Here is a 374,637-nt window from a genome sequence, read left to right on the forward strand (position 1 = left end):
GTGGCAAAGGAAGGTGAAGACCCGTTGCTGGGTGACGGGGTGATCGCTCGAGAACCCTTCCAGTGTCAGCCGGCCCTCCTCGCGGGCGAGCTCGTCGAAGAGGAGCGCGGCTGCCAGCGACGGCCCCGGGCCGACCTCGTTGACGGTGTAGAACGACGCGAACCCGTCGGCGGCGTCCTCCTCCAGTCCGAGGTTCGCGAGCAGAAGCTGCCGCAGCAGAGCATGACCCACCTCGTGCCCGAAGACGAACTGGGTCGACAGCGCGGTCAGGTCGTCGACGTTGTAGCTGGAAGGGGGGAGCAGGGCGGGACGCTCGACGGTCCTGACCACCTTGCCGAGGACCCCCTGGATCTGGGTCAGGAACGGCGGGGGCACATAGACGGTCCTGCCGTCGGGCTGAGTGACCGCGTCCGTGACCCCCGGCGGGACCTCTCCGGTGACCTTCACGACCAGGTCGTATGGGAGGGCGATCGACGTGTTCAGCCAGCCGGCGACCCGCTCGAGCACCCGGGACCGCCGGATGACCGCTACCGCCCGTCGGTCCGCGGGCTTGACCGTGTCGTCCTCGTAGACGACCGTGACCTTGCCGTTCGGAGCGTCGGTCTTGTCGCCTTCGCCGCCGCAGGAGGCGACTGCGAAGGAGGCGACGAGCAGCAGCGCTCCCGCGACAGCGCTCCTCGACGCGGCCGAGTACCCACCACTGCTCAGCACCTGGTCAGCTCTCTTCCCCGGGCGGCCGGCGGTATCGCGGGTTCGGCAGGATGCCGGGGGCAGGGCTCGAGCCCGACACGCGGATTATGATCGACGACCTCTTTGCGTGCAATGACCGGCTTGAGGTCGTTTTGTGTCAGGTCACTCCGGGGAACGCCGGTCCAGCCACCGCCACAGCAGCTCCAGCACCGCCGACGCCGCCGCCGCGACGGCGACCGCCGTCCACGGCATCGACACCCCGACCAGCTTCAGGGCGAAGAAGTCCTGGAGCCAAGGCACCACCAGCACCACCAGGAACGCCGCGCCCATCGCCGCCACCAGGGCGATCCGCCACCACGTGTACGGGCGGGCGATGATCGCCAGGATCCACATGGAGGTCAGGAACAGCGTCAGCGTCGCCGCGCTGGTCTCCGCGTCCAGTGCGCCCGGCCCGGCGTAATGGTGGCGGGCGATCAGGTACGTCGTGAAGGTCGCCGCCCCTGCCAGCACCCCGCCGGGGATCGAGTACCGCATGACGCGGCGCACGAAGTGCGGGCGGGCGCGTTCGGTGTTCGGGGCGAGGGCGAGGAAGAAGGCCGGGACACCGATCGTCAGCGTCGACAGCAGGGTCAGATGACGGGGCAGGAACGGGTACTCCACCTGCCAGCACACCACCAGCAGCGCCAGCAGCACCGAGTACACCGTCTTGACCAGGAAGAGCGTCGCCACCCGGGTGATGTTCCCGATCACCCGCCGGCCCTCCGCCACCACCGAGGGCAGCGTGGCGAAGCTGTTGTCCAGCAGCACGATCTGCGCGACCGCCCGGGTCGCCTCGGAGCCCGAGCCCATCGCCACGCCGATGTCCGCGTCCTTCAGCGCGAGCACGTCGTTGACGCCGTCGCCGGTCATCGCGACGGTGTGCCCGCGGGACTGGAGCGCGCCGACCATGTCCCGCTTCTGCTGCGGGGTGACCCGCCCGAAGACGGTCGCCCGGTCCAGCTCCCGCCCCATGTCGTCCCGGCCGTCGGGCAGCTCGCGCGCGTCGACGGTACGGGCGTCCAGGCCGAGCTTGGCGGCGACCGCGCCCACGGACACCGCGTTGTCCCCCGAGATGACCTTGGCGCGGACGTCCTGCTCGGCGAAGTAGCCGAGGGTGTCGGCCGCGTCCGGGCGCAGCCGCTGCTCCAGGACGACGAGGGCGGTGGCCCGCGCGCCCCGGGCCGGCTCCGCGTCGGACAGGTCGCCGGCGGCACGGGCGAGCAGCAGGACCCGCAGGCCCTGCTCGTTGAGCCGCTCGGTCTCCGCGAGGGCCGGGTCGTCGGCGGCCAGCAGGACGTCGGGGGCGCCCAGCAGCCAGGTGCTCCGCACCCCGTCGCCCTCGCTGAACGTGGCCCCGCTGAACTTGCGCGCAGAGGTGAAGGGGAGCGCCTCGGTGCAGCGCCAGCCGTCGGCTTCGTCCGGGTAGGCGTCGATGATCGCCTGGAGTGAGGCGTTGGGCCGCGGGTCGGCCTCGCCGAGCGCGCCGAGCACCCGGCGTACGTAGGCGTCGTCGGCCCCGTCGAGCGCGCGGACCTCGGTGACGTCCATCCCGCCCTCGGTGAGGGTGCCCGTCTTGTCCAGGCACACGGTGTCCACGCGGGCGAGGCCCTCGATCGCGGGCAGCTCCTGGACCAGGCACTGCCGGCGGCCCAGCCGGATGACGCCGATCGCGAAGGCGACCGAGGTGAGCAGGACCAGCCCCTCCGGGACCATCGGGATGATCCCGCCGACGGTCCGCGCGACGGAGTCCTTGAGGTCGTTCTCCTTGACGATCAGCTGGGTGACGACCAGGCCGATCGCGGCGGGGACCATCATCCACGTCACGTACTTGAGGATCGTCGAGATGCCCGAGCGCAGCTCGGAGTGGACGAGCGTGAACCGGGAGGCCTCCTCGGCGAGCTGCGCCGCGTACGCCTCGCGGCCGACCTTGGTCGCCTGGAACGCGCCGCCGCCCCCGACGACGAAGCTGCCGGACATGACCGCGTCGCCGGGGTGTTTGACGACGGGATCGGCCTCGCCGGTGAGCAGCGACTCGTCGACCTCCAGCCCGTCCGCCTCCGCGCAGGTCCCGTCGACGACGATCTTGTCGCCGGGGCCGATCTCGATGAGGTCGCCGAGGACCAGCTCGGAGGTGCCGACCCGCACGGCGACGCCGTCGCGCCGCACGGTCGGCCGGGACTCGCCGATGACGGCCAGGGAGTCGAGGGTCTTCTTCGCCCGCCACTCCTGGACGATGCCGATGCCGGTGTTGGCGAGGATCACGAAGCCGAAAAGGCTGTCCTGGATCGGGGCGACCGCCAGCATGACCAGCCACAGGACGCCGATGATCGCGTTGAACCGGGTGAACACGTTCGCCCGGACGATCTCGCCGGCGGACCGGCTGCTGCGGACGGGGATGTCGTTGACCTCACCGCGCTCGACGCGCTCCGCGACCTCGGCGGAGGTGAGTCCGGTCGCCGCCGGGCGGGCCGGGGCGGCTGCTGCGGCTGTGGCGGCGTGCTCGGCGTCGGCGTCGGTGTGGGTCATGGGTTCGACAGTACGTGCGGATTAGGGCGGTCACCCTCCGGAAGTCCGAAAGATCCGACCCTGGGAGGAGGGGGGAGGGCGACCGTCGTGCGGCGGTACTACGGGTTCTACGGGTTGTCCGAGGGGCGCGCGTCGGCGCCCCGCAGGCCGGCGGTGTCCGCCGCGTCCCCGGTGTGGCTCGCGTCCGTCGCGTCCCCGCCGTGTGCCGCATTCCCGGTGCGCGCCGCGTCCGCCGCGTCTCCCGCCCTCGCGGCCTCCCGCTTGATCGCCGCGTCCCGCTTGCGCACGTACCAGATGCCGATGAGGCCGAGGCCCGCACCGGCCAGGCAGGTCCACAGCCACCACAGATGGCCGTGGTCCTCGTACCAGCCGTAGAAGGGGAGCTGGGCGAGGAAGAGGACGAACCAGATGACGGTGCCGCCGGTGACGGTGCCGACCACGGGGCCCTCCAAGGGCTCCGGCGCCTCGTGTCTGGGAGATCCCGTAAGGAAGGGGGCCATGGGGGACAGCCTACGAGGCCTGTCGGTCTACGCGCGGAGATGGCGTGGCTTCATCTATGTGTTCATACTGAAACGGTTTGTCTTTGTCCCTTTCTGTTCGTAGGAAACGCCAATGTCGCCCTCGGCCACTGCCAAGGACCCCGCGCCGCAGGAGCCGGGCAGTACGCCCGAGCACGGTGCTCTCGACCGCTACTTCCGGATCTCCGAGCGCGGCAGCAGCCTCGCCCGTGAGATCCGCGGCGGCTTTGCCACCTTCTTCGCGATGGCCTACATCATCGTGCTGAACCCGATCATTCTCGGCAGCGCGAAGGACATGTACGGTCACCAGCTCGACAACGGTCAGCTGGTGACCGCGACCTGCCTGACCGCGGCGTTCACCACGCTGCTGATGGGCGTCGTGGGCAACGTCCCCATCGCCCTCGCCGCCGGCCTCGGCGTGAACTCCGTCGTGGCCCTCCAGCTCGCGCCCCGGATGTCCTGGCCGGACGCGATGGGCATGGTGGTCCTCGCCGGTCTCGTCGTGATGCTGCTCGTGGCGACCGGCCTGCGCGAGCGCGTGATGAACGCCGTGCCCTTCGGGCTGCGCAAGGCGATCTCCATCGGCATCGGCCTGTTCATCATGCTGATCGGCCTCGTGGACTCCGGTTTCGTCACCCGCATCCCGGACGTCGCCCAGACCACCGTCCCGCTCCAGCTGGGCACCGGCGGTCACCTCACCGGCTGGCCGGTGCTCGTCTTCGTCCTCGGCGCGCTGCTGACGCTGGCGCTGATCGTCCGCAAGGTGCCCGGCGCGATCCTGATCTCGATCGTGGCGATGACCGTCCTCGCGGTGATCGTCAACGCCGTCGCCGACGTGCCGTCCTGGGGCCTGACCACCCCGGAGTGGCCGGGCAACCCCGTGGCCAGCCCCGACTTCGGCCTGATCGGCCAGGTCAGCCTGTTCGGCGGGTTCTCGAAGGTCGGCGTGCTGACCGGAGTGCTGTTCGTCTTCACGGTCCTGCTGTCCTGCTTCTTCGACGCCATGGGCACGATCATGGGCGTCAGCGACGAGGCCAAGCTGACCGACGCCCAAGGGCAGATGCCCGGCATCAACAAGGTGCTCTTCGTCGACGGCATCGCCGTCGCCGCGGGCGGCGCGAGCTCCTCCTCCGCCACCACCGCCTTCGTGGAGTCCACGGCGGGCGTCGGCGAGGGTGCGCGCACCGGCTTCGCGAACCTCGTCACCGGCGGCCTGTTCGCCGTCGCCCTCTTCCTGACCCCCGTCGCCACGATGGTCCCGTCCCAGGCGGCCACCCCGGCCCTCATCGCGGTCGGCTTCCTGATCCTCGCGAACTCGGTCAGGGACATCGACTGGGCGGACTACACGATCGCCGTGCCCGCCTTCGTGACGATGGTGATGATGCCGTTCACCTACTCGATCACCAACGGCATCGGCATGGGCTTCATCACCTTCGCCGTGCTGCGCCTTGCGGCGGGGCGGGGCCGGGAGGTGCCGACGCCGATGTACGTCGTCGCCGCCGTGTTCGCCTTCTACTACCTGATGCCGGCTCTCGGACTGACCTGATGCCGGACCGCCGGTCAGCCCGGTCCGCAGGCCTGCCGGCCGGCGGGCCCACGGGCCTGTGAGCCGACCGGTGTGAACCCGGCCTTCGGGCCGGCCGAGGCGTGAGCCCCGCGGCCTCGCGTGATCCGCTCGACGCGGTTCACGCGAGGCCGTAGAACTTCTCCGTCTCCTCCACAGCGGTCTGGAACCGCTCGTCGAAGTCGTTGCGGACGAGCGTCTGGACGACGTAGTCCTGGACGCTCATCCCGCTTCTGGCGGCATGGTGCCGGAGCCGTTCGAGCAGGTCGTGGTCTATTCGCAGGCTGAGCACACTGGTCCCCATGACTATGAGGGTCGCGGCACGTATCGGGACGGTGGGAGGCATTCCGTGCACGTATCACCCGTATGAGTGACATTCGGGTACGGGTGAGGTTGCGTGGCGGGCGTCACGGGCACTCGGGGACCCCTGCGGTGGTCCTTAGCGAGGGTAATGAGTTACGCTAAAGAACATGCCGGACCTTACCCATGGCGACGACGCTGCCGCCGTGAACTCCCTGCGATCCGCCGTGATGCGGTTGTCCCGTCGGCTCAAGCACCAGCGGGTCGACGAGTCGCTGAGCCCCACCGAGATGTCGGTGCTCGGCACCCTCTCCCTGTGCGGCAGTGCCACCCCGGGCGAACTCGCCCGCAAGGAGCACGTGCAGCCGCCCTCGATGACCCGCATCGTGGCGCTGCTGGAGGCCAAGGGCCTGGTCCGGCTGGAGCCGCACCCCGAGGACCGGCGCCAGAAGGTCGTCACCAAGACCGAGCAGGCCGAAGTGATGCTCGAGGAGAGCCGCCGCAAGCGGAACGCCTTCCTGGCCACCCTCGTCGACGGCCTCGACGACGACGAGTGGGCGAAGCTGCGCGCCGCCGCCCCCGTACTGGAGAAACTCGCACACCTGTAGGACGCCAGAAGGAGGCGAACCCGTTTGAGTTCGGGACCCGGAGCAGACTCCGCCCCCGCACCGACCACCCACGACACCGTTCCACCGGCGCCTGCCGAAGGCGCCCGCAAGTCCTCGATGTTCAGCTCCCTGAAGGTCAGGAACTACAGGCTGTTCTTCGCCGGCCAGGTCGTCTCCAACATCGGCACCTGGATGCAGCGCATCGCCCAGGACTGGCTGGTGCTCAGCCTCACCGGCTCCGCCACCGCCGTCGGCGTCACCACCGCCCTGCAGTTCGTGCCCATGCTGTTCTTCGGGCTCTACGGCGGCGTCCTCGTCGACCGGCTGTCCAAGCGCCGCACGCTGCTCGGCACCCAGGCCGCGATGGGCCTCACCGGCGTCGCGCTCGCCGCGCTCACCCTCTCCGGACACGTTCAGGTCTGGCACGTCTACGTCGCCGCCTTCGCCGTGGGCCTGGCGACCGTGCTCGACAACCCCGCCCGCCAGTCCTTCGTCTCCGAGATGGTCGGCCCGGCGCAACTGCAGAACGCGGTCAGCCTGAACTCCGCGAACTTCCAGTCCGCGCGGCTCGTCGGCCCCGCCGTCGCGGGCCTGATGATCACCGGTGTGGGCACCGGCTGGGCGTTCCTCGCCAACGGCCTGTCCTTCGTCGCGCCCATCACCGGCCTGCTGCTGATGCGCGCCCGTGAACTGCACGTAGTCGAGCGCGCCCCGCGCGGCAAGGGCCAGCTGCGGGAAGGCCTGCGCTATGTCGCCGGACGCCCCGACCTGATCTGGCCGATCGTCCTGGTCGGGTTCGTCGGCACCTTCGGCTTCAACTTCCCCGTCTACCTGACCGCCTTCGCCGACGACGTCTTCCACGCCGGCGCGGGCTCCTACAGCCTCTTCAACACGCTCATGGCCGTCGGCTCGCTGATCGGCGCGCTGCTCGCGGCCCGGCGCGGCACGGCCCGGCTCCGGGTGCTGGTCGCGGCGGGAATCGCCTTCGGCGTGCTGGAGCTGGTCGCGGCGGCCGCCCCGTCCCTGTGGCTGTTCGCCCTGCTCATGGCCCCGATCGGGGTGTTCGGCATGACGCTCAACGTCACCGCCAACACCAGCATCCAGATGGGCACCGACCCCGCCATGCGCGGCCGGGTCATGGCCCTGTACATGATGGTCTTCCTGGGCGGCTCCCCGGTGGGCGCGCCGATCGCAGGCTGGATCACCGACGCGTACGGTGTCCGCGCCGGTCTCGCGGCGGGCGGCGCCGTCTCCGCCGTCGCCGCCGTCGCGATCGGTGTGATCCTCACCCGCATCGGCGGTCTGCGGCTCGCGGTGGGCTGGCGCCACGGGCACCCGACGGTGCGGTTCGTGCCGCGGGAGCGGGAGGAGCTGGCCGCGGCGGCGTAGCCCTGGTCCGGCGTTCGGGGGCCGGGCCCTTGAGATCGGCCGCGCACGGGTTCAGTCGCGTGGGAACTCGTCGGTCTTGAGGGTCAGGCCGAGGGGGGTGGCGGTCATGTCGACGTCCGTCCCGAAGACCACGGACAGTTCACTGAGGTACTCGCCGTCCTTGGGCTGCGTGTAGAGGTGACACTTGCCCTGGTAGGGGTCGGCGACGAGGTAGACGGGCACCTCGGCGACGGCGTAGGCGGTCTTCTTGGGGCCGTAGTCGTTGGCGGCGGTGCCCTTGGAGATCACCTCGGCGACGAACTCGACGTCGTCGTGACGCCAGCGGCCTTCGTCGTCCTTCACAGCCGAGGCGCTGAGCAGGGCGACATCGGGGCAGAAGCCGTTCTCGTGACCAGGGAAGTCGATGCGGACGTCCGAGAACACCTTCACCTCCATCCCGAACTTGTCCTCGACGGCCCGCACGATCCTGCGAATGATCAGCCAATGAGTGTCGCGCTGCGGCGTCATGTGAACAGTGCCCCCGACGATCTCGACCCGGAATCCTTCGGGGACGGGCATCTGCTCCAGCCGCTCGAACCACTCGTCCAGGCGCTGGGTGTTCGCGTCGGCCATGGCGATCCTGTCGTCGACGACGGTCATCGTGGCGCTTCCTCCCCGGCTGTCCCGTGGGCGGGTGCAGCCGCGCAGTACAACGATACGTACGGTGCCCGGGACACGCCCGGAACCTGGGGCAGGGGCAGGGGCAGACTGACCGTATGAGACTCTTCGCCGCCGTCCTGCCTCCCGAGGACGTCGCCCTCGAACTCGCCGACGAGGTGGCCGCGTTGCGGAAGCTGCCCGGTGCGGACGCGTTGCGCTGGACCGGACGGCCCGGCTGGCACTTCACGCTCGCCTTCTACGGCGAGGTCGACGACGACGTCGTACCGGAGCTGTCGGCCCGGCTGGCGCGGGCCGCGCACCGCACCGCGCCTTTCGGTCTCGCGCTGCGGGGCGGGGGGCAGTTCGGGCACGGGCGGGCGCTGTGGGCCGGGGTGGACGGTGAGACTGCGGCGCTGCGGCTGCTCGCCGAGCGGGCGGAGGCCGCGGCGCGCAGGGCCGGCCTCGACATGGGGGAGCACCGCCGCTACAAGGCCCACCTGACGCTGGCCCGCAGCCGGGACGCCGTCGACGTCCGGCCGTACGTCGAGACGCTGGACGCCTTCGCCGGCCGGACGTGGACGGTGGGTGAGCTGGTGCTGGTGCGCAGCGACCTGCCCAGGTCCGGGACGCCGGGGGAGCAGCCCCGCTACGACCCGGTCGGCCGGTGGGCACTGGGCGGGGCCGGTTAGGCTCGTGGTGTGGACCCGAAAACCCGTAACCGGATCATGGCCGCCGTGCTGGTGCTGATGTTCGTCGTCGTGGCGGTGGCCGCGGCGCTCTAGCTCCGCCGGTCGGGCGGCTCGGGGTGCCCGCCGTCGCCGGTCGGCTGCGGGTCCGTGGGGGCCGGTCGCGCGGTTCCCCGCGCCCCTCGGGGGGTGTGCTCGCGTGGAGTTGGAGAGGGGCGCGTGGTTCCGCGTGCGCCTTCCGCGGGTCTCTTGCTTCGAGTGGGCTTCAAGGCGTTGGCTGGGGCCCCATGGAGTACACGCAGCTCGGACGTACCGGACTCAAGGTCAGCCGACTGGTCCTGGGGACCATGAACTTCGGACCGCAGACGGACGAAGCGGACAGCCACGCGATCATGGACGCGGCGCTGGCCGCCGGTATCAACTTCTTCGACACCGCGAACGTGTATGGGTGGGGCGAGAACAAGGGCCGCACCGAGGAGATCATCGGCAGCTGGTTCGCCAAGGGGGGCGAGCGGCGCGACAAGGTCGTCCTCGCCACGAAGGTGTACGGCAACATGGCCGGCGACGGTGCCGCATGGCCCAACCACGACAAGCTCTCCGCGCTCAACATCCGGCGCGCGGTCGACGCCAGCCTCAAGCGGCTGGGGACCGACCACATCGACGTCTACCAGTTCCACCACGTCGACCGGAACACCCCGTTCGAGGAGATCTGGCAGGCCGTCGACGTGCTCGTGCAGCAGGGCAAGATCCTCTACGCCGGGTCCAGCAACTTCCCCGGCTACAAGATCGCCCAGGCCAACGAGATCGCCGCCCGCCGCGGCGGCGCCATCGGGCTCGTCAGCGAGCAGTGCCTGTACAACCTGGCCGAGCGGCGCGCCGAGATGGAGGTCATCCCGGCCGCGCGGGAGTACGGGCTCGGGGTGATCCCCTGGTCGCCGCTGCACGGCGGACTGCTCGGCGGCGTCCTCAAGAAGGAGGCGCAGGGCGTCCGCCGCGCCTCCGGCCGGGCCGCCGCCGCACTGGAGGACGACGGCGTCCGCGCGCAGGTGCAGGCCTACGAGAACCTCCTCGACAAGCACGGCCTGGAGCCCGGCGAGGCCGCCCTGGCGTGGCTGCTCACCCGCCCCGGCGTGACCGGCCCGATCGTCGGCCCCCGCACCGCCGAGCAGCTCCGGTCGGCGGTCCGCGCGGTGGAGTTGGAGCTGTCCGACGAGCTCCTCGCCGGCCTGGACGAGGTCTTCCCCGGCCCGGGCCCGTCCCCGGAGGCCTTCGCCTGGTGACGACTTGAGCGTCAGCCGGCTGTGCCGTCGGGGTTGTAGGGGGCGTACGGGTCGTAGGGGTCCGGGGGTTCCGGCCCACGAACTTCTGCGCCCCCTAGGGGTCTTACGGGTCGTACGGGTCTTACGGGCCGTAGGGGCCGCCCATGCCCCACGCCTGGTGGAGCGCGTCCGCGAACGCGCCGGCGAGTTTGTGTTCGCCGCTGGCGTTCGGGTGGGTGCCGTCGTAGGTGTCGGTGTGGATGTCCCAGGTCTCCGGGACCGACGCCATCAGCAGCGGGGACGAGGGCTGGTCGAGGTCCGCCGCCGTCTTGGCGAGCAGTTCGTTGAAGCGGGCGACCTGCGTGGCGAAGGGCGCGTCGTTCGCGGCGCGGACGTTGGGGATCACCGGCAGCAGCACCGCCCGCGTCCGGGGCCGGGCCGCCCTCGCCTCGGCGACGAACGCGCGGACGTTGTCCGCCGTCTGCTCGGCGTTCGTGTAGAAGCCGAGGTCGATCAGGCCCAGGGAGACCAGCAGGACGTCCGCCCGGTGCTCCCGCACCGCCTCGCCGACCAGCGGCGCCATGTGCAGCCAGCCCTCGCCCCACCCGGCCAGGTGCCGGCGCGGGAAGTCGGGTTCGGCGTACGCGTACGAGGTGGGGGCGTCCGCCGTCTTGTCGTACAGCGTCTCGCGCGGGCCGACGAAGGTGAACGAGCCGCCGTACGTCTCGCACAGGTGCAGCCACAGTCGGTAGCGCCAGGTGTGCTCACCCGCGCTGCCGATCGTCATCGAGTCGCCGACGGGCATCAACCTGAGCATCCGCTCATCATGAGGGATCAAGGTGACGTGTGGGGTGTGAGGCCTGCCACGGACGACGCAAAGGCCGGGCGGGATGGCAGTCTTGGGGCATGCGTCGACCGTTCGCCCTCCTTGCCGGGGCCCTGCTCGTGGGCGCCCTCACCGTGCCCGCCTCCGCCGCCGACGGCGACGGGAGTTTCACGATCGAGGACCCGCGCATCACCGAGTCCAGCGGCCTGGCCGCCTCCCGCCGGCACCCCGGGATCTACTGGACGCACAACGACCAGGACAAGGGCGCCTTCCTCTACGCGGTGGACAGCTCCACCGGCCGCACCGTCGCGACGATCACCATGACCGGGGTGGGCACCCCGCGCGACGTCGAGGCGATCGCCGTCGGACCGGACGGCCAGCTCTACGTCGGCGACATCGGCGACAACGACGGCGTCGAGTGGGACCACGTGTGGGTGTACCGGCTGCCCGAGCCGAAGGAACTCAAGGACCAGAAGGTCCGCGCCACGCAGTACGTCGTGAAGTACCAGGACGGTCCGCGCGACGCCGAGTCGCTCGTGGTGCATCCGAAGACCGGCCGTGTCTACATCATCGACAAGCAGGAGGAGGGCGGGCACCTCTACGAGGGCCCGGCCCGGCTCTCCGCCTCCGGCGTCAACGTGTTCAGGCCCGTCGCCCCCATCGACCTGTGGGCCACCGACGCCGCCCTCTCCCCGGACGGCCGGCGTCTCGCCGTGCGCGGTTACTTCGGCGGTATCGACTACGACTGGAACGGCGGCCGGCCCGAGCGGCTGGGGCGGCTCGACCTGCCGTTGCAGCGGCAGGGGGAATCCGTCAGCTTCTCGGCCGACGGCTCGAAGCTGCTGTACGGCACGGAGGGCGAACAGAGCCCGGTGCAGGCGGAGGACGCTCCCGGCGATGCCGGTGGGAGCGGCAAGTCCGCTTCTGGAGGCGGGAGTTCGGCGTCCTCGAAGAGCGGAGACGGGGGCGGTGAGGGGGCGGGCAGGACCGTGAAGCTGGGCGGGGCGGCGCTGGCGGCCCTGTGCCTGGCCGTGTTCGGCGTGCGGCGACTGCGGCGGCGGGGGTAGCGGGAGCGGCGGAGACGCCAGGGGGGTAGGCGCCGGCAGCGGCGGAGGCCCCCGGGGGCGGCGGAGGGCCCCCGGGGTCGGCGGAGGTGCCCGGGAGCGGCGGGGGGCGAGCCGTGCCCGATCGGGCGCGAAGCCGAGTCCGCGGCGTTCCGCATCTTGACGTGTTCATGTGCCTTGACTTCCATGGGAGAGCGGGGTGGGAGCGCTCCCACTGATTCCGGCCCGCACCTCCCGAGAGGAAGCAGGCACATGTTCCTCACCAGCTTGCGCAGGACGCTGTGCGCGGTGGTCGCCGCGCTCGTGTTACCGCTGGCGGCCGGCGCGCGGGCCACCGCCGAAACCGCCGCCGACGTGGGGGCCGGAGCCGGGGCGGTGGCGGGCGAGCTCCGCTCCGCCGACGCCGGAGCCGGCTACTGGCACACCAGTGGACGCCGGCTCCTGGACTCCGCCGGTCAGCCGGTCCGCGTCGCCGGCATCAACTGGTTCGGCTTCGAGACCGACAACCGGGTCGTCCACGGCCTGTGGACCCGCGACTACAAGAGCATGGTCGACCAGATCCGGACGCTGGGTTACAACACCCTCCGCGTCCCCTACAGCGACGACATCCTCAAGCCGGGTGCGACGCCCGTCGGCGTCGACTTCTCCGGCGGCAAGAACGCCGACCTCCAGGGCCTGACCTCGTTGCAGGTGCTGGACAAGGTCGTCGGCTACGCCGGTCAAGCCGGCCTGAAGGTCATCCTGGACCGCCACCGGCCGGACTCGGCGGGTCAGTCGGCGCTCTGGTACACCCAGGCGGTCCCCGAGTCCACGTGGATCGCCAACCTCAGGGCGCTGGCGGGTCGTTACGCCGGCAACTCCACCGTCGTCGGCATCGATCTGCACAACGAGCCTCACGATCCGGCCTGTTGGGGGTGCGGCGACACGACCAGGGACTGGCGGCTGGCCGCCGAGCGGGCCGGTAACGCGGTCCTGTCCGTCAACCCGCAGCTGCTGATCTTCGTGGAGGGCGTGCAGAGCTTCAACGGCTCCTCCAACTGGTGGGGCGGCAACCTGATGGGCGTCGCCCAGTACCCGGTCCGGCTGAACGTGGCCGACCGACTGGTGTATTCGGCGCACGACTACGCCACCAGCGTGGCCCAGCAGCCCTGGTTCAGCGACCCTTCGTTCCCCGCGAACATGCCAGGCATCTGGGACCGGTACTGGGGTTACATCTTCAAGCAGAACATCGCCCCGGTCTGGCTCGGCGAGTTCGGCACGACGCTCCAGTCCACCGTCGACCAGCGCTGGCTGTCCGCCCTGGTGAGCTACCTGCGCTCGACGTCGGCGTACGGCAGCGACTCCTTCCACTGGACCTTCTGGTCCTGGAACCCCAACTCCGGTGACACCGGCGGCATCCTGCAGAACGACTGGACGACCGTGGACACCGTGAAGGACGGCTACCTGGCGAGCGTCAAGGCCCCGGGCTTCCCTCCCGGCCCCGGAGGCGGCGATCCCGGCGGCCCCGGTGACCCGGGTGGCGGCACGCCCGCCTGCACCGCCGTCTACAGCGTCAGCAGCGACTGGGGAGGCGGCTTCAACGCCGAGGTGAAGGTCACCAACTCCGGTTCCAAACCGCTGAGTTCGTGGAAGGTCACCTGGACGTGGCCCGGCGCCCAGAAGGTGACGAACATGTGGAACGCGACGTACACCCAGACCGGTGCGACGGTGACGGCGGCGAACGCGGCGCACAACGGCAGCGTCCCGGCGGGCGGTTCGGCGAGCCTCGGCTTCGGCGGGGCGCCGGGCGGGGGAGGCGTACCGAGCGTGAGCTGCACGGCGACCTAGGCGGAAGGTCCCTCCCCACTGCCCTACGCGCGGGGGAGGTCCCCCCAGGCTCGCGTCGCCTGGCGCGCGCTCGCCGCGTTGTCGGGGTCGCCTTCGTACGCCGGGTACGAGGGCGACCCTCCGCCTCGCGACCGCACGCTCCCCACGCTCGAACCGAACTCGCGTGCCGGGCTTCTGTCTATGGCTTCACGTCGAGACGTACGAGCGCGCCGATCTCAACGAGTTGTTCCGGCAGTGCCAAGTCGGAAATTCCCATGACCGTGCTGGCGGGCCGGTGCTCCCCGAAGTACTCGGCGTGGAGACGCGCTGTCGTGTCGAAATTCTCCCGCAGGTTCCTCACCAGGACCGTGGTCTCCACTATCTGGCTACGCTCGGCCCCGCACTGCCTCAGCACCAGGTCCAGATTCTCCAGCGTGGTTCGCACCTGCAGTTCGAAGTCGCCTGCGCCCACGAAGTTGCCGTGACCGTCATGAGACAGCTGTCCTGAAACGTAAACCGTGTCACCGACCTGGGTGGCCTGGCTGTACCCGTACAACGACTCCCACGGCATACCGAAACCGAATCTCTTTGCCTGGGTACTCATGAACTACTCCCCTGGAACAGTGCGCGGGACCGTCGATTGCAGACAGGCTCCTTGCATTCGGAAGTTACAGGTTCGTGCAAACGATTCTTGTCCGGCAGTGAAGTCGTAGTGTTCTCTGCGTGCACAAACGGCGGGCGCCGTTCGCGTCCTGGCAACGGCGATGACTGTCGGGATTCTCCTCGTCACCACCGCCTCCCGGACCCGATGGGCGCCGCGGTGACGACGAGGTTGGAGAGGTAGCCGCCCCGCTCGGGGACGTACGGGGGCGCGCAGGTGATGAGAGTGAGCACGGGGGCGCCCGAGCGGCGGAACGCCGACGAGGGCAGTTCGTCCTTGGGGACCGTGACGCGGGAGAGGATCCGGTAGCGCACCGGGGGCGCCCCCGAGCGGCGTACCTCCACCCGATGACCTCTCCGCACGTCGTACAGCGCGGCGAATTCGCCCAGGTCGCCGGAGTCCGTGTCGACGTGGCCGACCAGCACGGTCGAGCCCTGGGCACTGCCCGGCGCCGGGCCGTAGCGGTACCAGCCGGCCGTGGCCGGGTCGTCGGGGACGGTCATGTCGCCCCGCTCCGTCACGCCCACCGGGATCACGCGCGCGTCGAGGTCCACGTCGTCCACCAGGATCCGTACGGGTGGGCCATGCTGCGGCGCGGCCGGTGACGGCGGCTTCGGGAATGCTTCCGCGGGCCGTCGCGGTGCGGCGGCAGTGGAGGGGGGACGGCCCGACGGGGCCGCCGCGAAGTCCTCCGGGAGCGCGGACTGTTCCGGCGGCGGTCCCGTGAGGCCGATGGTGGCCGCCAGTGCGGCAGCCACCATGATCGGGCCCGGGCGGCGACGCCTGCCGTCACCCACGTCGGCCGGCGAAGCGGCGGGCCGTCAGGACGACCGTCACCGTGACCACCCCGGCCGCGGCGGCCCACGCCGGCCACATGTCGGAGGAGTCCGGGTTGACGGCGGCGCCGCTGCCGCCCGCGTCGACGCCCCGGGGGGCCGATGCCATGCCGCTGAACGACTGGGTCGCCAGGGCCAGGTTCTTGTCGGCGGCGCTGCCCCAGGCGTAGACGACGTTGCTGGTGCCCTCCTTCAGGGGCAGGTCGACCGGGCCTATGGCCACGGTGTCCGTCCCGGCGAGCACCACATCGGCGTTGACCGTGCCCGCGTCGACCTCGGCGGTGTCCTGCTTCGGGTTGGTCAGGTCGGTGAAGACGGGCTGCCCGCCGGCCCGGACGTCCACTGCGGGAGCGGCCGCGACATGGCGGACCGTAAGACGCGACTTGCCGGCGTCGACTCCGGAGACGTCGTTGGTGAAGGCCGTCAACTGCGGCTTGCCGTCGGCGGAGAGGTGCGCGGCGACCGTGGCGTTCCCGCCCTCGGGCACCTCGACCTTCTTCTCCAGGGCCGGAGTCCCCTCCGGCCCCTTGCCCGCTTCGAAGATCTTGATGTCGTAGGTTCCGGCGTCGAGGGACTGCGGGTTCGTCACGGTGCCGGGCTCGAAGTCGCTGAGCAGCTCGTCGCCGTTGGCGTACACGTCCACGGTCAGTCCGGGGATGCCGTGGAAGACGGACACCATGGCCTTGTCCTGCTGGTCGGCCAGGGCCGGGGCGGCCGCGCCGAGGGCCAGGGCGCAGGCGCCGGCGGAGGCTGCGAGTGCGACGGGGAATCGGGAGCTCATGGGGATCTTCCCTTCGAAAGGAGTCTCGATCCTGCTTCGCGGGTGGCGGCCGCATCGGATGCGCAGCCGGCCGTGCTCGTGCGAGGTGGTCACGCGCCCGGGTCGGGGCACAGACGGCTTCTGCGCCCTGACGGCGACGCGGATGCCGCCCGTCGAGGCGGCGCGCACGGTGCGGGACGAAGCACCACCGGCAGCGGGCACGGACGGGCGTGCCGCCGGGACCGCGAGTGCGATGCCGGGCTCCCTCGCCCAGGCCGGGGCGGCGCAGCCGGGGCGGCGCGGCCGGGAGCGGACCCGCCCGGCCCGCTGCCGGGTCCTCGCCCGGGGCGGACCGGGCCAGGCACCCCGCCGAGGCCTCAGCGGGAGCGGCCCCGGCCGCACACCCCTGGGAAGCCTCGACGCAAGCGGACCCGGCAGGGACCGCCGCCGCAGCCCGCGCGAGGTCCGCCACCCGCCGGCGCCCCGCTGAGCTCACCCGCCCATCCCCGCGCAGGCTGCCGCACTGGTCGAACCGGCGTGGACACCACCGAGCCGGCCCGGCGCAGCCACTGTCAGCGACGATCCGCCACCCCCCGCAATCGGATGGATCACGAAGTCGCATGGAGTCCCAGGGGCGTCACCACGACACCTCGCGGACGTCGGCCCTGCTCTGCGGCTGGGTCGTGGCGGTGATCTCAGACCGGTGGCGGCTCGCCGAGAACGTCACCGTGAGCGTCTGCGCCTCTGTCCGGCTCGTAGTCACCGTGAACCCCCGGTTCGGCACCGCCGAGACCAGGCACACCGCGTCGTCGCCGAACCGCACGGTCGCCTTGCCGCCCTCGGACGGCACCGTGTAGACACCGGCGCCGCCTTCCCGGCACCCCGAGCCGTCCGCGCCGGCCGGCGTCTCCCGGGCACTGGCGCGCGCGGTGGGCGTCGGCGGTGGCGTCGGGCTGGGATCGGTCGCCGGCTCGCTGCTCCGGGGCGGCGGGCTGGGCCTGCGGCTGCTCGCCGACGGGCTCGGGGAGGGTTTCGCGGTGGTGGGACTCGGCCGCGGGGACTTGACGGGCTCACTCGGCGCGGACTGCGCGACCGGCGCGGTCGGCCGGGTCGACCCCACCACGAAGTGAATCGTGAGGATGACAGCGGTGACACTGGCTGCCGTACAGGCCAGCCATATGATCAGGTAGCGCAGGAGGCGGAACACGGCACCATAGTGACGGACCGGCTAACGTGCCTGCCCATGGCCTCCGTACTTGTCGTCGAGGACGACCCCGTCATCCGGGCCGCGCTGATCGAGGTCCTGACCGGGCACGGTTACGCGGTCAGGACCACCCATCAGGGTTTCGAGGCACTGCGCGAGATCACCCGGAGCCCGCCGGACATCGTGGTGCTCGACCTGGGGCTGCCCGATCTCGACGGTCTCGACGTGCTGCGCATGATCCGGGGCATTTCCCGCGTGCCGGTCCTGGTCGCCACCGCCCGTGACGACGAGAGCGAGATCATCCGGCTGCTCAACGCGGGGGCCGACGACTACCTGGTCAAGCCGTTCTCCGGCGGCCAGCTCGCCGCCCGGCTCGCCGCCGTGCTGCGCCGGTCCGTGCCCGCCGACGTGACTGCGGCCCAGCGGCCCGTCCTGCAGGTGGCGGACCTGCGCATCGACCCGACCGCGCGCACCGCGCACCTGGCCGGCCGGGAACTGCCCCTGACCCGCCGCGAGTTCGATCTGCTCGCCTACCTCGCCGACCACGCCGACCAGGTCGTCTCCCGGCAGCGCATACTCGCAGAGGTGTGGCAGCAGCCGTACCTCGAGGACCAGACGGTCGACGTCCACCTCTCCGCGCTCCGCCGCAAAATGGGAGAGAAGGCGCGAAAGCCCCGCTATCTGCGCACGGTTCGCGGCCTGGGCATCAAGTTGGTCAGCTCGCCATGAGACGTGCCCTCGCCGGGATCGCCCTGGCCGTCACCTCGATGGTGGCCCTGTCCTTTCTGATCCCTCTCGCCCTCCTCGTGCGCGAACAGGTGCGGGACCGGGCCACCACGGCCGCCGAGCAGCGGGCGTCCGCCCTGTCTCCGGTGCTCGCCCTCACCACCCGGCGGGCCGACGTGCAGCAGGCCCTCGCCGAGCTCGGCTCCTCCGACCAACTCGTCGTACGTCTGCCCGACGGCGACTTCGTCGGCACCCCGCACGCGCCCCGGGCCGCACTCGACCGAGCCGTGCGCGGGCGCGAGACGCTGGCGGTGGACACCGCCGGCGGCTGGGTCTACCTCCAGCCCGTCGTCCTGCAGGGCGACCGGGTCGCGGTCGTGGAGGCCTTCGTGCCCGTCGCGGACCTCACCCGGGGCGTGGTCGCTTCCTGGGGCGTCATGGCGCTGCTCGCGCTGGGTCTGGTCGGCGGTTCGGTACTCGTCGCCGACCGGCTCGGCGCCCGCGTCGTCCGCTCGTCGCGCAGTCTCAAGCGCGCCTCACTGGCGCTCGGCTCCGGTGATCTGGACGTGCGTGTCGAGCCCGACGGCCCGCCCGAACTGCAGGAGGCCGGTGCGGCGTTCAACACCATGGCCGACCGCGTCCTCGACCTGCTCGCGGTGGAACGCGAGCTGGTCGCCGACCTCTCGCACCGGCTGCGCACCCCGTTGACCGCTCTGTACTTGGAGGCCGACCGGATGGGGCCGACGCCCAGCGCCCGGCGGGTCGCCGAGGCGGCCGGCCAGCTGGAGAACGAACTCGACTCCATCATCGCCGCGGCACGTACACCGCTGGCGTCGGCGCAATCGGTCCGTGCGGCGGCCGGCGCGGCGAAGGCGTGCGACGTCGCCGAGGTGGTCGCCGTGCGCCTGGACTTCTGGTCGGTCCTCGCCGCCCAGCAAGGACGACCCTGCGAGCGCTCCCTCACGCCGCGACCGGCGCCCGTGGCCTTCCCCGAGGACGACCTCGCGGCCGTCGTCGACGCCCTGATCGGCAATGTCTTCCGGCACACCCCGGAGGGCACCGCCTTCGCCGTGCGTGTGGAGCGGGCGGATCGGCACGTGTTCCTCACGGTCGACGACGCGGGACCGGGTGTGGCGGACCCCGACGCAGCGCTCACACGGGGGGTGAGCGTCGGAGGTTCGACGGGTCTGGGCCTGGACATCGTGGCCCGGGCGTCCCACGCGGCGGACGGCGAACTGACGATCACCCGGGCGCCCTTGGGCGGCGCCCGGGTGCGGGTGTCGTTCCTGCTGGCCGACGTGGGCGGGGCCGGCGGCGGGGTGCGGTGAGCGGGGTCAGCGACGGGCGCCGAAGTCCTGCGTCCACCAGGGGCCGCCGTCGCCGAAGTGGACGCCCACGCCCAGCTCCTTGAAGGAGCAGTTCAGTATGTTCGCGCGGTGCCCGGGGCTGTTCATCCAGGACTTCATCACCGAGGCGGAGTCCGCCTGGCCCTGGGCTATGTTCTCGCCCAGGGTCGACCACTGGTACCCCGCGGCCTCGACCCGGGTCGTCATCGTCGAACCGTCGGGGCCGGTGTGGGACATCACGCCGCTGTTCGCCATGACGTCGCTGTAATCGTCGGCGGCCCGGGTGAGCCGGTCGTTCGCCGTGACCGGTGAGCAGCCCGCCGCGGCCCGCTCCTTGTTGACCAGCGCGAGCACCTGGGCCTCGGGCCCGCCATCGGACTGCGAACCCGATCCGGAGTCCGGTCCGGTGCCGCCCGGCCGCGCGCCGCCGGAACCGCTCGCCGACCCGCCGCCGCTGCTCTTCGCCGTCGTCCTCACAGGCGCCTTCGACACGGGGACGGTCGTCTTGCGTGCACGGGTGGTCGGGCTCGCCGACTGCTTCCGCTTCTCCTTCGGCTTCGCGCTCGGCGAGCTGCTCGCCGTGGTGCTCGGGCTCGCCGAAGCAGAGGCGAGCGGCGCGGCACTGTCGCCGGAGTCCCCGGCACCCGGCGTCCCGTGAGTGCTGTTCGCGACCACCCGGTCCGAGGCGTCGCCGTCCTCGCCGCTGACGACGGCCACGGTGATCCCGACGCCCACGAGCGCAGCGACGGCTCCCATGGCCAGCGCGGGACCGCGCCTCTTCTGCCCACCGCGGGGGCGGGCGTGGAAGCGGGACGGGGGAGCGGCTCGGCGGGAACCCATGCAGGACACCTCGGTCTGTCGGTCGGCTGACTCGGTCCCCTGCCCGGTGGCCGCGATCGCGGCCACCGGACCTGTGGGGGGTTTTCGAGAGCCTAGGACCAGGCCGGGGCGGGGAGCTGTGTTCGAAGGGCATCTTCAAGAAGCCTTAAGAGAGCCGCCAAAGTCCGCTGAGAAACAGTGGCCGTGGGGGCGCGCAGGCAGGAGCGCAGGACGGCGAGTTCGTTCTCCCGGAGGGAACGCCGTGGTGGCGCCGGCTGGGTGCAGAAGTGCGGCAGCGCCGTGACCCCAAGGACCCCGCGGACACGGCGAAGGGCGCCCGGTGCCGTCACCGAGCGCCCTTCGTCGTGGTGCCCTTGGGGCTAGAGCTGTTCGATCACGTAGTCGACGCACTTCGTCAGTGCCTCGACGTCCGCCGGGTCGATCGCCGGGAACATCGCGACGCGCAGCTGGTTGCGGCCGAGCTTGCGGTAGGGCTCGGTGTCGACGATGCCGTTGGCGCGCAGGACCTTGGCGACGGCGGCGGCGTCCACCTCGTCGGTGAAGTCGATCGTGCCGATGACGGCCGAGCGCTTGGCCGGGTCGGTGACGAACGGGTCGGCGTACTTGACGTCCTCGGCCCAGCCGTAGAGCGTGCGGGCCGAGGTCGCCGTGCGGCGCACCGACCAGTCCAGGCCGCCCTGGCCGTTGATCCACTCGAGCTGCTGGTTCAGCAGGAAGAGGGTCGACAGGGCCGGGGTGTTGTACGTCTGGTTCTTGCGGGAGTTGTCGATCGCCGTCGGGAGCGAGAAGAACTCCGGGACGTGGCGGCCGGAGGCGTGGACGCGCTCGGCGCGCTCGATCGCCGCCGGGGAGAAGACGCCGATCCACAGGCCGCCGTCGGAGGCGAAGGACTTCTGCGGGGCGAAGTAGTAGACGTCCGTCTCGGCGATGTCGACGGGGAGGCCGCCGGCGCCGGAGGTGGCGTCCACGAGGACCAGCGCGCCCTCGTCGGCGCCCTGCACCCGCCGGACGGGGGCGGCGACGCCGGTGGAGGTCTCGTTGTGCGTGAAGGCGTAGACGTCGACGCCGGCCTCGGCCTCGGGCTCGGGGTGCGTGCCCGGGTCGGAGGAGATGACGGTGGGCTCGGCGAGCCAGGGGGCCAGCTTGGCGGCCTTGGCGAACTTCGAGCTGAACTCGCCGAAGCTGAGGTGCTGCGACTTGTTCTCGATCAGACCGTGGGTCGCGATGTCCCAGAAGGCGGTGGAGCCGCCGTTGCCCAGGATCACCTCGTATCCGTCCGGGACCTGGAACAGCTCGGAGATTCCCTCGCGGACCTGGCCGACCAGGTTCTTGACCGGGGCCTGGCGGTGGGAGGTGCCGAGGAGTGAGGTGCCGGTGGCGGCCAGGGCGTCCAGCGCCTCGATCCGCACCTTGGAGGGGCCCGCGCCGAATCGACCGTCGGCGGGCTTGATGTCAGCAGGAATCTGGATCTCAGCCACGCAGGCGAGCGTAGCCGTTTCCGTAATCGCGGGCGAAACCTCGTCCGTCGGGTGAGACGAGAATCAGGGGGAGGGCATGGTCCAAGGAACCCAGGTGCGGACGGCTGATCGGCGGGACGGATGTCGGATCTCGAGAACGAACTGCGCAAGGCCGTCAGGGGTGACGTCGGGTTCGACGTCACCTCCCGGGCGCTGGTCACCATGGACGCCTCCAACTACCGTCGCGTCCCGCTCGGCGTCGTCGCCCCGCGCGACGCCGACGACGTGGCGGCAGTGCTGGAGGTGTGCCGGGAGCGCGGGGTGCCCGTGGTGCCGCGCGGCGGGGGCACGTCGATCGCCGGGCAGGCCACCGGCGTCGGGGTGGTGCTGGACTTCACCCGGCACATGAACCGGCTGGTCTCCCTGGACCCGGGCGCGCGCACCGCCGTCGTCCAGCCGGGGCTGGTCCTCGACCGGCTCCAGGAGGCCGCCGCGCCGCACGGGCTGCGCTTCGGGCCCGACCCGTCCACCCACAGCCGCTGCACGCTCGGCGGGATGATCGGCAACAACTCCTGCGGCTCGCACTCGGTGGCCTGGGGGACGACGGCGGACAGCGTACGCGAGCTGGACGTGGTGACCGCGCGGGGCGGGCGGCTGCGGCTCGGGCGGGGGTGGAGCGGAGCGCCGGACGGCCTGCGGGAACTCGTCGACGGCGAGCTGGCCCGGCTGCGCACCGGCTTCCCCGAGCTGCCCCGCCGTATCTCCGGTTACGCGCTGGACGCCCTGCTGCCGGAGAACGGCGCCGACGTGGCCCGCTCCTTCTGCGGCTCGGAAGGCACGCTGGGCGTGCTCACGGAGGCCGTCGTCCGTCTCGTCGAAGCGCCACGCGCGCGTGCGCTCGCGGTGCTCGGCTACGCCGACGAGACGGCCGCCGCCGAGGCCGCGGCCGGGCTGCTTCGGTACGGGCCGCTGACGGTCGAGGGCATGGCGGCCGACCTGGTGCCGTCGCCTGCGGGGCTGCCGCGGGGCGGGGCCTGGCTGTTCGTGGAGACGGGCGGGGACTCGGCGGGCGAGGCACGCACGCGTGCGGAGGCCGTCGTGCGCGGGGCGGACGTCCTGGACGCTCTGGTCGTGACGGACGAGGCCGGGCAGCGGGCCCTGTGGCGGGTCCGCGAGGACGCCAGCGGCACCGCCACCCGGATGCCGGACGGTTCGGAGGCCTGGCCCGGCTGGGAGGACTGCGCGGTTCCGCCGGCCCGGCTCGGCGCGTATCTGCGCGACTTCCGGGCGCTGCTCGCCGCACACGGTCTGCGCGGCACGCCGTACGGGCACTTCGGGGACGGCTGCATCCACGTCCGCATCGACTTCGACCTGCTCGGCGCGGCGGGCGTGGCGCGCTTCCGCCGCTTCTCGGAGGAACTGGCCGAGCTGGTCACGGCACACGGCGGCTCGCTGTCGGGCGAGCACGGCGACGGACAGGCGCGGGCGGAGCTGCTGCCGGCGATGTACGGCGCGGACATGGTCGCCCTCTTCGAGCGGGCGAAGGGGGTGTGGGACCCGGACGACCTGCTCAATCCGGGGATGCTGGTGCGGCCCGCGCCCCTGGACTCCGGTCTGCGCTTCTCCGTCCTGCCCCGCGAGCCCGTCGACGTGGCCTTCGGTTACCCCGGCGACGGCGGCGACTTCTCGGCGGCGGTCCGGCGCTGCGTCGGCGTCGCCAAGTGCCGTACGACGACGGCGTCCGGGCCCGCCGTGATGTGCCCGTCCTTCCGCGTCACCGGCGAGGAACAGCACTCCACGCGCGGGCGTGCGCGACTGCTGCACGAGATGCTGGCGGGCGAGCTGGTGACCGACGGCTGGCGCTCTCAGGAGGTGCGGGAGGCGCTGGACCTGTGCCTGTCCTGCAAGGGCTGCCGCTCGGACTGCCCGGTCGGGGTCGACATGGCCACCTACAAGGCGGAGTTCCTGCACCACCACTACGCGGGCCGGCGACGCCCCGCCGCGCACTACAGCATGGGCCGGCTCCCGGTGTGGCTGCGCTGGGCGAGCCGCACGCGCGCGGTGGCGCTGTTCAACGCGCTGGCCTCGACGGGGCCGGTCGCGTGGGCGGTGAAACGGGCGGGCGGGATCGCGCCGGAGCGGACGATCCCACGGCTCGCGCGGGAGACGTTCAGCCGCTGGTGGCGGCGCAGGCGCCCCGCTGACGGCACGGGCGATCTCGTCGTGCTGTGGCCGGACACGTTCACCGAGCATCTCTCGCCGTCCGTCGGACGGGCGGCGGTGCGGGTGCTGGAGGCGGCGGGGCTGCGGGTCGCTCTGCCGCCGACGCTGCGGATGCGCGGACGGCCCGTCGGCGACGCCCGCTCCCGCTCCGCCCTGCGGCTGCTGACGGCCCGCCGGGGGCGCGTCTGCTGCGGGCTGACGTACGTCTCCACCGGGCAGCTCGACCACGCGCGCGTGGTGCTGCGCCGCACGCTCGACCTGATGGAACCGGTGCTGGAGACGGCGGCCCCGGTCGTCGTCCTGGAGCCGAGCTGCGCGGCCGCCCTGCGCACCGACCTGCCGGACCTGTTGCCCGACGACCCGCGCGCGGCGCGTCTCGCCGCCCGCGTCCTCACCTTCGCGGAGACCCTGGAGCGCCACGCCCCCGACTGGACTCCGCCGCGCCTGGACCGCCCGGCGGTCGGCCAGACCCACTGCCACCAGCACGCGGTGCTGGGCGACGCGCCCGACCGCCGCCTGCGCGCGGCCGCCGGCCTCACCGGCGAGCTGGCAGGCGGCTGCTGCGGCCTGGCCGGCGACTTCGGCTTCGAGAAGGGGCACTTCGAGGTCTCCGAGCGCTGCGCGCAGGAGCAGCTCCTGCCCGCCGTGCGCGGGGCTCCCCCTGAGGCGGCGGTCCTTGCGGACGGCTACTCCTGCCGGACCCAGCTGGAACAGCTGGCGGGAGTGCGGGGGCGGCATCTGGCGGAGGTGCTGGCGCAGGCGTTGGAAGGGGCGTCCGGTGAGAAGACGTCCGACGCTTCCGGGGCACCCGAGGGGCCCAGGGTGTCCGGGATCTGAGATGACGGAGTGACAGCGGCTAATCCGCTTCACACTCCTGTCCTGGTGCACTAACGTGGACTGGAAAGTACATCTTGCTGAACGCATGCGCCTCGTCGCCCCGTGTCGTCGCCGTCGGCGCCGGCGCTCTTCCCGAGCTGAGATCCAGGACCGCCCGTGAGCACCTCCGACACCGCCGCCACGTCGACCTCGTCGTCCCGGTCCGCCTCCGCCCCCACGGGGGCGGGCGCCGGTCCGGGCGGGCGCCGGGGATCCCTCGGGCCCGTCGGGCTCGTGCTCGCCGGGGGAGTGTCCGTGCAGTTCGGCGGCGCGCTCGCGGTGACCTTGATGCCGAGGGCGGGCGCGCTGGGCGTGGTGGCGCTGCGGCTGCTGGTGGCGGCCGTCGTGCTGCTCGTCGTCTGCCGGCCGCGGCTGCGCGGGCACTCGCGGGCCGACTGGGCCACCGTCGTCGTCTTCGGCGTCACCATGGCCGCGATGAACGGCCTCTTCTACCAGGCGGTCGCCCGCATTCCGCTGGGCCCGGCGGTCACCCTCGAAGTGCTCGGCCCGCTCGCCCTGTCCGTCCTGGCCTCGCGCCGCGCCGTCAACCTCGTCTGGGCCGCTCTCGCCCTCGCGGGCGTCTTCCTGCTCGGCGGCGGCGGATTCGGCGACCTCGACCCGGTGGGGGCGGCGTTCGCCCTGGGCGCGGGCGTGATGTGGGCGGCGTACATCGTCTTCAGCGCCCGCACGGGCCGCCGCTTCCCGCAGGCCGACGGTCTGGCGCTGGCCATGGCGGTGGGCGCGCTGCTCTTCGTGCCGCTGGGGCTCGCCGAGTCCGGCGCCAGGCTCCTCGACCCGGTGACGCTGGGGCTCGGGGCCGCCGTGGCGATGCTGTCCTCCGTCCTGCCGTACACCCTCGAACTCCTCGCCCTGCGCCGCCTGCCCGCCTCCACGTTCGCGGTCCTGATGAGCCTGGAGCCCGCCCTCGCCGCCCTGTCCGGCTTCCTCGTCCTCGACCAGACCCTCTCCGCCGCGCAGGCCGCCGCGATCGCCCTCGTCGTCGCGGCGAGCATGGGGGCCGTGCGGACCCAGGTGGGACGCGTCAAGACGGCTGTGCCGGAGGCGTGAGGCGCGGCTGTCCTCGGCCGGCGCGCCGCACCCGCGCGTACGGCAGGGCGGTCACGCGTGCGTACGACACGGCCGGCACCTGTCGGCGGGCCGCACGCGTGCGTGTCCGTGCAGCAAATAATGCAAGCATGCTTGCTTGTTTCTAGGCCCGCTGCCATGCTCCCCCCATGGCCGACCCCACGCCCGTGCTAGCCGACCTGCGTGCCGAGAGCGACGAACTCGACCTATTGGTAGCCGAGTTGACGTCCGATCAGTGGGCGCTCCCGACGCCCTCCCCCGGCTGGACCGTCGCCCACCAGATCGCGCACCTCGCCTGGACCGACCGTTCCTCCGTGCTGGCCGTGACCGACCAGGCCGCCTTCGCCCGCGAGGTGGAGAAGGCGCTGGCGGAACCCGGCGACTTCGTGGACAACGGCGCGAACGAGGGGGCCGGGAAACCGCCCGCGCAGCTGCTCGCGGACTGGCGGGACGGGCGCGCGGCCCTCCAGGAGGCCCTGGCGGCGGTTCCCGAGGGCGCGCGTCTGCCCTGGTACGGCCCGCCGATGACCGCCGCCTCCATGGCCACCGCCCGGCTCATGGAGACCTGGGCCCACGCCCGGGACGTGGCGGACGCGCTGGGCGTGACGCCCGAACCCACCGCCCGGCTCCGGCACATCGTCCGCCTCGGCGTGCGCACCCGTGACTTCTCCTTCGGCGTGCATGGGCTCTCCGTGCCGTTCGAGGAGTTCCGCGTCGAACTGCTCGGCCCCGGCGGCGAGCTGTGGACGTACGGCCCCGAGGACGCCGCCGACCGCGTCACCGGCCCCGCCCTCGACTTCTGCCTCCTGGTCACCCAGCGCGCCCACCGCGCCGACCTGGCCCTGCGCGCCGACGGACCCGACGCCGACCGCTGGCTGGACGTCGCGCAGGCCTTCGCGGGCCCGCCCGGCGCCGGCCGCCCGCCGAAGTCCGGCGACAGCGGGAAGGGCCCGGTCCGGTGACCGCGCCGCTGCGCGTGGGCAACGCCTCGGGCTTCTACGGCGACCGCTTCGACGCCCTGCGCGAGATGCTCACCGGCGGCGAACTCGACGTCGTCACCGGCGACTACCTCGCCGAACTCACCATGCTGATCCTCGGCCGGGACCGGCTGAAGGACCCCTCCGCCGGGTACGCCCGCACCTTCCTGCGCCAGCTGGAGGAGTGCCTCGGTCTCGCGCACGACCGGCGCGTCCGCGTCGTGACCAACGCCGGCGGCCTCAACCCGGCCGGACTCGCCGACGCCGTGCGTGAACTCGCCGGCCGCCTCGGCGTCCCGGTGCGGGTCGCCCACGTCGAGGGCGACGACCTCGGCCCCCGCCACCCCGGCAGCCTCACCGCCCACGCCTACCTCGGCGGCTTCGGCATCGCCGCCTGCCTGAAGGAGGGCGCCGACATCGTGGTCACCGGGCGGGTGACCGACGCGGCGCTGGTCACCGGGCCGGCCGCCGCCCACTTCGGCTGGGCTCCGACCGACTTCGACCGGCTCGCGGGGGCCGTCGTCGCCGGGCACGTGCTGGAGTGCGGCACGCAGGCCACCGGCGGCAACCACGCCTTCTTCCGCGCGGGCGACGTCCGCCGCCCCGGCTTCCCGCTCGCAGAGCTCCACGCCGACGGCAGCTGCGTCATCACCAAGCACCCGGGGACGGGCGGCTTCGTCGACGTCGGCACGGTGACCGCCCAGCTCCTGTACGAGACCGGCGGCGCCCGGTACGCGGGCCCTGACGTCACCGCCCGGCTGGACGCCGTACGGCTCACCCAGGACGGGCCGGACCGGGTGCGGATCGACGGCGTGCGGGGCGAGGCCCCGCCGCCGGACCTGAAGGTCGGCCTCAGCCGGATCGGCGGCCACCGCAACGAGGTCGTCTTCGTGCTCACCGGCCTCGACATCGAGGCGAAGGCGGCGCTGGTGCGGCAGCAGATGGGGGATGTGTTCGAGAAGGCGCGCCCGCAGGAGGTGGACTGGGAGCTCGTCCGCACCGACCGGGCCGACGCCGACACCGAGGAGGGGGCGAGCGCGCTGCTGCGGCTCGTCGTCCGCGACCCCGACGAGGCCGTCGTCGGACGCGCGCTGACCGGCGCGGCCGTCGAGCTGGCCCTGGCGAGCTACCCCGGCTTCCACGTCCTCGCCCCGCCCGGAAGGGGCTCCCCCTACGGGGTGTTCGAGGCCGCCTACGTCCCGCAGGACACGGTGGAGCACACGGCCGTCCTCGACGACGGACGCCGCGTCCCGGTGCCCCCGCCGGCCGTCACCCTCGCCCTCGACGCCGTACCGCGGCCGCCCCTGCCCGGCCCCCTCCCGGCCGGGCCCGTGAGGAAGGCCCCCCTGGGGCTCGTCGCCGGGGCTCGCAGCGGGGACAAGGGCGGGGACGCGAACGTCGGGGTGTGGGTGCGCACCGACGAGGCCTGGCGTTGGCTCGTCCACACGCTGACCGTCGACCGGTTCCGGCAGCTGATCCCGGAGAGCGCCCGGCTGACGGTCACCCGGCACGTCCTGCCCGAGCTGCGCGCCCTGAACTTCGTCGTCGAGGGCCTCCTCGGCGCCGGCGCCGCCTCCCGGCACCGCTTCGACCCGCAGGCCAAGGCCCTCGGCGAATGGCTGCGCTCCCGCCACCTGGACATCCCGGAGGTCCTGCTGTGACCGTCCTGCCGTCGGCGCTGGATCCCCACGGCCCCGACTTCCGCGCCCACCGCGAGGCGATGCTCGCCCAACTCGACGAGCTGACCGCCGAGCACGCCAAGGCGCTCGCGGGCGGCGGCGAGAAGTACGTCGCCCGGCACCGCGCGCGCGGCAAGCTCCTCGCCCGGGAGCGCGTCGAGCTGCTCCTCGACCCCGACACGCCGTTCCTGGAACTGTCGCCGCTGGCCGCGTGGGGCAGCGACCACGCCGTCGGCGCGTCGCTCGTCACCGGCATCGGGGTCGTCGAGGGCGTGGAGTGCGTGATCACGGCCAACGACCCGACCGTGCGCGGCGGCGCGAGCAACCCGTGGTCGCTGAAGAAGGCCCTGCGGGCGAACGACATCGCGCTCGCCAACCGGCTGCCCCTCATCAGCCTGGTCGAGTCGGGCGGCGCCGACCTGCCCTCCCAGAAGGAGATCTTCATCCCGGGCGGGGCCGTTTTCCGCGACCTGACCCGGCTGTCCGCCGCCGGCATCCCGACCCTCGCCGTCGTCTTCGGCAACTCCACCGCCGGGGGCGCGTACGTCCCCGGCATGTCCGACCACGTGATCATGGTCAAGGAGCGGGCGAAGGTGTTCCTCGGCGGGCCGCCGCTGGTGAAGATGGCCACCGGCGAGGAGAGCGACGACGAGTCGCTGGGCGGCGCGGAGATGCACGCGCGCGTGTCGGGCCTCGCCGACCACTTCGCCGTCGACGAGCCGGACGCGTTGCGGCAGGCACGCCGCGTGGTCGCACGCCTCAACCACCGCAAGGCGTACGAGGATCCCGGCCCGGCCGTCCCTCCGAAGTACGACCCCGAGGAACTCCTCGGGATCGTCCCAGGCGACCTGCGCACACCCTTCGACCCGCGCGAGGTGATCGCCCGGATTGTCGACGCCTCCGACTTCGACGAGTTCAAGCCCCTGTACGGGACGAGCCTGGCCACCGGCTGGGCGACCCTGCACGGCTATCCCGTCGGCATCCTCGCGAACGCCCGGGGCGTGCTGTTCAGCGAGGAGTCGCAGAAGGCCGCCCAGTTCATCCAGCTCGCCAACCAGCGCGACGTCCCGCTGCTGTTCCTGCACAACACCACCGGCTACATGGTCGGCAGGGAGTACGAGCAGGGCGGCATCATCAAACACGGCGCGATGATGATCAACGCGGTGTCCAACTCGCGCGTCCCGCACCTGTCGGTGCTCATGGGCGCCTCGTACGGCGCCGGGCACTACGGCATGTGCGGGCGGGCCTACGACCCGCGCTTCCTGTTCGCCTGGCCCAGCGCAAAGTCGGCCGTCATGGGCCCGCAGCAGCTCGCCGGGGTGCTGTCCATCGTCGCCCGCCAGTCGGCCGCCGCGAAGGGACAGCCCTACGACGAGGACGGCGACGCCGCGCTGCGCGCCATGGTGGAGCAGCAGATCGAGTCGGAGTCGCTGCCGATGTTCCTGTCGGGGCGGCTGTACGACGACGGCGTCATCGACCCGCGCGACACCCGCACCGTCCTCGGGCTGTGCCTGTCCGCCGTCCACACCGCGCCCTACGAGGGCGCGCGCGGCGGCTTCGGCGTCTTCCGGATGTGAGGGGAACTCCAGTGATCGCTTCTCTGCTGGTCGCCAACCGGGGCGAGATCGCCTGCCGTGTCTTCCGCACCTGCCGGGAGCGGGGCATCCGGACGGTCGCCGTGCACTCGGACGCCGACGACGACGCCCTGCACACGCGCGTGGCCGACGCGGCCGTACGTCTGCCGGGATCGGCGCCCGCCGACACCTATCTGCGGGCCGACCTGATCGTGAAGGCGGCCGTGGCGGCGGGCGCGGACGCCGTGCACCCCGGGTACGGCTTCCTGTCGGAGAACGCCGGCTTCGCGCGCGCGGTCCTGGACGCCGGCCTGGTCTGGATCGGACCGCCGCCCGAGGCGATCGAGGCGATGGCCTCCAAGACGCGCGCCAAGGCGCTCATGGGCCTGCCCCCGCTGAGCGCGGACGCGCTGACGGACGCCGACCTCCCGGTGCTGGTGAAGGCGGCCGCCGGCGGCGGCGGGCGCGGCATGCGCGTCGTACGCCGCACGGAGGACCTTCACGGCGCCCTGGAGGCCGCGCGCACCGAGGCCGCGAGCGCCTTCGGCGACGGCGAGGTGTTCGTCGAGCCGTACGTCGTCGACGGCCGCCATGTGGAGGTGCAGATCCTCGCCGACGCGCACGGCACGGTGTGGACGCTCGGCACGCGCGACTGCTCGCTCCAGCGCCGCCACCAGAAGGTGATCGAGGAGGCCCCGGCGCCCGGCCTCTCCGACGCGCTCACGCGGGAGCTCGGCGCCCTCGCCGTACGGGCGGCGCGCGCGGTGGACTACGTGGGCGCGGGAACCGTCGAGTTCCTCGTCGCCGACGGCAGGGCGCACTTCCTGGAGATGAACACCCGCCTCCAGGTCGAACACCCCGTGACCGAGGCCGTGTTCGGGCTGGACCTCGTCGCCGAGCAGATCCGCGTCGCCGAGGGGCACGCCCTCGCCCCCGAGCCCCCACGCGCGCGTGGCCACGCCGTCGAGGCCCGCCTCTACGCCGAGGACCCGGCGACCGGCTGGACGCCCCAGACCGGCGTGCTGCACCGCCTCGCCGTACCCGACGCCGTCCGCCTGGACACCGGCTACGCCGACGGAGACACGATCGGCGTCCACTACGACCCGATGCTCGCCAAGGTCGTCGCGCACGCCCCCACGCGCGCGGAGGCCGTCCGCACCCTGGCGGGGGCGCTGGAGCGGGCCGCGATCCACGGCCCGGTGACCAACCGCGACCTGCTCGTCCGCTCCCTGCGCCACGAGGAGTTCACCTCCGCCCGCATGAACACGGGCTTCTACGACCGCCACCTCACCTCGCTCACCGAGCCGGCCCCCGACCCGTACGCCCCGCTCGCGGCGGCCCTCGCCGAAGCCCACGGCCGCTCCCGCTTCGGCGGCTGGCGCAACCTGCCGTCACAGCCGCAGATCAAGCGGTACGCGCTGGGCGGCGAGGAGCACGAGGTCCGCTACCACCACACCCGGGACGGGCTGGCGGCGGACGGCGTGCGCGTCGTGCACGCCGGCGTGGACCTGGTGGTCCTGGAAGCCGACGGCGTCCGGCGCAGGTTCGAGGTCGCCAGGTACGGCGACCAGGTCCACGTCAACGCCACGACCCTCACGGCCCTGCCCCGCTTCCCCGCCCCGACCGCCGAACGCGCGCCCGGCTCCCTGCTGGCCCCCATGCCGGGCACGGTCGTCAAGGTCGCGGACGGTCTCATCACCGGATCGAGTGTCCTTACCGGCGAACCGCTGATCTGGCTCGAAGCGATGAAGATGCAACACGTCATCGCGTCCCCGGCAACGGGCACGGTGACAGCCGTGCACGTGATGGCAGGGCAACAGGTCGAGGTCGGGGCCCTCTTGGCGGTGGTCGACAGCGACGAACCTTAGGGGCGCGGGGCCTTATCGAAGTGCGGCTCCGCCGCGCGAGCCCGACCAGCCACGACGACGCCGCACACGAAGGAGCCACAGTGACCGACCTCATCGAGTCCGAAGAGCACCAAGCCCTCCGCAAGGCAGTCGCGTCCTTCGCCGGGGACCACCCCGACGTGGGAAACCGGACCCTCTGGCAGGAAGCAGCCAAGCTCGGCTACATCTCCGTCAACCTGCCGGAGGCATACGGCGGCGGCGGTGGCGGCATCACCGAACTCTCCCTCGTCCTCGAAGAGCTCGGCGCCGCGGGCAACCCCCTCCTGATGATGATCGTCTCCCCGGCGATCTGCGGCACGGTCATCGCCCGCTTCGGCACCGAAGCGCAGAGACAGCAGTGGCTGCCCGCCCTCGCGGACGGCTCCCGCCTGATGGCCTTCGGCATCACGGAGCCCGACGCCGGCTCCAACAGCCACCGCATCACCACCACGGCCCGCCGCGACGGCACGGACTGGCTGCTCACCGGCCGCAAGGTGTTCGTCTCCGGCGTGGACATCGCGGACGCGACCCTCGTCGTCGGCCGCACCGAGGACGCCCGCACCGGCAGGCTCAAGCCCTGCCTGTTCATCGTCCCGCGAGACGCGCCCGGCTTCACCCGCCGCATGATCGACATGGAACTGCACAGCGAGGAGAAGCAGTTCGAGCTGGTCCTCGACGAGGTCCGGCTGCCCGCCGACGCCCTCGTCGGCGACGAGGACGCGGGCCTGCTCCAGCTGTTCGCCGGCCTCAACCCGGAGCGGATCATGACGGCCGCCTTCGCGATCGGCATGGGCCGCCACGCCCTCGCCAAGGCGGTCGGCTACGCGCGCGAACGCACCGTCTGGAACGCTCCCATCGGCGCCCACCAGGCCATCGCCCACCCCCTCGCGCAGGCCCACATCGAACTGGAACTGGCCCGCCTGATGATGCAGAAGGCGGCCCGTCTGTACGACACGGGCGACGACGCCGGCGCGGGCGAGGCCGCCAACATGGCGAAGTACGCGGCCGGGGAAGCCTGTGTGAAGGCGGTCGACCAGGCCGTGCACACCCTCGGCGGCAACGGCCTCACACGCGAGTTCGGCCTCGCCCGGCTGATAGCGGCCGCGCGCGTGGCTCGTATCGCCCCGGTGAGCCGGGAGATGATCCTCAACTACGTCTCCCACCAGACCCTGGGCCTGCCCAAGTCGTACTGACCAGCTCGCAGCCGCACCGGCCGCGGCGCCGGCGGCTCAGGGAGGAACACGGATGACACCGCTGATCGGCCGCACCCGCGCGCGGGGCGTCGAAACCCTCAGCCTCGACTCCCCACACACCCGCAACGCTCTCTCGAGCGCGCTCGTGGCCGAACTGACCGACGCCCTGAAGCGGTGCGGCGAGGACCCCGGCGTACGGGCCGTCCTGCTCACCCACACCGGGAACACCTTCTGCGCGGGCGCCGACCTGCGTGACCCGCCGCCCGCCGAGGCGTTCACCGGCCTGCTGGAGCTGATCGTCCGCCTGCCCAAGCCCGTCGCGGCCCGCGTCGACGGCCACGTACGGGCGGGCGGCCTCGGACTGCTCGGCGCCTGCGACCTGTCCATCGCCTCCACCGCGGCGACGTTCGCGTTCACCGAGGTCCGCGTCGGCGTCGCCCCCGCCGTCATCGCGCTGCCGCTGCGGCCCCGTGTCGACCCGCGCGCCCTGGCCCGCTACTGCCTCACCGGCGAACGGTTCGACGCACGGGAGGCGGCCCGCATCGGCCTCGTCACCGCCGCCGCGGGCGAGGAGGGCCCGGACGAGGCCCTCGCCCCCGTCCTCGACGGCCTGCGCCGGGCCGCCCCACAAGCCCTGGCCAGGACGAAGGAGCTGCTCACGGTTAAGGTGCTGGAGGCCTTCACCGAGGACGCGGGCGGGATGAGCCGGCTCACGGCCTCGCTGTTCTCCCAGCCCGACGCACGCGAGGGGATGACGGCCTTCCTCGAACGACGGGATCCCGCATGGGTGCTGTGAGCACGGCCGACCGTGTCCCGGGCGACCGCGCCCCCAAACAGGACCGCAGCCGCGCCACCCGGCAGCGGCTCCTGGAGGCCGCCGTGGCCTGCCTCGCCGAGCACGGCTGGGCGGGCTCCACGGTCTCCGTCGTAGCCGAGCGCGCCGGCGTCTCCCGCGGCGCCGCCCAGCACCACTTCCCCACCCGCGAGGACCTCTTCACCGCCGCCGTCGAGTACGTCGCCGAGGAACGCTCCACCGCCCTGCGCGCCCTGTTCCCCGAGGGCGCGGCAGGCGACCGGCAGGCCGTCGTGGCCGCCCTCGTCGACCTCTACACCGGCCCGCTCTTCCGCGCCGCCCTCCACCTGTGGGTCGCGGCCTCCGACGAGGAGCCGCTGCGGCCCCGGGTGACCGAATTGGAGGCCCGCGTCGGCCGTGAGACCCACCGGATCGCCGTCCAGCTCCTCGGCGCGGACGAGTCCCGTCCAGGTGTGCGCGAGACCGTCCAGGGCCTCCTGGACATGGCCCGCGGCCTCGGCCTCGCCAACCTCCTCACCGACGACAGCGCCCGGCGTGAACGGGTGGTGGCGCAGTGGGCGGCGCTGCTGGAGGAGGCGCTGCGCTGAACGGGCCGCCGCGGATGCTCAGGGGCTGAGCCGCTCCAGCCGCCAGCCGCCGTCCGCCTCCGCGACGTACCGCAGGCGGTCGTGCAGGCGGTTCTCGCGGCCCTGCCAGAACTCCACCGACTCCGGCGCCACCCGGAAGCCGCCCCAGTGCGGCGGCACCGGCACCTGGTCGCCCTCGGGATAGCGGGCCGCCAGCTCGGCGTAAGCGGCGTCCAGACCGGCGCGGCCGTCGATCACCGAGGACTGGGCGCTGGCCCACGCGCCCAGCTGGGAGCCGTGCGGCCGGGTGCGGAAGTAGGCGGCGGTCTCGTCCCGCCCCGTGCGCCGGGCCACGCCCCGCACGATGACCTGCCGGGCCATCGGATGCCACGGGAAGAGCAGCGAGACGTACGGGTTCTCCGCCAGGTCGCGGCCCTTGCGCGAGTCGTAGTTGGTGTAGAAGACGAAGCCCTGGTCGTCGAAGTTCTTCAGCAGCACCGTGCGGGAGCTGGGCCGGCCCTCGGCGTCCGCGGTGGAGACCACCATGGCGTTCGGCTCGAACAGGTGGGCCTCGGCCGCCGCCTGCTTGAACCAGCGCGCGAACTGCTCCACGGGCGTGGCGGCCAGATCGGCCTCGGCCAGGCCCTCGGCCCGGTACTGCTTGCGCATGGAGGCGGGATCGGGGGAGGCGGCGTCTGCTGCGTTCACATGGTCATCCTGCCGTATGACCGGCCGCGCCACAGGAGGTGGCACTGAGTGCCGTAAGGGCTCCCCAAAGGTGACACTCGGGGATATGGTGCAGATGCCGCCACGGTGGGGTGGCCCGACGCCGCACGGGGCATCACCGGGGTGGCCGCCCTGGACCGCGAGCCCCGCACGGGACCGTGGATCCGCCGGCGCCGCCGACGCGTACACCGCATGCCGCGCACACCGTCCGTACCGTCGTCGTACCGCCGTCACCGCAAAAAAAGAGCCGTCCACATCACGAGGAGCCGCCTGATGTCCGACTTCGTACCCGGGCTCGAAGGAGTCGTCGCGTTCGAGACGGAGATCGCCGAACCGGACAAGGAGGGCGGCGCCCTCCGCTACCGGGGCGTCGACATCGAGGACCTGGTCGGCCACGTCTCGTTCGGCAACGTCTGGGGGCTCCTCGTCGACGGCGCCTTCAACCCCGGCCTGCCGCCCGCCGAACCCTTCCCCATCCCCGTCCACTCCGGCGACATCCGCGTCGACGTCCAGTCCGCGCTGGCCATGCTCGCCCCCGTGTGGGGACTGAAGCCGCTCCTCGACATCGACGCCGAACAGGCCCGCGAGGACCTCGCCCGCGCCGCCGTGATGGCCCTGTCCTACGTCGCCCAGTCGGCCCGCGGCCAGGGCCGCCCCATGGTGCCGCAGCGGGAGATCGACAAGGCGCAGTCCGTCGTCGAACGCTTCATGATCCGCTGGCGCGGCGAACCCGACCCCAAGCACGTCGCCGCCGTCGACGCCTACTGGACCTCCGCCGCCGAACACGGCATGAACGCGTCCACCTTCACGGCCCGCGTCATCGCCTCCACGGGCGCCGACGTCGCCGCCGCCCTCTCCGGGGCCGTCGGCGCCATGTCCGGCCCGCTCCACGGCGGCGCGCCCTCACGCGTCCTCGGCATGATCGAGGAGATCGAACGCACGGGCGACGCCGAGGCCTACGTCAAGCAGGCCCTCGACAAGGGCGAACGCCTCATGGGCTTCGGCCACCGCGTCTACCGCGCCGAGGACCCCCGCGCGCGCGTGCTGCGCCGCACCGCCCGCGAACTGGGCGCCCCGCGCTTCGAGATCGCCGAGGCCCTGGAGAAGGCCGCCCTGGCGGAGCTCCACGCCCGCAGGCCCGACCGGGTGCTCGCGACGAACGTCGAGTTCTGGGCCGCGATCATCCTGGACTTCGCCGAGGTCCCGGCGCACATGTTCACCTCGATGTTCACCTGCGCCCGCACGGCCGGCTGGTCGGCGCACATCCTCGAACAGAAGCGCACGGGCCGCCTGGTCCGCCCCTCGGCCCGCTACACAGGCCCCGGCGCCCGCGGCCCCCAGGAGATCGAGGGCTACGGCGACATCGCCCACTAGGGCGGACGCCCCCTGGAACGCAGACGACCCGCGAGTCTGGTCCTCCCTTGGGAGGGCCGGCCGGACGTACCGGCGACTCGCGGGTCGGGTGACTGCGTGGAACTGGCCGGCTGCGCGCGTCTCACACGCGCTGGTCCGGCACCGCACTGAAGCGGGGCGACGGGCCGCTAGCCCGCAGCCACCTCCGACGTCCGGTGTGCATACATGCTCCGAACCACCTCCTTTCCTCGGTGCGACCACACTAAAAAGCGCCCGGTGCGGCTTCAAGTCTTTTTTTCGAGAAGTCGACGGCGACGCCCTCCCTCGCCCGCCCGGCGCGGCCTGACGCGTTGACGCGCGGGGGCGCGGCGCGGTTCCCTGCCGGGGTGACCGATCTTCGAAGCGATGTCCTGCGCGTGGAGCCCGTCGAGGGCGAGGCCATGCTGGAGCAGTGGCGGTACGTCCACAATCTGATCGTCCCGCCCGCCGCCCTGACCCTGGACGAGGTACGCGCGCGTGCCGAGCGCTACCGGCTGGAGAACGCCTACGCCGGCGACGTCCTCGTCGGCTGCACGACCGTCCGCCCGCCCGCGGCCGGCGGCGAGGAGGCCGTGGCCACCGTCATCGCGCGCGTGCTGCCCCCGTACCGCCGGCGCGGCTACGGCGCCGCCCTCTACGACCGCGCGCTCGCCCTCGCGCGCGAGTTCGGCGCCGAGGCGGTCGAGACGTGTGTGCTGGCCGCCAACGAGGACGGCCTGCGGTTCGCGCTGGCGCGCGGGTTCGCCGAGACCGAGCGGTACACGCTCGACGGCGAGAGCGACGTGTGGGTCGACCTGAGGCTGGCCGGGTAGCGCGGGACGCGGACGTGGCGGCCCTCCTCTCGGGGCGGCGATTCCTCCGCGAACTCGTCCTCCGCGAACTTGCGGGAACCATATGTGCGCTGCGTCACGTTCAAGTTGAATGAGGGCACGTGAGCGAACCTGCAGGGGGTTCAGGTGAGTGCTTCCCGGCGTAGTGGGACCACCGACGAGTTGGGACCGGACGAGCCCGAGCGGCCCGGCCCGGACGGCTCCGACCTGCTCGCCGCCCTCCTCGACGGGATGGACGCGGCCCTGTGCGCCTTCGACGCCGACGGGGTCGTCACCCATTGGAACCGCGAGGCCGAACGCATCCTCGGCTGGAGCGCGCGGGAGGCCGTGGGCCGTCGCGGCTTCGCCGGCTGGGCGGTCCGGGAGGCGGACGCCCCGGAGGTCGAGAGCCGTCTGACGTCCGCGATGCACGCGCCGGGCCGCCAGGTGCACGAGTTCGCGCTGCTGACCAAGGACGGCGGCCGGGTCCTCGTACGCACCCAGTCCGCCGCCGTGCGCGGCGCCGACGGCAAGCCCGCCGGACTGTACTGCGCGTTCAGCGAGGTGCACGCGCAGATCGACCTGGAGCGTTCCATCGCGCTCAGCGAGGCGCTGCTCGAGGACGCGTCCTGGGGCGTCGTCCTCGTCGACGCCGACCTGCGCCCGGCCGTCGTCAACGCGCACGCCGCCCGCGCGCTCGGCACGGGCCGTACGACCGTCCTGGGCCGCCCGCTCGGCGAACTGCTCACCCGCGGCGTGGAGGAGCTGGAGAACGCGCTGACGCACGTCCTCGCCGAGGGCGCGCCGCCCGCCCCCGCCGAGATGTGGGTGGGGGTGCGCTCGCCGGACGGCGAGAAGCGGCGCTGCTGGCGGAGCGGCTTCCTGCGGCTGGCGTCACCGCTCACGGAGGAGCCGGTGCCGCTCGGGGTGGCCTGGCTGTTCCAGGACGTCACCGAGGCCAAGCTGGGCGAGCAGGAGGCCGCGCTGCTGCGGTTCCGCGCCAACCAGCTGCACCGGGCGTCCCGCGCGGCCGCCGAGTGCGAGGACCCGGCGGAGGCGGCCACCGTGCACCTCGACTTCGCGCTCGCCGGGTTCGCCGACCACGCCGTGATCGACCGCGTCGAGGGGCCGCCCGCGGCCGACGGCGAGGCGAGCGGCGGCGGGAGCGGGTCCCGGCGGCTGGTGCGGGTCGCGGCCACTCCCTCGGGCGGGCCCGGCCCGAGCGCGCTCACCGGACACGCGGGGCTGCCCGTGCGCTACGCCAACGGCCATCCTGCCCTCCAGTGCGTGGCGCGGGCCGGCTCGGTGCGGGCGTCGGCGGGGACGGTGGCGGCGGAGGAGGCGCACGAGTGGGCACGCGTGCGTCAGTGGCCCGAGGACACCGTCCACGCCCTGTGCGCGGTGCTGCGCAGCCGGGGGCGCACCCTGGGCGTCGTGACGTTCCTCCGGGGCGCGGGCCGAAGCCCCTTCGAACGCTCCGACGCGACGTACGCGGAGGACGTGGCCGTGCGGATAGCGGGGTCGCTGGACCTCGCGGGGGCGACGGACGCGGGCGCCCGGGGAGCGGCGGGGGACGTCGAGGGCGGGATCGCCTGACGCGGCGGGCCGGGCACGGCCCCGAGCGGTCGGCCGGTCCCACCGGGACGGCCGGCGGGGGCCCGCGCTCAGTGACGGTAGAAGATCCGGTCGCGGTACTGCTCCATCACCCGCCTGTTCCACTCGTGGCCGCCGTCCACGTTCCCGGAGCGCAGCAGCGGGGGCTCGACGCCGCGGTCGGCGAGCGCCGTGGCCGCCGTGGCCATGACGGCCTGGAGCAGGGCGGTGGTGACGACCGTGGAGGCGGGCGCGAAGGGCGCCGGGACGGTGTCGTAGGTCAGCTCGGCGTCCCCGACCGCGATCTTCGAGTCCAGGACGACGTCGCAGTGGTCCTTCAGGAACGTCCCCGAAGCGTGCCGGGACCTCGTCTCCTCGGTGTACGCCACAGAGGTCACGCCGATGACCTTCACGCCCATGGCGCGCGCGTTGAGGGCCATCTCCACGGGCAGGGCGTTGCGGCCGGACAGGGAGATGATCACCAGGGCGTCGCCCGCGCCGACCGGTGAGGTGTCGAGGACGGCGGCCGCGAGGCCGTCGACGCGCTCCAGCGCCGAGCCGAGCGTGGCAGGGGTGACGTCGACGCCCACGGTGCCCGGGACGGCGAGCAGGTTCATCAGGGCGAGGCCGCCGGCACGGTAGACGACGTCCTGGGCGGCCAGGGAGGAGTGGCCGGCGCCGAAGGCGAAGAGGCGGCCGCCGGAGGCGACGGTGTCGGCGAGGAGGGCGCCGGCGGCCTGGATGTCCGCCGAGTTCTCGTCGCGGACGCGGCGGAGCAGCGCGATCGCCGCGTCGAAGAACTGTGCGGCGGGCGTGCGGTCGCTCATCCGAGGGGCCCCTTCGCCGTGTCGGGTGGGTGCGAGGTGGTGCGTGGCCGTGCGAGAGGCGCCAGGCGCGTGGACGGCGGCCGGCGCCTGCCCGCCGTGTCGCGGATCACGGTGCGGTCTGGACCAGTGCGGTGTCAATACGGCGGGGCCTCGAGGGCCGCTCGTTCGGGCGGGGCGGCACGGTTGTCAGTGGTATCCGGCAGAATTGACGTCAGGGCCAGCGCACGCGCCGGAGCCGGCCGGCCTTCGGCAGAGCTAATCGAGGGGCACGTATGTCCGGACTGATCGACACCACGGAGATGTATCTCCGCACCATCCTCGAGCTGGAGGAGGAAGGTGTGGTCCCCATGCGCGCCCGGATCGCCGAGCGGCTCGACCAGAGCGGGCCGACGGTCAGCCAGACGGTGGCGCGCATGGAGCGCGACGGCCTGGTCTCCGTGGCCAGCGACCGGCATCTGGAGCTGACCGACGAGGGCCGACGGCTGGCCACACGCGTGATGCGCAAGCACCGCCTCGCCGAGTGCCTCCTCGTCGACGTGATCGGCCTGGAGTGGGAGCAGGTCCACGCCGAGGCCTGTCGCTGGGAGCACGTGATGAGCGAGGCCGTCGAACGCCGAGTGCTCGAACTGCTCCGGCACCCCACCGAGTCGCCCTACGGCAACCCCATCCCCGGGCTCGAGGAACTGGGCGAGAAGGACGGCGCCGACCCGTTCCTGGACGAGGGGATGGTGTCCCTCGCCGACCTCGACCCCGGTACGGAGGGCAAGACCGTCGTCGTGCGCCGGATCGGCGAGCCCATCCAGACGGACGCGCAGCTGATGTACACGCTGCGCCGCGCCGGAGTGCAGCCCGGCTCGGTGGTGAGCGTGACGGAGTCGGCCGGCGGTGTGCTCGTGGGCAGCGGCGGCGAGGCGGCCGAGCTGGCGTCGGACGTCGCCTCCCACGTGTTCGTCGCCAAGCGCTGAGGCGCCGCCGACGCCGGGTGCCCGGCCAGTGCTGAGGCTTGTTCAATTCCTGGCGCCACAGGGGCTGTTGAGGCGCGGGTGGATGTCATCGGATCGGTGATTCCCTGTGTCGAATCGCAGCGCATCGCCGCCGCGCGTGCCACCCTGTCGCGTGAGGCGTGACCTGAGGGGGCGGGATGGTGTGCCGCAGTCGACAGGAGGGCCCCGGCGCCGTGTGGCGCCGGGGCCTGTCCTCCCCTGTTCTGACCCGGAGCCCCGAGCTCTCAGGGTCATTCCCCGCGGACCGTTTTCCCCGAGCGGTCCGCCCCCCGCTGAAGATCTCCCCTCGGTCCGGGCGATCAATCCTTGAGCGAGGTCACTCGAACGAGGGGTGTTGCCCGCGGAAGAACCAATTCTCGAATAAGAGTTCGATAATGTGCGAGTGACGGAGTGAATGACGGCGCGCAGGGCGATGCGTGAGGGTAGGTAGCGGCAGCACAGCGGAGCTAGGGGGGTGCCAGAACGTATGGCGCGACGCATCGACGTGACCGGAGCGGACGGCGTACGCCTGGCCGCCTGGGAGTTCGGTGACCCGCCCAAGGGGGACCCCCCGGACCACGCGCCGGACATCATGATCCCGGCCCAGTCGCCGTCCGCGGCGGGCGCGGGCAAGGGGGCGGGGGCGGGCTCCGGCGTCCTGTTACTGCACGGCCTGATGGGCCGTGCCTCACACTGGGCGTCCACCGCCCGATGGCTGGCCGAACGGCATCGGGCCATCGCCCTCGACCAGCGCGGTCACGGCCGGAGCGAGAAGCCCCCGCAGGCCGCCGCCTACACCCGTGAGGCGTACGTCGAGGACGCCGAGGCCGCTCTCGAACAGCTCGGTCTCGCCCCCGCGGTCCTCATCGGCCACGCCATGGGGGCGCTGACCGCCTGGCAGCTCGCCGCCAAGCGGCCCGATCTCGTCGCCGGCGTGGTCATCTGCGACATGCGGGCCTCCGCGCTCGGCGCGGCCTCGCAGCGGGAGTGGGCCGACTGGTTCAAGTCCTGGCCCGTTCCCTTCGCCACCCTCGCCGACGTCCGCAAGTGGTTCGGCGAGGACGATCCCTGGGTGGAGCGCCCCAATCCGGCGCGGGGCGAGTTCTACGCCGAGGTGATGCGCGAGTCCGCCGACGGCTGGGAGCCGGTGTTCGAGCCCGAGCAGATGCTGAAGTCCCGTGAGACGTGGGTGCTCGACGCGCACTGGGAGGAGCTCACGCAGGTGCAGTGCCCGGCCCTCGTGGTCCGCGGGCTCGACGGTGAGCTGGGGCGGGCGGAGGCGCAGGAGATGGTGCGGGTGCTGCCGCGCGGGGAGTACGCCGAGGTCGCCGACGCGGGGCATCTCGTCCACTACGACCAGCCGGCGGCCTGGCGGTCGGCGATCGAGCCGTTCCTGGAAGGGGTGCTCGCCCGGTAGCGCGGGGCCTTCTCGTGGGCGGGTGCGGTGCGGTGCGGGTCGGGGGCGGGTGCGGGTTGTGGGGGCTGGTCGCGCAGTTCCCCGCGCCCCCGGGTTGGCTGGGCGTGCCCTTCGTCGGAAGTGAGCCCGAGTACCGGGGTGGGTGGGGCGGCCCTTGTTGGAAGGGCCCCGTGGCGACTTCCAGTTCCCGGTTCAGCCCTTGCTCACCGCTGTGAGGATCTCCGGTAGGTGGGTCGCCGTGTGGGGGGCTGCCAGGCGTAGGCCCAGCAGGGTGAGCGCCGTTCCGTAGGCCGCGCCTGTCGGCAGCAGGGTCCAGGTCCACGCGTCGCCGCCGGCGCTGACGTTCAGCCAGATCGTCAGCGCGATGACCGGGGCGCACAGCAGTGCGGCGGCGACCATGCCGCCGAAGATGGCGATCCAGGCCAGGCCCGCCTGCCCGGGAGCCACGTTCTTGTAGCCCTCCTGGGGAATGGAGTACGGGAAGCGGGCGGACGTCCACGCCCCGGTCGCCAGCATCGCGCCCAGCAGCGCGAACGACAGCCCCAGCGCCTCGGGCAGCCTCGCCCAGTCGCCGAGCAGCGCCGTCGTCAGGGCGGTCACGAGCGTCGCGTACGGCAAGGTGATCACCAGCAGCGCCAGGGCACGCGCGCGCAGCTCGACGTACGCGTCCCGGGTCGAGGACACGGTCGTCGCCACCATCCAGAACGCGGACGTGTCCTGCCCGAACTGGTTGTACATCTGGATGCCGAGCATCCCGGCGGCGAAGCAGGCGAAGTAGATCGAGCCGGTGCCCTGGACCGCGTTGAAGACGGGCACGATCAGCCCGATGGCCAGCGAGGACACCCACGCCGCCTTCGTCTTGGGGTCGCGCCAGACGTAGCGCAGGCCGCGTTCCATGACCGCGCCGGTGCGCCCGTCCGGCAGCAGCCGCCGTGCCCCCGGGGCCCGCCCGGCCCGCCGGCCCTCGGCCGACGGCTCGGCGGCCTGGAGGGTGGAGCCGTCGGGCGCCGTCATCAGCCGGTTCAGGCTCCGCGCCCACAGCGCCACCAGAGCCGCCAGCGCGCCCGCGGTCACCGCGAGCCGCGCCGCGGCGACGCCGTACGAGCCCTGGCTCGCCGCGTCCACCGCGCCGATCGCGGAGGCGGGCGGCGCCCAGGCCAGCACCCGCGCCACCGGATCGAGCGGCCCGAGCCCGGCCGTGCCGAGCCGCTGTGCGCCGAAGTTGACGACCTGCGCCCCGATCGCGATGACCAGCCCGCTCAGCACGGCCAGATCGCGTCCCTTGCGGCTGGTCAGCAGCCGGATGTTCGCCGCGGCGACGGCCCGCGCCAGCGCCACGCACACCAGCAGCCCCAGGACGACGCCCAGCACGGCCGTCCCGTACGCCACCGCCCCGTGCGCCACGGCGATCGCCGAGCCCAGCAGCGTCAACGCCGTGAACAGCGGCCCGATACCCACCAGGGAGGCCGCGAGCAGTGCCCGCACCAGAGGACGCGGCCGCAGCGGCAGCATCACCAGCCGGGTCGGGTCGAGGGTCTCGTCGCCGCTGGGGAAGAACAGCGGCACCACCGCCCAGCCGAGTCCCAGCACGGCCACCAGCGACACCCCGAGCGACGCCGCGTGCGCGTGCCCGCGCAGCGCGACCAGTCCGACGAACTGGAGCACGGCGAACAGCAGCGTGACGACCGCGGAGGCGACGTACGCGGCCCGCCGGCCCCCGGACTGCCGCAGCCCGTTGCGCACCAGCGACAGCTTCAGTCGTACGACGACGCCGGTCACGCCGGTCACCGGGCGCCGCCGCCCAGCCAGTCGAGGTCGGCGACGGCGTCCCGGCCGTGTGCGCCGACGAGTTCGAGGAACGCCTGCTGGAGCGAGGGGGCGGAACCGCGCACCTCCGCCAGCGGGCCGTGGGCGCGGATCCGTCCCGCCGCCATCACGGCCACCCAGTCGCACAGCGACTCGACCAGTTCCATGACATGGGAGGAGAACACCACGGTCGCGCCGGAGGCGGTGTAGCGCTCCAGCACACCCCGGATGGTCTGCGCGGACACCGGGTCCACGCCTTCGAACGGCTCGTCCAGGAAGAGCACTTCGGGGTTGTGCAGCAGCGCCGCCGCGAGCCCGATCTTCTTCCGCATGCCCGTCGAGTAGTCCACGACGAGCTTGTGCCGGGCCCCGGCGAGGTCGAGGACGTCGAGCAACTGGCCGGCCCGCTTGTCCACCTCGGCGCCCGGCAGGCCGCGCAACCGGCCGCTGTAGCCGAGCAGTTCGCTCCCGGACAGCCGCTCGAAAAGCCGCAGTCCCTCGGGCAGCACGCCGATCCTGGCCTTCACCTCGACCGGATCGCGCCACACGTCGTGTCCGACGATCTCGACGCTTCCCTGGTCGGGCCGCAGCAGCCCGGTGACCATGGAGAGCGTGGTGGTCTTCCCGGCTCCGTTGGGGCCGACCAGCCCGATGAACTTCCCGGCGGGCAGATCGAGATCGATCCCGGCCACGGCGACCTGCTGCCCGAACCGCTTCCAGAGCCCGCGCACACGGACAGCGGCACCGGCGACGACTGCATCGGAGGTCATGCCAGAACTCTAGGCCGTGACAGCCGACTTCAGTGGACCCGAAGGCGCCCTCAGCGCTCCCGCCCGCACGCGTAGGCCAGCGGCGAGATCAACTCCTCCGCGTCCGGCAGCCATCGGTTGGCCGGCGTCGGACGGCACGCCCACTGCACGGCCCCGCGGGACCCGAACCGGGTGGGCGGCGCGGCCACGTACGCCCCCTCGCCCCACGCGAGGAGATCGAGCGAGGCCGGCGACCAGCCCAGCGCGCGGACCAGCCCCGGCACCTTCGCCGACGTACCCGGCAGGACGAAGAACTGCATCCGCCGGTCGGGCGTCAGCGTCACCGGCCCCAGCGTCGACTCCATCCGCTCCATGCGCGCCAGCGCCAGGAACCCGGCCGTCTCCGGCACGGAGATCGCGTCGAAGGTCCGCCCCGTGGGAAGCAGGATCGACGCCGCCGGCTGCTGCTGCCACATGCGCCGGGCGACGGTCGCGCTGCCCGTCGCCTGGGCCGCCCAGTCGGGCCGCGCGGGGTGCGCGCCGGGCGCCGGACACGCGGTGTCGTCGCAGGAACAGCGCTGCACCCCGTCGACGGCTTCCAGCCAGGTGCCGGGGACCACCTCCCAGTGACGCTCCTCGACGTAGCGAACTGCGGTCTCCAGCAGCGATTCTCCGCGCTGCTTCGGGATCTGGGTGGCTTCGGCGCCCGCGATGGTCTCTTCCACGACGAGCACAACTCCGGGCGTCACCAGGGGTTACGCCCGCCCGTGTGCGCGGGGGAGGAGCACCGGCCCCTCGTTCGGGGCGCACGGGTGCATGTGCGGGGGCGCGCGGCAGGAACGGGCGCGGAAGCGGGTAGTGACGTTCGGGGGTCGGCTTCCGTCCGAAAGGGCCCCGCACCCGGCAATCCTCACATGCCTCGCATTTTCGCCGTGTGAGCGGGGCATCGATCTTCACGGCCGGAAACATCCGGTGGAAGAGACGTCAACTCGGAACGCGCCAAGGCGCCGCCGCCGCACGCGAGCCGCCAAGACACAGGGGGTAGTGCCCATGGCCGCAAGGCCTCTCGTCGCACGGCAGCCGAACGAACGGCTGCAGGCGCTCATCCAGGAGGCGGGGTGCTCGAACGCCGGACTCGCCCGCCGCGTCAACATGTGCGGCGCGGAACACGGCCTCGACCTGCGCTACGACAAGACCTCCGTGGCGCGTTGGCTGCGCGGACAGCAACCGCGGGGCCGCGCGCCCGCGATCATCGCCGAGGCGCTGGGCCGCAAACTCGGCCGCACGGTCACGATCGACGAGATCGGGATGGCCAACGGCAAGAACCTCGCGTCCGGCGTCGGCCTCCAGTTCTCCCCCACGGTGCTGGGCGCCATCGAGCAGGTCTGCGAACTGTGGCGCAGCGATGTGGGCCGCCGGGACTTCCTGTCCGGTTCGTCCGTGGCCGCCTCGGCGCTCGTCGAGCCCAGCCGGGACTGGTTGATCTCGTCCGCCGACGCCCAGGTGGCGCGTACGGCGGGGCCGCGGGTGGGCCTGTCCGACGTGGCGGCGGTACGGGCGACGACCCAGGCGCTCGTCGACCTCGACCACCAGTACGGCAGCGGGCATGTGCGCCCGGTCGTCGTGCACTACCTCAACAGCGTCGTCTCGGGGCTTCTCGCCGGCTCCTACCGGGAGGCCGTCGGGCGTGAACTCTTCGCCGCCGTAGCGCGGTTGACGGAGCTGGCCGGCTACATGGCCGTCGACACCGGCCAACCCGGCCTGGCCCAGCGCTATTACATCCAGGCCCTGCGTCTCGCGCAGGCCGCCGGCGACCGCGGCTACGGCGGCTACGTGCTCGCCGCCTCCATGAGCCACCTCGCCGCACAGCTCGGGAACCCTCGGGAGATCGCCCAGTTGGCGAGGGCGGCGCAGGAGGGCGCGCGCGGGAGGGTCACCCCGCGCGCGGAGTCGATGTTCCACGCCGCCGAGGCCCGCGGGCACGCGCTGATGGGCGACGTACGCGCGGCCCAGACGGCGTCCGCGCGGGCGGTGTCGGCGCTGGACGCGGCCGATCCGGGGTCGGGGGACGACCCGCCGTGGATCGCGCACTTCGACCAGGCCTACCTGGCCGACGAGTTGGCGCACTGCCACCGGGACCTCGGCCAGGCCGAGGCGGCGGCGCGCTGCGCGGAGCAGTCCCTGGCCGGGCATCCGGAGAGCCGGGCCCGCCGCCGGGCCATCGGCTTTGTGCTGTTGGCCACGGCGCAGGTGCTCAAGCGTGAGGTCGAGGAGGCCTGCGCGACCGGCCTGAAGGCGGTGGAACTGCTCGAGACGCTCCGCTCCAACCGGGGCGCGGAGTACCTGGAGGACCTCCAGCAGCGGCTGGAGCCGTTCCGGGAGGAGGCGGTGGTCAGGGAGTTCGGAGCGCGTCTGGACCTGCAGACCGCCGCCTGAACGGACGGGGCGCCGTGGCGTGAACGGGTCCTCGCCACAAGCGGAAGCGGCCCTTCGTCGCGCGGGGCGCGGCGGACGCAGCGCACGGCGCTCCGGTTCTGTTACCGACGTCACTGGGAGGTACGTCACGTCCTGAGCTGCGTGGCACGGGATTCGGGGAACCCGGTAGCGTGAGCCGACGATTGACGAAGGTCCCCCATTCGTAGGAGTCCCGGTGACGCAGAGTGGACAGGGCGAGGAGCCCTCGGCGCGGCCCGCGCACGAAGGCATCGTGCTGCCCTCCGACGGCGGGGAGCCCCTGCTGCCGGGCATGACGAACGCTTCCTATTCCAGACCCCGCCCGCACGAGCAGCAGCAGCCCTCGGCGTCCGCCCCGGGCGGCGGCCAGACCTGGGGCCAGCCCTGGGGCCCGGAGCAGCAGCAGCCCGGGCAGGGCTGGCCGCTCCCGGCGGACCAGCAGCAGTGGGGTGCGCCGCAGGGCGCGGGCCCCGACGCGTGGACGCAGCAGTCCCCCGACGGCGCCGGCGCGCCCCGCCCGGCCGGCGCGGGCCCCCTGCCCCCGGAGGGCGCCCCGGCCCCGTCCTACGGCCATGGCATGCCCGGCGCGCCGCTTCCGCCCGCCTCCGGCGACGAGGGGGCGACGCAGTACATACCGCCGGTCCCGTCCGGCCACGGCGGCGGCCACCCCGCCTCCTTCCCGCCGGCCGCCTCCGCCGACGAGGGCGCGACGCAGTACATGCCCCCGGTCCCGGGCGGCGATCACCGCACCTCCTACCCGCAGCCCCCTGCGGCCGACGAAGGCGCGACGCAGTACATACCCCCCGTCCCGTCCGGCCCCGGCGACGAGGGGGCGACGCAGTACATACCCCCCGTCCCGTCCGGCCCCGGCGACGAGGGCGCGACGCAGTACATCCCGCCGGTCCGTCCCGGCGCGCTGCCGCCCGAGACGCCGTCGGAGTCCACCCACTACCTGGGCCGCGCGGCGGCCTCCCAGGACGCCGAGGCCACCCGGTACATTCCGCCCGTCACCGGCCAGGGGCCGTACGGCCCGGGCGCGGGCGGGGCGGACCAGCAGCCACCCGCCGGGTTCGAGAACCTCTTCCGCGACGGCCCGGCCGACGGCTCCACGCAGCAGATGCCCCGCATCTCCGAGCGCGAGGACGCCGGGCACGGCCACCCCGCCGCTCCCCAGCCCTCCTACACCCCGACCGGCGACGGCTCCGGCGGCCGGCGTGGCCGGCGCGGCGACGACCACGGGCGCGGCCGTGACAGCCGTACCGGCTCGCGGCTGCCGATGATCGCGGCGATCGGTGTGGGCATCGCCGTCGTCGGGGTCGGCGCGGGCGCGCTGCTCGGGGCCGGCGGCGACGGCGGCGACCAGGGCGACGACAACAAGACCGTCGCCGCGTCCGCGCCCGCCACCGAGGGCTCCGCCTCGGCGTCCGCCGACGTGGCCGAACAGCAGGCGATCGCGCTGGACAAGCTGCTGTCGGACAGCGGCAGCAGCCGGGCCACGGTGATCAGCGCGGTGGCCGACGTCAAGGCGTGCACCGATCTGGCGCAGGCGGCCACCGATCTGCGGGGCGCGGCGCAGCAGCGCAACCAGCTGGTGACCAAGCTGTCCGCCCTGAGTGTGGACCAGCTGCCCGACCACGCCGCGCTGACCGACGCCCTGACCAAGGCGTGGCAGGCGTCGGCGTCGGCCGACGACCACTACGCGGCCTGGGCCGACCAGGTCGCCGGCGACAAGAAGCGCAACTGCAAGAAGGGGCAGGCTCGCAGCACGCCCCAGACGCAGGCCGGCAACCGGGCGAGCGGCACCGCCAGCACCCAGAAGACGCGGGCCGCGAAGGTGTGGAACGAGATCGCGCGGAAGTACGGCCTGACGGAGCGCCAGCCCGTCCAGCTCTGACGGCTCGACGGCCGCGACGCCGGCGGGAGCCGTTCCCTGCCGGCGCCCGGCGGGCGCAGGGCGAGCGCCACTCAGTCCACCTCGGCGGCCACTCAGTCCACCTCGGCCTTCTCCATCGTCCGCGTCACGTCCACGAATCCGGGCTTCGCCGCGACCAGCCGGCCCCGCCGCACCGTCTGCAGGGTCACATGGGCGTTGACCAGGCGCGGAAGCCCGATCGAGGCGAGCTTGTCGCTGAACTGCCAGCGCAGCGCCGGCGTGAGCTCGCCGGTGTCGATCCTCAGCCCGTCGTCCAGGGCGCCCCGTACGGTGGTGGCGCTCACCTCGCCGTCGCCGAGCGACTCCACGACCGCGCGCAGCACCGCGTACGCGATCCAGGTGGTCTGCACGCCGGTGTCCGCCGCGTCGATCCGGGTGTCGGAGAAGGCGCTCTCGCTGATCACCTTCTTCATCCCGTCCCAGCGCGGATCGCTCGCCACCGGATACCAGCCGGTGACGTAGGCCCCCTCGAACGCGCTGGACGCGCCGCCGGTGGAGTCGACGACCGTCTGGTCGACGCTGCCGAGCACGGTGGCGGTGCGCACGTCGGCGTAGTCGTCGCGGGTGCGGCGGAAGGAGTCCATGAAGGTGGCGGTGCGGTCGCCGAGGGCGGGGATCACACAGCCCTTCTCCTCCTGGTCGCCGGTCGCCTCCTTCAGCGCCTTCTCGGCCTGCGCGGAGTACTCGGCGGAGTCCTCGGGGGCCCGCTGGTCCTCCGCCGAGTCGTGCCCGCCCGTGGTAAGACCGGCGTCGAGCATGGGCGGCAGGGCGTCGCCCGCGATGGTGTCGGGGCGGACCAGGGCGACCGGACCGCAGTTCCCGGCGAGTTCCTTGCCGAGCCCGGCGAGCAGCGCGGGCTGGCCGCCGTTGACCGGGTAGGACAGCGGGCTGGTGAACTCGGCGTTGGTGACGCCGTAGCCGCCGATGTAGGGGATGCCGGCGCCTTCCAGGTGCGGGAGGAAGGAGTCGGAGTGCTGGCTGTAGGAGCCGACGACGGCCACCGCCCCCTCCTTGACGGCCCGCCGGGCGCACTTCGCCGCGTCCACGGCGGTGTTGTGGTCGTTGCAGGTCAGGACGGTGAGCTTGCGGCCGCCGATGCCGCCGTTCGCGTTGACCCAGCGGGCGTAGGCGAGGGCGAAGGCGGGCATGCCGGGCTTGTTGGTCGCGCCGGTGCCCTCGGGCGCCCAGGTCATGACGACGACCGGGCCGCCCCCGGAACCCCCCGTGGCACCGGGGACGACCCCGCAGCCGGCGAGGAGCGACGCACAGCCCGCCAGTGCGCCCGCCGAGAGGACGGCGGCCCTGGTGGAGCCGGTGAAGCGGAGGAGCCTGGGGAGGAAGGTGCTTCGCGTGCGTCGCCTGCCGGTCATGGCTCCACACGATTCCCTCACACGGCCAACCCTGGAGTGACCCTTGGTCGACGCCTGGTGACGCGGAGGTGAATTACAGGGGCCTGCGAGGCGCGCAGGACGGAGAACGTACGATCGACGACCGTGCAACAAGGTTCGGAGAACTCTTCCCGTCGCGGCCGTCGCTCCTCCACCATGGGCGGCATGCCACTGAACGACATGCCGTGGTGGCGCTGGCGCAGCAATGTGCGCTCCGCGCTGCACATGCTCTCCGACCCGGTGTTCCAGCGGGACGTCTGGCTGGCCGGGGTGGACGGCTACGGTGACGTCACCGACGCCGTGTACCGCCTGGTCGAGGACACCTGGCTGGACAACTGGTCCGCCGAGAAGTACGTCGGCACGATCTTCCGTGACTCCCAGGAGGCGGCGCTCGTCGACACCGCGGTGCTGCGCGTGCTGCGGATCATGCACCAGGTCGGGCCGGACGCGCCGGTCTCCGCGTACGTCGACCACCCCGGCTGGCCGGAGGCGGTGCGGGCGGCGCGCGACGCGCACGTCCGGATGGCGGCGGCCGACGGCGAGGACGCGGACGCGCCCCCGCGCACGCTCGAGGTGCTGCGCATCCTGACCAGGTCGGCGTAGCGCTGCCCGGTTCGTCTGTTCCGCCGGGCCCACCCGAGGTTCGTCCGGAACACCCGGTCCGTCCCGTCCTTCCTGCCCGCTCTGCGGACGGATGCCGGGCCGCGCGGGCCGTCGTGAGACCCTGTGCTGCATGAGTGAGCAGTCCACCCGAGCCTCGGCGAGCCTCGCCGACCAGTACGTCCTCACCCTGTCCTGCCCCGACAAGCAGGGCATCGTGCACGCCGTGTCGAGCTACCTCTTCATGACCGGCTGCAACATCGAGGACAGCCAGCAGTTCGGCGACCACGACACGGGACTGTTCTTCATGCGCGTCCACTTCTCGGCGGAGGCGCCGGTGACCGTGGACAAGCTCCGGGCGAGCTTCGCGGCGATCGGCGACTCCTTCCACATGGACTGGAAGATCAACCGGGCCGACGAGAAGATGCGCGTCGTCCTGATGGTCAGCAAGTTCGGGCACTGTCTGAACGACCTGCTGTTCCGTGCGCGGATCGGCGCGTTGCCGGTGGAGATCGCGGCGGTGGTGTCCAACCACACCGACTTCGCCGAACTGGTGGCCTCGTACGACATTCCCTTCCACCACATCGCGGTGACGCGGGAGAACAAGTCCGAGGCGGAGGCCCAGCTTCTGGAGATCGTCCGCGGGGAGAACGTCGAGCTGGTCGTCCTCGCCCGGTACATGCAGGTGCTGTCGGACGACCTGTGCAAGCAGTTGAGCGGGCGGATCATCAACATCCACCACTCCTTCCTGCCGAGCTTCAAGGGCGCGAAGCCGTACCACCAGGCGCACGCGCGGGGCGTGAAGCTCATCGGCGCGACGGCGCACTATGTGACGGCCGATCTCGACGAGGGGCCGATCATCGAGCAGGAGGTCGAGCGGGTGGGCCATGACGTCACCCCGGACCAGCTGGTCGCGGTGGGGCGTGACGTGGAGTGCCAGGCGCTGGCGCGGGCCGTGAAGTGGCACGCGGAGCGGCGCATCCTCCTCAACGGCCGCCGCACGGTGGTGTTCGCCTGACCCGCAGCCCGGTGGCCGGCCTTCACTTCGGAGGTGACGGCCGGTGGGCGGCCAGCCCTACATCCGGCTCAGGCTCGCCGCGGCGAACAGCACGTCCCTGATCGCCGAGCGGTCCCCCAACTGCCCCGCCGCCGCCTCCTCCGGCGGCACATGACCCGCCGCCAGCCGGCAGAACTCCACGTCGTCCAGCGCCACGTGGGCCACCTCGTGGTCGGCGGAGCCCACCGCACCCGGGGAGTCCAGCGGGATCAGCCACTGCCCGCCGCCCTCCCCCTCGATCTCCAGGCGGAGGCTGCGGCCGGGACTGCCGGCGCTCACCAGGTGCCGTCGGGCGCCGGGGGCCGTGAGCCCCGCCCGGCGGCGCGCGGCGAGGGCCTTGGGCAGCATCCGCGCCGCGAGGTCGATCATGCCGTGCAGATGGCGCGGCGCGGGCGGGGCGTACGGGTAGTCGACGGCGTCGGCGATGTCCTCCGCGTGCACCCAGCACTCGAAGGCCCGGTCCAGCAGCGCGTCCCGGATGGGCAGTTCGAAGTGGCCGTACGACACGGGCAGCGCGCCTGGGGCCGTTCCGGTGGAGGAGACGGTGCGCACGACGGCGTGGGTCTGCTCCCGCCACGGCCCGCGCACCGAACGCGTCGGCGGGAAGTGCGATGCCTCCCAGAGGGCCTCGGTCCGCGCGGCCGGGGTGCGGACCGCCGCCGGCGCACGGCCGGGGCCCGCGACGTCCCTCGCGTCGGTCGCCGTCCCGCGGTCGCGCCTCGGGCCGCCGCCCGAGCGCAGCGGGTCCTCCAGGCCGAGCGCGGCGGCGACCAGGCCGTCCACGGCGATCAGGTGGGCGATGACCCCGGCGACGGTCGTGCGGCGGCTGGTCGCGCCCTCGCCGCGGAACCAGCGCAGCCGCACGGGCGCGTGCCACTCGGCGTCCCCGAAGTCCTGCAGCAGCGCGTCCAGGCGCGCGGTCTCCGCGTCGTACGAAGACGCCCAGACGGGCACCGGGACGCGGGGCGGGCGGCGGTCCAGGCAGGCGTCGAGGACGCGGGTGCGCAGGGCGGGGTCGAGGTCGAGGCTCTCGGGGCGCTGGAGCAGGCCGACCGCCTCGCGCAGCCGCCGCGCCTCGTCGGCGCAGGGCCCGCACTCGCCGAGGTGCTCCTCGACGGCCGCGGTCTCCTCCGCCGAACAGGCCGCCAGCGCCCAGGCGCCCAGCATCGACTTCAGCACCGGGTGCTCCAGCGGCGGGGGCGACGACGCGCGGCCGTCCGGGTCGTGGCGCGGGTCGTCGTACGGGTCGTGGTCCGTGCCGTCGTGCCGGTCGCCGTGCGGGGCGGTCATGCCGCGCCCCCGTATCCGGGCGGCGCCCCGGGGGCGGTGGCGTCCGGGGTGGTCGCGTCGTGCGCGGTGGACAGCAGTTGCAGGCCGAGGCGGAGACGGCGGCGGGCCTCGTCCTCGGTGACGCCGAGGTCGGCGGCGGTCTGGTGGTAGTCGCGGCGCTGGAAGTAGGCCAGTTCCAGTGCGGCGCGCAGCGGGGCCGGCATGGACTGGGCGATGTAGTCGGCGCGGGCGGCGACGGAGGCGTGCCGGACCTTGTTCTCCAGGTCCTCCCGCTGCTCGGCGGTGCCGGGGCCGCCGTCGCCGAGGGCCTCGGTCTCGGTGGCGCGCAGCCGCCGCACGGCGAGGCGGTGGGTCAGGGAGGCCACCCAGGTGCGCAGGGGGCCCTGCCGGGGGTCGTAGGCGTCGGGGTGCTCCCAGACGTGGGCGAAGACCTCGCGGGTGATGCCGTCGGCGGCCCGTTCGTCTCCGAGCACGCGGTGGGCGAGTCCGTGCACGAGCGAAGCGAACCGGTCATAAAGCTCACCGAGGGCGGCGGCCTCCCCGTGCGCGAGTCGCTGCTGCATCGTGCGGTCCCAGCGGGGCAGTGTGTCCTTCTCCACCCTGCGACCCCCTCGCCCCTGCTCCGTTCGGCGTCCTCGCCGACCTGTGTCCTTGTCCAGCCTGCGTCCCCCGTCAGCTCGAATGTAGTCGGCACACCGGTCGGCGCACGCCCCTTTGTCGCAATGTGCGCCCCCGTCGCGCCGGGGGTGGTAAAGGAGCGTCAGCACGCCGGGCCGGTCCGTTCCGCCTGTGATCGGGTTCGAACGGACCTGTTGCAGCACGTTCGAACGGGACCGAAAGAGACTGAATCAGGCCTCTTTTCTTCATGGGCAGTTTTCTGTGCGGAGTTTCGGGGAACGGCCGCTGGGCAGCCGCGCTGCGAGGAAGCGAAGGGACAGCTTCCGTTTCGGCGACTGAAGGGCGTGGTGGTGGCTTTCAAAGTGATCGGCGTCGAGCGCGGCGGATGGGCCGTGCTCCATGTTTCCGGTGAGCTGGACCTGGTGACGTCACCGGTGCTGCGTCAGCGGGTGCACGACGAAGTGGCCGAGGGCAGGCACAGTCTCGTCCTCGACCTCTCCGAGGTGCACTTCTGCGACTCGAGCGGCGTCGGAGTCCTGATCGCCTCCCGCCGCCTCATCCGCTCCTGCCGGGGCAGGCTGCGCCTGATCCTGCCGGCGCGCGGAGCCGAGGAGCACTCCCACGTCAACCGGGTGCTCGGCGCGCTGGGGGTGCGCCGCCTCTTCGACGTGTACGGCGACGTCCCGGCGGCCGTGGACGACGGAACCGAGCCCCTGTCCGCCTGACGCGCGCCTCGGGGTCCTCGCGCCCGACGGTGAGTCACCTCACGTCGGCGCCACACGTTTGTCCCGAATTCACCCCGGTTCAGGCACAACCGCCGCCTTCCCGCCCCCGGTGCGTCACCGGCGTCGTACGCTCCCTGCCGACAAGCACCCGCACGCGACGACGTAAGGCGGCCCGAGAAGAGATGGTCAGCAGCGAGTACGAGCGCAGGATCGCCGGCCGGTTCGCCACCTTCGACCAGGACGGCAACGGCTACATCAGCCGCGAGGACTTCGCGGCGGCGGCCCAGGCGCTGCTCACCGAGTTCGACACCCCGGCCCGCTCGGACAAAGGGCAGGCCCTGTACGCCGGCGCCGAGGCGTTCTGGCAGGGCATGGCGGGGATGGCGGACCGCGACGGCGACCAGCGCATCACGCGCGAGGAGTTCGTCGGCGGCGCGGTCAAGCGACTGCGCGACAACCCCGACCGGTTCGGCGAGATCGCCCGCCCGTTCCTGCACGCGGCCCTCGCCGTGGCCGGCGCCGACGGAGCGGTCACCGTGGAGGACACCGTGCGGGTGCTGACCTGCCTGGGCGTGCCCGGACAGGCCGCGCACGCCGTCGCCGCCGCCCTGGACGCGGACACCGACGGCCGTGTCCTGGAGACGGACGTCGTCCCGGCCTTCGCCCGCTACTTCACCGTCCCCGAGTAGCCCCGGACGCCGGGCGCTCTCTTCACGGCGTGGGCGGCGCGGCCGAGAACCGCTCCCGCAGCTTGTACTTCAGCACCTTGCGCAGCGTCTCGTTGCGCGGCAAGGCGTCCACGACCTCCAGTTGCTCGGGCAGCTTGTGGGGCGACAGCCCTTCCGCGCGCAGGTGCGCCGTCACCGCCTCCAGGGTCAGCGCGCCCGCGTCCGCCGCCCGGTCCGCCGCCGGTTCGACCACCGCGCACACCCGCTCCCCGCGCTCGGGGTCCGGCAGCCCGATCACCGCCACGTCGCCCACCGCCGGGTGGGTGTGCAGCAGGTCCTCGATCTCCTTGGCCGAGACGTTCTCCCCCTTGCGGATGATCACGTCCTTCAGCCGGCCGGTGAGCACGAGATGGCCGCTGCCGGTCACCCGCCCCAGGTCGCCGGTGCGCAGGAAGCCCTCCTCGTCGAAGGCCTCGGCCGTCTGCGCGGGGTCGAGGTAGCCCCGGCAGACCGCCTCCCCTCGCAGCCGCACCTCCCCGTCGGGCGCGATCCGTATCTCCATGCCCCGCGGCGGCCGTCCCTCCGTCGTCGCGAGGTTCTCCGGGGTGTCGTCGGGCGAGCCCATGGTGATCATCGGCACCTCGGTCATCCCGTACCCGTGGGTGAGCTGGACGCCCATCTCGCGGACGACGGCGTGGTACAGCTCCGGCGGCTTGGGCGCGCCCCCGCCCGCGAGCAGCCGCAGCGAGGGGACCACCGGGTCGCCGGGCCGCTTGCGCTGCTCGGCCAGGAACATCGAGTAGAACGCCGTGGAGCCGCCCGCCACCGTCACCCCGTGCCGCCGGTACTCCGTCAGCGCGTCCGGCATCGCGAACTGCTCGAACATCACCGCCGGGAAGCCGTACAGCAGCAGCATGACCGTGTAGTCGGGGCCGGCGATGTGCGCGTACGGGAAGGCCATGGAGCCGACGTCGCGGGCGGTCAGGCACAGCGCGTGGGCGAGGCAGGAGCCGCCCGCGATCAGCGAACGGTCGGTGTGCAGCACGCCCTTGGGGTCGGAGGTGGTCCCCGAGGTCCAGTAGATCCAGCGTACGGACGTGCCGTCGCGGGGCGGGGCGGGCAGCACGGCCGGATCGCCCTCGGGCAGGTCGTCGTAGGCCTCGAAGACGCCCTTCGCGCCCAGGCGGCGCGCCATCTCGCCGTGGTCGAAGCCCCGCCACACACCGGGCACGGCGAAGTACTCCGCTTTGGACTCGCGCAGCGCGAAGCCGACCTCGCGGTCCCGGTAGAACGGGATGACCGGGCTCTGCACGGCGCCCAGCCGGGCCAGCGCGAAGGTCAGCACGGCCGTCTCGAGGCGGGTGGGGAGCTGCCAGGCGACGACCGTGCCGGGGCGTACGCCCATGTCGTACAGGCCGGCCGCGGTGCGTTCGGCGCGCTCGCGCAGCCCGCCGAAGCTCAGGGTGCGGTCGCCCTGGAGGAGGACCGGGCGGTCGGGGGTGAGGGCGGCGCGTCGGTCGAGCAGGTCCCACAGGGTGCGGGACGCGCTCAGGGCGTGGGCGGTGTCGGTCACGGCGGCCCCCTCAAGAGCTGACGGGCAGTCAGATTGTGCGCAGAGCGTAGGGCTCGTCGCCTTGTCGGTCCAGGGGTCGCGGACTAGCCTGCTGGGAAGAACAGATCTGACGGGCCATCAGATTCCGGGGTCCGGACCACGCCCGCCGGACCACGGCCCGCGGACCCGGCCGTGGCACCTGCGGCCTTTCAGCACGCGTCCGCCAGGCGGAGGGGACCATGACCGAACTGCCCCGCATCATCAGCGTCGACGACCACGTGATCGAGCCCGCGCACCTCTTCGAGACCTGGCTGCCGCGCAAGTACCACGACCGCGGCCCCAAGCCCCTCACCGCCGGGATCGGGGAGCTGGCGTACGTGGGCGGCAGGTACCGGATCACCATGGACCCCGACGGTCCGCCCACCGACTGGTGGATCTACGAGGACCTCCAGTTCCCGTACAAGCGCAACATCGCCGCCGTCGGCTTCGACCGCGACGAGATGACGCTGGAGGGCATCACGCGCGCGGAGATGCGACGCGGCTGCTGGGACCCGAAGGCGCGGCTCGCCGACATGGACCTCAACCACGTCGAGGGCAGCCTCTGCTTCCCGACCTTCCCGCGCTTCTGCGGTCAGACCTTCGCCGAGGCGCACGACAAGGAGGTCGCACTGGCCTGCGTGCGCGCCTACAACGACTGGATGGTCGAGGAGTGGTGCGGCGACAGCGGCGGCCGGCTCATCCCGCTGTGCCTGATCCCGCTGTGGGACGTCGAGCTGGCCGTCGCCGAGATCAGGCGCAACGCCGCGCGCGGCGTGCGCGCGGTGACCTTCTCGGAGATCCCCACCTACCTGGGCCTGCCCTCCATCCACTCCGGCTACTGGGACCCGTTCTTCGCCGTGTGCCAGGAGACCGGCACGGTCGTCAACATGCACATCGGGTCCAGCAGCCAGATGCCGGCCGCCTCACCGGACGCGCCGCCCGCCGTCCAGGCCTCGCTGAGCTTCAACAACGCCATGGCCTCGATGATGGACTTCCTCTTCAGCGGCGTCCTGGTGAAGTTCCCGGCCCTGAGACTCGCCTATTCCGAAGGCCAGATGGGCTGGATCCCCTACGCCCTGGAGCGCGCCGACGACGTCTGGGCGGAGCACCGCGCCTGGGGCGGGGTCCGCGACATCGTCCCCGAGCCGCCGTCGACGTACTACTACCGGCAGATCTTCTGCTGCTTCTTCCGCGACAAGCACGGCGTGGCGTCCCTGGACGTCGTCGGCCGCGACAACGCCACCTTCGAGACGGACTACCCGCACGTCGACTCCACGTTCCCGCACACCAAGGAGGTCGCCCTCGACCATGTGAAGGGCCTGGACGACGAGACCGTGTACAAGCTGATGCGGGGCAACGCGATCCGCATGCTCGGCCTGGACCTCGACCTCGACCGCCGTCCCGACCGCTCCGGGTGACGCCGATGGACCTCGCGGACACCCCGCAGGAAGCCGAGTTCCGGGCCCGACTGCGTGAATGGCTGGCCAAGGCGCTCCCCACACTGCCCCCGAAGCCCTCCCCGGACGACTGGCCGGCCCGCAGGGCCTATGACCTCGGCTGGCAGCGCATGCTGTACGACGCCGGGTACGCGCACGTGCACTGGGACGCCTCGCCCACCGTACGGCTGATCTTCCTGGAGGAGACGGAGGAGGCGGGCGCGCCCTATGTCGGCGCGGGCTTCGTCGGACTGCTGCACGCCGGGCCGACCATCGCCGCCGAGGGCACCGCGGCCCAGCGGGAGCGCTGGCTGGCGCCGATCCTGCGCGGTGAGGAGGTCTGGTGCCAGGGCTTCAGCGAACCCGGCGCCGGCTCCGACCTCGCGGCGCTGCGCACCCGCGCGCGACGCGACGGCGACGCCTACGTGGTGAACGGATCCAAGATCTGGACCTCGCACGCCGAGGTCGCCGACTGGTGCGAACTGCTGGTGCGCACCGACCCGTCGGCCCCCCGGCACCGTGGCATCACCTGGCTCGCCCTGCAGATGGACGCCCCCGGCGTCACCGTACGGCCGCTGCGGACGCTCGCCGGGTCCGCCGAGTTCGCGGAGGTGTTCCTCGACGACGTGCGCGTGCCCGTCGCCAACCGGGTGGGGGAGGAGAACGACGGCTGGCGGGTGACGATGGTGACGCTGTCCTTCGAACGCGGCACGGCGTTCGCGGGCGAGGTGGTGGCCTGCCGGCGCACCCTCGGCGAACTCGCCCGCGAGGCGCGCCGCAACGGCCGCTGGGACGATCCCGCCCTCAGGAGGCGGCTCGGCAGGCTCAACGCCGAGCTGCGGGCGCTGTGGCGGCTCACCCAGTGGAACGTGAGCGAGGCGGAGGCCACGGGCGGCGGCGTGCCCGGCACGGGCGGCTCGGTCTTCAAACTGAGCTACTCGCACACCCGCCAGGAGCTCTACGACGCGGCGGCCGACGTCCTCGGCGACGACGCCCTCGACCTGGAGCGGCCCTGGGCGCTGGACCGGCTCTCCTCCCTCTCGTACACCATCGCGGCCGGTACCTCGCAGATCCAGCGCAACATCGTGGGTGAGCGGATCCTCGGCCTGCCCAAGGGAGGCTGACGTGCGTTTCCGGCTGACGAAGGACCAGCGGGACCTGCGAGGCGGCGTACGGGAGCTGCTGGCGCGGCGGTTCGGCCCCGAGGAGCTGCGCGTGGCGGTGTCCCGGCCCGGGCTCGACCGGCGGCTGTGGCGGGACCTCGGGGAGGCCGGCTTCTTCGCGCTCCGGCTGCCCGAGGCGGACGGCGGCGTCGGACTGGGCCTGCCCGAGGCGGTCCTGGCCTTCGAGGAGGCCGGCCGCGCCCTGCTGCCCGGCCCGCTGACGGCCACCTTCCTCGCGGCGGGTGAGGTGCCCGGCGCGGCGACCGGCGAGAGCGTGGTGACCGCGGTCGACGGCGGCCTGGTGGAGTGGCTGGCCGAGGCGGACGTCGTCCTGGGCGACGCGGAGGGCGCGCGGCCCCTGCGGTCGGTGGACCCGCTGACCCCGCTGCACCGGACGCCGGGAGGCCCGGCCCCGGCCCCCGATCCCGTCGCGGTCCTCCTCACCGCCGCCGAGCAGCTCGGCACGGCCACGCGCGCGTGCGAGCTCGCCGTGCGACACGCGCGCACGCGCGAGCAGTTCGGGCGGCCCGTGGGCGCCTTCCAGGCCGTCAAACACCTCTGCGCGGACCTGCTGGTGCGCGTGGAGGTGGCCCGGGCGGCGGTGTACGCGGCCGCCGTCACCGCCGGACCGGCCGATGTGGCGGCGGCCCGGCTGCTCGCCGACGAGGCCGCCGTGCGCGGAGCGCGCGACTGCCTCCAGGTGTTCGGCGGGATGGGATTCACCTGGGAGGCGGAGGTTCATCTGCTGCTGAAGCGCTCCTGGGTGCGCACGAGGCGTACGGGGGGTGGCACGCAGAGTGAGGAAAGGCTCGCCGAGGACCTGCTGACGTCGCCGGGCCACCAGCCGCCGCAGGCCGCCTGCCTGCGGTGATGTGCAGGCGCGGGGTGCGCCGCGCGGCACGTGTCACTGATCGTGGCAAGACATGGTCACGGAATGTGAGATTCGGTTGTGTCCGATCGGTGACCCGTCACGGCCCGGAGTCGGGTGGTCGCTCCGGTACCTTCTGTGAGATGCGAGTTGCCGTGAGCGCGGACCGTGCCGGCCGAGCCCCTGGGGCGACGCCGGGGACGGGGGTGCGCACCGCTGCTCGCAGGGCGGACGGGCGTCACGGCCCCGTCTGTTCGACTTCCCGCGATGAGCGTCGCACAGTATGCCGCACGGGTACTCCTTCGCGCTGGAATATGCCCGAAGCGCTTGTTGAGGTGACTGTACGTCAACCAAGCTGTCTCTCAAGGGATTCACGTTCCGTCACTCTGCCCCTGGCTGTTGTTCTGGTCATGCAGAAAATGGCTACGATCGTGGCCCTCGTCGTCATGGTCCTCGCGTGGCTAGCGTGGCTCACGTGGCGCGCGGCCATGTGTCCGCCGGTTCGGATGGTGTGAGCGGTGCAGGTGCTTCAAGTGCAGCTGGAGATCCGGCCCGACCCCACTGAGGTGGGTCGCGCCCGCAGGTGGGCCCGTGGGCGCCTCGCCGGGTCCGGGATAGGGGCCGACGAGCCGCTCGCCGAGACGCTGATCCTGCTCGTCTCCGAGCTGGTCACCAACGCCGTGGTCCACACGGGCTGTCCGGCCGTCCTGAGGCTCTCGCTGCCCGGCGCGGCGGTCGGGGCCCCGGAGGGCGCCGGGGGCCCCTGGGAGGGCGTCGTACGCCTCGAGGTGGCCGACAGCAGCGACCGCGCCCCCGTCCCCCGCTGTGTGGGCGACGACGCCACAGGCGGCCGCGGACTGGCTCTCGTGGACTGCCTCGCGGACCGCTGGGGCTGGAGCGTCGAGGGTCCCGGCAAGCGCATCTGGTGCGAACTCGACCGCTGTGCGGCGCCCCGCCCGGACGCCGGCCCGACGGGCGGGACGGCGACGGTCTGTCAGAAGCCGTCGTACGGGGGGATCGCGTACGAAGCCGTGTGACGCGCGGCGTGCGCTCGGCCCCGTACGGCCGGTGCACGGTGGCAGGGGATGTGGCGCGTGTGTCCCCGGCAGGCCTCGGTGCGCCCGTGCGTGCTTCCGTGCGCGCCCGTGACAAAACGGGGTGCAAGTAACAAATCACCGATCGGGTGTTGACGTCACGTGTCCGTTTGATCACGCTTGTGGTCAGCGATTCGCCGTGAGGGGACGACGAGGGCGTCGGTGACGGAGGCCCTCGCCGAGTGCGGATCGCCGATTCGGCGTCGGAGCCCTCAGGGCCGAGGGGAACCGAGGGGAGGGTACGCCGAGTCGGATGGTGGCGCGCGGTGCCGTGCTCGGGGCGGGCAGCGGCGCGCCACCATCCGTCGAACCCCGCGAGCCGCCCCGCCGTGCGTGCCGTCGGCCGGAGCCCCGAACCGCCCTACAGGATCGCCACCGGCGCCACCGGAGTCCCGGTCCCGCCGACGAACGGCTCGGGCATCGCCGACAGCAGGAACGCGTAGCGCCCCTCTTCTCCACAGGCTGTGGACAACTCTTCGAGATTCCAGTTCTGCCCCTGGAGCATCCCCATCTCCACGAGGTCGAGGGCGTGCACGGGCAGCCACAGGTCGTCGATCTCCGGCGGGAAGATCTCGAACGTGAGGGTGTCGTCGGCGACGGCGGCCACATCGCGCGCGTGGAACCACTCCGGGGTGCGCAGCGACAGCCCCGGCGAGGGGTACGCGTACCCGTGTTTGTCCCCGGCGAGGTACAGCCGCATCTGCCCGGTGCGCACGAGCACGATGTCGCCGGCCCGCACCCGCGTCCCCGCCAGCTCCTCGGCCGCCTCCAGGTCCTCGGGCGTGACCGCGTGACCGCCGGCCAGCCGGTCGGCGCCACGCGCGCGTGCCACGTCCAGCAGCACTCCGCGCGAGACGACGTGCCGCGCCTTGTCGATGCCGCTGAACTCCGCGCCGCCGTGCGGGGTGATGGTGCCGGCCGGGCGGCCGTTGTAGAGCTTGCCGGAGTGCGAGACATGGGTCAGCGCGTCCCAGTGGGTGGCCGCCTGGAGGCCCATCGTCACGGCGTCGTCGCTGCACGCCACCGAGCCCGGGCCGAAGATCTCCTGGTTGATCTGCACCATGGTGTGCAGCGGGTTGACCCGCCCCGGGATCATCCCCGTCTGCACGCCGTCCTCCCGCAGGGGCAGGGCGAGCGGGACCCGGCGGCCCGTGCGGACCTCGGCCGCCGCCGCCCGCACGACCTCGTCGGTGATCAGGTTCAGGGTGCCGATCTCGTCGTCGTCCCCCCAGCGCCCCCAGTTGTTGACGCGCTTGGCGATGTCCTGGAACGCCGGATGGAGCGAGGGCAGTGCCATTGGTGCCTCCCCGGGGCTTGTCCCCGACTGACTGACGGGCCATAAAATCTAACGGTCCGTCAGAAACTGCGGGAAGGGGCCCGGCGTGGGGAACTTCTTGAGCGGCAAGGTCGTCGCCGTCACCGGCGCGGGACGAGGCATCGGACGGGCGGTGGCGCTCGCGGCGGCGGCCGAGGGGGCGCGGGTCGTCGTCAACGACTACGGCGTCTCGGTGGCCGGCGCCTCACCCACCAGCGAGGTCGCCGAGGCCGTCGTCAAGGAGATCGAGGCGGCCGGCGGGGAGGCCGTCGCCGTCGCCGACGACATCTCCACGATGGCGGGCGGACAACGCGTCGTGGACACGGCCATGGAGTCCTACGGGCGGCTCGACGGGGTCGTCTGCGTGGCCGGCATCCTGCGGGAGCGGATGCTGTTCAACATGACCGAGGACGAGTGGGACCCGGTCGTCGCCACCCACCTCAAGGGCACGTTCACCGTGTTCCGGGCGGCCTCGGCGGTCATGCGGGCCCAGCGGTCCGGCACGCTCATCGGCTTCACCAGCGGCAATCACCAGGGCTCCGTCTCGCAGGCCAACTACAGCGCGGCCAAGGGCGGGATCATCTCGCTGGTGCGCAGCGCGGCGCTCGGCCTGCACAAGTACGGGGTGACCGCCAACGCGGTGGCTCCCGTGGCCCGCACCCGGATGTCGGCCGGGGTGCCGACCGAACTCGCGGAGATCGGCGAGCCGGAGGACGTCGCCGCCATGGTGACTTTCCTCCTGTCGGACCGCGCACGCGACCTGGGGATAACCGGCCAGGTCTACACGGTCGCCGGTGAGAAGATCGCGGTGTGGGCGCAGCCCCGCGAACTCCGCTCGGCCTACGCCTGCGACGGCTGGACGCCGGACCGGATCGGCCAGGCGCTGGCAGGAGCGGTCGGCTCGGACCCCATGCCGATGCTGGAACGCCTCCAGGAGATGGCCCGCGCGGCGGCACAGGGAGCGCGACCCAACGCATGAGCGGGGGCGCCGGCGGGCGGGGACGGACGGCGTCCCGTGCGAGCGAAGTCGAGGCGGCCGCGCCGGCGACGCGGTTCCGGCGCGTCTCAAGGCGGCGGTGGGCCAAACCCCCGCGCGCCCGACGGCGGAGCCGCTGCCGGGCTGGTGCAGCAGCAGGACCGTGTCCACGGGCGCTACCGCGTGGCGCCGTCGGCGCTGGACTCGGGCACCGGCTCCGGTCCGTACCGCTTCCGGGGGAGAGGGCGGTCCGTGGCCGGGCGGGGCCGCGGAGCGCACTGCACCGGACATCGACACCCGTGAGCGGGGCCGTGTGGTCCCCGGCTGGAGGAGGCAGCGTGGACTTCGGGTTTGCCGCGGCTGATGACGAGTTCCGGGCGGACGCGCGGGCGTGGCTGGCCGCGCACGCCGGCGGACAGGCCGACCGGCGCGGCTGGGAACGGACCCTCGGGAGCGCCGGCTGGATCGGGCTCGGCTGGGCGGAAGGGGGGTACGGCAACCGGACCGCCACCCTCACCCAGCAGGTCGCCTGGGCCGAGGAGTACGCGCGGTCGGGCGCCCCGCCCCGCTCCGGGCACATCGGGGAGAACCTGCTCGCGCCGACCCTCGTCGCGCACGGCAGCGCCGGCCAGAAGCGCCGCTTCCTGCCGGCGATCGCCGCCGGGGAGGAACTGTGGTGCCAGGGGTACAGCGAGCCGGGCGCGGGATCGGATCTCGCGGGCGTGCGCACGCGTGCCGAGCGGACGGCCGACGGCGACTACCGCGTCACCGGGCAGAAGATCTGGACCTCCCTCGCCCACGAGGCCGACTGGTGCTTCGTGCTGGCCCGCACCGACCCGCAGTCCGCCCGCCACCACGGGCTGACCTTCCTCCTCGTGCCCATGGATCAGCCCGGGCGGATCGAGGTGCGGCCCATCCGGCAGATGACCGGCACGAGCGAGTTCAACGAGGTCTTCTTCGACGGGGCGCACGCCCGCGCGGAGCACGTGGTGGGCGGCGCCGGCGACGGCTGGCGGGTCGCCATGGGGCTGCTCGGCTTCGAGCGCGGGGTCTCGACGCTGGCCCAGCAGATCGGGTTCGCCGAGGAGCTGGGGCGCGTGGTGCGCACGGCCGTGGAGACGGGCGCCGCCGACGATCCCGTCGTCCGCGCCCGGATCGTGGAACTGTGGGCCGAGCTGCGGGTGATGCGGTGGAACGCGCTGCGCACGCTCGGCGGCTCCGGCGGGCCGGGCGCGCCCAGTGTGGCCAAGCTGCTGTGGGCGGGCTGGCACCAGAGGCTCGGGGAGCTCGCGGTGGAGGTGCGGGGCGCGGCCGCGGGGGTGGGCCCGGCCGACTGGTCGCCCACCGCGCCGTACGAACTCGACGAGGCGCAGCACCTGTTCCTGTTCTCCCGGGCCGACACGATCTACGGCGGCTCCGACCAGATCCAGCGCACGATCATCGCCGAGCGGGTGCTCGGCCTGCCCAGAGAGCGCAAGGGGGTCGTCTGATGCGTGGCGTGGTGTTCGACGGGAAGCGGGCGGAGGTCGTCGACGATCTCGTCGTCCGCGATCCGGGCCCCGGGGAGGTGCTCGTCGCGGTGTCGGCGGCCGGGCTGTGCCACAGCGACCTGTCGGTGGTCGACGGGACGATCCCCTTCCCGGCGCCGGTGGTGCTGGGGCACGAGGGCGCGGGGGTGGTGGAGGCGGTGGGCGCCGGGGTCGCCCATGTGGCTCCCGGGGACCATGTGGCCTTGTCCACGCTCGCCAACTGCGGGACGTGCGCGGACTGCGACCGGGGGCGGCCGACGATGTGCCGGCGGGCCATCGGGCGGCCGGGGCGGCCGTTCACGCGCGCGGGGCGACCGGTGTTCCAGTTCGCGTCGAACTCCGCGTTCGCCGAGCGGACGGTGGTGAAGGCCGTGCAGGCGGTGTGGATACCGCAGGACGTCCCCCTGACGTCCGCCGCGTTGATCGGCTGCGGGGTGCTGACCGGTGTGGGGGCCGTGCTCAACCGCGCGCGCGTGGACCGCGGGGAGTCCGTCGTCGTCATCGGGACCGGCGGCATCGGGCTCAACGTGTTGCAGGGCGCGCGGATCGCGGGCGCGGGGCGGACCGTCGCCGTGGACGCCAACCCGGCGAAGGAGTCGGTGGCGCGGCGGTTCGGGGCCACCGACTTCCTGGCTTCGGCGGACGGCGTGCGGGACCTGCTGCCGACCGGGGCGGACCACGTGTTCGAGTGCGTGGGGCGGGTGGAGCTGATCCGCCAGGCGATCGACCTGCTCGACCGTCACGGCCAGGCCGTGCTGCTCGGCGTGCCGCCGGCGACGGCGGAGGCGTCCTTCCTCGTCTCGTCGCTCTATCTGGACAAGTCGATCCTGGGCTGCCGTTACGGCTCCTCCCGCCCCCAGCGGGACATCGCGCTGTACGCCGCGCTGTACCGCGAGGGCCGGCTGCTGCTGGACGAACTCGTCACCCGGACCTACCCGGTCGAGGACTTCGAGAAGGCGGCGACGGACGCGGAGGCCGGGCGGGTGGCGAGGGCGGTCCTCACGTTCTGAGGGCGGCGCCGGTCCGGAACGTCCGCCGATAGGCGGTCGGGGTGACGCCGAGCGCCGTCTGGAGGTGCTGGCGCATCGACTGGGCGGTGCCGAAGCCGGCGTCCCGGGCCACCTGGTCGACGGACAGGTCGGTCGACTCCAGCAGGTGCCGGGCGCGTTCGACGCGCTGCCGGGTGAGCCACTGGCCGGGACTGACGCCGACCTCCTCGCGGAAGCGGCGGGTGAAGGTGCGTACCGACATCGACTCCCGCGCGGCCATGTCCCGCAACTGGAGCGGCTCGTGGAGGTGGCCGAGGGCCCAGGCGCGGGCGGCGGTCGTGGTCGCCTGCTGGGGGTCGGGCACGGGCCGGTCGATGTACTGCGCCTGTCCGCCGTCACGGTGCGGCGGGACGACCGTGCGACGGGCGACCTCGTTGGCGACGGCGGTGCCGTGGTCGCGGCGCACCATGTGCAGGCACAGGTCGATCCCTGCGGCGACCCCGGCGGAGGTGAGGACGTCGCCGTCGTCGATGAACAGGACGTCCGGGTCGACCTGGATCCGCGGGAAGAGACGCTGGAGGCGGTCGGCGTCGGCCCAGTGCGTGGTCGCCGGGCGGCCGTCGAGGAGGCCTGCGGCGGCGAGGACGTAGACGCCGGTGCAGATGGAGGCGAGGCGCGTGCCGGGTCGGATGTGGCCGAGAGCCGCGGCCAGGTCCTCCGTCAGCACGCCCTCCTCGAAGACGGGGCCCAGCTCGTAGGAGGCCGGGACGATCACGGTGTCGGCGGTGGCGAGCGTCTCCGGTCCGTGCCCGACCTGGATCGCGAAGTCGGCGTCCGTCTCGACCGGGCCGGGCGGGCGGACCGAGCAGGTGACGACCTCGTACAGGTGCCGGCCCGCGGCGTCCTTGGGCCGGCCGAAGATGCGATGCGGGATTCCCAGCTCGAACGGGAGCAGGCCGTCCAGGGCGAGGACGACGACGCGGTGGGGGCGCAGGCCCGTGGCCGTTTCCATGGCCCGATCCTAACGAACTGTGTCGTTCGGGCCACTCGATGGGCGTGGTGCCGTGCCCGCAAGCTCTATGGCGTGACCCGGACCATCGAAGCGCTCGCCGCCTCAACCGACCTCAAGCCCGCCCGCAGGCGTGTCCACCGCGCCTGGCTGGTCGCCGCCGTCACCTTCGTGACGATCATCGGGGCGGCGGCCTTCCGCTCGGTGCCGGGGCTGCTCATCGACCCCTTGCACGAGGAGTACGGCTGGTCGCACGGCACGATCGGCGCGGCCGTCTCGGTCAACCTCGCGCTGTACGGGCTCACCGCGCCGTTCGCGGCGGCGCTGATGGACCGCTTCGGCATCCGCCGGGTGGTGGCCGTCGCCCTGACGGTGATCGCGGCCGGCTCCGGACTGACGGTGTTCATGACCTCGGCCTGGCAACTGCTGCTGTGCTGGGGTCTGTTGGTGGGCGCCGGCTCGGGGGCGATGGCGCTGGCCTTCGCCGCGACGGTCACCGATCGCTGGTTCACCGAGCGGCGCGGCCTGGTCAGCGGCATCCTCACCGCGGCCTCCGCCTCCGGCCAGCTGATCTTCCTGCCGCTGCTGTCCTGGCTGGTCACCCGCTACGACTGGCGTCCGGCGGCGCTGACGGTCGCCCTGGCGGCCCTCGTGGTCGTCCCCTTCGTCTGGCTCCTGCTGCGCGACCACCCGGCCGACGTGGGCCTCAAGCCCTACGGCGCACGGGAGTTCGTCCCGAAGCCCGCGCCGGTGACGGGCGCCGCGCGCAGGGCGGTCTCCGTGCTCCTCTCCGCCGCGCGCACCGGCCCCTTCTGGCTGCTGGCCGGCACCTTCGCGATCTGCGGGGCCTCGACCAACGGCCTGGTGCAGACCCACTTCGTGCCCGCCGCCCACGACCACGGCATGCCCGTCACGGCCGCCGCCTCGCTCCTCGCGGTCATCGGCGTCTTCGACGTCGCCGGCACGATCGCCTCCGGCTGGTTCACCGACCGCTTCGACTCGCGCCGGCTGCTGGCGGTGTACTACGCGCTGCGCGGCCTCTCCCTCCTCTTCCTGCCCATGCTGCTCGCGCCGTCCGTCCACCTGCCGATGGTCTTCTTCATCGTCTTCTACGGCCTCGACTGGGTGGCCACCGTCCCGCCCACCCTGGCCCTGTGCCGCGAGCAGTACGGCGACGACAGCGCCATCGTCTTCGGGTGGGTCCTCGCCGCCCACCAGGTCGGCGCGGCCCTGATCGCCTTCCTCGGCGGCGTCGCCCGAGACGTCTTCGGCACGTACGACATGGTCTGGTACGCGTCCGGCGCGCTGTGCGCGGCGGCGGCCCTGATGGCCCTGGTGATCCGGCGGAGGCCGGAGGCGGGGGCGCGAGCGACGGGCGGCGGGTGAGCCGCTCGCTCGTCTACGGCGCTGTGAAGAGCATCGGGAAGCGCAGGCCCAGCCACGGTTTGCGGCCCCAGGCGACGACCTTGGCGCGGGCCATGACGGCGGGGGCGGTCCAGCGGCCCAGGGCGAGGAGGAGGAAGGCGACGGGGTCGATGGCGATCGTGCAGTCGGGGCGCCGGGGCGGGGTGTCGGTGACCGTGGGCACGCCGTCCGCGAAGGTGACGGCGAAGCGGTCGGGGCCGATCCGCAACAGGTAGCACGCGTGGTGGCCGGCCGCGCCGGCGTTCACGACTCGCGGCATGGCCTGTCGCATGAAGGGCAGCGTGAACGCGACCACTTCCCGGTCGACCATGTGCGGCCCGCGCAGCGCGACCGCGATGTCGTATCCGTGTCCGAGCAGGTGCGTGAGCAGGTACGAGCCCAGGGTGGCCACGTCCATCGGCCCCATCGGCGTCAGCACCGCCTTGCGCGGACCGCGGTCGGCCGCGGCCGCGACGAAGTCCCGGGCGCTGTCCGCGATCTCCGCGCCGAGGATCGCCGGATCCCGCTGCGGGTAGTCGGCCAGAGCCGCACGGTTGGCCGCCGCGAGACCGCTCGGCGTCCCGTCGCCGTAGGGACGGTCCTCGCCCGCCCCGACGTCCGCCATCAGCTTCCCCGCCAGCGCGAGGTGCGCCGCCGCCTCCCCGACCGTCCACTCCGCGCCTGGCAACGGCGTCCGTGGATCGGCCCCCGCCTGCAGCAGCACCGCGATCCGGTCGGCCGTGGCGACAATGGCGTCCTCGGGTGTCATGAGCACGATCGTGTCCCCACTCGGACGTCCTGTCCAGTGTCAGGGGGTCAGAGGAAGCGGCCTCGGTGGAACAGCAGCGGTGCGCCGTCGGACGCGGGGGCGCCCAGGGCGTTCACCCTGCCCACGACGATCAGGTGGTCGCCTCCGGTGTGGACCGCGTGGATCGTGCAGTCGATCCAGGCGGCGGCGCCGGTGAGGCGGGGGGAGCCGGTGGCGGGGGCGCTGTCGTGGGCGACGCCCGCGAACTTGTCGGCGCCGCTCACCGCGAACGCGCGGCACAGTCCGGCCTGGTCCGCACTCAGGACGTTCACGCAGAACACGCCCGCGCGTGCGATCCGCGGCCAGGTCGTGGAGGTGCGGCCGACCATGAACGCGACCAGCGGCGGGTCGAGGGAGAGGGAGGTGAACGACTGGCAGGCGAAGCCCGCGGGCGCGTCCTCGTCGGCGCCCGCCGGCGCGGTGATGACCGTGACGCCCGTCGCGAACGCGCCCAGCACGCGCCGGAACTCGCCCTGGTCCACCGGCGCCCGCTCGTCCTCGCGGACGCAGCGCAACTCGGGCCGGGGGTGCGCCTCGACCGGCCGGCCGCGGAGGTGGCGGACTGCGGCGGCCGCCATGCCTGCGTGTCCCATCATGTCGCCATTGAAGCTGACGGCTCGTCAGATAGGAAGGGCGCTGCGGGGAGGTCGACGGCGACTTCTACGCTGCTCGCATGGGGTGGGCTGGCGTTCGGCGTCGGGTGGACAAGGGGCGGGCGTGGCCCGAGTCGGTCGCGGCTGTGGCAGCGGGAGCGGCGCAGCTTCCGGCGGTGTGCGCGCTGCTGTTCTGGCAGGCGCTGGCCGCCGATCGTTACGGCGTCGGCTACGGCCCGGCGTTCGGGCTGCTCTGTCTGCTCCTCTTCGCGCCGGTGCTGCTGCCGGTGCTGGGACTGCTGCACGCGGGGGCGCAGATCCTTCCGGGGGCCCTCGTCGCCGACGTCGTGCTGCGCCGCGTCCCATGGCCCCGGTGGGTGCGCCGTCTGCTGGGCGTGACCCTCGTCGGCGCGGTGTGGGCCGTCGTGGGGGCCGTGTGGGCGGGGATGTCCTTCTTTGTTACGGTCGCCTGCCTCGCCGCCCTCGGCGCGCTGCCGGTGCTCGCGATGGAGTACGCGCGCGTGCGGCCCAAGAGCAACCGGGGCCTGTGGTGGCGGGCCGCGGGCGCCTCCGTCGTGCTGTTCGTCCTGGCCCTCGTCGGCGGGTCCGTGGCCTCGGCGGTGGGCCTGGTCGAGGAGTACGAGCCGCCCGCGCTGTCCGCCGAACGGGTCGCCGGGGTCTGGCGAGGCGAGGACGGGGCCGTGCTGAAGCTGCTTCCGGGCGGCCGGGCTGAGTTGACGCGGATGCCGGTCGATCCCGGCGGCCGGGCGACCGTGGACTTCGTGGTGTGCGACGGGGTCGGTAGCTGGCGGCTGGAGCCAGGTCGCGTACGGGACGGCGTGGTCGTCCGCCTCGCCGCCGACGAGGCGGGCGAGGAGGACGGCTGCCGTGGGGAGACGGTCTGGTCTTCCGGTGGGACGGAGCGGTCGCCCGAGTTGTTCGTGTTCTTCGGGGATCCGGACGCGAGCAGTCCGCGGGTGCTGACCCGGGATCCCTGAGCCTCAGCGCCCCCGGAACCGCGCCTGGCGCCGCTGCACGAAGCTCGCCACGCCTTCCTGGGCGTCCGCCGTCGTCATGTTGATCTCCTGGGCGGCCGCCTCCGCCGCGAAGGCGGTGGCGCGGTCGGAGTCGAGGGACGCGTTGACGAGCTGCTTGGTCAGGGCGAGGGCGCGGGTGGGGCCGCAGGCCAGACGGTCGGCCCAGGTGCGGGCCGTCTTGTCCAGGTCGGCGTCCGGCACGACCCGGTTGACCAGCCCGAGGCGTTCGGCGTCGGCCGCGGTGAGGGCGTCGCCGAAGAACATCAGTTCCTTGGCGCGATGCGGGCCGATGAGCCGGGGCAGGAGGTAGGCGCCGCCGGCGTCGGGGACCAGGCCGCGCCGTACGAACACCTCGATGAAGCGGGCCGACTCCGCCGCCAGGACCAGGTCGCAGGCGAGGGCGAGGTGCGCGCCGAGGCCGGCCGCCGTACCGTTCACCGCCGCGATCACCGGCTTCTCACAGTCCAGCACGGCGGCGATGAGACGCTGCGCGCCCAGCCGGAGGGTCCGGGCCACGTCACCGGGGATCCGCTCCCCGGCCGCCGTGCCGCCGCCGCTCCTGTCGCCGTTCGCGCCGGCCCTCCTCGCGGGCCCGCCCCGCAGGTCCGCGCCCGCGCAGAAGCCCCGTCCGGTCCCGGTGAGGACGACCGCCCGGACCTCCGGGTCGGCGGAGGCGTCCGCGAGGTGCTGGATCAGGTGTTCGCGCTGGTCAGGGGTGATGGCGTTGAGTGCCTGGGGGCGGTTGAGGGTGAGGGTCGAGACGTGATTGTCAGTGGCGTGCAGTACCAATGAGTCAGCGGATCTTTCCGGCTTGTCCGTCCAAGTGGGGTCATCGGGGGAATTGTTGATGCGCATCTCAGCGACACACCGCCAACGCGTCCAGCGCCACCGCGCCCTGCCCGCGGGGCAGCACCATCAGGGGGTTGATGTCCAGCTCGGCCAGGTCGTCGCCCAGTTCGAGAGCCATGTGCTGCACACGCAGGACGACTTCGACGAGCGCGTCCAGGTCCGCGGGCGGGCGGCCCCGGACGCCGTCCAGCAGGGCCCGCCCGCGCAGTTCGCCGAGCATGGCGCGGGCCTGGTCCTCGCCGAAGGGCGGCACGCGGACGGCCGCGTCCCGCAGCACCTCCACCAGGACGCCGCCCAGCCCGACCGTCACCGTCGGCCCGAACAGGTCGTCATGGGTGACGCCGACGACCATCTCCACGCCCCGCTCGACCATCTGGCAGACGAGGACGCCGTCCAGGTCGACGCCCTCGTAGCGGGCGATGTCGGTCAGCTCGCGGTAGGCGTCGCGGACCTGGCTGGCCGAGGTGAGGCCGATCTTCACCAGGCCCAGCTCGGTCTTGTGGGCGATCTGCGCGCCGGACGCCTTCATCACCACCGGGTAGCCGACCGGCCCCGCCGCCCGCACGGCCGCCGCCGCGCTGGTCACCAGCTGTTCGCGCGGCACGCGTATGCCGTACGCGCGAAGGAGCTGCTTCGCCGCGTGCTCGCTCAGCTGCTGCCCCGGCCGCATCAGCATCCGCGCCTTGCGGAAGGACGGGGAGGGGGTGCGCGGGGCCTGGTCGAAGGGCGAGCGGTAGTCCCGTACGAAGCGGTGGTGCTCCAGATGGGCGCGGACGGCGGTGAGGCAGCCCGAGACCGTGCGGAAGGTCGCCACCCGGGAGGAGCCGAGCAGGACGTCCCGGTAGGCGGACTCGGTGCCGACCGGCGAGCCCCACACCACGCAGACCAGCTTGTCCGTGGTCTCGGCCGCGTCGACCAGGTCCCGCACCAGCCGGTCGCTGAGCGGCGGGAACGGACCGGTGACGGGGCAGATCAGCACGCCGATCCCGGGATCGGCGAGGATCGCGTCGATGATCTTGCGGCCCCGTTCGTCGCCGACCGGGTGCCCGCCGTTGTCGACGGGGTTGGAGACGTTCAGGTACTCCGGTATCCACTGGTGCAGCTCGGCCTGCTTGGCGGCGGACAGCTCGGGCAGCCGCAGTCCGGCCGCCGTCGCCAGGTCGGCCACGTGCGCGCCGGTGCCGCCGGAGATGGCGTACACCGCCACGCCGTCCGCGCGCGGGGGCTTCGCCCGGGCCAGCAGGGTCGCGGTGTCCTGGAGTTCGTCCAGGCCGTCGACGCGGATCACACCGTACTGGCGCATCGCCGCGTCCACGACGTCGTCCGCGCCGGTCAGCTTGCCGGTGTGGGTGGCGGCGGTGCGCGCGCCCACCTCGGTGCGGCCGACCTTGACCGCGACGACCGGGACGCCGCGCCGGGCGGCCCGGTCGGCGGCGAGCAGGAAGGCGCGGCCGTCCTTGAGGCCCTCGACGTAGCAGGCGATCGCGCCCACCTCGGGCTGCTCGGCGAAGTAGGAGAGGAAGTCGGCGGTCTCCAGGTCGGCCTCGTTGCCGGTCGGCGCCCAGTGCGAGAGGCGGACGCCGAGCTCCTGCAGCGCGAAGACGGGGCGGCCCTGGTGGCCGGACTGCGTGATCAGCGCGATGGCCGGGCCGTCGAGGTCGTCCCGGAACCGTTCGAAAGCGTTGAGGTTGGTGTTGGGGCCCAGCAAGCGCATCCCGGAGCGGGCCACGGCCGCCGCGAGCCGGCCCTGCGCCTCAGCGCCCTCCGCGCCGGTCTCCGCGAACCCGGAGGCGAAGACCACCGCGAACTTCACCTTCGTCTCGGCGAGTTCCTCGATCACCGGGAGTGGGTCGGCGACCAGCAGCACCGCCAGGTCGACCTGCTCGGGCAGGTCGGCGACGGACGGCGCGCACGGGATGCCGAAGACGGTCGCGCGGGTGGGGTGCACCGGGTGCAGCCGTGCCCCCACCCGCTCCGCCCAGGCGGCCAGTTGCCGGGTGATGCCGGTGTTCGGCCGGCCTTCGGCGTCCGAGGCCCCGATCACCGCGACGGACTCGGGGCGGAAGAACCGGTCCAGATCGGGTACGGCCTGGTACAGCGGGCGTCCGCTGACGTCCAGGTCGTCCGCGTCGGCGGACCGGCCGTGGACGGCGGGCCCGGGGCGTTCCTCGCAGGCGAGGACCCGGGCCCGGCGGGAGTCGGTGGTGAGGGTGCCGTGGGTTGATCCAAGCATGGGCCCGCCCGCTCCTGTGTGACTGCCAAGTAACTGACGAACTGTCAGGTTACAGAACTGACGGTCTGTCAGGAATGGGCTTGCACAGAGGAGATGCCCCATTCGCGGCGGGCCGCGAAACGGGCGGTGTCGCGACCCCGGGCGTCACAGCGCCGCGAGCACTTCTCGGGCCACCCGCTCGCCCGAGCGCACCGCTCCGTCCATGAAGCCCATCCAGTGGGTGGACGTCTCGGTGCCGGCCCAGTGGATGCCGCCGACGGGGGCGCGCAGGGCGGGGCCGTACTGGGTGAGCACGCCGGGCGGGGCGATGGAGACGGGGCCGCCCCGGGTGTAGCCCTCGTTGTTCCAGCGCTGGAGCACGAAGGAGGTCGGGTTGGCGGCCTTCTCGCCGAAGTACGTCGTGTAGTCCTTCAGCACCGCCGCCCTGACCTCCGCCTCGCTCGCCGCGTCCAGGGCCCGTGCCTTGTCGGCCTCGATGAAGCCCATCAGCGCGCCGTAGGAGGCGTCGGGCGGGGAGTTGTCGAAGGTGGAGCTGATCACGCCGGTGTCGCTGACGACCTGGCCGTTGAGGCCGTCGGCCCGCCAGAAGGGGGTGTCGTAGATCGCGATGGCCTTGCCGACCGAGGCCATCGGCATGCGCTGGGTGAGCTGGTCGCGGGCGGCCGGCAGGAGGGGGTCGTAGGAGATGCGGGCCGCGAGGGGCGGGGGCAGGGCGACGACGACGCGGTCGGCGGTGACCGTGGTGCCGTTCGCGCTCACCACGTATCTGCTGCCGGAGCGTGAGATGGAGCGCACCGGGGCGTTCAGCACCACCCGGTCGCCGAGTGTGGCGGCGAGCTTGACCGGGAGCAGCTGGGAGCCGCCGACGAAGCGCAGCTCCTGGGCGCCGTTCGCGGTCTCGGTGAGGCGTTCCAGGGTGCCCGGGGTGGAGGGGTTGCCGGCGGCCGCGATGTAGAAGAGGACGAACAGGAAGGACAGTTCGCGGGGCTCGGCCGAGAAGATCGAGGTGCAGGCCACGTCGAGGAGGAACTTCGCCGACGGGACCACCGCGTTGGCGCGCAGCCAGGTCTCGAAGGTCTGCCGGTCCCACTCCGCGGCCTTGGCGGCGGTCCAGGGCGCGTCGACCGGCACCTGTTTGGCCAGGTCGTCCAGGCTGGCCTGCACGATCGCGGCGTTGGCGAGCCCGGCCGCGTCGATCGGCGGGACGGATCCGAGCAGCCCGTCGGTGGCGTACGGGGTTCTCCTGCCGTCCTTGTAGAGGAGGTTCTTGCCGCTGTTGTAGGTCGCGAAGGTGGCCACGCCGAGGGAGTCGGCGAGCGCCTTCACACGGTCCTGGGTCGGGCCGATGAACTCACCGCCGCCCTCGGTGATTCCGCCGCCCGCCAGCGGCAGGCCCATCACCCGGCCGCCGACGCGGTCACGGGCCTCCAGGACGACGACCTTCTTCCCCGCCGCCACGAGATCGCGGGCCGCGGTGAGGCCGGCGAGCCCGGCGCCGACGATCGCGACGTCCACGTCTCGCGCGGTCGCGGAGGTCCCGGCGCCGGCCGCGGTCGCCGTGCCGGCGGCGGTCGCGGTGAGAGCGGTCGCGCCGGCGGTGGCTCCCGCGGCCACGGCGGCGGTGCGGCCGAGCAGGGAGCGGCGGGAGAGGGCTGCGCCGGAACCGGGGGAGAGCTGTCTTTCACTTGCCACGTGCGTCCTCCGTCGAGGGGGTGGTACCCGGAAAGGTGAACAGGTCTCACATTCTGGCTCCGCACAAAGGTACGGGACAACGCTCCGGTCACACCGAAGTCATCTGTAACGGGCAGCCATGGAAATGGAGTTGGGAGACACGGCCGACCCTTTCAGCTCGGTCGGCCCAAGTGGCGGCGTATCGCCTTCGCTATGCGTTCTGCGTCCAGGCCGAGTTCGCGCAGGGTGCCGCTGATGGGGGTGGTGAAGCCGGTGAAGTACAGGCCCGGTGCGTCCTTCGGGGCGCGGCCGCCGTGGGTGAGCGGGCGGCCCTGCTCGTCGAGCACGCCGAGGTGCCCCACCAGATCCTCCAGCGCCCGCTCGTAACCGGTCGCGGCGATGACGGCGTCCGCCTCGACGCGGGAGCCGTCGGCGAGGACGACCTTGCCGTCCTCGAAGCCCTCCACGGCGGCCACGATCTCCACCTTGCCGGCGCGCACCGCGTCGATGAGGCCGACGTCCTGCACAGGGATCGCCCCCTGCCTGGCCCGGCTGTAGAGCCCGGTGTCGGGACGCGGCAGCCCGTGCGCCGAGAGGTCCGGGACGCTCGCCTTCGCCATCACCCGGCAGAGCCGGTCCACCAGCCCCACCGGCAGCCGGCGCACGAGGATGCCGCTGTACTGGGCGGCCCAGCCGGCGGTGGACCGGCGCACGATGTGCGGGACGGTCCGCACGGCCAGCCGCACCCGCGCAGCCCCGCGCTCCACGAGGTCGACGGCGATCTCGGCACCCGTGTTGCCGACGCCGACGACGAGGACGTCCCGGCCGGCGTACGGGGCGCCGTCGCGGTAGGCGGACGCGTGGACGAGCTCGCCGGGATAGTCCTCGAGGCCGGGCCAGTCGGGCAGCGACGGGGTGTGGTTGTAGCCGGTGGCGACGACGACCGCCGCCCCGGTCAGCTCGCGTCCGCCGGAGGCGCGCAGCAGCCAGCCGGTCCCGTCGGGGGAACGCTCGACGCGGGAGACCTCGACGCCGGTGACGAGCTCCAGGTCGTGGTGTTCGGCGTACTTCTCCAGGTACCGCACCACGTCGTCCCGGGCGACCCAGCGTCCGAAACGGCGCGGCATCGCGAGGCCCGGCAGCGCCGACAGCCGCCGGGTGGTGTGCAGATGCAGCCGGTCGTAGTGCCGGCGCCAGGACGTGCCGACCCGGTCCGCCTTCTCCACGACGACCGCGCGTATCCCCCGCCTCCGCAGCGTGTACGCGGCGGCGAGCCCGCCGGGGCCGCCGCCGATGACGTAGACGGGGCGGTCGGCGGGGTTCCCGGAAGCGCCGCCGTCAGCGTTTGCGGTGGTGTGCGCGGGTGGTGCGGAGTCGGCCATGAGCGGGAGCGTAATCACGCAGAACGTTGATGGGTCTCGGTCAAGACCGGAATTGGTTGCGGATCGATCACGCTTGGGGGAGGTCTGCGCGAAGCGTGTGCCGCGGGCCGCCCGTTCATGGACGTGATGTGGTGACGCGGGCGCTTCCGTGGCCTTCCCCGCCCTCACTGTCTGACGTACCGTCAGATTCATGGACACGATCTGGCTCACCGGTGCGCAATGGCTGGCCGTGCTGCGGATCGGGCTCGGCCTGTGGTGGCTGGAGAGCTGGCGGCACAAGGACAAAAAGGGCTGGTTCGAGCGCGGCACGGGTATCGCGTGGGCGTCGGACGTGGCGGCCCGGCATCGCTGGAGCGCCGTACGGTCGGGCTTCGAGAGGGTGGTGGCCCCGAGGCCGCGGGAGATGGCGTACGTGGTCGTCTACGCGGAACTGGCGCTCGGGCTCGGTCTCGTCGCCGGTTTCCTGACCCCGGTCGCACTGGTGGGCGGGCTGCTGCTCAACCTCCTCTACTTCACCCTCATGATCCACGACTGGGCGGAGCAGGGGCAGAACGCGATGATGTCGCTGATCTCGGCGGTGGCGCTGTTCGCGATGGCGTGGCAGACGTGGTCGCTGGACAGCGCGCTGGGGTGGTTCTGAGATGGGTGCGGCGGCCGAGGGCCGGTACGACGTCCCCGACGCCGACGCCTTCACGCGCGCGTACTGGGACGCGGCGGCGCGGGGCCGGCTGCTGATCCGCCGCTGTGCGGCCTGCGCGCGGGCCCACCACTACCCGCGGGAGTTCTGCCCGTACTGCTGGAGCGACGACGTGAGCTGGGAGGACGCGAGCGGCCGGGCGACCCTCTACACCTGGTCCGTCGTCCACCGCAACGACCTGCCGCCCTTCGGGGAGCGGACGCCGTACGTCGCGGCGGTGGTGGATCTGGCGGAGGGGCCGCGGATGTCCACGGAGATCGTCGGCCCGGGGGAGCTGTCCGCCGGGGCGGAGCTGGAGGTGACCTTCCGGGTGGGCGTGCCGGTGTTCCGCCGCGCGGACCCTCCCGGTGTTCAATGACCGGATGACCGAGATACGTGTGCCGCGCTCCGTCCTGCCCGCATCCGGCCTCCAGGGTCACGGCCTCCTCCTGCGCGCCTGGGACCCGGACGCCGAGGCCGACGTGGACGCCTGGCTGCGCGGCCACCAGGACCCCGAGTTCCTGCGCTGGAACACACCGCTGCGGGACGTCACGGACGCCGGGGACGCCCGGGAGGCGCTGCGCTCGAAGGCCGCGCAGGCGGTGGCCGGGACCGGCGCGGCCTTCTGTGTCACGGACGCCGGTGACGGGACGGTCCTCGGGCAGATCGGGCTGAACTCCCTCGACATCGTGCAGAGCGTCGCCAACGTCGGCTACTGGGTGCTGCCCGAGGCGCGAGGCCGCCAGGTGGCCACCCGTTCCCTGCGGCTCGTGGCGAGCTGGGCGTTCGGGGAACTCGGCCTGCACCGGTTGGAGTTGGGTCATGCCGTAGGGCATGAGGCGTCCTGCCGGGTCGCTGAGCGGTGCGGCTTCCGGTACGAGGGGACCCTGCGCGGGGCGATGTGGGAGGCGGGCCGCAGGGACGCCTGGCGCGACGTCCACCGCCACGGCCGCCTGTCGACCGACCCGGAGTAACTCCCTTATATGTTGCTAACGTTGACCGGGGCACTCTGTGATCGACGCGTTGTCATCAGGGGGGAAGCGCGATGCGTGAGCTTGCAGTGTCCTCAAGAGATCCCGAGACGGTCGGGTTCCGCCGGATCGGCTGGTCGGCGGCGGCCGCTTGCGGCTTGGCCGCTCTGGTGCACGTCGGTACGGCGGGTCTGCTGATCGGCGGCCTGCTGCTCGTCGTTCTCGGCTGGAGCACCGTGGTGCAGCCGCTGATCGGCTTGTTGATGATCGGGCTCGCCGTCCAGGTGCGGCCCCGCTTCAGCAGGCCCAGACCCGACCTGCCCACGCTCACACGGGACGACGCGCCGTCCCTGTTCGCCTTGCTGGACTCGATCGCGGACGCCGCCCGGGTGCGGCACATCGACATCGTCCAGCTCAGTGGGAACTTCGCCGTACGGCTCTCTCTCACGGGCGTCCGGCGCAGACGGTGCCTGGAGTTGGGCCTGCCGCTGTGGCAGACGTTCACCCCGCAGCAGCGCGTCGCCGCCGTCGCCCACGAGGTGGGCCACTTCGCGGCGGGCGACATCCGGCGCGGCAGCCTGGTCGGCACGGCTCTCAGCTCGCTGGCGGGTGGCGCGGACCTGACGCAGAGTCGCCCCGAAGGGACTCATTCCGGTGTCGCTCTTTCCCCCACCTCTCGGTATGCGGACGAGGCTACGACCGCGGTGAACAGGTTCAAGGCCCGCGGTCGCACGAACAACTGGATCATGTGGTTGCCCGGCCTGCTGGTGCGGGGCACGGCGCGGCTGCTGACCCGGCTCACCCGGTCCGGCTCGCTGCACGTCGAGTTCCGGGCCGACGAGGTCGCCGCCCGGATAGCGTCCACCCGGGCGATGGACTCCGTCCTGCGCGACCGGCGACTCGCCGACGCCGTCGGCTTCGAGGTGCACCGGCTGGCGGTGTCGGCCCGCACGTTCGGCCACGGTAAGGCCGCGAGCACCGAGCGGGAGTTCTGGGACCGCGTCGCGGTGCACGCCCGTGTGCTGCCCCACCGCACGGGGGACGGCCCCGAGAGCCCCCTCCACACCGACGCCGGGCCGCCGCCCGCCCACCGCCGGGGCGAGGACTGCGCCCCCGTACCCGAACCCCGGCGCCTGGCCCGCCTCTCCCGCACCGAGGCCCAGCCGGCGACGATCACGCTCGACCCCCGCCTGGCAGAGACGATCGCCGAGGAACTGTCCGCTCCGGGACGCCTGTTGGCGAGAAAGATCATCCGTGACTGCGTCACCACGTGACGCTCCCCTCTCGCGGCCGAAGGTCAACTGAGTTCGTCGGAAGGGACGTTAAGGTCTCCACCCGTGACCGAACCGACCTACCTGCAAGCCACTCGCGCGGCCTACGACACCGTCGCCGTCGACTACGCCGAGCTCGTCCCGCCGCTGTTCGAGGGCGACCTGTACGGCCGCGCGATGATCAGCACGTTCGCCCAGCTCACGCGGACCCTCGACGCCGGACCGGTCGCCGACCTCGGCTGCGGGCCCGGCCATGTGACGGCGCATCTCCAGTCGCTCGGGGTGAGCGCGTTCGGCGTCGACCTGTCCCCGAAGACGGTCGCGGTCGCCCGCCGCAGACATCCGGACCTGCGGTTCGACGAAGGGTCGATGACCGACCTGGACCTGGCGGACGGCAGTCTCGGCGGCGTCATCGCCTGGTACTCGATCGTGCACACGCCTCCTGAGCTGCTGCCGGTGGTGTTCGCCGAGTTCCACCGCGTACTGGCTCCGGGCGGCCGTCTGCTGCTCGCCTTCAAGGCCGGCGACAGGCTCCGGCACCTGGAGAACGCCTACGGCCACGACCTGTCCCTGGACGTCTACTGGGTCTCCCCGGACCGCATCACCGACCTGCTGACCCGGGCCGGACTGCCAGTGGAAGCCCGCCTGATCCGCGAACCGAACGCCCAGGAGAAACCGCGCCAGGGCCAACAGGCATACCTCCTGGCCCAAAGACCGGCCCAACCGGGGACGAGCGCCGACGACACCGTCAAGTGACCCGGGCGACCCGGTCGGTCGAGCAGTGCGCAGGCCCCGCCCGCCGCACAAAGACCCCGCCCCCGCCGCTGATGTGCGCGGCGGGGGCGGGGTCTTGGAGCGGGGTGTTACGGGCCGTCGGTCAGAGGTAGTAGCCGAACAGGTCCGCGATCACGTGGGCGCTGCCGGCGTTCGGGCGGAAGTCGATCTTTCCGTTGACGACCGGCACGGTCACCAGGTTGGCCACGGTCTGGCCGGCGGTCCAGTTGAGGTTGGACGCGTTCGGCAGGGTGGTTCCGTCGGGCCAGACGGTCAGGAAGCCGTTGGTCGTCGGGGCGGTGACGGTCACGTTGAGGACCACGGCCTTGGCCTTCGCCAGGGTGTGGCCGTCGTTGATGTTCAGCACCAGGTTGGTGCCGCCGGGAATCGGCGTGTTGCGGGCCGTGCCGAGGGCGTACCGGGTGTCGAGCAGTCGGCTCGGGCCCGCGGTGTGGAAGGACGAGCCCTCCGACGCGGACGAGAAGTAGCCGAAGACGTCCGCGATGAAGTGCACGGTGCCGGTGCCGGCGTTGTACAGGTTCACCTTGCCGTCGGGGCCGATAGGCAGGACGACCATGTTCGGACGGGTCTGGCCCTTGAGCCAGTTGATGTTCGACGCGGTCGGCTGGGCGGCACCGCTCGGGTACGCGATCAGGTGACCGGTCGAGGTCGGCGCGGTCGCCGTGACGTTGAGGACCACGGCGGTGGCGCCCGAGGCCGGCACGCCGCCGGCGCCCGCGACCTGGAGGGACACCGTGCCCTTGCCGGCGACCGGGGTCTTGCCCGGGACGCCGATGGCGTTACGGGTGTCGAGGATCCGGGCCGGGCCCTTGGCCAGGTAGGTGCTGCCGCCGGCCTCGGTGGAGTAGTAACCGGACACGTCGGCGATGAAGTGCGTGGTGCCGCCGCCGGCGTTGAAGAGGTCGATCGAGCCGTCCTTGCCGACCGGCACGGTCACCAGGTTCGGGACGATCTGGCCCTTCAGCCAGTTCATGTTGGACGAGGACGGGCGGGTGGTGCCGCTCGGATAGGCGATCAGGAAGCCGGACGCGGTCGGCGAGACGGCCGTGACGTTGACGACGACGGCGGTGACGCCGGTCGCCGGGACGCCGCCGACGCCCGCCACCTTCAGCTTGACGGTGCCGTTCGCGGCGACCGGGTTGGTGCCGGCGCGGCCGATGCCGTAGCGGGTGTCGAGGACACGGGCCGGGGTCAGCGCGTTGAACGTGCTGGCCGGGGAGGCCGGGACGGCCTGGCACAGACCCTTGACGATCTCGCGGCCGTTCGGGGAGCCGAGGCCGGTCGCGAGGTCGTAGCCGGCGCCGGCCTGGTACGAACCGCTGAAGTTGCCGGACGCCGTCACGTTGTTGTTGCCGGTGGTGACGTCACGGAAAGCGGTGCCCGGGAGCTGGTACAGCGCGGAGTGGACGTAGCCGACCGAGCCGTTGGCCTGGCAGGCGAGGTCCTGGTCGGCCTGCGCCATGAGCGCGGCCCACACCGGGGCGGCGCCGCTGGTGCCGCCGATGATGTTCCAGTACTGGGTGCCGTCGTCGTCGTGACCGAAGGCGACGGGGTAGCCGGTGGCCGGGTCGCCGACACCGGAGACGTCCGGCACCTGACGGCAGACCTTGTCGGCAGGGGCGCCGCAGGCGTTGCCGTAGCCGGCGCCGGTGCGGTTCTGGAAGCCGTCGTTCGCCAGCTGGATGCGCCGGGAGACACCGCCGCCGGAGCCGTTCCAGGTGGTCTGGTTGGTGACCGCGGTCCGCATGGTCGTGCCGCCGACGCCGAGGACGTACGGCGAGCTGGCCGGGTTGTCGGTGACCAGCTGGTTCGCGTTGGGCGCGGCGTAGTCGGGGCTGTAGCAGCCGGTGGAGCCGCTGTCGCCGGAGGCGGCGACGACGGTCTGGCCCTGGGCGGCCGCCTGCTGGAAGATCAGGTTCTCGGCGTCGAGGACCTCGTTCGGGGTGTTCAGCTCACAGCTGCCCCAGCTGACCGAGACGACCTTCGCGCGGTTCTCGTTGACGATCCGGCGGAAGGTCTCGGTGCCCTGGTCCCAGGTGTTCTCGCCTTGGTAGACGAGGATCTTGGACTGCGGGGCGAGGCCGACGATGGTCTCGACGTCCAGCGCGGTCTCCAGGCCGACACCGGTGTACAGGTCGGCCGGCTCCTGGGGGCCGGAGCCCACCCGCACCGAGCTGACCGGCACCTTCGTGCCGTGGCACGCCTGGTAGCTGTTGATGTCCCGCAGGTCGTAGTTCTCCAGCGAGTAGACGGCGATGGTGGTGCCCGTCTGCACGTTGGGCTGGTCCGCCATGTTGTAGGCCGCGGCCAGCGACTTGGCGCTCCAGTAGTCCTGCTTGTCGTAGGCCGGCTGGGAGCCGCCGTCGGTCGACGCGTACAGGTCGCTGATGGACTTGCACATCGTCGGCGTGGTGCCGGTCAGCCGGGACTGACGGGCGCCGTCGCTCGTCACCGCGGTCCGCTGCGCGCGGGCCGCGCTCTTCGCGCCGGTGTTGCGGGGCTCGTACGAGGCGAGCGTGCTCAGGCCGACCACACCGCGGACGTCGTCCGCGACCGCGCCGTCGAACTGCGGGGCGCGCGTGTTGGTGAGGCCGGTGTCGCCGTCCTTCAGCTTGTAGCCGTCGAACTCGGTGGAGAAGGCCTTGGACGCCTCGGCGACCGTCGTGCGCACCGGCAGGGTGAGCCCGTCGGAGCCCAGCTCGCCGACCGTGAGGCCCTTGTCCTCCAGCTCGGCGCGGACCTTCGCGACGGTCTGCGGCAGCGCGCCGAAGACCTTCGCGAACTCGCCTGTACCGAGGTAGCGGCGGTAGTTCGGCGACTTGGGGTCGGACACCTCGGCGACGAAACGGTTCAGCGCCGCCGGGTCGCGGGGCTCCAGGACGACGCTCAGGTCGAGCGACTCCCCGGCCGCCGGGTCCGCCGCGCGGACGGCGCCCTGCGGGATCTTCGGCGCGGAACCGACCCGCTGCGGGGCCGGCTCGTCGGTCGTGGTCGCGTACGACAACGGGGTCATGGTCGCGGTCACGGCCAGGGCGGCGACGGTCGCCGCACTCCACCTGAACGCCTTCTCACGGGCGGTTCGGCCCATGCACACTCCTTCTCGCGGTCCCTGTCGCCCGGTCAGGGCGTGGGCGGGTGAGACCGCGGAAGGGGCGCGTCCGTGCGGACGTGCGCGCGGAAGTGCGCGCACGCGGGCACGGCGAAAGCGTGAAGAGTCGGTTCACTGGGTCCGGGCACGATGAGCCCGGACAGGACGACCTACGTGAGCCCCCCCGGCGGTGTCACCGCTCCCACGCGGCGGACGACAGCCAGGAGTGAATCTTTACGCGTCGTCAGGGCGACCGCTACGAGCGAGGAGTGGTTTTTATCTGACCGTGATCAGACAAATTGGAACATCCATGGACATTGATCGTCTCTTGTGGTCAAGGCCACAGCAGTTCCCTGACCCAGGACGCGTCCTCGCGGCCCGTGCCGCTCTGCTGGGCCGCGCCCTCCCGCCGGTACCTGAGCCGCAGGTGCCGCCGACGCGCGTCCCCCTGGAAGAACTCCGCCTCCTCTGGCCGCAGCCGGTACAGCGTCCAGGTCGGCGAGGGGGCGTCCGGCTCCCGGCGGGCCCGCTCCCAGGCCGCCTCCGACTCCCTCGCCAGCTCCTCGGGCGACGCCAGGACCTCGCTCTGCCGGCCCGTCAGCGCGGCGGCCAGCGCACCGGTCGAGCGGGCGTGCAGATCCGCCTGTGATTCGGCGGACGGCGACGCCGCGACCGGACCGCGCAGCCGGACCTGACGCCCCAGGACGGGCCAGTAGAAGGTGAGCGCAGCGTAGGGGCGGGCGGCGAGGGAGCGGCCCTTCCTGCTCGTCGCGTGGCCGGCGAAGGACCAGCCGTCGGCGTCGGCGCCGTGCAGCATGACGATTCGGGCGTCCGGCAGCCCCTGCTCGTCGGTGGTCGAGAGGGTCATGGTGTGCGGCTCCCGCTCGCCCGCCGCCGCCACCTCGCCGAACCACGTCGTGAACAGCGTGAGCGGATCGGCGGGCGCCGCCCCCGGGTCGAAGGCCGGCAGCTCGGTCACCTCCGGGTCCCACACCCGCAGCGACCTCAGCAGCTCGTGAAGATCCGTTGCCATGCCGCGAGTATCGCCCGTGCGCTCCCGGAGGGGCGCGCGTCCGGGCCGGGCGGGTGCTCACTCCCGGCCCAGGACCACCGTCCCCGAGGAGCAGAACCATCCGCCGGTCCCCGAGGCCACGCCCAGGCGGGGCAGGCCGCCGTCCCGCCCGCGCACCTGCCGCGCCCCCGCCTCGCCGCGAAGCTGCCGTACCGCCTCCACCAGCAGGAACAGACCGCGCATCCCGGGATGCTGGGCCGACAGGCCGCCGCCGTCGGTGTTGACCGGCAGCTCTCCGCCCTCGACCCTGAGCCGGCCCTTCTCCACGAACGCCCCGCCCTCGCCCTTCCCGCAGAAACCGAGGTCCTCCAGGGTCACCAGTGTCATGTAGGTGAACGCGTCGTAGATCTGCGCGAAGTCCATCTCCGCCGGGCCCACCCCGGCCCGCTCGAAGGCCAGGCGCCCGCTGACCGCGGCCGGGGAGACGGTGAAGTCGTCCCACTCCGTCATGCTCGCGTGCGAGACGTGCTCGCCGGCGCCGAGGATCCAGACGGGGGCGGTGCGGCAGTCCCGTACGTACTCCTCGGCGGCCAGCAGGACCGCCGCGCCGCCGTCGGAGCGCAGGCAGCAGTGCAGCTTGGTGAACGGGTCGGCGATCATCGGGCCGGACAGGACGTCGTCCACGGTGACCGGGGTGCGGAACATCGCGTCCGGGTTGAGGGCCGCGTTGGCGCGGGCCTGGACGGCGACCTCGGCCAACTGCTCGATGGTCGTGCCGTGTTCCAGCATGTGGCGGCGCGCGGCCATCGCGTACTTGGCGATCAGGGTGTGGCCGTAGGGGACTTCGAACTGGAGCGGGCCGCGGGCGCCGAACGCGAACGTGCCGGTCCGCCGGCCCGCCCGGATGTCGGCGCGGGCGGTGGAGCCGTAGGCGAGCAGGACGGCGTTCGCGTGCCCGGCCGCGATCGCGTCGGCGGCGTGGGCCGCCATGACCTCCCAGGTGGAGCCGCCGACGGAGGTGGAGTCGACCCAGGTGGGCCGCAGGCCCAGGTAGTCGGCCACCTCGACGGGCGCGAGGGCGCCGAGGCCCGCCGAGGCGAAGCCGTCGACATGGGCGCGGTCCAGTCCCGCGTCCGCGAGCGCGCGGCGGGCCGCCTGGGCGTGCAGGGCGTACGGGGTCGCGTCGTCCACCCGGCCGCAGTCGGAGAGGGCCGCGCCGACCACGGCGACCCTGCGAGAGCTGACGGTCACCATGAATCTGACGGTACATCAGAAACCTACGCCGGGGCAGGCGTCGTCGCTCTGGGCATCCCCGGCTGTCCGCCCTAATATGACGCTCCGTCAGATCCGGAGCGTGTCCGGACAGGGGCGTCCGGAGGGGGCGTTCCGGAGGGGAGTGCCGCCCATGGACCCCAGCTTCACCGCCGAACAGGACGAGATCCGCCGCACCCTGCGGGAACTGCTCTGCAAACGCTGCGGCCCCCACGAACTGCGGGCCGCCCTCGACACCCCCGCCGGCCATGACCCCGCCCTGTGGACCGCCCTCGCCGAGCAGCTCGGCCTGCCCGGCCTCGCCCTCCCGGAGGAGTACGGCGGCGTCGGCTGCCCGGTCACCGACCTCGCGCTCGCCTGCGAGGAGACCGGTCGCGCCCTCGCCCCCTCCCCGCTCCTCGCCACCTCCGTGCTCACCGCCCCGCTGGTCCTCGCCCTCGGCGGCGACGCCCAGCGGGCCGCTCTCCTCCCGCGTCTCGCCTCCGGCGACCTCACCGCCGCCCTCGCCGTTCCCGGCCCCGCCCTCGCCACCGCCCTCGGGCTGACCGGCGGCAACGACGGCGACTGGGCGGGCGGCGGACGCGCGGGCGGCGTCCAGGCCCGCCGTACGGCAAGCGGGCGGGACGGCGGCGCGGGCTGGCGGCTGTACGGGGAGGCGGCGCAGGTCCTCGACGGGCACAGCGCCGGCCTGCTGCTCGTCGCCGCCCGCACGGGCGGATACGTCCGCTCCCGCACCCTGCTCTTCCTCGTCCCCGGGGACGCCCCCGGCCTCGTCCGCACCCGGCAGACCGCGCTGGACGCGACCCGGCCGCAGGGGCGCGTTCAACTGCGTGACGTGGAAGCGGAGTTGCTGGGAGACGAAGACGGGGAGCAGGTGCTGCGAGCCCTCCTGCGGCTCGGCGACCGCGCTGCCGCCGTCCTCGCCTGCGAGGCCGCCGGGGCCGCCGGCCGCGCGCTGGAGCGCACCGTCGAGTACGTCGGGCAGCGCGAGCAGTTCGGCCGGGCCGTCGGCTCCTTCCAGGCCGTCCAGCACCGCCTGGCCGACGTCCACGTCCAGGTCCAGGCCGCCCGCTCCGCCGCCTACTACGCCGCCTGGGCGACGCCCCGGGGCGAGCGGGTCGGCGGGCTCGCCCTCGCCCAGGCCCTCAAGGCCCAGCGCACCGCCGCCGCCGAAGCCGTCCAGCTGCACGGCGGCATCGGTTTCACCTGGGAGCACGACGCCCACCTGTACTTCAAGCGGGCCGCGGGCGACGACCTGCTCTTCGGCCCGGCGCACCGGCTGCGCGCCCGCGCAGCCGACGAGGCCCGCGTCTTCGGGCGGACGGAGGTGACGGCGTGATCGGCGTACGTCTCGTGCAGAAGATGTCCTCGACCCCGGCCTTCGCCAAGGTCGCGCCCCATGTCATTCCCGCCCTGGACCGTGCCGTCCACCGGCTCACCCGGGGAAAGGTGCTGCTCAGCGCGCAGATGCTGCCCGGGGTCGTCCTCACCGCCACCGGCGCGCGCAGCGGGCGGCCCCGCCGGACGCCCCTCGCCTGCGTACCCGAGGAGGGCGGCCGGAGCTGGCTGCTGGTCGGCTCCAACTTCGGCCGGCCCGGCCACCCCGCCTGGACCGCCAACCTCCTTTCCCACCCCGACGCGGAGATCAGCTTCAAGGGCGCCGACCTCCCCGTAACGGCCCGCCTGCTGGCGGGGGAGGAGCGGGCGGCGGCCTGGCGGGCGGCGCTGGCGTTCTGGCCGCCGTACGCGACGTACCAGGCGCGGGTGGAACGCGAGATCCGCCTGTTCCGGATCACCCTCAGGGACGCCCACGAGGCCCCGGACCCCCCGTAGGGGGCGCTCAGAAGGCGTGCTGGAGCAGCAGGAACGCCCCGATCCCCAGCATCGCCGCCCCCGAGGTGCGGGTGACCGCGCGGGCTGCGGCAGGGCGGGCCCCGAGCAGTGTGCGGGCCAGGACGCCCACCGTCAGGTAGACGGCGGCGCAGCACGCCATGTGCAGGACTCCGAGGGCGGCGGTCTGCGCCGGCACCGGCAGGGCCGCGTCCCGGGTGACGAGGAACTGGGGCAGCACCGACAGATAGAGCAGCAGGCCCTTGGGATTCAGGCCGCTGATCGCCGCCCCGCGCAGGAAGACGCGCCGTCCGCCCTCGGTCGCGGGCGCTTCCCCCGCCTCCGGCACCGCGGGCCGGCGCAGCACGCTCCACCCCAGCCACACGAGGTAGCCCGCGCCCGCGACCGTCAGCGCGGTGAGCAGCGCCGGCGAGCCCGCCACCAGCATCGCCAGGCCCGCCGCGGCCAGAGCGGTGTGCAGGGCGTACCCGCCGACCAGGCCGCCCACGGCGGCGGCGACCGAGCGGCCGCGCAGCCCGGCGGCGATCACGTACGCCCAGTCCGCGCCCGGCACGCACACCAGCAGCAGGTCGACGAGGAGGAAGGAGAGCAGGGTTCCCGAGTCCATGGAGGGGACATTAGTGGCGATAAGGGCGAAGGTGTTCCCGGAGTTTTCCCAGCAAGCGCGTGCTTGAAGAAAGATCTGCCCCATGGACGACGTTGACCGGAAGATTCTTGCCGAGCTGCAGCAGGACGGGCGGCTGACCGTGACGGAGCTGGCCGCGCGGGTGCGGCTGAGCGTCTCGCCCTGCCACCGGCGGCTGCGGGAGCTGGAGCGGTCGGGGGCGATCAGCCGGTACCGCGCGGTGGTGGAGCCGGCCGCGGTGGGGCTGAGCTTCGAGGCGCTGGTCTTCGTCTCGATGCGGCAGGAGGACCGGGACACCGTCGCCGAGTTCGAGCGGGCCGTCGGCGAGGTGGAGCACGTCCTGGACGCGCAGCGGCTGTTCGGTGAGCCCGACTACCTGCTCCGGGTGGCCACCGCCGACCTCGCGGCCTTCCAGCGGCTGTACGACGAGCGGCTGGCGACCCTGCCGGGGGTGCAGCGGCTGACGTCCACGCTCGTGATGAAGCACGTCGTGAAGGACCGCCCGCTGCCGGCGTGAACAGGGCGCCCGCGCGCGCACTTTCGCACACCTTCGAGCCGGGCGCCGGTGAGGACCGCACAGGACCGCACATCCTCCTCACACGGCCGCAGGCGGTGGCCCACCGGGGTGGACCACCGCCTGCGTGACAGGACTCGGGGCATCGATGCGGGAGTGCTACAAGGGCGCTACTTCGTCGGCTTCTTGCCGGTGATGCCCAGATGCACCAACAGGGCCAGGTTCGGCTTGAGTTCGGCCTGCTTGACGCCCCAGCTCTGGAAACCCTTCTGGTGCGAGGCGACCGCCGCGAGCATCGCGACGATCGAACCCGCGATCGCGGCCGGGTTCACGTCCTTGTCGACGCGGCCCTTGGCCTGCAACTCGGCGACGGCGTCCGAAAGGGAGTTGTTCACCGAGTTGAGGATCTTCATACGGAGTTTGTAGAAGCGTTTGTCGCCTTCGGCCGCGCCGAGGTCGACGACGCGCAGGATGGCGTCGTTCTTCCGCCAGAACTCCAGGAAGCCGTCGACGAGTTCCTGGGCCGTCTGCCAGCCCGCCTTGCCGACCCAGGACCGTCCTTCGAGCAGCTCGGTCAACCCGGCTCCCTCGGCGGCCATTTGGTCGGCGATCTCGAGGACGGCGCCCTCGACGTCGGGGAAGTACTGGTAGAACGTCGCGGGCGAAGTGCCCGCCCTCCGGGCGACGTCGATGACCTTGACGTCCCGGTAGGGGGAGGAGCTGAGCATCTCGCTGAGGCAGTCGAGCAGCTTCTGCCGCGTCGCCTGCCCGCGCCGACCGGCCACGCGGCCGTCGACGGTACGCACTTGTCCTGTCATGCCGTCAGCTTACCGAGGGGTGATCGGAGCGCTATTCGGCCGACTGCAAATGGGGTGCGAGGGGGTCGACGGGCGGGTGTGCCTGGTCTGCGGCCCGCGGACGGCGCGGTTAGTTTGGCAGCATGGCCGAAAACAGGGCATCGGTGGACGCGGCGGGCGTCACGGAGGGCGTCCCCTGCTGGGTGGACGCGCAGCTTCCCGACGTGGGCGCGGGCAAGCGGTTCTACGGCGAGCTGTTCGGGTGGGTGTTCCAGGAGCCCGGTACGGCGTACGGCGCCACCGTGTGGGCCCGGCTGGACGGCGAGCCCGTCGCCGGTCTCGCGCACAAGACGGACGGCCGTATGCCCACCGTGTGGACGGTGTACTTCGCGACGCCGGACGCGGGGGCCACCGCCCGCCGGGTGCAGGCGGCCGGCGGGCAGGTGATCATGGCGCCCTACCCGGTCGACGACCTGGGCCGGGCCGCCCTCGCCGCCGACCCGGAGGGCGCCGTCTTCGGCCTGTGGCAGTCCGGCGTCCACCGCGGGTTCGGCGTCCGGCACCGGCCCGGCGCGTTCGCCTGGGCGCAGCTGTACGCCCGTGACACCGGGACGGCCAACACCTTCTACGGGCACCTCTTCCACGAGGCGTTGTTCGGGTCCGGCGCGCAACCCGACTTCGGGCGGGCGCCGGTCACCGACGTCTTCTCCGAGATGATGCCGCCGCACTTCCTCGTCCACTTCGGTGTGGAGGACTGCGAGGCGGCTCTCGGCGCGGTGACCCGGCTGGGCGGCCGGGTGCAGGCGGGGCCGTTCACCGCGTCGTACGGAACGGTGGCCGTCGTCACCGACAATCAAGGGGCGTCGTTCGCGGTTCTGGAGCGCTGAGCTGTAGCTTTTGCCCGGGAATGGCGTTGGACACCCCGTTTGTCGCCGGGTTCGCAACCGGTGGCCGGGCCAGGAAGAATCGGGGTGCGTGCCGCCACGGCGGTGCGGTGGTGAGACGCTGCACGGGGCCGCGTACACAAATGGGCTGCACGGGGTCGCGTACACACACGGGTGGCGTGGCTCGTACGGGGAGGTGGCAGGCAAGTGGTGGATCAGCTGACGCAGCACGATCCGCGGCGGATCGGGCCGTTCGAGGTGCTGGGACGGCTGGGGGCCGGCGGCATGGGGCTGGTCTATCTCGCGCGGTCGGCCTCGGGCCGGCGCGTGGCGATCAAGACGGTCCGGACCGAGCTCGCCGAGGACCAGCTCTTCCGCGTGCGTTTCACGCGCGAGGTGGAGGCGGCGCGGGCGGTCTCCGGCTTCTACACGGCCGCCGTCGTCGACGCCGATCCGCGTGCGGCCGTGCCCTGGCTGGCCACCGCCTACGTTCCCGCGCCCTCCCTCGAGGAGATAGTGAACGAGTGCGGGCCGCTGCCGGCCCAGGCGGTGCGGTGGCTGGCCGCGGGCGTCGCCGAGGCGCTCCAGTCCATCCACGGCGCCGGGCTCGTCCACCGCGACCTGAAGCCGTCCAACGTCCTCGTCGTCGAGGACGGCCCCCGGGTGATCGACTTCGGTATCGCCTCCGGTGTGTCGAACACACGTTTGACGATGACGAACGTGGCGGTGGGCACGCCCGCGTACATGTCCCCCGAGCAGGCGAAGGACTCGCGCAGCGTCACCGGCGCGAGCGATGTGTTCTCGCTCGGCTCCATGCTGGTCTTCGCGGCCACCGGGCATCCGCCGTTCCACGGGGCGAACCCGGTCGAGACGGTCTTCATGCTGCTGCGTGAGGAGCCCGACCTCGACGGGCTCCCGGACGAGCTGCGCCCGCTGATCGACTCCTGTATGCAGATGGACGCCACGGGCCGCCCCAACCCCGCCGACCTCCAGGCCCAGCTCGCCCCGCATCTCTTCGGGTCGGGATCCGACGACAGCGGCACGGCGTCGGCGTGGCTGCCCGAGAAGGCGGTCGCCCTCATCGAGACGCGCCGCGGCGGCCGCCCGGCGAAACCGGCGCCCAGCCCCGCCCGGCCGGCCCTGCCGCCCCCGCCGCCGCCCTCGCACGACCCGGTCGTCCTCTCCCGCCCCGCGACGGCCGCCCCCGGCACCGGCCCGGTCCGGCTGCCGGGCGCCGCCGTGCCGATCGGCCCCGGGCCGCGCGTCGCCGACGTCCGCGCCACCGCCGCCGTCAAGGCGCCCCTGCCCGAGCCCGGCCTGGTCGCCTCCTGGTCGCGGCCCCGCCCCGGCGTCAACGGCGCCGACCCGGCCGCCCTGCCGGCCGCCCCGTCCGCGCCGCCCGAGACCCCGGCCGGCTGGCGCCCCTGGCGTTTCCGCATGTCCAACGACGTGTGGGGCACTCCGTCCGTCGCCGGCGACCTCGTCTACGTCACCTCCTTCGAGGTGCACGCCCTGGACGTGGCGACGGGGCGGCGACGCTTCAAGACGCGGGACGTGGCCTGGTCGACGGCGGTCGCCGACGGCCGCGTCCACGCCTCCGACGGCCCCACCCTGTTCGCCCTCGACGCCCGGGAGGGCACCGACCTGTGGCGGCTGCCCACGGACGGCTGGGTGTACTGCCTCAAGGCCGAGCGGGGCACCGTCGTCACCGGCACCCGCGGCGGCGGCGTCCAGGCCTGGGAGGCCTCCACCGGCCAGAAGCTGTGGGAGGTGACCGGCTGCCAGACGGACTTCGAGTCCCCGGAGGCCGGCCCCGCCCTGCACGACGGCACCGTCTACGTCTGGCAGGACGCCCGGCTGCGCGCCCTGGACGCCCGCACGGGCGACGAGCGCTGGTCGTACCCCATCGGCGACATGGCGTCCTGCGGCGGCGTCCCCGTCCGCGTCACGGCCGCCCCCGACGGCCACGTCTACCTCTCCGCCGGCACCCGCGTCCTCGCCGTCGACGTGGCGAGCGGGATGGTGCGCTGGCACTTCGAGGCCCCGGCGGTCTTCCTCTCCCCGCCCGCGTTCGTGCCCGGCCCGGCGGTGACCGGCGGCGGCGTGTACCTCGCCGACTACCTCGGCACGGTCTACGCCCTCGACGCCGCCGACGGCCGCGACCGCTGGCGCATCGCCACCGAGGCACGCTCCTCCATCGACCCGGTGCTGGTCGCCGGCGGTCACGTCCACGTCGGCAGCGGCAAGGGCCTCTACACCCTCGACGCGGTCACCGGCACGCCCAAGTGGCGCTTCCAGGCGGGCGGCGACATCGTGGGCGCCCCCGCGGTCGCCGAGGGCCGCATCCACTTCGGCTCCACCGACCACCTCCTGTACACCCTCAAGGCCGACGACGGCCGCCTGCGCTGGAAACTCGCCACCGGCGGCGAGATCACCGGCTCCCCGGTCGTCCGCGACGGAGTCGTCTACGCCTGCAGCAAGGACCGCTGCGTCTACGCCCTGGACGCGGAGAAGGGCACGGGCACGGCGCGGACGACCTGACCCGGCCCGCTCACCGCACCCGGTACCCCCCGGCCCGGCGGCCCGTGAACAGCTCTGCCTGACGCTCCGGGGGCAGGTTGCCCAGGGTGACGAGGTGGGGGGCCTCGGCGAAGGCCGCGGCACGGGCCGGGGCCCGGGTCGCCCAGAGTGCCCTCACCGTGCCCTGGACGGCGGTGGGCGGCAGGCCGGCGAGGGTCGCCGCGTGGGTCAGCGTCGTGGACAACGCCTCGCCGGGTTCGGTGAGTTCGGAGACCAGTCCGATGTCGTGGGCGCGGCGCGCGGAGAGGCGTTCGGCGGCGCCCATGAGCGTCATCCGGGCGACCTCCCCGTACGGCATCCGCTGCGCCATCAGCGCCGACTCGTACGCGCTGACCATCCCGTACGTGGTGTGCGGGTCGAAGAAGACCGCGTCGGCGCCGGCGACGAGGAACTCGCACTCGCCGAGCAGGTAGAACGCGCCGCCGCACGCCATGCCCTCCACCGCGCCGAGGACCGGCTTCCACAAGTCACCGGACTTCGGGCCGACGGTGAGCAGCGGATCGTCCTGCATGTACGGCGAGGCGGGCTGGGGCACGACGGCGTCCCGGTCGATGCCGGTGCAGAACGCCCGCCGGCCCGCGCCCGTGAGGACGACCGCGCGCACCGAGTCGTCGAACCGCAGCTCCCGCCACACCTCGCGCAGCCGCCCGGCCATGTCGAGGTCGATGGCGTTGAGCCGGTCCGGCCGGTCGAGGGTGACGACGGCGACGCCGGTGTCCCCGTCGCGGGACAGCCGCACGCTCACGGCCGCTCCAGGACCCACTGGGGCAGGCCGCCCTCGGGGAAGACGGCCCGCACCCGGGCGCCGATGCGCAGCCGGGCCGGGTCGAACGAGTCCAGGGGCGCCCCGGGTTCGGTCACCAGGTTGCCGACCAGCCGGATCCTCGGCGCCTCGGCCAGCTCCACCACGACGACGTTGTACGGGGCGTGGGCGGCGTAGTCGGGCAGCAGCGGCGAGTGCGGGACGACGAACGACCACAGGCGTCCGCGTCCGTCGGTGCGCCGCCATTCGCTCGCGAAGGACTGGCAGTGCGGGCAGCAGGGGCGGGGCGGGAAGCGGGGCTCGCCGCAGTCCGCGCAGGCCTGGACGCGCAGTTCGCCGCGGGCGGCGTGGGCCCAGAAGGGGGCGCCGTCGGTGTCGACGACCGGTTCGAGCATCTCGGACTCCTCAGTTCCTGAGCAGCAGCGCGGAGGTCGGGACGCCCTCGCCCGCGGTGACGAGGCAGGTGGCGGCGCCGGGGATCTGGGCGGTGCTGGTCCCGCGGAGCTGCTTGACGCCCTCGTTGATGAGGTTGAAGCCGTGGACGTACGCCTCCGACAGCCCGCCCCCGCCGGTGTTGACGGGCAGCCGTCCGCCGGTCTCCAGCGCGCCGCCCTCGGTGAACGCGCCGCCCTCGCCCCGGCCGCAGAAGCCGTACCCCTCCAGGGACAGCGGGACGAGCGGGGTGAACGCGTCGTAGATCTGGGCGACATCGACGTCCTGCGGGGTGAAGTCGGCGTGTTTCCACAGGTGTCGGGCGGCGGCCCAGGCGGGGCCGGTGAGCGGGTCGTCGTTCCAGTAGTTGACCATCCCGTGGTGCTGGGCGGGCAGTCCCTGGGCGGCGGAGTGCACGTACACGGGCCGCTGCCGGCAGTCCCGGGCGCGCTCACGGCTCACCACCACGCACGCCAACGCCCCGTCCGTCTCCAGGCAGTTGTCGTAGAGGCACAGGGGTTCGCTGATCCAGCGGGCGGTCATGTACGACTCCCGGGTGAGGGGCCGCTCGTACATGATCGCGGCGGGGTTCTGGTTGGCGCGGTTGCGGCAGGCCAGGGCGACGTTGAAGAGGTGGTCGCGGGTCGCGCCGTACTCGTGCATGTAACGGCGGGCGAGCATGGCGATCTCGTCGACGGGCCGCAGCAGCCCGTAGGGCCGCGTCCACTGGGCGGGCGTGGGGAGTTGGACGGCGGTGTTGGTCCACGGGCGGGGCCCGCTGCCCCGCTTCCGCGACCGCCACGCGACCCCTACCGTGGCCTGTCCGGCGGCGATGGCGGCGGCGAGGTGGGCGACGGTGGCGCAGGAGCCGCCGCCGCCGTAGGGGACGCGGGAGAAGTAGGTGAGGTCCCCGAAGCCGACGGCCTTCGCGAGCTCCACCTCGTCGGTCTCCTCCATGGTGTAGGAGGCGAGCGCGTCGACCTCGCCGGGGGCGATCCCGGCGTCGTCGAGAGCTGCGAGGACGGCGCGGCAGGCGAGCGTCTTCTCGTCCTCGGGGAGGCGCTTGGCGAAGGGCGTCTGGCCGATGCCGACGACGGCGGTGGCGTCCTTGATTCCTGGTGCTCCGGGCATGCGCGCACACCTCCGCGACAGGGACGGACGGAGCTGACAGGTCGTCAGGTTACAGCTAATCTGACGGTCAGTCAGTAACCGTGCCGGGGAGGCGTCATGGGTCGTGACGTGGAGTGGGAGACGATCCCGGAGCTGGTCCGGTGGGCCGCGGTGCGGTTCGCGGACACCGAGGCGGTGGTGGAGGGCCGTACGCGCGTCACCTACGCCGAGTTGGGCGCCCGCGTGGAGCGTGCGGCGGCGGCCTGCCTGGCGAACGGGGTGGAGCCGGGCGACCGGGTGGCGATCTGGGCGCCCAACTCCCTGGACTGGATGGTCGCGGCGCTCGGGGCGGTGTCCGCGGGCGCGGTCCTCGTCCCGCTGAACACGCGGTTCAAGGGCGGCGAGGCGGCCGATGTGCTCCGGCGCAGCGGCGCGCGACTGCTGTTCGTGACCGGCACGTTCCTCGGGACCTCGTACGTGGCGTCGCTGCGGCGGGCGGCCGGTGAGGGGCCGGGGGAGGGCCCGCTGCCCGGGCTGCCTGCGCTGCGCGAGGTGGTGGTGCTGTCCCAGGACGCGCCCGTCGGCTTCCGCACCTGGAAGGACTTCCTCGCGGGCGGGGAGGGGGTGGGCGCGGCCGAGGCCAGGTCGAGGGCGGAGACGGTGGCCGGTCACTGGCCCTCGGACATCGTCTTCACCTCCGGCACGACCGGCCGTCCCAAGGGTGCGGTGATCACCCACGGGCAGACGCTGCGGGCGTACGACATCTGGTCCGAGCTGGCCGGGCTGCGCCGGGGCGACCGCTACCTCGTCGTGAACCCCTTCTTCCACACCTTCGGCTACAAGGCGGGCGTCATCGCCTGTCTGACGCGGGGCGCGACGATGATCCCGCAGCCGGTGTTCAACGTGGAGACGGTGCTGGCGAACGTCGCGTCGGAGCGGGTGTCGGTGCTGCCCGGCCCGCCGACCCTCCACCAGTCCCTGCTGGACCACCCGTCCCGGGACGCCTACGACCTCTCCGCGCTGCGGCTGGTGGTGACCGGCGCGGCGGTGGTGCCGCTGCGGCTGGTGGAACGGCTGCGGGGCGAGCTGGGCGTGTCCACCGTGCTCACGGCGTACGGCCTGTCAGAGGCGAGCGGCATCGTCACGATGTGCCGCCGGGGCGACGAGCCGACGGTGATCGCCTCGACGTCCGGCCGGGCGATCCCGGGTACGCAGGTGCGGGTGGTCTCCGCCGAGGGCGCGGTGCTCGGTCCCGGGGTCCCGGGGGAGGTCCTGGTCCGCGGCTTCAACGTCATGCGCGGCTACTACGAGGACGAGGGGGCCACGGCGGAGGTGCTGGACGAGGACGGCTGGCTGCGCACCGGCGACGTGGGCGTCCTGGACGCCGAGGGCAACCTGCGCATCACCGACCGCATCAAGGACATGTTCATCGTCGGCGGCTTCAACGCCTATCCGGCGGAGATCGAGCAACTCCTGGGCCTCCACCCCGACGTGACCGACGTGGCGGTGATCGGCGTCCCCGACGCCCGCCTCGGCGAGGTGGGCAAGGCCTTCGTGGTCCGCCGCCCCGGCGCGCCGTTGACCGCCGACGACCTGATCGCCTGGTCCCGCCGGGAGATGGCCAACTACAAGGTGCCCAGAGCGGTCGAGTTCGTACGGGAACTGCCGCGCAACGCGAGCGGGAAGGTGGTCAAGGGCGAGCTGCGGGAGGGCGCCCGGGTGGCGGTACGCAAGCTCTGACGGACACACGTCGGCCGCGGTGGCGCCCCCTCCCCGCCACCGCGGCCGAACTCCCCCGTCGAGGCGCCTACTCGGCGCGTTCGGTGGTGGCGTGGTTCTCCATCGTGCGGACGTCGGCGACGCCGCCCGTGGCGTGGTTCTCAAGGGTGCGCACGTCGGCGACGCCGCCGGTGGCGTGGTTCTCCATCGTGCGGACGTCGGCGACGCCGCCCGTGGCGTGGTTCTCCAGCGTGGTGACGGCCGGCTTCTCGCCCGTGGCGTGGTTCTCCGCCGGCGTGGCGGCGGCCTGTGCCTCGCTGTTGTGCTGCTCGCTCATGATGTGACTCCTAAAGGACGGGACGAGGTCCGTGAAGCCCGCCCAGCGACTCCCCCGCGGGTCGCTGGACGGGCGTTCGGGGCGCCCACCCTAGTGGTGGGGACCGACATCGACCCGCCTGCCCCCCGACGCGCCGGATCGACGTGAAAGAAGCCTGCCGGACGGCGATAAACGAACGATGAATGCGCCGGACCAGGGCCTTCTCAGGCCGCCGGGACGGGGGCCAGCAGCGCCCGGACCTCCTCGGTCTCCGGTGAGCCGAGTTGCTCGAAGACGGCGAGCGCCTCCTGCCAGCAGGCCCGCGCCCGATCCGACTGCCCGAGCCCCCGCAGGCTGCGCCCGAGCACCGTCAGCACGTTCGCCCGCCGCCACTCGCCCCCGATGCCCCGCAGCACGGAGAGGGAGTGCTCGGCCATGGCCGCCGCCTGCGCGGACCGGCGCGCGGCGAGATGGACCTCGGCCGTGCGGAAGATGGTCATGCCCTCCCAGAGCCGCTGGCGGCACTCCCGGAACACCTCCAGCGCGTCGTCGAGGCAGCTGACGGCCTCCTCCAGCTGAGCGGCCTGCGTCAGCGCGAGGCCCAGCGCGTACCGGGCGTTCGCGCCCCGCAGGGAGTGCCCCAGCCTGTCGTAGATGGCGACGCCCTCCCGGGCCAGCGCCACGGCGCCCGAGGTGCGGCCGGTGGCCAGGAGGATCCGCGACATGTTGCACAGCGCGCTGGCCTCGCCCGGCCGGTTGCCGTCGGCCCGGTAGTTGGCGATGGCCTCGTTCAGGAGGGCCTCGCCGTCACGGTGACGGCCCTGGTAGAGGGCGATGATCCCGCGGTCGTTCGGGGTGCAGCCGCTCGGCAGCGGATCCCGGGTGACGCGCGTCAACTCCATGACCTGGGCGGCCTCTTCGTCGGCTTGCGTGAAACGGCCGGCGACGATGTGCACGTTGGTGATGGCCATCCGGGCCCGGCCTTCCGTGCGCGGATCGCCCACGGCCCGCGCGGCCTCGCGGGCGGCGGTCGCCGACACCTCGTAGTCGCGGGCGTTGGCCCCCGACTCCGCGAGGTCCTTGGCGGCCCACAGCAGGTCAGTGGCCCGCCGCAGCCGCTCGTCGCAGAGCGACTGGCGCACGCAGGCGAGCAGGCAGTCCGCCTCCGTGTACAGCCAGTCCAGCGCGGCGGCGGCCTCGGCGAAGCGCAGCCCCGGGTACTCCGTCCCCGCCAGATGGTCCACCAGCCGGTCGCCGGGCCGCTCGATGGCGTAGACGCCCGCCGCCGTCGCCAGGTAGAAGTCCAGCAGACGCGACATCGCCGCCTTCCGCTCGCCGGGCGGCTGTTCGTCCCGCTCCGCGCATGCACGCGCGTAGAGGCGGACCAGGTCGTGGAAGCGGTAGCGTCCGGGGGCCGCCGACTCCAGCAGAGAGGTGTCGACGAGGGACTCCAGCAGGTCCTCGGCGTCCTCCGGCGCCAGGTCGAGGACGGCCGCCGCAGCCGGAAGGGAGATGTCGGGGCCGTCCGCCAGGCCCAGCAGGCGGAAGGCACGCGCCTGGGCCGGCTCCAGCTGGCCGTAGCCGAGTTCGAAGGTCGCCTTGACCGCGAGGTCGCCGGCCTGGAGCTCGTCCAGCCGCCGCCGCTCGTCGGCGAGCTTCGCCGCGAGGACGGACACCGTCCACGTGCGGCGGGCGGCGAGCCGCGACGCGGCGATACGGATCGCCAACGGCAGGAAGCCGCACGCCGCGACGACGTCCAGCGCGGCCTCCCGCTCCGCCGCCACCCGCTCCTCGCCCACGATCTTCGTGAACAGCGACAGCGCCTCGTCGGGGGACATCACGTCCAGGTCGACCAGATGCGCGCCCGCGAGCCCCACCATCCGCACCCGGGAGGTCACGAGGGCCGCGCACCCCTCCGTGCCCGGCAGCAGCGGACGCACCTGCGCCGCGTCCTTGGCGTTGTCCAGCAGGACCAGCACCCGCCGCCCGTCCAGCACCGACCGGTACAGCGCCGCCCGCTCCTCCAGGGAGTCGGGCACCGCCGAGTCCGCCGTGCCGAGGGCGCGCAGGAAGGCGCCGAGGACCGTCACCGGCTCGGCCGCCCGACCGCCCGCACCCTGGAGGTCGACGTACAACTGGCCGTCGGGGAAGGCGGACCGGGCCTGGTGGGCGACGTGCACGGCCAGCGTCGTCTTGCCGACGCCCCCGATGCCCGCCAGCGCCGACACGGCCATCACCCGGCCCTCACCGTCGCCCTGCGGCCCCGACGCCCCCGCCAGCACCTCGCTCAGCTCGGTCACGAAGGCCGCCCGGCCCGTGAAGTCAGGCACCGTCGCCGGAAGTTGCGCGGGCCGCACGCGCACCACCGCCGCCTCCGTGGCGGCCGACGGCTCCGCCAGCTCCGGATCCGCCTGGAGGATACGGCGCTGCAGCTCACGCAGGCCTGGGCGCGGATCCACGCCCAGCTCCTCGGCGAGCAGCCGCCGCGTGTCCGCGTACACCGCGAGCGCCTCCGCCTGCCGGCCGCTGCGGTACAGCGCCAGCATCAGCAGCTCACGGAAGCGTTCGCGCAGCGGATGCGCCGCCGTCAGCGCGGTCAGCTCCGAGACCGCCTCGGCGTGGCAGCCCTGCTCCAGGTCCATGTCGAGCCGGCTTTCGAGGAGTTGGAGCCGCCACTCCTCCAGGCGGACGCGCTGCGCCTCCGCGTACGGGCCCGGCACCCCGGCCAGCGCCTCGCCGTCCCACAGCGCCAGCGCCCGGTTCAACGTCTCCCGCGCCTGCCGCAGGTCACCGGCCCCGCGCGCCTTCTCCGCCTCGGCGGACAGTTCCTGAGCTGTCGTCAGATCCAGTGAGCCGTCGGCCGGGGCGCGCACCGCGTACCCGCCCGACTCGCTCACCAGAACGCCGGGGTCCAGCGCCTTGCGCAGCCGGGAGGCGTACGTCCGCACCGCCGCCAGCGCCTGCGACGGCGGTTCCTCGCCCCACAGCGCGTCGATCAGCTCGGCGGCCGTCGCCGTACGTCCCTCGCGCAGCAACAGGGCGGCGAGCAGCGCGCGTTGCTGAGGAGATCCGGTCGCCAGCGGCTGATCGCCGCGCCAGGCCCGCACCGGACCCAGCACGTCGAAGCGCAGCGCCGCGGGCTCCTCCGAGGAGCCGGGGCGTCTTGGCTCCGGTACGCGCGGTACACCCTCGTTCATCGGGGTCCCCCTAGGCATCATGACCGACCAGGTCAGTTTGCCCTGTCCGTGCCGGAACCGTCAGCCGGGGGCGACGCCGATCGCGGACCGGCACACGGAAGCGACACAGCCGTGACACATCCTCCGCACACGAAGGCCCGCGAACCGGCCCCGCCCCGCGCTGTCACCGCTCACGAACGCGTACGAAACCGTCTCGCACACCGTTACTGACGGACCGTCAGATCGGCGCTACCGTGCCCCCATGGAGACATCGGAGACCTTGGCGACCGACGAGAGCTTCCCCCGGATCATCTCCGTCGACGACCACACCGTCGAACCCCCCACCGTCTGGCAGGACCGCCTCCCCAAGAGGTACCTGGACGCCGGACCCCGCGTCGTCCGCGCCCCGCTGAAGGAGATGACCTTCCTCGGCGGCCGCTTCGCGCCCGTCATGGGCGCGCCGGGGGACGACGGCCCCGTCGGCGACTGGTGGGTCTACGAGGACCTGCACCGCCCCCTGACCCGCCTCGACACCGCCGTCGGCTTCAGCCGGGACGAGATCAGGCTGGAGGTGATCACCTACGAGCAGATGCGCCCCGGCTCCTACGACGTCCCCTCCCGCCTCGCCGACATGGACGTCAACCACGTCCAGTCCGCCGTCTGCTTCCCCACCTTCCCCCGCTTCTGCGGCCAGACCTTCACGGAGGCCGCCGACCGCGAGCTCGGCCTGCTGTGCGTGCGCGCCTACAACGACTGGATGGTGGAGGAGTGGTGCGGCCCGCAGGCGCGCGGCCGGCTGATCCCGCTCACCCTCATCCCCCTGTGGGACGCCGAGCTGGCCGCCGCCGAGGTCCGCCGCAACGCCGCGCGCGGGGTCCGCGCGGTCGCCTTCTCCGAGATACCCCCGCACCTCGGGCTGCCCTCCGTCCACACCGACGACTGGGACCCGTTCCTCGCGGCCTGCGACGAGACCGGCACCGTCGTCGCCATGCACATCGGCTCCTCCAGCCGTATGCCGTCGACCTCCGCCGACGCCCCGCCCGCTGTCGGCTCCACCATCACCTTCGCCAACTGCTGCTTCTCGATGGTCGACTGGCTGATGAGCGGCAAGTTCGAACGCTTCCCAGACCTGAAGGTGATGTACGCGGAAGGGCAGATCGGCTGGATCCCCTACATCCTGGAGCGCGCCGACGTCGTCTGGGAGGAGAACCGCGGCTGGGGAGGCGTCGCCGACAAGGTCCACCGCCCGCCGTCGGAGCTGTTCGCCGAGCACGTGTACGGCTGCTTCTTCGACGACGCGTTCGGGCTGAGGAACCTGGACGCGATCGGCGTCCCGAACGTGCTGTACGAGACGGACTACCCGCACTCCGACTCCACCTGGCCGAAGTCGCGTGAGGTCGGCGAGGCGCAGATGGGCCACCTGGACCCCCAGGTCGTGGAACGGATCGTCCGGGGCAACGCGATCGACCTGCTGGGGCTGACCCGGGACGGCCTGTGGCCGGGCGGCGCCCGGTGAGCCTCGCCTACGGCATCCAGCTGCCCGTCCAGTCCCAGTCCGCCCTGTACGCCGAGCGCTGGGAGGCCGACGCCGGCCCCGCCGACCTGGTCGCCGTCGCCCGCGCCGCCGACCGCGCCGGCTTCTCCTACGTCGCCTGCTGCGACCATGTCGCCGTGCCGCGCCGGCTCGCGTCCGCGATGGGCACGATCTGGTACGACCCGGTGGCCACCCTCGCCCACCTCGCCGCCGTCACCGAACGCGTCCGGCTGCTCAGCCATGTCGCGATCGTCGGCCTTCGGCACCCGCTGGTCACCGCCAAGCAGTACGCCACCCTCGACCACCTCAGCGGCGGCCGGCTGATCCTCGGCGTCGGCGCGGGGCACGTACCGGAGGAGTTCGAGGCGCTCGGCGTCGACTTCACGAGCCGCGGAGCCGTCCTGGACGAGTGCGTCGACGCGCTCAGGGCGGCGCTCGGCCCCGAGGAGTACCCCGTCCACCACGGAAAGGCGTACGACTTCGAAGGGCTCGGCCAGCGCCCCCGGCCCGCCCAGCCGCGTGTGCCCCTCTGGGTCGGCGGCTCCTCCCCGGCCGCCGTGCGTCGCGCCGCCCTCAGGGGCGACGGCTGGCTGCCGCAGGGGGACCCGCGCGACCGGCTGCCCGCGCAGATCGAGCGAGTCCGCTCCCTGCGGGCGGGCGCGGGCCTCGACGCCCCGTTCACCGTGGGGGCCATCACCGAGCCCCTCTACGTCGGCACGCCCGCCTGGGACGTCGGCCGCCGCACCCTCACCGGCCCGCCGCGGGAACTCGCCGCCTCCCTTCGCGAGTACCCCGCGATGGGCGTGGACCAGATCCAGGTCCGCTTCCGCTGCCGCTCCCGCACCGAACTCGCCGACCAGATCGAGGCGTTCGGAGCCGACGTGGCCCCGCACCTCGACGCCGGCCCCCGACCCGGCGTCGCCGCACACCCCTGAGGAGACACCATGGGCAAGCTGGACGGACGTGTCGTGCTCGTCACCGGCGGCGCGCGCGGGCAGGGCGAGCAGGAGGCGCGGCTGTTCGCGGCGGAGGGCGCGCGGGTCGTCGTCGCCGACGTCCTCGACGAGCGGGGGCAGGCCCTGGCCGACGAGATCGGGGCGCTGTACACGCACCTCGACGTGCGCGAGGAGGACAGCTGGCGGCACGCCCTCGACACCGCGCAGCAGGCGTACGGCCGGGTCGACGGCCTCGTCAACAACGCCGGCATCCTGCGGTTCAACTCCCTCACCGACACCCCCCTCGACGAGTTCATGGAGGTGGTCCGGGTCAACCAGGTCGGCTGCTTCCTGGGGGTGCGGACGGTGGCCCCGGCCATGGCCGACGGCGGCACCATCGTGAACACGGCCTCCTACACCGGGCTGGCCGGGATGGCGGCAGTGGGCGCGTACGCGGCGACCAAGCACGCGATCGTCGGGCTCACCCGGGTCGCAGCCCTGGAACTGGCCCCGCGCGGCATCCGCGTCAACGCGATGTGCCCCGGGGCCATCGACACGCCGATGTCGAACCCGGCCGCCCTGGACCCGGCCGCGGACGCCGAGGAGACCGCCAAGGCGCTCGACGGGCTGTACCGCAAGCTCGTGCCACTGGGCCGCATCGGCCGCCCGGAGGAGGTGGCCCGGCTGGCGCTGTTCCTCACCTCGGACGACTCCTCCTACATCACCGGGCAGCCGTTCGTCATCGACGGGGGATGGCTGGCCGGGGTCAGCATTACCTGACGGGCAGTCAGCTCATGGGGGTGCGGCTATTGACGGTGCGAGGGGGCGGTGCCACAGTCGGCGGCAAGCTGATCTGACGAGTCGTCAGAAAAGGAATCGGTGACCTGGGGACGGTGAACCTCCTTGGAATTCGGGCTCTTTGTACAGGGATACGTCGGCAAGCGCGCGGAGACCGACCCGCTGGCCGAGCACAAGGCGCTGATGGAGGAGACCGAGTACGTCATCCAGGCGGACAAGTCCGGCTTCAAGTACGCCTGGGCGTCCGAGCACCACTTCCTGGAGGAGTACTCCCACCTCTCCGCCAACGACGTCTTCCTCGGCTACCTCGCGCACGCGACCGAACGCATCCATCTCGGCTCCGGCATCTTCAACCCGCTGGCCCAGGTCAACCACCCCGTGAAGGTCGCCGAGAAGGTGGCCATGCTCGACCATCTCTCCGAGGGCCGCTTCGAGTTCGGCAGCGGACGCGGGGCCGGCTCCCACGAGATCCTCGGGTTCATCCCGGGCGTGACCGACATGAACTACACCAAGGAGATCTGGGAAGAGACCATCGCCGAGTTCCCCAAGATGTGGCTCCAGGACGAGTACGCCGGCTTCCAGGGCAAGCACTGGCAGCTCCCGCCGAGGAAGATCCTGCCCAAGCCGTACGGCTCCTCCCACCCGGCGATGTGGTACGCGGCCGGCTCCCCGCCCTCGTACGCGATGGCCGCGCGCAAGGGCCTCGGCGTGCTCGGCTTCAGCATCCAGAAGGTCTCCGACATGGAGTGGGTGCTGGAGCAGTACAAGACGGCGATCGTGAACGCCGAGCCGGTCGGGGACTTCGTCAACGACAACGTGATGGTGACGACGACCGCGATCTGCGCGCCCACCCACGACGAGGCGATCCGGATCGCCGCCTCCGGCGGGCTGCACTACCTGCCCTCGCTGGTCTTCCGCTACCACGACACCTTCCCCCGGCCCGAGGGCTTCCCGGAGTGGCCCGAGACGCTGCCCGAGTACACCCCGGAGTTCGTGGAGCTGCTGGTGGAGGAGGAGCTGCTGATCTGCGGGGACCCGGACGAGGTGCTGCGCCAGTGCAAGCGGTGGGAGCAGGCGGGCGCCGACCAGTTGTCCTTCGGACTGCCCGTCGGGGTGCCGAAGGAGGAGACGCTGCAGACGATCCGGCTGATCGGGGAGCACGTGATCCCGAAGATCGACACCGATCCCGTGCACCGCACCTCGCGGTTCCGGGCCGCCGCGTGACCGCCGTCGGCGGGTGAGGGTGCGGGTGCGTCGTGGCTGGTCGCGCCCACGCGGCGGAGCCGCAGACCGGTACAGCCCCGCGCCCCCAGGCAGGCATCCTCACGCACTCGAAGGAGTCACCTCCATGCTCGACCACGTCATCAAAGGGGCGACCGTCGTCGACGGGACGGGCGCGCCCGCCCGTGTCGCCGACGTCGGCGTACGGGACGGCCGTATCGCCGTGATCGGCCACGTCACCGAGGAGGCGAGGTCCGTCGAGGACGCCTCCGGGCTCGTCCTCGCCCCCGGGTTCGTCGACCCGCACACCCACTACGACGCCCAGCTGTTCTGGGACCCCTACGCCACGCCCTCGCTGAACCACGGGGTCACCACGGTCGCCGCCGGGAACTGCGGGTTCACCCTCGCGCCGCTCAACCCGGAGCGGCCCGGCGACGCCGACTACACGCGCCGCATGATGTCCAAGGTCGAGGGCATGTCGCTGGTCGCGCTGGAGGAGGGCGCGCCCTGGAACTGGCACTCGTTCGGGGAGTACCTGGACGCGCTGGAGGGCCGGATCGCCGTCAACGCCGGTTTCATGGTGGGGCATTGCGCGCTGCGGCGGTACGTGATGGGGCCGGACGCGGTCGGCGGGCAGCCCAGCGAGGAACAACTCGACCGGATCGTGGGGCTGTTGCACGAGGCGATGGACGCCGGTGCATGGGGCTTCTCCACCACCCAGTCCTCCACCCACTCCGACGGAGACGGACAGCCGGTCGCGTCCCGGCACGCCCGCCCCCGGGAACTGCTCGCCCTGGCGCGCGCCGTCGGGGAGCACGAGGGCACCCAGATCGAGGCGATCGTCGCGGGCTGCCTCGACCAGTTCAGCGACGCCGAGATCGACCTGTTCGTCGAGATGAGCGCGACGGCCGGACGCCCCCTGAACTGGAACGTCCTCACCGTCGACGCGGCCGTGCCGGAGCGGGTGCCCCGGCAGCTGGCGGCGAGCGAGCGGGCGCGGAAGGCCGGGGGCCGGGTGGTGGCCCTGACCATGCCGATCCTCACCCCGATGAACATGTCCCTGGGCACCTTCTGCGCCCTCAACCTCATCCCCGGCTGGGGGCCGGTCCTCGCGCTGCCGGTCCCGGAGCGGATCGATAAGCTCCGTGACCCGGCCGTCCGGGCCGAGATGCTGCGGCGCGCCGACTCCAAGGAGGCGGGCGTCTTCCGGCGGCTGGCCGACTTCGGGCGGTACGTCATCGGCGACACCTACAGCGAGGCGAACCTCGGGCTGAGCGGCCGGGTGGTGCGCGACATCGCGGCGGAACGCGGCCTGGACCCGTTCGCCTGCCTGGTGGAGATATGCGCCGCCGACGGGCTGCGCACGGTGCTGTGGCCGATGCCGACGGACAACGACCCGGCGTCGTGGGCGCTCAGAGCGGAGACCTGGCAGCACGAGGACGTGCTGCTGGGCGGCTCCGACGCGGGCGCGCACCTGGACCGCATGTGCGGGGCGCCGTACACGACCCGGTTCCTCGGCGACTGTCTGCGCGGGCGCCGGCTCGTCGCCCTGGAACAGGCGGTGAAGATGCTCACCGACGACCCCGCGCGGCTGTTCGGCCTGCGGGAGCGGGGCCGGATCGAGGAGGGCTTCCATGCCGACCTGGTCCTGTTCGACCCCGAGCGGATCGACGCGGGCACGGCCACCCTGGTGCACGACCTGCCGGGAGACAGCCCACGGCTGGACTCCAAGGCGCTGGGCGTGCGGGCGGTGTGGGTCAACGGGGTCGCCGCGATCCGCGACGACGTGGTGACCGGGGCGGTGCCGGGCCGGGTGCTGCGCTCGGGCCGCGACACACGGACGGTGGCGACGAAGTGAGCCGGGGATCCGGGCCGACCGCGGGCGGCGGCCGAGCGGGCGACGGGCAGCGGCTGTTCGTCGGCGGTGCGTGGGTCGAACCGGACGGCGGTCACTACACGGTGACCGACCCGGCGACCGAGGAGAGGGTCGGATGGGCTCCGGAGGCCTCACGGGAGCAGGTGCTCGCGGCCTGCGCGGCGGCCCGTGAGGCCTTCGGCCCCTGGTCGCGGACGGCGCCCGAGGAGCGGGCGGCGGTGCTGGCCCGGGCCGCGGACTTCATCCGCGGCCACCTCGTGCCGTACACCGAACTGGCCCGCGCGGAGACGGGCGCGACGACGGGGACCGCGCGGGCGATGCAGGTGGGCGTCGGGGCGGCCCGCTTCCGCCGGTACGCGCGCGTGGAGCCCGCCGAGTGGGCGATCCCGCCGCAGATCAACGAGGCCGGCCCGATGGGGAAGGCCGGGGTCACGGGCGCGCTGGCCGTGCGCCAGCCGGTCGGCGTCGTCACCTGCGTCACCTCGTACAACAACCCGTGGGCGAACCCGGCGGGCAAGGTCGCCCCGGCGCTGGCCATGGGCAACACGGTGGTGGTGAAGCCGGCCCCGCAGGACCCGCTGTCCGTGTACCGCATGGCGGAGGCACTGGAGGCCGCCGGGGTGCCGAGGGGCGTGGTGAACGTCGTCTCCGGCCGCGCGGTGGAGGTCGGTGAGACGGCGGTGTCCTCGCCGGACGTCGACATGGTGAGCTTCACCGGGTCCACTGCGGTCGGGCAGCGCATCGCCGAGGAGTGCGGGCGTTCCATGAAGCGGCAGTTGATGGAGCTGGGCGGAAAGGGCGCGGCGCTCGTCCTCGACGACGCGGACGTCAGGTCGGCGGTGGCCGGGATCGGCACCACCTTCTCCTTCTACAGCGGCCAGATCTGCACCGCCCCGACCCGCGTCCTGGCCCAACGGGGCGTGTACGACCGGCTGGTGGAGGGTCTGGCGGCGTACGCGGGCCGGCTGAAGGTGGGCGACCCGAGTGAACCGGACACCGTCGTCGGCCCGTTGATCTCCGCCGCCCACCGCGACCGGGTGGAGTCGTACGTCGAACTGGGCCGAAAGGAGGGCGCGGTGGTCGTCACCGGCGGTGAACGCCCGCCGCTGGAGCGCGGCTTCTACGTCGCCCCGACCCTCCTGGCCGACTGCACGAACGACATGCGGGTCGCCCGGGAGGAGATCTTCGGCCCGGTGGTCGTGGTGATCCCCTTCGACGACGAGGAGGAGGGGGTGGCCCTGGCCAACGACAGCGACTACGGCCTGATCGACTACGTCTGGTCCGCCGACGTGGCGAAGGCCTTCCGCGTCGCCCGCCGCCTCCGCGCCGGCGGCGTCGGCGTCAACACGGTCGCCCGCAACATGGAAGCCCCCTTCGGCGGCTTCAAGAAGAGCGGAGTAGGCCGCGACGTCGGCTCCTACGCCCTGCACGCGTACAGCGAGCTCCAGGCGATCGTCTGGCCGGGCTGAGGACCGCGCCGCCGGTCACTGAGGGCGAGGCCGAGGCTCGGAGTCGCGGAGACGCCCGCCTGCACCTACGGCCTCGAACATCGCAGCACTGCGGCCGTCTCAGCCCGGTGTCTCTCGCCAGTGGTGTGGGCACTTCGTCGTGGACGCCTTCGACCGGTTGGCGTCGATGATCTCGCGCGTCCGGGGCAGCTCCGCGCCGCTGGACGCGTCCGTCTCCAGGTCCTCGCGGACGGGACGACGAGCAGGAGGTGCTGCCCCTTGGCGAAGGGCTCCTCGACCTGGGCGACGGAGGGGTCGACCAGGTCGAGTTCGACCGTGCCGGCACCCCGCCCGGGCTTGATCCAGTCGCTCACGGCGAACCTCAGCAGCACGCGGCCCGGCCGGGAGGCCGGGTGGACGTCGAGCACGTCCCCCTCGGCGATCAGGCGTGCGCAGGCGATGCCCTCGGCGTAGGTCTGGCCCTGGCCGCCCGCGTCCCGCGAGGCCCCGTCGGGGGCCCGCCTGTCCTGGGGCGACGCGGTCAGCAGGGCTGCACAGAGGGCGGCCACGGCGGCCAGGCCGACGGCGGCGGCGAGGGCGGGGCGCATCCGGCGCGGGCGCGCTGAGCTCGCCCGTTCCTCCTCGGCAAAGGCGGCTTCCGCATGTCGGCTTCCCTTCCTCGCCACGTACGACTGTGACGCGGCCGCCCCGGAGAACGTTCGCCCCGGGGCGGCCGCGTGCCTCAGTCGCAGGCGGCGGCGTCGCCGGCCGTCCTCGACGCGGCCCCGAACTCCTGCGGCGTCGCGGGAGCGGCCGCCTTGAGCTCGCTCACCAGCGCGCTCGCCGATCCGCCGGCCAGCTGCTCCTCCAGACCGACGTCCGGGTTCTCGTCCGCGGCGAGGGCGGCGGCCGCGGGCGAACCGCCCTGCTGACGCACCACGCGTCCCGCTTCCTCCCCGTTGCCGAGGATCCCCGCGTCGAAGGGGATCTCGGACCCCTCGCCCAGGCCGAGCCACTTGCCGGGCGTCCGGCCGTCGCCCTCGGCGCAGCGCGGTCCCTGCCAGACGATCGCCATCACGTAGGAGTGGCCGGCCTCCACACGCGGACGCTCCTCCAGCACCATCTTGCGCCGCTTGCCGGTGTCCCCGTCGCTGAACTGCCAGCCGGCGGCGTTGTACTCCCACGACGTCGGCGGCTTCTGCGGGGCGGCGGCACGCGACCACAGCACCTTGTCCACCCGCAGGGTCACCTGCCGGCCGACGATCCCCTCACCGCGCTCGGTCTCGCTGCGGCTCGGCGCGATCTCCCGTTCGGAGACGGCAGAGACCACGACCACGTGGTCGGCGTACGTCACCCAGTCCTGGGCCGTCGTGCTGGGCAGGCGATCGGAGGCATGGCCCACGATCACCCCGTCGCCGGAGGCCTGTCCTTGGCGGTTTCCGGCGGCGGCCGACGACCCGCCGGCGGGGCTGACGACGGCGGCCGTGACGACGGCCGTGAGGGTCGCGCCGGTGACGGCGGCAGCGATACGTGCCAGGCGTCTCACAGGGCCTCCCTAGAACTGGCCGTTGATGTTGTCACGGTTGTTGGCTCCCAGCCCGACGTCGGACCCGACCGGCGTGACCAGGCAGCCGAGCCGGCTGTCGGTGTTGGACAGGCGGGGATCGGCGTCCCGGCCGTGGGTGAGCCCGATCGCGTGGCCGGTCTCGTGGCAGGTCAGCCCGCGGGTGTACGAGCCGGGGCCGCGCAGGCGGACGTACTGCTGGTCGCACTCGAACTCCGCGTTGTCCACGGCGTCGTTGCACCAGGTGACACCGTCGGCGGTGGAGGGCACGCCCGCGTCGCACTCCTGGTAGATGATGTCCGTCTCGGCGCTGCCCTCGAACGTGGGCGACGAGTCGTAGCTGATCGTCAGGTCGGTGGGCGAGTAGTCGCTGCCCATGGTCGTGGTCACCGCGTTCTTGTCCTCGGACTCCAGCTCGCACACCGGACCGTTGCTGTCCATGTAGTAGGTGACGGTGGCGTTGTCCGTGCGGCAGCTCAGCCTGCCGTCCCCGCCCTCGGGGTCGTTGAAGCAGGCGAGGTTGTTGTTCGCCGTCGGGTGCATGTTGTCGGTCACCGCGGCCCACGCGATTCCGGCGGAGACGCCCACCGCGAGCGTGGTGACTATTCCGGCCAATACCAGCGCCGGGCGCCGGTGTCTGCTTTTCCTGGTGAGAACGGGCACACAAGTCCCTTCGCAGTGCTGTCACTTGAGTCACTTGAGTGAGTCACTTGGTGAGTCGCTTGAGTGATCGTGCACACGCCAAGGGAAAACAAAACCCAGGGGCATCAATTGTTTTCACCGGAAACAGAAAAGCGGAATACGAGGTTCTTGTTCTGCTCGTCAAAACGGTGATGTCAAGAGCTTTTCCCGTCAGAGGGAGGCTTCACTTCCGCCCCAGGAACACCGGATTCGTCAACGCCGCCATCACTCCCGGCACCGGCCCCGCCGCCGTCTCGTGCCGCACCTCGGCCCGCACGTACGCCGCGCGCGAGGGCGTCGTGCGCCACTCCGCGACACCCCTGCCCGACACCGGCAGCGGGCCGCCCGTGAACAGCACCCCCTGGTCGGTCACGAAGCGGACCGTGCAGCGGGGGGCGCCCGTCACCTCCAGGCGGACGGTCACCGGGGTGTCCGGCTCCACGTCCAGCCGCTCCCCGATGCCCGCCCGCGCGCCCCGGTCGTCCGCCGCCGTGAACGTCAGCGCCAGTCTGGCCGACTCGGCCACGTACGACCGGCCGGCCCGGAGGCCCGCCAGGACGGCCTGTCGGGTCAGGTCGTCGGCCAGGACCACCGTCTGCGGCAGCCCCACCGCGTCCGGGGCCCGGTGTGCGTCGCTGCCGCCCGTCGCCGGCAGCCACTCCCGCCGGCCCCCGCGCGCCCCCGACGCCAGCCTCGCGTCCCAGTCCGCCAGCGTCGTCTCGTCGTCCGGTGTGTACGGCCCGTTCCACACCTCCACCGCGTCCGCCTCGTCGTAGCCGAACCGCCAGCCGCAGCCGACGCACGGGGCGTGCGGGTGGGCCGGGACGACCAGGCCGCCCGCCGCGCGGATCTGCCGGGCGAACCGGCCGAAGCAGTCGTCGCGGGCCCGGTGACGCCAGTCGACGAAGGTGCCGGGGTCCGTGCCCACGGCCAGGGCGTGGCCGTTGCGCGTGGTGACCTCCTCGCCCAGCAGGACCAGCAGGTCGTCGCCGGCCGCGTCCGCCCAGGCGCCGTGCCCCGCATGGGTGTTGTGCTCCGAGGTGTTGACGAAGTCCAGTCCCGCCGCCCGGGCCAGCGCGGCGATCTCGCCGGGTGTGCGGCGGCCGTCGGAGTGCCAGGAGTGCAGATGGCAGTCGCCCCGGTACCAGGCTCGTCCCCGGCCCCGCGCCCGCTCCGGCGGGTACAGGGGCCTGGGGGTCTCGCCCTGCTCGCCGAAGGTCAGCGTGACCGTCAGCTCGTACGACAGGCCCTGCGGGGCCACCGTGTAGGGGCCCAGCGCCACATGCCATGTCCCCTCGCGCACGGGACCGGCGACGTAGCCGGGCGTCGCCTCGTCCGCGCGGACGAAGAACTCCGAGCGGGCGCCTCCCGACCAGCCCCGGAAGCCCTCTCCGCCGAGCCCGGTGCCCCGCTCGTCGAAGACGCCGACGTCGAGCGCGTTGCCGGGCGTGCCCGGGGGGACGGACGGCCGGTCGTAGGTGTACGCCACCCTGAACTCCCGTACGCCGGACGGGACGTCGACGGGTATGTACACGTAGTCGGGGGCGCCGGCGGGCAGTGTGCCCCGCACGGTCCTCGTCACCCGCTCACGGCCGCCGCCGGCCGGGAAGAAGCCCACCCTTGGAAGCGTAGGCCCGACGGCGGCCGTCGTCGCCGGGGGAAGCGCGGCCCACGCGTGATGCCGACCGGTCGGTATGGACAGTGGCTCCTTGCGGCGGTACAGATGAGGGCGACTCCCGTGTCGCCGAGTCGGACGAGACGAAAGGCCCATCATGCGCATCGCCGTCACGATCTTCCTCACCGATGAGACGATCACCCCGACCCGCCTCGCCCGTGAGCTGGAGGAACGCGGGTTCGCCGGCCTCTATCTGCCCGAGCACACCCACATCCCGGTGGAGCGGACCACGCCCTACCCCGCCGGCGGCGACCTGCCCCGCGAGTACGGCCGCACCCTGGACCCCTTCGTCGCCCTGGGCCAGGCGGCGGCCGTGACGGAGAACCTCGGCCTGGGCACCGGCATCACACTCGTCGCCCAGCACGACCCGATCGGCCTCGCCAAGCAGATCGCGACCCTGGACCACCTGTCCGGCGGACGGTTCACCCTCGGCCTCGGCTACGGGTGGAACGTCGAGGAGGCCGCCGACCACGGCGTGGAGTGGCGCACCCGCCGTGAACTCGTCCGGGACCGGATGGCGTTGATGCGCGCCCTGTGGTCGGCGCGGCCCACCGCCCACGAAGGCCCCTACGCCTCCGTCCGCGCCAGCGACGCCCACCCCAAGCCCGTCCAGCGGCCGCGCGGCCCGGTCGTCGGCCCCCGCACCCTGATCGGCGGGGCGGCGGGACCCAAACTGTTCGCCCACATCGGCGAGTACGCCGACGGCTGGCTGCCGATCGGCGGGCGCGGCCTGTCCGAGTCGCTGCCGGTACTGCGCGCCGCCTGGGCCGACGCCGGCCGCGACCCGTCCGCCCTCCAGGTCGTCCCGTACGCCGTCCAGCCGTCCCCCGGCAAGCTCGCGTACTACGCCGACCTGGGCATCGAGGAGGTCGTGCTGCAACTGCCCCCGGCGCGCGAGAAGGAGGTCCTGGGGCTGCTCGACGACTGCGCCCGGTACCTGCCCGCCGCCGGCGCCATCGCGTGACGCCGCCCGGCCAGGCGGGACCGGGCGTCCCCGTCGGCCCTGATCAGCGCGAACGTATGCTCAAGAGATGACGAATTCCGCGACCTCCGGAACCGGACCCGCCGACCGCCCCGGCGGCGCAGGACCCACCGAGAACTCCCTGCGTCGCGCGCTCAAACGTGCCCGGGACGGCGTCGCTCTCGACGTCTTCGAGGCCGCGGTCCTGCTCCAGGCCCGCGGCGCGCACCTGGAGGACCTGGCCGCGTCCGCCGCCCGCGTCCGGGACGCGGGCCTGGAGGCGGCCGGCCGCCCCGGCGTCATCACCTACTCCAAGAGCGTCTTCATCCCCCTCACCCGGCTGTGCCGGGACAAGTGCCACTACTGCACCTTCGTCACCGTCCCCGGCAAGCTCCGCCGCGCCGGGCACGGCATGTTCATGTCCCCGGACGAGGTCCTCGACATCGCCCGCAAGGGCGCGGCCCTCGGCTGCAAGGAAGCCCTGATCACCCTCGGCGACAAGCCGGAGGACCGCTGGCCCGAGGCCCGCGAGTGGCTCGACGCGCACGGCTACGACGACACCATCGCCTACGTCCGCGCCGTCTCCGTCCGCATCCTGGAGGAGACGGGGCTGCTGCCCCACCTCAACCCGGGCGTGATGTCCTGGACCGACTTCCAGCGGCTCAAGCCCGTCGCGCCCAGCATGGGAATGATGCTGGAGACGACCGCGACCCGCCTGTGGTCGGAGCCCGGCGGCCCTCACCACGGCTCCCCCGACAAGGAGCCCGCCGTGCGGCTGCGCGTCCTGGAGGACGCCGGCCGCTCCTCCGTGCCGTTCACCTCCGGCGTCCTCATCGGGATCGGCGAGACCTACGAGGAGCGCGCCGAGTCGCTGTTCGCGCTGCGCAAGGTCTCGCGTGCTTACCACGGCATACAGGAACTGATCATCCAGAACTTCCGCGCCAAGCCGGACACCGCGATGCGCGGCATGCCCGACGCGGAACTCGACGAACTGGTCGCCACCGTCGCCGTCGCCCGGCACATCATGGGCCCGAGCGCCTGCCTCCAGGCGCCGCCCAACCTCGTCGACTCCGAGTACGAACGCCTCATCGGCGCCGGCATCGACGACTGGGGCGGCGTCTCGCCGCTCACCATCGACCACGTCAACCCCGAACGCCCCTGGCCGCAGATCGAGGAACTCGCCGCGAAGTCGGAGGCCGCCGGCTTCACTCTGCGTGAACGGCTGTGCGTCTACCCGGAGTTCGTCCAGCGGGGCGAGCCCTGGCTGGACCCGCGGCTGCGGCCGCACGTACGGGCGCTGGCCGACCCCGCGACCGGGCTCGCACGCCCGGACGCCGTCGTCGAGGGGCTCCCGTGGCAGGAGCCGGAGGAGGCCTTCGAGGCGTCCGGCCGCACCGACCTGCACCGCACCATCGACACCGACGGCCGCACCTCCGACCGGCGTGACGACTTCGACGAGGTCTACGGCGACTGGGCCGCCCTGCGCGAGGCCGCCGCCCCCGGCATGGTCCCGCAGCGCATCGACACCGACGTACGGCAGGCGCTGGCGACGGCGGCCGACGACCCGACCCGGCTCACCGACGAGGAGGCCCTCGCCCTCCTGCACGCGGACGGCCCCGCGCTGGACGCCCTGTGCCAAGTCGCCGACGACGTACGCAAGTCGGCCGTCGGCGACGACGTCACCTACATCGTCACCCGCAACATCAACTTCACCAACGTCTGCTACACCGGCTGCCGTTTCTGCGCCTTCGCGCAGCGCCGCACCGACGCCGACGCCTACACCCTCTCTCTGGAGCAGGTCGCCGACCGCGCCCAACAGGCCTGGGACGTGGGCGCGGTGGAGGTCTGCATGCAGGGCGGCATCCACCCCGACCTGCCCGGCACCGCCTACTTCGACATCGCCAGGGCGGTCAAGGAGCGCGTCCCCGGCATGCATGTGCACGCCTTCTCGCCGATGGAGGTCGTCAACGGCGCGACCCGCACCGGCATGTCGATCCGCGAGTGGCTGACGGCGGCGAAGGAGGCCGGCCTCGACTCCGTCCCCGGCACGGCCGCCGAGATCCTCGACGACGAGGTGCGCTGGATCCTGACCAAGGGCAAGCTGCCCACGGCGACCTGGATCGAGGTCATCACCACCGCCCACGAACTGGGCATCCGCTCCTCCTCGACGATGATGTACGGCCATGTCGACCAGCCGCGGCACTGGCTCGGCCATCTGCGCACCCTGGCCGGGATCCAGCAACGCACCGGCGGCTTCACGGAGTTCGTGACGCTCCCCTTCATCCACACCAACGCCCCGGTCTACCTCGCGGGCATCGCCCGCCCCGGACCGACGACACGGGACAACCGGGCGGTCACCGCGATGGCCCGCCTCCTGCTGCACCCCTGGATCCCCAACATCCAGACCAGCTGGGTCAAACTGGGCACGGAGGGCGCGGCCGAGATGCTCCGCTCCGGGGCGAACGACCTCGGCGGCACGCTGATGGAGGAGACCATCTCCCGGATGGCGGGCTCCTCCTACGGCTCCTACAAGTCGGTCAAGGACCTGATCGCCGTCGCCGACGCGGCCGGCCGCCCGTCCCGGCCCCGCACCACCCTGTACGGCGAGGTCCCTGAGGAGCGGCAGCGCGCGGCCACCGCCTCGGACGGCCATCTGCCCGACCTGCTCCCGGTGCTGGACTGAGCGCCTCCGAGGGACAGCGGGATCCGACGCCGGGCCGGGCATGGTTCCGGCGTCGGATCGCGGGCCGGGGGACGGGAACCGGCGGCCGGGGGACGGGAGCCCGGGGGCGGGAACCGCACAGTACGATGATCGGGCCCCGGAGGACGGGGCCCCGTACCTGAGGAGATGTGCCCGTGGCTGCCCGACGGCTTCCCTCGTGGGCTTGGGTCACCGGTCTCACGGCCGGCGCGATCGTCGCCGTCGGCGCGCTGACGCTGCAGGCCGACAAGGGGGAGCGGCCGGCGGTGACGGCGGCCAAGCCCTCCGCGTCGGCCTCCGCGAGCCCCCGGCCCCCGGCGTCCGCGCCGTCCGCCCCGGCGAAGGCCGCCGTGCCCGAGGACTCCGGCACGGGCCGCCGTATCGTCTACTCCCTCCAGCAGCGCCGCGTCTGGCTGGTCGACGCCGACGACGCGGCCCGCCGCACCTTCCTCGTCTGGCCGGGCACCGTCGACCCCGACCCCGGCAACTACACGATCTCCCTGCGCAAGGACGAAACCACCGGCTCCGACGGTGTCGAGATCGAGCACATCGTGTACTTCACCGTGAAGTCCGGTGTGAACATCGCCTTCTCCAACGCCGTCGACGGCGCGTCCCCGAACCCGGCCGCCGGCGCCCAGACCGGCGGCATCCGCATGGCCAAGGCCGACGGCTCGGCCCTGTGGGCGTTCGGCGCGACGGGCACGAAGGTGCGCGTCGTCAACTGAGCGCGTCGGCGACCCCGCCCGTTCGTGACAGGCGGCCCCCGGCCGTGCCGGGCAGGCCTCCTCTGCCGCTCCGGCCTCGTTCGATTACAGTGGCGAACGTCGTACGTACGGACGGTGCCGGGAGGACTTGGTGGGTGCGACAGCCGGCCCGGTCTGGGGCCGTACCGAACAGCAGGACTTCCGCAGCCGGGTGCGCGGCACGCTGCTGGGCGCCGCCGTCGGGGACGCCCTCGGCGCGCCCGTCGACCGGCTCGGCCTGGAGGAGATCCGGCAGGCACACGGCCCCGAGGGCGTCGTCGACCTCGCCCCCGTCCACGGCCGTCGCGGCGCCGTCACCCACCTCACCCAGCTCAGCCTGTTCACCGTGGACGGCCTGATCCGCGCCCAGGTCCGCCGGGACACCGGCGCCTGGCACCCGCCGACCGACCTGCACCGCGCCTACCTCAGATGGGCGGCCACCCAGCGCGACTGGGGCCCCGACCTGCGCCGCAAGGAGGACGGCTGGCTGGCCCACGAAGAGTGGCTGTACGTCCGCCGGGACCCGCCCCGCGCGCTGCTCCTCGGGCTCGGCGACGAGGTGATGGGCACCCTGGAGGCGCCCAAGAGCCCCGGGGAGACGGGCCCCGAGGCAGCCGCCCGGTCGGCGCCCTTCGGGCTGCTGGTCGGCTGGGAGCCGCAGCTCGTCGCCCAGCTCGCCGTCGAGTGCGCGGCCCAGACCCACGGTCACCCCGTCGCGTACCTCTCCGCGGGCGCGTACGCCGTGACCGTGCACGCCCTCGCCCGCGGCGACAGCCTCGACGGCGCGGTGCAGCGGGCGCTCGCCGTGCTGGCCGCCCGGCCCGGGCACGAGCCGGTGTCGGAGGCGCTGCAGCACGCGCTCGGCGCGGTCCGGCAGGGGATGCCCGGCCCGGCGCGGGTGGCGGAGCTGGCGGGGGAGGGGACGGCGGCGGAACTGCTGTCGGCGGCCGTGTACTGCGCCCTCGTCGCGGAGGACGTCCGGCACGGGCTGCGGCTCGCGGTGAACCACGGCGCCCGCTCGGCCCCGGCCGGAGCGCTGACCGGCGGGCTGCTCGGCGCGCTGCACGGCGAGACGGCCCTCCCGCCGGCCTGGGTGGCCGAGCTGGAGGGCCGTCCGACGATGCTGGAACTGTGCGACGACTTCGCGATGGAGATGACGCAGGGGCCGGCCCTGCACAGCCCTGCGGGGGCTTGTGCGGCTTGGTCGGCGCGGTATCCCCGGGGCGGGGTGGACTGAGACCCTTCGGGGTCGGCGGGTCTCGTCCTCAAGCCCCGGACGGGCTGGAGGTGCGGGCCGCCGTCCCGGACTCCGCCGCAGCGCCCGTGTCGCCCCCGTCGCCGTTGACTCGGTCGATGATCGCCAGGCGTTCCGGGGTGTCCTCCGGCTTCAGGTAGCCGATCAGGATGTAGAGGACCAGGGAGACCGCCAGCGGCACCGAGACCTGGTACTGGAGGGGCACGCCGCCCTCGACGTTCCAGTTGATCGGGTAGTTGACCAGCCAGAAGGCGAGCAGGCCCATCGACCAGCTCGTCAGGGCCGCCGTCGGGCCGGAGCGGCGGAACGGGCGCAGCAGGCCGAGCATCATCGGGATCGCCATCGGACCCATCAGCCCGGCCACCCACTTGATCACCACGGTGATGATGTCCTTGAACGTGGGCGAGTTGACCTGGGTCGCGGCCGCCATGGACAGCCCGAGGAAGACGACCGTGGCGATCCGCGCCACCCGCAGGCCCTGCCCGTCGCTCCAGGTGCGCGCCCTGCGCCACACCACCGGCGCGCAGTCCCGGGTGAAGACGGCGGCGATGGCGTTGGCGTCGGAGGAGCACATGGCCATCGTGTGGGAGAAGAAGCCGACGATGACGAGGCCCAACAGGCCGTGGGGGAGGAGCTGTTCGGTCATCAGGGCGTAGGAGTCGGAGCCGTTCGGCTTCTGCGACTTCACCAGCAGGGGTGACATCCACATGGGGAAGAACAGCACCAGCGGCCACACCAGCCACAGCACGGCCGACAGTCGCGCCGAGCGGGCGGCCTCCCGGGGGGTGGCGGTGGCCATGTACCGCTGGGCCTGGTTGAGCATGCCGCCGTTGTACTCGAAGAGCTTGATGAAGAGGAACGCCAGCAGGAAGACCACGCCGTAGTCGCCGACCAGCGGCTCTGCGTGGCCCTTCATGGCCGGCTCGTCCCACGCGCTGACCGGCCCGAGGCCCTTGTCGTCGAGTTCAGCCAGGACCGCGACGAACATCGCCACACCCGCGAGCAGTTGGATGACGAACTGCCCCAACTCGGTGAGCGCGTCCGCCCACAGCCCGCCGATGGTGCAGTACACGGCCGTGATGCCGCCGGTGATCAGGATGCCCTGGTTGAGGGAGATGCCGGTGAAGACGGACAACAGGGTCGCGATGGCGGCCCACTTGGCGCCCACGTCCACGATCTTCAGCAGCATCCCGGACCAGGCGAGCGCCTGCTGCGTCTTCAGGTCGTAGCGGTTCTTCAGGTACTCCAGCGGGGAAGCGACATGGAGACGCGAGCGCAGCCGGTTGATGCGGGGCGCGAAGAGCTTGGACCCGATGGCGATGCCGAGCGCGATGGGGAAGGACCAGGTGACGAAGGAGGTGACGCCGTAGGTGTAGGCGATCCCGGCGTACCCGGTGAACATGACCGCGCTGTAGCCCGACATGTGGTGCGAGATGCCCGACAGCCACCACGGCATCCTGCCGCCCGCGGTGAAGAAGTCGCTGACGTCGTCCACGCGTTTGTGGGACCAGACGCCGATGGCGACCATCACGCCGAAGTAGCCGATGAGCACGGCCCAGTCGAGACCGTTCATGTGCGCCCTCCCAGGGATCAGCCCGGCGCTCATCGTGGGCGCTGTCACGTGAACACGACAAGTAACCGTAGGGTCAAAGGGAGGTAAAGGTATTCGTCATGGTGTCCGGCGTTCACTCACATGAACATGCGGTGAGGGCTCACCGGCACTCCTCCGCAAGGCCCACCCCCGCGCTCACCGCATCAGCTCCCCCGCGTTGACCAGCAGCGACTGCCCGGTGATCGCCCGAGCCCGGTCCGACGCCAGGAACACCGCCGCGTCCGCCACATCCGCGTCCGTGGCCAGCTCCGGCAGCGCCATCCGCTCCGCCAGCCGCCCGAGCACCACCTCCTCGGCCACCCCCTCCGTCGCCGCCGTGAACTGCACGTACGCCCGCACCGGCGGCCCCCACATCCAGCCCGGCAGCACGGTGTTGACCCGGATCCGGGACGGCCCGAGCTCCCGCGCCAGCGAGTACATCGCGCTGGTCAGCGCCCCCTTCGACGCCGCGTACGCCGCCTGGCGCACCTGCGAGGGCGCGGCCACCGCCGACTGCGTCCCGATGAACACCACCGAACCGCCCCGCGCCCGCAGCCCGCCGAGGCAGGCCCGCGTCATCCGCAGCGACCCCAGCAGGTTCACGTCGATGACCGACTGCCAGGTCGCGAAGTCCGCGTCCTCCAGCCCGCCGAAGCAGGAGTCCCAGGCCGCCACGTGCACCACGGCGTCGATCCCGCCGAACCGCTCCACCGCGAGCCCCGCCAGCGCCGCGCACTGCTCCTCGTCGGTGACGTCCGTCGCCCGGTACGCGGTGTGCGTCCCGTCCGGGTCGATCTCCGCCGCGCTCTTGGCGAGGTTCGCCTCCGTCCGCGCCCCCAGCACCGCGGCGCCGCCGTCCCGTACGACCGCGGCGGCGACCTGGTGACCGAGCCCGGCGCCGACTCCCGAGACGACGACGGTCTTGCCGGTGAGCAGGGGCATCGGGACCTCCCGGGTCTGGGGGCGTTTCGAAAGTCCCGCCTGCCCGGCGGCGTCTGGCACGCACGCTCGCCGCGTTGTCGGATCACCCCGATACATCCAGTATCGGCGCGACCCTCCGCCTTGCGATCGCACGCTCCCCCACGCTCGAACCGAACTCGCGCGGGAGGGGCCCCCATCGCCGCCGCCGGGCCCGCCCTACGGGCGGACGACGCTACTTTCGAAACGCGCCCTGGCGCATCATCTGACGGGGCGTCAGAGTAGGGGCGACCGCAGGAGGACGGAAGAGGACGGAAGGCGACGCCATGAGCGAGGAGACCCGCAGCGAGACCTACGCCGAACTGGCCGCCGTCGGCCCCTACGGGGTCCACCCCGGCCACGCCCTGATCACCATGGTCGAACCCCACCCCGGCCATGAGTACGCCTACAACCGCTGGTACGAGGACGACCACTACTACGCCGGCGCGATGGCCATGCCCTGGATGTACGCGGGCCGCCGCTGGGTCGCCACCCGCGACCTCCAGCTCCTGCGCGCCCCCGAGAAGTCGGCGATCGCCCAGCCCGTCACCGCCGGCTGCTACCTCTCCACCTACTGGATCACCGACGGCCGCTACGACGACCACATGCGCTGGACGGTCGCCATCAACAAGCGCCTCAACCGGGACGCCCGCGTCTACCGCGACCGCACCCACGTCTTCACCGCGTTCCAGGACCACGAGACGACCGTCTACCGCGACGGCGCGGCCGGCCCCCGCGACTTCCACGCCCTCGACCACCCCTACGCCGGACTGGTCCTCCAGGTCGTCGACGCCGACACCCCCGAGCAGCGCCCCGCCCTCCTGGACTGGCTGCGCACCCGCCTGCTCCCCCGGCGTCTCGCCGGCTCACCGACGGCGATGGTGACCGTCTTCCGCCCGACCCCCCTCCCCGGCGACCGCATGACCTACGTCAAGCAGGTCGAGGGCGTCGGCACCCGGCTGACCCTGCTGTGGTTCCTGCAGAGCGACCCCAGGGACTGCTGGGACGCCCACTTCGCCGACCTGGAGACGGCGGTGGGGGAGTCGGGCCTCGGACGGCTGGAACTGCTGGCGCCGTTCATCCCGACAGTCCCGGGCACGGACGCCTACGTGGCGGACCTGCGCTGACCGGCCCAGGGCGGCGACGCCCACTCCGGCCGGCGGTCACCGGGACAGGAACCTCACCGCATCTCGTCCGGGCAAGGCGTCCCCCGGGGCAGCTCGTACGGCGCGGCAAGGCGATACGTCCCCGCCCGTGGAGCGACCAGCATCGTCCACTTGTCGCCCTCCCTGTCCTCCTCGGTCTCGAAGAGGCACCCGTTGAGGTTGTCGTACGTCTTGGCCTCGCCCTCGGAGCGGTCCTTGGACGCCTGGGTCTCCTGCGGCGGCTCCAGCTTCTCGCCCTCCGAGTCGACGATGCTCAGCCACGGCGAGTACGGGATCTTGATCAGCACCCGCCCGGCCTTCCGCACGTCGACCGTCAGCTCGCCCTGTGCCGCCCGCTGCACGACGGCGTTCGGCTCCGCGAGGGACGCGGGGTCCTTCACCCGGAACAGCTGCCAGTTGGCGTCGCCCCAGATCTGCTCCAGGAACGGCAGCCCGCGCTGCAGCAGCGCCCGCTCCCGCTGCCCGCCGTCGCCGTCGGGCTCGTCCTTCGGCAGGACCACGAAGTGCACGGCCCACCGCTGGAGCCACTGGTGGTAGTTCGCGGAGTTGAGGGTGTCGTCGTAGAAGAGGGGGTTGCGCTTCATGTCGGCCTGGCGGTTCCAGCCGCGGGCCAGGTTCACGTACGGCGCGAGCGCGGACGCCTCCCGGTGCGAGCGGGCCGGCACGACCTCCACCCGGCCCCGCTCGGCGCCGACCTCCTGGAGTTCGTTGACCAGCGGCGCCAGCTCACGCGCCCAGGACGCCCTCGGCGTCGTGTGGATGATGTCGTCGACCGTCTTGAAGCCGACGAAGCCGACGAACACGGCCGTGGTCAGCACGATCGCGTACCACTTGCGGGTCTTCGGGGCCGCGAACGGCAGCGCCGCCATCAGCACCACACCCGCGAACAGCATCGGCAGCCGCGTGATGTTCGAGCCGATCTGCGAGCTCACGATCCACACCATGAGCACCGCGGTCCCGTACACCGCCGCCGTGATCCGCACGGTCGTCCAGTCCTGCGGGACGGCGATGTAGACCACCACCGAGAACAGGATCGGCAGCACGGTCGAGCCGAACAGCATCGGCTGGGTGCCGGAGAACGGGAACAGCCACGCGGACAGCGCCACGACCACCGCCGGGGCGAGGCCCAGCGCCCACGCGCCCGGCCGCCGCTTCTGCAGGAACATCGCGACGGCGACCAGCCCCACGAACAGGCCCGCCACCGGCGAGCCCATCGTGGCGAGCGCGGCCAGGGGCGCGGCGGCCAGCGCCTTCGCCCACCGCTTGTAGCGCCAGCGGTGCGGCCAGCAGAACACGACGGCGACCGCGCCGAGCGCGAACATGGTGCCGAGCCCGAAGGTGACCCGCCCCGAGATCGCGTTGCACAGCAGCCCGAACACGCCCGCCAGCGCCGGCGGCAGGGGGTCCCGTACCGGCCGGCAGCGCAGCAGGATCAGCGTCAGCAGCCCCGCCGAGATCGTCCCGGCGATCATCATCGTCGTACGGACGCCGAGCACGGACATCAGATACGGCGACACCACGCTGTACGACACCGGGTGCATCCCGCCGTACCAGGCGAGGTTGTACGCGGAGTCGGGGTGCCGGCCGACGAACTCGGCCCACGCGTCCTGCGCCGCCAGGTCCCCGCCGCTGTTCGCGAACGTGAAGAACCAGATGACGTGGAGGAGGCCGGACAGCAGGGTCACGGACAGCACGAGATGCCGCCGGCACCACGCGCGCGCCCGCTCGGCGACGCCGCCCGGAGCAGCGGTGGGCTCGGGGGCGGTCTCCTGCGGGGCGGTCTCCTGCGGGGCGGCGGTGGTGTTCCGCGGGCCGGCAGGCTCGGCGTCGGGTTTCACGGGGTCACCGGAGGCGAGGTCGTCGTCGGGGGTGTCTGAGGAGTCTGGGGCAGCGGGGGCCGGGCGGGTGTCACGGTCGTGGTCGCCCGCCTGCGGCGCGGGCAGGCGCACCCGTGTGTCGTCGGCGCGTCTCGGCTCCGCAGTGGCCACCTGAAGGCACTCCCCGTGTCCCGTCTTCCCGTCCTCGGCCGCGTCGCGTTCGCGTCCGCTGCACGGCCGCGTCGCCACGACCGCCGACCTGTCCCGGTTCGGGACGCTAGCACGCACCCCGCCGGGCGGCTGCCCGGCGGGGTGCGTGAGGGTGCTGTGAGCGGGGCGGGGCTCAGCTGACGCGGGTCAGCTTGTCCAGGAAGCCCGGCTCGGCCAGCTCCGACTTGAGCGCGACCGGAACCTTGACGGCCCCGCTGACCCCGTCGCCGACGGTGAGCGTGCCCACCTGGGTGCCCGCCTTCGCCGTGTGCGGAACCTCACCGGGGGCGAACGACAGCTTCACCGTCAGTCCGGCCCAGCCGACCGCCGAGACGTCCTCGGTCGCCACGACGGGCGTGTGGTGCCCCATCTTGTCGTCCACGTACCCGACGACGTCGCCCTTCTTGAGGATCTTCGCCGAGGTCATCGCGTCCTGGGCGGCGAGCAGCGCGGTCTTGCTGACCGCGTTGACCGTGTCGATGATCGGCGCGGTGTGCTGGCCGAGGACCGCGCCCACCAGGGTGACGGTCTTGCCGCCGGCCTCCTTGGTCGCGGCGAACAGCAGGTTGCCGCCGGCCTTGCTGGTGGAGCCGGTCTTCAGGCCGATGGCGTTGTTGAACGGCACGAGCGTGTTGTAGTTGCGCCACTCCTTGCCGGTCGGGTCGAACCACTTCGGCAGCTTGGTGATCTCCACCAGGGAGGGGATCTTCACCAGCTCGTTGCCGAGCTTCACCTGGTCCGCGGCGGTGGAGACGGTGGTCTCCTTCAGCCCCGAAGCGTCGGTGTACGTCGTGTTCGTCATCCCCAGCCGCTTGGCGGTGGCGTTCATCTTGGCGATGAAGGCCGCCTCGTTGCCCGCGTCCCAACGGGCCAGCAGCCGGGCGATGTTGTTTGCCGAGGGGATCATCACGGCCGACAGGGCCTGACGCAGGGTGAGCTTGTCGCCCGCCTTGACGGTGTTGAGGGTGGACTCGCCGCCGCTGACGTCGTAGCCGCCCTCCTTCTCGGCGGTGGGGTCGACGGTGATGGCCGGCCCCTCCTCGCCCGACTTCAGCGTGTGGTCCTTGAGCACGACGTACGCCGTCATCGCCTTCGCCACCGAGCCGATGGCCACGGGCTTCTGGTCGCCGAAGCCGCTCATGGTGCCGATGCCGGTGACGTCCATCGAGCCCTGGCCCTCCCCGGGCCACGGCAGCGTGAGCTTGCCGCCCTCGAAGGTGTACGTCTCCTTCGCGGTGAGAGCCAGCGCGGGCGCCGGGAGCGGCCGTACGGCCTGCGCGATCGCGAACACGATCACCAGCAGCACGAACAGCGGCGTCCAGATCTTGACCCGGCGGCCCAGCGTGCGCAGCGGGGTGGGCGGGGGCGGCGGGGTGTTGGTCAGCTCGGCCAGCAGGTCCAGCGGCGGCTTGGGCGGCAGCGGCTGCTGGGTGGTGCGCTCGGGGCCGATCTGCGGCACGACGGCGGTGGCGTCGGCGGCCGGCTTCGAGGGCTCGGTGGTCGGCTGCGGGGACGGCTTGGCGGCCGGCTTGGCCTCAGGCTTGGCGGTCGTCTTGGCGTCGGGCTCGGCCGGGGCGGGCTTGGGCTCGGCCGGGGCGGCGGTCGGCGGCTTGCGGGTGGAGGGGTCGTCGAGGGGCTTGAGCGCGACGAACTTGCTGGTGCGCTCGGGGGCGGGGGTGGGGTCGGGCTCCGCCTCGCCGTCGGCGGCCTTCGGCTTGTCGGCGTCGGCCTTCGGCTTGTCGGTGGCCGGCTTCTTCGCGTCCTTCTTCGCCCCGGACGCGGGCTCGGTGGCGTCGCCGCCGAGCTTCAGCATCGTGGTGGGCTGGTCCACGGCGGGCTTGGCGGACGGCATCTTGAAGATGGCGGTGGGCTGGTCGACGGGGGCGTCGGTGTCGGCGTCCTCGTCGTCTTCGGCGGCCTCGGGGGACTTGGCGTCCTCGGCGTCCGTGTCGTTCTCGGGGGCGTCGTCGGCCTTGCCGGCTTCGGGCTCGTCGTCCTCGGAGGTCTCGCCGCCCTCGGGAGCCTCGTCCTCAGCCTTCGCGTCGTCCGTCTCGTCCTCGGTCTTCGCGTCGTCCTTCGCGGCCCACTTGGGCGCGGACTTGGCGGCGGGCTTCGCCTCGGAGTCCTTCTCGGACTCCTTCTCGGCCTCGGACGACTCCTCGGTCCCGTCCGCTTCCTTTGCGTCCTTTGCGTCCTTCGTGCTCTCCGGGGCCTTCCCGGCCGTCTTCTCGTCCGCGGAGGACACCCACTGGGCCACCGCGGCCCGCAGACGCTCGTCGCCGCTCCCCGAGCCGCCGGAAGCGCCGTCGGAGGCGCCGGCCTTCTCCGTGGAGCCCTCGGCGGCCTCTGAGGCCTCCTCAGCGCTCTCCTCGGGCTCGCCCGGTTCTTCCTGCCGGTCCTCGTCGGTCTTCAGCTCGCGGACGGAGAACACCCTTGTCGCCGTGTCCACACCCCCGCGTGCCGCACTCGACGAACTCGACGCCTCGCCGTCACGTGCCGCCGCGACCCTGGGATCCCGAGCCTCGGGAACCGCGCCGGCGCTCCCCGACGTCGGTTCTGCCGACGACTCGCGCTGCTTCGACTTCGACTTGTCGGGGGACTCGCCCGCCACCGATGCCTCCTCATGTGCCGCACGCCCACCGCGCGCGCCTGCCGAACCGTGAACCGCCGCCCGTGACAGTGCCGTACGCGCTGTCCGAACCATCTACCAGTGTCCTGGGTAGTGACCTTGGCTCCTGCGGTAGACGAGAACGACATACCTACTGGTTCCACTACGAACCGGTCACGCACCCTCGACAGATGAATGTGAGAGGGGTCACCCTGTCATTCATCCACGCGGGGAGGCATGGATGGGCAGGAGCCGCAGAACACTTCCGGAGGAGCTTCTGCTGCTGGCATTGGACCCGACCACGGGTACCACTGCGCAGCCGCAGTCGCTCGACCTTGGTCTGGCCGGAGCGCAGCTAGTGGAGCTGGCGCTGGCCGGACGGATAGCCCCAGACGGGGATCGTATCGCCGTGGTGTCCCCACGGCCGACTGGAGATCCGACTCTGGACTGCGCGTTGGAGTTGCTGCGAAGGCGCGGCGCTCCCGTACGGGCCGTCCACTGGATCGGCGGACCCCGGCTGGGGCTCCGTCAGACCTACCTCTCGCATCTGGAGCGGTGCGGCATGGTGCATGCCGTGGCGGGCCAGATGTGCGGAGTGCTGCCGACGACTCGCTACCAGGCGACCGACACGGCGATCAGCCGGGAGATCAGGGCCCGGCTGGACTCCGCGATCCGCACCGGCGTGCCGCCGGACCCGCGGACCGCGGCGCTCGCCGCGCTGGCGCACGCGGTCGGGCTCGGCAAGCACCTGTACCCGGGCAACGAGGGACGCTCGTCCCGTTCCCGGCTGCGGGACCTGATCAGGCACGACCCCATGGGCGGCCTCGTGGCGCACGCCGTGATGGACGTTCAGAACGGCGCGGCGGCCCAGCCGCGCCGGAGCCCGGCCCAGGCCGGCCGTCAGGCCGGACCGGGAGTGAGGACGGCCCCGGAGCCCGCCCGTGGCGTTCCGGCGCAGCCTCATCGAAGCGCCATGGCACGTGTCGTGGCCCACTGAGCACCGTTGAGGGACGGCTGACGGGGATCCCCTTCACCCCCGTGAGACCCGTAGTACCTGTTGCGATGTGTACGACCCGTAAGACCCGTTCGGGAGCCGCCGCGGCCCGCGCGGGGCGGTGACGCCGTACGTCCCTCAGGGACGCCTTCGGTGTCGCCGTCCCGCGCGGACGCATGTCCGGGGCAGGCGATCGCATATCCACAGTTTTCCAGCGGTGGAAAGCACCTTGGTGGCAGTCTGCTCAACAGCAGATACGCAAAGTGTCAGATACAGGCATGCAGCCGGAGGTGCACGTCCCGTGGCGTCGAATGTCAATCCCACCGTCCGGCGGCGCCGGCTGGGCCAGGAGTTGCGCAAACTCCGCGAGGACAAGGGCATGACGGCGGAACAGGTCGCCGACCGCCTGCTCGTGTCGCAGTCGAAGATCAGCCGTCTGGAGAACGGCCGGCGCAGCATCAGCCAGCGTGACGTCCGCGATCTGTGCGGGGTGTACGAGGTCGAGGACCAGCGGATGGTCGACTCGCTGATGGAGATGGCCAAGGACTCCCGTCAGCAGGGCTGGTGGCACGCCTTCGGGGATGTCCCCTACAGCGTCTACATCGGCCTGGAGACCGACGCGGCGAGCCTGCGCGTGTACGACCCGCAGGTGGTGCCCGGCCTGCTGCAGACCCGTCAGTACGCCGAGACGCTGATCGCCGGCGCGCTGCCGGAGACCGCGCCGGCCGAGATCGACAAGCGGGTGCAGGTGCGGATGCGCCGTCAGGAACGCATCAGCGCCGAGGAGAACCCGCTGCGGCTGTGGACGGTGATGGACGAGGCGGCGCTGCGTCGAGTCGTGGGCGGCAGGTCCCTGATGCGGGATCAGCTGGAGTATCTCGTCGAGCAGTCCCAACTGCCGCACGTCACCGTGCAGGTGATCCCCTTCGACATGGGCGCGCACCCGGGCCTGAACGGCCAGTACGCGATCCTGGAGTTCCCCGACGCGTCCGACTCCAGCGTCGTCTACATCGAGGGCGTCACCAGCGATCTGTACCTGGAGAAGCCGAACGACGTCCAGAAGTACAGCGTGATGTACGAGCATCTGCGGGCGCAGGCGCTGAACGTCGAGCAGTCCCGGCAGTTCATCTCGCGGATCGCCAAGGAGTACGCCCAGTAGAGCCGTCGGCGGCCGCTGAGAGGCCGTCGGGTGGGGAAGGTGCCGCAGAGTACACCCCACCCGACCGGGATGGAAGACTCATCTGGAATATGCCATCCGGTCGAGTGAATAGTCGCTTCGTACGTCGATGTCGGCGAGTAGCGTCGATCACGCCATCGGGCAACGCCGTTGGCGGAAACCGTTCCTGGGCTCGCGTTCCTGCCCGGGGCGGCGACACAGCAACTCATCACACCGGCAATCCGGAGCAAAAAAATGGCAATTCGTCAGGGTGCCACGGACACGTGGACCAAGTCCTCCTACTCCACCGGCAACGGCGCGTGCGTCGAGGTCAAGTCGCCGGTCGTCGCGGCCATGGCCGTGCGGGACTCCAAGGTCGAGAACGGGCCCGTGCTGGACTTCCCCGCCACCGCGTGGAACGTCTTCGTCGCCTCGGTCAAGGCGTAGTCTCCGGTCACGGCTCAGGGGGAGGACAGGTCCTGAACTCCTCGCCCCGCGCCGCGACCGGCCAAGCCCTCTCGACGAGCTCGCCGTCCTTGCCGAGGGGGCTCGGCTTGCGCCCTGGCGCACTCGGGGATCCCTCGGGGAGCCTCAGCCCAGGTGCTTCTCGACAGCGGCGACGACCTCGGCGGACTCCGGCTCGGTCTGCGGCGAGAAACGGGCCACGACCGTGCCGTCCCGCCCGATGAGGAACTTCTCGAAGTTCCAGCGGATGTCGCCGGAGTGGCCCTCGGCGTCGGGGAAGTCGACGAGCCGCTCGTAGAGGGGGTGCCGGCCGTCCCCGTTCACCTCGACCTTCTCGGTCAGCGGGAAGGTCACGCCGTACGTGGCGGAGCAGAACTCGGCGATCTCCTCGGCGGAGCCCGGCTCCTGCCCGAGGAACTGGTTGCACGGCACCCCGAGCACGGTGAAGCCCTGCCCGGCGTACCGCTCCTGGAGCCGCTCCAGCCCCGTGTACTGCGGGGTCAGGCCGCACTTGGACGCGACGTTCACCACCAGCACGACCTGCCCGGCATACCGCGAGAGCTCAGCGCCGCCTCCCTTGAGCGCACCGATCTCCACGTCGAGGGGCGAACCAACAGCATCAGTAGTCATGCCCGCGATGCTAAACGCTCCGCTGCCTCAGCCCGCCCCTCACCTGGGCGCGGTGCCTGGAAAGCACCGTGCACGCGTCTGCGCCGAGCCTCGATGCGTTGTCGGTTCGGTGCTGCGCCGTCGTGGCGGGTCGCGCAGTTCCCCGCGCCCCTACGCGGCGCTGCCGCACCCGGTGTCCAGCCGTGCGGCTTGGGCCGGGTGGGGTGGCCGCGATGCGTCGGGGGTTCGGTGCTGCGCCGTCGTGGCTGCTCGCGCAGTTCCCCGCGCCCCTACGCGGCGCTGCCGCACCCGGTGTCCGCCCAGCGTCCCGCCCTGGCCGCGCAAGCCGCGCGCCCGCTCAGCCGGGGTCCGCACGTCCGCCCAACCCCGCGGGCTCGCCCGTCCGCCCAGCCGCGCGGCCCGCCCGTCCGTCCAACCGCGGGCAGTCGTGCCGCTGGGGCGGCACGGGTGGGCGCGGCGGCACCCCGGCAGCGCCGGGCTGCGCGGCCCACCCCCAGTCCCGGCCGACCCGCACAACACATCCCGGGCGGCAGCCGACCCGCACAACACACCCCGGGCGGCAGCCGACCTGCACAACACCCCCGCGTAGCAACTAACCCCCCGCCTCCACCACCGCATCCCCCACCCCCGTACGGGAGTACAGCACCGACCGTCCCACCCTCCGCCGCTCCACCAGCCCCGCGTCCAGCAGCACCCGCAGGTGCCGGCCCACCGACCCCAACCCCTGCCCGGTCAGCGCGACCAGCTGCGTCGTGGTCAGCGCCCCCTCCCCGAGCAGCATCAGGACCACCGCCCGCCCAGCCCCCAGCAGCGCGCTGAGCGCAGGCGTCGCCGCTGCGCCGCCGCCGTCCCCGGCGAGAGCCCCCACGCAGGGATAGACGACGGCATACCGCCCCCACCCTCCCCGCTCCCCAGCCCCTCCCCGCCTCTCCGCCTCCTCCCACGACACCCACCCCGCGCGCGGAGTCACCGGCACGAACAGCAGCTCCGCGCCGGAGATCTCCCGAGGGGGGTACTCATGCAGGTTCACCTGCAACCGGCTCTCCCCGAGCCACCGCGTCCCCGGCCGCAACGAATCCAGCACCGAGGCCCACCCGCCCCGACTGACCTGCGCCGTCCGCACCGCGACATCCGCTTCGAGGACTCTGCGCCGCCGCTCCCAGTAGGGCAGTACGGCCGCCTCCCACACGTACTCCAGCAGCGCCGCCGCCCGCTCGGGCAGGTCGTCCCGCTCCAGGACGTCCGGCAGCGGCCCCGCGAGGGACACCCGCAGATGCGCACGGGCGTCCGCCGCCCGCGCCGACCGCACCCGCCCGAGGCCGTCCTCGAAGCTCTCCCCGTCCCTCGGGGTGGGCGTCAGGAAGTCGGCGAGCCAGTGCCGCCCGAGCCCCGCCCGCACCAGCCGCGCCGTGACCGGATCGGCGGCGAGCCGCGCCCGGTAACCGGGCAGATGCGCCCGCAGCCAGGCCGTCTCCCCGGGATGAGCGCCCACCCCGGAGTGCAGCAGCTTCAGACTCGCGAAGGTCTCGGCGAGCGGCGAGATCAGAAACCGACTCCCGGCGAGCGTGTCGGCGTTCACCTGCCACCACCCCACCCGCCCCACCCCTCACCTCTGCCACACGGCACAACGGTCCCGCTCGGAGCCAGGGCTCACGCCCCTCCCACGCCCAGGCCCAGCCAAGCCCGACTCCCCACCGCTCCCCAACGTTTCGCACCCCGGCGAAACAATAACCACCCCCTCCTGCCCCGCCCGAGACTCCCCGCATGACGCTCAGCGAGACCGGATACCGACCCCTCTTCCGGACCCCGGAGTTCACCCCCCTCCTCCTGTCCTCAGCCGCCCACACCGCCGCCCAGACGATCGCGGGACTCGCCCTGGGCACCCTCGTCCACCGCGCCACCGGCTCCCCGTTCCTCTCGGCGGTGAGCATGTTCGGGCCGTCCCTCGCCCAGGTCCTCGGCGCGACGCTCCTCCTCTCCGCGGCCGACCGCATCCCCCCGAGACGTGTCCTGGCCGGCCTCTCCCTGGCCTTCGCCGTCATCACGGCCGTACTCGCCCTGCCCGGGCTGCCGATCGGGGCCGTCTTCGTCGCCGTCCTCGCGCAGGGGCTGGTCGCGGCGCTCGGCGGCGGGGTGCGCTGGGGCCTGCTCAACGAGATCGCCCCCGAGGGCGGCTACCTCACCGCGCGGTCCGTCTTCAACATGACGCACGGGCTGCTGCAGATCACCGGGTACGCGACCGGCGGCGTCCTCGTCGCCGTCCTCTCCCCGCGGCCCGTCCTCCTCCTCGCCGTCCTCCTCCACGCGAGCGCCGCGCTCGTCGCCCGCGTCGGGCTGACCGTCCGCGCACCCCGTGCCGTGGGCCGCCCCTCGATCGCGCGGACCTGGCGCACCAACGCCCTCCTGTGGTCCTCCCGTCCACGCCGGCTGCTCTACCTCGGCCTGTGGCTGCCCAACGGCCTGATCGTCGGCTGCGAAGCCCTCTTCGTGTCGTACGACCCCGATGCCGCGGGCACGCTGTTCGCGTGCGGGGCGCTGGGCATGCTGGCCGGAGACCTCGCCGTCGGACGCCTCCTCCCGCCCGCGGTGCGCGGCCGCCTCGCCACCCCGCTCCTGCTGCTCCTGGCCGCCCCGTACGCGGTCTTCGTCCTGCGTCCGCCGCTGCCCGTGGCCGCGGTCGCCGTCGCCGTGGCCTCCGTCGGCTTCGGCGCGAGCCTCGTCCAGCAGGAACGACTGATGGCCCTCACCCCGCCCGAACTCGCCGGCCAAGCCCTCGGCCTGCACTCCGCCGGGATGCTCACCCTCCAGGGCGTGAGCGCCGCCCTCGCCGGCGCCTCGGCCCAACTCACCTCGCCGGAAACGGCGATGACGGCGTTGGCGCTCGCGTCGGTCGTGGTGACCCTGACGCTGACCCGGGCGGGATCCCGAGGAGCCGCCGCACTCCGTAGAGTGCGAGGAGAGGGGGACGGGGTCCGCCAGGGAGGGGAAGCGGGATGAGCAGGACGGAAGGGACACCGGTCAGTCCGGAACAGCTGATCGCGGAGGCGCGCAAGGCCTTCTTCACGGTGTTCGCGTTCCTGGCGGTCGTCTGGCTGGTCCAACTGGCCAACGCCGCACAGGATTACGGACTCGCCCGTGACTACGGCGTCTCGTCCGGCGACGTCGGATCGCTGCCCCACGTGCTGTCCGCGCCGTTCCTGCACTGGAGTTGGGCCCACATCGAGAGCAACTCCGGCCCGCTGTTCGTCTTCGGCTTCCTCGCCGCGTACCGCGGCGTCGCCCGCTTCCTCGGGCTCAGCCTGCTGGTCGCCCTCACCAGCGGCACGGCGGTGTGGCTCCTGGAGCAGGGCGACGCGGTGACGGTCGGCGCGAGCGGCCTGGTCTACGGGTATTTCGCCTACGTCGTCGTCCGCGGGCTCTTCGACCGGCACCTGATCGACACCCTGATCGGCCTGGTCATGGCGGCCTCCTTCGCCTACCTGCTCACCACGGCCGTCCCCGGCACCCCCGGCGTGAGCTGGCTCGGCCACCTGGGCGGTCTGGTCGGCGGTCTCGCGGGAGCCTGGCTCTTCCGAGACCGCGACCGCGGCACCCGCCCCGAGACCGCCCCGGCACTCGCGACCGCTGCCGCCCGTAGCCCGAAGGGCCGCTCCGTGTCACCGACGCCCGCCGACCACCCCCGCGCGGACCTCCACAAGGAACTGGACGACCTCGGCCTGCTCTGACCGGGCGGGTCCCTCGTGGTCCACCTCGCGGCCCCGCCGCTGGTGGCGTGTCCCGACCCGCCCTACCGTCGTGGATACGGCGACGGCGCTCCCGGCGGAAGGAGACGGGCCATGCCAGGACGGCGGGCGGAGTCGCCGGCGATGCCGGCCGGCCTGCGGGCGATGCTGGCCGACCTGGAGGAACTCGTGCGGTGCGAGTCCTTCTCCGCCGACCACGCCGCGGTGGCGCGCAGCGCCCGCACGGTCGGCGCGCTCGGCGCACGGCTGCTGGGAGCCGCGCCGGAGACCATCGTGATCGACGGGGTGACCCACCTGCGGTGGACGTTCGGCACACCGCGCCTCCTGCTGCTGGGCCACCACGACACGGTGTGGCCCCTCGGCTCGCTCCGCTCCCACCCCTGGTCGGCCGAGGACGGGATCGCCCGCGGTCCGGGCGTCCTCGACATGAAGGCTGGCCTGGTGCAGATGTTCCACGCGCTGGCCTCGCTGCCCTCGCCGTCCGGGGTGTGCGTGCTGGTCACCGGGGACGAGGAGGTCGGCTCCCCGACCTCGCGCGCGCTCGTCGAGCAGACCGCGCGGCGCTGCGCGGCCGCCTTCGTGCTGGAGGCGGCGGCCGACGCGCGGGGCGCGGTGAAGACCGCCCGCAAGGGCACCTCGCGTTACGAGATCGTGGTGCACGGCCGGGCCGCGCACGCCGGGGTGGAGCCGCACGAGGGGATCAACGCCTCCGTCGAGGTGGCCCACCAGGTCCTGGCCGTCGCCGGCATCGAGGCCGCGCTGCCCGCCGACGCCGCCCACCCCGTGCTGGGCGCGACGACCGTCACGCCGACGCTGCTGTCGTCGGGCAGCGTCCGCAACACGGTGCCCGCGCGGGCGAGTCTGTGGGTGGACGTCCGGGTGCCGACGGCGACGGCGCAGCACCGCGTCGACGCCCTCGTACGCGGCCTCGCTCCCGTGACGCCCGGCGCACGTCTGGAGATCGTGGGCGGCGCGCAACGCCCGCCGATGCCACCGCAGGCCTCCGCCGACCTGTTCGCCCTCGCCGCACGCACCGCCGCGGACCTGGGCCAGGCGCCCCTGGCGGGAAGAGCCGTAGGGGGATCCTCCGACGCCAACTACACGGCGGCGGCGGGCTGTCCCACCCTGGACGGCCTGGGCGCGGTGGGCGAGGGCCCCCACGCGGACACCGAACACGTGAAGATCCCCCACATGCTCCCCCGCACCCACCTGCTGGCCGAACTGATCACCCGGGTCGTCGACCGCCGCTGAACCGGCCCGGCGGATGTCACTTCCCGGTCGCGCCGGGCTCCCCGCCGATGGACCGTTCCACGACTGCCTTGCCGCGGCGACGCCCTCACTGTCACCGAGTAGCCCTTGAGAGTCAGGGGTACGGGCAGCGCGACCCTCACTCCTCCTCCGGAGGCGACGACTCCAGAAGGCGTTCCGCGATGTCGTCCGCCCACTCCTGCGCCCACCGGCGCAGCGCGGCCACGGCGGGACCGTCGAGGCCGTACGCGGTGAACTCGACGTCGTCGATCATCTCCGCGCCGGTCAGACGGGCCTGGAGATCGGCGAGGTCGAAGGCGTCGCGGGCGTGGCGACGGCCCAGTTCCTCCAGCTCGGGGTGGCTCCAGCGCCCCGCGGCGGCGTGGACGTCGATGAGGTCGCGCGCCAGCCCCCGGTCGGCCAGCGCCCGGACCTTCGTGCCGACCACGTCCTCCAGGGAGAGCGCGAGACCCAGATCCGTGGGCACGGGCGGCCGCCACAGCACCTCCTTGAGAACGTCGACCTGGCACTCCTCGCCGGTGACCGGTTCGACGACGACCAGCCGGGCGGAGAGGGGGTCCGTCTCCGGGGGCCGAGGGACGAGCCACCCGCGCTCCTCCAGCCCCGCCCGGAGCACGCCGGCGATGTCCTCCATCCCGGCCGGGCTCTCGGTCGCGACGGCCACATGCCGTACGGCGCGTTCCACGAGCCCGTGCGCCTGGGCGGCGTGACCACCGGTCAGCGCCAGGAGATAGGGCGCGCCCAGGTCGAGGAGGTCGGCCAGCAGACGGCGGTGCAGATCGGTCACTCTCACAGGGCCAGTCTCGGGCAACGGGCAGCCGACGGCACACGCGTCACGCCCGCCCCGTGTAACGCTTCTCCCGCCTCGGGCCAAGAACAGACGACGACGTTGCCCGACGACGAGAAGGAGGCCGCCCGTGGACGGCGCTGAACGGGGTGAGCCGGAGGCGGCGTTACGGGACCCGCGCCTCTTCGAGGACTTCTACCGACGTCATGTGGACGCCGTCCTGCGCTTCGTGGCCCGCCGGGTCGACGACCCGCACACCGCGGCGGACCTGACCGCCGAGATCTTCCTCGCCGTCCTCGACTCGGCCGCCTCGTACCGCCCGAGCCTCGGCAGCGAGACGGCCTGGCTGTACGGCGTCGCGCGCAACGTCGTGTCGTCGGAGCGCCGCCGGATCGCCCGTGAGGCCGCACGCGATCTGCGCCTGTCCGGGAGACGGCTGCTGGACGCCGACGACGTCGTCCGCCTGGAGGACAAGCTCGACGCGGAGAGCCCGGGGCGGCGCGCCCTGGCCGCGCTGGCGAGACTGCCCGAGGGGGAGCGGGCGGTCATGGAGCTGATCGCCGTGGACCAGCTGACCGTCAGCGAGGCGGCGGCCGCGCTGGGCATCCGCCAGGTCACCGCGCGGGTGCGCCTGCACCGCGCGCGCCGGGCGCTGCGCGCCGAGGCGGCCGCGACGGCCGCACCCATGACTTCGGGTGCACCCATGGCTTCGGCTGCACCCGTGACCCGGCGGCGTCCGGAGGGGGCACGGACGCCGGACGGACCCCTGATGTACGTCGCCGGGGGAGAGGCATGAGCACGGGGCCGACGTTCGAGGACCGTCTGCTGGCCGAGCTGAAGCGTGACATCGGGACCCGCGAGCAGCCGCCCCCCGCGACACCGCCGCGCCGCCTGCTCACCCCCCGGCGCCTGGCCGTCGTGGCGCTGCCCTGCGCGTTGCTCGGACTCGCCCCGCTGCTCGGGCTCGGTCCCGTGCTCGCCTCCGAACCACCGGCCCAGCCGGTCGCGTACGCGGTGCAGGGGCGCGGCGACGGCAAGGTGAGGCTCACGGTCCAGGAGCAGTTCATCAGCGTGGAGGCCCAGGAGGCCCTGGCGAGGGCGCTGCGCCCCTGGGAGATCCACGTGACGATCGACGTACTGCCACCGGGGTACGTGTGCGAGCGCAGCGCCCCCGCTCCCACGCCGGTGGCTCTGGACGAGCAGGGCGACCCCGTACCCGTAGTGCCCCTGGAGTCGAGCTGGGACTTCACCCTGGGCAGAGGCGACCTGCTCGCCTTCGAGAACACGGCGGGCGGCCACAGGGCCCGCGCGGTCGAGCACTACGGCGCCGGGACCGAGGCGGAACCCTGCGTCCCGGTGAAACTCACTCTGCCGGACGGCTCGAAGCCGAAGAAGTGACACCCGGCAACCAGAACGACTCGCCCTCCCACGTGCGGTCTCCCCCGCGAAGAAAGGCGCTTGCCCATGCCCCCCTCCCCCGTACCCGTAGACACCGGCCGATTACGCACGACGTCACCGCTCTCACCCCAAGTGACACCACTGCGGGAGAGACCCAGGATCGGCTGGCTGGACGCCCTCAGAGGCATCGCCGCCCTGGTCGTCGTCTTCGACCACTCCTCGTACGCCTTCCTGCCGCAGTTCCGGCAGGAGTTGATGCCCGAGTTCAACACCAGCCGTTACGGCATCATGGTGTTCTTCCTGGTGAGCGGCTACATCATCCCCGCGTCCCTCGAACGCGGCGGCTCCGTGAGGACGTTCTGGATCGGACGCCTGTTCCGCGTGTACCCGCTGTGGGCGGTGGCCGTCTCGGCGCTGGCGGCGCTGCACGCGCTGGACCTGGCCCGGATCCGCCCCGATCTGGCGCAGCAGCCCCTGGCCGCCGTGGCCGCCGCCCATCTGACCATGTTCCAGGAGCTGTTGGGCACACCCAACGTCCTGCTGGTCCTGTGGACGCTCTCCTACGAGATGGCCTTCTACCTCCTCACCGTCGCCCTCTTCACGGTGGGCCGGCACCACCGTTCGGCGACGGTGGCGGTCACCCTGGCCGTACTGGCCGCCGCCGTCGTCGCGGCCGGAGTCAGCCTGCCTCCCTCGGCCCTCTCCCACGTCCTGGGCACCGGCCCGCTGGTGGCGATCACCTCCGTCGCCATGGCGACCGCCGTCTGCTGCGCCTGCACCGGGCGGCCCGTACTGCGCACGGCCGGAGGTGTGCTGGGCGGACTGCTGGCCCTGCTGCTGGTGACGGCGAACGGCACGGTCCCCGTCTGGGAGGGGTTGACGATCCTCGCCGTGATGTTCCTGGGAACGGCGATCCACCGCGCCGAGCACGGTCAGGTGACGTGGCGCGCCACCGCCTGCGCGACCGCGGTGGTGCTGCTGTGCGCCGTGGCCAGTGCCCACGGCCACGGCGACGCCCGACAGTTCACGGAGCGCGGCTGGCTCACGGCGTTCCTGATGGCCGTCCTCACCTTCGCCGCCGGCTGGGCCCTCCGCCACCGGCGGACCCCCCGCTGGCTGACGGTCCTGGGGGCGATCAGCTACTCCGTCTACCTGCTCCACCCGGTGGTGCTGGCCGTGACGGACGCCACGATCGGCCGTTCCGCCCGCGACGACCTCGTCCTGGAGGCGGCCTTCGCAGCCGTTCTCCTCCCCCTCTCCTGGCTGACCCACCGCTATGTCGAGACCCCGCCCCAGAGATGGGGCCGCGCTCTCTCCCGGCGACCACGGGGGCGAGCCGGCGGGTGATCCCGGCGTCACTGTGACGACCGACCTTCCGGTCGACGAAGCACGGTGATAGACAGCCGGGGTGGAGAAGACTCAGGAGTCCCGCGCCGCCCCGAGGGTGACCGATTCAAGGACTCAAGCCCGACTTCACACCCTCTCCGATAGTATGTTCGATCTCGCGATGGTCACCCCTGTCGCCTTTCGTTCATCGACCACTCGACACCATCGGCCAGACGATTGATAACTAGACCATCGCGGGTGTTTTCGCGGACAAGCGACAGGATCTCGCCGGTCGCGCGGCGTCACGGGCGCGCGATGCTGTGGGCGACGGCGGGGGCGGTGGCTCTCGCGCTCCTCGTCGCACTGGAGGTCGCCGCACGCCGCTACGGCGAACCGGGCCCCATCACCACCCAGGTGGAAGCCCTGGTCTTCGCCCCGAAACCGGGGCCGCTGTACGGCGGTCTGGCGCTGATGCTGGTGGTGCTCACCTGGCGGCAGCGGTTCATCGCGGCCGGCGCGGCGATCGGCATCGACGCCGTCTTCGCGCTGGTGCGGTGGGCGGTCGACGCCCGGATACCCGAGGACCACTCCGTCGGAAACGGCGCGTTGTGGGTGATGCTCGGCACCGCGGTCATCGCCGTCACGCGCCGCACCGGCCCGGAACGCGTCCTGCTGCTGAAGGGCGTCGGCCTGGCCCTGCTGCTGGTGGCCGGCCGCAAGATCGGCGACACCTGGCTGTTCATCACGGCGAAGACCCGCACCGACGTGCTCGACCCCTACGTGGCGACCGCCGATCAGGCGCTGGGCAACCCGTCATGGCTGGTGGGCCGGATGGTCGAGGCCACCAGCCCGGTCAGCTCCCACCTTCTCCAGTGGGTCTACGCGCAGCTCGCGGTCGCCGCGGTCGTCGTCGCGCTGTACCAGCTGCGCCGCGTGGCGGCCGAGCGCCGCTTCCCCCGCCATCACCTGGTCCGCACGTTCCTGGTGATCGGCCTTCTCGGGCCCGCCATCTACATGATCTTCCCGGTCGTGGGGCCGGTCTTCGCCTACGGCCCGGGGGCTTCCGGCACCGGCGGCGTGCAGTGGGCGGTGGCCGATCTGTGGCCGAACACCCCGCCGCCGGTCACCGTCCCCCAGCCGGTGCCGTACGACGGGCTCACCCCCCGCAACTGCATGCCCAGCCTGCACACGGCATGGTCCGTCGCGATCTTCATCCACACCCGCAAGGCGCCCCGCCTGCTGCGGTTCGCGGGCACGTTCTGGCTGGTCGCCACGCTCACGGCGACCCTCGGCTTCGGCTACCACTACGGCGTGGACCTCGTCGCGGGCGTGGTGTTCGCGCTCACGATCGAGGCGGGCCTGCGCTCGTTCGACCGGGGCTGGGACCGGGCAGGAGTCCACCTCGTCCTCCACGGCACCGCGGTCTTCGCCGCGCTCCTGGTGTCGTATCGCTTCCTGCCGATGGAACTGGCCGCGTACCCGGCCGTGTCCGGCCCCCTCATCGTCCTGGCGATGGCCTCGGTGATCTACGGCTACCGGCGCACCACCAGAGGCTGGGAACCGTCCCTCGCCCCGGCCCGGCGCCCGGAACCGCAACCCGAGCCGGCCTGAGACGGCCGCCGCGGGAGCCGAAGGGAACGGCTCGGCCCCCGCGCGCGTCCCCCTTTCCGGGGCACGGCGTCCGTGTCCGGGAAGAGGGGACCGGGTGCGTACGAGCGGCTTCGCCGAGTGGACAAGGCGGTTCGAGGACGAACGCGACCGCAGGAGCGCCCAGGGCGACCCGGACTGGACGAGGGGCGCGACGCTGCACCCGGCGGTGTGGGCCGGCATCCAGCGCTTCCAGGTCGGTGAGGACGGCGACGGCGCCAACCTCGTCGCCAAAGCCGACCAGGCCGGCGACCCCGACTACGCGCAGGCGGTCAGACTCTTCGTCGCCGAGGAACAGAACCACGCCCGCCTGCTCGCTCTGCTCCTGGCGGCGGGCGGCCGCAAGACGCTGACGGGCCACTGGAGCGACACGGTCTTCGTACGGCTACGGCGCCTGATGGGCCTGCGCATGGAACTGCTGGTGCTGATGATCGCGGAAGTGGTGGCCCTGCGTTACTACCGTGCCCTGCGCGACGGCACGGACGACCCGCTCACCTCGGACGTGGCCGCCCGGATCCTGTCCGACGAGCAGCGCCACGTCCCGTTCCACTGCGAGCGCCTCCACGCCTCCCTGACGGAACTGCCCCGCCCGACGCGCCGCCCGGTGATGGCGGCGTGGCGACTGCTCCTGCTCGCAGCCGCCCTCGTCGTGGCAGCCGACCACGGCCCGGCCCTGCGCCGCCTCACCGTGGGCCGCCTGAGATTCGTCACCGACGTCATGAAGTCATCCACCACGGTCGTCACCGCGATCCTGACCCCACACCCGGAGGTGCGGACGAACGCGTCCTGACCCTGCCCGAAGCCAGAGGGTCATACCCAGGTCTGATCCCGAAGACCAGTTCCTGGTCCGACGCCCCTTGAGGGGAGGCAGAGGCATCGTCATCGGCATGACGAACCCGACGACGTCCATGCCCGCCTCGGCCACCACGATCGGCACCCGCCTCCACAGCGCGCTGCCCGTGGAACGGCTGGAGACCACCGGCTTTCCCGGACGCTGGGTGGGCGGCACGGCACTGGTGCTCGGTCCGCTCCTGATGCTGACCGGCGCGTTACTGAGGGCCCGCTTCCACTTCTTCTTCCCCGACCAACTCGCCGCGTACGAGCGGCACCCCACGCTGATGGCCACCGCGTACGGCCTCTTCGCCGCCGGCAACCTGCTGCTGTGGCCCGCTGTGGCGGTGATGGCCGCACGGATCGGGGCGCGGAGCGCCGGCTGGGGCTTGTGGGGCGGCGTCCTGGTGATGTCCGGGCTCTTCGCCCGCACCTTCCATGCGGGCGTGGACCATCTGGCCTTTCAACTGGTGCGTTCCCAGGGGGCCGGAGCGGCCACCGAAGCGGTCTCCGCCGGCTACGGCGCGTTCCATGTCTTCGCCACGCTGAACCTCGCCATCCTCGCCGGGTGGGTGGTCCTCGCCCTCGGCGCCTGGCGCACGCGGGTGCTCGGCCCGATCCGTGCCGCCGCACTCGGCCTCACCGCGGCGCTGCCCCTGGGGGTGCTGAAGGGCACGACGCCTCAGTCGCTGGTCGCCCTGGCCGGACTGTGCGCCGCCTTCGTGCCGCTGGGTCTGGCGCTGCTGTGGCGAGCGCCCCGGCCCGGTCGGGCGGCGGTGCTGCGCTGGATGCCGCTGACCCTGGTGACGCTCGCACTGATGGTGCTGCTGGGACAGGTCGGTTGAGTGGACGCGTACAAGTACGGTCGGGCCATGAAGCCCGAAGGCCAGCGCCACGCCCACGCCCTCGACCTCGTCGCTGCACTGGCCCTCACCGCCGTGTACGTGGGCTTCGCCCGGCTGGCCTCCGACGACGGGCAGCCCGTCTACACGGGGCCGCCCTGGCTCGGCTTGCTGATCGCAGCCATGGTCGGCCTGCCGATCGCCGTGCGCCGCCGTTGGCCCGTCACGGTGCTGACGGCCGTGCTGGCCGCCCTGGCCACGGCGTCGCTCCTCGACATCCCCCGCGAGCCGTACGCCGCCGCCGGGCTCGCGGCCTACCTCGTCGGACTGGCCGAGCCCGCCCGCCGTTCCGTGCCCGCGCTCGCGGTCGCGCTGCCGGTGGCGTGCGGCGCCGTCTACGCCGGGGAAGCGGTGGTCACTCCCAGCGAGGACTGGCGGGGCGCCGTCGGGTTGGCCTCGGTCGTGTTCCTGGTGATCGGAGGGGCGTGGGGCGCGGGGTTCGTCCTGCGCGGGCGCCGGGCCGCAGCCGCCAGGGAACAGCGGCGCCGGTCGGAGCGGGCGCTGATCGAGGAACGTCTGCGGATCGCCCGTGAGCTGCACGACATCGTCTCGCACAACCTCAGCCTGATCGCCGTCAAGGCGGGCGTCGCCGGGCATGTGGCGGAGGCCGACCCGGCGGAGGCGCGGGCCGCCCTCAAGGTCATCGAGGAGACGAGCCGTGCCGCCCTCACCGAGATGCGGCGCACGCTCGGCGTGCTGCGCACCGAGGGCGCGCCCCTCGAACCGGTGCCGGATCTCGACCGACTCGACCGGTTCGCCGCGGAGGCGCACCGGGCCGGCGTGGAGGTCGACCTGACGGTGCGGTCCGTGGAAGGTCTGGCCGGGGGAACGCGGCTGACCGTCTACCGGATCGTCCAGGAGGCCGTCACCAACGTGGTCCGGCACGCCGCCCCGACCCGCTGCCGGGTGAGGGTCGAGGCGGACGCGCGGGAGGTGCGCATCGACATAGTGGACGAGGGCCCGTCGTCCGCGCGCAGCCGAACCGCCCCGGAACTGCCGGGCGGGCATGGCCTCTTGGGGATGCGGGAGCGCGCGATGATGTACGGCGGCAGCTTCGAAGCGGGCCCCCGGCCGGAGGGCGGTTTCGCGGTGTCCGTCCGTCTGCCCGCCGAAGGGAGCCGATGACCGTGACCGATGTGCGCCCCGTCCGGGTGCTGATCGCCGACGACCAGGCGATGGTGCGCGGCAGTTTCCGGGTCCTCGTCGACCACACGCCCGGCATGACGGCCGTGGGCGAGGCCGCGAACGGAGCGGAGGCCGTCGAACTCGCCCGCCGTGAAAGCCCGGACGTCGTCCTGATGGACGTACGCATGCCGGACGTCGACGGCATCGAGGCGACCCGGCGGATCAGCGCCGACCCGGCCCTGTCCGGCGTCCGCGTCCTCATCCTCACCACGTTCGACCTCGACGAGTACGTCTACGCCGCCCTGCGCGCCGGCGCCGCGGGCTTCCTGCTGAAGGACACCCCGCCGATGGAGGTCCTCACCGCCATAGGCGTCGTCGCCGCGGGGGAGGCGCTGCTCGCTCCCTCGGTGACCCGCCGCCTGATAGCGGAGTTCGCCCGCCGCCCGGAGCCGGCCCGCCCACCCAGCCGCTCCCTGGACGCGATCACCGACCGCGAGCTGGAAGTGCTCGGCCTGATCGCCCGAGGTCTGTCCAACACGGAGATCGCGGAACACCTCCACCTGAGCCTGGCCACGGTCAAAACCCACATCGGACGCCTGCTCACCAAACTCCACGCCCGAGACCGAGCCCAACTCGTGATCGTCGCCTACGAGACGGGGGTGACGGGCGTCGGCCGAGGCGGAATGTGAAGCCCGGCCCTGCTGAGGGCGAACGGGGCGGAACTCAAAGAGGGGGCTGTCCCGTATCGATGAAGCTCACCCTCTTCGACGAGTCCGCGTCGGGATCCTGAGGGGCAGTTGGACATGGCCGTCCCGCAGGGGGCGTTTCAGGGTGGTTGAGTCGACGACGGCCGCGCTCGGGCGGTTCAGAGCAGGCTGGGGCTGTTGTCGGTGTCGACGTCGAGGCTGTTGTCGACGCGCTTGCTGTTGTCGATGCGCGTGCTCGCGTCGACGTCCGAACTCACACCGCAGCGGTTGTTGTTCGCCGACTGGGAGGCGTCGCCGCCGGTCGCCTCGCCGCCCGAACCTGTGATGACTCCGGAGGCGTTGCTGCCTCCGTTCGTACCGGTGGCTCCCCCCTTCGGTGACGACCACGATCAACTGGCTCACCAGGCTGTCGCCGCCGGACGCGTCGACGAGGGAGAGGTTCGTCGGGTTGTTGCACTGGATGACGAGCGGAAGGTCGCCGGAGTCGGCCCCCGCGACAGCGGCGCCGGAACCGAATACCGGGGTGCCGAGGGCGAGCACCACGGCCGTGGCGGTGCGAATGACAGGTCCCACGAGTTCTCCTTTCCGAAGGGCGCCCGATTCGGCGCCACAGAGAAAACAACCACCCCACCCGAAAACGGTTCAGGGCCGGCAGCGCCCGGACATCTCAGGCCGAAGAAGGCCGGGGGCATCGAGCGGACGCCGCGACACGGCAAACCGACGACTGCGCAGGGTTCACAGCAGGCCCGGGGCGTTGTCGAACGTGAAATCGGGTCGGGAAGCCCCGTGAACACAGGAGAACTACGGGGTGGTGTTTCCCCAGGCCAGATGCACTCAGACCGACGTCTCTGCAGGTCACGGCCCCGCTCAAGGAAAACTCCTGTGTGCTGGATCCGTTCCCTCGGGGGCGGGGCGGGAGGGCGGGCGCTCTTGCAGACGTCGGTGCGTGTGGCGCCAGGAGTAGCGTGGGAGCTGCGGGGCGGAGTCCCGCGGTCGCACCGGCCCTACAGACGGGTGGTCATTATGACCAGCTCGGATACACCACCTGTCCCCCGGCGTCTGCCCAGTGGCGTCCACGAGGCCGTGCGGCCGGGGTGTGCGCTTCTCCGGCTGGAGACGACCGAATCACGCAAAGGCGTGCTCGACGGCGCGTGGTGGCCGCGCTCGCGCGACATCGGCGCCGAGCTGCCCGCCCTGTTGAGTGCCCTCGTCGCCCACCTCGGCCCCGTGTCCCGTGTGGGGTTGGATGCCGCCGCCTGGGAGGGTCTCCCGACGCGTACCGTCGTGGACGACCACGTGGTGCACGTCGACTCCTTCCCGGTCGGTGACGACACGGTCCTGATCACCCGGGCCGACCGGGACATCTTCTCGCTGCTGGTCGTCCCGCCCGACGCGGCACCGGATGCCGCCCGTGCCGCGATGGCCCAGGCGGTCCGGGCGGACAACGTCAGCGACGCGGAACAGATCCTCATCGACACCGTGAGCGGGCGTGGTCCTGTGGGCTGAAGGGGTGGCGCGGGGCGCGACCGGCGTACGGCTTGACCACGGCGGCCCGTTCCCTGGGGCGCTTCTGCCGACGTCAGGCCCGCTGAGGGCGCGTCCCTCCCGGCCTCATCGGGTAGAGCAGGCCATCGGAGCCCGTGTCCATGAGCAGTCGTTCGGTCTGCGGGGAGGGGTGGTGCAGCAGGAGGAACGCCTGGGCCTCGGCGGCTTGCTCGGACACGTCGAGGAAGACGCTCAGGCCGCTGTCGTCACAGCGGTCGACGGTGGTCAGATCGACGTCGATGAGGGTGATGCCGTCCCGCAGACACTGCTCCAGAGCGGCGCGCATCCGGGGCGCGGTGACGGGGTCGATCACACCGGCCAGGGTGACCAGGGCCCGCGCGCCCCGGTCGTGCCGGTAGATGTTCAGCCGCGGAAGAGTCATGACGCCTCGGTTCAGATGCTCGGATCCTCGGGTGCTCCAGAGCCTGCGTCCACGCCCCGGGCTCGCGTCGCCGCGGGCCGGGCGGGCGGTGGGGCGGGGTGGCCGGGTGGCCTGTCGGACGCCTGGATGCCGGCCCATGGCGCGGGGTGCGTCTGGGGCGCGCCACGGCCACGGCGACCGGGCCGGGGGGTGCTGTACCGGTACGCCGCGATCCTGTCGGCGTGCTGGAGCTTGAGCCGGTGGATCACGTACGCCGCCACTGTGACTAGGGCCAGGAAAGCGATCGCCGTCAGGAAGGCGTTCATGGCGGCCACCTCACATACCGATGATCAGCCGGCTGGCCGGCCCTGGCGGACCGGTCTGTCCGGTGCCGGCCGCGGACACCGCCGAGGCGCCGCCCTCGTACTCCCATGCCTCGTCCGGGTCCAGTGCCTGGTCGGTGGGGGAGACGGCGTGCCGGGCCGCTTCCGCCGCGATCAGCGCGCGGGCGGTCAGGGGTGGGCCGTCGTGGTCGGACGCGGCTGCCAGCAGCCGGGCCGCCGACTCCGCCCCGGTCCCGGGCGGGATGACGAGGAGATCGAAGCGCCCGGTGCCGTAGGAGAGCAGCAGCAGCTTGTGCGGGTCGATCTCCGGCGTGATCCAGCCGACCTTGACGATGTGCCCACTCACGGGGATCTCGCGAGGGATGACCGGCCAGTGCTCCGGGTTGACGGCGATACGGGTGATGCGGCCCCACAGGGGGTCCAGCACGTCGGTGAGCGCCGGCAGTTCACTCAGTAGGTCCCGGGACCGTGGCCACCAGGCTCCGTCCAGCAGCCCGCGGGAGGCGCCGTCGGTCTTCAGCGCGAGACGCGCGGCCGGGGCTGTGACGGGCTCGCGGTGCGGCAGGGTGGGGTACAAGGTCGCCGACATGGCGCAGACCTGTCTCCGGGCCACCTGTGCCGCGGCCCGGGTGTCATCCTTCGCCGGGGACGACCCGGCGTGGAAGCCGGTGTGCGAGATGCCCTCGGTACTGCCCACACTACTCCGCGTTCACGGGCGGCGAGGGGCAGTGGCCGCACGGATGTGCGGTACCTGCCGTCGTGCAACGGTGACGGACGGCGGGGACGAGAGGTCAGCCGCGCCACTCCGCCATGAGCAGCGTCGCGTCGTCGCTGGTCTGTCCGCCGCGCGCCCGTTTGAGCGTGTGGGACAGGGCGCGCGTCACCGCTCGGATGCCGCGGCCTGTCCTCTCCAGATGGTTCACACAGTCGATCAGCTGGTCCTCCCCGAACTCCTCCCCGCCGCTCTTGTGTTCCTCGACCACTCCGTCGGTGAAGCAGAGGACTCGGTCCCCGGGCACCAGCCCCAGTTCGCTCACCCGAGGCTCCGAACCGCCCAGCCCGACGGGAAGGGTCGTCGGGGCGACCAGACGCTGTGCGACGCGGTGGTCGCGGACGAGGATCGGCGGCGGGTGCCCGGCGTTGACCCACTGCACCCGCCCCGTCGTCGTGTCCAGCTGCAGCATCTGCGCAGTGGCGAAGTGCTCGGGACCGAACTGCTCGGCCACGGCGCGGTCCATGAATTCGTAGATCTTCTGCAGTCCGATGCCGGCGCGGCGGGCGTGGCGGTAGGCGCCGATGGCCACGGTGGCCATCGCGGCCGCGTCCAGTCCGTGCCCCATCGCGTCGATCATGACCACGTGGAGGACGTCGCCGTTCAGCGCGTAGTCGAAGCTGTCGCCGCCCACGTCGTAGGCGGGCTCCAGGATCCCGGCGACGGCGACCCGGGGCATGATCATGGCCAGCGGTGGCAGCAGGGACCACTGGATCTCCGCGGCGACGCTCATCCCCTCATCGCGTCGGACGTCGAAGAACAGGTCGGAATAGCCGTGCTTGGTCACCAGAAGGTCGGCCACCAGGCCGGAGATTCTGAGCAGCAGACGACGGTCGTCGTCATCGACGCTGTCCAGCGTCACCGCCATGACCCCCACCTGGTCACCGCCGTCCAGCAGGGGCAGATGGACCCGGACGCCGTCCTCCTGGGGCACCTCGACAGGGACGGCGTCGAGAAAGCAGCGGCCCGCCTCGGAGCCGTCGATCACCTGGGGTTCCCCGCCGGTGAGTCCCTCACCGGGCAGCGGTACGAGCACCATCTGGCCGTAGTCCTGCAACAGCACCTGCGGACGGCGGCCGCCGAGCCGGTCCACCACGTCGGCGACCAGGGGCCCGATGAGATGGGGCGGGAGTTCGTGCGCGCTGTCGAGGATCTTTCCGAGGAGCGCTTCCCCGAAGCTTTCGGACCGGTCCGGGCGCCGTCCTGCTGTCAGCCCCTCACCTTCCGCGGTCACGCTTCGGGCGGGGGCGGGCCGGGGTGACAACGGATCTGTCGGTGCCATGGCTCCATCATGCGGTCGTGGACGCCCGTCCCGCCGGTCGGGCGGAGCCGGCCGGGCTGCTCACCTGGGTCCGGCTCCTCCTTCCGACTCCCATGTGTCCTGTCCGTCGAGGCCGCTCTCGGCGAGTGCCAGCAGGCGCGGAGCCGACAGCGGGTTCGCGGGGTCGGCAGCAGCGGTCAGCAGCCGGGTGGCCACTCGGGCCGGCTCGTCCGGGGGGATCACCAGCAGTTCCCAGCGCCCCACGGTGCCGCAGTCCACGGTGATGGCGTGCGCTTCGGCGGCGGAATCGGTCAGTACCACCTCGATCACGTGGCCGGGTGCCATCACCTCCTGCGGGGCATCGGGCCAAGAGGCCGTCCCCACGGTCACGCGGGTGATGGTGCCGATGCCCGGATCCAAGGAGCCGACCAGCACGGGCAGCTCCAGTTCCAGTGCGTCGCAGCGCGGCCACCATGCGCCGTCCAGCGGGCCATGGCTGACGTCCGGCGTGAGGCGCAGCCGGGGCCAGGGCATGCGGTAGGAGTGCCCGTCACCTGGCGCCGTACCCTCGGCGGGCTTTGAGATGGCGTTCATCGTGCGATCCCGTTCCGGGCCGTGCGGTTTCCGGCTGCCCGTGTCGTGTCACTCGCCGGGAACGGCGCCACAGTCATAGTGCGCCCGGAAGTTCTCGGTATGTCCCAGATTACTCCCGGCTGTGGCAGGCGGTGGCGCGCAGCCATCGCACTGCCGCATCACCGGCGTGCCGAGGGCTGTCCTTCGGCGGACAAGGTCAGCACGCAGGGGGCGACGGCGCCGTGCAGCCCCACGACCTCACCCATGTTCTGCCAGCCCCAGGACGAGAAGGCGGCTTGTCCTGCCTGGTCGGCAGAATGCAGCAGGGTGACCCCGAGGGAGCAGTGCAGGTCTGTGAGCAGACGCTGCTGCAGCCGGCGGGCGATGTCGCGGTGCTGTGCGTGCGGATGGGCCACGACCTGGGTGAGGACGACGAACCGTGCCCGGGAAGTGAGCCGCTGGACGATCTCCTGGAGCGTTCCGTCCCCCTGCCGGCCGTCGGAGCCGTCAGAGCCCGCCGGAAAACCGAAGGCGCAACCGACCAGCACCGTCGTCTCGGCGACCAGCAGTGCGAAGCCGGGACGGTGGGCGGTGACCGCCAAGTAGTGCAGGAAGTCTCCGCGGTCGTGGTATGCCTCTCCGACGGTGCCCGCGACGGACTCCGCAGCCAGGTCGGCGATGTCCTCGCGCATGTCTTCTGCCTGCCGGCGGGTCAGCCGGCGAAGGCGGATACCGTCCCTGAGGACCGGCTGGTCCGGCCGACGAGCGGGGTCCTCGGGCACCCGCGTCGCGGTACTCATGAGGTCGCCGGATGCGGTGGGCGGCACGGGACTCACGGGGGCCGTAAGGAGCAACGAAGTCGATCCGGTGGCATCGAGGAGTTGGGCGATCTGAGCGCACGGATGGTGCAGCCGCAGGCGAGCGTGGACCCGGCCGGCGCGCCGTGCTGCCGACAGGAGGACGTCCAAGCCCCTGGCGTCGCAGGAGCCGACCGTGGTCAGGTCGATGTCGATCTCGGTGACGCCGTCCAGCAGACATTGCTCCACTGCGGCTCGCAGCAGCGGCGTCGTGGTCGGCCCGATGTCGCCGGCAAGCGTGACGAGCGTTCGCTCTCCTCGGTTCCGCCGATGGATGTCCAGCCGGGAAAGGGCCATCACCTCTCTCCTCGGCGGGGTTGTGGACCTGCGCGGGAGCTCAGCGCGGCTCCTGCCGTGATCAGCTCGCTGAGTTGCTTCGACCGCGGCGGACATGGTGCCGACCCGTCTCCGCGCCGACCACGGGGGCGGCCCGGATTCACTCGTCTCTCGCCGAGGACGACCCGGCGTGGGGGCCGGAGTGCGTGATGCCCTCGGTACTTCAACCGTACGTCGGCCGCAACCGGAAGCGGCAGCGTCGAAGGACGCGCACCTCACAGCCGAGGGCCGGCGGGGTAAGGGCAGGGGCGCCACCCCGCCCCTGCCCTGTCGCTGCAGGTGCCACTGGACGCGCGCCGGCTCTGGGACCAGCACCGGCCGCCGCGCAGTGCCCTGAAATCCAGCACAGCGCTACCGTCCGCGATCGAAGCCGGACGGCAGTCATCCGGCTCCACGACGCCCGCCACGGCACCGCCACCCTCCTCACGGCGGCCGGAGTCGCGCCCCGCGTCGTGATGGAGATCCTCGGGCACAGCCAGATCAGCATCACCATGGATGTCTACACGCACGTCGTCCAGGACACGCAGCGCGAAGCCATGAGCCACATGGACCGGCTCCTCAGGAAACGGTGCCCCGGTCGTGGCTGACCGCTCGCGTTGATGTCAGAAGTAGATGTCAAAGGCCCCGGACCATGATCGGTCCGGGGCCTTCTGGCTGGTGCCCCCGGCAGGATTCGAACCTGCGACACCCGCTTTAGGAGAGCGGTGCTCTATCCCCTGAGCTACGAAGGCGGGGCTTGGGCGAAACCGTGGTCACGCCCTGAGCGACCCGGGGCGAGCTGCCGTGTCGAGGAGGTGGGCTGAGGGCCCACGACGCATGTCACAGCGCCCGCCGGGGCGCTCGGTCCACAGGTTACCGGATCAGGGCTCGGTTGGGCGCTGGCGTCGGGAAGCCGGGTGCTGAGGTGGTCAGGCCGTGTGCCTCGGCCCTCGGCAATCCCCCTGCCCGAGAAGTCGAAGGGTCGTGCCCTCCGCCGACGAGGTGCAGGCGTCCCGCAATAGCCGGGACTCCAATCGTCTCATTGACGATAAGTGGCGGGCTGTGCCAAGCTGGCGGGGCGTCAACGTGCGGACAGTTGCGCTGTTTTCGGGACTTCTTCGCCCGCGCCCCCCGGCGCTTCCGTCTCGCACTGCCGCCTGCCCCGTCCCGTCCCGTCCCGTCACCGTCCGTCCGGCCCGCCTCTCCCGCGCGCCGCCGCACCTCACGGAGCCCCCCGATGGCCCATGCCCGCGTTCCGCACCCCCCACTCGACGCGCACAGCGTCGACCGGGCCGCCGGTGTACTTCTCGGTGCGGCCGTGGGTGACGCGCTGGGCGTGCCCTACGAGTTCGAGGCGCGACTGCGCGACGACCAGCAGCCGCGGATGATCGGCGGCGGGCTGGGGCCGTACGAGCCCGGCGAGTACTCCGACGACACCCAGATGCAGGTCTGCATCGCCGAGGTCGCGGCCACCGGCGCGGACCTGCGCACCCCCGAGGCTCTCGACGCGATCGCCGTCAACTTCCAGAAGTGGCTGAGCGGCGGCGCGAGCGACGTCGGCGCGCAGACCCGCACCGTTCTGGGCGCAGCCGCTCGTGCCGGTGGAGCGCCGGGCGCGGCACTGCTCGACGCCGCCCGCCGCTTCAGCGCCGGCAACGAACGCGCCGCCGGCAACGGTTCGCTCATGCGCACCGGGATCGTCGCCCTGAGTCACCTGGGTGACCCCGAGGCGATGGCCGAGGCCGCCGTCGCCGTCAGCGCGCTCACCCATCCGGACCCGGACTGCGCCGACGCCTGCGTGCTGTGGTGCTCGGGCATCCGCACCGCGGTACTCGACGGCACGTTCGACGGTGTGCGCGCCGGCCTGGACCTGATACCGGCGGAGCGCCGAAGCGTGTGGGCGCGACGGCTGGACGAGGCGGAGGCCCACCCGCCGCACCACTTCACCAACAACGGCTGGGTCGTCCACGCGCTGCAGGCCGCCTGGTCGGCGATCACCCGCACGGCAGTTCCCGAACCGTCGCCGCCACAAGGGGAGTTCCCGGCCCAGCACCTTCGCCTCGCCCTGGAGGCGGCGGTGCGGGCCGGCACGGACACGGACACCGTCGCGGCGATCGCCGGCGCACTGCTCGGCGCGCGCTGGGGCTGCTCGGGCGTCCCCCTGGAGTGGCAGCGGGTCGTCCACGGCTGGCCCGGCCACACCGGGGCAGACCTGGTCCGGCTGGCGGTGCTCACCGCCCGCGGCGGGAAGGACGAGGCCCAGGGCCGGCCCTCGCCGCCTCACGAGGCGGCGGAGTTCGTCGAGCGGGATCAGACCCGGCGTCCTAAGGCGTTCGACGAGAGCAGGAAGCCGGAGCGGGACCGGACCGCGGAGCCGGGGCGGCCCGGGGACTTCCTGAAGGAGAAGACGGCCCTCTCCCGGGTGCGCGGCCTGCTGCTCGGACTGGCCGTCGGGGACACCCTCGGCGCCGCCGGGGGGAAGCTGCCGTCCGGCGTCCCGTTGCGAGCCGGGGTCTCGACTCAGCTGGCTTGCTTCACCGCCGAGGGCACGATCCGTGCTCTCGTGCGCAGCGCCCACAGGGGCCTCGGGCCGACCCCGGGTGTGGTGTTCCACGCCTACTGCCGGTGGGCCGCCCTGCAGGGCATCGAGTCCGAGCGGATGCGGAGCCGCTGGGTCGGGGCGAAGGACGACAGGGTGTGGCCGGACGGCTGGCTCGCCCAGGTGCCCGTGCTGGCCCAACGACGCGGTTCCGCACCGGCGACCGTCACCGCCCTCTCCCGGGTCGAGCCCGGCGGCATGGGAAGTCCGACGGCCAGCCGCGGCTGCCACGCGCTCACCCGCGCTCTTCCTGCCGCTGTGGCGGGCACCGCTGTGGTCGACGGCGCGAAGGCGTCAGCCTATTGGGCACGCGAGATCGCCGCCTTCACACACGGCGACTCCGCCGCGCAGTCCGCGGCGGCGCATGCGGTCGTACTGGCGGGGCACTGCCTGACCAGCGGACCAGACATGCGGGAGAGCCCGACCGGCGGGCGGTCGCAGGTACGGCAAGCGCTGCTGGAGGGCCTTCACGCCCTTGACGAGGTTGACGATCCCGGCCTCACCGCCGATGAACGCGATCGACTGCACGCGGCGCTCGAGCAGGCCGACGAACGTCCCGGCGAGGCGGCGCGGCTCGCGCACCTCGCCCCGGACGCCACCGCGCCCTCGGCACTGCTCGGCGGTCTGTACGTCGCGGCTTCGTTCCCCGACCGGGACCAGGTGGACGCGGCTCTGCGCTTCGCCGCCCAGGCGCCCGACGGCGACTCGGTGGCCTGTGTGGCCGGGGCGTTCCTCGGTGCCGCGCACGGCGCCGAGGCGTTGCCCGTCGACCTGGTCAGCCGCCACGAACTGGCCTGGGTTCTCGACACCCTGGCCCGCGATCTCATCGCCCAGCTCACCGACTCCCCCAGTGGCGGCGAGTACACCGGTGGTTGGGATCCTCACTGGCAGGGCCGCTACCCGGGGTGGTGATCCACCGGCTGGGGAGTCCGGAGCATCGGACGACCCGCCGTGCGTCGGCCGGACGAGGTCCTGGGTGCAGGCTGTTCCACCTGCGGGTTCTTTCGCTCGGGCGAGAGCCCCCCTGTCCCGCCCTTCTTCGAGGGCGGCTCAGGCCGACGGGACTCGGGTGAAGCGGGATGTCATGTGGAGGTCCGATTCGATGCGGGCCGCTGTCGTCCGTAGGCGGGGGAGGAGGTCGCGTTCGCATTCCTCCGGGGTGCGGCGGGCCGCGTGGGTGGTCATGGTCAGGGCCGCGACCGTGCGGCCGGCGCGGTCGTGGACGGGGACGGCCAGGGCGCGCAGGCCCTCCTCCCACTGCTCGTCGACCAGGGTGTGCGGGGTGTCCTCCAGGAGCAGGCGGCCCGCCGCCGTCTCGCGGGCCGGCAGGTGCGTGCCGGGTTCTATGGACACGCTCATGACGTGACGGGCCTGCGCGCCGGCCGTGCAGCGGATCTCGTCGCCGGAGGGCGTGAGGACCGCCAGCCACGTCGACTCCTGGATCAGGTCCGTCAGGTTCTTCAGGTGGGGAGCAGCGATGCGGGGGAGCGTGGTGCGGGACAGGGGTGGGAAGCCCAGGGCCAGGACTCGGGGCGTCAGGGAGAAGGCGCCGGACGGCGAGCGGGTCACCAGGCCCAGGTGCTCGTACGTGATCAGGGCCCGGCGTGCCGTCGCCCTCGTCAGACCCGTCGCCCTCGCCGCCTCCGCCAGGGTCAGCCCGGGTCTTCCCTCGTCGAACGCCGTCAGCACCGTCAGGCCCCTGGCCAGGGACTCGATGAACTCGCGGCCCAGTTCCTGCTTGGAAGCGCCCGTCCACAGAGCCAGGGGCGAGGGGGGTGACATGGGCTGTGGAGGAGCGCTCTCGTGCAGGGCTCGCTGCATCGCGTCCGCCGCCTTCCGCAGGCGGGGCAGAAGCGTCGCCCGCAGGTCCTCGGCCGTATGACGGCTCGTGTGGCTCACCACGCTCGCCACGCAGGCGATCCGGGACGTGCCGGGGTGCCGTACCGGGACCGACACCGCCACCAGGCCCGGTTCGATCAGCTGGTCGTCCAGCGCCCAGCCGTCCCGCGCCGCCTGGTCGGTCCGGCGGGCGAAGTCCTGTTCGAGCGTCGCGTTCGGGGCGCGTGGGGGGAGCGCCGGGAAGTCCCTGCCGTCCGGGTCCGTCGTGCGGCGGGAGCGCCAGCGGGTCCAGTCGTCGTCGGCCCATTCCGTCGCGAACAGCGGTCCGGGCGCGGTGCGTTCGGCGGGGAGCAGGTCGCCGATGCGGAAGCTCAGGGACATCGCACGGCGGCGGGTCGCCTGGTGGATGAAGCGGATGCCGTCCCGGTCGGCGACCGCGAGGGAGACGGACTCGTCGAGTTCGTCCGCGAGTTGGTCCGCCCGGCCGCCGAGCAGGGCGGGGAGGCGGAGGGCCGCCAGGTAGGCGTTGCCCAACTCCAGCACGGGCGGCGCGAGTACGACGTCCCTGCCGTCCAGGCGGACGTGACCCATGCGGGCCAGGGTCGCCGCGATGCGGTCGACCGTGGAGCGGGCCAGCCCGGTGGCCCGCTCCAGACCGCTCAGGCTCATCGTGCCGCCCGCCGCCGTCAGCTCCCGGAGCACGGCGATCCCCCGCATCAACGGTGCGACAGCCTCCTGCGGGGCCGCCGCATCACCCGTGTCGACGGCATCATCCGGTGCGGTCGCACCATCCGGCGCCACCGCGTCATCCGGGGCGATCGCATCCTTCGGGACGGCGACTGCCGCGACGGCGACTTCCGGCACGGCCACCTTCCGCCCAGCCGCCCCCGGCGTCCCGCGCCCTCCCCCCGGGGACCGTAGCGGTCCGTTCGGCCTCGGCGGATCCCCGGCGGGCGTGGGCGTGTTCGCGGACATGAGCTTCGGTTCTCCGATACGGGGGTGCGGCGATACGACTGTGCGGCGCGATACGGCAGTACGGCGGTGGCGGCAGGCCCCACCGTAATGCGCGGCCGTCCGGCCCTCGCCTACGACCGTGTCACCCGCACCCGGTAGTTCCCCTCCAGGTCGGCCGCCGTCACCGCGACGCGCAGGCCCTGCTCAGGGTCCTCGAACGTCTCACCCGGCGCGAACGGCGCGTCGGACAGCTCGGCGTGCACGTTGGGGCTCCGGGTGCAGCCGCCGCTGTCGCGGTGGGCGTCCTGGACGCGCACCGGGCCCATGCCGGTGTCCACCTCCGCGTCGATCTTGTAGACGAGGACGCCGGGACGGCACACCGTCTCGTCGTTGCCGCCACGCGCGCGCAGTTCGAACGCGTAGCTGGTGCGACGGTCGATCGGTACGACGATCAGCTTGGGGCCGCCGGCACGGTAGAGCGGCGTGAGGGTGTACTCGACGGTGCCGCTCGCGCTCGCGCAGCGCACCTGGTCGGTGTCCAGCCAGCCCAGCTTCCACTTGTGCCAGCCGAGCAGGTCGTTGTTGGACCCCCAGTCCTCGCTCATGATGTCCCAGTGGCCGACCGCGCCCCCGCCCTCCTGGGTGTACAGGTCGGGCAGGCCGAAGACATGGCCGTTCTCGTGGGGGAGGACCCGGTAGCCGGTGCGGTCGTAGGTGCCGGAGCCGTCGTCCTGGCGGGAGTAGACGAAGGACGCGTTGGCGACGGGGACGCCGTCGGCCACCGGGGCCTCGGTGTTGCCGGCGAACGTCACCGACAGGACCGTGTCCAGCGCGGAGGGGCCGGCGTTGGGGGTGACCAGCACGTTCACCAGGTCGTACGAGCGGAAGTCCACCTCGGGGTCGGCGGCGGCCACGATGTCCTGGATCAGCCGCCGGTAGCCGGGGTCGAAGGGCGCCCCGCGCTCCATGCCGTACTCCTCGAAGGACTTGGGCATGCGCAGCCAGCCGGGGACCGGGGTGTCGGGGCGGTAGTCGAGGCGGCCGTAGGACGCGGTGCGGAACCACTCCTGGGTCTGCGGGAAGAACTCGCGGTAGCGGTCCAGCGCGTTGCCCGCGCCCGGCGCGTCGGAGAAGTCGATCATCAGCGTGAGGGCGCGGACGGTGCCCGTGGAGCGTGCGTAGCCGACGGGCGTCGGAACGCCCTCCGACATCTGCACGGTGGGGCTGCCGTAGATCAGGCAAGGAGCGTGGGCGGCGGTGCGGGCGGGGGAAACAGGGCCGGCCCCGCCCGTCGCCGGGTTCGGGGGGAGCCGTCCGGAGCCCGCGGAGGTGCTCACCGCCAGGGTCAGAGCCGTCACGGACGCGAGCGCGGCCGCCCGGCGGGTGCGTATCCGACGGCGGGGCGCGCGGGGCAGGGCGGCAGGGAGCCCGTCCCCCGAGGAGGCCGACGGCGCCTCCGCGGCAGGACCGCCGGGGCGCGCGCCTTCCCCCGCTTCCGCGGCAGGAGCGGTGGGGCGCGCACCGTCCCCCGCTTCCCCGGCGGGAGCGACAGCCCGCCTGCCGTCCCCCCGCAGCCGTCCCGGCCCGGCGCTCGTCTCGGGGCGCTCGGGCTGCGGCTGCATGCGGGGACCCTTCGCTCCGGCAGCCGCCGGTCACCGGCTGCACCCTCGGCATCACCCTCCGTCGCCACGTGGTGGCGCGCGCGTTGAGGCGGCCGATCGTGGGTTACCGGAAGGTAGGCCGAGAGTGACTCAGGTCACAGGAAAAGGGTTCGGCTCTCGGAATTAACGGGGACTGTTCCCCCGTTTAGCCAGTGTCCGAGCGAAACGGGGAACGCTTCCCCGGTTCGGTCCAAGGATCAACCGGTTCGAAGGAGTGCACCGTGCAGACCGTCCACCCCGTGACGCGCAAGGCGACCCGGCCGCGCGCCGACGCCCTGCGCAACCGGGAGCGGATCGTCACCGCCGCCCGCGAGATGTTCGTCGAACTCGGCCCCGACGTGCCGCTCGACGACATCGCCCGCCGGGCCGGCGTCGGCAACGCCACGGTGTACCGCAACTTCCCCGACCGCGACGCGCTGATCCGCGAGGTCGTCTGCTCCGTCATGGACCGGACGGCCGAGGCGGCCCGGCAGGCGCTCGCGGAGACCGGCGACGCCTTCGGCGCGCTGGAGCGCTTCGTGCACGAGGCCGCCGACGAGCGCATCGGCGCGCTGTGCCCGATGTCCGCCAGTACGTTCGACGAGAACCACCCCGACCTCGTGGCCGCCCGGCTCCGCGCCGAGCAGCTGATCGACGAGGTCATGGAGCGCGCCCGGCAGGCGGGGCAGCTCCGCGCCGACGTGGGCATCGGGGACCTGATGGTCGCCGTGGCCCAGCTCAGCCGCCCGCCGGCCGGCACCGCCTGCCTGAGCGCCGACCGTTTCGTCCACCGCCATCTTCAGCTGTTCCTGGACGGACTGCGGGCCCCGGCCCGATCCGTTCTGCCGGGCGCGGCCGTGACCATGGAGGACCTCCGCCAGGCCTGACCCACCTGAGTCACCTCACCCATCCGACCTACGTCACCCAGCCAGCCCCGAGCTGATCCGCGTCAGCCCGCAGACCTTCCGGCCGTCGCCGTTGCCGTGTCGTCGACGCGCCGCGCCTTTTCCCGTCTTTTTTCCGTCACGCAGTCCCGAAGTGGGTACCTCCATGTCTGAAACAGCCAGCAAGGCTCCCGGCGCCGTCCAGGCGGACCCGGGCCGCTGGAAAGCGCTCGTCTTCATCGCGCTGGCCCAGCTGATGGTCGTCCTCGACGCCACCATCGTGAACATCGCCCTGCCTTCCGCCCAGCAGGACCTGGGCATCTCCGACGGCAACCGGCAGTGGGTCGTCACTGCCTACGCCCTCGCCTTCGGCGGTCTGCTCCTCTTCGGCGGCCGGATCGCCGACCTGTGGGGCCGCAAGCGGGCCTTCGTCGTCGGCCTGGCCGGTTTCGCCGCCGCCTCCGCGCTGGGCGGCGCGGCCACCAACGAGGCGATGATGTTCGGCGCCCGCGCACTCCAGGGCGTGTTCGGCGCGCTGCTCGCGCCCGCCGCGCTCTCCCTGCTCGCCGTGATGTTCACCGACGCCAAGGAGCGCGCCAAGGCGTTCGGCATCTACGGCGCGATCGCGGGCGGCGGCGGCGCCGTCGGCCTGATCCTCGGCGGCTTCCTCACCGAGTACCTGGACTGGCGCTGGACGTTCTTCGTGAACATCCCCTTCGCCGTCGTCGCCGCGGCCGGCGCGTACTTCGTCATCCGTGAGCCGGAGGGCGGCCGCAACCGCTCGCCGCTCGACATCCCCGGCGTCATCCTGTCCACCCTGGGCCTGGTCGCTCTGGTGTACGGCTTCACGCGCGCCGAGTCCGAGGGCTGGAGCGACTCCCTGACCATCGGCATGTTCGTCGCGTCCGGTGTGCTGCTGCTGGCGTTCGTGCTGGTCGAGGCGAAGGTCAAGGCCCCGCTGCTGCCCCTGCGTGTGGTCACCGAGCGCAACCGCGGCGGCGTCTACCTCTCGCTCGGCCTGGCGATCATCGCCATGTTCGGCCTGTTCCTCTTCCTTACCTACTACCTGCAGGTCGTGAAGGGCTACACGCCGGTGAAGACCGGCTTCGCCTTCCTGCCGATGATCGTGGGCATGATCACCGGGTCCACCCAGATCGGCGCCCGGCTGATGACCCGGGTCCCGCCGCGGCTGCTGATGGGCCCCGGCTTCCTGGTCGCCGCCCTCGGCATGCTGCTGCTGACCCGCATGGAGATCGGCTCCTCCTACGCGACCCTGCTGCTGCCGGCGATGCTGCTGCTCGGCCTGGGTATGGGCTCGGCGTTCATGCCGGCCATGTCTCTGTCCACGCAGGGCGTCCAGGCCCGGGACGCCGGTGTCGCCTCCGCGATGGTCAACACCTCGCAGCAGGTGGGCGGCGCGATCGGCACCGCCCTGCTGAACACCGTCGCCGCGTCCGCGACCACGTCGTACATCACGGACCACATGGCCTCGGCGACCTCCGCTCCGCAGCGGCAGCTGGTCCAGCTGGAGGGCATGGTGCACGGCTACACCAACGCGATCTGGTTCGCCGTCGGCATCCTGGTCACCGCCGCGGTGATCGCCCTGACCCTCGTCAACGCCGGCAAGCCGGACATGGGCGCGGTGACCGGCTCCGACGCGCAGGACGCCGACGACGCGGTGCCGGTCCCGGTGGTCGCCCACTGACCCCCGGCCGCTAGTGCCGTGACCGGAAAGGTTCACCGGCTCGCGACGCCCGCGAGCTTCCCGGCAAACCTTTCCGGTCACGGCACTAGGGGGGGCTTCCCGCCGACCGGCGCGTTCGGAAGGGCGCCCGCCCACCGGCACCCGCGCCCCGGCGGAGCCTCACCTCAGCCAGGGCAGGTCCGCCCCCGCCTCGTTGGGCTGCAGTCCCTCGGCGATGATCTCCATGATCTCGCCGAGGGACTTCTGCTGTTCCGGGGTGAGCCGGTCGAAGAGCGCGTTGCGTACGGCGTTCACATGGCCCGGCGCGGCGCTCTTCAGCATCTCCAGTCCCTGCTCGGTCAGCACCGCGAACTGGCCGCGCTTGTCCGAGGGACAGTCCTCGCGGCGCACCCAGCCGTTCTTCTCCAGGCGGGCGACGGCGTGGGAGAGACGGGACCGGGTGATCTTCGCCTGCATGGCCAGCTCGGTCATGCGCAGCCGCCGGCGCGGGGCCTCGGCGAGTTTGACGAGGAGCCCGTAGTAGACGTGCGGCATCCCCGCGTCCCGTTGGAGCTGGCGGTCCATGTGGTCTTCGAGGAGGTACGTGGCGTGCAGGTAGGAGCGCCAGATGCGCTGCTCCTCTGCGGTGAGCCACTGGGGCTCTTCAGCGGGTGCGGCAGCCGTCTTCATGTACCCCACTGTACGGGTTTCGTCCTTGAAACTTAAACAAGTGGTGCGTACAGTGAGATGGAGATGAAGTTTATTCTTCAAGCAAAGCTGTCGAGGGTCCGGCCCTCGGAGGGAGTCACGCCATGTCCGCCCCCGCCGCTCAGGAACGCGCCGTCCCGCACGAGTGGGAGCGCATGCCCGCCCTGTACCTCAGCCACGGCGCCCCGCCCCTCGCGGACGATCCGGTCTGGCCCGGCCAGCTCGCCGCCTGGTCCGCCGGCCTGCCCCGGCCCAGGGCGATCCTCATGGTCTCCGCCCACTGGGAGGAGGCCCCGCTCGCCCTCGGCGCCGTGGAGACCGTCCCTCTGGTCTACGACTTCTGGGGCTTCCCCGAGCACTACTACCAGGTGACCTACGGCGCCCCCGGCGCACCGGAGCTCGCCGAGAGCGTGCGCAAGCTGCTGCGCGCCCCCGGTATGCCCGTCCAGGACATCCCCGACCGCGGCCTCGACCACGGTGCGTACGTCCCGCTCGTCGAGATGTTCCCGGACGCGGACATCCCCGTGCTGCAGATCTCCATGCCGACCCTCGACCCGGTGCGGCTGATGGAGATCGGACGCCGGCTCGCGCCCCTGCGCGACGAGGGCGTCCTGATCGTCGGCTCCGGCTTCTTCACCCACAACCTCGCCGCGCTGCGCCACGCCGGCGGCGTGCCCGGCTGGTCGACCGAGTTCGACGACTGGGGGCGGCGGGCGCTCGACGCTGGCGACGTCGACGCGCTCCTCGACTTCACCCGCAAGTCACCGGCGGGCCTGCTCGCCCACCCGCGCACCGAGCACTTCGCACCGCTGTTCGTGACGATGGGCGCCGCGGACGCGTTCGGCGAGCTGGGGGAGCAGCGGTCGGTGATCGACGGCTTCTGGCTGGGCCTGGCCAAGCGGTCGGTGCAGTTCGGCTGAGCGCGCGCAGGGACGCCGCGCCTGCCCGCGCCGCCCCGCCTGGCCGCCCCGTGCCCTCACAGCTCCTTCTCGTACCAGGCCACGTCCCAGTACCTGCCGAACTTGCGGCCGATCTCCCGGTAGGTGCCGATGTAGCGGAACCCGAAGCGTTCGTGCAGACGGGTGGACGCCTCGTTGGGCAGCGCGATGCCCGCGTACGCGCGGTGCAGGTCCTCGCCGGCCAGCGCCTCGAAGAGCGCCTCGTAGAGCAGGGTGCCGACACCGCGGCGGCCGGCGCCCGCGGCCACGTAGACCGTCACCTCCACCGACGTCGAGTAGGCGGCCTTCGGGCGGTGGGGGCTGGAGGTGGCGTATCCCAGAATCTCCTGTGAACCGGCGTCCACGGCAACCATCAGGCGGTACGGCCCGTCTTCAGGGTGGGAGAGCAGCCAAGGGCGGCGCTCCTCCACCGTGAAGGCCACCGTGTCGAATGTGATGGGCGTCTCACGTACGTAGTGGTTGTAGAGCTCCGTGAGGGCTTCGAGGTCCGCCTCGACTCCCGGTCTGACCTGCACCTCTGTACGGTCCGACATCCTCTCGCCTCCCTGGGTGGCCGGACAGGGTACTGCATGATCAGAAAATTCGTGGGTCGGGTTGGGAATTCTGTCCTGATTCCAGTCGTTGTTTCCATCGGATGCCGGGCACACGAGAAGAGTGCCGAGCGTCTACGGACCACCCGCTGACCCACCATCGCAAGGGAGCACGCATGGCAACCCGTGCCGTCGCCCGTCGTCAGTCCGCCACCGGCGAGACCGGCGCGGCAAGCAGTGTTCGCGTCCACGGCGGGGAGCTCGCCGACCGCGATCTGGTCGGCATGTACCTCGACGAGATCGCGCGCACACCACTGCTCGACGCCGCCAAGGAAGTCGAGCTGTCGCAGATCATCGAAGCGGGTGTGTTCGCGCGACAGGTCCTCGACGGGTACGAGGACTCCAAGGCGGACGCCTCCCGTGAGGAGCTCGAAGCCCTCGTCGCCGACGGGGAGCGCGCCAAGGACGTCTTCATCCGTTCCAACCTGCGCCTGGTCGTCGCGGTCGCCCGCCGCTACCCGCGCAGCGGCCTGCCCCTGCTCGACCTGATCCAGGAGGGCAACGCCGGGCTGGTGCGCGCGGTCGAGAAGTTCGACTACCGCAAGGGCTTCAAGTTCTCCACGTACGCGACCTGGTGGATCCGCCAGGCGATCACGCGCTCGATAGCGGACCAGTCGCGCACGATCCGGCTGCCCGTCCACCTGGTGGAGGAACTGGGCCGCATCCGCCGCGTCCAGCGCGAGTTCAACCGGGAGAACGGCCGTGACCCGGAGCCCGTGGAGATCGCCGAGGAGCTGGGCTCCACGCCGGAGCGCGTCATCGACGTGCTCGACTGGGCCCGTGACCCGGTCTCGCTGAACATGTCGGTGGACGACGAGGGCGAGACGCAGTTCGGCGACCTGCTGGAGGACACCTCCGCGGTCTCGCCGGAGCAGTCCGTTCTGACGCTGCTGCGCAGCGAGGAGCTCGACGGCCTGATCGACCGCCTCGACCCGCGCACGGCCTCCATCATCAAGATGCGCTACGGCATCGAGGACGGCCGGGAGCGCACCCTGACGGAGGTCGGCAAGCAGCACGGCCTGACCCGTGAGCGCATCCGCCAGATCGAGAAGCACGCCCTGCTGGAGCTGAAGAAGCTGGCCCGGTCCACCGGGTTCGAGGCGGCGGCGTAGCCGAAGAGACCGGTGCCGTCCTCAAGGCGCCGTGGAGACCCCGCTGTGCGCCGCCCCTCGCGGGCGGCGCCGGGCCGCCGCGTGGACGGGCTGAGTGAGCCGCCTCGCGCGCACGGTGGCCGAAGTCCGCGCCAACATGGCGATACAACGCCGCTTAACCGGTGACACCGGGGGAACAAGAATTCCAGGCACGGGAGTTCGGACCCACCGGACCCCGAAGCCGTACGACCACGTGGCCCGCGTCGCACCTCGGCTTCGCGCCGAGCGTCCGCTTCGCATGCCATGCGCAGGAACCCCCGGACCACGTCCCGACGCACCCCCCCCGGCGGCGGGACTGCCCCAGGCCGGGCCTCGGCGCCTTCCCCCCCAAGGCGCCGGGCCCGGCCTTCTTCTCACGCCGGTCACGTGCGCCAGGCTTCCCGCCCGCGCCCGGACATGCGGAACGGCGGGTCACCCCGTACCTGAACCCCGGGGTGGCCCGCCTGAATGGCAGATTGTGTCACAGGGGCATAGCCTGCAACTGTGACCAGTTCCACCCCCGCTCCGGTCCCGGCATCGGCCTCGCTGACCGAGCGACGCAAAGCGGAGACACGGATGGAGATCGCGCGGGCGGCCGCCCGCCTCTTCGTGAGCCGCGGCCTCAAAGCCACCCGGGCCGAGGACATCGCCGGCGCCGCGGGCATCGCTCCCCGCACCTTCTACCGGTACTTCGCCACCAAGGAGGAAGCCGTCGCGCCCCTCTACGCGGAGGGCGCCCGGCGCTGGGCCGACGCGGTGCGCGACGCCCCGCGCGAACTGCCCCTGCCGCAGGCGCTGGAACACGCGGTGCGGCACACCCTCACCCCCGGCGAGGGGGTGTCGGCCGCGGCCTGGGAATGGGCCCGCACCCTGATCCGCCTCGCCGCGAGCAGTCCTGCCCTGGGCAAGGTCTGGGCCGAGGTCTGCCACACCTCGGAGGAGACGCTCGCGCGGATCCTGCGGGAGCGGCGCGCGGGCGCCCCGGAGCACGACGACGTCACCGGCCTGACCGCCGACGAACGGTTCACCGCGGCGGTCGCCGACGCCGCGGTGAGGGTGGCCGTCGAGAGCTGGTCCCGGGGCGACCAGCCGCCGACCGGCCCGCAGGGCCCGGCCGAACTGGCCCTGCGCAACCTGGAGAAGCTCCGCGGGACCGGCTGGGAGTAGCCCTACTCCTGCGAACCCGCCCCCGCCCTGCTCAGTCTCCCGCCCAACTCCCTCACGCACTCGACCAGTTCACCCGGCCCGTGAACGGTGAACTCGCAGCCGACCAGGGCCAGGCGCATCGCCACCCATTCCACCGGGTCACTGGTCACCCCACGCAGCCGGCAGCCGCTCATGGTCCCGTCCTCTGAACCTTCGCCGGTTTCGGAGCCCGAGGTGAGCCAGGCGGGCAGCCGGGCGGTGACGAACTCGGCCGGCTCCGCGAACGTGACGTCGTACGCGTACTCACGGGTGTCCGGGCGGCGGTGGATCGACCGGCGCAGGTACTCCGCCGCGTCCCCCGTCGGCAGTTCCCGGGGGGCGAAGCGGGCGCCGGTGGCGAAGGGGTCGCGCACGCGGTCGACACGGAAGGTCCGCCAGTCCTCCCGTTCGAGGTCGTAGGCCACCAGGTACCACCGCCGACCGGTCGACACCAGCCGGTACGGCTCGGTCAGACGGCGGGACTGCGTGCCGTCCTTCGCCCGGTAGGCGAACCGCAGCCGCTCATGACCGGCCACTGTGGACGCCATCACGGTCAGCGTCTCGGGGGCGATGCTCGCGCCGTCGCCGCTGGTCAGCGGGGTGGTCGCGGCCTGCAGAGTGGAGACGCGGTGGCGGAGGCGGGCCGGCAGCACCTGCTCCAGCTTGGCAAGGGCCCGCACCGAGGCCTCGTCCACGCCCTCCAGCGCGTGCCCGGCGCCGGCCCGCAGGCCGACCGCTATCGCCACCGCCTCCTCGTCGTCGAGGACGAGCGGCGGCATGGCCTTTCCGGCGACCAGCCGGTACCCGCCGTCCGACCCCATCGTGGCCTGGACCGGGTAGCCCAGTTCGCGCAGCCGGTCGATGTCGCGCCGGACCGTGCGCCGGGACACCCCGAGCCGGTCGGCGAGCTCGCCGCCGGGCCATTCGCGGGGCGTCTGGAGGAGAGAGAGGAGCTGCAGCAGCCGTGCCGGAGTGTCCGTCGTCATGCCTTCGAGGATGCCGCACCACTAGGACATGATCTGACCTACTCGGCTCCTAGTCTTCGGGGCATGACTTCCACCGAGACACCGCCGACGTCCACACCCCCGAGCGCCGGGGACCGCCGCCGCTGGTTCGCCCTCGCGATCGTGATGACCGCGGCCTTCATGGACCTCGTCGACGTCACGATCGTCAACATCGCCATCCCGTCCATCCGGCAGGAGGCCGGCGCCTCCTGGAGCCAGATCCAGTGGATCACCGCCGGCTACGCGCTCGCGTTCGCCGCCGGTCTCGTCACCGGCGGTCGTCTCGGTGACATCCACGGCCGCAAGCGGCTCTTCCTCGTCGGCATCGGCGGATTCACCCTCGCCTCCGCGCTGTGCGGATTCGCCGTGAACCCGGAGATGCTCGTCGCCTCCCGCATCCTCCAGGGAGCCATGGCGGCGCTGATGGTCCCGCAGGTGCTGTCGATCGTGCACGCGACCTTCCCGGCGCACGAGCGGGGCAAGGTGTTCGGGCTGTTCGGCGCGATCGTGGGGCTCGGCGCGGTCTCCGGGCCGCTGCTGGGCGCGCTCCTGACGGAGTGGAACCTGTTCGGGCTGGGCTGGCGGCCCATCTTCCTCATCAACCTCCCCGTGGGCGTCGCGGGTCTGATCCTCGGCAGCCGCTTCATCACCGAGTCCCGTGCGCCCAGGGCGCTCAAGCTCGACCTCGTCGGCGTCGCCCTGGTGACGCTGGGTCTGCTGATGCTGCTCTACCCGCTCACCCGCGGCCGCGAGTTGGGCTGGCCGCTGTGGGGGCACGTCTCGATGGCCGGTTCGCTCGTCGTCTTCGGGGCGCTGGTCGCGTACGAGCGGCGCAAGGGCGCGCGGGACGGCTCTCCGCTGATCGAGCTCTCCCTGTTCCGGGTGAAGAGCTTCGCCGCCGGCATCGCGGTCCAGCTCGTCTTCGGCATCGCCCTCGGCATCTTCTTCCTGGTGTGGACGCTGTACATGCAGGAGGGGCTCGGCTGGACCCCGCTGCACGCCGGTCTGACCGGTGTCCCGTTCTCCCTCGCCGTCTCGACGGCCGCCGGTCTGTCCGTGCAGAAGCTGGTCCCGCGCTTCGGCCGCAGGGTGCTTCAGGCGGGCGCGCTGACCCTGGCTCTCGGCGTCCTGCTCTACATCTGGGAGTCCGCGCGGTACGGCCTCGGCATCACGTCCTGGCAGATGGCACCGCCGCTGGTGGTGATGGGCGTCGGCATGGGCCTGATCGTCGCGCCGCTGACGGACGCGGTGCTGTCCGGCGTGCCGCGCGAGCACGCCGGGTCGGCTTCCGGGCTGATCAACACCGTGCAGCAGATGGGCAACGCGCTCGGTCTGGGCCTGGTGGCGGTGGTCTTCTTCGGCCGGATCGGCGAGCGGCTGACGCCGGCCCAGGTGGGCCCGGAGTTCGCGGACGCCTTCCAGTACGCGCTGGGCTGGGTGGCCGCGGTGATGGGCGCGATCTTCCTGCTGATGTTCGCCCTGCCGAAGCGGCCCGCGCAGCACGTGGAAGGCGCGGACACGGCGGGCGGGGGAGAGGGCGCCGACCAGCAGGCGGCCGGGGAGCCTGCCGACGCGAGGAAGCTGCCCGGGCAGAAGACGGCGTCCGAACTCGTCGGCTGAACGAGGTCGCGAGGACGAGGTCCCGACAACGAGGTCTCCGAGGAAGGGCCCGGCGATGGACGCCGGGCCCTTCGGCGTGTGCCCGACCCTGCGACGGCGGCCGAGCGAAGTCCGTTCATGCCCGATTCGGGCCCGAACCTGTTTACTTTCGGGAAAGCCGGGCGTAGCCTCGCTATAGAAACCACACGTTCGGGCATGACTCGGAGGCGAAGCGGACATGTACGCACCGGAGCGTCAGCAGGCGATCCTGAGGCTCGCCCGTGACGGCGGCCGTGTGGACGTCGTGTCGCTCGCCGAGGAGTTCCAGGTCACCGCGGAGACCATCCGCCGCGATCTGAAGGCCCTCGACCGCGCCGGCCTCGTCCGCCGCGTCCACGGCGGCGCCATACCCGTCGGACGCCTCGACTTCGAGCCGGACCTCGCCGAGCGCGAGAGCACCTCCGCCGACGAGAAGGACCGCATCGCCAAGGCGGCCCTGTCCGAGCTGCCGTCCGAGGGCACGATGATCCTCGACGCCGGCACGACGATCGCCCGCCTGGCCGCCGCCCTCCCCCTGGAGGCCTCGCTCATCGCCGTCACGCACTCCCTGCCCATCGCGGCCCGCCTCGCGGACCACCCGGGCATGCAGCTCCACCTGGTCGGGGGGCGCGTACGGCACCGTACGCGCGCAGCCGTGGACGCCTGGGCGCTGCGCGCGTACGGCGAGATCCGCGCCGACGTCCTGTTCGTGGCCGCCAACGGCTTCTCCGCCGAGCACGGTCTGACCACGCCCGACCTCGCCGAGGCCGCCGTCAAGAGCGCGGCGATGGCGGCGGCCCGCCGGGTGGTGCTGCTGGCCGACTCCGCAAAGCACGGCCAGGAGCACTTCGCGCGCTTCGGCGACCTGAGCGACGTGGACCTGCTGATCACCGACAGCGGGCTGAGCCCCGACGACGCCGCCGCCATCGAGCGCGGCGGCACGGAAGTAGTGCGCGCATGATCCTCACCGTCACCCCCAACCCGTCCCTCGACCGCACCTACGAGGTCCCGTCGCTGGAGCGCGGCGAGGTCATCCGCGCCACCGGCGAACGCATGGACCCCGGTGGCAAGGGCGTCAACGTCTCGCGCGCCGTGACCGCCGCCGGACGGCGCACGGTCGCCGTCCTGCCCCTGGGCGGCGCACCGGGCGCGCTCGTCGCCGACCTGCTCGACGCGCAGGGCATCGAGGTCGCACCGGTGCCCGTCGCCGGGGCCACCCGCTCCAACATCGCGCTCGCCGAGTCCGACGGGGTGCTCACGAAGATCAACGCGCCCGGCCCGGAGCTGAGCGCCGCCGAGCAGGAACTGCTCCTGGAGACGGTGCGCGAGCAGTCCCGCGACGCCGACTGGATCGCCTGCTGTGGCAGCCTTCCCCGGGGCCTCGCGCCCTCGTGGTACGCCGATGTCGTCGCGCGGGCGCACGCCGGGGGAGCGCGGATCGCGCTGGACACCTCGGGGCGCGCCCTCCTGGAGGCGTTGCGTGAGCGGCCCGACGTGGTGAAGCCGAACGCCGAGGAGCTCGCGGAGGCCGTCGGGCGGCCGCTGGCGACGGTGGGCGACGCCGTGAAGGCGGCGGAGGAACTGCGGCAGATGGGGGCGCGCGCGGTGCTCGCGAGCCTGGGCGCCGACGGGCAGCTGCTGGTCGAGGACGGGGGCGCCTGGTTCGCCTCCGCGCGAGTGGACGTCGTACGCAGCAACGTGGGCGCCGGCGACTCCTCGCTCGCCGGCTTCCTCATCGCCGGCGGCAGCGGCCCGCAGGCCCTCGCCTCCGCCGTCGCGCACGGCGCGGCCGCGGTACAGCTCCCCGGCAGCGTGATGCCGACCCCGGCCGATCTGGACCCGGCGGCGGTGACGGTCACGGCGGACCTCCCGACGGACCGCGAACTGAAGGAGCCGGTGTCATGACCGCACCGCAGAGCACGGCCGTGCCCCTCGTCGCACGCCCCGGGCAGGGGTGGCGAGCGGATGTGTTACTCGCCGCTCCTGGCGGGCAGCAGGGCAACGGGTCGCGAGGCGACCTGAGCCGCCGTGTGACACCGCCGAGGCGAGGGGTCCCCCGCCCCGCCTCCACCGCCTCCCTCTCCCCCATCTCCGTCCCCGTCCCCACCCCCGCCCACCCCACGCCCCGGGCGATACGCGTGCGAAGGAGCCCGCGATGAGTGACATGATCACCGCGGACCTGGTCGACCTCGACCTGTCCGCCGATACCAAGGAAGCGGCGGCGCGATCCCTCGCCGAGCGCATGGTGGCCCAGGGCCGGGTGACCGACCTGGACGGCTTCCTCGCCGACGTCGCCGCCCGCGAGGCGCAGATGCCGACCGGCCTCGACGGCGGCATCGGCATCCCGCACTGCCGCAGCGTCCACGTCACCGAGCCGACGCTCGCCTTCGGGCGGGCCGCCGACGGCATCGACTTCGGCGCGCCCGACGGCCCCGCCGACCTGATCTTCCTGATCGCCGCCCCGGCCGGCGCCGACGACGCCCATCTGACGATCCTGTCCTCCCTGGCCCGTCAGCTGATGAACGCCGACTTCACCTCCGCACTGCGGTCGGTGCGGGACGCGGGCGCCGCCGCCGCGCTGATCCGCGGCGAAGAGCCGGCGGCCGGCACGGACACCGCGGCGGCCCCGGACACCGCGGCCGACGCCACCGGCAACGCCGGTGAGCACACCCAGGACGCCGCCGTGGCGTCGGCGGCGGCCTCCGCCGACGCCACGGCGGGCAGCACCACGACGGGCAACACCACGCCCACGCCGGCTACGGGCGGCACTCCCGACGAGACCCCCGCCGAGCGCCCCTTCCGCGTCGTCGCCGTCACCTCCTGTCCCACCGGTATCGCGCACACCTACATGGCGGCCGAGTCGCTGGAGAACGCCGGCCGTGAGGCGGGCGTCGAGCTGGTCGTCGAGACGCAGGGCTCGGCCGGCTTCACCCGGCTCGACCCGGCCGTCATCGCCGCCGCGGACGGCGTGATCTTCGCCCACGACGTGCCCGTACGTGAGAAGGACCGTTTCGCCGGCAAGCCCACTGTGGACGTCGGCGTGAAGGCGGGCATCAACCGCCCGGCCGAACTGATCTCCGAGGTCCGCGGCAAGGCCGAGCGCGGCGAGGTCAGCGCCTCCGCCGGCGGCGGCACGCCGGTCGAGCGGGCCGGGGAGGCCGGCGACGGCTACGGCACCAAGCTCCGCAAGTGGCTGATGACGGGCGTCAGCTACATGGTCCCGTTCGTCGCCGCGGGCGGTCTGCTGATCGCCCTCGGGTTCGCGATCGGCGGCTGGGAGATCAGCAAGGCTCCCGCGGTCACGGAACACTTCTCCTGGACCCAGGTCGACAGCTGGGCCGCCCTGATGTTCCAGATCGGCGGCGTCGCCTTCAACTTCCTCATCCCCGTCCTCGCCGGATACATCGCGTACGGCATGGCGGACCGGCCCGGTCTCGTGCCCGGCTTCGTCGGCGGAATGATCTCCTCCACCATCGCCGCGGGCTTCCTCGGCGGCCTGGTCGCCGGTCTGCTGGCCGGTGGCGTGGTCCTCGGCATCCAGCGGATCAAGATCCCGCCGGTGCTGCGCGGCATCATGCCGGTGGTGGTGATCCCGCTGATCTCCTCGATGATCGTCGGCTTCCTGATGTTCGTCGTGGTCGGCAAGCCCATCGCCGAGGCGCAGAAGGCCATGACGGACTGGCTCGCCGGACTGTCCGGCTCCAACGCCATCCTGCTCGGCATCCTGCTCGGCCTGATGATGTGCTTCGACCTCGGCGGCCCCGTCAACAAGGTCGCGTACGCCTTCGCCACGGCCGGCATCGCTGTCCAGAACCCCAGCGACTCGGCGATGAAGATCATGGCCGCGGTCATGGCGGCCGGCATGGTCCCGCCGCTGGCGATGGCCCTGGCCACCACCGTGCGCGGCAAGCTCTTCACCCCGACCGAGCGCGAGAACGGCAAGGCCGCCTGGGTCCTCGGCGCCTCCTTCATCTCCGAGGGCGCGATCCCGTTCGCCGCGGCCGACCCGCTGCGCGTCATCCCCGCCTCGATGGCGGGCGGCGCGGTGACCGGCGCCCTGTCGATGGCCTTCGGTGCGACGCTGCGCGCCCCGCACGGCGGCATCTTCGTGGTCCCGCTGATCGGCAACGCGGTCCTCTACCTGGTCGCCATCGCCGCCGGCGTGTGCGTCACGACCGCACTGGTCGTCGTCCTCAAGGGTCTGCGCAAGACGGCCCCCGACGCCTCCGCCGCAGGTCAGGGTGCCGGCGCGGCCACCTCGGCCACGCAGCAGAAGCAGCCGGTCGCGGCGTGAGCCGCGGCTGGCGGTACCGGCCACTCGGCTGACACGAACGGCCGGTCGCGGCCCGCCCCACGAGGGAGGGACGCGACCGGCCGCTTCCGTCCGACCAGCGGGGGCGCACGGCGTCCACCGCACCGCCTGCGAGATGCATCACGATTCGATACCGAATCCCGGATCTTGCTGTGTACTGTGCGCATGCCTGAGGCCCTCTCGATCCACCAGACGGCGAGCGCGGCCGCCCTGGCCCTCGCCCTCGCCGCCTGGCTGTGCGTCCTCTTCCGCCTCCTGCGCCGAGGCCGCCCCGGCTCGGCCGCACGAGGCTCCGCCGGGGCGGACGGGACGAGCCGAGGCGACCGCAGGGAAGGCGACGACCGCACGGGCGCGAGCGACCCCGCTGGTACGGGCGAACGCGCGACGGGAAGCGACCCGACGGGCGCGGGCGGCGGCGGGACGGGAGGGCGGCGCGTACGGCGCTCAGAGCGTGCGCGACCGGGCCGCCCCGACGGGCGCGCCCGTCGCGTGCGCACCTCCAGGGCGGACAGTCTGCGCCTCAACTCCGAAGGATGGCGCCGCGGCGCGGCCGCCCGCCCCGCGGACCCCGCCGCGCCGCAGGACCTTCCCTCGCTCCCGGGCCTGCCGCGCCAGCGCCAGGAACGCCCCCACCTGGAGACCGCCGAACTGACCCGGGCCGAACAGGCCGCCTTCGCCGATCTGGTACGACGGCTCACCGACGCCGACGGCTGAGCCGGCCGCCGGGCGGACGGCTCACGCGGGCGGCGCTCAGGAGACCTGCGCCGCCCGCCGCTCCATCGCCTCACGGGCCGCCGCCTCCGACGGATACACCTCGCACATGTGCCGCCCGTCGGGCGTCGCCGTGTGCTCGACCTCCCACAGGGAGATCTCCTGGCCGTCGCGCAGCAGGAACGCGTGCTCGTACAGCGCGAAGCCCAGGCCGATGCGCCCGGCACGGCACGGGCGGCCGAACGCCTGAGTGATCTGGTGCGCGAACGCGGTCGTCAGCAGCGTCGCCGTGTCCGGGCCGGGCCGGTCGGCGTTCTCCGCACGGCGCAGCAGCCGGCGCGCGTGGTCGGCCGAGTCGTCCGGCGCGTACACATGGCGCGGCGCGGGCACCGGCGCCAGCTGCACCAGCACCGGCAGCTCGAAGTCCGGCGTGTCCGGCGGCAGCGGCAGCCGGGCGGTGGCGGCGCGCAGCTCCTCCTCGTCCACGTACACCTCGTGCTGCGGCTCGCTGCCCGGCTGGGGGTTGTGCACGAGCTCCCACAGCGTGAGCGCACAGCCGTCGGCCAGCAGCCAGGTGTGCCGGTAGGTCTCGCGGTGCAGCCCCGCGCTGTGGTGCGCGGAGTGCAGCGAGCTGTCATGCGCCAGTGCGCAGTCGAGCCGCCTGATCGTGTCGTCGGGCAGCTCGAACGAGTTCAGGGCACGGCCGAGGAGCCGCGCGAGATGCTCCTCCGGAGTCTCGGGCGACTCTGCTGGTCCGTGCGCTTCCGTCTCGTACGGAACGCTCAAGGTCTCTCCCGGCGTCGCTGCATGTCACCTTGTGGGTGCATACCGTAGCCCCTCGGCCGGACATCATGTCCAGGAACCGAGAAAACGTCCGTCGGGAAAACGTCGGGGCCGCGCGAGATGTTCCCGCCCGGCCCGACGATCCGTCAGAAACCGCCGGTCAGGGCCCCGTTCCACCGGAACGGCCGCCCGCGCCGCCCGGCGGTCCGGGCGCGCGGCCCGGCGCACGACCCCATGCACGCGGCCCCATGCGTACGGGTCCCGGGCGCGCGGCCCGGCGCCTCGCCGTGTCAGACCGCGCTGCCGGCCGTCCACTCGCTCCACTCCATGTTCCAGCCGTTCAGCCCGTTGTCCGGGGCCACCGGCTTGTCGGGGGAGTTCTCGACGATCAGCACGTCCCCGACGATCGAGTTGTCGTAGAACCACTTGGCGGGCGTGTCGCCCTGCGCGCCCCGCACGTCCCGCAGCCCCACGCAGCCGTGGCTGGTGCCCACCCGGCCGAACGGCGGCTCACCCTTGTACCAGTAGTTCCCGTGGACGAACGTGCCCGACGTGGTCAGCCGCATCGCGTGCGGCACGTCCGGGATGTCGTAGGCGTTGGCGAGGTCGACCGTCCTGCTGTCCATGTGGAGCTGAGTGAACTTCTCCGAGATCACCATCTGCCCGTTGTACGTGGTGAACTCCGCGCTGCCCGTCGACACCGGCACCGACTTCAGCGTCTTCCCGTCCCGCACGACCGTCATCGTCTGCGTGTTCACGTCCACCGTGGACACCTGGGAACGCCCGACGGTGAAGCTGACCGTCTTCTTCTGCACCCCGCGGACGCCGTTCGCGCCCTGCACCCCGTCCAGGTCGATCTTCATCGTGACCTTGGAGCCGGCCTTCCAGTACTCCTGCGGCCGGAAGTCGAGCCGCCGCGACCCGAACCAGTGCCCGACCACCTTCTGCCCGCTGCTGGAGGTCACCGTGATGTGGGACTGCACGGCCTTCTTGTCGGTGATCGTCTTGTCGAACGTGAACGACACCGGCATCCCCACGCCGACCGTCGACCCGCCGTCCGGCGTGTACGTCCCGATGAAGCTGCCGGCCGCGGTGACCGTGGTGAAGGACGAACCGGCATTCACCGTCCGGCCGTTCGCGTCCTTCGCGGTCGCCGCTATCTCGTACTCCGTCCCCCGCTCCAGCTGCTCCTTCGGCTTCCAGCTCCTGCCGTCGGCCGACAGCGAACCCTCGACCGCCTTCCCCGACCCCGCCACCGTCATCTTCACGGCGGTGAGTTCCCCGCCGCTCACCGTCACCCCCGTCGAGTTGATCGACGCGCCCGTCGAGCCGTCCGCGGCCGAGATGGCTATCTTCGCGGTCGCCGTCCTGGCGGAGTCCTTGCCGCCCTTGCCCCCTGCGCCGTCGTTGTCGGCCTTGGCGCTGCCACCGCAGGCGGTGAGGGTCAGGGCGCCGACCACGAGGGCGGCACACGCCCCCAGTACGCGCCGCGCTGCTATGTCCGGCGTTGTCACGGGCTGCTCCAGCTTCATGCGATGTGCGAGATCCGCTCCCTTACGCGGGAGTAGAGGACCCCGGCGTACGACGGGGTTCCCCGCCGGACGCCGTTGACGCCGTCGCGTGACAGAACCGGGACAATCACCTTTCGCGCAGGGCGCGTTGGGCGGATCCGTCAGCCGTCGTGGCCGTTGTTGCCCTCGTCGCCGCCGTACAGCTCCGTGTACGACGGCCACGCCCCACCCGCTCCCTCCACCGGTTCCGCTGCCCGCACCGCCCGCACGATCGCGCGCGTCACCATGTCCGCGCCCGCCGCGAGCAGCTCGTTCAACGCGAGCGGATCCCCGGCGGCGGACGGGCCCCCCGCGGTGAGCGGACGCGCGCCCGTCGCCAGCGTGAACACGGTGTCCCCGTCGTTGAGCAGATGCACCGGCCGCACCGCCCGCGCGATGCCGTCGTGCGCCGTACCCGCCAGCTTCTGCGCCTGCGCCTTCGTCAGGTCCGCGTCGGTGGCGACCACGGCCAGCGTCGTGTTCAGCGGCGGCGGAGCGTTGCGCGCCGCCGACTCGGCCAGACGCCGGCGCGCCGCGTCCCGCACACCGTCCCGCGGATACTCCACCCGCCCCTGGAACAACTCCCCGTACAACACCCCCGTCTCCGGATCCAGCACCGAGCCCACCGCGTTGGCCACCACCAGCGCGGCCACCGTGATCCCCGAGCCGAGCACCACGCTCGCGCTGCCGACCCCGCCCTTCAACGGTCCGACCACCGCACCGGTCCCCGCGCCGACGCAGCCCTGCGGCACCGGCTCGCCCGGCCCGGTCGCCGCGGCCGCCTCCACCGCCGCCCGGCCGGCGGCCGCGTCCGGACGGGCCCGGAAGTCGCCGCCGCGCCCCAGGTCGAAGACACAGGCGGCGGGCACCACCGGCACCACGTGGGTGGGCTCCGGACCGACGGACACCCCGCGCCCCCGCTCCTCCAGCCAGGCCATCACCCCGGACGCCGCGTCGAGCCCGTAGGCGCTGCCGCCGGTCAGGACGACCGCCTCCACCCGCTGCACCAGGTTGCGCGGATCCAGGGCGTCGGTCTCCTTCGTGCCCGGACCACCGCCGCGCACGTCCACGGCCGCCACGGCCCCGCCCTCCGGCGCGAGGACGACCGTCACACCGGTGAGCCAACCCTCGCCGGCCCGCGTGGCATGGCCCACCCGCACACCGGCGACATCCGTCAGAGCGTCAACTGTCATGCCGGCCAGTCTCGCGCGTCCCCCTCCGCCGGCGGTGGTACGCACGCCGCCGCAACTGTGGCGGGCGGCTGGGGCTGGGGACGCGGTTGCCGTTGCCACTCCGGCTGCGGGAGCGGCTTCGGCTCCCCCTGTGGCTCCGGGCGGGGCTCCGGATCGTGCCGCGGCTGCGACCTCGGCTCCCGCTTCGGCCGGTCGACGACGGCACGGCCGGTCCGGTGCCGGGCCGTACCCTGGACCTATGACCACCCCCTCGGCCCCCGAACCGCGCGAGCAGCCCAAGCCCGCGCTGATCTTCGACGACCCGCTGGACCAGCAGTCCTCGGACGACACGGACCGCGGGTGGGGTGAGCGCCCGGGCGCCGGCGGCGACAGTGCGGCCGACCTCAGGCGCTTCCTCGACGAGAAGCCGCCCCACCACCTCTGAACAGGCGCCGGCGCGGCCGGACGCGAGGCGACGCCGTCCAGGGCCGCCGCCGCACCCCCGGGGCCGCCGCCCCGCCGGTTCAGCGCCCGCCGTAACCGGGGCCCTGCTGCCCGCCATGCTGCTGCTGGGCGACCAGCGCGTCGCGGATCTCCTTGAGGACCTCCAGCTCGGTCACCTCGATGACCTCGTGGGTGCTCTCCTTCGCCTTCCTGCGGGCTTCCATCCGCGCCAGGTACTTGGCCATGGGCAGCACCATCAGGAAGTAGACCACCGCCGCGGTGATCACGAAGCTGAGCGTCGCTCCGAGGACCGAGCCCCAGAGGATCTGGATGCCCTCCTCGCCCTGGCAGCTCGCGCTCAGGCACGAGCTGTAGTGGTCCAGGTTCTGGGTGCCGATCGCGCCGACCAGCGGGTTGATGATGCCCTTCACCACCGAGTTGACGATGTTCGTGAAGGCCGCGCCGATCACCACCGCGACAGCCAGATCCACGACGTTCCCACGCATCAGGAAGGCCTTGAAGCCCTGCAGGACGCTCGGCTCCTTCTTGTTCTCGCTCACCTCGGGGACACTCCTCGTCTGCACAGGTCGTGGAACGAACAGCTCCGCAACCTACGTCAGGGCGAGGCGGGCGTGTCCAGCCCGGGGCGGCCGGCGAGGCCTCCGACACCGAACCGCGCACAAAACGCACCACAAGCTTCACCACAGCGTCACCGCCAGCCGCGCCGTCGCGCTCGCGCCCGCCAGGCGCACCGCCGTGGTCCGCGGCACCGACAGCACGACGAGCGCACCGTCGTCGGCCGGCCCCTCCAGGAGTTCCGGCACCTTCGTCACCCGCGCCCGGCGGGCCACCACCCGGGCCCGGCCGCCTCCCGCAGTCTCCTCGGCGGCGATGACGTCGACCCGGTCGCCGGGCCGCAGCAGCCGTACTGTCGCCGCGTCGGAGATCCGCACCGGCGCCGCCACCGTCTCGGGGGGAGGCGGACGGCGTACCGGTTCGCCGGTCGGCGCGAGGGCGCCGGTGCTCGGGCTGTCGTCGGGATGCCCGCGGGCCCCGTCCGCGTCACCCGGCCCCGCCGCCACCAGCGCGGCCGCGGTGACCGCCAGTCCCAGCGCCAGGGCCCGCCTGCGGCCGCGCGCCAGCCGGCGCGCCTGATACCGCCCACCGCGCACCCGCACGGGAGGGAACTGCGGCACCCCGCACGGCGCGGGAGCCTCCGGACCCGGCGGAAGCGCGCCGGGGGCGGACGGAGACGCGCACGGGGATGCGTTCGGAGTTTCGGACACAGGGAGAGAAGGAGCGAAGAACACGGGATCACCACCAGCGACGAGGAATCGGCCTGCGAGACCACGATCGGCCATCGCACCGCCGCCCGCCGAAGCCCGTGGACGACCGAAGGGTTGTGGACAACTCCCACACCCGAACGGTGACTTCCGCTTCCGTACCCTGTGCGCCGGCCCCCGCACCCCGTGCGGTAACTTCCCGCACCCCGAGCGCCAGCCCCCGCACCCCGTGCGAGAACCCCGCACGGACGACCTACGGCAGCTCGAACCCCGGATCCATCCCGCCCAGCGCCGTCGTGCACAGACAGTCCCGCTCGCCGTCGGCCGGCAGCGCCGCCACCGCGTCGAACAGCACGCCACGCAGCCGGTCCACGTTCGCCGCGAACACCTGGAGGACCTCCTCGTGCGAGACCCCCTCGCCGCTCTCCGCGCCCGCGTCCAGGTCGGTGACCAGGTTCAACGACGTGTAGCACAGCTCCAGTTCACGGGCGAGCGCCGCTTCGGGGTGGCCCGTCATGCCGACCACCGACCAGCCCTGCGCCTGGTGCCACAGCGATTCGGCGCGGGTCGAGAAGCGCGGTCCCTCGATCACGACGAGCGTCCCGCCGTCCACCGGCTCCCACTCCCGGCCGCGCGCGGCCTTCAGCGCCGCCGCGCGCCCGGCGGGGCAGTAGGGGTCTGCCAGCGACACGTGCACCACGTTCGGGATCGCGCCGCCCGGCAGTGGCAGCCCGTCGAAGTAGGTTCCCGCCCGGGACTTCGTGCGGTCGACCAACTGGTCCGGCACGAGCAGCGTGCCGGGCCCGTACTCGGGGCGCAGACCGCCCACGGCGCACGGCCCGAGGATCTGGCGCGCGCCGACCGAGCGCAGTGCCCACAGGTTCGCCCGGTAGTTGATCCGGTGGGGCGGCAGATGGTGGCCGCGTCCGTGCCGGGGCAGGAAGGCGACCCGCCGGCCGGCGATCTCGCCGAGGAAGAGGGAGTCGCTGGGCGGCCCGTAGGGGGTGTCCACCTGAATCTCGGTCACGTCGTCCAGGAACGAGTAGAAACCCGAACCGCCGATGACGCCGATCTCTGCGTTCGCCATGACCAGCACACTAGCCGGAATCGAACACCGGCCGTCCCCGCTCCGGGGACCGACCTGTCAGCCGACGTCCCCCGCTCCGGGGCCAGACCTGTCAGCCGACGTCCCCGCCCCGGCCTCACCGTCTCGGCGGACGCCGAAGACCCCGTCGTCGTGTCGTACGACGACAGGGTCCTGGAAGCGGGCTGTGCGGGTCCTCAGGCGGCGGAGGAGCCGGCGGACGTGCTCGCGCCGGACGGCTTCGAGTCCGAGGACGTCGACGCCGAGGACGACGACGAGGAGGACGAAGACGAGTCCGAGGACGTCGACGACTTGGACGACGCCGGGGAGCTGCTCGACGAGGAGCCGCGGCTGTCGTTGCGGTAGAAGCCGGAGCCCTTGAAGACGATGCCGACGGCGGAGAACACCTTCTTGAGGCGGCCACCGCAGCTCGGGCACTCGGTCAGAGCGTCGTCGGTGAACTTCTGCACCGCCTCGAGGCCCTCGCCGCACTCGGTGCACTGGTACTGGTAGGTCGGCACTGTCTTCCTCCTGGCACTCTCACTCGATGAGTGCTAACGACGATCCATAGTGACGCATTCCCGGGGATCAGTCCACTGTCACCGGCACGCGGTGACCCACGCCACGTGCGACCGTACGCTCGCGCGGACTCCCCACCAGCCGTGACCGCAGCGCCAGCAGCACCGCGAGGGCCAGCAGCGTGCCGCCCAGCGGCACCAGGAACCCGGCGCCCGTGCGGAGTCGGTCCTCCAGCTGGCCGGCGACCGTGACCGCCGCCGCCTGGCCCAGTGCCACCGCACCGGTCAGCCAGGTGAACGCCTCGGTGCGGGCCCCGGCCGGCACCAGGCCGTCGACCAGTGTGTAGCCGGTGATCAGCGCGGGAGCGATACACATGCCGACCAGGAGGCCGAGGCCGGCCAGCACGAGCACCGAGTGCGCGGCCCACAGGCCGGAGGCCGTCAGCGCCAGCGCCGCGTACGCGACGACGAGGCGGTGCTGCGGGGCGGCCTTCCAGGCGATGGCGCCGCAGACCAGGCCGGAGAGCATGTTGCCGGCGGCGAACGTGCCGTACAGGATGCCGTTCAGGCCGGGCTCGCCGATCGACTCGGAGTACGCGGCCAGCGACACCTGCATGCCGCCGAAGACGGACCCGATCCCCAGGAAGGTCACGATCAGCACGCGCACGCCGGGGACGCTCAGGGCGGAGGCGTGCTGCACGCGCGCGTGGCCGCCGTCGGCGACGGACGGCTGGGTGCTCTTCTGCGCGGCGAACAGCAGTCCGCCCACCAGGGTCAGCGAGGCCTCGGTGACCAGGCCGGCGGCCGGGTTCACGGCGGTGCACAGCGCGGTGGCCAGCAGCGGGCCGACGACGAAGGTCAGCTCGTCCGTGACGGACTCGAAGGCCGCCGCGGTGCTCATCAGGGGCGAGCCCTTCAGCTTCACGCCCCAGCGGGCCCGCACCATGGGCCCGACCTGCGGGACCGACGCGCCGGTGGGCACGGCCGCCGCGAACAGCGCCCACAGGGGCGCGTCGGCCAGGGCCAGCGCCGTGAGCGTCAGGGCGGCCACGGCGTGCAGGATCACCCCGGGGACGAGGACCGCGCGCTGGCCGTGGCGGTCGGCGAGGCGTCCGCTGTAGGGCGCGAAGAGGGCCATGGAGACGCCGGTGACGGCCGCGGCGGCGCCGGCGGCGCCGTAGGAGCCGGTGGTGTGCTGCACGAGCAGCACGATGGACAGGGTGAGCATCGCGAAGGGCTGGCGCGCCGCGAAGCCCGGCAGCAGGAACGTCCATGCGCCGCGGGTGCGCAGCAGTGACCCGTATCCGGGGCGGGGGGCGGCCGACGAGTCCTTCGACGGCTCGGAGGTGACCGTGGATGCCACGGCCCGTGCCTTTCTGCCGCCTGGTAGCGCGACCCGGTGGAGCTGCGGGGCGCCGAGAGCTGTCCTCTTGCGCGTACGCGGTAGATACCGGCGCTCACTGCGGAGGGCGTCCCGGCCGCCATACGGTCGCGCCAGCTCTGCGTCAGGCAGAGTTGGTTCGATCAAGGTGCGCCTTCATGATACAGGGATCACGCGCCGTAAGGCCTGTGAAAGTGAGCACCCTGACCGCCCCCGCCTTTCGATCCGGAGCGGTGTGAACGTGCTGAAACCGGCCGTTAACGCCTGCCTCGCGCGTCCCGTCCGTCACCTTCCGCGCCCCCGTCGGTGCCCAGCCAGCCGGCCAGCTTGCCGCCGCGGCCCACGGCGCGCAGCCGGCGCTCGGCGGCGTCCCGGACCGGGTCGGTGGCCACGACGAGGAGTTCGTCGCCGCGCCGCAGGACCGTCGTCGGCAGCGGCACGAACGACGTCCCGTCGCGCACGACGAGGGTGACGGCGGCCCCCGAGGGCAGCCGCAGCTCGTGCACCTCGACGCCGTGCATCTTGGAGCCCTCGGGGATGGCGACGGACAGCAGATGGCCGCGCAGCCGCTCCAGGGGCGCCGACTCGACGCCGAGGTCGGCGGCCTCGGCGCCCTGGCCGAGGCGCAGCTTGCGGGCCAGCCAGGGCAGCGTCGGCCCCTGCACCAGGGTGTAGACGACGACCAGCACGAAGACGATGTTGAAGATGCGCCGGCTGGCCTCCACGCCCTGCACCATCGGGATCGTCGCCAGGATGATGGGCACCGCGCCGCGCAGTCCCGCCCAGGACATCAGCGCCTGCTCCTGCCAGGGCACCCGGAACGGCGTCAGACAGGCCACGACGCCGAGCGGGCGGGCCACCATGGTCAGCACCAGGCCGATGACGAGCGCGGGCACCACGTCGTCGCCCAGCTCGTGCGGCGTGACCAGCAGGCCGAGCAGGACGAACATGCCGATCTGGGCGATCCAGCCGAGCCCGTCGGCGAACCCGCGCGTGGCCGGCCAGTGCGGCAGCTTGGCGTTGCCCATGACCATCGCGGCGAGGTAGACGGCGAGGAAGCCACTGCCGTGCGCGATGGCGCCCGCCGCGTAGGCCACGACGGCGATGGCCATGACGGCGATCGGGTAGAGGCCGGAGGCGGGCAGGGCGACGTGTCGCAGTCCCCAGGAGCCCAGGAAGCCCACCGCTATGCCGATGGCGGCGCCGATGGCCAGCTCAAGGAGTATCTCGCCGATCAGCATGTACCAGTGTTCGACGGGCCCCGCGGTGGAGAAGGCGACGACCAGGATGACCACGGGTGCGTCGTTGAAGCCGGACTCGGCCTCCATCGTGCCCGTCACGCGCGCGGGGAGGGGGATCCTGCGCAGCACGGAGAACACCGCCGCCGCGTCGGTCGAGGACACCACCGCCCCGATGATGAGCGCCTGCCGCCACTCCAGCCCCACCAGGTAGTGCGCGCCCGCCGCCGTCACCCCGACGCTCACCGCGACGCCGCCCAGGGCCAGCGCGGTGGCGGCCGGAAGAGCGGGTCTGATCTCGTTCCACTTCGTGCCGAGGCCGCCCTCGGCCAGGATCACGACCAGGGCCGCGTAGCCGATGACCTGGGTGAGCTCGGCGTTGTCGAAGTGGATGTCGCCGATGCCGTCCTGGCCCATGAGGACGCCGATGCCCAGGTACACGAGCAGGCTGGGGAGCCCGCTGCGCGAGGAGATCCGGACCGCTGCGACGGCGACGAGCAGGACGAGCGAGCAGACGAGCAGGAGCTGGTTGAGGTGGTGGACAGTCAGCGGCGGTTCCCTTTCCTGGCGCACGCGACGCGCGCGCGGGTGCACACGTACATCGGACACGAGGGCGATGTGCCGCGCGTCCAACTACTTCATTACCTTACCTAACTCTTGACGATTTCTTGACGTTCGCTCGGGCAGGATCGAACGTCCTTCCGGGCTGGTTGCCGACTCCGCGTCAAGTGCCGCGGACCCCTGCGCCTATGGTTGCTCCAGCGCTCATTCAAAAGGACAGCCCGCCCTGCCGCTCGCGTTAGGACAGCAAGGACAGCGATGCCCCCCAACACCACCGCCACAACGGGTGACAAGCCCGGCAAGTCCGGCAGGAAGAAGGGGCGCAAAGCCCGTCTTATCGTGCTTGTACTGGTGCTGGCCATCATCGGCGGCATCGCCTACGGCGCCTACTGGTCGATCAGCACCGTGCGGGCCTCCTTCCCGCAGACGGAGGGGTCGGCCACGCTGGAGGGCCTGTCCGGCCCGGTCGACGTGAAGCGCGACGGCTACGGCATCCCGCAGATCTACGCCTCCTCCGACCAGGACCTGTTCATGGCGCAGGGCTACGTCCAGGCGCAGGACCGCTTCTACGAGATGGACGTCCGCCGGCACATGACCTCCGGGCGCCTGTCGGAGATGTTCGGCAAGAGCCAGGTGGACAACGACGAGTTCCTGCGCACCCTGGGATGGGACCGCGTCGCCAAGAAGGAGTACGACACCAAGCTGTCGGCGGCCACCAAGAAGTACCTCCAGGCGTATGCCAAGGGTGTCAACGCGTACCTGAAGGGCAAGGACGGCGAGGACATCTCGCTGGAGTATGCCGCCCTCGGGTTCACCAACGACTACAAGCCCGCGGAGTGGACGCCCGTCGACTCCCTCGCCTGGCTGAAGGCGATGGCCTGGGACCTGCGCGGCAACATGCAGGACGAGATCGACCGCGCCCTGATGACCAGCCGCCTCGGCCCCCAGCAGATCGCGGACCTGTACCCGGGCTACCCCTACGACCGCAACCAGGCGATCGTCCAGGAGGGCGGGTACGACGAGTCGACCGGGGCGTTCGAAAAGGACGGCGGATCGTCCAGCGGCTCCAGCGACTCGAGCGGCTCCGGCACCTCGTCGAGCGGCTCCAGCGGCACCGGATCGGGCGGCAGCGGTTCAGGCATCGGTTCAGGCGCCGGCACCGAGAGCTCCGCGCTGCAGAGCCAGCTCGGCGGCCTGTACGGCGTGCTCGACGACCTGCCCACCGCCGTCGGCGTGAACGGCAACGGCATCGGCTCCAACTCCTGGGTCGTCGCCGGGTCGCACACCATCACCGGCAAGCCCCTGCTCGCCAACGACCCGCACCTGTCGGCCTCGCTGCCCTCCGTCTGGTACCAGATGGGCCTGCACTGCCGCGCCGTCTCCAGCACCTGCCAGTACGACGTCTCGGGTTACACCTTCGCCGGAATGCCCGGTGTGGTCATCGGGCACAACCAGAAGATCAGCTGGGGCATGACCAACTCCGGGGTCGACGTCACCGACCTCTACCTGGAGAAGCTCACCGGCGACGGTTACCTCTACGACGGCAAGGTGAAGCCGTTCACCACGCGCGAGGAGACCATCCAGGTCGCCGGCGGCGCAGGCAAGAAGATCGTCGTCCGGCAGACCGCCGACGGCATGCCCCTGCTGTCCGACCGCAGCAACGAACTGGTGAAGGTCGGCCAGAAGGCCGGCGTCGACACCCAGGCGCCCGACCGCGGGGACGGCTACGCCGTCGCCCTGAAGTGGACCGCTCTGGAGCCGGGCACCTCCATGGACGCCGTGTTCGCCATGAACAAGGCGGCCGGATGGGACGACTTCCGCGCCGCGGCCAAGCTCTTCGACGTCCCCTCGCAGAACCTGGTCTACGCGGACACCGACAACCACATCGGCTACCAGCTGCCCGGGAAGATCCCCACGCGCGCGAAGAACCACAAGGGTTCGGTCCCCGCTCCGGGCTGGGACCCGAAGTACCGGTGGACGGGCTACATCGACTTCGACAAGCTGCCCTACGAGTTCGACCCCGAGCGCGGCTACATCGTCACCGCCAACCAGGCCGTCGTCGATCAGGACAAGTACCCCTACACGCTCACCACGGACTGGGGCTACGGCACCCGCAGCCAGCGCATCAGCGATCTGATCAAGCAGAAGATCGAGGGCGGCGGCAAGGTCTCCACCGACGACATGCGCCAGATGCAGACGGACAGCGACAGCCAGATCGCCCGGCTGCTCGTGCCCACCCTGCTCAAGCTGAACCTCAAGGACGCGGACGTCCGCCAGGCGCAGGACCTGCTCCAGGGCTGGGACTACACCCAGGACGCCGACTCGGCCGCCGCGGCCTACTTCAACGCGGTCTGGCGCAACATCCTGAAACTGGCCTTCGGCAACAAGCTGCCCAAGGAACTGCGCGTCGAGGGACAGTGCCTGTGGGTCGACCCGGTCAACAACACCGGGCCCGTCGACGCCACCGGCAAGGTCCGCGAGTGCGGCCAGCGCGACCCCGACCAGGCCCAGCCGGACGGCGGCGACCGCTGGTTCGAGGTCGTGCGCAACCTGATGGACAAGCCCGGCAGCGACTGGTGGACGACCCCCGAGAACGGCAGGCGCCCCGGCGCCGACCACAACCGCGACAAGCTGTTCGAGCGCGCCATGATCGACGCGCGCTGGGAGCTGACCGCCAAGCTCGGCAAGGACGTCGACACCTGGAGCTGGGGCCGGCTGCACCGCCTGTTCCTGGAGAACCAGACCCTCGGCACCAGCGGCCCCGGCTTCCTGCGGTACGTGCTCAACCGCGGCCCGTGGGAGCTCAGCGGCGGCGAGGCCGCGGTCAACGCGGCGGGCTGGAACGCCGCAGGCGGCTACGACGTCGTATGGGTGCCGTCGATGCGGATGGTGGTCAACCTCGCCGACCTCGACAAGTCGAAGTGGATCAACCTCACCGGCGCCTCCGGGCACGCCTTCAGCGCCCACTACACCGACCAGACGGGCAAGTGGGCCAAGGGCGAACTGCTCGACTGGGCCTACTCGGCGAAGGCCGTCGACGGCAGCACGAGCGACACCCTCGTCCTCAAGCCCTGACGCGGTCCCGGTCCGAGGGCATCTGAGAGGGGCGCTCCACGCACGCACGCGTGGAGCGCCCCTTTCGCGTTCCCGCCCGCGACGGCGGTCCCCCGCTCAGGTGAAGCGGCGTACCCCGGACGGCGTCACCACGGCGTGCACCGGCGCGTCGTGCGGCTCCTCGGGAACCCGCGCGACGACCTCGCCGTCGTACAGCAGCACCACCAGCGAGGGACGGGCACCGGCCCGCTCCAGGCGGGCCAGGACACGGTCGTATGAGCCCCCGCCGCGCCCGAGCCGCATCCCCCGCCCGTCGACCGCGAGGCCCGGCAGCAGCACCACGTCGGCGTCCGTGACGGCGTCACGGCCGAGATGCTCGCCCGAGGGCTCGAACAGGGCCATCCTGCCGCCGTGCCGCACACGTGTGAGGGAGCCCTCACCGTCGTACGCGCCCCAGTCGAGGTCGTCGTCGGGCAACAGCACCGGCAGAAGCACGCGCACGCCCCGCGCGCGCAGGGCGTCCAGCAGGGCGAGCGTCCCCGGCTCGGAGCCCACCGAGACGTACGCGGCGACCGTGCCGGCCCGGGCCAGCTCCGGCAGGTCCAGGGCGCGCCGGGCCAGCGCCCCGGCCGCCTCCCGCAGGCCGTCCGCCGTCAGCGTGCTCCTCGTCGCGAGGAGCTCCCGCCGCAACCTACGCTTGTCGGACTCCGGACCGCCGGTGGCCTGCCCCATGTGTCACTCCCGCCTCAACCTCTACGAATGCGCTCATATGAGCATGAACCAGCCGGGGGTGCGGTTTCCCGTCCAGGGCACCGGATATGGTGGCCGGCATGACTCAGTCGCACCCCAGGATCAGCAAGGCTGTCATCCCCGCAGCCGGCCTCGGCACACGGTTCCTGCCGGCGACCAAGGCCACTCCCAAGGAGATGCTGCCGGTCGTCGACAAGCCCGCGATCCAGTACGTGGTCGAGGAGGCCGTCACCGCCGGCCTCGACGACGTCCTCATGGTCACAGGCCGCAACAAGCGGCCCCTGGAGGACCACTTCGACCGCAACTACGAACTCGAGTCCGCGCTGTCGAAGAAGGGCGACGCCCACCGGCTCGCCAAGGTCCAGGAGTCCAGCGACCTGGCGACCATGCACTACGTGCGACAGGGCGACCCCAAGGGTCTCGGCCACGCGGTGCTGTGCGCCGCGCCGCACGTCGGCCAGGAGCCGTTCGCCGTCCTCCTGGGCGACGACCTGATCGACCCGCGCGACCCGCTGCTCCAGCGGATGATCGAGGTCCAGGAGCGGCACGGCGGCAGCGTCATCGCGCTCATGGAGGTCGAGCCCGAGCAGGTCCACCTCTACGGCTGCGCCGCCGTCGAGCACACCGCCGACGGCGACGTCGTCAAGGTGAGCGGCCTCGTGGAGAAGCCGGAACCGGCCGACGCCCCCTCCAACTACGCGATCATCGGCCGTTACGTCCTCGACCCCGCCGTGTTCGGCGTGCTGCGCGAGACCGAGCCGGGCCGCGGCGGCGAGATCCAGCTCACCGACGCCCTCCAGCAGCTCGCCCAGGACGAGAAGATCGGCGGCCCCGTGCACGGCGTCGTCTTCAAGGGCCGCCGCTATGACACCGGAGACCGCAGCGACTACCTCCGGGCGATTGTCCGACTCGCGTGCGAACGTGAAGACCTGGGCCCGGACTTCCGGACCTGGCTTCGCAGTTACGTCACGGAGGAGATGTAGCCACTTGAGCACCGCCGCGCCCCGCGCCACCGGTCAGGACCGCCTCTGGTCGGTGGACGAGCACCTGGACGACGTCCTCGCCACGGTCCGCCCTCTGGAACCGATCGAGCTGCAACTGCCCGACGCCCAGGGCTGCGTCCTGGTCGACGACGTCACGGTCCCGGTGTCGCTGCCGCCGTTCGACAACAGTTCGATGGACGGGTACGCGGTGCGGGTCGCGGACGTCGAGGGCGCGAGCGAGGAGTTCCCCGCCGTCCTGGAGGTCGTCGGGGACATCGCGGCGGGGCAGCCCGGCCTGCTGCACGTGGGCCCCGGGCAGGCCGCCCGGATCATGACCGGCGCGCCGCTGCCGCACGGCGCGGAGACCGTCGTCCCCGTCGAATGGACCGACGGCGGGCTCGGCGAGGGACCGGTCGACTCGATGCGGGCCCGCGCTCTCGCCCCCGAGCAGGCCGAGGGGCACGTACGCGTGTACCGGCCCGCGGGAGCACGCGCGCACGTGCGCGCCAAGGGCAGCGACGCGAAGGCCGGCGACCGCGCCCTGGACGCCGGCACCGTCCTCGGCCCGGCGCAGATCGCCCTGCTCGCCGCGATCGGCCGCGGCACAGTCCGGGTGCGTCCACGCCCGCGCGTGGTCGTCATGTCCACCGGCAGCGAACTCGTCCAGCCCGGCGAGGAGTTGGGCAAGGGCCAGATCTACGACTCCAACAGCTTCGCCCTCACCGCGGCCGCCCGGGACGCCGGCGCGATCGCCTACCGCGTGGGCGCGGTCGCCGACGACGCCGAGACCCTCCGCTCGACCGTCGAGGACCAGCTGGTGCGCGCCGACCTCGTCGTCACCACGGGCGGCGTGAGCGTCGGGGCGTACGACGTCGTCAAGGAGGCCCTGTCGTACGTCGGGGACGAGGACCAGGGGGGCGGCGGGGTCGAGTTCCGCAGACTCGCCATGCAGCCCGGCAAGCCCCAGGGGTTCGGCGCCATCGGCCCCGACCACATCCCGCTGCTGGCCCTGCCCGGCAACCCGGTGTCGTCGTACGTCTCGTTCGAACTGTTCGTACGGCCCGCGATCCGCACCATGATGGGCCTCAAGGACGTCCACCGGCCCACCACGCGCGCGAGGCTCGTCGCCGACGAGGCGCTCACCTCGCCCCGGGGGCGCCGTCAGTTCCTGCGGGCCACCCACGCCGAGGGGACCGTGCGCCCGGTCGGCGGCGCCGGTTCGCACCTGGTCGCCGCCCTCGCCCACGCCGACGCGCTGATCGTCGTCCCCGAGGGCGTGGAGTCGGTCGAGCCGGGAGCCGAGGTAGAGGTGGTCCTGCTCGGCTGAGCAGGCCTCGTTGCGGGTAGCGTGTCGCGCACGAGGAGGACCGCGCGGCGCAGCGTGCCGGGCCCGGACCGGGAGTGCGACACAGCATGAGCAGGCAGGACCGCCAGGACGCGCGGGGCGGGCACGACGGGCAGGACCGGCTGACGCACATCGACGACGCGGGCGCCGCCCGCATGGTCGACGTGTCGGCCAAGGACGTCACCGCGCGCACCGCGCGCGCGAGCGGACGCGTCCTCGTCTCGCCCCGCGTGGTCGAGCTGCTGCGGGGCGAGGGCGTCCCCAAGGGCGACGCGCTGGCCACCGCGCGGATCGCGGGCATCATGGGCGCCAAGCGCACGCCCGATCTGATCCCGCTGTGCCACCCCTTGGCGCTCTCCGGTGTGAAACTGGACCTGTCGGTCGCGGACGACGCCGTGGAGATCACCGCCACGGTGAGGACGACGGACCGCACGGGCGTCGAGATGGAGGCCCTCACCGCGGTCTCGGTCGCCGCGCTCACCGTGATCGACATGGTGAAGGCGGTCGACAAGACAGCGGTCATCACGGACGTGCGCGTGGAGGAGAAGACGGGCGGCAAGTCGGGCGACTGGAGCCGGGCATGACACTTGATGCGTCGATCGGCGGCGCGCTGCTCTCCCCCTACAGCGCGCTGGTCGTGACGGCGTCCAACCGGGCCGCGGCCGGTGTCTACGAGGACCGGGGCGGACCGCTGGTCGCCGAGGGCCTGAGGCGCTTCGGCTTCGCCGTCGACGGCCCCCAGGTCGTCCCGGACGGCGACCCCGTCGAGGCCGCCCTGCGCGCCGGAGTGGACGCCGGGTACGACGTGATCGTCACCACCGGCGGCACCGGGCTCTCGCCCACCGACCGCACGCCGGAGGCGACCCGCGCGGTGATCGACCACGAGGTGCCGGGGATCGCGGAGGCGATCCGGGCCTTCGGCCGGGAGAAGGTGCCGACCTCGGCGCTCTCCCGGGGGCTGGCGGGCATCGCCCGCGGGACGCTGGTCGTCAACCTGCCCGGTTCCACCGGCGGGGTGAAGGACGGGCTGGCGGTCCTGGAGCCCCTGCTGACCCACGCCGTCGACCAGTTGCGCGGCGGTGACCACCCCAGACCCGGCGACAGCAGTGGGGGTGCGCGCTGAACAGCCTGTCCTGGCCCGTCGAACTGGCGGAGGGCGATGTCGTCCTGCGGCCGATAAAGCTGCGTGACCAGCGGGCCTGGCGCGAGGTCAACCGGCGCAACCGGGACTGGCTGCGCCCCTGGGAGGCGACCATCCCGCCGCCCGCGCCGAGCGGGCCGATCGCCCACCGGCCGACCTACCGTCAGATGGTCCGCCATCTGCGGGCGGAGGCGAACGCCGGGCGGATGCTGCCGTTCGTCATCGAGTACCAGGGCCGTCTCGTCGGGCAGTTGACGGTGGCCGGGATCACCTGGGGGTCCATGTGCTCGGGCCACGTCGGCTACTGGGTGGACCAGTCCGTGGCGGGGCGCGGGGTGATGCCCACGGCGGTGGCGCTCGTCGTGGACCACTGCTTCCGCACGGTCGGGCTGCACCGCGTCGAGGTCTGCATCCGGCCCGAGAACCGGCCCAGCCTCCGGGTGGTGGAGAAACTCGGATTCCGGGCGGAGGGGCTGCGGCCCCGCTATCTCCACATCGACGGGGCCTGGCGCGACCACCTCGTCTTCGCGCTCACGGCGGAGGAGGTCCCGGAGGGGCTGATGAGCCGCTGGCGACGCGCCCGGCCGCGGAACCTTCCCGACGAGCCGGCCGATCCTCGTGACCCGCAGAACGCTCCGGGGAATCGGACCAGCCCCGGTAATTGAATAAGTGTTCGAAATTGATCGGGCGATGACCGTCTTGAGGCTTTCAATTCACTGCCGGGCGGCGCGGTGATCGCATCCGTCACAAAAAAAGTTCGAAATATCAGCCAGATCGTGCGACACACCGGCCCAATTGGCGGATGGCCTCACGCAAACCCCTCTACCGTGTGAGACGTGAGCAGCAGCGGCCTCATCTACGCAGTCATCGTCGGGGCCTGGGCCGCCTACTTGGTGCCGATGTGGCTCCGTAGGCAGGACGAGCTGAACGAGGCCCGTCCGACGGAACGCTTCAGCACCGCCATCCGGCTGCTGTCCGGACGGGCGGGGATGGAGCGCCGGTACGCCAAGGACCTGCGGGCGCGCTCCTCCGAGGAGGGCGAGCCCGACGCCGACGTCCCGGACGCGGTCACCGAATCGGTGGACGTCCGGGCCTTCGCCATGCCCCCGACCCGTCCGCAGACCAAGGTGACGGTGCAGGAGCGCGAGCAGCCGCGCCCGGAGGGGGCGCGCGATCCCTCGCGGGACGCGACGCGTGAGCCGGTCCGCGATCAGGCGGCCCCGCACGCCCACGTCTCCGCGCCTCCCGCGTCCGCCGCCTCCACGCAGGCGGCGGCCGCCCGGGCCAAGCGCTCGAAGGCGCTCGCCCGCCGCCGGCGCACCACCGTCCTGCTCTTCCTCGCCTTCACGCTGGGCGCGATCGTCGCGGCCGTCGGCGGACTGGCGTTCCTGTGGGCGCCCGGTGTGCCCGCGGTCCTGCTCAGCGGCTACATCGCCTACCTGCGCACCCAGGAGCGCCGGCGCTTCGCCTACCAGATGGACCGCAGACGCGCCGAGGCCGCCGCGCAGCGGCTGCGGGAGCGTCAGCCCCGCCGGCGCGGCTCCACGGCAGGGGCGGCGCACCCGCCGTCCCTGGACGCCGACGCCGAAACCGGCGCCGAGGAACCGCACGCCGCCGCCGAGCCGGAGACCGACCCGGGCCTGCTGGCGCTCGCCGCGGACCGCAGGGCGCTCGTCGAGCAGACCGACCACGCCGAATGGGTCGACCAGCAGCGCGAGCGGCAGCGCCGGCCCGGGCACGGTGAGAGCTGGGACCCGGTGCCGGTCCCGCTGCCGACGTACGTGACCGCCCCCGTCGCCCCGCGCGCCACCTCCGACGTGGACCTCGGCGCGCCGGACGCCTGGAGCTCGGCCCGCTCCAGCTCCTCGGCCCCGCCGGAGCAGGAGACGGCCGACGCCGCCGCGGACACGCCGTCCGCGTCGGACACGGCGAACACCGGGAGTGAGGAGCCGGCCGGCGCGGAGGACGGCGAACGCAGCGACGCACGGCGCGCCGCGTCCGCCCGCCGCTCCCGCGAGCGGGGCCGCACCCCGCTGTTCGACCAGTACGAGGACGGGGAGCGCCCCCGCGCCGCCAACGAGTGAGCGGCCCTCCGCCCGCCCCGGCAGGCGCCGGGGAACGGATTTCCAAGCAGCCCGATGGGGGTGCTAGAGTTTCACTCGTTGCAAGGGCCTGTGGCGCAGTCCGGTAGCGCACCTCGTTCGCATCGAGGGGGCCAGGGGTTCAAATCCCCTCAGGTCCACTGCAGCTCAAAGCCCCGGTCGGGATTCCCGACCGGGGCTTTGGCCATTCCGTACAGCAGCGAAGTACAGCGACTACTCCGGGTCTTGCTTCCCAAGGCGCTTGCCCAGCTTGCGCAGTGCCCGGCGGGTGGCTTCCGACGGGACGTGCCGAAGGATCTGCCGGCGTCCGTCAGATCCGTCTGCACGACACCCGGCACACGTGCCTGCCGTCGACCCACACACCGCGTCTGCTCGGCTCTGCCTGGGTCGACGGCAGACGGGATGGGAGCTGGAGGAGAGTGGTGGGCTGAACCGCGTGGCTTGACCCGCTGTACCGTGTCCGCCCCAGGAAGGGGAAGTGATCGTACCCAGTCGATCACAGAATGCGAGGACACCGTGCAGGGGTTGAAGAAGCTCTACAGAACGTTCAGGGCCACGCACCATGCGGCCGAGGACGAGACATTCGCCAAGACAGCGCCTTGTACATGCTCGCCAAGTTGGCCTGCCCTGGAGACGACAGCCAATGGCTACATGGTCCGGGCGCTGCCATCGTCGCACTACAGCATCATGACGAACCCGGAAGTCGGGACATTCGTCGCGCGGTGCACTGGATGCCACGCCCGCTACCCTGAGCCGTGGGTCATCGACACCACCGACCAGATGCCGTATGCCTGGGCACGAGAGTCCGACTGAGGCACCCAGGTGCAGCTACCGCCCGAGTGGAGACCGTGGGCGGGAGAACGGCTCCTGTGCCCCCTGAGTGCCCGTTCGAGCGGCATCGCACGGGGAACAGCGGGGAGTTGCGGCGAGCGTCCGAGGAGCACGCAGGTCAACGTCCTGCCGGGTCAGGGCGGGTGCGCATACGCGATCTTCCAAACTGGTGCGCCAGGGTCCGAGCGCGGCGGCGCTTGACCAGGCCATTGCGACTCCGGCCCGAAGCCGCTCCGCCGGCCGCGCGAACGCCTCAAAGGTGGGAGATGAGGCGATGGCACGGAAGGTCCGGCTGGACAACCCTGGTGTCGTAGACCATGAAGGACGAGATGTCGTTGTCCAGACTGATCGGGTAAGAGATCCCGCTGACCACCATATTGTGCAGGTCACTGATCTGGGTATTCGCCGGGATGTACACGCATCTTCCCTGATATCCCGGCTCGGTGTAGACCCAAAGGTCGACCGGGGACTGCCCGCCGCCGGTGGTGCTCAGCGAAGAGATCCGGTTGTCCCAGTTGCCACTGCAGAACCAGCAGCTCAATCCCTCCCTGGACAGGTCTGGGATCTGCGCGTACCCCTGGCTCCACACATCCTTGTCGAGCTTCCGACTCTGATACCCCGTGCCGTCCCAGAACTGGGCGCGGGGCGTTCCCGTGGCAGACGCCGCGCCGGATTCGCATATCAAGGCGGCACAGCTCAACGCGAACGCGGTAAGAACGGACAGTAAGCGACGCACGGAGAGTCCTCCTCGAGTAATGCCAGGGCAGGAACCTGAGCAAGGCCCAACAACTCCCCTGGTCGAGACGAAGCATGACCGCTGAGCCGTAGCTGCACGAGGGCGTGAAGGTGCAAACGTGCGGCGCAGATGCAGAGACGGTCACACGCCCGCACATCACACGCAGAGTTGCTGGATGCGGTACGGCTCGGCGGTACAGCAACCGTGGTACACACCGGTACGCCGCTAGCATCCCGGTAACCGGCCTCACGCGGCCGGTCGCAACTGCCCGTCCTCACGCGGGCGATTGCTCCGCCCGTCCTCACGCCGCCGGTCGGCGTCGCAAGGTCCATGCCGTCGGGATCAGTGTCGCCGTCAGTGCGAGCAGGGCGCAGGCGGCTGTCGTCCAGGCCAGGGCCGGCCACGGGACGACCACGGTCACCGGTGCCGTCAGCAGGTGCAGGGCCGCCGCCATACCGGCGAGGTTGACCGCCGTCACCGCCAGGCCCAGCACCGCGCCCAGACCGACCACCGTCAGCGCCTCCGCGGCGGCCAGCCGCAGCACCTGGCCGCCCGTCGCCCCGGCCAGCCGCAGCGCGGCCGTCGCCCGGCCCCGCTCCCCGGCGGCCATGGCCAGGGTGTTGGCGAGGAACAGCCCGGTGTACAGGAGCGCGATGCCGAGGACGAGGAACGTCCCGAGCCTCGTCCTCGAGTCGGTACGGGGTTCCGCGTCGGCCACCCACCGCGCCCCACTCGACACCCGGACCCCGCCGACCGCCCGCAGCCCGGCCGCGACCGCGCCCGGGTCGGCGCCCGGCCGCACCCGCACGTCGACCCGGTCCACACCCGCCCCGCCCGCGTTGGCCGCCGTCACGTACACGCCGTTGTCACCGGTGCCGGTGGCCAGCACGGCGGCGATCCGCAGCGACCTCGGCGTGCCGTCCCCGAGCCACACCCGCACCGTCTCTCCCACCCGGTGCTCGGCCCATTCCTCGTTGACGACGATCGAGGCGTCGTCCAGGTCCGCGAGCCTCCCGGCCGTCACCGGCAGCCGTGCCGTCGTGGCGAGCAGCCCCGGATCGACGGCCCGCGCCTCGGACGCGATCAGCGCCACCCCGTCCTCCAGCGTGTACACGGAAGTCCCGGCGGTGGGGGAGGCCACCGCACCGGGCACCCGAACAAGTGCCGCCGTGTCCAGCGGGGTTCCGGTGTCCGAGGTCACCACGAAGTCGGCCGTCGTGCGCTCCCGCACCTCCGCGGCCCGCGCCCCGTTCAGCGTGGCCGTCGCGCCCAGCAGCGAGCCGGCGAGGGCCACCGTGACCAGGACCGGCGCGGCGACGGCGGCGGTGCGCCGGACCCCGGCGACCGCGTGCGCCCGCACCAGCATGCCCGTCGTCCCCGGCAGCCGGGGCGTCAGCGGCCGTACGACGGCGGGCGCCAGCAGGGCCACCGCCGTGATCAGCAGCATCGGACGGCTGATGTACGTCTTGCGGTGCAGCAGTTCACCCGGATCGCTCAGCAGCGTGTACGCCGCGGCCGCCCCGGCAGCCAGGAGCAGCGCCGTACCGCACAGCAGCCGCCCCCGGGTCAGTGCCCGCCCGTCCGCCGACGCCTCGCGCAGCGCCTGGGCGGGAGCGGTCCGCCCGGCCCGCCACGACGCGGCGACCGCGCCCGCGACGGCGACCACCAGGCCCGTCCAGAAGGCCAGATGGTACGGCCAGACAGCCCCGCCGATCGTGTACCAGCGCGGTGCTAGGCCGCCGTCGACGACCGCCTCGCCCAGCCACGGCGCCCCGTACGCCCCCAGCGCGCACCCCGTCGCCGAGGCGAGCACGCCCACCGCCAGCGCCTCCGCCAGCACCGCCCGCCGCACCTGCGCCGGGGTGGCGCCGGCGGTGCGCAGCAGGCCGAACTCCCGGCGCCGCCGCTCCACCGCGAAGGCGAACGTGGAGGCCACGACGAACACCGACACGAAGGCCGTCACCCCGCCCGCCGTGCCGAACAGCGCGTTCAGCGCGGTGAGCGCCTCGGCGTCGCGGCCGGGATCGGCGTCGGCCAGCCGCCGCTCGTCCCCGGTGAGCACCCGGGCGCCGCTGCCCGCGACCACCGCCCGCACCGCCGCCACATCCGCCTCGACCACCAACTGTGCGGACAAGGGCGAGAGTTGCGCCGCCCGTGCGTCCGTATAGAACACGGCGTCCTCGAAGCCGAGCCCGCGCACGGTCCCCACCACCCGTTCACCACCGCTCAACCGCGCACCCACAGCGGCCCATTCGCCCGAGACCACCACCTCGCCGTCCGTGCGCGGAGCACGGCCCTCGCTCAACTCGTAGGAGGCGAACCGCGCGACGGGCCAGGGGTGCCCGACCAGGTCAGCCGGCCCGCCCGCCGCCCGCATCGGGAAGGAGCGGTCCTCGGTGACCGGCCCCAGCGCCCGCACCGCGGCCACGACGGCGTCCGGCACCGCTCGCGGACTCGCCAACCCGGCGCTCCGCGCCCCGATCGGCGTGTCCACCCGCAGGGTGTCCTGCCCCCGCACCACCGCCGGAGCCGCCGCGAACCGCTCCGGCGACCGCACCGGCGCCTTCGCCGACGCGGCCAGCGCCTGCCCCATCACGGCCAGCAGCCCGACCCCCACCGCCAAGGCGACGAAACTGCCCACGAAGGACGCCCAGCGGGCACGCAACGTGCACCATGCGACACTCAGCACGAGGCGCCCTCCAACGACTCGCCGTCCAACGAGTCGCCGTCCGAGCGGACTTGTGCGCCCCGCCCGCCGCCGCCCTCCAGCCCCGCCATCCGAGCCGCGATCGACTCCGCGTCCGCACCCGCCAGTTCGCCGTGCACCCGCCCGTCGACCAGGAAGACCACCCGGTCCGCGTACGAGGCGGCCACCGGGTCGTGGGTCACCATCACCACGGTCTGGCCCTCGCCGTCGACCATGCCGCGCAACAGCGTCAGCACCTCGCGGCCCGTCGTCGAGTCCAGCGCCCCCGTCGGCTCGTCCCCGAACAGCACCTCGGGCCGGGTGATCAGCGCCCGCGCCAGCGCCACCCGCTGCTGCTGGCCGCCGGACAGCTCACCGGGCCGGTGCCCGCCGCGCTCGCCCAGCCCGACCTGCCGCAGCGCCTCACGCACCCGCGCCCTCGACGGACGGCGGCCCGCCAGCCGCAGCGGCAACGCCACGTTCTGCTCGGCGGTCAGCGCCGGCAGCAGGTTGAACGCCTGGAACACGAACCCGATCCGCTCGCGCCGCAACAGCGTCAGCCGCCGCTCACTCAGCCCCGTCAGCTCCGTCCCGCCGATCCGCACCGACCCCGAGTCGGGCCGGTCCAGACCGGCCGCGCACTGCAGCAACGTCGACTTGCCCGACCCGGACGGCCCCATCACGGCCGTGAAGGAACCCCGGGGCAGAGCCAGGCTGACACCGTCGAGGGCGGTCACCCCGGCGGTCGTGGACCCGTACCTCCGCCGTAAGGCGGTCAGTTGGACGGCGTGCTCGGTCATCTCGGCCCGTACTCCCTCGGTCGGCATGTCGACGGCGCCACGAAGCCTCGTGGGACCGCCTGTCGGGTCCAGACAACCGTGCGGCGGTACTCCCGGTCGCTGGGGCAGGCGCGAGAGTCGGGGTAGGGCCAGGCATACCGTTCCTAATCAGTGAGCAGGAGTGAGTCTTGGACCCATTCCTGGTCACTGCGGACATCCCGAACGGTTTTGGATGTCCTGGTCGCCCGCGTACTCGCCGCGTCCGGCGGCACGGATCGTGTCCGTGGTCCGGGGATGCGGGGGCGGGGTTCCTCACGCCCAGGGGCACGCCGGTCGGCCTGGACGGTCCGATGCCCGTGCACATCGCTCTGGTGTGCGCGGGGCGGTGTCGTCCGTCGCCGGATCGGGTGTCCTTGGGCGCGTCGTCCGATCGCGATGCTCGCCGCATCGTGCCGGGTGGTCTTACGGGTGGGCCCGGTCGTCGGTTTTTGCCAGTGCTGGGCCCCCCACTTGCTGGTGTAGGCCGGGTCCACGGTGATGATGGCGATACCTGTGGCGTGGGCCATGGAGGTCAGCCGGGCGCGGAGTCTGCTGGTCGGCATGCCGGAGATGAGCTGCCGGAATCGGCGCTTGCGCCCGTGCTTCTCTCTGGTTTTCTCGTCCTGGAAGTCGAGGTCTTCGACCGCGATGGCCTTGACGCCGCAGGTCTTGGCCCAGTTCAGCAGCCGCGTGAGGGCGTGCCGTACCTGGGCGTCACGGTGCTGGGCGTTGCCGGACAGGTCGTAGAAGAACCGGCGCGGCCGGGCGATCGGGTTGCCGTGGGTGTCCAGGCGCCATGCGGCCAGGTGATCGGCGTTCATGTCGACGCCGATCACGCCATCGGCGAGGGCGGCTTCGAGCGGGAGGGTCCTGGCGGGTGGGATCTGCCAGGCGGCGTCCGCGTACCAGCGCATGCGTCCCGTGTCGTAGTGGATGCGGTAAGCCACGGCCCGGTTGGCTTCCACGCGGTCGGCCCACTCCTGCCCCCGGTGCCAGAACCGCACCTTCGCAGCGAGTACGTACCGGCCGTGCCTGGCGTTCGCCAGGTCGGCAAGCGGGGCCGGGAGCTTGATCGATATTTCGCCCTCGGGCGTGATGCGGATCGTCTCGTTGCCGAATCTTTTCCCCGACTCGCCGTCCGCCTGGAGGAACCAGCGCTCGGCTTCCCACCGCTCACGCCACCCGGCCCCGGTGAGCTGCGCGGTGTCGAGGTTGTGACGGGTGCGCAGCAGACGTTTGCCGCCACGCACGACATGCACCCGTCCCGCTTCCCGGTCGGCCCGAACCTTCTCGAGTCGGTCCTCCAGCACATGCAGCCGTCGAGTTTTGTGAAACCACTCGTGCGCGCAGCAGTAGCCGCCCGGAGCCCGCTTGGCGCCCTTGTGGCCGACCGGCAGCGACAGCCGGTGCCGGATCGTGGTGATACCGGCTTCGAGGGACTGGATGTGCGCGGCCTGGCCGCGCCGGGCGAGCGCCCACTGGTCATGCGTGGCCCTTGTGATCGACCCGGCCCACCTGGACGACGACTCGGCTGTCAGGTCCCGCTTACGGGCCGCCCATGACTCGGTGGAGTGCTCCAGGCCGTCCGCGCAACGCGCTTTGAGGTCCTTCGAGGCGAGCGAGCCCAAGTGCGCACCCACCAAGCGCAGAACCTTCTCATCCCCAGGCGTGAGGTCCTTCAGCCGGGCACGGATCGCAACACCGGACGGGCCGAGAACGACGAACGGCGCGGCGATCGAGCGGAGGTCAGCCATGTTCGGCGGCTTCCAGTGCCTTGCGGGCGCGGTTCTTCGCCGACCTGCGCCCGTACAGGCGGGCGCAGAACGAGGTCAGCACCTCCACCATGTCCCGCACCAGGTCGTCTTCGACTTCGCCGTCATCCAAGACCAGCAGGCGACGGCCCGTCGCGGACAAGGCGGCCTCGACAAGCTCGACGTTCATCCGGCCGAGCCGGTCTTTGTGCTCCACCACCACACAGGTCACGTTCGGGTCGGCCAGCAGACGCCGGGCCTTGGAGCGGCAGCCGTTCATCCCGGAAGCGATCTCCGCCTCGACACGAACGACTCGGTGACCGGCCTGCGCTGCCCACGCCGACAAGCGAGCGACCTGGCGTTCCAGATCGGTCTTCTGATCGTGCGAGGACACTCGGGCATACAGGCCCAGACCGCCGATGGTCTCGGGTGTGGTGTTCGCGTCGATGTTCACCAGGATCGTGCGTGGCCCGACCCGCTGAGCCGGTACCGGCAACGCCCCCTCACGGAACCAGCGATACGCGGTCTGCGGATGCACACCCTGCGTCTTCGCCCACTCCGTCAGATTCACGCTCTGACAACGACACTCACTCACACATGGTTACGCCCACTTAACCGACTTCGAGGACCAGCAGGTGGAGAACCCCCGGACCCCCCGCCGGCCCCATGGCCCGACGACCCCACCCCCTCCTACGGTGATCCGCATGACCCCCCGTGCCCCCCACGCCCCCCGAACCGCGCCCGCCGCGCCCGCGTCCGTGTGGCAGGCCCTCGCCCGCCCGCGCTACCTGCTGTCACCGTGGCCCTGGCGCGCCGCCGCCTATCTGCTGACGGGGACGCTGACCGGGGCGCTGCTCCTCCTGGGCCTGGTGGCCTGGGCGGCCGCCGGCGGAGTCCTCACGATCGGCCTCGTCGGACTGCCCCTCCTCGCCGCCCTGCCCCTCGCCGGGCTGCCCGTGGCCGCCCTGGAGCGGCGAAGACTGCGGCTGATCGACCCCGGCGACCACCCGGACGAGGACGATCCGCACGCCGAACCGCCCGCCCCCGGCCTGCGCAGCTGGTTCACCACCAGGCTGCGCGAGACCGCCACCTGGCGCGAACTCGGCCACGCGCTCCTCACCGCGGGCCTGCTCTGGCCGGCCGAGGCGCTGCTGCTCACGACGGCCCTGGCCGCGCCCCTCGCGGTGATCGCCACCCCGCTGCTGATGGCGACGGCCGGCGAGGGCCGGGAGGCGAAGGTGCTGAAGGCGTGGACGGTCACCGACTGGCCGACCGCCTGGGCCGCCGCCGCGCTCGGCGTCCTGCTGCTGGCCGCCGGCGCATATGCACTCGGCGCCGCCGCCGGCGCCCGGGCCGCCCTGACCAGGCTGCTCATCACCCCGGACGACGACGACCAGCGCGCCAGGGTCGTCGAACTGACCCGCTCCCGGGCCCGGTTGGTGGACGCCTTCGAGACGGAACGCCGCCGCGTCGAACGCGACCTGCACGACGGCGCCCAACAACGCCTCGTCGCCCTCACCATGAGCCTCGGCCTGGCCCGCCTCGACGCCCCGCCCGGCGGCCCCCTCGCCGAACAGCTCGCCCGCGCCCACGAGGAGGCGGGCGCCGCCCTCGCCGAACTGCGCGAACTCATCCACGGCATCCACCCCAAGGTCCTCGCCGACTACGGGCTGGAGGCCGCCGTCGCCGACGCCGCCGACCGCTCGCCCGTCCCGGTCGACGTGGACCTCACGCTGCCGCACCGGCTGCCGCGGCCCGTCGAGAGCGCCGCGTACTTCGTGGTCCGCGAGGCGCTGGCCAACGTCGCCCGGCACAGCGGGGCGGGCCGTGCCCGGGTGGGCGGCGGGCACCGAGACGGCCGGCTCTCGCTGGAGGTGGAGGACGACGGCCGCGGCGGCGCGGACGCGGCCCACGGCACCGGACTCACCGGTCTCGCCGACCGGGTCTCGGTCCTCGATGGAAGACTTACGCTGACCAGCCCGCCCGGCGGGCCCACCCTGCTGCGTGTGGAGATCCCTTGCGAGCCGACGGAACCGGCCTGCGCGTAGTCCTCGCCGAGGACAGCGTCCTGCTGCGCGACGGACTGACGACGCTGCTCACCCGCTTCGGCCACGAGGTCGTCGCCGCCGTCGGCGACGCCCCGGCCCTGCTCGCGGCGGTCGCCGCCCACACCCCCGACATCGTCGTCACCGACGTGCGGATGCCGCCCGCCTTCCAGGACGAGGGCCTGCACGCCGCCGTCCGCCTGCGCGCCGAGCGCCCCGCGCTGCCGGTGCTCGTCCTCAGCCAGTACGTCCAGCGCGCCTACGCCGCCGAACTCCTCGACTCCGGAGACGGCACCGGCGTCGGCTACCTCCTCAAGGACCGCGTCGGCCAGGTCGAGGAGTTCGTGGACGCCCTGCGGGAGGTCGCCGCCGGCGGCACCGTCGTCGACCCCGAGGTCGTCCGCCAACTGCTGCGCCGCCGCCGGGACCCGCTGGCCCGCCTCACCCCGCGCGAGCGGGAGGTGCTGGCGCTGGTGGCGGAGGGCAAGTCCAACGGGGCGATCGCGCGCACCCTGGTCGTCTCCGAGGCCGCCGTCGGCAAGCACATCGGCGGCATCCTCACCAAGCTGGACCTGCCCCCGGCGGACGACACCCACCGCCGGGTGCTGGCGGTCCTCGCCTACCTCAGAAGCTGAGGGACCGTCAGGAAGCGTCGTGGCCCAGCGGCTTGGCGTAGCAGCGGCTGGCCTCGTGGCACCGGTAGTAGCCGAACTTGGCGCACGGCTCGTACCCGCTGGACGTGTACAGACCGATCGCCTCGGGCTGCTGCGTACCGGTCTCCAGCACCATGCGGCGCCGGCCGGCCGCACGGGCGTCGTCCTCCAGCGCGCTCAGGACGCGGCGCGCCAGACCCAGCCCGCGCATCTCCCGGATCACGAACATCCGCTTGAGCTCGGCGTCGCCGTCCTCGTTGCCCTCGCCGTTGTGGTCCTGGCTGCGCCAGCCGCCCGTGGCCACGGGACGCCCCAGCGCGTCGTAGACGATGAGGTAGACCCCGCGCGGCGGCTGGAAGTCGGCCGGCTCCAACAAGGTGGCGTCGCCGCCGTCGCCGTAGCGCTCGTGGTACTCGGCCTGGACCTCGTCGTTCAGCTTGACGGCGTCGGGATGGTCGAAGGGGACGCGGCGTATGTCCATGGTAGTCAAGGTACGTCTGTGCATTCTCTGCGAGAGGTGGAATCCGGACTGCGTCCAGTGTGCCGGTATCGTGCCCGGGTGCTGACCGTGACCTCCGTGAACGTTAATGGGCTGCGGGCCGCCGCGAAGAAGGGCTTCGTGGAGTGGCTCGCCGACACCTCCGCCGACGTGCTGTGCCTCCAGGAGGTGCGCGCCGAGGCGAAGCAGCTGCCCGACGAGGTCCGCGCCCCCGAGGGCTGGCACGTCACCCACGCCCCCGCCGCCGCCAAGGGCCGCGCCGGCGTCTCCCTCTACACCCGGCGTGAGCCCGACGCCGTCCGCGTCGGCTTCGGCTCGGCCGAGTTCGACACCGCAGGCCGCTACGTCGAGGCCGACCTGCCCGGCGTCACGGTCGCCTCCCTCTACCTCCCGTCCGGCGAGGTCGGCACGGACCGCCAGGACGAGAAGGTCCGCTTCATGGACGAGTTCCTCGCCCACCTCAAGGACCTGCGCCAACGCGCCGCCGCCGACGGCCGCGAGGTCCTGGTCTGCGGCGACTGGAACATCGCCCACCAGCAGGCCGACCTGAAGAACTGGCGCGCCAACCAGAAGAACTCCGGCTTCCTGCCGGAGGAACGGGAGTGGCTGACGCAGGTCCTCACCCCGGAGGCGGGCGGCTACGTCGACGTCGTACGGGCACTGCACCCGGACGTCACCGGCCCGTACTCGTGGTGGTCGTACCGGGGGCGGGCTTTCGACAACGACTCAGGATGGAGGATCGATCTCCATGTGGCCACGCCGCGTCTCGCCGACAAGGCGCTCAAGGGCTTCGTCGAGCGCGCGGCCACCCATGAAGAGCGCTGGTCGGACCACGCGCCGGTGACGGTGGTCTACGACCTCTGACGGTCGACGGCCTTCACGCCTCGCCCGCGGCGGACCGCTCGAGCTTCTGCAGCCGGCGGTCGAAGGCGAGGGACAGCTCCGCCTCCACCACGCTTCGGGCCATGGGGCGCAGTCTGGGCAGGTCGTCCTCGGTGGCGTGGTTCAGGACGAGGTCGGTGAAGAGGTCGGCCAGGGCGTCGGCGTGTTCGCGGACGCGGGCGCCCGCGGCGAGGACGGCGGCGAGCGGGATGCCCTCGCGGACCAGGACGGTGGAGACGTCCAGCAGCCGCCGGCTGATGTGGACGATCTCGTCGCCGTCGGTGCCGAGGTAGCCGAGGTCGAGGGCGGCGGCGAGGTTCTCCGGGGTGGCCTGGCCCTCGAAGCGGGCGGCGAGTTCCTCCGGGGTGAGGCGGACCGGTTCCTCCTCGGTGGGGCCGCTGACGCCGAGCAGGTCGGCCACGTCGCGGCCGTGGTCGAGGGCGTCGGCGAGTTCGGCGATGCCGTTGAGGGTGTGGCCGCGGTCCAGCAGCGCCGCGATGGTGCGCAGCCGGGCCAGGTGGCGGTCGTCGTACCAGGCGATGCGGCCCTCGCGGCGGGGTGGCGCGAGCAGTTTGCGCTCGCGGTAGAAGCGCAGGGTGCGCACGGTGATGCCGGCCTCCCTGGCCAGCTCCTGCGTCCGGTACTCCCTCTTGTCCGCCACGCCGGAAGCCTATGCCGTAGCGCCGGCGCCCGCGGCGGCGGCCGCTGATGTGAAACGTCCCCCGCGCGGCCCCTACCCATCGGTACGCCGCTGCTCTACGCTCCCACTGCGCCAGTGTTCACTGGCAAGGTCGCGTTGAGGCGGGAGGCGTCGGGATGACCGAGCACGTCCATGTGCGGGTGGCGGTGATCGGATCGGGGTTCGGCGGACTCGGGGCGGCCGTGCGGCTGCGCCGGGAGGGGATCACCGACTTCGTCGTGCTGGAGCGGGCCGGCGGCGTCGGCGGCACCTGGCGCGACAACAGCTACCCCGGGTGCGCCTGCGACGTTCCCTCCCACCTCTACTCGTTCTCCTTCGCGCCCAACCCCGAGTGGCCGCGCACCTTCTCCGGGCAGGAGCACATCCGCGCCTACCTGGAGCGCGTCACCGACACCTACGGCCTCCGCCCCCATATGCGCTTCGACTCCGAGGTCAAGCGGATGACGTGGGACGCGGAGCGGCTGCGGTGGGACATCGAGACGGCGAGCGGCGCGCTCTCCGCCGACGTGGTGGTCTCCGCGACCGGCCCGCTGTCCGATCCGAAGATCCCCGACATCCCCGGCCTCGACTCCTTCCCCGGCAAGGTCTTCCACTCCGCCCGCTGGGACCACGACTACGACCTGGCCGGCAAGCGCGTCGCCATGGTCGGCACCGGGGCGTCCGCCATCCAGATCGTGCCCGCGATCCAGCCGGTGGTGGACCGCCTCACCCTCTTCCAGCGGACCCCGCCGTGGGTGATGCCCCGTATGGACCGGGGGATCACCGGCGCCGAACGCTGGCTGCACAGGCGGCTGCCCTTCACCGCGCAGGCCCGGCGCGGGCTGCTGTGGGGCATCCGGGAGCTCCAGGTGCAGGCCTTCACCAAGCACCCGAACGAGCTCGGCTTCGTCGAGCGGCTGGCCCGCGGCAACATGGCGCGCGCCGTGCAGGACCCGGCGCTGCGCGCCAAGCTCACCCCCGACTACCGCATCGGCTGCAAGCGGATCCTGCTCTCCAGCGAGTACTATCCGGCGCTCACCCGCCCGAACGTCGACCTCGTGGCCGCGGGGCTGCGTGAGGTCCGCGGGTCCACGCTGGTCGCCGCCGACGGCAGCGAGGCGGAGGCCGACGCGATCGTCTTCGGCACCGGCTTCCACGTCACCGACATGCCGATCGCCGACCGGGTCGTCGGCGCGGACGGGCGGACGCTCGCCGAGAGCTGGAAGGGCGGCATGCAGGCCCTGCGGGGCGCGAGCGCGGCCGGCTTCCCCAACTGGATGACGATCATCGGGCCCAACACCGGCCTCGGGAACTCCTCCATGATCCTCATGATCGAGTCCCAGTTGAACTACATGGCGGACTTCCTGCGCCAGTTGGACGTCCTCGGCGGTCCGGGCGTGCGCGCCGCGCTCGACGCCCGGCCGAGCGCCGTGCACGCCTGGAACCGGCGGGTGCAGGACCGGATGCGGCGCACGGTGTGGAACACGGGCGGCTGCACCAGCTGGTACCTGGACCCCGAGGGCCGCAACACCACGATCTGGCCGGGGACGACGAGCGAGTTCCGCCGGGCGACGCGGCGGGTGGACCTCGCGGAGTACGAGGTGCTGCGGTCGTCGTCGGTGCCGGGCCAGGGCAAGGGCGTGGACGCCGGCGCCGCGGAGGTGACCGCGTGAGCGTGACGGACGCCGTTCTCGCCGAACTCTACGATCCGCCCGCCCCCTCCCGGGTCCTGACCGTCCGCTCCGCCGACGGCGCGCACCTCCATGTGGAGGTGCACGAACCCGTCAACGGCGCGGTGGGCGCTCCCGCCGTGGTCCTCGCCCACGGCTGGACGTGTTCCACCGCGTTCTGGGCGGCTCAGATCCGCGCCCTCCGCGCCGACCACAAGGTGATCGCCTACGACCAGCGCGGCCACGGCCGTACCCCGGCGAGCCCCGCGTGCAGCACGGACGCCCTCGCCGACGACCTCGAAGCCGTCCTGGAGGCCACCCTCGCGCCCGGTGAGCGGGCGGTGGTCGCCGGACACTCCATGGGCGGCATGACGGTCATGGCGGCCTCCGCCCGCCCCGCGTTCCGGGCCCACGCGGCGGCCGTCCTGCTGTGCAGCACGGGCAGTTCGCGGCTGGTCGCCGAGTCGACCGTGCTGCCGCTGCGGCCCGGGCGGCTGCGGACGTGGCTGACCGGGCACATCCTCGGCTCGCGGGCGCCGCTCGGCCCGGTCACACCGGTCGCGCGGCGCATCCTCAAGTACGCGACGATGGGCGACGGTTCGGCCCCGCACATGGTGGAGGCGTGCGCCAGGATCGTGCACGCCTGCCCGCGCCGGGTGCGGTACTCGTGGTCGAACGTCCTGGACCTGCTCGATCTCGACCATGCCGTACGGGAGTTGCGGGTGCCGACGGCCGTGGTGGCGGGGACCGCGGACCGGCTGACGCCGCCGGTGCACGCACGCCGGCTCGCCGAGGCGCTGCCGGACTGCGCAGGCCTGACCGAACTGCCCGGCGTCGGCCACATGACGCCGGTCGAGTCCCCGGACGTGGTGACCGACAGGATCCGCGAACTGGTCGCGGCGTACGTCACGCGCCCCGCGCGGGAAACCCAAGAGCAGCAGCATCTCAAGGAGGGCGCATGACCAGGGTGGGTCTCGAAGGGCAGGTCGTGGTGGTCACCGGGGCCGCCCGCGGGGTGGGTGAGCTCCTCGCCCGCAAGCTGTCCGCGCGCGGGGCGAGCATCGCGCTGGTGGGGCTGGAGCCGGACGCGCTCAAGCAGGTCGCGGAGCGGCTGCACGGGGACAGCGCCCACTGGTACGCCGACGTCACCGACCACGAGGCGATGGTCCGGGTCGCCGCGGAGGTGAAGGAGCGGTTCGGGAAGGTGGACGTGGTGGTCGCCAACGCGGGCGTCGCCACCGGCGGTCCCTTCGCCGACTCCGACCCGGAGTCCTGGCGGCGGGTCATCGAGGTGAACCTCGTCGGCTCGGCGGTGACGGCTCGCGCCTTCCTGCCGCTGCTGACGGAGAGCCGCGGCTATCTGCTGCAGATCGCCTCGCTCGCCGCGATCACCCCGGCGCCGATGATGTCGGCGTACTGCGCGTCGAAGTCGGGTGTGGAGGCGTACGCGCACTGTCTGCGGGCCGAGGTGGGCCCCAAGGGCGTGCGGGTCGGGGTGGGTTACCTGTCCTGGACCGACACCGACATGGTGCGCGGGGCCGACCAGGACGAGGTGATGCGGGAGTTGAGGCGGCGGCTGCCGTGGCCGGCGAACAAGACGTACCCGCTGGGCCCGGCCGTCGACCGGCTCGTCGCCGGTGTCGAGCGTCGCTCGGCCCATGTGTACGGGCAGGGGTGGCTGCGCGCGATGCAGGGGGTGCGCGGCTACCTGCCCGGAATCATCGGGACGGTGGGCCAGCGGGAGATGAAGCGGTTCGCGGGACGGCTCCAGAGCGTGCGGACGGGCCTGGTGGGAGCGGGCGGGGCGGCCGACGAGCAGGCCCGGGCTGGGCGTATCACGCACCGTAGTTGATCGAAATGCGAGCGTTGTCCTCCCGTGTGAATCTGGTCGAGGCCCGACCAGGGGCCGTTCCCCCTCACCCTCCACGGGAGTGAACCCACATGGGTATGAAGGACAAGATGAAGGACCAGGCCGAGCAGTGGCAGAACCAGGCCAAGGAGAAGATGGACCAGGCCAAGGAGCAGGGCCAGCAGCGCGGCCGTCAGCGTGACCGCGAGGAGGACCCGCAGCGCACGCAGCGCGAGCGTGAGGAGCGGGACCGGTTCGACCGGGACGACTTCGAGGTCTGACCCGAGCGTCACGGACCGGACTCCTCGGCGGTTCCGGGCCGTTCGACGGCCCGCCGCCGAACGGAAGGGGCGCCCTCACGGGGGCGCCCCTTTCCCCGTGTTCTCATGGGCGTGGCGGCAGCTTGGGGCGGGAGCGGTCGGGGATGTCGCCGCGGTCCGGGGGCGATGCCGGCAGGTCGGTCTCCAGGAGGTCCAGGGCGAGGCGTACGGCGTCGTCGAGTTGGGCGTAGCGGCCCTCCGCCCAGTCCAGGGGGGTGCGCAGGGCCTCCAGGTCGGGGGCGACGCCGTGGTTCTCGACGGACCAGCCGTAGGCGTCGAACCAGGCCGCGTTCATGGGCACGGTGATGACCGTGCCGTCGCCGAGCCGGTGCCGGCCGGTCATGCCGACGACGCCGCCCCAGGTGCGCTGGCCCACCACGGGCCCGAGGCCGAGCAGTTTGAACGCGGCGGTGATCATGTCGCCGTCGGAGGAGGTGGCCTCGTCGGCGAGCGCGACCACCGGCCCCCGGGGCGCGTCGGACGCGTACGACACCGGCTGCGCGTCGCGGGTCAGGTCCCAGCCGAGGATCGTGCGGGTGAGTTTCTCCACCACCAGTTCGCTGATGTGCCCGCCCGCGTTGCCGCGTACGTCCACCAGCAGGGCGGGGCGGGACATCTCCATGCGCAGGTCGCGGTTGAACTGGGCCCAGCCGGAGCCGCCCATGTCGGGGATGTGCAGGTACCCGCATCGTCCGCCGCTCAACTGCCGTACGACTTCGCGTCGTTTGGCCACCCAGTCCTGGTAGCGCAGCGGCCGTTCGTCGACGAGGGGCACGACGGCCACCCGCCGGGGCTGCTGTTCGCGGCCCCCGGCCGCTGTGAACGTCAGCTCCACCGTGGAGCCGCCCGCCCCGGCGAGCAGGGGGTACGGGCCGGTCACCGGGTCCACCGGGCGGCCGTCCACATGCGTGAGCAGGGCGCCCTCCCGGATGCCGGTGCCGGCCAGGGGGGAGCGGGCCTTGGAGTCGGAGGAGTCGCCGGGGAGGATCCGGGCGACCGCCCAACCGGCCTCGCTCCGCACGAGGTTGGTCCCCAGCAGGCCCTGTCGGCGCTGGTAGTGCGGCGGGCCCTCGTTGCGGCGGGCGGCGGTGACGTAGGCGTGGGAGGTGCCCAGTTCGCCGAGCACCTCGCGCAGCAGATCGGCGAACTCGTCGGGGGAGGCGACCCGTTCGACCAGCGGCCGGTACTGGTCCAGCACCGCGTCCCAGTCGATCCCGCACATGCCCGGGTCCCAGAAGTAGGCGCGGATCAGCCGGCCCGCCTCCTCGTAGGCCTGCCGCCACTCCGCGCCGGGGTCGACCTCGTGCAGGATGCGGCGCAGGTCGATCCAGACCGTGGTGTCGGGGTCGCCGGACTCCGTGGACGGCGTCGCCCGCAGCTCGCCCTCGTCGACCACGACGAGCCGGGAGCCGTCGCCGCTCACCGCGAACCAGTCGAGGTGGCCGACGAGTTCGGACTTCTTGGCCTTGCCGATGGAGAAGTGCTCCAGAGTCGGCCGTCCGCTGGTGTCGTCGGGGTTGGCGAAGGTCTCGCCCAGCGCGCCAGAGATCGGCCAGCGCAGCCACACCAGTCCACCGCCCGCAACCGGGTGCAGCGCCGAGTACTTGGACGCGGGCACGGGGAACGGCGTCACGCGGTTCGCCAGGCCCTCCACCTCGACGGTGACCGTCCCGTCGCCGCCCTCGTCGTCCTCCAGCGGGTCCAGCCCTCCCGCGGCCGGCCGGCCCTCCGGGTTGAGCGCGAAGGGGGAGGGGGTGGCCGAGGACAGGGGCACCAGGTAGGGGCGGCACCCCAGCGGGAAGGACAGGTCGCCGGTGTGCACGTCGTAGACGGGGTCGAAGCCCCGCCAGGACAGGAACGCGAGGTAGCGGCCGTCCCGGGTGAAGACGGGGTTCTCGTCCTCGAACCGTCCGTCGGTCACGTCGACGACCAGCCGCTCGCCCTTCGCGGGGCCGGTGACGCGCGCCATCCTGATCTGCCGCAGGGACCGCCCGATCCCCGGGTGCGACCAGGTCAGCCAGGCCCCGTCCGGGGAGAACGCGAGATCGCGCACGGGCCCGTTGACCGAGCGGACGAGTTCGGTGACGGCGCCGTCGAAGGCTTCGTCCGAGTTCTCGGCAGAGCCCTCGCCCGAACTCTCGTCCGTGTCGAGGAGCAGCAGCCGTCCGTCGTGGGAGGCGAGGGCGAGGCGTTCGCCGTCCGGGGCGGCGACCATCTCCAGCACCCGCCCCAGCCCCCCGGAGGCAGGCCGCCTCGGTGCGCGGTCCCCGCTGGCGCGCGGGAGGTGGGCGATCTCGACGGCGTCCTCGCCCTCGGCGTCGGTCACATAGGCGACCCGTCCGCTCGAACCGAGCATCTCCGGGAGGCGGACCCGTACGCCTGGCGTGTCGGTGATGGTGCGCGCGGGTCCGTCCCGGTGGGTGAGCCAGTGCAGGCTGCCGCGCACCACCACGGCGCTGGCCCGCCCGGTCTCGTCCACGGAGATGCCGTCCACGTGCTGGGCCGCCGGGATCTGGTACGGCCGCCGGCCCGCGCGCGGGCCGCAGAGCCGTACGTCGAGCCGGTGCGGCTCGGAGCCGGCGGACAGGTCGTCGACCATCCATAGGTCCCCGGCGCACTGGTAGACGACCCGCGTGCCGTCGCTCGCGGCGTGCCGGGCGTAGAAGGCGTCGTGGTCGGTGTGCCGGCGCAGGTCGGAGCCGTCGTGGGCGCAGGAGTAGAGGTTGCCGACGCCCTCGTGGTCGGAGAGGAAGGCGACCCGCCCGCCGACGAGCATCGGGGAGTGCAGGTGCCCGCCGAGGCCGGGCAGCAGCCGTCGTCCGTTCAGCCAGAGCCGGCCCGTGGCCCCGCCCCGGTAGCGCTTCCAGGAGGCCGGCTCGTGCGGCGGTGTGCCGGTGAGCAGCAGGGTGTCGCGTTCGCCGTCGACGCCTGCGGACTGGAGGTCGGTGACGGGTCCCCAGGGCAGTTTGCGGCCGGGGTCGCCGTCGGGGGAGACCTTGTAGGCCCAGGTGAAGTGCGAGAAGGGCTGGCCGTGGGAGGCGACGGCGAGGATGTCGGCGGCGCCGTCCCGGTCCGGGGGCGTCCAGCCGCAGACCCGGGTGTCGGGGCTTCCCCAGTACGTCAGCCGCCGTCCCGGGCCGCCGTCCACGGCGGCGAGGTGGATCTCGGGCGCCAGGCTGCGCCAGCTCGTGTACGCGATGTGGCGGCCGTCGGGCGAGAAGCGGGGGTGACCGGCCTTGGCGCGGTCCACGGTCAGCCGCCAGGCACGGCCCGGTCCGTCGAGGGGTGCCAGCCAGAGGTCGTCCTCGGCCACGAAGCACAGGAGGTCGCCGCTGAGGTGCGGCAGGCGCAGATAGGTCACCTCCCCATGCTTTTCCTCCGGATGGACCAGGGCAACTCGTACCAAAGGGGGTGGGTGGAGGAGGATGTCGCGAACGTGACCCACGACACGAACGAAACCGTTTCGTTTCGCAGGGTGGCTGCGCTACGCTCCTCCTGTGCGAAACGGTGTCGTTTCGGAGCTTGCTCCGGAGCCGGCGCCCCCGGAGCGGAAGGAGGCGGAGGGCGAGATGACGCAGACCACGCACGTGCGACGCAGTCGGATCACCCCCGAGCGTGCGGCCGAGCTCTACGAGGCCGTGCTCGACCTGCTCCGCGAGGTCGGCTACGACGCCCTCACCATGGACGCCGTCGCCGCCCGCACCCGGTCCAGCAAGGCCACGCTCTACCGCCAGTGGGGCGGCAAGGCCGAGCTGGTCGTCATGGCGCTGCGGCACGACAAGCCGGGGCCGGCCGACGAGATCGACACCGGTTCCCTGCGGGGCGACCTGCACACGCTGGTGACCCGCGAGGACGACTGCGCCATGGAGCGCAACACCGCGCTGATGCGGGGCGTCGCCATGGCGATCCACAACGACGCCGAGCTGCGCCAGGTGTTCCGCGAGCAACTGGTCGAACCCGAGATGGCCGCCTTCGGGCGCGTCCTGCAACGGGCCGTCGACCGGGGCGAGATCCGCGCGGACTGTCCCGCGCTGGACTTCCTCATCCCCATGCTGGTCGGGGCGTTCGCCACCCGCGCGCTCCTCGACGACCAGCCGCCGACCCAGGCCTACCTCAAGTCGTACATGGACGCCGTGGTCCTCCCCGCCCTCGGCGCGCCCCCTCTCTGATCCCCTTCGGCGACCGTCCCCACGGTCCGCCCCACCACCCTGACGCCACCGCTCACGTCGTCGGGACGATCACCCCTGCACGCCCGCCGGGTTGATCACCCCTGCCCTCGGGCCGCGCCGGAACTCCGGCCGCGCCCACCGCACACGACCTGACCGGGAGAACGCCTCCGTGGCCATGTTCCTCAGCAAACTCGGACGGCTCGCCTTCAGGCGACGCCACTTCGTCGCCCTGATATGGGTGGCCCTGCTGACGCTCGCGGGCGTCGGCGCCGCCTCCGCGCCCGCCGCGGGCAACACCTCCTTCTCCATCCCGGGAACGGAGGCGCAGAAGGCTTTCGACCTGCTGGAACAGCGCTTCCCCGGGATGAGCGCCGACGGCGCCACCGCCCGCGTCGTCTTCAAGGCCCCCGACGGCCGGAAGATGACCGACCCCGCCGAAAAGGCCGTCGTCGAGAAGACCGTCCGGGAGCTGTCCGACGGCTCCGAGGTCGCCTCCGTCGCCGACCCCTACAAGACGCACGCCGTCAGCAAGAACGGCGCCATCGCGTACGCCTCCGTGAAGTACGACGTCTCCGGCATGGAGCTGGAGGAGTCCTCGCGCGAGCAGCTGAAGGACGCCGCGAAGAAGGCCCAGGAAGCAGGCCTGACCGTCGAGATCGGCGGCGACGCCCTCCAGGCCGCCCCCGAGACCGGCGCCACCGAGGTCATCGGCCTCGCCGTCGCCGCCGTCGTCCTCGTCATCACCTTCGGCTCCCTGATCGCGGCGGGCATGCCCCTGCTGACGGCGGTCATCGGCGTCGGCATCGGCGTCTCCACGATCACCGCGCTGGCCTCGACGCTGGACCTCGGCTCCACCACCTCCACCCTGGCCTCGATGATCGGCCTCGCCGTCGGCATCGACTACGCGCTCTTCATCGTCTCCCGCTACCGGGGCGAGCTCGCCGAGGGCCGCTCCCGCGAGGACGCGGCCGGCCGCGCCGTCGGCACCGCGGGCTCCGCGGTCGTCTTCGCCGGACTGACCGTCGTCATCGCCCTCGTCGGCCTCTCCGTCGTCAACATCCCGATGCTCACGAAGATGGGCGTCGCGGCGGCGGGCACGGTCGCCGTCGCCGTCCTCATCGCCCTCACGATGATCCCGGCGCTCCTCGGCTACGCCGGCCGCAAGGTGCGCCCGGCGGGCGAGAAGAGCCGCCTGCTCGGCGGGGGCCGCGCCCCGTCCGCCGAGAAGGCCGCGAAGCCCAACATGGGCACCCGCTGGGCGAGTTTCGTGGTCCGCCGCCCCGTCGCCGTCCTCCTCCTCGGCGTGATCGGCCTCGGCGCCGCCGCCGTACCGGCCGCCTCGCTCGAACTGGGCCTGCCCGACGACGGCTCCCAGCCCACCTCCACCACCCAGCGCCGCGCCTACGACCTGCTCTCCGAGGGCTTCGGCCCCGGCTTCAACGGCCCGCTGCTGATGGTCGTCGACGCCAAGGGCAGCGACGACCCCAAGAAGGTGTTCACCGACGTCGGCGACCAGGTGGAGAAGCTCGGCGGCGTCGCCACGGTCACCCCGGCCGCGCCCAACAAGGCCGGCGACACCGCGACCATCACCGTCATCCCCGACTCCAAGCCCTCCTCGGTCACGACGGAGAACCTGGTCCACGCCATCCGGGACACGGGCGAGCGGATCAAGGCCGACAAGGGCGCCGAGGTCCTGGTCACCGGCTCCACGGCCATGAACATCGACATCTCGCAGAAGATGAACGACGCGCTGGTCCCGTACCTGATCCTGGTCGTGGGCCTGGCGTTCCTCCTGCTGATCGTGGTCTTCCGCTCGATCCTCGTCCCGCTGAAGGCGGCCCTCGGCTTCCTGCTCAGCGTCCTGGCCGCGCTCGGCGCCGTCGTCGCGGTGTTCCAGTGGGGCTGGCTGTCCGGCCTGATGGGCGTCGAGGAGACCGGACCGGTCATGTCGATGATGCCGATCTTCATGGTCGGCGTGGTCTTCGGCCTCGCGATGGACTACGAGGTCTTCCTCGTGACCCGTATGCGCGAGGCGTACGTGCACGGCGAGAGCCCCGCCCAGGCCGTCGTCACCGGCTTCCGTCACGGCGCCCGCGTGGTCACCGCCGCCGCGGTGATCATGATGGCGGTGTTCGCCGGCTTCATCGGCTCGTCCGAGGCGATGGTCAAGATGATCGGCTTCGGCCTGGCGATCGCCGTCTTCTTCGACGCGTTCGTCGTCCGCATGGCCATCGTCCCCGCGGTGCTGGCCCTGCTCGGCAAGAAGGCCTGGTGGCTGCCCAGGTGGCTGGACCGCGCCCTGCCCGACGTGGACATCGAGGGCGAGGCCCTGCGCGCCGAGGACGACCCGCGGGACGAGGACCGCGAACTGGCCCGCGCCTGAGGGCGAAACGAACGCGGCACGCCGGCGCCCTCAAGCACGGGGCGCGGCGTGCCGACGTGATCGGCAGTGGAGCGTGCGCGGCGGGCGCCGACGGAGCGTCAACGTAGCGGAATGCTGTGACCCACTTTCGGGTGACGGGCTTCGACCGCAAGGGCCGTCAAAGGCTCAACCAAGGGCACCGCGTTCATTCAGTGCATGGATGGACATTGCATCTGTCTGTCACCGGAATATGGACGATCGGTAACACAGTGCGCGGTCGAGCCCACACGCTCCGAAATCGGTGGTCAGCTGTGCGTGCCGCAGCCGAACGGGCCGCGGCCCGCACCACGCAAGGAGACCTCGTGACTGTTTCGACCGTTTCCGCCCGCCGTCTGGCCGCCGCCTCCCTCGCGGCCGCCGCCCTGCTCGGCGCGGCAGCGCTGCCGGCGACCGCGGCCGACCGCTTCCCGAACCGGCCGCCGGTGGAGATCAGTGACGTGCAGTACGACGCGCCCGGCCACGACCGGCGCGCCAACCACTCGCTGAACAAGGAGTGGGTGGAGCTCAAGAACAACACCCGGCACGGGATCAACCTCCGGGGCTGGACGCTGACCGACCAGGACGGCGACCGGTACACCTTCCGCAACTACCGCCTCGCCCCCCGCGCCACCGTCCGCGTCCACACGGGCGAGGGCCGCGACACCCTCGGTGACGTGTTCCAGGACCGCAACCGCCACATCTGGGACAACCGCTCCGACACGGCCACCCTGCGCGACGACCACGGCCGCGTCATCGACCGCGAGTCCTGGAACGAGCGCCGCCACCACGGCGGCTACCGCCACCACGGCGAGCGCCACCACGGCGGCGACCGCCACCACGGCGACCGCCACCACGGCGGTGACCGCGGCTGACGCCCAGCCACGCACGGACAGCAGCGCGTCCGCCCCGACCACCGGGGGCGGACGCGCCGCTCGTTCGTCTCTGCCGCTAGCGTGCCTCGCATGACGACGACCGGAGCGCCCGCCCGACCCCGCCCCGCCGGCTCCCCGAGCGAGCGCGTCGCGTGACCCCGCTGGTCACCGCCGCCGTCCTGCTCGCCGCGGTCACGCACGCGTCCTGGAACGCGATCGCCCACCGCATCACCGACAAACTCACCGGCTTCACCCTCATCTCCGGCGGCGGCCTGCTCATCGGGCTCGCCCTGACACCGTTCGCGGCGTTCCCGGCGGCGGGGGCCTGGCCGTACCTGCTCGCCTCGGCCGCCGTGCACATCGCCTACTACGCGCTGCTGATGCGCTCCTTCCGGCTCGGCGACTTCGGCCAGGCCTACCCCATCGCGCGCGGCTCCGCCCCGCTCGTGGTCACCGTCCTGGCCGCCGTGTTCGCGCACGAGGTGCCCGACGGCTGGGCGGCCGCCGGCGTCGCGGTGTCCTGCGCCGGCCTGACCGGGGTCGCCCTGTGGGGCCTGCGCGGGCGGCGGCCCGACTGGGCGGCGATCGGCGCGGCCCTGGCGACGGGGCTGACCATCGCCGCGTACACGGTCATCGACGGCCTCGGCGTCCGCGCCGCCGGCTCCCCGCTCGGCTACATCGCCTGGCTGATGGCGGTCCAGGGCACGGTCCTGCCGCTGTACGCGATCACCCGCTGGCGCGGCCGGACCCTTCAGGTGCTGCGCCCCCACGCCGTCCTCGGCCTGCTGGGCGCGGCGCTGTCCGTCGCCGCCTACGCCCTCGTCCTGTGGGCCCAGACCCACGCCGCCCTGGCCCCGATCGCCGCGCTGCGCGAATCGTCGATCATCGTCGGCGCGGCGATCGGGGCCGTGTTCTTCAAGGAGCGGTTCGGCGCGCCCCGCATCGCCGCCGCGGGACTGCTCGTCCTCGGCATCGGGCTGATGCTGCACGCCGGTTGAGGGCGGGCGCGGCTCAGGGCCTGGCGTACGGACGGGTGATGATCTCCATGTTGTGGCCGTCCGGGTCGGCGAAGTACGCGCCGCGGCCGCCGAACAGGCCGTTCACGCGGCCTGGTTCGGTGTGGCGGGGGTCGGCGTAGTACGTGACCCCGACGGCCTCCAGGCGGGCGATCATCGCGTCGAACTGCTCGTCCGGCACGAGGAACGCGTAGTGCTGGGACTGGATCGGCTCGTCGCGCAGCTCGTAGTAGTCGAGGGTGACGCCGTTGCCGAGGTCGACCGGCAGGAAAGGCCCGAAGGGCGCGCCGACCGGGACGCCCAGGATCGCGGCGAGGAACTCGGCCGAGAGCCGGCGGTCGGAGGCGTAGACGGCGGTGTGGTTCAGCTGGGGCAGCGCTGTGCTGGCAGACATGTGAGGTGGTTTCTCCGGGTCGTTGACGGCGTGAAGGGCTGTCGAAGGACACGGAGGCCGGGCGGGTCTCTCCCCCGCCCCGGGCTCACGCCGAGGCCGGGCGCCTCACTCGTGTATGGCCCATGGCCGACCCGGCAGTCACCCGGGTGACGCTAGCGCCCTTCTGCGGCCCGATGCAATCCCCGGCCGGGAGGCGCACCCTGGAAGCAGATGTTCCGGAGGTGATCGTCATGATGCGTACCGCTGTGGGATGGCATGTCGAGCTGGAGTTCCAGGAGGACGAGCAGCACACGCGGGCGGTGGCGATGGTCCGCTTGCCCGACGGGACCGAGGTCCGGGCCCAGGGGCACGCGAGCCGTCACCGCGTCGACGCCAACCAGCCCAGGGTCGGCGAGGAGATCGCGGGCGCCCGCGCGCTGAACGAGATCGCCATGCAGCTCCTCACCAAGGCCCACATGGAGATCGACGACGCGTCGGGGCGCACGTCGCACCCGATCAACGTCTGAGCGGCGGGGTCACGACATCCGCTGTGCGCTCTCCCGCAGTGCCCTGACCAGCGCCTGCGCCCGCGGGTCCGCCGTCACGCTCTTGCGGAAGCCGTTGGTGACGTAGCCGAACGCGAGGCCGGACTCAGGGTCGGCGAAGCCGAGGGCGCCGCCGCGGCCGGGGTGGCCGAAGGAGGTGGGGGACAGCAGCGGGGACGCGGTGCCGTGCAGCATGTAGCCGAGGCCGAACCGGGTGTTCACCACCAGCACCCGGTCCGGCCCCGCCGCGCGCTCACCGCGCGCCGCCCGCGCGGTCTCCGGGAGGAACAGCCGCTTCCCGCCCTCCACTTCGCCGATCAGCGAGGCGTAGAAGCGGGCGAGCCCCTCCGCGGTGGCGATGCCGTTGGAGGCGGGGAGGGCGGCGGCACGGTAGGCCGGGTCGTTCTCGTCGGGCAGCGGGGTGATCGCGGCGAAGGCGCGTCGGGTGAGGGAGGCGGGGTCGGCGTACGCGTCGGAGACGGCCCGCTTGGGCCGGGTCCTCAGGGCGCCCGCGGGGACGGGCGCCTCGACCGGCCCGACGCGCCCCACGCGCGCGCTCTCGCCGGCCGGCAGCCCGAGCCAGAGGTCGGCGCCGAGCGGCCCGGCGATCTCCTCGGCGATCCACGCGCCGATCGTGCGCCCGGTGACCCGGCGCACCAGCTCGCCGGTCAGCCAGCTGTAGGTCTGCGCGTGGTAGCCGTGGTCGGCGCCCGGCTCCCACGCCGGCGCCTGGGCGGCGACGGCCGCCGCGCCGAGGTCGGGGTCGGCGGCCTCGGCGGGCGTCAGCGGCCGGTCCAGCACGGGCACGCCCGCGCGATGCGCGAGCAGGTCCCGTACGAGGGTCCGCTCCTTGCCTGCCGCCTTGTACTCGGGCCAGTACGCGCCGACGGGCGCCTCCAGGTCCAGCTCCCCGCGCTGGTGCAGCAGCAGGAGGACGGCGGCGGCCACGCCCTTGGTGGCAGAGCGCACGATCTGCGCGGTGCCCCGCTCCCAGGGCGCCTCGCCGTCGACGTCCCGGACGCCGCCCCACAGGTCGACGACCTTGCGCCCGTCCCGGTAGACGGCCACCGCCGCGCCCCGGTCGCCGCGCGCCGTGAAGTTCCGCGCGAACGCCTCCCGGACCGGCTCGAAGCCCTCGGCCACCGCACCGCTCACGTCCACGCCCGCACATCCTCTCGACTGCCTGTCGGCCGACCTTCGACTCCCATGGAACACCGGCCCGCCGCCTGCGATTCCTGGGGGGTCAGCCCAGCAGGATCGTCACGTCGATGTTGCCGCGCGTGGCGTTGGAGTACGGGCACACCTGGTGCGCCGCGTCGACCAGCTTCGCGGCGAGGCCCGCGTCGAGGATGGGCAGCGAGACGCTCAGGGCGACCGCGAGGCCGTAGCCGCGGGTCCTGTTGGGGCCGATGCCGACCTTCGCCGCGACCGTGGAGCCGGTGAGGTCGTAGCCCGCGCGGTTGCCGACGAGGATCAGAGCGTTGTGGAAGCAGGAGCTGTAGCCGGCCGCGAAGAGCTGCTCGGGGTTGGTGCCGGCGCCGTCGCCGCCCATGGCCTGCGGCATCGCCACCTTCAGCTGGATATGGCCGTCCTGGCTGGTCACATACCCGTCCCGGCCCCCGTGAGCGGTGGCCTCGGCGACGTACATGATCTTCGTCGGACGGGTGTCGACTTCGGCGTCCTCGGTCACGGCGGTCCCTCCCCCGTACAAGGTGTGCAATTACATCGTGCACAAGGTACCGGCCGGTATGAAACCGCTTGTCCACCAGGGGTCGCAACCGCGGGTAACAGCTGGTGGGGCGGGTGTGCCCGAGGGGTCAGCGGGCGCGTTCCGCCGCTTCCTGTGCCCGCCCCGCGAGCTGCCACAGCTCCTCGCGCAACCGCGCCACCTCCGCCTCCTCGACCCCCGTCGCCGCGAGCAGCGCTCCGGGCACGCGCTCCGCGCGCCCCCGCAGCTCCTCACCGCGCCCGGTGCACGCCACGAGCACCGAGCGCTCGTCGCGCGCCGAGCGCTCCCGGCGCACCAGCCCCGCCGACTCCAGCCGCTTCAGCAGCGGCGACACCGTGCCGTAATCCAGCCGCAGGGCCTCGGCCAGCTCCTTCACGGTGATCTCGCCGCGCTCCCACAGCACCAGCAGGACGAGGTACTGCGGATAGGTCAGCCCCAGCTCGTCCAGGAGCGGCCGGTAGGCGGCCGTCACCGCGCGCTGGGCGGCGTACAGCGCGAAGCACAGCTGCTGGTCCAGCTGCAGCGACGCCTCGGCCCCCGAAGGCGCACCGGCCCCCGAAGGCGCACCGGCCCCCGAAGGCGCACCGGCCCCCGAAGGCGCACCGGCCTGCGCGGGCGCACCGGCCGCCGGTCGGGCACCGGCCCGTGCGGGCCCTCCGGCCGCCCCGGTCACGTCGGATCGCTCGTTCGTCACGCGCCCATTGTCACGGAGCGCGGGTCGAACCCGAACGGCAGCTCCAGGCGGTGGGCGCGCATCAGCTCCGCGTCGGACAGCAGTTCGCCGGTCGGTCCGTCCGCCGCGATCACGCCCTCGCTGAGGATCAGCGAGCGCGGGCACAGTTCGAGCGCGTACGGCAGATCGTGCGTGACCATCAGGACGGTGACGTCCAACGAACGCAGGATGTCGGCGAGTTCGCGGCGGGAGGCCGGGTCGAGGTTGGAGGACGGCTCGTCCAGGACGAGGATCTCCGGCTCCATCGCGAGGACCGTCGCCACGGCCACCCGGCGGCGCTGCCCGAAGGACAGATGGTGCGGCGGGCGGTCCTTGAAGTCCGACATGCCGACCCGGGCGAGCGCGCGGTCCACGCGCTCCTCCAGCTCGGCCCCCTTCACCCCGGCCGCCGCGGGCCCGAACGCCACGTCCTCGCGCACCGTCGGCATGAACAACTGGTCGTCGGGGTCCTGGAAGACGATGCCGACCTTGCGCCGGATCTCGGCCATGTGCCGCTTGCCGACGGGCAGTCCCGCGACACTGACCGCGCCCGCGCCGCCGGTGAGGATGCCGTTGAGGTGGAGGACGAGGGTGGTCTTGCCGGCGCCGTTCGGGCCGAGCAGCGCCACCCGCTCACCGCGCGCGATCGAGAAGTCCACGCCGAACAGCGCCTGATGCCCGTCGGGGTAGGCGAAGGCGAGCCCGGCCACGTGGAGCGAGGGCGGGGCGGATGCGGGGTCGGGCGCGGGCGTCACGGCGGTCATAGGGTCCATCCCAGCACGCACACCGCCAGCGCGGCCAACGGCAGGGTGAAGGCGTACGACCACTGGGCCCGGGAGGCGCTCACCTCGTCGATCACCGGCATCGAACCGGCGTACCCGCGGCTGACCATGGCCAGGTGCACGCGTTCCCCGCGTTCGTAGGAGCGGATGAACAGCGCGCCCGCCGTCTTCGCGAGCACCCCCCAGTGCCGCACCCCGCGCGCCTCGAAGCCGCGCGACTCCCGCGCGATCCGCATGCGCCGCAGCTCGTCCGTGATGACGTCGCCGTAGCGGATCATGAAGGAGGCGATCTGCACCAGCAGCGGTGGGAGTTTGAGCCGTTGCAGGCCGAGGAGGATCTCCCGCAGTTCGGTGGTGGAGGCGAGGAGGACGGACGCGGCGACGCCGAGCGTGCCCTTGGCGAGCACGTTCCAGGCGCCCCACAGCCCCTCGACGCTGAGCGACAGGCCCCACACGTCGACCCTCTGGCCCTCCGCCACGAACGGCATCAGCACCGCGAACGCGACGAACGGCACCTCGATCAGCAGCCGCTTCAGCAGGAAGCCGGCCGGCACGCGCGCGAGGAACGCGACCACGCCGAGCAGGGCCGCGTACAGGCCGAACGCCCACATCGCCTCGCGCGGGGTCGACACCACGACCGCCACGAAGGCGAACGCCGCCGCCAGCTTGGTGTGCGGGGGCAGGGCGTGCACGGGGGAGCGGCCAGCCCGGTAGAGCCGGTGGGCGTGTCCGGCGCCCATGCCTAGACCCCCGTGCTCACCGGGGAGGCGTCGTCCGTACGACGCCTGCGCACCGCCCAGAACACGGCGCTGCCCGCGACGACGGTCACCCCGACGCCGATGACCCCGGCGAGGCCGCCGGACAGACGGGCGTCGGCGACGTCCTTGACGCCGTAGTCGGCGAGCGGGGAGCCGGCGGCGGCGTGCTCGCGCGCCTTGGCGTCGATGCCCTTGTCGGCGGCGACCTTCTCCAGGCCGTCTGGGCTGGCCGAGGCGTAGAAGCTGACGAACCCGGCGAGGACGAGGGAGGTGACGAGGCCGCTCACCCACAGCGTGCGGCGGGAGGCGCCCGCCGGGACGGGGGCCGTGCGCTCCTCCTCGGCGTCCGGCGCGTCGACGAGTTCGCCGTTCACCCGCAGCCGCAGCTTCTGGCGCAGTCCGCGCGCCCCGTGGACGAGGTCCGGGCGCACGGCGAGGACGGCGCCGACGGTCAGCGAGGTGATCACGGCCTCGCCGATGCCGATCAGCACATGCACGCCGACCATCGCGGTGGCGACCTTGCCGATCGGGACTTCGGTGGTGCCGCCGATCCAGTACACGAGGGTGAAGGCGAGGGCCGCGGCCGGCACCGACAGCAGCGCGGCGACGAAGGAGGCGACGGTGACGCAGCGGCGGCTGTGGGGCAGCACCTTCACCAGGGCGCGGAAGACGGTGTACGCGACGACCGTCGTCACCACGGCCATGACGGTGATGTTCACGCCGAGCGCGGTCAGACCGCCGTCGGCGAAGAGGACGCCCTGCATGAGCAGGACCACGGACACGCACAGGACCCCCGTGTAGGGGCCCACGAGTATCGCGGCCAGGGCGCCGCCCAGCAGATGGCCGCTGGTACCCGCGGCCACGGGGAAGTTGAGCATCTGCACGGCGAAGATGAACGCCGCCACCAGGCCGGCCAGCGGGGCCGTGCGCTCGTCGAGTTCGCGGCGCGCCCCGCGAAGGCTCACGGCGACCGCGCCGGCGGCTACGACTCCGGCGACGGCGGAGGTCGGGGCATTGATGAATCCGTCAGGTACGTGCACTGTCCGATTGTAGAGGGCAGCTGCGAACCGTTCGCAAGAGCGAGTGTCTCGTTTCTTGCGGTCACCTATCGCACATATGAGATCGACCGGTCTCAGGGGGCGGCGTCCGGAAAATATGCGACATTGGAAGGGCGGCGGACGCACAGATTCCGCACAGGTCACGCAGCGTCAAGGGGCGGCCGATGTCTGTAGTCGAACAGTACGCGCGAGCCCACATCGTCACGGACGCCGACCTGGTCGAGGAGGGGTGGGCGGCCGTACCGGTCGTGCTGCGCTACGACCCTGAGGACGACCCGCGCTCGGTCCGCGTCGGACTGCCCGGCGCCCACGAGCGGACCATCGCCCGCACGCTCCTCGAACAGGGCCTGCGCACTCCGGCGGGCAGCGGCGAGGTACGGGTGTGGCCGTGCGGCCGGGTGCAGGCGGTGGTGGAGTTCCACTCCGTGCAGGGCGTCTCGGTGGTCCAGTTCGAGTCCAAGACCCTGCTCCGCTTCCTGCGCCGCACTTACACGGCCACGGGCCGGCCGGTCGGCCGCTGAGACCGGCCGTCGGCGCCCGGCCCCGCGGCTCGCCCCCCGGTCAGCGGCCCGCCCGGTCAGCGGCCCGCCTTCAGCAGGGTCGCCACGATCGGGCCCGCCGTGTCACCGCCGTGGCCGCCCGCCTGGACGACGCCGGCGGCCGCGAGGTCCCCGCGGTAGGCGGTGAACCAGCCGTTGGGCTGCTTCTGGCCGTCGACCTCCGCCGAGCCGGTCTTCGCGCCGTAGTCGGGGCCGAGGCCGGTCATCGCCTTGGCCGCGGTGCCGTAGGCGGCCGTGTAGTTCATCAGCTCGCGCAGCTGGGACAGCGTGGACGGCGACATCTTGCGCGCGGCGGTGGCCAGCGTGCGGTCGTCCACCGACGGGGCCACCAGGTACGGCTGGTGGAACGTCCCCGACTTGATGGTGGCCGAGACGGACGCCATGTTCAGCGGGTTCATCCGCACCCCGCCCTGGCCGATCAGCTCGGCCGCCATCTGGGCCGCCGACTGCACCGGGACCGCGCCGTCGAAGCTGGGCACGCCGACCGACCAGTCGTCCCGGGACAGGCCGAAGACCTGCTGGGCCTGCTGGGTCAGGCTGTTCTCGTCGAGCTTGCCGGCCTGGCTGATGAAGGCCGTGTTGCAGGAGCGGGCGAAGCTCGCCTTGAACGTGCCGCTCTTGATCTCGAACTCGTCGTCGTTCTGGAACTTCCAGCCCCCGTACGTGAAGTACTTCGGGCACGGGTGGGGCTTGTCCGCCGACGCCAGCCCCTTCTCGATCAGCAGCGAGGCGGTGACGACCTTCATGGTGGAGCCGGGCGCGAGGGAGCCCTGGAAGGCCGTGTTGAAGTTCGGGTTGCTGTTGGCGACGGCCAGGATCTCGCCGGTCGACGGGCGTACGGCGACGACCGAGGACCGCGCCCTGCTCGCCACCTGCTTCTCCGCCGTGGCCTGGAGGGTGGGGCTCAGCGTCGTCTTCACGGAGCCCGGCGTGCCTTCGCTCAGCTCCAGGAGCGTCTTGTCGGAGGCCTTCTTCGCCTTGGAGTCCTTGCCGCGCACCACCCGCAGCTCGACGCCCGCCGTGCCGCCGGCCTTCTTCCCGTACTTCTCGCGCAGCCCGTCCAGGACCGTGCCCAGCGACGGGAACCTCTTCGCGGTCAGCTCGCCGCCGTCCCGGTCGAACGCCTTGACCGGCGGGTCGCCGGCCTCACCGGTCACCAGGGTGTCCCCGTCGGCGAGGTCGGGGTGGACGACGGAGGCGTGCCAGTCGACCAGCGGCTTGCCGTCCGACGCCCGCCGTACGACGGTCAGCGCGCTGTCGTAGGCGAGCGGCTTCGCCGTCTTCTTGTACGTCACCGTGCCCTTGACGGAGAAGGCCAGCCTGTCGCCCGAGCGCGCGCCGGCGGTGAGGGCGGCGCCGGTGACGTGGGCGTCCTTGGTGTAGCCGGTGAGCAGCGCGGCGGCGGCCTTCGGGTCGTCGGTGGCGGCGGCGGCCTGGGCGACCTTGCCCTGCTGCCAGGCGGTCAGGAACGCCTGCGCCGCGGAGCTCACCTCGGCGGCCGACAGCGGGCCCGTCTTCACCGCGGGCTTCCGCTCGCCAGCCCGGGACGAGCCGTCCTCGGCCGCCGCGCCGCCGCCGTACAGCGCGTACCCGGCGATGCCGGCGCCGCCGACGACCGCGGCGATCACACCGCCGACCACGACGGGCCGCTTGTTCCGTCGCTCGGCGACGCGCCTTCTGTTGCCCACAGCCCGAGATCCTCCAAGCTTGTCCGAGGCCGCCCTCGCCCCACTGCCCTCACCGATCCCAACGAGGGGAACCAGCCTAGAGTCCCCGGTGGCGGGGGTGACATCACGTGTGACGTCAACCACGCCCCCGTTCGGCTGCTTCTTGTCAGCCGTCGTACGGCTCGGCCGACGTACGGCCAAGCCGGCGTACGGCTCGGCCGCACCGCGCCGGTTCAGCCGCCCGTGCGCAGCACCGTGGCGACGATCGGGCCGGCCGCGTCGACGCCGTGGCCGCCGTCCTCGACCATCGCGGCGGCGGCGACGTCGTCGCGGTAGCCGGTGAACCAGCTGTCGGAGGTCGCGTTGCCGTCGGTCTCGGCGGAGCCGGTCTTCGCGCCGATCCGGCCGTGCAGGCCGGACATCACGCCGGCCGCGGTGCCGCTGGTGGCGGTGCGGTTCATCATCGAGCGCAGCTGGGTCACGGTCGTGCCGGGCAGCCCCTCGGCCTGGGCGAGCGTCCGCCCGTCGAGGCTCCTGGGGACGATGACCGGCTGGCGGAAGTCGCCCGTCATCGCGGTGGCCGTCACGGAGGCCATGGTCAGCGGGTTCATCTGGACCTTGCCCTGGCCGATCAGGTTGGCCGCGGTGTCGGGGCCGCCGGCGGCGGGGACGGAGCCGTCGAAGGACGGGATGCCGGTCTTCCAGTCGTCGCGCCCGACGCCGAAACGCTGCTGCGCCTCCCTGGTGAGGGAGTCGACCCCGACCTCGTCGGCGAACTTCACGAACGCGGTGTTGCACGAGCGGGCGAAGCTCTGCGCCAGGGTGGCCTTCTCGTCCGCGGGCAGGTCTGCGAGGTTGTGGAAGGTCTGGCTCTCCCAGACGGCCTCGGCCGGGCAGGGGGCCGGGCCGTTCGCCGTGGTCAGCCCGTTGTCGATGAGGGTGGCCGCGCTGACGATCTTCATCGTGGAGCCGGGCGCCCGCTCGCCGAGGAAGGCCGCGTTGAAGCCGTCGGCGCGGTGGTTGGCGACCGCGAGGACCTCGCCGGTGCTCGGCCGCACGGCCACCACCGAGGCGTTGTCGAACTTGCCCACCGCCTTCTCGGCGGCCGCCTGCGCCGTCGCGCTGATCGTCGTGGGCAGCCGGCCCGCCTTGCCCTCGGCGAGGGTGAGCAGCGGGGTGTCGGCGGTGTCGGGCGCCGCGTGCCGGATCGTCAGCTCGACGCCGGCGGTGCCGCCCGCCTTCTCGCCGTAGGTGGCTCGCAGCTGGTCGAGGATCGGCCCGAGCGAGGGGTACTTCTCCTTGGTGAGCACCTTGCCGTCGCGGTCGACGGCCTCGATGGGCGGCGCCGCCGACTCCCCGGTGACGAGGGTGTCGTCCATCTCCTTCAGGCCGGGGTGCACGAGCGAGGGCTGCCAGTCCACGAGCGCCTTGCCGGTGGTCAGCCCGCGCACCACCTTGAGGGAGCTCTTGTAGGCGAGCGGCTTGGACTTCCCCTCGTACGACACCGTCGCCGCGACGCTGAACGGCACCGTGGTGCCGCTCGCCCTGCCCGGCGTGATCCGCACGCCGGTGATGTGCGCGGCCCCGCCGTAGGCGGCGAGCAGGGGTTCCGCCTTCTGGTCGTTGTTGGTGAGCGCCGCGGCGGCCGCGGCCTGCCCCTTCTCCCACGCGGCGAAGAACGCGGCCGTGGTGTCGGCGACCTCCGACGCGTCGGGCGGCCCGCTCTTCTTCACGGACACCGGCCCGTTCGCCCCCGCGGTGCCGCCGCCGTCCGAGTTCAGCGCGTTCAGGATGTTGAAGGCGCCGTAGCCGGCCCCTCCCACCATCACGGCGAGCACCGAACCGACGATCGCCGTCTTGGCCCCCTTGTGCATGGCCGCACCCCTCCCCGTTCTTTCCCCGTTGGTCCCGTGAGCCTCTGCGCGTGCGATTGAACGCGTTCAGAAAGGCGGGTCTCGGTCGCACTGTATGCGCAACCGGGGGCCGCGGGGAAAGGAGTTGACGGAAGTTGGCCGAAGGGAGATCGACTCATGGTGAAAAACGGGCAACCGAAAGGACGGTCAAGGATCTGAACGCGCCCCCGGGCGACCGCCTCACACCCAGGTGTCGAGCCACATACGTGAACGCCAGGAGTCGATGGGGATCGCCTGTCCCGTGTACAGCGGATAGAAGTAGATGAAGTTCCACGCGATCAGCAGCACCAGCACCCCCGCCGCCGTCGCGCCCGCCACCCGCCGGGTGTCGCCGCCTCCCGGCCGGCCGACGAGCGCACCGACCATCATCGCCACCGCCAGGCACAGGAACGGCAGGAAGACCACCGCGTAGAACAGGAAGATCGTGCGCTCCTGGTACAGGAACCACGGCAGGTACCCGGCGGCGATGCCGCAGGCGATCGCGCCCGCCCGCCAGTCACGGCGGAAGAACCAGCGCCACAGCACGAAAAGGATCGCGAAGCAGGCCGCCCACCACAGCAACGGCGTGCCGAGCGCCAGCACCTCCCGCGCGCACTTCTCGCCCGCGTCCGCCGGGCAGCCGTCCCTGCCGGGCGCCGGGGACTCGTAGAAGTACGACACCGGTCGGCCCAGGACGATCCAGCTCCACGGGTTCGACTGGTACGGGTGCGGCGAGGTCAGGTGGGTGTGGAACTCGTACACCTGCGTCTCGTAGTGCCACAGGCTGCGCCACCAGTCGGGGAACAGCCAGGTCCAGCTGCCGCCCTTGCCGTCGCCCTCGGCCCAGTCGCGGTAGTAGCCGCCCGAGCCGTCGCGGGCGGACAGGATCCAGCCCGTCCACGTCGCCACGTACGTCACCAGCGCGACCGGCACCGTCGCCAGGAACGCAAGCCCCGTGTCCCGCCGCAGCACCGCGAGGTAGGGGCGGCGCGCACCGGCCACCCGGCGTGCGGCGACGTCCCACAGGACCGCCATCAGGCAGAACGCCACCATCACGTACAGCGCGTTCCACTTGGTGCCGATCGCCAGACCCAGCATCAGACCGGCCGCCCAGCGCCACGGCCGAAGGCCGAGCCGCGTCGTCTCGGCGACGTGCGCGTCCGGACGGCGCGGGCCGCCCTCCCGGTCGTCGAACGCCGGCAGCGCCGCCGCGAGCCGCTCGCGCGCCTTGTCCCGGTCGATCAGCAGACAGCCGAACGTCGCCAGCACGAAGAACATCAGCACCCCGTCGAGCAGCGCGGCCCGGCTCATCACGAAGTGCAGCCCGTCGAGGGCCATCAGCGCGCCCGCAAGACAGCCCAGAAGCGTGGAGCGCAGCAGCCGGCGGCCGATCCGGCACAGCATCAGGACGGACAGCGTCCCCAGCAGCGCCGTCATGAACCGCCAGCCGAACGGATCGAACCCGAACATCAGCTCGCCCAGCCCGATGACGAACTTGCCGACCGGCGGATGCACCACGTACGCCGCGTCCGACGGGACCGTGACATGGCCGCCGGAGGACAGGATCAGATCGTTGGCGTTCTTCTCCCAGTTGACCTCGAAACCCCGGTGGACGAGCGCCCAGGCGTCCTTCGCGTAGTACGTCTCGTCGAATATCACCGCCTTCGGGCTGCCCAGGTTCCAGAACCGCAGCACGCCCGCCATCAGCGTCACCAGCAGCGGCCCGCCCCAGCCCGACCAGCGCGTGATCCGCCCCGCCCACACCGGCCCGATCCCCAGCACCGCCCACAGCCGCGGACCGGGCTCGGCGAACGGAGGCGACAACCGCTCACGGACGTCGCCTCCCGGCTCCGCCGAGTATCCGAAACGGCGCAGCCGCTGCCGCCACGCCGGCCGCTGATCCTGCGGCGCCTGGTCCTGCCGGTAGTCCGTGGAGTCCATGGAGGACGCGGTACTGGTCACCGCGCCATCGTAGGGAACCCGTCTGTGGGAGTCCCGTGCACCGGGGTTCTCGTGGTCTTGGGAGACTGGAAAGGTGACAGACGCACCCGGAACCCTGGTCCTCGCCGGCACGCCCATCGGGGACGTCGCCGACGCACCCCCCCGACTCGCCGAGGAACTGGCCGGCGCCGACGTCGTCGCCGCCGAGGACACCCGCAGGCTGCGCCGGCTCACGCAGGCGCTGGGGGTGACGACCACGGGCCGGATCGTCTCCTACTTCGAGGGCAACGAGTCCGCCCGTACGCCCGAACTCGTCGAGGCGCTCCTCGGCGGCGCGCGCGTGCTGCTGGTGACCGACGCCGGGATGCCGTCGGTGTCCGACCCCGGCTACCGGCTCGTCGCCGCCGCCGTCGAACACGACGTGCGGGTCACCGCCGTGCCCGGACCGTCCGCCGTCCTGACCGCCCTCGCGCTGTCCGGCCTGCCCGTCGACCGCTTCTGCTTCGAGGGGTTCCTGCCGCGCAAGGCGGGCGAGCGGCTGTCCCGGCTGCGGGAGGTCGCCGAGGAGCGGCGCACGCTCGTCTACTTCGAGGCCCCGCACCGGCTCGACGACACCCTCGCCGCGATGAGCGAGGTGTTCGGCGGTCAGCGGCGGGCGGCCGTCTGCCGCGAGCTGACCAAGACGTACGAGGAGATCAAGCGCGGGCCGCTGGCCGAGCTGGCCGAGTGGGCGGCACAGGGCGTGCGCGGCGAGATCACCGTCGTCGTCACCGGGGCGCCCGAGCCCGGGCCCGAGGAACTCGACGCGGAGGAGCTGGTGCGGCGGGTGCGGGCGCGGGAGGAGGCCGGCGAGCGGCGCAAGGAGGCGATCGCCGCGGTGGCGGTGGAGGCGGGGCTGGCCAAGCGGGTCGTGTTCGACGCGGTAGTGGCGGCGAAGCGCTCCGCCACCGGCCGGTAAAGAAGTGCTGGGGAGTGCAAAGCCCATAGCTCGCCCCATGTCCCACATGGGCAAGGCGCGCCCAAAACGGAGCCAACACTCGGCAGATCGGCTGCTTTCGGACGCGCCGCGCAGTCCACTGGGCTGAGGGCACTTCGTCCTCGACCAGTGGATCAAAGGAGCCGGGATGGGTGAGATCACAGGGCGGTCCGGCCTGCGCGCCGCGGGGGTTCCCGTCGTGCACGAGTCCTATTCCTTCGCCTGCATGCGCTGCGGGCACGGCTGGGAACAGTCGTACGAGATCGAGCACCACACGGACGCCGACGGCCACGAGTTCGTCCGGTACGTCGCGGACGGACGCGTCGTGCCGTCGCCGTTGAGCCGCCCCGTGTGCCAGAACTGCGACGCGCACATCGTGCGCATCATGCGGGCGGGGCAGGTCTCCTCGGTGCTCAGCGCGGCACGGCGGCAGCCGCCGGACGAGGGCGCCGAGCCGGCGGGCGAGCCGGCGGGCGTGGCCGGTGAGCAGCGCCACCACTGGCAGCTGTCCGACCTCCTCCACCCCTTCCACCGCCGGGCCGGCTGACCCGGACGGCGCGGCCCCGGCCCTTTCGTAGGATCGGGGCATGCCTTCGAACGCCGACAAGGCCGACAAGAACACCGCGCCGCCGCTCCCGGCACCCCTCGCGGTGCCCGTCGCCGACTCCCACACCCACCTCGACATGCAGTCCGGCACGGTGGAGGAGGGCCTCGCGAAAGCCGCGTCGGTCGGGGTGACGACGGTCGTCCAGGTGGGCTGCGACGTGCGCGGCTCCCGGTGGGCGGCCGAGACGGCGGCCGCGCACGAGCGCGTCCACGCGGCCGTCGCCCTCCACCCCAACGAGGCGCCCCGCATCGTCCACGGCGACCCGGACGGCTGGTCGCGGCAGGGCGCACGGCAGCCGGGCGGCGCGGCGGCGCTCGACGAGGCGCTCGCCGAGATCGACCGCCTGGCCGGGCTCGCCCACGTCAAGGGCGTCGGCGAGACCGGGCTCGACCACTTCCGCACCGGCCCCGAGGGCAAGGAGGCGCAGGAGCGCTCCTTCCGCGCCCACATCGAGATGGCCAAGCGGCACGGCAAGGCCCTCGTCATCCACGACCGCGACGCCCACGCCGACGTCCTGCGGATCCTGAAGGAGGAGGGCGCCCCCGAGCGGACCGTCTTCCACTGCTACTCCGGCGACGCCGAGATGGCGGAGATCTGCGCCCGCGCCGGGTACTTCATGTCGTTCGCCGGCAACGTCACCTTCAAGAACGCCCAGAACCTGCGCGACGCCCTCGCCGTCGCCCCGCTGGAGCTGGTCCTGGTGGAGACCGACGCGCCCTTCCTCACCCCGGCCCCGTACCGGGGAAGGCCGAACGCCCCGTACCTCGTCCCGGTGACGGTCCGTGCGATGGCCACCGTGCGCGGCGTCGACGAGGACGTCATGGCGACGGCCCTCGCCGCCAACACCGCCCGGGCGTTCGACTACTGAACCACTCGAACACGACGCTGTGTAGCCGAGCCGCTTTGGAGAGTGACGGCCTCTCCGCTAGGTTCTGGGGGCCCGATCCGGGCCCCTTTCGGACCCCCAGGCCCCCTGGAGCGTGTCGGCGTGAGCATCTCGCACCATCCGTGGTACGCACCGCACCCCGCGTACCCCGAGCACCCCGGCGCCGATCTGCACAGCGCGCAGACGCTGGCGTACGGCGTGTACGTCCCCCCCGGCCAGCAGGGCACGCCCGGCCTCTACGGGACGCCCGGCCTCTACGGGACGCCCGAGGCGTACGACCTTCCCTTCGACGTCCCGTACACCGACACCTACCGGCCCGGTTACGCGACGGCGGGCGAGTCGCCCACTCTCGTCGACTGGGCGGCGGCCGCCACGGCCGAGGCGCCCACCGTGACGCTCACCGGACCCCGGACCGAGCCGGACGCCGGACGACGGGCGGGGCGGCGGCGCAGGGCGCGGACCCCTGAGCGACTTGAGCGGCCCGATCGGGGCGAGCGCTCCGAGCGACCCGAGTCGGCGGTGCGCCGGTTGCTTCCCCAGGCGCTCGTCGTCGCGTTCCTCGCCGGCGGGACCGCCGCGTTCGTCGCCAAGGACAAGGCGGTCGAGCTGACCGTCGACGGCAAGCCGCGCACCCTGCACACCTTCGCCGACGACGTCACCGAGCTGCTGGCCGACCAGGGCGTGCCGCTGGGCGCGCACGACGTCGTCACGCCCGCCCCCGGCACGCCCCTCGCCAGCGGCGACGAGATCGAGGTGCGCTACGGACGCCCCCTGCGGCTCACCCTGGACGGTGAGCGGCGCGAGGTGTGGACGACGGCGGACACGGTGGAGGGCGCGCTCCGGGAGATCGGGGTGCGCGCGGAGGGCGCGTACCTCTCCGTCGCGCGCACCCGGCGCATCGGGCTCGGAGGGCTCGCGCTGGACGTCCGCACCGAACGCGCCGTGACGATCCTCGCGGACGGCCGGGCCCGCACCGTCCGCACCAACGCGGCGACCGTCGGCGAGGCGGTCGAACAGGCCGGGATCACCCTGCGCGGCCAGGACGCCACCTCCGTGCCCTCCGGCAGCTTCCCCAGGGACGGGCAGACCGTCACCGTGCTGCGGATCACCGGCGCCGAGGAGGTGCGCGAGGAGGCGATCCCGTTCGCCGTGCGCCGCGCCGAGGACCCCTCCCTGTTCCGGGGCACACAGGTCGTGGAGCAGCCCGGTCAGCCGGGGCTGCGGCGGATCACCTATGCCCTGCGGGCCGTCAACGGCGTACGGCAGAAGCCGAGGCGGATCAGGAGCGAGATCGTGCGCGAGCCTCGGGCGCGGCTGGTGAAGGTGGGCACGAAACCGCTGCCGGCGTCCGTGCGCGGCGCCGACGGCCTGAACTGGCGGGGCCTCGCGGCCTGCGAGTCCGGCGGCCGCGCCGACGCCGTGGACTCGTCCGGCACGTACGGCGGCCTGTACCAGTTCGACACCCGCACCTGGCACAGCCTCGGCGGCGCCGGCCGCCCCCAGGACGCCCCCGCGGCGGAGCAGACCTTCCGCGCGAAGAAGCTGTACGTCAGACGGGGCGCGGCCCCCTGGCCCCACTGCGGGACCAGGCTGCAGGGCTGAACCGGCGTGAGCCGTCGGGGCGCGGGGCGGCTCCCGGACGGCCGCGCCCGGCGGCCCCCGTACCCTTGTCCCGTGACCAGCCCCACCCCCGACGCCCTCCTGGGCCCCGCCGACATCCGCGAACTGGCGGCAGCCCTCGGCGTCCGCCCCACCAAGCAGCGCGGCCAGAACTTCGTCATCGACGCGAACACGGTCCGCCGTATCGTGCGCACCGCGGGCGTCCGCCCGGACGACGTGGTCGTGGAGGTGGGGCCGGGCCTGGGCTCGCTCACCCTCGCGCTGCTGGAGGCCGCCGACCACGTCACCGCCGTCGAGATCGACGACGTGCTGGCGAGCGCGCTGCCCGCGACGATCACCGCGCGCATGCCCGAGCGCGCGGGCCGCTTCGCGCTCGTCCACTCCGACGCCATGCACGTCGCCGAGCTTCCCGGCCCCGCCCCGACCGCGCTGGTCGCCAACCTGCCGTACAACGTGGCCGTTCCGGTGCTGCTGCACATGCTCGGCACCTTCCCGAGCATCGAGCGCACCCTCGTCATGGTCCAGTCGGAGGTCGCCGACCGCCTCGCCGCCGCCCCCGGCTCCAAGGTGTACGGGGTGCCGTCCGTGAAGGCCGCCTGGTACGCCGAGGTCAAGCGGGCCGGCGCCATCGGCCGCAACGTGTTCTGGCCCGCGCCGAACGTCGACAGCGGGCTGGTCTCCCTGGTCCGCCGGACCGAGCCGGTGAAGACCACGGCGTCCAGGCGCGAGGTCTTCGCCGTCGTGGACGCGGCCTTCGCGCAGCGCCGCAAGACGCTGCGGGCGGCGCTGGCCGGCTGGGCCGGTTCGGCCGCGGCCGCCGAGGCGGCGCTGGTCGCCGCCGGGGTGTCGCCGCAGGCCCGCGGGGAGTCGCTCACCGTCGAGGAGTTCGCCCGGATCGCGGAGAACAAGCGGGAGGACGCCGCGTGAGCGTCACCGTGCGCGTGCCCGCCAAGGTCAACGTGCAGCTCGCGGTGGGCGCCGCCCGCGCGGACGGCTTCCACGAGCTGGCGAACGTCTTCCTCGCGGTCGGCCTGTACGACGAGGTCACCGTCACCCCGGCCGACGAGCTCCGCATCACCTGCGCGGGCCCGGACGCAGCCCAGGTCCCCCTGGACCGCACCAACCTGGCCGCGCGCGCGGCCCTCGCCCTCGCCGAGCGGTACGGCCGCGACGCCGACGTGCACCTCCACATCGCCAAGGACATCCCCGTCGCCGGCGGCATGGCGGGCGGCAGCGCGGACGGCGCGGGCGCGCTGCTCGCCTGCGACGCGCTGTGGGGCACCGGCGCGAGCCGTGACGAACTCCTCGACATCTGCGCCGAGCTGGGCAGCGACGTGCCCTTCAGCCTGATCGGCGGGGCGGCCCTGGGCACCGGGCGCGGCGAAAAGCTGACGCCGCTGGAGGTGGGCGGCACGTTCCACTGGGTGTTCGCGATGGCCGAGCGGGGGCTGTCGACTCCGGCGGTGTTCCGCGAGTTCGACCGGCTGGCGGAGGGGCGCGACATCCCCGAGCCGGAGGCCTCCCCGGACGTCCTGGCCGCCCTCGCCAAGGGCGACCCCGACGCGCTCGCGGCCGCCGTCACCAACGACCTCCAGCCCGCCGCCCTCTCCCTCTTCCCCGAACTGGCCGACACCCTCGCCGCGGGCCGGGCGGCGGGCGCCCTGGCGGCCCTGGTCTCCGGCTCGGGCCCGACGACGGCCTTCCTGGCACGAGACCCGGGTTCGGCGGCGGCGGTGGCCGAGGCCCTGCGGACCTCCGGCGCCTGCCGCTCGGTGCGCGTGGCGACATCACCGGCGGCGGGGGCGACGGTGCTCTGAGGGACGGCTCCGCTCAGAGTCGGTCGATGGCGGTCAGGTCGATGGCGATGTCGTAGGGCTTGTCGACCTTGACCTGGTCCCGATGCATGCCCATGTGGACGTACGCGTGGGTCATCGGGTCGAGCTCGTACACATGGACGAGGGGCCTGCCGCCGGTCCCGCTCTGCTCCACCCGCCAGAAGTTCGGGATGCCGGCAGCCGCGTACTTCTGTGGCTTGGTCGTGCGGTCCCGCGACTCCGAGTCCGGCGAGACGACCTCCACGGCGAGCAATACGTCCTCGGCCCGGTAACTCGTCTGGTCCGGCCCCTCGACCGCGTCGGCGCGGATCACGCTGACGTCCGGTTCGGGGCCGTTGCGGGTGTCCAGGATGACGGTCATCTCGCGACTGACTCTCAGCTCGGACGGCAGTCCCGTGCGCAGACCCCAGACCAGAAGGTCGATCATATTCGCGTGGAATCGGCGCTGCGGACTCACGAAAACCAGGCTCCCGTCGATCAGCTCGGTGTGCGGCGGGAGATCGGGCAGCGTGAACAGGTCGTCCACGGTGTAGCCGTCCTGTGGCGGCACCGGCCACTGGACGCGGTGCTTCACGGATTCGGCGGTCATGGTTCCTCCCATGGACGGGATCCTGCTGCCCCGCCTCCACGGTAGCGGCCGAAGACCGATCACGTCATCGCAAAGAGTGATCAGCTCCTCGCGCTCCGTCGCTCACCTCGCAGGCCCTAGGCTAGAAGGCTGACCGACCCACACGCGCAGGAGTGAAATGGCCGTCAATCTCGTCAATGTCGAGAACGTCAGCAAGGTGTACGGCACCCGTGCCCTGCTCGACGGCGTCTCCCTCGGCGTCTCCGAAGGGGACCGCATCGGCGTGGTGGGCCGCAACGGCGACGGCAAGACCACCCTGATCCGGATGCTGGCCAAGCTGGAGGAGGCCGACACCGGGCGCGTCACCCACTCGGGCGGCCTGCGGCTCGGGGTGCTGACGCAGCACGACTCCCTCGACCCCGCGGCCACCGTCCGGCACGAGGTCATCCGGGACCTGGCCGACCACGAGTGGGCGGGCAACGCCAAGATCAGGGACGTCCTCACCGGCCTCTTCGGCGGACTCGACCTCCCCGGTTTCCCGCAGGGCCTCGACACCGTCATCGGCCCGCTCTCCGGCGGCGAGCGCCGCCGTATCGCGCTCGCCAAGCTCCTCATCGAGGAGCAGGACCTGATCGTCCTCGACGAGCCCACCAACCACCTCGACGTCGAGGGCATCGCCTGGCTAGCCCGCCACCTGCGCGAGCGCCGCTCCGCGCTCGTCTGCGTCACCCACGACCGTTGGTTCCTCGACCAGGTCTGCACCCGCATGTGGGACGTCCAGCGCGGCGACGTCCACGAGTACGAGGGCGGCTACTCCGACTACGTCTTCGCGCGCGCCGAGCGCGAGCGGATCGCGGCGACGGAGGAGACCAAGCGGCAGAACCTGGTCCGCAAGGAGCTCGCCTGGCTGCGTCGCGGCGCCCCCGCCCGCACCTCCAAGCCCCGCTTCCGGGTCGAGGCGGCCAACGAGCTGATCAAGGACGTGCCGCCGCCGCGCGACAGCAGCGAGCTGATGAAGTTCGCCTCCTCGCGGCTCGGCAAGACGGTGTTCGACCTGGAGGACGTGACCGTCCAGGCCGGACCCAAGGTGCTGCTCAAGCACATCACCTGGCAGCTCGGCCCCGGCGACCGCATCGGCCTGGTCGGCGTCAACGGCGCCGGGAAGACGTCCCTGCTGCGGGCCATGGCCGAGGCCGCCCGCACCGAGGGGGAGACGCAGCCCGCCGGCGGGCGGGTCGCCGTCGGCAAGACCGTCAGGCTCGCCTACCTCTCCCAGGAGGTCGGCGAACTCGACCCGAACCTGCGGGTGCTGGAGGCCGTCCAGCGCGTCCGTGAACGCGTCGACCTCGGCAAGGGGCGCGAGATGACCGCAGGGCAGCTGTGCGAGACGTTCGGCTTCAACAAGGAGAAGCAGTGGACGCCGGTGGGCGACCTCTCCGGCGGTGAGCGGCGGCGGCTCCAGCTCCTGCGGCTGCTGATGGACGAGCCCAACGTCCTCTTCCTCGACGAGCCCACCAACGACCTCGACATCGAGACGCTGACCCAGCTCGAGGACGTCCTCGACGGCTGGCCCGGCTCGATGATCGTCATCTCCCACGACCGCTTCTTCCTGGAGCGCACGACGGACCGGGTGTACGCCCTCCTCGGCGACGCCACCCTGCGGATGCTCCCGCGCGGCATCGACGAGTACCTGGAGCGCCGGCAGCGCATGGAGGAGGCCGTGGCCGCCACGGCGGCGCCCGTCGCCGCGAAGGCCGCCCCCGAGCGGAGCGCCGCCGACCAGCGCGCCGCGAAGAAGGAACTCCAGAAGATCGAGCGGCAGTTGGACAAGATCTCCGAGAAGGAGGCCAAGCTGCACGCCCAGATCGCCGACAACGCCACCGACTTCGGGAAGGTCGCCGAACTCGACGCGCAGTTGCGGGAGCTGGGCGGCGAGCGGGAGGAACTGGAGCTCAAGTGGCTTGAGTTGGCCGAGGACGCGTAGAGGGGCTCGCGGGGGTTCAGCCCCGGTTCCGGTCGGCTCGCGCCCCGGCGTGAAACATCCGCTCGCCGGGCCTGTCACGCCCGGCGGGCGAGGACGGCGCGCGCGTCGCGTGAAGGGGGCGTGAAGGCGCGTAACGACGGCATCACGGCCCGGTCCTCCCTTGGAAACAGGGGTGGACACGGGCCGGTTCGCTGTCGGAGGCGGGTGATAGAAAGAGCCGTTCGAGAACTTTCTGAGTACGACTCTGAGTCCGTCACGAGCCTCAGGGCGTGGCTAAAAATCAGTGACGAGGGGGAGCACGCTGATGACTCAGCCGCCCAACCAACCGCCGCCGCAGGGCGGTTTCGGAGCACCGCAGGATCAGCCGCAGCCGCCGCACCCGCCGCAGGCAGGGCAGCCCGCTCCGGCGGGGGATGCGCAACCGCCCGCCCAGAGCGACGGGTTCGGCGCTCCGCAGGGCGGCGGGTTCGGGGCCCCGCAGGGTGGCGGACCGGGGGCGCCACAGATGCCCGCCCAGCCGCCGCAGGCCCCGCCCGGTCCTCCGCAGCCGCAGCCCGGTTACGGCTACCCGCAGCAGCAACAGCCGGCGCAGCCGGGCCCCTACGGTCAGCCCAGCGGCCCCTACGGGACCCCGCCCGGGCCGTACGGGCAGCCGGGCGCCGCCCCTTACGGGCAGCCGGGTCCCGGCCCCTACGGTCAGCAGCCCGGCTACGGCGGCTACCCGCCCCCGCCGCAGTTCCCCGGCGCTCCGGGCGCGCCCGGCACACCGCCGAACGGTTCGCGCGGCCCCTTCCGCAAGCCCGCCGTGGTCGTCGGCGCGGCGGTGGCGGCGCTCGCGGTGATCGGCGGCACCGTGTTCGTGGTCGCGAACGGGGACGACGGCAAGCAGGACAAGCCGCCGGTCGCAGGGCAGAGCAAGAGCGCCGGGCCGGCCACGAGCGACAAGCCCGTCAACCCCGGCGACGGCAGCGGCGACGGCGGCGAGGAAGCCGACTTCAACGCGGACCGCAAGTCCGGCGAGGCGAAGGTGCTCTGGTACAAGGAGGCGCCCGACGCCCCCGCGTCCGGCGCCGAGGCCCCCGGCATGTGGATCACGTCCTCGACGGCGGTGAAGGCGGCCTACAAGGAGGTCGTCGGATACAACGTCACCGACGGCAAGCCGACCTGGCCGACCGTCGCGTTCCCGCAGAAGATCTGCGCGGTCACCCCGCAGAAGACGGCGGACGACAAGATCGTCGTCGCGTACATGAGCGGCACCAGCGACCGCGCCAAGTGCAACCAGCTCCAGCAGCTCGACCTGAAGACCGGCGCCAAGGGCTGGACCGGCGTGGTCGCGGACGGCGCGCTGTTCGACAGCGCGATCACCATCGAGCTGTCGGTCACGGGCAACACGCTGATGGTGGGCCGCTCGCAGTCGGGCACGGCGTACGACGTGCGCACCGGCAAGAAGATGTGGGACAAGACGAAGTACGGCGACGCCTGTTTCCCGACCGCCTTCGCGGGCGGCGGCAAGCTGATCTCCGTGGCGTCCTGCGACGCGACCGGAGCGAACGAGCACGACGAACTCCAGGAACTCGACCCGGCCACCGGCAGGGTCAAGTGGACGCAGAAGTTCGACAAGGGCTGGACGGTCGGCCGGACGTACTCCGTGGACCCGCTGGTCGTCTACAGCACCAACAAGGACAAGAACGCCTGGAACATCGCGTCGTTCAAGCCGGCCGGCGGCTTCCGTTCGCAGGTCGCCTTCGACGAGGACTTCGCACCCGAGTGCGGCTGGGCCCTGCTCCAGCGCAACCTCAGCGGCTGCGAGGGCACGGCCGCCGACGCCGGCACGCTCTACCTGCCGACCGAGGCGACCACCGGCCCGAACGAGATCGTCGCCATCGACCTCGCCACCGGCAAGGAGAAGTGGCGCGTCAAGTCGCCCACGGACGAGTCGATGCTGCCGCTGAAGGTGGAGGGCGGCAACCTCGTCGCCTACGTCGAGCCGTCCTACGACGCGGCGGGCAAGGTCGTGTCGATCCCGACGGCCGGGGCCGCCCACACGCCGTCCACGCTGCTCCAACTGCCCGAGAGCACCGTCGACCTGGAGGACAGCTTCTTCTCCCGTGACGTCGCCTGGACCGACGGCCGCTTCTACATCTCCTCCACGCGGCTGTCCGGCAAGGACGACGCGAAGGAGAAGCTGATGCTCGCGTACGGCAAGTGAGCCGACCGGCCGCGTCGCGCGGCGCGGGCTCCACGGCCGCCGGGGGCGGCGATCGGCTTGCGCCGGCCGCCCCGGCGGCCGCTGCCGCCGCCCGCCCGGGCCGCGCCGTCTCCGTAGGCCGACCGGTCCGTCGCCCGTCGACCCGGCCGTGTCCCCGGCCTCCTGTCCCGTCCCTGTCCCCGTCTTCACGAGTGCTTTCCGAGGTGCCCACGCCATGACCCAGCCGCCGAACCAGCCACCGCACGGGGGAGCTTCCGACGCCCCCGAGGACCGGCCGCCACAGCAGGACGGTTCCGGCGCGCCGCAGGACGCCGCCGGCGCGACCCCGGAACCGCAGGACGCACGCCCCGAGGGCGACGCCCCCGAGGACGCGGCCCCGCAGGACGCCCCGCCGAAGGGTGAGTCCGGTGCGCCCGAGCCGCCGCAGGCACCGCAGGACGCGCCGCCCAAGGGCGCCTTCGGCGCACCCCAGGCCCCCCAGCCCCCGCAGACACCGCACACGCCGCAGGCACCGCACACGCCGCCGGCCTCGCCCCCGCAGGGCGCCTTCGGCGCGCCCCAGCCGCCCGCGCCGCCTGCCGGGCCCCCCGCTGCCCAGCCCGCGGGCCCGCAGCTCAGCAAGGAACCGCAGCCGGGGCACAATCACCCCGCGCCTCCCGCCGGTCAGTCGCCCCAGAGCCCGCCGGCAGCGGCCCCCGGTCAGCCGCCCCAGGCGCCCCCGGCCGCCCCGGCGCCCCCCGCGCCCGCCTCCCCGGCCGCCCCGGCGCCCCCCGCGCCCGCCTCCCAGGCCACCCCGGCGCCTCCCGCGCCCGCCTCCCCGCCGGCGGCCGCCGCCGCTCCCCTGCCTCAGCCGCCGCAGCCCCCGCCCGGTTACGGCTACCCGCAGGCTCCGTCGGGGCCCGGGTACGGCTATCCGGGGCAGCAGCCTCAGCCCCCTACGGGACCCGGGTACGGGTATCCCGGGCAGCCGGGGCAGCCGAACCCCTACGGGCAGCAGACCGCGTACGGGCAGCAGCCGGGGTACGGCTACCCGGGCCAGCCGGGCGGGCAGCCCGGTTTCCCCGCCCAGGGATACCCCGGGCAGCCCACCGTGCCCATGTACGCCCAGCCGGCGGGAGGGGGCCGTAAGTCCAACGCGCAGTTGTGGATCATCGTCGCCGCCGTCGTCGCGATCGCGCTGATCGTCGGCGGGGGCGTCTGGTACGCGAACTCCGCCGACGGCGGCAAGAAGAACGAGACCGCGAGCACCGGCGGAACCGGCGGCAAGGGCGGCGGCGAGAAGGGCGGCGGCACCGGCGGCACGTCCTCCGGCGGGTCCGAGAAGGCGCCCTCCGACCCGGCGTCGAAGCTGCTCTTCCAGATCCCCTCGCCCAAGGTCGCCAAGGACGACAGCGTCATCGTCTCGGGCTCGTGGCTGACGGAGAAGGCGTACGTGAAGTCCGGCGTCGCCGAGATCGTCGGCTACGACCCGGTCAAGGGCTCCAAGCTGTGGACCGTCAAGCTCCCCGGCCCGGTGTGCACGGCGAGCGAGCACGCCACCGACGACGGGAAGACGGCCGTCGTCTTCCAGCCGAAGATGCCCCCCAAGGACTCCTCCGCCGGATGCAGCCAGGTCGCGGCGATCGACCTCGTCGCGGGCAAGCAGCTGTGGACGAAGACGGTCTCCTCCGGTGACTACCCGGTCACCTTCGACAACGTCACCGTCAGCGGACGCACGGTCGCCCTGGGCGCCACCGAGGGCGGCTCGGCCTTCGACATCGACAGCGGAAAGGCCCTGTGGGCCCCGAAGACGTCCGACACCTGCTACGACGCGGGCTACGGCGGCGGCGCGAAGCTGGTCGCTGTGCGCAAGTGCGGCACCTACGACGCCCGTGAGCTCCAGATCCAGACCATCGACCCGGCGTCCGGGAAGGTGATCTCGGAGTACAAGCTCGCGAAGGGCATCGAGTACGCCAGCATCGTGTCGACGGAACCGCTGGTCGTCGCCGCCGACGTCGGCGACAGCGCCCAGGACGGCAGCGGCATCTCGGACTTCTTCTCCATCGACAACAAGACGGGCAAGCTGAAGACGCGGATCTCCGCGCCCGGCGAGCAGTTCGCGGCCCGCTGCGACGGCATCACCAGGGTCGAGCACTGCTCGGGCCTGGCCGTCGGCGCCGACCGCCTCTACCTCCCGACCGAGGAGCACGACGGCACCGGCGAGTACAGCCGCACCAACGAGATCGTCGCCTTCGACCTGAACACCGGCAAGCAGACCGGCCAGCGCGCCGACGCCGGCGACGGCTACGAGCTCACCCCGCTGCGCACGGACGGCGGCAACGTGATCGCGTACAAGAGCGCGCCGTACGACGAGGGCGGGCAGGTCGTCAGCATCGACGGCGGCTCGTTCAAGCAGACGACGCTGCTGCGCAACCCGGCGACGGAGAGCGTGCGGGACGCGGAGTCCAGCATGTCCCCGGAGTACTCCGAACTCATCTACTCCCAGGGACGCCTGTACATGTCCGCGGTGTACGCCGCCGACGGCGGCTCCGGTGACGAGGAGTACCTGGCGCTGGCGTTCGGCGCCGCAGGATGACCGCCGCCGGCTGACCCCGAGGCCCGTTCGTCAACGGCCCCGCCTCCCTTCACTCGGAAGGGTGGCGGGGCCGTTCGCGTACCGCTGATCACCGGCGCAGGAGGGGAATTCCAGCGATCCGGGGCAGTTCTCACGGTAGGGGGAGCGCGACGTCGAACAAGCGTGTAGCTTCCGGGAGGCATGAGGGGACGAGGTGCCGGGGGGCACCTTCTTTGGGGGGTTGCCCAATGGGAGTGCGGCTGATGGTGGTCGACGACCACCGACTGCTCGCGGAGGCGTTGGCCTCGGCGTTGAAACTGCGCGGGCACCGGGTGCTCGCCGCGGCGGCGCCGGCCGCGGGCGCGGCGGAACTGGTGATCACGCGGGCGCCGGAGGTGTGTCTGCTGGGCACGGCGGCGCCGGCCGAGCCGGGCGTGTTCGACCCGGTGGCGCGCATCAAGCGGGAGCGGCCGCAGGTGGCCGTCCTTGTCCTCGGCCCGGTGCCGAGCCCACGGGGCATCGCGGCGGCCTTCGCGGCCGGCGCCTCGGGGTACGTACGGCACGACGAGCGCATCGAGGGCGTGGAGCGGGCCATCATGAAGGCCCGGGCCGGCGAGGCGGCGATATCCCCCCAGCTCCTCCAGGGCGCCTTCGGTGAACTCCTCAACCCGGCGGCCCAGCCCGACGACGAGGGGCAGCGCCTGCTGCAGATGCTGACGCCGCGTGAGGTGGAGGTCCTGGTCCGGGTCGCCGAGGGCGAGGACACCCGGGTCATCGCGGCCGGCATGGGCATCGCGCCCTCCACGGCCCGCACCCATGTCCAGCGGGTCCTGATGAAGCTGGGCGTCGGCTCCCGGCTGGAGGCGGCGGCGCTCGCCGCGCGCACCGGTCTCCTGGACCGGGCGGGCCCCCTGCCGCACACCCGCGCCCACACCGAGACGACCCCGGGAGCGTAGAGGGCTCCAGCCGCTGTGAGTTCGTCCGGCCGAGGCATTGGATCACCCGGGTGGCGCGGCGTCGGTTGCCGGTAAGGGCTCCGCGTGTTGGGGTGCAAAAGGTGTGATCGTAGCATACGGTCATCAATCGTGACGCTGCGTCACCCCCAGCATGCCACTCTCGGACGAAAAGGGATGTAATGCGCAACCTTCGGAAGGCCGCTCTGGTGGCCGCCATGATCGGCACCCTCGGCTTCGTCGGTGCGGGCACCGCCTCCGCCGGTGACGGACGCCACGGCGACGACGCCAAGCAGTGCGTCCAGGGCGCCGAGCAGGGCGACCCGAACTTCCAGATCGGGCTCATCAACCTCAACCAGGTGCCCCTCCTCGGCGCGCTGTCGAAGCAGAACACGCTCCAGCAGACCTGCGTCGACGACGGCCTGGCCTTCACCGGCTCGAGGGAGGACTCGATCCAGGCGGGCAACGGCACCCTCAGCCTCCTGCCCGTTCTCGGGGGCTGACACTGAAACCCCCGCAGCGCCGGGATCCGCCCCCGCGGACCCGGCGCTGCGCTGTGCCCGACGCCCCTCCCCGCCTACTCGCGCGGAGCGCCTCCCCCCTCGCCCTCCAGAGCCTCCGGCGGCAGTGTCGGCGTCGGGTGCGCCGCCGGCCGCAGCCAGAGCCAGGCCAGGAAGAAGAGGCCGAGAAGCAGCATGCCCAGGCCGGTCCAGAGGTTGATGTTGATTCCCTGGGCCTTGTCGATGTCCGCGTCCGTGTCGGTCAGGCCGGTGATCATGAGGATCACGCCGTAGAGGACGAACAGCCCGCCGATGATGCGGCGCAGGTCGAAGATGCGCGCCGCGGTCGCGGACTTCTCCTCCAGCTCGATCACCTCCCGCTGGAGGTCGGCCTCGGAGTAGCCCGCCCGGCGCAGCCGCTCGGCCGCCGCGGCGTGCTCTTCGGGTTCAAAGTGCTCGGGTCGCTCGGACATGGTCTTTCCATCCTCTCGCGATCGGGGTCGGCGGGCTCAGAACGAGAACGGGATGTAGCAGGCGGCGGCCAGGATGATCGCGCCCCAGCCCAGCAGCGCCGGCCTGCGGTACCAGGCGTCGTCGCCCTCGGCCGCCGGCTCGGCCATGCCGGGGGAGACAGTGCCGTAGACCAGGCCCTGGAGCTCTTCGGCCGGTTTGGGGGCGGTGAACAGCGACACGGCGAACATGACCACCGCGCCCGCCGCGAAGCCCGCGATCGCCGAGACGAAGTTGGCGCCCTGGTCGGTGGGGATGCCGATGACGCCCTGCTTGTAGAAGACGAAGTAGTTGACCATCGCGGCCGTGGTGCCCGCCAGCAGGCCCCAGAAGCCCGATTTCTTCGACGCCCGCTTCCAGAACATGCCGACGATGAAGACGACGAACATCGGGACGTTGAAGAAGGAGAACAGCGTCTGGAGGTAGCTCATGATGTTCGAGAAGGAGGAGGCCAGGAACGCCGTGCCGATGGACGCCACCACGCCGATCGCGGTGATCAGCCGGCCGAAGCGGACGTAGTAGGCGTCCTCCCGGCCCAGCACCACGTACCTCGCCCAGATGTCGTTGGTGAATACCGTGTTGAAGGACGACACGTTCGCCGCCATGCCCGCCATGAACGCGGCCAGCAGGCCCGTCACGGCGATACCGAGCACGCCGTTGGGCAGCAGTTGCTCCATCAGGTAGGGGATGGCGTCGTTGTACTGGAGGTCGGAGTCGGCGGTGCCGATCCGCGGCACCAGGACCGCCGCCACCAGGCCCGGGATCATCACCAGGAAGACGATGAAGATCTTCGGGTACGCGGCGATCAGCGGTGTGCGCTGCGCGGCGGAGAGGTTGCGCGCGGACAGGGCGCGCTGCACCTCCGCGAAGTTCGTCGTCCAGTAGCCGAAGGAGAGCACGAAGCCGAGGCCCAGCACGATCGTCAGCCAGTTCGCCCCCAGCGGGTTGTCACTGCCGATGCCCGTGCCGCCCCAGGCGGTCACGAAGTCGTCGCCATGGGCCGCCGTCAGCTTGTCCGTGAGGCCGCCCCAGCCGCCCACCTTCTTCAGGCCCAGCAGCGTCAGCGGGATCAGCGCCGCCAGGATCACGAAGAACTGGAGCACCTCGTTGTAGATCGCCGAGGACAGGCCGCCGAGCGTGATGTACGCCAGTACGAAGAAGCCCGCGACCACGATGGCCACCCATTGGGGCCAGCCGAGCAGCGCCTCGACGACGATCGCGAGCGCGTACAGGTTCACGCCGGAGATCAGGATCGCGGCGAAGGCGAACAGCGCCGAGCTCAGCAGGTGCGCGCCCTTGTCGAAGCGCATCAGCAGGAACTCGGGGACCGAGCGGACCTTGGAGCCGTAGTAGAACGGCATCATCACCAGGCCGAGGAACACCATGGCCGGGATGGCGCCGATCCAGTACCAGTGGACGGTGTACGCGCCGTACTGCGCGCTGTTGGCCGCCATGCCGAGGATCTCCGTGGCCGCCAGGTTGGCCGAGATGAAGGCGAGACCCGTGATCCAGGCGGGCAGGGAGCGGCCCGAGAGGAAGAAGTCGAGGCTGGTCTTCACGGAGCGGCGGGCCGCGAAGCCGATGCCGAGGACGACGACGAAGTAGATGCCGAGGATCGTGTAGTCGAGCCAGTTGGTGGGGAGCCGCAGCTCCGCCGCCAGCGGCGCGGCCGCCGGATGCACCGGATACATGGGGATACGCATGCACTGCTCGCTTCGGTCGGGGTGCTCTGCGCGGTCGTGGTGGTGACGCGCATGGGGGATTGTGGTTTGATGTGTTCGGTTCTGTTTGAAGCTTTGTTCGGTAGGGATGGAGAGTCGCGGTGAAGAAGACCTCGACCCGCTTGGCCGACGGTCGTGAGCTCATCTACTACGACCTGCGGGACGATGCGGTGCGCGACGCGGTGGACCGCCGCCCCCTGGAGCGCACCGTCACCACTTCGGAGGTACGCCGGGACCCGCTCCTCGGCGACGCGGTCGCCGTCGCCTCCCACCGGCAGGGGCGCACCTACCATCCGCCGGCCGACGAATGCCCCCTGTGCCCGTCCCAGGGCGAACGGCTGAGCGAGATCCCCGACGCGTCGTACGACGTCGTCGTGTTCGAGAACCGCTTCCCCTCGCTGGCCGGCGACTCCGGGCGCTGCGAGGTGGTCTGCTTCACCTCCGACCACGAGGCGTCCTTCGCCGACCTCACCGAGGAGCAGGCCCGGCTGGTGCTCGACGCCTGGACGGACCGGACGTCGGAACTGTCGCACCTGCCGTCGGTGGAGCAGGTGTTCTGCTTCGAGAACCGGGGCGCCGAGATCGGCGTCACCCTCGGCCACCCGCACGGGCAGATCTACGCCTACCCCTTCACCACCCCCCGCACGGCCCTGATGCTGCGCCAGGCCGCCGCCCACAAGGACGCCACCGGCGGCGAGAACTTCTTCGACGCCGTCCTGGAGCGCGAACTCGCCGAAGATCGGGTGGTCCTGGCCACCGAACACTGGGTCGCCTTCGTGCCCTACGCGGCGCACTGGCCGTACGAGGTGCACCTCTACCCCCGCCGACGCGTCCCCGACCTGCTCGGCCTCGACGAGGCGGCGCGCACGGAGTTCCCCGAGGTCTATCTGGAACTGTTGAGGCGCTTCGACCGGATCTTCGGCCCGGGTGAGCCTCCGACGCCGTACATCGCCGCCTGGCACCAGGCGCCGTTCGGCCAGCTGGAGGAGTTCGACGGGGTCAGCCGCGACGACTTCGCGCTGCACCTGGAGCTTTTCACCATCCGCCGTACGTCCGGCAAACTGAAGTTCCTCGCGGGCTCCGAGTCCGGCATGGGCGTGTTCATCAACGACGTGCCCCCGGAGCGCGCGGCCGAGCGACTGCGAGAGGTAGCGAGTTCATGAGCGGCAAGTATCTGGTCACGGGCGGCGCGGGATACGTGGGCAGCGTCGTCGCCCAGCACCTGCTGGAGGCGGGGCACGAGGTCGTCGTCCTCGACAACCTCTCCACCGGTTTCCGCGAGGGTGTCCCGGCCGGCGCCGACTTCGTCGAGGGCGACATCCGCGACGCCGCCAAGTGGCTCGACGCCTCCTTCGACGCGGTCCTGCACTTCGCCGCGTTCTCGCAGGTCGGCGAGTCGGTCGCCAAGCCCGAGAAGTACTGGGACAACAACGTCGGCGGGACCATGGCCCTGCTCGGCGCGATGCGCGAGGCCGGCGTGCGCAAGCTGGTCTTCTCCTCCACGGCCGCGACGTACGGCGAGCCCGAGCAGGTCCCGATCGTCGAGACCGCGCCCACCAGGCCCACCAACCCCTACGGCGCGTCGAAGCTCGCCGTCGACCACATGATCAGCGGCGAGGCGGCCGCCCACGGCCTCGGCGCGGTGTCCCTGCGCTACTTCAACGTGGCCGGCGCGTACGGCGCCCAGGGCGAGCGGCACGAGCCCGAGTCCCACCTCATCCCCCTGGTCCTCCAGGTCGCCCAGGGCAAGCGGGACGCGATCTCCGTCTACGGCGACGACTACCCGACCCCCGACGGCACCTGCGTCCGCGACTACATCCACGTCGCGGACCTCGCCGAGGCCCACCTCCTCGCGCTGAAGGCCGCCGAGCCCGGCGAGCACCTCGTCTGCAACCTCGGCAACGGCAACGGCTTCTCCGTGCGCGAGGTCGTCGAGACCGTCCGCAAGGTCACCGGCCACCCGATCCCCGAGATCGTGGCCCCCCGCCGCGGCGGCGACCCCGCCGTCCTGGTCGCCTCCGCGGACGCCGCCCGCGAGCGGCTCGGCTGGACCCCGTCCCGCGCGGACCTCGCGGGGATCGTCGCGGACGCGTGGACGTTCGCCCAGCACATCGCGGCCGGCGGCACGCCGGCCGGCGCGAAGGAGCAGTAGTGGGGGCACAGCAGGTCCGGGACGGTTTCGCCGCGCTGTACGGCGCCGAGCCCGAGGGCGTCTGGGCGGCGCCCGGCCGCGTCAACCTCATCGGTGAGCACACCGACTACAACGACGGCTTCGTGATGCCCTTCGCGCTGCCGCACACCGCGCTCGCCGCGGTCTCCCGCCGCGACGACGGCCGGCTCAGGCTGCACTCCGCGGACGTCGAGGGCGGCGTCGTGGAGCTGGGCCTGGACGAGCTGGCCCCGCAGTCGGACACCCGGTGGACGGCCTACCCGGCCGGTGTGGTCTGGGCCCTGCGCGAGGCCGGCCACGCCGTCACCGGCGCCGACGTCCACCTGACCTCGACCGTCCCCTCGGGCGCGGGCCTGTCGTCCTCGGCGGCCCTGGAGGTCGTCGTCGCCCTCGCCCTGAACGACCTGTACGACCTCGGGCTCCAGCGCTGGCAGCTCGCCCGGCTGTGCCAGCGCGCCGAGAACGTCTACGTCGGCGCCCCCACCGGGATCATGGACCAGACCGCGTCCGCCTGCTGCGAGGCCGGCCACGCCCTGTTCCTCGACACCCGGGACCTCTCCCAGCGGCAGATCCCCTTCGACCTCGCCGCCGAGGGCATGCGCCTGCTCGTCGTCGACACGCAGGTCAAGCACGCCCACAGCGACGGCGAGTACGGCAAGCGCCGGGCCGGCTGCGAGAAGGGCGCGGCCCTCCTGGGCGTCGACGCCCTGCGGGACGTCCCCTACGGCGAGCTCGACGCGGCGCTGGACCGGCTGGGCGACGAGGAGGAGGTCCGCCGCCTGGTGCGGCACGTCGTCACCGAGGACCAGCGGGTGGAGCGGGTCGTCTCGCTCCTCCGGTCGGGCGACACGCGGGCGATCGGCCCGGTGCTGACCGAGGGGCACGCCTCGCTGCGGGACGACTTCCGCATCTCCTGCCCCGAGCTGGACCTGGTCGTCGACACCGCGCTCACCTCGGGCGCGCTCGGAGCGCGGATGACCGGTGGCGGCTTCGGCGGCTCGGCGATCGTGCTGGCCGAGGCGGCCGACGTGGAGACCATCACCAAGGCGGTCGGCGAGGCGTTCGCCGCGGCGGACTTCACCGCGCCGCGCGTGTTCGAGGCGGTGCCGGCGGCGGGGGCGACGCGGCTCGCCTGAACCACCCCGCGTGCGGCGAAGGGCCGGGACCCGGCAAGGGCTCGCGGCCCTTCGCCGTGTCCCGGGCTCAGGCCAGCCGTTTGGTCAGCGTGTACTCCGTGACGCCAGGCGGATAGTCCTCGATCACGCACACCACCTCGTACCCGCGCCGCCGGTAGAACCCCGGCGCCTGGAAGTCCCAGGTCTCCAGCCGCGCCCGGCGGCAGCCGCGCTCCTCGCGGGCGACGCGCTCCGCCTCCTTCAGCAGGGCGCTGCCGAGTCCGAAGCCGCGGTGCCGGGCGTCGACCCAGAGGTGGGCGATGTGCAGCCAGGTCGTCCAGGTGTGGCCGACGGCGCCGCCCGCCAGCGCCCCGCCGCCGTCCACCGCCCACACGTGCAGCGGCGTCTCCCGCTCGTTCGGGGTGCCGCGCAGCGCCCGCAGGACGGGGGAGGCCGCCGTGTCCGTCTCGCGGAGCCGGGCACGGAGCAGATCACGGCGCGTCCTGTCGACTTCTGTCTCAAGGCGGAACATGCGGCACACCATAAACGCGGCGGCCAACCAGTTCTGTCATTTGTCTTCCGCTGTTCACCCGCGGCCCTACCCTGTGAGACAGCGCCGGTGGGGGCCGGCGCCGATCAGGGGGCGAGACGGTCGGGTACGACGCTCGCGGTGGGGGTATCGATGTCGGCACGGCGGCGGCCGTGCCGACGCGCACCACCTCGCGGGCGCCGTGCCCGCGCCGGTCGTCGTTCTCCGGACCTGGGGTATCCCCTGCTCCGCGAGGAGTGTGGGGAAGGGGGTTTCGTGGTTCGCATCCGAGTCCTGGTCGTCGACGACCACCGTATCTTCGCCGAGTCGCTCGCCGCGGCCCTGGCCGCCGAGCCCGACGTCGACGTCTCGGCGGCCGGCAGCGGCCCGGCGGCGCTGCGCAGCATGGAACGCGCGGCCGCCGAGGGCCGCCGGTACGACGTGCTGCTCGTCGACGCCGACCTGGGCGGCCACCTGCCGGGCATGCGGCCGGCGGCGCCGGTGCAGGACGGCGACGAGGACGGGCTCGTCGACGGGCTCTCCCTCGTCGCCGGCGTCCGCTCCGCGCAGCCGGCCGTACGGATCGTCGTCCTCGCCGAGAAGGACGACCCGCGGCGCGCGGCCCTCGCCCTGCAGGCCGGGGCGTCGGGCTGGGTGGCCAAGGACTGCTCGCTGTCGCGGCTGCTCAGCGTGATCCGCGGGGTGCTGCGCGAGGAGACGCATCTGCCGCCGGCGCTGCTGACGGGCGTGCTGCGGGAGCTGACGGCGGCGCGCAGACACCGCACGGAGAGCGAGCGGCTGGTGGAGTCCCTCACGCCGAGGGAGCGGGAGGTGCTGCGCTGCATGGTGGCGGGCCTGGGCCGCAAGGCCGTCGCCGAGCGGCTGTTCCTCTCCCCGCACACGGTCCGCACCCATATGCAGAACGTGCTCGGCAAGCTGGGCGTCCACTCCACCCTGGCCGCCGTCGCCCTGGCCCGCCGGGCGGGAGTGGGACCCGCCGACCTGGAGCCCGCCGGCCGGCCGCTAGCCGGGGATGTTGTCGAACGGGGCGGTCAACTGGCGTAGGAGACCGGCGAGTTCACCGCGCTGGGCGTGGGACAGCTCGGCGAGGATCGCCCGCTCCTGGGCGAGCAGGCCGGCCAGCGCCTGGTCGGCGCGGTCCTTGCCGTCATCCGTGAGCCGGACCAGGACACCGCGCCGGTCGCTCGGGTCGGGCAGCCGCTCCACCAGGCCCTTCTTGGCGAGCCGGTCGATCCGGTTCGTCATCGTGCCCGAGGTGACCAGCGTCTGCGTCAGCAGCTGGCCGGGCGAGAGCTGGTACGGGGCGCCCGCGCGCCTGAGCGCGGTCAGCACGTCGAACTCCCAGGGCTCCAGCTGGTGCTCGGAGAACGCCAGACGGCGCGCCCGGTCCAGGTGCCGGGCCAGCCGGCTCACCCGGCTGAGCACCTCGAGCGGCTCCACGTCGAGGTCCGGGCGCTCCCGGCGCCACGCTGAGACCAGTCGATCGACCTCGTCCTCCATGACGATCAGTGTAGTGGTTGTGTCGACATGAAGTCTCTTGATGTCGAGTCTCTTGACGTCAAGATAGTGCTGGGTGGAGAGTGGACGTCATGACCGACACCGCCTGGGACCCGGCCCAGTACCTGCGCCACGCCGACCACCGCGCCCGCCCCTTCGGCGACCTCCTGGCCCGCGTCCCGGACCCGCCCGGGGACCCGGCACGGCCGCTCCGCGTCGCCGACCTCGGCTGCGGCCCCGGCAACGTCACTGCCCTGCTCACCGAGCGCTGGCCCGACGCCCACGTCACCGGCTACGACAACTCCGAGCAGATGCTCGCCGAAGCCCAGGCGCACGCCGGCGCGCACCTCGACTTCGCGTACGCCGACCTGACCTCCTGGACGCCCGCCGAGACCTACGACGTGATCGTCTCCAACGCCGCCCTGCACTGGGTCCCCGGCCACCTCGACGCCTTCCCCGCCTGGCTCGACGGCCTCGCCCCCGGCGGCGTCCTCGCTTTCCAGGTGCCCCACAACATCGACGCGCCCCTGCACGCCCTCATGCGCGAACTCGGGAACACGCCCCGCTGGAAGGGCCGCCTCGCCCACGTCCTGCGCCACGAGGACTCCGTCCATGCCCCCGGCGTCTACCTCGACCGCCTCGCCCGCCTCGGCTGCGACACCGACGTCTGGACGACGACGTACCGCCACGTCCTCAAAGGCCCCGATCCCGTCCTCGACTGGGTCAAGGGCACCGGCCTGCGCCCCGTCCTCACCGCCCTGGCCGACGACCCCGAGGCCAGGGACGCCTTCCTCTCCGAATACCGAACCGTGCTCCGCGAGGCCTACCCGCCCCACGACTACGGCACGGTCCTCCCCTTCCGCCGCCTGTTCGCGGTGGCGAGAAAGGGGACGTGAGGTGATCGTCGCCGTCGACCACGTCCAACTGTCCGCCCCGCCCGGCTCCGAGGACCTCCTGCGCCCCTTCTACGTCGATGCTCTCGGCATGGCCGAGATCCCCAAGCCGCCCGCCCTCGTCGGCCGCGGAGGCTGCTGGTTCCAGGCGGGCGGCGCGCAGCTGCACCTGGGCACGGAGCGGGACTTCCGCCCATCGGCCAAGGCACACACCGGGCTGCGCGTCACGGACATCGATGCCCTCGCCGCCCGCCTTCAGACCCACGGCGCGCAGCTCACCTGGTCCGACGACCTGCCGGGCCACCGCCGCTTCCACACCCACGACCCTGTCGGCAACCGGCTGGAGTTCCTGCAACCGCGGACGACGGCGGCCCGGCCCGGCGGCCGGACGGGCTGACATCGGGCGTCAGCGGTCCAGCCCCAGGAGGCGTCGGACCTCCTCGTGGGGAATGCCCGCCGTGAGTTCGCCCTCCGCCTTGCGCCGCTGGTAGTCGGCCACAGCGAAGGCGTCCTCGAGGTCCTCCAGCACCTGCGGGGAGACGAGCAGCGCCGCCACATCGCCGTGCTCGGTGAGCGCGATGGTCTCGCCGTCATGGGCCACGCGGCGAACGAGTTCGTCGAGCCGGCGGCCGGCCTCGTCGACCGAAATCTTTGCCATGCGCGGCCCTCTGCCACAGGACCGATCCGACGGGCCGGGGTTTGAACCGGCATGTGCGGGTCACCCGTTGTCACAAGACAGACCGCAGACCTGACTGGGAGTGATCTGAAGTGGCAGGCGAGCAGAAGTCCAAGGCGAAGATGGAGCAGGCCAAGGGGAAGGCCAAGGAGACGGTCGGCCGTGCCGTGGGCAACGAGCGGATGGAGGCCGAGGGCCGCGCCGAGCAGGCCACCGGCGACGCCCGCCAGTCCAAGGAAAAGGCGAAGGACGTCTTCAAGCGCTGAGAGCGCAAGGTTTCAGGAGGGCCCCCGCCTCACGAGGCGGGGGCCCTCCCCGTGTCAGCTCTTGCGGCGCCCTATCAGGTGCGGCTTGGCCTCCAGGCCGTCCAGGCCGTGCCACGCCAGGTTCACCAGATGCGCCGCCACCTCCGCCTTCTTCGGCCGGCGCACGTCCAGCCACCACTGCCCCGTCAGCGCCACCATCCCCACCAGCGCCTGCGCGTACAGCGGCGCCAGCTTGGGATCGAAGCCGCGGCTCTTGAACTCGCGGCCGAGGATGTCCTCCACCTGGGTGGCGATGTCCGAGATGAGGGAGGCGAAGGAACCCGTGGACTGCGGGATGGGGGAGTCCCGGACCAGGATGCGGAAACCGTCCGTGCACTCCTCGATGTAGTCGAGGAGCGCGAACGCCGCCTGTTCGAGCAGTTCCCGCGGATGACCGGCGGTCAGGGAACTCGTCACCATGTCGAGGAGCCGGCGCATCTCGCGGTCGACGACCACCGCGTACAGCCCCTCCTTGCCGCCGAAGTGCTCGTACACCACCGGCTTGGACACCCCGGCCTTCGCCGCGATCTCCTCCACCGACGTGCCCTCGAAGCCCCGCGCCGCGAACAGCGTCCGGCCGATCTCCAGCAACTGCTGGCGTCGCTCGGCGCCGGTCATCCGCGTGCGGCGCGTGCGCCTCGGCTTGGCCTCGTTGCTCGGGGTGCTGCTGGAGTCGGTCGACACGGCGTCCATCATGCCGCTTCGGCGGTGGCCTTCCGGCGTCGGGAGCCGTCCTCCCCCGCGTTCCGGCGCGAATCGATACGCGAGCGTGACGGCCAGCGCACGTCGTACGCCCACCCGAGTTTCTCGAAGATCCGGATGAAACGGGCGGAGGAGTCCACCTGCAGTCGCTCCACCCCGTGCCGCGCCGACGTCGGGTCCGCGTGGTGCAGGTTGTGCCAGGACTCGCCGCACGACAGCACGGCCAGCCACCACACGTTGCCCGAACGGTCCCGCGACCTGAACGGCCGCTTGCCCACCGCGTGGCAGATCGAGTTGATCGACCACGTCACATGGTGCAGCAGTGCCACCCGGACCAGCGAACCCCAGAAGAACCCGGTGAACGCACCCCACCAGGACATCGTCACCAGCCCGCCGATCAGCGCCGGCAGCGCGAGCGACAGCGCCGTCCACAGTACGAACTGCCGTGAGATCGCCCGGATCGCCGGGTCCTTCACCAGATCCGGCGCGTACTTCTCCTGCGGCGTCTGCTCCTCGTCGAACATCCAGGCGATGTGTGCCCACCACAGGCCCTTCATCAGCGCCGGGACCGTCTCCCCGAACCGCCACGGCGAATGCGGGTCGCCCTCGGCGTCGGAGAACCTGTGGTGCTTGCGGTGGTCGGCCACCCAGCGCACCAGCGGACCCTCCACCGCCATCGAACCCATGATCGCCAGCGCGATCCGCAGCGGCCGCTTCGCCTTGAAGGAACCGTGCGTGAAGTAGCGGTGGAAGCCGATCGTGATGCCGTGGCACCCGAGGAAGTAGAAGAAGACCATCAGGCCCAGGTCCAGCCAGCTCACCCCCCAGCCCCACGCCAGCGGCACCGCCGCGAGCAGCGCCAGGAACGGCACGGTGATGAAGAGCAGCAGGGTGACCTGCTCGATCGAGCGCTTCTGTTCGCCACCCAGGGTGGCCGAGAGCGCGGCGGAGTCGACGGGCGCCTTCGAAGGGTCTTCGATCACGTCGGATGGTGTGCTCATGCGCGTCCCCTGTGGGGTGGTGGACTGACGACAGAGCCGGCAGGCCGCGAACCAGGGCTGTTCCCTACGGTTCCGTAACCTACGGCATCGTAAGTATGGCAGTGCCTCGCCCGGCGGCACGAGCCCGCCAGACTGCGCGTCCGCACCGACACCTATCCTTGGAGGCGGTCGGACAGCGCGGTCCGCTCTGTTTTCCACCCCGATGCCCGGCCCGTGAGCGGCGCCAGCCGCCGTGGGACCGGGACACGACGGGGTTCCCCCTCCCGGATGAGCTTCAACACTGCAAGGAGCCGCACCTGTGAGCAGTGCCGACGACCAGACGACCACCAGCACCGAGCTGCGCGCCGACATCCGCCGACTGGGCGACCTCCTCGGCGAGACCCTCGTCCGGCAGGAGGGCCCCGAGCTCCTCGACCTCGTCGAGAAGGTCCGCCGCCTCACCAGAGAGGACGGCGAGGCAGCCGCCGAACTGCTGCGCGGCATCGAACTGCAGACCGCGGCCAAGCTGGTCCGCGCCTTCTCCACCTACTTCCACCTCGCCAACGTCACCGAGCAGGTGCACCGCGGCCGTGAACTGCGAGCCCGGCGCGCCGCCGAGGGCGGCCTCCTCGCCCGCACCGCCGACCGCCTCAAGGACGCCGACCCCGACCACGTCCGCGAGACCGTCCGCAACCTCAACGTCCGGCCCGTCTTCACCGCCCACCCCACCGAGGCCGCGCGCCGGTCCGTCCTCAACAAGCTGCGGCGGATCGCCGCACTGCTGGAGACCCCGGTCATCGAGTCGGACCGCCGCCGCTACGACACCCGTCTCGCCGAGAACATCGACCTGGTCTGGCAGACGGACGAACTGCGCGTCGTACGCCCCGAGCCCGCCGACGAGGCCCGCAACGCCATCTACTACCTCGACGAGCTCCACGCGAACGCCGTCGGGGACGTCCTCGAGGACCTCACCGCCGAACTCGAACGCGTGGGCGTCACCCTCCCGGACGACACCCGCCCGCTGACCTTCGGCACCTGGATCGGCGGCGACCGCGACGGCAACCCCAACGTCACCCCCCAGGTCACCTGGGACGTCCTCATCCTCCAGCACGAGCACGGCATCAACGACGCCCTGGAGATGATCGACGAGCTGCGCGGCTTCCTGTCGAACTCGATCAGGTACACCGGGGCCACCGAGGAACTCCTGGAATCCCTGCGCGCCGACCTCGAACGCCTCCCCGAGATCAGCCCCCGCTACAAGCGCCTCAACGCCGAGGAGCCCTACCGGCTCAAGGCCACCTGCATCCGGCAGAAGCTGGAGAACACCAAGCAGCGCCTCGCCCGGAACATCCCGCACGAGCCCGGCCGCGACTACCTCGGCACCACCGAGCTCCTGAAGGACCTCGTCCTCATCCAGACCTCCCTGCGCGAGCACCGCGGCGCCCTCTTCGCCGACGGCCGCATGAACCGCACCATCCGCACCCTCGCCGCCTTCGGTCTCCAGCTCGCCACCATGGACGTCCGCGAACACGCCGACGCCCACCACCACGCCCTCGGCCAGCTCTTCGACCGCCTCGGCGAGGAGTCCTGGCGCTACACCGACATGCCCCGCGAGTACCGCACCAAGCTCCTCGCCAAGGAGCTCAGGTCCAGGCGGCCGCTCGCCCCCACCCCGGCCCCCGTCGACGCGGCCGGCGAGAAGACCCTCGGCGTCTTCCTCACCGTCAAGCGCGCCCTGGAGGTCTTCGGACCCGAGGTCGTCGAGTCGTACATCATCTCCATGTGCCAGGGCGCCGACGACGTCTTCGCCGCCGCCGTCCTCGCCCGCGAGGCCGGCCTGATCGACCTGCACGCCGGCTGGGCCAAGATCGGCATCGTGCCCCTGCTGGAGACCACCGACGAACTCAAGGCCGCCGACACCATCCTGGAGGACATGCTCTCCGACCCCTCCTACCGCAGGCTCGTCGCCCTGCGCGGAGACGTCCAGGAGGTCATGCTCGGCTACTCCGACTCCTCCAAGTTCGGCGGCATCACCACCAGCCAGTGGGAGATCCACCGCGCCCAGCGCCGGCTGCGCGACGTCGCCCACCGCTACGGCGTACGGCTGCGCCTCTTCCACGGCCGCGGCGGCACCGTCGGCCGCGGCGGCGGCCCCTCCCACGACGCCATCCTCGCCCAGCCCTGGGGCACCCTGGAGGGCGAGATCAAGGTCACCGAACAGGGCGAGGTCATCTCCGACAAGTACCTCATCCCCTCCCTGGCCAGGGAGAACCTGGAACTGACCGTGGCGGCCACCCTCCAGGCCTCCGCCCTGCACACCGCGCCCCGCCAGTCCGACGAGTCACTCGCCCGCTGGGACGCCGCCATGGACGTCGTCTCCGACGCGGCCCACGCCGCCTACCGCGCACTCGTCGAGGACCCCGACCTGCCGACGTACTTCCTCGCCTCCACGCCGGTCGACCAGCTCGCCGACCTGCACCTGGGCTCGCGGCCCTCCCGCCGCCCCGGCTCGGGCGTCTCGCTCGACGGACTGCGCGCCATCCCGTGGGTCTTCGGCTGGACCCAGTCCCGCCAGATCGTCCCCGGCTGGTTCGGCGTCGGCTCCGGCCTGAAGGCCCTGCGCGAGGCCGGCCTCGACACCGTCCTCGACGAGATGCACGAGCAGTGGCACTTCTTCCGCAACTTCGTCTCCAACGTCGAGATGACCCTCGCCAAGACCGACCTGCGGATCGCCCAGCACTACGTCGACACGCTCGTCCCCGACGAGCTCAAGCACGTCTTCGACCGCATCAAGGCCGAACACGCCCTCACCGTCGCCGAAGTCCTCAAGATCACCGGCGAGCGTGAACTGCTGGACGCCACCCCCGTCCTCAAGCAGACCTTCGGCATCCGCGACGCCTACCTGGACCCGATCTCCTACCTCCAGGTCACGCTCCTCAAGCGCCAGCGCGACGCCGCGGCCGCCGGCGAGGAACCCGACCCCCTCCTCGCCCGCGCCCTCCTCCTCACCGTCAACGGCGTGGCAGCCGGCCTGCGCAACACCGGCTGACCCGCACGCACAGGACGAAGGGCGCCTGCGAGGTCGTACGACCTCGCAGGCGCCCTTCGCCTGTACGGCGGCTCGTCCTACACGGCCAGGAACGCCGCCGTCAGCAGCGTCACCCCCGCGCCCGCCAGCACCCAGCCGGCCCGGACCCGCCGCAGACCGCCCGCGACGACCACCGACGCCAGCAGCAGCGCGCCGCCCATCGGCACCCACGAGTACAGCACCCCCGCCGGACCCGAGCGCACCACCTCGTCGCTGGCCGGCTTGATCACCACCGTGTACGTCTGCCCCGACCGCACCGCCACCGTCTTGTCGATCACCACCTGCGGGCGCGGCGTCGACCCCGGCGACAACGGCGTGTACGGGCCCGTGCACGACTCCTCACCACACCGCGTCACCACGACCGTGCCCTGCTCCCGCCCCTTCGTCAGCATCACGTGCTGCGCGGTGCCCCAGGAACCCCACACCCCCGCCACGAGGATCAGCGCCGACACCACCGCCATCGCCGCCGCTCCGCCGAACCGCAGCGCGGCGGCAGAGGCCTTGCGGGAGGCGGCGGCCCGGCGGGAGGAGGCCCGGTGAGCCCGGCGGGCGGGACGCCTACGGGAGGAGACGGCGGTGGCAGGCATGGCCGGGATCCTTGGCCATGCCGCCACGAACAGTCAACTCATCGGGCGTTTCACAGACCGACACGTCACGAGTTGTACGTACTCTGCGCCCGCTCGAGACCGTCGATCACCAGACACTCCACCGCGTCCGCCGCACGGTCCACGAAGTAGTCCAGCTCCTTGCGCTCCGCCGAGGAGAAGTCCTTCAGCACGAAGTCCGCCACCTGCATCCGCCCCGGCGGCCGCCCGATCCCGAACCGCACCCGGTGGTAGTCCGCGCCCATCGCCTTCGTCATCGACTTCAGACCGTTGTGCCCGTTGTCCCCGCCGCCCAGCTTCGAACGCAGCACCCCGAAGTCGATGTCCAGCTCGTCATGGACCGCCACGACGTTCTCCGGCGGCACCTTGTAGAAGTCCCGCAGCGCGTTCACCGGACCGCCCGACAGGTTCATGTACGACATCGGCTTCGCCAGCACCACCCGCCGGCTCCCCGGCCCCGGCGGCCCGATCCGGCCCTCCACGACCTGCGCCTGCGCCTTGCCCGCCCGCTTGAACCTCCCCCCGATCCGCTCGGCCAGCAGATCGGCCACCATGAACCCCACGTTGTGCCGGTTCATCGCGTACTCCTGGCCCGGATTGCCCAACCCCACGATCAGCCACGGGGCGCTCGGATCGCTCGTCACGTCACTCTCTCCCTACGCGACAGCCGCCGCTCCCCGAGGAGAGCGGCGGCTGGAGCCAAAACCGCCGACGGCGGCAGGACGGCTGATCAGGCCTCGGCGGCCTCGTCGCCCGCCTCGGACTCCTCGCCCTCAGCGGCCTCCTCGGCCTGCGCGGCCAGGACCTGGAGGACCACCGCGTCCTCGTCGACGGCCAGCGTCGTACCGCTCGGCAGCTTGATGTCCTTGGCGTGGACGGAGGCACCGGCCTCCAGGCCCTCGACGGACACCGTGACGGACTCGGGGATGTGCGTGGCCTCGGCCTCGACCGGAAGCGCGTTCAGGACGTGCTCCAGCAAGTTGCCGCCCGGCGCCAGCTCGCCCTCGGTGTGCACCGGGATCTCGACCGTGACCTTCTCGCCACGCTTGACCAGCAGCAGGTCGACGTGCTCCAGGAAGCCCTTCAGCGGGTCGCGCTGCACGGCCTTCGGGATCGCCAGCTCGTTGGTCTTGCCGTCGATGTCCAGCGAGATCAGGACGTTCGGCGTACGCAGCGCCAGCAGCAGGTCGTGGCCCGGCAGCGTCAGGTGCAGCGGGTCGGCGCCGTGGCCGTACAGGACACCGGGAACCTTGTCGGCACGACGGATACGGCGGGCGGCGCCCTTGCCGAACTCGGTGCGCGACTCGGCGGCGATCTTCACCTCGGACATAACGATCACTCCTCGCAGTAAGCGGAACGGACGGGGTCACCCGGCCACGAACGGCCTGCTACGAAGAGCGCGTCGATAACGGACAACCGCACAGCAGTGCGGCCTCCCTCGCCGAGCAACTTCAGAAGTCTACTCGGCGGAAGAGGCCGCACAGAAATCGATCACCGCAAAACGCGGCCGACGACGCCTACTGCTCGTCGAACAGGCTCGTCACCGAACCGTCCTCGAACACCTCACGCACCGCGCTCGCGATCGTCGGAGCGATCGACAGCACCGTGATCTTGTCCAGCTCCAGCTCACCCGGCGTCGGCAGCGTGTTCGTGAACACGAACTCGCTCACCTTCGAGTTCTTCAGCCGGTCCGCCGCCGGACCCGACAGCACACCGTGCGTCGCCGTCACTATGACGTCCTCCGCACCGTGCGCGAACAGCGCGTCCGCCGCCGCACAGATCGTGCCACCCGTGTCGATCATGTCGTCGACCAGGACACACACCCGGCCCTTGACCTCACCCACGACCTCGTGGACCGTGACCTGGTTCGCCACGTCCTTGTCACGCCGCTTGTGCACGATCGCCAGCGGCGCGCCCAGCCGGTCGCACCAGCGGTCCGCGACCCGCACCCGGCCCGCGTCCGGCGAGACCACCGTCAGCTTGGTCCTGTCCACCTTGCTGCCCACGTAGTCCGCCAGCAGCGGCAGCGCGAACAGGTGGTCCACCGGGCCGTCGAAGAAACCCTGGATCTGGTCGGTGTGCAGATCCACCGTGAGGATCCGGTCCGCGCCCGCCGTCTTCATCAGATCCGCGATCAGACGCGCCGAGATCGGCTCACGCCCACGGTGCTTCTTGTCCTGCCGCGCATAACCGTAGAACGGCACGATCACGGTGATCGAACGCGCCGACGCGCGCTTCAGCGCGTCGATCATGATCAACTGCTCCATGATCCACTTGTTGATCGGAGCGGTGTGGCTCTGGATCAGGAAGCAGTCCGCACCACGCGCCGACTCCTGGTAACGCACATAGATCTCACCGTTGGCGAAGTCGAAGGCCTTCGTCGGGACGACCCCGACACCCAGCTGGTGGGCGACCTCCTCGGCAAGCTCGGGGTGGGCGCGGCCGGAGAAGAACATCAACTTCTTCTCGCCGGTCGTCTTGATCCCGGTCACAGCACTGTCTCCTCAGAGGTGTCTCAACTGGATGCCGACAGACCTCGCCGCTGGGCGCGACGCGGCCGTCTCAGCTGGTGGGGGTGCGGGTGTGCACTTATCACGGTACGCCGTGTTCGACGCACTCGTTTCCGGTCAGTCCTGGCCCTCGCCCTGCCGCGAGGCCGCCTCCGCCGCCTTCGCCGCCGCGCTGCCCGGACGCTTGCGAGCCACCCAGCCCTCGATATTGCGCTGCTGACCACGGGCCACGGCCAGCGAACCGGGCGGCACATCCTTCGTGATCACCGAACCGGCGGCGGTGTACGCGCCGTCCCCGACAGTGACAGGAGCCACAAACATGTTGTCCGAACCCGTACGGCAGTGCGACCCGACGGTGGTGTGATGCTTGTCCTGCCCGTCGTAGTTCACGAACACGCTCGCGGCACCGATGTTCGAATACTCGCCGATCGTCGCGTCACCGACGTACGACAGATGCGGCACCTTCGTACCCTCGCCGATCGACGCGTTCTTCGTCTCCACGTACGTACCGATCTTGCCCTTCGCACCCAGACGCGTACCCGGCCGCAGATACGCGAACGGACCCACCGACGCGCCCGCACCGATCTGCGCCCCGTCCGCCACCGTGTTGTCCACCCGCGCCCCGGCCCCCACCGACGTGTTCCTCAGCCGGCAGTTCGGCCCGACCTCGGCGCCCTCACCCACATGCGTCGACCCCAGCAACTGCGTCCCCGGCTGCACCACCGCGTCCTGCCCGAACGTCACCGCCACGTCCACCCACGTCGTCGCCGGGTCCACCACCGTCACACCCGCCAGCATCGCCGCCGTCAGCAACCGGTCGTTCAGGATCCGACGCGCCTGCGACAACTGCACCCGGTTGTTGATCCCCGCGATCTCACGATGATCCCCCGCCACCGACGCACCCACCCGGTGCCCCGCCTCACGCAAGATCCCCAGCACGTCCGTCAGGTACTCCTCGCCCTGACTGTTGTCCGTACGGACCTGCTTCAACGCCTGAGCCAGCAGCGCCCCGTCGAACGCGAACACCCCCGAGTTGATCTCCCGGACCGCCCGCTGCTCCTCCGTCGCGTCCTTGTGCTCCACGATCGCCGTCACCGCGCCCGTGGACGCGTCCCGCACGATCCGGCCGTACCCCGTCGCGTCCGGCACCTCCGCCGTCAGCACGGTCACCGCGTTGCCGTCCGCGTCGTGCGTGGCCGCGAGCCGCGCGAGCGTCTCACCCGTCAGCAACGGGGTGTCCCCGCACACCACCACCACCGTGCCGTCCACCGTCCCGCCGAGCTGCTCCAGGCCCATCCGCACGGCGTGCCCGGTGCCGTTCTGCTCCGCCTGGATCGCGGTGCGCACGTCCGGGTCGATCTCGCCCAGGTGGGCGGTGACCTTCTCGCGCGCGTGCCCGACGACGACGACCAGGTTCTCGGGGTCCAGCTCCCGCGAGGCGGCCAGCACATGCCCGACGAGGCTGCGACCGCAGATCTCGTGCAGGACCTTGGGGGTGGCGGACTTCATACGGGTGCCCTCACCCGCTGCGAGAACGACGACGGCTGCCGGGCGAATGGCGCTCACGGAATTGCCCTTCGGCTGTGGAGAGGTGGGACATCCGAAGGATACCGGGGCGGTTTCCGGGCGACATGAGAACGGGTCCTGACCTATGCAGGTCAGGACCCGAGCCGGTAAGCTCCCCCGCCAGGACTCGAACCCGGACATATGGCACCAAAAGCCACAGTGCTGCCAATTACACCACAGGGGAACGAAAGCAGCCGAAACGGACACTCCGTAGGGCTGCCGAGTGGCGTCTCCTACTATGCCGTACCACCAGCCCTCGATGCGACGGCGCGGATCGGCGCTCTTCGACGGTTTGCCGACCTTGATGCCGACTTCGTCCCCCGGTGTACCGCGCTCGCCGTGCTGTAGGGCGGGTGGGGAAATGGGGCGGGAAAAGCGGGGGTTGCGCCCGTAGGGTGGAGGCATGACCACGACGGGGGAAGAGACCGCCACGGCTCGGGGAGGGCCTTGGTGGTGGGGCAGGCGCCGTAGTGCGGTGTTCGACTGGTGTCTCGCGGTGGCGTCCGCGCTGGAGTGCGCGGCGGAGGGGGTTCCGTTCGCGCGGGAGGCGGGGATCCCGGTCGGCGTGGGGGTGGTGTTCGGGTTTCTCGCCGGTTCGGTGCTCCTGGTGCGCCGCAGGTACCCGATCGCCGTGGTGCTGGTGGCGATCGCGATCACGCCGGCAGAGATGGGCTTCCTGATGGGGACCGTCGGCCTCTACACGCTGGCGGCGACGGAGCTGCCGCGGCGGATCATCGGTTCGCTCGCGGGGATGCAGCTGGTGGGGACGTTGATCGTGACGTTCGTCCGGGTGCGGCAGGACATCGCGCGGGGCGATCTGACGTTGGGCGACTGGTTCGTGCCGTTCGCCTCCATCGCGATCTCGCTCGGTCTGACCGCGCCGCCGTTGCTGCTCGGCCTGTACGTGGGGGCGCGGCGGCGGTTGATGGAGAGCCTGCGGGAGCGGGCGGACGACCTGGAGCGGGAGCTGCAGTTGCTCGCGGAGCGGGCGGAGGAGCGGGCGGAGTGGGCCCGCAACGAGGAGCGGACGCGGATCGCGCGGGAGATGCATGACGTGGTCGCGCATCGGGTGAGCCTGATGGTGGTGCACGCGGCGGCGTTGCAGGCGGTGGCGCGCAAGGATCCGGAGAAGGCGGTGAAGAACGCCGCGCTGGTGGGGGACATGGGGCGGCAGGCGTTGATGGAGCTGCGGGAGATGCTCGGGGTGCTGCGCAGCGGTGGTGAGGGGGAGCGGCGTCCGGCGGTGGAGGCGGTCGAGGCGCCGGCGGTGGCGCGGGTCGTGGAGGAGGGGGAGGGGCCCTGTCTTGAGGAGTTGGAGGAGTTGGTGGGGCAGTCCGCGGCGGCGGGGATGGTGGTGGAGCTGTCGGTGGAGGGTGAGGTGCGGGGGTATGCGCCGGAGATCGAGCAGACGGCGTACCGGGTGGTGCAGGAGGCGTTGACGAACGTGCACAAGCACGCGGCGGGCGCCAAGGCGCGGGTGCGGTTGGCGCACCGGGTGGCGGAGATCGCGATGCAGGTGGAGAACGAGCCGCCGCCGGAGGCGGGTTCGGTGGCGTCGGCGCGGTTGCCGTCGGGGGGCAACGGTCTGGTGGGGATGCGGGAGCGGGTGGTGGGGCTGGGCGGGGTGTTCGTGTCGGGGCCGACGGAGGCGGGCGGCTTCCGGGTGTCGGCGGTGATCCCGGCGGGGTGAGCTGTCGTGCGCCGGACGGCTCCCGGTGGGGCGGGTCGGTGGGTGGGCTCGCGGTGGGGCGGGGTGGTCAGCCTGTGGTGAGGCGGGTGGGTTCTATGCCGGAGACGAGGGCGTTGAGGGCTTGGTCGATGTCGGGGCCGACGTACCAGTCGCCGGTGTGGTCGAGGGCGTAGACGCGGCCTTCGGCGTCGATGGCGATGAGTCCGTTGTGGTCGGTTTCGGCGCCGAGGGGGCTGACGTCGGTGTCGAGGGCGCGGCTGAGGTCGGCGAGGGTTCGGGCCATGTGGAGGCCGTGCAGGGGGTTGAGGTCGACGGTGGCGGGGGCGACCTGTCGGCCGGGGCCGGTGGGGGCGACGCGCAGGCCGCCGAACTCGGCCCAGGCTTCGACGGCGGCGGGGAAGACCGCGTGGCGGTGGCCGGCGGGTGAGGTGTGGTCGCGCAGGCGGTCGGCCCAGAGTTCGGCCTGTTTGATGTCCCAGCGTCCGGGGCGCCATCCGGCGGCGCGCAGGGCGGCGTCGACGGGGGCGGGGAAGCGGGTGGTGGGGGTGCGGTGATCGGGGTGCATCTGCCCTTCGTCCGTCGAGATCGTGCGGTTGTGCGGTGGTGCTTCGCGCTCTGTCGCGGGTGTCGCTGTGTGTGGAGGGGGTCAGCCGTCGGTGCGTGCCGGGTCGACGATGTAGACGCCGAAGTGGTCGCTGAGGGCGGTGCAGGCGCGGCAGGGGGTGGCGAAGCTGCCGTGGAGGGGGTCGCCGTCCTCGCGGATGCGTCGGGCGGTGAGTTTGGCCTGCTTGAGGGCTTTGCGGGCTTCGCCGTTGGTCATCGGTTTGCGGGCGGCGCGTCTGCTGCGGGTGGCGTCGACGGCGGCGATGTGGCGGGAGATGAGGAGGGCTTCGGCGCAGCGGCCGGTGAAGCGGTTGCGCTGGGCGGTGGGGAGGGTGTCGAGGAAGTCCTGCACGAGGGGGTGGAGCGTGGGCGGCTGGTCGCCGCGGGCGGCGGTGCAGGTGAGGGTTTCGCCGCGGACGGAGAGGGCGGCGGCGATGGTGGGGAGTATGCCGTCGCGGCGGTGCAGGAGGGTGGGGACGTGGGGGGTGTCGGCGTGGCTCCAGCCGATGCGGGGGTCGCCGGAGTGGCCGGCGTGCGGTCCCGTTTGCGTGCCGTTCATGGTGGTCTTCCCCTCCCGTGCGTCCCCCGGAGGTCACAGGGTGCCAAATGGCGAGGCTGCTGGGGAAGCTGGGGCGTTGCGACACGCCCGGTTGGGGGCGCGTCGTCACGGTGGGGTGACGGCTGGTCACGGAAGCGGAGGCCCGGTGACCGGTGTCGTCGTACCGCATAGGCTGTCGGCACCGCTTGGCGTGCGGTTGACGCGCGTCGGAGACCGTTGGAGACAGTCGGATACGGGGCGTGGTGGTCGGTGCCGTGAGCGGGCCGGTCGCTGCGGTTCGTACAGAGTGCCGCAGGGGGCAACCGCCATGACGACAGGTCGGCTCGGGCAGCAAGCCGCGCCGCCGAACGCGGCCTACGCCGGGCAGGTCGTGCACTTCCCGGATCCGGTCCGGGCGGCGCGCCATCCGAGGGGGGTGCGGGTGGACGAGCGCGGTTACCCGGACTTTTCGCCGTATGCGCGTGCGGCGGCGGAGATCGCGGATCCGCCGGAGGGTTTCGGGGTCGACGAGTTGCGGCTGACGGACTACGTGTCGGCGAACGCCGCGTTGGCGGCGTCGGGTCATGAGTTGTGGGACACGGTCGAGAGCGTGGCGACGCCGCACGGCTGGACGTGGCATCACGTGGCGGGCTCGCGGCGGCTGGAGTTGGTGCCGGTCGAGGTGAAGGCGTTGCTGCGGCATCACGGCGGGGTCGCGACGGCGGCGGTGGACCATGCGAAGCGGGGGACACGGCCGTTGCAGGAGACGCGTCCGGCGCACTTCGGTCTGCCGAAGTCGGGTGTGGCGGTGACGGAGTCGCAGGTGCAGGGGGTCGAGGAGGATCTCGGCTACCGGTTGCCGGGCGCGTACCGGTCGTTTCTGAAGGCGGCGGGCGGTTGCGCGCCGGTGGGGGCGGCGCTGGACGCGGAGTTGGGGCTGCTGGTGGACCAGCCGTTCTTCACGGTGCGGGACGAGGCGGCGGTCAACGATCTCGTGTACGTCAACAAGTGTCTGCGGGACCATCTGACGAAGGACTTCCTGGGCGTCGGGTTCGTGCAGGGCGGTCTGCTGGCGGTGAAGGTGAAGGGCGCGCGGATCGGTTCGGTGTGGTTCTGCGCGTACGACGACGCGCGGGACGTGGATCCGGCGTGGTCGCCGGCGGAGCGGGTGGAGCGGTTGTTGCTGCCGTGCGGTGAGGACTTCGACGTGTTCCTGTCCCGACTGGCGGGCAGGCCGCCGGAGTTGGAGACGGTGGCGAATCTGATGGTGGACGGCGGGTTCGCGCGGGCTGTTCCGGCGGCCGCGGGTTCGTCCGTGTCGTCCGTCGGCGTGGGGGAGTGATCCGGCGATGGTGACGTTCGCTCAGGCGCAGGAGCGCGGCGAGGAGTGGATCAACGGGGACGTCCCGGCGTACCAGCATCGTGAGGTGCGGGTGCGGGAGTTCGGCCTCGGGTTCGTGGTGTGGGCGGAGGACCGGGCGGAGGGACCGCGGTCGGACGGTGGCGGTCAGCGGTTGGTGCTGGCGCGGGACGGCGGGGAGGTCACGTTGTGGCCGTCGCTTCCGGTGGGCGAGGTGATCCGGCGGTACGAGGAGGAGTACGGGCGTCCGCAGGGCGAGCCGGAGCCCGAGCCGGCGGTCGCGGCGCGGGTGGATCTGAATCAGACGTCGTTCTTGTTGTCACCGCCGGAGTGGTTGCAGGAGGCGGCGGACCGGATGGGGATTCCGGGGCGGCGGGGAGAGGGGGATGAGGCGGGGGCCGGTTCCGGTTCCGGGGCGGGTTCGGGCTCTGGCTCGGGTGCGGGTGCTTCCGGTTCTGCCGGTTCTGTGGGTGTGGGTTCCGCCGGTGGCGGGGCCGTGACGCCGGACGCCTCGCTTCCGCAGACACAGGCTGGGGTGCCCGCGGGCGGGGGTGCGGGGCCGGGTGCGCCGTCCGCGCCGGTGGGGGCGACGCCCTGGGCGGGCACGGACACCAACGCCGACGCCGGCGACGACCGTTCCGTGCCGCTGCCGGCGACGGTGTTCGCGCCGCCGCTGAGCGGTTCGGACGACGAGGCGCCGACGCCGCCTTCCTCCCGGCCGGACGCCAAGACGGCGCTGATCGCCGGGGGCAGTCAGCTGCCGCCGACGGCGGTCTCGCCGGCGCTCGGCGATCCGCAGGGGCCGGGTGCGCCGCAGCCGCCTGCGGCGTCGCAGGGTTCGGGCGTGCCGCAGCCGCCGGGTGTTCCGGGTGCGCCGGCGGCTCCCGGGCGGCCGCTCCCGCCGAACGCCGGGGACATCGCCGACGCCGCCACCAGCAAGGCGGCTCCGCCTCCGCGTCGTCCGCGCGGCGGGTCGACGCCGCCGCCCCCGCCGGGCGCGCCGGGCGTTCCCGGTGCGCGGCCGGGCGCCGCTCCGCCGCCGCCTCCGCCCGGTCCGGGTGCGCCCGGTGCGCCGGCGGGCGGGTATGTGCCCACGCAGCTCGTGTCCGCGCTGGGACCCGAGGGTCCGGGCGCGCCGCAGCCGCCGGGCGCTCCCGCTGTTCCCGGCACGCCTGGTGGCTCCGGTAACCCTGGTGGTCCTGGTGGTCCTGGTGGTCCTGGCGGGGGGAACGCGCCCGGCGGTACGCCTCCGGGCGGGGTCCATCACGCGGCCACGATGCTCGCCGACCCCGGTCGGCAGGGTCCGGGCGGAGGTGTGCCGCAGCCTCCGCAGCCCCCGGGTGCTCCCGGTGCCCCGCTGCCCCCGGCCAACCCGCCCGGTGCTCACGGCTCGGCGGGCGGTGCGCAGGGCGCTGTCCACCATGCGGCGACGGTGCTGTCGGGTCCCCCGGCGGGTCCTCCCGCCGGCCCTCCGGCGGGCCCCCCGCCCGGTCCTCCCGGCACGCCTCCGCCGCCGTTCGCCCAGGGCGGGCCGCAGCCGATGCCGCCGGGCGGGATGCCTCCCGGCGCGATGCCGCCGCCGGGCGCGCCCGTGCCGGGGCAGCCGTCGGCGTACGGGTATCCGCAGGGGCAGCCGACGGTCGGCCCCGGCTACCAGGCCGTGCTGCGCTATCGCGCGCAGGACGGTTCGGAGCAGCAACTGATCCGGCGTTCCGCGCCGGGCACCCCGCACCCGGAGTGGCAGATCTTCCACGAGCTGCGCGCGATGAACGTGCCGCCGGACCAGGTGCTGGAGCTGCACACGGAGCTGGAGTCGTGTGAGCTGCCGGGTGCGTACTGTGCGCGGATGATCCGGGAGCAGTGGCCGCAGGCGCGGATCACGAGCATCGCGCCGTACGGCACGGATCATGCGAGCCGTCAGCAGGGGATGCGGCAACTGCTGGCCCACCAGGGTGAGTTGCACCAGGTGGCCGACGGTCCCGCGCGTCCCGCGCCGGTGCGTGCGCCGTTGCCGCAGGTGCAGCCGGCGCCGCCGGTCCCGCCGGAGGCGGTCGCGCAGGAGCTGGCGGCGGCGTTCGGTCCGGGGGTGTTCCGGTTCGAGCAGGCGGCGGTGGCGCGGCAGGGGGTGCCGCCGGTCGTGGCGCACACGCTGGTGACGGCGGGTCTGCCGGTGGACATGGGCCCGTTCTTCTGGGCGCAGCCCCAGCCGGGGCGGCCGGTGCCGACGCTGGCGGAGCTGGCGGCCGAGCGGGGGGTGCAGTCGTCGTCGGACGCGGCGTCGTACCTCGTGATGGGCAGCGACTTCGGCAAGGCGGTCTGTGTGCAGTACGGGACGGCGAACATCGTCGCCGTGCCGGTGGAGGCGGGGCCGGGCGGTGGGCCCGTGCCGCCGCAGTTCGTGAACACCGGGCTGCCGGAGTTCGTGCGCTGTCTCGCGCTGCTCGGGCGGATGTGGCGGCTGCGGTTCGGGCTGAACCAGGAGCAGGCGGGCCGCTGGACCGTCGACTTCCAGGCCCAGCTGGCCTCGCTGGACCCGGCGGCGCTCGGGTCCGCGGACAGCTGGTGGTCGGTGCTGCTGGAGCAGATGTGGGACGGGCTGCTGTGAGGCCTGCGCGCCGCTGACGCGGTGGGTGTCGAGGGCCGGACCGGTCGTATGACCGGTCCGGCCCTTCTGCGTTCGTGTTCTGGATCGTTCGGTGCCGACCGCCACCTGTGCCCGGAGTGTCGCGTTATGAACCCTTAAGTCCGATACATCAAGATATGCGCGAAATCATTTTTTCGAAGTCCGTCTGGTGGAGAGGGGCTACAAATGAGCAGCGCGCACAGCGCACAGGTGTCGCCGCCGGGGTTCGTGACCGTTCGCGGGCGCGGCTACCGGCCCAAAGAGGTCGACGCGTTCACCGCCGCGCTCTCCGCCGAACGCGACGCCGCCTGGGAGCGGGTCACGCGGCTCACCGGGCTCGCGCAGGAGATGCTGGCGGAGTCCGAGCGGTTGCGTGAGGCCGTGAAGGGACTCGGGCCGCAGACGTACGACGCGCTCGGGGAGCGTGCGCGGCGCGTCTTCCAGCTCGTGCAGGAGGAGGCGGCTCAGGTGCGCGAGCAGGCGCGGCAGGAGGCGCAGGAGGAGGTCGAGGAGGCCGAGGCCCGCGCCCTCGCCGTGCGCCGGAGTGCGCAGGAGCAGGCGGAGGCGGTGCGCACGGAGGCCAAGGAGCACGTCCGCCGTCGGCTGCTGGCCGCCCGCGCGGAGGCGCACGGGATCCGGGCCGGCGCGCGGCGCAAGGTGAAGGAGTTCCGTGGCGAGGCGGTGACGGCGCTGCGGGACGTGCGTCACCGCACCGCGGGGCTGCTCGTCGAGCCGAAGCGGGAGTACGCGGAGCGGCTGGCGGCGGCGGAGCGGGAGGACGCCGAGCGGGTCAGCGCCTTCGACGCCAACCACGCCCGGGCGATGGCCCGCGCGGAGGAGGCCCTCGCCGAGGCGCAGCGGGAGCTGGCCGAGGCCGAGGAGTCCTCCCGGCGCCGCCAGGACGAGGCACGCGCGCGTGCCGCCCAGATCGTGGCCGAGGCCCACCTCCGCGAGGACCGCATCGCCCGGGAGACGGAACGGGTCCTGCGCCAGCACGGCGAACGCCGCGACGAGATCCAGACCCACATGGACCAAATGCGAGACACCCTGAAGGTCCTCACAGGCCAACCGGTCGAGTAACCCACCCCGCGCCCGACGGCGGAGGGCCCACGTCCGGCCTCCGTGTCCGGCTCCCGCCTAGCGTCCGACGGCGGGAGGCCCGCATCCGGCCTCCGTGTCCGGCTCCCGCCCCGCGTCCGACGGCGGGAGGCCCGCATCCGGCCTCCGTGTCCGGCTCCCGCTCGCCCCCGACGGCCGGAGGCCCTCACCCCGGCCGCCACGCCCGGCCCCCGCCCCGCGCCCCACGGCGGGAGACCCGCACCCCGGCTCCGGCCCCGCGCCCCACGGCGGGAGACCCGCACCCCGGCTCCGGCCCCGCGCCCCACGGCGGGAGGCCCGCACCCCGGCTCCGGCCCCGCGCCCCACGGCGGGAGGCCCGCGCTCGGCCCCGGCTCCAGCCCCGCCACGGGGCGGATGCCCGCACCGGGCCTCCGCCCCGGCTCCCGCCCCATGGGCGGGATGCCCGTACCCGGCCTCACCCCGGGGCGGGAGGCCCGCACCTCCCGGCCTCCGCCCCGGGCCCGACGGCGGTAAGCCCACCTCCGTGGCCTCCAACTCCCTGACGCTCCGCGCCCCCACGGGGGCGGACGCCCGCTGGCGTGGCCCCCCGTGTCTCGGCTCCAGCTCCACCCGCTCCGCGGTGGGTAATCCGCCGCCTTGGTCTCGCCCCCTTGCGGCGCACCTCGCCGGCGGGGGCCCGTCGCCCCTATGCCTCGCCCCCCGGGCCCCTCCGCGGCTGGCCACCGGTGTTTCCGCATCCCGGTGCCTGGCCCTGCTTCCTCGTGCGTCGCCACGCGCCCCCACGTCGGGAGACCACCGTCCTGGCCGCCCGTCCCACGGCGGGTGGCCCGTCGGCGTCTCCGTGGCTTGGCGCACGTCGGCCCAGCTCCCCTCCCTCGGGCGTCGCCACGCGTCCGGCGGCGGCACGCCCGCTGCCCCGGGCTCCGCCCTGGCTTCCGCCATGCGTGCGTAGGCGCGGCCCCGCTTCCCTCGGGTTCATCACGCGCCCTACGCCGGCACGCCCGCTGCCCCGGGCTCCGCCCTGGCTTTCGCCGCGCGTCCGTCGGCGGGGACCGCTGCCCTGGGGGCTCCCGTCGCATGCGTGCATGGTGCGAGGTCCGCCGCCCCTTCCTCAGCCCGGAGTCGTATGTCGGTGCGAGCGTGCTCCCGGCTCGGTCGAGAGCCCCGGCTGCAACCATGCACGGCCCGTTGCCTTCGCCTGACGCGCCTCATCCACTCCCCGCTCAGGCGTGCGCCGGCCACCCTTCCCCGCACTGGGAAACCCGTCGTGTGCGCACCGTCAGCGCTGGGCGGTTCGGCGTCGAGGGGTGTTCATTGCAACTCGTCGGCGGCAGAGTCGAGTTGCCCTGCGCGCAAGGGTGACCTGCCGTATCGGTCGGTCAGGCCGTGGCCGCCCCTTGCCGTTTGACCCTGACGTGGCGGCAGGGTGGACCCTTGTATGGGGCCGGGAGGAGGAGGTGACCCCGAGATTCGCTCCGTCTGGCGGGTGACTCCCCCTAGGGGTGTCTCCCCCTTACGGGTCGGGGAGGGGTCGTACCGACGGAGGACGAGACGGACCCCCTCTGCTCCTTAACCTGGCTTTACGCCACGGGGGAGGGCCAACCCCACGGGGGGAAGGTGGGGTTAACCCCCCGCCAGGACGGGGCCGGGCACCAGCGCGCCGGACCGGTCCACGCCGACAGACTTGGCGGCGCAGGCCGACGGGCCACCGGCTCACCTGCACGACCGTGAACCGCGGGACGCAACCCGCACCCGGGGCGCCCACGCGTTCCGTTCGTTGACCGACATAGGAGACATACCGTGACTTCGGCTGTGACCATTCCCAGGCACGGGGGCACTGGAGGGCGTACGGCCGTAGCCGCGCGGGCGCGGCAGGTCGTGAAGGCGTACGGGTCGGGGGAGACCCGTGTCGTCGCTCTCGACCACGTCGACGTGGACATCGCCCGCGGCCACTACACCGCGATCATGGGCCCCTCAGGGTCCGGCAAGTCCACCCTGATGCACTGCCTCGCCGGTCTCGACACCGTCACGTCCGGGCAGATCTACCTGGACGAGACCGAGATCACCGGCCTGAAGGACAAGAAGCTCACCAAGCTGCGCCGGGACCGCATCGGGTTCATCTTCCAGGCGTTCAACCTGCTGCCGACGCTCAACGCGCTGGAGAACATCACGCTGCCCATGGACATCGCCGGGCGCAAGCCCGACAAGGAGTGGCTGGACCGCGTCGTCGAGACCGTCGGCCTCGCCGGCCGGCTCAAGCACCGCCCCACCCAGCTCTCCGGCGGCCAGCAGCAACGCGTCGCCGTGGCAAGGGCGTTGGCGGCCCGACCGGAGATCATCTTCGGTGACGAGCCGACCGGAAACCTCGACTCGCGCGCCGGCGCCGAAGTCCTCGGCTTCCTGCGCCGCTCCGTGGACGAGCTCGGCCAGACCATCGTGATGGTCACCCACGACCCGGTGGCCGCCTCCTACGCCGACCGCGTCCTCTACCTCGCCGACGGCCGGATCGTCGACGAGATGCACCAGCCGACCGCCGACCAGGTCCTGGACCGGATGAAGGACTTCGACGCCCGGGGGCGCACGTCATGACCGTCCTGAAGACCTCGATGCGCAACTTCTTCGCGCACAAGGGACGTATGGCCCTGTCGGCCGTGGCGGTCCTGCTGTCGGTGGCCTTCGTCTGCGGGACGCTGGTGTTCACCGACACGATGAACACCACCTTCGACAAGCTGTTCGCGGCCACCTCCTCCGACGTGACGGTGAGCGCGCAGAACGCCTCCGACACCGGTGAGACCACCTCCTCCAACGGCAGACCGCCGGTCATGCCGGACAGCGTCCTCGGCAAGGTCCGCGCGGCGGCCGGCGTGAAGTCGGCGGAGGGCACCGTCTTCTCCACCTCCGTCACCGTCGTCGACGCCGACAAGGACAGCCTGTCGCCGTCCAGCGGCGCCCCCACCATCGTCGGCAGTTGGAACGCCAACGAGGGCCGCACCATGAAGATCACCGAGGGTGCGGCGCCCCAGGGCCCCGGCCAGATCATGATCGACGCGGACACCGCCGACAAGCACGGCCTGAAGCTCGGCGACGAGCTCGGCGTGATCACCGCGGTCGGCACGCACACCTCGAAGATCTCCGGCATCGCCGCCTTCCAGGTCACCAACCCCGGCGCCGCGGTGTTCTACTACGACACCAAGACCGCCCAGCAGACGCTGGTCGGCAAGCCGGGCGTCTTCACCAACGTCAACGTCACGGCCGCGGCCGGGGTGAGCGACGACCAGCTGAAGAAGAACGTCGCGGCGGCGATCGGCGGCCAGTACAAGGTGCAGACCGCCAAGGAGACCGCCGACGCCAACCGCAAGGACGTCGGGGAATTCCTCAACGTCATGAAGTACGCGATGCTCGGCTTCGCCGGGATCGCCTTCCTCGTCGGCATCTTCCTGATCATCAACACCTTCTCCATGCTGGTCGCCCAGCGCACCCGGGAGATCGGCCTGATGCGCGCCATCGGCTCCTCCCGCAAGCAGGTCAACCGCTCGGTCCTCGTCGAGGCGCTGCTGCTCGGCGTCGTCGGCTCGGTCCTCGGCGTCGGCGCGGGCGTCGGCATCGCCGTCGGCCTGATGAAGCTGATGGGCCTGACCGGCATGAACCTGTCCACCGACGATCTGACGGTGGCCTGGACGACCCCGGTCGTCGGCGTCGCCCTCGGCGTGATCGTCACCGTCCTCGCCGCCTACCTTCCCGCCCGTCGCGCCGGCAAGGTCTCCCCGATGGCCGCCCTGCGCGACGCGGGCGCCCCCGCCGACGCCAAGGCCGGCCGGATCCGCGCCGTCGTCGGCACCGTCCTCACCGGCGGCGGAGGCCTCTGCCTGTACCTGGCCACCGCCGCCGACAAGGCGAGCGAGGGCTCCCTGTGGCTCGGTCTCGGAGTGGTCCTCACCCTGATCGGCTTCGTCGTCATCGGCCCGCTGCTCGCCGGCGGCGTGGTGCGGGTCCTCGGCGCGATGCTGCTGCGGGTCTTCGGCCCGGTCGGCCGGATGGCCGAGCGCAACGCCCTGCGCAACCCGCGCCGCACCGGCGCCACCGGCGCGGCCCTGATGATCGGCCTCGCCCTGGTCGCCTGTCTGTCGGTGGTCGGCTCCTCCATGGTCGCCTCCGCGACCGACCAGCTCGACAAGACCGTCGGCACGGACTTCATCATCCAGAACGACACCGGTCAGCCCATCACCCCGCAGGCGGTCCAGGCCGTCAAGGCGGTGCCGGGACTGGAGCGCGTCACGGAGTACAAGATCCTCGACGCCGACCTCAGGACCCCCGACGGCAAGGCGTCCGCCAAGGAGACGCTCAACGCCGCTGACCCGTCGTACGTGAAGGACCTGAACGTCGAGACCGTCGCAGGCGACCTCGCCGACGCCTACCGGCCCGACTCGATGTCCGTGTTCGAGGGATTCGCCGAGGCCCACGGCCTCAAGCTCGGCTCGAAGGTGGACGTGGCCTTCAAGGACGGGAACAAGGCGACGCTCACGGTCCGCGCCATCACCAGCGACGAGATGGTGGTCGACAAGGGCGCGATGTACGTGTCGATCGCGACGGTCGCCAAGTACGTGCCCGCCGACCGGATGCCGCTGGACATGCTGGTCTTCGCCACCGCCAAGGAGGGGCAGCAGGACGCCGCCTACAAGGCGCTGAAGTCGGCGATGCACGACTACCCGCAGTACAAGGTCCGCGACCAGACCGACTACAAGCAGGCCCTGAAGGACCAGATCGGCCAGCTGCTGAACCTGATCTACGGCCTGCTGGCTCTCGCGATCATCGTGGCGGTCCTGGGCGTGGTGAACACCCTGGCCCTGTCGGTGGTGGAGCGCACCCGGGAGATCGGCCTCATGCGGGCCATCGGTCTCTCCCGCCGCCAGCTGCGCCGCATGATCCGCCTGGAGTCGGTCGTCATCGCCCTCTTCGGCGCGCTGCTCGGCCTGGGCCTGGGCATGGGCTGGGGCGCCACCGCCCAGCAGCTCCTCGCCCTGGAGGGGCTGAAGGTCCTGGACATTCCCTGGCCGACGATCATCGGGGTCTTCCTCGCCTCGGCCTTCGTGGGCCTCTTCGCGGCCCTGATCCCGGCCTTCAGGGCAGGCCGCATGAACGTCCTGAACGCCATCGCGACCGACTGACCGGAAACCCCATCGACCCCGGCACCGAGGAGCCACGGGGGGCTCCTCGGCGCCGGGGTTTCCGGTGCCCGCACGGGGCGGATCCCCCTCCCCACACCCCACTGTCGTCCACAGCCCCCGCACACCACCCGGCCCCGACGTACCCTGGAACACCCCCGGCCCGTGACACGAGTCGGGCCCTTCGCGTTGATCATCAACTCGCCTCGGACCCCCGGACGGAAAACCCCCTCCATGAGCCTGCACGGTCTGCTCGACGCCGTACTCAAGGACCCCGCCCTCGCGGAAGCGATCCCCGCGGCCGCAGACGGCAACCGCATGCACGTCGACCTGGTCGGCCCCCCGGCGGCCCGCCCCTTCGCCATCGCCGCCCTCGCGCGCGAGACGACCCGCACGGTCCTCGCCGTCACCGCGACCGGCCGCGAGGCCGAGGACCTGGCCGCCGCCCTGCGCTCCCTGCTGCCCCCGGACGGCGTCGTCGAGTACCCCTCCTGGGAGACACTCCCGCACGAACGCCTCAGCCCCCGCAGCGACACCGTCGGCCGCCGCCTCGCCGTCCTGCGCCGGCTGGCCCACCCCAGCCCCGACGACCCCGAGACCGGCCCGGTGTCCGTCGTCGTCGCCCCCGTCCGCTCGGTGCTGCAACCGCAGGTCAAGGGCCTCGGCGACCTGGAACCGGTCGCCCTGAGGTCGGGGCGGACCGCCGACCTGAACGAGACGGTCGAAGCCCTCGCCGCGGCCGCGTACACGCGGGTGGAGCTCGTCGAGAAGCGCGGCGAGTTCGCCGTGCGCGGCGGCATCCTGGACGTGTTCCCGCCCACCGAGGAACACCCCCTGCGCATCGAGTTCTGGGGCGACGACGTCGAGGAGATCCGCTACTTCAAGGTCGCCGACCAGCGCTCCCTCGAGGTCGCCGAACACGGACTGTGGGCCCCGCCCTGCCGTGAGCTCCTCCTCACCGACGACGTCCGCGCACGCGCGCGTGCCCTCGCCGAACAGCACCCCGAACTCGGCGAACTGCTCGGCAAGATCGCCGAGGGCATCGCCGTCGAGGGCATGGAGTCCCTCGCCCCGGTCCTCGTCGACGACATGGAGCTGCTCCTCGACGTCCTGCCCAAGGGCGCGATGGCCGTCGTCTGCGACCCGGAGCGGGTCCGCACACGCGCCTCCGACCTGGTGGCGACCTCGCAGGAGTTCCTCCAGGCGTCCTGGGCGGCCACCGCCGGAGGAGGGGAGGCGCCGATCGACGTCGGCGCGGCCTCCCTGTGGTCGATCGCCGACGTCCGCGACCGCGCGCGCGAGCTGGACATGATGTGGTGGTCGGTGTCGCCGTTCGCCGCCGACCTGGAACCGGAGGACGACACCCTCCAGTTCGGCATGCACGCCCCCGAGACCTACCGCGGCGACACCGCGAAGGCGCTCGCCGACACCAAGGGCTGGCTCGCCGACGGCTGGCGGGTCGTCTTCGTCACCGAGGGCCACGGCACGGCGTCCCGCACGGTGGAGGTGCTCGGCGGCGAGGGCGTCGCCGCGCGTCTCGACGGCGACCTGACCGAGCTGAGCCCCTCCGTCGTCCACGTCTCCTGCGGCTCGATCGACCACGGCTTCGTCGACGCGGCACTGCGGCTCGCCGTCCTCACCGAGACCGACCTGTCGGGCCAGAAGGCGGCCGGCAAGGACGGCGCGCGCATGCCCGCCCGCCGCAGGAAGACCATCGACCCGCTCACCCTGGAGACGGGCGACTACATCGTCCACGAGCAGCACGGCGTGGGCCGCTACATCGAGATGGTGCAGCGCACCGTGCAGGGCGCCACCCGCGAGTACCTCGTGGTGGAGTACGCCCCCGCCAAGCGCGGCCAGCCCGGCGACCGCCTCTACATCCCCACCGACCAGCTGGAGCAGATCACCAAGTACGTCGGCGGCGAGGCCCCCACCCTGCACCGCCTGGGCGGCGCGGACTGGACGAAGACCAAGGCGCGCGCGAAGAAGGCCGTCAAGGAGATCGCCGCCGACCTCATCAAGCTCTACAGCGCCCGGATGGCCGCCCCCGGCCACGCCTTCGGCACGGACACCCCCTGGCAGCGCGAACTGGAGGACGCCTTCCCCTACGCGGAGACGCCCGACCAGCTCACCACCATCGCCGAGGTCAAGGACGACATGGAGAAGACGGTCCCCATGGACCGCCTGATCTGCGGCGACGTCGGCTACGGCAAGACGGAGATCGCGGTCCGCGCCGCGTTCAAGGCCGTCCAGGACGGCAAGCAGGTCGCCGTCCTCGTCCCGACCACGCTCCTCGTCCAGCAGCACTTCGGCACCTTCAGCGAGCGCTACTCCCAGTTCCCGGTGAACGTGCGGGCGCTGTCCCGGTTCCAGACCGACACCGAGGCGAAGGCCGTCCTCGAGGGCCTGCGCGAGGGCTCCGTGGACGTCGTCATCGGCACCCACCGCCTGTTCTCGTCCGAGACGAAGTTCAAGGACCTGGGCCTGGTCATCGTCGACGAGGAGCAGCGCTTCGGCGTCGAGCACAAGGAGCAGCTGAAGAAGCTCCGCGCCAACGTCGACGTCCTGACCATGTCCGCCACGCCCATCCCGCGCACCCTGGAGATGGCGGTCACCGGCATCCGCGAGATGTCGACGATCACCACGCCCCCGGAGGAGCGCCACCCGGTGCTCACCTTCGTCGGCCCCTACGAGGAGAAGCAGATCGGCGCGGCCATCCGGCGTGAACTGCTGCGCGAGGGCCAGGTCTTCTACATCCACAACCGGGTCGAGTCCATCGACCGCGCGGCCGCCCGGCTGCGGGAGTTCGTCCCCGAGGCGCGGATCGCCACCGCGCACGGACAGATGTCGGAGGCGGCGCTGGAGCAGGTCGTCGTCGACTTCTGGGAGAAGCGGTTCGACGTGCTCGTCTCGACGACGATCGTCGAGTCCGGCATCGACATCTCCAACGCCAACACGCTGATCGTGGAGCGCGGCGACACCTTCGGCCTGTCCCAGCTGCACCAGCTGCGCGGCCGGGTCGGCCGTGGCCGGGAGCGCGGCTACGCCTACTTCCTCTACCCGCCGGAGAAGCCTCTGACGGAGACCGCGCACGAACGGCTCGCCACCATCGCCCAGCACACCGAGATGGGCGCGGGCATGTACGTGGCGATGAAGGACCTGGAGATCCGCGGCGCGGGCAACCTCCTGGGCGGCGAGCAGTCCGGCCACATCGCGGGCGTCGGCTTCGACCTGTACGTGCGCATGGTCGGCGAGGCGGTCGCCGACTACCGGCGTCAGCTGGAGACCGGCGGGATCGAGGAGGAGCCGCCGCTGGAGGTCAAGATCGAGCTGCCCGTCGACGCGCACGTCCCGCACGACTACGCGCCCGGCGAGCGGCTGCGCCTGCAGGCGTACCGGGCGATCGCCTCCGCGAACTCCGAGGACGACGTCAAGGCCGTACGCGAGGAACTCGTCGACCGTTACGGCAAGTTGCCGGAGCCGGTGGAGAACCTGCTGCTGGTGGCGGGGCTGCGGATGCTGGCCCGGGCGTGCGGCGTCGGTGAGATCGTGCTCCAGGGCGCCAACATCCGCTTCGCTCCGGTGGAGTTGAGGGAGTCGCAGGAGCTGCGGCTCAAGCGGCTGTACCCGGGCTCGGTCATCAAGCCGGCCGCCCACCAGCTCCTCGTACCCCGCCCGAAGACGGCGAAGGTCGGCGGCAAGCCGCTGGTCGGACGCGAGCTGCTGGGCTGGGTGGGGGAGTTCCTGGCCACCGTGCTCGGGTCGTAGCCGGCGGCGTCGGGCCGGGGAGCCGTCGGCTCTCCGGCCCGTGGTGCGGGGCGTGACGTTAGGGCTGCTGCTCGGGCGGGCGCTCCTCGTCCATGCCGAGCCGCCGGTGCGCCTGCTGCTGCGCCGAGTCGATCTGCGACTCGTACTTGTCGCCCGTCCTCTCGTTGGCCTTCTGTTCGGCGGTGTCGGACATCTGCTTCGCCTTGTCCCGCCCATGGCCCTTGAACCTGTCGAAGATGCCCATGGAGGAACTCCTTCCGGAGGTGACTCACCCTCGACGATAGGCACCCCCGGCCCGTGATGCCCACTTGTGGGACGCATGGTCTGAACCTGTCCCGCCGGTGCTGTCAGCCGCTCGCCTACGGTGTACGCGCGAGCGTCGGGGGAATCCGCCCCTGTGCGGGGCGGTGACGGGCCAGGGCGACGGGGAGGGGCGCGCGTGAGGCGTCTGAGGGGCGGGACGGCGAATCAGGCTGTGACCGGAGGCGTCCGCGGACGGGCGGCGGGCGGGGCGGCGCTGGCGCTCGCGGCACTGCTGACGGGCTGCTCGCAACTCGCCGACGGCAGCGGTGTGCCAAGCGCGACCGCGTCGGACGCCGCCGGCGGCGCGGGCGGCGGCTCCGCGGCCCACGGGACCAGCCCCCTCACCGACCCCGACGGCACGAAACCGGGTCTGGGGGCGCTCACCTCCGCCCGGGACAAGGCGACGGCGCGCACCCTGATCGCCAAGGTGCCCACCAAGGGCCGCGGCCCGAAGACCGGCTACGACCGGGACGAGTTCGGCCACGCCTGGATGGACACGGCCGACGGGGTGCCGCTGGCGAGGAACGGGTGTGACACGCGCAACGACCTGCTCAAGCGCGACGGTCAGGACGTCGCGTTCCGCAAGGGCTCCGACTGCGTCGTCGTGTCGATGAACCTGTACGACCCGTACACCGGCAAGGACATCGCCTGGAAGAAGGCGAAGGCCGCCGAGGTGCAGATCGACCATGTCGTGCCGCTGTCGTACGCCTGGCAGATGGGCGCCGCCCGCTGGGACGAGAAGAAGCGGCAGCGGCTGGCCAACGACGTGCTCAACCTGCTGCCGGTGTCCGGCCCGACGAACTCCGCCAAGCGGGACGCGGGGCCGGCGACCTGGCTGCCGCCGAGCAAGGTGATCCGCTGCTCCTACGCGGTGCGGTTCGCGCAGGTGGCGCTGAAGTACCGACTGCCGGTGACCACCGCGGACAAGAGCGCGATGCTCGCACAGTGCGGAGCCTGAGCCGAGGGCGGACCGGTGGAACCGGGCGAGCTCCCGGCCGGGCGGAAATCCTTTTTCCAACAGGCGGAGGCCGCCCCTACGGTTGCCCCATGGAACTGAAGATCTCCTCCATCGCCGAGCACCCCGAGATGCTGGACTCGCTGTTCGACATGCCCGACACCTGGCCGGAGTTCACCACCCAGGACCCCGTCGGCAACGCCCATTACGGGCGGATCCCCGAGGAGTTCCCCGAGTACGTGCTGTTCGCGCAGGACGAGCGGGGCGAGGTCGTCGCGCACGCCTTCAGCGTGCCGTTCGCCCTCGGCGCCGAGGGACGCGGCGAGCTGCCCGCCCGGGGCTGGGACCAGGTGCTGCTGTGGGCCTTCTCCGACCGGCGGCGCGGGGTGACGCCGGACACGGTCAGCGCGATCTCCATCGTGATCGCCCCGCACGCCCAGGGAAAGGGCCTCTCCCGAATCATGCTCAAGGCGATGCGGGAGAGCGCCCGCGCCAAGGGCTTCACCGAGGTGGTCGCCCCGGTCCGCCCCAACGCCAAGCACCGCGAACCGCACACCCCCATCGAGGAGTACGCGCACCGGGTGCGGGAGGACGGGCTGCCCTACGACCCGTGGCTGCGCGTGCACGCCCGGGCCGGCGCGCGCATCGAGCGGATCGCGCCGGTGTCGATGACGGTGGCCGCCTCGCTGGCGGAGTGGCGCCGCTGGACCGGCCTGCCCTTCGACGCCGAGGGAGACGTCGAGGTGCCCGGCGCGCTGGTGCCCGTACGCTGCGAGCCGGCACGCGACCACGCGGTGTACGTCGAGCCCAACGTGTGGATGCGGCACCCGCTGTGAGCGTCCGCCGGGCACTACCGTCCGTACGGAGTGCCCGGCTGGTACGGGTAGCCGGGGCCGGCGGCGGGGTAGGCCGGCGCCTTCGGGTCGAACACCGCGAACAGCAGCATGCACGTGGCCGTCACCCAGGTCACGAAGAGCGCGATCCCCAGGAACGGATCACCGGTGGGCCGGTCGTTCGTGCTCGAGAGCCACGGAATCGTCACCGCCTCGTACAGCGCGAAGGCGGCGAGGGCGCCCCAGTCCGAGGGGCGGCCCCGGCGGATCGCCACGTACAGGAACGGCACCCACGCCAGCAGGCCCAGCGAGAGCCACACCAGGGCACTCCAGGCCAGCCGCTGGAACCAGCCGCCCTCCAGCCGCTTCTCCGGTCTCGTCGTCGTCGCCGTGCTCACATCGCCCCCCCAGGTAGCCAGACGGCAAGGTTAGAGCACGCCCGGGTCATGACAGGGCCGCCCGTTCTTTACTGTGACCTGAGCGAATCTTGTGACCGGACGAAGCAGCTGTTTTCCGATCGCGGGGGTGCGCCGGGATACGGTGCGTTCCGGCTCCTCGAGGGTCGAACGGCAGTACAGCAGCAGATCGACGATGGGGTGGGGATGGCAGAGCACCGGCAGTCCAGGAAGCGCAGATACGTCACGTGGGGAGTCGCCGGCGCCGCCGTCGTCGCCGGGGCGGGCATCGCCGCCCAGACCTCCATGGCGGCCACCGTCTGGCCCGCTCAGAAGACCTACACCGGCCGCGCCTTCGACACCTGCACGGCTCCCTCCCTCGCCGCGATGAAGGCCTGGAAGACCACCGACTACTACGGTGCCGCCGCCGTCTACGTCGGCGGCAAGAACCGCGGCTGCGCCCAGCCCAACCTCACCGCGTCCTGGGTGAAGTCGGTCAACGCCGCCGGCTGGAAGCTCATCCCGATCTACGTCGGCGCCCAGCCGTACTGCCAGACCGGCTCCAGCCCCGAGAAGCTCACCGCCGCCACCGCCGCCTCCCTCGGCGCCCAGGACGCCACGGACGCCGTGGCCAAGGCCGGCGCGCTCGGCATGAAGGCCGGCAGCGCGATCTACCTCGACATGGAGCCGTACGACATCACCAACAAGGCGTGCAACGACGCCGTGCTGACGTACGTCCGCTCCTTCAGCAAGACGCTGCGCGCGAAGACCTACCGCGCCGGCTACTACGGCTTCAGCAGCTCCAGCGCCAAGGCGGTCGCCACGGCCGCCGACAAGACGGACCTGCCGGGCAACCTCTGGTACGCGCTGTGGGACAACAAGGAGACGACCACCGCCGACTGGCCCTGGGCCGCCACCCAGTTCACCAACCACAGCCGCGCCCACCAGTACATGGTCAACAGCAAGGAGACCCGCGCCGGTTACACGATCACCGTGGACCGCAACTCCTGGGACGCCCCGGTGGCGATCGTCGGCTGAGGACGCCCTGAGGGGCCGTGCCGCGCGGCGGTGCCGTAAGTCCCGGTGAATCGTTGGTCGAATGGGTTGGCCACAGCCCCGCCACTGCCTACCATCGATCACCGCAAGACTTTGTGCACCGTCGCACAATCTCCTCGGGAGGCTTCCTTGCACAGCCGCCGTCGTCGCACCGCGCTCCTGCTGTCCGCCGCGATCGTCGCGGCGGGCCCCCTCCTCACCGCCTGCGGCAACGAGGCGCACCCCGGTGCGGCGGCCGTCGTCGGCGGGCAGCGGATCACCGTCTCCCAGCTGGAGGAACGGGTCGACGAGGTCCGCGCCGCCCAGCGCGCCGCCGTCCCCGACGACGCCCGGTACGCCCAGGTCGTCGCCCGGACCGGCACGCTCGCCCGGGACACCTTGCACGGCATGATCCTCGACCAGGTGCTGCACCGCGCCGCCGCGGACGCGGACGTCACCGTCTCCCGCAAGGAGGTCCAGGCGATGCGGGCCGGTCTCGAGCAGCAGGCCGGCGGTGCGAAGGCGCTGGAGACGACGTGGCTCCAGCAGTACGGCATCCCGCCGCAGCGCCTCGACGACAACCTGCGGCTCCAGCTGGAGGCGCAGAAGCTCGCCGCCCGGCTCGGCGCGGACACCAGCCAGCCCGCCTTCTGGAAGGCGCTGTCGAAGGCCTCCCAGGACCTCGGCGTCGACCTCAACCCGCGCTACGGCGACTGGGACGTGCAGAAGGTGAGCCGCGTCGACGCCAAGACGCCCTGGGTGCGCGACGTCACCGCGGCCGGGGCACCGCAGACGACCTGACCCCGGGCGGGGCAGGGCGGAGGGCATCAGGGCGCCCGTCGTCCGGCGGACGGGTTGTCGGATCGTCGTACGGCCGCCTGTGGACGACTCGGGGAGATGTCGGCGGCGTGCGTTACGTTCGGGGTGTGAACGCGATCAGCAGCTCCGCAGCGGCCTCCCCGGGCGGTCCCGACCTGTCCCCGGGCCGGGTCGTCCTGCTCACCACCAGCCACCGCGTGGCCCCCGGCCTGCTGGCCTGGCCTGCCTGGGAGGCCTTGCGCACGGCCGACCGCGTGCTGTGCGCGGACGGCGCCCACCCCCAGCTGCCGTACCTGCGCGAGGCGGGCGTGGTGGTCGAGGAGGCGTCCCCCACCGCGGAGGAGCTCGTCGCCGCCTGCGCCGGCGGGCACACGGTCGTGGTCGTCGCCACCGGCGAGGGCGAGCCCGCGCTCACCGACGGACTGGCCCGGCTGGCGGGCTCCGGCCGCCTCGCCATGCCGGAGCTGGAGCTGCTGCCCGCCTCCTACGACCTTCCCGGCGCGCGCCTCCTGGACCTCGTCCAGGTCATGGACCGCATCCGCGCCGAGTGCCCCTGGTCCTCCCGCCAGACCCACAAGGGCCTGGCCAAGTACGGCATCGAGGAGGCGTACGAACTCGTCGAGGCCATCGAGGACGGCGACCGGGAGGAGCTGCGTGAGGAACTGGGCGACGTCCTCCTCCAGGTCGTCTTCCACGCGCGGATAGCCGAGGAGGACGAGGAGGAGCCCTTCTCCGTGGACGACGTGGCGGCCACGATCGTCGCCAAGCTCATCCACCGCCACCCCCATGTCTTCGGCGACGCCACGGCGGCGACCCCGGAAGAGGTCAAGGCGCACTGGATGCGCACGAAGGCGGTCGAGAAGCGGCGCGAGTCGGTGACGGACGGCGTCCCCCTCCACCAGCCGGCCCTGGCCCTCGCGGCCAAGCTGGCGTCCAGGGTGCGCTCGGCCGGCCTGGAGGTCCCCCTGCCCGCCACCGGGGGCATCGGCTACGAACTGCTGGCCCTGGCCGCCCGGGCCGAAGCGGAGGGCGCCGACCCGGAAGCATCGCTGCGAGCGGCCGCCCGCACATACCGGGAGGCCATCCGCACGACAGAGGGCTTGCGGGACTGACCGCAGGGGTCGGCTCCCGCCGGCACGCTCGTCGCCCTCGTGCCGTGTTCGCTCGCCGTGCCGATACCGTCGTGAGGTGAGCAGCCAGACCGATTCGTTCGTTTCCGGGCCCGGGCCCGTTCCGGAGCTTTTCAGCTGGGAATTCGCCAGCGACCCCTACCCCGCATACGCCTGGTTGCGGGAGCACGCGCCGGTGCGGCGGACCCGGCTGCCCAGCGGGGTGGAGGCGTGGCTGGTCACCCGGTACGCCGACGCCAAGCAGGCCCTCGCCGACCAGCGGCTCTCCAAGAACCCCGCGCACCACGACGAGCCCGCCCACGCCAAGGGCAAGACCGGCATCCCCGGTGAGCGCAAGGCCGAGTTGATGACGCACCTGCTGAACATCGACCCGCCGGACCACACCCGCCTGCGGCGTCTCGTCAGCAAGGCGTTCACCCCCCGCCGGGTCGCCGAGTTCGCGCCCCGCGTGCAGGAGCTCACCGACGACCTCATCGACCGGTTCGCGGCGCGGGGAAGGGCCGACCTCATCCACGACTTCGCCTTCCCGCTCCCCATCTACGCCATCTGCGACCTGCTGGGCGTCCCCCGCGAGGACCAGGACGACTTCCGGGACTGGGCGGGGATGATGATCCGGCACGGCGGGGGCCCGCGCGGCGGAGTCGCGCGGTCGGTGAAGAAGATGCGCGGCTATCTCGCCGAGCTCATCCACCGCAAACGCGAGGCCCTCACACCGGAACCCGTCCCCGGCGAGGACCTCATCTCCGGTCTCATCCGCGCCTCCGACCACGGTGAGCACCTCACCGAGAACGAGGCCGCCGCCATGGCGTTCATCCTCCTGTTCGCCGGGTTCGAGACCACCGTGAACCTGATCGGGAACGGCACCTACGCCCTGCTCACCCACCCCGGTCAGCGCCACCGTCTGCAGGACTCCCTCGCCGCGGGCGACCGCGCCCTGCTGGAGACCGGCGTGGAGGAACTCCTGCGCTACGACGGTCCGGTGGAGCTCGCCACCTGGCGGTTCGCCACCCGCCCGCTCAGCATCGGCGGGCAGGACATCGCCGCCGGCGACCCCGTCCTCGTCGTCCTCGCCGCGGCCGACCGCGATCCGGAACGCTTCGCGGAACCCGACACCCTCGACCTGAGCCGCCGTGACAACCAGCACCTCGGCTACGGCCACGGCATCCACTACTGCCTCGGCGCGCCCCTCGCCCGGCTGGAGGGCCAGACCGCGCTGGCGACCCTCCTCACCCGTCTGCCCGACCTCCGACTCGCCGTGGGACCCGAGGAGTTGAGGTGGCGCGGCGGCCTCATCATGCGCGGACTGCGCACCCTCCCCGTGGAGTTCACCCCGGTCGAACGGTGACCTCGTGAACGCCTCGCGCCGGCTCCCAAACCTGATGCCGTGTGACCGGATTGCGAAACGAAGGTGACCGATTCTCAAGTCTGTGATCTTCACGTGATCTACGCGGCATTAACTTGTGACAAGCGATCGTCTGCCGATACGTTCACTCGTCAACGCGGCGACCCTCTTCCGCTCGTCGCGAGGGCACTGCTGTCTCGAGAAAGGCGTTCGCATGCTCACCGGGAACGGTCGTCACCGTCGCCCCCGCCAGGCCCCGGCCCTCATCGTCGCGGCCGGTGTGACCGGTTCCGCCATCGCCATCCCCCTGCTCGGCGCCTCGGCGGCGAGCGCGGCCGACGGCACCGTGTGGGACCGGGTGGCGGAGTGCGAGAGCGGCGGCTCCTGGAGCGCGAACCAGGGCGGCGGCGAGTACGGCGGTCTGTCGCTCAGTCAGGAGGACTGGGACAAGTACGGCGGGGGCGAGTACGCCTCGCGTCCCGACCTGGCCAGCCGCAACCAGCAGATCGCCGTCGCCCAGAAGGTCCTCGCCGGCGAGGGTGTGGGCGCGTGGGGCACCTGCGGCCTGACCTCCGGGCTCACGGCCGACGCGGCCGCGGGCGACGTGGACACCGGCCTCGCGGACGACTCGTCCGACTCCTCGATCACCTCCGGTCTCGCCGACCTCTCCAGAGGCTCCGGTTCCTCGGGCTCCTCCGGCTCCTCCCAGGGGTCCGGCGGCGGCTCCGCCGGATCGGAGAAGGATGCGGGAGATTCGCAGTCTTCGCCCTCCGCGTCACCTTCGTCTCCTTCCTCCCCTTCATCCGGTTCATCCGAATCGTCATCCCCTGCGGGTGACGGCTCGGCGAAGTCGGACGGCGCGGCAGGCTCCGGTGAGGCACAGGCGGGCGACAGCTCGCCCACCGAGTCCCCGAAACTGGACGAGTCGAACAATTACGGTCAGGACGCCGGTTCGTGGAGCCTCGTCGACACCGGCTCCATCGCCGCGGGCTCCGCCGGCGCGGAGACGCTCGACGCCGACGCCCTCGGCTCCGGACGCCACCGCGGCCCCACCGCGGACGAGACCGCCGGCAACGCCGCCCCCTCCTCCGGCCGCCACGCCGCCAACACCCTCGGCGCCGCGGACACCTACACCGTCCGCGACGGCGACTCCCTCGCCTCCATCGCCGACTCCCTTGGCGTCGACGGCGGATGGCGTGCCCTCTACGTCGCCAACCGGGACGCCATCGGCGCCGACCCGGCCGACATCGCACCCGGTCAGACCCTGGTCACCGTGGTCGGCTGACCGGGCGGGGGAGTGGATCAAGAGGGCTGAAAACCCCCCGAAACGGGGGGAGTTCACGTCACATTTCGCTCCTAAATGTCCGTTTCGGTGAAAGTGTGGGATGAGTCTCAGAGGCCCCTCTCGTCTTTGATATTCCGTCGGTTCCGTGCCTACGGTCGTGACCGCTCGGCAACCCGAGCCCCGGCTGCCGCTACGCCGAATCCTGCCGACGGCCGCCCGGGAACAGTCGTCGCATCATGCGCCGCGGGCAGGAGCGGGGGACCCAAGGTAAGCGCCGGGCCCAGCGGTTCAGCTGGATCCGGCTAGGGGTGAAGCCACGCCTCCGACGGAGGAGTGGCCGGGCAACCCAACCGGCCCGAACCCGACAGCTCACCTCGTAGGCGTCGGTGAGGGGATCCACCATGCTGTTTTCCGCCAAGGGCAAGCACCGTCGTCCGGCCAAGGCCACCCGTGCCGCCGCGCTGGCCGGTGTCACCGGCGTCGCCATCGCCGCCCCGCTGATGGCCGCGGGCAACGCCTCCGCCGCCACCTCCTCCGAGTGGGACGCCGTCGCCCAGTGCGAGTCGGGCGGCAACTGGTCCATCAACACCGGCAACGGCTACTACGGCGGGCTGCAGTTCTCCGCCTCCACCTGGTCCGCGTACGGCGGCACGCAGTACGCCTCCACCGCCGACAAGGCGAGCAAGTCGCAGCAGATCCAGGTCGCCGAGAAGGTCCTCTCGAGCCAGGGCAAGGGCGCCTGGCCGGTCTGCGGCAAGGGCCTGTCCGGCGCCGCGTACACCGGCGGCTCCTCCGACAGCGGCTCCGGTTCCGGCTCCTCCGACAGCGGCTCCGGCTCCTCGGACTCGGGCAGCCGCTCCACCGAGAAGCAGAGCGCCTCCCGCTCGACCGAGCGTCCGGCCGTCAAGAGCCAGAAGACGGTCACCACGCCGACCGGCGAGAAGGTCAAGAAGGGCGACGGCGAGTACAAGGTCGTCGAGGGCGACACCCTGAGCTCCATCGCCACCGAGCAGAAGGTCGCCGGCGGCTGGGCCAAGCTCTTCGAGCTGAACAAGGACATCGTCGACGACGCCAACCTCATCTTCCCGGGCCAGCAGCTTCACCTGAAGTGACGGCCGGCTCCGGCCGAAGCCACAGCGTCCTCGCCGGCGAGGCCCGCACACCCGGGGCCTCGTGAGGGCCGCCCCCGTCCCCACGGGCTCCCCGCCCCGGTGCGTTCTCCCCCGTACGCACCGGGGCGGGGTTCGTTCTTCCCACCGCCGGGCGTTCTCCCGGCGTTCGCCCGCCTTCCTTGCCGCCCCTCTTTGTTCCGGCCGGGAACAATGTGTACCGTCTGTCTGTCCACGGGACGGTCGGTCGGCTGCCGACGGCCCCGGGGCGGTTAGGCTCTAGTCGAACCAGCGTCACATCCCATGAAGGAGATGCTCGTGCCGTCCATCGACGTCGTCGTAGCCCGGGAAATCCTGGACTCCCGAGGCAACCCCACGGTCGAGGTCGAGGTCGGCCTCGACGACGGCAGCACGGGTCGTGCCGCCGTCCCCTCCGGCGCTTCCACCGGCGCCTTCGAGGCCGTCGAGCTCCGCGACGGCGACCCCGACCGCTACCTCGGCAAGGGTGTCGAGAAGGCCGTCCTCGCCGTCATCGAGCAGATCGGCCCCGAGCTCGTCGGCTACGACGCCACCGAGCAGCGCCTGATCGACCAGGCCATGTTCGACCTGGACGCCACCGACAACAAGGGCTCCCTCGGCGCCAACGCCATCCTCGGCGTCTCCCTCGCCGTCGCCCACGCCGCCTCCGAGGCCAGCGACCTGCCGCTGTTCCGCTACCTGGGCGGCCCCAACGCGCACCTGCTGCCGGTGCCGATGATGAACATCCTGAACGGCGGCTCGCACGCCGACACCAACGTGGACATCCAGGAGTTCATGATCGCCCCGATCGGCGCGGAGTCCTTCTCCGAGGCCCTGCGCTGGGGCGCCGAGGTCTACCACACCCTCAAGAAGGTGCTGAAGCGCAAGGGCCTGAGCACCGGCCTCGGCGACGAGGGCGGCTTCGCCCCGAACCTGGACTCCAACCGTGCCGCCCTCGACCTCATCCTCGAGGCCGTCAAGGAGGCCGGCTACACCCCCGGCGAGCAGATCGCCCTGGCGCTCGACGTCGCCGCCTCCGAGTTCTACAAGGACGGCGTCTACGTCTTCGAGGGCAAGGAGCGCTCCGCCGCCGAGATGACCGACTACTACGCCGAGCTCGTCGAGGCGTACCCGCTGGTCTCCATCGAGGACCCGCTGTTCGAGGACGACTGGGAGGGCTGGAAGACCATCACCGAGCGCCTCGGCGACAAGGTCCAGCTCGTCGGCGACGACCTGTTCGTCACCAACCCCGAGCGCCTCGCCCGCGGCATCGAGGAGGGCGCCGCCAACGCCCTGCTGGTCAAGGTGAACCAGATCGGCTCGCTGACCGAGACCCTCGACGCCGTCGAGCTCGCCCAGCGCAACGGCTTCAAGTGCATGATGTCCCACCGCTCCGGCGAGACCGAGGACGTCACCATCGCCGACCTCGCCGTCGCCGTGAACTGCGGTCAGATCAAGACCGGCGCCCCGGCCCGCTCGGACCGCGTCGCCAAGTACAACCAGCTGCTGCGCATCGAGGAGATCCTCGACGACGCCGCGGTGTACGCCGGCCGCAGCGCCTTCCCCCGGTTCCGCTTCACGAACTGAGACGCGGCCACGGCCTGACGCCCTCAGGCAGCGTCGTACGTACGTCCCCGTACCCGGTCCCGTACCGTGTGCGGGGACGTACGCGCGTGTGACGCGGGACGGAACACGTGCGACGCGGGACGAGACGGGAGGCGGGACATGTCCGTGAGGGACCGGGACCGGTTCTCCACCACGACCAGGATCAGGCTGCTCGGCGAGCAGACGGCGGCCCGTGTCTACCGCTCGCAGACCAAACGGCAGGCCCGCCGCTCCCGCCTCACCGGCCGCGCCGCCCTGCTCGCGCTCGTCCTGTGCTCGCTCGTGGTGGCCCTCGCCTACCCGATGCGCCAGTACGTCTCCCAGCGCGCGGAGATCGCCGACCTCCAGCGCGAGCGGGAACAGGCCCGGCAGCGGGTGGAGGAACTGCGCGACCTCAAGGCACGGTGGCAGGACGACGCCTATGCCGAGCAGCGGATCCGGGAGCGGCTGCACTACGTGATGCCGGGGGAGACGGGCTTCGTCGTCATCGACCCGGGCGCCGCCAGGAAGTCCCGTACCGACCTCGGCGCCGCCGACCGCCCCTGGTACTCGAACGTCTGGGACGGGGTCGACAAGTCCGACGCCGCCGACCAGTGAATGAACGATAGAAAGACAGTCATGGAAACGCCCCCGCCGACCACCGAGCGCACCGAGCCCACCGACGCGGACGTCGAGGCCTTCCGGCAGCAGCTCGGACGCCCGCCGCGCGGTCTGCGCGCGATCGCCCACCGCTGCCCCTGCGGGCAGCCGGACGTCGTCGAGACGGCCCCCCGTCTCCCCGACGGCACGCCCTTCCCGACGCTTTACTACCTGACGTGCCCCAAGGCGAACTCCGCGATCGGCACGCTGGAGGCGAACGGCGTGATGAAGGAGATGACGGAGCGGCTGGGGACGGACCCGGAGCTCGCCGCCGCCTACCGGGCCGCGCACGAGGACTACGTCCGGCGGCGCGACGAGATCGAGGAGCTGAAGGGCTTCCCGAGCGCGGGCGGCATGCCGGACCGGGTGAAGTGCCTGCACGTCCTCGTGGCGCACTCGCTGGCCGCCGGCCCCGGGGTGAACCCGCTCGGGGACGAGGCGCTGGCGATGCTGCCCCGGTGGTGGGCCAAGGGCGCCTGCGTGACGCTGCCGGAGCCGCCGTCCGGCGAGGGGGAGGCCCAGTGACCCGCGTCGCCGCCGTCGACTGCGGTACGAACTCGATCCGGCTGCTCGTCGCCGACGCGGACCCCGCGACGGGTGAACTCCTCGAGCTGGACCGGCGTATGACGATCGTCCGCCTCGGGCAGGGCGTCGACCGCACCGGCCGGCTGGCGCCCGAGGCGCTGGAGCGGACCTTCGCCGCATGCCGGGAGTACGCGGCGGTGATGAAGGAGCACGGCGCCGAGCGGCTGCGCTTCGTCGCCACCTCCGCCTCCCGTGACGCCGAGAACCGGGACGAGTTCGTGCGCGGGGTGCTGGACATCCTCGGCGTGGAGCCGGAGGTCATCTCCGGCGACCAGGAGGCGGAGTTCTCCTTCACCGGGGCCACGCGGGAACTGACGGGCCGTGACGACCTGGCCAGGCCGTACCTGGTGGTGGACATCGGCGGCGGCTCGACGGAGTTCGTGGTCGGCGACGACCGGGTGCGGGCGGCGCGTTCCGTGGACGTCGGCTGTGTGCGGATGACCGAGCGGCACCTCGTGGTGGACGGCGCGGTCAGCGACCCGCCCACCGCGCGGCAGATCGCGGCGATACGCGCCGACATCGAGGCCGCCCTCGACCTCGCCGAGGAGACGGTCCCGCTGCGCGAGGCGCGCACGCTGGTGGGTCTGGCGGGCTCGGTGACGACGGTGTCGGCGATCGCGCAGGAGCTGCCGGAGTACGACTCGGCGGCCATCCACCACTCCCGTGTCCCGCGTGAGCGGGTCCGCGAGATCGCCGAGTGGCTGCTGCGCTCCACCCACGCCGAGCGCGCGGCCGTCCCGTCGATGCACCCGGGCCGGGTGGACGTCATCGCCGCCGGCGCCCTGGTACTGCTCTCGATCATGGACCGGATCGGAGCGGAGGAGGTCGTGGTGAGCGAGCACGACATCCTCGACGGCATCGCGTGGTCGGTGGCCTGAGCTGAACCGGTGCTCGCGAGGGGTCTCGGCGTCGCTGCCGTGGCACTCCGCTGAGCAGTGCGGACAACGTTTGAGCGGGGTGAAGGGGCTCTTCGGGGCCCCTTTTCCGCACTCCGGGGAGCCGCCCCGAAAAACTTCGTGAAGTTCTTCACAAGGAAATGGGTCCGGCGGGAGCGCGGATCGACCCCGGTTGGCCCTTCCGGGGGCCCAACGGCCCTGTGAACATGTTCAAAAGGCGCGCGGCTGGACGTTTCGCGAGGGGCTGGAGGAGAGGTGTTTCGAAGGCCTCACCCGGGTCGTTCATCACCGGAGAGGCAGCTCACGCGGCATTGACAACGGTGCGGGGCGGCTGCCGGTTCCCCTTCGCCGCCATGATCTGGATCACGTGGGCCGCGGAGGATAGCACACACCCTGAGCGAGCTTGTGAAGGGGCGCACGAGCTACCCCCCTGAGGCGGGTGGATACTCGATGGCATGAGCACCACGGAGCGTCCCAGGATCCTCGTAGTAGGCGGTGGGTACGTAGGCCTGTACGCAGCTCGGCGCATCCTCAAGAAGATGCGCTACGGCGAGGCGACCGTCACGGTCGTCGACCCCCGGTCGTACATGACCTACCAGCCCTTCCTCCCCGAAACCGCCGCCGGCAACATCTCCCCGCGGCACGTCGTCGTCCCGCTGCGACGCGTGCTGCCCAAGGCGGAGGTCCTCACCGGCCGGGTCACCACCATCGACCAGGACCGCAAGGTCGCCACGATCGCCCCCCTCGTCGGTGAGGCGTACGAGCTGCCCTTCGACTACCTGGTCGTCGCGCTCGGCGCGGTCTCCCGCACCTTCCCGATCCCCGGCCTCGCCGAGCAGGGCATCGGCATGAAGGGCATCGAGGAGGCCATCGGCCTGCGCAACCACGTCCTGGAGCAGCTCGACAAGGCCGACTCGACCAACGACGAGGAGATCCGCCGCAAGGCGCTCACCTTCGTCTTCATCGGCGGCGGCTTCGCCGGCGCGGAGACGATCGGCGAGGTCGAGGACATGGCCCGCGACGCGGCCAAGTACTACAAGAACGTGTCCCGTGAGGACATGCGCTTCATCCTCGTGGACGCCGCCGACAAGATCCTCCCCGAGGTCGGCCCCAAGCTCGGCCAGTACGGCAAGGAGCACCTGGAGGGCCGCGGCGTGGAGGTCTACCTCTCCACCTCGATGGACTCCTGCGTCGACGGCCACGTCGTCCTGAAGAACGGACTGGAGGTCGACTCCAGCACGATCGTGTGGACGGCGGGCGTCAAGCCCAACCCGGTCCTCGGCCGCTACGGCCTGCCGCTCGGCCCGCGCGGTCACGTCGACTGCGCGCCGACGCTCCAGGTGCAGGGCACCGACTACATCTGGGCCGCCGGCGACAACGCCCAGGTCCCGGACGTCGCCGCCCGCAAGGCCGGCGTGGAGAACGCCTGGTGCCCGCCGAACGCCCAGCACGCGCTGCGCCAGGCCAAGGTGCTCGGCGACAACGTGGTCTCCGGCATGCGGGGCTTCCCGCAGAAGGAGTACTCGCACTCCAACAAGGGCGCGGTCGCGGGTCTCGGCCTGCACAAGGGCGTCGCGATGATCGTCATGGGCAAGATGAAGATCAAGCTCAAGGGCCGGCTGGCGTGGTACATGCACCGCGGCTACCACGGCCTGGCGATGCCGACGTGGAACCGGAAGATCCGTGTCTTCGCGGACTGGACCCTCGGCATGTTCCTCAAGCGTGAGGTCGTCGCCCTCGGCGCGCTGGAGTCCCCGCGCGAGGAGTTCTACGAGGCCGCGAAGCCGGCCCCGGTCGCGGCGGCCCCCAAGCAGGAGAAGACCGAGGTCAAGGCTTCCTGACCCCGCCCACCAGAACCCCGAAAGGGCCGCCCGCCATCCGTGGTGCGGGCGGCCCTTCCGCATACCCGCCCCTCCGGGGACGTGGGGCGTAACTCCACAGAGGCGCACGGTCCACGTCCGAGCGAGTCGGACGGCGGGCAAAGCCGGCGCAACCGGCAAAGCCCCCTGCCGGGGTGTGGGGCACAGCCCCACGGAGGGGCAAGTTCTGCATCCGAGCGAGTCGGACGAGCCAACCGGCGGAGCCCCCGCCGGGGGTGTGGGGCGCAGCCCCACGGAGGGGCGCGTTCTGCGTCCGGGCGAGTCGGACGGGTCGGGATCTGCGCAACCGGCGGGGCCCCTGCCGGGGTGTGGGCGTAGCCCCACGGAGGGGCACGGTTCCTGTCCGAGCGAGTCGGGCGGGCGAACCCTGCGCAACCAACCGGCGGTGTCCGCGCCAGGGGTGTGGTCGTAGCCCCATGGAGGGGTGCCGGTCCATGTCCGGGCGAGTCGGGCGGGTGGATTCTGCGCAACGGGCGGAGCTCCCTGCCGGGGTGTGGGCGTAGCCCCACGGAGGGGCACGGTCCGTGTCCGAGCGAGTCGGGCGGGCGAACCCTGCGCAAGCGACCGGCGGTGTCCCCGCCAGGGGTGTGGGGCGTAGCCCCACGGAGGGGTGCGGTCCGTGTCCGAGCGAGTCGGGCGGGTGGGTGGGCAAAAATCTTCGCAACCGGCGGAGCCAACCGCTGGCACACAGCCCCGCAAGTGCTTTCGTGGTGTCAGGACATTCCGGGATCACCCCTCACGGAGGTGTGCATCATGGCTGACGCCGCTCCGCGGCTCCACGCCCTCGTCGAACAGTTGCTGGCCGCCCCCTTCCGGCTCCGCATCCGCGCCTGGGACGGTTCGCAGGCCGGCCCGCCCGGCGCGCCGACCCTCGTCGTGCACAACCGCAGGGCCCTGCGCCGTTTCCTGTTCAAGCCGGGCGAACTGGGCCTGGCCCGCGCCTGGGTGGCCGGCGACCTGGAGATCGAGGGCGACCTCTACACCGCCCTCGAACGCATCTCCGGCCCCGTCTGGCAGCGGGACGAGGACGCGAGACCCCTCACCGAGGCCCTGCGCGACCCCCGCTTCCGCGAGGCCGTCCGCGGTCTGTTCGCACTCGCCGGCCCGCCGCTGCCGCCCGCCCCGCCGCCGGAGGAGGTCCGCCGCCCCGGCCACCTCCACACCCGCCGCTCCGACCGCCGCGCCATCAGCCACCACTACGACGTGGGCAACGACTTCTACGAACTCGTCCTCGGCCCGTCCATGGTGTACTCCTGCGCCTACTGGGAGTCCCCCGAACGATCCCCCGAGGCCACGCTGGAGCGGGCCCAGCACGACAAGCTCGAACTCGTCTGCCGCAAACTCGGCCTGACGCCCGGTCAGCGCCTGCTGGACGTCGGCTGCGGCTGGGGCTCGATGGCGATCCACGCGGCGCGCGAGCACGGCGTGCGCGTCGTCGGCGTCACGCTCTCCCGGGAGCAGGCGACCTACGCCCGCAAGCGCGTCGCGGACGCCGGCCTCACCGACGTGGTCGAGATCCGCGTCCAGGACTACCGCGACGTCACCGACGGCCCGTACGACGCGATCTCGTCCATCGGCATGGCCGAGCACGTCGGAGCGGAGAAGTACCTGGAGTACGCGGCCGCCCTGCACACGCTCCTGCGCCCCGGCGGGCGGCTGCTCAACCACCAGATCGCCCGCCGCCCCCAGCGGGACGAGAGCGAATACCGCCTCGACGCGTTCATCGAGGCCTACGTCTTCCCCGGCGGCGAGCTCTCCCCCGTCGGCACCACGGTCACCCACCTGGAACGCGTCGGCTTCGAGGTCCGTGACGTGGAGTCGATCCGCGAGCACTACGCCCTCACCCTGCGCCGCTGGGTCGCCAACCTGGAGGCGGGTTGGTCGCGGGCCACCGCCCTGACCAGCCCCGGCCGGGCCCGCGTCTGGCTCCTCTACATGGCGGCGTCCGCCCTCGCGTTCGAACGCAACCGCATCTCCGTCAACCAGGTCCTGGCCGTCCGCACCCCGGACTCCGGCGCCTCCGGCATGCCCCTGCGCGCCCGCACCTGGAACTGACGGCGCGGGGAGACGACGAGGGACCCCGCCGCACACCGCGACGGGGTCCCTCGGGCACCGCTCACTCCGACTTGATCGCCGCCAGCATGTTCAGCCGCGCCGCCCGCCGCGCCGGCCACAGCGCCGCCAGCACGCCCACCGCGGCGGCCAGCACCAGGAACAGGGCGATCCGGCCCCACGGCAGGACGAGTTCGTACGTCGCCATGCTCGTCCCGAGCAGCTCACCGGCCGCCCAGCCGAAGAACACGCCGAGCCCGATGCCGAGCACCGCGCCGAACAGGGAGATCACCAGGGACTCCAGCCGGACCATCCGCTTGATGCCGGTGCGGTCCAGGCCGATCGCCCGCAGCATGCCGATCTCCTGGGAGCGCTCGAACACCGACATGGCCAGGGTGTTGACGACGCCGATGACCGCGACGATCACGGCCATGGCCAGCAGGCCGTAGACCATGTTCAGCATCAGCGTGAACATCTTCGCGATCTCGTCGGAGAGGTCCTTCTTGTCCCGGACCTTCACGGCCGGGTTGGAGCCGAGGGCCTTCTCCAGCCGGTCCTTCGCCGCGTCCGTAGCGCCGCCCGAGGTCTTCACGAAGACCTGCATGTCGGCCGGGTCGCTCAGGTGCGGGGAGAGCACGGAGCTGTCGAGGATGATGCCCTGGATCATCTCGTTGCCCTCGTAGACGCCGGCGACGGTCAGCCGCTGCGACTTGCCGTCCTCGTAGTGGGCGGTGAACCCCGAGCCCGACTTCCAGCCGTGCGCCTCGGCGGTGACGCTGTCGACGACGACCTGCGCGCCGCGGACCGTGAAGGCGCCGCCCTCGACCTTCAGGTCGGTCAGCTCGCCGAACGTGCGCCCGTCGACGCCGGTCAGGTACTCGGTTCCCTCGTCGATCCGGGCGTAGCCGTTGCGCATCGGGCTGGTGGCCGTGACGCCGTCGACGTCCTTCAGCTTCTTCTCGACGTCCGGTGAGAGCTCGTTGCCGTTCGCCATGGACACCACGTAGTCGGCGCGGATCGCCGCCGACGCCATCTTGTCGATCGACTTCTGGAGGCTGCCCGCCATGACCGTCATACCGGTGATGAGGGTGAGGCCGATCATCAGCGCGGAGGCGGTGGCCGCCGTGCGGCGCGGGTTGCGCACCGCGTTCTGCCGGGCCAGCTTGCCCGAGACGCCGAACACGCGCAGGGCCGGGGCCGCGGCCGCGACGAGCGGGCGCGACAGCAGCGGAGTCAGGATGAAGACGCCGATCACCAGGAGCATCGCGCCGATGCTCATGGGCGCCTGCCCGTCGGTGCCCTTCATGGTGGTCGCCGCCAGGACGGCGGCGGCGCCCGCGGCGGAGAACAGCGCGCCCAGCGTGTTGCGCAGCACCAGCGACCTGGCGGTGGCCGGGGTGTGCACGCTGCTCATCGCCGCGACCGGCGGGATCTTCGCGGCCCGGCGGCCCGGCAGCCAGGCGGCGAGCATGGTGACGAGGACGCCGACCGCGAAGGCCGTGCCGACGGTGGAGGGGGAGACCACCAGCGGCCCGGCCGGGACGACGGCGCCGAGCGAGCTGATGAGCGAGCGCAGCCCCGCCCCGATGCCGATGCCCGCGACCAGTCCGGTCACGGCGGCGGCCGTTCCCACCACGAACGCCTCGATCAGCACCGAGCGGGTGATCTGCCGCCGGGAGGCGCCGACCGCGCGCATCAGCGCGAGCTCCTTGGTGCGCTGGGCGACCAGCATGGTGAAGGTGTTGGCGATGATGAACGTGCCGACGAAGAGCGCGATGCCGGCGAAGACCAGCAGGGTCTGCTTGAGTCCGGACATCTGCCGGGTGATCATCTCCGCCTGGTCGTCGGCGAGTTGCTCGCCGGTGGCGGTCTCCGAGACACCCTTCGGCAGCGCCTTGTCCAGCGCGGCGCGCAGCGCGGCCTGGCTGACGCCGGGCTTCGCCGTCACGTCGATCTCGTGGTAGGTGCCGGGCTTGCCGAACAGCTTCTGCGCGGTGGCGGTGTCGAAGAGGGCGAGGCTGCCGCCGGCCGCGACATTGCCGTCGTCGGTGGTGAACACGCCGGTGATCCTCGGGGTGAGGACGGGGCCGTTCACCGAGATCCGTACGGTGTCGCCGACCTCGTACCCGGTGCGCTTCGCGGTCGCGGAGTCGATGAGGACCTCGCCGTCGCCCTTGGGTGCGCGCCCCTCGGCGAGCGGGTAGCGCGCGTCCTTCGCGCCCCAGTAGTTCCCGCCTTCCGACTGGAAGCCGCCGCCGGCGAGCTTGCCGTCCTTGCCGGCGATCGCGGTGAAGCCGCGTACGACGCCGACGGCGGAGGCGGCGCCCGGCACGTGCGCGCTGCGGTCGAGCACCGCGTCGGTGAGGTCGGGGAGTTTGCTGATCCGGTTGCCCTCGTCCTCGGGGACCCTGGGCGTGACGGCGACGTCGACGTGGTCGAAGCCCTTGGCGGAGCTCTTCTGGAGCGCCTCGGAGATGGTGTTGGTGAAGACCAGGGTCCCCGACACGAAGGCCACGCCGAGCATCACGGCGAGCACGGTCATCAGGAGCCGGGCCTTGTGCGCGGAGACATTGCGCAAGGCGGTACGGAACATGGGTTTCTTCAGTCCAGGTGGTCCGGAGTTGGGGAGGCGATCAAGTCACCGTGGGCAAGGGGAGTGACGTTTCGTCAGCTCGTGCGGCCCTTGGTGTCGAACCGCTTCATGCGGTCCAGCACCGACTCCGCGGTCGGCCTGTGGACCTCGTCGACGATCCGGCCGTCCGCGAGGAAGACCACCCGGTCCGCGTAGGCGGCGGCCACCGGGTCGTGGGTCACCATGACCACCGTCTGCTTCAGTTCGCGCACCGAGTTGCGCAGGAAGCCCAGCACCTCGGCGCCGGAGCGCGAGTCGAGGTTTCCGGTCGGCTCGTCACCGAAGATGATCTCCGGTCGGGAGGCGAGGGCGCGGGCCACGGCGACGCGCTGCTGCTGGCCGCCGGAGAGCTGCGAGGGCCGGTGGCCGAGCCGGCCGGACAGGCCCACCATCTCGATGACCGTGTCGAGCCACTGCTTGTCGGGCTTGCGGCCCGCGATGTCCATCGGGAGGGTGATGTTCTCCAGAGCGGTGAGCGTGGGCAGCAGGTTGAACGCCTGGAAGATGAAGCCGATCTTGTCCCGGCGCAGCTTCGTGAGGTGCTTGTCCTTCAGGGAGCCCAGCTCGGTGTCGCCGATGCGCACGGAGCCGGAGGAGAAGGTGTCGAGGCCGGCGACGCAGTGCATGAGCGTCGACTTGCCCGAGCCGGAGGGCCCCATGATCGCGGTGAACTCGGCCCGCCGGAAGTCGACGGAGACCCGGTCCAGGGCGACCACCCGGGTCTCGCCCTCCCCGTACGTCTTCGACAGGTCCGTGGCGCGTGCGGCCACGTCGGTGGTCCGGTCGGCGAGAGGGGCAGTGGTCACGGGTGGGGCTCCTGTCGGGACGAGGGTGGTGCCGGGTTACCTGCACCATCGTCCCGGCCCTCTGCCGCCGTGTAGTCACCCGTTGTTCCGGTTCCTAAGGCCGACTTCGGTCGGACCGGAGCACGCCACGTCATACCTGGGGATGACACGCGACCCCGGCAGGGTCAAACGTCAAGAACCGGTGGAGCACCCTCGTTCGTACGGTGAAATTCCGTCATTCCGCATACAGGGCCGATGCTCGCAGGGGACGCTACTGGCAAGTGCGGATGGACAGTTCACGGGGCTGATGCACCCTCAGACCTCAATAAAATAAGACAACATCGGTTCGCTGGGCCGGTGTTCGAGGGGCGCGTCCCGATAGGGTCGGAGCTTCAGCGCGGAGCCCATGGCCTGCCCGGATGGTGGAATGCAGACACGGCGAGCTTAAACCTCGCTGCCCCTCGCGGGCGTACCGGTTCAAGTCCGGTTCCGGGCATCTCCGACGCCTGCCGACACGTGCAGTGTCGTTGCATCCTCCATGGAGGCCTTGACGGCCTCACCCGCCGACGGGCCGTCCGCGCGCACCACCATTGACACCGGCTGACCACGCGCCCAGACTCGCGTCCAGCATAAGTGAAGAAAACTTCACTGTGCGAACCGTGTGCAACGCGTGAACCATGAAGCGCGTGAACACCGACCCGCCGTGGCGGCGACGCCCCGTCGAAGGGAACGCCCGATGCGCACCACCGTCGGCATCATCGGCGCCGGCCCCGCCGGTCTGCTTCTCGCCCGCCTCCTGCACGTCGCCGGCATCGACTCCGTCGTCCTGGAGAGCCGCGACCGCGCCTACGTCGAGCAGCGCCAGCGCGCCGGGATCCTGGAGCAGGGCACGACGGACGTGCTGCGCGCGGCCGGCGCCGGCGAGCGCATGGACCGGGAGGGGCTGCGCCACGACGGCATCGAGCTGCGGTTCGCCCGGCGGCGCCACCGGGTGGACTTCCCCGCTCTCACCGGCGGCCGGTCGGTGACCGTCTACGCGCAGACCGAGGTGTGCAAGGACCTCATCGCCCTGCAGTCGAAGGAGGGCGGCCCGCTGCTCTTCGAGGCGGAGGCGCTCGCCGTCGAGGACGCCGGCACCGACCGCCCCCGCGTCCCCTTCCGGCACGAGGGTCGGGAGGACGTCCTCGTCTGCGACTACGTCGTCGGCTGCGACGGCTTCCGGGGAGTCTCCCGCCGGGCCGTCCCCGCCGGAACGGGCCGCGTCTTCGAACGAACGTACCCCTTCGGCTGGCTCGGCGTCCTCGCCGACGTGCCGCCCTTCCACGACGAACTGGTCTACGCCCGCCACGACCGCGGCTTCGCCCTGCTGTCCATGCGCTCCCCCGTCGTCTCGCGCCTCTACCTCCAGGTGCCGCGGGACACCGACGCCCGGTCCTGGAGCGACGACGAGATCTGGGCGGAGCTGGAGCGCCGCTTCGCCACCGACGACGACTGGCGGCTGGAGCGCGGGCCCATCACCCAGAAGTCGGTCACCCCCATGCGCTCCTTCGTCCACGAGCCCATGCGGCACGGCCGTCTCTTCCTCGCCGGCGACGCCGCCCACATCGTGCCGCCGACCGGCGCCAAGGGCCTGAACCTGGCCGTCGGCGACGTCGTCACCTTCGCGCGCGCCCTGGCCCACCGCCGGCTCACCGGTTCGGCGGAACTGCTCGACGCGTACTCCGCCACCTGCCTGCGCCGCGTCTGGCAGGCCGAGCGTTTCTCCCACGACATGACGACCCTCCTCCACCGCGCCCCCGGCGGCGACCCCTTCGACGACCGCCTCCAGCTCGCCCGCCTGGAGCGCCTGGCCTCCTCACGCGCCGCCGAGACCGACCTCGCCGAGGCGTACACCGGCTTCGCGTTCGAGTGACGCCGGCAGCCCGGACGCCGGCCACGCGCGCGCCTGTGATCTCCGACCGGTTCCGGACGTGTACCGGAACGGTCATGAATGACGCCGGGCGATGCCGGGAATCAAGCGGGGACATAGCGTGTTGCGCAGCACGACGAGGGAAAGATCCTCCCCAAGCAGTAGGGTCAATCCTTTGCCTACCTATTACTCTTGAGCCAAGGCCACGCTGTGTGGCCATGGAGGAGTGAAATGAGGAGCAACAACCCGGTCTTCTCGCGACGGGGGTTCAGCCGCGACAACGGCTACGCGGGCTTCAACGCCGCGCCGCAGGCCGGGGGTCCCGCTGGCGGTACGCAGCAGGGCAATCCTTACGCCCAGCCGGCCGGCAACCCGTACGCGCAGAACCCTTACGCCCAGCAGGATCTGCAGTACGGCGCCCCGCAGACCCCGGTCACCGCCCGCGGCGTGATGACCATGGACGACGTGGTCGCGCGCACCGCCATGACCCTCGGCACGGTGGTCGTCACCGCCGTCCTGTCGTGGCTGCTGCTGCCGGTCGACGAGGCCAACCTCGGCAAGTCGTACGCCATCGGCGTCGGCGCCGGCCTGGTGGCCATGGTGCTGGCGCTGGTCCAGTCCTTCAAGCGCCGTCCCACGCCTGCGCTGATCCTGTCGTACGCCGCCTTCGAGGGCGTCTTCCTCGGCGTGATCTCCAGCGCGGTGTCCACGTACATCGCGGACGGCGTCGTCGCCCAGGCGGTCCTCGGCACCATGGCGGTCTTCGCCGGCGTGCTGGTGGCCTACAAGGCGGGCTGGATCCGCGTCAACCGCCGCTTCTACGGCTTCGTGATGGCGGCCGCGCTCGGCTTCGTGCTGCTGATGGCCGTGAACATGCTGTTCGCCGTCTTCGGCGGCGGTGACGGTCTCGGCTTCCGCAGCGGCGCCCTCGGCATCGTCTTCGGCGTCATCGGCATCATCCTCGGCGCCTGCTTCCTCGCCCTCGACTTCAAGCAGGTCGAGGACGGCGTCGCCTACGGCGCCCCGCGCGAGGAGGCCTGGCTCGCGGCCTTCGGCCTGACGCTGACGCTGGTGTGGATCTACATGGAGTTCCTGCGGCTGCTGTCCATCCTGAACAGCGACTGACGAACCCACCCCGAGAACGCATGAGGCGCCCGGCCGGAGAATCTCCGGCCGGGCGCCTCGCGTTGGTGAGGGGCCGCTCTCAGAGCAGCTTGCGCGCCGCCCTCCTCAGGTCGTACTCATGGATGATCGCCTTGGCGTGGCCGTACGAGAGGTTGTGCTCGTAGCGCAGCCAGCTGACCTTCTCCTCGAAGCGGAGAGCGGGGCCTTCGTCGACGGTGCGCAACCAGTCGGCGACTTCACGACCGGTGCAGTGGGGGATGCGGGCTAGCAGGTTGCGATGGGTCTCCTCGGAGAAGACTTGGGACATCGGCGCCTCCGGTACGCATGGGTGTAAGCCGGTCCTACAGGTCACCGTGCCTGAGCGTTCGCCGGTTGGCAACAGTCGGGGCACAGGGCTGTACGCTCACCGCGTGGTTGATACGACGCCTTTGATCCGTGCGGTGGATCACTTTGCCGATCGTTTGCGGGCGGCGCCGCAGTCCCGGCTCCAGCGGGGCGCCGCCGCGGAGGCGCTGGCGCTGGCCAGGGAGCTGGCCCGCTGGACGCAACGCGTGGAGGAACCCGGCACACAGCCCCGCGAGATGCCCGACGCCGGCATGTTCGCCGCCGCCGACCAGATCACCGTCGCGGGCCACGACCTGGCCGTCGCGCTGACGGACGCCGACGACATCGCGGAGGCGGTGCGGCTGGTGGAGGAGGCCCAGAAGCGGGCCGGCGTCTGAGGAACGGTCGCTCAGAGGCTCGCTATGACCCGGTCCGCCAGGATGTAGATGCTCTCCCCGCCGCAGGCGAAGGTCAGCGTGTACGCGCCGGAGATGCCGGAGCCGCCCAGGAGGTACGGGGTCTCGCCGGCCGCGAGGGCGGTGGAGAGTCGGTCCGCCGTCTCACGGTGTCCCGGGGTCATGCACAGCGTGGTGCCGTCGGCGAAGACGTACACGTCGAGGGTGCCCAGCGGGCCAGGGCGGACGTCGGTCAGCTCCGTGCGGGAGGCGGCCAGGTCCTCCAGCGCCGCGACCGTGCGCTCGTGGTCGTCGACGACCGGCGACTGCACCGGGACGAAGTCCGGGTGGGACGGGTGACGGCGACGGGCCGCGGCCAGCTCGGCGGACTCCCCGGCGAACTCGTCGTTCTCCCCGGTCGGCTCGCTCACCGGTTCCAGGTGTTCCAGACCCACCAGGTCCGCCTGCCGGGGCAGGAACAGCTCGCTGTCGGGCAGGCCCAGCAGGGAGGGCGCGTCGGAGGCGTCACGGGCCTCCTGCGCGGCCCAGAACGCGCGCGCCTCGGCCAGCTCCCGCTCCCGCTCCTCCGCGAGCGCCTCGGCGACCGCGGCGCGTATCCCGTCCGTGTCCGCCGTGGTCCGCGCGGCCGGTACGAGCCCCTGCGTCCCTGCGGTGTTCCGGCCGTTCCCGGCGAGCTGGACGTGCAGGGCCGCGACCTCCCGGCGCAGTTGCAAGAGGGTGCGCAGGACGGCGACACCCACGGCGCCCGTGGCGGCCGTGGTGACCAGCAAGGCGATCGGCAAGGCGCTCACTGACGTACTCCCGGTTTCAAGTCGACCCCCGACTTCCTACATCAGCTTGAAGGGCGGACTATCCAGCTGTCAGTGCGTAACGTCACGAAACGGACAGGACTTTGGCCCGGCGCTCGTGGGTGAATCTGCTCTGAGCTGCGTAAATCCCTACGGCGAGGGAGATAGGTCACATCCTGGGGGAGATTGGATCACAGAACGGCCCGGAATCCAGGGGTTTCCCGGACTCCGGGCCATCGGCTCACGGTGGGTGCCTCAGTGGCTACCCAGAGGTCGTCACGGTCCTCAGCTGAGGCGCTCGATGACCATCGCCATGCCCTGGCCGCCGCCGACGCACATCGTCTCCAGGCCGAACTGCTTGTCGTGGAACTGAAGGGAGTTGATGAGCGTGCCGGTGATGCGGGCGCCCGTCATGCCGAAGGGGTGGCCGACGGCGATGGCGCCGCCGTTGACGTTCAGCTTGTCCAGGTCGATGCCGAGGTCCCGGTAGGAGGGGATCACCTGGGCGGCGAAGGCCTCGTTGATCTCGACCAGGTCGATGTCGTCGATGGTGAGTCCGGCGCGGCGCAGGGCCTGCTGGGACGCCTCGACCGGGCCGAGGCCCATGATCTCGGGCGAGAGGCCGGAGACACCGGTCGACACGATGCGGGCGAGCGGGGTGAGGCCCAGCTCGCGGGCCTTGGTGTCGCTCATGACGACGACCGCGGCGGCGCCGTCGTTGAGGGGGCAGCAGTTGCCGGCGGTGACCAGGCCGTCGGGGCGGAACACCGGCTTCAGGCCCTGGACGCCTTCGAGGGTGACGCCGGCGCGCGGACCGTCGTCCTGGCTGACGACCGTGCCGTCGGGCAGCGTCACCGGGGTGATCTCGCGCGCCCAGAAGCCGTTCTTGATGGCTTCCTCGGCGAGGTTCTGGGAGCGGACGCCGAACTCGTCCATGTCCTGGCGGGTGACGCCCTTGGCGCGGGCGAGGTTCTCCGCGGTCTGGCCCATCGCGATGTACGGGTCGGGCAGCAGGCCGTCCTCGCGCGGGTCGTGCCAGGAGGTGCCCTCCTGCTGCGCGGTCGCCTCCGTGCGGGCCTCGGCCTCGGCGAAGAGGGGGTTGTGGGTGCCCGGCATGTCGGAGGTGCCGTGGGCGTAGCTGGAGACCATCTCGACGCCGGCCGAGATGAAGACGTCGCCCTCGCCGGCCTTGATGGCGTGCAGGGCCATGCGGCTGGTCTGCAGCGAGGAGGAACAGTAGCGGGTGATCGTGCAGCCGGGCAGGTGGTCCATGCCCATCTGCACGGCGACGATCCGGCCCAGGTTGTGGCCCTGCTGGCCGCCGGGGAGGCCGCAGCCGAGCATCAGGTCGTCGATGTCCCTCGGGTCCAGCTCCGGGATCTTGGCGAGCGCCGCCTGGATGATCGTGGCGGTGAGGTCGTCCGGGCGCAGGTCCTTGAGGGAGCCCTTGACGGCGCGGCCGATGGGGGAGCGGGCGGTCGAGACGATGACGGCTTCGGGCATCACGGCTCCATTGGCATGCGGGGGTTCTTCGTACCGGTTGGCTGATTGGGAAGTTACCGGTACGTATGGCCTGGGTCACGGGGATGCCGGTGTGACCCTGACCGCAATTTACTAAGCGCTTGCTTGGGCCTCCGGCGGTGAGCCGAAGAGGGTGCGGGTGGGTGGGGGTTCACGTCCCTGGGGGCTGCGCCCCCAGACCCCCGTCGGCCCGAAGGGCCTCGTCCTCAAACGCCGGACGGGCTGGAGGCGCGGGCCTACCGGCTGGATCGGTCCCGCCTTTCTCCCGAGCGAGTCGGGTGGTGGGTGGGCATAGGTCGGGGGTCTGGGGGCCGAGCCCCAGGGGGTGGCAGGGCCTGGCCCCGGGGGTGGCAGGGCCGAGCCCCCGGGGGGAGGCAGGGTCGAGCCCCCAGGGGTGGCAGGGCTGAGTCCCGAGGGTGGCAGGGCCGAGCCCCCCCGGGGGCGGCAGGGCCGAGCCCCCGGGGGGTCGTCACGGGGACGGGGTGGCTGGGGTGGGTTCCGGTTCGGGGACCCTGCGGCGGCGGCGTCGCTTCAGCAGGGCCCACGGCCCTCGCGGACCCGTCGGCATTGCCGCCGTGACCTCGGTGCCGGCCTCCGCCGCGGCCTCCGCCGCGGCCCGGGCCACCGGCAGGAAACCCTCGCGGCGGAAGGCGTCCGGCCGCTCCTCCTCCGCCGGCCACAGCCCCAGCGCCGCACAGACCGTAGGCAGCACCGCCATCGCCGCCGTGGCGTACCCCTCCGCCGAGGGGTGGTAGTGGTCCGGCCCGAACAACTCCCGCGGGTTCGCCTCGAACTCCGGCCCCAGCAGGTCGCCCAGCGACACCGTGCGCCCGCCCTGCTCGATCACGCCGATCGTCTGGGCCGCCGCCAGCTGGCGGGAGGCGCGCCGGGCCAGCCAGCGCAGGGGCTGCCCGACCGGCTCGATCGTGCCCAGGTCGGGACAGGTGCCGACGACCACCTCCGCACCGGCGGTGCGCAGCCGCCGTACCGCCGCGGACAGGTGCCGTACCGAACGGGTGGGCGGCATGCGCTGGGTGACGTCGTTCGCGCCGATCATGATCACGCACACGTCGGGCACCCGGCCCGCGTTGCCGAGGACCGCCGCGACCTGCCGGTCGAGATCGTCGGACTGGGCGCCGGGCAGCGCCACGTTGCGCAGCTTCACCGGCCGCTCCGCCACCGCCGCCAGCCCCGACGCCAGCAGCGCCCCCGGCGTCTGCCCCGCCCGGTGGACGCCCTGTCCCGCCGCCGTGGAGTCGCCGAGCAGCGTCAGCCGCAGCGCCTCCTCGCCGGGGACCGCGTACGCCCTGCCGTACAGACCGTCCGCGTGCGGAACACGCGGATGCGCCCCGTTGCCGTTCACATGGCGTCGCGCCAACTGCGCCTCCGCCAGCAGCAGCCCGACCACCGCCGCGCCGGCCAGACCGATCCCGCCTCCGCCGTAGGCCGCGCCGGCCGCGATGCGCCGGGCCACCCTTGCCCTGGACATGCTCGTCATGCCTCGACGCCACCTCCTCGTGTCCGTACACCCACTCCTTGCCCCGTACGGACCGTCGGCCAATCTCGACGGTGAGTGAACGTGCGGAGCACGCCTTAGGCTGGCGGGACCACTTCGACACAGTCTTTGCAAGCAACCGGAGACAACGGTGCATTTCCACGACTCGATGATCAGCCTCGTCGGCAACACCCCGCTGGTCAGGCTCAACAACGTCACCAAGGGCATCCAGGCCACCGTCCTGGCCAAGGTGGAGTACTTCAACCCCGGCGGCTCCGTGAAGGACCGCATCGCGCTGCGCATGATCGAGGCGGCCGAACAGAGCGGAGAGCTCAAGCCCGGGGGGACCATCGTCGAGCCGACCAGCGGCAACACCGGCGTGGGGCTGGCCATCGTGGCCCAGCAGAAGGGGTACAAGTGCATCTTCGTGTGCCCCGACAAGGTGAGCACCGACAAGATCAACGTACTGCGCGCCTACGGCGCCGAGGTCGTCGTCTGCCCCACCGCCGTCGACCCCGAGCACCCGGACTCGTACTACAACGTCTCCGACCGGCTGGTGCGTGAGACGCCGGGCGCGTGGAAGCCCGACCAGTACTCCAACGCCAACAATCCGCTCTCCCACTACCACTCCACCGGCCCGGAGCTCTGGGAGCAGACCGAGGGGCGGATCACCCACTTCGTGGCCGGCGTCGGCACGGGCGGCACCATCTCCGGCACCGGCCGCTACCTGAAGGAAGCCAGCGACGGCAAGGTCAAGGTCGTCGGCGCGGACCCCGAGGGCTCCGTCTACTCGGGCGGCTCCGGGCGGCCGTACCTCGTCGAGGGCGTCGGTGAGGACTTCTGGCCGACCGCCTACGACCGGACCGTCGCCGACGAGATCGTGCCCGTGTCCGACAAGGACTCCTTCCAGATGACGCGCCGTCTGGCCAAGGAGGAGGGGCTGCTCGTCGGCGGTTCCTGCGGCATGGCCGTCGTCGCCGCGCTCCGGGTCGCCGAACGGCTCGGCCCCGACGACGTGGTCGTCGTCCTGCTGCCCGACAGCGGCCGCGGCTACCTGAGCAAGATCTTCAACGACGAGTGGATGGCGGACTACGGCTTCCTCGAGGACGAGGGCCCCAGCGCCCGCGTCGCCGACGTCCTCAACGACAAGGTGCACGGCGCCATGCCCTCCCTCGTGCACATGCACCCCGACGAGACGGTCGGCCAGGCCATCGAGGTGCTGCGCGAGTACGGCGTCTCGCAGATGCCCGTCGTCAAGCCCGGCGCCGGTCACCCGGACGTCATGGCCGCCGAGGTCGTCGGCTCTGTCGTCGAACGCGAGCTGCTGGACGCCCTGTTCAGCAAGAAGGCCTCGCTCGAGGACCCGCTGGAGAAGCACATGTCGGCCCCGCTGCCGCAGGTCGGCTCCGGTGAGCCGGTCGGCGACCTGATGACCGTGCTGGGCTCGGCGGACGCGGCGATCGTCCTCGTGGAGGGCAAGCCCACCGGCGTCGTCAGCCGCCAGGACCTGCTGGCCTTCCTGGCCAAGGGCGGCAAGTGACGGCGAACGTCCGTTGAACCGCCGGTGCCGCGGCGGACGTTCGCGTTCATTCGCCGAACCGGCGGACTTCGCGGAAGTGGTACGAGCGCGTCACGTCCGCGCAGCACACGCTTAACACGCGTCCGGCACATTGGTGGGTGTCGGCAGGGCGGCGGAGGTACCTCCCAGGTGCGGAGCACCGGGAGAGCTCCGGCCCCGGCCGGCACCCGAACGGCGTCAAGGACCTCCGGAGCGGCTCCCGGACCTCCATGGACGCCACGGACGCGGGGGCCCGGCCCGACCCGGCCCGCGTCCCTCGCGGGGACCGCCGTCGTCCCGCCCCCCGATACGGGGGTGCGGCGGTCCCCGCGCACACCTCTCACGAGCCCGCGGCTCGCTCAGTCCTCCCAGCCGCCCTCGCGCGACCTGCCGCGCAGGCGCCCGCCGAACAGGCTCGGATCGGCGCGGACGGCCTGGACCACGTTGACGCCCACGATGCCCGCCCAGGTGACGATCAGGCCCGGCAGGTCGGCGTGGGCCGTGCCGATCGCGGACAGCGGGATCGCCAGCACCAGCGAGACGATGCCGAAGCCGAAACGCTCACCCCAGGAGTCCCGCTCCTCGGCTGCCCGACCGCCCCGGGCCGTCGCCACCTGCTGCTCCGCGAACTGACGGCGCACCCGGCGCTCGACCGCGCCGTCGATCCGCAGGTCCACCTTCTCCAGGAACGAGTCCACCAGCGCCGACTCGTACTCCTCCCCCAGCTCCCTGCGCGCTTTGAGGGCGGCGTCGAGCTCCTTCTTCAGCTCGGTGTCCTGTGCGTCCATGCTGGTCTCCCGTCCCGTCATGCCTCAACGGTAGGAACGGGCCGTGCCGGTGGCACTGGGGCTGCCCCCCGTCTTCGCCAGAAGCGGGCGGGAGCACCGGCGTCCGTCGCCTTGCCTGGCTGTATAGCGTCATGCAGAGTTCTGGGTGAGTGAATAGACGACCGGGTGCGGAGGGGGAGCGGCATGGGCGAGGGCGGCGGCGCGGACCGGGGGACGGGAGGCGGCATGGGGGAGAGTCCCGCAGGGCGGCTCCAGGCGCTGTTCGAGGGGCACCGGCTGACCCCGACCCAGCGGCGCATCGCGCACAGCATGGTGCGGCGCGCCGCCGACGTGCCGTTCCTGTCCAGCGTCGAGCTGGCCGAGCTGGCCGGGGTCAGCCAGCCCTCCGTCACCCGCTTCGCGGTCGCCCTCGGATTCGACGGCTACCCCGCCCTGCGCAGGCACCTGCGCGAGGTCGCGCCCGCCGAACAGCCCGTGGGCGGCGTCCCGTACAACGAGTACCAGCAGGCGGTCGAGGCCGAGATCGAGAACCTGCGGCACCTCGCGCAGGTGCTCGCCGACCCGAGGCCGGTGGAGCGGGCAGGGCGGCTCCTCGCCGCCTCACGGCCGCTGCCGGTGCTCGGCCTGCGCGCCGCCGCCGCCCAGGCCCACGGCTTCGCCTACTTCGCCGCCAAGGTCCACCCGGACGTACGGCTGCTGCACGAGGGCGGCACCATGCTGCACGACCGGGTCGACGCGGCCGTGCACGCGGGCGCCACCGCCCTGCTCTGCTTCGCGCTGCCGCGCCACCCCCGCGAGGTCGTCGACGCCCTCGCCTACGCCAAGGAGGCGGGGCTGACCGTGGTGACGGTCGCCGACTCCGCCTTCGCGCCCGTCGCCAAGGTCTCCGACCTGCTGCTGCCGGCCGCCGTCGGCACCGGCCTCGCCTTCGACACGGCGTGCGCGCCGATGCTGCTCGGGCGGGTGCTGCTGGAGGCGATGTGCGACGGCCTGCCGGAGGCCCAGGCCCGGCTGGAGGAGTTCGACGCCGGGGCGGCGGCGCGGGGGCTGTTCGTGGACTGACGGCATCACCCGGCCGTCCTGGACTGACGAACCGGCCCCGTCGTTCTCATGTCCGTCTCACGTTCCCTCGCTACCGTGCTCGACCAGCGTCATGCGTAAGGGAGTTGTCGAGGCGACGAGGAGGCGGGACGTGACACGCGGGGATCACAGAGCTCAGGGTCTGGCTCGGGTGGCCGTCGTCGTACGGGCGGGGGCCGGCCCGCTGTGGTGGGCCGGTGTGATCGCGGCCGGGGTCGGCGTCCTGCCGCCCGGCGTCACGGGCCGGCGGATCGGGGTGCCGGCCGGGGCGGCGCTGTTCCTCGTCGCCGCGGCGGTGGTGGCGCTGACGCGGCGCGGGCGGTACGCGGAACTCGCGCGCGACGCGGTCCGCGCGGGCCGGCACGACGTCCTCCAGGACCGCGCGGTGACCGTACGGCTGTGGCGCCGCGGGCACCGCTGGTGGCTCCTGCTCGCCTTCGCCGCCGCGCTGGGCAGCGCGTTCGCCGTGCCCGCCGCCGGCGGGCTGCTGCTCGCCGGGTGCGGTGCGGGGCTCCGGCTGAAGGCCGCCTGGCTCGGGCGACGGGAGCGGGCCGGGGACGTGTTGCTGTGGGTGCGGGTCGACCGGCTCTCCGCGAACGGCGGCCGTCCCGCCGGCAAGGCGGTCGAGGCCTACCGCAGCACGGGCATCGCGGCGGGCGACGCGGCCCCCGGTGGAGCCCGCCGCCGCACCGCGGCACTCGTGTAGGCGCTGCGCGCTGCTCAGACCTCCAACTCCTCCTCGATCTTGCGGAGCTGGTGGCGGGCCATCGCCAGGTTGGCCCGCTTGGCGTCCAGCACCAGGTAGAGGAAGAGACCGTTGCCGCCGCGACCGCTGATCAGCCGGATCAGGTGGTACTGGTCGGACAGCGTGATCAGGATGTCCTCGATCTGCGCCTTCAGCCCGAGGTGCTCCATGGTGCGCATCTTGGCGCGCACCACGTCGGTGTTGCCCGCGGCGGCCACATTGAGGTCGAAGGTCTTCCCGCCGCCCATGGTGCCCAGCGCCATGCCGCTGGTGTAGTCGACGAGCGCGACGCCGTTGGCGCCCTCGATGGTGGCCAGGGCTTCCTTCAGCGCGGTTTCGGTGTTGGCCATGGCTGGATCTCCTCGTTGTCCGTGATCTGTGGGTTCTGCCTGTGCTGGCTGTGCGGGCCGGGGTCGCCGGGCGGTCGGCCCGGCCGGCCGGTGGTCTGGCGGCGCGGGTTACGGCTCCGAGGGGGCGCCGCCGTCCCCGTCGGAGCGGGGGGCCCGGCGTCGACCAGCTCCCCGATGCGGACGCCGGCCCGGCGGGCCTCCAGGTGCAGCCGGCCGACGTTGACGCGGTCCTGCGCGAGCACCGTCAGCACGGCGCTCTTGCCCGCCGCGTAGGTGGCGACGTACCCGTACACCCCGCGCACGAGCAGCTCGCGGAAGTCGCCCTGCCCGGTCGCGTCCGCCATCCGCACCGCCACCCCGAGAGCCGTGGCGGTGAGCGCGGCCACGCTCTCGGCCTCCACGCCCGGTGTGTCGTGGGCCAGGACGAGCCCGTCCACGCCCGCCGCGAGCGCCCCGGTCAGCTGGGGCACCCGGGCCCGCAGCCGCCGCAGCTCGGCGCGGATGTCGGGCTCCGCCGCCATCAGCTCGCTCCTCTCGGCGCGCGGTCGCTGCCGTTCAAAGGGCCTCCAGCGCATCCCTGAGCCTCTTCAGCAACGTGATGTCGGGGTCGTTGACGCGGGGCAGGGCCAGGCCCGGCGCGGGGAGCGGGACGGGCGGCGGGAACTGGGCGGTGAGCAGCCCCGCCGCCGCCAGCCGGCGGACGTCCACCAGCGTCGCGAAGGCCTGCCGGCCCAGCTCGCGGGCGATGTCCGACGCGGTGCGCGCCCCGTCCACCAGCGCCAGCACCGCGCGCTGCCGGGCGGTGAGCCCCGGTGCGGCGACGGGCTCGGCCGGCAGCAGCGGCGCGCTGTCCGGCAGCGGGTCGGGCCACAGCCGGTCCAGCAGCTCGCGGCGGCGCAGCGTCTCGCGCTCCACCGCGGCCACCGGCACCGGCCGCAGGACGCCGAACCAGTTCCCGGGGCCGTAGCGGAAGCGGCCCGGTGCGCTGCTCGGGGCGAGGGCGAAGTACGCCGCGTCGAACAGCGCTCCCAGATGGCACAGTTCCAGCGCGCCCCGGCCGATCAGACCGGCCTCCAGCAGCAGCCCGGCGGCGCCCCGCTCCTCGTCGGCGTGTTCCACCGCGTCCCGCCAGACGCCGGGATCAAGCGTGCCGTGGGTCAGCAGCAGCACCTCCAGACCGGGGGAGTGGGAGCTCTCGGCGTGCACCACCCAGCCGTCGGCGAGGTAGATCGCGCCGCGCTCGCGCTCCAGGACGCCGGTGGCGCGCTCGGCCGCGAGGCGGCTCAGCATCGGGGAGACCCCGCCGGCGTGGTCGCGGGCCGCCGCTCTGTCCCGCACCGGCAGCCGGGGCGGCGGGGTGGTGTCCACGACCGTCATCCCAGCACCAGCCGTCCGGCCATCTCGCCCAGCCGGATCCGGGCCAGGGCGAGGTTGCCGTCCGGCCGGGCCAGCCACACGTGCAGGAACACACTGCTGTCGAAGGACGTCGGCACGAACCGCAGGACGTGGTAGCTGTCCCGGTTGCTGATGATCAGGTCCTCCACCGGCGGGTCGGCGTCCGCGTCCGTCTCCGGGGTGAACGCCCGTTGTTCGGCCGTGAGCCGTGCGACCTCCGCGGCCTCGGCGGCCGCCGCCTCGTGGTCGCCGCCCGGGAACTCCCCGACCGCGCCCAGGGCCAGCCCGCTGGTCCAGTCGACCAGTGCGGCCCCCCGGGCTCCGGGCAGGCGCATGGCCTCCAGGAGACACTCGTCGATTCCGGGCACCGTTGGCTCCCCTCCCGCCTGCGGTTCGGCTGAGTGAGGAAGAAGCTACGCAACGTGTCCGCGTGGAGGGAGTGTTCTGGCATTTTCCAGCGGAACATGCGCCCCGGTGACTAGTGTGGGTCGACTGACCCCGATTTCTCCCCGCCCGTTCAACACCGCGCCCGGGGCGTGCGCCAAGGGGGGTGCGGGGTTGCTGCGGGTGGTGAGTGGTGGTGCCGCGCGCCCCCTGTTTCCGTGCGCCCCGGTTGCGGCGCCACTCGTTTCCCGTCTTCCGGCGTCGTGCTTCCCGGCTCCTTCCTGCCCGGCCCGGGGGCTCCGTCATGCCGCCGGTGTGTTGACTAGTCCTATTCAGGCGTCCAGGATGTGAATAGACACAGCAACACTCCGCCGGGACCACCCCATCCGCAAGGAGGCAGACCATGTCAGGACCCCGCCCCGTACGAGCGCCCCGCGGTACGGAACTGAGCGCCCTGGGATGGCAGCAGGAAGCCGCCCTGCGGATGCTGCAGAACAACCTGGACCCCGAGGTCGCCGAGCACCCCGACAAGCTCGTCGTCTACGGCGGCACCGGCAAGGCGGCCCGTGACTGGCGCTCCTTCGACGCGATGGTCCGCACGCTCAGGACGCTCAAGCAGGACGAGACCATGCTCGTCCAGTCCGGCCGCCCCGTCGGCGTCATGCAGACCCACGAGTGGGCCCCGCGCGTCCTCATCGCCAACTCCAACCTCGTCGGCGACTGGGCCAACTGGGAGGAGTTCCGCCGCCTGGAGCAGCTCGGGCTGACCATGTACGGCCAGATGACCGCCGGCTCCTGGATCTACATCGGCACCCAGGGCATCCTGCAGGGCACCTACGAGACCTTCGCCGCCGTCGCCGCGAAGAAGTTCGGCGGGACCCTGGCCGGCACCGTCACCCTGACCGCCGGTCTCGGCGGCATGGGCGGCGCCCAGCCGCTCGCCGTCACGATGAACGACGGTGTGGCGATCTGCGTCGACTGCGACCCGCGCGCCATCGAACGCCGCATCGAGCACCGCTACCTCGACGTGAAGGCCGACTCGCTCGACCACGCCCTGCGACTGGCCGTCGAGGCGCGCGACGCCCGTCGCCCGCTGTCCATCGGCGTCCTCGGCAACGCCGCCGAACTGGTCCCGCAGCTCCTCGCCATGGGCGCCCCGATCGACATCGTCACCGACCAGACCTCCGCCCACGACCCGCTGGCCTACCTGCCCACCGGGATCGCCTTCGAGGACATGGCCGACGCCGCCGCCAAGGACCCGGCCGGCTTCACCGCCCGCGCGCGGGAGTCGATGGCACGGCACGTCGAGGCGATGGTCGGCTTCCAGGACGCCGGCGCCGAGGTCTTCGACTACGGCAACTCCATCCGCGGCGAGGCACAGCTCGCCGGGTACGAGCGGGCGTTCGCCTTCCCCGGTTTCGTCCCCGCCTACATCCGCCCGCTGTTCTGCGAGGGCAAGGGCCCCTTCCGCTGGGCCGCCCTGTCCGGCGAGGCCTCCGACATCGCCAAGACCGACAAGGCGATCCTCGACCTCTTCCCGGAGAACGAGTCCCTGGCCCGCTGGATCAAGCTCGCCGGCGAGCGCGTGCACTTCCAGGGGCTGCCCGCCCGTATCTGCTGGCTCGGCTACGGCGAGCGCGACAAGGCCGGCGAGCGGTTCAACGACATGGTCGCGAGCGGTGAGCTGGCGGCGCCGCTGGCGATCGGCCGCGACCACCTCGACTGCGGGTCCGTCGCCTCCCCCTACCGCGAGACCGAGGCCATGCTCGACGGCTCCGACGCGATCGCCGACTGGCCGCTGCTGAACGCCATGGTGAACGTCGCCTCCGGCGCCTCCTGGGTCTCCCTCCACCACGGCGGCGGCGTCGGCATGGGCCGGTCCATCCACGCGGGGCAGGTCTCCGTGGCCGACGGCACGAAGCTCGCCGGCGAGAAGATCCGGCGCGTGCTGACCAACGACCCCGGGATGGGCGTCATCCGGCATGTCGACGCCGGGTACGACATCGCGGAGTCGGTCGCCGACGAGCGCGGCGTGCGGGTGCCGATGCGTGAAGGTGATCCCTCGTGACGGAGCGCGGCGACTCCCTGTCGGAAGCCCGGCTCCCGTCCCCGGACGCGGGCACCGGCGCCTCCTTCCAGGACATGTGGCGGGAGCTGGCCGCCGTCGGGCGGCACCCCGCGTCAGGCGGCTACCGCCGTTACGCCTGGACCGGTGCCGACGCCGAGTGCCGGGCCTGGTTCCGGGCGCAGGCCGAGGCGCGCGGACTGACGTACGAGCTCGACCGCAACGGCAACCAGTGGGCCTGGCTCGGCGACCCCGCCGCCGGGGACGCCGTCGTCACCGGGTCGCACCTCGACTCCGTGCCCGACGGCGGCGCCTTCGACGGCCCCCTGGGCGTCGTGTCCTCCTTCGCCGCGCTCGACGAACTGCGCGGCCGGAACGCCCGGTTGGACAAGCCCCTCGCCATCGTCAACTTCGCCGACGAGGAGGGCGCCCGCTTCGGGCTGGCCTGCGTCGGCTCCCGGCTCGCCGCCGGGCACCTCGGCGTCGAGCAGGCCCACCGGCTGACCGACGGCGACGGCGTCACGCTCCCGCGCGCCATGGAGGCGGCCGGTCACGACCCCGACGCCATCGGACCGGACCCGGAGCGGCTCGCCCGCATCGGCGCGTTCGTCGAACTCCACGTCGAGCAGGGCCGCGCCCTCGACCTCAGCGGTGACCCGGTCGGCATCGCCGCCGCCATCTGGCCGCACGGACGCTGGCGCTTCGACTTCCGCGGCGAGGCCAACCACGCCGGCACCACCCGGCTGACGGACCGGCGCGACCCGATGCTCCCGTACGCCGAGACCGTGCTCGCCGCCCGGCGCGAGGCGCGGCTCGCCGGAGCCGTCGCCACCTTCGGCAAGATCGCCGTGGAGCCCAACGGCGTCAACGCCATCCCCTCCCTGGTGCGCGGCTGGCTCGACTCCCGCGCCGCCGACCAGACGAGCCTGGACCAGGTGCTCGCCGGCGTCGAGAAGGCGGCCCGGGAGCACGCCGCCGCCCACGGGGTCGACCTCGACGTCGTCCGGGAGTCGTTCACGCCCGTCGTCGAGTTCGACCACGCCCTGCGCGACGAACTCGCCCGCATCCTCGGCGAGAAGGCGGAGCCCGACCTCAAGGTGCCCGTCCTCGGCACCGGCGCGGGACACGACGCCGGGATCCTCTCGGGGAGCGTCCCGACCGCCATGCTGTTCGTGCGCAACCCCACGGGCGTCTCGCACTCCCCGGCCGAGTTCGCCGCCGAGGACGACTGCGTGGCCGGGGTGCGCGCACTCGCCGACGTACTGGAAGGGCTGGCCCACACGTGACCCCCGCACCGCCGACCCCCGGACAGCCGACGAAGACGTACTGGCTGGAGCACGCCTGGCTCGACACGCGCGTCGAGCCGGGCGTCGTCCTCCAGACGCGGGACGGCCGGATCACCGCCGTCCGCACCGACACCCCCGCCCCGCCGCCCGGCGCGGAGGTTCTGCGCGGCCTCACCCTGCCCGGCCTGGCCAACGCCCACAGCCACGCCTTCCACCGCGCCCTGCGCGGCACCGTCCAGGTCGGCTCCGGCACCTTCTGGACCTGGCGCGAGGTCATGTACACCGTGGCCGACCGGCTCACCCCGGAGACCTACCACCGCCTGGCCCGCGCGGTGTACGCCGAGATGGCCCTCGCCGGCATCACCGCCGTCGGCGAGTTCCACTACGTCCACCACGCCCCCGGCGGCACCCCCTACGCCGACCCGAACGCGATGGGCGAGGCCCTCGTCGAGGCCGCCGCCGACGCCGGCATCCGCATCACCCTCCTCGACACCGTCTACCTCTCCTCCGGCTTCGGACAGCCGCCCAACGCCCACCAGCTCCGCTTCAGCGACGGCAGCGCGGACGCCTGGGCCGAACGCTGTTCACTTCTCAAGGAACGGGATCACGCACGGATCGGTGCGGCCGTCCACTCCGTACGGGCCGTGCCCGCCGACCAGCTGGCGACCGTGGCCCGGTGGGCCGAGGAGCGCGGGGCTCCGCTGCACGTGCACCTGTCCGAGCAGACCGCCGAGAACGACGCCTGCCGTGAGGCCCACGGGTGCACGCCGACCCGGCTCCTCGCCGAGCACGGCGTCCTCGGCCCGCGCACCACCGGGGTCCACAACACCCACCTCACCGACGAGGACATCGCCCTCCTGGGCCGCTCCGGCACCGGCACCTGCATGTGCCCGACCACCGAACGGGACCTCGCCGACGGCATCGGCCCGGCCGCCGCCCTGCAGAAAGCGGGCTCGCCGCTCTCCCTCGGCTCCGACAGCCACGCCGTGATCGACCTGCTCGAAGAGGCCCGCGCGATGGAGCTGAACGAGCGCCTCCGCACCCGCACCCGAGGCCACTGGACCGCCGCCGCCCTGCTGCGCGCCGCCTCAGCCGACGGTCACGCGGCCCTGGGCCGCGACGACGCGGGCACGCTGGAGGCGGGGGCGGCGGCCGACTTCACGACGATCGCCCTCGACTCGGTCAGGACGGCAGGGCCGCTTCCGCGACTCGGGGCCGAGACGGCCGTATTCGCCGCGTCGGCAGCGGATGTGACGCACACGGTCGTGGCGGGGCGGCACATCGTGCGCGACGGGGTGCACCGTCTTGTGCCGGATGTGCCGCGGGCCCTCGCGGACGCCGTCGCAGCCCTGCGCGGATGACGCCCCGCCGACCGCTCCCGCGCTCCGCTTCCGCCCCCGACCCCCACCCCACCGCCGACCAGGCCAGCAAGGACGCCATGAGCAACGCGACGACCGTCAGCCCCGCCCACTCCGCGAGCACCGCGAGCACGCTCATCACCAACATCGCCGCCCTGGTCACCAACGACCCCTCCCTGAGTGACAGTTCTCCCCTCGGACTGATCCAGGACGCGGCCGTCGTCATCGAAGGCGACCGTGTCGTGTGGACCGGTGAATCAAGCAAAGCACCCGCCACTGACAATCGGGTCGACGCCGGCGGGCGGGCGGTGATCCCCGGCTTCGTGGACTCCCACTCCCACCTCGTCTTCGCGGGCGACCGCACCGAGGAGTTCAACGCCCGCATGTCCGGCCACCCCTACACGGCCGGCGGCATCCGCACCACCGTCGCCGCCACCCGCGCCGCCACCGACGCGGAACTGGAGGCGAACCTCACCCGCCATCTCGCCGAGGCGCTCCGTCAGGGCACGACGACCTTCGAGACGAAGTCGGGCTACGGCCTGACCGTCGAGGACGAGGCCCGCGCCCTGCGCCTCGCCGCCCGCCACACCGACGAGGTCACCTACCTCGGCGCCCACGTCGTCTCCCCCGAGCACGCCGACGACCCGGCCGCCTACGTCGCCCTCGTCACCGGCGAGATGCTCGACGCGTGCGCCCCGCACGCCCGCTGGATCGACGTGTTCTGCGAGAAGGGGGCCTTCGACGGCGACCAGGCCCGCGCGATCCTCACCGCCGGCAAGGCCAGGGGACTGCACCCCCGCGTCCACGCCAACCAGCTCACGTACGGCCCCGGCGTGCAGCTCGCCGTGGAGCTCGACGCGGCCAGCGCCGACCACTGCACCCATCTGACCGACGCCGACGTGGACGCGCTCGCCGCCGGCGACACCGTCGCCACACTCCTGCCCGGCGCCGAGTTCTCCACCCGCGCCGCCTGGCCGGACGCCCGCCGTCTCCTGGACGCCGGCGTCACCGTGGCCCTCTCCACGGACTGCAACCCGGGCTCGTCGTTCACCTCGTCCGTGCCCTTCTGCATCGCGCTCGCCGTGCGGGACATGCGGATGACCCCGGACGAGGCCCTCTGGTCGGCCACGGCCGGCGGAGCGGCGGCGCTGCGCCGCACGGATGTGGGCCGCCTCACGCCCGGCGCCTACGCCGACCTTGTCCTGCTCGACGCCCCCAGCCACGTCCACCTGGCCTACCGTCCGGGAGTGCCGCTGGCCTCCCAGGTCTGGCGCCGAGGCGCCCGCGTGGCCTGAGGCGCCCTTCGTCGCGCCCGGTGAGGCGCGCCTTGCGCGGCGGCCCGTGAACGCGGCTGTGCCCGGGCCGTCCCTCGTGGGACGTCCCGGGCACAGGCATGCGGGGAGGTGAGCGACGCGCGGGGAGGTCGCTCCGCCGCGGTCAGGAGGAGGTCACTCCTCCACGGTCAGGCCCTTGCGGAGCTTGACCAGGGTGCGCGAGAGCAGCCGGGAGACGTGCATCTGCGAGATGCCGAGCTCCTCGCCGATCTCCGACTGGGTCAGACCGGCCACGAAACGCAGGGAGAGGATCTGGCGGTCGCGGGGCGCCAGCTCGGCGATCAGCGGCTTCAGGGACTCGACGTACTCGATGCCCTCGATGCCGTGGTCCTCGTAGCCGATGCGGTCCGCGAGGGCGCCCTCGGTGTCGTCCTCCTCGGGCTGGGCGTCCAGCGAGGCGGCGGTGTAGGCGTTGGAGGCGGCCATGCCCTCGACGACCTGGTCGTTGGAGATGCCGAGGCGCTCCGCCAGCTCAGCCACCGTGGGGGCGCGGTCGAGCTTCTGGGACAGTTCGTCGCCGGCCTTGGCCAGGTCCAGCCGCAGCTCCTGAAGCCGGCGCGGCACGCGCACGGACCACGAGGTGTCCCGGAAGAAGCGCTTGATCTCGCCGACGATGGTTGGCATCGCGAAGGTGGGGAACTCCACACCCCGGCTGAGCTCGAAGCGGTCGATCGCCTTGATCAGGCCGATCGTGCCGACCTGGATGATGTCCTCCATGGGCTCGCTGCGGGAGCGGAAGCGGGAGGCGGCGAACTTGACCAGCGCGAGGTTCAGTTCGACGAGGGTGTTGCGGACGTACGCGTACTCGTGCGTCCCTTCCTCCAGCGACTCGAGGCGCTCGAAGAGGGTCTTGGACAGGGCGCGTGCGTCGACGGCGCCCACCTCGTCGTACGGGGGGATCTCCGGGAGTCCGGCGAGCGCGTCGGCGGGTTCCAGACCCGGCGCGAGGGAATCCGGACCATCCGGAAGGAGTGTCGACGTCGCGTTGGGGGTATGCGGTGCGTCGAGCCGGGGTGACATGATGTCCTCCATCGTTCTCGGCATACGGCTGCCGAAGCCTGTGCGTGCACTGCGGTGTGCGGCGCCTCCAAAGCCGGCCGTGTCGGATACGTGCTCCTCTAGCCCTATCGGCTTTACTCGACCGATCGCAAGTGCGATCTGGTCGGTTATGTCCGTTTGTGGGTGATTGTTCGGCTGTTGGAGTGCGTATCGAAGGCGTAGTGTTCGAGGGCGTCAGGTAGCAGTCACGACCTCGGGAGAGACACGGCATGGACCACGGGACGGTCGGCAGCGCACAGTCTGGCCGACTTCTGGTGGAGGTGCGGGAAGAGGGCTCCAGCGCCGTCGTGACCCCGGCCGGTGAGTTGGATCACCACACGGCCGAATTGTTGCGGGAGCCACTCGACGACTGCCTCGCCAAGGGTGTCAGCCGGCTGGTGGTGGACTGCTCGAGGCTGGAGTTCTGCGACTCCACGGGGCTCAACGTCCTGCTCGGCGCCCGCCTGAAGGCGGAGGCCGCCGGCGGCGGGGTGCACCTCGCGGGCATGCTGCCCGTGGTGGCCAGAGTCTTCGAGATCACCGGCGCGGACGCCGTCTTCACCGTGCACGACACGGTCGAGGCGGCCCTCGCCGACGGGGACGGCTGACCCGCCCGCGGCGGGGCGGTCCGAGGTCGTCGACGGCGGCTCGGGCCCGGTTCCGGCCGCCTCCCGGGGGTTCGCACGACCGGCCGATCGGGTGCCGTTCCGTGCGTCTCGGCGCCGTGTGAGGGACGGGCCGGGTCACCTCCGGGCGAACAGGGGGTGTTCCGCCGGTTCCGTCGGGCAGGAGACATCCTGAACGTGGATGTAGGCGGCAACGGTACGAGAAGGGGACGGGGGCGGGATGCGCAGACCGACCGTGCGGCGGCTGCTGAGCGTGTGTACTGGTTCCTGCACGCTCGAAGTCGGAGACCGCGTGAGTCATACGGGCCCTGTCGTCCGTGTGATTCATGGGGGCCATGTGAGTCGTGTGAACCGCGTGAGTGAAGTGAATCGTGTGAACCATGTATTGGTGAATCGGTGAGGTGAAGCGCTGATGAGCACCACCCGGCCTTGCTCGCCGGGCGACCGCGGCCCTGAGCCCAGCGGCGCTTCCGGGGCGTCGACGGGCCGCGAGGTCCGCAGGCTGAGCTTCGACGGCGCGAGCGGGGTCGTCCCGATGGCGCGGGACTTCGCCCGCCAGGCGCTGTACGCCTGGGGCTGGCTGCCCGCCGCCACCGCCGACCAGCGGGCGGCCGCCGAGGACGTGCTGCTCGTCGTCTCCGAACTGGTCACCAACGCCTGCCTTCATGCCGAGGGGCCCGAGGAGCTGCTGATCGGCTGCGACAACAAGGTGATCCGCGTCGAGGTCTCCGACCGCGGCACGGGTCAGCCGGCCCCCCGCACTCCGCACCGCGCCGGCCGCCCCGGCGGCCACGGCATGTTCATCGTCCAGCGCCTGTGCCTGGACTGGGGAGTCGTGCGCGCGCCCGGCGTCGCCGGCAAGACGGTCTGGGCGGAACTGGGCGCCCCGGCCTGATCAACCCGCCCGGCGCCCGCCCCTCCGGACGAGCGCCGGCACGAGCCCCACGGCGCGGGAGGCCCCCGCCCGCCGTCTCTGGCCGGCGTGGGAGGCGACTCCCGACGGGGCACCGGGCCGTCCGCCCCTGCCCGCGGTCCCGGGCGGTTGCGGGAAGCGCCCACGCCCGCCGTCCCGCGCCGACGCGGGAGGCGACCCCCGCCGGAGTCCGGGGCCGTCCGCCCTCGCCCACGGTCCCGGGTCGCTACGGGAAGCGCCCTCGCCCGCCGTCCCACGCCGACGCGGGAGGCGACCCCTGCCGGGGTCCCAGGCCGTAACGGGAGGCGACCCCCGCCGGGGTCCCGGGCCGTCCGCCCCCGCCCGCCGTCTCGGGCCGTTACGGGAAGCGCCCCGGCTCGCGGCCCCGGGCCGTTACATGGGCCGCCCCCGCCCGCGGCTCCGTCATGTCACGCCCCTCGTGCGCTCGCGTGGGGCGGGCGTAACTCCGGTGTGTTCCTCCCCTTCCTTCCTCACGGTGCCCGGCGTACCTTGACGGCCCTGTCTGATGCACCGTCAGTAAATGGCGGGAGACGAACGACGAGCGCCTGTCGGGAATGAGGGGACCGTGTCGTACCGGAAGCGAACCGCCGCGCTCGCGACTGTCGCGGCTCTGGCCGGCCCGGCGGTGTGGGCGGCCGCCCCCGCGGCCAGCGCCCAGGTCGTGGACGTCAACTACGCCTGCAAGACGCCCATCGGCGACAAGAGCGCCCTCTCACCCATCGACATCAAGGGCGTGGCGAGCGGCGGCGCCTACAAGATCACCATGTCCTGGCAGAAGGGCGTCTCATCGAGCCCCGTCGAGCTGGGCAAGGGCGCGATGAACCCGAGCGCCACGATCAGACTGGGCGGCGCCGACAGCGGCACGATGACCGTCACCGGGCCCGCCAACCAGGCGGCGATCCCCGCCGAGACCCCCATCAAGATCAACGACCTGAGCGGCACGTACACCCCGAAGAAGACCGGCAAGGTCACCTTCACGCCCGGGGTGCTCACCATCAAAGCCCTCGGCACGACCACCACCTGCACCCCCACCAACAGCCCCCCGCCGGCGCTCACCCTCGACGTGACGGCGAAGGACGGCGGCGGATCGACAGGCGGCGGAAGCACAGGCGGAGGCAGCACAGGCGGCGGAAGCACAGGCGGCGGAAGCACGGGCGGAGGCAGCACCGGCGGCGGATCGACGGGCGGCGGCTCCCTCCCGCAGACCGGCCCCGAGGACTCCGCGATCGCCCTCGCCACCCTCGGCGGCACCGTCCTCCTCACGGGCGCGGCGGGCGCCCTCTGGCTGACCCGGCGGACCCGCACCCCCTGATCCCACGCGCACGTGCCCCCGTACGACCGTTGGAGCCGCCGATGCCGTACGAAGACGGAGGGCGAGCCGGCGTGAACGGCGAGCCGCACACACCGCGCCGCACGCCGCAGCGCACGGTGCCGGCCCTGGCCGCCCTGGCGCTGGCCCTGCTGCTGGCCTCCCCGCTTCCGCCCGCCCGGGCCGAAGCGGCCGCAGCGACCGGACAGCCCACCGTGCGGCTGTCGGTGCCCCAGGCGGGTGCGGGCGGCTCCCTCACCGTGACCGGCGGCGGCTGGCGGCCGCACGCACTGCTGACGCTGCTGATCTGCGGACAGGCCACCCCGGCCAGGGGCGTCCTCGGCGGCACCAACTCCTGCGCCAACGCCGACGGCCGGGCCGTCACCACCGACGCCGACGGCCGGTTCAGCCGCGCGCTGCCGGTGGCCGCGCCGCCCGCGCCGTGCCCCTGCGCGGTGCACGTGGCCACCACCACCGGGGCGAAGGCCCAGGCCGACGCCGCCCTCCAGGTGGCCGGGCACCCCGTGCGGCCGCTGCCCGCCGAAACGGGCAAGGGACGCCTGACGGTCCTCACCGACCCCCTGCTGGAGGGCTCCGACGGGCTGCTCACCTGGTTCGGCGCGCCTCCCGACCGCACTCTGACGTTCACCGTCGGCAACGCCGGCGTCGGGACAGTGAAGGACCCCGTCTTCGAGATCGGCACCGCCCACGGCGTGTTCGCGCCGCAGTGGGACGAACGGCAGTGGCGGGGCACCGTCGCCCCCGGCGGCAAGGCCCGCGTCGAGATCCCCGTCGAACTCGCCGCCGGCGCCCACGGCGACTACACCGTCTCGCTGAGATACGGCGGGAAGGTCCTGGACGAGCAGCCCTGGAGCGTGGGCCGGCCCTGGGGTGTGACCGTGTTCTGGGTCCTGCTCTGCCTCGTCGTGCCGGCCGCCCTGTTCCGCGTGGGCATGGCGGTGGTGAACCGGGTGCGGCCCCGCCCGGGGAGTGTGCGCCGCAGCGCGTCCACGGCCGTACGGCGACGCCGTGGGACGGCCGGGACGGACGGCGTCGGACCGCGCTCCCCTGCGGCCCCGTCCGCGTGGCCTCCGGGAAGGCTCGGCACCGGCTTCCCTCGCCCGCTGTGGCGCGACCGGGCCGCCACCGCCGAACAGCCGCCCGCGCGCGCCCCGGCCCTGCCGTGGTTCGCCCCGGACGCCGGTCCGGGCGCGGCGGGCGGGCCCGGCGCACCGCACGACGACGACCACCCGACGAGTCCGACGACGCCCGGCAGAAAGGGACCCCCGTGAGAGAGCGCGACAGAGCCGTACCGGGACCGGCGGGACCCGTAGGGCCGGGAACCGCGCCGTCCGTGCGGCGCCGGGCCGCCGTCGCGGCGGCCGCCGTCCTGACCGGCGGGGTCGCCGTGCTGCTGGGCGTGGCCGCCCCGCCGGCGCAGGCCGCCGAGGTCTCCTACGCCACCCGCTGCATCCCGCCCTCGGGCATCGGCCTGCCCCCGGTCGACGGCACCACCAAGGTCGAGATCACCGCGCCCGCCACGGCGAAGGTCGGCGACACCGTCGACGTCGTCTGGACGTTCACGCAGGCCGCGTCCAAGAACCCCGACATCATCGACCTGCCGGCCGACTCGGTCCAGCCGTCGGGCACCCTCAAGGCGGCCGGCGCGCAGAACGCGGACATCGCGATGCGGGGGCCGCGGGAGAACCCGCCCGTCCCCAAGGGCGGCGCGATGGTCCTGTCCGCCATGAAGGGCTCCCTCAAACTGACGACGGCGGGACAGGTCACGCTCACGCCGGACGCGTACGTCGTCAACGCCCTGTCGACGGACACCAGTTGCGCGCCCACCCAGCAGGTGCAGCCCGCGGCGACCATCACCGTGACCGCCGGGAGCGGGAGTTCGTCCGGCGGCACGGGCGAGCCGTCGCACACCGGGACGCCGAGCCACACCCCGACCAAGTCCGCCTCACCGTCCCCGCCCGCGTCCACGCCGGCCTCGCCCTCGCCCTCCGGGGGAAGCGGCGGGCGGACCGACTTCACCGGCAAGGTGGTGAACGTCCCCTACACCTGCCAGTCGCCCATCGGGCAGAAGAAGGCGACCTCGCCCGTGCAGATCAACGCGAGGAAGAACGGGGGGAGTTACGACCTCACCGTGCAGTTCAAGAAGTCGGTGATGGACAGTCCGATCGACATCCCGGCGAACTCGGTGAAGCCCGCCATGCAGGTGGTGCTCGGCGGGGCAGACAAGGGCTCGGTCGCCGTGGAGGGGCCGAAGAACGCCGCGCCGATCAAACAGGGCGCCCCGATCGAGATCCCCGACCTGACCGGCGTCTACAAACCGGGCGCCACCGGTGAGGCCACCCTCTCGCCGGGCGTCCTGACCATCGACGCCCTCGGCACCAGAACCACGTGCACGCCGGACAGCACGACTGTCTCGCTCACCCTCGACACCACCGAGCAGGCGAGCGGCGCGAGCGGTGCGACCGGCGGCAGCGGCTCCTCGTCGTCCACGGCGGGCGGCGCCTCCACCACCGGCGGCCTCGCCGAGACGGGCGCCGGCGACCACGCGACCCTGAAGGCCCTCGGTCTCGTCGCGGGCACGGCCGTCCTGCTGGGCGCCGCGGTCTTCACGTACCTGCCGGGCCGCCGGCGCACCCGCTGAGACGCGGCGAGGGCCGCCCCCGCCGAGTGCGGGAGCGGCCCTCGACAGAGCTGCGGGACGTCAGTTGACGTCGCCCATGAGCTCCTTCACGCGCTTGCGGTACATCCACACCGCCACGCCGGCCACGACGGCGAGCACGGCCTCCAGGGCCACGATGCCCGTCTTGTTGAGGTCGACGCCGGCGATGGACAGCAGACCGGTCGTGGCGTCGCCGGCGGTGACGGCCAGGAACCAGACGCCCATCATCTGGGAGGCGTACTTGGCGGGCGCCATCTTCGTGGTGACTGACAGGCCGACCGGGGACAGCGTCAGCTCGCCGACGGTCTGCAGGAAGTAGATGCCGACCAGCCACATCGCGGCCGCCTTGTGACCGCCGTCGGCGATCCCCAGCGGGGCGAGGAAGAGGAAGAACGACGCGCCGATCAGGACCAGGCCCATGGAGAACTTCACCGCGGTGCTCGGCTCCTTGCCGCGCCGGGCGAGGGCCAGCCACGCCCAGGCGAACACCGGGGCGAGTGCCATGATCATGATGGGGTTGACCGACTGGTACCAGGAGACCGGGAACTCCCAGCCGAGGACGCTGTTGTCGGCCGAGGAGTCGGCGAACAGCGAGACCGTGGAACCGCCCTGGTCGTAGATCATCCAGAAGACGGCCGCGGCCACGAAGAACCAGATGTACGCCGACATCTTCGACTGCTCGGCGCGGTCGAGTTCCTTGTCCCGCTTGATGCGGGCGATGACCGCCACCGGGATGATCAGACCGGCCAGCGTGATCGGGACCAGCAGCCAGTTCAGCGTGTAGTGGCCGGAGAAGCCGACGACCGCGTAGAACACGAGCGCGACGGCCGCCCACAGCGCGGACTTGCGCAGCGTGGCCGCCTTCTCCTCGGCGGACATCGGCGTCGGGACGACGTCGGAGCGGGCGTCCAGGTGGCGGCTGCCGAGGAGGAACTGGACGAGGCCCAGCGCCATGCCGAGCGCGGCGAGCGCGAAGCCCAGGTGCCAGTTGACGTTCTCGCCGACGGTGCCGATGACCAGCGGCGCGGCGAACGCGCCGAGGTTGATGCCGATGTAGAAGACCGTGAAGCCGCCGTCGCGGCGCGGGTCGTCCGGACCGTCGTAGAGGTGGCCGACCATCGTGGAGATGTTGGCCTTCAGCAGACCGGAGCCGATCGCGACCAGGCCGAGACCGGCGTAGAAGGTGCCGGCGCTGGGCAGGGCCAGGGTGAGGTGACCCAGCATGATGACGACGCCGGCGACGGCGACGGTCTTGCGGGGGCCGAGGACGCGGTCCGCGAACCAGCCGCCGGGAAGGGCGAGCAGGTACACGAGCGACAGGTATACCGAGTAGATCGCGGTGGCGGTCGCCGCGCTCAGATGAAGGCCGCCCGGGGCCACCAGGTACAGCGGGAGCAGGGCCTTCATGCCGTAGTAGGAGAAACGCTCCCACATCTCGGTCATGAAGAGAGTGGCCAGTCCGCGGGGGTGGCCGAAGAAGGTCTTCTCGGAGCCGGGGGTGCCCGGGCGGGCCGAGTCCTTCGTCAGGCTGGACGCCATGGTCGTTCCTTGCTGGTCGGGACGCATGCGTGGTGCGTCACGCGCCCGGTTGGGGCGGCCGGCGCCGGCGTCGGTCCGCCACAGGTCATTCCTTGGAGGGCCGGCATCCGCCGGCCCGCACACAAAAGAGACCTTCAGCGTCTGATGTGTGCCAAAGGTCCCCGCGGTGCTACAGGCGTTCTTTCACCATACGGCAGCACACTGCCGGATATGGAAGGACTTGAGACACGGATCACAGGTGAGAAAGGAACCGTGAGCGGGTATTCCAAGGTCCATCCCAGGATGGCATCCCTCGACCCCAGGTCCGTACCAACTGCGGCCGACCGGGGGAGGGGAGCCCGGCGGCGGCTGTCCGGCTTGTAGGGGTCGTCCCGGAGATGTCCCTGAGTAAGAATCCGGGGCCACCGTCACACCTCTGGCCCTGCCGCCCGCGGACTACCATCTGCACATGACCCGAGTACTGCTCGCCGAGGACGACGCGTCCATCTCGGAGCCGCTGGCCCGTGCCCTGCGCCGGGAAGGGTACGAGGTCGAGGTGCGTGAGGACGGACCGTCCGCGCTGGACGCCGGCATACAGGGCGGCGTCGACCTGGTCGTGCTGGACCTCGGTCTGCCCGGCATGGACGGCCTGGAGGTGGCGCGCAGACTGCGGGCCGAGGGCCACGCCATCCCCATCCTCATCCTCACCGCCCGCGCCGACGAGGTGGACACCGTCGTCGGCCTGGACGCGGGCGCCGACGACTACGTCACCAAGCCCTTCCGCCTCGCCGAGCTGCTCGCCCGGGTCCGGGCCCTGCTGCGGCGCGGCTCCACCGAACCCCAGCAGCCGCCCGCCACCCACGGCGTGCGCATCGACGTCGAGTCGCACCGCGCCTGGATGGGCGACGAGGAGCTCCAGCTCACCGCCAAGGAGTTCGACCTGCTGCGGGTGCTGGTGCGGGACGCCGGGCGCGTGGTCACCCGGGACCAGCTGATGCGCGAGGTGTGGGACACCACCTGGTGGTCGTCCACCAAGACCCTCGACATGCACATCTCCTGGCTGCGCAAGAAGCTCGGCGACGACGCGGCGAACCCCCGGTACATCGCCACCGTGCGGGGCGTGGGCTTCCGGTTCGAGAAGAGCTGAACGCCCCGCCGGGGCGGGGCACCCGCACCCCGTCCCGTGAAGTCACCGCCCGGAGGGCCCCGTGCGTCGCCGTCTGATCCAGTCCACCCTCGCCGTCGTGCTCGTCGTGATCGCCGTGTTCGGGGTCTCCCTCGTCATCGTCGAGACCCGCACGATCAGCAACAGCGCGCAGGAACGCGTGGACCTGGAGGCGGCGCGGCTCGCCAGCATCGTCGACAGCCGGCTCCTCGGTGCCGGGAGCGTCGACGCGGAGGTCCTGAGCGGCCAGCTCACCCAGGAGCGGTACGCGGTGATCCGCATCCCCGGCAAACCCGCCATCGAGGTCGGCTCCCGGCCCGACGGCGACGTCATCCGCGGCGACGCGCGGGGCGAGGAGGGCGAGAGCGTCGTCGTCGAGGAGCCGCGCTCCTCCGTGACGCGTGAGGTCGGCCGCACGTTCCTGATCATCGCGCTGGTGGCGCTGCTCGCCGTGATCGCCGCCGTGCTCCTCGCCATCCGCCAGGCCAACCGGCTCGCCTCCCCCCTCACCGACCTCGCCGAGACCGCGGAACGCCTCGGCTCCGGCGACCCCCGGCCCCGCCACAAGCGCTACGGCGTCCCCGAGCTGGACCGCGTCGCCGACGTGCTGGACGCCTCCGCCGAACGCATCGCCCGGATGCTCACCGCCGAACGCCGGCTCGCCGCCGACGCCTCCCACCAGCTGCGCACCCCGCTCACCGCCCTGTCCATGCGCCTGGAGGAGATCACCCTCACCGACGACCCGGACACGGTGAAGGACGAGGCGACGATCGCGCTCACCCAGGTGGAACGCCTCACGGACGTCGTCGAACGCCTGCTGACCAACTCACGCGACCCCCGCACCGGCTCCGCCGTCACCTTCGACCTCGACGAGGTCATCCAGCAGCAGCTCGCCGAGTGGCGCCCCGCCTACCGCAGCGCGGGCCGCGCCATCGTCAGCTCCGGCAAACGCCATCTGCGGGCGGTCGGCACACCCGGCGCGGTCGCCCAGGTGCTCGCGGCCCTGATCGAGAACTCCCTGATGCACGGCGGCGGCACCGTCGCGCTGCGCACCCGCGTCACCGGCAACCAGGCCGTCATCGAGGTCACCGACGAGGGCTCGGGCGTCCCCGCCGACCTGGGCGCGCGGATCTTCGAGCGGGCCATCAGTGGCCGCAACTCCACGGGCATCGGCCTCGCCGTCGCCCGTGACCTGGCGGAGGCCGACGGCGGCCGGCTGGAGATGCTCCAGGCCCAGCCCCCGGTCTTCGGCCTGTTCCTGTCCCGCACGGCCCCGTCGAAGAGGCCCGCGACGGACGACGAACCCACGGTGCGCTGACCGGGCACGGCTGGGGGTTCCGGACGGGTGCCGGGTCAGGCAGCGCCGGGCAGGGGCGCGGGAACTGCGCGACCGCCCACGACGACCCGGCGGCGAACCGACCCGGCGGCGAAATGACCTGGCTGCCGCGAACGCCCCCCGCTCAGCCGACCCGCTGCCTCGCCTGCTGCTCGCGCGAGCCCTCCGCGAGCAGCGACCGGTCGTCCGGCTCCTCCGCGAGCTGCGACGGGGCCTCCTCGACGGCCCCCTGATCGGGCATCGCCCGGAACACCCACGTCCGGTACGACCAGAACCGGAACAGCGTGGCGATGCCGATACCGACGAACTTGAACACGTTGTTCTGCAGCGGGCTGTTCCACCCGAAACCGTACGTCGCGACGTACAGCAGACCGTTCTGGATGACCATCCCCACCACACTGAACAGCAGGAACAGGGTCATCTCCCGCGTGCGCCCGCTCTTGTCCAGATCCCGGTCGCGGTAGGTGAAGTAGCGGAAACCGACGTAGTTGAAGGCGATGGCGACCACGGTCGATATGACGCTGGCCCGCACCACCTGGAGATCGGTGACGTGCCGGACGAGGTTGAACACACCGAGATCGACGAGAAGCCCCGCCCCGCCCACCGCGCCGAACTTGGCGAACTCGCGGACGAGTCGTCGCAGCCGTCCTCCCCCCGAGGAACCATGTCCCATGGTCGTACAGGCCCCCGTCCGGGTGTCGGTGTCGTCAACCCCGCCATGCTAACCACCCCACCTCCAGGTTTCCTGTGGTGCCGCTCACCGGCCCCGCTCACCGCGGCAAGAAGCCGGAAAGACGCCGGGAAGCGACGGGTAAGAGGCCGGAAAGAAGCGGTCGGGCCGCGTTCGGGAGGCGCGGAATCCGGCCGTCGCACGTGGCCGATACCCTAGGGGCGTGACGTTCCCGGTAGTCGGCATGGTCGGCGGAGGTCAGCTCGCTCGTATGACACACGAGGCGGGCATTCCGTTGGGCATCAGGTTCAAGCTCCTCAGTGACACCCCCCAGGATTCCGCGGCCCAGGTGGTGAGCGATGTCGTCATCGGCGACTACCGCGACCTGGACACGCTGCGCGAGTTCGCGCGGGGCTGCGATGTGATCACCTTCGATCACGAACATGTCCCCACCGAGCATCTGCGGGCACTGGAGGCGGACGGCATCCCCGTGCGCCCCGGCCCCGACGCGCTCGTGCACGCCCAGGACAAGGGGGTGATGCGCGCGAGACTCAGCGCCATCGGCGTGCCCTGCCCCCGGCACCGCATCGTCGCCGACCCGGCGGACGTGGCGGCCTTCGCGGCCGAGGGGGACGGCTTCCCCGTCGTCCTCAAGACCGTCCGCGGCGGCTACGACGGCAAGGGCGTGTGGGTGGTCGACTCCGCGGAGGAGGCCGAGGACCCCTTCCGCGCCGGCGTCCCCGTCCTCGCCGAGGAGAAGGTCGACTACGTCCGCGAACTCGCCGCCAACGTCGTCCGCTCCCCGCACGGCCAGGCCGTCGCCTACCCCGTCGTCGAGTCCCAGCAGGTGGGCGGCGTCTGCGACACCGTCATCGCCCCCGCACCCGGCCTCGACGAGGGCCTCGCCCTCAAGGCCGAGGAGATGGCCCTGACCATCGCCAAGGAACTCGGCGTCGTCGGCCACCTCGCCGTGGAGCTGTTCCAGACCCGCGACGGCCGCATCCTCGTCAACGAACTGGCCATGCGCCCCCACAACTCCGGCCACTGGTCCATGGACGGCGCGATCACCAGCCAGTTCGCCAACCACGTCCGTGCCGTCCTCGACCTCCCGCTCGGCGACCCGCGCCCGCGCGCCGAGTGGACCGTCATGGTCAACGTCCTCGGCGGCGACTTCCCCGACATGTACTCCGCGTACCTGCACTGCATGGCCCGCGACCCCCAGCTCAAGATCCACATGTACGGCAAGGACGTGAAGCCCGGACGCAAGGTCGGCCACGTCAACACTTACGGCGACGACCTCGACGACGTGCTGGAACGCGCCCGTCACGCTGCCGGCTACCTGAGAGGCACGATCAGCGAATGAGCCCGGTTGTAGGCATCGTCATGGGGTCCGACTCCGACTGGCCCGTCATGGAGGCCGCCGCCAAGGCCCTCGACGAGTTCGAGATCGCGTACGAGGTCGACGTCGTCTCCGCGCACCGCATGCCCCGCGAGATGATCACGTACGGCGAGCAGGCCGCAGACCGCGGACTCAAGGCGATCATCGCGGGCGCCGGCGGCGCCGCCCACCTGCCCGGCATGCTCGCCTCCGTCACCCCGCTGCCCGTCATCGGCGTCCCCGTGCCGCTGAAGTACCTCGACGGCATGGACTCCCTGCTGTCCATCGTGCAGATGCCGGCCGGCGTCCCCGTCGCCACCGTCTCGGTCGCCGGCGCCCGCAACGCCGGCCTGCTCGCCGCCCGCATCCTCGCCACGCACGACGAGGACCTCCTCGCCCGTATGCGCGACTTCCAGCAGGACCTGAACGACCAGGCCACCGAGAAGGGCAAACGCCTGCGCAACAAGGTCGAGGGCTCCGGCAGCGGCTTCGGCTTCGGGAAGTGACGCCCGTGAGCACCGCGGACACCGCCCGGGAACTGCTGCGCGAGTTCCCGGTCGTCGACGGGCACAACGACCTGCCGTGGGCCCTGCGCGAGCAGGTGTCCTACGACCTCGACGCCCGGGACATCGCCGGCGACCAGCGCGCCCACCTGCACACCGACCTGCCCCGGCTGCGCGAGGGCGGCGTCGGCGCGCAGTACTGGTCGGTGTACGTGCGCTCCGACCTGCCCGACGCGGTCCCGGCCACGCTGGAGCAGATCGACTGCGTACGGCGGCTCGTCGACCGCCACCCCGAGCACCTCCGGGCCGCACTGACCGCCGCCGACATGGAGGCGGCCCGCGCCGAGGGCCGGATCGCCTCCCTCATGGGCGCGGAGGGCGGTCACTCCATCGCCAACTCCCTGGGCACCCTGCGCGGCCTGTACGCCCTCGGCGTGCGCTACATGACCCTCACCCACAACGACAACGTGGACTGGGCCGACTCCGCGACCGACGTGCCCAAGGCCGGCGGCCTGACCGCGTTCGGCCGCGAGGTCGTACGGGAGATGAACCGGCTCGGCATGCTCGTCGACCTCTCCCACGCGGCGGCGACGACCATGCGCGACGCGCTGGACGCCTCGTCCGCGCCGGTGATCTTCTCCCACTCCTCCTCGCGCGCGGTCTGCGACCACCCCCGCAACATCCCCGACGACGTCCTCGAACGCCTCCCCGCCAACGGCGGCATGGCGATGGTGACGTTCGTGCCGAAGTTCGTCCTGCAGGCCGCCGTCGACTGGACGGCCGCCGCCGACGACAACATGCGCGCCCACGGCTTCCACCACCTCGACACCACCGCCGAGGCGATGAAGGTGCACCGCGCCTTCGAGCAGCGCACCCCGCGACCCGTCGCCACGGTCTCCACGGTCGCCGACCACCTGGACCACATGCGCGAGGTCGCCGGCATCGACCACCTCGGCATCGGCGGCGACTACGACGGCACGGCGTTCACGCCCGAGGGCCTCAGCGACGTCTCCGGCTACCCGAACCTGATCGCGGAGCTGCTGGAGCGCGGCTGGTCCAAGCCCGACCTGGCCAAGCTGACCTGGCAGAACGCCGTCCGAGTCCTCGGCGCGGCGGAGGACGTGGCCCGCGATCTGCGCGCCACACGGGCGCCCTCCCACGCCACCATCGACCGACTGGACGGCTGAGACGGGCCGGGAAGCCCTTTCTTTTCCGGCCTCCCGCGCCGGGCTTCACCCCGCACGCGCCGCCCGCATACGGCAGAATGCAGCCAGACGCCGGTTCGGCCGACTGAGCCTCGGCCGAACCGGCGTCGCCCGCGCGGTACGTCGGCCCGGGCGGTGTCGCTCGTCGGACGGTGTGCCGTCAGGCGGTCGGGCGGCCCATCGCCCGGTACGTCCAGCCGGCCTTGCGCCACAGCTCCGGGTCGAGCGCGTTGCGTCCGTCGAGGATCAGCCGGGCCGCCGCCGCCTCGCCCAGCGCCGCCGGGTCCAGCTCGCGGAACTCCCGCCACTCGGTGAGATGCAGCACGATGTCGGCCCCCCGCACCGCCTCCAGCGCCGTCTCGGCGTAGCCCAGCGTCGGGAAGACCCTGCGGGCGTTCTCCATGCCCTTCGGGTCGTACACCGTGACCTGGCCGCCCTGGAGGTGGATCTGTCCGGCGACGTTCAGCGCCGGCGAGTCCCGCACGTCGTCCGAGTCGGGCTTGAACGTCGCGCCGAGCACGGCGACCCGGCGGCCGAGGAAGGGCCCCCCGCCGAGCGCCTCCCGCGCCAGCTCGACCATCTGACCGCGCTGGCGCATGTTGATCGAGTCGATCTCGCGCAGGAAGGTGAGCGCCTGGTCGGCCCCCAGCTCACCGGCGCGGGCCATGAACGCGCGGATGTCCTTGGGCAGACAGCCCCCGCCGAAGCCGATGCCGGCCCGCAGGAACTTCTTGCCGATCCGGTCGTCGTGACCGATCGCCTCCGCCAGCTTGGCCACGTCGCCGCCCGCCGCCTCGCACACCTCCGCCATCGCGTTGATGAAGGAGATCTTGGTGGCGAGGAAGGAGTTCGCCGACGTCTTCACCAGCTCGGCGGTCGGGAAGTCGGTCACCAGGAACGGCGTGCCCTCCGCGACCGGGCCCGCGTACACCTCGCGCAGCAGCTTCTCGGCCCGCTCGCTGCGCACCCCGACGACGATCCGGTCCGGGTGCAGCGTGTCCTGGACGGCGAAGCCCTCCCGCAGGAACTCCGGGTTCCACGCCAGTTCGGCGTCCTCGCCGGCGGGCGCCAGCCGGGCGACGGTCGCGGCCAGCCGGTCGGCGGAGCCCACCGGCACGGTCGACTTGCCGACGACCAGGGCGGGCCCGTGCAGGTGCGGCGCGAGGGAGGCGATCGCCGACTCGACGTAGGACATGTCGCAGGCGTACTCGCCGTGCTTCTGCGGGGTGTTCACGCAGACGAAGTGCACATCGCCGAAGGCGCCGGCCTCGGCGTAGTCCTGGGTGAAGCGCAGCCGCCCGGTGGACCCCTCGAACCCGGCGACGTGCCGGCGCAGCAGCTCCTGGAGCCCCGGCTCGTACATCGGGGTCTCGCCCCGCTCCAGCATCTCGATCTTCTCGCGCACGATGTCGAGGGCGAGCACCTCGAAGCCCAGTTCCGCCATGGCCGCGGCGTGCGTGGCGCCGAGATAACCGGTGCCGATCACGGTGATCTTGAGGGCCATGTACGTGCTCCTGAAGCGAGGGGGGACCGGACGCGCAACGAGCATAGTCGGGGCGTACCGGGCCCTCGGACCGGGCAGAACGCAGCCGGGGCCGCCTTGTCGCCAAGCTCACGTGTCCAGCAGCACGGGCGGGCCACTAAAATTCGGGTTACTTAACGGTAATTAGCGAGATCACCCCAGCTTCGTGGAGCGTGAGAGACCTTGGCCGGATCGGCTGACTTCGACCTGTACCGCCCGTCGGAGGAGCACGCCATGCTCCGCGACGTCGTCCGCTCACTGGCCGAGGCGAAGATCGCCCCGTTCGCCGCCGCGGTGGACGAGGAGGCCCGCTTCCCGCAGGAGGCCCTCGACGCGCTGGTCGCGAACGACCTGCACGCGGTGCACGTGCCCGAGGAGTACGGGGGCGCGGGCGCCGACGCCCTCGCCACGGTCATCGTCATCGAGGAGGTGGCCCGCGCGTGCGTGTCCTCCTCCCTCATCCCGGCGGTGAACAAGCTGGGCTCCCTGCCGGTGATCCTCTCCGGCTCCGAGGACCTGAAGAAGAAGTACCTCTCGCCGCTGGCCAAGGGCGACGCCATGTTCTCGTACTGCCTCTCCGAGCCGGAGGCGGGCTCGGACGCGGCCGGCATGAAGACCAAGGCGGTCCGTGACGGCGACCACTGGATCCTCAACGGCGTGAAGCGCTGGATCACCAACGCGGGCGTCTCCGAGTACTACACGGTCATGGCGGTCACCGACCCGACCAAGCGCTCCAAGGGCATCTCCGCCTTCGTCGTCGAGAAGTCCGACCCGGGCGTCTCCTTCGGCGCCCCGGAGAAGAAGCTCGGCATCAAGGGCTCCCCGACCCGCGAGGTCTACTTCGACAACGTTCGCATCCCCGCGGACCGCATGATCGGCGAAGAGGGCACCGGCTTCGCCACCGCCATGGCGACCCTGGACCACACCCGCATCACCATCGCCGCCCAGGCCCTCGGCGTCGCCCAGGGCGCGTTCGACTACGCCAAGGGCTACGTCCAGGAGCGCAAGCAGTTCGGCAGGCCCATCGCCGACTTCCAGGGCATCCAGTTCATGCTGGCCGACATGGCCATGAAGATCGAGGCCGCCCGCCAGCTGACCTACGCGGCCGCCGCCAAGTCCGAGCGGGGCGACAGCGACCTCACCTTCCAGGGCGCGGCCGCCAAGTGCTTCGCCTCGGACGTCGCGATGGAGGTCACCACCGACGCCGTCCAGCTCCTCGGCGGCTACGGCTACACCCGCGACTACCCGGTCGAGCGCATGATGCGCGACGCGAAGATCACGCAGATCTACGAGGGCACGAATCAGGTCCAGCGGATCGTGATGGCGAGGAACCTGCCCTAGCGCGATCCTGGGCAGGCGCCGGACCGAGAACGGCCACTGACCCGCGCAGACAGCACAGCCCCCGGCGCACTGCCGGGGGCTGTCGTCGTTGTCAGCCCGCCGGTACGGCGGCGAGGTCACCCGCCGTCGAGCGGGCGCGCCGGTCGTCCCGCAGGGCCGCGTCCAGCTCCGCCGCGCCCTTCTCCAGGATCGACGCGGTCGACGCCGGGAGCCTGGTCGACGGCGGCGGGCCGCCACCCGTGTTCGGATCCGACGGCGGCGGGCCGCTACCCGTGTTCGGATCCGACGGCGGCGGGCCGCCACCCGTGTTCGGATCCGACGGCGGCGGGCCGCCACCCGTGTTCGGATCCGACGGCGGCGGGCCCGGAAGGGAGACGCAGTCCGACCTGCCGGACTCGGCCGCGCCGTTGATCGCGGTCACGCAGAACTCGAAGTTCCAGTAGCCGGGGAACAGGAAGGCGATGCCCCGGCCGGTGTCCTCGGTGACGTACTCGTCGGACGTGAAGGCGCCGCCCTCGGTGACGTTCCGTACCCAGACCCGGTATCCGGCGGCCTCCTTCGAACCCTTCCAGTCCAGCTGGACGGTCGTGGGATCGACGGCCCTGACCTTCAGGTCCGTCGGCCTGGGCGGTGTGCCCATACCGACGGTGACCGAGCGGGCCACGCCGGGCATGCCGCCGCCCGCCCGGTTCCAGGTGGCCACCGCGACGAGGTAGTGGTGGCCGGGTTCCAGACCGTCGACGTGCGCCGACCTCCCCTTGACCGCCGTGCTCCGGAAGAACGCGCCGGGGGTGTCCTTGTCCCAGAGGATGATCTCGTAGCGGTCGATCGTGTCCGTGTGCGGGCCCTTCGGGGCGTCCCAGGACACGTCGACGCCCGTGGCGGTGGCACGGGTGACGATCTTCTCGGGCGGGGCCGCGGTCCTGGGGTCCGCGACCGCGCTGACCGTCGGGGACCACGAGGACGTGCCGTCGTCACCGTTGTCGGTGCGGACCTGGTACTCCCACTTCCAGCCGTCCATGGTCCAGGTCGTGTCGAAACGGTTCGTCGCGACCGGCAGCTCGCTCCACACGGCGTTGCCCGCGATCCGGCTGCGGACGGTGTAGCCGTGGGCGCCGAAGACCGGCTTCCAGGTCACCCTGATCCCGCTGGGAACGGCCTCGGCGACGAGACCGGACACGGCGGGCGTCGGCCGGGCCGGGACCGTGCGGGGAACGTCGGGCACGAAGCTCCCGATCCCGAAGCGCCGGTGCAGGGTCTGCTCGAAGGCCCGCGCGATCTGGAACTCGCCCAGGGCGTTGGGGTGCAGACCGTCGTACGCCGCCGGACACGCCTTGGGGGCGCAGTCGTACGAGCCCGCCCAGTCGACCGGCTCCACCCGGGAGGTGGGGGTGCTCCAGGACGGGATCGCCCTGGCGAGCATGTCGTTGTACGCGGCGGTCGTGACGGGCAGGTCCTCACGGCCCCCGATGGCGGACCGCTGGGGAACGTCGGCCACGGCGAACCGCAGGTCGGGTTTGGCGGCCCGCGCGTTGTCGACCAGGGTCTTCACGCTGTCGAGCGTGCCCTGGGCGCCGCTGACGAACCACCCCATGTCATTGAACCCGAGGCCGACGAGCAGCAGATCGGGCTTGTACTGCGTGACCATCGAGCCGATCAGCTTCTTGTCCTGGGCCGCCTGGCGCCCCCAGACCGCGAAGTGGTCGCTGTCGAAGTCCTGGTCCACCCCGGCGGCGTACCGGCCCGAGACGGGCGGGTTCTCGACGGAGGGTTGGGTGGGGGGCTCGCCCTGGAGCGGCGGCACGGCGGGACCGACCGGGTCGGGATGGTTCTTGGTCCCCCTGTACGGGCCGACGAAGTCGACCTCGACGTGCTGGCTCCTGAACCACTGCCACAACCGGTAGCGCCAGGTCCAGTCGCCCTCGTCGCCCTGGGACATGGAGTCGCCCACGACCATCACCCGCAGGGGCGTGGCGGTCCCGCCGATCCCCCGTAGCCGTTCGAGGGCCTCCAGAAGCTTCGGCCCCATCCCCTCCATGCTGCCGGCCATGAACGTGAGCACGTTGCCGAAGGCCTTGATCCTGGTGGCGAAGTGCCGCAGGGAGACCTGGATCCGCGTGATCAGGGAGGTGGTGCCGGCAGCGGCCCAGTTCATCAGCTGTCCGGCGAAGGCCCCGCCGACCGCGCCCCACATCGCGACGGCCAACGCCTCCTTCCAGACCTCGGCGTCGCCGAGCGACCTTCCGTCGAAATAGGCGTTCATCAGCTCGCCGACGAGCGAGCCGAGCGCGCCGCCCACGGCTCCGCACACCGGGGCGGCCGCGGGCGCACCCACGTTGAAGGCGAGCAGGCACACCGCCGAGGACGCGATGGTGATGCCCAGAGAGACGCCGGCGGCGATCCACTTCTGCCACCAGTTCGCCGCGGTGCCGATGTCGCCCGCCGGGGCGATCAGCACGATGCTGTCGTCGACGGCGTGCACCTGCCCGTCGAAGTCGGGGCCTCCTCCCTGGGGCGGGTAAACCCCGACGCTGTCGCGCTGGGCGCGCTTGGTGAACGACTCCGCCAGGCTCATTCCCGCGCGCTGGTCGGCCTGCGTGTCCTCGACCAGCGTCCTGATCAGGTCGCGGGTCTGCTGGCGGCGTTCCGGCACGTGGAAATCGAAGGCCATGACGAGGTCGTCGTCGCTCTTCGCGAGCGGGCGAAGGGCCCCGGCGTCCTGCGCGCAGCCCATGCGCAGGGTCACGGGCCCGCCGTCGCCGGAATCGGCGGTGAAGGAAGTGGCATGTGTGGCGCACGCCTTGGCCGGCGCGGCCTCGGGGCCCTGGGCCGCGGCGGGCTCGGCGGCCGTGGTGAACATCAGCGCCAGTGAGACCAGCAGAACCAGTAATCCGTCACTCACGGAGCGTCGCGCCCCGCGTCTCTTGCGTAACACTCCTGAAGTGCGCACGTCGGCGCTCCCTTCGCATTCCTTGAGGGCGGACTCCGGCAGGCGCGTGAAGCAGCGCTTCCCACGGGCGTCGCGCCCGGCCGCGGGTCCTGGATCGGCAACGCCGGCGATCTTTCCGCGAGAGCGGGCCGCCCCACAACGAGCCTGAGCGCAAGAAAGAGGGCAGCACCGGGCGCGCTCGGACCGAGGAGGCGCCAGGGCCCCGATGGCAGGGTGGGCTGACAAGGCGTACGACGGAAGGGCAGGTGCGGGGTCCGCGCGTGTGGCCCCGCCTGATCTTCAGGAGGAGTCATGACCCAGCCCGGAACCATGCCGGCCATGAGCAAGGAGATGCGGGACTGCCTCGATGCGTGCATGGCCTGCCACAACATGTGCGAGGAGACCATGAACTCCTGCATGCAGATGGGCGGACAGGCCCAGATGCAGGGACTGGTCATGCGCGCGCTCATCGACTGCTCGGAGACGACCCGTATGTGCGCCGACATGATGATGCGGCGCTCGCCCATGGCGGCCGAGATGTGCGCGCTGTGCGCCAGGGCGTGCGACCTGTGCGCCGAGGCGTGTATGTCCGTGCCCGGCGACCAGCAGATGATGCGCTGCGCCGAGGCATGTCGCCGCTGCGCCGACATGTGCCGTGCGATGGCGGGCGCGACGATGTGAGCCGCCCCGTACGCGACCGAGGGCGCCCCGGGGAATCCGGGGCGCCCTCGGTCGCGTGGAGGCTCAGTTGCCGGAGACGGTCACCTTCTCGTCGTTCTTCAGCTCCTTGACCAGCTGCTGCACCTTCGTCTTGTCCCAGACGAGGTTGCCGCCGGTGGAGCCGGAGATCGGCATGTTCATCGACTTGCCGTCGCCGCCGCTGACGCCCTTCATCGCCCAGAACATCGACCCCAGGTCGTACAGACCCATGTCCTTGTCGACGATCAGGGAGTCCAGGCCCGCGCCCATGGTCGGGTAGAGCTTGAACGGGTTGAGGATCGTGCCCGGGGTGGCGACCTGGTTGGCGAGGGCGGAGAGGAACTTCTGCTGGTTCTTCGTGCGGTCCAGGTCGGAGCCGGCGAGCGCGTAGCGGGTGCGGACGAAGGCGAGGGCCTGCTGCCCGTCCAGGGTCTGCTTGCCCTTCTTGAAGTCGGCGCCGGACTTGGTGTCCTTGATGTCCTGCGGGATGTCCATCTCGACGCCGCCGACCGCGTCCACGATGTTCGCGAAACCGGCGAAGCCGATCTCGACGTAGTGGTCGATGCGCAGGCCGGTGTTGAACTCCACGGTGCGCACCAGCAGCTCGGGGCCGTCCTCCGCGTACGCCGCGTTCAGCTTCACGTGCCTGCCGGTGCCCTTGTAGGTCTTGCCGGAGTCGGAGCCGACGAAGGACGGTATCTCCACGTCGGAGTCACGGGGCAGCGAGACCAGGGTGTCGCCGTTGGAACCGGTGTGCAGGATCATCATCGAGTCGGTCCGCTTGCCCTCGGCGGAACCGGTGTGCAGCTTCTTCTTGTCCTCGGCGGTCATGCCCGCGCGGCTGTCGGAGCCGACGATCAGGTAGTTGGTGCCCTCGCCCGCCTCGGGCCGGTCGATGACCTTCGACAGGTCGACCTCGCGGTGCAGCTTGGAGTCGGCCCAGAAGTACGTGCCGACGGTCGTCACCACCAGCACGGTGACGAGGCTGATCGCCGTCCACTTGATGCGGCGCCGCCAGTTCGGCGCGGGACGCGGGTCGCTGTATCTGCCGGGGGCGCCGCCGTCGGAGCCGCCGCCTCCGTAGACCTGGCCCGTGTTGTAGCCGCTGTCGTACCCGGTGTTCCTCGCGTTGGTGTAGTCGCCGTATCCCTGTCCGTCGACGTACGACGGCTGCTGCGGGACGCCGGGGCTGTTCGGCGGGGCGGCGGGGCCCCGGCGGACCTGCCGCATGACGCGCGCGCTCTCCGGCTGTGCGTTCGCGCTGCCGCTTCCGTACCGGTTGCCGCGGTCGTCGTCCGACCATCCCTCGGGCCACTCGTTCATGCGGACCAGTGTGCAGGGCACAGCGGTGTGCCTTACAAGGGGCGTCGGAGAATCAGGGCCCCGCTGTTGCGAAGCTGACACAAAATCCCGGCTCGTCCGCCTCGGCATAGGGTGGAGGACATGACAGACCAGGTCACCGCAGTGGACTCGGGCAGCTCGGGCATCCCGGGTAAGCCCACGTCCGCGTCCCGCACCACGCTCAGCCACATCATGACGCACAACGACACCAACCTGCTGGGGACGGTGCACGGCGGGGTGATCATGAAGCTCGTCGACGACGCCGCGGGGGCCGTGGCCGGCCGGCACTCGGGCGGGCCCGCCGTCACGGCGTCCATGGACGAGATGGCGTTCCTGGAGCCGGTCCGCGTCGGCGACCTGGTCCATGTGAAGGCGCAGGTGAACTGGACCGGCCGGACCTCCATGGAGGTGGGCGTGCGGGTCATGGCCGAACGGTGGAACGAGTCCGCCCCGGCCACCCAGGTCGGCTCCGCCTACCTGGTCTTCGCCGCCGTGGACGCCGACGGCAAGCCGCGCCGGGTGCCGCCGGTCCTCCCGGAGACCGACCGCGACCGGCGGCGCTGCCAGGAGGCCCAGATCCGCCGCACCCACCGGCTGGCGCGCCGCCGCGCGATCCTGGACCTGCGCGCCCGCCGGGCAGCGGAGGGCTTCGAGGACTGACACACCGGTGCACGGCCGGTGAGCGGGCCCCCAGGGGCGGGCCCGCTCAGGAGCAGTCCACCTCGTCGCCCCGCACCACCCTCGACTCGCCCGGCCCGGGGGTCGCGCCGCGCACCTTGCGGACCTCGCGGAAGTCCGTGCCCACCGTCACCTTCAGCGTGGGGCCCAGTCCGGGGACGGGCCGCAGGGCGCTGCCGGGGAGGGCGGCGGACAGGGAGCGGGCGGAGCGGTCCCACCGGGGGTCGTAGCTGATGACCGTCCGTGTGACGGCCCGGTCGGGGGCGGGGATCGGACGGCCGGTGGCGCGGAAGCCGGTGGCCGCGAGCTCCCGGTCGACCCGTTTGGCCAGGCCAGGCGTGGGCGTGCCGTTCTCCACCTGGACGCTGATCTCCTGCGGCGGCACCTCGACGGAGGCGACCGGGGCGGGGGGCGCCGGGGCGGCGGTGGCGAGCGGCTTGTCCTCGCGCAGCAGCCGGAAGACGCGCTCCGCTTTGGCGGTGTCCCACTTCAGGGTCGAGCCGATGCCCTTCACGACGTGTCCCATCTCACCGATCGGGACGGTCGTGAACTCCGAGGAGGCCGGGGAGAACGTGCGCATCGCCCGCCCGAGGCCGAGCAGCTCGTCCGCGCCGAAGTCGCGGTCGGCCCGGACGGAGCCGAGGGCGGCGCGGGCCACGTCCCGGAACTTGAGCGGGTTGAGCAGCAGGCCGGAGGAGGTGGCGCGGTCGACGAGGGCGGCCAGGAAGCGCTGCTGGCGTTTCATCCGGCCGAGGTCGGAGGCGGCGTCGAGGTGCCGGGAGCGCACGTACTGCAGGGCGGCGCCGCCCGTCAGGGTGTGGGTCCCGGGCGGGAGGTCCAGGCCGGTGTAGGTGTCCTTCAGGGAGCGGGTGGTGCACACCTTGACCCCGCCGAGAGCGTCGACCGTCCGCATGAAGCTGGTGAAGTCGACCTCCAGGTAGTGGTCGATCTTCACCCGGGTCATGTGCTCGACCGTCCGCACGGTGAGCTGCGGGCCGCCCTCCGCGTACGCCGCGTTGATCTTGAGGGGGTGTCCGTGGTGCGGGCGGCCGCTGAGCTGGTCGACGTGGGCGGGCGTCTCGGCGTACGAGTCGCGCGGCAGGCTGACCACGCTCGCCCGCTCCCGGTCCTCCGAGATGTGCAGGATCATGATCGTGTCGGTGCAGTGGCAGGGCGCTCCGCCCAGCCGGTAGCGCCGGCGCTCCGCCTCCGAGACGCGGTCGCGGCCGTCGGTGCCGACGAGCAGCACGTTCATGCCGTGACCGGCCTGCGGGCGGTTCTTCATGTCCTTGAAGGCGTCGACGCGGACGATGTTCGCGTCGAGGCTGCTGACCACCGAGTGGCCGATGCCCGCCGAGGCGAGGATCACGACCGAGAGGGTCGTCGCCGCCCGCATGGCCCAGCGCGGGCGTCTGCGCCGGACGGGCGAACGCGCCGCGCGCCGCGGGGGCTGCGGGCGGCGTGCGGGCCGGGAGGCGGGGGACCGGGGCGGGGTGGGGGGCATGCGGGACACCTCCGGGCTGCGGCCGTACGAGGGGGAACCGTGAGCACCGTAGGCCCATACGATCTGTAGCCCGGCGTACCGCCACCGGCGGGGCGCACCGGTGTCCCCCGTTCGCGGTAACGTGAGGGCCCTATGAACGCCAAGTCCGACGTGCAGCTCCCCGCCGTGTCCGTCATCATGCCCGTCCTCAACGAGGAGCGGCATCTGCGCGGAGCCGTCCAAGCGATCCTCGCGCAGGAGTACGCCGGCGAGATGGAGGTCGTGATCGCCCTCGGTCCGTCCACGGACCGCACGGACGAGATCGCCGCCGAGCTCGTGGCCGAGACCGCGTCCCTGAGCAACAAGCGGGTGCACACCGTGCCCAACCCGACGGGCCGTACGCCCGCCGCGCTCAACGCCGCGATCAAGGCCTCCCGGCATCCGGTCGTCGTCCGGGTCGACGGGCACGGGATGCTCTCCCCGGACTACATCGCCACCGCGGTGCGCCTGCTGGAGGAGACCGGCGCGCAGAACGTGGGCGGGATCATGCACGCCGAGGGCGAGAACGACTGGGAGCGGGCCGTCGCCGCCGCGATGACCTCGAAGATCGGCGTCGGCAACGCCGCGTTCCACACCGGCGGCCAGGCGGGTCCCGCCGAGACGGTGTACCTCGGGGTGTTCCGGCGGGAGGCGCTGGAGCGGCAGGGCGGCTACAACGAGGAGTTCATCCGCGCCCAGGACTGGGAGCTGAACTTCCGTATCCGGGAGGCCGGCGGGCTGATCTGGTTCTCGCCCGAGCTGAGGGTGTCCTACCGGCCGCGGCCCACCGTGCGGGCTCTGGCCAAGCAGTACAAGGACTACGGGCGCTGGCGGCACGTCGTCGCCCGCTACCACGCGGGCTCCATCAACCTGCGCTACCTCGCCCCGCCGACGGCGGTGTGCGCGATCGCGGCCGGTGTGCTCGTCGGTGCTCTGGTGACGCCGGCCGGTTTCGTGATCCCGGCCGGATACCTCGCGGCGATCGTCGCGGGGTCGGCGCCGGCCGGGAAGGGCCTGCCGCTGAAGGCGCGGCTGCGGATCCCCGTGGCCCTCGCCACCATGCACATGTCGTGGGGGTACGGCTTCCTGACCAGCCCGAGGGCGCTGGCGAGGAAGGTCATCGCCTCCCGCCGCCCGGCGGTCCTCAGCACCACCTAGTGCCGCGACGGGCCCGGGCTACCAGCTGTAGGCCGGGTCCACGTGCATGCACTGGCTGGTGTCGGCGGCGTTCATCGCTTCCGCCGACGTCGGCGTGTTGTCGTCCTCCTTGGCCTTCTTCTCCGCCACGGGCGGGGTGTAGGCGGAGCCGGAGCGCCAGTCCGCCCCGACGAAGAGGGTCACGCCGGTGACGTCGGTGGACCTCTTCACCTGGCTCGTGGGGATGCCGAGGGCCTTGGCGACCCGTTCGGCGTCGCCCTGGAGGTCGGCGCTCGGGTAGCGGATCACGGTCTGCTTCTCGGAGGTGGCCGTCGAGGTGTCCGCCACGGCGCCGGTGAAGCCCTTGCCGGTCAGCAGCTGGGTGACCGTGGCCGCCCGTCCGCGGGCCGCGGCCCGGCCGTCGCCGCGGGTGCTGTTGTGGACCTGCACCGCGATGTCGCCGTCCGGGGCGGCCGTGTCGGTGACCGTGGGCGAGGGGCTCGCGGTGGCGGCGGCGGGGGGCTTCTTGACGTCCTTGCCGTCGAGGGCGATGTCCTCGCGCACCAGCCGGAACAGCTTCGCCGCGTCCTCGGTGGGCACGACCCGGGAGCCCGAGTAGCGGTTGGGCATCGTCGTCATGGTGATGCGCTCGGTGGGGACCTTCTGCAGCTCGGTAGCCAGGTCGTACATCCTGGTGATGGTGTCCAGGCCGTCGTCCACGGTGATCGCCTCGGTGGCGGCCTCGGCGAGCTTGCGCAGCGCGTTCGGGTTGGTCAGCTTCGCCTCGGAGCGCAGCTGACGAACCATCGAGTTCATGTACATGTGCTGAGCCTTGGCGCGGGCGAGGTCGGTGTCGTCCTCGAAGCCGTAGCGGGTGCGCAGCCACTGCAGGGCCTGGCGGCCCTTGACGGAGTGCGTGCCCTCCGGCAGCCGCAGGCCGGAGCCCTTGCCGTCGCGGGTGTGCGAGTAGACGCTGGCGTCGACGCACACCGGGACGCCGCCGATGGCGTCGGCCATCGACACCACCCCGGAGAAGTCGATCATCATGAAGTGGTCGATGTGGATGTCGGTGAGCTTCTCCCAGGTGGCCACGGTGCAGCCCGGCCCGCCGCGCCCCAGCGAGACGTTGGTCATCTCGTTGTTCAGCGCCCTGTACTCGCGCCCGTCGTCGGGGTCCGTGCACTTGGGGATGTCGAGCAGCGTGTCACGCGGCATGCTGATCACCGACATGTTGCTGCGGTCCGCGGAGACGTGCAGCAGCATCTGCACGTCGGCCAGCGGGGGGCCGTCGAAGGTGTCCTTGGCGCCGCCGAGCTTCTGGTTCTCGGCGGTGTTGCGGGCGTCGGAGCCGATGAGCAGGATGTTCAGCGGTTTCTGCCCGGCGGCGTTGGCCGTCGGCTCGGCCGCGCGGTCCTTGGCGTCGCCCAGGTTGAGGTCGTCGCTCTTGATGTTGGCGTTGAGATGCTCGTAGTAGAGGTATCCGGCCCCCGCGCCGCCGAGTATGACGACCGCGAGGAGCGTCGCCGACCAGCGCAGCACGCGCCGTCTGCGCCGTCTGCGGTCGGGGCCGCTGCCGGCTCTGGGGCCGCCGCCGTCACCGCCGTCGCCGTCGTCCCCCCGGCCGTCGCCGCTGCCGTCGTCCCCGCCCGCTTCGGCGGGAGCGTCCCCGGCCGCGTCAGGGTCCCCGGCCGCCGTCTCGCGGCCGCCCGTCGCCTGCCCCCGGCCGTCCCCCGCCGCGACGTGGTCCGTCACCCCCGCCTCGGCCGTCGCCTGCTCGGCCTCGGCCGTGTCCGGCCGCACACTGCTCCGCGCCACTTCCCCTGCCCTCCCCGCCCTGCGCCTGACACGGGCCCCTCCCGCGTCAAGTCAGACGCACGACGGGGCCGCAGGGTTACCTATTTGGCGCACTTGACCTTGTCCGCGGTGGACTTCTGGACCGAGTCCGGCACCTTGGTCGGCGTCGTGAGCGAGACGCCCGCCCCCTTGAAGTCCTTGCCGAGCGTCAGCGTCATCGTCGGCAGACCCTGGGCGTTCTGGACGCTCCGGCCCGGCTTGAGCGCGGCTCCCGACAGCCCCATCACGGCGGCGAGCTTGCGCGCCTGGGGGGCCTGGTCGGGCGCGTACTCGAGCGTCGTGGTGCCGAGCGGCGCGGGGGCGTTGCCCGCGTTCTCCGACTTCGTGATGCCCTTGGTGTTCTGCAGCCAGGTCAGCGTCTCCTGCGCGCTGCCGGCGGGGGCCCCGCCGTTCATGACCTGCACCCGCACCTCGGAGGCCGCGGACTGGGGGCCCTTGAGCCGGGCCGCGGCGGCGGCCGCCGCCGCGTCCTTGGAGGCCTGTGCCTGCTGCTTCACCTCGGTGAACGACACGTCGTCGCGGATCATCTGGAAGACGGTGGGGGCGGTCGACTCGTTGAGCACGACGGTCGCCTTCACCTTCTCCGCCGGATTGTCGACCACCGGGACCGTGGCGAAGGTCAGGTTTTCGGTGTTGAGCTTGCCCAGCTCCAGACCCAGGTCCTTCAGCTTGTCGATGCTCTTGAGCTGCCTGTCGACGGTGAGCGCCTTGGTGCCCGCCTCAGCCAGCCCGATCATCTTGCCGGGACTGGTGAGGGTGTCGTTCGACTTCAGCTTGCGCATCAGCGAGCTGAGGAACTGCTGCTGGATGTCGATCCGGCTCAGGTCGCCGCCGAAGCCCACCGAGTGCCGGGTGCGCACGTACGCCAGCGCCTGCTCGCCCTCGATGACGTGCGTGCCCTTGGGCAGCTTCAGATGCGAGTCCGGGTCGTCGATGTCCTTGGCCAGGCACACCTCGACCCCGCCGACGGCCGTGGTCAGCGTCTTGACCGCGTTGAAGTCGGCCACCATGAAGTTGTCCGGGGTGACCCCGGTCAGCTCGGTCACGGTGCGCATGGTGCAGCTGGGCGTACGGCCGTCCTGGCCGAGGCTGGTGTTGAATCGGGCGTTCCGCGTGCCCGGGATGACCTTGGTGGAGCCGTCCTCCTGCTCGGTCTGGCAGTCGGGGATGTCCACCATCAGGTCGCGCGGGATGCTCAACGCCGTCGCGTTCGTGCGGTCCTTGGAGACGTGCAGCAGGATCGTGGTGTCGGCGTGACCGACGCTGCCCGAGTCGCCGTAGCCCTCGTTGCCCGAGCCGGTGCGCTTGTCGGTGCCGATCAGCAGGAGGTTGATCGCCTTGTCCTTGCTGAAGCCGCCGGTGCTCGCGCCGTCGTCGGAGAGGGACGTGATGTTGCCGTTGAGGTGCTCCAGATACAGGTAGGCCGCGCCCGCGGTGCCCACCAGGACGAACGCCATCGTCCCGCCGGTCCACAGCAGGACCTTCTTCGCCTTCGACTTCCGCACCGGCCGGCGTCCGCGCCGGTTCGGCGGCTCCTCCGGCACACCGCGGCGCCGGCGCGGCCCGGGAAGCTGTTCCGCCAGCTGCTCCGAGCTCTGCGGGGCCTGCCGCTCCGGCGCCTGCGTACGGGCGCGGACCGCGCCCGCGGCTCCCGCCGCGCGGGAGGCGGATCCACGAGGTCCGGGCACCGCCGACTGCGGTGCGGAACGACCCAGTCGCAGTTCGTATTCTCCGGTGTCCGGATTGAGCACCCACTGGTCTGCGGGATCGATGTTGTCCGCCCGCCCACGGCCTTGCGCGTCCACGGTTGTCCGAATCCTCCGTCGGGGCCACGCGGCGCCTTCCCCCCTCAGAGGCGCTCGGGTCTCGGTCACACAGTGCACGACCCCAGGACGGTCCTCTGGCCCGGTGCACCGGATCGCTCACACTATCCGCCCAGTTCAGCGTCGGGCGACGACGGTGACAAATTCCACGTCCACACAACCGGGCAATTCGTTCTATTTCCTTGAACTGTTGTTCGCGGAACCCCTTCACTTGGCAAGCGCTTTACCGCGCGGCCGCCGAGGGGTGCTCACGCACAGAGATCCTGGGCGGCGGTGTTCCCGCTGAACGTGGGCGCGGGCGGCGACGGCGACCGGTACGCACCGTGTCCGGGTGACTGCGCAGGGGTGTGATTCCGGCCGCTTCCCCGCGGCCCCTGGGTCACCTCACGGCCGACTTTCCGTGCGACGGACACAGGAGCGTCTCTGCGCAGCCGCTCGAACAACTCTTCCGCCTCGGGCTCCACGAGTTGGTCGCGATTGGCGTTGCCCACGTACGACTCCCGGGGAACGGTCAGGAACTGCACCCGTTCCGTGGGGATCTCCCGCAGACCGCGCACGAGTTCGTAGAGTCCGCGCAGACTCGCCAGCTCGGGGTCGGTCGTCAGGGCGGACGTGGCCGCGTCGAGCACCGGATACAGCTTCGCCGGGTTCAGCAGCACGTCGTTGCCGCGCACCTTGTTGACGAGCGCCCCGAGGAACAGCTGCTGCCGCCTTATCCGGTCGGTGTCGCTGCCGTTGCCGAGGGACTTGCGGGCGCGCACGAACCCGAGGGCCTGCTCCCCGTCGAGCGTGACCCGCCCCGCCGGCAGCCACAGCTTGGCCGCCTTGTCGTGGATCGGCTCCTTCAGGCACACCCGCACCCCGTCCAGCGCCTCCACCATCTCCTTGAACCCGCTGAAGTCGACGACGACGTGGTGGTCGACGCGGATGCCCGTCAGCTTCTCCACCGTCCGGATGGTGCAGGCGGAGCCTCCCGTCTGGAACGCGTAGTTGAACATCGCGAACACCGGCCGGGTCCGGGAGCCGTCCGGTCGCCGGCAGCCGGGCACGTCCACCATCAGGTCCCGGGGGATCGACACCGCCGTCGCGCTGCGCCGCCCGGCGGCCAGGTGCAGCAGGATCGTCGTGTCCGAGCGCTCCGTGCCCGAGTCCCGCCCGTACGCGCCGTTGCCGTCGCCCGAGCGCGAGTCCGACCCGATCAGCAGGATGTTCCGGGCGTCCTTCACCAGCGCGGTCGGCCGCTCGCTCTCGTACCGGGCGAGCTCCGCCGCGGCCGCCTCGTCGGGCGTGATGTTCCCGTCGAGCAGCGCGTACACCACCCAGCCCGTCACTCCAGCCCCCACGACGACCACCCCCACGGCCCCCGCCCCGACCCGCCCCCACCACCGCCGGCGCCGTCGTCGAAGCCCCACCCCGGACGCGGAGGCCCCAGCCGTCTCACCCACCACGACCCACCCCTCCTCCCGGCCGACTCCCGAACACCCCGACCCCTCGACGATGGCCCCCGCCGCCGGGGGGTGGGGGGCGGGACTGGGCCGAACGGGTGATGGTGGGGGGCGCCCGGGGTGGGCACAGGCCGGGGGCGAGCGGGGCTCCAGGGGCCCCTCACCTGGGACACGGCGGCCCCCGTCCAAATGCCGCTCAGGGGCCCCGTCGGAATCCCGGCTCAGGACCCCGCGCGCACCACCGTCACCCGCTCACTCTCGATCCGCGCGGCCACGGTTTCCTCCCCCGCCCGCGACAGGTTCGGGCACAGCACCACCGACCCCCCGCTGGCCAGCGGCGCGTACAGCCCCGCGCTCAGCCCCTCCCAGGTGTCGTACGGCAGCCCCGACAGCAACCGGGACCCCGGACCCGTCAGACCGAGCCCGCCCGCGTCCCCCCGAGCGTGCTCCACCAGCTCCGCGCCCGTGTACTCCGCCCCGGCGACGATCAGCGCCGGCTCCTCAGGGTCGACCGGCGCGTACGGCGTGAACCGGTCACCGTGACCGGGCACGTCCACGGCGTAGTCGGCGTACCCCTGCGGAGGCCCCGGCACGAACCGCCGCCCCAGCGGCGCCAGCGACAGCGCGTACCGCTCCCCCCGGCACGCGAGCCCCTCTTCGAAGCGGCCGGGCCCGGCCACCACGACGTCCGCCCGCGCCGCGTCCCCCGCCACGTCCGCGATCACGCCCACCGACGAACACGCCAGCAGCCACACCGCCGTCTGCCAGTGCGCGGGCAGCAGCAGCGCGACCCGGTCGCCGGGTTCGACGGACAGGCCGTCCTGGAGGAGGTTCGAGGTCTTGGCCACCCAATTGGCGAAGGTGGCCACGGACAATTCGACCCGTTCGCCGGTGGCATCGTCGTAGAAGGTCACCAGCGGGCGCGCGGGATCCGCGGCGAGCGCGGAACGCAGCAGGTCGGCAGGGGTGCGATCGGTGGCGTTCACCCGCGCAAGCGTACGCGCCGTACACGCCGAACACCCGCCCGGACACCACCGGTTCGGCCGAACGCCGCCGACACTCCGTCAACCCGCCCGAGGTGGCGGACCGGTACCGCTGTGCACAGCATCAGTGCCATGCGTGGATTGCTTGCTACCTCGATCGGTGTCACCTGTGCGGCGTCCCTCGCCCTCCCGTTGACGCCGTCCGCCACCGCGGTGACGGCGCGACCGGCGCCGACCGCGGAGACGGCGACCGCCGCGGCCCTGGCCACGAGCCCCGCCGCCCCGCTCCCGGGCAGCACCCAGTCGCTGCCCCTGACCCCCCTCACCCGCGACCGCGCCCGCGCCGGCGCCGGCGCCGAACAGGGCGTCACCCGCCGGGACGTACGCCCCTTCTCCCTCCTCGGCATCGTCTGGGACGACCCGGACGCCGAACTCGACGGCCGCGTCCAGGTCCGCACCCGGGACGCCAAGACCCGTGCCTGGTCCGGCTGGCGGGACGTGGAGACCCACAACGCCGACCACGGCGCCGACCCCGACGCCGCCGAACGCTCCTCGGGCCGTGTCCGCGGCGCCACCGCCCCCCTGTGGGTGGGCGACTCCGACGGCGTCGAACTCCGTGTCAGGCCCGCCGCGGGCCACCGTACGGAGGACACCGCGCGCGGCGTCCGCACCGCGGCGTCGGTCGCCCCGCTCCCGGCGGGCCTGAGCCTCGAACTCGTCGACCCGGGCACCGCCGCCCCGGCCCCCGCCACCCGGATGCTGACGACCCGGGCCGCCACCGCCTCCGGGACGTCCGCGGCCACCGAGATCCCCGCCCTGAGCCGCGAGGCCACCGAACGCGACCTCCTCGCCCACCCCGGCGCCCCGCTGTCGCCGGGTCAGCGGGCGGCGAAGCCGTACATCGGCCCGCGCCCGAACATCGTCACCCGCCGCGGCTGGGGCGCCGACGAGTCGCTGCGGGAGAGCGGCTTCCGCTACACGACGACGGTCAAGGCGGCCTTCGTGCACCACACCGCCTCCGGCAACAACTACACGTGCGCGCAGGCCCCGTCCGTCATCCGCGGCATCTACCGCTACCACGTCAAGAGCCTGGGCTGGCGCGACATCGGCTACAACTTCCTCGTCGACAAGTGCGGAACCCTGTACGAGGGCCGCGCCGGGGGAGTGACGAAGGCGGTCATGGGCGCCCACACCCTCGGCTTCAACAGCAACAGCATGGGCATCGCCGCCATCGGCACCTACACCAGCACCAAGCCGTCCGCCGCGACCGTGAAAGCCATCGCCAGTCTGACGGCGTGGAAGCTGGGTCTGTTCGGGGGCAATCCGAAAGGAAAGACATACCTCAAGTCAGGCGGTGGCAATCTCTACGCAAAAGGTAAGAACGTACGACTGAACGTGATCTCCGGTCACCGGGACGGCTTCGCCACGGAATGCCCAGGACGGCAGCTCTACGGCAAGCTCGCCTCGGCCCGTACGACGGCGGCGCGCTACCAGGGGCGCTGAGGTCGGCCCGGGACGCCCGGGCCGGGGCCCTCCACCGGGTCCCGGCCCGGGCGGACCCATGCGGACCCGCATCCGTCGAAGTTGCCGCACGAGGTCTGCATACACTGGCCGGCCGAAAGAAAGTTCGGCCGGTCCCGGCAGGAAGCAGAGACGAAGGTGACAGAAGCGATCCTCCTGGTCGGCGGCAAGGGCACCCGGCTGCGCCCGCTCACGGTGCACACGCCCAAACCGATGGTCAGGGCAGCGGGGGTGCCGTTCCTGACGCACCAACTGGCGCGGGCGAGAGCGGCGGGCGTGGAGCACATCGTCCTCGCGACGAGCTACCTGGCGGAGGTCTTCGAGCCGTACTTCGGCGACGGCGCGTCGATGGGCCTGCACATCGAGTACGTCACCGAGGAGGAGCCCCTCGGCACGGGCGGCGCGATCCGCAACGTCGCCTCCCGGCTCCACTCGGGCCCCGACGACCCGGTGCTCGTCTTCAACGGCGACATCCTCACCGGCCTCGACATCCGCAGGCTCGTCTCCACCCACGAGACGACCGGTGCGGACGTCTCCCTGCACCTCACCAAGGTGAGCGACCCGCGCGCCTACGGACTGGTCCCCACCGACGACTCGGGCAGGGTGCTGGCCTTCCTGGAGAAGCCCCAGACGCCCGAGGAGATCGTCATCGACCAGATCAACGCGGGCGCGTACGTCTTCCGCCGCTCGGTCATCGACACCATCCCGCACGGCCGGCCGGTGTCGGTGGAGCGCGAGACGTTCCCCGACCTCCTCGAAGCCGGCGCCCACCTCCAGGGCATGGTCGACTCGACGTACTGGCTGGACCTCGGCACGCCGGCGGCCTTCGTCCGCGGCTCCGCCGACCTCGTCCTCGGCCGGGCCCCGTCCCCGGCGTTGCCCGGCCGCTGCGGCGACCGTCTCGTCCTGCCGACGGCCACGGTCGCCCCCGACGCCAAGCTGACCGGCGGCACGGTGGTCGGCGAGGGCGCCTTCGTCGCGGAGGGCGCACGCGTCTTCGGCTCGACCATCCTGCCCGGCGCCGTCATCGAGCCCGGCGCGGTCATCACCGACTCCCTGATCGGCACCCGGGCCCGCGTCGGCGAACGCTCCGTCCTGACCGGCACGGTCATCGGCGACGACGCGGTCGTCGGCGCGGACAACGAACTCCGCGACGGCGCGAGGATCTGGTGCAACGCCGAGATCCCGGCAGGAGCGGTCCGCTTCTCCTCGGACCAATGAGCTCCGGGGGCGGCGGCCCCCAGGCACGGGAAGGGCAGGGGCGGCGGGGCGGAGAACACCCCGCCGGACCCGGCGCCTTCACCACGACCCGATGTCCGTCTTCCGCATCTTCGGCGCCCGCCGCGCCGGCACCCGCCCGCTCAGCAGAATCAGCCGCGCCGCCCGATGCCGCTGCCCGGCGTACGGCTCCAGCAGCTCCAGCATCATCGCGTCGTTCGCCTCCCGGTCCCCCGCCAGCGCGAACCCGACGATCCCCGGCAGATGCAGATCCCCCACGGTCACCTCGTCCGGCGCCCCGTGACTGCGCTGCACCGTCTCCGCCGACGTCCACGGACCGATCCCCGGCACGACCTCCAGCCGCTCCCGCGCGGCCGAAGGCTCCATCCGCACTGTCTCCTCCAGCCGGGCGGCGACCCGCACCGCCCGCAGGATCGTCGACGCCCTCTTGTCGTCCACCCCGGCCCGGTGCCACTCCCACGACGGGATCAGCGCCCACGTCCGCGGCGACGGCGTCACGAACATCGGCCCGCCCGCCGGCCCCGGCCCCGGCGCGGGCTCCCCGAACCTGCGCACCAGCCTCCGCCACGCCCGGTACGCCTCGTCGGTCGTGACCTTCTGCTCCAGGACCGAAGGGATCAGCGACTCCAGCACCAGCCCGGTCCGCGTCAGCCGCAGCCCCGGCCGCCGGTGCCGCGCCGTCGCCACCACCCGGTGCCGGGGCGTGAACGCGTCCGGGTCGTCCGACGCGCCGAGCAGGTCCGGCATCCGCTCCAGCAGCCACCGCGCCCCGGGCCCCCACGCCTGCCCGCGCACCGCGCCGCCACCGGGGGCCGCGCAGATTCGTAGGGTCCCCGGCCCGGCGGGCGTCAGAGCGGTCCGCCACACCGACCCGTCCGGCATGGCTCGGAACGTCGGATCGCCGGGCCCGCGGCGCAGCGGCCCCAGCACCAGCCCCAGGTCCAGCGCCCCCTCCGGCGCCCACGTCCGCACCCGCGCCGCCCCGGCCCCGCCGTCAGCCTCGCCCCCGGCCTGCCGGGGCACCCCGCCGGGCACACCGACATGCCCGCCGCGCACGGTCGTACGCGTGGGCCGGGGATCGAATCGTCCAGACACGGAGAGGTTCCCGGGGGAAAACGGAAGAGGTTCTGGGGGAAGGGGCCTACGGAAGGGGTTCTACGAGAGTAAAGGCAGCGCCGACGGCAAAGGCACCCCGGCGGAACTCACCGGACCTCGATGAACGACCCCGCGTCCCGCTCCGCCCGTGCCCTCGGCTCCTCGGCCGGATGCCCGACCGCCACCGCGCCCATGGGGTCCCACTCCGGCGGCAGCTCCAGCGCCTCCCGCACGACGTCCCGGCAGAACATCGTCGACGACACCCACGCGGACCCCAGCCGCTCCCCGGCCAGCGCGACCAGGAAGTTCTGCACGCCCGCCCCGGTCGCCACGACGAACATCTCCCGCTCGGCCCCGTCCCGCCGCGGATCGCCGTACGTGTGGGACCCGTCCATGACCAGACACGGAACGACCAGGTAGGGCGCGTTGCGCAGCACGTCCCCGCGGCGCACCCGCTTGGCGATCGACTCCTCGGACTTGCCGTCCCGCCGCAGGTCCGCGATCCACGCGTCCCGCATCGCGTCCAGCAGCCGCAGGCGGGACGCCGGCGACTCCAGCAGCACGAACCGCCACGGTGTCGTGTGGTGCGGCGCGGGCGCCGTGACCGCCGCCGCCACGGCCCTCCGTACCGCCCCGGGGTCGACGGGCTCGTCGGTGAAGGCGCGCACGGTCCGCCGCTGGGTGACCGCCAGCCGCACCGCCTCCGAGGTGCCGAGCCGGAACATGTCGTCGCGCGCGCCGCGCACCATGGCCCGCGCGCCCTCCGCGTCACCGTCGGCGACCACATGACCCAGACCGCGCACGACCGCCACCGGCAGTCCGGCGGCCTTGCCCTTCACCAGGTCGCCCGCGGAGGCCAGTTCGTCGGCCGTCGCGACGACGGTCGCGCTCAGCGGGTTGCCGTGCGCGTCCGTGCCCCCGCGCAGGTCGTCGAGCACGCGCACACCGGCGGCGCCGATGGCGACGTCGGTGAGACCCGCGCGCCAGGGCCGCCCGAAGGTGTCGGTGACGACGACGCCGACGCTCACGCCGAGGGCGTCGCGCAGCCCGTCGCGGATCGCGCGCGCGGAGGCGTCCGGGTCCTCGGGCAGCAACAGCACCGTGCCGGCGGGGGTGTTGGAGGCGTCGACGCCGGCCGCGGCCATCACCAGGCCCTGCCGGTTCTCCACGATCCGCAGCGGACCGCGCCGGGCCACGACCCGGACGGTCTCGGCGTCGACGGCGGCCTCGCGGTCCTCGGCCCGGACGATCCGCCCCTCCGCCTTGGACACGATCTTCGACGTCACCAGCAGCACGTCCCCGTCGGCGAGCGCGGGCTCGGCGGCGGCGATCAGCTTGGCGAGGTCGTCCCCGGCGCGCACCTCGGGCAGCCCGGGCACGGCCCAGACCCGGTAGCCGCTCTCCGTGTCCGCTCTCGTGCTCTCGACGCTCACGCTCCCCGCACCTCCTCCGCCAGGGCCAGCGCCTCGCGGGCCATCGTCGCGGTCGCCTCGACGTCGGTCATCATCAGCGGCACGGCCCGGCAGCGGATCCCGGCGGCCTCGACCCGGTCGACGACGCCCGCGTCGACGGTGTCCACCAGCCAGCCGTCGAGGAGGCCCGAGCCGTAGTGCTCGGCGACCGCCGCGGCCGTCGACTCCACGCCGACCGCCGCGAGCACCTTGTCGGCCATGCCCCGCACGGGCGCGTCCCCGACGATGGGGGAGAGGCCGACCACCGGGACCCCCGCCTCCGCGATCGCCTCGCGCACGCCGGGCACGGCGAGGATCGTGCCGACGGAGACGACCGGGTTCGACGGCGGGAAGAGGACGACGTCCGCCTCCGCGATCGCCTCCAGGACCCCCGGGGCGGGCTTCGCCTGCTCGGCGCCCACCGGCACGATCGCCTCGGCCGGCACGGACGCCCGCAGCCGCACCCAGTACTCCTGGAAGTGGACCGCCTTGCGCTCCCCGTCGACCTCGACGGCGACATGGGTCTCGACCCGGTCGTCGGTCATCGGGATCAGCCGCACGCCCGGCTTCCACCGGTCGCACAGCGCCTCGGTCACCGCGCTCAGCGGGTAGCCGGCGCCGAGCATCTGCGTCCGCACGATGTGCGTGGCGAAGTCCCGGTCGCCCAGCCCGAACCACTCGGGGCCCACGCCGTACGCCGCGAGCTCCTCCTTCAGGTGGAAGGTCTCCTCGGCCCGCCCCCAGCCCTGCTCCTCGTTGATGCCGCCGCCGAGCGTGTACATCACCGTGTCGAGGTCCGGGCAGACCTTCAGCCCGAAGAGGTGGATGTCGTCCCCGGTGTTGCCGATGACCGTGATGTCCGCGTCCGGCACGGCCTGCTTCAGACCGCGCAGGAACCGGGCACCGCCGATGCCGCCTGCCAGAACCACAATGCGCATGGCGCAAGTCTCGCAGGCGGGTACGACAACGCGGCGCGCGGCCGGTCCGGCGCGGCCGGCCGGCCTCAGGCGGTCAGGGCGCCGGCCTCGCTGCGGTCCTCGCCGCGCCCCTCGCAGTGGGGCGCCGTGTGCATGGGCATCTCGGTCAGGCCGGGGAAGTAGACGTGCAGGCTGACCGCCGGTTCCAGCGCGTCGTTGACGACCTCGTGCGCGTACCCGGGCGCGAAGACGCGCTGCGCTCCCGCGTCCAGCACGCGCGTGCCGCGCGCCGTGTGCTCGGTCAGCGCACCGTCCAGGACGGTCAGCACGCCCGAGGAGCGGCCGTGGTCGTGCGCCCCGCTGCCCTGTCCGGGCACCCAGGACAGCAGCCACACCTCGTAGCCGGGCCCGGTGCGCAGCCGGTGGTACCAGCGGGTCGTGGCGTCGTAGCGGACGAGGTGCTCCCACTGGGAGCGGTCGGCGGCGATGGAGCGGGCCAGGCCGACGAACTCCGCGACGGTGGAGGGGTGTTCGCGGGGAGCCTGGAGGAGGTGCGGGACTTCGAGGATGTCGCCGGCGATCTGGAGGTCGCTGTCGCTGTTCATGGGATGCGGGGGTTCCTCGGCGGAAGAAGTGGGGGCTGGGTGCACGTGCCGTGCGCCCGGGTCACGGGCGGCGGGGAAGCCCGGGTGCGGGCGTGAAACCGAGCGGTTCGGTCGCGGTGGACCGGGAGGAGCCGGAGCGCGTGAGGCTCAACAGCCGCAGGAACGACAACAGCTACAGCGAGCGCGGGCAGCACCGTGGGACCCGGCGGTGCGGGTCTTGGTGAGTGCCGAGTTCGCGAGCATGCCCACTAGGACACCGGTTCACACTCCCGCTGTCAACTCGACCACCCCCGCGCGGGGCCCCTTCACCTCATCAGGTTCATCTGCGAGGTGAAAGGTTTGTGCATGCCGTTGCCGGGACACATGGCGCACATGCCGGGCACGCAAGCCTCGCGGTGACCTCGTGATCCGAGTGTGATCAGGTTCGCCTTCGCGCGCGTGTCGGAACGGGATCGAACCACTGGGCGTCCTCCTTCGTGCAGGCGTTGTGCGGGCGGGGTGTCCGCCGGGCCCTCGGCTGCGTGTCAAGGTTTATGGCGATTTGAACACTTACCGCACGGCCTTGGTTCCGCAGAGTGAATAAGGGGCTCAATAGCAGATCTCGGCTTGACTCTCCCGGAGCGGCACACTTGTAATTTCACTCGTGTCGTTCAGCCGCCATCGGTAACGGCCACGTCACGGGGACGCGAAAGACAGAGCGAGGGGCGCACATGACCGAGCTGGTGCAGCAACTGCTGGTCGACGACGCGGGCGAGGAACTCGGCTGGCAGGAGCGCGCACTGTGCGCCCAGACCGACCCCGAGTCCTTCTTCCCCGAGAAGGGCGGTTCGACCCGGGAGGCGAAGAAGGTCTGCCTCGCGTGCGAGGTCCGCTCCGAATGCCTCGAGTACGCCCTCGCCAACGACGAACGCTTCGGCATCTGGGGCGGCCTGTCCGAGCGGGAACGCCGCAGACTGAAGAAGGCGGCCGTCTGAGCGGACGGCCCGCCTCCCCAGCGGGAAGATCGCGAACGGCCCGTCGCCGGTGGCTCGTCCACAGGCGGCGGGCCGTTCGCGTCCGCCCGTCGCCCGGCCACCGCCCCTCGACGAGACGCTTCGCGTCGCCCCTTTTGGTTCTGCCGATAGTGTGGTCGCTCGTCCGAACGCCCGCCGCCCCCACACGGCACGGGCGTCCACCGCAGTCCATCGAACCGGGGCCCGTACCTCGATGTCCGTGCACAGCCACACGGCAGCCCAACAAGACGCTGCCACACCGCAGTTCCCCCGCCATGTGGTGACCGCGGTCCTCGTCTCCCACGACGGCGCCCGCTGGCTCCCCGACGCGCTCGCCGGGCTGCTCGGCCAGGAGCGCCCCGTCCAGGCCGTCATGGCCGCCGACACCGGCAGCGCCGACGACTCGGCCCGACTGGTCACCGACGCGCTCGGCCCCGACCGCGTACTGCACCTCGCCCGGCGCACCGGCTTCGGCCAGGCCGTCGAGGAGGCCGACCGCGCCGCCCCCGTCCTCACCCCCGAGGAACTGCCCTACCTCAAGCGCCCCAGCGGCTGGGACCCCGTCACGCGCACATGGCGCGACGACGCCTACGACCTCCCCGAGCTCCCGCACGGAGAGCCCGTCCAGTGGCTGTGGCTGCTGCACGACGACTGCGCCCCCGAACCCGGCGCCCTCGCCGAACTCCTGCGCGTCGTCGACAACGAACTCGAACTCGGCCGCGACGACGTGGCCGTCGTCGGCCCCAAACTGCGCGGCTGGTACGACCGCCGCCAGCTCCTCGAAGTCGGCGTCACCATCGCCCGCTCCGGCCGCCGCTGGACCGGCCTGGACCGCCGCGAACAGGACCAGGGCCAGCACGACCACGTCCGCCCCGTGCTGTCGGTGTCCACCGCCGGCATGCTCGTCCGCCGCGACGTCTTCGAGGAACTCGGCGGCTTCGACCGCCGCCTGCCCCTCATGCGCGACGACGTCGACCTGTGCTGGCGCGTCACCGCCGCCGGCCACCGCGTCCTCGTCGCCCCCGACGCCGTCGTACGGCACGCCGAGGCCGCCTCCCGGGAGCGGCGCGCGGTCGACTGCGCGGGCCGCACCACGGCCTCCCCCCACAAGGTGGACAAGGCCGGCGCCGCCTACACCCTCCTCGTCAACAGCCGCACCGCCCAACTCCCGTGGATCCTGGTGCGCCTCGTCCTCGGCACCCTGCTGCGGACCGTCGTCTACCTCGTCGGCAAGGTCCCCGGACAGGCCGTCGACGAGATCCGCGGCCTGCTGGGCACCCTGCTGCGGCCCGAACGGATCATCGCCGCGCGGCGCGACCGCGCCAAGCCGCAGATCGACAAGGGCGAACTGCGGGCGCTGTTCCCGCCACCAGGAGCGACCGTCCGGGCCGCCGTCGAGCAGATCGCCGGCAACCTCTTCGGCGCCTCAGACCCCGAGACCCCCGGCGGCGCCGGACGGCACGGCGGCGCCATCGAATCCGGACCCGGCGGCGACGACGCCGACTTCCTGGAGATCGAGCAGTTCGCCCGCGTCAAGCGCATCGCCCGCAAACCAGGACCGGTGCTCTTCCTGGTACTGCTCCTCGTCTCCCTCGTCGCCTGCCGCAGCCTCCTGGGCGGCGGCGCGCTCGCCGGCGGCGCCCTGCTGCCCGCCCCGGCCGACGCCTCCGACCTCTGGTCGCGCTACCTGGACGCCTGGCACCCCGTGGGCGCGGGCGGCACCCCGGCCGCACCCCCCTACCTCGCGATCGTCGCCCTGCTGGCCTCCCTGCTGTTCGGCTCGACCGGCCTCGCCGTCACCGTCCTGCTGGTCTGCTCCGTGCCACTGGCCGGCCTCAGCGCCTACTTCGCCTCCCGGCCCCTCGTCCCCTCCCGCCTGCTGCGGGCATGGGCCGCCGTCGTCTACGCCTTCCTGCCCGCCGCCACCGGCGCCCTCGCCGGCGGCCGCATCGGCACCGCCGTCCTGGCCGTCCTGCTGCCGCTCATCGCACGCGCCGGCATCACCGCCGCCGGCCTCGCCAACTCCTCCGGGGCGCGCGGCAGCTGGCGGGCGACCTGGGCGTACGCGCTGCTGCTGACGATCACCACCGCGTTCACCCCGATCGTCTGGCCCGTCGCCCTGGTCCTCGGCCTCGCCGTGCTGGCTGTGCGCCGCAGCGAACTCCTCGCCTACGGCCCGCGTTTCCTGGCCCAGCTCGGCACCCCCCTGCTGATCCTCGCGCCCTGGTCGCTGACCCTGATCCCGTCCGGTTTCCTCACCGAGGCCGGCCTGCCCTACGGCCCCTCCACGGCCACCGCCGCCGACCTGCTCGGCGCCAGCCCCGGCGGCCCCGGCACCGTCGACGGCCTGATGCTCATCGGCGTCGTCCTGGCCGCCCTCGCCGCCCTCCTGCGCTCCGAGCGCCAGGCGGGCATCCGCACGGCGTGGACCGTCGCCCTGGTCGGCCTCGTCTTCGCCGTCCTGTCCAACCAGTCCGCCTGGGCCGGCCCCGCCACCCTCGTCTACGGCATCGCCCTGCTCGCCGCCGCCCTCCTCGGCGCCGACGGCGCACGCGGGCGCGTCGCCGAACAGAGCTTCGGCTGGCGCCAGCCGGTCGCCGCCCTCATCGCCTTCGCCTCGGCCGCCGGCCCGCTGCTCGTCGCCGCCGGCTGGATGCTCGGCGGCGCCGACGGCCCGCTGGAGCGCCGCGACCCCGTCCAGGTGCCCGCGTTCGTCGCCGAGGACAGCAACACCCGCGACCAGGCCCGCACCCTCGTCCTCGCCGGGGACTCCACCGCCCACGTCGGCTACATGCTGGTCCGCGGCTCCGGCACCCGCCTCGGCGACGCCGAACTCGCCGCCGCCGACGGCGAGAACGACGCCCTGAGCAAGGTCGTCGCCAACCTCGTCGCCGGCTCCGGCGCCGACCAGAGCGACCAGCTCGGCAAGTTCGCCGTGCGCTACGTCCTCGTCCACAAGGGCGCGCCCCGCGAGATCACCCGCGTCCTGGACGCCACGCCCGGGATGTCCCGGCTCAGCCAGCAGGCCGGCGGCGCCCTGTGGCGCGTCGACCAGGAGGTCTCCCGCGCCGCCGTCGTCACCGCATCCGGCAAGGGCGCGCCGCTGCCCGTCGCCGCCGGCCCCGTGGACATCCACACCGAGATCCCCGACGGCGACGACGGCCGGATCCTGCGCCTGGCCGACGCCGCCGCCGACGGCTGGACCGCCACCCTCGACGGCAAGCCGCTCACCCGCACCACCGTCGACGGCTGGGCCCAGGGCTTCGAACTCCCCGCCGGCGGCGGCGAGCTGGACGTCACCTACGACGACCCGTTCACCCACACCGCCTGGCTGTGGGCCCAGGGCGCCCTCGCCCTCGTCCTCGTCGTCCTCGCCCTCCCCGGCCGCCGCCGCGACGTCGACGACGACCTCCCCGAAGAGGAACCCCGGCCCGAGGCGCCCGCCGACGGCGAAGGCCGCCGCGCCCGCCGCCTGCGCGCCCAGGCCGAAGCGGACGAAGCCGCCCGGACCGAAGGCGAGGAAGCCACCACCCGGGCCGAAGCCGAGGACTTCCCGCCCCCGCCGCAGGAGACCCCGGCCGCCGTCCCCCAGCAGACCCCCTACGCCGACTGGGACGCACCCGGCTACGCGGGCGCCGCACCCCACCCCGCCCAGAGCGGCGAGCAGTACCAGGCCGCCCCCCAGCAGTATCCGCCGGGCGGCTACGACCAGCAGTCCTACGCCCCCTACCAGGCCGCCCCCTACGACCCCTACGACCCCTACGCCCAGGAGGGGCGGACCTCGCAGACGGGCCCCTACGACCAGCCCTACCAGCAGCAGGGTTACGACCCCTCGGCGTACGACAGAGCCGTCCACGACCACCGCTACGACCAGAACCACGACCCCCACGGCACCGGCAGCGAGCGCCCCGACGGGAGCCAGCAGTGAAGCGCACCACCCTGTCCCTGATCGCCGGCACGACCGCGCTCGCCGCCGTCACCGGGTTCGCCGCGCTCACCCAGCCGACCGACTCCGGCGCCGGCACCGCCGCCAAGGCGGCCGCCGTCCTGCCCGTGGAACGCGCCGGCCTGCTCTGCCCGGCGCCCAGCACCTCCGACCTCGCCGAGACGACGTACACGTCCTTCACGCCCGTCACCAAGGGCACCAAGAGCGGCGGCACCACCGAACTGCTGCCCGCCGCCGGGAAGACCGCCGCGGGCGACGGCAAGAAGAAGACCCCGGCCAAGCCCGTCCTCACACCCAAGGCGCCCGGCACACCCGCCGCCGGCGACACCTCCGGCGGCGCGTCGCCCGCGCTGATCGGCACCGCCGAGGGCAGGCTCGCGCCCGGCTGGACCCTCCAGGAGACCACCGAGGTCGCCGCAGGCACCGGCCGCGGCCTCCTCGGCGTCAACTGCACCGCCCCCGACACCGACTTCTGGTTCCCGGGCGTCAGCACCGCCGCCGACCGCACCGACTACCTCCACCTCACCAACCCGGACGACTCCGCCGCCGTCGCCGACATCGAGCTCTACGACAAGGACGGCCCCGTCGCGACCACCACAGGCGACGACTTCACCGTCCCCGCCGGGTCCAGCGAGCCGATCCTGCTGTCCACGCTCACCGGCGAGAAGCAGGACGACCTCACCGTCCACGTCAACGTCCGCAGCGGCCGCGTCGGCGCCGCCGTCCAGGCCCTGGACGACAAACTCGGCGGCGACTGGCTGGCCGCGTCCACCGACCCGGCGGGCAGCCTCGTCGTCCCCGGCATCCCCAAGGACGCCACCGCCGTCCGCCTCGTCGCCTTCACCCCGGCCGACTCCGACGCCGACCTGAAGGTCCAACTCGCCTCCCCGTCCGGCCTGATCACCCCGGCCGGCAAGGAGACACTGCACGTCAAGGCGGGCACGACCACCGCCCTCGACCTCGGCGACGTCACCCGCGGGGAAGCCGGCTCCCTCGTCCTGACCCCCACCGACCAGTCCGTGCCGGTCGTCGCCGCGGTCCGGGTGGTGCGCGGCAAGGGCGACAAACAGGAGTCCGCGTACCTCCCCGCCACCAGCCCCGTCGGCACGCGCGCGTCCGCCGTCGCCAACACCGCCAAGGGCACCACCCTCTCCCTGACCGCCCCCACCGGCACGGCCAAGGTCAAGGTCACCGCCTCCGCCGGCAGCGAGGGCGGAACGGCCGCCTCCCAGACGTACACGATCAAGACGGGCACCACCCAGGACGTACAACTCCCCGCCCCCGCAGGTCTGAAGGGCACCTACGCCCTCACCGTGGAACCCCTCACCGCCACCCCCGTCTACGCCTCCCGCACCCTGACGGCCTCGATCGACGGCCTCCCCGGCTTCACCATCCAGACCCTCCCGAACGACCGCGGGACAGTCGCGGTCCCCCGGACGGAACAGGACATGACGGTGCTGCAGAAGTGACCAGCCGCGGCAGGGCCGCCGCAGGGGACGGGCGAACCCCCGCTCAGTCCTCCCCGTAGCGGGGATCCACCGTCTCCGGGGTGAGCCCCAGCAGCTCCGCCACCTGCTCCACCACCACCTCGTGCACCAACGCGGCCCGCTCCTCGCGCCCCTTGGTGCGGATCTCCACCGGCCGCCGGTAGACGACCACCCGCGCCCGCCGGCCCTCCCCCGCGGGGACCGTCCCGCCCAACGGCACCGCCTCGTCGTTCCACGGCCCGCCCGCGCCGTCCAGCCGCGGCACCTCCAGCACCATGAAGTCGATGTCGGCGAGCTGCGGCCAGCGCCGCTCCAGCCGCTCCACCGAGTCCTGCACCAGATCCGCGAACACCTCGGCACGGCTCGCCGCCAACGGCACCTGAGGGGGCGCGATCGGCCCCCGCATGCCCCGCCCGTGACGATCACGACGACGGGGCCCGGGGGCTGCGCTACGGGGCGGTACGGGGTTGTCCATCACCACTGAAGCGTATTCCCCGACGGGACCCGCCGCCGGACCCCACGCGGCGCCCCGCCCCGCACCGGCCGCCGCGCACCGCACGTCGGCGAATGACCATTCCAGCCAAGGTTGGGCTCGATTCCGTATCTCTCCGGGACCGTGGATCTCACGGCAATTGATGGTGTTTGTCCCCGCCGACGACCGCATCCGACGCCTCACCTTGCCTGGAGGGCTGGCGTTCCCGCAGGTCAGCGGGGTATGACTGGAGTCGTCTGTGGGGCGTTTCACAACCCGACACGGTGGAGTGACCTGGTGGAGAGTCGTCGCGGCCCGCTCAAGAGTGCGGTACCGTCCAACGTCGTGAGCCCTGTACGTCGCTGTTCGCGCACCGCCTGCGGCCGACCCGCCGTCGCGACGCTGACGTACGTCTACGCCGACTCGACCGCGGTCCTCGGCCCGCTCGCCACCTACGCCGAACCCCACTGCTACGACCTGTGCGCCGAGCACTCCGAACGCCTCACCGCCCCCCGCGGCTGGGAGGTCGTCCGGCTCCTCGACGGCTCCGCTCCCGCTCGCCCCAGCGGCGACGACCTGGAAGCGCTTGCCAACGCCGTCCGCGAGGCCGCCCGCCCGCAGGAACGCTCCGCCGGAGCCGGCGGCACGGGCCGCGGGGCGGACCCGATGGAGGTCGCACGCCGCGGCCACCTGCGCGTGCTGCGCTCACCCGACAACTAGGGCGTGTCGCGAGAGCAGCGTCGTCCCAGCCGCTGCCGCCCAGGTAAGCCGTGCGGCACGCGCACGCTGCCGCAGAGGGCCGCCGGTCGCTCCGGGTAGTTTGTGGTGACTCGCAGAACTTCCAGGAAGGGTTGGCCGTGGCTGCTGATCTGTCGCAGATCGTGAAGGCGTACGACGTGCGCGGGGTGGTCCCGGACCAGTGGGACGAGTCCCTCGCCGAACTGTTCGGGGCGGCCTTCGTCCAGGTGACCGACGCCGAGGCCGTCGTCGTGGGCCACGACATGCGCCCCTCCTCGCCCGGCCTGTCCGCCGCCTTCGCGCGCGGCGCGGCGGCCCGCGGCGCGCACGTCACCCAGATCGGCCTGTGCTCCACCGACCAGCTGTACTACGCCTCCGGCGCCCTGAACCTGCCCGGCGCGATGTTCACCGCCTCGCACAACCCGGCCCGCTACAACGGGATCAAACTGTGCCGCGCGGGCGCCGCGCCGGTGGGCCAGGACAGCGGCCTGACCGAGATCCGCGAACTCGTCGAGAGATGGACCGCGTCGGCCGCCCCCGAACCGGCCGCCGAACGGGGAACCCTCAGCCGCACCGACACGTTGGACGACTACGCCGCGCACCTGCGCTCACTCGTCGACCTGACCTCCATCCGCCCCCTGAAGGTCGTCGTCGACGCGGGCAACGGCATGGGCGGCCACACCGTCCCCACCGTCCTCGCAGGCCTGCCCCTCACCGTCGTCCCGATGTACTTCGAACTCGACGGCACCTTCCCCAACCACGAGGCCAACCCCCTCGACCCGGCCAACCTCGTCGACCTCCAAAAGCGCGTCCGCGCGGAGGGCGCCGACCTCGGCCTCGCCTTCGACGGCGACGCCGACCGCTGCTTCGTCGTCGACGAACAGGGCGAACCGGTCTCCCCGTCGGCCATCACCGCCCTCGTCGCCGTCCGCGAACTCGCCCGCCACGGCGGCAGCGGCACCGTCATCCACAACCTGATCACCTCCTGGACGGTCCCGGAGGTCGTCCGGGAGAACGGCGGCACCCCCGTCCGCACCCGCGTCGGACACTCCTTCATCAAGGCCGAAATGGCCCGCACCGGCGCGATCTTCGGCGGCGAACACTCCGCCCACTACTACTTCAAGGACTTCTGGAACGCCGACACCGGGATGCTGGCCGCCCTCCACGTCCTGGCCGCCCTGGGCGGACAACCGGCCCCGCTCTCCTCCCTCGTCGACCGGTACGACCGCTACAGCGGCTCCGGTGAGATCAACTCCACCGTCGACGACCAGACAGCCCGCATCGCGGCCGTCCGCGCCGCCTACGCCGACCGCCCCGACACCACCCTCGACGACCTCGACGGCCTCACCGTCTCCGCCGCCGACTGGTGGTTCAACGTCCGCCCCTCCAACACCGAACCCCTGCTTCGCCTCAACGCCGAAGCCAGGGACGAGCCGACCATGCGCAAACTCCGCGACGAGGTCCTGGCACTGATCCGCGCCTGACCCCCCGGGGCGGACGCACCACGGACGGCGGGCGCCCGGTGCGTCGGACACCCCACGCCCCCGCCGCACCGGCGGTACCCTGACCAGGCACATCCACGCGCCCGCACCACCCGGCCGCGCGACCCGACACCCACCCGAAGGGACACCCCATGCCGCTCGAAGCCGGCCTCCTGGAGATCCTCGCCTGCCCCGCCTGCCACGCCTCCCTCCAGGAGCAGGACACCGAGCTGATCTGCACCGGCCAGGACTGCGGCCTCGCCTACCCCGTACGCGACGGCATCCCCGTCCTCCTCGTCGACGAGGCCCGCCGCCCCGCGTGACGCCCGACCGGCCGCACCCCCACGCGAACACCCCCGCCCCCCGCCCCAGGCGCCGTCGGCGCGGGTGACGGCGCCCCGACGACCCGCGACGACCCGGCGATCGGAGACCTGACGCCATGCTCGACGAATCGCTGCTCGACACGCCGGAGGCCCTGGCCGAGGCAGACCACCGCGCCCTCCTGCGCGGAGCGGCCGAGGCAGGCGCCCGCGTCCGCACCGCCGCCCGGCACGCCACCGAGGCCGGCGTCCACCGACTCCAACCGGACGGCCGCCCCCGCGCCATCCTCATCGCCGGCCCCGGCGCGGCCGCCATCTGCGTCGCCGACCTCCTCGGCACCCTCGCCGGCGCCGCCTGCCCCGTCACCCGCCTCGCCCCCGCCGGCGTCGCCCCCGCCGCGGGCGCCCTGCGCTGGGAACTCCCCGGCTGGGTCGGCTCCATCGACCTCCTCCTCATCACCACCCCCGACGGCTCCGAACCCGGCCTCTCCCTCCTCGCCGAGCAGGCGTACCGCCGCGGCTGCACCGTCGTCGCCGTAGCCCCCGACGGCTCCCCGCTCACCGAGGCCGTCAGCGCCGCGCACGGCATGTTCGTCCCGCTCGCCACCGCCCCCTACGAGCACGACGAACAGCCGCCCGTCGCCGCGTCCGCCCCCGGAGTGCTGTGGGCCCTGCTCACCCCGCTCCTCGCGCTCCTGGACCGCATCGCCCTGATCTCCGCCCCGCCCGAGGCGCTCGAACAGGTCGCCGACCGCCTCGACCACATCGCCGAACGCTGCGGCCCCGCCATCGCGACCTACAGCAACCCCGCCAAGACCCTGGCCGCCGAACTCGCCGACGCCCTCCCCGTCGTCTGGACCGAGGGCGTCTCCGCCGGGCCGGCCGGCCGCCGCTTCGCCGCCGCGCTCGCCGAACTCTCCGGCCGCCCCGCCCTCGTCGCCGAACTCCCCGAGGCCCTCGCCTCCCACAGCGCGCTGCTCGCCGGCCCGCTCGCCGCCAGCGCCGACCCGGACGACTTCTTCCGCGACCGCGTCGAGGAGCCCCCAGCACTCCACGCACGCGTGGTGCTGCTGCGCGACCGCCCCATCGGCGGGCTCACCGCCGCCCCCGCCGCACGCGACCTCGCCCTCAGCCACGACACCCCGATCAGCGAACTCGAACCGGAGCCCGGCGACGAACTCGTCACCCTCGCCGAACTGATCGCCGTCACCGACTTCGCCGCCGTCTACCTGGCGCTCGCCTCGGGAGCCTGACCCAGGTCCCGGCACCGGCGACAGCCCACAGGGCCCTCCACGGCTGACACCACGACAGCCACGCAGACCACGGACCGTCAGACAGACAGGCAGAGACACCCCATGGACCGCCTCGACAACACCGTCCGCCCCTACGCCTGGGGTTCACCCACCGCCATCCCCGCCCTCCTCGGCGTCGAACCCACCGGCGAACCGCAGGCGGAGATGTGGATGGGCGCCCACCCCGGCGCCCCCTCCCGCACCGCCCGGGGCACCCTCGTCGAGGTCATCGAAGCCGACCCGGAACGCGAACTGGGCACCGCGACGACCGCCAAGTTCGGCCCCCGCCTGCCCTTCCTCCTCAAACTCCTCGCCGCCGGCGCGCCCCTCTCCCTCCAGGTCCACCCCGACCTGCGGCAAGCACGGGCAGGTCACGAGGACGAGGAGCGCCGCGGCATCCCCGTCGACGCCCCCCACCGCAACTACAAGGACGCCAACCACAAGCCCGAACTCATCTGCGCCCTGACCGAGTTCGAAGGCCTCTGCGGCTTCCGCGAACCGGCCCGCGCCGCCGCCCTCCTCGACGGCCTGGGCGTCGACACGCTCAAGCCCTACGTCGACCTCCTGCACGCCCGGCCCGAGGACGCCGCCCTGCGCGAGGTCCTCACCGCGATCCTCACCGCCGACCGCGACGACATGGCCCACACCGTCGCCGAGGCCGCGGCCGCCTGCGACCGCCTCGGCGGCGACTGGGCCCCCTACGCCGGCATCGCCCACCACCACCCCGGCGACCCCGGCGTCATCGCCGCCATGCTCCTCAACCACGTCCGGCTCCAGCCCGGCGAGGCCCTCTTCCTCGGCGCCGGCGTCCCGCACGCCTACCTCAGCGGCCTCGGCGTGGAGATCATGGCCAACTCCGACAACGTCCTGCGCTGCGGCCTCACCCCCAAGCACGTCGACGTCCCCGAACTCCTGCGCATCGTCCGCTTCGAGCCCGGCGACCCCGGCGTCCTGCGTCCCGAGGCCGCCCCCGACGGCGAAGAGGTCTACGACACCCCCGTCGACGAGTTCCGCCTCTCCCGCCACGTCCTGCCGCAGGGCGCCACCGCCCGCGACCTCACCCTCCCCACCCCGCAGATCCTGCTCTGCACCGCCGGCGCCGTCGACGCCGGCGAGCACCGGCTGACACCCGGTCACTCCGTCTTCGTCCCCGCGGGCGAAAAGGCCGAAGTGTCCGGAGCGGGCACGCTCTTCCGCGCCACCGTCGTCGTCTGAGGCATCGCCCACCACCCGCCGGGCACACGCACCTCGGCCCGTGCTGCAACAATGGCCCACCGCAAAGGACGGGCAAAGCCGACGACGGCACGAGCGCCCCGAGGACGACCCGAGGACGAAGGGACCACGCGAACACATGAGCGCGTCAGGCGGCACCAAGGCGATCGTGGCGGCACTGGGCGCCAACCTCGCGATCGCGGCATCGAAGTTCGTCGCGTTCGCCTTCAGCGGCTCCTCGTCGATGCTCGCAGAGGGCGTCCACTCGCTCGCCGACTCCGGCAACCAGGCACTCCTCCTGGTCGGCGGCAAGAAGGCCCAGCGCGAGGCCACCCCGCAGCATCCCTTCGGCTACGGCCGCGAACGCTACATCTACGCCTTCCTCGTCTCCATCGTCCTCTTCTCCGTCGGCGGCATGTTCGCCATCTACGAGGGCTACGAGAAGCTCCAGCACCCGCACGAGATCGACCACTGGTACTGGCCCGTCGGCGTCCTGGTCTTCGCGATCATCGCCGAGTCGTTCTCCTTCCGGACGGCCATCAAGGAGTCCAACCCCCTGCGGGGCGAGCACTCCTGGAAGGAGTTCGTGCGCCGCGCCAAGGCCCCCGAGCTCCCCGTCGTCCTCCTGGAGGACTTCGGCGCCCTCGTCGGCCTCGTCCTCGCCCTCCTCGGCGTCGGCCTCGCCATCGTCACCGGCGACGGCGTCTGGGACGGCATCGGCACCATCTGCATCGGCGTCCTGCTCGTCCTGATCGCCCTCGTCCTGGCCGCCGAGACCAAGTCCCTCCTCCTCGGCGAGGCCGCCGGCCCGGAGGAGACCCGCAAGATCGAGGCCGCCCTCGTCGACGGCGACACCGTCACCCGCGTCATCCACATGCGCACCCTCCACCTCGGCCCCGAGGAACTCCTCGTCGCCGCCAAGATCGCCGTGCGGCACGACGACACCGCCACCGAGATCGCGAACGCCATCAACGCCGCCGAGGCCCGCATCCGCCAGGCCGTCCCCATCGCCCGCGTCATCTACCTCGAGCCGGACATCTACAGCGAGGCCGAAGCCGCCAAGGGCCCCGACCGCGAAGCCACCCCCGGCGGCCCCGCCCACCCCGCGGCCGACCACTGACCCTCACTTCCCCAAAGCCTCACCCACAGTGATGGTCCTGATCTGTTCTGAGCCGGACTGGGGTCGCCCCGCGCCAGCGGTGTAGCTTGGATCGGAGCCAGACGTCGCTGCTGATGGCGGTCGGGCGGTCCACCGACGGACCGACCGAGGGAGAGAGGGCCTCCGACGGACTGCGCTGCGCGTACGCGGGCATGCACGGGTCCCTTCGAGCACCCTTGTCCGCCGCCGCGCAGTCAGCCGTATCCAGACCTCGTCCCAAACCCCGAGGAGCAGCTCGCATGACGACTGTCGACAACCGACAGGACTTCAAGGTCGCCGACCTCTCCCTGGCCGAGTTCGGCCGCAAGGAGATCACGCTCGCCGAGCACGAGATGCCGGGCCTGATGGCGATCCGCAAGGAGTACGCCGACGCCCAGCCCCTCGCCGGCGCCCGCGTCACCGGCTCCCTGCACATGACCGTCCAGACCGCCGTCCTCATCGAGACCCTGGTCGCCCTCGGCGCCCAGGTCCGCTGGGCCTCGTGCAACATCTTCTCCACCCAGGACCACGCGGCCGCCGCCATCGCCGTCGGCCCGAACGGCACGCCCGACAACCCGCAGGGCGTCCCGGTCTTCGCCTGGAAGGGCGAGACCCTGGAGGAGTACTGGTGGTGCACGGAGCAGGCGCTGACCTGGCCGAACACCCCCACCGGCGGCCCCAACATGATCCTCGACGACGGCGGCGACGCCACCCTCCTCGTCCACAAGGGCGTCGAGTACGAGAAGGACGGCAAGGTCCCCTCCGTCGACACCGCCGAGAACGAGGAACACCGCGTCATCCTCGAACTCCTCAACCGCACCATCACCGAGGGCTCCCAGAAGTGGACCCAGCTCGCCTCGGAGATCCGCGGCGTCACCGAGGAGACCACCACCGGCGTCCACCGCCTGTACGAGATGCAGCGCGACGGCCAGCTCCTCTTCCCGGCCATCAACGTCAACGACGCCGTCACCAAGTCGAAGTTCGACAACAAGTACGGCTGCCGCCACTCCCTCATCGACGGCATCAACCGCGCCACCGACGTCCTCATCGGCGGCAAGACCGCCGTCGTCTTCGGCTACGGCGACGTCGGCAAGGGCTGCGCCGAATCCCTGCGCGGCCAGGGCGCCCGCGTCATCGTCACCGAGATCGACCCCATCTGCGCCCTCCAGGCCGCGATGGACGGCTACCAGGTCACGACGCTCGACGAGGTCGTCGACAAGGCCGACATCTTCATCACCACGACCGGCAACAAGGACATCATCATGGCCGCCGACATGGCCAAGATGAAGCACCAGGCCATCGTCGGCAACATCGGCCACTTCGACAACGAGATCGACATGGCCGGCCTCGCCCAGATCCCCGGCATCGTCAAGGACGAGGTCAAGCCGCAGGTCCACACGTGGACCTTCCCCGACGGCAAGGTCATCATCGTCCTCTCCGAGGGCCGCCTGCTGAACCTCGGCAACGCCACCGGCCACCCGTCGTTCGTGATGTCCAACTCCTTCGCGGACCAGACCCTGGCCCAGATCGAGCTGTTCACCAAGCCCGAGGAGTACCCGACCGGCGTCTACGTGCTCCCCAAGCACCTCGACGAGAAGGTCGCCCGCCTCCACCTGGACGCGCTCGGCGTGAAGCTGACCACGCTCCGCCCCGAGCAGGCCTCCTACATCGGCGTCGAGGTCGACGGCCCCTACAAGCCGGACCACTACCGCTACTGAGTCCACAGCCCGGCCCACCGGGGAACGCGTCCGTGCACGGACGCGTTCCCCGGCACCGGCAGGCCCTCCGAGACAGGCCCCCGCACCCCCGTGTCGGGGGCCTGTCCCGTCGGCCCACGACCGACCCGGCCCTCCTTCGACTCACCAGCACCGGGCCGGCTCGCCGAGGTGACCGGACCAGCCCGTCACACCACAGGACCCCCATGCCCCGCGGCCGGTATTCGCTCCACGACCCGCACGATCACACCCCTCTCGCCCACGAGCACTTCCACTGCGCCCCCGGCCCCTCCGGCTGGCGCTACGTCTCACAGCTGACCACCCCCACCGGCGAGCACACCGGTTCCGTCGACCTCACCCTCGACGACCTCGGCCGCCCCCTCCGACTCGAACTCCACGCCGCCGGCTGGCAGGTACGAGGCGCCGCCCTCGACGGCGTCACCTGGGTCCGCACCGACCCCACCGGCGCCGAGGCCACGGAAGGCAACGTCCCCGCCCACGCCTTCACCGGCACCTCGCCCGCCTTCCTCGTCGCCACCACCCGTCTCCTGCGTCTCGCTCCCTCCCCTTCCGCGACCCGCGTCCGCCTTGTCGCCTTCACCGATCCGGTCCTCGCACCGCGCACCCTCGACCAGTCCTGGGCCCTGGTGAAAAGAGAAGCACACGCCACTGACAACGGCCCCCTGACCGTGGACGAATACCAGGTCACAGCCCTGGACACCGGCGAACAGCAGACCGTGCACATCGCCGGCGACGTCGTCCTCGCAGCCCCCGGCATCGAGCTGGAAGACCTCGAATCGCCCCCGTCGACGTTCACCGACTGAGGCGGTCAGGAGGGGCGAGCGGTTACGCGGGAGGCACGAACCCGGTGGCCGTCCCCTCGCCCCGCGACGGACCGGACACAGGCGGTACCTGCGGAACGGCGGGAGCAGGAGAGACAGGCGCACCGGGGGAGGGCCCGCCGGGCGGACCGTGGTCACCGTAGGAAGGGGGAGCGGGCGCACCGTAAACAGGGGGAGCGGGCGCACCGTAAACAGGGGGAGCGGGCGCACCGTAGGAAGACGGGGCCGACTGACCGTGAGCATCAGCCACCGGACCGCCCCCGGCCCCGAAGGCCCGCCGCGCCTCCCGGTCCCGTCGCTCGTGCGCCACCGCCGCCAGGAACGCGGCCGCAGGCACCCCCGGTGGCACCGGAGCCCCCGTCCGGGCCGCGAGATCACCGGCCAGCCGCTCCGCAATGGTTCGGCCAACCTGCGGATCCAACTGGTCCATCCGCCCCAGGTACTGCCGGATCTCCAGCCACAGACCGTCCGGCACCGCGGACAGATCGAGCCCCGCGAACCGCCCCGCCAGCCACGGCGGAGGAGGCGGCAGAAAACCGTTCCGCGTCACGGGCACCCGCTCCCTCACCACCAGCGTCCCGGCGAAGACGTCCCCGAGCCGCCGCCCCCGCGCCGACACCAGCGAGGCCACGCACGCCACCACCCCCGCGGTCAGCAGGATCTCCACCACCCCCAGCGCACCCCGCACCAGCGCGTGGCGGAACCGGATCGGCCCACCGTCGTCCCGCACCACCCGCAGCCCGCAGGCCAGCTTCCCGAGGGAGCGCCCATGACTGAGCGTCTCCACCGCGATCGGCACCCCCACCAACAGCAACAGGAACGAGGCGATCGCCACCGCCGTTCGCGCCGCCTCGTCCAGCGACGCCGTGGCCGCCAGCAAGGCGACGCTGACGACGACATAACCCGCGATGACGACGAGCAGATCGAGCAACACGGCCAGCGCCCTGCTCGGCAGCCTGGCGGGACGCAGCTCCAAGGCCACCGCCTCACCCGTCACCAGCTCGCCCACGACCACCGCCCCTTCCCCGACCCGCCCCGACGACGGCCAGTCTGCCAAGCTGACCGCACATCGCGCCTCCGTAGGACAAGCTGACATCACCACCGGTCGCCGACGAGAAGCCGAGGAGCAGACACCCCGATGGACCTCGACGTCTTCGTCTCCGCCCACCGCGCCGAATGGGACCGCCTGGACGCCCTCCTGCGCCGGCGCCGCCTCACCGGCGCGGAAGCCGACGAACTCGTCACCCTCTACCAGCGCACGGCCACCCACCTGTCCCTCGTCCAGTCCAGCGCCCCCGAACCGCAACTCACCGGACGGCTCAGCCGGCTCGTGGCACGCGCGCGCAGTACGGTCACCGGCACCCGACGCGCCTCATGGCACGACGCCGCCCGCTTCCTCACATCGGGATTCCCCGCCGCCGTCTACCGCGCGCGCCACTGGTGGATACCCACCGCGCTCGTCTCCACGGCCACAGCGGCTCTGCTCGGCTGGTGGATCGGAACCCATCCCGAGGTCCAGGCCTCCCTGGCCGCCCCGGACGCGCTGCGCGAGCTCACCCGCCCCGGCGGCCAGTACGAGACGTACTACTCGAGCCACCCGGCCGCCTCGTTCGCCGCCCAGGTCTGGACGAACAACGCCCAAGCCGCCGCCATGTGTCTGGTCCTCGGCGTCTTCCTGGGGCTGCCCGTCCTCTGGATCCTCTTCCAGAACATGCTCAACCTCGGTGTCGGCATCGGCCTCATGTCCTCCGCCGGCCGCCTCGACACCTTCCTCGGCCTGGTCCTCCCGCACGGCCTCCTCGAACTGACCGCGGTCTTCGTCGCCGCCGGCACCGGCCTGCGACTCGGCTGGACCGTCATCGATCCCGGCCCGCGGTCCCGCCGTACCGCCCTTGCGGAGGAAGGGCGCGCCGCCGTCGGCATGGCGATCGGCCTCGCCCTCGTCCTGTTCGTCTCGGGCGCCATCGAAGGCTTCGTCACTCCCTCCGGTCTGCCGACCTGGGCCCGCATCACCATCGGCACCACCGCCGAAGTGGCCTTCCTGGCCTACGTCTACGTCCTCGGCGGCCGTGCCGCGCGCGCCGGGGACACCGGCGACCTGGCGGCGGCCGAGCGCAGCGCCATGGTGCCGACAGCCGCCTGATGTGCGTGGGCCTCCGCCGAACTGCTAGTCTCCTCTTCGCCCCACAAAAACCGTTGACACGGAGCGTGTGGGGAGGTAGATTCGAACGGTTGCTTGGACTGGACATGGTCCGGTCGGCAACCAGTTAGTATCTACAGGGCCTCACGGAACTTCGATTCCGCAGAAGCCACTCCCCGATGAATCGGAAACAACGGCCGGTCTGACTGGCTGAGAACTTCTGATAAAGTCGGAACCGCCGGAAAGGAAACCGCGAAACAAAAGCGGGAACCTGGAAAGCACCGAGGAAATCGGATCGAGAAAAGATCTGATAGAGTCGGAAGCGCAAGACCGAAGGGAAGCGCCCGGAGGAAAGCCACGAGAGAGTCTCTCGGGTGAGTACAAAGGAAGCGTCCGTTCCTTGAGAACTCAACAGCGTGCCAAAAATCAACGCCAGATATGTTGATACCCCGTC

At 72.5% G+C, this 374,637-nt stretch carries 321 protein-coding genes, 4 tRNA genes, 1 pseudogene and 1 riboswitch (1 of these 327 only partly in view); of the genes and pseudogenes, 192 read left to right on the forward strand and 134 right to left on the reverse strand.

Translation table 11 applies throughout. From position 1 onward, the window contains the following. The 3 genes from EV567_RS20035 to EV567_RS20045 form a co-directional block, all read right to left on the reverse strand. Window positions 1–711: the 5' portion of a DUF4344 domain-containing metallopeptidase gene (locus tag EV567_RS20035; protein ID WP_242620913.1), read on the reverse strand. 252 nt of this gene lie to the left of the window's left edge; only the first 711 of its 963 coding nucleotides appear in the window; the start codon lies at window positions 709–711; its stop codon lies off the left edge, out of view. Window positions 712–852: 141 nt separating this feature from the next. Then, the gene (locus tag EV567_RS20040; protein WP_130442016.1) at window positions 853–3,255 is read right to left on the reverse strand and encodes an HAD-IC family P-type ATPase; all 2,403 of its coding nucleotides are present in this window, start codon (window positions 3,253–3,255) and stop codon (window positions 853–855) included. A 107-nt stretch (window positions 3,256–3,362) separates the two neighbouring features. Further along, complete coding sequence (locus tag EV567_RS20045) at window positions 3,363–3,755, reverse strand: DUF2530 domain-containing protein (protein WP_130442018.1); 393 nt, start codon at window positions 3,753–3,755, stop codon at window positions 3,363–3,365. Between the two features lie 112 nt (window positions 3,756–3,867). Here EV567_RS20045 and EV567_RS20050 point away from each other — a divergent pair, with 112 nt between their 5' ends. Next, window positions 3,868–5,319, forward strand: a complete 1,452-nt coding sequence (locus tag EV567_RS20050; protein ID WP_130442020.1) for an NCS2 family permease — start codon at window positions 3,868–3,870, stop codon at window positions 5,317–5,319. 139 nt (window positions 5,320–5,458) lie between these two features. Here EV567_RS20050 and EV567_RS20055 read toward each other — a convergent pair whose 3' ends face one another. Beyond that, the gene (locus EV567_RS20055) at window positions 5,459–5,641 is read right to left on the reverse strand and encodes a ribbon-helix-helix protein, CopG family (RefSeq protein ID WP_130442022.1); all 183 of its coding nucleotides are present in this window, start codon (window positions 5,639–5,641) and stop codon (window positions 5,459–5,461) included. Between the two features lie 166 nt (window positions 5,642–5,807). Between EV567_RS20055 and EV567_RS20060 the strand changes: the two genes are divergently transcribed. Beyond that, window positions 5,808–6,245 (forward strand): MarR family winged helix-turn-helix transcriptional regulator, encoded by a 438-nt coding sequence (locus EV567_RS20060; protein ID WP_130442024.1) that lies wholly within the window; start codon window positions 5,808–5,810, stop codon window positions 6,243–6,245. Window positions 6,246–6,269: 24 nt separating this feature from the next. After that, window positions 6,270–7,634 carry an MFS transporter gene (locus EV567_RS20065; RefSeq protein ID WP_130442026.1) on the forward strand — a complete coding sequence of 455 codons (1,365 nt, stop codon included), beginning with the start codon at window positions 6,270–6,272 and terminating at the stop codon, window positions 7,632–7,634. A gap of 51 nt (window positions 7,635–7,685) precedes the next feature. Here the strand turns inward: EV567_RS20065 and EV567_RS20070 are convergent, their stop codons facing one another. Beyond that, window positions 7,686–8,273 (reverse strand): Uma2 family endonuclease, encoded by a 588-nt coding sequence (locus tag EV567_RS20070; RefSeq protein WP_130442028.1) that lies wholly within the window; start codon window positions 8,271–8,273, stop codon window positions 7,686–7,688. Window positions 8,274–8,389: 116 nt separating this feature from the next. On the opposite strand from EV567_RS20070, the gene thpR reads away from it, so the two are divergent. Further along, on the forward strand, window positions 8,390–8,962 hold the full coding sequence (thpR, locus tag EV567_RS20075; RefSeq protein WP_130442030.1) for an RNA 2',3'-cyclic phosphodiesterase: 573 nt from the start codon (window positions 8,390–8,392) through the stop codon (window positions 8,960–8,962). A 284-nt stretch (window positions 8,963–9,246) separates the two neighbouring features. After that, window positions 9,247–10,239 (forward strand): aldo/keto reductase, encoded by a 993-nt coding sequence (locus EV567_RS20080; protein ID WP_130442032.1) that lies wholly within the window; start codon window positions 9,247–9,249, stop codon window positions 10,237–10,239. Window positions 10,240–10,360: 121 nt separating this feature from the next. On the opposite strand, the gene EV567_RS20085 is transcribed toward EV567_RS20080, so the two are convergent. Then, window positions 10,361–11,035, reverse strand: a complete 675-nt coding sequence (locus EV567_RS20085) for a GDSL-type esterase/lipase family protein (RefSeq protein WP_130442034.1) — start codon at window positions 11,033–11,035, stop codon at window positions 10,361–10,363. Between the two features lie 89 nt (window positions 11,036–11,124). Here EV567_RS20085 and EV567_RS20090 point away from each other — a divergent pair, with 89 nt between their 5' ends. Further along, window positions 11,125–12,111 (forward strand): WD40 repeat domain-containing protein, encoded by a 987-nt coding sequence (locus EV567_RS20090; RefSeq protein WP_130442036.1) that lies wholly within the window; start codon window positions 11,125–11,127, stop codon window positions 12,109–12,111. Between the two features lie 249 nt (window positions 12,112–12,360). Beyond that, a complete protein-coding gene (locus tag EV567_RS20095) occupies window positions 12,361–13,935 on the forward strand; it encodes a cellulase family glycosylhydrolase (protein ID WP_130442038.1) in 1,575 nt (524 codons plus the stop codon). A 178-nt stretch (window positions 13,936–14,113) separates the two neighbouring features. Here EV567_RS20095 and EV567_RS20100 read toward each other — a convergent pair whose 3' ends face one another. The 3 genes from EV567_RS20100 to EV567_RS20110 all read right to left on the reverse strand — a co-directional run bounded on the left by EV567_RS20100 (window position 14,114) and on the right by EV567_RS20110 (window position 16,192). Further along, window positions 14,114–14,518, reverse strand: a complete 405-nt coding sequence (locus EV567_RS20100; protein WP_130442040.1) for a RidA family protein — start codon at window positions 14,516–14,518, stop codon at window positions 14,114–14,116. A gap of 182 nt (window positions 14,519–14,700) precedes the next feature. Beyond that, the gene (locus EV567_RS20105) at window positions 14,701–15,138 is read right to left on the reverse strand and encodes a class F sortase (RefSeq protein WP_242620914.1); all 438 of its coding nucleotides are present in this window, start codon (window positions 15,136–15,138) and stop codon (window positions 14,701–14,703) included. A gap of 226 nt (window positions 15,139–15,364) precedes the next feature. Then, window positions 15,365–16,192 carry a DUF4397 domain-containing protein gene (locus tag EV567_RS20110; protein WP_130442044.1) on the reverse strand — a complete coding sequence of 276 codons (828 nt, stop codon included), beginning with the start codon at window positions 16,190–16,192 and terminating at the stop codon, window positions 15,365–15,367. A gap of 599 nt (window positions 16,193–16,791) precedes the next feature. On the opposite strand from EV567_RS20110, the gene EV567_RS28255 reads away from it, so the two are divergent. The 4 genes from EV567_RS28255 (at window position 16,792) to EV567_RS20130 (ending at window position 19,429) form a co-directional block, all read left to right on the forward strand. Then, entirely contained in the window at window positions 16,792–17,028 is a 237-nt protein-coding gene (locus EV567_RS28255; protein WP_242620915.1) for a hypothetical protein, read from the forward strand. Between the two features lie 72 nt (window positions 17,029–17,100). Then, complete coding sequence (locus EV567_RS28260) at window positions 17,101–17,301, forward strand: hypothetical protein (RefSeq protein WP_242620916.1); 201 nt, start codon at window positions 17,101–17,103, stop codon at window positions 17,299–17,301. A 113-nt stretch (window positions 17,302–17,414) separates the two neighbouring features. Continuing rightward, window positions 17,415–18,104 carry a response regulator transcription factor gene (locus EV567_RS20125; RefSeq protein WP_165430435.1) on the forward strand — a complete coding sequence of 230 codons (690 nt, stop codon included), beginning with the start codon at window positions 17,415–17,417 and terminating at the stop codon, window positions 18,102–18,104. Beyond that, complete coding sequence (locus EV567_RS20130) at window positions 18,101–19,429, forward strand: HAMP domain-containing sensor histidine kinase (RefSeq protein WP_130442050.1); 1,329 nt, start codon at window positions 18,101–18,103, stop codon at window positions 19,427–19,429. The genes EV567_RS20125 and EV567_RS20130 overlap by 4 nt, the downstream gene beginning before the upstream one ends. 6 nt (window positions 19,430–19,435) lie before the next feature. Here EV567_RS20130 and EV567_RS20135 read toward each other — a convergent pair whose 3' ends face one another. Then, the gene (locus EV567_RS20135) at window positions 19,436–19,939 is read right to left on the reverse strand and encodes a CAP domain-containing protein (RefSeq protein WP_347400498.1); all 504 of its coding nucleotides are present in this window, start codon (window positions 19,937–19,939) and stop codon (window positions 19,436–19,438) included. 13 nt (window positions 19,940–19,952) lie between these two features. Between EV567_RS20135 and EV567_RS28510 the strand changes: the two genes are divergently transcribed. Both EV567_RS28510 and EV567_RS28265 read left to right on the forward strand, forming a co-directional pair. Next, window positions 19,953–20,105 (forward strand): hypothetical protein, encoded by a 153-nt coding sequence (locus tag EV567_RS28510; RefSeq protein ID WP_347400499.1) that lies wholly within the window; start codon window positions 19,953–19,955, stop codon window positions 20,103–20,105. After that, the gene (locus tag EV567_RS28265; protein WP_242620946.1) at window positions 20,102–20,317 is read left to right on the forward strand and encodes a hypothetical protein; all 216 of its coding nucleotides are present in this window, start codon (window positions 20,102–20,104) and stop codon (window positions 20,315–20,317) included. Before EV567_RS28510 ends, EV567_RS28265 begins: the two co-directional genes overlap by 4 nt. 329 nt (window positions 20,318–20,646) lie before the next feature. On the opposite strand, the gene serC is transcribed toward EV567_RS28265, so the two are convergent. Further along, the gene (gene serC / locus EV567_RS20140) at window positions 20,647–21,765 is read right to left on the reverse strand and encodes a phosphoserine transaminase (protein ID WP_130442054.1); all 1,119 of its coding nucleotides are present in this window, start codon (window positions 21,763–21,765) and stop codon (window positions 20,647–20,649) included. Window positions 21,766–21,885: 120 nt separating this feature from the next. Here serC and EV567_RS20145 point away from each other — a divergent pair, with 120 nt between their 5' ends. From EV567_RS20145 to EV567_RS20185, 9 genes are all read left to right on the forward strand, one after another. After that, window positions 21,886–24,804: an FAD-binding and (Fe-S)-binding domain-containing protein gene (locus tag EV567_RS20145; RefSeq protein WP_130442056.1), complete on the forward strand. Its 2,919-nt coding sequence runs from the start codon at window positions 21,886–21,888 to the stop codon at window positions 24,802–24,804. Window positions 24,805–24,960: 156 nt separating this feature from the next. Next, a complete protein-coding gene (locus tag EV567_RS20150; RefSeq protein WP_130442058.1) occupies window positions 24,961–25,911 on the forward strand; it encodes a DMT family transporter in 951 nt (316 codons plus the stop codon). 167 nt (window positions 25,912–26,078) lie between these two features. Then, window positions 26,079–26,891 (forward strand): TIGR03084 family metal-binding protein, encoded by an 813-nt coding sequence (locus tag EV567_RS20155; RefSeq protein WP_130442060.1) that lies wholly within the window; start codon window positions 26,079–26,081, stop codon window positions 26,889–26,891. Then, window positions 26,888–28,567 carry an acyclic terpene utilization AtuA family protein gene (locus EV567_RS20160; RefSeq protein WP_130442062.1) on the forward strand — a complete coding sequence of 560 codons (1,680 nt, stop codon included), beginning with the start codon at window positions 26,888–26,890 and terminating at the stop codon, window positions 28,565–28,567. Before EV567_RS20155 ends, EV567_RS20160 begins: the two co-directional genes overlap by 4 nt. Continuing rightward, window positions 28,564–30,162: an acyl-CoA carboxylase subunit beta gene (locus EV567_RS20165; protein WP_130442064.1), complete on the forward strand. Its 1,599-nt coding sequence runs from the start codon at window positions 28,564–28,566 to the stop codon at window positions 30,160–30,162. Before EV567_RS20160 ends, EV567_RS20165 begins: the two co-directional genes overlap by 4 nt. A gap of 11 nt (window positions 30,163–30,173) precedes the next feature. Beyond that, entirely contained in the window at window positions 30,174–32,027 is a 1,854-nt protein-coding gene (locus EV567_RS20170) for a biotin carboxylase N-terminal domain-containing protein (RefSeq protein WP_130442066.1), read from the forward strand. Window positions 32,028–32,107: 80 nt separating this feature from the next. After that, complete coding sequence (locus EV567_RS20175; protein WP_130442068.1) at window positions 32,108–33,238, forward strand: acyl-CoA dehydrogenase family protein; 1,131 nt, start codon at window positions 32,108–32,110, stop codon at window positions 33,236–33,238. 52 nt (window positions 33,239–33,290) lie between these two features. Further along, window positions 33,291–34,034, forward strand: coding sequence for an enoyl-CoA hydratase family protein (locus tag EV567_RS20180; protein ID WP_130442070.1), 744 nt, complete (start codon window positions 33,291–33,293; stop codon window positions 34,032–34,034). Then, window positions 34,022–34,639, forward strand: a complete 618-nt coding sequence (locus EV567_RS20185; protein WP_130442072.1) for a TetR/AcrR family transcriptional regulator — start codon at window positions 34,022–34,024, stop codon at window positions 34,637–34,639. The genes EV567_RS20180 and EV567_RS20185 overlap by 13 nt, the downstream gene beginning before the upstream one ends. An 18-nt stretch (window positions 34,640–34,657) precedes the next feature. On the opposite strand, the gene pdxH is transcribed toward EV567_RS20185, so the two are convergent. Beyond that, window positions 34,658–35,287, reverse strand: a complete 630-nt coding sequence (gene pdxH / locus EV567_RS20190; protein ID WP_130442608.1) for a pyridoxamine 5'-phosphate oxidase — start codon at window positions 35,285–35,287, stop codon at window positions 34,658–34,660. Between the two features lie 330 nt (window positions 35,288–35,617). Between pdxH and EV567_RS20195 the strand changes: the two genes are divergently transcribed. From EV567_RS20195 to EV567_RS20205, 3 genes are all read left to right on the forward strand, one after another. Beyond that, window positions 35,618–36,718 (forward strand): citrate synthase 2, encoded by a 1,101-nt coding sequence (locus tag EV567_RS20195; protein ID WP_130442074.1) that lies wholly within the window; start codon window positions 35,618–35,620, stop codon window positions 36,716–36,718. Between the two features lie 365 nt (window positions 36,719–37,083). Beyond that, window positions 37,084–37,548, forward strand: coding sequence for a GNAT family N-acetyltransferase (locus EV567_RS20200; protein WP_242620917.1), 465 nt, complete (start codon window positions 37,084–37,086; stop codon window positions 37,546–37,548). A gap of 144 nt (window positions 37,549–37,692) precedes the next feature. Next, entirely contained in the window at window positions 37,693–39,141 is a 1,449-nt protein-coding gene (locus tag EV567_RS20205) for a PAS domain-containing protein (RefSeq protein WP_130442076.1), read from the forward strand. A gap of 68 nt (window positions 39,142–39,209) precedes the next feature. On the opposite strand, the gene EV567_RS20210 is transcribed toward EV567_RS20205, so the two are convergent. Continuing rightward, window positions 39,210–39,965 carry an SIS domain-containing protein gene (locus tag EV567_RS20210; RefSeq protein ID WP_130442078.1) on the reverse strand — a complete coding sequence of 252 codons (756 nt, stop codon included), beginning with the start codon at window positions 39,963–39,965 and terminating at the stop codon, window positions 39,210–39,212. Window positions 39,966–40,237: 272 nt separating this feature from the next. Here EV567_RS20210 and EV567_RS20215 point away from each other — a divergent pair, with 272 nt between their 5' ends. Together EV567_RS20215 and EV567_RS20220 are read left to right on the forward strand one after the other, a co-directional pair. After that, on the forward strand, window positions 40,238–40,930 hold the full coding sequence (locus EV567_RS20215) for a metal-dependent transcriptional regulator (protein ID WP_130442080.1): 693 nt from the start codon (window positions 40,238–40,240) through the stop codon (window positions 40,928–40,930). A gap of 505 nt (window positions 40,931–41,435) precedes the next feature. Continuing rightward, entirely contained in the window at window positions 41,436–42,365 is a 930-nt protein-coding gene (locus EV567_RS20220; RefSeq protein ID WP_130442082.1) for an alpha/beta fold hydrolase, read from the forward strand. Window positions 42,366–42,557: 192 nt separating this feature from the next. Here EV567_RS20220 and EV567_RS20225 read toward each other — a convergent pair whose 3' ends face one another. From EV567_RS20225 to EV567_RS20235, 3 genes are read right to left on the reverse strand one after another with little or no spacing between them, the layout of a single operon-like run. Then, window positions 42,558–44,174: a transporter gene (locus EV567_RS20225; protein WP_130442613.1), complete on the reverse strand. Its 1,617-nt coding sequence runs from the start codon at window positions 44,172–44,174 to the stop codon at window positions 42,558–42,560. After that, on the reverse strand, window positions 44,150–44,941 hold the full coding sequence (locus tag EV567_RS20230) for an ABC transporter ATP-binding protein (protein ID WP_130442084.1): 792 nt from the start codon (window positions 44,939–44,941) through the stop codon (window positions 44,150–44,152). The genes EV567_RS20225 and EV567_RS20230 overlap by 25 nt, the downstream gene beginning before the upstream one ends. 50 nt (window positions 44,942–44,991) lie before the next feature. Continuing rightward, on the reverse strand, window positions 44,992–45,654 hold the full coding sequence (locus EV567_RS20235; protein ID WP_130442086.1) for a bifunctional DNA primase/polymerase: 663 nt from the start codon (window positions 45,652–45,654) through the stop codon (window positions 44,992–44,994). A gap of 316 nt (window positions 45,655–45,970) precedes the next feature. On the opposite strand from EV567_RS20235, the gene EV567_RS20240 reads away from it, so the two are divergent. After that, window positions 45,971–47,356: a transcriptional regulator gene (locus EV567_RS20240; protein ID WP_130442088.1), complete on the forward strand. Its 1,386-nt coding sequence runs from the start codon at window positions 45,971–45,973 to the stop codon at window positions 47,354–47,356. A gap of 214 nt (window positions 47,357–47,570) precedes the next feature. Further along, window positions 47,571–49,268 (forward strand): hypothetical protein, encoded by a 1,698-nt coding sequence (locus EV567_RS20245; RefSeq protein WP_130442090.1) that lies wholly within the window; start codon window positions 47,571–47,573, stop codon window positions 49,266–49,268. A 92-nt stretch (window positions 49,269–49,360) separates the two neighbouring features. Here EV567_RS20245 and EV567_RS20250 read toward each other — a convergent pair whose 3' ends face one another. After that, a complete protein-coding gene (locus EV567_RS20250; RefSeq protein WP_130442092.1) occupies window positions 49,361–50,677 on the reverse strand; it encodes an ABC transporter substrate-binding protein in 1,317 nt (438 codons plus the stop codon). 174 nt (window positions 50,678–50,851) lie between these two features. Between EV567_RS20250 and EV567_RS20255 the strand changes: the two genes are divergently transcribed. Further along, entirely contained in the window at window positions 50,852–51,298 is a 447-nt protein-coding gene (locus EV567_RS20255; RefSeq protein ID WP_130442094.1) for an SCO4402 family protein, read from the forward strand. 130 nt (window positions 51,299–51,428) lie between these two features. Beyond that, window positions 51,429–52,313, forward strand: coding sequence for a formyltetrahydrofolate deformylase (gene purU, locus EV567_RS20260; protein WP_130442096.1), 885 nt, complete (start codon window positions 51,429–51,431; stop codon window positions 52,311–52,313). Between the two features lie 57 nt (window positions 52,314–52,370). On the opposite strand, the gene EV567_RS20265 is transcribed toward purU, so the two are convergent. After that, window positions 52,371–53,642 carry a zf-HC2 domain-containing protein gene (locus tag EV567_RS20265; RefSeq protein WP_130442098.1) on the reverse strand — a complete coding sequence of 424 codons (1,272 nt, stop codon included), beginning with the start codon at window positions 53,640–53,642 and terminating at the stop codon, window positions 52,371–52,373. Continuing rightward, on the reverse strand, window positions 53,639–54,205 hold the full coding sequence (locus tag EV567_RS20270; protein WP_130442615.1) for an RNA polymerase sigma factor: 567 nt from the start codon (window positions 54,203–54,205) through the stop codon (window positions 53,639–53,641). The genes EV567_RS20265 and EV567_RS20270 overlap by 4 nt, the downstream gene beginning before the upstream one ends. A 399-nt stretch (window positions 54,206–54,604) precedes the next feature. Here EV567_RS20270 and EV567_RS20275 point away from each other — a divergent pair, with 399 nt between their 5' ends. After that, on the forward strand, window positions 54,605–54,985 hold the full coding sequence (locus EV567_RS20275; protein WP_130442101.1) for an STAS domain-containing protein: 381 nt from the start codon (window positions 54,605–54,607) through the stop codon (window positions 54,983–54,985). Window positions 54,986–55,167: 182 nt separating this feature from the next. Continuing rightward, window positions 55,168–55,674 carry an EF-hand domain-containing protein gene (locus EV567_RS20280; protein WP_130442103.1) on the forward strand — a complete coding sequence of 169 codons (507 nt, stop codon included), beginning with the start codon at window positions 55,168–55,170 and terminating at the stop codon, window positions 55,672–55,674. Window positions 55,675–55,696: 22 nt separating this feature from the next. Here the strand turns inward: EV567_RS20280 and EV567_RS20285 are convergent, their stop codons facing one another. Further along, on the reverse strand, window positions 55,697–57,226 hold the full coding sequence (locus EV567_RS20285) for a class I adenylate-forming enzyme family protein (protein WP_130442105.1): 1,530 nt from the start codon (window positions 57,224–57,226) through the stop codon (window positions 55,697–55,699). A gap of 218 nt (window positions 57,227–57,444) precedes the next feature. Here EV567_RS20285 and EV567_RS20290 point away from each other — a divergent pair, with 218 nt between their 5' ends. From EV567_RS20290 to EV567_RS20315, 4 genes are all read left to right on the forward strand, one after another. Next, the gene (locus EV567_RS20290) at window positions 57,445–58,662 is read left to right on the forward strand and encodes an amidohydrolase family protein (protein ID WP_130442107.1); all 1,218 of its coding nucleotides are present in this window, start codon (window positions 57,445–57,447) and stop codon (window positions 58,660–58,662) included. Between the two features lie 5 nt (window positions 58,663–58,667). Then, complete coding sequence (locus EV567_RS20295) at window positions 58,668–59,804, forward strand: acyl-CoA dehydrogenase family protein (RefSeq protein ID WP_130442109.1); 1,137 nt, start codon at window positions 58,668–58,670, stop codon at window positions 59,802–59,804. Between the two features lies 1 nt (window position 59,805). Then, window positions 59,806–60,714 (forward strand): acyl-CoA dehydrogenase family protein, encoded by a 909-nt coding sequence (locus EV567_RS20300; protein ID WP_130442111.1) that lies wholly within the window; start codon window positions 59,806–59,808, stop codon window positions 60,712–60,714. A 530-nt stretch (window positions 60,715–61,244) separates the two neighbouring features. Further along, window positions 61,245–61,748, forward strand: a complete 504-nt coding sequence (locus EV567_RS20315; RefSeq protein WP_130442617.1) for an ATP-binding protein — start codon at window positions 61,245–61,247, stop codon at window positions 61,746–61,748. A 418-nt stretch (window positions 61,749–62,166) separates the two neighbouring features. On the opposite strand, the gene EV567_RS20320 is transcribed toward EV567_RS20315, so the two are convergent. Next, entirely contained in the window at window positions 62,167–63,102 is a 936-nt protein-coding gene (locus EV567_RS20320; protein ID WP_130442116.1) for a cyclase family protein, read from the reverse strand. 85 nt (window positions 63,103–63,187) lie between these two features. Here EV567_RS20320 and EV567_RS20325 point away from each other — a divergent pair, with 85 nt between their 5' ends. The 3 genes from EV567_RS20325 to EV567_RS20335 all read left to right on the forward strand — a co-directional run bounded on the left by EV567_RS20325 (window position 63,188) and on the right by EV567_RS20335 (window position 66,635). Next, on the forward strand, window positions 63,188–64,099 hold the full coding sequence (locus tag EV567_RS20325) for an SDR family oxidoreductase (protein WP_130442118.1): 912 nt from the start codon (window positions 63,188–63,190) through the stop codon (window positions 64,097–64,099). Between the two features lie 335 nt (window positions 64,100–64,434). Next, a complete protein-coding gene (locus EV567_RS20330) occupies window positions 64,435–65,586 on the forward strand; it encodes an acyl-CoA dehydrogenase family protein (RefSeq protein WP_130442120.1) in 1,152 nt (383 codons plus the stop codon). Further along, window positions 65,586–66,635, forward strand: a complete 1,050-nt coding sequence (locus EV567_RS20335; RefSeq protein WP_130442122.1) for a Zn-dependent alcohol dehydrogenase — start codon at window positions 65,586–65,588, stop codon at window positions 66,633–66,635. The genes EV567_RS20330 and EV567_RS20335 overlap by 1 nt, the downstream gene beginning before the upstream one ends. Here the strand turns inward: EV567_RS20335 and EV567_RS20340 are convergent. Then, window positions 66,625–67,626 carry a GlxA family transcriptional regulator gene (locus EV567_RS20340; protein ID WP_130442124.1) on the reverse strand — a complete coding sequence of 334 codons (1,002 nt, stop codon included), beginning with the start codon at window positions 67,624–67,626 and terminating at the stop codon, window positions 66,625–66,627. The genes EV567_RS20335 and EV567_RS20340 overlap by 11 nt on opposite strands. 72 nt (window positions 67,627–67,698) lie before the next feature. On the opposite strand from EV567_RS20340, the gene EV567_RS20345 reads away from it, so the two are divergent. Then, complete coding sequence (locus EV567_RS20345; RefSeq protein WP_130442126.1) at window positions 67,699–69,009, forward strand: MFS transporter; 1,311 nt, start codon at window positions 67,699–67,701, stop codon at window positions 69,007–69,009. A 13-nt stretch (window positions 69,010–69,022) separates the two neighbouring features. Here EV567_RS20345 and EV567_RS20350 read toward each other — a convergent pair whose 3' ends face one another. Next, window positions 69,023–69,796 (reverse strand): maleylpyruvate isomerase family mycothiol-dependent enzyme, encoded by a 774-nt coding sequence (locus tag EV567_RS20350; protein WP_130442128.1) that lies wholly within the window; start codon window positions 69,794–69,796, stop codon window positions 69,023–69,025. A 47-nt stretch (window positions 69,797–69,843) separates the two neighbouring features. Next, the gene (locus EV567_RS20355; protein WP_130442619.1) at window positions 69,844–70,428 is read right to left on the reverse strand and encodes a flavin reductase family protein; all 585 of its coding nucleotides are present in this window, start codon (window positions 70,426–70,428) and stop codon (window positions 69,844–69,846) included. 80 nt (window positions 70,429–70,508) lie between these two features. On the opposite strand from EV567_RS20355, the gene EV567_RS20360 reads away from it, so the two are divergent. After that, window positions 70,509–71,426 carry a hypothetical protein gene (locus EV567_RS20360; protein WP_242620919.1) on the forward strand — a complete coding sequence of 306 codons (918 nt, stop codon included), beginning with the start codon at window positions 70,509–70,511 and terminating at the stop codon, window positions 71,424–71,426. A gap of 3 nt (window positions 71,427–71,429) precedes the next feature. Here EV567_RS20360 and EV567_RS20365 read toward each other — a convergent pair whose 3' ends face one another. The 4 genes from EV567_RS20365 to EV567_RS20380 all read right to left on the reverse strand — a co-directional run bounded on the left by EV567_RS20365 (window position 71,430) and on the right by EV567_RS20380 (window position 77,600). Continuing rightward, window positions 71,430–72,320 carry an enoyl-CoA hydratase/isomerase family protein gene (locus tag EV567_RS20365; protein WP_130442130.1) on the reverse strand — a complete coding sequence of 297 codons (891 nt, stop codon included), beginning with the start codon at window positions 72,318–72,320 and terminating at the stop codon, window positions 71,430–71,432. A gap of 1 nt (window position 72,321) precedes the next feature. Then, the gene (locus tag EV567_RS20370) at window positions 72,322–74,547 is read right to left on the reverse strand and encodes an acetate--CoA ligase family protein (protein ID WP_130442132.1); all 2,226 of its coding nucleotides are present in this window, start codon (window positions 74,545–74,547) and stop codon (window positions 72,322–72,324) included. 144 nt (window positions 74,548–74,691) lie between these two features. Continuing rightward, complete coding sequence (locus tag EV567_RS20375; protein WP_130442134.1) at window positions 74,692–76,239, reverse strand: FAD-dependent oxidoreductase; 1,548 nt, start codon at window positions 76,237–76,239, stop codon at window positions 74,692–74,694. 152 nt (window positions 76,240–76,391) lie between these two features. Beyond that, window positions 76,392–77,600: an NAD(P)/FAD-dependent oxidoreductase gene (locus EV567_RS20380; protein WP_130442136.1), complete on the reverse strand. Its 1,209-nt coding sequence runs from the start codon at window positions 77,598–77,600 to the stop codon at window positions 76,392–76,394. A 190-nt stretch (window positions 77,601–77,790) separates the two neighbouring features. Between EV567_RS20380 and EV567_RS20385 the strand changes: the two genes are divergently transcribed. The 5 genes from EV567_RS20385 (at window position 77,791) to EV567_RS20405 (ending at window position 81,274) form a co-directional block, all read left to right on the forward strand. Further along, window positions 77,791–78,240, forward strand: a complete 450-nt coding sequence (locus tag EV567_RS20385; RefSeq protein WP_130442138.1) for a DoxX family protein — start codon at window positions 77,791–77,793, stop codon at window positions 78,238–78,240. A gap of 1 nt (window position 78,241) precedes the next feature. Continuing rightward, window positions 78,242–78,655 carry a Zn-ribbon domain-containing OB-fold protein gene (locus tag EV567_RS20390; RefSeq protein ID WP_130442140.1) on the forward strand — a complete coding sequence of 138 codons (414 nt, stop codon included), beginning with the start codon at window positions 78,242–78,244 and terminating at the stop codon, window positions 78,653–78,655. A gap of 4 nt (window positions 78,656–78,659) precedes the next feature. Further along, complete coding sequence (locus tag EV567_RS20395) at window positions 78,660–79,250, forward strand: GNAT family N-acetyltransferase (protein WP_130442142.1); 591 nt, start codon at window positions 78,660–78,662, stop codon at window positions 79,248–79,250. A gap of 71 nt (window positions 79,251–79,321) precedes the next feature. Further along, window positions 79,322–80,521 (forward strand): M48 family metallopeptidase, encoded by a 1,200-nt coding sequence (locus EV567_RS20400; protein ID WP_130442144.1) that lies wholly within the window; start codon window positions 79,322–79,324, stop codon window positions 80,519–80,521. 63 nt (window positions 80,522–80,584) lie between these two features. Further along, window positions 80,585–81,274, forward strand: coding sequence for a class I SAM-dependent methyltransferase (locus tag EV567_RS20405; protein WP_130442146.1), 690 nt, complete (start codon window positions 80,585–80,587; stop codon window positions 81,272–81,274). A 121-nt stretch (window positions 81,275–81,395) separates the two neighbouring features. Here EV567_RS20405 and EV567_RS20410 read toward each other — a convergent pair whose 3' ends face one another. The 3 genes from EV567_RS20410 to EV567_RS20420 all read right to left on the reverse strand — a co-directional run bounded on the left by EV567_RS20410 (window position 81,396) and on the right by EV567_RS20420 (window position 86,667). Further along, window positions 81,396–84,401, reverse strand: coding sequence for a protease pro-enzyme activation domain-containing protein (locus EV567_RS20410; protein ID WP_130442148.1), 3,006 nt, complete (start codon window positions 84,399–84,401; stop codon window positions 81,396–81,398). Between the two features lie 334 nt (window positions 84,402–84,735). Further along, on the reverse strand, window positions 84,736–85,434 hold the full coding sequence (locus EV567_RS20415) for a pyridoxal 5'-phosphate synthase (RefSeq protein ID WP_130442150.1): 699 nt from the start codon (window positions 85,432–85,434) through the stop codon (window positions 84,736–84,738). Between the two features lie 57 nt (window positions 85,435–85,491). Further along, the gene (locus EV567_RS20420) at window positions 85,492–86,667 is read right to left on the reverse strand and encodes a thiolase C-terminal domain-containing protein (protein ID WP_407071606.1); all 1,176 of its coding nucleotides are present in this window, start codon (window positions 86,665–86,667) and stop codon (window positions 85,492–85,494) included. A 151-nt stretch (window positions 86,668–86,818) separates the two neighbouring features. Between EV567_RS20420 and EV567_RS20425 the strand changes: the two genes are divergently transcribed. Next, a complete protein-coding gene (locus tag EV567_RS20425) occupies window positions 86,819–88,024 on the forward strand; it encodes an acyl-CoA dehydrogenase family protein (RefSeq protein WP_130442152.1) in 1,206 nt (401 codons plus the stop codon). Continuing rightward, the gene (locus tag EV567_RS20430) at window positions 88,021–88,518 is read left to right on the forward strand and encodes a nitroreductase/quinone reductase family protein (RefSeq protein WP_207228814.1); all 498 of its coding nucleotides are present in this window, start codon (window positions 88,021–88,023) and stop codon (window positions 88,516–88,518) included. Before EV567_RS20425 ends, EV567_RS20430 begins: the two co-directional genes overlap by 4 nt. Before the next feature lie 7 nt (window positions 88,519–88,525). On the opposite strand, the gene EV567_RS20435 is transcribed toward EV567_RS20430, so the two are convergent. Next, the gene (locus tag EV567_RS20435) at window positions 88,526–89,143 is read right to left on the reverse strand and encodes a LysE family translocator (protein ID WP_130442154.1); all 618 of its coding nucleotides are present in this window, start codon (window positions 89,141–89,143) and stop codon (window positions 88,526–88,528) included. An 82-nt stretch (window positions 89,144–89,225) separates the two neighbouring features. On the opposite strand from EV567_RS20435, the gene EV567_RS20440 reads away from it, so the two are divergent. Continuing rightward, a complete protein-coding gene (locus tag EV567_RS20440) occupies window positions 89,226–89,678 on the forward strand; it encodes an Lrp/AsnC family transcriptional regulator (protein WP_130442156.1) in 453 nt (150 codons plus the stop codon). Between the two features lie 167 nt (window positions 89,679–89,845). Here the strand turns inward: EV567_RS20440 and EV567_RS20445 are convergent, their stop codons facing one another. Further along, entirely contained in the window at window positions 89,846–90,493 is a 648-nt protein-coding gene (locus tag EV567_RS20445; RefSeq protein WP_242620920.1) for a TetR family transcriptional regulator, read from the reverse strand. A 122-nt stretch (window positions 90,494–90,615) separates the two neighbouring features. On the opposite strand from EV567_RS20445, the gene EV567_RS20450 reads away from it, so the two are divergent. Both EV567_RS20450 and EV567_RS20455 read left to right on the forward strand, forming a co-directional pair. Beyond that, on the forward strand, window positions 90,616–91,359 hold the full coding sequence (locus EV567_RS20450; RefSeq protein ID WP_130442158.1) for a VOC family protein: 744 nt from the start codon (window positions 90,616–90,618) through the stop codon (window positions 91,357–91,359). Between the two features lie 204 nt (window positions 91,360–91,563). Next, window positions 91,564–93,897, forward strand: coding sequence for a serine/threonine-protein kinase (locus EV567_RS20455; RefSeq protein WP_130442160.1), 2,334 nt, complete (start codon window positions 91,564–91,566; stop codon window positions 93,895–93,897). A gap of 10 nt (window positions 93,898–93,907) precedes the next feature. Here EV567_RS20455 and EV567_RS20460 read toward each other — a convergent pair whose 3' ends face one another. From EV567_RS20460 to EV567_RS20470, 3 genes are read right to left on the reverse strand one after another with little or no spacing between them, the layout of a single operon-like run. Continuing rightward, window positions 93,908–94,681: an enoyl-CoA hydratase/isomerase family protein gene (locus tag EV567_RS20460; protein ID WP_242620921.1), complete on the reverse strand. Its 774-nt coding sequence runs from the start codon at window positions 94,679–94,681 to the stop codon at window positions 93,908–93,910. Then, a complete protein-coding gene (locus EV567_RS28270) occupies window positions 94,678–95,094 on the reverse strand; it encodes a Zn-ribbon domain-containing OB-fold protein (protein WP_130442164.1) in 417 nt (138 codons plus the stop codon). The genes EV567_RS20460 and EV567_RS28270 overlap by 4 nt, the downstream gene beginning before the upstream one ends. A 10-nt stretch (window positions 95,095–95,104) precedes the next feature. Next, window positions 95,105–96,262 carry a lipid-transfer protein gene (locus EV567_RS20470; protein ID WP_130442166.1) on the reverse strand — a complete coding sequence of 386 codons (1,158 nt, stop codon included), beginning with the start codon at window positions 96,260–96,262 and terminating at the stop codon, window positions 95,105–95,107. Window positions 96,263–96,358: 96 nt separating this feature from the next. Here EV567_RS20470 and EV567_RS20475 point away from each other — a divergent pair, with 96 nt between their 5' ends. After that, on the forward strand, window positions 96,359–97,981 hold the full coding sequence (locus EV567_RS20475) for a FadD3 family acyl-CoA ligase (RefSeq protein ID WP_130442168.1): 1,623 nt from the start codon (window positions 96,359–96,361) through the stop codon (window positions 97,979–97,981). Between the two features lie 67 nt (window positions 97,982–98,048). Here the strand turns inward: EV567_RS20475 and EV567_RS20480 are convergent, their stop codons facing one another. Continuing rightward, entirely contained in the window at window positions 98,049–98,297 is a 249-nt protein-coding gene (locus EV567_RS20480; RefSeq protein ID WP_130442170.1) for a hypothetical protein, read from the reverse strand. Window positions 98,298–98,500: 203 nt separating this feature from the next. Then, on the reverse strand, window positions 98,501–101,473 hold the full coding sequence (locus EV567_RS20485) for an AfsR/SARP family transcriptional regulator (protein ID WP_130442172.1): 2,973 nt from the start codon (window positions 101,471–101,473) through the stop codon (window positions 98,501–98,503). 241 nt (window positions 101,474–101,714) lie between these two features. Here EV567_RS20485 and EV567_RS20490 point away from each other — a divergent pair, with 241 nt between their 5' ends. The 6 genes from EV567_RS20490 (at window position 101,715) to EV567_RS20515 (ending at window position 109,285) form a co-directional block, all read left to right on the forward strand. Next, window positions 101,715–102,968 carry an amidohydrolase family protein gene (locus EV567_RS20490; RefSeq protein WP_130442174.1) on the forward strand — a complete coding sequence of 418 codons (1,254 nt, stop codon included), beginning with the start codon at window positions 101,715–101,717 and terminating at the stop codon, window positions 102,966–102,968. Continuing rightward, complete coding sequence (locus tag EV567_RS20495; RefSeq protein ID WP_130442176.1) at window positions 102,965–103,921, forward strand: TIGR03619 family F420-dependent LLM class oxidoreductase; 957 nt, start codon at window positions 102,965–102,967, stop codon at window positions 103,919–103,921. Before EV567_RS20490 ends, EV567_RS20495 begins: the two co-directional genes overlap by 4 nt. A 9-nt stretch (window positions 103,922–103,930) precedes the next feature. Next, on the forward strand, window positions 103,931–104,701 hold the full coding sequence (locus EV567_RS20500; RefSeq protein WP_130442178.1) for an SDR family NAD(P)-dependent oxidoreductase: 771 nt from the start codon (window positions 103,931–103,933) through the stop codon (window positions 104,699–104,701). A 123-nt stretch (window positions 104,702–104,824) separates the two neighbouring features. After that, entirely contained in the window at window positions 104,825–105,943 is a 1,119-nt protein-coding gene (locus tag EV567_RS20505; protein WP_130442180.1) for an LLM class flavin-dependent oxidoreductase, read from the forward strand. 124 nt (window positions 105,944–106,067) lie between these two features. Continuing rightward, the gene (locus tag EV567_RS20510) at window positions 106,068–107,798 is read left to right on the forward strand and encodes an amidohydrolase family protein (RefSeq protein WP_130442182.1); all 1,731 of its coding nucleotides are present in this window, start codon (window positions 106,068–106,070) and stop codon (window positions 107,796–107,798) included. Further along, entirely contained in the window at window positions 107,795–109,285 is a 1,491-nt protein-coding gene (locus EV567_RS20515) for an aldehyde dehydrogenase family protein (RefSeq protein WP_130442184.1), read from the forward strand. Before EV567_RS20510 ends, EV567_RS20515 begins: the two co-directional genes overlap by 4 nt. A 65-nt stretch (window positions 109,286–109,350) precedes the next feature. On the opposite strand, the gene EV567_RS27980 is transcribed toward EV567_RS20515, so the two are convergent. From EV567_RS27980 to EV567_RS20535, 4 genes are all read right to left on the reverse strand, one after another. Then, complete coding sequence (locus EV567_RS27980; RefSeq protein ID WP_207228815.1) at window positions 109,351–109,872, reverse strand: hypothetical protein; 522 nt, start codon at window positions 109,870–109,872, stop codon at window positions 109,351–109,353. Window positions 109,873–110,006: 134 nt separating this feature from the next. Beyond that, entirely contained in the window at window positions 110,007–110,810 is an 804-nt protein-coding gene (locus EV567_RS20525; RefSeq protein ID WP_242620922.1) for a hypothetical protein, read from the reverse strand. Window positions 110,811–110,819: 9 nt separating this feature from the next. Beyond that, the gene (locus EV567_RS20530) at window positions 110,820–111,443 is read right to left on the reverse strand and encodes a hypothetical protein (RefSeq protein ID WP_242620923.1); all 624 of its coding nucleotides are present in this window, start codon (window positions 111,441–111,443) and stop codon (window positions 110,820–110,822) included. 250 nt (window positions 111,444–111,693) lie between these two features. Further along, window positions 111,694–113,205, reverse strand: a complete 1,512-nt coding sequence (locus EV567_RS20535; protein WP_407071612.1) for a CehA/McbA family metallohydrolase — start codon at window positions 113,203–113,205, stop codon at window positions 111,694–111,696. Window positions 113,206–113,281: 76 nt separating this feature from the next. Here EV567_RS20535 and EV567_RS20540 point away from each other — a divergent pair, with 76 nt between their 5' ends. The 4 genes from EV567_RS20540 to EV567_RS20555 all read left to right on the forward strand — a co-directional run bounded on the left by EV567_RS20540 (window position 113,282) and on the right by EV567_RS20555 (window position 118,826). Continuing rightward, window positions 113,282–114,148, forward strand: a complete 867-nt coding sequence (locus EV567_RS20540; protein ID WP_130442186.1) for an LLM class F420-dependent oxidoreductase — start codon at window positions 113,282–113,284, stop codon at window positions 114,146–114,148. 67 nt (window positions 114,149–114,215) lie between these two features. Beyond that, on the forward strand, window positions 114,216–116,828 hold the full coding sequence (locus tag EV567_RS20545; protein ID WP_130442188.1) for a bifunctional FO biosynthesis protein CofGH: 2,613 nt from the start codon (window positions 114,216–114,218) through the stop codon (window positions 116,826–116,828). Window positions 116,829–116,995: 167 nt separating this feature from the next. Continuing rightward, complete coding sequence (locus tag EV567_RS20550) at window positions 116,996–117,571, forward strand: hypothetical protein (RefSeq protein ID WP_130442190.1); 576 nt, start codon at window positions 116,996–116,998, stop codon at window positions 117,569–117,571. A 130-nt stretch (window positions 117,572–117,701) separates the two neighbouring features. Further along, a complete protein-coding gene (locus tag EV567_RS20555; protein ID WP_130442192.1) occupies window positions 117,702–118,826 on the forward strand; it encodes an ADP-ribosylglycohydrolase family protein in 1,125 nt (374 codons plus the stop codon). 28 nt (window positions 118,827–118,854) lie between these two features. Here EV567_RS20555 and EV567_RS20560 read toward each other — a convergent pair whose 3' ends face one another. Both EV567_RS20560 and EV567_RS20565 read right to left on the reverse strand, forming a co-directional pair. Then, window positions 118,855–120,417, reverse strand: coding sequence for a sodium:solute symporter family protein (locus tag EV567_RS20560; protein ID WP_130442194.1), 1,563 nt, complete (start codon window positions 120,415–120,417; stop codon window positions 118,855–118,857). Between the two features lie 174 nt (window positions 120,418–120,591). After that, window positions 120,592–121,377, reverse strand: a complete 786-nt coding sequence (locus EV567_RS20565; protein ID WP_130442196.1) for an SDR family oxidoreductase — start codon at window positions 121,375–121,377, stop codon at window positions 120,592–120,594. A 302-nt stretch (window positions 121,378–121,679) separates the two neighbouring features. Between EV567_RS20565 and EV567_RS20570 the strand changes: the two genes are divergently transcribed. Beyond that, entirely contained in the window at window positions 121,680–122,519 is an 840-nt protein-coding gene (locus EV567_RS20570) for a hypothetical protein (protein ID WP_130442198.1), read from the forward strand. Window positions 122,520–122,572: 53 nt separating this feature from the next. Here the strand turns inward: EV567_RS20570 and EV567_RS20575 are convergent, their stop codons facing one another. Next, on the reverse strand, window positions 122,573–124,546 hold the full coding sequence (locus EV567_RS20575) for an MFS transporter (RefSeq protein WP_130442200.1): 1,974 nt from the start codon (window positions 124,544–124,546) through the stop codon (window positions 122,573–122,575). Window positions 124,547–124,718: 172 nt separating this feature from the next. Beyond that, window positions 124,719–127,196, reverse strand: coding sequence for a serine hydrolase (locus EV567_RS20580; RefSeq protein WP_242620925.1), 2,478 nt, complete (start codon window positions 127,194–127,196; stop codon window positions 124,719–124,721). 238 nt (window positions 127,197–127,434) lie between these two features. On the opposite strand from EV567_RS20580, the gene EV567_RS20585 reads away from it, so the two are divergent. From EV567_RS20585 to EV567_RS20595, 3 genes are all read left to right on the forward strand, one after another. Then, complete coding sequence (locus tag EV567_RS20585) at window positions 127,435–128,190, forward strand: GPP34 family phosphoprotein (RefSeq protein ID WP_130442204.1); 756 nt, start codon at window positions 127,435–127,437, stop codon at window positions 128,188–128,190. Between the two features lie 298 nt (window positions 128,191–128,488). Beyond that, complete coding sequence (locus EV567_RS20590) at window positions 128,489–129,346, forward strand: helix-turn-helix transcriptional regulator (protein WP_130442206.1); 858 nt, start codon at window positions 128,489–128,491, stop codon at window positions 129,344–129,346. 252 nt (window positions 129,347–129,598) lie between these two features. Continuing rightward, the gene (locus tag EV567_RS20595) at window positions 129,599–129,790 is read left to right on the forward strand and encodes a DUF397 domain-containing protein (RefSeq protein ID WP_130442208.1); all 192 of its coding nucleotides are present in this window, start codon (window positions 129,599–129,601) and stop codon (window positions 129,788–129,790) included. Between the two features lie 144 nt (window positions 129,791–129,934). Here EV567_RS20595 and EV567_RS20600 read toward each other — a convergent pair whose 3' ends face one another. Together EV567_RS20600 and EV567_RS20610 are read right to left on the reverse strand one after the other, a co-directional pair. Further along, a complete protein-coding gene (locus EV567_RS20600; RefSeq protein ID WP_130442210.1) occupies window positions 129,935–130,438 on the reverse strand; it encodes a glutathione peroxidase in 504 nt (167 codons plus the stop codon). A 592-nt stretch (window positions 130,439–131,030) separates the two neighbouring features. Then, window positions 131,031–132,032 (reverse strand): helix-turn-helix transcriptional regulator, encoded by a 1,002-nt coding sequence (locus EV567_RS20610; RefSeq protein ID WP_130442214.1) that lies wholly within the window; start codon window positions 132,030–132,032, stop codon window positions 131,031–131,033. A 170-nt stretch (window positions 132,033–132,202) separates the two neighbouring features. Here EV567_RS20610 and EV567_RS20615 point away from each other — a divergent pair, with 170 nt between their 5' ends. The 3 genes from EV567_RS20615 to EV567_RS20625 all read left to right on the forward strand — a co-directional run bounded on the left by EV567_RS20615 (window position 132,203) and on the right by EV567_RS20625 (window position 135,432). Continuing rightward, entirely contained in the window at window positions 132,203–133,435 is a 1,233-nt protein-coding gene (locus tag EV567_RS20615; protein ID WP_242620926.1) for an MFS transporter, read from the forward strand. After that, the gene (locus tag EV567_RS20620) at window positions 133,432–134,163 is read left to right on the forward strand and encodes a rhomboid family intramembrane serine protease (RefSeq protein ID WP_130442216.1); all 732 of its coding nucleotides are present in this window, start codon (window positions 133,432–133,434) and stop codon (window positions 134,161–134,163) included. Before EV567_RS20615 ends, EV567_RS20620 begins: the two co-directional genes overlap by 4 nt. Before the next feature lie 111 nt (window positions 134,164–134,274). Next, a complete protein-coding gene (locus tag EV567_RS20625) occupies window positions 134,275–135,432 on the forward strand; it encodes a M20/M25/M40 family metallo-hydrolase (RefSeq protein WP_242620927.1) in 1,158 nt (385 codons plus the stop codon). A gap of 136 nt (window positions 135,433–135,568) precedes the next feature. Here EV567_RS20625 and EV567_RS20630 read toward each other — a convergent pair whose 3' ends face one another. After that, complete coding sequence (locus EV567_RS20630; protein ID WP_130442218.1) at window positions 135,569–136,243, reverse strand: nucleotidyl transferase AbiEii/AbiGii toxin family protein; 675 nt, start codon at window positions 136,241–136,243, stop codon at window positions 135,569–135,571. A gap of 124 nt (window positions 136,244–136,367) precedes the next feature. Between EV567_RS20630 and EV567_RS20635 the strand changes: the two genes are divergently transcribed. The 9 genes from EV567_RS20635 to EV567_RS20675 all read left to right on the forward strand — a co-directional run bounded on the left by EV567_RS20635 (window position 136,368) and on the right by EV567_RS20675 (window position 145,679). Further along, complete coding sequence (locus EV567_RS20635; protein WP_130442220.1) at window positions 136,368–137,033, forward strand: RNA polymerase sigma factor; 666 nt, start codon at window positions 136,368–136,370, stop codon at window positions 137,031–137,033. After that, window positions 137,030–137,635, forward strand: a complete 606-nt coding sequence (locus tag EV567_RS20640) for a hypothetical protein (protein WP_130442222.1) — start codon at window positions 137,030–137,032, stop codon at window positions 137,633–137,635. The genes EV567_RS20635 and EV567_RS20640 overlap by 4 nt, the downstream gene beginning before the upstream one ends. Window positions 137,636–137,776: 141 nt before the next feature. After that, window positions 137,777–138,982, forward strand: coding sequence for an acyltransferase (locus EV567_RS20645; protein ID WP_242620942.1), 1,206 nt, complete (start codon window positions 137,777–137,779; stop codon window positions 138,980–138,982). A 294-nt stretch (window positions 138,983–139,276) separates the two neighbouring features. Beyond that, window positions 139,277–140,572: a phosphatase PAP2 family protein gene (locus EV567_RS20650; protein WP_130442226.1), complete on the forward strand. Its 1,296-nt coding sequence runs from the start codon at window positions 139,277–139,279 to the stop codon at window positions 140,570–140,572. Window positions 140,573–140,666: 94 nt separating this feature from the next. Continuing rightward, on the forward strand, window positions 140,667–141,398 hold the full coding sequence (locus EV567_RS20655) for a ferritin-like domain-containing protein (protein ID WP_130442228.1): 732 nt from the start codon (window positions 140,667–140,669) through the stop codon (window positions 141,396–141,398). 97 nt (window positions 141,399–141,495) lie between these two features. Then, a complete protein-coding gene (locus EV567_RS28275; protein ID WP_242620928.1) occupies window positions 141,496–142,284 on the forward strand; it encodes a hypothetical protein in 789 nt (262 codons plus the stop codon). Window positions 142,285–142,311: 27 nt separating this feature from the next. After that, window positions 142,312–143,466, forward strand: coding sequence for a sensor histidine kinase (locus tag EV567_RS20665; RefSeq protein WP_130442231.1), 1,155 nt, complete (start codon window positions 142,312–142,314; stop codon window positions 143,464–143,466). Beyond that, window positions 143,463–144,155, forward strand: coding sequence for a response regulator transcription factor (locus tag EV567_RS20670; protein WP_130442233.1), 693 nt, complete (start codon window positions 143,463–143,465; stop codon window positions 144,153–144,155). The genes EV567_RS20665 and EV567_RS20670 overlap by 4 nt, the downstream gene beginning before the upstream one ends. 1,041 nt (window positions 144,156–145,196) lie before the next feature. Next, complete coding sequence (locus EV567_RS20675; RefSeq protein ID WP_165430436.1) at window positions 145,197–145,679, forward strand: DUF5994 family protein; 483 nt, start codon at window positions 145,197–145,199, stop codon at window positions 145,677–145,679. 73 nt (window positions 145,680–145,752) lie between these two features. On the opposite strand, the gene EV567_RS20680 is transcribed toward EV567_RS20675, so the two are convergent. The 5 genes from EV567_RS20680 to EV567_RS20705 all read right to left on the reverse strand — a co-directional run bounded on the left by EV567_RS20680 (window position 145,753) and on the right by EV567_RS20705 (window position 150,183). Next, window positions 145,753–146,100, reverse strand: a complete 348-nt coding sequence (locus EV567_RS20680) for an STAS domain-containing protein (protein WP_130442237.1) — start codon at window positions 146,098–146,100, stop codon at window positions 145,753–145,755. Between the two features lie 315 nt (window positions 146,101–146,415). Next, on the reverse strand, window positions 146,416–147,120 hold the full coding sequence (locus EV567_RS20690; protein WP_130442242.1) for a DUF5994 family protein: 705 nt from the start codon (window positions 147,118–147,120) through the stop codon (window positions 146,416–146,418). A 94-nt stretch (window positions 147,121–147,214) separates the two neighbouring features. Further along, window positions 147,215–148,408 (reverse strand): PP2C family protein-serine/threonine phosphatase, encoded by a 1,194-nt coding sequence (locus EV567_RS20695; protein ID WP_130442640.1) that lies wholly within the window; start codon window positions 148,406–148,408, stop codon window positions 147,215–147,217. Window positions 148,409–148,537: 129 nt separating this feature from the next. Then, complete coding sequence (locus EV567_RS20700; protein WP_242620929.1) at window positions 148,538–149,050, reverse strand: DUF5994 family protein; 513 nt, start codon at window positions 149,048–149,050, stop codon at window positions 148,538–148,540. Window positions 149,051–149,208: 158 nt separating this feature from the next. Next, entirely contained in the window at window positions 149,209–150,183 is a 975-nt protein-coding gene (locus EV567_RS20705; RefSeq protein ID WP_130442244.1) for an STAS domain-containing protein, read from the reverse strand. A gap of 419 nt (window positions 150,184–150,602) precedes the next feature. Here EV567_RS20705 and EV567_RS20710 point away from each other — a divergent pair. After that, a pseudogene (locus tag EV567_RS20710) lies at window positions 150,603–150,809 on the forward strand (tyrosine-type recombinase/integrase); the annotation flags it as partial. 68 nt (window positions 150,810–150,877) lie between these two features. On the opposite strand, the gene EV567_RS20715 reads toward EV567_RS20710, so the two are convergent. Beyond that, window positions 150,878–150,953: transfer RNA gene (locus tag EV567_RS20715), tRNA-Arg, on the reverse strand. Between the two features lie 485 nt (window positions 150,954–151,438). On the opposite strand from EV567_RS20715, the gene EV567_RS20720 reads away from it, so the two are divergent. Continuing rightward, window positions 151,439–153,712: an ADP-ribosylglycohydrolase family protein gene (locus tag EV567_RS20720; protein ID WP_130442246.1), complete on the forward strand. Its 2,274-nt coding sequence runs from the start codon at window positions 151,439–151,441 to the stop codon at window positions 153,710–153,712. A 138-nt stretch (window positions 153,713–153,850) separates the two neighbouring features. On the opposite strand, the gene EV567_RS20725 is transcribed toward EV567_RS20720, so the two are convergent. Next, entirely contained in the window at window positions 153,851–155,356 is a 1,506-nt protein-coding gene (locus EV567_RS20725) for an IclR family transcriptional regulator C-terminal domain-containing protein (protein ID WP_130442248.1), read from the reverse strand. Window positions 155,357–155,724: 368 nt separating this feature from the next. Further along, window positions 155,725–156,951, reverse strand: a complete 1,227-nt coding sequence (locus EV567_RS20730; RefSeq protein ID WP_242620930.1) for a M6 family metalloprotease domain-containing protein — start codon at window positions 156,949–156,951, stop codon at window positions 155,725–155,727. Between the two features lie 524 nt (window positions 156,952–157,475). Here EV567_RS20730 and EV567_RS20735 point away from each other — a divergent pair. Both EV567_RS20735 and EV567_RS20740 read left to right on the forward strand, forming a co-directional pair. Beyond that, a complete protein-coding gene (locus tag EV567_RS20735; RefSeq protein WP_207228816.1) occupies window positions 157,476–158,120 on the forward strand; it encodes a TetR/AcrR family transcriptional regulator in 645 nt (214 codons plus the stop codon). Between the two features lie 163 nt (window positions 158,121–158,283). Further along, window positions 158,284–159,822, forward strand: a complete 1,539-nt coding sequence (locus tag EV567_RS20740) for an MFS transporter (protein WP_130442252.1) — start codon at window positions 158,284–158,286, stop codon at window positions 159,820–159,822. Between the two features lie 159 nt (window positions 159,823–159,981). On the opposite strand, the gene EV567_RS20745 is transcribed toward EV567_RS20740, so the two are convergent. Next, window positions 159,982–160,491 carry a MarR family winged helix-turn-helix transcriptional regulator gene (locus EV567_RS20745; protein WP_130442254.1) on the reverse strand — a complete coding sequence of 170 codons (510 nt, stop codon included), beginning with the start codon at window positions 160,489–160,491 and terminating at the stop codon, window positions 159,982–159,984. Between the two features lie 173 nt (window positions 160,492–160,664). Between EV567_RS20745 and EV567_RS20750 the strand changes: the two genes are divergently transcribed. Then, window positions 160,665–161,429, forward strand: a complete 765-nt coding sequence (locus tag EV567_RS20750; protein ID WP_130442646.1) for a dioxygenase — start codon at window positions 160,665–160,667, stop codon at window positions 161,427–161,429. Between the two features lie 56 nt (window positions 161,430–161,485). Here EV567_RS20750 and EV567_RS20755 read toward each other — a convergent pair whose 3' ends face one another. Next, entirely contained in the window at window positions 161,486–162,001 is a 516-nt protein-coding gene (locus EV567_RS20755; RefSeq protein WP_130442256.1) for a GNAT family N-acetyltransferase, read from the reverse strand. A gap of 173 nt (window positions 162,002–162,174) precedes the next feature. Between EV567_RS20755 and EV567_RS20760 the strand changes: the two genes are divergently transcribed. Together EV567_RS20760 and EV567_RS20765 are read left to right on the forward strand one after the other, a co-directional pair. Continuing rightward, window positions 162,175–163,170, forward strand: coding sequence for an RNA polymerase sigma factor RpoD/SigA (locus EV567_RS20760; protein WP_130442258.1), 996 nt, complete (start codon window positions 162,175–162,177; stop codon window positions 163,168–163,170). A gap of 594 nt (window positions 163,171–163,764) precedes the next feature. After that, on the forward strand, window positions 163,765–164,355 hold the full coding sequence (locus EV567_RS20765) for a TetR family transcriptional regulator (protein WP_130442648.1): 591 nt from the start codon (window positions 163,765–163,767) through the stop codon (window positions 164,353–164,355). Between the two features lie 2 nt (window positions 164,356–164,357). Here the strand turns inward: EV567_RS20765 and EV567_RS20770 are convergent, their stop codons facing one another. Further along, a complete protein-coding gene (locus EV567_RS20770) occupies window positions 164,358–165,359 on the reverse strand; it encodes a YafY family protein (RefSeq protein WP_130442260.1) in 1,002 nt (333 codons plus the stop codon). 63 nt (window positions 165,360–165,422) lie between these two features. Between EV567_RS20770 and EV567_RS20775 the strand changes: the two genes are divergently transcribed. From EV567_RS20775 to EV567_RS20795, 5 genes are all read left to right on the forward strand, one after another. Then, on the forward strand, window positions 165,423–166,997 hold the full coding sequence (locus EV567_RS20775; protein WP_130442262.1) for an MFS transporter: 1,575 nt from the start codon (window positions 165,423–165,425) through the stop codon (window positions 166,995–166,997). 217 nt (window positions 166,998–167,214) lie between these two features. Beyond that, window positions 167,215–167,976, forward strand: a complete 762-nt coding sequence (locus EV567_RS20780) for a DeoR/GlpR family DNA-binding transcription regulator (protein WP_130442264.1) — start codon at window positions 167,215–167,217, stop codon at window positions 167,974–167,976. Beyond that, the gene (pfkB, locus tag EV567_RS20785) at window positions 167,973–168,920 is read left to right on the forward strand and encodes a 1-phosphofructokinase (protein WP_130442266.1); all 948 of its coding nucleotides are present in this window, start codon (window positions 167,973–167,975) and stop codon (window positions 168,918–168,920) included. The genes EV567_RS20780 and pfkB overlap by 4 nt, the downstream gene beginning before the upstream one ends. Before the next feature lie 250 nt (window positions 168,921–169,170). Beyond that, the gene (locus EV567_RS20790; RefSeq protein ID WP_130442268.1) at window positions 169,171–171,309 is read left to right on the forward strand and encodes a fructose-specific PTS transporter subunit EIIC; all 2,139 of its coding nucleotides are present in this window, start codon (window positions 169,171–169,173) and stop codon (window positions 171,307–171,309) included. Between the two features lie 183 nt (window positions 171,310–171,492). After that, window positions 171,493–172,041, forward strand: a complete 549-nt coding sequence (locus EV567_RS20795) for a hypothetical protein (RefSeq protein WP_130442270.1) — start codon at window positions 171,493–171,495, stop codon at window positions 172,039–172,041. A gap of 36 nt (window positions 172,042–172,077) precedes the next feature. Here the strand turns inward: EV567_RS20795 and EV567_RS20800 are convergent, their stop codons facing one another. The 3 genes from EV567_RS20800 to EV567_RS20810 all read right to left on the reverse strand — a co-directional run bounded on the left by EV567_RS20800 (window position 172,078) and on the right by EV567_RS20810 (window position 175,564). Then, window positions 172,078–172,824: a DUF6227 family protein gene (locus tag EV567_RS20800; protein WP_130442272.1), complete on the reverse strand. Its 747-nt coding sequence runs from the start codon at window positions 172,822–172,824 to the stop codon at window positions 172,078–172,080. Between the two features lie 287 nt (window positions 172,825–173,111). After that, window positions 173,112–174,335, reverse strand: coding sequence for an Ig-like domain-containing protein (locus tag EV567_RS20805; RefSeq protein ID WP_130442274.1), 1,224 nt, complete (start codon window positions 174,333–174,335; stop codon window positions 173,112–173,114). A 158-nt stretch (window positions 174,336–174,493) separates the two neighbouring features. After that, window positions 174,494–175,564: a P1 family peptidase gene (locus EV567_RS20810; RefSeq protein WP_130442276.1), complete on the reverse strand. Its 1,071-nt coding sequence runs from the start codon at window positions 175,562–175,564 to the stop codon at window positions 174,494–174,496. A gap of 238 nt (window positions 175,565–175,802) precedes the next feature. Between EV567_RS20810 and EV567_RS20815 the strand changes: the two genes are divergently transcribed. Next, window positions 175,803–175,988: a hypothetical protein gene (locus EV567_RS20815; RefSeq protein WP_130442278.1), complete on the forward strand. Its 186-nt coding sequence runs from the start codon at window positions 175,803–175,805 to the stop codon at window positions 175,986–175,988. 79 nt (window positions 175,989–176,067) lie between these two features. On the opposite strand, the gene mscL is transcribed toward EV567_RS20815, so the two are convergent. The 6 genes from mscL to EV567_RS20850 form a co-directional block, all read right to left on the reverse strand. Continuing rightward, window positions 176,068–176,547, reverse strand: a complete 480-nt coding sequence (gene mscL, locus EV567_RS20820; RefSeq protein WP_130442280.1) for a large conductance mechanosensitive channel protein MscL — start codon at window positions 176,545–176,547, stop codon at window positions 176,068–176,070. Between the two features lie 138 nt (window positions 176,548–176,685). After that, window positions 176,686–177,159, reverse strand: coding sequence for a hypothetical protein (locus tag EV567_RS20825; protein WP_407071608.1), 474 nt, complete (start codon window positions 177,157–177,159; stop codon window positions 176,686–176,688). 364 nt (window positions 177,160–177,523) lie between these two features. Then, entirely contained in the window at window positions 177,524–178,357 is an 834-nt protein-coding gene (locus tag EV567_RS20830) for an S-methyl-5'-thioadenosine phosphorylase (protein ID WP_130442284.1), read from the reverse strand. Between the two features lie 194 nt (window positions 178,358–178,551). After that, window positions 178,552–178,875 carry an FmdB family zinc ribbon protein gene (locus EV567_RS20835; RefSeq protein ID WP_130442286.1) on the reverse strand — a complete coding sequence of 108 codons (324 nt, stop codon included), beginning with the start codon at window positions 178,873–178,875 and terminating at the stop codon, window positions 178,552–178,554. Between the two features lie 67 nt (window positions 178,876–178,942). Beyond that, window positions 178,943–180,235, reverse strand: a complete 1,293-nt coding sequence (locus EV567_RS20840; protein ID WP_130442288.1) for an MFS transporter — start codon at window positions 180,233–180,235, stop codon at window positions 178,943–178,945. A 275-nt stretch (window positions 180,236–180,510) separates the two neighbouring features. Beyond that, on the reverse strand, window positions 180,511–182,100 hold the full coding sequence (locus EV567_RS20850) for a potassium/proton antiporter (RefSeq protein ID WP_242620933.1): 1,590 nt from the start codon (window positions 182,098–182,100) through the stop codon (window positions 180,511–180,513). Between the two features lie 210 nt (window positions 182,101–182,310). Here EV567_RS20850 and EV567_RS20855 point away from each other — a divergent pair, with 210 nt between their 5' ends. Beyond that, the gene (locus tag EV567_RS20855) at window positions 182,311–185,127 is read left to right on the forward strand and encodes a penicillin acylase family protein (protein WP_130442290.1); all 2,817 of its coding nucleotides are present in this window, start codon (window positions 182,311–182,313) and stop codon (window positions 185,125–185,127) included. A gap of 96 nt (window positions 185,128–185,223) precedes the next feature. On the opposite strand, the gene EV567_RS20860 is transcribed toward EV567_RS20855, so the two are convergent. Then, entirely contained in the window at window positions 185,224–185,838 is a 615-nt protein-coding gene (locus EV567_RS20860; protein ID WP_130442292.1) for a 5-formyltetrahydrofolate cyclo-ligase, read from the reverse strand. A 98-nt stretch (window positions 185,839–185,936) separates the two neighbouring features. Here EV567_RS20860 and galU point away from each other — a divergent pair, with 98 nt between their 5' ends. The 7 genes from galU (at window position 185,937) to EV567_RS20895 (ending at window position 191,567) form a co-directional block, all read left to right on the forward strand. Next, on the forward strand, window positions 185,937–186,839 hold the full coding sequence (gene galU / locus EV567_RS20865) for a UTP--glucose-1-phosphate uridylyltransferase GalU (RefSeq protein ID WP_130442294.1): 903 nt from the start codon (window positions 185,937–185,939) through the stop codon (window positions 186,837–186,839). Between the two features lie 4 nt (window positions 186,840–186,843). Beyond that, the gene (glp, locus tag EV567_RS20870; protein WP_130442296.1) at window positions 186,844–188,166 is read left to right on the forward strand and encodes a gephyrin-like molybdotransferase Glp; all 1,323 of its coding nucleotides are present in this window, start codon (window positions 186,844–186,846) and stop codon (window positions 188,164–188,166) included. 86 nt (window positions 188,167–188,252) lie between these two features. Next, complete coding sequence (gene moaC / locus EV567_RS20875) at window positions 188,253–188,768, forward strand: cyclic pyranopterin monophosphate synthase MoaC (protein WP_130442298.1); 516 nt, start codon at window positions 188,253–188,255, stop codon at window positions 188,766–188,768. Then, a complete protein-coding gene (locus tag EV567_RS20880; RefSeq protein ID WP_130442300.1) occupies window positions 188,765–189,307 on the forward strand; it encodes a molybdenum cofactor biosynthesis protein B in 543 nt (180 codons plus the stop codon). The genes moaC and EV567_RS20880 overlap by 4 nt, the downstream gene beginning before the upstream one ends. Then, the gene (locus EV567_RS20885) at window positions 189,304–189,990 is read left to right on the forward strand and encodes a GNAT family N-acetyltransferase (protein ID WP_130442302.1); all 687 of its coding nucleotides are present in this window, start codon (window positions 189,304–189,306) and stop codon (window positions 189,988–189,990) included. The genes EV567_RS20880 and EV567_RS20885 overlap by 4 nt, the downstream gene beginning before the upstream one ends. 171 nt (window positions 189,991–190,161) lie before the next feature. Continuing rightward, window positions 190,162–191,409: a gephyrin-like molybdotransferase receptor GlpR gene (glpR, locus tag EV567_RS20890; protein WP_130442304.1), complete on the forward strand. Its 1,248-nt coding sequence runs from the start codon at window positions 190,162–190,164 to the stop codon at window positions 191,407–191,409. 84 nt (window positions 191,410–191,493) lie between these two features. Continuing rightward, window positions 191,494–191,567: transfer RNA gene (locus EV567_RS20895), tRNA-Ala, on the forward strand. Between the two features lie 944 nt (window positions 191,568–192,511). Here EV567_RS20895 and EV567_RS20900 read toward each other — a convergent pair. The 5 genes from EV567_RS20900 to EV567_RS20920 all read right to left on the reverse strand — a co-directional run bounded on the left by EV567_RS20900 (window position 192,512) and on the right by EV567_RS20920 (window position 198,820). Next, entirely contained in the window at window positions 192,512–192,994 is a 483-nt protein-coding gene (locus EV567_RS20900) for a hypothetical protein (protein ID WP_130442306.1), read from the reverse strand. 301 nt (window positions 192,995–193,295) lie between these two features. Further along, window positions 193,296–195,683, reverse strand: a complete 2,388-nt coding sequence (locus tag EV567_RS20905) for an FtsX-like permease family protein (protein WP_130442308.1) — start codon at window positions 195,681–195,683, stop codon at window positions 193,296–193,298. Next, window positions 195,677–196,480: an ABC transporter ATP-binding protein gene (locus tag EV567_RS20910; protein WP_130442310.1), complete on the reverse strand. Its 804-nt coding sequence runs from the start codon at window positions 196,478–196,480 to the stop codon at window positions 195,677–195,679. The genes EV567_RS20905 and EV567_RS20910 overlap by 7 nt, the downstream gene beginning before the upstream one ends. A 143-nt stretch (window positions 196,481–196,623) precedes the next feature. After that, on the reverse strand, window positions 196,624–198,252 hold the full coding sequence (locus EV567_RS20915; RefSeq protein ID WP_130442312.1) for an IS200/IS605 family accessory protein TnpB-related protein: 1,629 nt from the start codon (window positions 198,250–198,252) through the stop codon (window positions 196,624–196,626). Continuing rightward, window positions 198,245–198,820 (reverse strand): IS607 family transposase, encoded by a 576-nt coding sequence (locus tag EV567_RS20920; protein WP_130442314.1) that lies wholly within the window; start codon window positions 198,818–198,820, stop codon window positions 198,245–198,247. The genes EV567_RS20915 and EV567_RS20920 overlap by 8 nt, the downstream gene beginning before the upstream one ends. Before the next feature lie 133 nt (window positions 198,821–198,953). Between EV567_RS20920 and EV567_RS20925 the strand changes: the two genes are divergently transcribed. Both EV567_RS20925 and EV567_RS20930 read left to right on the forward strand, forming a co-directional pair. Further along, window positions 198,954–200,297, forward strand: coding sequence for a sensor domain-containing protein (locus EV567_RS20925; RefSeq protein ID WP_130442316.1), 1,344 nt, complete (start codon window positions 198,954–198,956; stop codon window positions 200,295–200,297). Next, a complete protein-coding gene (locus EV567_RS20930) occupies window positions 200,267–200,929 on the forward strand; it encodes a response regulator transcription factor (RefSeq protein ID WP_165430438.1) in 663 nt (220 codons plus the stop codon). Before EV567_RS20925 ends, EV567_RS20930 begins: the two co-directional genes overlap by 31 nt. Before the next feature lie 7 nt (window positions 200,930–200,936). On the opposite strand, the gene EV567_RS20935 is transcribed toward EV567_RS20930, so the two are convergent. Next, a complete protein-coding gene (locus tag EV567_RS20935) occupies window positions 200,937–201,428 on the reverse strand; it encodes a GNAT family N-acetyltransferase (protein ID WP_130442318.1) in 492 nt (163 codons plus the stop codon). 78 nt (window positions 201,429–201,506) lie between these two features. Here EV567_RS20935 and EV567_RS20940 point away from each other — a divergent pair, with 78 nt between their 5' ends. Beyond that, the gene (locus EV567_RS20940; protein WP_165430439.1) at window positions 201,507–202,310 is read left to right on the forward strand and encodes an exodeoxyribonuclease III; all 804 of its coding nucleotides are present in this window, start codon (window positions 201,507–201,509) and stop codon (window positions 202,308–202,310) included. 13 nt (window positions 202,311–202,323) lie between these two features. Here EV567_RS20940 and EV567_RS20945 read toward each other — a convergent pair whose 3' ends face one another. Continuing rightward, complete coding sequence (locus EV567_RS20945) at window positions 202,324–202,989, reverse strand: MerR family transcriptional regulator (protein ID WP_130442322.1); 666 nt, start codon at window positions 202,987–202,989, stop codon at window positions 202,324–202,326. Between the two features lie 155 nt (window positions 202,990–203,144). Here EV567_RS20945 and EV567_RS20950 point away from each other — a divergent pair, with 155 nt between their 5' ends. The 4 genes from EV567_RS20950 (at window position 203,145) to EV567_RS20965 (ending at window position 206,807) form a co-directional block, all read left to right on the forward strand. Next, window positions 203,145–204,680, forward strand: coding sequence for an NAD(P)/FAD-dependent oxidoreductase (locus EV567_RS20950; protein ID WP_130442324.1), 1,536 nt, complete (start codon window positions 203,145–203,147; stop codon window positions 204,678–204,680). Next, a complete protein-coding gene (locus EV567_RS20955; RefSeq protein WP_130442326.1) occupies window positions 204,677–205,639 on the forward strand; it encodes an alpha/beta fold hydrolase in 963 nt (320 codons plus the stop codon). Before EV567_RS20950 ends, EV567_RS20955 begins: the two co-directional genes overlap by 4 nt. After that, window positions 205,636–206,529 carry an SDR family oxidoreductase gene (locus EV567_RS20960; RefSeq protein WP_130442328.1) on the forward strand — a complete coding sequence of 298 codons (894 nt, stop codon included), beginning with the start codon at window positions 205,636–205,638 and terminating at the stop codon, window positions 206,527–206,529. The genes EV567_RS20955 and EV567_RS20960 overlap by 4 nt, the downstream gene beginning before the upstream one ends. 89 nt (window positions 206,530–206,618) lie before the next feature. Then, window positions 206,619–206,807, forward strand: a complete 189-nt coding sequence (locus EV567_RS20965; RefSeq protein ID WP_130442330.1) for a hypothetical protein — start codon at window positions 206,619–206,621, stop codon at window positions 206,805–206,807. A 103-nt stretch (window positions 206,808–206,910) separates the two neighbouring features. On the opposite strand, the gene EV567_RS20970 is transcribed toward EV567_RS20965, so the two are convergent. Further along, window positions 206,911–210,207 (reverse strand): S41 family peptidase, encoded by a 3,297-nt coding sequence (locus tag EV567_RS20970; protein ID WP_130442332.1) that lies wholly within the window; start codon window positions 210,205–210,207, stop codon window positions 206,911–206,913. A gap of 208 nt (window positions 210,208–210,415) precedes the next feature. Here EV567_RS20970 and EV567_RS20975 point away from each other — a divergent pair, with 208 nt between their 5' ends. The 4 genes from EV567_RS20975 to EV567_RS20990 all read left to right on the forward strand — a co-directional run bounded on the left by EV567_RS20975 (window position 210,416) and on the right by EV567_RS20990 (window position 215,286). After that, a complete protein-coding gene (locus tag EV567_RS20975; RefSeq protein WP_130442334.1) occupies window positions 210,416–211,015 on the forward strand; it encodes a TetR/AcrR family transcriptional regulator in 600 nt (199 codons plus the stop codon). A 169-nt stretch (window positions 211,016–211,184) separates the two neighbouring features. Next, complete coding sequence (locus EV567_RS20980) at window positions 211,185–213,398, forward strand: MMPL family transporter (protein WP_130442336.1); 2,214 nt, start codon at window positions 211,185–211,187, stop codon at window positions 213,396–213,398. A gap of 341 nt (window positions 213,399–213,739) precedes the next feature. Further along, on the forward strand, window positions 213,740–214,288 hold the full coding sequence (locus EV567_RS20985; RefSeq protein ID WP_130442338.1) for a lamin tail domain-containing protein: 549 nt from the start codon (window positions 213,740–213,742) through the stop codon (window positions 214,286–214,288). A 152-nt stretch (window positions 214,289–214,440) separates the two neighbouring features. Continuing rightward, a complete protein-coding gene (locus tag EV567_RS20990; protein WP_130442340.1) occupies window positions 214,441–215,286 on the forward strand; it encodes a DMT family transporter in 846 nt (281 codons plus the stop codon). Between the two features lie 13 nt (window positions 215,287–215,299). Here EV567_RS20990 and EV567_RS20995 read toward each other — a convergent pair whose 3' ends face one another. After that, window positions 215,300–215,698 carry a VOC family protein gene (locus EV567_RS20995; protein WP_130442342.1) on the reverse strand — a complete coding sequence of 133 codons (399 nt, stop codon included), beginning with the start codon at window positions 215,696–215,698 and terminating at the stop codon, window positions 215,300–215,302. Window positions 215,699–215,928: 230 nt separating this feature from the next. On the opposite strand from EV567_RS20995, the gene EV567_RS21000 reads away from it, so the two are divergent. Then, window positions 215,929–216,204 (forward strand): DUF1876 domain-containing protein, encoded by a 276-nt coding sequence (locus EV567_RS21000; protein ID WP_130442344.1) that lies wholly within the window; start codon window positions 215,929–215,931, stop codon window positions 216,202–216,204. A gap of 9 nt (window positions 216,205–216,213) precedes the next feature. Here EV567_RS21000 and EV567_RS21005 read toward each other — a convergent pair whose 3' ends face one another. The 6 genes from EV567_RS21005 to EV567_RS21030 all read right to left on the reverse strand — a co-directional run bounded on the left by EV567_RS21005 (window position 216,214) and on the right by EV567_RS21030 (window position 221,243). Continuing rightward, a complete protein-coding gene (locus tag EV567_RS21005) occupies window positions 216,214–217,383 on the reverse strand; it encodes a serine hydrolase domain-containing protein (protein WP_130442346.1) in 1,170 nt (389 codons plus the stop codon). 82 nt (window positions 217,384–217,465) lie between these two features. Next, entirely contained in the window at window positions 217,466–217,870 is a 405-nt protein-coding gene (locus EV567_RS21010) for an organic hydroperoxide resistance protein (protein ID WP_207228825.1), read from the reverse strand. A gap of 169 nt (window positions 217,871–218,039) precedes the next feature. Further along, on the reverse strand, window positions 218,040–218,474 hold the full coding sequence (locus EV567_RS21015) for a MarR family winged helix-turn-helix transcriptional regulator (RefSeq protein WP_130442654.1): 435 nt from the start codon (window positions 218,472–218,474) through the stop codon (window positions 218,040–218,042). A gap of 167 nt (window positions 218,475–218,641) precedes the next feature. After that, on the reverse strand, window positions 218,642–219,427 hold the full coding sequence (locus tag EV567_RS21020) for an energy-coupling factor ABC transporter ATP-binding protein (RefSeq protein ID WP_130442350.1): 786 nt from the start codon (window positions 219,425–219,427) through the stop codon (window positions 218,642–218,644). Beyond that, window positions 219,424–220,185, reverse strand: coding sequence for a cobalt ECF transporter T component CbiQ (gene cbiQ / locus EV567_RS21025; protein ID WP_130442352.1), 762 nt, complete (start codon window positions 220,183–220,185; stop codon window positions 219,424–219,426). The genes EV567_RS21020 and cbiQ overlap by 4 nt, the downstream gene beginning before the upstream one ends. Before the next feature lie 2 nt (window positions 220,186–220,187). Beyond that, a complete protein-coding gene (locus tag EV567_RS21030; protein WP_130442354.1) occupies window positions 220,188–221,243 on the reverse strand; it encodes an energy-coupling factor ABC transporter permease in 1,056 nt (351 codons plus the stop codon). Window positions 221,244–221,425: 182 nt separating this feature from the next. Between EV567_RS21030 and EV567_RS21035 the strand changes: the two genes are divergently transcribed. Beyond that, window positions 221,426–221,782 carry an SsgA family sporulation/cell division regulator gene (locus EV567_RS21035; RefSeq protein WP_130442356.1) on the forward strand — a complete coding sequence of 119 codons (357 nt, stop codon included), beginning with the start codon at window positions 221,426–221,428 and terminating at the stop codon, window positions 221,780–221,782. 56 nt (window positions 221,783–221,838) lie between these two features. On the opposite strand, the gene EV567_RS21040 is transcribed toward EV567_RS21035, so the two are convergent. The 3 genes from EV567_RS21040 to EV567_RS21050 form a co-directional block, all read right to left on the reverse strand. Then, a complete protein-coding gene (locus EV567_RS21040; RefSeq protein WP_130442358.1) occupies window positions 221,839–223,509 on the reverse strand; it encodes a penicillin-binding transpeptidase domain-containing protein in 1,671 nt (556 codons plus the stop codon). Window positions 223,510–223,721: 212 nt separating this feature from the next. Next, a complete protein-coding gene (locus tag EV567_RS21045) occupies window positions 223,722–225,362 on the reverse strand; it encodes a penicillin-binding transpeptidase domain-containing protein (RefSeq protein WP_130442360.1) in 1,641 nt (546 codons plus the stop codon). 219 nt (window positions 225,363–225,581) lie between these two features. Next, window positions 225,582–227,342: a dolichyl-phosphate-mannose--protein mannosyltransferase gene (locus EV567_RS21050; RefSeq protein WP_165430440.1), complete on the reverse strand. Its 1,761-nt coding sequence runs from the start codon at window positions 227,340–227,342 to the stop codon at window positions 225,582–225,584. 73 nt (window positions 227,343–227,415) lie between these two features. On the opposite strand from EV567_RS21050, the gene rsmI reads away from it, so the two are divergent. From rsmI to EV567_RS21080, 6 genes are all read left to right on the forward strand, one after another. Then, the gene (gene rsmI, locus EV567_RS21055) at window positions 227,416–228,279 is read left to right on the forward strand and encodes a 16S rRNA (cytidine(1402)-2'-O)-methyltransferase (RefSeq protein ID WP_130442362.1); all 864 of its coding nucleotides are present in this window, start codon (window positions 227,416–227,418) and stop codon (window positions 228,277–228,279) included. 166 nt (window positions 228,280–228,445) lie between these two features. After that, the gene (locus EV567_RS21060; RefSeq protein WP_130442364.1) at window positions 228,446–228,844 is read left to right on the forward strand and encodes a hypothetical protein; all 399 of its coding nucleotides are present in this window, start codon (window positions 228,446–228,448) and stop codon (window positions 228,842–228,844) included. Between the two features lie 40 nt (window positions 228,845–228,884). Then, entirely contained in the window at window positions 228,885–229,772 is an 888-nt protein-coding gene (locus EV567_RS21065; protein WP_130442366.1) for a TatD family hydrolase, read from the forward strand. A 120-nt stretch (window positions 229,773–229,892) separates the two neighbouring features. Continuing rightward, window positions 229,893–231,392: a ubiquitin-like domain-containing protein gene (locus tag EV567_RS21070; RefSeq protein WP_407071609.1), complete on the forward strand. Its 1,500-nt coding sequence runs from the start codon at window positions 229,893–229,895 to the stop codon at window positions 231,390–231,392. Window positions 231,393–231,464: 72 nt separating this feature from the next. Beyond that, window positions 231,465–232,337: a 16S rRNA (adenine(1518)-N(6)/adenine(1519)-N(6))-dimethyltransferase RsmA gene (gene rsmA / locus EV567_RS21075; protein ID WP_130442368.1), complete on the forward strand. Its 873-nt coding sequence runs from the start codon at window positions 231,465–231,467 to the stop codon at window positions 232,335–232,337. Continuing rightward, window positions 232,334–233,227: a 4-(cytidine 5'-diphospho)-2-C-methyl-D-erythritol kinase gene (locus EV567_RS21080; protein ID WP_130442370.1), complete on the forward strand. Its 894-nt coding sequence runs from the start codon at window positions 232,334–232,336 to the stop codon at window positions 233,225–233,227. Before rsmA ends, EV567_RS21080 begins: the two co-directional genes overlap by 4 nt. Before the next feature lie 13 nt (window positions 233,228–233,240). Here the strand turns inward: EV567_RS21080 and EV567_RS21085 are convergent, their stop codons facing one another. After that, window positions 233,241–233,834, reverse strand: a complete 594-nt coding sequence (locus tag EV567_RS21085) for a Uma2 family endonuclease (protein ID WP_130442372.1) — start codon at window positions 233,832–233,834, stop codon at window positions 233,241–233,243. A 157-nt stretch (window positions 233,835–233,991) separates the two neighbouring features. Here EV567_RS21085 and EV567_RS21090 point away from each other — a divergent pair, with 157 nt between their 5' ends. The 5 genes from EV567_RS21090 to EV567_RS21110 all read left to right on the forward strand — a co-directional run bounded on the left by EV567_RS21090 (window position 233,992) and on the right by EV567_RS21110 (window position 242,016). Beyond that, entirely contained in the window at window positions 233,992–235,797 is a 1,806-nt protein-coding gene (locus EV567_RS21090; RefSeq protein ID WP_130442374.1) for an ABC-F family ATP-binding cassette domain-containing protein, read from the forward strand. A gap of 304 nt (window positions 235,798–236,101) precedes the next feature. After that, window positions 236,102–238,006 (forward strand): PQQ-binding-like beta-propeller repeat protein, encoded by a 1,905-nt coding sequence (locus EV567_RS21095; RefSeq protein WP_130442376.1) that lies wholly within the window; start codon window positions 236,102–236,104, stop codon window positions 238,004–238,006. A 214-nt stretch (window positions 238,007–238,220) separates the two neighbouring features. Beyond that, the gene (locus EV567_RS21100) at window positions 238,221–240,581 is read left to right on the forward strand and encodes a PQQ-binding-like beta-propeller repeat protein (RefSeq protein ID WP_242620934.1); all 2,361 of its coding nucleotides are present in this window, start codon (window positions 238,221–238,223) and stop codon (window positions 240,579–240,581) included. 227 nt (window positions 240,582–240,808) lie between these two features. After that, complete coding sequence (locus tag EV567_RS21105) at window positions 240,809–241,516, forward strand: response regulator transcription factor (protein ID WP_130442378.1); 708 nt, start codon at window positions 240,809–240,811, stop codon at window positions 241,514–241,516. A gap of 179 nt (window positions 241,517–241,695) precedes the next feature. Then, window positions 241,696–242,016 carry a hypothetical protein gene (locus EV567_RS21110; RefSeq protein ID WP_130442380.1) on the forward strand — a complete coding sequence of 107 codons (321 nt, stop codon included), beginning with the start codon at window positions 241,696–241,698 and terminating at the stop codon, window positions 242,014–242,016. A gap of 74 nt (window positions 242,017–242,090) precedes the next feature. Here the strand turns inward: EV567_RS21110 and EV567_RS21115 are convergent, their stop codons facing one another. Then, window positions 242,091–242,486 carry a hypothetical protein gene (locus EV567_RS21115; protein ID WP_165430441.1) on the reverse strand — a complete coding sequence of 132 codons (396 nt, stop codon included), beginning with the start codon at window positions 242,484–242,486 and terminating at the stop codon, window positions 242,091–242,093. Window positions 242,487–242,522: 36 nt separating this feature from the next. Continuing rightward, a complete protein-coding gene (locus EV567_RS21120; RefSeq protein WP_242620935.1) occupies window positions 242,523–244,226 on the reverse strand; it encodes a sodium:solute symporter family protein in 1,704 nt (567 codons plus the stop codon). A 119-nt stretch (window positions 244,227–244,345) separates the two neighbouring features. Here EV567_RS21120 and galT point away from each other — a divergent pair, with 119 nt between their 5' ends. Genes galT through galK form a run of 3 tightly spaced genes read left to right on the forward strand, consistent with a single transcriptional unit; the run spans window position 244,346 to window position 247,550 of the window. Further along, a complete protein-coding gene (galT, locus tag EV567_RS21125) occupies window positions 244,346–245,407 on the forward strand; it encodes a galactose-1-phosphate uridylyltransferase (RefSeq protein WP_130442382.1) in 1,062 nt (353 codons plus the stop codon). Then, window positions 245,404–246,396 (forward strand): UDP-glucose 4-epimerase GalE, encoded by a 993-nt coding sequence (gene galE / locus EV567_RS21130; protein WP_130442384.1) that lies wholly within the window; start codon window positions 245,404–245,406, stop codon window positions 246,394–246,396. Before galT ends, galE begins: the two co-directional genes overlap by 4 nt. Beyond that, window positions 246,396–247,550, forward strand: a complete 1,155-nt coding sequence (gene galK, locus EV567_RS21135) for a galactokinase (protein ID WP_130442386.1) — start codon at window positions 246,396–246,398, stop codon at window positions 247,548–247,550. The genes galE and galK overlap by 1 nt, the downstream gene beginning before the upstream one ends. Before the next feature lie 67 nt (window positions 247,551–247,617). Here galK and EV567_RS21140 read toward each other — a convergent pair whose 3' ends face one another. Continuing rightward, on the reverse strand, window positions 247,618–248,073 hold the full coding sequence (locus tag EV567_RS21140) for an N-acetyltransferase (RefSeq protein ID WP_130442668.1): 456 nt from the start codon (window positions 248,071–248,073) through the stop codon (window positions 247,618–247,620). A 261-nt stretch (window positions 248,074–248,334) separates the two neighbouring features. On the opposite strand from EV567_RS21140, the gene EV567_RS21145 reads away from it, so the two are divergent. Next, window positions 248,335–249,123 carry a response regulator transcription factor gene (locus tag EV567_RS21145; RefSeq protein ID WP_130442388.1) on the forward strand — a complete coding sequence of 263 codons (789 nt, stop codon included), beginning with the start codon at window positions 248,335–248,337 and terminating at the stop codon, window positions 249,121–249,123. Here EV567_RS21145 and EV567_RS21150 read toward each other — a convergent pair. Continuing rightward, window positions 249,082–249,579: a MarR family winged helix-turn-helix transcriptional regulator gene (locus EV567_RS21150; RefSeq protein WP_130442390.1), complete on the reverse strand. Its 498-nt coding sequence runs from the start codon at window positions 249,577–249,579 to the stop codon at window positions 249,082–249,084. The genes EV567_RS21145 and EV567_RS21150 overlap by 42 nt on opposite strands. Window positions 249,580–249,668: 89 nt before the next feature. Here EV567_RS21150 and EV567_RS21155 point away from each other — a divergent pair, with 89 nt between their 5' ends. Continuing rightward, window positions 249,669–250,472 carry a trans-aconitate 2-methyltransferase gene (locus EV567_RS21155; protein ID WP_130442392.1) on the forward strand — a complete coding sequence of 268 codons (804 nt, stop codon included), beginning with the start codon at window positions 249,669–249,671 and terminating at the stop codon, window positions 250,470–250,472. Window position 250,473: 1 nt separating this feature from the next. Then, window positions 250,474–250,866 (forward strand): VOC family protein, encoded by a 393-nt coding sequence (locus EV567_RS21160; protein ID WP_130442394.1) that lies wholly within the window; start codon window positions 250,474–250,476, stop codon window positions 250,864–250,866. A 9-nt stretch (window positions 250,867–250,875) separates the two neighbouring features. Here EV567_RS21160 and EV567_RS21165 read toward each other — a convergent pair whose 3' ends face one another. Then, window positions 250,876–251,127 carry a type II toxin-antitoxin system prevent-host-death family antitoxin gene (locus EV567_RS21165; RefSeq protein WP_130442396.1) on the reverse strand — a complete coding sequence of 84 codons (252 nt, stop codon included), beginning with the start codon at window positions 251,125–251,127 and terminating at the stop codon, window positions 250,876–250,878. A 110-nt stretch (window positions 251,128–251,237) separates the two neighbouring features. Here EV567_RS21165 and EV567_RS21170 point away from each other — a divergent pair, with 110 nt between their 5' ends. Then, window positions 251,238–251,411 carry a CsbD family protein gene (locus EV567_RS21170; RefSeq protein WP_130442398.1) on the forward strand — a complete coding sequence of 58 codons (174 nt, stop codon included), beginning with the start codon at window positions 251,238–251,240 and terminating at the stop codon, window positions 251,409–251,411. Window positions 251,412–251,465: 54 nt separating this feature from the next. On the opposite strand, the gene EV567_RS21175 is transcribed toward EV567_RS21170, so the two are convergent. Together EV567_RS21175 and EV567_RS21180 are read right to left on the reverse strand one after the other, a co-directional pair. Then, window positions 251,466–252,146, reverse strand: a complete 681-nt coding sequence (locus tag EV567_RS21175) for a TetR/AcrR family transcriptional regulator (RefSeq protein ID WP_130442400.1) — start codon at window positions 252,144–252,146, stop codon at window positions 251,466–251,468. Beyond that, window positions 252,143–253,153 carry a fatty acid desaturase gene (locus EV567_RS21180; RefSeq protein ID WP_130442402.1) on the reverse strand — a complete coding sequence of 337 codons (1,011 nt, stop codon included), beginning with the start codon at window positions 253,151–253,153 and terminating at the stop codon, window positions 252,143–252,145. Before EV567_RS21180 ends, EV567_RS21175 begins: the two co-directional genes overlap by 4 nt. 298 nt (window positions 253,154–253,451) lie before the next feature. Here EV567_RS21180 and ppc point away from each other — a divergent pair, with 298 nt between their 5' ends. Then, complete coding sequence (gene ppc / locus EV567_RS21185) at window positions 253,452–256,181, forward strand: phosphoenolpyruvate carboxylase (protein WP_130442404.1); 2,730 nt, start codon at window positions 253,452–253,454, stop codon at window positions 256,179–256,181. 77 nt (window positions 256,182–256,258) lie between these two features. Here the strand turns inward: ppc and EV567_RS21190 are convergent, their stop codons facing one another. The 6 genes from EV567_RS21190 to EV567_RS21215 all read right to left on the reverse strand — a co-directional run bounded on the left by EV567_RS21190 (window position 256,259) and on the right by EV567_RS21215 (window position 261,085). Then, window positions 256,259–256,807, reverse strand: coding sequence for a hypothetical protein (locus tag EV567_RS21190; RefSeq protein ID WP_130442406.1), 549 nt, complete (start codon window positions 256,805–256,807; stop codon window positions 256,259–256,261). Between the two features lie 65 nt (window positions 256,808–256,872). Next, window positions 256,873–257,469 carry an aminoacyl-tRNA hydrolase gene (pth, locus tag EV567_RS21195; RefSeq protein ID WP_130442408.1) on the reverse strand — a complete coding sequence of 199 codons (597 nt, stop codon included), beginning with the start codon at window positions 257,467–257,469 and terminating at the stop codon, window positions 256,873–256,875. 86 nt (window positions 257,470–257,555) lie between these two features. Continuing rightward, window positions 257,556–258,155: a 50S ribosomal protein L25/general stress protein Ctc gene (locus EV567_RS21200; protein ID WP_130442410.1), complete on the reverse strand. Its 600-nt coding sequence runs from the start codon at window positions 258,153–258,155 to the stop codon at window positions 257,556–257,558. 187 nt (window positions 258,156–258,342) lie between these two features. Beyond that, window positions 258,343–259,317 carry a ribose-phosphate diphosphokinase gene (locus tag EV567_RS21205; protein WP_130442412.1) on the reverse strand — a complete coding sequence of 325 codons (975 nt, stop codon included), beginning with the start codon at window positions 259,315–259,317 and terminating at the stop codon, window positions 258,343–258,345. Between the two features lie 135 nt (window positions 259,318–259,452). Continuing rightward, entirely contained in the window at window positions 259,453–260,901 is a 1,449-nt protein-coding gene (glmU, locus tag EV567_RS21210; RefSeq protein ID WP_130442414.1) for a bifunctional UDP-N-acetylglucosamine diphosphorylase/glucosamine-1-phosphate N-acetyltransferase GlmU, read from the reverse strand. A 112-nt stretch (window positions 260,902–261,013) separates the two neighbouring features. After that, window positions 261,014–261,085 (reverse strand) — tRNA-Gln (locus EV567_RS21215). A gap of 219 nt (window positions 261,086–261,304) precedes the next feature. On the opposite strand from EV567_RS21215, the gene EV567_RS21220 reads away from it, so the two are divergent. Then, on the forward strand, window positions 261,305–262,591 hold the full coding sequence (locus tag EV567_RS21220; RefSeq protein WP_130442415.1) for a sensor histidine kinase: 1,287 nt from the start codon (window positions 261,305–261,307) through the stop codon (window positions 262,589–262,591). Window positions 262,592–262,658: 67 nt separating this feature from the next. Here the strand turns inward: EV567_RS21220 and EV567_RS21225 are convergent, their stop codons facing one another. Then, complete coding sequence (locus EV567_RS21225) at window positions 262,659–263,156, reverse strand: SUKH-3 domain-containing protein (RefSeq protein ID WP_130442416.1); 498 nt, start codon at window positions 263,154–263,156, stop codon at window positions 262,659–262,661. Window positions 263,157–263,237: 81 nt separating this feature from the next. Beyond that, window positions 263,238–263,753 carry a YwqJ-related putative deaminase gene (locus tag EV567_RS21230; protein WP_130442417.1) on the reverse strand — a complete coding sequence of 172 codons (516 nt, stop codon included), beginning with the start codon at window positions 263,751–263,753 and terminating at the stop codon, window positions 263,238–263,240. A gap of 307 nt (window positions 263,754–264,060) precedes the next feature. Between EV567_RS21230 and EV567_RS21235 the strand changes: the two genes are divergently transcribed. From EV567_RS21235 to mfd, 6 genes are all read left to right on the forward strand, one after another. Next, window positions 264,061–265,074, forward strand: a complete 1,014-nt coding sequence (locus EV567_RS21235) for an SMI1/KNR4 family protein (protein WP_130442418.1) — start codon at window positions 264,061–264,063, stop codon at window positions 265,072–265,074. A gap of 7 nt (window positions 265,075–265,081) precedes the next feature. Then, window positions 265,082–267,697 carry an SUKH-4 family immunity protein gene (locus tag EV567_RS21240; protein WP_130442419.1) on the forward strand — a complete coding sequence of 872 codons (2,616 nt, stop codon included), beginning with the start codon at window positions 265,082–265,084 and terminating at the stop codon, window positions 267,695–267,697. Between the two features lie 204 nt (window positions 267,698–267,901). After that, the gene (locus EV567_RS21245) at window positions 267,902–268,795 is read left to right on the forward strand and encodes a cellulose-binding protein (protein WP_130442420.1); all 894 of its coding nucleotides are present in this window, start codon (window positions 267,902–267,904) and stop codon (window positions 268,793–268,795) included. A gap of 1,800 nt (window positions 268,796–270,595) precedes the next feature. After that, entirely contained in the window at window positions 270,596–271,384 is a 789-nt protein-coding gene (locus EV567_RS21250; RefSeq protein ID WP_130442421.1) for an ABC transporter ATP-binding protein, read from the forward strand. Continuing rightward, window positions 271,381–273,960 carry an ABC transporter permease gene (locus EV567_RS21255; protein WP_130442423.1) on the forward strand — a complete coding sequence of 860 codons (2,580 nt, stop codon included), beginning with the start codon at window positions 271,381–271,383 and terminating at the stop codon, window positions 273,958–273,960. Before EV567_RS21250 ends, EV567_RS21255 begins: the two co-directional genes overlap by 4 nt. Window positions 273,961–274,191: 231 nt before the next feature. Continuing rightward, window positions 274,192–277,725 carry a transcription-repair coupling factor gene (mfd, locus tag EV567_RS21260; protein WP_130442425.1) on the forward strand — a complete coding sequence of 1,178 codons (3,534 nt, stop codon included), beginning with the start codon at window positions 274,192–274,194 and terminating at the stop codon, window positions 277,723–277,725. A 58-nt stretch (window positions 277,726–277,783) separates the two neighbouring features. Here mfd and EV567_RS21265 read toward each other — a convergent pair whose 3' ends face one another. Next, window positions 277,784–277,969, reverse strand: coding sequence for an antitoxin (locus tag EV567_RS21265; RefSeq protein WP_130442427.1), 186 nt, complete (start codon window positions 277,967–277,969; stop codon window positions 277,784–277,786). A 231-nt stretch (window positions 277,970–278,200) separates the two neighbouring features. Here EV567_RS21265 and EV567_RS21270 point away from each other — a divergent pair, with 231 nt between their 5' ends. Together EV567_RS21270 and EV567_RS21275 are read left to right on the forward strand one after the other, a co-directional pair. Beyond that, window positions 278,201–278,986 (forward strand): HNH endonuclease family protein, encoded by a 786-nt coding sequence (locus EV567_RS21270; RefSeq protein ID WP_130442429.1) that lies wholly within the window; start codon window positions 278,201–278,203, stop codon window positions 278,984–278,986. An 89-nt stretch (window positions 278,987–279,075) separates the two neighbouring features. Continuing rightward, on the forward strand, window positions 279,076–279,819 hold the full coding sequence (locus tag EV567_RS21275; protein WP_130442431.1) for a GNAT family N-acetyltransferase: 744 nt from the start codon (window positions 279,076–279,078) through the stop codon (window positions 279,817–279,819). Window positions 279,820–279,833: 14 nt separating this feature from the next. On the opposite strand, the gene EV567_RS21280 is transcribed toward EV567_RS21275, so the two are convergent. Further along, window positions 279,834–280,214, reverse strand: coding sequence for a hypothetical protein (locus EV567_RS21280; protein WP_130442433.1), 381 nt, complete (start codon window positions 280,212–280,214; stop codon window positions 279,834–279,836). Window positions 280,215–280,418: 204 nt separating this feature from the next. Here EV567_RS21280 and EV567_RS21285 point away from each other — a divergent pair, with 204 nt between their 5' ends. From EV567_RS21285 to EV567_RS21340, 12 genes are all read left to right on the forward strand, one after another. Then, window positions 280,419–281,249, forward strand: coding sequence for a glycoside hydrolase domain-containing protein (locus EV567_RS21285; RefSeq protein ID WP_130442435.1), 831 nt, complete (start codon window positions 280,419–280,421; stop codon window positions 281,247–281,249). Window positions 281,250–281,396: 147 nt separating this feature from the next. Beyond that, the gene (locus EV567_RS21290) at window positions 281,397–282,047 is read left to right on the forward strand and encodes a SurA N-terminal domain-containing protein (protein WP_130442437.1); all 651 of its coding nucleotides are present in this window, start codon (window positions 281,397–281,399) and stop codon (window positions 282,045–282,047) included. Window positions 282,048–282,172: 125 nt separating this feature from the next. Beyond that, window positions 282,173–283,177, forward strand: coding sequence for a nucleoside triphosphate pyrophosphohydrolase (locus tag EV567_RS21295; RefSeq protein ID WP_130442439.1), 1,005 nt, complete (start codon window positions 282,173–282,175; stop codon window positions 283,175–283,177). A gap of 76 nt (window positions 283,178–283,253) precedes the next feature. Next, entirely contained in the window at window positions 283,254–284,540 is a 1,287-nt protein-coding gene (locus EV567_RS21300; RefSeq protein ID WP_130442441.1) for a cytochrome P450, read from the forward strand. A gap of 211 nt (window positions 284,541–284,751) precedes the next feature. Next, on the forward strand, window positions 284,752–285,822 hold the full coding sequence (locus EV567_RS21305; RefSeq protein ID WP_130442443.1) for a transglycosylase family protein: 1,071 nt from the start codon (window positions 284,752–284,754) through the stop codon (window positions 285,820–285,822). Between the two features lie 229 nt (window positions 285,823–286,051). Further along, a riboswitch (cyclic di-AMP (ydaO/yuaA leader) is annotated at window positions 286,052–286,220 on the forward strand. A 3-nt stretch (window positions 286,221–286,223) separates the two neighbouring features. After that, window positions 286,224–286,934, forward strand: a complete 711-nt coding sequence (locus EV567_RS21310; RefSeq protein WP_130442445.1) for a transglycosylase family protein — start codon at window positions 286,224–286,226, stop codon at window positions 286,932–286,934. A 315-nt stretch (window positions 286,935–287,249) separates the two neighbouring features. Then, a complete protein-coding gene (gene eno / locus EV567_RS21315) occupies window positions 287,250–288,536 on the forward strand; it encodes a phosphopyruvate hydratase (protein ID WP_130442670.1) in 1,287 nt (428 codons plus the stop codon). A gap of 138 nt (window positions 288,537–288,674) precedes the next feature. After that, complete coding sequence (locus tag EV567_RS21320; RefSeq protein WP_130442447.1) at window positions 288,675–289,151, forward strand: septum formation initiator family protein; 477 nt, start codon at window positions 288,675–288,677, stop codon at window positions 289,149–289,151. Between the two features lie 21 nt (window positions 289,152–289,172). Then, a complete protein-coding gene (locus EV567_RS21325; RefSeq protein WP_130442449.1) occupies window positions 289,173–289,718 on the forward strand; it encodes a DUF501 domain-containing protein in 546 nt (181 codons plus the stop codon). Next, window positions 289,715–290,656: a Ppx/GppA phosphatase family protein gene (locus EV567_RS21330; RefSeq protein WP_130442451.1), complete on the forward strand. Its 942-nt coding sequence runs from the start codon at window positions 289,715–289,717 to the stop codon at window positions 290,654–290,656. Before EV567_RS21325 ends, EV567_RS21330 begins: the two co-directional genes overlap by 4 nt. A 473-nt stretch (window positions 290,657–291,129) precedes the next feature. Continuing rightward, window positions 291,130–292,515 (forward strand): NAD(P)/FAD-dependent oxidoreductase, encoded by a 1,386-nt coding sequence (locus EV567_RS21335; RefSeq protein WP_130442453.1) that lies wholly within the window; start codon window positions 291,130–291,132, stop codon window positions 292,513–292,515. Between the two features lie 792 nt (window positions 292,516–293,307). Beyond that, on the forward strand, window positions 293,308–294,609 hold the full coding sequence (locus tag EV567_RS21340; RefSeq protein ID WP_130442455.1) for a class I SAM-dependent methyltransferase: 1,302 nt from the start codon (window positions 293,308–293,310) through the stop codon (window positions 294,607–294,609). Window positions 294,610–294,670: 61 nt separating this feature from the next. On the opposite strand, the gene EV567_RS21345 is transcribed toward EV567_RS21340, so the two are convergent. Together EV567_RS21345 and EV567_RS21350 are read right to left on the reverse strand one after the other, a co-directional pair. Then, window positions 294,671–297,199, reverse strand: a complete 2,529-nt coding sequence (locus EV567_RS21345) for an ABC transporter permease (protein WP_130442457.1) — start codon at window positions 297,197–297,199, stop codon at window positions 294,671–294,673. A 74-nt stretch (window positions 297,200–297,273) separates the two neighbouring features. After that, window positions 297,274–298,044: an ABC transporter ATP-binding protein gene (locus tag EV567_RS21350; protein WP_130442459.1), complete on the reverse strand. Its 771-nt coding sequence runs from the start codon at window positions 298,042–298,044 to the stop codon at window positions 297,274–297,276. Between the two features lie 392 nt (window positions 298,045–298,436). Here EV567_RS21350 and EV567_RS21355 point away from each other — a divergent pair. The 3 genes from EV567_RS21355 (at window position 298,437) to EV567_RS21365 (ending at window position 301,057) form a co-directional block, all read left to right on the forward strand. Further along, window positions 298,437–298,519: transfer RNA gene (locus EV567_RS21355), tRNA-Leu, on the forward strand. 240 nt (window positions 298,520–298,759) lie between these two features. Continuing rightward, complete coding sequence (locus EV567_RS21360) at window positions 298,760–299,935, forward strand: 4-hydroxybenzoate 3-monooxygenase (protein ID WP_130442461.1); 1,176 nt, start codon at window positions 298,760–298,762, stop codon at window positions 299,933–299,935. Window positions 299,936–300,163: 228 nt separating this feature from the next. Next, window positions 300,164–301,057 carry a Bax inhibitor-1/YccA family protein gene (locus tag EV567_RS21365; RefSeq protein ID WP_130442463.1) on the forward strand — a complete coding sequence of 298 codons (894 nt, stop codon included), beginning with the start codon at window positions 300,164–300,166 and terminating at the stop codon, window positions 301,055–301,057. Window positions 301,058–301,136: 79 nt separating this feature from the next. Here EV567_RS21365 and EV567_RS21370 read toward each other — a convergent pair whose 3' ends face one another. Beyond that, window positions 301,137–301,364, reverse strand: coding sequence for a DUF4287 domain-containing protein (locus EV567_RS21370; protein WP_130442465.1), 228 nt, complete (start codon window positions 301,362–301,364; stop codon window positions 301,137–301,139). A gap of 133 nt (window positions 301,365–301,497) precedes the next feature. On the opposite strand from EV567_RS21370, the gene EV567_RS21375 reads away from it, so the two are divergent. Beyond that, a complete protein-coding gene (locus EV567_RS21375) occupies window positions 301,498–301,779 on the forward strand; it encodes a hypothetical protein (RefSeq protein WP_130442467.1) in 282 nt (93 codons plus the stop codon). A gap of 11 nt (window positions 301,780–301,790) precedes the next feature. On the opposite strand, the gene EV567_RS21380 is transcribed toward EV567_RS21375, so the two are convergent. The 3 genes from EV567_RS21380 to EV567_RS21390 all read right to left on the reverse strand — a co-directional run bounded on the left by EV567_RS21380 (window position 301,791) and on the right by EV567_RS21390 (window position 305,604). Further along, window positions 301,791–302,588 carry a hypothetical protein gene (locus EV567_RS21380; RefSeq protein ID WP_130442469.1) on the reverse strand — a complete coding sequence of 266 codons (798 nt, stop codon included), beginning with the start codon at window positions 302,586–302,588 and terminating at the stop codon, window positions 301,791–301,793. Between the two features lie 282 nt (window positions 302,589–302,870). Then, complete coding sequence (locus tag EV567_RS21385; protein ID WP_130442470.1) at window positions 302,871–304,088, reverse strand: acetyl-CoA C-acetyltransferase; 1,218 nt, start codon at window positions 304,086–304,088, stop codon at window positions 302,871–302,873. A gap of 487 nt (window positions 304,089–304,575) precedes the next feature. After that, the gene (locus EV567_RS21390) at window positions 304,576–305,604 is read right to left on the reverse strand and encodes an SGNH/GDSL hydrolase family protein (protein ID WP_130442472.1); all 1,029 of its coding nucleotides are present in this window, start codon (window positions 305,602–305,604) and stop codon (window positions 304,576–304,578) included. 148 nt (window positions 305,605–305,752) lie between these two features. Between EV567_RS21390 and EV567_RS21395 the strand changes: the two genes are divergently transcribed. After that, on the forward strand, window positions 305,753–307,141 hold the full coding sequence (locus EV567_RS21395; RefSeq protein WP_130442474.1) for a cystathionine beta-synthase: 1,389 nt from the start codon (window positions 305,753–305,755) through the stop codon (window positions 307,139–307,141). Window positions 307,142–307,518: 377 nt separating this feature from the next. Here the strand turns inward: EV567_RS21395 and EV567_RS21400 are convergent, their stop codons facing one another. After that, window positions 307,519–307,947: a hypothetical protein gene (locus EV567_RS21400; protein ID WP_130442672.1), complete on the reverse strand. Its 429-nt coding sequence runs from the start codon at window positions 307,945–307,947 to the stop codon at window positions 307,519–307,521. A 225-nt stretch (window positions 307,948–308,172) separates the two neighbouring features. On the opposite strand from EV567_RS21400, the gene EV567_RS21405 reads away from it, so the two are divergent. Then, window positions 308,173–309,009, forward strand: coding sequence for a MurR/RpiR family transcriptional regulator (locus tag EV567_RS21405; protein WP_242620936.1), 837 nt, complete (start codon window positions 308,173–308,175; stop codon window positions 309,007–309,009). Window positions 309,010–309,178: 169 nt separating this feature from the next. After that, window positions 309,179–309,733 carry a hypothetical protein gene (locus tag EV567_RS21410; RefSeq protein ID WP_130442674.1) on the forward strand — a complete coding sequence of 185 codons (555 nt, stop codon included), beginning with the start codon at window positions 309,179–309,181 and terminating at the stop codon, window positions 309,731–309,733. 14 nt (window positions 309,734–309,747) lie between these two features. On the opposite strand, the gene EV567_RS21415 is transcribed toward EV567_RS21410, so the two are convergent. The 4 genes from EV567_RS21415 to EV567_RS21430 are packed head-to-tail and all read right to left on the reverse strand — an operon-like array spanning window position 309,748 to window position 311,885. Next, window positions 309,748–310,122 (reverse strand): hypothetical protein, encoded by a 375-nt coding sequence (locus EV567_RS21415; protein WP_130442478.1) that lies wholly within the window; start codon window positions 310,120–310,122, stop codon window positions 309,748–309,750. Continuing rightward, window positions 310,098–310,643, reverse strand: a complete 546-nt coding sequence (locus EV567_RS21420; protein ID WP_130442480.1) for a roadblock/LC7 domain-containing protein — start codon at window positions 310,641–310,643, stop codon at window positions 310,098–310,100. Before EV567_RS21420 ends, EV567_RS21415 begins: the two co-directional genes overlap by 25 nt. Window positions 310,644–310,677: 34 nt before the next feature. Next, window positions 310,678–311,499, reverse strand: coding sequence for a transcriptional regulator (locus EV567_RS21425; protein ID WP_130442482.1), 822 nt, complete (start codon window positions 311,497–311,499; stop codon window positions 310,678–310,680). Then, a complete protein-coding gene (locus EV567_RS21430; protein ID WP_130442484.1) occupies window positions 311,496–311,885 on the reverse strand; it encodes a hypothetical protein in 390 nt (129 codons plus the stop codon). The genes EV567_RS21425 and EV567_RS21430 overlap by 4 nt, the downstream gene beginning before the upstream one ends. Before the next feature lie 419 nt (window positions 311,886–312,304). Here EV567_RS21430 and hutU point away from each other — a divergent pair, with 419 nt between their 5' ends. The 4 genes from hutU to hutI all read left to right on the forward strand — a co-directional run bounded on the left by hutU (window position 312,305) and on the right by hutI (window position 317,905). Beyond that, window positions 312,305–313,969, forward strand: coding sequence for a urocanate hydratase (gene hutU / locus EV567_RS21435; RefSeq protein WP_130442486.1), 1,665 nt, complete (start codon window positions 312,305–312,307; stop codon window positions 313,967–313,969). 74 nt (window positions 313,970–314,043) lie between these two features. After that, complete coding sequence (locus EV567_RS21440; protein ID WP_130442677.1) at window positions 314,044–315,252, forward strand: allantoate amidohydrolase; 1,209 nt, start codon at window positions 314,044–314,046, stop codon at window positions 315,250–315,252. After that, on the forward strand, window positions 315,249–316,613 hold the full coding sequence (locus tag EV567_RS21445; RefSeq protein WP_130442488.1) for a formimidoylglutamate deiminase: 1,365 nt from the start codon (window positions 315,249–315,251) through the stop codon (window positions 316,611–316,613). Before EV567_RS21440 ends, EV567_RS21445 begins: the two co-directional genes overlap by 4 nt. Then, a complete protein-coding gene (gene hutI, locus EV567_RS21450) occupies window positions 316,610–317,905 on the forward strand; it encodes an imidazolonepropionase (protein WP_130442490.1) in 1,296 nt (431 codons plus the stop codon). Before EV567_RS21445 ends, hutI begins: the two co-directional genes overlap by 4 nt. Window positions 317,906–318,058: 153 nt before the next feature. Here hutI and EV567_RS21455 read toward each other — a convergent pair whose 3' ends face one another. Further along, on the reverse strand, window positions 318,059–318,964 hold the full coding sequence (locus tag EV567_RS21455; RefSeq protein WP_207228818.1) for an RNA polymerase sigma factor SigF: 906 nt from the start codon (window positions 318,962–318,964) through the stop codon (window positions 318,059–318,061). A gap of 248 nt (window positions 318,965–319,212) precedes the next feature. On the opposite strand from EV567_RS21455, the gene EV567_RS21460 reads away from it, so the two are divergent. The 5 genes from EV567_RS21460 to EV567_RS21480 all read left to right on the forward strand — a co-directional run bounded on the left by EV567_RS21460 (window position 319,213) and on the right by EV567_RS21480 (window position 324,513). After that, the gene (locus EV567_RS21460) at window positions 319,213–319,590 is read left to right on the forward strand and encodes an STAS domain-containing protein (RefSeq protein ID WP_130442494.1); all 378 of its coding nucleotides are present in this window, start codon (window positions 319,213–319,215) and stop codon (window positions 319,588–319,590) included. Window positions 319,591–320,020: 430 nt separating this feature from the next. Continuing rightward, complete coding sequence (locus EV567_RS21465) at window positions 320,021–320,503, forward strand: ATP-binding protein (RefSeq protein WP_130442496.1); 483 nt, start codon at window positions 320,021–320,023, stop codon at window positions 320,501–320,503. A 604-nt stretch (window positions 320,504–321,107) separates the two neighbouring features. Then, window positions 321,108–321,854: a peptidase gene (locus tag EV567_RS21470; protein ID WP_207228819.1), complete on the forward strand. Its 747-nt coding sequence runs from the start codon at window positions 321,108–321,110 to the stop codon at window positions 321,852–321,854. Window positions 321,855–321,895: 41 nt separating this feature from the next. Next, on the forward strand, window positions 321,896–323,143 hold the full coding sequence (locus tag EV567_RS21475) for a hypothetical protein (RefSeq protein ID WP_242620937.1): 1,248 nt from the start codon (window positions 321,896–321,898) through the stop codon (window positions 323,141–323,143). 98 nt (window positions 323,144–323,241) lie between these two features. Next, window positions 323,242–324,513, forward strand: coding sequence for a hypothetical protein (locus EV567_RS21480; RefSeq protein ID WP_242620945.1), 1,272 nt, complete (start codon window positions 323,242–323,244; stop codon window positions 324,511–324,513). A 60-nt stretch (window positions 324,514–324,573) separates the two neighbouring features. Here EV567_RS21480 and EV567_RS21485 read toward each other — a convergent pair whose 3' ends face one another. Next, window positions 324,574–326,070 (reverse strand): oligopeptide:H+ symporter, encoded by a 1,497-nt coding sequence (locus EV567_RS21485; RefSeq protein ID WP_130442500.1) that lies wholly within the window; start codon window positions 326,068–326,070, stop codon window positions 324,574–324,576. Window positions 326,071–326,518: 448 nt separating this feature from the next. Here EV567_RS21485 and EV567_RS21490 point away from each other — a divergent pair, with 448 nt between their 5' ends. Together EV567_RS21490 and EV567_RS21495 are read left to right on the forward strand one after the other, a co-directional pair. Continuing rightward, window positions 326,519–327,196, forward strand: a complete 678-nt coding sequence (locus EV567_RS21490) for a response regulator transcription factor (protein WP_130442502.1) — start codon at window positions 326,519–326,521, stop codon at window positions 327,194–327,196. A 61-nt stretch (window positions 327,197–327,257) separates the two neighbouring features. Continuing rightward, on the forward strand, window positions 327,258–328,532 hold the full coding sequence (locus tag EV567_RS21495; RefSeq protein WP_130442504.1) for an ATP-binding protein: 1,275 nt from the start codon (window positions 327,258–327,260) through the stop codon (window positions 328,530–328,532). 142 nt (window positions 328,533–328,674) lie between these two features. On the opposite strand, the gene EV567_RS21500 is transcribed toward EV567_RS21495, so the two are convergent. Continuing rightward, window positions 328,675–329,223: a GtrA family protein gene (locus EV567_RS21500; protein WP_130442506.1), complete on the reverse strand. Its 549-nt coding sequence runs from the start codon at window positions 329,221–329,223 to the stop codon at window positions 328,675–328,677. 220 nt (window positions 329,224–329,443) lie between these two features. Here EV567_RS21500 and EV567_RS21505 point away from each other — a divergent pair, with 220 nt between their 5' ends. The 3 genes from EV567_RS21505 to EV567_RS21515 are packed head-to-tail and all read left to right on the forward strand — an operon-like array spanning window position 329,444 to window position 332,288. Beyond that, entirely contained in the window at window positions 329,444–330,583 is a 1,140-nt protein-coding gene (locus EV567_RS21505) for a 5-(carboxyamino)imidazole ribonucleotide synthase (protein ID WP_130442508.1), read from the forward strand. Next, window positions 330,580–331,104 carry a 5-(carboxyamino)imidazole ribonucleotide mutase gene (purE, locus tag EV567_RS21510; protein WP_130442510.1) on the forward strand — a complete coding sequence of 175 codons (525 nt, stop codon included), beginning with the start codon at window positions 330,580–330,582 and terminating at the stop codon, window positions 331,102–331,104. The genes EV567_RS21505 and purE overlap by 4 nt, the downstream gene beginning before the upstream one ends. 5 nt (window positions 331,105–331,109) lie before the next feature. Continuing rightward, complete coding sequence (locus EV567_RS21515; RefSeq protein ID WP_130442512.1) at window positions 331,110–332,288, forward strand: dipeptidase; 1,179 nt, start codon at window positions 331,110–331,112, stop codon at window positions 332,286–332,288. Between the two features lie 178 nt (window positions 332,289–332,466). On the opposite strand, the gene EV567_RS21520 is transcribed toward EV567_RS21515, so the two are convergent. Continuing rightward, window positions 332,467–333,810 carry a UDP-glucose/GDP-mannose dehydrogenase family protein gene (locus EV567_RS21520; RefSeq protein WP_130442514.1) on the reverse strand — a complete coding sequence of 448 codons (1,344 nt, stop codon included), beginning with the start codon at window positions 333,808–333,810 and terminating at the stop codon, window positions 332,467–332,469. 201 nt (window positions 333,811–334,011) lie between these two features. Between EV567_RS21520 and EV567_RS21525 the strand changes: the two genes are divergently transcribed. Continuing rightward, on the forward strand, window positions 334,012–335,169 hold the full coding sequence (locus tag EV567_RS21525; protein ID WP_130442516.1) for an acyl-CoA dehydrogenase: 1,158 nt from the start codon (window positions 334,012–334,014) through the stop codon (window positions 335,167–335,169). Window positions 335,170–335,260: 91 nt separating this feature from the next. Here the strand turns inward: EV567_RS21525 and EV567_RS21530 are convergent, their stop codons facing one another. Beyond that, on the reverse strand, window positions 335,261–338,071 hold the full coding sequence (locus EV567_RS21530; protein ID WP_130442518.1) for a fibronectin type III domain-containing protein: 2,811 nt from the start codon (window positions 338,069–338,071) through the stop codon (window positions 335,261–335,263). A gap of 339 nt (window positions 338,072–338,410) precedes the next feature. Here EV567_RS21530 and EV567_RS21535 point away from each other — a divergent pair, with 339 nt between their 5' ends. Continuing rightward, window positions 338,411–338,779 carry a four-helix bundle copper-binding protein gene (locus EV567_RS21535; protein WP_130442520.1) on the forward strand — a complete coding sequence of 123 codons (369 nt, stop codon included), beginning with the start codon at window positions 338,411–338,413 and terminating at the stop codon, window positions 338,777–338,779. A 63-nt stretch (window positions 338,780–338,842) separates the two neighbouring features. On the opposite strand, the gene EV567_RS21540 is transcribed toward EV567_RS21535, so the two are convergent. Beyond that, window positions 338,843–340,120 carry an LCP family protein gene (locus tag EV567_RS21540; RefSeq protein WP_130442522.1) on the reverse strand — a complete coding sequence of 426 codons (1,278 nt, stop codon included), beginning with the start codon at window positions 340,118–340,120 and terminating at the stop codon, window positions 338,843–338,845. A 120-nt stretch (window positions 340,121–340,240) separates the two neighbouring features. On the opposite strand from EV567_RS21540, the gene EV567_RS21545 reads away from it, so the two are divergent. After that, the gene (locus EV567_RS21545) at window positions 340,241–340,798 is read left to right on the forward strand and encodes an acyl-CoA thioesterase (RefSeq protein WP_130442524.1); all 558 of its coding nucleotides are present in this window, start codon (window positions 340,241–340,243) and stop codon (window positions 340,796–340,798) included. A 46-nt stretch (window positions 340,799–340,844) separates the two neighbouring features. On the opposite strand, the gene EV567_RS21550 is transcribed toward EV567_RS21545, so the two are convergent. Beyond that, complete coding sequence (locus EV567_RS21550) at window positions 340,845–342,320, reverse strand: LCP family protein (RefSeq protein ID WP_130442526.1); 1,476 nt, start codon at window positions 342,318–342,320, stop codon at window positions 340,845–340,847. A 132-nt stretch (window positions 342,321–342,452) separates the two neighbouring features. On the opposite strand from EV567_RS21550, the gene EV567_RS21555 reads away from it, so the two are divergent. Beyond that, a complete protein-coding gene (locus EV567_RS21555) occupies window positions 342,453–343,496 on the forward strand; it encodes a glycosyltransferase family 2 protein (protein ID WP_130442528.1) in 1,044 nt (347 codons plus the stop codon). Window positions 343,497–343,514: 18 nt separating this feature from the next. Here the strand turns inward: EV567_RS21555 and EV567_RS21560 are convergent, their stop codons facing one another. The 4 genes from EV567_RS21560 to EV567_RS21575 form a co-directional block, all read right to left on the reverse strand. Then, window positions 343,515–345,290: an LCP family protein gene (locus EV567_RS21560; protein ID WP_242620938.1), complete on the reverse strand. Its 1,776-nt coding sequence runs from the start codon at window positions 345,288–345,290 to the stop codon at window positions 343,515–343,517. A gap of 80 nt (window positions 345,291–345,370) precedes the next feature. Then, window positions 345,371–347,134, reverse strand: a complete 1,764-nt coding sequence (locus EV567_RS21565; RefSeq protein WP_130442530.1) for an LCP family protein — start codon at window positions 347,132–347,134, stop codon at window positions 345,371–345,373. Window positions 347,135–347,400: 266 nt separating this feature from the next. Further along, window positions 347,401–348,600, reverse strand: a complete 1,200-nt coding sequence (locus tag EV567_RS21570) for an LCP family protein (RefSeq protein WP_130442532.1) — start codon at window positions 348,598–348,600, stop codon at window positions 347,401–347,403. Between the two features lie 218 nt (window positions 348,601–348,818). Next, window positions 348,819–349,583: a TIGR03089 family protein gene (locus tag EV567_RS21575; RefSeq protein ID WP_130442533.1), complete on the reverse strand. Its 765-nt coding sequence runs from the start codon at window positions 349,581–349,583 to the stop codon at window positions 348,819–348,821. A gap of 129 nt (window positions 349,584–349,712) precedes the next feature. Here EV567_RS21575 and EV567_RS21580 point away from each other — a divergent pair, with 129 nt between their 5' ends. Together EV567_RS21580 and EV567_RS21585 are read left to right on the forward strand one after the other, a co-directional pair. Beyond that, the gene (locus EV567_RS21580) at window positions 349,713–351,083 is read left to right on the forward strand and encodes a peptidoglycan recognition protein (RefSeq protein WP_130442535.1); all 1,371 of its coding nucleotides are present in this window, start codon (window positions 349,713–349,715) and stop codon (window positions 351,081–351,083) included. Between the two features lie 156 nt (window positions 351,084–351,239). Further along, window positions 351,240–352,322 carry an NDP-sugar synthase gene (locus tag EV567_RS21585; protein WP_130442537.1) on the forward strand — a complete coding sequence of 361 codons (1,083 nt, stop codon included), beginning with the start codon at window positions 351,240–351,242 and terminating at the stop codon, window positions 352,320–352,322. 78 nt (window positions 352,323–352,400) lie between these two features. On the opposite strand, the gene EV567_RS21590 is transcribed toward EV567_RS21585, so the two are convergent. The 4 genes from EV567_RS21590 to EV567_RS21605 form a co-directional block, all read right to left on the reverse strand. Next, window positions 352,401–353,435, reverse strand: a complete 1,035-nt coding sequence (locus EV567_RS21590; RefSeq protein ID WP_130442539.1) for a DNA-3-methyladenine glycosylase — start codon at window positions 353,433–353,435, stop codon at window positions 352,401–352,403. Window positions 353,436–353,542: 107 nt separating this feature from the next. Beyond that, a complete protein-coding gene (locus EV567_RS21595) occupies window positions 353,543–354,868 on the reverse strand; it encodes a coenzyme F420-0:L-glutamate ligase (RefSeq protein WP_130442541.1) in 1,326 nt (441 codons plus the stop codon). Continuing rightward, window positions 354,865–355,824 carry a 2-phospho-L-lactate transferase gene (cofD, locus tag EV567_RS21600; protein WP_130442543.1) on the reverse strand — a complete coding sequence of 320 codons (960 nt, stop codon included), beginning with the start codon at window positions 355,822–355,824 and terminating at the stop codon, window positions 354,865–354,867. Before cofD ends, EV567_RS21595 begins: the two co-directional genes overlap by 4 nt. A 65-nt stretch (window positions 355,825–355,889) precedes the next feature. Then, entirely contained in the window at window positions 355,890–356,408 is a 519-nt protein-coding gene (locus EV567_RS21605) for a cysteine dioxygenase family protein (RefSeq protein WP_130442545.1), read from the reverse strand. A 710-nt stretch (window positions 356,409–357,118) separates the two neighbouring features. Here EV567_RS21605 and EV567_RS21615 point away from each other — a divergent pair. The 3 genes from EV567_RS21615 to EV567_RS21625 all read left to right on the forward strand — a co-directional run bounded on the left by EV567_RS21615 (window position 357,119) and on the right by EV567_RS21625 (window position 362,815). After that, window positions 357,119–357,382: a WhiB family transcriptional regulator gene (locus EV567_RS21615; RefSeq protein WP_030792866.1), complete on the forward strand. Its 264-nt coding sequence runs from the start codon at window positions 357,119–357,121 to the stop codon at window positions 357,380–357,382. Between the two features lie 232 nt (window positions 357,383–357,614). Continuing rightward, the gene (locus tag EV567_RS21620; protein WP_130442547.1) at window positions 357,615–361,328 is read left to right on the forward strand and encodes a glycosyltransferase; all 3,714 of its coding nucleotides are present in this window, start codon (window positions 357,615–357,617) and stop codon (window positions 361,326–361,328) included. Continuing rightward, entirely contained in the window at window positions 361,325–362,815 is a 1,491-nt protein-coding gene (locus tag EV567_RS21625) for a DUF5719 family protein (RefSeq protein WP_130442549.1), read from the forward strand. Before EV567_RS21620 ends, EV567_RS21625 begins: the two co-directional genes overlap by 4 nt. A gap of 43 nt (window positions 362,816–362,858) precedes the next feature. On the opposite strand, the gene EV567_RS21630 is transcribed toward EV567_RS21625, so the two are convergent. Continuing rightward, complete coding sequence (locus EV567_RS21630) at window positions 362,859–363,239, reverse strand: metallopeptidase family protein (protein WP_130442551.1); 381 nt, start codon at window positions 363,237–363,239, stop codon at window positions 362,859–362,861. Between the two features lie 363 nt (window positions 363,240–363,602). Here EV567_RS21630 and EV567_RS21635 point away from each other — a divergent pair, with 363 nt between their 5' ends. From EV567_RS21635 to EV567_RS21670, 8 genes are all read left to right on the forward strand, one after another. Next, window positions 363,603–364,025, forward strand: a complete 423-nt coding sequence (locus tag EV567_RS21635) for a DUF3499 domain-containing protein (RefSeq protein WP_130442553.1) — start codon at window positions 363,603–363,605, stop codon at window positions 364,023–364,025. 137 nt (window positions 364,026–364,162) lie between these two features. Next, a complete protein-coding gene (locus EV567_RS21640; RefSeq protein ID WP_130442555.1) occupies window positions 364,163–365,527 on the forward strand; it encodes a phosphomannomutase/phosphoglucomutase in 1,365 nt (454 codons plus the stop codon). A 149-nt stretch (window positions 365,528–365,676) separates the two neighbouring features. Next, complete coding sequence (locus tag EV567_RS21645; protein WP_130442557.1) at window positions 365,677–365,847, forward strand: Trm112 family protein; 171 nt, start codon at window positions 365,677–365,679, stop codon at window positions 365,845–365,847. Between the two features lie 116 nt (window positions 365,848–365,963). After that, window positions 365,964–367,097 (forward strand): SIS domain-containing protein, encoded by a 1,134-nt coding sequence (locus tag EV567_RS21650; protein WP_130442559.1) that lies wholly within the window; start codon window positions 365,964–365,966, stop codon window positions 367,095–367,097. Window positions 367,098–367,199: 102 nt separating this feature from the next. Next, window positions 367,200–368,351 (forward strand): mannose-6-phosphate isomerase, class I, encoded by a 1,152-nt coding sequence (gene manA, locus EV567_RS21655; protein WP_130442561.1) that lies wholly within the window; start codon window positions 367,200–367,202, stop codon window positions 368,349–368,351. 136 nt (window positions 368,352–368,487) lie between these two features. Further along, window positions 368,488–369,468: a cation diffusion facilitator family transporter gene (locus EV567_RS21660; protein WP_130442563.1), complete on the forward strand. Its 981-nt coding sequence runs from the start codon at window positions 368,488–368,490 to the stop codon at window positions 369,466–369,468. A gap of 278 nt (window positions 369,469–369,746) precedes the next feature. After that, a complete protein-coding gene (ahcY, locus tag EV567_RS21665; protein ID WP_130442565.1) occupies window positions 369,747–371,204 on the forward strand; it encodes an adenosylhomocysteinase in 1,458 nt (485 codons plus the stop codon). Window positions 371,205–371,407: 203 nt separating this feature from the next. After that, complete coding sequence (locus EV567_RS21670; RefSeq protein WP_130442567.1) at window positions 371,408–372,025, forward strand: hypothetical protein; 618 nt, start codon at window positions 371,408–371,410, stop codon at window positions 372,023–372,025. Between the two features lie 22 nt (window positions 372,026–372,047). Here EV567_RS21670 and EV567_RS21675 read toward each other — a convergent pair whose 3' ends face one another. Then, the gene (locus tag EV567_RS21675) at window positions 372,048–373,052 is read right to left on the reverse strand and encodes an RDD family protein (protein WP_130442685.1); all 1,005 of its coding nucleotides are present in this window, start codon (window positions 373,050–373,052) and stop codon (window positions 372,048–372,050) included. Window positions 373,053–373,181: 129 nt separating this feature from the next. Here EV567_RS21675 and EV567_RS21680 point away from each other — a divergent pair, with 129 nt between their 5' ends. Further along, window positions 373,182–374,186 (forward strand): stage II sporulation protein M, encoded by a 1,005-nt coding sequence (locus tag EV567_RS21680; RefSeq protein ID WP_130442569.1) that lies wholly within the window; start codon window positions 373,182–373,184, stop codon window positions 374,184–374,186. Window positions 374,187–374,637 lie beyond the last annotated feature (451 nt).

The organism is Streptomyces sp. BK239 (genome assembly GCF_004217285.1).
Taxonomy (GTDB): Bacteria; Actinomycetota; Actinomycetes; order Streptomycetales; family Streptomycetaceae; genus Streptomyces.

Coding starts and splice junctions, on each gene's coding strand:
- EV567_RS20040 (WP_130442016.1), bottom strand. CDS start 3,255: ATGACCCACACCGACGCCGACGCCGAGCACGCCGCCACAGCCGCAGCA.
- EV567_RS20045 (WP_130442018.1), bottom strand. CDS start 3,755: ATGGCCCCCTTCCTTACGGGATCTCCCAGACACGAGGCGCCGGAGCCC.
- EV567_RS20050 (WP_130442020.1), top strand. CDS start 3,868: ATGTCGCCCTCGGCCACTGCCAAGGACCCCGCGCCGCAGGAGCCGGGC.
- EV567_RS20055 (WP_130442022.1), bottom strand. CDS start 5,641: ATGGGGACCAGTGTGCTCAGCCTGCGAATAGACCACGACCTGCTCGAA.
- EV567_RS20060 (WP_130442024.1), top strand. CDS start 5,808: ATGCCGGACCTTACCCATGGCGACGACGCTGCCGCCGTGAACTCCCTG.
- EV567_RS20070 (WP_130442028.1), bottom strand. CDS start 8,273: ATGACCGTCGTCGACGACAGGATCGCCATGGCCGACGCGAACACCCAG.
- thpR (WP_130442030.1), top strand. CDS start 8,390: ATGAGACTCTTCGCCGCCGTCCTGCCTCCCGAGGACGTCGCCCTCGAA.
- EV567_RS20080 (WP_130442032.1), top strand. CDS start 9,247: ATGGAGTACACGCAGCTCGGACGTACCGGACTCAAGGTCAGCCGACTG.
- EV567_RS20085 (WP_130442034.1), bottom strand. CDS start 11,035: ATGCTCAGGTTGATGCCCGTCGGCGACTCGATGACGATCGGCAGCGCG.
- EV567_RS20090 (WP_130442036.1), top strand. CDS start 11,125: ATGCGTCGACCGTTCGCCCTCCTTGCCGGGGCCCTGCTCGTGGGCGCC.
- EV567_RS20095 (WP_130442038.1), top strand. CDS start 12,361: ATGTTCCTCACCAGCTTGCGCAGGACGCTGTGCGCGGTGGTCGCCGCG.
- EV567_RS20100 (WP_130442040.1), bottom strand. CDS start 14,518: ATGAGTACCCAGGCAAAGAGATTCGGTTTCGGTATGCCGTGGGAGTCG.
- EV567_RS20110 (WP_130442044.1), bottom strand. CDS start 16,192: ATGAGCTCCCGATTCCCCGTCGCACTCGCAGCCTCCGCCGGCGCCTGC.
- EV567_RS28255 (WP_242620915.1), top strand. CDS start 16,792: ATGGAGTCCCAGGGGCGTCACCACGACACCTCGCGGACGTCGGCCCTG.
- EV567_RS20125 (WP_165430435.1), top strand. CDS start 17,415: ATGGCCTCCGTACTTGTCGTCGAGGACGACCCCGTCATCCGGGCCGCG.
- EV567_RS20130 (WP_130442050.1), top strand. CDS start 18,101: ATGAGACGTGCCCTCGCCGGGATCGCCCTGGCCGTCACCTCGATGGTG.
- EV567_RS20145 (WP_130442056.1), top strand. CDS start 21,886: ATGTCGGATCTCGAGAACGAACTGCGCAAGGCCGTCAGGGGTGACGTC.
- EV567_RS20155 (WP_130442060.1), top strand. CDS start 26,079: ATGGCCGACCCCACGCCCGTGCTAGCCGACCTGCGTGCCGAGAGCGAC.
- EV567_RS20180 (WP_130442070.1), top strand. CDS start 33,291: ATGACACCGCTGATCGGCCGCACCCGCGCGCGGGGCGTCGAAACCCTC.
- EV567_RS20185 (WP_130442072.1), top strand. CDS start 34,022: ATGGGTGCTGTGAGCACGGCCGACCGTGTCCCGGGCGACCGCGCCCCC.
- pdxH (WP_130442608.1), bottom strand. CDS start 35,287: ATGCGCAAGCAGTACCGGGCCGAGGGCCTGGCCGAGGCCGATCTGGCC.
- EV567_RS20195 (WP_130442074.1), top strand. CDS start 35,618: ATGTCCGACTTCGTACCCGGGCTCGAAGGAGTCGTCGCGTTCGAGACG.
- EV567_RS20210 (WP_130442078.1), bottom strand. CDS start 39,965: ATGAGCGACCGCACGCCCGCCGCACAGTTCTTCGACGCGGCGATCGCG.
- EV567_RS20215 (WP_130442080.1), top strand. CDS start 40,238: ATGTCCGGACTGATCGACACCACGGAGATGTATCTCCGCACCATCCTC.
- EV567_RS20220 (WP_130442082.1), top strand. CDS start 41,436: ATGGCGCGACGCATCGACGTGACCGGAGCGGACGGCGTACGCCTGGCC.
- EV567_RS20230 (WP_130442084.1), bottom strand. CDS start 44,941: ATGACCTCCGATGCAGTCGTCGCCGGTGCCGCTGTCCGTGTGCGCGGG.
- EV567_RS20240 (WP_130442088.1), top strand. CDS start 45,971: ATGGCCGCAAGGCCTCTCGTCGCACGGCAGCCGAACGAACGGCTGCAG.
- EV567_RS20250 (WP_130442092.1), bottom strand. CDS start 50,677: ATGACCGGCAGGCGACGCACGCGAAGCACCTTCCTCCCCAGGCTCCTC.
- EV567_RS20255 (WP_130442094.1), top strand. CDS start 50,852: ATGGGCGGCATGCCACTGAACGACATGCCGTGGTGGCGCTGGCGCAGC.
- purU (WP_130442096.1), top strand. CDS start 51,429: ATGAGTGAGCAGTCCACCCGAGCCTCGGCGAGCCTCGCCGACCAGTAC.
- EV567_RS20265 (WP_130442098.1), bottom strand. CDS start 53,642: ATGACCGCCCCGCACGGCGACCGGCACGACGGCACGGACCACGACCCG.
- EV567_RS20270 (WP_130442615.1), bottom strand. CDS start 54,205: ATGCAGCAGCGACTCGCGCACGGGGAGGCCGCCGCCCTCGGTGAGCTT.
- EV567_RS20280 (WP_130442103.1), top strand. CDS start 55,168: ATGGTCAGCAGCGAGTACGAGCGCAGGATCGCCGGCCGGTTCGCCACC.
- EV567_RS20290 (WP_130442107.1), top strand. CDS start 57,445: ATGACCGAACTGCCCCGCATCATCAGCGTCGACGACCACGTGATCGAG.
- EV567_RS20295 (WP_130442109.1), top strand. CDS start 58,668: ATGGACCTCGCGGACACCCCGCAGGAAGCCGAGTTCCGGGCCCGACTG.
- EV567_RS20320 (WP_130442116.1), bottom strand. CDS start 63,102: ATGGCACTGCCCTCGCTCCATCCGGCGTTCCAGGACATCGCCAAGCGC.
- EV567_RS20335 (WP_130442122.1), top strand. CDS start 65,586: ATGCGTGGCGTGGTGTTCGACGGGAAGCGGGCGGAGGTCGTCGACGAT.
- EV567_RS20340 (WP_130442124.1), bottom strand. CDS start 67,626: ATGGAAACGGCCACGGGCCTGCGCCCCCACCGCGTCGTCGTCCTCGCC.
- EV567_RS20350 (WP_130442128.1), bottom strand. CDS start 69,796: ATGACACCCGAGGACGCCATTGTCGCCACGGCCGACCGGATCGCGGTG.
- EV567_RS20355 (WP_130442619.1), bottom strand. CDS start 70,428: ATGGGACACGCAGGCATGGCGGCCGCCGCAGTCCGCCACCTCCGCGGC.
- EV567_RS20360 (WP_242620919.1), top strand. CDS start 70,509: ATGGGGTGGGCTGGCGTTCGGCGTCGGGTGGACAAGGGGCGGGCGTGG.
- EV567_RS20365 (WP_130442130.1), bottom strand. CDS start 72,320: ATGCGCATCAACAATTCCCCCGATGACCCCACTTGGACGGACAAGCCG.
- EV567_RS20370 (WP_130442132.1), bottom strand. CDS start 74,547: ATGCTTGGATCAACCCACGGCACCCTCACCACCGACTCCCGCCGGGCC.
- EV567_RS20380 (WP_130442136.1), bottom strand. CDS start 77,600: ATGGCCGACTCCGCACCACCCGCGCACACCACCGCAAACGCTGACGGC.
- EV567_RS20385 (WP_130442138.1), top strand. CDS start 77,791: ATGGACACGATCTGGCTCACCGGTGCGCAATGGCTGGCCGTGCTGCGG.
- EV567_RS20390 (WP_130442140.1), top strand. CDS start 78,242: ATGGGTGCGGCGGCCGAGGGCCGGTACGACGTCCCCGACGCCGACGCC.
- EV567_RS20395 (WP_130442142.1), top strand. CDS start 78,660: ATGACCGAGATACGTGTGCCGCGCTCCGTCCTGCCCGCATCCGGCCTC.
- EV567_RS20400 (WP_130442144.1), top strand. CDS start 79,322: ATGCGTGAGCTTGCAGTGTCCTCAAGAGATCCCGAGACGGTCGGGTTC.
- EV567_RS20410 (WP_130442148.1), bottom strand. CDS start 84,401: ATGGGCCGAACCGCCCGTGAGAAGGCGTTCAGGTGGAGTGCGGCGACC.
- EV567_RS20415 (WP_130442150.1), bottom strand. CDS start 85,434: ATGGCAACGGATCTTCACGAGCTGCTGAGGTCGCTGCGGGTGTGGGAC.
- EV567_RS20420 (WP_407071606.1), bottom strand. CDS start 86,667: ATGGTGACCGTCAGCTCTCGCAGGGTCGCCGTGGTCGGCGCGGCCCTC.
- EV567_RS20425 (WP_130442152.1), top strand. CDS start 86,819: ATGGACCCCAGCTTCACCGCCGAACAGGACGAGATCCGCCGCACCCTG.
- EV567_RS20435 (WP_130442154.1), bottom strand. CDS start 89,143: ATGGACTCGGGAACCCTGCTCTCCTTCCTCCTCGTCGACCTGCTGCTG.
- EV567_RS20440 (WP_130442156.1), top strand. CDS start 89,226: ATGGACGACGTTGACCGGAAGATTCTTGCCGAGCTGCAGCAGGACGGG.
- EV567_RS20445 (WP_242620920.1), bottom strand. CDS start 90,493: ATGACAGGACAAGTGCGTACCGTCGACGGCCGCGTGGCCGGTCGGCGC.
- EV567_RS20450 (WP_130442158.1), top strand. CDS start 90,616: ATGGCCGAAAACAGGGCATCGGTGGACGCGGCGGGCGTCACGGAGGGC.
- EV567_RS28270 (WP_130442164.1), bottom strand. CDS start 95,094: ATGCTCGAACCGGTCGTCGACACCGACGGCGCCCCCTTCTGGGCCCAC.
- EV567_RS20470 (WP_130442166.1), bottom strand. CDS start 96,262: ATGCCCGGAGCACCAGGAATCAAGGACGCCACCGCCGTCGTCGGCATC.
- EV567_RS20475 (WP_130442168.1), top strand. CDS start 96,359: ATGGGTCGTGACGTGGAGTGGGAGACGATCCCGGAGCTGGTCCGGTGG.
- EV567_RS20480 (WP_130442170.1), bottom strand. CDS start 98,297: ATGAGCGAGCAGCACAACAGCGAGGCACAGGCCGCCGCCACGCCGGCG.
- EV567_RS20485 (WP_130442172.1), bottom strand. CDS start 101,473: ATGAACGAGGGTGTACCGCGCGTACCGGAGCCAAGACGCCCCGGCTCC.
- EV567_RS20490 (WP_130442174.1), top strand. CDS start 101,715: ATGGAGACATCGGAGACCTTGGCGACCGACGAGAGCTTCCCCCGGATC.
- EV567_RS20500 (WP_130442178.1), top strand. CDS start 103,931: ATGGGCAAGCTGGACGGACGTGTCGTGCTCGTCACCGGCGGCGCGCGC.
- EV567_RS20510 (WP_130442182.1), top strand. CDS start 106,068: ATGCTCGACCACGTCATCAAAGGGGCGACCGTCGTCGACGGGACGGGC.
- EV567_RS27980 (WP_207228815.1), bottom strand. CDS start 109,872: ATGCGCCCCGCCCTCGCCGCCGCCGTCGGCCTGGCCGCCGTGGCCGCC.
- EV567_RS20540 (WP_130442186.1), top strand. CDS start 113,282: ATGCGCATCGCCGTCACGATCTTCCTCACCGATGAGACGATCACCCCG.
- EV567_RS20545 (WP_130442188.1), top strand. CDS start 114,216: ATGACGAATTCCGCGACCTCCGGAACCGGACCCGCCGACCGCCCCGGC.
- EV567_RS20560 (WP_130442194.1), bottom strand. CDS start 120,417: ATGAACGGTCTCGACTGGGCCGTGCTCATCGGCTACTTCGGCGTGATG.
- EV567_RS20565 (WP_130442196.1), bottom strand. CDS start 121,377: ATGCCCCTGCTCACCGGCAAGACCGTCGTCGTCTCGGGAGTCGGCGCC.
- EV567_RS20570 (WP_130442198.1), top strand. CDS start 121,680: ATGAGCGAGGAGACCCGCAGCGAGACCTACGCCGAACTGGCCGCCGTC.
- EV567_RS20585 (WP_130442204.1), top strand. CDS start 127,435: ATGGGCAGGAGCCGCAGAACACTTCCGGAGGAGCTTCTGCTGCTGGCA.
- EV567_RS20595 (WP_130442208.1), top strand. CDS start 129,599: ATGGCAATTCGTCAGGGTGCCACGGACACGTGGACCAAGTCCTCCTAC.
- EV567_RS20600 (WP_130442210.1), bottom strand. CDS start 130,438: ATGACTACTGATGCTGTTGGTTCGCCCCTCGACGTGGAGATCGGTGCG.
- EV567_RS20615 (WP_242620926.1), top strand. CDS start 132,203: ATGACGCTCAGCGAGACCGGATACCGACCCCTCTTCCGGACCCCGGAG.
- EV567_RS20620 (WP_130442216.1), top strand. CDS start 133,432: ATGAGCAGGACGGAAGGGACACCGGTCAGTCCGGAACAGCTGATCGCG.
- EV567_RS20625 (WP_242620927.1), top strand. CDS start 134,275: ATGCCAGGACGGCGGGCGGAGTCGCCGGCGATGCCGGCCGGCCTGCGG.
- EV567_RS20640 (WP_130442222.1), top strand. CDS start 137,030: ATGAGCACGGGGCCGACGTTCGAGGACCGTCTGCTGGCCGAGCTGAAG.
- EV567_RS20650 (WP_130442226.1), top strand. CDS start 139,277: ATGCTGTGGGCGACGGCGGGGGCGGTGGCTCTCGCGCTCCTCGTCGCA.
- EV567_RS28275 (WP_242620928.1), top strand. CDS start 141,496: ATGACGAACCCGACGACGTCCATGCCCGCCTCGGCCACCACGATCGGC.
- EV567_RS20665 (WP_130442231.1), top strand. CDS start 142,312: ATGAAGCCCGAAGGCCAGCGCCACGCCCACGCCCTCGACCTCGTCGCT.
- EV567_RS20670 (WP_130442233.1), top strand. CDS start 143,463: ATGACCGTGACCGATGTGCGCCCCGTCCGGGTGCTGATCGCCGACGAC.
- EV567_RS20675 (WP_165430436.1), top strand. CDS start 145,197: ATGACCAGCTCGGATACACCACCTGTCCCCCGGCGTCTGCCCAGTGGC.
- EV567_RS20680 (WP_130442237.1), bottom strand. CDS start 146,100: ATGACTCTTCCGCGGCTGAACATCTACCGGCACGACCGGGGCGCGCGG.
- EV567_RS20700 (WP_242620929.1), bottom strand. CDS start 149,050: ATGAACGCCATCTCAAAGCCCGCCGAGGGTACGGCGCCAGGTGACGGG.
- EV567_RS20705 (WP_130442244.1), bottom strand. CDS start 150,183: ATGGCCCTTTCCCGGCTGGACATCCATCGGCGGAACCGAGGAGAGCGA.
- EV567_RS20720 (WP_130442246.1), top strand. CDS start 151,439: ATGGCCCATGCCCGCGTTCCGCACCCCCCACTCGACGCGCACAGCGTC.
- EV567_RS20725 (WP_130442248.1), bottom strand. CDS start 155,356: ATGCGGGGGATCGCCGTGCTCCGGGAGCTGACGGCGGCGGGCGGCACG.
- EV567_RS20740 (WP_130442252.1), top strand. CDS start 158,284: ATGTCTGAAACAGCCAGCAAGGCTCCCGGCGCCGTCCAGGCGGACCCG.
- EV567_RS20745 (WP_130442254.1), bottom strand. CDS start 160,491: ATGAAGACGGCTGCCGCACCCGCTGAAGAGCCCCAGTGGCTCACCGCA.
- EV567_RS20750 (WP_130442646.1), top strand. CDS start 160,665: ATGCCCGCCCTGTACCTCAGCCACGGCGCCCCGCCCCTCGCGGACGAT.
- EV567_RS20755 (WP_130442256.1), bottom strand. CDS start 162,001: ATGTCGGACCGTACAGAGGTGCAGGTCAGACCGGGAGTCGAGGCGGAC.
- EV567_RS20760 (WP_130442258.1), top strand. CDS start 162,175: ATGGCAACCCGTGCCGTCGCCCGTCGTCAGTCCGCCACCGGCGAGACC.
- EV567_RS20765 (WP_130442648.1), top strand. CDS start 163,765: ATGGAGATCGCGCGGGCGGCCGCCCGCCTCTTCGTGAGCCGCGGCCTC.
- EV567_RS20770 (WP_130442260.1), bottom strand. CDS start 165,359: ATGACGACGGACACTCCGGCACGGCTGCTGCAGCTCCTCTCTCTCCTC.
- EV567_RS20775 (WP_130442262.1), top strand. CDS start 165,423: ATGACTTCCACCGAGACACCGCCGACGTCCACACCCCCGAGCGCCGGG.
- EV567_RS20780 (WP_130442264.1), top strand. CDS start 167,215: ATGTACGCACCGGAGCGTCAGCAGGCGATCCTGAGGCTCGCCCGTGAC.
- pfkB (WP_130442266.1), top strand. CDS start 167,973: ATGATCCTCACCGTCACCCCCAACCCGTCCCTCGACCGCACCTACGAG.
- EV567_RS20790 (WP_130442268.1), top strand. CDS start 169,171: ATGAGTGACATGATCACCGCGGACCTGGTCGACCTCGACCTGTCCGCC.
- EV567_RS20795 (WP_130442270.1), top strand. CDS start 171,493: ATGCCTGAGGCCCTCTCGATCCACCAGACGGCGAGCGCGGCCGCCCTG.
- EV567_RS20810 (WP_130442276.1), bottom strand. CDS start 175,564: ATGACAGTTGACGCTCTGACGGATGTCGCCGGTGTGCGGGTGGGCCAT.
- EV567_RS20815 (WP_130442278.1), top strand. CDS start 175,803: ATGACCACCCCCTCGGCCCCCGAACCGCGCGAGCAGCCCAAGCCCGCG.
- EV567_RS20830 (WP_130442284.1), bottom strand. CDS start 178,357: ATGGCGAACGCAGAGATCGGCGTCATCGGCGGTTCGGGTTTCTACTCG.
- EV567_RS20855 (WP_130442290.1), top strand. CDS start 182,311: ATGCCCCCCAACACCACCGCCACAACGGGTGACAAGCCCGGCAAGTCC.
- EV567_RS20860 (WP_130442292.1), bottom strand. CDS start 185,838: ATGGGGCAGGCCACCGGCGGTCCGGAGTCCGACAAGCGTAGGTTGCGG.
- galU (WP_130442294.1), top strand. CDS start 185,937: ATGACTCAGTCGCACCCCAGGATCAGCAAGGCTGTCATCCCCGCAGCC.
- moaC (WP_130442298.1), top strand. CDS start 188,253: ATGAGCAGGCAGGACCGCCAGGACGCGCGGGGCGGGCACGACGGGCAG.
- EV567_RS20880 (WP_130442300.1), top strand. CDS start 188,765: ATGACACTTGATGCGTCGATCGGCGGCGCGCTGCTCTCCCCCTACAGC.
- EV567_RS20910 (WP_130442310.1), bottom strand. CDS start 196,480: ATGACCGAGCACGCCGTCCAACTGACCGCCTTACGGCGGAGGTACGGG.
- EV567_RS20915 (WP_130442312.1), bottom strand. CDS start 198,252: ATGGCTGACCTCCGCTCGATCGCCGCGCCGTTCGTCGTTCTCGGCCCG.
- EV567_RS20925 (WP_130442316.1), top strand. CDS start 198,954: ATGACCCCCCGTGCCCCCCACGCCCCCCGAACCGCGCCCGCCGCGCCC.
- EV567_RS20935 (WP_130442318.1), bottom strand. CDS start 201,428: ATGGACATACGCCGCGTCCCCTTCGACCATCCCGACGCCGTCAAGCTG.
- EV567_RS20950 (WP_130442324.1), top strand. CDS start 203,145: ATGACCGAGCACGTCCATGTGCGGGTGGCGGTGATCGGATCGGGGTTC.
- EV567_RS20960 (WP_130442328.1), top strand. CDS start 205,636: ATGACCAGGGTGGGTCTCGAAGGGCAGGTCGTGGTGGTCACCGGGGCC.
- EV567_RS20965 (WP_130442330.1), top strand. CDS start 206,619: ATGGGTATGAAGGACAAGATGAAGGACCAGGCCGAGCAGTGGCAGAAC.
- EV567_RS20975 (WP_130442334.1), top strand. CDS start 210,416: ATGACGCAGACCACGCACGTGCGACGCAGTCGGATCACCCCCGAGCGT.
- EV567_RS20995 (WP_130442342.1), bottom strand. CDS start 215,698: ATGTCTGCCAGCACAGCGCTGCCCCAGCTGAACCACACCGCCGTCTAC.
- EV567_RS21000 (WP_130442344.1), top strand. CDS start 215,929: ATGATGCGTACCGCTGTGGGATGGCATGTCGAGCTGGAGTTCCAGGAG.
- EV567_RS21010 (WP_207228825.1), bottom strand. CDS start 217,870: ATGTACGTCGCCGAGGCCACCGCTCACGGGGGCCGGGACGGGTATGTG.
- EV567_RS21020 (WP_130442350.1), bottom strand. CDS start 219,427: ATGACCGCCGTGACGCCCGCGCCCGACCCCGCATCCGCCCCGCCCTCG.
- cbiQ (WP_130442352.1), bottom strand. CDS start 220,185: ATGGGCGCCGGACACGCCCACCGGCTCTACCGGGCTGGCCGCTCCCCC.
- EV567_RS21035 (WP_130442356.1), top strand. CDS start 221,426: ATGTCTGTAGTCGAACAGTACGCGCGAGCCCACATCGTCACGGACGCC.
- EV567_RS21045 (WP_130442360.1), bottom strand. CDS start 225,362: ATGCACAAGGGGGCCAAGACGGCGATCGTCGGTTCGGTGCTCGCCGTG.
- EV567_RS21060 (WP_130442364.1), top strand. CDS start 228,446: ATGGGTGAGATCACAGGGCGGTCCGGCCTGCGCGCCGCGGGGGTTCCC.
- EV567_RS21065 (WP_130442366.1), top strand. CDS start 228,885: ATGCCTTCGAACGCCGACAAGGCCGACAAGAACACCGCGCCGCCGCTC.
- EV567_RS21085 (WP_130442372.1), bottom strand. CDS start 233,834: ATGACCGCCGAATCCGTGAAGCACCGCGTCCAGTGGCCGGTGCCGCCA.
- EV567_RS21090 (WP_130442374.1), top strand. CDS start 233,992: ATGGCCGTCAATCTCGTCAATGTCGAGAACGTCAGCAAGGTGTACGGC.
- EV567_RS21095 (WP_130442376.1), top strand. CDS start 236,102: ATGACTCAGCCGCCCAACCAACCGCCGCCGCAGGGCGGTTTCGGAGCA.
- EV567_RS21100 (WP_242620934.1), top strand. CDS start 238,221: ATGACCCAGCCGCCGAACCAGCCACCGCACGGGGGAGCTTCCGACGCC.
- EV567_RS21105 (WP_130442378.1), top strand. CDS start 240,809: ATGGGAGTGCGGCTGATGGTGGTCGACGACCACCGACTGCTCGCGGAG.
- EV567_RS21110 (WP_130442380.1), top strand. CDS start 241,696: ATGCGCAACCTTCGGAAGGCCGCTCTGGTGGCCGCCATGATCGGCACC.
- EV567_RS21115 (WP_165430441.1), bottom strand. CDS start 242,486: ATGTCCGAGCGACCCGAGCACTTTGAACCCGAAGAGCACGCCGCGGCG.
- EV567_RS21120 (WP_242620935.1), bottom strand. CDS start 244,226: ATGCGTATCCCCATGTATCCGGTGCATCCGGCGGCCGCGCCGCTGGCG.
- galE (WP_130442384.1), top strand. CDS start 245,404: ATGAGCGGCAAGTATCTGGTCACGGGCGGCGCGGGATACGTGGGCAGC.
- EV567_RS21140 (WP_130442668.1), bottom strand. CDS start 248,073: ATGGTGTGCCGCATGTTCCGCCTTGAGACAGAAGTCGACAGGACGCGC.
- EV567_RS21150 (WP_130442390.1), bottom strand. CDS start 249,579: ATGGAGGACGAGGTCGATCGACTGGTCTCAGCGTGGCGCCGGGAGCGC.
- EV567_RS21155 (WP_130442392.1), top strand. CDS start 249,669: ATGACCGACACCGCCTGGGACCCGGCCCAGTACCTGCGCCACGCCGAC.
- EV567_RS21165 (WP_130442396.1), bottom strand. CDS start 251,127: ATGGCAAAGATTTCGGTCGACGAGGCCGGCCGCCGGCTCGACGAACTC.
- EV567_RS21175 (WP_130442400.1), bottom strand. CDS start 252,146: ATGATGGACGCCGTGTCGACCGACTCCAGCAGCACCCCGAGCAACGAG.
- EV567_RS21180 (WP_130442402.1), bottom strand. CDS start 253,153: ATGAGCACACCATCCGACGTGATCGAAGACCCTTCGAAGGCGCCCGTC.
- EV567_RS21190 (WP_130442406.1), bottom strand. CDS start 256,807: ATGCCTGCCACCGCCGTCTCCTCCCGTAGGCGTCCCGCCCGCCGGGCT.
- EV567_RS21200 (WP_130442410.1), bottom strand. CDS start 258,155: ATGTCCGAGGTGAAGATCGCCGCCGAGTCGCGCACCGAGTTCGGCAAG.
- EV567_RS21220 (WP_130442415.1), top strand. CDS start 261,305: ATGACCACGACGGGGGAAGAGACCGCCACGGCTCGGGGAGGGCCTTGG.
- EV567_RS21225 (WP_130442416.1), bottom strand. CDS start 263,156: ATGCACCCCGATCACCGCACCCCCACCACCCGCTTCCCCGCCCCCGTC.
- EV567_RS21230 (WP_130442417.1), bottom strand. CDS start 263,753: ATGAACGGCACGCAAACGGGACCGCACGCCGGCCACTCCGGCGACCCC.
- EV567_RS21235 (WP_130442418.1), top strand. CDS start 264,061: ATGACGACAGGTCGGCTCGGGCAGCAAGCCGCGCCGCCGAACGCGGCC.
- EV567_RS21240 (WP_130442419.1), top strand. CDS start 265,082: ATGGTGACGTTCGCTCAGGCGCAGGAGCGCGGCGAGGAGTGGATCAAC.
- EV567_RS21245 (WP_130442420.1), top strand. CDS start 267,902: ATGAGCAGCGCGCACAGCGCACAGGTGTCGCCGCCGGGGTTCGTGACC.
- EV567_RS21255 (WP_130442423.1), top strand. CDS start 271,381: ATGACCGTCCTGAAGACCTCGATGCGCAACTTCTTCGCGCACAAGGGA.
- mfd (WP_130442425.1), top strand. CDS start 274,192: ATGAGCCTGCACGGTCTGCTCGACGCCGTACTCAAGGACCCCGCCCTC.
- EV567_RS21265 (WP_130442427.1), bottom strand. CDS start 277,969: ATGGGCATCTTCGACAGGTTCAAGGGCCATGGGCGGGACAAGGCGAAG.
- EV567_RS21275 (WP_130442431.1), top strand. CDS start 279,076: ATGGAACTGAAGATCTCCTCCATCGCCGAGCACCCCGAGATGCTGGAC.
- EV567_RS21285 (WP_130442435.1), top strand. CDS start 280,419: ATGGCAGAGCACCGGCAGTCCAGGAAGCGCAGATACGTCACGTGGGGA.
- EV567_RS21305 (WP_130442443.1), top strand. CDS start 284,752: ATGCTCACCGGGAACGGTCGTCACCGTCGCCCCCGCCAGGCCCCGGCC.
- EV567_RS21310 (WP_130442445.1), top strand. CDS start 286,224: ATGCTGTTTTCCGCCAAGGGCAAGCACCGTCGTCCGGCCAAGGCCACC.
- EV567_RS21320 (WP_130442447.1), top strand. CDS start 288,675: ATGTCCGTGAGGGACCGGGACCGGTTCTCCACCACGACCAGGATCAGG.
- EV567_RS21325 (WP_130442449.1), top strand. CDS start 289,173: ATGGAAACGCCCCCGCCGACCACCGAGCGCACCGAGCCCACCGACGCG.
- EV567_RS21335 (WP_130442453.1), top strand. CDS start 291,130: ATGAGCACCACGGAGCGTCCCAGGATCCTCGTAGTAGGCGGTGGGTAC.
- EV567_RS21340 (WP_130442455.1), top strand. CDS start 293,308: ATGGCTGACGCCGCTCCGCGGCTCCACGCCCTCGTCGAACAGTTGCTG.
- EV567_RS21345 (WP_130442457.1), bottom strand. CDS start 297,199: ATGTTCCGTACCGCCTTGCGCAATGTCTCCGCGCACAAGGCCCGGCTC.
- EV567_RS21360 (WP_130442461.1), top strand. CDS start 298,760: ATGCGCACCACCGTCGGCATCATCGGCGCCGGCCCCGCCGGTCTGCTT.
- EV567_RS21365 (WP_130442463.1), top strand. CDS start 300,164: ATGAGGAGCAACAACCCGGTCTTCTCGCGACGGGGGTTCAGCCGCGAC.
- EV567_RS21370 (WP_130442465.1), bottom strand. CDS start 301,364: ATGTCCCAAGTCTTCTCCGAGGAGACCCATCGCAACCTGCTAGCCCGC.
- EV567_RS21385 (WP_130442470.1), bottom strand. CDS start 304,088: ATGCCCGAAGCCGTCATCGTCTCGACCGCCCGCTCCCCCATCGGCCGC.
- EV567_RS21390 (WP_130442472.1), bottom strand. CDS start 305,604: ATGACGAGCATGTCCAGGGCAAGGGTGGCCCGGCGCATCGCGGCCGGC.
- EV567_RS21400 (WP_130442672.1), bottom strand. CDS start 307,947: ATGGACGCACAGGACACCGAGCTGAAGAAGGAGCTCGACGCCGCCCTC.
- EV567_RS21405 (WP_242620936.1), top strand. CDS start 308,173: ATGGGGGAGAGTCCCGCAGGGCGGCTCCAGGCGCTGTTCGAGGGGCAC.
- EV567_RS21415 (WP_130442478.1), bottom strand. CDS start 310,122: ATGGCCAACACCGAAACCGCGCTGAAGGAAGCCCTGGCCACCATCGAG.
- EV567_RS21420 (WP_130442480.1), bottom strand. CDS start 310,643: ATGGCGGCGGAGCCCGACATCCGCGCCGAGCTGCGGCGGCTGCGGGCC.
- EV567_RS21425 (WP_130442482.1), bottom strand. CDS start 311,499: ATGACGGTCGTGGACACCACCCCGCCGCCCCGGCTGCCGGTGCGGGAC.
- hutU (WP_130442486.1), top strand. CDS start 312,305: ATGTCAGGACCCCGCCCCGTACGAGCGCCCCGCGGTACGGAACTGAGC.
- EV567_RS21440 (WP_130442677.1), top strand. CDS start 314,044: ATGTGGCGGGAGCTGGCCGCCGTCGGGCGGCACCCCGCGTCAGGCGGC.
- hutI (WP_130442490.1), top strand. CDS start 316,610: ATGACGCCCCGCCGACCGCTCCCGCGCTCCGCTTCCGCCCCCGACCCC.
- EV567_RS21455 (WP_207228818.1), bottom strand. CDS start 318,964: ATGTCACCCCGGCTCGACGCACCGCATACCCCCAACGCGACGTCGACA.
- EV567_RS21460 (WP_130442494.1), top strand. CDS start 319,213: ATGGACCACGGGACGGTCGGCAGCGCACAGTCTGGCCGACTTCTGGTG.
- EV567_RS21465 (WP_130442496.1), top strand. CDS start 320,021: ATGAGCACCACCCGGCCTTGCTCGCCGGGCGACCGCGGCCCTGAGCCC.
- EV567_RS21475 (WP_242620937.1), top strand. CDS start 321,896: ATGCCGTACGAAGACGGAGGGCGAGCCGGCGTGAACGGCGAGCCGCAC.
- EV567_RS21485 (WP_130442500.1), bottom strand. CDS start 326,070: ATGGCGTCCAGCCTGACGAAGGACTCGGCCCGCCCGGGCACCCCCGGC.
- EV567_RS21490 (WP_130442502.1), top strand. CDS start 326,519: ATGACCCGAGTACTGCTCGCCGAGGACGACGCGTCCATCTCGGAGCCG.
- EV567_RS21500 (WP_130442506.1), bottom strand. CDS start 329,223: ATGGGACATGGTTCCTCGGGGGGAGGACGGCTGCGACGACTCGTCCGC.
- purE (WP_130442510.1), top strand. CDS start 330,580: ATGAGCCCGGTTGTAGGCATCGTCATGGGGTCCGACTCCGACTGGCCC.
- EV567_RS21520 (WP_130442514.1), bottom strand. CDS start 333,810: ATGGCCCTCAAGATCACCGTGATCGGCACCGGTTATCTCGGCGCCACG.
- EV567_RS21535 (WP_130442520.1), top strand. CDS start 338,411: ATGACCCAGCCCGGAACCATGCCGGCCATGAGCAAGGAGATGCGGGAC.
- EV567_RS21540 (WP_130442522.1), bottom strand. CDS start 340,120: ATGAACGAGTGGCCCGAGGGATGGTCGGACGACGACCGCGGCAACCGG.
- EV567_RS21545 (WP_130442524.1), top strand. CDS start 340,241: ATGACAGACCAGGTCACCGCAGTGGACTCGGGCAGCTCGGGCATCCCG.
- EV567_RS21550 (WP_130442526.1), bottom strand. CDS start 342,320: ATGCCCCCCACCCCGCCCCGGTCCCCCGCCTCCCGGCCCGCACGCCGC.
- EV567_RS21555 (WP_130442528.1), top strand. CDS start 342,453: ATGAACGCCAAGTCCGACGTGCAGCTCCCCGCCGTGTCCGTCATCATG.
- EV567_RS21580 (WP_130442535.1), top strand. CDS start 349,713: ATGCGTGGATTGCTTGCTACCTCGATCGGTGTCACCTGTGCGGCGTCC.
- cofD (WP_130442543.1), bottom strand. CDS start 355,824: ATGCGCATTGTGGTTCTGGCAGGCGGCATCGGCGGTGCCCGGTTCCTG.
- EV567_RS21605 (WP_130442545.1), bottom strand. CDS start 356,408: ATGAACAGCGACAGCGACCTCCAGATCGCCGGCGACATCCTCGAAGTC.
- EV567_RS21615 (WP_030792866.1), top strand. CDS start 357,119: ATGACCGAGCTGGTGCAGCAACTGCTGGTCGACGACGCGGGCGAGGAA.
- EV567_RS21620 (WP_130442547.1), top strand. CDS start 357,615: ATGTCCGTGCACAGCCACACGGCAGCCCAACAAGACGCTGCCACACCG.
- EV567_RS21630 (WP_130442551.1), bottom strand. CDS start 363,239: ATGCGGGGGCCGATCGCGCCCCCTCAGGTGCCGTTGGCGGCGAGCCGT.
- EV567_RS21645 (WP_130442557.1), top strand. CDS start 365,677: ATGCCGCTCGAAGCCGGCCTCCTGGAGATCCTCGCCTGCCCCGCCTGC.
- EV567_RS21650 (WP_130442559.1), top strand. CDS start 365,964: ATGCTCGACGAATCGCTGCTCGACACGCCGGAGGCCCTGGCCGAGGCA.
- manA (WP_130442561.1), top strand. CDS start 367,200: ATGGACCGCCTCGACAACACCGTCCGCCCCTACGCCTGGGGTTCACCC.
- EV567_RS21660 (WP_130442563.1), top strand. CDS start 368,488: ATGAGCGCGTCAGGCGGCACCAAGGCGATCGTGGCGGCACTGGGCGCC.
- ahcY (WP_130442565.1), top strand. CDS start 369,747: ATGACGACTGTCGACAACCGACAGGACTTCAAGGTCGCCGACCTCTCC.
- EV567_RS21670 (WP_130442567.1), top strand. CDS start 371,408: ATGCCCCGCGGCCGGTATTCGCTCCACGACCCGCACGATCACACCCCT.
- EV567_RS21680 (WP_130442569.1), top strand. CDS start 373,182: ATGGACCTCGACGTCTTCGTCTCCGCCCACCGCGCCGAATGGGACCGC.